Here is a 455,436-nt window from a genome sequence, read left to right as displayed (position 1 = left end):
CGTGGCGACCTTCGTCGCGGCGCTGGTGTTCCCGAAGACGCCGGCCCATGCGCCGAAGGCGGTGCCCGTCTGAGCGTGCCGGCATGAAGACTGAATGAAAAAGGGGCTCCCGGACCGTGGTCCGGGAGCCCCTTTGCGTTTCCCGAGGAGGCGCTTTACAGCAGCTCGACCGCCACGGCCGTGGCTTCGCCGCCGCCGATGCACAGCGAGGCGACACCGCGCTTGCCACCCTTGTTACGCAGGGCGTTGATCAGGGTGAGGATGATGCGCGAGCCGGTGGAACCGACCGGGTGGCCCTGGGCGCAGGCGCCGCCGTAGACGTTGACCTTGGCGTGGTCCAGGCCGTGTTCACGCATGGCGAGCATGGTGACCATGGCGAAGGCTTCGTTGATTTCGAACAGGTCCACATCGTCCTTGTTCCAGCCAGTCTTCTTGAACAGGTTGGTCATGGCGCCGATGGGGGCGAGGGTGAATTCGCTCGGGTCCTGGCTCTGGGTGGCGTGGGCGACGATCTTGGCCAGGGGCTTGAGGCCGCGGCGCTGGGCTTCCTCGGCGGTCATCAGCACCAGGGCGCTGGCGCCGTCGGAGATGGAGCTGGCGTTGGCGGCGGTGATGGTGCCGTCCTTGCGGAAGGCCGGGCGCAGGCCGGGGATCTTGTCGAGGTTGGCGGTCAGCGGCTGCTCGTCGTCCTTCACCAGGGTCTCACCCTTGCGGGTGGTGACGGTGACCGGGACGATCTCGGCGGCGAGGGCGCCCTCGGCGATGGCGGCCTGGGCACGCTTGAGGGACTCGATGGCGTAGGCGTCCATCTCCTCGCGGGTGACCTTGTAGGTGTCGGCGGTCTCCTGGGCGAAGGAGCCCATCAGGCGGCCGGTGCGGGCATCTTCCAGGCCGTCGAGGAACATGTGGTCCTTGATCTCGCCGTGGCCCATGCGCAGGCCGGTGCGGGCCTTCTCCAGCACGTAGGGGGCGTTGGACATGCTCTCCATGCCGCCGGCGACCATCACGCTGTTGCTGCCGGCCTTGAGCAGGTCGTGGGCCAGCATCACCGCCTTCATGCCGGAGCCGCACAGCTTGTTGATGGTGGTGCAGCCGGTGGCGGCGGGCAGGCCGGCGTTCAGCGAGGCCTGGCGGGCCGGGCCCTGCTTGAGACCGGCGGGCAGTACGCAGCCCATGATCACTTCCTGCACGTCGGCGGCGTCGATGCCGGCACGGGCCACCGCTTCGCGGATCGCCGCCGCGCCCAGGTCCACGGCGGAAACGCCGGAAAGGCTGCCCTGGAAACCGCCCATCGGGGTGCGGGCGCCGCTGACGATTACGATCTCAGACATCTTGTTCCTACCTCTTCGGGTGATGGGCCGAGACTGGCCGATGGGGCGGATTCTATCTCGTGACCGAAAGTGGCTAAAGGGTCACGTGCAAATCATTCTTTTGACTGATTTATGCCTGGACGCAGGGCCCTAGAGTGCGGAGAAATCAATAACTACATCCCTCGCGCGCAGGTGCATTTCCATGGTGCAGACCCGAATCATCAAACCGGCCGACAACGCCTACCAGTACCCCTTGCTGATCAAAGGCCTGCTGCTCTCCGGCAGCCGCTACGAGAAGACCCGGGAAATCGTCTACCGCGATCTGGTCCGCTACAACTACGCCACCTTCAACGAGCGCGTCGCGCGCCTGGCCAACCTGCTGACCGATGCCGGCGTAAAGGCGGGTGACACCGTGGCGGTGATGGACTGGGACAGCCACCGTTACCTGGAATGCATGTTCGCCATCCCGATGATCGGCGCGGTGCTGCACACCATCAACATCCGCCTGTCCCCGGACCAGATCCTCTACACCATGAACCACGCCGAGGACCGCTTCGTGCTGGTCAACAGCGAGTTCGTGCCGATCTACAAGGCCATCGAGGGCCAGCTGACCACGGTCGAGAAAACCCTCCTGCTGACCGACGCCGCCGACAAGAGCGCCGACCTGCCGAGCCTCGTCGGCGAATACGAAACCCTGATGGCCGCCGCCTCCACCCGCTACGACTTCCCCGACTTCGACGAGAACTCCCTCGCCACCACCTTCTATACGACCGGCACCACCGGCAACCCCAAGGGTGTGTACTTCACCCACCGCCAACTGGTGCTGCACACCATGGCCATGGCCAGCATGATGGGCTCGGTGCACAGCCCCAGCCTGATGGCCAACGACGACGTGTACATGCCCATCACCCCGATGTTCCACGTGCATGCCTGGGGCGTGCCCTACGTGGCCACCATGTTGGGGGTCAAGCAGGTCTACCCCGGGCGTTACGATCCGGAACTGCTGGTGGAGCTGTGGCGTCGCGAGAAGGTCACCTTCTCCCATTGCGTGCCGACCATCCTGCAGATGGTGATGAACGCCAAGGCCGCCCAGGGCGTGGATTTCAACGGCTGGAAGCTGATCATCGGCGGCAGTTCGCTGAATCGCTCGCTGTACGACGCCGCCAAGGCACGTGGCATCCATCTGACGGCGGCCTACGGCATGTCCGAGACCTGCCCGATGATTTCCTGCGCGCACATGAACGACGAGCTGCTGGCCGGCAGCGAAGACGAGCGCACCACCTACCGCATCAAGGCCGGTGTACCAGTGCCCCTGGTGGACGCGGCGATCATCGACGCCGAGGGCAAGTTCCTGCCGGCGGATGGCGAGTCCCAGGGCGAGCTGGTGCTGCGTTCGCCCTGGCTGACCCAGGGTTACTTCCGCGAACCGGAGAAGAGCCAGGAGCTGTGGGAGGGGGGCTGGCTGCACACCGGCGACGTCGCCACCATCGACGGCATGGGCTTCATCGATATCCGCGACCGCATCAAGGACGTGATCAAGACCGGCGGCGAATGGATCTCCTCCCTGGAGCTGGAAGACCTGGTCAGCCGCCACCCGGCAGTGCGCGAAGTGGCGGTGGTCGGGGTACCCGATCCGCAGTGGGGGGAGCGGCCTTTCGCCCTGCTGGTGCTGCGTGACGGCCAGGCCCTGGATGCCAAGACGCTGAAGGAGCACCTCAAGCCTTTCGTAGAGCAAGGTCACATCAATAAGTGGGCTATTCCCAGCCAGATCGCCGTTGTTACTGAAATTCCCAAGACCAGCGTCGGCAAGCTGGACAAGAAACGCATCCGCGTCGATATCGCCCAGTGGCAGGCCACGGGCAGCACCTTCCTCTCCGCTCTCTGAGCCGCTTCAGGCCGGGTCCCGCAAGGCCCGGCCTGTCTACCAAGCAAACGCTTGGCTTGTTATTTGCTGGCTCCGCGCCAGCTCACCCCGGCTTTACCAATCGCCAGATCGGGCTAGTCTGCAAACCTGCGAGCCAGAGTGCTCGCCGGACTGCAAATCACACTTTAGAGGGATCAAGCACTACTACCTCCTGGCTATAGTCCGCACCAATCCATAACAAAAAAACACACATGGAGTAGCGTCGATGACAACAAGAAAACCGTTCTGGCGCCTGGCACGACTGCCACTGGCCGTCAGCCTCGCATCCACTCTCGCCGCCCCGGCATTCGGCGTAACGTTCAATATCGGCGAGATCGAGGGGCAGTTCGATTCCTCGTTGTCGGTCGGTGCAAGCTGGTCCATGCGCGGTGCGGATGCGGACCTGATCGGCAAGAACAATGGTGGTGATGGCCTGTCGCAGACCTCCGATGACTCCCACCTGAACTTCAAGAAGGGCGAAACCTTCTCGAAGATCTTCAAGGGCATCCATGACCTCGAGCTGAAGTACGGTGATACCGGCGTCTTCGTCCGTGGCAAGTACTGGTACGACTTCGAACTGAAGGACGAAAGCCGCCTGTTCAAGGACATCGACGACCACAACCGCAAAGAGGCTGCCCAGTCCTCTGGCGCGCAGCTGCTCGACGCCTTCGTCTATCACAACTACGACATCGCAGATAAACCGGGCTCCGTGCGCTTGGGCAAGCAGGTCGTAAGTTGGGGTGAAAGTACCTTCATCCAGAACGGTATCAACGCGATCAACCCGGTGGACGTCTCCGCCTTCCGCCGCCCCGGTGCCGAGGTCAAGGAAGGTCTGATTCCGGTCAACATGTTCTATGTGTCGCAGAGCCTGACCGACAATCTTTCCGCCGAAGCCTTCTACCAACTGGAGTGGGACCAGACTGTCACTGACAACTGCGGCACCTTCTTCGCACAGCCGGACATCGTTGCCGATGGTTGCGATGGCAATCTTGCCGTTCTGACCCCTCCCTCTGCCCTGCAGCTAGCGACCATCAACGGGGGGATCGCAGGTTTGCCGGCTTTCCTCGGCGTTTCTCCTGTCACCGCTACCAGCGAGGGTGTAATCGTTCCCCGGGGCGGAGACCGCGATGCGCGTGATGGCGGCCAGTGGGGCACCGCGCTGCGCTACTTCTCCGAAGAGCTGGACACCGAGTTCGGCGCTTATTTCATGAACTACCACAGCCGTGCGCCGATTTTCAGCGCCACAGCTGCCGGCAGTGGCGTCTACACCGCCGCTCCAGGCTTTGGTGCCGCTGCTCCTCTGGTCGTGGCCGCCAACTCCAAGTACTTCATCGAGTACCCGGAAGACATTCGTCTCTATGGCCTGAGCTTCTCCACCACCCTGCCCACCGGCACTGCGTGGTCGGGTGAGGTCAGCTACCGTCCGAACGCTCCGGTACAGATCAACTCCACCGACGTCCTGTATGGCGGCGTCAAACTGCTGGGCGGCGCCTACGCCAACGCGTCGCTGCTCAACGGCCGGCCTGGCCAGGATCTTCACGGTTACAACCGCAAGGAGATCACCCAACTCCAGACCACCTTTACCCATTTCTTCGACCAGGTAATGGGTGCTGAGCGTCTGACGTTGGTCGGTGAAGTGGGCTTCACCCACGTGGGTGGACTTGAAAGCACCAGCAAGGTCCGTTATGGCCGTGACCCGATCTATGGTCCGGGTCCGCTGCCTCCGACTGCTCTGCTGGGCGGGAACACTTGCGCAGCACTGAACGGTGCCGGTGAAAACCAACGCAAATACTGCGAAGACGACGGCTTCGTGACCAGCAACTCTTGGGGTTACCGCGCACGTGCCATCTGGGATTACAACGACGCCTTCGCCGGTGTGAATCTGAAGCCGAACATCGCCTGGTCCCATGACGTCAATGGTTACGGCCCCAACGGTACCTTCACCGAAGGCGCCAAGGCCATCAGCCTGGGCCTGGATGCCGAGTACCAGAACACCTACACCGCCAGCCTGTCCTACACCGATTTCTTCGGTGGCGACTACAACACCCTGATCGATCGCGACTTCCTCGCGCTCAGCTTTGGCGTGAACTTCTAAGCGGCCCGGAACTAAGGAATCACCCATGAAAACAACAAAGAACCTGCTGCAAACCGGTGCGCTGGCGCTGTCCCTGCTGGCCACCGCCGTCATGGCGGCGGCCCCGGCCGACCAGGTGGCCAAGATCGGCACCACCCTGACCCCGCTGGGCGCCGAGAAGGCCGGCAATGCCGATGGCAGCATCCCCGAGTGGACCGGCGGCCTGCCGCAGAACGCCGGCCCGGTGGACGACAAGGGCTTCGTTTCCGATCCCTTCGCCAGTGAGCAACCGCTGTTCACCATCACCGCGCAGAACGTCGAGCAGTACAAGGACAAGCTGACCCCCGGCCAGTACGCGATGTTCAAGCGCTACCCGGAAACCTACAAGATGCCGGTGTTCACCACCCACCGTACGGCCACCGTACCGGCGAACGTGATCGCGGCAGCCAAGGAAAACGCGGCCAACACCAAGCTGGTGGAGGGCGGTAACGGTCTGGAGAACTTCAAGACCGCCAACCCCTTCCCGATTCCGCAGAACGGCCTGGAAGCGATCTGGAACCACATCACCCGCTACCGCGGTGGCAGCGTGCGCCGTCTGGTGACCCAGGCGACCCCGCAGCCCAACGGCTCCTACAGCCTGGTGTACTTCCAGGACGAGTTCACCTTCCGCGACAAGCTGAAGGACTACGACCCGAGCAAGCCGAGCAACGTGCTGTTCTACTTCAAGCAGCGCGTGACCGCTCCGTCGCGCCTGGCCGGTAACGTGCTGCTGGTGCACGAGACCCTCAACCAGGTGAAGGAACCGCGCCTGGCGTGGCTGTACAACGCCGGTCAGCGCCGCGTACGCCGCGCCCCGCAGGTGTCCTACGACGGCCCGGGTACCGCCGCCGATGGCCTGCGTACCTCCGACAACTTCGACATGTACAACGGTGCGCCGGACCGCTACGACTGGAAGCTGGAAGGCAAGAAGGAGATCTACATCCCCTACAACAGCTACCGCCTGGACTCGCCCAAGCTGAAGTACGCCGACATCATCAAGGCCGGCCACATCAACCAGGACCTGACCCGCTACGAGCTGCACCGCGTGTGGCATGTCGTCGCGACCCTCAAGTCCGGCGAGCGCCACATCTACGCCAAGCGTGACTTCTACATCGACGAAGACACCTGGCAAGCCGCCGCCATCGACCACTACGACGGCCGTGGCACCCTGTGGCGCGTAGCCGAGGCCCACTCGGAGTACTACTACGACAAGCAAGTACCCTGGTACGCCGTGGAAACCCTGTACGACCTGCTGTCCGGTCGCTACCTGGCCCTGGGCATGAAGAACGAGGAGAAACAATCCTACGACTTCAACTACAGCGCTTCGGAAAGCGACTACACCCCGGCCGCTCTGCGTCAGGCTGGCGTGCGTTGATCCTGTAATACCGCGTAAACAAGCCGGCCTTCGGGCCGGCTTTTTCTTGTCTGTACTTTCCCAAGGGACTACAAATGGGCGGACCGAAAGGCTAGGCTGCCTCAGCGCTCACGCCCCCGCGGCATAACCATTCCTAGAAGCCGGGTTGATGACCGATCTATCCAGTTCGCGTTCCTTCGCGCCCGCTGCCGTACCGGTAGCCGGCGAACGCTTTTTCCGCCCCCCGCTGCCGGCCGGGCACCTTTCGCGCCCGCGCCTGTGCGACCGCCTGGCCGCCGGCCTGGGCGGCCGCCTGCTGCTGGTCAGCGCCCCCGCCGGTTTCGGCAAGAGTTCCCTCGCCATCGAGTTCTGCGAAGGCCTGCCGGAGGGCTGGCAGGCGCTCTGGCTCGGGCTCGGGCGTCGTGACAACGACCCCGGGCGCTTCCTCGAACGCTTGCTGGAAGGGCTGCGCCAGTTCTTCCCAGGGATGGGCGAGGAGGCCATGGGCCTGCTGAAGATGCGCCAGCGCCACCAGCCCTTCGCCTTCGAGGAGTGGATCGACGGCCTGCTCGACGAGCTTGGCCAGCGCCTGGACCGCCAGCAGCCACTGTTGCTGGTGCTCGACGACTACCACCTGGCCCAGGGCGCGGTACTCGACCGCTGCCTGCAGTTCTTCCTCAACCACCTGCCGGAAGGCCTGGTGCTGCTGGTCACCAGCCGTCAGCGCCCCGACTGGCACCTGGCGCGCCTGCGCCTGTCGCGGCAACTGGTGGAACTCAACGAACACGACCTGCGCCTGACCGACGCCGAAAGCACCGCGTTGCTCCAGGCCCAGGGCGCGCGCCTGGATGGCGCCCACCTGGAGAACCTGCTGCAACGCAGCGAGGGCTGGGCCGCCGGCCTGCGCCTGTGGTTGCTGGCGAGCCAGGACGAAGGCGACGCCCATGCCCTGGCGCGCGGGCCCCACGGTGACGAGGGGCTGATCCGCGAATACCTGCTGGAAGAGGTGATCGACCGGCAGAGTGCCGAGGTGCAGGCCTTCCTTTATGAGACCGCCTGCCTCGACCGCTTCTGTGCCGAGCTGTGCGATGCGGTGCGTGACGGCCATGGCAGCGCCGGCATCCTCCAGCACCTGCAGGCCCACCAGGTGTTCCTGGTACCGCTGGACGAGCACGGCCACTGGTTCCGCTATCACCACCTGTTTTCCGATTTGCTGCGGGCCCGGCCGGCCCACGCGGCGACCATTCCCCAGGCCAGCCTGCACCTGCGCGCCTGCCGCTGGTTCAGTGCCCAGGGGCTGCTGGACGAAGCCATCGAACAGGCCCTGCGCGCCGGTCAGCCGGACGTCGCTGCCAGCCTGGTGCAGAACCTCTCCGAAGAACAACTGCTGGCCGAGCAGAACATCGCCATGCTGCTGCGCTGGAAGATGGACCTGCCCGATAGCCTGCTGGTCAGCACGCCGCGGCTGATCATGCTCTACAGCCTGGCCCTGGCCCTGGCTTGCCAACTGGACGCTGCCGAGGAGCTGGGCGCCCAGCTCGCACGCTTCCTGCCAGCCCCCAACGCCCAGGCGCAGCAGGGGCTGATCGCCCAGTGGCTGGCCTTGAGCGGGGTCATCGCCCGGGGCCGTGGCGATATCGTCCTGGCCGAGCGGCACTGCGCCGAGGCGCTGACCGCGCTGTCCCAGGAGCGCTATGGCCAGCGCCTGCTGTGCCTGTCCACCCTGGCCAACATCGCCGTCGCCCGGGGCGACCTGTGGCGTGCCCGGGGCCTCAATCGCGAGGCGCTGGAGTTGGCGCAACGGGTTGGCAACCCGCTGTTCGAAGCCCTGGCCCATTACGACCGCGCGCGGGTGTTGCAGGCCCGTGGCGAAATCCTTCGTGCGCTGGATGAGGTGCGCCAGGGCCAGGAGCGCCTGCGCGGCCTGCCGTCCCAGCGCTTCTATGCCGCCCGGGCGCGGCTGGCCATCTACGAGGGCTACCTGCTCTGCGTGCGCCTGCAACCCCAGGCGGCGCGCAGCCGCCTGCTGGCCGGGATCGCCGAGGCGCGTGCCTGCCGCGACATCAGCCTGCTGATCGGTTACAGCGTGCTGGCCAGCCTGGAAGGCCGTGAAGGGCGCCTGTCGGCGGCCTTCGCCCTGCTCGCCGAAGCGGAGCGGTTGATGCACATATGGGACGTGCCGCCGGTGTACTACCTGGCCATGGTCACCCTGGTGAAGTGCGAACTCTGGCTGGTGCAGGGGCAGGTCGAGTTGGCCTCGGCCTGGCTTTCGCGCCTGGCGGAAACCTACAGCGGCGAGCAGGCCGCCGCTGCCCCCGAATTCCATCCGCAGCTGCCGCTGCACATCGAATTGCAGCAGGCCGCCCTGGCCAGGATCGAAGGGCGCAGCGGCGAAGCCGAACGGCGTTTACGTGCGCTGGTGCAGCGGGCCAAGGAAAGTGGCGGCGCGCTCATGGCGCAAGTGGCACAGCTGCACCTGGCGCAATTGCTGCGTGTCGGAGGGCGCGACAAGGACGCTCTCGCATTGCTGGGCAGTGCCCTGGAATCCCTGCCCGGTGGCGCCTTGCTGCCCTTCCATGAGCTGTTGTCGCACCAAGGCCCCTGGCTGCGTGAGCAACTGCTGGTGCGCTCGGCCCCTGAGGCCGCGGCATTGCTGGCATTGTTGCCGGAAGCGCAAGCGCCGGCTGCCAGCGAGGCGCCACTGGCCGGGAGCGATGCGTTGAGTACGCGTGAGCTGGCGGTGCTGCAACTGATCGCCCAGGGCTGCTCCAACCAGGAAATCAGCGAGCGGCTGTTCATCTCCCTGCACACGGTCAAGACCCACGCCCGCCACATCAACGGCAAGCTCGGCGTGGAGCGGCGCACCCAGGCGGTGGCGCGGGCCAAGGCCCTCGGCCTGTTGCGCTGAGGGCTACTGCGGCGCAGCCGGTGCCGAGAGATCGAGCGCCGGCTTGGGCTTGCCGGCCGGCAGCGGTTGGGCCAGCTGTCGCTCCACATCCTGCTGGATGGCCGCCAGCATCGGCAGCAGGTCGGCCATGCTGCTGCGCACCTCCGCGTAGGGGTGCTTTTCCGCCAACTCGCCCACCCGAGCCATCAGTTGCGCGCGCACGTCGCTGCGCAGGTGGATGAACAGCTCGGGCATCTGCTTGCCCAGTTCGGCGGCGTAGAGCACCAGGTCCTCACGGTTGAACTGCTTGGTCAGCCCCAGGTAGTCCAGCGCGCTGGAGGTCAGCATCGCCGCCGCGTCCTTGGTTTCCTGCAGGCCCTGCAAGCGCACCGGCTTGCTCTGCTCGCTCTCCGACAGGGTCATCCAGAACTCCACCGTGAGGGTGAAGAGGATCGCCTGCTGGCGCATCGAATAGCTCATCAGCCCCAGGGCTTCGGCGCCGTAGGGCTGCTGCGCGGCCTTGAAGTCGAAGTACAGGCGCATCAGTTCCTTGAGGCGGAACAGCACCTCGCGCGCCTCGTTCTGGCGCAGCTCCAGGGGGGCGTAGATGTTCAGCTGCGGCTTGAAGTTCTCCTCGCTGATCATCCGCGTGTAGATGGGCCCGGTGAACTCGCCGCTGCGCCGGGGCAGGGCGTTGACCTGGGTGCGGTCGACCTTGTCCAGGGCATCGATCAATTGCTGGTAGTCGTGGCTGTTCCACGGGCGCTGGATGTCGGGAATCTTCTGCCCCAGGTAGAACAGTTCGGCGGCCGGGGCGGGCAGCGCCAGGACCAGCAAAAGGATGGCCAGCGGCCAGGGCAGGCGGCGTGATAGCTTCATCGACACGGAAGATTCCAGCGGGAAGGGGCGCGCCAAGAGTAACGGGGCGGTGGCGCCCCGTCACCCGCGCCTTGGTTGGGGTGAGGGTGATGGACGAGAGCGAGCGCGGGGCGATCTTCGCGGTATTCGAAGACCTCGGTGGCTACGGTGCAGTGGCGCGCCAGCAGGCCGAGGCGGAAGGCCCGCTGGTGGGGCACCTGCTGCGTACCAACATCCAGTTGGCGGCCATCCCGGTGTTCGCCCGCAAGGGCATCGGCGAGACCACGGTGAATGACCTGCTGGAAGCGGCCCAGGTCTCGCGGCGCACCTTCTACAAGCACTTCTCCAACAAGATGGATGTGCTGGAAAGCATCTACCAGACCGCCGTGGTGCTGCTGCTCAATCGCTTCCGTGGCATGCGCGCCGCCGCTGGCAGCGACGAAGCCTGGCTGCGCGACATGGTGCGCTGCTTCTTCGACTATCACCTGGCCGTGGGGCCCATCATCCGCCTGATGCAGGAAGAGGCCATGCGCACCGACTCGCCCCTGGCCGCCCACCGTCAGCGCGCCCACCTGGAGATGGCCGCGCTGCTCGCTGAACGCCTCCAGGCCACCGGCCAGGTGGTGGACCCGCTGACCTTCCGCGCGCTGATCTGGGCCCTGGAGGCGGCGTCCATGGACCTGCTCGGCGGTGCCGCCAGCCGCCAGCGCATCGAGCACGCCCGCGCGGTACTGGGCGACCTGCTGATCGCCGCCCTGCGTCCACGCTCTACCTAGGTTGGGGCGCATGGCCAGCAACCCCGTGATCTGATAAGGGCCTCGACAATAACAATCACGAGGTGCCTGCATGTCCGCTACCAGTCTGCCGATGTCGCCGCCGCTCGCGGCCGGCTTTTCCCGCCTGGGCTTCGGCTCCCTGCCACTGGATCGCCTCAAGGCGCGCTACGCCAGCGCCGACAGCGGCTCGCGCTTCATCGAGCTGGACGGCTTCAACGTCCACTATCGTGACGAAGGCAGCCGCGACAAGCCGGTGCTGGTGATGATTCACGGCGTGGTTGCCTCCCTGCACACCTGGGACGACTGGGTACCGGCCTTCGCCCCGCACTACCGCATCATCCGCTTCGACGTGCCCGGCTTCGGCCTTACCGGCCCCAAGCGCAGCGGTGACTATTCCGGCGAGCGGATGATCCGCATCTTCGGCCTGCTGCTGGACCACCTGCGCATCGACAAGGTCTCCATCGCCGGCAACTCCCTGGGTGGCTACATCGCCTGGAACTTCGCCCTGGCCCAGCCCGCGCGCGTCGAGAAGCTGGTGCTGATCGACCCGGCCGGCTACCAGATGCGCAAGGTGCCCTGGATGATCGCCTCTGCCGCGCTGCCCGGCTCCACCGTGGCCATGCCCATGTGGATGCCGCGCGCACTCATCGCCCAGGGCATCAAGGAAGTCTACGGCGAGCCCGGGCGCATCAAGTCCGGCGTGGTGGACCGCTACTACGACCTGAGCCGCCGCCCGGGCAACCGCCGCGCGATGATGGAAATCTTCCGCGTGCTGCTCAAGGTCAACAAGGACGAGCTGGAAGGCACCGGCCAGCGCGTCGCCGCCATCAAGGCCCCGACCCTGCTGATGTGGGGCGAGCGCGACCGCTGGATCTCGCCCAAGCACGTGCCGCTGTGGAAGCGCGACCTGCCGGGCATCCAGGTGCGCACCTACCCCGGCGTGGGGCACATCCCCATGGAAGAGATTCCCGAGCAGACGGCAGCGGATGCGCTGCGCTTCCTGCAGGGCTGATGCCCGCTAGCTAAGGCTCGACCGAGCGCTGCTCCCGGCTGTGGATAACTTCCCGGTGAGCAGCGTTTTTGCGTGGGCGCAGAATCGCAGGATGGGGTGGGGTGGCATGGGGTGGGCGGGGAGGGCGTTGGTGGGCGTAGGCCCACCGTTCTTTTGGCAGTTCGTTCGGAGGGTTTTCGCGAGCAGAGCTCGCTCCTACGGGTGGGACACTCCTGCGCGGAGCTCGAAGCCCCGTCGTAGGGTGTGCTGCGCGCACCGGGAAATTGGAGCGCACACCCATCCAGAACCAGGCGAAGACGTTGGAGCAGAGAGAGTGAACGGTGGGCTGAAGCCCACCCTACGCCCACCCGATCCCCTTCCACCCTAGAAACGACAACGGCCCCGAAGGGCCGTTGCGTATCTCTACCGGAGAATCACGCCGCCGCAGGCACGCCGTCGAACTCCTCGCGGGTCTTGTGCAGCAGTTCGAGGTTGTCGTGCTGCCAGGGATGGAAGCCCTTCTTGAAGAAGTCCATGTACGCCGGGATCAGCTGGCGGAACATGCCGTTCTTGCCCCACATCCAGCTCAGGCCGTCGCGCCAGACGCGCCAGTTCCACAGCAGGCCGTCGCGCTTGAGCATGTGGATGAGGCCACGGTGGGTGTCGAGCATGAAGAAGAAGGTGCCCATGATCATCGCCCGGCGCAGCAGGGTGCGGCTGCCGCAGACCTGGTTGTAGACATCGAAGGCCACCGCCTTGTGCTCGGTTTCCTCCAGCGCGTGCCAGCGCCACAGGCGGGCCAGGGTCGGGTGGGCGCCGGCGATGTGCTCGGGGTTCTTCAGCAGGCCGTCGGCCATGATCGCGGTGATGTGCTCCAGGGCAGCAGTGGCGGCCAGCTGGCGGCGCTTGGAGAACTTCTTCTGGGTGTAGCGGATGCGCGCCTGGGCACGACGCTCGATGCGGCCGATGTCGTAGCCGAGGTCGCGCAGCCGGTTGCTGTATTCCAGGTGCTCACGGCTGTGATGGCCTTCCTGGCCGATGAAGCCGCGGATCTGCTCCTTCAGCACCGGATCGGTGATCTCCTCGCGGAAGTTGCGCACCGAGTCGATGAAGAAGCGCTCGCCGTCGGGGAAGAGCACCGACATGGCGTCGAACAGATGGGTCTTGAAGGCGTTGCCACTGTGCCAGTGGCGCGGCAGCGGATTGGGCAGGTCGAAATCCATGTGACGCGGGCGGATTACCAATCCTTCTGGGGTCGTGCTGGTCATGGGGACTCCCTGAGTCTATGCAGAAACCACGCTCCAACTTTGGCTTGCCGGGTTTTGTCGGACAAGGTTATCTTCTGCCAATAACCGGGTCATATCCGGCCACCGCTGATCCAGCTGACCAATAAGAAGAACGATGAAACAGCCACTGACCTTCTCCGCCGAACTGGTGCCCGTCGCCTATGCCGAGGCCCTGCTGAGCCTGACCGAAGAGCTGGGTGTGCCCCGTGAAACGCTGTTCGCCCAGGCCCGGGTGCGCCCGGAAATCCTCCAGAGCCCCAACGGCCGCCTGTCCTTCATCGACTTCAACCTGCTGGCCAGCGCGGCCCTGGTGCTGTGCAACGAGCCGGCGCTGGGCCTGGTGCTGGGCCAGCGGCTGAATGTGTCCACCCACGGCATCCTCGGCTACGCGGTGCTCTCCAGCGCCAACCTGGGCCGTGCCCTGCAATTCGCCATGAAGTACTACCGGGTGCTCGGTCTCGCCTATGAGCTGGAGCTGGTGGAGCAGGGCGACTGCCTGCAACTGCGCGCCGCCGAATCCTTCCCCATGGGCCCCCTGGGGCGCTTTGCCGGCGAGGGGCTGATGACCAGCTTCTACACCATCGCCCGCTTCCTCCTGGGCGAGGAGCTGCGCGGCCTCGCGGTGGGCTTCGCGCACCCGGCGCCGGCCCATGCGGCGCGGTATGCCGAAGTGTTCGGCGGCGGCGTGGAGTTCGAGCAGCCCTACCACTGGATGAGCCTGCCCAAGCACTACCTCGACCGCCCCATGGCCCTGGCCAACCCGGCCACGGTGCAGATGTGCGAGCAGCAGTGCGAAGCCCTGCTGGCCACCCTCGACGTGCAGGACGCCCTGCTCACCCGCGTGCGCCGCCTGCTGCTGGCGCGCCCCGGCGACTTCCCCGACCTCGACAGCGCCGCGCGCTCGCTGCACACCAGCGGCCGCAGCCTGCGCCGCCACCTGGCGTCCATGGGCACCAGCTACCAGCAGGTGCAGGACGAGGTGCGCAAGGGCCTGGCCCTGCAGTACCTCACCACCACCCACCTGCCGTTGTTCGAAATCGCCAACCTGCTGGGGTTCAGCGATCCCTCCAACTTCCGTCGCGCGTTCAAGAAATGGACGGGCAAGCTGCCCAGCGATTATCGTGCTGACCCCTGATCCGACCGGCCCGCACAGAGGCCGGCGACCTGGCCTGGAGGACCGGCAATGACCGCAGCGCACCCCACCCTGATCCGCGAAACCTTCCCCGTCGGCCCCTTGCAGTGCAACTGCACGCTGATCGGCGACCCCATCAGCAAGAAGGCCATCGTCGTCGACCCGGGCGGCAACCATGAGCAGATCATCGCGCGGCTGGAGGCCCATGGCCTGAAGCTGGTGAGCATCATCCACACCCACGCGCACCTGGATCACTTCCTCGCCTCCGGCGAGCTGAAGAAAGCCACCGGCGCCACCCTGCACCTGCACAAGGAAGACCAGTTCCTCTGGGACAACCTGGAGATGCAGTGCCGCATGTTCGGCGTGCCCTACAAGCCGGTGCCGGCACCCGACCAGTGGCTGGCCGACGATGAAGAACTGGCCTGTGGCTGCGGCGTGGCCCTGCACACCCCCGGGCACACGCCGGGTTCCATGAGCTTCTGGTTCCCCGAGGCGCGCCTGCTGATCGCCGGTGACACGCTGTTCCGCCGTGGCATCGGCCGCACCGACCTGTGGGGCGGCGACTACGCCACCATCGAGCGCTCCATCCGCCAGCGCCTCTACAGCCTGGACGAGGAGGCCACCGTGGTCACCGGCCATGGCCCGGATACCCGGCTGGGCGACGAGATGCGCGAAAACCCGTTCATCCGTGCCTGAGGCCACGGAATTTCCAGCATGGGCCATGCTCTAATCGTCGTCAGTCCATCGGGGCTGTCGATCATTCAGGAGTAGAAAGTCCATGTTCACCACGCGTCGCCTGATCATCGCCGCTACCGCCGTCGTCCTGCTGTCGGGCTGTGCTTCGCAGAACCCCTACGAGAACCAGGGCCAGGCGCCCCGCCAGGGCATGAGCAAGACCGCCACCTACGGCGGCCTGGGCGCGTTGGCCGGCGCCGTCGCCGGTGCTGCCATCAACCACGACAAGCGTGGCAAGGGGGCGCTGATCGGCGCCGCTGTGGCCGGCGCCGCTGGCGCGGGCTACGGCTACTACGTGGACCGGCAGGAGGCGGAGCTGCGTCGCAGCATGGAAGGCACCGGCGTGCAGGTGCAGCGCCAGGGCGACAGCATCAACCTGGTGATGCCCGGCAACATCACCTTCGCCACCAACTCGGCAGACATCGCCAGCAACTTCTATACGCCGCTGAACAACCTGGCCAACTCGTTCAAGCAGTATGACCAGAACAACATCGAGATCGTCGGCCACACCGACAGCACCGGCAGCCACCAGTACAACGTCAACCTCTCGCAGTTGCGCGCGCAGAGCGTGGCCAACTACCTGATGGCCCAGGGCGTCAACGGTGCGCGCCTGAGCTCCCGTGGCATGGGCCCGGACCAGCCGGTGGCGAGCAACGCCACCGATGCGGGCCGCTCGCAGAACCGTCGCGTGGAGATCAAGCTCACCCCGCTGCCCAACGCCCAGGTGCCCCAGCAACAGGGCTACTGATTCCCCCGCTCCAGCACAGGGCCCCCATTCGGGGGCCTTGTCGTTTCATGCCGTCCGTCGTCTCCCTGCTGGCGCAAGGCCATGGTGCCGATTCCTGACTAGACTGCCGACATGGTTCCCGCGAACCATGATTTGCCGGTCGGATGCCCCTCCAAGGCGGGCTCCCGGACAAGGAACGGACAGGAGCATTCATGGACGAGCGTACCGGCACCTCCGCGAGGAAACCCTGGTTGCCCCTGGTGGTGGCGCTGGCCTTGCTGGTGGGGCTTGGCGGCCTGGTGCTGTGGCAGTGGCTGGCGCTGGAAAACCGCAACCAGGCGGAGTACCAGCGGCGTTTCGGCCTGGAAAGCGAAGAGATCGCCGAGCGTCTCGCGACCCGCATGCGCGCCTACGAAATGGTGCTGCGAGGCATGTCCGGCCTGCTGGTGGGCAGCTCCGACGTGCTTCCGGATGAATGGGCCAAGGCGGCCGACCAACTGCACCTGCAGGACCGCTACCCGGGCATCCAGGCGCTGGCCTGGGGCCGCTATCTCAAGCGTGACCAGCTCAACGACTTCGTCGGCACCACCCAGGCCGATGGACGCCGCGACTTCCGCGTCTTCCCGCCCGGCCCGCGCGACGAGTATGTGGTGGTGGACTACACCAGCCCGCTGGACTGGCGCAACCGCCGCACCCTCGGCTTCGACATGCTCAGCGAGCCGGTGCGGGCGCAGGCCATCGAGCAGGCCCGGGAAAGCGGCGAGGCACGCCTCACCGGTCCCCTGAGGTTGAAGCAGGAGACCGACCAGGACCTTCAGAGCGGTGTGCTGCTCTACATGCCCGTGTACCGTTCGAACGCCCCGGCGACCACCGCCGACGAGCGGCGCGAGGCCTTCATCGGTGCGGTGGCCGGGGCCTTCCGCCTGCATGACCTGATGAGCGGCATCCTCGGCAACCGGGTGCGCCTGTACCGAGTCGGCGTCAGCGACCTGGAGGCCGGAGCCGTGCTGCTCGACGATGCCATCGACAACGGCCTTCCACCGCGCTTCGAAGAGCAGCGCCAGATCAAGCTGTTTGGCCGCACCTGGGCACTGAAGGTGAGCAGCACTGCCGAATATGAAGCGTTGCTGGTGGATGATCGCCTCAGCTACAGCCTGTGGACCGGCCTGGCCGCCGCGCTGCTGTTGTCGCTGCTGGTGGGCGGCTACCTGCACCTGCGCGAGCGCCAACTCGCCGCCAGCGACCAGGCATCCTCGTTGCTGCGCGAGCGCGAGGAGCGCTTGCGCATCCTGGTCGAGCGCCTGCCCGTGGCGACCCTGCTATGCGATGCCCAGGGCCGCATCGAGATGGCCAATCGCAGTGCCGCCGAGCTGCTCGGCTGCGAATCCGACCTGCTTTCCGGCCAGCGTGTGCGTCGCTACCTGCCACGCCTGCTGGACCTCGACGAAGAGCGGCTGCGCAGTGGCGAGGAAGAGTTCCAGATCCAGCGCGACGATGGCGGCGATGGCCTCGCCTCCCTGAGCCTCACCTCCCTGAACCAGCGCGACGGCACGCGCTACCTGATCAACCTGGTGGACCTCCAGGCGAGGCGTGCCGCCGAGGAGCGTTTCCGCCTGGTGGTGGAGGCCTCGCCCAACGCCATCATCCTGGTGGACCTGCGCGGCAGCATCGTCATGGTCAACCGCCAGGCCGAGCAGATGTTCGGCTACAGCCGCCAGGAGCTGCTCGGCGCCACCGTAGAGCGCCTGCTGCCGGAGGCCCTGCGCGAGGCCCATGTGGGGCTGCGCGAAGGCTTCCAGAAGAACCCCGAGCCCCGGCGCATGGGCAACAACCGCGAGCTGTTCGGCCAGCACCGCGACGGCCGCATGATTCCCCTGGAAGTGGGCCTGTCGCCGATCCGCAGCGGCCGCGAGACCTGGGTCCAGGCGGTGGTCATCGACATCAGCGAGCGCAAGGCCGCCGAGCAGCGCCTGCGTGACCAGGCCGAGCAACTGATCCTGGCCAACCGCTACAAGTCGGAATTCCTCGCCAACATGTCCCACGAGCTGCGCACGCCGCTCAACAGCATCCTCATTCTCAGCGACCAGTTGCGCCAGAACAGCGCCGGCAACCTCACCGAGAAGCAGTCGCGCCATGCCGACATCGTCCACCGCGCCGGCAGTGACCTGCTGCAGTTGATCAATGACGTGCTCGACCTGGCCAAGGTCGAGGCCGGGCGCATGCAGCTCAAGCTGGAGCCGCTCAATGTGCAGGATGTGCTGGTGGAACTGGACGCCAGCCTGCGCCCCATGGCCGAGATCAAGGCCCTGCGCCTGATCACCGGGGTGGAGCCCGGCGTGCCCCGGGTCATCCACAGCGACCGCGTGCGCCTGCACCAGATCCTGCGCAACCTGCTCTCCAATGCCCTGAAGTTCACCGAGCAGGGCGAGGTGGAGCTGAGTGTCGGGGTCATCGACCGCACCGATGGCGATGGCCGCGAGATCATCCGCTTCACCGTGCGTGATACCGGCATCGGCATCCCTGCCGAGCAGCACGAGCGTATCTTCCAGGCCTTCCAGCAGATCGACGGCTCCACCAGCCGGCGCTTCGGTGGCACCGGCCTGGGCCTGGCCATCACCCGCCAGCTGGTGCTGGCCCTGGATGGCCAGATCCGCATCACCAGCACGCCGGGGCAGGGCTCCAGCTTCATCGTCGAACTGCCGGTGGCGGTGGGCTTCGAGGCGGAGAAAGAGGCTGACGGCGAGGCCCTGCCTGTACGCAACGGCACCGGGCCGGCGGTGCTCATCGTCGAAGACGACGGTGATTTCGCCAGCGTCATCGCCGAAGCCGCGCAGAGCCATGGCTATGCCACCGTGCTCTGCGGCAGTGGCCGACAGGCGGTCGCCCTGCTGCAGCAGGAGCGCTTCGCGGCGGTGATCCTCGACATCCTCCTGCCGGACGTCAGCGGCTGGCAGATCTACCGGCGCCTGCGCAGCCAGGCCCTGCACCGCGGCACGCCGGTGCACATCATCTCCTGCGTGCCGCAGCCGACAGATTGGTTGGACGATTCCACCCGTTACCTGGTCAAACCCATCGCCCGGGAAGATCTGGAACGGGTCTTCAACGACCTCGAAGCCAATGTGCCCCCGGACCCGCATCGCCTGCTGCTGGTGGAGGACGTCGCCATCGAACGTGATCACTACCGCGATCACCTGGAGGAGCTGGGCTTCTCCGTAACGGCCGCAAGCAGTGCCGAAAGCGCCCGCCAGGCCTACGCGGACGGGCGTTTCGCTGCGCTGGTGATCGACCTCGACCTGCCCGACCAGGACGGTTTCGACCTGCTAGATAGCCTCGATCGACAGCGTCCGCTGGCTGACTCGCGTGTGGTGATCAACACTGGGGTGGACGTCACCCTGCAGACCCTGCAGCGACTGCGCCGCTATTCGGCGGTGGTGGTGCGCAAGGCGGGGGATGACCTGGATGGGCTGAGCTCGGCGGTGCAGGGCTTCCTCGGCACCGTCCGTGCCCTCGCCGGGCAGGCGCCGGGAGAGGCGGGAAGCCGCTCGCTGCAAGGGATGCGCGTGCTGTTGGTGGATGACGATGTACGCAATATCTATGCGCTCAGTGCGCTGCTGGACGAGGTCGGCCTCGACGTCAGCGCCGCGCGGGATGGCCTGGAGGCCATCGAGAGTTACCAGCGTGAACCCTTCGACCTGATTCTGATGGATATGGCGATGCCCAACATGGACGGATACACCGCAACCCGCCTGCTCAAGGACGAGCATGGCTGCAACATCCCGATCATCGCGCTCACCGCCCATGCGATGAAGGGTGACCGGGAGAAGTGCATTACCGCAGGTGCCGACGACTACCTGGCCAAGCCCGTGAGCCGCCAGGAACTGATCGACCTGCTCCATCGCTGGCTGGACGTTTCCGGAGGCAGCGATGATGCAGCCACTGCCTAAGCTCAAGGGACCCGAAAACATCCTCCTGGTGGTCGATGACCGCCACGAGAACCTCGCCGCCATGGAGGCGGTGCTGGACGACTCCAGCTGGGACGTACGCACCGTCGACTCGGGGGAGGCGGCCCTGCAATGCCTGCTGGAGGAGGAAGTGGGGCTGGTGCTGCTCGATGTGCAGATGCCGAAGATGGACGGCTTCGAAGTCGCTCGGCTGATGCGCGGCAGCCCGCACACCCGCTACACGCCGATCATCTTCATCTCCGCCATCGCCCACACCCAGGAAGCCGTGCTGCGTGGCTACGCCAGTGGCGCGGTGGACTTCATCCTCAAGCCCTTCGACCCGCAGGTGCTGCGGCACAAGGTGCAGTCGCTGCTGGAGCACGAGCGCAACCGCCGTGACCTGCTGCAGCTGACCCAGCAGCTGGACAGCGCCCGCGCCTTCAACGCCTCGGTGCTGGAGAATGCCGCCGAAGGCATCCTGGTGGTGGGCGAGGACGGCATGGTCAACTTCGCCAACCCGGCCATGGCGCTGATGCTGCAGGGCTCGGTCAGCGACCTCGAAGGCAGCCCCTTCCTCTCGCTGCTCTCCAGCCCCGAGATCGTCGGCGATTGGCGCCTGTCGGAGTTCTACCGCCACTGGAAGCGCGGCGAGCCCTACCGCCTGCACGACGCGGTGCTCAACACCCTCAATGGCGGCACGCTGCCGGTGGCCCTGTCCTGCGCGCCGCTGCCCCGGGCCCAGCGCTCGATGGTGGTGATCAGCCTGGACATGTCCGCAGTGCGCCAGCTGCACGCGCAGCTCGAATCCCAGGCCATCACCGATGCGCTCACCGGGTTGCTCAACCGCCGTGGTTTCCACCAATCGCTGGATGCGGCGCTGGCGCGTATCGAGCGCAGCGGCAAGCGCATGGCGGTGCTCTACCTCGACCTCGACGGCTTCAAGCGCATCAATGATTCCCTCGGCCACGACGCCGGCGACCAGGTGCTGCGGCGCGTTTCCGAACAGCTCAAGACCTGCCTGCGCCCCTACGACATCCTCGCGCGCATGGGCGGTGACGAATTCACCGCGCTGATCGACTCCCTGGAGCACCCGGAAGACGCGGCCAGGGTGGCCGAGAAGCTCATCGAGCTGGTGTCGGTGCGCTACCGCATCGACGGCATCGACATCACCCTCGGCGCCAGTGTCGGCATCGCCTGCTTCCCCGAATGCGGGCAGACCGTGGACGGCCTGTTGCGCGCGGCGGACATCGCCATGTACGAGGCCAAGCGTGCCGGCCGCCAGCAGTACCGCTTCTTCTCCCCGGAAATGAACGGCCGCGCCCGCTCGCGGCTGATGCTGGAAGAGAGCCTGCGCAACGCCATCGAGCAGGATGATTTCGTGCTCGTCTACCAGCCGCAGATCTACCTCGACAGCGGCCGCCTGCGCGGCTTCGAGGCGCTGCTGCGCTGGGAGCACCGGGTCGCCGGCACCGTCGCCCCCAACGTGTTCATCCCGCTGCTGGAGGAGACCCGGCTGATCAACCGCCTGGGCGACTGGATCCTCGAGCAGGGGGTCAGCCAATGCACCCAGTGGCGGGAGCGCTTTGGCGAGGACCTGGTGATCAGCATCAACTTCAGCCCGGTGCAGTTCGGCATGCCGACCCTGGTGGACGACCTGCGCGAGGTGCTGGCGACGCACGGGCTGAAACCGTCGCAGATCGAAGTGGAGGTCACCGAAAGCGCGCTGATGCAGGACCTGGACAACACCCGCGAGCAGCTGCGCCAGCTGCGCGAGCTGGGGGTGCGCATCGCCATCGATGACTTCGGCACCGGCTACTCGTCCCTGGCCTACCTGCGCCACTTCGAGCTGGACACGCTGAAGATCGACCGCCTGTTCATCTCCAACATGCTGGAGTCGCCCCGCGATGCCGCCGTGGTCAGCACCATCATCGACCTGGGCAGCCACCTGGGGCTGGAGGTGATCGCCGAGGGCGTGGAAACCCTGGCCCAGCGCGACTGGCTGATCGACCACGGTTGCTCGATCATGCAGGGCTTCCTGGTTTCCCCGGGGCTGCCGGTGGCCAAGGCCGAGAGCTTCCCCCTGCAGGTGGACTGGGCGAGCTTCAAGCCACGGGGCTGAGGCCACTGCGCGACGCCCGCCCCGGGCGTCGCGCACATACCCATCCGCGACTACGACCCCATGATGGCAAGCGCCGGTCATGGGGCGACCTACACTTGCCCCACGGCGCGCCCGTGCAGCCGGCCAACCCAAGGAGTTTTCCCATGCATTGCCTGTTTGTGGCCTATCCGAACAACGAGGGCGGCACCTTCGATTTCACCTACTACCTGGAAAAACACATCCCCATGGTCAGCGATATGCTGGGGGACAACTTCGTCAAGGCCGAAGTCCGCAAGGGCCTCGCCTCCGGCGACGGCTCCGCCGCGCCCTTCCTCTGCGTGGCGAATATCTGGATCAAATCCATCGACAGCCTCCAGGCCTCCCTGCGCAAGCACGGCCAGGCGATCAACGAAGACATTCCCCGCTACACCAACATCGCCCCGCTGCTGCAGGTGGACGAGGTGATCTCGGGTTAAGGCAGACATCCGTAGGTTGGCACCGAGCGCAGCGAGGCCCAACGCAGCAGGGCCCGGCATCGTTGCATTGGGTGTGTGACGGGTAGGTCGGGTGCAACCCGACGCCTCTCCGTGCGCCACTTCGCGGGTTTCACCCGCCCTACGGGGCTGGCTCATGGAGCCCGCCGATCGAATACTCACCCATGAAAAAGCCCGCCAATCGGCGGGCTTTCGCGTTCCGGGGCGCTGCCTCAGCGGCTCGGTGGGAACTGCTGGTGCAACTGCTCCAGCTCGGCGTCCTTGGTTTCCCACAGCTGGTTGACCCAGAGCTGGAAGGTCTTGCGGTAGGCCTCGTCCTGGTCGTAGCTGCGGCCGATGAATTCCTGGGGAATCGGCATCGCCTGGATACGCACGATCACCTCGGGGATGTTCCCGGCCATCAGGGTCCAGAAGCTCGGGTTGCCTTCGGGGTAATGGATGGTGACGTTGAGCAGCGCCTGCATCTGCTCGCCCATGGCGTCGAGGACGAAGGCGATGCCGCCGGCCTTGGGCTTGAGCAGGTACTTGAAGGGCGAGTTCTGCTCACGGTGCTTCTGCTCGGTGAAGCGCGTGCCTTCGAGGAAGTTGAAGATGCCCACCGGGTTGTCGCGGAACTTGTCGCAGGTGCGGCGGGTGGTTTCCAGGTCCTTGCCCTTCTTCTCCGGGTGCTTGGCCAGGTAGGCCTTGGAGTAGCGCTTCATGAAGGGGAATTCCAGCGCCCACCAGCACAGGCCGATCACCGGGACCCAGATCAGCTCCTGCTTGAGGAAGAACTTCAGCGGGCGGATGCGGCGGTTGAGCACGTACTGCAGTACCAGGATGTCCACCCAGCTCTGGTGATTGCTGGTGACCAGGTAGGAGTGCTGGTAATCGAGGCCTTCGAGGCCTTCCACCCGCCAGCGGGTGTCGCGCACCTGGTTCATCCACACCTTGTTGCAGCTCACCCAGCCCTCGTGGATGAAGTTCACCACCCAGTTCAAGGCCAGGCGCACGGGGCGGAAGGGCAGGGCCATCTTCAGCAGGCTGACGGCGAACAGCGGCCAGCACCAGAACAAGGTATTGAGCGCCAGCAGCAGGGAGGCGATGACGCCGCGCACGGAAGCGGGAAAGAAACTCAGCATGGAAGGTCGGGACCTCGTTCCTGGACGGTCTCTGCCGCCCTGTTGAGGGGACGCTGCGAACGCAGCGGGGCCAGTGGTGGCACAGGTTAACGCCTGTTCACTGAACTGCAAGCGGCAAGGGTGACCGCCCGGTCGGGCAGCGCGGCCACCCGCCGGGCAGGGTGCTCAGTCGCGGGTCGCCGCCTGGATGGCGGTGAGGGCGATGGTGTAGACGATGTCGTCCACCAGGGCGCCGCGGGAGAGGTCATTCACCGGTTTGCGCAGGCCCTGCAGCATGGGGCCGACGCTGACCACCTGGGCGCTGCGCTGCACCGCCTTGTAGGTGGTGTTGCCGGTGTTCAGGTCGGGGAACACGAACACCGTGGCATGACCGGCCACCGGGCTGTTGGGGGCCTTCTGCCGGCCGACGCTGTCGATGGCGGCGGCGTCGTACTGCAGCGGGCCGTCGATCAGCAGGTCGGGGCGTGCGGCACGGGCCAGGCGGGTGGCTTCGCGCACCTTCTCCACTTCCTCGCCACTGCCGGAGTCGCCGGTGGAATAGCTGATCATCGCCACCTTGGGCTCGATGCCGAAGGCGGCGGCCGAGTCGGCGCTCTGCAGGGCGATTTCCGCCAGCTCGGCGGCGCTCGGGTCGGGGTTCACCGCGCAGTCGCCATAGACCACCACCTGCTCCGGCAGGAGCATGAAGAACACTGATGACACCAGCTTGTAGCCCGGCGCGGTCTTGATCAGCTGCAGGGCCGGGCGAATGGTGTTGGCGGTGGTGTGCACGGCGCCGGAGACCAGGCCGTCCACCTCGCCCAGGGCCAGCATCATGGTGCCCAGCACCACGCTGTCCTCCAGCTGCGCAGCGGCCATGGGGGCGTTGAGGCCCTTGCCCTGGCGCAGTTCGACCATGGGTTCGACGTAGCGCGGACGCACCAGGTCCGGGTCGAGGATCTCCAGCCCCTCGGGCAGCACGATGCCCTGGGCGACGGCCACCGCCTGCACCTCCTCGGGCTTGGCCAGCAGCACGCAGCGGGCGATGCCACGGGCCTGGCAGATGGCGGCAGCCTGTACGGTGCGGGGTTCGGCGCCTTCGGGCAGGACGATGCGCTTGCCGGCCAGTTGCGCCCGCTTCACCAACTGGTGGCGGAAGGCTGGGGGCGACAGGCGCAGCTCGCGCGGGGTGCCGCAGCGGTCGCGCAGCCAATCCTGGTCGAGGAAGCGGGCGACGAACTCGGTGACCTTCTCCGCGCGCTCGCGGTCGTCCACCGGGATTTCCTTGTTCATGCGGTTGAGGTTGGTGGCCGTGTCGTAGGAGCCGGTGGCCACGGCCAGCACCGGCAGGCCGCCCTGCAGGGCGCCGCGGCACAGTTCCATGATGCGCGGGTCCGGCGGGAAGTCGCTGCACAGCAGTAGGCCGGCCAGGGGCACGCCGTTCATGGCGGCGAGGCTGGCGGCGAGGATGATGTCGTCGCGGTCCCCCGGGGTCACCACCAGCACGCCGGGCTTGAGCAGCGGCACGGTGTTGGGCACGGCGCGGGCGCAGAGGACGATGGTCTGCACCCGGCGCTGTTCGTAGTCACCGGCGTTGATCACCCGCGCGCCCAGCAGGTCGGCCACGTCGCGGGTGCGTGCGGCGTTCAGCTCGTCTTCCCAGGGGATGCAGCCGAGCAGGCGGAAGTCGTCGCTGCGCAGGAGCGAGGAGTTCTCGCGGATCTGCTCGGCGAAGTCCGCCTCGCGCACCTTGTTGAGGATCACCCCGAGCACCTTGGGGTCGCGCGGCCCGCCGAACAACTGGGCCTGGATCTCGATGCGGTCGGAGAGCTCGGTGATGGTTTCGTTTTCCGGGGCCGAGACCAGGATCACCTCGGCGTCCAGGCTCTTGGCCAGGTGGAAGTTGACCCGTGCCGCGTAGCTGGCGTGGCGGGTGGGCACCATGCCTTCGACTATCACCACGTCCTTGCCTTCGGCGGCCTGCTGGTAGCGGCTGACGATCTCTTCCAGCAGCTCGTCGAGCTGGCCGTCGCCGAGCATGCGCTCGACCTGGGACAGCTCCAGCGCCTTGGGCGCGGTGAGGCCGTGGGTGCGGGCGATCAGTTCGCTGGAGCGCTCGGGGCCGCGGTCGCCCGGGTGGTGCTGGGCGATGGGCTTGTAGAAGCCGACCTTGAGGCCGGCCAGCTCCAGGGCGCGGACCAGGCCCAGGCTGATGGAGGTGAGGCCGACGCCGAAACCGGTGGGGGCGATGAAGAATGTATGCATGGAGCCGCCTTAGTTGAGCAGGGCGAGGGTGTCGAGGGCGATCTGCCGCTCCTCGTTGGTCGGGACCACGAGGATGCGTGTGTGACCGTATTTGTGGATCGGGCCGGCGATGCCGCGGATACAGCGGGCATTGGCCTCCTTGTCGATGGCCAGGTCGAAGAGCTTCAGGTGCGCCACCGTCTTGCTGCGGATCAGCGGCGAGTTCTCGCCGATGCCGCCGGTGAAGATCAGGCCATCGAGCTGGGGCAGGGCGCAGCTCATGGCGGCCAGGCTCTTGGCCAGGCGGTAGCAGAACACCTCGATGGCCAGGGTGGCGCCGGGGTGGCCCTGTTCGCGGGCCTGCTCCAGGGCGCGCATGTCGTTGGACAGGCCGGAGAGCCCCTTGAGGCCGCTCTCGCTGTTGAGCACGCGGGTGATCTCTTCCAGGCTCCAGCCCAGGGTGCTGGCCAGGTGGCTGTGCAGGTTGGGGTCGATGTCGCCGCTGCGGGTGCCCATCGCCAGGCCTTCCAGGGGCGTCAGGCCCATGCTGGTGTCGCGGCTCTGGCCGTCGACGATGGCGCAGGTGGAGCAGCCGTTGCCCAGGTGCGCGGAGAGCCAGCTGCTGTCGCCGATGGACAGCCCGGCGATTTCCGCCGCACGGTGGCTGACGTAGCGGTGGCTGGTGCCGTGGAAGCCGTAGCGGCGCACGCCGTGGTCGCGGTAGAGGTGTTCCGGAACGGCGTAACGGTAGGCGTGCTCGGGCAGGCTCTGGTGGAAGGAGGTGTCGAACACCGCCACCTGGGGCAACTGCGGGTAGACGGTCATGGCGGCTTCGATGCCCTGCAGCGCCGCCGGGTTGTGCAGCGGGGCGAGGGGGCGATGGCGCGGATCGCCGCGATCACCTCGTTATCCAGGCGGCGCGCCGAGGTGAAGCGCTCGCCGCCGTGCACCACGCGGTGGCCGATGCCGTGCAACTTGCCGCCGGTGGCCGCCTGCACCAGGGGCAGCAACTGCGAGAGGGCGACGCGGTAATCACCGTTGGGAATCATCAGGCTGTCCTTGTCGCCGCCACGCTGCCAGCGCAGTTCGGCGTCGCGGCTGCCCAGGCGCTCGGCGATGCCGAACAGGGGGAACTGCGAATGGGCCTCGCTGACCAGGGCGAACTTGATCGACGAACTGCCACAGTTGATCACCAGAATGTTGCGTGAGGGCATCATTGCTCCTTGGTTGGTTCGGGGTCCGCGCCACGGGCGCACCAGCCGCAGGAAAAGGGCTGTCCACGCCGTGCTTCGCGTTGTGCCGGGTCCAGCACCCAGGCGCGCGACTGCCAGGGCGGCTGGTGGCGCAGGTGCTGGGTATGGCCGCAGGACAAGACTGCCACCCAATGGCCTTCGTCATCCTGGCGGAAGTCAAGTAAGCGTACGATCCGTCCGTCAGCCTTCGGGTCGCAATCGGCCGTCTTGGCAGTTAGACTTGCACGTTCTTCAATCTTCTCCAAAAGGTCTTGCACCATGCTGATTGCCGCCAACAAGGCTGTCTCCATCGACTATACGCTCACCAACGACGCCGGTGAGGTCATCGACAGCTCCGCTGGCGGCGCGCCGCTGGTGTACCTGCACGGTTCCGGCAACATCATCGTCGGCCTGGAAAAGGCCCTCGAAGGCAAGCAGGCCGGTGATGCGATCAAGGTCGCCATCGAACCGGAAGATGCCTACGGCGAATACAGCGCCGAACTGGTTGCCACCCTCAGCCGCGCTATGTTTGAAGGCGTCGATCAGCTGGAAGTCGGCATGCAGTTCCATGCGTCCGGCCCGGACGGCGGCATGCAGATCGTCACCATCCGCGACATCGATGGCGACGACGTGACCGTCGACGGCAACCACCCGCTGGCCGGCCAGCGCCTGAGCTTCGACGTGAAAGTGGTCAACGTGCGTGAAGCCAGCGCCGAAGAGATCGCCCACGGCCATATCCATGGCGAAGGTGGTCACCACCACTGATCGGCGGGCAGCCAGGCGACTTGCGGCAACGCTCGGTCGCCTCGGGGCTGCTAAGCTCTGATCAACCGAAAAGGCGCCCACGGGCGCCTTTTTTGTCCCGCTGCGATGTTCCCTTGCGACGATCCAGGAGTTTGTCATGAGTGCATTCCACGACCTCAACCTGCGTGCCCTCGACGGTCAGGAGCTGCCTCTGGCGCCCTACAAGGGGCAGGTGGTTCTGGTGGTCAACGTCGCCTCCAAGTGCGGGCTGACACCGCAATATGCCGGGCTGGAAAAGCTCCACCAGCAGTACCGCGACAAGGGTTTCACCGTGCTCGGCCTGCCGTGCAACCAGTTCGCCGGCCAGGAGCCTGGCAGCGAAGACGAGATCCGCGAGTTCTGCAGCCTCAACTATGGCGTGAGCTTCCCCCTGGGCAGCAAGCTGGAGGTCAACGGCCCCGGCCGTCATCCGCTGTATCGCCTGCTGGCGGGCGAGGGCGCCGAATTCCCCGGCGACATCACCTGGAACTTCGAGAAGTTCCTCGTCGGCCAGGACGGCCGCGTGCTCGCCCGTTTCTCCCCACGCACCGCCCCGGACGACCCGGCCCTGGTGCTGGCCATCGAGAAGGCGCTGGGCTGAGGCGCTCCTCCCCCTGATGGCGGGACCTGCGTAGGGTGGATGGTGCTTTTTCATCCACCAGGCGGTGCTGCAGGAAAGCGCCGGAGATTGGCAGTCCTGCGGCCTGCTTGGCGACTGAAGTCGCCCCTACATGGGCCGTGGTGGGGCTTGTAGGTCGGGTGCAACCCGACAACGCCGCACCCACCCTTCGCGGGTTTCACCCGCCCTACGGCCTGAAGTCGCCCCTACATGAATCGTGATTGGGCGGCACATTCCGTGGGAGCGAATTCATTCGCGATGGAGCCCCCAGTCGCTCGCAGCCAGGTGCCGGTAACGGGTCTTTCGCGGCTGAAGCCGCTCCCATAGGGGGCTCGCAGCGGGGCCGAACATCGCTGCGTTGGGCCTCGCTGCGCTCGGCGCCAACCTACGATGCCCACACCCGCCCTTACCTTCACGACAGGCCATTACCGCCGGGTAAGGCACGCCTGCTTTCTGACCCAAAATCACCCTGATCAATAGTGCTGTGCCGAGCGAGACGACCGGTCATATGCTCGGCGCCATGAACAGCATCCGACTCGACAAACGTGACCTGATCCTGGCCAAGGGCACCGGCGTGATGACCCGCGCGGGCTACCACGGTACCGGCGTGCAGGAGATCGTCCAGGCAGCGGGGATTCCCAAGGGGTCCTTCTACCACTACTTCGCCAGCAAGGAAGATTTCGCCCTGCAGGCGCTGGACTACCTCTACTCGCCGCGCCTGGAGCGCTACGCCCAGGCCCTGTCCGATCCGGCGAAGAGCCCGGCCCAGCGCATCCTCGACTACTACGGTGAGCTGGTCAGCCATTTCACCCGCCACGAGAAGCTGGAGTACCACTGCTTCATCGGCAGCCTGAGCTTCGAGATGGCCGAGCTGTCGCCCGCCATCGGTGCCCAGGTGGACGCCATCCTGCAGCGCTCGGCGGACATCCTCCAGGCCTGCCTGGAAGAGGCCCAGCGTGCCGGTGAGCTGCCGGCGGACGAGGACTGCGCCAACCTCGCCGGTTTCATCGCCAACGCCTGGCAGGGCGTGCTCACCCGCCTCAAGGTCGGTGCCGGCGCCCGGCCGCTGTTCGATTTCATGACCCGCCTGCAGCGCCTGCTGCGGGTGTGACCCCTAAAGCCCATAAACGAGACGACCGGTCACTTGGCCGGAATCAGGAGACCCCGATGACCGCATCCGCAGACGCCCTGTTCGCCCCCTTCCGCCTCGGCGCCCTCGAGCTGCCGACCCGTGTGGTGATGGCGCCCATGACCCGCTCCTTCTCCCCGGGCGGCGTGCCCACCGAGCAGGTGGTCGAGTACTACCGCCGCCGCGCTGCCGCCGGCGTCGGCCTGATCGTCACCGAAGGCACCACCATCGGCCACCAGGCCGCCAACGGTTACCCCCATGTACCGCGCTTCTACGGCGAAGACGCCCTGGCCGGCTGGAAGACCGTGGTCGACGCCGTGCACGCCGAAGGCGGCAAGATCGTCCCGCAACTGTGGCACGTGGGTAACGTCCGCCGCCTGGGCACCGAGCCGGACGCCAGCGTTCCCGGCTACGGCCCGAGCGAGAAGCTCAAGGACGGCCAGGTGGTGGTCCACGGCATGACCCAGCAGGACATCGACGACGTCGTCGCCGCCTACGCCCAGGCCGCCCGTGACGCCAAGGCCATCGGCATGGACGGCGTCGAACTGCACGGCGCCCACGGCTACCTGATCGACCAGTTCTTCTGGGAAGGCACCAACCAGCGCACTGACGGTTACGGTGGCGACCTGGCCCAGCGCTCGCGCTTCGCCATCGAAGTGGTCAAGGCCGTGCGCGAGGCCGTCGGCCCCGACTACCCGATCATCTTCCGCTTCTCCCAGTGGAAGCAGCAGGACTACACCGCCCGCCTGGTGCAGACCGCCGAAGAACTGGGCGCCTTCCTCAAGCCGCTGTCCGATGCCGGCGTGGATATCTTCCACTGCTCCACCCGCCGCTTCTGGGAGCCGGAGTTCGAAGGCTCCGACCTCAACCTGGCCGGCTGGACCCGCAAGCTCACCGGCAAGCCCACCATCACCGTCGGCAGCGTCGGCCTGGATGGCGAGTTCCTGCAGTTCATGGTCAAGACCGACAAGGTCGCCCAGCCAGCCAACATCGAAGGTCTGCTGGAACGCCTGAACAATGAGGAATTCGACCTGGTGGCCGTGGGCCGCGCCCTGCTGGTGGACCCGGACTGGGCGACCAAGGTCCGTGAAGGCCGCATGCAGGACATCCTGCCGTTCAGCCGCGACGCCCTGACCAGCCTGGTCTGAGCATTCGTCCCCCGGTGCGTCGGCCCTGCCGGCGCACCCATTTCCAGCCCCGTCTCGTGCGGGGCTTTTTTATGCCTGCGAGCCGGTGAAACCCTCAATCGGTTGGGCTGACTTGCGGGCGGGCAAGGCGCAAGGTCGCGAACATCACAACAAGCGCCGGTTCACCGGCCGAAGGAGTAGTCGTCATGCGCACTGGACTGGTAGTGGATGCCACTTGTGACCTGCCTCAGGAATTCCTCGCTGCCCACGGCATCCGTGTGCTGCCGATCCGTATCCACCTGGGGCGTGAAGCCCTGGTGGACCGCCGTGTACCCGAGGCCACCCGGCAGTTCTATGCCGAGCAGCTGGCCAAGGTCGGCCCGGAGGACCACAGCGACGCGCTGTCGGTGGCGGAGATGCAGCAGTGGTTCCTCGAAGAACTGGTGACCGCCTACGACCATGTCATCTGCCTGACCATCTCCAGCCTGCGCAGCCCGATCTTCGAGCACGCCACCCAGGCCTCCTTCAGCCTGCTCCAGCACTACCGCGAACGCCGCGCCGAGGCTGGCCTCAACAGCCCCTTCGCCATGCGCGTGGTGGATGGCCGCAGCATGTTCGCCGGCAGCGCCGTACTGGCTGCCGAGGCGGCCCGGCTGGTCGCCGCCGGCGGCCACCCGAGCGCGGTGCGGGCGCGGCTGGAACAACTTTCGGAGAGCGTCTGCACCTTCCTCATCGCCGACGACCTCGGCCACCTGCGCCGCCGTGGTTTCCAGAAGGGCGAGCGTGGCGGCCTGCTCGACCGTATGCGCGGCGCAGCCCTGGGACTGGGCTCGCTGCTGGATGTGAAGCCGGTGATCAGCGTGCAGCAGGGCGAGGACAAGCCGGTGTCCCTGGCGCCGAGCTTCGAGCGTGCGGCGGAGAAGCTGCTGGCCCACGCCACCGCCCAGGTGCTGGCGGGCGAGTTGCTGGCACCGCAGCTGTGCCTGAGCTACGCCGGGGACCTGTCGGTGGTGCGCGACCTGCCGGGCTTCGCCCAGCTGGAATCGGTGTGCGCCCAACGCGAGGTGAACCTGCAGGTGGCGATGCTCAGCCCCACCGGCGCCATCAACCTCGGCAAGGGCGCGCTGAGCCTGGCCTTCGCCGCACCGGCCCGGCCCTTCGGCTGATCAGCGCTGGAGGCGGTCCAGCCCCGCTGTCACGCGGGGTTCGGGCAGCGCCTGGTGGACATCGTGCAGGTGCTGTTCGAACTGCTGGATGATCGCCTCCCAGCCCTGGCGGCCCGCATGCTGGCGCGCGTTCAGGCGCACCCGGCGCAGGGTTTCGCTGTCTTCCAGCAGCCAGCACGCGGCATCGCTGAAGGTCACCGGTACGTCCGGCATCGCCAGGGCGCCGTTGTGGCCGTGGCGGATGTGCTGCGCCGCTGCAGCCTGGTCGAAGGCCACCACGCCGAGCCCGGAGGCGAGGGCTTCGAGCACCACGTTGCCGAAGGTTTCGGAGAGGCTGGGGAACAGGAACAGGTCGCTGGAGGCGTAGTGCCTGGCCAGCTCCTCGCCCCGCTGCAGGCCGAGGAACAGGGCCTCGGGCAGCTCCGCCTGGAGCTGTGCGCGCTGCGGCCCGTCGCCCACCAGGATCAGCCGCATGGTCTTCTGTGGATACGCCTGCTGCAGGGCGTGGAAGGTCGGGCCGAGCAGCCTGAGGTTCTTCTCCGGGGCCAGGCGGCCGACATGCAGCACGGCGATATCGTCCGGCCCCAGGCCCCAGGATTCCCGCAACGCCGCACAGCGCCGGGCCGGGTTGAACAGTTGGCCGTCGACGCCGCGGGACAGCAGGGCCAGGCGTTCGAAGCCGCGGCGCTGCAGCTCCTCGCGCTGGCTGGCACTGGGCACCAGGGTCAGTTGCGAGGCGTTGTGAAACCAGCGCAGGTAGTTGGTCATCAGGCGGGTCAGCAGGCCGACGCCGTAGTGCCCGGTGTATTGCTGGAAATTGGTGTGGAAACCGCTGATCGCCGGAATGCCCAGGCGCCGCGCGGCACGCAGGGCGGAGAGGCCGAGCGGGCCTTCGGTGGCGATGTAGAGCACGTCCGGGCGCTTGCGCTTCCAGCGCGCGATCAGCTTGTGCAGGCTCGACTGGCCCCACTGCAGGCCGGGGTAGCCGGGCAGCGGCCAGCCGCGCACCAGCAGCAGTTCGTCGCTGCTCTTCACGCCCTGGTCGCAGGCCTGGCGCGGGCGCACCAGCTGCAGGCGGTGGCCACGGGCGCGCAAGCCGTCGCACAGGCGCGCCAGGGTGTTGGCGACGCCGTTGATCTCCGGCAGGAAGGTTTCGCTGATCAGCGAGATGTTCAGGGGCAGCAGGCTCATGGATGCAGTGTCGAACAGCGCCATGTAGCCAGTGTGAAATTTGTATGACGACTGGGTGACAGCCCCGGCGCCAGTGGCCGGGGCGGGGGGATTCAGGCCTGCGGCAGGGCCTTTTCGCCGCCTTCGCGCACCCAGAACAGGGTGGCGCCGGCGACGGCGGCGGGCATCATCACGATGTTGACGAAGGGGATCAGCAGCGCCAGGTACACCGAGCCGCCGAAACCCAGGCTCTGCCAGCGTTTTTCGCGCAGCCAGGCGAGCATTTCGTTCCAGCCCAGCTTGTGGTTGTCCGCTGGGTAGTCGATGTACTGCACCGCCATCATCCACACGCCGAAAAGGAACCACAGCGGTGTCGCCACCAGGTTCACCCCGGGGATGAAGCTGAGGATCAGCAGGCCGATGGCCCGTGGCAGGAAGTAGCCCAGCTTGCGCAGTTCGCGGCCCACAGTGCGCGGCACCATGGCGGTGAGTTCGGCCCAGCTGAAGGGGGGAAATCATCCTGGCCACGCACCACCACTTCCACCTTCTCGGCGAGGAAGCCGTTGAAGGGCGCGGCGATGATGTTGGCGATCATGGTGAAGCTGAAGAACACCATCAGCAGCACCAGGATCACGAACAGCGGCCAGATCAGGTATTCGAGAAAGCTCGCCCAGCTCGGCAGGCTGGGCATGAAGGCTTCGACCCAGCCGCTGAACTGCTGCATGGCGAAGCCGATCAGGGCGATGAACAGCACCAGGTTGAGGGTCAGCGGCAGCAGCACGAACAGGCGCAGGCCTGGGCTGAGGATGAGTTTCAGGCCTTCGCCGAGGTATTGCGGGCCGGACAGGGCGGGGGCGGGCATCGAGGGCTCCAGAGAGTGGACATGGCGCGACCTTACCGGCTTTGCGTGACCGGTAAAAGCGCCTGAGTCGCGCTTCCCACCGAGCGATAGGACGGCCCTATGGTCGGGATAAGGAATACACATTTCCCGGCCCCCGGGGCGCTCGGTAGCCTTGCCAGCAATTTCGGGGCTCCGGCAGTCGCCAGGCCGGCCCCACCGGTTCGCGAGATCGCTGCATTCCTGAAAGCCTTCCCCAAGTGCCCGCAGCGATCTCCTTTTATTTCACGAGGTGTCATCCATGTCCGCCACGCGCCATTCACGGGTCATCATCCTCGGCTCCGGCCCCGCCGGTTACAGCGCCGCCGTCTATGCCGCGCGCGCCAACCTCAAGCCGCTGCTGATCACCGGCATGCAGGCCGGCGGCCAGCTGACCACCACCACCGAAGTCGACAACTGGCCCGGCGACCCCCATGGCCTCACCGGCCCGGCGCTGATGCAGCGTATGCAGGAGCACGCCGAGCGCTTCGAGACCGAGATCGTCTTCGACCACATCAATGCCGTGGACCTGGCCGGCAAGCCCTTCACCCTGCGCGGTGACAGCGGCACCTACACCTGCGACGCGCTGATCATCGCCACCGGCGCCAGCGCCCGTTACCTGGGGCTGCCCTCGGAGGAGCGCTTCATGGGCAAGGGCGTGTCCGCCTGCGCCACCTGCGACGGCTTCTTCTACCGCAACCGCGAAGTGGCGGTGGTGGGCGGCGGCAACACCGCCGTGGAAGAGGCGCTGTACCTGGCCAATATCGCCAGCAAGGTGACCCTGGTGCACCGCCGCGAGACCTTCCGCGCCGAGAAGATCCTTCAGGACAAGCTCAAGGCGCGCATCGCCGAGGGCCGCATCGTGCTCAAGCTCAACGCCCAGGTGGATGAGGTGCTGGGCGACGACATGGGCGTGACCGGCGTGCGCCTGCGCAACCACGACGGCAGCGCCGATGAGCTGAAGGTGGACGGGCTGTTCGTCGCCATCGGCCATACGCCCAACACTTCGCTGTTCGAGGGCCAGCTGACCCTGCGCGACGGCTACCTGGTGGTCAACGGCGGCCGTGACGGCAACGCCACCGCCACCAACATCCCCGGTGTGTTCGCGGCGGGCGACGTGGCCGACCACGTGTACCGCCAGGCCATCACCTCGGCCGGTGCCGGCTGCATGGCGGCGCTGGATGTGGAGCGCTACCTCGACGAGGCCTGATGAATCAGACTGTCCGGGTGTTGAGCCTCGCCGCGCTCGGCGCCAGCCTACGGTTGCTCGTCATCCACGTGAACAAAAAGCCCCGCTTCGGCGGGGCTTTTTCATGGCGGGTGATTCACACCAGTGTGCTGATGGGCAGCTCGTCCAGGGTCAGGGTGCGGGCGGCGAGGCGCAGGAACTGGTCGCTGGCCTTGAGCACCAGGCCGTTGCGGTCGAGGGCCAGCTCGCTGCTGTGGCGGCCCTGGGGTTCGCAGCGGTAGAGGGTCTGCTCCCCTTGCTGGCGCAGGCATTGATAGCGTTGGCCACGGGCCTGCACGGCGAGGCTGGGCAGGTCGATGAAGGCGACCTGGAGCTCTTCGCTCTGGCCGCATTCGAGGGCGCTGCGCTGCAGGATCGGTGTGTGGGTGAAGGGGCTGGCGGAGAGCAGCACCTGCTGGCAGGCGTCGAGGTCGCCGCGCGGCTGGCCGTCCAGGCGCCACTGGCCACGGATGTCGCGCTGCAGGCGCAGGCTGCTCTGGCCGTGGTTGTCGACCTTTATCCACAGGCTGCGGAAGCGCCAGCAGGGGTCGTAGTCGAGCACGTAGGTGGCGGCGAAACTCTGCCCGCCGGCGCTCAGCATCAAATGGCTGCTGGCATGAATGCCCGCGGCATCGATATGCAGGCGCAGGTTCTCGATGCCGGGGTTGGTCCAGGGTTTCCACACGAGGGTCTGTTGCATCCATGCGACTCCGAAACTGCACGGGAAGGGGCACGCACAACGGGCGTATATGCGTAGGACACCGTCCCTGGTGTTCCCGTTACGTCGCGCAGGATACGTTGTTCCCTTTGTGACGTATGTCAGCCTTTTCTGACAGATGAACGGCGCTGCGAGCGCCGTTCCGACCCGCCTCAGGCCTTGCGTTTGAGCGGTTCGCCGTCGAGGCGCACACCGGCCAGGCCGGTTTCCATCAGGGCGCGGATGTTGCCGTGGTCACTGCCTTCCGGGGTCGCGAGCACCGCGCGGTAGTGCTCGCCGAAGGCCAGCAGCGCTTCGTCCAGGCCCAGGCCTTCGAGCAGGACCAGGCCGAGGGTCTTGCAGGAGCCCTCGTTCTGGCCGGCGGCGTTCTCCACCTTGCCGTTGACGAAGGCGGTGGGCTGGTAGTCGTAGCCCTCGGCGATGAACGCCAGGGTGTCGGCGAAGGCGTGCTGGCCACTACGCAGGCGGGCGCGGAAATCGATCAGGGTCATTCTTTGTTCGCTTTGTTGAAGGCCGCTTGCTGCTCGGCACTGGCTTCTTTCTGGTACTTGGTTTTCCACTCGGCATAGGGCATGCCGTAGATCTCTTCGCGGGCCCGGTCCGGGGTGACCTCGACACCGAGGTCGTCGGCGGCGGCCTTGTACCACTTGGACAGGCAGTTGCGGCAGAAGCCGGCGAGGTTCATCAGGTCGATGTTCTGCACGTCCGGGCGGCTGCGCAGGTGCTGGACCAATTGGCGGAAGGCGGCGGCTTCGAGTTCGAGGCGTTCTTGCTCGTTCATCGCAGGTTCTCCTGGGCTCGGGATGGCGGGGCGTCGGGATGATATGAGCGGCTCCCGGCGGCGGCAATGCCCGGCGAGTGGCCGGGCATCACGGGTTCTGTCAGCGGTGGCCGGCGAGGGTGATGGACACCGATTCGGCGAAACGCAGGGCGTGGGGCTTGTCCACTTCCACTTCGGCGTAGCGCACGCTGGGGTTGGCCATGACCAGGTCGAGAATCTCCTGGGTCAGGCGCTCCAGCAGGGCGAAGCGGTTCTCTTCGACGTGGCGGATGATTGCCTTGGTGATGGTGCGGTAGTTCAGCGCGTGCTCGATGTCGTTGCCTTCCACGGCCTCCACGGCGGGGTAGAGGATGGTCAGGTTGATCAGCACGTCCTGCTTGTTGAGGATCTCTTCTTCCTTGATCCCGATGAAGGTGCGCAGGCGCAGGTCCTTGACGCGGATTCGCGCCATTCCGGGCTCCAGTCGCGGCATTGTTACTTGCTCCGTCCAATCAGTTGCAGGAATTCGTGGCGGGTGGTCGAGCTCTCGCGGAAGGCGCCGAGCATCACCGAGGTGAGCATCTGCGAGTTCTGCTTCTCCACGCCACGCATCATCATGCACATGTGCTGGGCCTCGATGACCACGGCGACGCCGGCGGCGCCGGTCACGCTCTGGATCGCCTCGGCGATCTGCCGGGTGAGGTTCTCCTGGATCTGCAGGCGCCGCGCGAACATGTCGACGATGCGCGCCACCTTGGACAGCCCCAGCACCTTGCCGGTGGGAATGTACGCCACATGGGCCTTGCCGATGAAGGGCAGCAGGTGGTGCTCGCAGAGGGAATAGAGCTCGATGTCCCGCACGATGACCATCTCGTCGTTGTCGGACGCGAACAGCGCACCGTTGACGATCTCGTCCAGCGATTGCTCGTAGCCGTGGCACAGGTAGCGCATGGCCTTGGCGGCGCGCTTGGGGGTGTCCAGCAGGCCTTCGCGCTGCGGGTCTTCGCCCAGGCCGAGAAGGATTTCCCGGTAATGGTGGGGCAGTTGTTCGCTCATCGATGGTTTCCTCGCGGCCGCCTCACTTGAGGTGACGGCCACCGTTCAGTGTCAGGGTGGTGCCGGTGACGTAGGGGTTGTCCAGCAGGTAGCGCAGGCCCTGGTAGACCACCTCGGCGCCCGGCTCGATGCCCAGCGCGGATTTGGCCAGGGTCTTCTCGCGGTACGCCGCGTCGTCGTTGTCGTTGAACATCACCAGCGCCGGGGCGATGCCGTTGACCTTGATGGCCGGGGCGTAGCGCGCGGCGAAGGAGAGGGTGAGGTTGTCCAGCCCGGCCTTGCTGGCGCAGTAGGCGATGCGCTTCTCGCTGCCCTTGCGCGCCACGTCGTCGCTGATGTGGACGATGTCGGCCGGGCCGCCGTGGCGCAGCAGCGCTTCGGCATGCAGGTTGATCAGGTAGGGCGCCAGCATGTGCACGCTGAACATCCGCTGGAAGGCCTCGGCTTCGTGGCCGGGGGCTTCGGTGAGCCAGTCGGAGGCGTTGTGCACGATGGCCCGCAGGTGCGGGGTGGCGGCCTTGAGACGTTCGATGAAGGCGAGGATCCCGGCTTCGTCCGAGAAGTCCGCCGCGATCACGCAGGCCCCGCGCTCACGCAGGCGGTGCACGCCGTCGCGCTCGGTGCGGTAGCTGATGATCACCGGCTGGCCGTCGTCCAGCAGGCGCTCGGCGCAATGCAGGCCCACGCGCTGGCTGGCACCGGTGATCAGGATGGGAGCGGCCGAAGGGCTCATGGGGGCCTCGAGGCAGGACGATGCCCGGGGTGGGGCGGAATGCTGAAAACTTATACCAGATGCCCGTATTTGTACAATTGTTGGCGCCGCAAAAATGCGAATTCCGACTGAGATTTCAGTCAAGGCCTTGATTTATGTGGGGTTATAGAGGCGTCGGGCGCGTTTCGTGGTTGTACAGGTGTCGCGCCTGTACAACCTTTGTGACGTTATCGCGAGGGAGCGGTGGCGCCTGGGCGGCGGGCGCGGGGTGCTGGTGCGTTGAGCCAGAGGGCCAGCAGGCGGGTGGACAACGGGATGAACCAATAGGTCATCAGCGGCGTCAGCGCCAGGGTGCTGAGGAGGATGCGCAGGACCAGCGGCAGGTCGGCCAGCCAGGGACCGAAGCACAGGTTGAAACCCAGCGACACCGGGAAGAACGCCAGCCAGATGGCCACGCTCTGCTTCCAGCGTGGCGGGCGGCGATCGGCACTGCCGAACCAGGCGTCCAGGCCCAGGGCGCGGTGTTCATGGGGCTGCTCGAAGAGGCCGGCGCCGCGCTCCAGCCAGGCGCGGCGCGAAGCGGAGTGCTCCCAGGCCGACAGGGTCGACTCGTCCGCAAAGCGGAAGATCATCTGGAATTCGTCGTCTTCGGGAGGCGGCGCGAGCACGCCTGAGCCGAGGTAGCCGGGGAAGTCGGCAGCCAGTTGCTCGCCTTCGCGCAGCCAGGCCATGAAATCGGAATAGCGCTCGCGGGAAACGCGGCGCGCCACCATAAGGGTGACGGGGTCGGCAGACATCGTGTATCTCCACTGAACGGGCACCCGGCCGGGTAGGCGGGGCGCGAAACGCAGCCCGGGGTGATGGGCTGCGTATTCGAAGAGGCAAGGATTATTCCGGATTCGCCAAAAATCTCCAGGGGTACGTCTCCTCGCGGGTTGCAGGCGGACAGCCGGTCGCTGGCGTCGCCCGTTGCACCAGGCAGGTGCGCCCGCCCGTCAGACATGCATTCGAGCGCGAGGCCCGTGCTGGGTTAAACTCAGGCGCATCGTCCATCCATCGCAGCCGATCATGATCGAACCCGCCGCCGCCCCTCAGGCCGATATCGCCATGCAGCAGGAAGAACTGTTCCCCATCCGCGAGGTTTCCCGCCTCACTGGCGTCAACCCGGTCACCCTGCGTGCGTGGGAGCGACGCTATGGCCTGATCAAGCCGACCCGCACCGACAGCGGCCATCGCCTCTATTCCTTCGCCGACATCGAGGCGGTGCGCAACATCCTCGCCTGGATGGATCGCGGCGTGGCGGTGAGCAAGGTGGGCACCATCCTGGCCCGCAGCGCCCAGGCCAAGGCACCGGCGGTGCCGGCCTACCAGGGCGTGGCGAGCGCCGAGTGGGTCGAGCTCCAGGCGCAGCTGCGCCGGGTCCTGGCGAGCTTCGACGAAGCAGGCGTGGAACGTCTCTACGGCCAGGTGTTCTCCACCTACCCGGTCCCGGTGGCGTTCCAGGATGTCCTGATGCCGGTGTGGCGCGACCTGTTGCTGCGTCAGGACGAATACGGGGCGGCCAGCGAATGGGCCTTCCTCGACGCCTTCCTGCGCGCGCGGGTGCTGCAGCGGCTGCAGCTGGCGCGCAATCTCGCGGGTGACCGTGTGCTGCTGGCCCCCATTCCCGGCGAATGCCGTGAGCTGGAGCTGCTGGTGGCCGGCCTGCTGATGGGCAGCGATGAGGTGGCAGTCAGCGTCCTGGGGCTCGAGCAACCCCTCCAGGAGCTGGCGCTGGTCTGCGAGAAGATGCGGCCCCAGGCGCTGGTGCTGTTCTCCAACCACCCGCCGCAGGACGATGCGGCCAGCCGCCTGTCACGTCTCGCCCTGACCCTCGATTGCCCCCTGGCCCTGGCCGGTGAGGCGGCGGACCTCCTGGGAGACAGCCTCGATGGCTCGCCCGTCGCCTGCCTGGGCAGCGACGGTCGCTCGATGCAGCGGCGTCTGGCGCAGTTCCTTGCGGGGCACCTGGACACCTGATTGGATGCGTGTTTAAAAATTGTCGATGCGATTCCTGTACAAAACAATTTTATGTACAAGAATTGGCTGTGAGCCTTCCAACTGCGCAACCGGCCGCCAACGCGTCCCCCTCCTTGTTCCTCTTCGGCCGCCGGTCTTTTATTCCCACAAGGCGCCCCGCCTCGCGCGGGGCGTCTCGTTCCGGCTCGGCAGCTCAGCCCTTGGCCGCCAGCTCCGCCTTCAAGGCCGCCACTTCCGCCTCCAGTTCGCGGACACGCTGCCGTGCCTCGATCTCGGGCGTGACGTTCTTCTGGATGCCGATGAAATAGGTCAACTGGTCACCCTCGTTGAACACCGGGGTGATGGACAGCTCGTTCCAGAAGGGGCTGCCGTCCTTGCGGTAGTTGCGCACGATCTGCCGGCACGGTTCGCCCTTGCGAATCGCCTGGCGGATGGCGGCGAGGGCGACCTGGTCGCGGTCCTCGCCCTGCAGGAAACGGCAGTCCTGATAGAGGATGTCGTCGCGGGCGTAGCCGGTGAGTTGCTCGAAGGCGCGGTTGGCGTAGATGAGGATGTTGTCCTCGCCCTCCTGCTCGGCGACGACAATGCCGTCGTTGGACGCGTCGATCACCAGTTGCAGCAGCTTGGCGTTGATCATGTAGAGGCTCTCGGTTCGGTGGCTCCGAGATTCTAAGACATCGGCCCAGGCTTTCCACTTGCGGCATAATGCGCGCCGTTTGCCAACGTTTCAGGAGTTGTCATGAAAGTCGCCATTCTCTCCGGGTCGGTCTATGGCACCGCCGAAGAAGTTGCCCGCCATGCCGAGCGCCTGCTCAAGGCCGCCGGTTTCGAGGCCTGGCACAAGGCCCACATGGGGCTCGACGAGCTCAAGGCCTTCGCCCCGGACGCCTTCCTCACCGTGACCTCGACCACCGGTATGGGCGAGTTGCCGGACAACCTGCTGCCGCTGTACCACAGCATCCGCGACCAACTCCCCGACTGGCGCGGCCGCCCCGGTGCCGTGCTGGCCCTGGGCGATTCCAGCTACGACGTGTTCTGCGGCGGCGGCGAGCAGGTGCGCGAGCTCTATGCCGAGCTGGGCATCCGCGAAGTGGTGGACATGCTGCGGGTGGATTCCAGCGAAACCGTGACCCCTGAGGTCGACGCCGAACCCTGGATCGCCGAGCTCATCCAGGCCCTGCGCAGCGCCTGACTTCCCCGACACGCGGCCCGGTCAGTCCCGGGCCAGCGGTCCCTTCTCCCGCAGCAGCGCCAGCCAGGCCTGCGCCGCATTCGACAGATAACCCCCGCGCCGCCAGACGAAGGCGATGTCCCAGCGCAGGTCCGGTTCGCGCAACGGCAGCCGGACGATGCCCGGGCGCTCCAGGTGCCGGGCGACGATGCGCGGCAGCAGCACCACGCCCTGGCCGGCCGCCACCAGCGCCGCGAGGAAATCCGCCTGGCCGCTGCGCCCGGCTTCCCGTGGGGTGAAGCCGGCCTGCTTGCACGCCTGCAGCAGGCGGTCGTTGAGGGTGAAGCTCTGCTGGTAGAGCAGGAAGGCCGAGTCGGCGAGCTGGGCCAGGGCCAGGCTCGGCTGGTCGTGCAGCGGGTGGTCGGCCGGTAGCAGCACATCCAGCGGTTCGTTGCAGAACGGCTGGTGGTCGAAGGCCGGGTCGCTGGGAGTCAGACCGCCGCTGAGTTCCAGCTCGCCCTGGAGGATCGCCTGCTCCAGCAATTTGCTGCCGCCCTCGGCCAGGTGCACGTTGATGTTCGGGTAGCGCCGGCGGTATTCGCTGAACAGCTCGGCGAAGAGCACCTCGCCCCCCAGCAGCGGCAGGCCCAGGCGCAGCTCGCCGCGTTGCAGCTGGCTGAGGTCGTGCAGCTCGCTTTGCAGGTCCTGGCGCAGGCGCAGCATCTCCTCGGCGCGGCGCAGCACCAGGGCGCCGGCTTCGGTGAGGCGCAGGTGCGGGCCGTTGCGCTCCAGCAGTTGCACGTCCAGGCGCTGTTCGAGCTGGGCCACCTGCTTGCTGATGGTTGACTGGGTGGCATGCAGGGCGCGCCCGGCCTGGGTGAAGCCGCCCTGGCGGACGACTTCGACGAAGCTGCGGAGCTGGTTGAATTCCATCGCTGTATTCCAATATAGAATGGCTGCAAGTCGAACAATTCGCTTTTGGGATGATAGGCGCGGTTCTAAGCTGGTGGCCAGTTCCGGAGTCACCCGCCATGCCCCGTCTCATGCACCTTTCCCGCCTCTGCCTGCAACTCGCCGTGCTCATCGGCCTGTACCTGCTCGGCTGCCAGATCGCCGCCTGGCTGGCCTGGCCGATTCCGGGCGGGGTGATTGGCCTCGGCCTGCTGCTCGCCGCCTTCGCCAGCGGTCGGGTGCAGCCGGGCGCCCTGCAACTGGGGGCCGGCCTGCTGATGGCGGAGATGCTGCTGTTCTTCATCCCTGCGCTGATGAGCCTGCTGGACTACGGCGCCCTGCTGCGCAGCGAGGGCTGGCGCATCCTCCTGGTGATCGGCGCCAGCACGCTGCTGGTGATGCTCGCCACCGCGCTGACCGTCGAATTCGTCTGCCGCTGGAGCGATGGCCGTGAACATTGAACCCATGTCCTGGTTCTGGCTGGCGCTGACCCTGGGCGGCTACCTGCTCAGCCGCTGGCTGTACCGGCGCAGCGGGCGCTACCTGCTGTCGCCGCTGATCCTGGTGCCGGCGCTGCTGCTGGCCGTGGCGGTGCCGCTGCACACCGGCTACGCCGAATACTCCGGCGCCACCCACTGGCTGATGCTCTTGCTCGGCCCGGCCACCGTGGCCTTCGCCGTGCCCATCTGGCAGCAGCGCGCCTTGCTGGCGCGGCATTGGCCGGCGCTGTCGCTGGGCATGCTCATGGGCAGCACGGTGGCCATCGCCAGTTCCTGGTGGCTGGCCCATGCGCTGGCCCTGGAAGCCTCGGTGAGCCTGTCGCTGGTGCCGCGCTCGATCACCACGCCCTTCGCCATGCCGCTGGCCCAGGGTCTGGGTGGCGTGCCGGAGCTCACGGCGGTGTTCGTGATGATCACCGGCGTCTTCGGCGCCCTGGCCGGCAGCCTGCTGATCCGCTGGCTGCCCCTGCGCAGCACCCTGGCGCGGGGCGCGCTGTTGGGCGTTGGCGCCCATGGCGCGGGGGTCAGCCGGGCCCAGGAAGTGGGCCGCGAGGAAGGCACCGTGGCCGGCCTGGTGATGGTGCTGATGGGCCTGCTCAACCTCTTCGCCGCGCCCCTGGTGGCCGTCCTGTTGTGACTCCTGCGGTCATTCGGATGGCTGCCAAGGCGACTATCGGATCGCCACGCCCTCGCTAGACTCCTGGGTCATCGCACACAACAAGAACCGAGGTGATCACCGTGACCGCTGCCCAATCCCTGCACCCGAACGCCGTCAAGAACCAGATTTCCGCCGCCGAGTGGCAGACCCGCGTCGACCTCGCCGCCTGCTACCGGCTCATCGCCCTGTACGGCTGGGACGACCTGATCTTCACCCACATCTCCGCCAAGGTGCCCGGCACCGAAGACTTCCTCATCAACCCCTACGGGCTGATGTTCCACGAGATCACCGCCTCCAGCCTGGTGAAGGTGGACCACTCCGGCAAGAAGCTGATGGACAGCCCCTACGACATCAACCCGGCCGGCTACACCATCCACAGCGCCGTGCACGAGGTGCGCCACGACGCCAACTGCGTGCTGCACATCCACACCGCCGCCGGCATCGCCGTGTCGGCACAGAAGCAGGGCCTGCTGCCGCTGTCCCAGCAGTCGCTGTTCGTGCTCGCCAGCCTGGCCTACCACCAGTACGAAGGCGTGGCGCTGAACCACGAGGAGAAGGCCCGCCTGCAGGCCGACCTCGGCAATGCCAACTTCCTGATCCTGCCCAACCACGGCCTGCTCACCGCCTTCGGCAGCATCGCCGACGCCTTCCTCGGCATGTTCACCCTGCAGCGCGCCTGCGAGATCCAGGTGATGGCCCAGAGCGGCGGCGCCGAACTTATCCACATCCCGCAGCAGATCCTCGACGGCGCCCGGGCGATGATCGCCGGCGTGATGAAGACCTCCCAGGGCATGGGCGGCTCGCTGCCCTGGCCGGCGCTGCTGCGCAAGCTCGACCTGCAGAACCCGGGATACGCCGACTGATGGCCCTGGCGGGCATTCCCCTGGGCGACTGGCGCGCCCAGGGCCGCGACCTGCTGTTCCATCGCCACCGCATCCGTTACTGGGAAGCCGGGCAGGGCGAGCCGCTGCTGCTGATCCACGGCTTCCCCACGGCCTCCTGGGACTGGCACTACATCTGGGGCCCGCTGGCCGAGCGCTACCGGGTGATCGCCTGCGACATGCTCGGTTTCGGCGATTCCGACAAGCCCCGTGGCCACGACTACCGGCTGCTGGAACAGGCCGACCTGCAACTGGCGCTGCTGCGTCACCTGGGCATTGCGGGGCCGGTGCACCTGCTGGCCCACGACTACGGCGACAGCGTCGCCCAGGAGCTGGTGGCGCGGCACCACGAAGGGCGCTGTGCCCTGGGCAGCTGCGTGTTCCTCAATGGTGGTTTGTTCCCCGAGACGCACCGCCCGGTGCTGGTGCAGAAGCTGCTGCTCAGCCCGCTGGGGCCGCTGATCGGCCGGGGCTTTTCCCGTGCCAAGCTGGGGGCGAACTTCGGCAAGGTGTTCGGCCCCGCGACCCAGCCCAGCGAGGCGGAGTTGGACGACTTCTGGAGCCTGATCGCCCAGCAGCAGGGGCCGCGCGTGATGCACAGGTTGATCCGCTACATCGCCGAACGCCGCGAGCAGCGCGACCGCTGGGTGGCCGCCATGCAGAAGGGTGGGCTGCCGCTGCGGGTGATCGACGGCGCGGTGGACCCGATCTCCGGGGCGCACATGGTGGCGCGCTACCGCGAGCTGATCCCGCAGCCGGATACGGTGCTGCTGGACGGCATCGGCCACTACCCGCAAACCGAGGCGCCCGAGGCGGTGCTGGAGCATTACCTGGCCTTCCGCCAGGCCCTGGAGGCACGTTCGTGAACCGTCGGCAGCTACTGAAATTCACTGCCCTCGCCGGTGTGGCCGGCGTCGGGGCGGGCTTCTGGGCGCTGCCCCGTGGCCCGAGGCCCGGCACCACGGACCTCGCCGACGCCCAGCGGGTATTGGCGGGCCTGGTCGACAAGGTGCTGGTGAGCACCCGTGGCTGGAGCCCGGCCGAAGTGTTCAACCACTGTGCCCAGAGCATCGAGTACTCCATGAGCGGTTACCCCGAGCTCAAGCCGGCCTGGTTCCGAGGCAGCGTCGGGCCTGTGGCCTTTGGCCTGTTCACGGCGCGCGGGGCCATGCGCCACCCGCTGGATGAAGCCATCCCCGGTGCCCGGCCCCTGGATGCGCCTGCGTCCCAGGCCGAAGCGCTGGGCCGCCTGCAACTGGCCTTCGCCGACTTCGCCGCCTACCAGAGCGAGCTCAAGGCGCATTTCGCCTACGGCGCGCTGAGCCATGAGGACTACGCCCGGGCCCATGTCATGCACCTGTACGACCACCTGAGCCTGATCCACCTGGCCTAAGGCCACGCCCAGTATCCGAGCCATCCGTCAGCGCCTGTCGAACCGTCCCGGCAGCCGGCAACGGGGCGAGGCCCTAGCATCGCGACTCCACTCAATGACGCAGCGCCGGGCTCGCCCCGGCGCCTGGAGATCGCGATGCTGTACAAGCTGCTGGTGTTCCTCCACCCCTTCATCCATGGCGTGGGGCGGCCCTTGGCGCTGCTCCTGCTGCTCGCCAGCATCGGCCTGGTGTTCTATGGCTGCTATGCCGAAAGCAGCCCGCGCATCTGGTGGTCGGCGGCCGGTTCCTTCTTCGCCTGCCTGGCGCTGACGCTGCTTTGCACCTTTCATAACTGGTGGCTGTTCAAGCTGCGGCCACGGGGCAGCATCTTCATGCCCTTCGAGTAGCGGCGCGGGTCGCTGACGGGGCGGTTTTCAGCGGCCCGCTATCCCCTGGCGTTATCGGCCACCATTCATGCCCGCCGCCTTTCCTTGTGGCGTGGGGCCGGGCTGCAGGAAACTCGGCCGATACCAAAAACTGCCCTGGAGTCCATTGCATGAGCGAGTCGATCCGTTTCGAAGACAAAGTGGTCATAGTCACCGGCGCCGGTGGCGGCCTGGGTCGCGCCCATGCGCTGTTGTTCGCCAAGCACGGCGCCAAGGTGGTGGTGAACGACCTGGGCGGCAGCACCCACGGTGAAGGCGCCAACGCCTCGGCTGCCGACCGCGTGGTGGCCGAGATCCGCGAAGCCGGCGGCACCGCCGTGGCCAACCATGATTCGGTCACCGACGGCGACAAGATCGTGCAGACCGCCCTCGACACCTTCGGCCGCATCGACGTGGTGGTGAACAACGCCGGCATCCTGCGCGACAAGACCTTCCACAAGATGGAAGACGCTGACTGGGAGCTGGTCTACAAGGTCCACGTCGAAGGCGCCTACAAGGTGACCCGCGCCGCCTGGCCGCACCTGCGCGAGCAAGGCTTCGGCCGGGTGATCTTCACCTCGTCCACCTCCGGCATCTACGGCAACTTCGGCCAATCCAACTACGGCATGGCCAAGCTCGGCCTCTACGGCCTGACCCGCACCCTGGCCATCGAAGGCCGCAAGAACAACATCTTCGTCAACGCCATTGCCCCCACCGGCGGCACCCGCATGACCGAAGGCCTGATCCCGCCGCAGGTGTTCGAGCAGCTCAAGCCCGAGCTGGTCAGTCCGCTGGTGGTCTACCTCGGCAGCGAGCAGTGCCAGGAAACCTCCGGTCTGTTCGAAGTGGGCGGCGGCTGGATCGGCAAGGTGCGCTGGGAGCGCAGCCTGGGCGCCGGCTTCGACCCGCGCGAAGGCTTCAGCGTCGAAGACGTGGCCGCCAGTTGGAAGCAGATCTGCGACTTCGAAGGCGCTGCCCACCCGGCGGACAACGTCGAAGCGCTGAAGGAAATGATGGCCAACCTGCAGAAATACGTGGGCTGATCCCGCCAGACTCCTTGGGAGTTCCGCCAGTGGGCTGAACATCTCCCCGGGGACGCACTATGTTGAAGGCCGGCAATCTTGCCGGCCTTTTCATGCCCGCGTTTCAACCCGAGGAGTCCCGATGAGCATCCGAGTCGAGAAGAACGGCCCCGTCACCACCCTGACCATCGACCGCCCGCAGGTGCGCAATGCCGTCGACCGGCCCACCGCCGAGGCGCTGGCCGACGCCCTGCGCGCCTTCGAGGCCGATGACGCGGCGCGTGTGGCGGTGCTTACCGGCGCGGGCGGTACCTTCTGTGCCGGGGCGGACCTGGCGGCGGTGGCCGAGGATGGCGAGCGGAGCAACCGCCTGGAGGTGGACGGCGACGGGCCCATGGGGCCGAGCCGCATGCAGCTGGCCAAGCCGCTGATCGCCGCCATCGAAGGCTATGCCGTGGCCGGCGGCCTGGAACTGGCGCTGCTGGCGGACATGCGGGTGATGGCCGAGGACGCCGTGTGCGGGGTGTTCTGCCGGCGCTTCGGCGTGCCGCTGATCGACGGCGGCACCGTGCGCCTGCCGCGCATCGTCGGCCAGGGCAGGGCGCTGGACCTGATCCTCACCGGCCGCCCGGTGCAGGCCGAGGAAGCACTGGCCATCGGCCTGGCCAACCGCGTGGTGCCAGCCGGTACGGCACGCGAAGCAGCGGAGCGGCTGGCCCTGGAGATTGCCGCCTTCCCGCAACGCTGCATGCTCGCCGACCGTGCCAGCGCCTACGCCCAATGGCAGCTGCCGTTCGACGCGGCCATCGCCAATGAGTTCGAAGGTGGGCTCGAGGTTATCCACAGCGGTGAAACCCGCACCGGTGCCCAGGCCTTCAGCGGCGGCAAGGGGCGCCACGGGCAGTTTTCCTGACGACGGGCCGTCATCCGCCGAACCCCGTCCGTGGGAGCGAATTCATTCGCGAATGGGCAGGCTTGGTGCGACCGATGGCGTTCGTTTGGTGGAGGTAAAAAGCGACCTCCACCCTACGCCTGGCATCCGCCCCGGCCCTTCCCGGGGGCGAATTCATTGGCTCTGTCTGCGTTAAGTGTTGCTAGAGGATTTGAGTCCAGCTGATTGCCGAGCTCTGGTGATGTTTCTGGTTTCGCCCCCCCGGGCGAGTCCCTTTTAACAATCGTCGGAATGCCGAACCACTTAAAAGGAACCAAAAGGGCTTGCCCCATCATCCGGCCCCGGCTTCGCCGGGGTTCCCTCACTCCATCGCCGTTACTCGCTACGCTCGCCCTTCGGGCCGCACTGAAGTGCGTTCGCCGCAAGCGTCGTCTGGGGGCCGGCGCGATGGGCCATCCATGGCCTGGCGCGCCTCTCGCGGCATCCATGCCGCTCGTCCCCCGGCGCAACGACTGCGTTCGGCCTCCTGGAGGGGCGTTGGCGGCTGCTCCAACTTTCTTCGTCCAGCGCATCGCCACGTGGTGCGCACAGGCTTTCGTAGGATGGTGTAGAGCGAAGCGAAACCCATGCGGTGGAGGTGGCACGAATCCTTGGGCGCCCGGAAAGCACCGTGCTTGAACGCTTGCATTAAAACCACAACAGCTAACGCAGACAGAGCCAATTCATTCGCCCAGGAGCGCGCAGCGCTCCCGGGCTGTACCGCCAGAGTCAGCGGCTGATAATCACGTAGGTCTTGCGCAGGGTTTCCTTCACATCCCAGATGCCCAGGCTGTTGGCGGGGAGCAGCAGGGCGTCGCCGGCCTTGATCTCGATGGGCTCGCCGCCGTCCGGGGTGAAGGTGCAGCTGCCGTGGGTGAAGTGGCAGAACTCCTGCTCGACGATCTGCCGGCGGAACTTGCCGGGGCTGCATTCCCAGACGCCGGTTTCCACGCCGTCGGTGCGCTCCACCGAGTGCACGCGGGTGTGCGGCACGGGCTCGCCCACCGGGACGGGCACCGGGGCCGGTTCGGAGAGCGGCAGGTCGTGGGTGTTCTTCAGCAGGGTGGCTTTCATGCAAGGGCTTCCAGTCGGGTTGTCGTTTTGGGGCGCGTGAGCGGGCATCGCCCGGCTCAGCGCATCAGGCTTTCCATGAATCCGGCCAGGCGGCTGGCCAGGGCGCGGCGCCAGGGGGCGCTGTGGGGGTTGGCCAGCACCCGGTCCTCGTGGACGAAGCTGCGGATGATGGCGTTGTAGCCGAGCCAGCGGCAGGGCTCCGGCTCCCAGGCGGAGAGCCGGTTCAGCGGCCCGTCGCCCAGCACCCAGGGCTGGCGGGTGAGCAGGGTCTCGCGGCCGAGGATCAGGTCGGCCAGGGTGCGGCCGCCGAGGTTGGTGGCGCCCACGCCTTCACCGCCGTAGCCGCCGGAGAGGGCGATGCCGCTGGCACGGTCCACCAGCATGTGCGGCTGGAAGCGCCGCGCCATGCCCAGGTTGCCGCCCCAGCTGTGGGTCAGGCGCACGTTGCGCAGCATCGGGAACAGCTCGCCGAACAGGTAGCGGCGCAGGGCGATCTCGTCGTCGTCGAGCTGGAAGTTCTCCCGCAGCTTGCCGCCGAAGCGGTAGCCGCCGCGGGCACCGAACACCAGGCGGTTGTCGGCGGTGCGCTGGCCATAGGTGACTTGGCGGCTGTTCTCGCTGAAGGCCTGGCCCCGTTCCAGGCCGATCTCGGCCCAGGTGGACTCCGGCAGCGGCTCGCTGGCCACCAGCAGGCTCTGCACCGGCAGCTGATAGCGGCCGAGCGGGGGCAGGGCGGCAGCGTAGCCTTCGATGGCGGGCACCACCCAGTGGGCCTTCACCTCGCCCTGCAGGGTGGTGATGCGGCCGGGCTGCCAATCGGTGACGCGGCTCTGTTCGAACAGCTGCACGCCCATGCGCTCGACGGCGCGGGCCAGGCCGCGCACCAGGCGCGCCGGCTGGATGGTGGCGCAGTGCGGCGTGAAGATTCCGCCCAGGGCGCCGGCCACGCGGATCTGCCGGCCCAGCTCCGGCGGGGTCAGCCAGCGGTAGTCGTCCTCGCCCAGGCCCTCGGCGTGCAGGTCGCGCAGTTGCTGGCGCAGGCGCACTTCCTGCTCGGGGTAGCGGGCCGCGCAATAGAGCACGCCGCCCTTGCGGTAGTCGCAGTCGATGCCTTCGCGCTGCAGCACCTCGGCCACTTCGTCGGGAATGCCATGGAGCAGGTCCAGGGAGGCGCGGCGCTCGTCGCGGGAAAGCTTCGCCAGGGCGCGGTCCTCGCCCAGCAGGTTGCCCATCAGCCAGCCGCCGTTGCGCCCGCTGGCGCCGAAGCCGGCGATCTCGGCTTCGAGGATGGCGATGCGCAGTTCGGGGGCCTGGCGCTTGAGGTAGTAGGCGGTCCACAGGCCGGTGTAGCCGGCGCCGATGATGGCGATATCCACCTCCAGGCTGCCGCCCAGGGCGGGGCGCGGGGTGAGCGGCTCGTCGAGCTGGTCCATCCACAGGCTGATCGATTGCCAGGCCGGCATAGCGGGGCTCCCAGTTGGAAAGGTTCGGATGGCGGCAAGACTAGAAGCTGGCGCGGGCGCTGTCGTGTGTGCGTGCACGCCGGGACTCGGCGTGCCGCTCAGAGAGAGGCTTTTAGCTGCTTCAAGTAAGCCTTCGGCGACAACCCTGTGTGCTGGCGGAAGCAGCGATAGAAGGCCGAGAGGGAATTGAAGCCGGCGGCGAAGGCGAGTTCGTCGATGCGCGGCGAGGTCGGCCCTTGCTCCAGCTGCGCCAGCAGGTGGCCCAGGCGGGCCTGGTTGACGTACTGGTAGAAGCTCTGGCCGAGCATCTGGTTGAGCAGGTAGGAAATCTGGTTACGGGTGTAACCGGTGGCGGCGGCAACCTGGTGCAGGTCCAGCGCCGGGTCGAGGTACGGCTGGCTGTGCTGGAAGTAGTCCTCCAGGTCCCGCGCCAGCAGGCTCAGCTGCCGGGCCGAAAGCCCCAGGCGGCTGGCGGCGGGGCGTTGCAGGCGGTCGCCGGCCTCGCGTTTGCCCTGGATCAGCAGGGCGTATTCGTTGATGCGCCAGATCAGGCCGTCACGGACGGTAATGGCCTCGCTGGTACGAAAGGTACCGCTGTGGCCCAGGCGCAGGCTGTACTGGATGAACGCGGTATCGCCGTCCACGCGGATGCGGTCGCTGTGCTCCAGGTACTCGTCCGGCCCGCTGGGCATGGTGGCGCGCACGTAGTCGCCGAGCTCCGCACGGTGCAGGCAGCGGTTCTGGAAGTAGTCGTTGTATTCCACGTCCGGGTGGTAGAGCGCCAGCACCGCGTCGATGTCGCGGGCCTTCCAGCTCAGGTGGTAACGCATCACCACTTCGCGGGTGGCGGCGGTGTCGTGGTCGGGCTCGGTCATGGTCGTTCGATAGTCGGCAAGTGGCTCAGGATGCCAAAGCCATGGCCCTGAGGGTAGGGGGAGGCGAAGGTTCCATCCATGCTCTCGATGGTGCGCCATAGCGCTTCCGGATAATGGCCCGGCAAGGAGTGTTCCAGAGCATGGATTCACTCTTTCGAGCTACAGGATGAATCCCTCCTTGGTGCGCTTATCGCCTGTGCGGGTGACTGGTTAGGGTGTGCTCCTCCTTCACCAACCAGGAAAGCCGCATGACAAAAACAACAATGCGCGCAGTTTTCCGGCCGCACGCGCTGGCCGCCGCCGTAGCCTTGGGATTTGCCACCCAGGCCCACGCCGTCAACTTCAACATCGGCGAGATCGAAGGGCAGTTCGACTCCTCGCTGTCGGTGGGTGCTAGCTGGTCCATGCGCGGCGCCGACCCGGATCTGGTCAGCACCGTGAACGGCGGCAAGGGCCAGTCGTCCACCGGTGACGATGGCCGCCTCAACTTCAAGAAGGGCGAAACCTTCTCGAAGATCTTCAAGGGCATCCACGATCTCGAGCTCAAGTACGGCGACACCGGTGTGTTCGTCCGTGGCAAGTACTGGTACGACTTCGAGCTGAAGGACGAGAACCGCCGGTTCAAGGACATCAGCGACCACAACCGCAAGGAAGGCTCCAAGTCCTCCGGCGCGCAACTGCTGGACGCCTTCGTCTACCACAACTACAGCATCGCCGACCTGCCGGGTAACGTTCGCGTGGGCAAGCAGGTGGTGAGCTGGGGCGAAAGCACCTTCATCGGCAACAGCATCAACTCGATCAACCCGGTCGACGTCTCCGCCTTCCGCCGCCCCGGCGCGGAGATCAAGGAAGGCCTCATCCCGGTCAACATGTTCTACGTCTCCCAGACCCTGACCGACCAGCTCAGCGTCGAGGCCTTCTACCAGCTGGAATGGGACCAGACGGTCCTGGACAACTGCGGCACCTTCTTCGGTGGTGACGTGGCCTCCGATGGCTGCGAAACCGGCTACACCGTGGGCTCCCCGGCCATCGCGCCGCTGCAGCCTGTGGCGGCTGCCTTCGGCCAGGGCTTCGAGGTCACCTCCGAGGGTGTGATCCTGCCCCGTGGCGGCGACCGTGACGCCCGTGACAGCGGCCAATTCGGCACAGCCCTGCGCTGGCTGGGCGACGAAACCGAATACGCCGCCTACTTCATGAACTACCACAGCCGCACCCCGTTCGTGGGCACCAAGACGGCCAGCGCCGCGACCCTCGCCGCACTGCCCAGCATCATTTCCACCGCCAACGGTATCGTCCCTGGCTCCGGAGCAGGCCTGGCGCAGAGCACCATGCTCGGCAATGGCCAGTACTACCTGGAATACCCCGAGGACATCCAGCTCTACGGCCTGAGCTTCTCCACCACCCTGCCCACCGGCACGGCCTGGAGCGGCGAGATCAGCTACCGTCCGAACGCCCCGGTCCAGCTCAACACCAATGACGTGACCCTGGCCCTGGTCAACCCGATCGCCGGCGGCACCGCCTCGCCGATCGCCACTGCGCCGGGCGCCGACAACACCGGCTACAAGCGCAAGGAAATCACCCAGGTACAGACCACCCTGACCCACTTCATCGACCAGGTACTGGGCGCCGAGCGCCTGACCCTGGTGGGCGAAGTCGGCGTGGTGCACGTCGGTGGCCTGGAGAACGCCCGCGAGCTGCGCTACGGCCGTGACTCGGTGTATGGCGCCTACGGCTTCGGCGGCGACACCCATGGCTTCGTCACCAGCACCTCCTGGGGCTACCGCACCCGCGCCATCCTCGACTACAGCAACGTCATCGCCGGCATCAACCTGAAGCCGAACGTGGCCTGGTCCCATGACGTCGACGGCTACGGCCCCAACGGTCTGTTCAACGAGGGTGCCAAGGCGCTCAGCATCGGTGTCGATGCCGACTACCAGAACACCTACACCGCCAGCCTCAGCTACACGGACTTCTTCGGTGGCAAGTACAACACCCTGGTCGACCGCGATTTCCTTGCCGTCAGCTTCGGCATGAACTTCTGAGTGAACAGAGAACATGACTATGCGTAAGACGATCCTGCACAGCACCGCCCTGGTTCTCAGCCTGCTCGCCGCCAACGTGATGGCTGCCGTGTCCGCTGACGAAGCCGCCAAGCTCGGCACCAGCCTCACCCCGCTGGGTGCGGAGAAGGCCGGCAACGCCGATGGCAGCATTCCCGAGTGGACCGGCGGCATCGGCAAGGACGCCGGCGCGGTGGACGCCAAGGGCTTCCTCGCCGACCCCTTCGCCAGCGAGAAACCGCTGTTCACCATCACCGCGGCCAACGTCGACCAGTACAAGGACAAGCTGTCCGACGGCCAGGTGGCGATGTTCAAGCGCTACCCCGAGACCTACAAGATCCCGGTGTACCCGACCCACCGCACCGTCGCCGTGCCTGCCGCGGTCAACGAGGCAGCGAAGAAAAGCGCCGTCACCGTACAGCCGATCAACGACGGCAACGGCCTGGCCAACTTCGCCGACAGCCGCTACTACGCCTTCCCGATTCCGAAGAACGGCGTGGAAGTGATCTGGAACCACGTCACCCGCTACCGTGGCGGCAACCTGCGCCGGATCATCACCCAGGCCACCCCCCAGGTGAACGGTTCCTACACGCCGATCCGCTTCGAGGAAGAAGTGGCCGTGCCCCAGGAGATGCCGGACCTGCCGGCAGGCAAGGGCGAGAACGTGCTGCTGTTCTTCAAGCAGCAGGTGACCGCGCCCTCGCGCCTGGCGGGTAACGTCCTGCTGGTGCACGAAACCCTGGACCAGGTGAAGGAACCGCGCCTGGCGTGGATCTACAACGCCGGCCAGCGCCGCGTGCGCCGTGCGCCCCAGGTCGCCTACGACGGCCCGGGTACCGCCTCCGACGGCCTGCGTACCTCCGACAACTTCGACATGTTCTCCGGCGCCCCGGATCGTTACGACTGGAAGTTGGTGGGCAAGAAGGAGATGTACATCCCCTACAACAGCTACAAGCTGGACTCGCCCTCGCTCAAGTACGACGACGTGATCAAGGCCGGCCACATCAACCAGGACCTGACCCGTTACGAGCTGCACCGCGTCTGGGAAGTGGTCGCCACCGTGAAGAGCGGCGAGCGCCACATCTACGCCAAGCGCCACATGTACATAGACGAGGACAGCTGGCAGGTAGCCCTGGTGGACCATTACGACGGTCGCGGCCAACTGTGGCGCGTCGCCGAGGGCCACGCCCAGTTCTATTACAACCAGCAGGTTCCGGCCTACACCCTGGAAGCCCTGTACGACATCATCGCCGGCCGCTACCTGGCCCTGGGCATGAAGAACGAAGAGAAGCACAGCTTCGAGTTCGGCTTCGTCGGCAAGGCTGCGGACTACACCCCCGCCGCGCTGCGTAACGCCGGCGTCCGTTGATGTCCCACGCGCACAGGGACGTGCGCACCCCCATCTTGTGATTGCGACGCTCCCACATTCGAGGCGGCCATTGGCCGCCTTTTTTATGGGCTTGGATCATTGCCCTGAATGATCCTTCAAGAGGCCCGTGCCAGAGACCTAGGCTGGCGCCCTGAGCAGCCGGACAAGAACAATGAGGCGTGCCGCATGTCCGCCATGACCCGTTTCGATTCCCACGCCTACCTGCCGCGCCTGCCAGCGCTGCATGTGGAGCGTCCCCGCCTGAGCGGCCCCCTGGTCAGCTCCACGGCGCGCCTGCGCTTGCTCTGCGCGCCCGCTGGCAGCGGCAAGAGCGTGCTGCTGATGGAGTGCGTGCAGCGTTGCCCCGCCGACTACTCGGTGCACTGGCTGCCCCTGGGTGGCGTCACCCTCTCGCCCGCCGGCTTCTGTGCGGGCCTGGCCGCGGTGATGGGGCTGGAGGAGGCCGACGAGGCCAGCGTGCAGCGCGCCCTGGCGCAATGGGCGATGCCTGGCTGGATCATCCTCGACGACTACTGCCGGCAGCCCAACCCTGAGCTGGACGCCTGCCTCGATCGCCTGCTGTCCACCAGCAGCCCCGCGCTGCAGTGGTGGATCAGCGGCCGACGGCGCCCGGCCTGCAACCTGCCCCGGCTGCTGATCGACGGCGAACTGCTGGAGATGGACGCCGCCCAGCTCACCCTTGAAACCGACGAGCTCGCCCGCCTGCTCGAGCTGTCGCGCCACGGCTGGCCCCACGATGCCCCCTCGCGCCTGCTGGAAAGCACCGGTGGCTGGTGCGCCGGCGTGCGCATGGCGCTGCTGGAACCGGTGGACTGGGGCTTCGCCGACCCGCTGCAGCGCGGCGGCCACTCCGCCACCCTGGCGGCCTACCTCGATCACGAACTCTTCGCCGGCCTCGGCCCCGAGCAGGCCGAAGCCTGGCTCGCCCTGGCGCACCTGGCGCGCTTCAACGCGGCGCTTTGCGAATACCTGTTCGGCCCCGGCGAAGGCGCCCGACTGCTGCGCGAGCTGGATGCCCTGGGCAGCTTCATCGAGCCCCTGGGCGATGCCCCCGGCTGGTTCCGCGTCTTCGCGCCGCTGGCGGTGCAGATGCGCAACCGCGATGCCCACTCCGGGCGTGGCTGGCACCTGCGCGCCTGCCAATGGTTCGCCGCCGAAGGCGACTGGCAGGCCGCCGCCGAACACGCCCTGGAAGCCGAGCAGCCCGAAGCGGCCGTGAGCCTGTTGCAGCACTTCGGCGTGCAGCACCTGTTCCAGGGGCGCAACGTCGCCCTGCTGTTGCGCCTGCACCAGGAAGTGGAAGAAAGCCTGCTGCTGGTGTCCCCACATTCCCTGCGCCTGCTCGCCGGGGCGCTGCTGTTCTCCGGCAAGCTCGATGAGGCCGCGCGCTGCATCGCCGAGCAGGGCCGCTTCCTGCCCCAGCCCGATGCCGAGCGCCAGCGTGACCTGGTGTCGTACTGGCAGGCCCAATACGGCCTGCTCGCCCACCTCCAGGGCGACGGTCCCGGTGCCCGCCTGCACCTGGGCGAGGCCCTGGCGACCCTGGCCGACGACGCCTGGGAACAGAAGCTGATCTGCTACTCCGGCCTCACCCAGCAGGCGTTGCTGGCCGGTGATCTCGACGCCGCCCAGGAGCTGAGCCGCGAGGCCCTGCAACTGGCGCGCAGCCACGGCAGCCTGCTGCTGGAAGCCTTCCTCGAGCTCGATCACGCGCAACTGCTGGAGCATCGCGGCGCCCTGTTGCGGGCCGATGCGGTGCTGGAGCGCGCCCAGGAGTTCCTCATGGGGCAGGGCCGCAACGCCAGCCCGCTGCTGGGCCGGCTGGCCCTGCGCCGTGGCCGCCTGGCCCTGCGCCAGGGGCGGGACGAGGAAGCCCGCAAGCACTACCAGTACGGGCTGCAGGAAGCGCGCAACTGTGGCGACTACCGCGCCCTGTTCGGCTACCTCGGCCTGGCAACGCTGGACGCCAACCGCCGCGAATTCGACCGCGCCTTCGATCGCCTGCGTGAAGCCGAACGGCTGATGCAGATGCGCCATATCCCCGAGCGGGTCTACCGCGCCGTGCTCCTGCAGGTCAGCAGCAGCCTGCTGCTCATGCAGGGCCGCGCCGGCCAGGCGCGCCATGCCCTGTTGCGGGTGCTGCGGCACTTCCGGGGCGAGCACGCGGTGCAGGCGCCCCCGGCGACCCTCGACCTGATCCCGCGCATCGAATGGCAACTGGCCCTGGCCGAGCTCTACGAGGGCGAAGCCTTCAACGCCCGCCAGCGCCTGCTGGGCCAGCTGCACAAGGCCCGGGAAAACGGCATGCACGCCCTGGAAGTGGAAATCCACCTGGCCCTGGCCGAAGCGGAGTACCTCGGCGGCGACCTGGACCAGGCCGCCATCACCCTGCGCGACGGCCTCACCCTGGCCGAGCAGTTCAACCTGCACCAGCCCCTGCGCGAACTGCAGCTGCGCCAGCCGGCCATGCTCAAGGCGCTGGACATGGACCCGGGCGAGGAGCCCGACGACGGCCTCGTCGGTGGCCCGCTGAGCCAGCGCGAACTGGAAGTGCTCGGCCTCATTGCCCAGGGCAGCTCCAACCAGGAAATCGCCGAGCGCCTGTTCATCTCCCTGCACACGGTCAAGACCCACGCCCGGCGCATCAACGGCAAGCTCGGCGTCAAGCGTCGCACCCAGGCCGTCGCCCACGCCAAGGCGCTGGGCCTGATGTAGGCCGGGAACGCGTGGTCGTTGGGTGGGGGAGTGAAATGCCTTGCCGTGTAACGATGGGTTTCGTGGGGCTCTACCCATCCTACGCAGTGGTCGCGTTCACTCGGCGGTTCGGGGTTGTTCCTGCAGTTCGTAGGATGGTGTAGAGCGAAGCGAAACCCATCACCACGGAGCGACAGGCCCACTCAATGCAACGCCGGCGTCGCCTCGTGGCCGAGCTGTTCCAGGCGCTGGGTCAGCAGCAGGCGCTGGGCCGTGTCTTCACAGAGCAGCAGGGCGCGCTGCAGGTCGAAGCGTTCGGCCTGGGGGCATTCCAGCTGCTTGTAGATATCGGCGCGGGCCAGGTGATCCACCAGGTTGGCAGCGCCCAGTTCCAGCACCCGTTCGGCGTCCTTCAAGGCTTCCAGCGGCTTTTCCGCCTGCAGGTGCAGCTGGCGCAGGTTGCGTGACAGCCGCTGCAGCTGCTCGCGGGCGTCGCACTGGCGCAGGTGCGAGGCCTGCAGCTCGGCCTTGGGGCCGAGGGTGCGCAGCAGCAGGTCGCGGCAGTCGCGGGTATAGAGGCGGCGACCGCCGCAAGGGTCCAGCAGGTGATCGGCACCGGGTACGCGCAGCAGGAAGTGCCCGGGGAAGTTCACCCCCGCCAGTGGAATATCCAGGCGTACGGCCAGCTCCAAGGCCAGCAGCGCGAGGGACAACGGCTGCCCGCGGCGGCGCAGCAACACCTGGTCCAGCAGCGCGGCACGGGGGCGCAGCGGTTGGTCGTCGTCCTCGTTGAAGTCCAGCTCGCTCAGGCGGCGCAACAGCGGTTGCGCCAGCTCGATGGCGGGCAACTGCGGCAAGCCCGCCGCCACCTGCTGGGTGAGGCTCGCCACATCCCGCAGCACCGTTGCCGGGTTCACCGTCGGGTCATGCTCGGCGGCAACCCATAGCGCCGCTTCCAGGGGGGCGGGCGGGTCGGTTTCGAGGCAGGCGAGGCAACGTTGGCGAGGGTTCATGGCGCATCTCCGGTTCGCCCCACGGTTGTAGCTGGCGGCCGGATTTTCGTCCAGTGGGCGGGCGGCGACCCGGTGCCGCGCCCGCCGCCTATACTGGCTCCTAACCTCACCAAGGGGCTCGCCATGTTCAACGTGATGGAGACCGCGCGGCTCGAAGCGCTGCATCTCGCCCAGGACCCGGTCACCGGGCTCAAGGCCGTGATCGCGATCCACGACACCCGGTTCGGCCCAGCCCTCGGCGGCTGCCGCTACCTCGCCTACCCCAATGAAGAAAGCGCCATCCGCGATGCCGTGCGCCTGGCCCAGGGCATGAGCTACAAGGCCGCGCTCGCCGGCCTCGAACAGGGCGGCGGCAAGGCGGTGATCATGCGCCCCGCCCATGTGGATAACCGCGCCGCGCTGTTCGAAGCCTTCGGCCGCATGATCGAGTCCCTCGGCGGGCGTTACGTCACCGCCGTCGACAGCGGCACCTCCAGCGCCGACATGGACTGCATCGCCCAGCACACCCGCCACGTCACCAGCACCAGCTCCGCCGGCGACCCCTCGCCGCACACCGCCATGGGCGTGTTCGCCGGTATCCGCGCCAGCGCCCAGGCGCGTCTCGGCAGCGATGACCTCGAAGGCCTGCGCGTGGCCATCCAGGGCCTCGGCAACGTCGGCTACGCCCTGGCTGAGCAACTGGTGGCGGCCGGTGCCGAACTGCTGGTCAGCGACCTCGATCCCGGCCGCGTGCAGCTCGCCGTGGAGCAGCTCGGCGCCCAGCCGGTGGCCAGCGAAGCACTGCTCACCACGCCTTGCGACATCCTCGCGCCCTGCGGCCTCGGCGGCGTGCTCAACCCGCAGACCATCCCCCAGCTGCGTTGCGCGGCGGTGGCCGGTGCCGCGAACAACCAGCTGGCCAGCGCCGACAGCGCCGACGGGTTGGAGGCCCGCGGCATCCTCTATGCCCCCGACTACGTGATCAACTCCGGTGGGCTCATCTATGTCGCCCTCAAGCACAAGGGCGACGAGCTGCCCGCCATCACCGCGCACCTGTCGCGCATCGGTCAGCGCCTGACCGAAATCTACGCCCACGCCCAGGCCGACAAGCGCTCACCCGCGCGCGTTGCCGATGCCCTGGCGGAGCGCCTGCTCTACCGTTGAGCAGGGCCTCCCGCGCCCGTCGCGGGAGCCGGGACCAGGGCCGTGATCCGGCCCACCGTCCCACCATGCGGCGCCACGAACGCCGCCACCCTTGAAGCACCCACGAGGTGAGGAGGAGTGACATGCACAACCCCAGGATCGACATCCCCTACACGCGCCACCTGGACCCCGAAGGGCGCCTGCTCGGCGAGCTGCCCGCCTGGGCCGACGACTTCAACCTGCTGACCCGGCTGTACCGGCAGATGGTCCTGACCCGCCTGTTTGACCAGAAGGCCGTGGCCCTGCAACGCACCGGCCGCATCGGCACCTACGCGCCCACCCTCGGGCAGGAGGCGATCGGCGTCGCCATCGGCAGCCTCATGGGCGCCGAAGACGTGCTGGTGCCCTATTACCGCGACACCGCCGTGCAGCTCATGCGCGGCGTGCGCATGGAGGAAATCCTCCTTTACTGGGGCGGCGACGAGCGCGGCAGCGCCTACGCCGATCCGGCCGTGGCGCAGGACTTTCCCCTCTGCGTGCCCATCGCCACCCAGGCCCTGCACGCCTGCGGGGTGGCCACCGCGTTCAAGATCCGTGGCGAGCACCGGGTCGCCGTCACCACCTGCGGCGACGGCGCCACCAGCAAGGGCGACTTCCTCGAAGCGCTCAACGTCGCCGGCGCCTGGCAGCTGCCCATGGTCTTCGTGGTCAACAACAACCAATGGGCCATCTCGGTGCCGCGCAGCATCCAGTGCGGCGCCGCCACCCTGGCGCAGAAGGCCATCGGCGCCGGCTTCCCCGGCGAGCAGGTGGACGGCAACGACATGCTCGCCGTCTACGACCGCATGCGGGCGGCCCTGGACCGTGCCCGCCACGGCAAGGGCCCGGTGCTGCTGGAGTGCATCAGCTACCGCCTGGGCGACCACACCACCGCCGACGACGCCACCCGCTACCGCAGCGCCGACGAGGTGAAGAAGGCCTGGCAGGAGGAACCCATCAAGCGCCTGCAGGCCTACCTCGCCGCCAACGCGGTGTGGGACGAGGGCCGCGAGCAGGCGCTCATCGCCGAGTGCCAGAAGGAGGTCCAGGCCGCAGTGGAGCGCTTCGAGTCGGCCGGCACCCAGCCGGTGGAATCCATCATCGACCAGGTCTACGCCCGCTGGCCGGCGGCCCTGGCCGAGCAACGCGAAATGCTCCTCGAGCGCGCCGCCCGTCGTGAGGTGAACCGCCATGAATAAGCCCGAAGTGATCGAGAAACGCGCCCTGCTCGAGGCGGTCAACCTGGCCCTGCACCGCGCGATGGAGGAAGACCACAACGTCGTGGTGCTGGGCGAGGACGTCGGCGTCAACGGCGGCGTGTTCCGCGCCACCCTCGGCCTGCGCGAGGCCTTCGGCTTCAAGCGGGTGATCGACACGCCGCTGGCGGAAACCATGATCGCCGGGCTCTGCGTCGGCATGGCCGCCCAGGGCCTCAAGCCGGTGATGGAAATCCAGTTCCTCGGCTTCATCTACGCCGCCATGGAGCACCTGGTGTCCCACGCCAGCCGCCTGCGCAACCGCACCCGTGGGCGCCTCGGCTGCTCCATGGTGCTGCGCAGCCCCATGGGCGCCGGCATCCGCGCGCCGGAGCACCACAGCGAAAGCACCGAGGCGATCTTCGCCCAGATACCCGGCGTGCGCGTGGTCATCCCCTCGTCGCCGGCCCGCGCCTACGGCCTGCTGCTGGCGGCCATCGACGACCCGGACCCGGTGGTCTTCCTCGAGCCCACCCGGCTCTACCGGATGAACCCGCAACCCCTGGTGGACGACGGCCAGCGCCTGCCCCTGGACAGCTGCTTCACCCTGCGCGAGGGCGCCGACATCACCCTGGTCAGCTGGGGCGCCAGCGTCCACGAAACCCTGCAGGCCGCCCAGCGCCTGGAAGAGCAGGGCATCAGTGCCGAGGTCATCGACGTCGCCTGCATCAAGCCCCTGGACCTCGACACCCTCGAAGCCTCGGTGCGCAAGACCGGGCGCTGCGTCATCGTCCACGAGGCGCCGCGCTCCTGCGGGGTGGGGGCGGAGATTGCCGCCAGCCTCTACGAGCGCGCGTTGCTCGACCTGCAGGCGCCCATCCAGCGCGTCACCGCGCCGGACATCCCGCCACCCCTGTACCGCCTGGAGCAGCTCTACATCCCCAGCCCCGAGGACATCCTCGCGGCCTGCGAACTGGTGCTGGACTACGCCTGACGAGCCGAGGAGACGACCATGAAACACTTCAAACTACCCGACCTTGGCGAAGGCCTGCAGGAGGCCGAAATCGTCGAGTGGCACATCAAGGCCGGCGACACCGTGCACGCCGACCAGATCGTGGTCTCGGTGGAAACCGCCAAGGCCCTGGTGGACATCCCCGCCCCCTACGACGGCCTGGTGGCCAAGCTGTTCGGTCGCGAAGGCGACATCCTCCATGTCGGCGAACCGCTGCTGGCCTACGACGGCGAAGACAGCGACGCCGGCACCGTGGTCGGGCGCCTGGAAGGCGGCGATGATGCCCGTGCCGATGCCTTTTTCGTCGGCGCCGCCCCTTCTACCCGCGAGCACCTCGCCCCTCGCGCCACCCCGGCGGTGCGCCAGCTGGCCCAGCGGCTCGGCGTCGAACTGGCCGGCCTGCAGGGCAGCGGTGCCGAAGGCCTGGTGACCCGTGCCGATGTCGAGGCGGCGGCGCAGAGTGCCCGCGACCGTTTCGGCGGCGAACGCCTGCGCGGGGTGCGCCGCAGCATGGCGATCAACATGGCCCGCTCCCACGCCGAAGTGGTGCCGGTAACGATCTACGGCGACGCCGACCTGCACCGCTGGGAGCGGGCGCGTGACCCGCTGATCCGCCTGGGCAAGGCCATCGCCGCCGCCTGCGAGGTGGAGCCCATCCTCAACAGCTGGTTCGATGGCCGCGTGCTCTCCATCCGCCGGCACGACACGCTCGACCTCGGCATCGCCGTCGACACGCCGGACGGGCTCTTCGTCCCGGTGCTGCGGGATGTGGGCGGGCGCAGCGCCGAAGACCTCAAGCAAGGCATGGCGCGGCTGCGCGCCGACGTGCAGGCGCGCTCCATTCCGCCGCAGGAAATGATGGGCGCCACCCTCACCCTGTCCAACTTCGGCACCCTGTTCGGCCGCTACGCCAACCCGGTGGTGGTACCGCCCCAGGTGGCGATCATCGGCGCCGGCGGCATCCGCGACGAAGTGGTGGCCTGGGAGGGCAAGCCCGCGGTGCACCCGATCCTGCCGCTGTCACTGACCTTCGACCACCGCGCCGTCACCGGCGGCGAGGCCGCGCGCTTCCTCAAGGCCCTGGTGGTGGCGCTGGAGCAACCCTGACCCATCGCGCCCCAGGGATGGGGCGCCCGAGCACCGCATGCCCCCGGTTCGGGGCCCGTTCCATCGCCCCCGGCGAAGCGCCGGTCGGGTGTTTGGCGCTGACCCCTCGCAATCGGTGCCGCTGGGCTATAACTCCTGTAGCCCTGAGTCAACACCTCTTCCTCTCGGAGAGACCATGGACGTTCAAGCTTCCTCTGATCAGTTCGACTCTGCTTTTGCCTTTGCTCAGGCCCAGTTGGGCGCCGTCGATCAGGTGATGACCCGGTTGGAGGTCTCCCCTGACGGTCGGATACTGGACGCCAATCCACACTTCTTCCGTATCACGGGGTACGACCTGGCCGACCTCCGCGGTCAGTCCCATCGCATCCTGCTTCCTCCTGACGAGAGCCACGCCCCGGCCTACGAGGCGCTCTGGGAAAACCTGCGCAACGGCCAGGCCTGGGAAGGAGAGCTTCACTACCGCGACAGCCAGGGGCGCGACGTCTGGCTGCGGGGCGGCTGTTGCCCGTTGCGCGATGCCGAGGGTCGCACCCAGCGCATCCTCGAGTACGCCATCGACCTGACCGAGAAGAAGCAGGCCACCGCCAACTTCGAAGGCCAGATCGATGCCCTGAGCCGTGTGATGGGCAAGGTCGAGTTCGCCCTGGACGGCACCATCCTCGACGCCAACCCGCGCTTCCTGGAGACCGTCGGCTACCAGCTGGAGGAGCTGAAGGGCCAGCACCACCGCCTCCTGGTGGACCCGGACTACGCCCAGTCGGCGGACTATCGCGCCTTCTGGGACACCCTGCGGCGCGGCGAATACCTGGCCGGCGAGTTCTGCCGGGTGGCCAAGGATGGCCACGAGGTCTGGATCCAGGGCTCCTACAACCCGGTGCTGGACCTGGACCGCAAGCCCTGCAAGATCGTCAAATTCGCCACTGACATCACCGCCCAGGTCGAGCAGAACCGCCGCCTCAAGCAGGCGATGGAGGAGGCCGAGGAAGCCGCCCGGGTACGCGAGGAGCTGCACCAGTCGCTGCAGGAGATGTCCACTCCGGTCACCCCCATCTGGGACGGCATCCTCTTGCTGCCGCTGGTGGGCATCATCGACTCCATGCGCACCGCCGACGTGATGAACAAGTCGCTGACCAAGATCGCCGAGACCCGCGCCCGGGTCTTCGTGCTGGACATCGCCGGGGTCGCCACGGTGGACACCGGCGTCGCCAACCAGCTGATCAAGATCACCAAGGCCACCCAGTTCATGGGCTGCGAGGCGATCATCTCCGGGGTGTCCCCGGCCATCGCCCGGACCATGGTGGAGCTGGGCGTCTCGGTGGGCGACATCCGCACCACCGCCACCCTGCGCGACGCCTTCGAGATCGCCCTCAAGCGAGTCGGGTCCGCGCTCTAGGAGGCGGTCATGGAGCTGGAAAGCAACGACCTGGGCATCGCCGACGTCGCCGATTGCATCGTCGTCAGCATGCGCCCGGACCTGGGCGACGAGGGCATGCAGCGCTTCATGCAGGTGCTGTCGCAACGCCTGCTCTCGGGGCGCCCACATGCCGTGCTGCTGGATTTCTCTGCGGTCATGCTGCTCGACCATCACGAGTTCAAGGAAGTGCGCAAGGTGGCGGACGTATGCCGCCTGCTTGGCGCGAACTGCCTGCTGGTCGGCCTGAATCCAGGGATCGCTGCCTTCCTCGCACTGGCCGATGCCGACCCCGGCCCGTTGCGCTGCTTCATCGACATGGACGACGCCCTGGCCCACGTGCGCCACTGCAAGGGAGCGGCCTAGGCCATGGCCGGGGAACGGGTCGCCAGGGAGGTCCGGTACCCGTTGCGCCACGACGTGGACCTGCACCTGGCAGTGATGTCGGTGCGCCGGCTGCCCTTCCTGGCCGGCCTGTCCGAGGTGGACCGCGCGATGCTCTCCACCGTGGTATCCGAGCTGGGTAGCAACATCCTCAAGTACGCGGTTAAGGGCGAGGTGACGCTAGCCCTCAACCAGGCCGAGGGGCGTCCCTGCATCGACATCGTCGCCCGTGACCAGGGCCCGGGCATCGCCGATGTGGAGCAGGCCGTGCAGGACCACTACAGCACCTCGGGCACCCTGGGGCTGGGGCTGCCCGGCGTGCGTCGGATGATGTCCGAGCTGTCCATCACCCTGCCGCCGGAGGGCGGCACGCATGTACTGGCGCGCAAGTGGCTGGGGCCGGCCCCGAATACCGCACGCCTCTCCCTGCCGCTGCCGGGGGCGGGGCGGGCGCGCCTGCACCTGGAATGGGCCAGCGAGAACCGCCCCTGCCACCCGGAGCGCGTTTCCGGTGACCTGGCCTTTACGCGGGCAGGGCCGGACGGGGTGTCGCTGGCCCGATACCGAGTTGCAGCAGCGCATGCGCCAGCAGTTCGCCGAGCCTTCCCGTGACGAACTCTTCGCCCTGATGCAGGCCAAGAATCAGGAGCTGGAACAGGCCTATGTCCTGGCGGAAAGCGCCACCCGGGCCAAGAGCGATTTCCTCGCCAACATGAGCCACGAGATCCGCACGCCGATGAACGCCATCCTCGGCATGGCCCACCTCGCCCTGCAGGGCCCTCTCGACCCGCAGCAGTTCGACTACCTCAGCAAGATTCAGCGCTCGGCCCAGCACCTGCTGGGGATCATCAACGACATCCTCGACTTCTCGAAGATCGAGGCCGGCAAGCTGGACCTGGAGCGGATCGAGTTCGACCTCGACCACGTGCTGGAGAACCTCGCCACCCTGGTGGGGGAGAAGGCCGAAGCCAAGGGCATCGAACTGCTGTTCGAAATCGACCACCGGCTGGACACGCTGCTGCTCGGCGATCCGCTGCGCCTGGGCCAGATCCTGATCAACTACGCCAACAACGCGGTCAAGTTCACCGAGCAGGGCGAGATTCTGGTCAAGGTCAGCTGCCTGGAGACCTGGCCGGAGGAGGTCCTGCTGCACGTCTCCGTGCAGGACAGCGGAATCGGCATGAGCCCGGAGCAGCAGCAGCGGCTGTTCCAGTCCTTCCAGCAGGCCGACACCTCCACTACCCGCAAATACGGCGGCACCGGGCTGGGCCTGGCCATCTCGCGCCGCCTGGCGGAACTGATGGGGGCGAGGTAGGCGTGCACAGCGAGCCGGGCCAGGGCAGCACCTTCTGGTTCACCGCGAGGCTGGGCCGGGGGCGGCGCCGCGCCCGCTACCTGCCCAGCCTGGACCTGCGCGGCCGGCGCATGCTGGTGGTTGACGACAGCCCCAGCGCGCGCAACATCCTCGCCACCCTGCTCGCCAGCATGACCTTTGCCGTGGACACGGCCGAATCGGGCCAGCAGGCGTTGCAGATGATCGCCGACGCCGAGCAGGACGGGCGCCCCTACGACGTGGTACTGCTGGACTGGCACATGCCGGGGCTCGATGGCATCGAGACCGGGCGCCGGCTGATCGCGCGCGGCATGACCAGCCGGCCCCGTCGCATCATGGTCACCGGCTACGGCCGCGAACAGGTGCTCCGCGAGGCCGAAGGCGCCGGGTTCGACCGTGTGCTGGTCAAGCCGGTGTGCGCCTCCGTGCTGTTCGACACCCTCATCGGCCTGTTCGGCCAGCAGGTGACCTCACTGCCCCCGCGCACCGCCGCCCCGTCCGTGCCCCAGCGTTTCGACGGCGCGAGGATTCTCCTGGCCGAGGACAACGAGCTGAACCAGCAGGTCGCCAAGGGGCTACTGCGACTGGTCGGCGCCGAGGTCGTGGTAGCCGAGAACGGAGCCATTGCGGTGGAAATGGCCGCCCAGGTGCCCGTCGACCTGATCCTCATGGATATGCAGATGCCGGTGATGGACGGGCTGGTTGCGACCCGTTGCCTGCGCGAGCGTGAGCAGGGCGGGGCGCGCATTCCGATCCTGGCGATGACGGCCAATGCCATGGCCGGTGACCGCGAGCGCTGCCTGGAGGCCGGCATGGACGACCACATCGCCAAGCCCATCGACCCCGAGAAACTCTATGCCGCCCTGCTGCGCTGGCTACCCGCCTTCGCCCTCCAGGCCGAGGCGCCGAATGAGCCGCCGCTCCCGGAACCGGCCTCGCCGGAGCATTGGCTGGAACCGCTGCACGCACTTGGCCTGAGCGCCGAGGCGGCGCTGCAGCGCCTGATGCACAACTGGCAGTGGTACGAGGACCTGCTGCGCAGCTTCGCCCGCCAGGGCAGCCAGCCCATGCAGAACCTGGTCGCCGCCCTGCGGGCTGGCCAGCGGGAGGAGGCGCACCGTCACGCCCACACCCTCAAGGGCATCGCCGCCACCCTGGGGGCCGAATCGCTGCGGGAACTCTCGGCCCGGCTCGAAGGCGCCCTGGCCGGGCAGGATGACCTCGACGGCTTGCTGGCGCTGGCCGAGGAGGGCGCGCAGTTGCAGCAACGTTTGGCCGAGGGCTTGCGAGCGCTCCTGCCGGTGGAGGACGCCGCCCCGTCCGGACAGAAAGCCCCCGACATGCCCGGCCTGCTGGCCCGGCTGATGGCCCTGCTGGCCGATGACGACGCCGATGCCCTGGCCCTGTTCCAGCAGCATCGGCAGCCGCTGGCCGAGGCGCTGGGCGGCGCTGCGCCGCCGATGGCGGAGGCCATGACGCAGTTCCGCTTCACCGATGCCCTGGCACATCTACACGAACTCCGGACCGCACGGCCCGATCTGTTCAATATGGAGTGAGGTCACCCTCGATGCTCAACCTGATGGATCCCGACAGCAAACCTACCCTGCTGGTGGTCGACGACACGCCGGAGAATCTCTCGCTGCTCAGCGCGCTGTTGGGGCCCCACTACCGGGTCAAGGTCGCCATCAATGGCCAGCGGGCCCTGGACATCCTCGCCTCGGGAACGCGGGTGGATCTCATCCTCCTCGACGTGGTGATGCCCCACATGGATGGCTACCAGGTGATGCAGGCGCTGCAGGAGATCCCCCAGGCGCGAGGCGTGCCGGTGATCTTCCTCACCGCCCAGGTGGAGGAGAGCGCCGAGGCCCACGGGTTGGCCCTCGGGGCCGTGGACTACATCCACAAGCCCATCACCCCCGCCATCGTCCTCGCCCGGGTGCGCAACCACCTGGAGCTGAAGACCGCGCGGGACCTGCTCTACAACCAGAACGCCTACCTCGAACAGGAGGTGGAGCGGCGCACCCGGGAGAACGAGCTGATCCAGAACATCACCATCCACTCCCTCGCATCCCTCGCCGAAACCCGCGACAACGAGACCGGCAACCACATCCTGCGCACCCAGCACTACGTGAAGCTGCTGGCGGAGGAGTTGTGCGACCACCCGCGCTTCCAGGACGAACTCACGCCCAAGACCATCGACCTGCTGTTCAAATCCGCCCCCCTGCACGATATCGGCAAGGTCGGCGTGCCGGACCGGATCCTGCTCAAGCCGGGCAAGCTGGAACCCGAGGAATTCGCCCAGATGAAGAACCACCCGATCCTGGGCAAGGAGGCCATCGTCCACGCGGAGGAGGCCCTGGGGGTGGAAGTGGAGTTCCTGCGCCTGGCCAAGGAGATCGCCTGCTACCACCATGAGAAATGGGACGGCAGCGGCTACCCGTCCGGGCTGGCCGGTGACGAGATCCCCCTTTCCGCTCGGCTCATGGCCCTGGCCGACGTATACGACGCGCTCATCAGCAAACGCTGCTACAAGGCCGCCATGCCCCACGACGAAGTGGTGCCGATCATCCTCGCGGGACGTGGCAACCACTTCGATCCGGACATCACCGACGCCTTCGCCCGCATCCACCCCCGGTTCCAGGACATCGCCCGGCGCTTCCACGACGACTAGACCAGGCGCGCCCATGCCGCTCTCACAAAGCGGCATGCCCGTAGCCCGGGGAATACCGAGCGGCACGGGTCTTCCCCGTGGGAGCGAATTCATTCGCGATCAGGCCCGGCGCACGGACCTTCGCGGTTGAAACCGCTCCCACAAAAGCGACCTGCCTAGCCCGGGTGCACCAGGCTCGGCATGTCCTCCAGCGGCACCCAGAGTTCGCCCTGCCAGTTAAGCATCACCACCCGCGTACTCTGCCAGGCCAGCAACACCCGGCGCGGCACTTGGCCGTCATGCTCATGGGCATCGCGCAGGGTGGGGATCACCTCGTGATTGAGCCAGCGCTCCAGCTGCGGATTCTCCGGGTGGCCGAAGCGCACCAGCGCCTTGTACAGGCCGGCCTCGCTGATCACACCCACCGGTTGCTCCAGGCCGCTGGCGCAGGCGAGGAACACTCGCCGTGCATGGTCGCTGCCAAGGCGACGGTGCAGGATCTGCGGATGCTGTATGCCCAGGAGGCGGGCGAAATCCTCTGCGACGAACCAGGGCTGGTTGTCCAGCATCAGCGCGCGCAGCGGGCGGTTGTGGCGGTAGAAGGTGAGGGGGATAAATGCACCGTGCATGGTGAAGCTCCATCTCCGGGTACAGGAGCCGCCACTCTGTTTCGTCAAGGTAAGGGTGGCGGACCACGCGGGGTTGACGAACCGGTGAGATGTAGACCGGCAGACCTGAGGGTCTCCCCGCGCAGTCCGCCATTGAGCGATGTGGAGGTTTGCAGGCACAAAAGGCATACGCCGCCTTCCACATGTGCCAGTGGGCACGATGCGCCATCTCTTCGGGCCGTCAACGCCCGGTCGCGGGATTGACCGCGACCGCCGGAGGATAGGGAGGGGGCCACTCGAACAATCGGACTGCTGGGGAGATCGTCCCGTTTGCATGTCAGAAGATGGCGATGAAAGGAGGCGGAGCGCGTGAGGTTAGCGAACCGGCAAGACGGGAACCGGCAGACCCGAAGGTCTCCTCACGCGACCCGCCATAACGCCAGGCAAATCGACAAGGACAGCACCCTAGGCAGACGACCTTCGATCTGCAATGGGCTTGGGCTCGGCAGCTTCCTCTTGCCCTATCGGCCTCCGCCCCCAATGCTGTCCGCCCCGCAACCGGCAGGACGCCGTGATGACCGAATCCCCCTGGCAAGGCGCACTCTGGCTGGCCCGCGATTTCTGCCTGATCGACGGCGCCAGCGGTGATGCCCGGCCCCACGCCCACTACGCCCACCAGGTGCTGCTGGCGCGCCAGGCACCCCTGCAACTGCTGGTGGAAGGCGAGCCGGTGAGCGGCCAGGCGGTGCTGGTGGAATCCATGCGCGAGCACGCGCTGGCCCTGCCTGGGCAGGCATTGCTGGCCGTATACGCCGAACCTCTGGCCTTCGCTCCGCAGGCCTTGCTGGCGTTGTTGGCCGACGCCGGTACGGATCTGCACGCCCTGGCCGCACGCCTGCTGGCCGCCCCGCGCCCGGCACTGGACGCCCGCCTGCAACGGGCACTGGACGAGGTGGACGAACTGCTGGCCGACAAGGTCAGCGCCCAGGCCCTGGCCAGCCGCGCCTGCCTCTCCCTCAGCCAGTTGGAGCGCCTGTTCGGCGAACAGGTCGGCCTCTCCGTCCGCCGCCTGGTGCTCTGGCGTCGGCTGCGCCTGGCCCTACGCCTGGCCCTCGAAGGCCAACCCCTCACCCAGGCCGCCCACGGCGCTGGCTTCGCCGACGCCGCGCACTTCTCCCGCACCATGCGCACCACCTTCGGCATCCGCGCCGACCTCAACCTCGGCAACCTGCAACTGCGCCTGATCGGCTGAGCGGAAGCACCTGGGGCTGCCAGTGATGGGTTTCGCTGCGCTCTACGCCATCCTACGGGCCGTGCTTGCGAGGTTTCGTTTCACGGCCTCAACGGGAAACGCGGTGCCCGTAGGGTGGCCCACCCTACGACGGAGTTCGCCTCGGCAGGTCGCACCTGTAGGGGCGAATTCATCCGCCCGCTTTTCGGGACGTCGGGACAGACACGTAGGTCGGGTGCAACCCGACGTCTGTGGCGCATGGTTTCGCGGGTTTCACCCGCCCTACGGCGTTTCCGCGTTGTCTGTCATGGGTTGTCTACAGGCGGCCTCCAGGCCGGTTGCGCGGATACGTTCTTCCGAGGCCGCCGAACCGGGGGCGAAGCGCCTGGGGGCTCGGACCATCACCACCAGCGCCGCCAGGTCGTGGCACTCCAGTTCGTGGAGTGGGCGGTTGAAGTAGTGCAGCGCGGCTGCCTCCATTCCGGCGCCTGCAGGAGAGAACGCTTTGGCACTCCACAGGGATGTGATGGATTCACGGTCGTAGCTGATATTCAGCGACAACTGCCACGCCAAATCGCCGAGGTGCCGTTGCAGCGTGGAGCGAGGGCGCTCTCCCTCCATGGATATCAAGCGTGCGAGGTAGCCCGTCAGCCGTACATCCGGCTCATTCATCCAGCTCGGCAGGCTGGGAAGCCGCATATAGCCCTGGGCATCTGCCCAGACGATATCCCTCAACATTCGCAGGTGCGGCGCTGGCCCCTGATAAGGAGCCATTGCCGCATCCAGCCCGGGCTTGGCGGGCAGGAAGCGGGTGGCCACGAAGTACAGGTAGGCGACCACCGGGATGAGTAGCAGTACGAGCAGCAACCGGAGGAGCCAGCGCAGGAGAGCCCTGGCAATTGAGAGGGGCGTATAGGTCCGTGCGTTCATCGTTCATCCCTGCGTGCGGATGCGCATCCTATCGCAGGTTGCATCGCTGCTCTCGCGGTCGCCCTACGAACGCATCAACCCCTGCGGAATCTCCGGAGCGGGGTGTTCGCCCGTGCTTTCACGGAAGGGCTCGGCCAGTTGCGCGAGGTAGGCGTCGGGGTAGTCGGGGCGGCTGCCGATGCCGAGGTCGTCGCCGTGCATGCGGTAGTCGCTGTGGAAGGCGGTGCCCAGCAGGCGGTCCCAGAAGCTGAAGAACAGGGCGAAGTTCACGTCGCCCGCGCGGCCGTATTTCATGTGGTGGAAGCGGTGCACCGGCGCCCAGGCGAACAGGTGGCGCAGGGCGCCGATGCGCATGTCGACGTTGCTGTGCTGGAGCAGCAGTTGCAGGGTGATGGCCAGCGCGAGGAGGGCGGCGACCTGTTCCGGCATGCCCAGCAGCAACAGCGGCAAGGTGCCGGCCAGAGCCTCGCAGCCCAGGTGCAGCGGGTGCTTCATCAGCCCGTTGAAACCGTACATGCGCTTCACGCTGTGGTGCACCGCGTGCAGGCGCCAGAGGAAGCCGATGCGGTGGCTGGCGTAGTGCATCAGGGTGATGCCCAGGTCGGCGGCGAGGATGGCGACCAGCAGTTGCAGCGCCAGGGGCCAGTGGTGGGGCCAGAGCCCGATGTCGGGCAGCAGCGCCGCACTCAACGGGATGACCAGGATGCCCAGGCAGTTGAGCCCTTCATTGACCAGCGCGTGCAGCGAGTCGCGCAGGCGGTCGCCGTGGTTGCGGTTCCAGGCCCGTTCATAGGGCAGCCAGGCTTCGGCGAGAAAGCAGGCGGTGATGGCCGGGAGCAGCACCAGCAGCAACCAGGGCAAGGGCAGGTGCTCGGTCATCCACAGGGCCAGGGCGAGAAAGCCGAGGAGAAAGACCGGGGCATAGAGGCAGGCGAACAGACGGCGCATGGCGAAGCTCCTTCACAAGGGGCTTGCAGCATGCGATCGGGCGGTGGCCAGGGGCTTGAACAAACGGCGCAAGGTGTCGGCGCGGGCTTTTGCCCGGCATAAAAAAAGCCCGCTGGGGCAGCGGGCTCGGTGCAGGACGGGCATGCCTGCAATGAGGGGTGTTCGGGTCACTCGTCGGCGGGAGGGGCATCCAGTTCGGCGAGGGCATCGGGTTGGTTCTTGAAGGCGCGGGCGAAGATGTCGCGGTTGCGGGCCATGTAGATGCCCAGCTCTTCGACCTGCTGCTCGCTCAGCGAGGGCACGGCCTTGTTCAGAACGGTGGCCAGGGATTCGGCCAGTTCGAGCATCTTGTCGTAACGGTCGGCTTCGGCTTTATCCATGAACAAGCGCTCCGGGTCGCGGCTGCTGCGGTACACCACTTCGACGGCCATTCATCACCTCTCACCTTTGAAATCGGTCTGTAAGATACTGGATGTGCGTACAGTATATGGGTCGGATTTCTCCGTCAACAGCTCTCATTCATAGGCCATGCCAGCGCCGCTGTCCTGCTCCTCGTCGCCCCTGCGACAACCTGTCCCGTGGCGTTAGGCCGCACCCGCGCATCTCATGGGGCCGGGACCGCTGGCCTCCATCCTGCAAGGTCTGATCGTCATCCCGGTGATTCACCATCGCCACCAAGACGTACCGAGGAGCTGGATCGTGAAAATCAAATGGGCTGAAGAGTTGCGCGGCAACGTGCATGGGCTGGCCGAGTCGCTGGGCAACCTGCTGGTGGAGAGCTTCCACTACCTGGCGCTGTTCGCCATCGGGGGGATTACCGCCTGGGCGGCGGTGGTGGCATTCCTGGGGATGGTGGAGAAGGGGCACATCACGGTCGATGACATCCTGCTGCTGTTCATCTACCTGGAGCTGGGGGCGATGGTGGGAATCTACTTCAAGACCAACCACATGCCGGTGCGCTTCCTGATCTACGTGGCGATCACCGCGCTGACGCGCCTGCTGATCTCCGACGTTTCGCACCATAACCGCCCCGACGAGAGCATCGTGTATGTCTGCGGTGCGATCCTGCTGCTGGCGCTGTCGATCCTGGTGGTGCGCTTCGCCTCGTCACGCTTCCCCTCGGAAGCCAGCGACAGCGTCAACCCGCGGCGCCGCCTGCAGGTCACGCGCGGCGAAGAAGAGGCCTGAGCCCGAGCGCCCGCCAGGGCGCTCAGATGCCGACGGCGAGGGGGCCGGTGACCCGCCCGGGCTGGCGGTTGGCGATGGGCGGAATGCTTTTGCCGCTGGTCATCGCGCTGAGCATTTCGCCGACGTTATGCCCTTTTTCGATCGCGATCCCGAAACGGATGCTCTCGATCACCCGCTCCAGGCGCTTCTGGTCGTTGCGCTGCGCGGGGCTGATCATGCGCCGCGCCACCACGCCGCTTTCGTCCGTGAGGGTGAGCATGATGTTGCCGTCCAGGCGCTCCAGGCTGAGGTTGACCCGGTAATCGGCCTGGAAGGCATCGGTCAGAATCTGAAAGGGGTTGTACATGGCGAGCTACCTGAGTTGTTGACGCATGGAGCGATTGACTGGGTGTGGCTCTGCAAAGTTCGATCCGTGTTGACGAACGGAAAGCCGGGCACCTGACCAGCGTCGTGAATGGCCAACTCCGGGTCGTACGCCTGCCGTTGCGTGTATCCCGCCTTCCCCCATTGCCATTGCCGAATCCAGGCGCCTCCGTACGTGATCGACGAAGAATCTGCGGCAATCCTGCAGAAAGGAATTGCATTTCCTTAACAGGTGAAAATAATTCTCAGGTAGTTCTGCAGGCTCTCCGGTCTCGCCCGGCCTCCAGGCCTGCCCAGCCTCCGACAACCGGCGCCACCTCCAACCGGTTGACCACTGATGAAAGGAACGACGTGAGCAAAGCCAACCCCTCCGCGCCCTGGGCCGTCGCCTCGCGCGTGCTGGCGGCGATCCTCGGCGGATATGCGGTGGCCTACGCGGCCACCGCCTTCCTCGCCGTCTATCTGCCGCTGATCCGTGCCGACCGGGTCACCTTCGCCAGCCTGGGCTGTTTCGCCGTGTACGCGGTGGCCATCCTCTACGCCTTCGGTGCCCGCTCGGCCCTGCGTGCCTGGCTGGTGCTCGGCGGCCTGACCCTGGTGCTGGCGCTCGCCGCCTTCGTCCCGGAAGGCTATGGGGTGCGCCCATGAGCCTGCGTCAATCCATGGCCGGCCTGCACACCTGGGGCGGGCTGCTGCCGTCCTGGCTGCTCTTCGTCATCCTCTTCGCCGGCAGCGTCGCCTGCTTCGACAAGGAGCTGGAACGCTGGATGCGCCCGACCCTGCACGAGGGGGGCGAGCACGCGCTATCCATCGACCAGGTGCGTGACTGGCTGCTGGCCAAGGCGCCCGATGCCCACGCCCTGTGGATGCGTCCGCCGAGCGAGCGCGAGCCCTTCTGGTGGGCCGGCTACGAGCCGGCGGACGAGAGCGAGTTCCGGCGCTTCGCCCTCGACCCGGCCACGGGCGAGGTGCTGCCGGAAACCCTCGGCGGCAGCTTCTGGTTCGTCCTCCACTACAACCTTCACGCCGGGATGGCCGGCCTCTACATCGTCGGCCTCGCCGGCATGTTCATGCTGGTGGCGCTGATCAGCGGCATCATCATCCACCGGCGCTTCTTCAAGGACTTCTTCACCCTGCGGCCCAAGGCCAACGGCCAGCGCGCCTGGCTCGACGCCCACAACCTGTTCGGCGTGCTGGGGCTGCCGTTCCACCTGCTGATCGCCTATACCGGGCTGGCGATCTTCGTCATCTACTACATGCCCGCCGGCATGCAGGTGGCCTACAAAGGCGACACCACCACCTTCTTCAACGAGGTGATCGGCCAGTACAGCCGCGAGGACGTGAAGCGCCCGGCACCGCCGCCGGTGTCCCTCGACGGCCTGGTGCTGGACGCCAAGCAGCGTTGGGGCGGTGGCGAGCCGGGCTGGATCAGCATCCACCACCCAGGCGACGAGGCGGCGGTGGTGGACATCCGCCGCTATGAGCGCAGCCGCGTGGTGGACTTCCTCTGGACCCTCTCCTACGACGCCGGCAGCGGCGAGCTGCTGCACGAGCAGAAACCCTACCTGGCCGGCTACCAGAGCTTCGTCTGGCTGAGCAACCTGCACATGGCCCAGTTCGGCGGGCAGATCGTCCGCGCCCTGTACCTGCTGCTGGGCCTGATGGGCTGCACCATGGTGGTGGGTGGCCTGCAGGTGTGGCTGACCAAGCGCGAGGCGCGCGGCAGCCGGGGCATCGGCCTGGTGCGTGCACTGAATGGCGCGGTGATCGGCGGTCTGCCCATCGCCAGCCTGGCGCTGCTCTGTTGCAACCGCCTGCTCCCCGCGGACCTGGCCGCTCGCGCCAGCGCGGAGGCCTATGTCTTCGTCGGCGCCTGGTTGCTGGTGGCGCTCTGGGCGGTGCTGCGGCGCAACAGCGGCCAGGTGGCGCGCGACCTGCTCGCCGTCTTCGCCCTGCTGGCCCTCGGCTTGCCGCTGCTCAATGCCTTCACTGGTGGCCAGGCCAGCCTGCTGGCCAGCGCCGCCCGTGGCGACTGGGCGCTGGCGGGCATCGACCTGAGCCTGCTCGGCTGCGGCCTGCTCTGCGCAGCGCTGGCCTGGCGCCGCTCGCAACCCCGTGCCGTGCCCGCCCCGCGCGTGCGCCGCCAACTGGCAGAGGAAGGCGCCTGATGCTGCTGCTCGGATTCGCGTTCTGCTACCTGGCCATGACGGCGCTGAGCCTGGCCATGTCCCGCCACCACAAGGTGCTGTTCCAGGGCCCGCTGCCCGAGGCGCGGGTGCGCCTGCTGCGTGTCGTCGCAGTGTTCGCCTTCGCCATCGGCCTGGCCCTGGCGGTGAGTGACCAGGGTGGCGAGATCGGCACCATCCTCTGGCTCTGCCAGGTAATGCTCGCCGCTCTGCTGCTGGTGGCCCTGCTGGCCTGGCAAAGCCGCTGGGTGCTGCCCCTGGTGGCACTGCTGCCGCTGGGCGGTGGGGTGATGGCGCTGCTCTGATGGCCTGACGCTGGCGGGCCTGCGGCCCGCTGGGCACCAACCTACATACAGCCCGTAGGATGGGTAGAGCGCAGCGAAACCCATGCTGTTTTGAAAGCCGGCTAAGTGCCGGCTTTTTCGCGAATGAATTCGCCCACGAAGTGTGGCCAACCTACACGTGTAGCCCGGGCTTCAGCCCGGGGTCTGCAAGGGGCATCAGAACTCGACGCTGTAGCTCAGGCTGTAGGTGCGGCCACGGCCGTGGTAGTCGAACAGGTCGGCGGTGGCGGCGGTGCCGTAGAACACCTGGGCGCGCTGGCCCCAGACGGTGGTGTAGTCCTTGTCCAGCAGGTTCTGGATGCCGACGTTGAGGGTGCCCACCGGCAGGACCTGGCTGCCCAGCAGATCGAAGGTGGTGTAGCCATCGATCTTGTGGTCGTTGCCGTCGAAGTTGCCGTTGGCCAGGACGTTGCCGTCGTCGCTGAGGTTGAAGCTGCGCACGGCCTGCAGGCGCAGGCTGGTTTCGCCGTTCTGCCAGCTGGCGAAGGCGGTGAGCTTGGACGGGCTGGCGGCGGTGACGTCCTGTTTCTGCCAGCGCTTGGCGATCTTCTGCTGGGAACGGATGGCCAGGGCGCTGGCGCCGATCTGCCAGTTGTCGTTCAGCCAGTAGTTGGCCTGGCCTTCGAGGCCGTAGTTGCGCTTCTTGTTGTCCAGCTGCTCCACCAGCAGGGTGGTGCGGTTGTAGGTGATGCTCTTGTCCGACCAGGCATAGAAGGCCGCCAGCTGGGCATCCAGGCCGTCGGCGTAGTGGCGCCAGCCGAGCTCGATCTGCTTGGTCTTGATGCCGTCCAGGGCGGAGTCCTTGACGTTGACGTGGCGGCCCAGGGTCCAGTGGTTGCCCACCAGGGTGTAGCTGCCCTGGCCGTAGTACTTGGCCGGGTCGGGCAGCTCGAAGCCCTCGGAGTAGTTGGCCCACACCTGCTGCGCCTTGCTCAGCTTGTAGACGGCGCCGGCGTTGTACAGGTCCACCTGGTAGTCCTTGGATCCGCCCGGCACGGCGTCGGCGCTGGTGCCGTTGCCTTTGCTGATCTGCACCTGCTGGGCGGCGGCGACGAAAGAGCCCACGTCGTTGCCGATGCGCTGGTGGCGGATGCCGGCGGACAGGGTCAGGTCGTCGGTGGCCTTCCAGCTGGTCTGGGCGAACAGTGATTTGCTGTCGGTGTCGATGCCTGGGTAGCGGCCGATGCGCGCGTACTCATCGGCCACCAGCCCGCCGGTGGCGGCGGCGGTGGTCAGGTTGAACATGGCCTGGTCGGAGTCGAAGCTCTCCCACTCGAAGTCGGCGCCGTAGGTCAGGCTGACGCGATCCCATTCCTTCACCAGCACGGACTTGAGGCCGAAGTAATCGGTGTCCTGCTGCGAGGCGGAGTAGTAGGAGCGCGCGGTATCGATGGCGCCGCCACTGCCGAAGGCGACGCTTGGGTACGGCTGGAAGGCCATCTCCTCGCTGCGGTAGTAGGCCTGCAGGTAGAAGTCGTGGCCGAGCACTTCGGGCACGTGCCAGGTGGCATTGAACTGCTGGCGCTCGGTGTGCGGTTCGCGGTCGAAGCTGGCGCCGCCTTCCACCTCGAAAGGCACCTGGCCGCGCAGGCCCTGGAAGTTGCGCCCCAGGTTCACGCCCTTGTCGCCGTCGTAGCCGGAGTCGTACCACTGCATACCGAGGTTGAGGCTCTGGCCGTTGGCGAAGGCGAAGTCCAGGCTGCCCATCACGTCCACCGCCTGGTTGTACTGCAGGTCGGTCTGGGTGATGTCGAGCATCACCTGGTCGCCGTTGCCGTCGTAGGCGGCGCCGTTCTTCTGGTAGGCCACCGAGAGACGGCCCTTGACCTGCTCGCTGCCGCCGCTCACCGACTGGGCCACGCGCCAGTCGTGGTCCTGGTGGGTTTCGAAGCCGGTGCGCACGCCGACCTCGCTGTTGAAGCGCACATCACCCGCCTCGGCGCGCTTGGTGACGATGTTGATGATGCCGCCGGTGGCGCCGCCGCCGTACACGGCACTGGCACCGGAGAGCACTTCGATGCGTTCGATGTTGAACGGGTCGATGGAGTCGAACTGGCGGCTGATGCCCCGGGAGCTGTTCAGCGACACGCCGTCGATCATCACCAGGGCGCTGCGGCCGCGCATGTTCTGGCCGTAGTTGGTGCGCCCCTGGGGGCCGATGTCCATGCCCGGGATGAGTTGGCCGAGGGCTTCCTTGAAGGGCACGCCGGCCTTGGTCTGCTCCTGCAACTGGTGGCTGTCGATCACCCACACGGTGCCTGGCAGCTCGCTGATGCTCACCGGTGCACGGGAGCCGATCACCACCTGGCGGTCGATCTCCAGGGCCGCGCCTTCGGTGGCCATGTGCAGGCTGAAGCCGCCTTCACCGGCCTCGGCGCGCAGGCCGCTGCCGGCGAGCAGGCGGTCGAGCCCTTCTGCCACGGCGAACTCGCCCTTGAGGCCCTGGGTGCTGCGGCCCTGGGTCAGCTCCGGGCTGAAGGACAGCAGCACGCCGGCTTCGCGGCCGAAGCGGTTGAGCGCGGGCTCCAGGCCGCCGGCCGGGATGTCGAAGGCCTGGCGGCGCTCGGCGCCGATCACCAGGTCCTGGGCGCTGGCAATGGCGGGCAGCCCGGCGGCGGCCAGGCTCAGGCCCAGCAGCAGCGGTTGCATGGCGCGGGCCAGGGGCGTGCGGGCGAAGCGGCGAAGGGTGGGGTCGGCGGTCATGGCGGCACTCGTTCGGGAGAGGGAAAGGGGTTTTGCCTTCCCTGTCACGCGAGGCCGGGAAAAAGGTTCAGGTCGGTGAAAAAAATTTTCGCGGTGCCGGTGCGCGGCTCAGGACGCGGCCCTGGGGTGCACGCTGATCCAGTAGCGGGTGACGCTGCGCACCTCCACGGGCAGGGTGCGCGGCAGCATCGCGAGGATGCTGTCGGTGTGGTCCAGCGGGTAGGTGCCGGAGAGGCGCAGGTCGGCGATGGCCGGGTCGCAGCCGATGCGCCCGTGGCGGTAGCGGCCCAGTTCGGCGAGGAAGTCGCCCAAGCGCATGGCGCTGGCCACCAGCATGCCGTTGATCCAGGCCACGCTGTTCTCGTCCGCCACCTGGGCCGCACCGCTGCCACGGGCGTCGAGGTTGAGGCGCTGGCCGGGTTGCAGCGCCAGGCGCTGGCCATGGCTGAACACCTGGGCCTCGCCGGTGAACAGGCTGACCTGGCTGCGGCTCTCCTGCAGGCGCACGGCGAGGCGGCCGCCGTGGAGCAGGATCAGCCCCTGGGGCGTTTCCACCCGCAGTGGCCGCGCCTCGTCCACGGCCTCCACCAGCATTTCGCCCTGGCGCAGGTGGAGCAGGCGCTGGCGGGCGTCGAAGCGGATATCCAGCGCGCTGTCGGTGTTCAGTGACAGGGTCGAGCCATCGGCCAGGGCCAGGTTGCGGCGCTCGCCCACGGCGGTGCTCTGGTCGGCGCGCAGGGCCAGCAGCGGGTCGCTTTCGCGTACCGCCAGGGCACCGCCACCGGCGATCACCAGCAGGGTGAGCAGCTTCAGCGCATCACGCCGGCTGCGCGAGGAGGGTGCGTCCAGGGCGGCGAGGGCGCTGGGGGTGTTCAGCCCGCGCAGGCCCTGGTTGACCGATTCGATGCGCTGCCAGGCGCGCTCGTGCTCCGGGTCGGCGGCGCGCCAGCGTTGCCAGGCGTCCTGGCGCTGGCGCGAAGGTGTGCCGCCTTGCAGCTCCACCAGCCACTGCACCGCCTGGGCGGCGATGGCGGGGGCGATGCGTTGTTCGCCGGGCTTGCGCAGGGCCATCAGAGGCACTCCGCGAAGTAGCAGCGCTCAGCGGCCTTGGCCATGTAGCGCTTGACGCTGGAAAGGGAGAGGCCGAGCTGCTCGGCGATCTCGTTGTAGGTGCAGCCGTCCACCTGGGCCAGCAGGAAGACCTTTTTCGCCAGAGGGGCCAGGCCGTCGAGCAGGCGGTCCAGCTCCATCAGGGTTTCCAGGATGATGGCGCGGGTTTCCTCGCTGGGCACTTCCTCTTCCGGCAGCGCGGCGAGGGCCTGCAGGTAGGCGCGCTCGATGTCCTGGCGGCGGTAGTGGTTGGCCAGCACGCGCTTGGCGATGGTGGTGAGGAAGGCGCGCGGTTCGAGAATGCGGTGCGCCTCGCGCCCCAGCAGCACCTTGAGGAAGGTGTCCTGGGCCAGGTCGGCGGCGCTCTGCGGGCAGCCGAGCTTGCGCTGCAGCCAATTCCGGAGCCAGCCGTTGTGGTCGCTGTAGAGCTTGTGCAACGCCTGCTCGGGGGCGGCCTGGCTGCTGGTCAAGGAAGGCTCCGGGAGGGGATTGGGGTTGGATCAAATAGGAATGCTTCGCATTCTATTTGTGCCGTGGCCGTTGCGCAATGCGGCCGTGCACCCCACTTGATCGGTGGGTGGAACCCGGGAAGCGAGGCGCGGGTCAATCGATCACAACAACGTGATCCAGGAGAACCACCATGCTCAGTCCCGCCACCACCCGCCGACTCGCCGCCGTGCTGGTCGCTAGCCAACTCACCTTCTTCGCCCAGGTACCGCTGGCCCAGGCCGCCATGATCGGCACGCCCCAGGCGCTGCAGGAACAGCAGCAACAGGTCGACCGCGCCCAGCTGCGCGGCATGCTGGATAACCAGGACGTGCAGAAGAAGCTGCAGGAGTACGGCGTGCCCCGTGAGCAGGTGGAGGCGCGTATCAACAGCCTCACCCCCGCCGAGCTGGCGCAGTTCAACCAGCAGCTGCAGCAGGAGCCCGCCGGTGCCGGCATCGTCGGCATCATCGTGCTGTTCCTGGTGATCTTCATCATCACCGACATGCTCTGCGCCACGGACATCTTCAGCTTCATCAAATGCATCCGTTGATGCGCCTGCTGCGGCCGGGGCTCCTCGCCCTGGCCGTGCTTCTCACCGGTTGCGCCAGCGGCCCGCTGCTGCCGCCGCAGAGCGAGCGGCTGCCCGAGCGCATCGAGCTGGTGGACGTGCCCTTCTACCCGCAGGAGGACTACCAGTGCGGCCCGGCGGCGCTGGCCACGGTGCTGGTGCACCGCGGCGTGGCGACCTCGCCCGAGGCGCTGGTGCCCAAGGTCTACCTGCCCGAGCGGCGCGGCAGCCTCAAGCTGGAACTGGTGGCGGCGGCGCGACAGAGCGGCATGCTGGTCTACCCGCTGCAGCCGAGCCTGGATGCCCTGCTGGCCCAGGTGGCGGCGGGCAACCCGGTGCTGGTGATGCAGAACCTCGGCCTCGACTGGTACCCGCAATGGCACTTCGCGGTGGTGGTCGGCTACGACCGCGCCAAGGACGAGCTGGTGCTGCGCTCGGCCACCACGCGGCGCTGGGTTACCGACCTGCGCAGCTTCGATCGCACCTGGGCCCGCGCCGAGCGCTGGGCGGTGGTTACCCTGCCCCCCGAACAACTGCCGGCCGAGCCGCGCCTGGAAGCCTGGATGCAAGGCGCCAGCGACCTGGAGCAGACCGGCCAGCACGAGCGCGCCGAACGCGCCTACCTGACCGCTTCCGGCCACTGGTACCGCGAGCCGCTGCCGCTGTTCGCCCTGGCCAACGCGCGCTACATCGAAGGCGACCGCGACGGCGCGGAGAAGGCCCTGCGCGAAAGCATCGCCCGCAAGCCGGACTACGCCCTGGGCTGGTTCAACCTCTCCGAGCTGCTGGCCGAACGCGGCTGTCCGAACCAGGCCGGGCAGGCCCGCGCCTGCGCCCGCCAGTTGGCCCCGGACGACACGCGCATGGCCGCACCCCTCGGTGACGCAGCCAAGGCCGGCGGCCGGTGTGAAGCCCTGCCGGCGTGCGGGGGGCAATGATTTCCCTTTAGGAGCGAATTCATTGGCTCTGTCTGCGTTAAGTGTTGCTAGAGGATTTGAGTCCAGCTGATTGCCGAGCTCTGGTGATGTTTCTGGTTTCGCCCCCCCGGGCGAGTCCCTTTTTTCAATCGTCGGGATGCCGAACCACAAAAAAGGAACCAAAAACGCTTGCCCCATCATCCGGCCCCGGCTTCGCCGGGGTTCCTTCACTCCCTCGCCGTTACTCGCTACGCTCGCCCTTCGGGCCGCACTGAAGTGCGTTCGCCGCAAGCGTCGTCTGGGGGCCGGCGCGATGGGCCATCCATGGCCTGGCGCGCCTCTCGCGGCATCCATGCCGCTCGTCCCCCGGCGCAACGACTGCGTTCAGCCTCCTGGAGGGGCGTTGGCGGCTGCTCCAACTTTCTTCGTCCAACGCATCTCCACGTGGTGCGCACGGACTTTCGTAGGATGGGTAGAGCTCCGCGAAACCCATCACGTCGGTGCCACCAGGAGGCCCGTCGCTTACCCCATCGCCGCCCGATAGTCCCCCGGCGTGCCGCCGACCGCGCTGCGGAAGCGGTTGCTGAAGTGGCTGGCGCTGGCGAAACCGCAGGCCAGGGCGACCTCGCCCAGGGGCAGGGCGGTGCGGGCCAGCAGGTGGCGGGCGTGGGCCAGGCGGCGGGCGAGCACGTACTGGTGCGGCGGCAAGCCGAAGCTTTCGCGGAACATCCGCGCGAAGTGGTACTCCGAAAGCGCGGATAAGGCCGCCAGCTCGCCCAGGCTCAGCGGTTCGGCCAGGTGGGCGTCGATGTACTCCATCAACCGCTTGCGCACCGCCGGGGCCAGGCCGCCCTTGAATTGCGGGCCCTGGCGCAGGCCGACCTGGGTCAGCAGGGTGTGGCCGAGCATCTCGTGGGCCAGGCTGCTGGTGAGCATGCGTTCGCCGGGCTCGTTCCAGTCGAGCTGGATGAGGCGGTGGAAGCGCGCGGCCTGCTCGGCGTCGTCGAGGAAGGTCGCCTCGTGCATCTGCAGCTCGCGGGGTTCGCGGTCGAGCAGGGTGACGGCGGCGTGGGCGAACTGCGCCGGGGCGATGTACAGGTGCGCCAGGCGGATCTCGCCGTTGATCACCCAGGAGGACTCGTGCCCGGCAGGGAGGATGCACAGCTTGTCCGGCGCGCCCTTGGTGTCCGGGCGCTCGCGGCGGAAGGTGCCGGTGCCGCCGGCCAGGTAGCACGACAGCGTGTGCAGGCGGGTGCCCTGGTAGTCGCGGGCGTCGTGGTGGTTGCTCCACAGCGCCGCGCCCATGCCATCGCCCAGCTCGGCGGCATGCTCCAGGCGGGCATGGGGCGAGCTGGCGAGGGACTGGAAGACCTGGTTCTGCAGGAGTGACGACATGCGCGGGGCAACCGGGTGGCTTGGGTGACCATGCTAGCGCGGGCGCCCGCGCGACGCAGCGGGGTGGCGCAGATAAGCGCAAGTTTTTGCAAGCGCGCCGACGGGCTGCGCGGGAGACTGGCCCCTCGACGCACCACCCGGATGACCGCCATGAACCTCTCGCTGTACCTGCTCACCGTCCTGATCTGGGGCACCACCTGGATCGCCATCAAGCTGCAGATGGGCGAGGTGGCCATTCCCGTGTCCATCGCCTACCGCTTCGCCCTGGCCGCCGTGGTGCTGTTCGCCATCCTCCTGCTCAGCCGCCGCCTGCAGAAGCTCGACGGCCGCGCGCAGATGATCTGCCTGGCCCAGGGGCTGTGCCTGTTCTGCGTCAACTTCATGTGCTTCTACACCGCCAGCCAGTGGATCCACAGCGGGCTGATCGCCGTGGTGTTCTCCACCGCCACCCTGTGGAACGCGCTGAATGCGCGGGTGTTCTTCGGCCAGCGCATCGCCGCCAACGTGCTGGCGGGTGGTGCCCTCGGCCTGGCCGGGCTGGCGCTGCTGTTCTGGCCGGAACTGGCCGGCCACCAGGCCAGCCGTGAAACCCTGCTGGGCCTTGGCCTGGCGCTGCTGGGCACGCTGTGCTTCTCCGCCGGCAACATGCTCTCCAGCCTGCAGCAGAAGGCCGGCTACCGGCCGCTGACCACCAACGCCTGGGGCATGTTCTATGGCGCCTCGCTGCTGGTGCTGGGGTGCCTGGCCAGCGGCACGCCCTTCGGCATGGAGTGGAACACCCGCTACCTCGGCTCGCTGCTGTACCTGGCGATCCCCGGCTCGGTGATCGGCTTCACCGCCTACCTGACCCTGGTCGGGCGCATGGGGCCGGAGCGCGCGGCCTACTGCACCGTGCTGTTCCCGGTGGTGGCGCTGAACATCTCGGCCTTCGCCGAAGGCTACAGCTGGACCGCCCCGGCGCTGCTCGGCCTGGTGCTGGTGATGGCCGGCAACCTGCTGGTGTTCCGCAAGCCCAAGGCGCCGGTGGCCGCCGCGCCCCTGGGGAGCCGCGCATGAGCCAGCGCGTGGTACGCAGCCGCGACTTCACCGCCGAGCGCGCCTGGGGGGCGCTGGATATCGCCAACCTCGACGGCACCACGGTGCGCCTGCACTGGACCGACCAGCCCTACATCTGGCACGTCAACGACGGCAGCGAAGTCTTCGTGGTGCTCGATGGCGAGGTGGAGATGCGCTACCGCGAGGGCGGCGAGGAGCACGCGGTGCTGCTGGGCGTCGGCGACCTCTTCCATGCCGGCCCCGGTTGCGAGCACGTGGCCCACCCGCGTGGGGCGGCGCGCATTCTGGTGGTGGAGCGCGAAGGCAGCGTCTAGCGGCGCAGGGCCCGCGCCAGCACACCGGGCGTGTAGCCGTAGGCCCGGGTGAAATGGCGGTTGAGGTGGCTCTGGTCGGCGAAGCCGGTGGCCAGGGCGGCCTGGATCAACGGCTCGCCGGCGAGGATCAGGCGATGGGCCTTGTGCAGCTGGCGCTGCAGGCGATACGCGTGGGGCGGCAGCGCGGTGACGGCCTTGAAGGCGCGGAGGAAATGATGGGGGCTGACGCCGGCCTCGAAGGCCAGTTCGGCGAGGCTGACGGCCTGCTCCGGCGCTTCGTCCAGCCGTGCCCGTGCCCGGGCGATGGCCTGCCGGGGCAGTGACAGCGGCGGCGTGGGGGCGCTTTCCACCAGCGGCCCGAGAATCGACAGCAGTTCCTGCTCCGCCACTTCCCACCAGGGTTCGCTGGCCGGGCCGGTGAGGGCCGCGTGGAGCCTGTGGAAGGCCTGGTTGGTGGCGCTCCGTGGCAGCACCGGGTAGGCGAATTCGCAGCCGGGGCTTTGCCCCAGTGCCTGGGCCACGTGCCCGATCAAGGCAGTGTCGAAATAGAGCATGCGCCAGCTGCGCGAGCCGTGCGCCACCGGGCGGCCGTCGTGCACTTCGTTGGGGTTCACCGCGATCAGGCAGCCCGGTTCCGCGCGTACCTCGCCCCGGCCGCTGGCCGAATCCTGGGCGCCCTGGAGGATCATGCCGATGCCGAAACGGTCGTGGGTGTGACGGCCGAAGGCGCGGCTGGAGGTGGCTTCCACCGCGAGAATGCCGGGCAGCCGGCAGGGCTGGATGTCGAAGGCTTCGGTGTGCGTCCCGCCGGCCATGTGCGGCTCCCGGTCGTGTGCGAGGCCGCAGTATAGCCAGGGTGGGCACGGGCCCCGGCAGATCAATTTCGTTCAAGAACCGAGGCGGCGGATGCGCCTGAATGGGCCCTCGCAATCCAGCGAGAGGCTATTCGGGAGGTCAGGGTGTCGAGACGTGCACAAGGCTATCTGCTGCTGTCACTGGCGATGATGACGGTGGGCACCACGGTCATCGCTTCCAAGGTCCTGGCGGGCAACGTGCCGCCGTTCCAGGCCACCGCGCTGCGCTTCGTCCTGGCCCTGCCGGTGATGCTGTGGCTGCTGCGGCGCCAGGGTTGGCCGTATCTGGGGGCTGGGGACCGTGTGTTGCTGGTGCTCCAGGCCGCCGCTGGCAGCGTGGGCTACACGGTGCTGCTGGTGATGGGCCTGGCCCACCTGCCGGCGGCGGATGCGGGGGTGATCATCGGCACCTTGCCGGCGGTGTCCGCGCTGTTCTCGGTGCTGGTACTGGGGGAGCGACCGGGGCTGCGGCCGGTGGCCAGCGTGGCGTTGGCGACCCTCGGGGTGATGGCGGTGGCCTGGAAGGCCAGCGGGCCGAGCAGCGGGTTCGGCATGCTCTGCGTGTTCGGCGCAGTGCTGTGCGAGAGCGCGTTCATCCTGCTCAACAAGCGCATGCGCCAACCGTTGGGCGCGGTGCAGCAGGCCACGGCCATGGTCGTCCTCGGGTTGCTGGTGTCGGCACCGCTGGCCCTGCTGGAGGGGCCGGTGGCCTGGCCTGCGCCGGCATCCCTGGGGGCGCTGGCGTGGTACGCCTGGGTGCCGACGGCGGCGGGCTTCCTGCTCTGGTACGCCGGCTCGTCGCGGGTCAGCGGCGGGGAGGCGGCCACCTTCACGGCGGTGGCTCCGCTTACGGCGGTGGCGCTGGCGGCCGTGTTGCTGGGGGAGCCGCTGGGGCTGTTCCAGGGGCTGGGCATTGGCGCGGTGGTCCTGGCGATCCTGGTGCTGGCGGTGCCGTTACGCGACACGGCAAACCGCTAGCCCTCCGCACAGGTTCATTGCTGCCAGTTCCGTAGCCCGGGCTTCAGCCCGGGAGCGGTGCCGAGTGTTCCCGGACTGAAGTCCGGGCTACGGTCTAGTGCTGATCTTGCCATTGCCCGGCACGGCCAGCCGCTAGCCGCCGGCTTCGTCGGCCTTCTTCGCGCCGCGCATGTTCATCGCCGCCAGGCATAGCTGCAGCACGATCAGCGCCCAGGCCTGGGCGTGCAGGCCCCAGGCGATCCACAGGGCGTTGCTGGCCAGGAACACCCAGAAGCCGATGTGTCGCCGGGCTGGCTGCTTCGAGCCGATCAGCCAGGCGGCGGCCACCGTCACCAGCATCGCCGGCCATTGCAGCAGGTCGAGATAGTCCATCGGATCCCCCTTTGTTCTCTTTTTTAGTGAGACGGGGAGGGCGACGGTTCCACCGTTTTTCAGGCGCCCAGGGGCTGGCTGAAGAACAGCGCGACTTCCTCGGGCGCCGTCTCGCGCGGGTCGTAGAGGGCGGTGTTGAGGCCACTGAAGGCGAAGCCGGATTTCAGGTAGAAACTGATGGCCGGGTGGTTGCTGCTCTGGGTCTCCAGCCACAGGCAGCGCGCGTCGCTGGCGCGGGCGAAGGTGGTCGCCTCGTCCAGCAGCCGCCGGCCCAGCCCCTGGCCCTTGTGGGCCGGCGCGACGAACAGCGCGCTCAGCTCGGCGCTGCGGTTCCATTCCTCCAGCCGTACGCAGGCGAACCCGGCCAGGCTGCCGTCCTCGGCCACGGCGGCGAGGGCGAAGTCGGCGTCCTCGACATCCTCGGCGAACCCCTCGGCGTCATAGCGCTTGCGGAAGGGCTCCGCGCGACGTTCCTCGACCAGCGCAAAGGCCAGGCCCTGCCGCTCCACGCGGTAGAGCAGGTGGGTGTCGTAGCCGGCATCGAAGGCGCTCAGGGCTTCGGCGTCGCGGGGGAAATCGAGGGGGCGCAGGTGCATGGTGTCCGTTCCGATGGGGGAGGCTGAGATTCTAGTGGGATCGACCTGCAACGGTGAGGGGGCGTGCCTCGTGGGGAGGTTGGTATTCGGGTGGGCGCCGCATGGTGGATGCAAAGAGCGGCATCCACCCTACACACCGGTAAGGTTCGAGCGGGGGAGCTGGGCGTAGGTTGGCGCCGAGCGCAGCGAGGCCCAACGGGGCAGGGTTCGGGTCCGCTGCGTTGGTATGGGCGGTGAGGTGTCAGTCCAGTAGGCAGGCGAGCAGGTCGGGCGGCACGTTGGGCGCTTCCTGCTCGAACAGGGTGCGGATGATCGTGCTGCGCTTGCCGCTCGGGGTGGTGCCGACGAAGTAGCTTTTCACGGCATAGCCCTGCTGGTCGGATTCCAGGAGGAAGCTCATGGGGCCAAGGCGTTCGTATTCGGCCTCTACCAGCAGCCAGCCATTGCGGTGGGCCAGCCTGTTCAGGCGCTTCATCGCGACCTTCTGCTGGCCATCCTCGGCGAGGCGTTGCCCGATGGCGTCGAATGCCTGGGTGTAGGCGCTCGGTGATTCACGGCGAGGGCAGGTGGGGTCGGGCGGTGGTGGCGGTGCCTTCTCGGCGATGACCCACTCGGGCTCGTGGCTCCGTCCCTTGCGTGGCTCCGTGCTGATCAGGCCCATGTAGAGGGTCGAGGCCTCGTCGCCGAGGGTCACGATTTCCTGGTGGCTGGCCAGCAGTGTGCCGTCGTGGGCCTTGCAGTCGACGCGGACGGTGTACAGATCGTCGCCGAATGGCGACACCATCATGCCGTCGTAAAAGGTGGCCTCATGGATTTCTGACGAGGATGACTTCCCCGTCGAGTTTCGAATGAACGACTCGCATTTGGAGCGCGCGAACAGCCGGGGTTCGATGGTGCCTTCCACCGTGACAATGGCCTCGCACCCCGCGAGTGTCGCGGCTACCAGCGCCAGCGCCGTCAGTCTTCCCTGCATTTTGCTGCTCCTTGTCCGCCGACGGGCGTGCCGGCAGGTCGCGTTTATAGCCTGAGGCCGTGATGCTCGGGAAGAGGCCGCTGGTGGATGCAAAGAGCGGCATCCACCCTACACACCGGTGAGGACCGAGCGGAGAGGTGGACGTAGGTTGGCGCCGAGCGCAGCGAGGCCCAACGGGCGGGGCGTCAGCGGCGGGCGAGGAGGGTGAGCCAGGCGAAGGCGGGGTAGCAGAGGTAGTGCAGGAAGAAGAGGAAGACGGCCATGGGGCTGGGTTGGTCCTGCAGGGTCATCATGCCGAGCAGGCCGAGGTAGAGGACGCCGAGCAGGGCGCCGTAGCCGAGGACGATGCGCCAGGCTTCGCCGCGGCTGGGGGCGCGGCGCTGGATGAGGCGGAAGGCGGCGGCGAGGAGCAGGGCGACGGCACCGGCGATGACCAGGGTGGCGAGCAGGCCGCCGACCTTGACCAGGCTGCGCAGGGCGAGGTTGAGCACCATCGCCAGGGCTACGCCACCGATGGCGTAGCGCAGGGTGAAGGCCGGGCGCGGGTCGTTCACGGGCGTTCCAGGGCGACGTTGAGGCCGAAGCGTTTTCTCAGCACCGATTCCAGCAGGCCCTTGGGCAGCAGAGTGGCGAGCAGCGGCAGGGCGCGGCTGCCGTTGCCCAGGCGCAGCAGACGCGGGCGCGGGTGGCGCTGGATGGCGGCGAACAGGTCGCGGGCGAATTCGGTGGCGGGGGTGGGGTTGTCCTGGGAGGCGCGGGCACGGGCGCGGATGCCGTCGCGGATCGGCCACCAGGGCGAGCCTTCGGCGATCACGGCTTCGGCTTCGCGGCTGGCGTTGGCGCCGAAGCTGGAGGCGATGGCGCCGGGTTGCACTTCCATCACTTCGATGGCGAAGGGCGCGAGTTCCAGGCGCAGGGCGTCGGAGATCGCGTGCACGGCGGCCTTGGAGGCGCAGTAGGCGCCGGCGAAGGGGGTGACCAGCACGCTGGAGACGCTGCCGATGTTGACCACCAGGCCGCGGCTGGCGCGCAGCACGGGGAAGCAGGCGCGGGTGAGGCCGATCAGCGAGAAGACGTTGGTTTCGAACTGCCGGCGCAGGGCGTCGGTGCCACCGTCGAGCAGCGGGCCCATGGCGCCGTAGCCGGCGTTGTTGACCAGCACGTCGAGGCGCCCGGTTTCCCGTTGCAGGCGCTCGCCCAGCTGCGCCACCGCGTCCTCGTCGTTGACGTCCAGCTGCACGCCGATGAAGCCGGCGACATTGAGGGCGTCGACGTCATTGGCCTTGCGGGCGCAGGCCCAGACGCTGTAACCGGCGTGCTTGAAGGCATCGGCCAGGGCTCGGCCGATGCCACTGGAGCAGCCGGTGATGAGGGCAACGGGTTGGCTCATTGCTGGGTTCCTTGTTGGTCTTGTTGTGGTGGAGGCGACAGCGGGTGGGTGTTCAGTCGGTGAATCTGCCATGTAATCGCTCGGCGCGGAACTCCAGGGTCTGCGGGCGGTAGCCACTGCGCAGGGGCGGCAGGGGCAGGCAGTCGCTCCAGTCGGCGCCGGCCTGCAGGCGCGGCGGGCCGAGGGAGCGTTCGGCCTCGTAGGTCGATTGGGTGAGGTTGATCGAGTCGCCCGGGCGGTAGGCCTGGATCACCCAGGCGAGGTCCAGCAGGGTGGTGCTGCTGCCGTTGTGCACACGGATCTGCAGGGGGCGGTCGGCGGGGCACTGGTCGGGGGCGTAGCCGACGCGCACGTCGAGCAGGGCCAGCTGGCGGTCCACCACGCGCTCCTCCCAGAGCACCCAGGCGGCGACCAGGCCGATGCCGAGCACGGCGACCAGGGAGATGGGCAGGGCCTTGGCGGGGTGGCGGATGACCAGGATCAGCCAGGTCAGGATGAGGATCGCACCGATCAGCATGGGAACGCCCGTGGGGGTTTCGAGGGGCTCAATGCTAGCGCATTACGCTGCGGCGATGCGGGGTGGGATGTGCCAGGCGCGGGGGCCCGGCTGGGCCCCCTGGGTTGGCGCACGCCATTCCCCCTGCTGGCACAGGGGGAATGGGCCTCCCGATGGGGGAAGGAGGCTCAGCGTGCTGTCACATGACTCACCGATACCGCGTCGCTGCGGCCGTAGACGTCTTCCAGGCGCTCGATGTCGTCCTCGCCCAGGTAGCTGCCGGACTGCACCTCGATGATCTCCAGGGGGATCTTGCCGGGGTTGGTCAGGCGGTGCACCGAGGTCATGGGGATGTAGGTCGACTGGTTCTCGGTGAGCAGGAAGGTCTTGTCGTCACAGGTCACCTCGGCGGTGCCGGAGACCACGATCCAGTGCTCGGCACGGTGGTGGTGCATCTGCAGCGAGAGCTGCGCGCCGGGCTTGACGGTGATGTGCTTGACCTGGAAGCGGCCGCCCATGTCCACCGAGTCGTACGAGCCCCAGGGGCGGTACACGGCGCAGTGGTTCTGGGTTTCGCTGCGGCCCTGGGCGTCGAGCTCGTTGACCAGCTGCTTGACCTCCTGCACGCGGTCGCGGTGGGCGATCATCATGGCGTCCTTGGTCTCGACCACGACTATGTCTTCCAGGCCGATCACCGACACCAGCTTGCCGTTGCCGTGCACCAGGCAGTTGTGGCTGTCCTGCACCACCACGTCGCCCTTGGTGACGTTGCCGTCCTTGTCCTTGTCGTGGACTTCCCAGATCGAGCTCCAGCTGCCGACGTCGTTCCAGCCGGCGGACAGCGGCACCACGCAGGCGCGCTGGGTCTTTTCCATCACCGCGTAGTCGATGGAGTTGTCCGGGCAGCAGGCGAAGGTGTTGGCATCGATGGTCACCGTGGTGCCTTCGCGCTGGCTGCGTTCCAGGGCCAGCAGGCAGGTGTCGTAGATGTCCACGTCGTGGTGTTTGAGCTCATCGAGGAAGCGGCTGGCGCGGAACAGGAACATGCCGCTGTTCCAGAAGTAGTCGCCGGAGTCCACGTACTGCTGGGCGCGCTCGGCGTCGGGTTTCTCGACGAACTGGGCGACGCGGCTGATGCCGTCCGGCAGGCTGCCGGCGGAATCCTTGCCACGGATGTAGCCGTAGCCGGTCTCGGGGCGCAGGGCCGGCACGCCGAACAGCACCATCTCGCCCTTCTCGGCGGCGATGGTGGCCAGGGCCAGGGCCTGCTGGAAGGCGCGCTGGTCTTCCAGCACGTGGTCGGCCGGCATCACCAGCATCAGCTCGTCGCGGCCTTCGGCCAGCAGCTGCATGGCGGCGATGGCGACGGCGGGCGCGGTGTTGCGGCCGAAGGGTTCGAGCAGCATGGCCTGCGGGGTGACCTTGATGGCGTCCAGCTGCTCCTGGACGATGAAGCGGTGATCCTTGTTGGCCACCAGCACCGGGGCTTGCATGCCTTCGAAGTTCAGGCGTTCCAGGGTCTGCTGGAACAGGGTGTGGTCACCGGTCAGGGCCAGGAACTGCTTGGGGTACTGCTTGCGCGAAAGGGGCCAGAGTCGGGAGCCGCTACCGCCAGAGAGGATCACAGGAATCATGGGTGTATCTCCTAAAATCGCTTGTCGTTTGTGGATAGATTGCTCATCACATCGATCACTGATTTCTGTCTTGTAGTCCCACTGTCTCTTGCGGCGGGTACGAAGCGTTGCCCGGGGCTCTCGGCCCCGGGCCGGGTACATCAGGATTCGGCCGGGCGCTTGACCCAGACCGGGGAGAGCTTGCCGCCGCTGCCGGTGATGTAGAGGCAGACGACTTCGCCGCGCTGCAGCGAGACCGGCTTGAGGTCACTGACCTTGCGGGTGCCGTCGAACAGGGCGAGGTTGACCTTCACCGGGTTGATCTCGCGCTCGCCACGGCCCTGGGCCGCAACGTCCTCGACCACGGCGGTCTTGCCGTCGGCGGTTTTCACGGTGAGCTTGGCGTCGGAGAGGTTCTGCACTCGCAGCAGGGCCTTCTGCTTGTTTTTGAAGGCCGGCTCTTCCACCAGCTTGGGCTCGGCGCCCGGCTGGTTGACCAGGGTGTAGTAGCGGTCGGCTTCCAGTTTCACCGGCAGGTTGGTGGCGCCGATCTGGGCGCTGTAGTTGCCGGCGGGCAGGAACTTGAAGTCGCTGGAGCCGAGCGGGGCGACGTCGTTCAACGCGGTGTTGCCGACGTTGACGCTGAGTTCGCTGCTGCCGGCGTTGTAGGCGCGGACGAAGGCCGATCCCTTGGGTGCCTGGGGTCCGTAGAGCCCGCCTTCGTCAGCCTGTGCATGCACAGCGGCGAGGCCCAGGGCGATGGCGCAGGCATACGACGTCCAGTTGCGTTTCTTCTGTCGGTTCATGGTGTTCCTCCATCTTTCTTTCTTGAAATGGCCCGGTGGGGCCACAGTCGTCGGGGGCTCGCGGGGCGGGCCCTCACTGCTGGGTTTCAGTTGGCGGCGGTGGCTGCGAGGCGCTCGCCCGGGGTGCCGCCGCCCTTGCGCAGTTCGGCGATCCACTGCGGGTCGAATTCGCTGAGGTCGTTGGCCATCGGCAGGTAGCGTTCGGGGAATTCCCAGATCACCAGCTGCGGCGCGGCGTCCTTCAGCTCGTCGCTCTTGAGGTACTTGAGCATCGGCAGGATCGGCCCGTGGCCGTCCTCGGCGTGGTTGACCAGGTCGCGTTGCAGCGACTGGCGCAGGGCGCCGGCGAAGTTCCAGTTCTGGTTGGCGCTGTAGCTGGTGCCCACCAGCGCCACCGGCACCTGGCTGTCGGCGAACAGCGAGTCACCGCTGGCTTCACCTTCGACCGCGGCGCGGGTCTCGCGTTTCTGCAATTTGTCCGGTGCCGGCATGAGGTTTTCGAACATCGGGTCCAGGGGCAGGAAGCGGGTCAGGTCGCCCTTGTAGTCCTCGTTCTTCACCGCCTCGGTGACGTACTCCTGGGCATCGCCCGAGAGCGGCGCCGCGCTGCGCACGGCCTCGCCCACGGTGTTGGCCACCGCCTCGGCGCCCAGGGGCGTCCAGTGGGTGTCGGTGCGCAGGAAGACCTGGCCGTTGTGCTTGGCCTGCTCCAGGGTGCCGAGCAGGTCCGGGGCGATGATCCCGGCCTTGCGGGCGGCGCCGCGAAATTGCGCGTAGAGGTCCTGGCGCAGGGCAGTGGGGCGGGCTTCGCCGGTGTACTCGGGGTACAGGCGCGACTTGGACGGCACGATGGCCAGGACCAGGGTCACGCCGCGCCCGGCCAGCTCGTCACGCACGCCCTGGATCAGCGCCAGGTTTTCCTGCAGGTGGCGGCTGCCATCGGCGACCGGGTCGAACTCCTCGTCGGAGAACAGCCAGCCGTCCTTGCCGATCACCACGCCCTGGCGGCCTTCGCCGAACAGGCCGAAGTCCACCAGCGCCCAGAGGTTGGTGCCGATCTGCTTGATCGGGAATTCATCGTCGTAGTGCTTCTCGAAGGCGTGGGCCAGCTTGCCGTTGAGCACGGTGGTTTCCTTGGCGACGCTGAAGCCGACGATGCCGCGCATGGACCACAGGCTCAGGGCCAGCAGCATGCCGGCGAAGACCACGATGTAGAGGGTGTTGGCAGTTCTGCTCATGGTTGCGCTCCTCAGAACTGGAAGTAGAGGAAGGGGGAGAAGCTCTGTGCAGAGAGCTTCAGGATCGAGGCGGCGAACAGCACCAGCAGCGCGATGCGGGTCGCCAGTACCGGCAGCTGGGTCATCCAGGCCTGTTGCCAGACCAGGCCGCCGCTCGGCGAGTAGGCGATGGCCGCCGGGTCGTTGGCGCCGCCCTGCTGGGTGCGCGGCTGGGCGGTGGCCGGGCCGTTGGCGTCGACCTGTTCCTCGGCGCGGGCCTTGGGCGCACCGGCCAGGGGCTTGGTGTAGAACTGGCGGATGCCGAAGATGGCCAGCACCACGTAGGCCAGCACCAGGGTGGCGATCTGCAGGCTGGTCAGCTGGGCGGCGTTGAGCTCGGAGAGCCCCAGGTCACCGAAGCTGAACATGGCGGCGTACATGCGCCAGGCGACGTCGAGGTTTTCGGCGCGGAAGATCACCCAGCCGACCACCACCAGAAGGAAGGTGAAGGCCCAGCGCAGCGGGTTGAGCACACGCGGCGCGGCGTCGACGCCGAGGGCACGTTCGATCGCCAGCCACATGCCGTGCCAGGCGCCCCAGATGATGTAGGTGAAGTTGGCGCCGTGCCACAGGCCACCCAGCAACATGGTGAGGAACAGGTTGCGGTAGGTCTGGAAGGTGGTGCCGCGGTTACCGCCCAGGCTGATGTAGAGGTAGTCGCGCAGCCAGGTGGAGAGGCTGATGTGCCAGCGCCGCCAGAACTCGGTGATGGACTGGCTGATGTAGGGCTGGTTGAAGTTCTCCATGAAGCGGAATCCCATCATCAGGCCGAGGCCGATGGCCATGTCGCTGTAGCCGGAGAAGTCGAAGTACAGCTGCGCGGTGTAGGCCAGCGCACCGAGCCAGGCATCCCCCGTGGTCGGGTCGGAGAGGGCGAAGCAATGGTCGGCGATGGGCGCGATGCTGTCGGCGATGAAGACCTTCTTGATGAAGCCCTGCATGAACCGGGTGCAGCCCTCGGCGAACTTGTCGACGGTGTGGGTGCGGTGGTTGAACTGGTCGACCAGGTCACGGAAGCGCAACACGGGGCCGGCGATCAGGTGCGGGAAGATCGCCACGAAGGCCGCGAAGTCGATCAGGTTGTGGGTCGCCGGGGTGTCGCCTCGGTACACATCGATGATGTAGCTGATGGACTCGAAGATGTAGAACGAGATACCGATCGGCAACAGGATGTGGGTGAGGACGAAGGGCTCCATGCCGAACGAGGTGATGATGGCGTTGAGGCTGTCGACACCGAAGTTGGCGTACTTGAAGTAGCCGAGGACGCAGAGGTCCACCACCACGCCGAGGAGCAGCCATTTCTGCGCCGCTTTCGTGCGCACGCCGGCTGCGCCTACACGCAGGCCGATCCAGTAGTTGAACACCGTGACCCCCGCGAACAGCGCGAGGAAGTCGATCCGCCACCAGGCATAGAACACGTAGCTGGCGATGAGCAGCAGGAGGTTGCGATAGCGCGTTCCGACCAGGTAGTACAAGCCGAGGAAGATCGGCAGGAACAGGAACAGGAACACGTTTGAAGAAAAGACCATCCGAGTCTCTCCACTTGTACGTAACTTTCTGGGCCGCCGCCGGGCATTCCAGCCCGGTGTGCGACCCGCCATTCCCTCCCCAGGGTGTGGCGTTCAAATCCTTGCGCCGCCGCGTCTGCTGCGCGGTCGGTTCATTCCGTCAGGCACCTCCCCGGGAGGGGAGGGCGCCGCATCAGCTACCGCTGCTGCCCTCCTTCTTCGGGTGGAAGACCTGGGTCACGTCGCCGCCGAGGCGGAAGGTCTTGTAGGGGCCCATGGAGTCCTTCCACTCGACCGTGTCGGGCTTGCAGCCATAGAGGGCACACCAGGGTTCGAGCCAGGCGAACTTGGCGTGTTTCTCCAGTTCGTCCATGTCCTGGTCCTTGCCGGTCTTGTCGTCGAAGGGTTCCTGGTCGTCGACACCGGCGATGACCTTCTCGCCGAGGCGGCGCAGGGCGCCGTTGTTCTCTTCGCGTAGGTCCACGCCATTGGCCTGGGCGAAGGCGGCGATCATCGCCAGCGGCGGCAGGCTGTAGTTGTGGTAGGCGAGGGCGCGTTGCTGGCGCTTGAGTTCGTTGGGCAGGAAGCCGTCGTTGTCGACCTGGCTGGCGGCCACGCGGAACTGGTCCACCGACCAGTCGAACAGGTCGCGGCGATTGGTGGCGACGGCGGTGGCCATCACCGACCAGGCGGCCCAGTAGGAGTGGTTGTTGATCTTCTTCAGCGGCAGGCCGCTCCAGTCGTGCACCGTCTGGTCGGCCAGGCGCGAGAACCAGGATTCAATGACCTGGGTCTGGGTCTGGTAGGCGTTCAGCGGGTGGCTGTCGGAGAACTTCAGCCGCAGGTAGGCGGAGGACAGGCTGCCCAGCGCCCATTTGCGGATGGACTTGCCGGTGTGGTTGTACTCGGTGCTGAGCAGGGCGTTGGCCTGGGCCCAGCTGGTCATCCATTGCAGGGCGCACTCGAGCTGCGGACGCTGCCCTTCACGCATGTACGCCATGACCATCTTGTTGACGCCGCGCTCCATCTCGGTGATGTCGGCGGTCTTCTCGCGGAAGGCCTTCTCGGCATCCGGGTTGAGCGTCGCGCGGGCCTTGTCGGAGCCCTCGTACTTGCTGCGGAAGTCGAGCTTGGCGGTGTAGGGCTGCGGCGGTGCCTTGCAGGCCTCGGGCTTCTTGTCGTCGATATCCACCGGGGCGTAGTAGCCGCGCGGTGGCACCAGGTCGGCCGCGCTCGCCTGGCCGGCGAGCAGGAAGCCGCCGAGCAGGCAGGGCGCGAGCAGGCTGAGTGGATGTTTCATGGGGCCTCCTTCCTCACTCGGCCTTGGCCGTGAGGGTGTCGCCACCGTTGCCGGGACGCTTGCACAGAGTCACGTCGACGCTGAGGTTTTCCGGCATCTGTTCGGGGCTGTGGATTTCCAGGGCGAGGACGTTGAGGTCCCGCCAGTCGGGGTCGTTGCGCAGTTCGAAGGCATAGCGACCGCCGGTGTCGACGCGGTCGCTCTGTTCGATCTTGAAGTTTTCGCGGCGGCCGTTGAGGTACCAGATGGTGGCCTTGGATTCGTGCACGGACGGGTCGCTGAAGGTCAGGTCGACCTGGTAGTCGCCACCGCGGATGTCCTTGACCGCGCCGTTCTGGCCGTTGACGAAGACCTCGTTGGCGCCGGGCTTCATCTTCACCTTGTTGTGCATCACCGCCTTCTGGCCTTCGCAGCCGTTGTTCACCAGCGGCAGGGCCTGGCGGTAGAAGCTCTTCTGCGCCATGTCGTAGTGGGTGGCGAATTCCCAGACGATGATCTTCGGCGGGTTCTCGTGGAATTCCTTGCTGCTCATGTACTGCAGCAGAGCGCTGTCGAAGCCGCCGCCGCTGACCGCCATGTTGAGCACCTCGGCGCCGCTGTGCTGCTGCAGGAAACCGCCAAAGTTGTAGGCCGGGCCGCTGTTACTGGTGCCAACCAGGACGATCTGCGGGTTCGACTCGTCGCCGAACAGGCTGTCGCCGCCGGCCTCGCCCGAGGCTTCGGTCTCGTAGCGCTCGACGTACTGAGTGGCGTAGGTGGTGCCGCACAGCTGGCCGGCGGTCTTGTGCAGGGTGCCGGCCTTGGGCAGCAGGCCGACGACCTTGCTGGAGAATTCCTTCTTGGGGATGTCGGCGAAGCCGGGCATCTCCTTCAGCGTCTCGGCCACCAGCTTGGCGGTGCGGTCGGCGCCGGCCGGGGTCCAGTGGTGGTCGGCCTTGAAGTAGTAGTCGGTGTCCACGCCCTGCTCGTCGAACAGCGGCGAGAGGTCGGTGACCCAGATACCGGTCTTGCGGAAGTCCGCCACCGTCTTGAGGTAGTTCTTCTTCGCCAGCTCGAAGTCGAAGCGGGCCTTCTCTTCATCGGTCAGCTTCTCGCGGTTGATCAGCCCGCGGGTGGGCTGGTAGACCACCATCAGCTCGATGCCCTTGGCCTTGAGCGCGTCGCGCAGGCGCTTGAACTCGCTGTAGCCGTAGGGGGTGGTGCCGAAGTCGGTGCGCAGGTCGTTGCGCGAGCGGAACAACCAGTCGTCCTTGGCCTGCACCAGGGCGGTGAAGAAGCTCAGGTACTTGGTGTTGTAGGTGTTCGGGTTCTGCGCCGTGGCGCACAGCGGACCGGTGCGCTGCACGCTGTACTGCGGTTCGGCCGCCTGGGCGGTGTGGGCGCTGGCCAGCAGGGCGGCGGCCAGGGCGGAGGGGGCGAACCAACGGGTGGTGTTCTTGTGCATGATCTGTTGCCTCAATCCTGGAGTTCGGCCTGGCTTTCGACGGGGTCGATGAGCACCGCTTTCTTGCGGCGCACCATGAGGTCGAGGATTTCGTCCTGTTTTTCACCGAGCACGCCGGCGAAGCTGATGCCGGTGGATTTGCTCGGGGCGAGCATTTCCACGCGGTAGAGCTCCACGGAGAGCGGCGAGTCGATGGACAGCGGGCTGGAGCCGTTACCGGCGAGCTTGCCGCCGACCACGATCATCGAGACCTTGGTGTCGAAGGGGTCGAGCTCGATGTCGCGGTCGGTATCGGAAAGGTCCTTGATGTGCCCGTACACGCCGGTCAGCCCGTTGGCGATGGCGAGGTTCTCGTACAGGCGGATGTTCACGCTGTTGCGCAGGCGGATGCCGTGGCGCTGGTTGTTGACGATCTTGTTGCCCCACAACAGGTTGTTGGAGCTCTCGTACAGGGTGATGCCGTCGGCATGGTTCTGGTAGACCTCGTTGTAGGCCACCAGGTTGTTCACCGAGTTGCGGTCGATGACGATGCCCGAGAGTTTGTTGTCGTAGGTCTTGTTGTTGATGATCCAGCTGTCGTCCACCTCGCGGGAGATGATGATCCCGTGCTTCTTCTTGGTCCCGTAGACGGTGTTCTCGGCGATGATCAGGCCGTGGGAACGGTCGTGGGGGTCGATGCCGTAGACGATGTTGTCGCGGTAGGTGTTGCCCTTGATCACCACGTCGCGGGCTTCGTAGCAGTAGAAGCCGTACCAGTGGTCGACGAACTCCGAATCCACCAGCCAGCCGGTGGGCTCGGGGCGCTTGAGGCGCTCGTGCATGCCCGGGGTGTACTGGGTGATGGAGACGCCGTAGGACTTGGAGTTGTTGTAGCCGAGGCTGGTGACGGTGCTGCCGACGATGTACAGCTCGCTGCCGCCCCAGGAGACCAGGAAGGGGCGGAATTCGTCGGGCGTGCGGAAGGTGGCCGGGCCCTTGTCCTGCTCGCGCCAGGCGGTGAGCTTGGTGCCGATGATGAACAGCTTGCCGTCGTTGACCAGGAACGAGCCGCGCTCCTGGGAAAGGCGGAAGTCCTTGGTGTCCTTGCCGATCTCGAGGTTGGCGTCCTGGGCCACCACCACGGGCAGGCGGGCCAGGTAGACGCCCGGCTCGGTCTCGCTGAACTGGGTGTCGGGCAGGGCCTTGGCGATGTCGGCGGGGGTGACGTGGCCGCCCTCGATGAAGATCGCCTGGGGCATGCCGCGCTGGCGGGTGACCCATTCACGCATGCGTTCGTTGCCGCCGATGAAGTCCTTCAGGGCGTCCTGCTGCAGCATGCGCCGCACCACCACCTTGCCCTGTTTCGAGCGGTCGATCTTGGCGTCCACCGCTTGCGCGGTGTAGCCGGAGAGGTCGGGCAGCGTGGGCGCTTCCAGGTGCAACTGATCCACCGGCGCGCTGGTGACGGTGTAGTTCTTGGTTTCCTTGAGTTCCTTGGTCGGCTCGGCGGCCTGGACCCAGGGCGCTGCGATGAGCAGCGCGCCAAGCACCACACCGCTGAGCGGCAGGGGGGTTCCGATGGGGTTTCTCATGGCTGTTCTCCCTTCGCGCATGGCGGCCTCAGAAGCGCCAGATGAAGTCGACGAAGGCGCGGTGCATCAGCGAGTCGGTGCCGCTGCCATAGGCATCGCCCGGCTTGAACACGCCACCACGGAAACGCACCAGCGCGGAGGCGTCGTCCATGTGCTCGGCCATCGAGGCCGGCAGCAGGCCCTGCTTGAAGTACTTGGTGACGACGAAGTCGAGCTCCTGGCCGACGTCTTTCTCGCCGTCCTCCAGCGGGGCGATGATTCCGGCCTGGCCGACGTCCTGGTTGTCGTCGATACGCCAGAAGCGGTGGTAGACGACGCTGGCGTCGTAGTCTTCGCGCAGCTGCCAGGAGGCGAAGGCGGTGCCCACCTGGAGGTTGCTCAGCTCGCCGCGGAAGGCTTCGCCGAAGCGGTGCATGCGCGAGTTGGTGCCGGTGAAGTTGGAGCGGTTGCTTTCCATGCCGGTCTGGCGGAACTGCTCGGAGCTGTCGTCGTCACCGCCGCCGCTGCCACGGGCGTAGGCGCCACCGACCTTCCACTGGTCGTCGATGTTCCAGCGCAGGCCGAGGTCCAGCGCCCAGGCGTCGACGTCGACGTTGCGCGAGCCGTTGGCGACGCTGTCGTTGCCGACCACGGTCTGGTTCAGCTCGTCGATGTCGCCGGTGAGCCAGGTGGCCTGGGCCCAGTAGTTGAGGGTCTCGGGGGAGCGGCGGTCGAAGAAGCCGTTGTCGGCGTTGATGCCGAGCCAGGTCAGGTCGCCGGTGTAGCGCTTGTCCAGCGGGTCCACCACTTCGCCGTTGTCGGGCAGGCTGCCGTTGTCGCGGCTGTGGTGGAGCTTGAGGCCGACCCAGTGGTTGGGCATCCACTGGGTGGCGACGTCACCGAAGATGTGCTGGCGGTCCTTGTCTTCGGGGGCCAGTTCGTCGATGTCGGTGCGGTATTCGCTGAAGCGCTCGGCGATGCCGACGTTGGCGGTGAGCAGGGTGGTGTCGAAGGTCCAGCGCAGGGCTTCGATGTTGGTGTCCCACCAGGTGCCTTCGTCGCTGCGCACGCGCTGGCGACCGAAGCGCAGGTGCTCGCCCGGGTAGGCGGTGAGGCCGGCGTAGTCGACCCAGAACTCGCGCAGGGCGAGGTAGCTCTTGTCCGGTTCGCGGCCGTCGTTGTTCTGGCTGGACTCGCTGTCGATGTCGCTGGATTCGAGGGTGTCGGTCTCGACGATGTCGGTGGCGGTCACCGCCTGGCCCATGGCGAAGGCGCTCCACTCACCACGCTGGCCGTAGACCCAGGGACGCAGGTCGAGGCCGATGCCGTTGACGTCGCCGCCCTTCTGGGTGCCGAGGTCGCGGTCGTCTTCCGATTGCGCGGTGACCTTGATGTCGAGGCCGAAGTTCTTGTCGCTCATCTGCACGGCGAAGGCGCTGCTCGCGGTGATCAGCGTGATGCCCAGGCCCAGGCTGGCATTCGTCCAGAGATTGAATTTCATATCGATTCCTTCAAGGGGTCTGCATGGCTTGCATCTGTGCGGCGTCTTGCAGTGCGGTGCCTCTCAGCTGGCGTTCTTCACGCAGCAGCTGTTCGGCCCGCGCACGCTCTGCAGGCTGCAGTTGTTGTTCCACCGCCTGGGCCAGCTCGGTGGCCTGGGGTGTGTTCTTGGGGAGCGCCAGCTGGCTGAAGACGTAGGCGTTGACCAGGTTCGGGGTGATGCCCTTGCCCTGGGCGAACATCTGGCCGAGGGCGAAGTCGGCGTTGATCTGGCCGCTGCGCGCGGCATTGAGCAGGTAGTCCAGCGCCTTGTCGGGGTAGATGTCGCCCAGGTAGCCACGGATGTAGATCTGCCCCAGCAGGTAGTTGGCGCTGGGTTCGGTGGCGGAGGCCTTCATCAGGTGCTCCTCGGCCTTGTGCGGGTCCTGCGGCAGCAGCTTGCCTTCGTAGTAGAGGCGGCCCAGCAGCAGCTCGGCGCGCGGTTGCGCGGCTTCGCGGCCGTGGTCGAGGTACTCCATCATCTTGTCGATGTCGCCCAGGCCCGGGTATTCGTAGAGCAGCTTGGCCAGGCTGACCCAGGCGGCGGGGTAGGCCGGGGCGATCTCTTCGAGCATCTCCTGGGCCTTGCCTTCGTCGGGCTTGCCGCCGAGCTCGGCGTCGGCCAGCACCTGGGCCACCGAGTCGACGCGCTGGGCGGGGATGACGCCGGCGTGGTAGCCGTTCATCAGTTGGGCGACCAGGGCTTTCTGTTCCTCGGCCTTGTTCTGCTTCTGGTACACGGTGGCCAGCTCGACGTAGCAGACGTCGGCCTGGGCCAGGGTGCGCTTGCAGATGTCCTCGATCTCGCCCAGGTGCTGGTCGTAGGTGCCCTGGCTCCGATAGAAGAGGATCTGCGCCAGCTCGGCCTGGGGCTGGCCGTCGGCGCGCCACTGAGCGATGCGCTGCTGCACGTTCACGCCGGGGAAGTCCTGCGGGAAGGTGAGGTAGAGCATGACCAGGGGCAGCAGGCTGCTCGGCTCGCCGGCCTTGAAGGCCTCGTCCAGCAGCTTGGCCGCTTCCTGGCGTTCGGCGGGCGTGGCGTCGGGCTTGCGCGCCAGGAGCTTGCCGAGGCGGGCCTTGGCGCGGGGCGATTCGTCCATGGCCTGGCGGTAGATCTGCTCGGCCTGGCGCATCTGCTCCGGGTCACCGCTGTTGACCTGCAGGTCGGCCAGGCCGACCTGGGCACTGACGTAGCCCAGGTCCGCCAGCTGGCGGTAGTTGCGCTCGGCGGTGGCGGTGTCGCCACGCTTGAGCGCTTCGTTGGCCAGGCGTTGGTCGGGCAGGCCGGCACAGCCGGCCAGCGCGACCGCGGCGCCGAGCATCAGGTAACGGGAGGGGAATGTCGCCACGTGGTCTCCCTCCTTAGAAGCCGGCGGCCAGGGCGCGGTCGACCATCCAGTCGAACGAGGGGCCGCGGTCGATGCTGACCTCGACCGGCTGGCCGGCGAGCTTGCTGTCCAGGGTCTGGTCGGGCTGGATGACCACGCGGATGTCGGAGGACAGGCCGCTGTCGATCAGGCTGGTGCTGATGATCTTGCCGTGGCGCGGGCTGTCTTCGCCGGCCACCTGGAAGGTGACGCTGGCGCCGGGCTTGGCCTGGGCGAAGTTGCGGTAGGGGAAGCGGGCGCTGACGGTGGCTTCGAAGTCCTGGGGCACCAGCTCGAAGATCACGTCGCCCTTGCCGGCGAACTGGCCGTCGGCGACCAGCTGGCGCGCCACCTTGCAGTTGCAGGGGCTGGTCAGGGTGCCTTTCATCTGCTTGCCGAACAGCTCTTCGACGTTGGCCGGGGTGAGCTGGTCGTCGGTCAGGTGGCCCTTGAGCATCTCCAGCATGGTGGCGGAGAAGGAGGCGATGGGGGCGCCCTTGTCGACGTTGGTGCCTTCGCCGCCGATCAGGCTCTGCACGGTGCCTTCACGGGGCATGGTGACCTGCATGCTGGGCACCGCGACCATGCCGGATTCGGCGTGGGTGACGAAGTACAGGCCGTACAGGGACTTGAAGATGAAGCCGAAGGCGGCGAGGCCGACGACGAACAGGCCGGCGCTGAAAGTGACGGCCTTGAGGCGGCCGAACACGCCCATGCCGCCGCCGTTGCCACCGTTCTTGCGCGGCTTGGTGAAGTTCTCGCGCTGCAGGGTGTTGAGCATGTCGCCGGCGCTGATCACTTCACCGGACAGGTGGGCGCTGATCAGGTAGCGCAGGGTGGCGATGTCGCGCGGCTTGAGGCTGTGGAACTGGCAGCCGGCACGGCCGCTGTTCGGGTCCACGGCACGCACCTGGAATTCGACGTCCAGGCCCAGGGTCAGGCTGTCCAGCTGGAACAGCATGCGGCCCTGGTGGTAGTCGCCGACCTGGGCGCGGTGCTTGGGGCTGGTTTGGAAGGAGAAGCCCCCGGCGGAGAGGTCGACCAGGCGGTGCTCGACCCGTTCGTTGTTGGCCAGGTAGCGGATCTTGGCCGGTATCTTGACCCGGGCGTGCTGGCGCTGGGCTTCGGATTCGTGCACCACATTGACGTTGACGGCTGTATTCATGGCTTGGATTTCCTATTCAAGTTCTGTCACACGAACGCCATCAGCGTGGCGACGAATACGCTGGTTGCGGTGAAGGTCATGGCGCGTGAGGACCAGGTGTTGAACCAGCGCGTAAAGCTGGCGAGATCACGGTTGAGCTTGGTGTTCTGGCGCGTCCACGACTGTTGGTCGAGGCGGAAGAAGACGTAGATCTTCACCAGGGCGCCGACGATCTGGTTGTAATAGAGGATCAGCGGGTAGGCCGGCCCTATGTGGTGCCCTGAAACGCTCAGCAGCAGGGTGAGGATGAAACGGGTGAGACCGATCCACAGCAGGTACACGAGCAGGTAGGCGATGCTGTACTTGATGCTGGCGATGATGGCGACGGCGAGGCCCAGCAGGCAGGTCCACATCGATACGCGCTGGTCGCTGAGCACCAGGGTGGTGAACCAGCCCAGGCGGCGTGGCCCCAGGCGCAGGGCCCGGGAGTTCTGCCGCAGGTTGTTGCCGTACCAGCGGAACATCAGCTTGCGGCTGGCCTTGATGAAGCTCTTCTCCGGCGGGTGCTCGACGGTGTTGATCGCCGCGTCCGGCACGTAGAAGGTGTCGTAGCCCAGGCGCATCAGGCTGTACCAGCTGGACTTGTCGTCACCGGTGAGGAACTGGAAGCGACCCAGGCGCCAGTGGTCCAGGTGGTCGCTTTCCACGTCGGCGATGAAGTCCGGGTCGGTCACCACCTTGGCGCGGAACACCGACATGCGCCCGGTCATGGTCAGCACCCGCTTGGAGAGCGCCATGGAGCACATGTTGATGTGGCGCTGGGCGAAGCGCAGCTTGTGCCACTCGGACATGATGTAGCTGCCCCGCACCTCGCAGAACTCGTTGGTGGTGAGGCCGCCGACATTGGGGAAGAGCTTGAACCAGGGCACGGTCTTGTTCACCACGCCTTCGGCGAGCACGGTGTCGCCGTCCACGACCGCGACCACGGCGTTTTCGTCCGGCAACTGGCGGGAGATGGCGCGGAAGCCATAGGCCAGGCCGTCGCGCTTGCCGGTGCCGGGGATGCGCACGAAGTCGAGGGCGACGTGCTCGGGCGGGTTCATCTTTTCCCACAGGCCCTTGACCAGCAGCTCATCGGACAGCTCGACGATGGAGCAGACCACTGTGGTGGGGTAGCCGCAGCTGATCGCTTCCTGGATCACCGAGCGGTAGACCATGGCGGTGGTCAGCGCGTCGATGCGGAAGCTGGTCACCAGCAGGAATACATGGGACGGGTCGGCCGCCTTGCCCAGCTTGCGAACCTTGCGCCGGTAGTGCGGGTAGACCACATACAGGAACAGCATGCCGCGAATGAAGTGCAGGCCGCCCATGGAGTAGCGCCAGATGCCGACCAGGCCGATCAGCAGCAGGAAATGCTTGGAGTCGGGGTCGAAGACCGACTTGGGCAGGGCCAGTGCGAGCAGCCCCAGGCCCGTCAGGTAGAAAAGCCAACCCGCCGCCTCGTTGAGGCTTAGCTTGAGCTTGTCCATACGTTTATCCATTCCGTCGTTGGCGCCGGACAAACCTCGGGCGTGGGCGCGGCTTCTTGTTGTTCGCCGACCCGAGGTTCATCACTTGCGTTGCGCTTAGAAGCTGGTGTCCGGGATTACCAGCAGATGCCTTCGGCCTGTGCGTTGGTCGCCTTGGGCATGAAGCCCACGAGGTCGATCACGCGCTTGCCTTCGGGCGCTCGTTGCGCCAGCGGGGCGAAGAGCTCGTCGCGGTTGCCGAGGACGATGATGTCGGCATCGCCGACCACGCCGTCGAAGTCGCTGTCGAGCAGGGAGGACACATGGGGAATCTTCGATTCGATGTAGTCCTTGTTGGCGCCGTGCACGCGTGCGTACTCGACGTTGCGGTCGTAGATGCGCAGGTCGAAGCCCTTGCCGATGAGCATCTCGGCCAATTCCACCAGGGGGCTTTCACGCAGGTCGTCGGTACCCGCCTTGAACGACAGGCCGAGCAGGGCGACCTTGCGCTTCTCCTGGGCGGCGATGATGTCGAAGGCCTTCTGCACCTGGTAGGCGTTGCTGCGCATCAGCGAGCCGATCAGCGGGGCCTCGACGTCCAGCGAGCTGGCGCGGTAGTTGAGGGCGCGCACGTCCTTGGGCAGGCAGGAGCCGCCGAAGGCGAAGCCGGGGCGCATGTAGTACTTGGAGAGGTTGAGCTTGTGGTCCTGGCAGATCACGTCCATCACTTCGCGACCATCGACGCCCACCGCCTTGGCGATGTTGCCGATCTCGTTGGCGAAGGTGACCTTGGCGGCGTGCCAGACGTTGCAGGTGTACTTGATCATCTCGGCGACCTGGATTCCCTTGCGGATGATCGGTGCGTCGAGTTCGCGGTACAGGGTTTCGAGCAGGTCGCCGGAGGCCTTGTCCAGTTCGCCGATGACGGTCATGGGCGGGAAGTCGTAGTCCTTGATCGCGGTGCTTTCGCGGAGGAACTCGGGGTTCACCGCGACGCCGAAGTCGTCACCGGCTTTCTTGCCGGAGCAATCCTCGATGATCGGGATCACCACGTTCATCACGGTGCCCGGCAGCACGGTGCTGCGTACGACCACGGTGTGGCGCTCGGACTTGTCACGCAGGGCGAAGCCGATCTCGCGGCACACGCCTTCGATGTAGTCCAGTTCCAGGTCGCCGTTCTTCTTGCTCGGGGTCCCGACGCAGATGAAGGAGACTTCGGTGTCACGCACAGCGGCGGCGACATCGGTGGTGCCGCGCAGGCGACCGGTCTTGCGGCCTTGCTGCAGGAGCTCTTCGAGCCCGGGCTCGACGATGGGGGATTTACCGTTGTTGATCAGGTCGATCTTGGTGGTGGAGACGTCTACACCGACAACTTCATGACCACGAGCCGACAGGCAACCGGCACATACTGCACCGACATAGCCCAAACCAAAGATGCTGATACGCATCGCATTCACCTCATCCATTTAGCACGCTGTTAATTGGTGGCATAATCGCCACTTCCGTTTTGCAGCCGTTACATTCAATTCGTAACTTTCAGCTGCGTGCAGGCATGACAAACACCTGGCACCGAAACTGCGGGTACCTGAAGCGGAGCCTGTGAACAAGCTGGCTCCAAGGGTTCCTGGACTGATTACCTTACTGGCTCTTGTCCCTGGTTCTTGTCAGTCGATCCTGTGTCTAACTTCTCCTCTTAGTTCGCCTGTCTGGTTTCTGGCGCACAACTTCCCCCTCGGAGCATTCCGATACATGGGGGCAGTTTGGAATCACGCTGAAATATTGCGTGAAGAATTAAGTGACGGGGTTATGAGTGTTCGGGTTTTCGGATAGTTCCTACCGTTCGTCATCAATTTGATTTGTTGCAATTCATCGGCTACGGCCATTTGTAATTGCACTTTGATGGCAAGCTTTGCGTATTTAAGCGCGCTGGAAAAGTTCCCTGTTTTTAACTTTGGCAAGCGCAGCGGTAGTTCGCTATGGCCCGTGCTAGAGCCTGCGCGTTGTTTACGCAACAGCGCGGAAGTTCCCTGGCCAGTTGTTAGGCAGGCGGTACGTTAGTTCCAGGGGGATTTAAAGTGATGGCACCGAGCCGGTGCGCTGAAGTGGCGGGGGAGAAGAAAGATTGGCCGGTTGGACGACGCCTGGAGGCGTCGCCCAACCAATGGCAGGTTGTGGCGGGAAACGGGGCGGGAGAATCAGTCCTGCGGGGTGTCGCGGAGGAATACCAGCTTGTCTGCCGAGGAGGCTTCGGCGTTGTAGCGGTAGCCTTGGTAGTCGAAGTCCTTGAGGCCTTGCGGGTCGGTCAGGCGCTCCTTGATCACGTAGCGGGCCATCAGGCCACGGGCCTTCTTGGCGTAGAAGCTGATGATCTTGTACTGGCCGTTCTTCAGGTCCTTGAATTCGGTGTCGATGATGCGGGCATTGAGGGCCTTGCGCTTCACCGAGCTGAAGTATTCGTTGGAGGCGAGGTTGAGCAGGATGTCGTCGCCCTGTTCGGCCAGCGCTGCGTTGAGCCAGCCGCTGATGCGCTCGCCCCAGAAGGCGTAGAGGTCCTTGCCGCGGGCGTTGGCCAGCTTGGTGCCCATTTCCAGGCGGTAGGGCTGCATCAGGTCCAGCGGGCGCAGCAGGCCGTAGAGGCCGGAGAGCATGCGCAGGTGGCGCTGGGCGAAATCGAAGTCGGCCTCGGCGAAGCTCTCGGCATCGAGGCCGGTATAGACGTCGCCCTTGAAGGCGAGCAGGGCCTGCTTGGCGTTGGCCGGGGTGAACTCCGGGTGCCAGCTGCCGTAGCGCGCGGCATTGAGGCCGGCGAGCTTGTCGGACAGGTGCATCAGCTCGGCGATCTCGTTCGGCGCCAGGGTGCGCAGTTGCTGGATCAGCTCCTGGGCGTGGTCCAGGTGCTGGGGCTGGGTGTGGCGCGGAGTCACCGGCGGGGTTTCATAGTCCAGGGTCTTGGCGGGGGAAATCACCAGCAGCATGAGTCGTCTCCTTCAGGAATGCGGCGATTCTAGGGATTTGCACCGTTGGGCTCCACCTATGGGGACGATTGACGCTGTCAGGTGTTGCCTGGGGGGCAGGGGGCCTGCCCCGTGAACGCCTTCTATATAGGGCTTCAGCCCACCGCTGCTGGAGCGATTCCCTCGCCCGGTTGCCACACATCACATTCGGCGCCTGGGGCGTTGCGCTATAGTGCGACGCCCGGCGCATCCGCCGGCCCCCTCTCATCCACTTTGACAAGGAGGTCGTAGTGAAGACCCTCTCGCGTATCGCCCTATCCCTGCTGTTGGCTTCCAGCGCCGCCCTGGCCCAGGCCGAACAGCTGCCCATCGAAGTGCTCAGCGCTGTGGTCAAGGACCAGAAGATCGCGGGTGCCGAGGTGCTGGTGCAGAAGAACGGCGCGCAGACCGCCGCCGGCAAGACCAACGCCCAGGGCCAGGTGACCCTGGACAGCGCCTTCGCCGATGACGCCGACGCGCTGCTGATCATCAAGAAGGACGGCTACTCCAACCTGGTCGCCAAGTGCCCGTGCAAGGGCATGACCTACGCGGTAAGCCCGGTGATGCAGGACCTGGACGGCATGCGCGTGGTGCTGAGCTGGGGCGAGACCCCGGCGGACCTGGACTCGCACATCGCCTTCCCCGGCAACCACATCTATTTCGACGCCAAGGAAGGCACCGACGCCGACCTGGACGTGGACGACACCGACAGCTTCGGCCCGGAAACCATCACCCTGCACAAGAAGCGCTTCGGCGAGACCTACGTGTACGCGGTGCATGACTTCACCAATATCAACAACCCGTCCTCCAAGGCGCTGTCCCTCAGCCAGGCCAAGGTCTTCGTCTATGTCGGCCAGTCCCTGGTGCGTACCTACTACGTGCCGAAGGACCAGCGCGGCAACCTGTGGAAGGTGTTCCGCCTTTCCGGCAACGGCGACTTCCAGGACATCAACACCCTCGAAGGCAGCAAGGCCCAGGACGCCAACTACGTGCTCGGCGACATCGAGCCGCTGCTGGGCAATGGCCAGGACGTGGCTGCCCAGGCCGTGACCCAGGCCGCCCAGGGCGATGCCAAGGCACTGAACAAGCAGGGCGAGGCGGCGTACCACGACGGCAAGCTGGACCAGGCCATCGACCTCTACCGCCAGGCCATCGAGCTCAATGCCAACTTCGGCCAGGCGTACAGCAACCTCGGCCTGGCCTACCAGAAGGCCGGCCGCACCGCCGAGGCGATCTGGGCCAACCGCAAGGCCATCGCCCTGGCCAGCGGCGCCAATGCCGCCACCGTGCGCGCGAGCTCCTACTACAACATCGCGCGCATCTATGAAGAGGCCGAGCAGTTCGACGACGCCCTGCGCCACTACCACCTGGCCAAGGAGCAGAAGGCCAACCCGGTGTACGACAAGGCGATCCAACGGGTTCGGGACCGCCACTGATCCACTATCGGTAACCAGCGCGCCCTTCGGGGCGCGTTTTTCATTGGAGTACGCATTCATGTTCAGAGCCATTTCCCTGGGGCTCGTTCTGGCCCTTGGAGCCGGCATGGCACAGGCCGCCGGCCCCCGTGCGGTCGCCTTGCTCGACCGCAGCACCTGGCCCGCCGCGCTGGACAGCCCGGCACGTTTCGATGACGCCTCGCGGGCGGAGATCCTGGTGTTCGCCCAGACCCTGCTGCAGAGCGAGACGCTGGATGCCGGCGCCTGGCAGCAGCGCCTGGACCTGAAGGCAGCCAACCTCGATGGCATCGAGACCACGCGCAAGCACTTCTGGGCGCGCCTTGTGGATAACTACCGCCTGGCCAGCCAGGGCTGCACCGCCAGCAGCCCCTTCTGCCCGCCAGCGAACGATGAGGCGGCACTGCGCGAGCAGGCGAAGCGCTTCGATGTGGCACCGGATTCGCCCTTCTTCGCCTGGGTCGAGGCGAGCCGGCGCTTCCACCAGATCTACCTGGACGAAGAAATGCGCCTGGCGGCGCTGTTCCCCCGGGTCAGCAGCGAGATCGGACTGTTCTCCGCCCAGGAGCGCAACGGTGAGGAACTGGCGGACCGTCACTTCCTCCTGACCTTCGACGACGGCCCCACGCCGGTGGGTGGCCACAGTGATCGGCTGACCCCCTGGCTGCGGGCCAATGGCGTCAACGGCACCTTCTTTGTCCTCGGCCAGAGCCTGCAGGCGCGCTTGCAGAAGACCTCCGCCAAGGCCCTGGGCGAGCTGTATGCCGGCCAGTGCGTGGCCTCCCATGGCTGGGAGCACAAATCCCACGCCACTTGGGAGCAGTGGCAGGACTCGGTCACCCGCGTGCAGGCGCTGCTGGGCAAGACGCTGCCGGACAACGCCATGCCGCTGTTCCGCCCGCCCTATGGCCAGCGCAAGGCCGACAGCGCCGCCTTCTTCGCCGGGCAGGGGTTGCAGGTGGCGCTGTGGAACATCGACTCCCAGGACTGGAACGCTCGGGTCAGCGGCGATGCGGCCGGCCAGCGCGTGCTCAGCCTGATGCTGCTGTGGCGGCGCGGGGTGATTCTGTTCCACGACATCCACTCCAAGGCGCAGACGGCGGTGCCCTGGTTGCACGCACAGACGAGCGCGGCAGGGCTGACCTGGGAAGACTGTCGGAGCTATCGCTAGGAAGGGCTGACCGGGCGGTCGGAATGCAGGAAGTGAAGCAGGAGGACTTTCGACTTTAGCGATGGCAAGGGATGACGCCAAGGGTTATTCGTCGCATGGAAAAAAAAATTGTCCGGGGGGAAAAAAGTTCTTTTTTCTGTCATCCGTATTGGGTTATTAACGAATCAGACCGCCGAATCCTGAAGACAGGTGGCGGCCACAAGGCCCTCACCTGCGCTTCTCGGGCTCCCCTGGCGACCGGCATGACCCGGCCAGAAGGGGACGGTAGTCCTTCCTCGGCGGAGAGCCGTCATGGCATTCCGTCGCCCGGACCGACAAGAAGGTGACCGAGTATGGATGATCACGGACGCGCCCGCCCCACCGCTCCAACCCTCTACGCCCTCGATACGAACGTTCTGATCCACGATCCCAACGCCATCCTCAACTTCGAAGAACACCACGTGGCCATCCCCATGACCGTGCTGGAGGAACTCGACAAGCTGAAGACGGGCAAGCAAGGCGTAGCCGCCGAATGCCGCCAGGCGATTCGGCTGATCGACAAGATCCTGGGCGGTGCCACGCCCGAGCAGGTTGAGCACGGCGTACCTATCCAGCGGGAAAAGAGCGGCCCCTGCGGCTTTCTCTCGATACTCATGAGCAAGAGCGCAGCCCCCATCACCTGGCTGCCGGAAGACCTCAACGACAACAAGATCATCAACCAGTTGGTGGAGCTGAAGACCCGGCGCCCGGGCATGTCCGTGGTGCTGGTGACCAAGGACATCAACATGCGCCTGAAGGCGCGCGCCTGTGGCATCGACTCGGAGGACTACCACACCGACCAGTTGGTCGACGACGTTTCGCTGCTGTCCCGTGGCTACCACACCATGGCCGGCTCCTTCTGGGACCGCGTCAGCAAGGTGGAAACCCGCCAGGACCACGGCCGCGCCTGGCACCGCGTGCAACTCACCGACAACCTGCCGGCCGTCCACGTCAACGAGTTCATCGTCGACGAACAGGGCTTCGTCGGCTGGATCAAGGGCATCAAGGCCGATGAGCTGCTGATTCTCGACCTGCACCAGGAACCGCTGCTGCACCAGGAAGCCTGGGGCCTGCGCCCGCGCGACATTTACCAGGCCCTGGCGCTGTTCGCCTTGCTCGACCCGGACATCCACCTGGTCAACCTGTCGGGCGCGGCGGGTTCCGGCAAGACCATCCTGGCGCTGGCCGCGGCCATCGAGCAGACCATGGTCAGCAAGCGCTACCGGCGCATCATCGCCACCCGCAGCGTGCAGGGGCTGGACCAGGAGATCGGCTTCCTGCCCGGCACCGAGGCCGAGAAGATGGAGCCCTGGCTGGGCGCCATCACCGACAACCTCGAAGCCCTGCACATGGATGACGAGAGCACCCATGGCAGCGTCGACTACATCCTCAGCAAGGTGCCGTTGCAGTTCAAATCCCTCAACTACATCCGTGGGCGCAGCTTCCAGCAGAGCCTGATCCTGATCGACGAGTGCCAGAACCTCACGCCGCACCAGATGAAGACCATCATCACCCGTGCCGGCACCGGTTCGAAGGTGATCTGCCTGGGCAACCTGGCGCAGATCGACACCCCCTACCTGTCCGCGCCCAGCTCCGGCCTCACCTACCTCACCGAACGCTTCAAGGACTTCCCGCATGGTGTGCACATCACCCTGCAGGGCGTACCGCGCTCGGTGCTGGCGGAGTACGCCGAAGCCCACATGTGACGAACGGCCGCCGGGCGGAGCGATCCGCCCGGCGAAAGCCCTTCGATAATTCGCGTATTTGTATACAATCTGCTCCCTGCGGACCACTTCATGGTGACCGCCAGAGGAGCTAAGCAGTGCTGACCCATCTCGATTCCCAAGGCCGCGCCAATATGGTCGACGTCACCGAAAAAGCGGTGACTTCCCGTGAGGCAACGGCCGAAGCGCGGGTGCGCATGCGCCCGGAAACCCTGGCCATGATCCAGGCCGGCGGCCACCCCAAGGGCGACGTGTTCGCCGTGGCGCGCATCGCCGGCATCCAGGCGGCGAAGAAGACTTCCGACCTGATTCCCCTGTGTCACCCGCTGATGCTCACCAGCGTCAAGGTCGAGCTCGCCGCCGAAGGCGACGACACGGTGCACATCGTCGCCCGCTGCAAGCTGGCCGGGCAGACCGGGGTGGAAATGGAGGCGCTGACCGCCGCCAGCGTCGCCGCCCTGACCCTCTACGACATGTGCAAGGCGGTGGACCGCGGCATGACCATCGAAAGCGTCCGCCTGCTGGAAAAGCTCGGCGGCAAGAGCGGCCATTACCAGGCCGGGGAGTGAAGATGATTCGCGTGCAGTATTTCGCCCGTTACCGTGAAGCGCTCGGCCTCGAAGGCGAGCAGCTTGCCTGGGACCCGGCGTTCGCGAAGCTGGATGACCTGCGTCGCCGCCTGCTGGCCCGTGGCGGCGTATGGGACGTGCTCGACGAACAGAACCTGATGTGCGCCCGCAACCAGGAACTGTGCAGCCTCGACGAGGTGCTGGCCGACGGCGACGAAGTGGCCTTCTTCCCCACCGTGACCGGAGGCTGACATGGGCATTCGCGTACAGGCCAAGGCCTTCGACCCCGGCACCGAACTGAACGCTCTGCATGCGGCCAACGTCGGCGTTGGCGCGGTGGTCGGCTTCGTCGGCTATGTGCGCGATTTCAACGAGGGCCAGGATGTATCCGGGATGTTCCTCGAACACTACCCGGGGATGACCGAGAAGGCCCTGGAGAAGATCGCCGAGGAAGCCCGGCAACGCTGGCCGCTGCTCAAGGTCGACATCCTCCACCGCATCGGCCGCCTGGAACCGGGCGAGCCGATCGTCTTCGTCGGCACCGCCAGCGCCCACCGCCAGGCGGCGTTCGACGCCTGCAACTTCATCATGGACTACCTCAAGACCCGCGCCCCCTTCTGGAAGAAGGAAGACACCGCCGAAGGCCCGCGCTGGGTCGAAGGCCGCTGCAGCGACCAGGCGGCGGCACAGCGCTGGGAAGGCGACAAGCGCAGCTGAGCCGGCGGCTCAGAGTTCGATGTACATCTTCAGCAGGATGGGCGCGAACATCGAGGCCGTGCCCAGGCCCGTGAGCCAGATGCCCCATTCCCGTTCGCGGTTGCTGAAGCCGATGCCGAGCAGGAGGAAGCCCGCGACCAGCAGGGCGATCATGATGTGCACATTGTCCATGCCGTTCTCCATTCCATCCGGGGCGTGCTTGCAGACTAGCCGGCGCTTCGGCGCGCGGGGCTGACCTGGGTCATGCCGCCTGACCGGCCGGCTTTTTACGGCCCTGGAAATGAGGCGGACGGCAATTGACGATTTGTACGAATAAGTCCAGAGTGGACAAATAAGTACAAAACAGGGCCGCGTCCATGCACGCCAACCTTCGCCGAACACGCTCCATGCGCCCGCCGGAATCGCCCGGCTGCGTTTCTCTGCCCTCCATCAACGCTCACAAGAACCGGCCTGCCGCCCTGGCGGGCCCTGACATGCATCGCGGGAGTCGCACCATGAAGAAAATCGCACTGCTCGGCGGTATCGCCCTGAGCCTCGTGGCATCCAGCCTGTTCGCCGCCGACAAGCCCTTGCGCCTGGGCATCGAGGCGGCCTATCCGCCCTTCGCCTACAAGACCCCGGCGGGGCAGATCGAAGGCTTCGACTACGACATCGGCAATGCGCTGTGCGAGGAGATGAAGGTCAAGTGCCAGTGGATCGAGCAGGAGTTCGACGGCCTGATCCCCTCGCTGAAGGTGAAGAAGGTGGATGCGATCCTGTCGTCCATGACCATCACCGACGAGCGCCGCAAGTCGGTGGATTTCACCCACAAGTACTATTACAGCCCCGCGCGCCTGGCGATGAAGAAGGGCAGTGCGGTGAGCGAGGACTTCTCCCAGCTGGTGGGCAAGACCGTCGGCACCCAGCGCTCCACCACCACCGATCGCTTCGCCACCGAGGTGCTGGAGCCCAAGGGCGTGAAGGTGGTGCGCTACAGCACCCAGAACGAGATCTACCTGGACCTGCTCTCCGGGCGCCTGGACGCGGTGCTGGCGGATGCCTTCCCGCTCAACGAAGGCTTCCTCAAGACCGAGAACGGCAAGGGCTACGAGTTCGTCGGCCCGGTGCTGAAGGACCCGCAGTACTTCGGCGAGGGCGCCGGGATCGCCGTGCGCAAGGGCGATGCCGAGCTGCGTGACAAGCTGGACGCGGCCATCACCGCTCTGCGCAGCAACGGCACCTACCAGAAGATCCAGGCGAAGTACTTCGACTTCGATATCTACGGGGATTGAAGTGGAGCGGGGCGGTGCGATGCGCCGCCCCGGTTCCGGCGTGAGGAGCGTCCGTAGGTTGGCGCCGAGCGTAGCGAGGCCCAACGTTTGCCGGTGGGCCCGATCGCGAATGAATGTGCTCCTACGGGGGGCTACGGGGTGGGGCGGTGCGTAGGGTGGAGGTCGCTTTTTACCTCCACCATGCGGAGGTGGGGTTGGCGATTGGCAGCATGGGTTTCGCTGCGCTCTACGCCATCCTACGGGGGCCCGGTGTGTGGGTGTGGGCCAGTGAATTCGCCCCTACACCTCGTTTTCGGGTTCTTCCTTGAGTTCGCGCAGGTGCTTGTACACGGTGGCGCGGCCCATGTTGAGGACGTTGGCGACGTAGTTGGCGGCGCTCTTGCCCTTGAAGGCGCCTTCGGCGTGCAGGGCCAGTACCAGTTCGCGCTTGTGCTCGCGGCTGAGCAGGTTGAGGCCGAGCTGGCGCTGGCGCATCCAGTTGTGCAGGAAGGTGTTGATGCGCTCCTGCCAGTCGTCGCGGAACAGCGCGTCGGGCTGGGGGATCAGCTTGCCCGGGGCGAGGAACAGGTCCAGGGCCGCCTTGGCGCTTTCGAACAGCGAGATATTCAGGTTGATGCACAGCACCGCCAGCGGCTTGCCCTTGGCGTCCTGCAGCACGGTGCTGATGGAGCGGATCTTCTGCCCGTCCCAGTTGAGCTTCTCGTAGGGGCCGATGTTCCGCGCCTCGCCGCCATCCTCAAGCATGTCTTCCAGCGCCGCGTCGTCGCCGATGCAGCGCTTGGAGATGTTGTTGGCGATGTAGGCGACCTTCTGCGTGCGCAGGTCGTGCACTACCACTTCGGCGTGGGGGAAGAACAGGGTAGCGATGCCGTCGGCTATGGCCCGGAAGTTGTCGAATGCCGGATCGGGACGAGGCGTCATGGAAAGCTCCGCAAAGGCTTGGCCGCGCCCCTTTGGCGCGGCCCGGCGAGTGTGGCGCAAAGCGCGCCGGGCGTCACCTGAGGCGGGCCGGGGAGAGCATCGCCTCGGTTAGGCCGAAGCGGCCCAGCTGCTCCGGCAGCGGCTGGCGCAGGATCAGGCTGGCGCTGGCCTCGCCCATGGCGGCGGAGGTCTGGATGCCGTAGCCGCCCTGGCCGGCGACCCAGAAGAAGCCGGGCGCCTGGTCGTCGTAGCCGGCCACCAGGTCGCCGTCGGCGAAGAACGAGCGCAGCCCGGCCCAGGTGCGGGCGGGGCGGCGGATGCTCATGTGGGTGTGTTCCTCGATCTGGTGGATGCCCAGGGCGATGTCCAGCTCTTCGGGCTGCACATCGTGGGCGTCCACCGGGTCGGCATTGGCGGGTGAGCCCAGCAGCATGCCGGCGTCGGGCTTGAAGTAGAAGGACTCGTCCAGGCTCACCAGCGCCGGCCAGGCATGGCTGTCGACGCCTTCCGGCGCGGCGAAGATGAAGGCTGCGCGGCGTTTCGGCTGCAGGCCCAGGGGGCGCACGCCGGCGAGGGCGGCGAGGCCGTCGCACCAGGCACCGGCGGCGTTCACCAGCACCGGCGCGCTGAACTCGCCCTGGCCGGTGGTGACGCGCCACAGGTCGCCCTCGCGGGCGATGGCCTGTACGTCATGGCCGGTGTGCACGGCGCCGCCGTTGCGGCGGATGCCGCGCAGGTAGCCCTGGTGCAGGGCATCGGTGTCGATGTCGGCGGCGCTGGGGTCGAGCATGGCGCCGAAGACCTTCTCGCGGCGCAGCACCGGTACCAGGGCGCAGGCCTGGTCGGCGTCCAGCAGTTGCACCTCGGCGACGCTCTCGCGGGCGCTGTCGAACTGGCGGCGCAACTCGTCCGGGTCATCGCTGAAGTCCACCACCATCTCGCCACGGGGCGTGAGGATCGGGTGCTCGCTGAAGCCTTGCGGCGGGTTGTCGAAGAAGGCCCGGCTGGCGCCGGTCAGGGCGCGCACCTGGGGCGTACCGTAGGCGACGGTGTAGAGCGCGGCGGAGCGGCCGGTGGAGTGGTAGCCGGCGTGCTCTTCGCGTTCCAGCACCGCGACCTTGCCCTGGCGGGACAGCCAGTAGCCGGTGGAGGCGCCGGCGATGCCCGCGCCGATGATGATGAAGTCCAGCTGGTTCATGCCGACGCCTCGCACTTGAGGTGATAGAGCGCGTTGGCCAGGGCGACGTCTTCGAGGCCGAGGCCGATGGAGCGGAAGAATACCGGGCGGCGATAGTCGGGGCGCTGCGCGCGGTCGGCGAGCAGCTCGGGCAGGTCGCCACACAGCGCTTCCGGGCTCCAGCCGTGCTGTTCGGCGGCGATGCGCATCTCGCCAGCGCTGCCGGGGGTGGTGGCGCGGTAGTCGCAGTAGACATCCATCTCCGCCAGGGCTGCCGGCGGCACTTCATGGGCGCGCGGGGCGTTGGTACTGATGGAGGTGACCAGGGTGGCGTGGCCGAGTTGGCGTGGGTCCAGCACCGGGGTGGCGGCGGAGGTGCAGAGCAGGATCACCTCGGCGTCGGCCAGGGCGTCGTCCTGGCTGGCGCAGACCTCTACACGCGGGTCGAGGGCGCGCAGGGCGTCGGCCCGCTCGCTGTCGGGCTGCAGGCGTGGCGAATACACGCGCACCTGTTGCCAGGGGCGCAGCGCCAGGCAGTGGCGGATATGGGCGCGAGCCACGGCACCGCTGCCTATCACCGCCAGCTGCGTGACCGCTTCCGGGGCCAGGGCATCGACCGCCACGGCGGTGGTGGCGGCGGTGCGCTCGGTGGTCAGGGTGGCGGCATCGCAGAGCATCAGCGGCTGGCCGTTCTGCATGGACATCAGCAGGGTCCAGGCGGTGACCACGGCGCCGTCCGGGCGTGGCAGGTAGGGCGAGGTCTTGACCCCGTAGACCTGCTCGCGGGCGAGTACGCCGAGGTAGTTGATGAAGTCGCCGCCGCCGGGGAATTCCACCAGTTGCTGCGCGGGCTGCACCGCCTCGCCTGTGGCGAGGTCGAGGAACATGCGCCGCAGCGCCGCCTGCACATCGATGCGGGGCAGCAGGCGTTCGGCTTCAGCGGACGTGACGACCAGAGGGGGGACGCTGGACATGGCGGGGCTCCGATATAAACAATTTGTCCATATTGGAATTTATTGTCTTGATCGGCAATAGGCGGGCGACGGGGCGCAAGGAAATGACGCCTGGGTGAACATTCTTTGGGTGGGAGGAGAGGGGGCTGGGGGAAAGGAGAGTCGGTGGGCTGAAGCGGAGCGCCGCCCCGCCCACCCAACGCCCCCCCCGCGCCTGTTCACTCTAGGTCTTTGTGGCTGCTCCAAGGGAGCGGAAATGAAAAAGGCGAAGCCCGGGGGCTTCGCCTTTTCTGTGCGCGGCAGCTGCGATCAGTGCTTGCGCGGCACCGACTTGAGCAGCTCGGCGGGCGGGGTTTCGCAGTTGATCTTGCGGCCCAGCAGTTCTTCGATCGGCGGCAGGGCGAAGGCATCGTCCTCGCCGGCGAAGCTGATGGAGGTTCCGCTGGTGCCGGCACGGCCGGTACGGCCGATGCGGTGCACGTAGTCGTCCGGGTCTTCCGGCAGGGTGAAGTTGATTACGTGGCTGATGGCGTCGACGTGGATGCCACGGCCGGCGACGTCGGTGGCGACCAGTACGCGGATCTTGCCTTCGCGGAAGCCTTCCAGGGTCTTGATGCGCTTGTGCTGGGGCACGTCGCCGGACATCTGGGCGGCGCTGATGCCGTCCTTGGTCAGGCGTTCCTCGATGCGGCGCACCTCGTCCTTGCGGTTGGCGAAGACCATCACCCGTTCCCAGTTGTTCTGGGCGACGAGGTTGTAGAGCAGCTTGTACTTGTCGCTGCCGGCAACGGCGTAGACGTGCTGCTCGACGGTCTCGCTGGCGACGTTCTCCGGCTCGATCTCGACGATGGCCGGGTCGACGGTCCACTGCTTGGCCAGGTTCATCACGTCGTCGGTGAAGGTGGCGGAGAACAGCAGGGTCTGGCGTTCGCCCTTGTGCGGGGTCTGGCGGATGATCTGGCGGACCTGGGGGATGAAGCCCATGTCGAGCATGCGGTCGGCTTCGTCCAGCACCATCACTTCGACCATGTCCAGGTGCACGTCACCGCGCTGGTTGAAGTCCAGCAGGCGGCCGGGAGTGGCCACGAGGATGTCGCAGAAGCGCGATTCCAGCTGCTTGAGCTGCTTGTCGAAGTCCATGCCGCCGACGAAGCTCATGACGTTCAGGCCGGTGTACTTGGTCAGGGCCTGGGCGTCCTTGGCGATCTGCACCACCAGCTCGCGGGTCGGCGCGATGATCAGCGCACGGGGCTCGCCCATGTAGCGCTCTTTCGGCGGCGGGGTCTGCTGCAGCTGGGTGATGATCGAGATGAGGAAGGCGGCGGTCTTGCCGGTGCCGGTCTGGGCGCGGCCGATGGCGTCCTGGCCCTTGAGGGTGAAGCCCAGTACGCCCGCCTGGATCGGCGTGCAGTAGGGGAAGCCCAGGTCATGGATGGCGTGCATCAGGGTCGGCGACAGCTTGAAGTCATGGAAGCGGGTCTTGCCTTCCATGGGTTCGACGACGAAGTCTTCCAGCTTCCAGGTGTCTACCGGCTTGGGCGCACGCTCACGGCGGGGCTTGTCGGACCTGGGTTTGTCGCTGCGGGGTTTCTTCTCGGCGCGGGGGGCCTGCTCGGTAGCGGTGGCGGCAACAGCGGCGGCGGGTTTCTCAGCCGGGGCGCGCGGCGCCTTCTTGGGCTGGGCGGGGGGTCTCTCGCTAGCGGTGCGAGTCGGGGCCTGGGTGGCCGGGGCAGTCGGGGCGACGCCGGAAATGGGCTCTTCGCCCTTGCCAAAGATTTTCTTGAGTGCTTTGAGCACGGTCATCTCGTCGATTGGTTAAGGAATGAACGGGCGCCAGTGTAAAGCAAGATGTGATCGCGGCGAAGTGCCCTGGCGTTTTGCCGTGGCCGGCCGCTCTGTTCCGGGCGTTGCGCGGGGTAGGGGGGGCGCCGCCCCGGTGTCGGGGCGGCGTGGGGCGGGGGTTATTCGCTGGGCAGGCTGGCCAGGAGCAGACGCTGGACGTTGCCGCCCATGATCTTGGCGATGTCGCTTTCGCTGTAGCCGGCTTCCTGCAGGCCCTGGGTCAGCTGGGCCAGGCCGGTGGTGTCGAAGGGGGCGTGGATGGTGCCGTCGAAGTCCGAGCCGAGGGCCACGTGCTCGACGCCCACCAGGTCGCTGGTGTAGCGGATGGCTTTGACGATGGCCTTGACCGAGGTGTCGCACACGGCGGTTTCCCAGTAGCCGATGCCGATCACCCCGCCGGTGGCGGCGATGCGCTTGACGTGGTCGTCGCTGAGGTTGCGCGGGCCGGGGCAGGTGCCTTCGACGCCGCCATGGGAGACCAGCACCGGGCGCTCGGCCATCTCAAGCACGTCATCGATCAGCGCGCGGGAGGCGTGGGCAAGGTCGATGATCATCTTCTTCTCTTCCAGGTGGGCCACCACGCGGCGGCCGAAGCGGGTGAGGCCGCCCTTTTCCATGCCGTGGGCGGAACCGCCGACTTCGTTATCGAAGAAGTGGGTCAGGCCGGTGATGCGGAAGCCGGCGTCATACAGACGGTCGACGTTTTCGATCTTGCCTTCCAACGGGTGCAGGCCCTCGGTGGCGAGGATGGCGGCGACGCGATTGGGGTCTTTCTTCCAGGCGGCGATGAAGGTTTCGAAGTCGGCGCGGGTGCGCACTTGCACCAGCTTGCCGTCGCTGCCCTTGGCGGCTGCGGCGAGTTTTTCGCCCTGGTACAGCGCGCGCTCCAGCAGGCTGGTCCAGGTACGCGGCGGCCAGCGCTGGGCCATGGCGAGCACGGTGATGTTGTCGCTGTCGTCGTCGTTCCTGTCGTAGTTGATGCCGCGCGGGGTCTTGGTGACGGTGGAGAACACCTGCAGGGCGACCTTGCCTTCCAGCAGGCGCGGCAGGTCGCTGTGGCCGAAGTCATGGCGCTCCAGCAGGTCGCGTTGCCAGAGCAGGGCATCGTCGTGGAGGTCGGCGATGAAGAGTTTCTCGTGCAGCTTGTTGGCCGCTTCGCTGGCGACATAGGGCGCTGGGGATTCGACGCTGTTCATCTTCCGGTCGAGGACGCTGGGCAGGCTGAAGAACACCGCCAGGCCGATCACGACCAGTACCAGCAGGATCAGGAGTTTGCGCATTGAGGGAGCATCCGGGCTTCGTTGTTGTAGTGGCCGGGAACTCTAGCAAGGCCGCCGGCTCACTGCAGCAGGGCTCAGCCGTTAAGGCAGTTACGTCCCTGCATCTTGGCCTTATAGAGGGCAGCGTCGGCGCGGGCGATGAGGTCCTGCAGGTCGTCCTTGGGTTGCATCTGGGTCAGGCCGATGGACACCGTGACCCCCGGCAGTATCCCCACCGGTGAATAGAAGGAGGGCACCTGCTCCAGGCTCTGGCGCAGGCGCTCGCCGATGTTGCGCGCTTCCTCCACCGCGATTTCCGGCAGCAGGATGACGAATTCCTCACCCCCGAAGCGGGCCATGCTGTCCTTCGGCCGCAACTGGTTGCGCAGGGTGTGGGCCACCAGGCAGAGGGCGTAGTCGCCGGCCAGGTGACCGTGGCGATCGTTGTAGGCCTTGAAATGATCGACATCGAGCATCAGCAGGCACATGGGCTGGCCGTTGAAGGCGCAGCGGGTGTTTTCGCGCTCGTAGATATGTTCCAGCCAGCGCCGGTTGTAGAGTCCGGTGAGGGTGTCGACGTTGGCGTTCTGCTCGGTGTCGAGAATGATCCGGTTGCCCGTGCGCACTCGGTCGCAGAGCAGCTCCAGCAGGTTCTGCATCATCTGTGGCGATTGCTGGAACAGCTTCGACAGCGCCTCGCGGTGCAGGCGCAGTACGGTGCTCGGCTGGGTGGCGACCACGTAGGCGGAGGGGTGGTCGTTGTCGATGAAGCTGATTTCACCCGCGCAGTCGCCGGCTTCCAGGGTGGACATCGGCTGGTTGTCGAGGGAGCCCAGGTACACCTGCAACTGGCCGTCGAGCAGCAGGTAGAGGTACTGGTTGCGGTTGAAGGGCGAGAGCAGGATCTCGCCTTTTTCCAGGTCGCAGGCGGCGAACTCCTGCAGGACCTGCTGCAGGCTGTTGGCGGCGACGTTCTGGAACAGTCGCTGGCGTTTGAGCAGCTGCAGATCGGCCTGCCAGTGCGCATTCTTCATGGGCTACATCTGACCTGGATAGCAACTAGGGCAACTTGGGGAGGTGGCATCGCAAAACACTCCATGTCTTTGCGTTGAAAACCGTTATCGACCTTATGCCCGCCCCCAACGGCTTTCAATGCTTGCCGCAAGGTAGGCCGACCAGTGGTTTGGAAAACCATAGCGCGTCACATTCCCGGCCAATGTTGTCGGACAATGTGCATTTCTGCGGAGGTGGTCTCGTTCGAGGCGACGGCGAAGGCCCTGGAACGGGCCTTGCGGGGCGGGTCAGCTCCCGGCGCGAGGCCGGGAGCTGCGTGCCTCAGGGGTGCGGGTGCAGCTCGTAGCGCACGGCGAAACCGGCCAGGCGCTGCTCCAGGTCGGCACGGCGGTTTTCGTGCAGGTCGGGCACCCGGATATGGGCCAGTTGACCGTGGCGGTCGTCGGCACGCACTTCGACGCTCAGCCCCGGTGCCAGGGGCGCCAGGACGTCTTCGAAGACCCGACGGATGGCGTCGTGGCGCAGGGTCGGCTTGAAGGTCTTGCCCACTGCGGTGACCGGCAGTGCGTCGATGATCCACACGTCCTTGGGCACCGCCGCGCGCTCCGGCACATGGGCGCCGGCGTGGGCCAGCAGTTCGGCCTCGCTGGCCTGCATGCCGGGCTTGAGCTGGACGTAGGCCACCGGCAGTTCGCCGGCCTTCTCGTCGGGCTTGCCGACCGCAGCGGCCATGGCTACGGCGGGGTGGCCGTGCAGGGCTTCCTCGATCATCTGCGGGTCGATGTTGTGGCCGCCACGGATGATCAGGTCCTTGCTGCGCCCGGTGAGCCAGATGTAGCCGTCGGCGTCGATGCGGCCCAGGTCGCCGGTGTTGAACCAGTCGCCGTCCACCCAGATGCCGGCGTTCTTGCTGGCCTGCAGGTAGCCCTTGAACACGGTGATGCCGCGCAGGCAGACGTTGCCGATCTCGTTGGCCCGCGCGTCGCGGAGGAAGCCGCCTTGCTCGTCCAGCACCTTGATCGCCACGTCGCAGTAGGGCATGCGCAGGCCGATGGAGCCCGGCCGGCGCTCGCCCGCGCTGGGGTTGCCGCAGCTGCCGCAGGTGCCTTCGGTGAGGCCATAGCCCTCGATCAGGGTGAGGCCGGTCTTGGCCTCGAATTGGCGGATCAGCTCCACCGGCATCGGCGCCGCACCGCACAGGGCGTAGCGCAGGCTGGAGAGGTCGTAGCCCTCGCTGGGCACCTGCAGCAGGCCGGCATAGATAGTGGGCACGCCGCTGAAGAAGCTCACCTTGTAGCGCTCGATGATCGTCCAGAAGTTCTGGATCAGCGCGGTGTTGCGGTAGCCCTGGGGCGTGGCCAGCAGCACCTGGGCGCCGGCGAAGAACGGGGCGAGGCCGGTGACCATCACGCCGTTGACGTGGAACAGCGGCAGGCCGCAGAGGGTCACGTCACGGGGGCCGAGGTTGATGGTGTAGGCGAGGATCATCGCCATCGCCACTTCGTTGCGGTGCGTGTGCGGCGCCAGCTTGGGCGTACCGGTGGTGCCGCCGGTGTGGAAGTAGGAGGCGATGTCGTCGGGGGCGATCACCCGGCCGCTCTCCAGATGGTCGGCGGGGCAGCCGGCGATCAGTTCGTCGAAGTCCAGCACGCCTTCCGGCAGGGCGCCGCGCTGAGCCTTGAGGCCACTGCGCTGCGGCTCGGGCAGGTAGTTGGCGAGGTCGACCGTGACGATGGCCTTGAGGCCCGGCAGCTCATCGCGCAGGGACGCGACCTTGTCCCACAGGTCGGTGCCGGGGAAGGGCGCCAGGGTCACCAGCACTTCGGAATCCGAGGCGCGCACCAGTTCGGCGATGTGCTCGGGATCGAGCAGCGGGTTGATGGCGTTGACGATGCCCGCCGCTTCGCCGCCCCACAGGGTGAAGTGGGTGTGCGGCAGGTTGGGCAGCAGGAAGGACACCGCTTTGCCCGGGCGCAGGCCCAGGCGGTGGAAGGCGTTGGCGGTGCGGGTGACCTGGGCCAGCAGCTCGGCGTAGCTCAGCTGCCAGGGGGCCTCGTCGGCGCTGCCCTGCATGAGGAAGGTCATGGCGATGGCGTCCGGCGTGCGCTGGGCGCTCTGGCGGATCAGCGCGTAGGTGCTGTCCGGCATGCCGCGTTGCTGCAGCGAGACCTGTTCGATCAGCTCGATATCGCGCAGGGAGGTAATGGGCGGTACGGGAGTCTGGGTCATGGCCAATTCTTGTTGTGGGTTGGCGGATCAACGGGTCAGCCGAGCGCTCAGCCAGGCGCCTATGTCACGGATTTCCTCCGGCAGCACCTCGTGGCCCATCGGGTAGTCCTGCCACTGCACCGGAACGCCGGCGGCGGCGAGTTTGTCGTGTGCGGCGCGGCCCATGGCCAGCGGCACCACGTCGTCGAAGGTGCCATGCAGGCAGAAAACCGGCAGTTGTAGTTTTGTATCCGGCAGCGCCAGGGTGTCGAAGGTCGGCGCATAGGTGGACAGCGCCAGCACTCCGCCCAGCGGACCTTCCCAGCGCAGCAGGCCGGTGTGCAGTACCACCGCGCCGCCCTGGGAGAAGCCGGCGAGGACGATGCGCGCCGGGTCGATGCCGGCATCGCGCTGGGCTTCGATCAGGGCGATCACGCTTTGCGCCGACTGTTCCAGCTGGGCCTGGTCGATGGCCCGGGCCGGGCTCATGGCGAGGATGTCGTACCAGGAAGGCATGGCGTAGCCGCCATTGATGGTGACGGCGCGCGTGGGGGCCTGGGGCAGGATGAAGCGGGCGCTGTCGAGCACCTCCTGTAGCGCTTCGGCCACCGGCAGGAAGTCGTAGCGGTCCGCCCCCAATCCGTGCAACCAGATGACGCACGCATCGGCCGTCTGTGTGGGCTCCAGAATCAACGGATTACTCATGTGCGGCTCCAGTTCGGGGCGCTCGCACCAAAGTGGTGCTTGCGCGGGGCGATGATGGGGTCTATCAGTGAAAAATATGTCGCACCAATAAAACTTTCCCTATTGACCTGTCGGAAGCGGCGTACAGGCGCTGTGCTGGTACGGCCTTTGCTAACCAGCAGCAGACTTACAGACGGCTTGCGCGGCGGTAACACTTCGCAGGTCGCTCAACGGGTTGGGCGTCGATGCAGATCGATACCTTGCAAACGATCGCTGGCACGTTTTCTTCGTGAAGGTGGTCGAAAATCCGTCTCCAGCCCATTCGACCAATGGGCGAGGAAGAGGGCAGCTGGCGCGCGGAGCGGCGCCAACTAGACTTCTTCCTTAGGTCCGATTCCCCGGTTGACCGACGCCTCGCGCGGTTGAACCTGCCTCACGAGGGTACGGCGGTAGGACCGAGACTCCAACACAAAAAAAAGCAACTGGAGGTTTTGATGAAGATGGTGAAATCCACCCTGGCTGTGCTGACTGCGGCAGCTGTTCTCGGTGTCAGCGGCTTCGCTCAGGCGGGCGCCACCCTGGATGCGGTCAAGAAGAAAGGCTACGTGCAGTGCGGCATCAGTGACGGCCTCCCGGGCTTTTCCTACGCCGACTCCAAGGGCGAATACAAAGGTATCGACGTCGACATCTGCCGCGCTGTAGCAGCGGCTGTGTTCGGTGATGCGAGCAAGGTCAAGTTCAGCCCGCTCACCGCCAAGGAGCGCTTCACCGCGCTGCAGTCCGGCGAAGTGGACATCCTCTCCCGCAACACCACCTGGACCAGCTCCCGCGACGCGGCGATGGGCCTGAACTTCACCGGCGTGACCTACTACGACGGCCAGGGCTTCCTGGTGAACAAGAAACTCGGCGTTTCCAGCGCCAAGGAACTCGATGGCGCCACCGTCTGCATCCAGGCCGGTACCACCACCGAGCTGAACCTGGCCGACTACTTCCGCGCCAACGGCCTGAAGTACACCCCCATCACCTATGACACCTCCGACGAGAGCGCCAAGTCGCTGGAATCCGGCCGTTGCGACGTGCTGACCTCCGACCAGTCGCAGCTGTACGCCCAGCGCATCAAGCTGGCCGCGCCGGACGAGTACGTGGTGCTGCCGGAAGTCATCTCCAAGGAACCCCTCGGCCCAGCCGTTCGCCAGGGTGACGAGGAGTGGTTCGACATCGTGCGCTGGAGCCTGTTCGCCCAGCTGAACGCTGAAGAACTCGGCATCGACTCGAAGAATGTCGTGGAAACCGCCAAGTCCACCAAGAACCCGGACGTGGCCCGCCTGCTGGGCGCTGAAGGCGACTTCGGCAAGGATCTGAAGCTGCCGAAAGACTGGGCGGTGCAGATCATCAAGCAAGTCGGCAACTACGCCGAAATCTTCGATCGCAACGTCGGTGCCGGCAGCGAGCTGAAGATCGAGCGCGGTCTCAACGCCCTGTGGAACAAGGGTGGTCTGCAGTACGCACCGCCGGTGCGCTGACCCACCACGCTACCGCCCGCGGATGCGGGCGGTAGCGTCCAGTTCCAACCGACGAGGGCTGTCATGCAGAAAACTTCCCAAGCCCCGCGTGTCCGTGGATCGGTCCTGACCGACCCGCAGACGCGCGCGTGGCTATTCCAGATCATCGCCGTAGTCGCCGTCGTGGCGTTCGGCTGGTTCCTCTTCCACAACACCCAGGTCAACCTGGAAAAGCGCGGGATCATCTCCGGCTTCGGCTTCCTCGATCAGAGCGCCGGCTTCGGCATCTCCCAGCACCTGATCGACTACAAGGAGAGCGACACCTACGGGCGCGTCTTCTTCATCGGCCTGCTCAACACCCTGCTGGTGACCGTGGTCGGCATCATCCTGGCGACCGTTCTCGGCTTCATTCTCGGTGTCGCGCGGCTTTCGCCCAACTGGCTGATTCGCAAGCTGGCGACCGTCTACATCGAGACCTTCCGCAACATCCCGCCGCTGCTGCAGATCTTCTTCTGGTACTTCGCCGTGATGCTGCCCATGCCGGGCCCGCGGCAGAGCATGAGCTTCGGTGACACCTTCTTCATCAACAACCGTGGCCTGTACATGCCGTCGCCCACCATGGCCGACGGCTTCTGGCCCTTCCTGATCGCCGTCGTGGTGGCGCTGGTCGCCAGTGTGCTGGTGTGGCGTTGGGCCCGGGCGCGGCGCCATGCCACCGGCCAGCGCTTCCCGGTACTGCTGAGCACCCTCGCCCTGCTGGTGGTGCTGCCCAGCCTCGCCGCCCTGGTGATGGGCAGCCCCTTCCACTGGGAAGTGCCGCAACTGACCGGCTTCAACTTCCGCGGTGGCTGGGTGGTGATCCCGGAACTGATCGCGTTGATGCTGGCGCTGTCGATCTACACCGCCGCCTTCATCGGCGAGACGGTGCGGGCCGGCATCCAGTCGGTCAGCCACGGCCAGACCGAAGCGGCGCACTCCCTGGGCATTCGCCCCGGGCAGACGCTGCGCCTGGTCATCGTGCCCCAGGCCCTGCGGGTGATCATCCCGCCGCTCACCAGCCAGTACCTGAACCTGGCGAAGAACTCGTCCCTGGCGGCCGGCATCGGCTACCCGGACATGGTCTCGCTGTTCGCCGGTACCACGCTCAACCAGACTGGCCAGGCCATCGAGGTCATGGCCATCACCATGAGCGTCTACCTGGCCATCAGCATCAGCATTTCCCTGCTGATGAACTGGTACAACAAGCGCATCGCGCTGATCGAGCGGTGAGGGCACTGACATGACATCGCATACCTTCAAGCCCGACCAGCCGCCACCCAGCACAGTGGTGGGCCCGGTCGCCTGGCTGCGTCATAACCTGTTCGCCAGCCCGTTGCACGTGGTGCTCACCGCACTGTCGCTGTACCTGCTGTGGCTGATCATCCCGCCCATCCTCAACTGGGCCTTCATCCACGCCACCTGGAGCGGCAGCACCCGCGCCGACTGCACCGGTGAAGGCGCCTGCTGGGTGTTCATCCAGCAACGCTTCGGTCAGTTCATGTATGGCTTCTACCCCAGCGAGCTGCGCTGGCGGGTGGATGTCACCGTGTGGCTGGCGATCATCGGCGTGGCGCCGCTGTTCATCAAACGCACCCCGCACAAGGCCTTCTACGGCATCGGCTTCCTGGTGATCTACCCGCTGGTGGCCTTCTGGCTGCTGCATGGCGGCCTGGGTCTGCAGGAGGTGTCGACCAGCCGCTGGGGCGGCCTGATGCTGACCCTGGTGATCGCCTATGTCGGCATCGTCGGCGCGCTGCCCCTGGGCATCCTGCTGGCGCTGGGACGGCGCTCGAAACTGCCGGCGATCAAGGTCATCTGCGTGACCTTCATCGAGTTCTGGCGTGGCGTACCGCTGATCACCGTGCTGTTCATGTCTTCGGTGATGCTGCCGCTGTTCCTGCCCGAAGGCATGAACCTCGACAAGCTGCTGCGGGCGCTGGTGATGGTGATCTTCTTCGAGGCGGCCTATATCGCCGAAGTGGTCCGTGGCGGCCTGCAGGCCATCCCCAAGGGCCAGTACGAAGCTGCCGCCGGCCTCGGCCTGGGCTACTGGCGCAGCACCGCGCTGGTGATCCTGCCCCAGGCCCTGAAGATGGTCATCCCCGGCATCGTCAACACCTTCATCGCCCTGTTCAAGGACACCAGCCTGGTGATCATCATCGGCCTGTTCGACCTGCTCAACAGCATCAAGCAGGCGACCACCGACCCGAAATGGCTGGGCATGTCCACCGAAGGCTACGTATTCGCCGCCCTGGTCTACTGGATCTTCTGCTTCAGCATGTCGCGCTATTCCATGCGCCTCGAACAGAAGCTGAACACCGGGCACAAGCGTTAGGAGAGAGATTCGAATGAGTGAAGCCATCCAGAAAGACGCCGCTGCGCCGATCATCCAGCTGCAGGGCGTGAACAAGTGGTACGGGCAGTTCCACGTGCTCAAGGACATCAACCTGAACGTCAGGCAGGGCGAGCGCATCGTGCTTTGCGGCCCGTCCGGTTCCGGCAAGTCGACCACCATCCGCTGCATCAACCGCCTGGAGGAACACCAGCAGGGGCGGATCATCGTCGACGGCACCGAGCTGACCAACGACCTCAAGCAGATCGAGGCGATCCGCCGCGAGGTGGGCATGGTGTTCCAGCACTTCAACCTGTTCCCACACCTCACCGTGCTGCAGAACTGCACCCTGGCACCTATGTGGGTGCGCAAGCTGCCCAAGCGCAAGGCCGAGGAAATCGCCATGCACTACCTGGAGCGCGTGCGCATCCCCGAGCAGGCCAACAAGTTCCCCGGCCAGCTCTCCGGTGGCCAGCAGCAGCGCGTGGCCATCGCCCGTGCCCTGTGCATGAAACCGAAGATCATGCTGTTCGACGAACCCACCTCCGCCCTCGACCCCGAGATGGTGAAGGAAGTGCTCGACACCATGGTCGGCCTGGCCCAGGACGGCATGACCATGCTCTGCGTGACCCACGAGATGGGCTTCGCCCGTACCGTGGCGGACCGGGTGATCTTCATGGACAAGGGCGAGATCGTCGAACAGAACGAACCCAACGCCTTCTTCGACAACCCGCAGAACGAGCGCACCAAGCTGTTCCTCGGGCAGATCCTGCACTGATCGCCAGCGTGATACGGAAAGGGGCCTTCGGGCCCCTTTTTCATTTCCGACGGGGGATTTCAAGGGCGATGTAAGCAATAGGTGTCGTTGGAAAATTCGAGCTCAGCTGATTCTCGAGCTTTGCTGGGCCTTCTGGTTTCGCCCCCCGGGCGAGTCACTTTTCGCAGTGGAGGCTGCAGCCCGTAGCCCGGACTTCAGTCCGGGAATGCCGGCCACTCCGCTCCCGCGCTGAAGCACGGACTACAAGGGCATAACGCGGATCACGCCTGTTCCCGCAGGCGCCGGCGGAAGGCTCCGGGTGTTTCGCCGCAGAGCTGCTTGAACAGCTTGGCGAAGGTGGCGCGGTCGCTGTAGCCCACCTGCTGCGCCACCTGCTCCAGGGAGCGGGAGGGGTTGCGCAGGGCGGATTGGGCGGCGGCGATGCGCAAGCGTTGCACGTAGTCGTTCGGGGTCAGGCCGGTGGCGGTGCGGAAGCGCCGCAGCAGGGTGCGGGTCGAACAGTGGGCGCGTTCGGCCAGGCCCTTGAGATCGATGGGCTCGGCGTGGTGGCGCTGCATCCAGGCCAGCAGCGGGCCGAGCTGGGCGTCTCCCGGCACGTCCGGCAGCAGCGGGGTGAAGCGTGACTGGCGGCCGCGCTCACGGTCGAACACCAGGGCACCGGCCACCCGCTGCGCCAGCCAGTCGCCGCCGTGCCAGGCGATCAGGTGCAGGCACAGGTCGAGCCCGGCCTGGGCGCCACCGGAGCAGAACAGGTTGCCGTCCTCGGTGAGCAGCTCATCGGGTTGCAGGCGCACCTGGGGGAAGCGCTGGCGGAAGGCACCGGCCAGCGCCCAGTGGGTGGTGGCGCGGCGGCCGTCGAGCAGGCCGGCGGCGCCGAGGAGGAAGGCGCTGCTGCACAGGCTGGCCACCTGCTGGGTGGCCGGGCGCCGTGCCAGCCAGTGCAAGAGGTCGGGATTGCCCTTGATGCTGCGCTCCACCGCGCTGCCGGTGGCCGGCAGCATCACCAGTTGTGCCTCGGCGGCCAGGGCCAGGTCGCCGTCGACGCGGATGCTGGCCATGCCCAGGTCCACCGGCTGGCCGTCGCGGCTGACCCGCAGCACCTCGAACAGCGCCTCGCCCGCCAGGGTGTTGGCCAGGCGGAAGGCGTCGTCGGCCATGGCCAGGCTGGAGCAGACCGTTTGCGGGCAGACCAGCAGGGCGATGCGGATCATCGGCGGTGTCTCGAACAGGAAGGTGGCGATTATTGCCACAAAGATGGCGATGCAGCCAATCGCCGCCGGGCGGAAAGCCGTCGATACTCTCCTCATCCCAATCGCCACGAGCATCGCCATGAGCCATCCCAACGCTGCCCTCATCGAACGCTTCTATCGCGCCTTCCAGGTTCTGGACGCCGAGACCATGGCCGGCTGCTACGCCGCCGACGTGCGCTTCGCCGACCCGGTGTTCACCGACCTGCGCGGTACCGAGGCGGCGGACATGTGGCGCATGCTGGCCAGCCGTGCCCAGGCCTTTTCCCTGACCTTCGACGGCGTCGAGGCCGATGAGCATGAAGGCCGCGCGCGCTGGGTCGCCACCTACCTGTTCAGCCAGACCGGGCGCACCGTGGTCAACCGCATCGAGGCGCGCTTCCGCTTCGAGAACGGCCTGATCGTCGAGCACCGCGACAGCTTCGACCTGTGGCGCTGGGCCCGCCAGGCGCTGGGCGCCAAGGGCCTGCTGCTGGGCTGGCTGCCGCCGGTGCAGAACGCCATCCGCCAGCAGGCGGCCCGGGGCCTGGCGGCGTTCCGCGCCCAACGCTGAAGTGGACGGGGCGCGGCCCGATCATCGGCGGGTGGCTGCGCCGCGCAATATTGCCTAAGCTCGCCGGCGAATCTCTTGCCGGTATCCATCATGATCAGGCTGTTCCAGTTTCCCGCCGGGTTCGATGTGCCCAACGCCAGCCCCTTCTGCCTCAAGCTGGAGACCTTCCTGCGCCTGGCGCGCGTGCAGTACCAGGCGCAAACCCTGATGGACCCTCGGCGCGGCCCCAAGGGCAAGCTGCCCTACATCGACTTCGACGGCGAGCTGATCGCCGATACCGCGATCATCCAGCGGGTGCTCACCGAGCGCCTACAACTCTCCCTGGACGACCACCTCGACGAGGCCGGCCGTGGACGCGCCCTGGCCGTCACCCGCGTCTGCGACGAGCACCTCTATTGGCTGCTGGTGTACTTCCGCTGGCTGGAGGAGGAGGGCTGGCAGCAGACCCGCCAGGCCTTCTTCGGCAACCTCGGGCCCGTGGCCCAGCGCCTGATCCCGGCGCTGGTGCGACGCAAGGTCCGCCGTGACCTGCTGGCCCAGGGCCTTGGCCGTCACGATCGCGAAGACCTGCTGGTGTTCGCCCGCGAGGACTTGCAAGGCCTCACCGACCTGCTCGGCACGAATGCCTTCTTCGGCGGCGAGCGCCCCTGCAGCGCCGATGCCTCCGCCTACGGGCTGCTGGCCAATCTGGTGCAGTGCACCCTGGAAACCCCGCTCAACCGCCTCGCCCGCGAGTACCCGCACCTGGTTGATTATTGCCAGCGCATGCGCGAGGTGGCCTGGGCATGAGCGAGGTTCCACCACCACGGCCCTGGTTCGTCTACCTGGTGCGGGCCGCCAACGGCGCGCTCTACTGCGGCATCAGCGACGACCCGCAACGCCGCTTCGCCCAGCACCAGAGCGGCAAGGGCGCGCGCTTCTTCCATTCCAGCCCGGCCCAGGCGCTGGTCTATATCGAAGAGTGCCCGGGCAAGGGCGACGCCCTGCGCCGCGAGCGCGCCATCAAGAACCTGCGCAAGGCCGCCAAGGAAGCGCTGGCCAAGGCGTACATCGCTGCACCATCAGCGCCAGCGGATAGGCCCTGAGCCCGGGGCAGGCCAGCGCCGCCGCTGGCCCGTGGCGGTATCGGCTACGGGGACGAAATCACAGCCACGGATTCGTTCGTATCCTGTGTGTTTTCATTGCGCGCCCCATATTTGGTGTGTACGGTACACACTATGCGCGTAGGGAGGCCACGATGCGCAGTCGTGAGGTGATAGAGAAGATCAAGGTGGATGGCTGGTACGAGGTGGAGGTGAAAGGCAGTCACCATCCGTTCAAGCACCGAATAAACCGGGACGGGTCATGGTCCCACACCCCAAGAGTGATCTACCCATAGGGACGGTACGCAGCATCCTGAAACAAGCCGGCCTTCTCTGAGGCCATCGCTTCGCAACACACGGAGTGTAAACACCATGAAATTCCCCCTCGTTCTGCATAAGGACCCTGACTCTGACTACGGCGTAACCGTGCCGGACGTGCCGGGTTGTTTCTCTGCGGGCGCTACCGTGGCGGAAGCCCTGGAGAACGTGAAGGAGGCGCTTGCCCTTCACTTCGAAGGCCTGGTGGCGGATGGCGAGGCACTGCCTCAAGCGCAGCAGATTGACTTCCATATTGGTAATCCCGACTTTGCCGGCGGCGTGTGGGCGGTGGTCGAGTTCGACGTGACGCCCTACCTAGGCAAGGCCGTACGCTTCAATGCCACCCTGCCGGAGAATCTTCTGCAGCGGATCGATGAGCGTGTGAGTAAGGACGCCCGCTACGCCTCACGGTCCGGCTTTCTCGCCACTGCCGCGTTGCGCGAGCTTTCGGATGCCGGTTGACGGTGGCCGAGCCTGGGCGCGCTGCTTCCATTCCAGCCCGGCCCAGACGCTGGCCTGGCGCTACTAAATAGCTGCGGCTGATGGCACGCCATCAGCGCCAGCGGATAGGCCCTGAACCCCAGGGCGGCTAAGCTGCCCAGCCTGAACAAGAACGATACGGAGCCCGCCATGCACGAGTTGATCCTGCACCACTACCCCACATCCCCCTTCGCCGAGAAGGCGCGCCTGCTGCTGGGCTTCAAGCAGCTGTCCTGGCGTTCGGTGCACATTCCGCCGCTGATGCCCAAGCCAGACCTGATGCCCCTCACCGGCGGCTACCGCAAGACCCCGGTGCTGCAGATCGGCGCCGACATCTACTGCGACACCGCGCTGATCGCCCGCCGCCTGGAGGCGGAGAAGGCCGTGCCGGCGTTGATCCCGGCGGGCCAGGAATTCAACGTGGCGAGCTTCTGCCACTGGGTGGATTCGGTGATCTTCCAGCACGCGGTGAGCCTGGTGTTCCAGCCCGAATCCATCGCCGTGCGCTTCGGCAAGCTGCCGCCGGAGGCGATCAAGGCCTTTATCGCCGACCGTGCCGGGCTGTTCAGCGGCGGCACCGCCGCGCGCCTGCCGGCCGAGGTGGCCAAGCACAACTGGCCGACCTTCATGGCCCGCCTGGAGCAGCAGTTGGGCCGCGAGGAGGGTGACTTCCTCTTCGGCGAGCCGAGCATGGCCGACTTCTCCCTGGCCCATTGCCTGTGGTTCCTCAAGGCCACCCCGGTCACCGCGCCGCTGGTGGACGACTACCCGGCGGTCGCCGCCTGGCTGGGCCGTGTGCTCGGCTTCGGCCATGGCGCCTCCAGCGAGCTGAGCGCCGCCGACGCCATCGAGATCGCCCGCGCCGCCGAACCCGCGGCGCTGCCGGATGAGCCCTTCTTCGACATCAACGGCTTCACCGCCGGGCAGAAGGTGGCCATCGCCGCCACCGACTATGGCGTCGACCCGGTGGAAGGCGAGCTGGTATTCGCCGGCCGCGAGGAGCTGATCCTGCGTCGCGAGGACGAGCGCGCCGGCGTGGTGCATGTGCACTTCCCCCGTGTGGGCTTCCGCATCGAAGCACGCTGATCCGCAGGCGCACAAAAAAGCCCGGCATTTAGCCGGGCTTTTTCGTTTGCACCTTCGCTCAGTCCTTGCGGCGCTTGAGCTGGTCCTTCAGCTGGGTCGGGACCTGGCGGATGATCAGCATGTCGCGGCCTTCGTCGTATTCGATCTTCGAGCCCAGCAGGTGAGCCTCGAAGCTGATGGACAGGCCCTCGGCGCGGCCGGTGAAGCGCTGGAACTGGCTGAGGGTGCGCTTGTCCGGCGGGATTTCCGGCGACAGGCCGTAATCCTTGTTGCGGATGTGTTCGTAGAAGGCACGGGGCGGTCTTCGTCGATCAGCCCGGACAGCTCCTGCAGGGTGATCGGCTCGCCCAGCTTGGCCTGGGTGCTGGCGTAGTCCACCAGGGTCTTGGTCTTCTCGCGGGCCTGTTCCTCGGCGAAGTCCTCGTGCTCGACGAAGTCGCTGAAGGCCTTGAGCAGGGTGCGGGTCTCGCTCGGCGCGTCTACGCCTTCCTGGCAGCCGATGAAGTCACGGAAGTAATCCGAAACCTTCTTGCCGTTCTTGCCCTTGATGAAGGAGATGTACTGCTTCGACTGGGCGTTGTTGCGCCACTCGGAGATGTTGATGCGCGCCGCCAGGTGCAGCTGGCCCAGGTCCAGGTGGCGGGCCGGCGCCAGGTCCAGCGCGTCGGTGACGGTGACGCCTTCGCTGTGGTGCAGCAGGGCGATGGCCAGGTAGTCGGTCATGCCCTGCTGGTAATGGGCGAAGAGCACGTGGCCGCCGGTGGAGAGGTTGGACTCTTCCATCAGCTTCTGCAGGTGCGCCACGGCCTCGCGGCTGAAGGCGGTGAAGTCGCGGCCGCCTTCCATGTATTCCTTCAGCCAACCGCTGAACGGGTAGGCGCCGGATTCCTCGTGGAACAGGCCCCAGGCCTTGCCTTGCTTGGCGTTGTAGCTTTCGTTGAGGTCGGCCAGCAGGTTTTCGATGGCCTTGGATTCGCCCAGCTCGCTGTCGCGTGCGTGGAGCACGGCGGCGCTGCCATCGGGCTTCTTGTCGATGAGGTGGACGATGCAGTGGCGGATCGGCATGGGCGTACCTGTGAAGCTGTGGATAAGGGCGCGCCGGTGGCTCGCCCGATAGGCCGCAGAGTTTACCTCAGCCTCGGCCGGGATGAGGGGCCTTGTGACCCGATCGCTTGTTGCCGAGTCAGTGTCTCCCTAAAGTGACGCCATTTCCGCTGCAATGACCAAGGATGGTTCCGATGTCCGGCCTGATCCTCGATACGCCCTCCCATGCGCTCGATGCCGAGTTGATCCTTTCCCTCGAAGCCCTGGCCGATCGCGGCCTGTTCCTCCAGGCCCATGCCCGGGCCGCCGAGTTCGGCGACTACCGCCACTGGCGCGGAGCGGCCGCCATGGCGCTGGCCTCGCGCCTCGCCGGGCAACTGGGGGCCCCGCGCCTGGGGGATGCCCTGGCCTGGCTCGGCTACCGCCGCTACCCGGAGGCCGCCGAGTCGCGCCTGCGCTATGCCCGCTTCCTGCTCGCCCGCCGTGGCCAGTACCGCGCCTGGGAATTCCTCCAGCGCTTCGCCGACTGGCTGCCCGAAGAGCCCGGGCTGCGCGCCGAGTGGCTGTCGTTCCAGGGGTACCTGCGGGCGTTGCTGCGGGACTTCGGCCGCAGCGCCGAACTGCACGATGCGGCCATGCAACTGGGCACCACCGACCCCTGGCTGCTGGTGGAGCGCTCCTACAGCCTGGAGCAGGAAGACCGCTATGCCGACGCGCTGGACCTCTGCGAGCGCGCCCTGGCGATGCTGCCCGGCTTCCGCTCCGCGACCCTGCAGGCCGCCCAGCTCGAACTGCAGCTGGGGCGCGAAGACGCCGCCCGTGCACGCCTGCTGGACGGTACCCAGCGGATGGAGAGCGCCGGGCTCTGCGCGCAATTGATCGACCTGCTGATCGAGCGGGGCGAACTGGATGAGGCCGAGCGCCTGATCGAGCGCTCCCTGGCGCTGGCGCTGCTGTTGGAGAAAGGCATGCGCGGCTGGTACGCCGGCCGTCGCTGCGACATCGCCTGCCTGCGCGGTGACCACGAGCAGGGCCGGACGCTGGCCCAGGAATCCCAGAGCCCCTTCTACACCCTGGTCGCCGAGCGCCTGGCCGAGCCCAAGGGCGGCCGCGTGCTGCTGCCGGTGACCTTCATCCGCCAGCACCACATGACCTGCGTCCCCGCCACTCTGACCGCGCTGTCCACCTACTGGGGTCGCCCGGTGGCGCACCTGGAGGTGGCCGAGGAGATCTGCTACGACGGCACGTCCTACCAGGCCGAGCGTGCCTGGGCCGAGCGCAATGGCTGGCTGGTGCGCGAGTTCACCGTGGACTGGGCCACCAGCCGCGCGCTGATCGACCGTGGCCTGCCCTTCACCCTGTCGCTGCAATACACCGGCAGCGGCCACCTGCAGGCGGTGGTGGGCTATGACGAGCCCCGTGGCACCGTGCTCATCCGCGACCCCGGCCAGGCGCAGTTCGGCGAGAGCATCGCCGAGGGCCTGTACGAGACCCAGCGCGCGTCCGGGCCCCGTGGCCTGCTCCTGCTGCCGCCCGAGGAAGCCCATCGCCTGGACGGCCTGGAGCTGCCGGAGCATGCGACCTGGGACCTCTACTACCGCCTGGTCAGCGCCCTGGAAGTGCACGACCGCGAAGCCGCCCTGGCCGCCTTCGAGGCCCTGCGCGAGCACGCGCCCGAACACCGCCTGACCCTCCAGGGCCAGCGCGCCCTGGGCTGGTACGACGGCCGCGAGGCCCAGGTGCTGGAGGCCACCGAAGCGTTGCTCGAACGCTTCCCCGATGACGCCAACCTGATCCTCTCCAAGTCCACCTCCCTGGCCCAGTTGCATGCCCGCGAGCAGCAATTGGACTGGCTCGCCGGCCATTGCCAGGGGCGCTGGAGCGATGCCGGCATCCTGGTGCGCTACACCGGCCTGCTGGTGGAGGACGGCAGCCAGCTGGAAACCGCGCGGCAGCTGCTGGGCCGTGCCCTGCGCCAGGCCCCGGGGCATGCCCAGGCGTGGAACGAGCTGGCCAGCCTGCGCTGGAACGAAGGCAGCCGCGAGCAGGCCTGCGAGCTGTACCGCATCGCCGCCTGCCTGCACGACACCAACGAGGGCTATAGCAGCCAGTACTTCCGCGCCCTGCGCTGCCTGGGCCGCACCGAGGCGGGGCTGGAATTCCTGCGCCAGCGCCAGGCACGCCTCGGCGCCCTGGCCGCCGGCCCGACCCTGACCCTGTGCGAGTTCATCGAGGAACTCTCCGACCCGCTGCAATGCCGGCAGATTCTCGAGCAGGCCGTGGAACGCCGCCCCCAGGACCCGGCCCTGCTGCTCAACCTTGCCGACTTCTACGGCCGCCATGGCGAGCTGGAACTGAACGAGGCGATGCTGCGCCGCGCCGAACCGGTGAGCCGTCGCGGCACCTGGCTGCGCGCCGCCGTGCTGCACAGCCAGCGCAGCGATGGCGACCCGCAGCGCGCCCTGGCCTGGTGCCGCGAAGCGGTGGAGCTGGACCCGCTGAACATGAGCCTGCACCGCATGCAGGTGCAGCTGCTGCGCCAGAGCGCCGGTGAAGAGGCGGTGGACGCGTACGTCACCGCACTGGCCGAGCGCTTCCCCCATCACTGCGGCATCGCCGAGTTGGCGGTGGAGCGCGCCCAGCGCCACTCCCTGGAGGATGCCGAAGCGGCCCTGCGCCGGCTGCTGGCGAGCCACCCGGAATACGCCTGGGCGATCCGCGAGCTGGCGGTGACCCTGGCGCGCCTGGGTCGCCATGAGGAAGCCCTCGAATTCTGCGAGCGGGCCCGGCGCACCGACCCGCGCAGCTCCAGCAGCTATTCCACCCGGGGCTTCGTGCAGCTCCAGGCTGGCCAGCGCGAGGCCGCCCGTGAGGCCTTCCGCGAGGCGCTGGAGCGCTCTGCCGATAACGATTACGCCGGCAACATGCTGCTGGAAACCTGCACCGACCAGGCCGAAGCCCTGGACAGCCTCGACTTCATCCATCGCCAACTGGTGGCCCAGGTGACCTTTGGCGACGGCTGGCTCGCCTACCCGGACCAGGCGCGCAGGCTGCTGGAACCGCAGGTGTTGCTGGAGCAGTTGAGCGAAGCCCTGCAACAGCGCCCCGACCTCTGGCAGCTGTGGGTGGTGGTCGCCGCCCAGCAGGCCGAGATGGGGCAGGTGGAGCAGGCCGAGACCCTGCTGCAGTCGGCCATCGAACGCTTCCCGCTGATGCCGCGCCTGGCCCTGGAGCGGGCCCAGCTGCAGAGCAGCCAGAAGCAGTACGCCGAGTGCCGCGAGACCCTGCGCGGGAGCTTCCGCATCAACCCGCTGTGGACGCGCAGCGTGCGCCTCTACGTCGAAAGCCTGCTGGACGAGGGCACAGACCTGGAGGAGGCCGAAAGCCTGCTGCGCAGCGTGCTCGCCCGCACCCCCGACAACACCGAACTGCGTGCCTACCTGGGCTATGTGCTGGGCGAGCGCGACAACCCCGCCGAAGGCGCCCTCGAGGCGGAGAAGGTGCTGCGCGAGGAGCCCGGCAACGGCTGGGTCTGGAATCAGCTACGCCGCTACAGCGCTGCCCTGGAAACGCCCGGGCGCCCCCTGGAACTGGCCCGCGAGCTGACGCGCCTGCGCGCCGGCGACCCGGATGCCTGGCTGGCCCTGGCCGAACAGGAGGAAGGCTTCGAGGCGAAGGAGCCGGCCCTGCGCCGTGCCCTGGAGCTGAACCCGCGCCACCGCAGCGCCAACACCCAGCTGGCCGAGGGGCTGCTGGAAGCCCAGCGCTACGACGAATTGCGCCAGCTGCTGGCGGCCCCCTGCTGGGGTGGCGGAACGCCCCCCGAACTGGCGCTGTTCGGGCCCCGCGCCACCCGCCAGGAGCAGGACCTGCCCAGCGCCATGGCCGAGATGCGCCAGTTGCTGGAGCGCCAACCGGCCTTCTTCGAAGGGTGGCGCACCCTGGCCGACTGGCAGGACGACGCCGGCGAATACGCCGCCTACGTGGAGTCGGCCCGGGAGATGGTGCGCCTGGAACCCCGCCAGGCCATCGCCCACGGTTTCCTCGGCCACGCGCTGTGGCTCGACGGCAAGGGCGAAGAGGCGCTGCCGTCCTTCAGCCGAGCCTACCAGTTGGACGCCTGCTACACCTTCGCCGGCCTCCACGAGTTCGACCTGCTGCTCAAGCACGGTACGGGGGAGGCCACGCGCGCAGTGCTGGAGCGGTTGCTGGAGGCATCGAGCCAGCCCGCGGTGCTGATCCGCGCCCTGCGTTTCGCCGTGCCCCGCGGCGATCAGGCGCTCAAGCGCCGGGTGCTGGAACCCCTGTGTCGCGACCATGGTTGCATCGACGCCTGGGGCGAGGTGCTGAAGATCCTCGAGCGGCCCGAGCAGGACAAGGACCTGCAGGAAACCCTCGACGCCGGTGTCGCCGATGGCTCCCTGCACCATGGCGCCGCGCTGCAATGGTTGCGCCGCGAGGATGCCCGCTGGATGCCCGGTTCACTGTGGAAGGGCTTCCTGCGCCTGCTGGAAAACGACCCGCAGCACGCCGGCAAGCACGCCATGCTGGAGCTGCTGGCCAACCGCAAGAACGCCAACCGGCTGCTGGTGGATGCCCTCGAAGCCTGTCGCGAGACGATCCGCAGCGATGGCGTGATCTGGGGCATGGCCAGCTACGCGATGGTCAACCAGGATCGCTACGAAATGATGTTCGACTGGCTCGCCGACTGGGAGCAGCACCCGGAGGCGCCGGCCTGGGGCCTGGACAACCTGGCGCTGGGCATGCGTGCGCGCAAGCTGGATGCGCGCGCGGCGGCGGTGTCGCGGCTGTCCCTGGAGCGCGACCCGCAGAACCACGATGCCATGGTCTGGCTGGGCTTCGATGCCGCCATGGCTGGAGACATTGCGGCCCTGGATGCCTGGCTGGAGCGCTTGCAGGGGGCGGAGCCGCGGCCCTTCTTCCGTTGCATGCAGCACCTGCTGGAGGGCGTCGCCGCTGCGCTTCACGCCGGCAACAGCCAGGTCGCGGTGGCGCACTTCCGCACCGCCCGCGCGGTGGCCAAGGGCAGCGAGCACGGTTCCTACTGGCGCCTGCGTCGGCACCTGGCCAAGGCCCTGGCCTTCGGCCCGGCGACGCCGCGCTGGCTGGTGCCGCTGCGCTACCTGCAACTGCGCTTCTGAGGCCCGTTCAGGCCTCCTCTTCGCGGCTCCTGGCCTTCAGCGCCTGGAGCCGCTCGATCACGTAGCGCAGGTGCACGTGCAGCTCATACAGCTCGTTGGAGTAGGAGAGCGGCACGTCCACCTTGGCCAACTGGTCCTCCAGTTGCTCCAGCTTGCCGATCTCGCCGTCCAGCTCCGCGCGCAGGGTGCCGGCGTCCAGCTTGCGGTCGATCTCGCGCAGGTACTTGTACCAGCGGTAGATGCGCGCACGGATGCGCCAGCGGTACACCGGGCCCACCGCCTTGAACAGCGGGAACATCACCACCAGCAGCGGGATCAGCAGGATGATGTAGCGGTCGGCCAGGGAGGCGATGCGGAAGGGCAGGTAGCGCTGCAGGATCGGCAGGCCGTTCTTGTAGTAGTAGGCGGCCTCGTCCAGCGTCGACAGGGTCATCGGTTGGGCGGCGGGGTAGCGCCCGGCGGGGTCGAGCAGGCTGCCATTCTTCATCACCTCGCGGGCGGCTTCGAGGATCAGCGGCGTCAGTGAGGGGTGGAATTCGTCGTTGGCCACCAGGGTCGCCACCGGGCCCAGGGTGAGGATGTCCCGCGAGGGGCTGTTGCTGGCGAGGTTGAGCAGGCCTTCACCCACGTCGAGCTTGGTCAGGTAGGGCAGGCGCGCACGGTAGGCGGCGCTGCGGCGCAGGCTGACCAGGTCCAGCTCGCTGCGCGTGGCCAGGCGCTGCACCACGGCGTTCTCCGCCGGGCCGACGAAGAAAGCGGCATCCAGCTCGCCGGCGATCAGCGCATCGGCACCCCGCGTGCCGCTGAATGCCTGCCAGTTCTGCGGGTACTGTTCCGGGCCGATCTGGTTGGCCTGCAGCAGGGCCGCAGCGATGGCACGGGTGCCGCTGTTGGGCGTGCCGATGGCCACCCGCAACTGCAGCAGGTCGCCCATGCTGTCGATGTCCACGTCCTTGCGTTTGAACAGCCACAGCGGCTCCTGGTACATCACCCCGAGCCCATGCAGGCGGTTGCGTTCGCGCGGCTCCAGGGTCAGCTCCTGGCCGCTCTGCACCAGGGCCATCTGCACCTCGCCGCGTTGCAGCTTGCCGAGGTTGTCCAGGGAGCCGGTGCTGGGCACCAGCTCCAGGGTGAAGCCCTGGCGCGCCAGTTCCTCCTTGAGCTTTTCGCCGAACAGGGCATAGCCGCCATTGGCGCCGCCGGTGGCCAGGGTGGCGTGCATGGGCGGCGGCGGGGCGACGAAATAGAACACCGCGCCCACCAGCGCGGCGACCACTGGCACGGTCCAGAGGTTGGCCAGCAGCATGATCTTCAGGTCTTTCAGGAACCTTGGCATGGGAATCCTTGGGGCTTGGAGTTGAGGGGAAGGATAGCCACTGGCGCAGCGGCGGTTGCCTCCCGGTGCCGGTAAATGACAAGGTGGCCGCCTTCCCGTTCCCCGCGACAAGTGACAGACCCCCATGCGCATCCTGCACAGCTCCGACTGGCATCTCGGCCAGCACTTCATGGGTAAGACCCGCCAGGCCGAACACCAGGCCTTCTGCGCCTGGCTGCTGGAGCGGGTGCAGGAACACCGGGTGGACGCGGTGCTGGTGGCGGGCGATGTGTTCGACACCGGTGCGCCGCCGAGCTACGCCCGCGAGCAGTACAACCGCTTCGTCATCGAGCTGCGCGACGCCGGTGCGCAACTGGTGGTGCTGGGTGGCAACCATGATTCGCCCGCCATGCTCGGCGAGAGCCAGGGCCTGCTGGCGGCCCTGGGCACCCGCGTGGTGCCGGGTGTCGCCGCCGACCCGCAAGAGCAGGTGCTGGTGCTGCGCGGCCCTGATGGCGCGCCGGGCGCGGTGCTCTGTGCCATCCCCTTCGTGCGCGCCCGTGACGTGCTGCAGAGCCAGGCCGGGCAGAGCGCGGCGGACAAGCAGCTGTCCCTGCAGCAGGCCATCCAGGCCCATTACGCGCAGCTGTTCGAACTGGCCGAGCGGCGCCGGGACGAACTGGGGGGCGGGCTGCCGATTATCGCCACCGGCCACCTGACCACGGTCGGCGCCAGTGCCAGCGAGTCGGTGCGGGAAATCTATGTCGGCGCGCTGGAGGCCTTCCCCACCAGCGCCTTCCCGCCTGCCGCCTACATCGCCCTCGGACATATCCACAGGCCGCAGAAGGTCGGCGGCCTGGAGCACATCCGCTACAGCGGCTCGCCCATCCCGTTGTCCTTCGACGAAGCCGGCCAGGCCAAGGAAGTGCTGCTGGTGGAGCTGGACGGGGAGGGCGTGCGCAGCGTCACGCCCTTGCCGGTGCCCTGTTTCCAGCCCCTGGCCAGCGTGCGTGGCTCCCTGGGCGAACTGGGCGGCGCCATTGCCGAGCAGGCCCGCCGGGGCACGCCCGAGCGCCCCGTATGGCTGGAAGTGCAGGTGGGCACCGACGATTACCTGAGCGACCTGCAGGGCCGCGTCGCCGCCCTGTGCGAAGGCTTGCCGGTGGAGGTGCTGCGCCTGCGCCGCGAACGCGCCGGCCTCGCGCCCGGCCTGGTGGGGGAGGCCCGGGAGACCCTGGACGAACTGAGTGCCGAGGACGTGTTCGCGCGCCGCCTGGAGCTGGAGCAACTGGACGAGGACCAGGCTCGGCGCCTGCGGGACCTGCACCGTGGCGTGCTGGAAGAGGTCCGCAGCGAGCGCAGCTGAGGCCGGGGCAGATCGCCGCTATCGCCGCCGGACCTGCACGGGCGGGCGGAGAATGCCAGAATGCCGCTCCCATCCCCCGGCGGCTTCTGCATGAAAATCCTCAGCCTGCGCCTGAAGAACCTCAACTCCCTCAAGGGCGAGTGGAAGATCGACTTCACCGGCGAGCCCTTCGCCGGCAACGGCCTGTTCGCCATCACCGGCCCAACCGGTGCCGGCAAGACCACGCTGCTGGACGCCATCTGCCTGGCCCTCTACCACCGCACCCCGCGCATGAGCAGCGTCTCGGCCACGGTCAACGAGCTGATGACCCGCCACACCGCCGACTGCCTGGCCGAGGTGGAATTCGAGGTGAAGGGCGTGGGCTACCGTGCCTTCTGGAGCCAGCGCCGCGCCCGCGACAAGGTCGATGGCGGCCTGCAGGCGCCCAAGGTGGAGCTGGCGCGCATCACCGACGGCGAGATTCTCACCGACAAGATCAACGACAAGCTCAAGCAGACCGAAAGCCTCACCGGGCTGGATTTCGAGCGCTTCACCAAATCCATGCTGCTGGCCCAGGGCGGGTTCGCCGCCTTCCTCGAAGCCAGCGCCAATCAGCGTGCCGAGCTGCTGGAGGAGCTGACCGGCACCGAGGTGTACGGGCTGATCTCCGAGCGCGTCTACCAGCGCACCCGGGAGGCCGAGGCCAGCCTGGGCCAGCTGCGTGCACGGGCTGAGGGCGTGGAGCTGCTCAACGCGGAGCAGCGCCAGCAACTGCAAAACGAACTCGCCGAACTCAATGGCCGTGAAAGCAGCCTGCACGGCCAGCAGGAGAGCCTGCAGCGCCAGCGCCAGTGGCGTGAGGCCCTGGCTGGCGCCGAGGCGCGCCAGCTCGCCGCGGTGCAGCAGGGGCAGGACGCCCGGCAGGCGCTGGAGCAGGCCGGGCCGCAACTGCAGCGCCTGGCCGAGAGCGAGCCGGCCGAGCGCCTGCGCCCGCCGCACCGTGACTGGCAGCGCGCCGGGCAGGCCGCTACCGAAGCGGCCGAGGCCCTGGCCCAGGTGCGTGAACAGAAGGCCCAGGCCGCCCGCGAGGTGGCCGATGGCCTGTGGCAGGCGCGGGGCTACAGCCAGCAGCGGCTGGCGGCACTCGCCGCCCGCCGCGATGGGCTGGCCGAGCAACGGGGCCAGATTGAGGCGCTGCTGGCGGCCAACCCGCAACACGGCCTGCTGGGCGAGCGCCTGGGCGCCTGGCGGGAACAGCTCGGTGCGCGCCGACACCTGGCGCAGGCCATCGCCCAGTCGCTAGCCCGCCAGCAGCAGGAACGGCAGGACGCCGAGCAGCTGGCGCAGCGCATCGCCGGCTTCCAGGCGGCATTGGTGGAAAGCGATCAGCACCTGGAGCAGGCCCGTGCCGCCGAAGCCCTGCGCCAGGCTGCCTTGGCCACACTGCTGGCCGGTGATTCCGAAACCGCCCTGCGCGAGCGCTGGCAGCGCCTCAGCGACCAGGGCCACCAACTCGCCCGCCTGCAGCAACTGGCGGAAAACCGCACACGCCTGGAACAGCAGCTGGCCGCTGCGCAGGACGGAATCGAGGCCGACAGCCAGGCACAGGCGCAGAAGATCGCGACGCGAGACGCCCTGCGCCTGCAGTTCACCGACCTCAAGCAACAGATCCAGGACAAGGAAAAGCTGCTGGAGCAGGAGCAGCGCATCCTCAAGCTGGAGGCCCATCGCGCCGCTTTGCAGCCCGGCGAGGCCTGCCCGCTGTGCGGTTCCCACGAACACCCGGCCATCGCGGCCTATGGCGCGCTGGATGTCTCGGAGACCCAGGCCGCGTTGCAGGCCAAGCGCGCCGAGCAGGAGCAGGTGCGCGAACGGGGGGCGGCCCTGAACACCGAGCTGGCCGCGCTGGACGCGCACCTGCGCCAGCGCCAGCAGGACGAGCAGCGCCTGCAGGATGAATTGCAACAGTTGCAGGCGCAGTGGCAGCAGCACTGCACCGCCCTGGGCCAGCCACTGGTCGATGGCCCGGCGGTGGCGGCGGCCCAGGCGCAGCAGCAGGCGGACCTCGCCGCCCTGCAACGCAGCCTGGGTGAGCTGGACGGCCTCAAGCAGGCCGTGGACGCCGCCCGTGGGCAGCGCGAGCAAGCCCAGAAGCACCAGCAGGATGCCATGCAGCAGCATGCGCTGGCGGTGCAGGAACAAGGCGCCTTGCGCCGCCGCGAAGCGGAGAACACCGAGCAACTGGGCCAGCTCCAGGCGCAGCAGGTTCGCCAGGAGTCGGAGCTGGGCGCGGCCTTGGGCGAGCTCGGTTACGCCCTGCCGGAAGACAACGAGCGTTGGCTGGACGCGCGCGACGCCGAGTGGCGCACCTGGCGTGATGCCCAGGCCCTGCAGCAGCGCCTGGAGCGTGACGAGCAGCTGCTGCTGGCCGAGCTGCAAACCGCCGAAGGTGCCGCCACGCGCTGGCAGCAGCGTTGGGGCGAGCTGGCGCAGCCCGATGTTGAAGCCCTAGCCCCTGTGGATAACCCCGCCGCCGCCCTGGAGCAGGCCGAGCAGCGCCTGGCGCTGGCCCAGGAACGCAGCCAGGCGCTGATCGGGCGCGAGCAGACCCTGGCCGAACGGCAGGACACCGCCCGCGCCACGCTCGACGGGCAACGGGCCGCCTGGGAACAGGCGCTGGCGCAGAGCCCCTTCGCCGACGAGGCGCAGTACCTCGCCGCGCTGCTGGACGAGGACGCACGCAACCAGTTGCTGGCCCTCAAGGCCCGCCTGGAAAAGGCCTGTACCGAAGCCCAGGCCCTGGAAGCCTCAGCCCGGCAGAGCCTGGCGGAATTGCAGGCGACGCCACAGACCGAGCTGGCCCTGGTGGAGCTGGACGAGCAGCTGCAGGCGCTGCAACTGCAACGACGCGAACTGGCCCAGCGCCAGGGCGAGCTGCGCGGGCAACTGAGCGGCGACGAGCAGCGCCGGCAGAACCAGCAGGCGCTGTTCGCCGAAATCGCCGCCCAGGAAGGCGCCTGCGACCTCTGGCAGCGCCTCAACGGCTTGATCGGCTCGGCCGACGGCGCCAAGTACCGCCGCTTCGCCCAGGGGCTGACCCTGGATCACCTGATCCACCTGGCCAACCAGCAGCTGGAGCGCCTGCACGGCCGCTACCAGCTGCGCCGTCGCGCCCTGGGCGAGCTGGAGCTGGAAGTGGTGGACACCTGGCAGGCCGATGTCGCCCGGGACTGCCGCACCCTGTCCGGCGGCGAGAGCTTCCTGGTCAGCCTGGCGCTGGCCCTGGCGCTTTCCGACTTGGTCAGCCACAAGACCAGCATCGATTCGCTGTTCCTCGACGAGGGCTTCGGCACCCTCGACGGCGAAACCCTGGAAGTGGCCCTCGACGCCCTGGATGCGCTCAATGCCAGCGGCAAGATGATCGGCGTGATCAGCCACGTCGAAGCGCTCAAGGAGCGCATCCCGGTGCAGCTCAAGGTGCACAAGGGCGTGGGCATGGGCTACAGCCGCCTGGAGCCGCGCTTCGCCGTCCCATAACTCGGACTTCGGCGCTGAGGTGTTTGTAGTTCGTAGGATGGGTAGAGCGCAGCGAAACCCATGCTGTGATGGGACCGCTGCGCGCTCCTTGGCGACTGAAGTCGCCCCTACAGGTAGCAGAGGCCTGCGTTCACACCTGGCTCTGGTCGAGGAACAGGTGCTCGGCGAGGAAGTCGACGAACACCCGCAGCTTGGCGGGCATCTGCTTGTAGCACGGCCAGAGGGCGCGGAAGTGGGCGGAATGCTGGTTGCGGTCCTCGAGCACGGCCTGCAGCTGGCCGCTGGCGAGGGCGTCGCGCACGGCGAAGTCGGGCAGGCAGGTGATGCCCATGCCTTCGCTGGCGACGCGGATCAGGGTGTCGGCGTGGTTGCACACCAGGGTGGTGGGCAGCTGCGGTTCGCTTTCCTCCGCGTCCAGACGCAGGGGCCATTTCTGCAGCTTGCCGGTGCTGGGGAACTTGTAGTGCAGGCAGGCGTGCTGCTCCAGGTCGGCCGGCACCCGTGGCGTACCCCGGGCGGCCAGGTAGTCGGGCGAGCCCACCAGCTGCAGGTGGAAGGCGCCGAGCTGGCGGGCGCGCAGGCGCGAGTCCTCGGGGATGCCGCTGCGCACCACCACGTCGAAGCCTTCCTCGATCACGTCCACCAGGCGGTCGCTGAAATCCAGGTCCAGCTCGATGCCGGGGTAGCGGCGCATGAAGGCCGGCAGCACCACGGGGAAGAGGCCCAGCACCAGGGGCAGGCTGACCCGCAGGCGGCCGCTGGGCTCCTGGGTGTTTTGCGACAGCTCGTGCTCGGCCGCCTCCAGCTCGCCGAGGATGCGCCGGCAGCGTTCGAGGAACAGCGTGCCTTCCACCGTGAGGTTGATGCTGCGGGTGTTGCGGTGGAACAGGCGCACGCCGAGGTGCTGCTCCAGGCGGGCGATGCCCTTGCCCACCGCCGAGGCGGAGATGCCCAGGACGCGGCCGGCGGCGACGAAGCTCTGGCTTTCGGTGACCTGGACGAAGAGGGCGAGGCGGTTGAGGCTTTCCATGGTGCTTCCGATTGAGGACTCAGGCTTCCGTTAAGTGCGGAATACTAGCCTGTTTTTCCGTAATTACCGCCGCCATAACCTGCTCCGACTTTCCTTGCGGAGCTTCCGAAATGACCGATTCATCCCTTTCCGACGGTGCTCGCCGCTGGCTGCTGCTGGCTGCCTGCCTGACGGCGGTGCTGATCCCGCTGTGCTTCACCGGCCCGGCGGTGGTGCTGCCGGCCATCAGCCAGGCCCTGGGCGGTTCGGCGGTGGAGCTGAGCTGGATCACCAATGGCTACATCCTCGCCTACGGCAGCGCGATGATGGCGGCCGGCAGCCTGGCCGACATCCACGGGCGCAAGCGCGTGTGGCTGGTGGGCCTGGCGCTGTTCGCGGCGGTGACCCTGGTGATTCCCTTCGCGCCCACGGTGCTGTGGTTCGACCTGTTGCGCGTGCTCCAGGGCCTGGGTGGTTCCGCCGCCTTCGCCGGGGCCATGGCGGCGCTGGCCCAGGAGTTCCATGGCCCGATCCGCACCCGGGTGTTCAGCCTGTTGGGCACCACCTTCGGCCTGGGGCTGGCGTTCGGCCCGTTGCTGGCCGGCCTGCTGAGCGACGGCCTGGGCTGGCGCATGGTGTTCTTGCTGCCGGCGCTGTTCGGCATTGCCGGCGCGCTGCTGGTGGCTGTTTGCGCCCGCGAGAGCCGCGACCCCAATGCCCAGGGGCTGGATTGGCCGGGGGCGATCAGCTTCACCGCGATGCTCACCCTGTTCACCTGCGGCACGCTGCTGGCGCCGGAGCACGGCTGGTCGCACCCGCTGGTGCAGGGTTCGCTGTGGGGCAGCCTGGCGTTGCTGGTGGCCTTCGTGGTGATCGAGCGGCGCAGCCCACGGCCGATGCTGGAGCTGGGCCTGTTCCGTCGTGCGCAGTTCGCCGGTGTTCAGTTGCTGGGGGCGTCGCCCGCCTTCGCCTTCGTGGTGCTGATCGTGCTGCTGCCGGGGCGTTTCATCGGTGTGGATGGCCTCAGCGCCGTGCAGACCGGGCAACTGATGATCGCCTTGTCGGCGCCGTTGCTGGTGGTGCCGATGCTGGCGGCCTGGCTGTCGCGCTGGTTCACCGCCGGTGTGCTGTCGGCCCTGGGCCTGGCGTTGAACGCGCTGGGGCTGTTGTGGATGAGCGAGGCGCTGGTGGCCGGGCCGCAGGCACTGGTGCTGCCGATGCTGCTGGTGGGCGTGGGCATCGGCTTGCCCTGGGGGTTGATGGACGGGCTGGCGGTGAGCGTGGTGGAGAAGGAGCGGGCGGGCATGGCCACCGGCATCTTCAACACCGTGCGGGTGTCCGGCGACGGCGTGGCCATCGCCCTGGTCGGCGCGTTGCTGGCCGCACTGATGCTGGTGGCCATGCCGGCTTCAGCGGTGGCGCCGTCGCAATTGGTCGCTGCCGCCAGCCATGCGGCCCTGGGCGACCTGGCCCAGGCCGCGACGATACTGGGGGTGGACCGGGCGGCGCTGCTGCCGGGCTATGACGCGGCGTTCCGCACCCTGCTGCAGGTGCTGGCGGCGGTGACCGGACTGACGGCGGTGCTGGTGTTCGCGCTGCTGGGCAGGGTGCGCACCCATGAGCCGGAGGCAGCGGGAGAGGTGCCTTGTGAGGCGTAGCCGTGCGTAGGGTGGACCACGCTTCATCGGTCCACCGTCGGTGTGGCCGGTAACGCCTACAAGAGCATCGCGAATGAATTCGCTCCCACAGGGAAGGAGCGGATCAGGCGGGCCAGCGTTCCTTGCGCCAGGCGCGGCGCTGGTTCTTTTCCAGGTAGGTCCAGGCGACGAAGCGGCTTTGCTTCTGGCCCTGGGCCATGTGCACCACGCGGACGTCGGTGGCGCCGAGGGCCTTGAGACGGTCCTGCAGGGGCGCGACGTTGCCGGCCTTGGACACCAGGGTGCTGAACCAGAACACCTGCTGGCCGAAGGTGGCGCTTTCGTCGGCCATGCGCGCGATGAAGGCCGCTTCGCCGCCTTCGCAGTGCAGCTCGTTGGACTGGCCGCCGAAGTTGAGCACCGGCAATGTGCGGCTCGGGTCCTGCTTGCCGAGGTTCTTCCACTTGCGCCGACTGCCGCTGCGGGCTTCGTCCAGGGAGGCGTGGAAGGGCGGGTTGCACAGGGTGAAGTCGAAGCGCTCGTCGGCCTGCAGCAGGCCCTGGAAGATGTGCTGCGGGTGCTCCTGGCGGCGCAGCTCGATGGCGTCGCCGTATTGCGGGTTGGCGGTGAGGATGGCGGCGGCGGAGTCCAGGGACTGCGGGTCGATGTCGGCGCCGACGAAGCGCCAGCCGTAGTCATGGTGGCCGATCAGCGGGTAGATGCAGTTGGCCCCGACGCCGATGTCCAGCCCGCGCAGGCCGGGGCCCTTGGGGATCACGCCGTCATGGGCGGCGCCCAGCAGGTCGGCCAGATGGTGCAGGTAGTCGGCGCGACCGGGGATGGGCGGGCACAGGTAGCCGGCGGGGATGTCCCACTGGCGGATGCCGTAGAACTGCTGCAGCAGCGCGCGGTTGAAGACCTTGACCGCCTCGGGGTTGGCGAAGTCGATGCTTTGCTTGCCGTAGGGGTTGAGGATGACGAACGCGGCCAGCTCCGGGTTGCCTGCGATCAGCGCCGGGAAGTCGTAGCGGCCCTGGTGGCGGTTGCGCGGGTGCAGCGGCGCCTTGCTCCCTTCGGACGGCTTGGCCGGTGCGGTCTTGCTGGGCGGTTTGCTGGGCATGGCGAGGTCCGGGAACGAAGGGCAGGCGCGCATTATTCACAACCCGCCGGGTTTGGCCAGCCGCCGTCGGGCGGCCGGTCAGAAGGGCAGGAGCCAGGGCACCAGCAGCACGGTGACGACCATCACCAGCAGGGTGAAGGGCACGCCGACCTTGACGAAGTCGCCGAAGCGGTACTGGCCGGGGCCGAGCACCAGGGTGTTCACCGGTGAGGAGATGGGCGTCATGAAGGCGGCCGAGGCGGCCAGGGCCACGGTCATGGCGAAGGGCTGCGGCGAGACGCCAAGCTGCTGGGCGGTGGCGATGGCCACCGGGGCCATGAGCACGGCGGTGGCGGTGTTGGAGATGAACAGGCCGATCACTGCGGTGAGCACGAACAGCGCGGCGACGACCAGGCGCGGCGTGGCATCGCCCAGCAACGCCACCAGGCCCTGCACGGCGAGGCCGATGCCGCCGGTCTGTTGCAGGGCGTGGGCGAAGGGCAGCATGCCGACGATGAGGATCAGCGTGGGCCAGTGGATGGCGCGGTAGGCGCTGTCCAGGTCGATGCAGCGGAACGCGCCCATCAGCAGGCAGCCCACCAGCGCGGCCATGACGTTGGGCACCAGGCCGCTGACCATCAGCACCACCATCACCGCCAGGCTGAGCAGGGCGTGGGGCGCCTTGTGCGCGGTGGGGGCCACTTCGTCCACCTCGGCGGGCAGGCTGAGCACCAGGAAGTCGCGGCCCTGGGCCTGCAGGCGGTGGATGTCCTTCCATTCGCCGGCCACCAGCAGGGTGTCGGAGCCCTTGAGCTTTTCATCCACCAGCACGCCTTCGAGGGGGCGACCGTGGCGGCGCAGGCCGACGACGTTGAGGCGGTGGCGGCTGCGGAAGCCCAGTTCCTGGATGGTCTTGCCCGGCAGCTCCGATTCCGGCGGCAGGGCGACTTCGGCCAGGCCCAACTGGTGGGCGTGCAAGCTGTAGTAGGAAGCGTTGAGGGGCATGGGCTCCAGGCCCAGTGCATGGTAGGCGCCGAGCAGGCCGATGGCGGGGCTGGCGAGGTCCACCAGCAGCACGTCGCCGGGCTCCAGCTGGGTGTTGCCGGTGGCCATCAGCAGCAGGGTGCGGAACTTGCGCTGGCGCTCGACGGCGATGACGTTGATGCCGTATTCGCGGCGCAGCTCCAGCTCGTTGAGGGCCTGGCGCGCCAGGGGCGAGTCGGCGCGCACCCGCAGGCGCCGTTCGCGCTCGCTGAGGTGGTAGGCGCCGGCCAGGTCAGCGAGGGTCAGGCGCGGGGCGGCGGTGTTCTGGTCACGGCTGTCGCGGCCGAGCCAGCGGCTGGCGACGAGCATGTAGAGCACACCGAGGACCAGCACGGCGAGGCCGATGGGGGTGGGGCCGAAGAAGCCGAAGCCGTCGAAGCCGGCGCGGCGCAGTTCGCTGTGCACCACCATGTTCGGCGGCGTGGCCACCAGGGTGAGCATGCCGCTGATCAGGCCGGCGAAGGCCAGGGGCATCATCAGCCGCGCCGGGGCGATCTTCAGGCGGGCGGCGACGCCGAGCACCACGGGGATGAAGATGGCGACGATGCCGGTGGAGCTCATCACCGAGCCGAGCCCGGCGACGCTGAGCATGAGCAGCACCAGCAGGCGCGTCTCGCTGCTGCCGGCGCGGGCCACCAGCCAGTCGCCCAGGCGGTAGGCGATGCCGGTGCGCACCAGGCCGTCGCCGATGATGAAGAGCGCGGCGATCAGCACCACGCTGGGGTCGCTGAAGCCGGCCAGGGCCTGCTCGGTGGTGAGCACGCCGCTCAGCGCCAGGGCGACCAGGGCCAGCAGGGCGACGGCGTCCATGCGCGGGCGGTTGCGCACGAAGAGGGTGACGACCACCAGCAGCAGGCCGAGTACCCAGATGAGTTGCGGGGTCATGGCGGGGGCTCCTGGATGGGGTGTGGCTGTTGCGCCGTAGCCCGGATTTCAACCCGGAGGGGGTTCCCGGGCTGAAGCCCGGGCTACGACTATCTACGGACGTGATTCTGTCAGGGGTAGCCGAGGGTGGTCTTGATCTGTTGCAGGTTGGCGGCGATCCAGTGCTTGTCGATGGCGCCCCAGTCGCGGATCACGTAGTGGCCGGCGTTGTTGCGGGCGCCTTCGTCCTGCTGGAACTGGCAGTCGATGTCCAGGTCGGCGAGGGCGGCGAGGGTGTCCTGGGCAGTGCGGCGGGGCATGCCGGTGGCGTCCATCAGGGCGGGGACGCTGACGGCGGTGCCGCTGTCGATCAGCCAGGCGACGTAGAGGCGGCGGTAGAAGCTGGTCTTGGTCTTGCTGGTTTCCATGGGGGCTCCGGGTTCAGGGCGCGCGATGGCGCAGCACGCGGTGGCGGTTGGCGAAGAACAGGCGCAGGAACAGCCGCACCAGCGGGGCGCCGAACAGTGGCTCGACGGTGAGGCGGTCGATCACCCGGGTGCCGCTGCCCTGTACTTCCAGGCGGCGTTCGTGGCGCCATAGGCGCATGCCGGTCATGGGGGATTCTTCGACGAAGCCGACGCCGGGGTTGAGCTCGCGCAGGGTCAGCCGCGAGGTGCCCAGCGGCAGAAAGCCGAACAGCCAGAGGTAGCTGGTGAACAGCGGCTCGCCGGGCTGGAAGGCGAGGTCTTCGAGGTTGCGGATGCCGGCGGGCACGGTCATGCGCAGCCAGGGGCGCATTTCCTCGCGCAGGCGGTCGATGTCGGTGATCCAGCTCCAGGCCTGGCCGGGGCTGACGGCGAGGGTGGATTCGAAGCGCAGTTCGATGGGCATGTCTTCCACGTCCCTATGAAAGAGCAAGGCCCGCCGATTGGCGGGCCTTGTGGGCTTACAGGTTGGCGATCTTCTCGCGCTGCTCGGCCAGCTTGGCCAGGGCCTGTTCGGCTTCGGCCAGCTTGGCGCGCTCCTTGTCGAGCACTTCGGCCGGGGCCTTGGCGACGAAGCCTTCGTTGGCGAGCTTGCCGCCGACGCGCTTCACTTCGCCGTCCAGGCGCTGGATTTCCTTGTCCAGGCGGGCCAGCTCGGCTTCCTTGTCGATCAGGCCGGCCATGGGCACCAGCACCTGCAGGTCACCCACCAGGGCGGTGGCGGACATGGGGGCTTCTTCGCCGGCAGCGAGGACGCGGACCGATTCGAACTTGGCCAGCTTGTTCAGCAGCGGGCCGTTGTCGGCGAGGCGGCGCAGGTCTTCATCGCTGGCGTTGGCCAGGACCACGTCGATGCGCTTGGCCATGGAGATCTTCATCTCGCCCCGGATCTGGCGCACGCCGAGCATCAGGGTCTTGACCCATTCGATGTCGTCTTCGGCGGCCGCGTCGATACGGGCTTCGTTGGCCACCGGCCAGGGCTGCAGCATCAGGGTGTCACCACTGACGCCTGCCTGGGCCTTGATGCGCTGCCAGATCTCTTCGGTGATGAAGGGCATGAACGGGTGGGCCAGGCGCAGGATGACCTCCAGCACGCGCACCAGGGTGCGGCGGGTGCCACGCTGGCGCTCGATGGGGGCGTTTTCGTCCCACAGCACCGGCTTGACCAGCTCCAGGTACCAGGAGCAGTACTCGTCCCAGACGAATTCGTAGAGGGCCTGGGCGGCGAGGTCGAAGCGGAAGGCGTCGAGCTGGCGGGTGACTTCGGCTTCGGTGCGCTGCAGCTGGGAGATGATCCAGCGGTCGACCGAGGACAGCTCGACGGCTTCGCCGTTGATGCCGGTGTCCTGGCCGTCGGTGTTCTCGGTGACGAAGTTGGCGGCGTTCCACAGCTTGTTGCAGAAGTTGCGGTAGCCCTCGACGCGGCCCATGTCGAACTTGATGTCGCGGCCGGTGGAGGCCAGCGAGCAGAAGGTGAAGCGCAGGGCGTCGGTGCCGTAGCTGTTGATGCCTTCGGGGAACTCGACCTTGGTCTGCTTGGCGATCTTCTCGGCCAGCTTGGGCTGCATCATGCCGCTGGTGCGTTTCTCCAACAGGGCGTCGAGGGTGATGCCGTCGACGATGTCCAGCGGGTCGAGGACGTTGCCCTTGGACTTGGACATTTTCTGGCCCTGGCCATCGCGGACCAGGCCGTGGACGTACACGGTCTTGAAGGGGACCTGGGCGCTGCCGTCGTCGTTCTTCACCAGGTGCATGGTGAGCATGATCATCCGGGCGACCCAGAAGAAGATGATGTCGAAGCCGGTGACCAGCACGTCGGTGGGGTGGAAGGTCTTGAGGAAGTCGGTCTGTTCCGGCCAGCCGAGGGTGGAGAAGGTCCACAGGCCCGAGCTGAACCAGGTGTCGAGGACGTCGTCGTCCTGGCGCAGGGCGATGTCGCCCAGGTTGTGCTTGGCGCGGACTTCGGCTTCGTCGCGGCCGACGTAGACGTTGCCGGCTTCGTCGTACCAGGCCGGGATGCGGTGGCCCCACCAGAGCTGGCGGCTGATGCACCAGTCCTGGATGTCACGCATCCAGGAGAAGTACATGTTTTCGTACTGCTTGGGCACGAACTGGATGCGGCCGTCTTCCACAGCGGCGATGGCGGGTTCGGCCAGGGGCTTGGTGGAGACGTACCACTGGTCGGTCAGCCAGGGTTCGATGACGGTGCCGGAACGGTCGCCCTTGGGCACCTTGAGGGCGTGGTCGTCGATCTTTTCCAGCAGGCCGAGGGCTTCGATGTCGGCGACGATGCGCTTGCGCGCGTCGAAGCGGTCGAGGCCGGCATAGGCGGCGGGCAGGCTGCCGTCGAATTCGCCGTTGACGCTGCCGTCGATGTGGAACACCTGGGCGGTGGCGAGCACGGCGGCGTTCTTGTCGAAGATGTTGATCAGCGGCAGGTCGTGACGCTTGCCGACTTCATAGTCGTTGAAGTCGTGGGCCGGGGTGATCTTCACGCAGCCGGTGCCGAACTCGGGGTCGCAGTAGTCATCGGCGATGATGGGGATGCGACGGCCGACCAGGGGCAGCTCGACGAACTTGCCGATCAGGGCCTTGTAGCGCTCGTCTTCCGGGTGCACGGCCACGGCGCTGTCGCCGAGCAGGGTTTCCGGACGGGTGGTGGCGACCACCAGGTGGTCCTTGCCGTCGGCGGTCTTCAGGCCGTCGGCCAGCGGGTAGCGCAGGTTCCACAGGTGGCCCTTCTCGTCGTGGCTTTCCACTTCGAGGTCGGAGATGGCGGTGTGGAATTTGGTGTCCCAGTTGACCAGGCGCTTGCCACGGTAGATCAGGCCATCCGCGTGCAGGCGCACGAAGGCTTCCTTGACCGCTTCGGAGAGGCCGTCGTCCATGGTGAAGCGCTCGCGCGACCAGTCGACGGAGGAGCCGAGGCGGCGGATCTGGCGGGTGATGGTGCCGCCGGACTGTTCCTTCCATTCCCAGACCTTGTCGAGGAACTTCTCGCGGCCGAGGTCGTGGCGATCGACGCCCTGGGCGGCCAGCTGGCGCTCCACCACCATCTGGGTGGCGATGCCGGCGTGGTCGGTGCCCGGCTGCCACAGGGTGTTGCGACCCTGCATGCGGCGGAAGCGGATCAGCGCGTCCATGATGGCGTTGTTGAAGCCATGACCCATGTGCAGGCTGCCGGTGACGTTCGGCGGCGGGATCATGATGGTGTAGGACTCGCCGGAGCCTTGCGGGGCGAAGTAGTTGTTCTTCTCCCAGGTCTGGTACCAGGAGGTTTCGATGGCGTGGGGCTGGTAGGTCTTGTCCATGGTGCGGCGGGACCGTGTCGGCAACTGATCGGAAAGCCGCCGAGTATAGCGGCTGCGGGTACAAGCCCCAAGCGCGGGGCGCGATGGGGCGGCGCGAGGCGCGCGCCGGTCAGCCGCGGCGGGGCGGCTGGGGCAGGAGGCGGGTCAGGCGTGCGCTGAGGCGGCGCTTGAGCTCGGCTTCTATCTGGGGCACGAAATCGTCGATGACGTCTTGCAGGATGAGTTGCGCGGCGGCGCGCAGCTCGGTGTCCAGGCGGCTGAATTCCTGGGCGCTGGCGGCTTCGGCGCTGCGCTGCAGGGCGGACTGGATGGGGGTGGTGCTCGGCTGCTCGACCCGCGCTGCAGGCGCGGGGGTGGACTGCACGGCCGGCGCCGGGCGCGGGGCGACGGGGTCGCTGCCCAGCGGGGTGAGCTCGAAGGGCGGTGGTTCGACGATTTCGGAGAGCAGGGGGATGCTGTCCGGGTCGACGGACTCGGTGAGCAGGGGCGGCTCGCTGCTGGTGTGTTCATCGAGCAGGGCGCGGATCGACTCGAGGTCGTCGAGCAGGTGAGCGGGCTTTTGCGGCGGTCTGGAGTTGTCCATGGGGCGTACTTAGAGTTCGACTCGCTTTGGATCATAGCCGCGCTGGCGATAGGTCCGGAAATTCTCACGGCAGGCGGCCAGCAGCGCTGGCTCCTGATTGACGATCTCGATGATGCGGCTGAAGCGTTCGAGATGCGGCGAGAGGCTGGCGTCGAGGTTGATCAGCAGGCCCTGGGCGGCTTCGGGCTGTTCGTTGGCGCCGATCACCACCGGTGCCTGCGGGTCGTCTTCATGCTGGCCGTGGGGGATGAAGGTTTCGGCCTTGAAGCGCCACATCAGCTCGTCCAGCTCGTTGCCCTGGGCCTTGTCGGCGCAGCGAACGAACACCGGCAGGCCATGGCGCCAGGCCTTGCTCGCCAGCTGGCAGGCGGCGCGCAGGCGGTCCGCCGGGCTGCTGGAAGAAAGGACGTAGAACTCGACGCGGGTCATGGCTGGGTGTTCCTGAGGTGAGGCGGGTGCCCGGCGGCCTGTGCCGCCGGGCGATGCTGCAGTTTACACGCGGTCCAGCAGGTACTGGGTGAGCAGGGGCACCGGACGACCGGTGGCGCCCTTGTCCTTGCCACCGCTGACCCAGGCGGTGCCGGCGATGTCGAGGTGGGCCCAGTGGAACTTCTTGGCGAAGCGCGACAGGAAGCAGCCGGCGGTGATGGTGCCGGCCTTGGGGCCGCCGATGTTGGCGATGTCGGCGAAGGGGCTGTCGAGCTGCTCCTGGTATTCGTCGAACAGCGGCAGCTGCCAGGCGCGGTCGTCGGCGTATTCGCCTGCCTTGAGGATCTGCTTCACCAGGCCGTCGTTGTTGCCCATGAGGCCGGAGACGTTGCTGCCCAGGGCGACGATGCAGGCGCCGGTGAGGGTGGCGATGTCGATCACCGCCTGGGGCTTGAAGCGCTCGGCGTAGGTGAGGGTGTCGCACAGCACCAGGCGGCCTTCGGCGTCGGTATTGAGGATTTCGACGGTCTGGCCGCTCATGGTGGTGACGATGTCACCGGGGCGGGTGGCGCCGCCGCTGGGCATGTTTTCGGCGCAGGCCAGCAGGCCGACGACGTTGATCGGCAACTGCAGCTCGAGCAGGGCACGGAAGGTGCCGAGCACGCTGGCGGCGCCGCACATGTCGTACTTCATCTCGTCCATGCCGGCGGCGGGCTTGATGCTGATGCCGCCGGTGTCGAAGGTGATGCCCTTGCCTACGAGGGCGTAGGGTTTGTCGTCCTTCTTGCCGCCCTGGTAGTTGAGCACGATCATCCGCGGCGGCTGGTCGCTGCCCTGCGCGACGGCGAGGAAGGCACCGGCGCCGAGCTCCTTGAGCTTCTTCTCGTCCAGTACTTCGACCTTGAGGTTCTTGTGGGCCTTGGCCAGTGCCTTGGCTTCCTCGGCGAGGAAGCTGGGGTGGCAGAGGTTCGGCGGCAGGTTGCCGAGGTCCTTGGTGAAGGCCATGCCGGTGGCGATGGCCTGGGCATGGGCGCTGCCGCGCTCGACGTCGGCGACTTCGGCCTTCTCGGCCAGCAGGGTGATTTTCTTCAGCGCCGGGGCATCGGCCTTGGTGCTTTTGAAGCGGTCGAAGCGGTAGGTGCCGTCGGCCAGGGTTTCCACCAGCAGGCGGGCCTTGCCGTAGGCGTCGCGGCCCTTGACCGCGAGTTCGCCCAGGGCCAGTACGGCGTCGCTGCCGCCAAGGCCCTTGAGCACGCCGTTGACGGCGGCGGCGACCTTGCGGAACTGGCGGTCGCCGAGTTCACGTTCCTTGCCCACGCCCACCAGCAGCACGCGGTCGGCCTTGAGGTTGGGCAGGCTGTGCAGCAGCAGGGTCTGGCCGACCTTGCCGGCGATATCGCCACGCTTGAGCAGGGCGCTGATCGCGCCACCGGTGGCGCCATCCAGTGCGCTGGCGGCGGTGCCCAGTTTGCGGCCTTCGCTGACGGCGACGACCAGGGTGGCGGTTTTCAGGGTTTCGGGACGAGCGCTTTTGACGAGGAATTCCATGACGTATGTCCCCAAGACAAAGAGTCGGGATTGCAGGATATAATGCCGGCCATTTTTCAGTGGTCCGCCGGTTCGGCGGGCTGGCCACAAAGCGGCTAGTTTGAGCGTAGCCGCCTGAGCCTGACAACCCTGGAGTGTCTGGTTTGATTGTCTTCCGTTATCTGTCCCGCGAAGTCCTGGTCACCCTGAGCGCCGTAAGTGCGGTGCTGCTGGTGATCATCATGAGTGGTCGCTTCATCAAGTACCTGGCCCAGGCCGCGCAAGGCGTCCTGGACCCGGGCGTGCTGTTCCTGATCATGGGCTTCCGCCTGCCGGGCTTCCTTGAACTGATCCTGCCGCTGGGTTTGTTCCTCGGCTTCCTCCTGGCCTATGGCCGGCTCTACCTGGACAGCGAGATGACCGTGCTCGCCGCCACCGGCATGAGCCAGCAACGGCTGATGGCCTACAGCCTGGCGCCGGCGACCCTGGTGGCGCTGCTGGTGGCCTGGCTGAGCCTGGGCCTGGCGCCCCAGGGCGTGGCCCAGGTGGCGCGCATCCTCAATGAGCAGGACGCGCTGACCGAGTTCGACACCCTGGTGCCGGGCCGCTTCCAGACCATGAAGAACGGCACGCGGGTGACCTACACCGAGAGCCTTTCGGCCGACCGTGGCGAGCTGGGCGGGGTGTTCATCTCCGAGAAGCGGCTGTCGCAGAACAACAAGGAACGCGGCATCGGCGTGCTGGTGGCGGAGAAGGGCAGCCAGGTCATCCACAAGGATGGCAGCCGCTACCTGATCCTGGAGAACGGCTACCGCTACGACGGCAACCCGGGCAAGGCCGACTACCGCGCCATCAAGTACGAGACCTACGGCATCCTCCTGCCCAAGCCGGAAATCAGCGGCGAGATCGGCGAGCGCGAGGCGATCCCGACCTCCGAGCTGATCGGCAGCGACAACCCGCGCTACCAGGCCGAACTGCAATGGCGCTTGTCCATTCCGCTGCTGGTGTTCGTGGTGACCCTGCTGGCGGTGCCGCTGTCGCGGGTCAATCCGCGCCAGGGCCGCTTCCTCAAGCTGCTGCCGGCGATCCTTCTTTATATGGCCTACCTGTCCTTGCTGATCGCTGCGCGCGGCCAGCTGGACAAGGGCAAGATCCCCATGGCGCTCGGCCTCTGGTGGGTGCACGGGATGTTCCTGCTGGTGGGCCTGTCATTGCTTTACTGGGAGCCGTTGCGGCTGAAGTGGGCAGCTCGTCGTGATGCCCGTGAGGTGGCCCATGGTTAGGTTGGATCGTTATATCGGCACCAGCGTGTTCTTCGGCATCCTCGCGGTGCTGGGGGTGATAGTCGGGCTGGCGCTGCTGTTCGCCTTCATCGATGAACTGGGCGATGTGGATGGCTCCTACGGTGTGCTGGAAGCGGCCACCTATGTGCTGATGACCACGCCGCGCCGGGTTTACGAGATGCTGCCGATGGCGGCGCTGATCGGCAGCCTGATCGGTCTTGGCGGCCTGGCCAGCAGCAGCGAGCTGACCATCATGCGCGCGGCGGGCGTGTCCATCGGACGCATCGTCTGGGCGGTGATGAAGCCGCTGCTGGTGCTGATGCTGGTGGGGGTGCTGATCGGCGAGTACGTCGCGCCCTGGAGCGAGAACCTGGCACAGGGCAACCGCGCCCTGGCGCAAGGCGGCGGTGAGGCGCAGAGCGCCAAGCGCGGCCTGTGGCACCGCCAGGGTAACCAGTACGTGCACATCAACGCCGTGCAGCCCAATGGCGTGCTCTATGGCGTGACCCGCTACGACTTCGATGGCGAACGCCATATGCAGTCGGCGAGCTTCGCCCGGCGCGCCCTGTACCAGACCGACCACTGGCAACTGGAAGATGTTTCCACCACCTACTTCCGCGGTGACCACACCGAAGTGGTGGAAGCGGCGAACGAGCGCTGGGACATCGAGCTGAACCCGCAACTGCTGGGCACGGTGGTGATGGAGCCCGAGGCCCTGTCGATCACCGGCCTGTGGCGCTACACCCATTACCTGGCGGACCAGGGGTTGAACAACGGCCGCTACTGGCTGGCGTTCTGGACCAAGGTGCTGCAGCCGCTGGTCACCGGTGCGCTGGTGCTGATGGCGATCTCCTTCATCTTCGGCCCGCTGCGCTCGGTGACCCTGGGGCAACGCGTGTTCACTGGCGTGGTGATCGGCTTCGTGGTGCGGATCAGCCAGGACCTGCTTGGCCCGTCCAGCCTGGTGTTCGGCTTTTCGCCGCTGCTGGCGGTGCTGATCCCTGCGGGTATCTGCGCCCTGGCCGGTGCCTGGTTGTTGAGGCGCGCGGGGTAGTTTCCCCGGGCATGAAAAAGCCGGCTGCGAGCCGGCTTTTTCTTGGGCGCGATTCGGGTGGCGCTACTTCTTGTGGATGTTCTTCGGCAGCTGGACGACCTGGCTGTCGGAGTACATGTCGTGCCAGCTGCGCTTCTGCTTGTCGACGATCATCCACAGGAAGCCGAGGCCGAAGCACAGCCAGGAGCCGATGGCGACCACGAAGCGCAGCAGGGCCTGCCACAGGCTGATGGCCGAGCCGTCGCGGTTCTGGATGCGCACGCCCCAGACCTGCATGCCGAGGGTCTGGCCGCCGCGCATCCAGAACTTGCTGAAGAAGGCGAAGAGGCTGAGGAACAGCAGGCTGGAAAGCACCGGGTCGCCGATCAATGCGCCCTGTTCGGCCATCTGCCGCAGGCGCTCGCTGCCGAAGATCGCGCGCAGGATCGCCTGCTGATAGAAGAGGGTGACGACCATCATCAGGGCAACGCAGAGAAGGAAGTCGTAGAAGATTGCCGCGAAGCGGCGGATTGGACCCGCGACGGGGAAATCGCCTTCGGGACGCAGTTTCTGGTTCGGCATGGAAAGCCCTTGCAAACGTGGGGTCGCGACATTCTAAGGGCTGGGCTCCATAGAATCACGGGCATAAAAAAACCCCTGATGTTTCCATCAGGGGTTCTTTCAAAGCAGAAGGCTTAGCCCAGGATTTGAACCTGGTCAGCCTGCATGCCTTTTTGACCTTGCACAGCTACGAAGCTGACTTTCTGGCCTTCTTTCAGGCTCTTGAAGCCGTTACCTTCGATAGCGCGGAAGTGCACGAACAGATCCGGACCGCTTTCGGGGGTGATGAAACCAAAACCCTTCTCGTCGTTGAACCACTTAACGGTGCCGTTTTGACGATTCGACATGTCTTATTTCCTTGAAACTAGAGTTGATGACAGCCTCTTGCTTTTCTTAAAGCATAGAGGGCTGGAACTGGTTGCAGAGAGTAAGAGAAGTCGAGCGGGATGTAGCGGATCTGTAGGATCTACTGCACCAGGTCACGATTCAACAGCGACCCATGCAAACACAGTGCGCACACTCTACGCTAACTTTCTTGGAATTGCCAACCCCCGAAAGGTCAATCCTAGGCGGGGTTTGGGGAGATTTCCAGTACCGATGTACGGCTTCTGAAAAAGGTGTTTCGGCAGGGCTGTTTTGAGGTGTAGCGATGGGCTGCAGCTCGCGAGAAATGCGGGCTTGCTGAAATCGTGGTGCCCCGGGAGAGACTCGAACTCTCACTCTGTCGCCAGAAACGGATTTTGAATCCGCCGCGTCTACCATTCCGCCACCGGGGCACGATGGCGGCGGAGTATAGGGAGGCGGCCGAGGCGGGTCAATCCGCCCGCGTGGTCAGATTTACGCATTTCCGTTAATATTCGCGCCCCTGCAAGAAGACCCCACCATGCGCGTTGCCGACTTCCATTTCGAGCTCCCCGAGCACCTCATCGCCCGTCATCCGCTGAGCGAGCGGCGTGCCAGCCGCCTGCTGGTGCTCGATGGCCCCACGGGTGAATTGGCCCACAAGGGCTTTGCCGACCTGCTGGGCTATCTGCGCCCCGGCGATCTGATGGTGTTCAACAACACCCGGGTGATCCCGGCGCGCCTGTTTGGCCAGAAGGCATCGGGCGGCAAGCTGGAGATACTGGTGGAGCGCGTGCTGGACAGCCATCGCGTGCTGGCCCATGTGCGTTCGAGCAAGTCGCCCAAGGCGGGCTCGACCATTCTCATCGACGGCGGTGCCGAGGCGACCATGCTGGCGCGCCACGATGCGTTGTTCGAGCTGGGCTTTGCCGAAGACGTGCTGCCGTTGCTGGACCGCCTCGGGCATATGCCGTTGCCTCCTTATATAGACAGGCCGGACGAAGACGCGGACCGTGAGCGCTACCAGACCGTTTATGCCCGCCATGCCGGCGCGGTTGCGGCACCCACGGCCGGGCTGCATTTCGACGAGGCGTTGCTGGAGTCCATCGCTGCGAAGGGTGTCGAAACCGCGTTCGTCACCCTGCACGTGGGGGCCGGCACCTTCCAGCCGGTCCGCGTCGAGCGCATCGAGGAGCACCACATGCACCTCGAGTGGCTGGAGGTTGGCCAGGAAGTGGTTGATGCCGTGGCGGCCTGTCGCGCCCGTGGCGGCCGGGTGATCGCCGTCGGCACCACCAGCGTGCGCTCGCTGGAAAGTGCCGCGCGTGACGGTGTGCTCAAACCCTTCAGTGGCGACACCGATATCTTCATCTACCCGGGCCGGCCGTTCCACGTGGCGGATGCCCTGGTGACCAACTTCCATCTCCCCGAATCCACCCTGCTGATGCTGGTGTCGGCATTTGCCGGCTATCCGGAAACAATGGCTGCCTACAGTGCGGCGGTTGAGCAGGCCTACCGCTTCTTCAGTTACGGTGATGCCATGTTCATCACCCGCAACCCCGCTCCACGCGGGCCCGAGGACCAAGCATGACCCGTACCTGCCGCATGACCTTCGAACTGCTGGCCACCGAAGGCAAGGCCCGTCGTGGCCGTCTGACCTTCCCCCGTGGCGTGGTCGAAACGCCGGCCTTCATGCCGGTTGGCACCTATGGGACGGTCAAGGGCATGCTCCCGCGTGACATCGAGGACATCGGTGCGCAAATCATCCTCGGCAATACCTTCCACCTCTGGCTGCGCCCTGGCACTGAGGTGATCAAGCGCCACGGCGACCTCCATGACTTCATGCAGTGGCAGGGGCCGATCCTGACCGACTCGGGCGGCTTCCAGGTCTTCAGCCTGGGCGCCATGCGCAAGATCAAGGAGGAGGGCGTGACCTTCGCCTCCCCGGTGGATGGCGCCAAGGTGTTCATGGGCCCTGAGGAGTCCATGCAGGTACAGCGCGATCTCGGCTCCGACATCGTGATGATCTTCGACGAGTGCACGCCGTACCCGGCCGACCTCGATGTGGCCAAGCGCTCCATGGAGCTGTCGCTGCGTTGGGCCAAGCGCTCGAAGACCGCTCATGGCGAAAGCACGGCCGCGTTGTTCGGCATCGTCCAGGGCGGCATGCATGAAGAGCTGCGCATGCGTTCGCTGGACGGGTTGAACGAGATCGGTTTCGACGGCCTGGCCATCGGTGGCCTCTCCGTGGGTGAGCCCAAGGAGGAAATGATCCGTGTACTCGATTACCTGCCCGCACAGATGCCGGCGGACAAGCCGCGCTACCTGATGGGCGTGGGCAAGCCGGAAGACCTGGTGGAAGGCGTGCGCCGCGGTGTGGACATGTTCGACTGCGTGATGCCGACCCGTAACGCCCGCAACGGCCACCTGTTCGTCGAGACCGGGGTGCTGAAAATCCGTAACTCGGTGCACAAGCACGACGACTCGCCGCTGGACCCGACCTGCGACTGTTACACCTGCAAACATTTCTCCAGGGCCTATCTGCATCATCTGGACAAATGCGGTGAAATGCTCGGCAGCATGTTGAATACAATCCACAACTTGCGGCATTACCAGCGCCTGATGGCTGGTTTGCGCGAGGCAATCCAACAGGGTAAATTGGCCGCCTTTGTCGATGCCTTCTATGTCCGGCGCGGACTACCGACACCGCCCCTGGACTGATAAAGCCGCATATATAGAGCTGAACATTCTTCAAATTTTCGCAACAGGAGTGCTACATGAGCTTTCTGATTCCCGCCGCCTATGCCGACGCTGCCGCCCCGGCCGCAGCAGCTGGTCCCGCCGGCACTGGCTTCGAGTGGGTTTTCCTGGTCGGTTTCCTGGTCATCTTCTACCTGATGATCTGGCGTCCCCAGTCCAAGCGCGCCAAAGAGCACAAGAATCTGCTGGGCAACCTGCAGAAGGGTGACGAAGTGGTTACCTCTGGCGGTATCGCCGGCAAGGTGGTCAAGGTCTCCGATGACTTCGTGGTCATCGAGGTGTCCGAGACCGTCGAACTGAAGATCCAGAAGGTCGCCATCGCGGCCACGCTGCCGAAAGGCACGCTGAAAGCCATCTAACGATTCGTTCTTCACCATTCACGGGGCGCTTAAGGCGCCCCGCGTCATAACGGGCGGTGTCATGCTCAACAAGTACCCTCTGTGGAAATATCTGCTGATCCTGGCGGTTCTCGCCCTCGGCCTGGTCTATTCCGCACCTAACCTCTACCCCAATGATCCGGCCATCCAGATCTCTGGCAACAGCACCGCGCTGAAGATCCAGCAGGGCGATCTCGATCGCTCCGTGGCGGCTCTCAAGGCTGCCGGGTTCGAAGTCAAAAGCGCGAGCCTCAGTGAGCGTGGTGGCTTGCTGCGCCTGACCAAGCTGGGTGATCAACTGCCGGCCAAGGAGGTCGTCACCCAGGTGCTGGGCGAGGACTACGTGGTTGCGCTGAACCTCGCGCCGACCACGCCGGACTGGCTGCGCAGCGTGAGTGCGACGCCGATGAAGCTGGGCCTCGACCTTTCCGGTGGTGTGCACTTCCTGCTGGAAGTGGACATGGAGAAGGCCGTTTCCGCCCGCGTGAAGATCTACGAAGGCGAAGTCCGCACCCTGCTGCGCAAGGAGCGCGTGCGCTACCGCAGCCTGCCGGGCATCGACAACGGCTTCCAGCTCGGCTTCAGTGACCAGGAGTCGCTGGACAAGGCGCAGTCGCTGATCCGCAAATCCTTTACCGATTTCGACCTGAAGACCGCCGAGCGTGGTGATCAGCAGGTGATGAGCCTGACCCTGACCCAGGCCAAGCTGACCGAAATCCGCGAATACTCGATCAAGCAGAACCTGACCACCGTACGCAACCGCGTGAACGAGCTGGGCGTTTCCGAGCCGCTGGTACAGCGTCAGGGCGCCAACCGCATCGTGGTCGAGCTGCCGGGCGTGCAGGACACTGCCGAAGCCAAGCGTATTCTCGGCAAGACCGCCAACCTCGAGTTCCGCCTGGCTGCCGCCCCCGATGCGAGCAAGGCCAGCACCGAATCCTTCGAATTCCGCGAGCCGGGTCGCCCGCCGGTACCGCTGGAGCGCAGCCTGATCATCACCGGTGACCAGGTTACCGATGCCCAGGCCAGCTACGACGAGAACGGTCGCCCGCAGGTGAACATCCGTCTGGATGGCCATGGCGGCGAGCTGATGAACCGCGCCACCCGAAACAACGTCGGCCGCAGCATGGCGGTGATCTTCATCGAGCAGCGCCCGATGAACCGCAAGGTCAAGCAGGTGGTGGACGGTGTCGAGCAGGAAGTCGTGGTTCCCGGTTTCAAGGAAGAGAAGAAGATCATCAGCCTGGCGACCATTCAGTCGCCGCTGGGCAACCAGTTCCGCATCACCGGTCTGAACGGCCAGGGCGAGTCGTCCGAGCTGGCCCTGCTGTTGCGCGCCGGTGGCCTGGCTGCGCCGATGTACTTCGCTGAAGAGCGCACCATCGGCCCGAGCCTGGGTGCCGAGAACATCGTCAAGGGCATCGAGTCCACCGAGTGGGCGATGGTCTTCGTCTCGCTGTTCATCATCGCCATCTACCGTTTCTTCGGTGTGCTGGCGACCGTTGCCCTGGCCTTCAACCTGGCCCTGCTGGTGGGCCTGATGTCTGCCATCGGTGCGACCCTGACCCTGCCGGGCATCGCGGGTATCGTGCTGACCCTGGGCATGGCGGTGGACGCCAACGTACTGATCTATTCACGGATACGAGAAGAGCTGGCCAATGGCATGTCCGTACAGCGTGCCATTCATGAAGGCTTCGACCGTGCCTATGCGGCGATCGTCGACTCCAACCTGACCACCCTGCTGGTGGGCGGCATTCTCTTCGCACTGGGTACCGGTCCGATCAAGGGCTTCGCCGTCACCATGTCCCTGGGTATCGTCACCTCGATGTTCACCGCGATCATGTTCACCCGTGGTCTGGTCAACCTGATCTTCGGTGGCCGTAACTTCAAGAAACTGTGGATCTGAGGCAGCCATGATCAAGTCAACAATCCGCTTCATGGCGATCCGCAATCTTGCGTTCGCCGTTACTGTCGTCATCAGCCTGGTCGGTATTGGTGCCCTGTTCATGAAGGGGCTGAACTTCGGCCTGGACTTCACCGGTGGCACTCTGATCGAACTGTCCTACGAGAAGCCCGCCAACCTCGAGCTGATCAAGGAAGAGTTGGGGCAGGCTGGCTATCGCGATGCCGTGGTACAGAGCTTCGGCGCCAGCACCGATGTGCTGGTGCGTATGGCTGGCGAGGACCCGCAACTGGGCAACCAGGTCGCCGCGGCGCTGCGCAAGATCGACGCCGATAGCAAGTTCGTGGTCAAGCGCGTCGAGTTCGTCGGCCCGCAGGTGGGCGAAGAGCTGCGTGACCAGGGTGGCCTCGCCATGCTGCTCGCGCTGGGCGGTGTCCTGCTGTACCTGGCCTTCCGCTTCCAGTGGAAGTTCGGCGTCGGCGCGATCGCTTCCCTGGTGCATGACGTGATCGTCACCCTGGGCATCCTGGCGTTCTTCCAGCTGCCATTCGACCTGACGGTGTTGGCGGCGGTGCTGGCGATGATCGGTTACTCGCTGAACGACACCATCATCATCTTCGACCGTATCCGCGAAAACTTCCGCGTGCTGCGCAAGGCTGACCTGATCGAGAACATCGACGTCTCCTGCACCCAGACCCTGCTGCGTACCATCGCTACCTCGACCTCCACCGCGCTGGCTCTGGTCGCGCTGCTGGTGTTCGGGGGCGACAGCCTGCACGGCTTCGCGGTCGCGCTGCTGGTGGGTGTGGTCGTGGGTACCTACTCGTCGATCTACATCAGTGCCCCGTCCTCATCTGGCTGGGCCTGCGTTCGGAGGACCTGATTCCTCCGGCCGTGGCCACCGAGGTGGACGAACGTCCCTGAGTTTGAGCGTGTTGCCGATGGGGCCTGCATCTGCAGGCCCTTTTTGTTTGGGGCGGCGGTGTTCTTTCTGGGGAAGTGGCGCGGTGTGATGGCTGTCCCAGTCGCTTGCGTGGGATAGATCCTACGGGAACTCGGGCAAAGAGCTGTACTCCAAGGCAGGGAGTAGGGCGCAGATGCGCCGGTTTTGAACCAGGAGGTCCATGTGAACAAGTCGATGCTCGTCGGCGCCGTATTGGGTGCCGTCGGTGTAACCGCCGGTGGCGCCGTCGCTACCTACAGCCTTGTGGGTAACGGCCCGGAATATGCCGAGGTGCTCGCGGTCCAGCCGGTCAAGGAGACTTTCAAGACCCCGCGTGAGGTCTGCAAGGATGTCGCTGTGACCCGTCAGAGGCCGGTCCAGGACCAGCACCAGATCGCCGGTACCGTACTGGGTGCTGTGGCGGGTGGCCTTTTGGGCAACCAGGTCGGTGGCGGCAACGGCAAGAAGATCGCCACCGTGGCAGGCGCCGTGGGTGGTGGTTATGCCGGTAACAAGGTGCAGGAGCACATGCAGAACAGCGACACCTATACCACCACTGAAACCCGCTGCAACACCGTTCAGGAGAGCAACGAGAAAGTGGTTGCCTATGACGTGCAGTATCAATTGGATGGCAAGGTGAACCAGGTGCGTATGGATCACGATCCGGGCACGCAGATCCCTGTCACCAAGGAAGGTCGCCTGGTCCTGACGCAGCGTCAGGCCGGCATCCAGCAGTGATCCGTCGGTGAAAGGAAAAAGGCGCCCAAGGGCGCCTTTTTCGTGGGCATGAAAAACCCGGCGCCTGGCCGGGTTCTTCTTGTTGCGGTGCGTATCAGCGCTTCAGCGAAGGCGGCAGGTGCGGCTGGATGGCCGTCAGGACCGCCTTGAAGCACTTGGTGTTGCCGGCAACGATGTGGCCTTTCTCGAGGAAGTCATGGCCGCCGGTGAAGTCGCTCACTAGGCCGCCGGCTTCCTGAACCAGCAGGGCGCCTGCTGCCATGTCCCACTCGGACAGGCCGAACTCCCAGAAGGCGTCGAAGCGACCGGCGGCAACGTAGGCCAGGTCCAGGCTGGCGGAGCCGGCGCGACGGATGCCGGCAGTCTGGCCGACCAGGCTGCGGAACATGTTCAGGTAGTTGTCGAGGTTGTCCAGTTGGCTGTTGCGGAAGGGGAAGCCGGTGCCCAGCAGGGCGCCTTCCAGGCTCTTGCGCGGGCTGACGCGCAGGCGGCGGCCGTTGAGGGCGGCGCCGCGGCCGCGGCTGGCGGTGAACTCTTCCTGGCGAACCGGATCGATTACGACGGCGTGCTCCAGGCGACCCTTGTATTTGCAGGCGACGCTGACGGCGAAGTGCGGCACGCCGCGGATGAAGTTGGTGGTGCCATCCAGCGGGTCGATGATCCACTGATAGTCAGCGCCTTCGCCAATGCCTGCGATGGAGCCGCCTTCCTCGCCGAGGATGCTGTGGGTCGGATAGGCTTTGCGCAGCGCTTGAATAATGGTTTCTTCGGCGGCGCGGTCGACTTCGGTGACGTAGTCCTTGGCGTCCTTTTCGTTCACCGAAATCACGTCCAGGCGCTCGATGGAGCGGAAGATCAATTCACCGGCGCTGCGAGCGGCGCGCAGGGCGATATTCAGCATAGGCTGCATGGGGGAGTCACCTGGGTCGTTAAAGAAAGCCGGACATTCTAACAGAAAAGCGTTGCGCATGAAGTGCAGGCCGGCGCTTTCATGGCGTTCGGCCGAGTGCTTCTGTAAGATTTCATCCCCTGAAGTTTAGGTTGGAGCCAGCGCCTTGCTGCAAAACATTCGCGTGGTCCTGGTCGGTACCAGTCACCCCGGCAATATCGGCGGGGCGGCTCGCGCCATGAAAAACATGGGGTTATCGCGCCTGGTGCTGGTGGAGCCCGAGCAGTTCCCTCATCAGGAAGCCTGGGCGCGTGCCTCCGGTGCCGATGACATTCTCGAGTCCGCGCAGGTCGTCGGAACGCTGGAAGAGGCGTTGGTCGGCTGCAGCCTGGTGTATGGCACCAGTGCGCGTGACCGTCATATCCCCTGGCCGTTGCTCGACCCTCGCGAGTGCGGTGCCAGTTGCGTCGAGCAGGTGGAGGGTGGCGCCGAAGTGGCGCTGGTGTTCGGGCGTGAGTACGCCGGCCTCACCAATGAAGAGCTGCAGCGCTGCCAGTTCCATGTGCATATCCCTTCCGATCCCGAATTCGGCTCGCTGAACCTGGCGGCGGCTGTCCAGGTGCTGACCTATGAGGCCCGCATGGCCTGGCTGGGCGTGCAGGGCAAGCCGACCAAGATGGAAAAGGTGGAGCTGACCGCCGAGGAAAACATCCAGCCGGTGACGGTGGATGAGCTGGAACTGTTCTTCGGCCACCTCGAACGTACGTTGGTCGATATCGGTTTTCTCGACCCGGAGCGCCCGCGCCATTTGATGCCGCGGCTGCGTCGTCTGTACGGGCGTAGCGCCATCAGCAAGCTTGAGATGAATATCCTGCGCGGCATCCTGACTGAGACCCAGAAGGCTGCGCGTGGAGAAATCCAGAAGCGGAGAGAGAAGTGATGTTCGAACGCATGCGAGAAGACATTCAAAGCGTATTCCACCGTGACCCGGCTGCGCGCAATGCCTTCGAGGTGCTCACCTGTTACCCCGGCCTGCACGCCATCTGGCTGCATCGTCTGGCTAATGCCTTGTGGCTGGCGGGCTGGAAGTGGCTGGCGCGCCTGGTGTCGAACTTCAGTCGCTGGATGACTGGTATCGAGATCCACCCGGGGGCGCGCATCGGTCGGCGCTTCTTCATCGATCACGGCATGGGCATCGTCATTGGCGAAACCGCCGAGATCGGCAATGACGTCACCCTCTATCAAGGTGTGACCCTGGGTGGCACCAGCTGGAATGCCGGCAAGCGCCACCCGACGCTGGAAGATGGCGTGGTGGTCGGTGCGGGCGCCAAGGTGCTCGGCCCGTTCACGGTGGGAGCTGGCGCCAAGATCGGCTCCAACGCCGTGGTGACCAAGGCGGTGCCGGCCGGCGCCACTGCCGTGGGGATTCCGGGGCGGGTCATCGTCAAGGAAGACCCGGAGCAAGTGGCCAAGCGCCAGGCCATCGCCGAGAAGTTCGGCTTCGATGCTTATGGCGTGAGCCAGGACATGCCTGACCCGGTGGCACGCGCGATCGGACAGTTGCTGGACCACGTCCAGGCGGTGGATGAGCGCCTGGAGGGCATGTGCAAGGCGCTGACGGCCCTGGGTAGCGACTACTGCGGCAAGGCACTGCCGGCGCTTCGCGAAGAAGATTTCGAGGGTGTAAAGGACGAGGTGCGGCCGCCGGCGGCCTGATGGGCGAGGGGTGCGATAGGGGGTGCAATTCTGATATCATGCGCGCCCCTGTATCTGCTAATCCCGACTAATTTGATAGGTCTTATAGTTGACTTAAATAGTCGGGAATCGCATACTCGCTGGCAAATCAGCGAACCGTGGAACTCCCATGCGCTTGACCACTAAAGGCCGCTACGCCGTCACAGCCATGCTCGACCTGGCTTTGCATTCGCAGCAAGGTCCGGTTTCTCTGGCAGATATTTCCGAGCGTCAGGGCATCTCCCTTTCTTACCTCGAACAGCTCTTCGCCAAGTTGCGCCGTGGCAGCCTGGTCAGCAGCGTTCGTGGTCCGGGTGGCGGTTACCAGCTTTCCCGCGATGTGGCCAGCATCTACGTTGCCGAAGTCATCGACGCCGTCAACGAGTCGGTCGATGTCACGCGCTGCCAGGGGCAGGGCAATTGCGACTCTTCCGGAGGCGCCTGTCTGACCCACCATCTGTGGGATGACCTGAGCATGCAGATCCACGAGTTCCTCAGCAGCATCAGCCTGAGTGACATCGTCGCCCGTAACGAAGTCCAAGAGGTGGCCCAGCGCCAGAACGAGCGCCATGACCAGCGCCGCCTCGGTGGCAGGATGCCGCGTTCAGAAAAGATTGAAGTGTCCGCCATCGAATGAGCAGGGCGCCCGCCTGATAGGAGATAACCGATGAAATTGCCGATTTACCTGGACTACTCCGCTACCACACCGGTGGACCCTCGTGTTGCACAGAAGATGAGCGACTGCCTGCTGGTCGATGGCAACTTCGGCAACCCGGCCTCGCGTTCCCACGTGTTCGGCTGGAAGGCCGAGGAAGCGGTGGAGAATGCCCGTCGCCAGGTCGCTGAGCTGGTCAATGCCGACCCTCGCGAAATCGTCTGGACCTCCGGTGCCACTGAGTCCGACAACCTTGCCATCAAGGGTGTCGCGCACTTCTACAACACCAAGGGCAAGCACATCATCACCTCCAAGATCGAGCACAAGGCGGTCCTGGACACCACTCGCCAGCTCGAGCGTGAAGGCTTCGAAGTCACCTACATCGAGCCGGGCGAAGACGGCCTGATCACCCCCGCGATGGTCGAAGCGGCCCTGCGCGAAGACACCATCCTGGTGTCGGTGATGCACGTGAACAACGAGATCGGCACCATCAACGACATCGCGGCCATCGGTGAACTGACCCGTGCCCGCGGCATCCTGTTCCACGTCGATGCGGCCCAGTCCACCGGCAAGGTCGAGATCGACCTGGACAAGCTGAAGGTCGACCTGATGTCCTTCTCTGCCCACAAGACCTACGGCCCCAAAGGCATCGGCGCGCTCTACGTTCGTCGCAAGCCGCGTGTGCGCCTGGAAGCCATGATGCACGGCGGTGGTCACGAGCGCGGCATGCGTTCCGGCACCCTGGCCACCCACCAGATCGTCGGCATGGGCGAAGCCTTCCACATCGCCAAGCAGGAAATGGCCTCCGAGAACCAGCGCATCAAGGCACTGGCGGACCGCTTCTGGGCTGCAGTGGATGGCATGGAAGAGCTCTACCTCAATGGCAGCGCCACTTCCCGTGTCCCGCACAACCTGAACATCAGCTTCAACTACGTCGAAGGCGAGTCGCTGATCATGGCGCTGAAGGACCTCGCGGTCTCTTCGGGTTCCGCCTGCACCTCGGCCTCTCTCGAGCCGTCCTACGTGCTGCGCGCACTGGGCCGCAACGACGAGTTGGCACACAGCTCCATTCGTTTCACCTTTGGCCGCTTCACCACCGAACAAGAAGTGGATTACGCAGCCAGCAAGGTCCGTGAAGCCGTAGACAAGCTCCGTGAATTGTCTCCCCTGTGGGACATGTACAAAGAGGGCGTCGACCTCTCGACGGTCGAATGGCAGGCGCACTGACGCCACCCCTGATGAGTGAGGAATAAGCACCATGGCATACAGCGAAAAGGTCATCGACCACTACGAAAACCCGCGCAACGTCGGCAAGCTCGACGCTGAAGATCCCGATGTCGGCACCGGCATGGTCGGCGCGCCGGCCTGCGGCGACGTGATGCGCCTGCAGATCAAGGTCAACGAGCAGGGCGTTATCGAAGACGCCAAGTTCAAGACCTACGGTTGCGGTTCGGCCATCGCCTCCAGCTCCCTCGCCACCGAGTGGATGAAGGGCAAGACCCTGGACGAAGCCGCTGCGATCAAGAACACCACCATCGCCGAAGAACTGGCGCTGCCGCCGGTGAAGATCCACTGCTCGGTTCTGGCCGAGGACGCCATCAAGGCGGCCGTCCAGGACTACAAGCAGAAAAAGGGTCTGCTCTAACCGCTCGACTGAGTTAAGGAGCCGCTATGGCCATCAGCATGACTGCTTCCGCCGCCGATCACGTGCGTCGCTCCCTCGAAGGGCGCGGCAAGGGTGAGGGTATTCGCCTGGGTGTTCGCACCACCGGCTGCTCCGGCTTGGCTTATGTCCTGGAGTTCGTCGATGAAGTGGCGAGCGAGGACATGGTCTTCGAAAGCTTCGGCATGAAGGTGATCATCGATCCGAAGAGCCTGTCCTACCTCGACGGCACCGAGCTGGACTTCGTCCGCGAAGGCCTCAATGAGGGGTTCAAGTTCAACAACCCGAACGTTCGCGGCGAGTGTGGTTGCGGCGAGAGCTTCAACGTCTGAGGCGTCTCGTGGGCACCCCCTGTCATTTCGCATTGTTTGAACTGAAGCCTGGCTTCGACCTCGATCTGGATCAGTTGGCGAGCCGCTATCGCGAGCTGGCGCGCAGCGCCCATCCGGATCGCTTCGTCGATACCTCCGAGCGCGAACAGCGCCTGGCCGTGGAGCACGCGGCGCAGCTGAACGAGGCCTACCAGACGCTGAAGAGCGCGCCTCGTCGGGCGCGTTACCTGCTGGCGATTCGTGGCCATGAGCTGCCCCTTGAGGCGACCGTCAAGGACCCCGAGTTCCTGTTGCAGCAGATGCAGTGGCGGGAAGAGCTGGAAGAGCTCCACGACAGTGCGGACCTACCTGGCGTGGCTGCTTTCAAGCGGCGTCTCAAGGCAGCCCAGTCCGATCTGGATGGCGCCTTCTCCGCCTGCTGGAGCGACGATGCCCGCCGCGAGGAAGCCGAGCGCCTGGTGCGCCGCATGCAGTTCCTCGACAAGCTGACTCACGAAGTGCGCCAACTGGAAGAGCGCCTCGACGACTAACCCGCGCATCGCCGCATGGACGATGGTGCGCCTGAAAATCAGACAAGCATGGCCCTACTGCAGATCGCTGAACCCGGACAGAGCCCCAAACCGCACCAGCGCCGCCTGGCGGTGGGCATTGACCTGGGCACCACGAATTCCCTGGTGGCCGCTGTGCGCAGCGGTGTTTCCGCACCGCTGGCCGATGCCGATGGGCAGGTCATCATGCCGTCCGCCGTGCGCTACCATGCGGATCGCGTCGAAGTCGGCCGTTCGGCGAAGGAGGCGGCTTCCGCCGATCCGCTGAACACCGTCCTCTCGGTCAAGCGCTTCATGGGGCGCGGCCTGGAAGACGTGAAGCAACTGGGTGAGCAGCTCCCCTACCGCTTCGCCACCGGCGAGTCGCACATGCCCTTCATCGAGACCGTGCAGGGCGCCAAGAGTCCTGTGGAAGTCTCGGCCGAAATCCTCCGTGCCTTGCGCCAGCGCGCCGAAGCCACCCTGGGTGGTGAGCTGGTGGGTGCGGTGATCACCGTCCCCGCCTATTTCGACGATGCCCAGCGCCAGGCCACCAAGGACGCTGCCCGTATCGCCGGGCTCAATGTCCTGCGTCTGCTCAACGAGCCCACCGCTGCTGCCGTTGCCTACGGGCTGGATAAGCAGGCCGAAGGCGTCGTGGCCATCTATGACCTGGGGGGCGGCACGTTCGATATTTCCATCCTGCGTCTGACCCGTGGCGTCTTCGAAGTCATGGCAACCGGTGGCGACAGCGCCCTCGGCGGCGACGATTTCGACCATGCCCTGGCGGGCTGGATCGTCGAGCAGGCCGGGCTTTCCGCCGATCTTGATCCCGGTGCCCAGCGCAGCCTGCTGGAGGCCGCTTGTGCCGCAAAGGAAGCGCTGACCGCTGCCGATACGGTCGAAGTGCGTTATGCGCAGTGGTCGGGCCAGCTGACCCGTGCACGCTTCGATGAGCTGATCGAGCCCATGGTCGCTCGCAGTCTCAAGGCTTGCCGTCGCGCTGTTCGTGACGCCGGCATCGAGGTTGACGAGGTCGAGGCCGTGGTCATGGTTGGCGGCTCCACCCGTGTCCCGCGAGTGCGCGAAGCGGTCGGCGAGCTTTTCTCCCGTCCGCCCCTAACCGATATCGACCCCGACCAGGTGGTGGCCATCGGTGCCGCCGTGCAGGCGGACACCCTGGCGGGCAACAAGCGTGGCGAAGAATTGCTGCTGCTGGACGTCATCCCGCTGTCCCTGGGGCTCGAAACCATGGGTGGGCTGATGGAGAAGGTGATTCCGCGCAATACCACCATCCCCGTCGCCCGTGCCCAGGAGTTCACCACCTACAAGGACGGCCAGACGGCCATGATGATCCACGTGCTTCAGGGTGAGCGCGAGTTGATCAAGGACTGCCGATCCCTGGCCCGTTTCGAGCTGCGTGGCATACCACCCATGGTTGCCGGTGCCGCGAAGATCCGCGTGACCTTCCAGGTGGATGCCGACGGCCTGCTGGGCGTGACGGCCAGCGAAACCGCCTCCGGCGTGGAAGCGAGCATCCAGGTCAAGCCTTCCTACGGCCTGACCGACGGTGAAATCACCCGCATGCTGCAGGACTCCTTCCAGCACGCCAACGACGACAAGGTCGCCCGCGTGCTGCGTGAGCAGCAAGTCGATGCCCAGCGCCTGATCGAGGCGGTCCAGGCCGCGTTGCAGGCGGATGGCGACGCGCTGCTCACCGCTGAAGAGCGGATCGCCATCGACTTCCAGCTGGAGCAACTGCAGGCTCTGCTGGAGGGCACCGACGGTGCCGCCATCGAACAGCAAACCAAGCGGCTGACCCAAGTGACCGACGCCTTCGCGGCGCGTCGCTTGGATGCCAGCGTCAAGGCTGCCCTGGCGGGGCGCCGACTGAATGAAATCGAGGAATGACTGATGCCGCAGATCGTATTTCTGCCCAATGCCGAGCATTGCCCTGAAGGGATGGTGGTCGAGGCCCAGCCGGGCGAAACCATCATTGCGGCGGCCATGCGCAACGGCCTGGAGATCGAGCACGCCTGCGAGATGTCCTGTGCCTGCACCACCTGCCACGTCGTGATCCGCGAGGGCTTCAACACCCTCGAAGCGTCCGACGAGCTGGAAGACGACATGCTGGACAAGGCCTGGGGCCTGGAAGCCGAGTCGCGACTGTCCTGTCAGGCCGTCGTGGGGGAGGTGGATCTCGTCGTGGAGATTCCGAAGTACACTCTCAACCAGGTTTCTGAAAAGCACTGAGGAAACGTCATGAGTCTCAAATGGGTCGATGTTCTGGAGATCGCCATCCAGCTGGCCGAGAGCAAGCCCGAGGTTGACCCGCGCTACGTCAACTTCGTCGATCTGCACAATTGGGTCGTGAGCCTGCCGGAGTTCGATGACAACAGTCAGCGCGGCGGCGAGAAGGTCCTTGAAGCCATCCAGGCGGCATGGATCGAAGAAGCCGACTGAAGCCCGGTCTGCTGACCCTACGCATTTAACAGGAACCCGCGTATAATTCGCGGGTTTAATTTTTCGCTTTAATCCTGATTTCTGGAGTTTCACATGGCCGTTGAACGTACCCTTTCCATCATCAAGCCTGACGCCGTTGCCAAGAACGTAGTGGGCGAGATCGTCACCCGTTTCGAAAAAGCCGGCCTGAGCGTCGTCGCTGCCAAGATGGTTCAGCTCTCCGAGCGCGAAGCTGGCGGTTTCTACGCCGAGCACAAAGAGCGTCCCTTCTTCAAGGATCTGGTTTCCTTCATGACCTCCGGTCCGGTTGTCGTGCAGGTACTGGAAGGTGAAGGCGCCATCGCCAAGAACCGCGAACTGATGGGCGCTACCGACCCGAAGAAAGCCGACGCCGGCACCATTCGCGCTGACTTCGCCGTTTCCATCGACGAAAACGCCGTACACGGCTCCGACTCCGAGGCTTCCGCTGCTCGCGAGATCTCCTACTTCTTCGCCGCCACCGAGGTGTGCGCTCGTATTCGCTGATAGCGAAGGCACGAGGGTGAAGCCATGACTGAATCAACCGGTAAAGTTAACCTGCTGGGTCTGACCCAGCCGCAACTGGAGAACTTCTTCGAGTCCATCGGGGAGAAGCGTTTCCGTGCCGGACAGGTGATGAAATGGATTCACCACTTTGGCGTCGATGATTTCGACGCCATGAGCAATATCGGCAAGGCCCTGCGCGACAAGCTCAAGGCCTCTGCCGAGATTCGCGGCCCCGAAATCGTCAGCCAGGACATTTCCAGCGACGGCACCCGCAAGTGGGTGGTGCGTGTGGCGTCCGGCAGCTGCGTCGAGACCGTGTACATCCCGCAAGGCGGGCGCGGCACCCTCTGCGTTTCCTCCCAGGCGGGCTGCGCGCTGGATTGCAGCTTCTGCTCCACCGGCAAGCAGGGTTTCAACAGCGACCTCACCGCCGCCGAAGTCATCGGCCAGGTGTGGATCGCCAACAAGTCCTTCGGCACCGTTCCGGCCAAGATCGACCGCGCCGTCACCAACGTGGTGATGATGGGCATGGGCGAGCCGCTGCTGAATTTCGACAACGTGGTCTCCGCTATGAACATCATGATGGACGACCTCGGTTACGGCATTTCCAAGCGCAAGGTGACCCTGTCCACTTCGGGCGTTGCGCCGATGATCGACAAGCTGGGCGAGCAGATCGACGTTTCCCTGGCGCTGTCGCTGCACGCGCCGAACGACGAATTGCGCAACAAGCTGGTGCCGATCAACAAGAAGTACCCCCTGGCGGTGGTGCTCGATGCCTGCCAACGCTACATCGCCCGACTGGGCGAGAAACGTTTCCTGACCATTGAGTACACCCTGCTCAAGGATGTGAACGATCAGCCTCTCCACGCTGAGCAGATGATCGCACTCCTCAAGGATTTTCCTTGCAAGATCAACCTGATTCCGTTTAATCCCTTCCCTTTCTCGGGGTACGAGCGGCCGAGCAATAACGCCATTCGCCGTTTCCAGGACATGCTCCACAAGGCCGGCCACAATGTCACCGTGCGCACCACGCGCGGGGATGACATCGACGCTGCCTGCGGTCAACTCGTTGGCCAGGTCATGGACCGTACCCGCCGCAGCGAGCGCTACATAGCCGTCCGCCAGCTCAATGGCGATACCGACGCGCCACAGAACGCTGCCAACCGAAACTGAAGAGAGGACACCCATGACCCTGCGCCCCGCGCTGCTTCTCGTTTTCGCCAGCCTGGTGGGCTGCGTGTCCACTGGCTCCGTTGACCCGATGAAGACCGCGGAAGGCCGCGACAAGGCCCGCGACGCCTACATCCAGCTGGGCATCGGCTATCTCTCCCAAGGGGCTGCCGAGCGGGCCAAGGTGCCCCTGCGCAAGGCTCTGGAACTTGACTCGTCCAGCGCCGACGCCAACGCTGCGCTGGCCCTGGTGTTCCAGACCGAGATGGAGCCCAAGCTCGCCGACGAGCATTTCCGCAAGGCCCTGTCCTCGCGCACTGATTCCCGCATCCTCAATAACTACGGCGGTTTCCTCTATGAGCAGAAACGCTACGAGGAAGCCTACGAGCGCTTCGAGCAGGCCGCCGAAGACAGCCTCTATCCCGAACGCTCCCGTGTGTTCGAGAACCTCGGCCTGACCGCCCTGCGGATGAACCGCCCGGACCTGGCTAAGCAGCATTTCGACAAGTCCCTGCGCCTGAACCGCCAGCAGCCGGTTGCGCTGCTGGAGATGGCCGACCTGTCCTACGCCGAGAAGCAATACGTCCCGGCCCGCGACTACTACGACCGCTACAGCAAGATCGCCCCCCAGAGCGCCCGCAGCCTGTTGCTGGGCACTCGGCTGGCCACCGTATTCGATGATCGCGACCAGGCCGCGAGCCTGGGTCTGCAACTCAAACGACTCTATCCCGGCACGCCGGAATACCAGCAATACCTGTCGGAGCAAAGATGAAAGCGTCGCAACCCGAAATTGCCGCCGCGACCCGTGCCAACCCAGGCGAGACACTGCGCCAGGCACGTGAAAGCAAGGACCTGAGCCTTGCCGAGGTCGCCCGACAGCTGAACCTGACCGAGCAGGCCCTGCGTCAGCTTGAGGCGGGCTCATTCGAGCAGTTGCCCGGCCACACCTTTGCCCGTGGCTACATCCGTGCCTACGCCAAGCTGCTGGGTATGGACCAGGCGCGCCTGGTGACCGATTTCGACCTCTACACCGGCACCGACGCCACCGGCAGCAATGTCCACAGCCTCGGCCGCATCGAGGAGCCCGTGCGCCTGTCGCAGAGCGTGCTGCGCTTCGTCAGCTTCGCCCTCCTGCTGGTCCTCGGCGTCATCGGTTTCCTCTGGTGGCAGGACCAGGCCGAGCGCCGTAGCGGCGAAACCGCCGACATCAGCATGGAGCACGTCGAGGTCGAAAGCGCCGACGGCACCACCCAGATCCACCCGCTGGACGAGCCCGAGGACCAGGCCGTGGCCGACGCCCAGGAGGGCGAAGACGCTGCACCGAGCGAGCTGTCCCCGGAAGTGGCCGCGCAGCCGGAAGGCACACCGCCTACCGCAGGCACCAGCCCAGCACCGGCCCAGGCCCTGCCGCTTCCCCAGGGCAGCGCACCTGCCACCAGCGCCCCGGCAGCTCCTGCCTTGTCGGCCCCCGCAGCCCCGTCCGCTCCCGTCGTCTCGGCTATGCCGGCCACTCCGACTGCTCCGTCCGCTACCGCGCCCGCTCAGGCTCCGGTAGTTGCCGCCGCAGGCCAGGGCCTGGTGCGTATCCAGTTCGTCGCCAACTGCTGGACCCAGGTGACCGATGCCGATGGCAAGGTCCTGCTCAGCGCCCTTAAGCGCACCGGCGAGAGCGTCGAGCTGGCCGGCCGGCCGCCGTTCGAACTGCGCCTCGGCTACGCCCGTGGCGCCCAGGTCAGCTACAACGGCCAGTCCGTCGACGTAGCGCCCTACACCCACGGCGAGACTGCTCGCCTGAAGCTGGGGCAATAAGCCATGCATTGTGAATCCCCGATCAAACGCCGCCAGTCCCGCAAGATCTGGGTCGGCTCGGTACCGGTGGGCGGTGATGCCCCCATCGCCGTGCAGAGCATGACCAACACCGATACCTGCGACGTGGCTGCCACCGTTGGCCAGATCCGTCGCCTGGAAGAAGCCGGCGCCGACATCGTCCGCGTTTCGGTACCGGACATGGACGCCGCCGAGGCCTTCGGCAAGATCAAGAAACTGGTCAACGTACCCCTGGTCGCCGACATCCACTTCGACTACACCATCGCCCTGCGCGTGGCGGAGCTGGGCGTCGACTGCCTGCGCATCAACCCGGGCAACATCGGTCGCGAAGACCGTGTGCGCGCCGTGGTCGATGCCGCCCGTGACCGAGGCATCCCGATCCGCATCGGCGTCAACGCCGGCTCGCTGGAGAAGGACCTGCAGAAGAAATACGGCGAACCCACCCCGCAAGCCCTGGTGGAGTCCGCGCTGCGCCATGTCGAGCACCTGGATCGCCTGGACTTCCAGGACTTCAAGGTCAGCGTCAAGGCGTCCGATGTGTTCATGGCGGTGGAAGCCTACCGCCTGCTGGCCACGCAGATCGTCCAGCCGCTGCACCTGGGCATCACCGAAGCCGGCGGCCTGCGCTCCGGCACCGTGAAGTCCGCCGTGGGCCTGGGCATGCTGCTCGCCGACGGGATTGGCGATACCATCCGCATCTCGCTGGCGGCCGACCCGGTCGAAGAGATCAAGGTCGGTTACGACATCCTCAAGTCCCTGCGCCTGCGCTCCCGTGGCATCAACTTCATCGCCTGCCCGAGCTGCTCGCGGCAGAACTTCGATGTGGTCAAGACCATGAACGAGCTGGAAGGGCGCCTTGAGGACCTGCTGGTTCCGCTGGACGTCGCGGTCATCGGCTGCGTGGTCAACGGTCCCGGCGAAGCCAAGGAAGCCCATGTGGGGCTGACCGGCGGCACGCCGAACAACCTGATCTACATCGACGGCAAGCCGGCGCAGAAGCTGAACAATGACAACCTGGTGGATGAGCTGGAAAAGCTGATCCGTCGCAAAGCGGCCGAAAAGGTCGAGGCTGACGCGGCCGTCATCGCCCGCAGCTGATTAAGGATTCCGAGTGAGCAAGACGCTGCAAGCCATCCGTGGCATGAACGACATCCTGCCGGAGCAGACCCCTGCCTGGCGGTATCTGGAACGCACCCTGGCAGACCTGCTGGACAGCTACGGCTACCGTGAAGTCCGCCTGCCGATCCTCGAGTTCACCGAACTCTTCGCCCGCGGCATCGGCGAAGGCACCGATGTGGTCGATAAGGAGATGTACACCTTCCTCGACCGCAACGAAGAATCCCTGACCCTGCGCCCCGAAGGCACCGCGGGCTGCGTGCGTGCGGTGCTTGAGCACGGCATGACCGGCGGCGGCCAGGTGCAGAAGCTCTGGTACGCGGGCCCGATGTTCCGCTACGAGAAGCCGCAGAAAGGCCGTTATCGCCAGTTCCACCAGATCGGCGTGGAAGTCTTCAACCTGCCCGGCCCGGACATCGACGCCGAGCTGATCGTGCTCACCTGGCGCCTGTGGAAGAAGCTCGGCCTCGGCGACGCCGTGACCCTGCAGCTCAACAGCCTGGGTTCCAGCGAGGCGCGTGTCGCCTACCGCGAGGCCCTGGTGACCTACCTGCAGGAGCGCTTCGACCGTCTCGACGAAGACAGCCAGCGCCGCATGACCACCAACCCGCTGCGCATCCTCGACAGCAAGGTGCCGGAAACCCAGGCCCTGCTCGTCGACGCCCCGCGCCTGCACGACTACCTGGACGCCGAGTCCGTGGCCCACTTCGAAGGCCTCAAGGCGCGTCTCGACGCAGTCGGCATCCGCTACGAGATCAACCAGAAGCTGGTGCGCGGGCTGGACTACTACAGCCGCACCGCCTTCGAATGGGTCACCGACAAGCTCGGCTCCCAGGGCACCGTCTGCGGCGGTGGTCGCTATGACGGCCTGATCACCCAGTTCGGCGGCAAGCCGACCCCGGGTGTTGGCTTCGCCATGGGCGTCGAGCGCCTGGTGCTGCTGCTGGAAACCCTGGAGCTGATCCCCGCCGAGCTCAACGCCCCGGCGCATGCCTTCATCTGCGCATTCGGCGAGCCTGCCGAACTCGCGGCCCTGGCGCTGGCCGAGCAGCTGCGCGACGCCGTTCCCGGCCTGCGCCTGCTGGTCAACTCCGGTGCTGGCAGCTTCAAGAGCCAGTTCAAGAAAGCCGACAAGAGCGGCGCGCGCTTCGCCCTGATCCTGGGTGAGGACGAACTGGCCAACCGCGTGGTAGGTTTCAAACCCCTGCGCGACGACAGCGAACAACAGAACATCGCCTGGGACGCTCTCGCAGAGCGCCTGGCGGCCTGCATCGATCAGGCTTGAGCCTTTAGAACATAGGAGTATTGGGGTGAGCACGCGTACCGAAGATGAAGAGCTGGCGGCGATCAAGGATTGGTGGCAGCGCAATGGCAAGCCCCTGCTCACCGGCGGCGCCCTCGCGCTGGTGGTGGTCTTCGGCTGGCAGGCCTGGCAGAAGCACCAGACCAACCAGGCCCAGGGCGCGTCCCAGGTCTACCAGCAATTGCTGGAAACCGCGCTGAATCCGTCCGGCAAGCCCGACGCCGGCAAGGTCGCCGAACTGGCCACCAAGCTCAAAACCGATTTCGGCGGTACCCACTACGCCCAGTACGGCAGCCTGTTCGTCGCCAAGGTGGCGGTCGAATCCGGCAAGCTCGATGACGCTGCCGCCGAACTCAAGGCCGTGGTGGACAAGCCTGCCGACGCCACCCTCGGCGAGCTGGCCCGTCAGCGCCTGGCCCGTGTCCTGGCTGCCCAGGGCAAGGTCGACGACGCGTTGAAGCTGCTCGAAGGCGATGCCAGCAAGTCCTACCTGGCCAGCCGTGAAGAACTGAAAGGCGATCTGCTGGTACAGCTGGGTCGTTCCGACGAGGCGCATGCCGCCTATGAGAAAGCCAAGGCCGCCCTGCCGGAAGATGCAGCGGTCGGTGGCTTGCAGATGAAGCTCGACGACCTGGCCAAAGGGGATGCGTGACGTGATGCGCTGGAAATTTGCCGCACTGCTGGCCATGGCCGTTCTGGCCGCAGGTTGCAGCAGCAATAGCAAGAAGGAACTGCCGCCTGCCGAACTGCCCGACATCACCGAAGAGGTCCAGCTCAAAGAAGTCTGGAGCCGCTCCATCGGCGAAGGTCAGGGTGATTCTTACAACATGCTGGTCCCCTCCGTGGACGGCGATGTCATCTATGCCGGTGACGTCGAAGGCCTGGTGGTCGCCATCGACCGCATGAGCGGCGACAAGCTCTGGGAACAGGAGCTGGACCTGCCGGTATCCGGCGCGGTCGCTGCAGGCTACGGCTTGGTGCTGGTCGGTACCCTCAAGGGCCAGGTGATCGCCCTCGACGCCAGCACTGGCGAAGAGAAGTGGCGTGCCCGGGTCAACGGTGAAGTCCTCGCTCCGCCGGCCACCAACGGTGACGTGGTGGTGGTACAGACCCAGAACGACACCCTGTTCGGCTTCGACGCAGCGACCGGTGAGCAGCGCTGGATCTACGAAAACACCCCCGCCGTGCTGACCCTGCGTGGTACCGGTGCGCCGATCGTGACCAATCGCCTGGCCGTTGCCGGCCTGTCGTCGGGCAAGGTCATCGCCCTCGACGTGCAACGCGGCCTGCCCATCTGGGAACAACGCGTCGCCGTGCCGCAAGGCCGTTCCGAGCTGGATCGCGTGGTCGACATCGACGGTGGCCTGCTGCTGTCCGGTGGCACCCTGTACGTCGCCACCTACCAGGGCCGCGTCGCGGGTCTGGACCTGGACAGCGGCCGTGTGCTTTGGCAGCGCGAAGCCTCCAGCTACGTGGGCGTTGCCCAGGGCTTCGGCAACGTCTACGTGAGCCAGGCCAGCGGCACCATCGAAGGCATCGACGAGCGTTCCTCCTCGGCGCTGTGGAGCAACGAATCCCTGGCCCGTCGCCAGCTTTCGGCTCCGGAAGTGTTCTCCAGCTACGTGGCTGTCGGCGACTTCGAAGGCTACCTGCACCTGCTGAGCCAGGTGGATGGTCACTTCGTGGGCCGCGAGAAGATCGACGGCGACGGCCTGCGTGCCCGTCCGCTGGTGATCGGCGACATGCTGTATGCCTTCGGAAACGGCGGGAAGCTGGTCGCGCTGACCATCCGCTAAGCTGAAAAATAGTGTCCGGCCGCTGCCGTCTGACGGCAGCGGCCGTTGCGTTTTCTGAAATAACGAATTGGAGAGCCTCATGGTTCCCGTAATTGCCCTGGTGGGCCGCCCGAACGTCGGCAAGTCCACCCTGTTCAACCGCCTGACCAAGACCCGCGACGCCATCGTCGCGGAGTACGCGGGGCTGACCCGTGACCGCCAATACGGCGAGGCGAAGTGGAACGGCCGCACCTTCATCGTCATCGATACCGGTGGTATCTCGGGTGACGAGCAGGGCATCGACGCGAAGATGGCCGAACAGTCCCTGCAGGCCATCGAAGAGGCCGATGCAGTGCTGTTCATGGTCGACTCCCGCGCCGGCATGAGCGCTGCCGATCAGTCCATCGCGGAGCACCTGCGCAAGCGCAACAAAAAGACCTACCTGGTCGCGAACAAGGTCGACACCGTCGACCCGGACCTCGCCCGCGCCGAGTTCAGCCCCCTGGGCCTGGGCGACGCCCTGCCGATCGCCGCGGCCCACGGGCGTGGCATCAGCCAGATGCTGCAGGAAGCCCTCGGCGAATTCCCCCGCGATGACGCGGCCGAGGAAGACGCTTCGCTCCAGGCCGAGGAGGTCGCCGAAGGCGAAGAACTCAGCCGCATCCCCGGGCCGAGCGAGAAGGACGGCATCAAGATCGCCATCATCGGTCGCCCCAACGTCGGCAAGTCGACGCTGGTCAACCGCATGCTCGGCGAGGAGCGGGTCATCGTTTATGACCAGGCCGGCACCACACGCGACAGCATCTACATCCCCTTCGAGCGCAACGAAGAGAAGTACACCCTGATCGACACCGCCGGCGTGCGCCGTCGCGGCAAGATCTTCGAAGCGGTCGAGAAGTTCTCGGTGGTCAAGACGCTGCAGGCGATCCAGGACGCCAACGTGGTGATCTTCGTCATGGACGCCCGTGAAGGCGTGGTCGAGCACGACCTCAACCTGCTCGGCTTCGTGCTGGAAACCGGCCGCGCGCTGGTCATCGCCCTGAACAAGTGGGACGGCATGGAATCCGGTGAGCGCGACTACGTGAAGACCGAGCTGGAGCGCCGGCTGTTCTTCGTCGACTTCGCCGACATCCACTTCATTTCCGCGCTGCATGGCACCGGTGTAGGCAACCTGTACAAGTCGGTGCAGGCGTCCTTCAAATCCGCCATCACCCGCTGGCCCACCAGCCGCCTGACCCAGATCCTCGAAGGCGCGGTGCAGGAGCACCAGCCACCGCTGGTCAACGGTCGCCGCATCAAGCTGCGCTATGCCCACCTCGGGGGGCCAACCCGCCGCTGATCGTGATCCACGGCAACCAGGTCGAGTCGGTGCCCAAGTCGTACTCGCGCTACCTGGAGAACACCTACCGGCGCGTGCTGAAGCTGGTGGGTACGCCCATCCGCATCGAGTACAAGGGGGGCGACAACCCCTTCGAGGGCAAGAAGAACACCCTCACCGACCGCCAGGTGAACAAGAAGCGCCGCCTCATGTCCCATCACAAGAAGGCTGACAAGAAGCGCCGCGACAAGAACCGCTGATTCTCGCAGCACCAGAAGAGGGCGCCCATGGGCGCCTTTTTCATTTCTGTTGTTCCGGGCCTTTACGCAGCGCCACCCGGCACCGCTTTCATCTTGGTCACGAGCCCCGTCAGGCCTTAAGCTAGCCGCCATCCCCAGTCGCCAGCAGCCTGAAGAAATGATCGCCAGCAAGTTGCCCAACGTCGGCACCACCATCTTCACCCGCATGTCCCAGCTCGCCGCCGAAACCGGCGCCATCAACCTGTCCCAGGGCTTCCCGGATTTCTCCGCCCCTGCCGCGTTGTGCGATGCGGTGGCCCGTCATATCGGCGCTGGCCACAACCAATACGCGCCCATGACCGGCCTGCCGGCGCTGCGCCAGCAGGTGGCCGCCAAGGTCGCGACCTTCTACGGTCGCAAGGTGGATGTCGACACCGAGGTCACGGTCACCCCTGGCGCCACCGAAGCGATCTTCTGTGCCATCCAGGCGGTGGTGCGCGCCGGTGACGAGGTCATCGTCCTCGACCCCTGCTACGACAGCTACGAGCCGTCCGTGGAGCTGGCCGGTGGACGTTGCGTGCATGTGCCCCTGGCCCTGCCGGGCTTCGCCATCGACTGGCAGCGCATGACCGACGCCCTCAGCGACCGCACCCGGATGATCATCCTCAACAGCCCGCACAACCCCAGCGGTGCACTGATCTCCCGCGCCGAGCTGGACCAGTTGGCGGCGCTGATCCGTGGCCGTGACATCTACCTGGTGTCCGACGAGGTCTACGAGCACCTGGTGTTCGACGGCCAGGCCCATGTCAGCGTGCTGTCCCACGACGAGCTCTACGCCCGCGCCTTCGTGGTCAGCTCCTTCGGCAAGACCTACCACGTCACCGGCTGGAAGACCGGCTACGTGGTCGCGCCACCGGCGCTCTCCGCCGAGCTGCGCAAGGTGCACCAGTACGTCAACTTCTGCGGCGTCACCCCGCTGCAGTGGGCGCTGGCCGATTTCATGGCCGCGCACCCGGAGCACCTCACCGAGCTGCCCGGCTTCTACCAGGCCAAGCGCGACCTGTTCTGCGACCTGCTGGCCGGCTCCCGCTTCGGCTTCACCCGCGCCGCCGGCACCTACTTCCAACTGGTGGACTACAGCGCCATCCGCCCCGAGCTGGACGATGTGGCCATGGCCGAATGGCTGACCCGTGAACATGGCGTTGCCGCCATTCCCGTGTCGGTGTTCTACCAGAGCGCCCCGCGCGACCTGCGTCTGGTGCGCTTCTGCTTCGCCAAACGTGAGGAGACGCTGCGCCAGGCAGCGGAAAAACTATGCGCGATCTGACCACGTTGCCCGACCTCAAGCTGGCCCTGGTGCAAAGCACCCTGGTCTGGCACGACGCCGCTGCCAACCGCAGCCACTTCGAGGTGCTGTTGGAACAGGCCCGTGGCGCCGACCTGGTGGTGCTGCCGGAAATGTTCACCACCGGCTTCTCCATGGATTCGGCCATCCTCGCCGAGGAGGAAGAGGGCGTCACCTACGCCTGGCTGCGTGAGCAGGCCCGGCGCATCGATGCCGTGGTCACCGGCAGCCTGATCATCCGCGCCGCCGACGGCAGCCATCGCAACCGCCTGCTCTGGGCGCGCCCCGACGGCGAAGTGCTGCACTACGACAAGCGCCACCTGTTCCGCATGGCGGGTGAACACAAGCACTACACCCCGGGGGATACCCGGGCGCTGTTCGAGCTCAAGGGCTGGCGGGTGCGCCCGCTGGTCTGCTACGACCTGCGCTTCCCGGTCTGGAGCCGCGACCCCCACGACACCGACCTGCTGCTCTATACCGCCAACTGGCCTGCCGCACGCCGCCACCACTGGAACCGCCTGCTGCCCGCCCGGGCCATCGAAAACCTCTGCTACGTGGCAGCGGTTAACCGCGTCGGCGAGGACGGCAAGGGCCATCCCTACAGTGGTGACAGCCAGGCCTTGGACTTCCAGGGCGAGACGCTGCTCGATGCCGCCGCGCAGGAGGGCGTATTCAGCGTCACCCTCAGCGCCAGCGCCCTGGCCAGCTACCGCGAGCGCTTCCCCGCGCACCTGGATGCGGACGGCTTCACCCTGACCCTTTGATCCTCGCGCATGCTCGGCACCCGAAGGTGCCGAGCTCCTCTCCTGCCTCGACCGCAGCCTGCCAGTGAGTCAGCTCCCTGCCTGGCGCCTAAGACGCGTCTGAATTCAGCCTCGTTTCTTTTACTTCCCCTGCGGCCTGCCCCTAGCATGGCGTCGCCGGCAACTACTCATTCTGTCAATCCCTTGGCGCGCTGCACTGTGAAGAGCTCGCAAGGCGTGCTGCTGACCAGGAATTCTTCATGCCGACGTTCCGCTTGAACCCACTCAGTCGTTCCACTCGCACCTGGATCGCCAGCCTTGGCCTGGCGGCGCTCCTCCCCCTGGGCGTCCAGGCACATTCGGGCCACTCCCCCGACGACGCTCCGGTACCCCAGGTGCTGGATACCCAGACGGGGCATTTCATCGAACTCTCCAGCCTCCTCTCCGCCCGGACCTTGAGCGCCGTCGCGCCAAGGGGAACCGAGCAGTTGCGCAGTGCCACCGGGCTCAATCTCTCGGGGCTGGCCCTGGAGAGTGCGGAGACATTTGACGATCTCAAGGTGTATACCGGCGGGGCGTTTTCCGGGGTGGGCGCACGCACGCTGCAACCCGTCGATGACGTCATCGTGGTCGCCCGCCAGGATGGCAGTTTCATTGCCTTGCTGCCCGAATCCAACATCGTCATCCGCGGCGAAGCATCGGGGCAGCAGACCCTCACGCGCTACGACGCAAGTCACACTCACCCTCCCGCCTCGCGTGACTACGTAGAGGATCCGCAAGCCGATCTGCCCCATGAAGTGCAATCCTTCTCCGGAGCCCGCAGCTACCTGGTTGACCGCAATGCCAATGGCGAGATCGTCGTTGATGTCCTGGCTGGCTTCTCCCGCAAAGCCGTCAAATACATCGGCGACCATGAGGCCTATGCGCTCGCACAGATCGCCTCGGTCAACCTGGCTTTGAAGAACTCCAAGGTCGAGGGCGTGCGCCTTCGCCTCGTGGGTACCCAGGTCATCGAGAGCGAACATTCGATCACCAGGGAAACGCTGCACAAGTTGAACGTCCTGTTCGCCGACGGCATGCGCCAATACGGGCCTGACCTCGTTACCGGTTTCTTCAGCGGCATCACGGGCGAAGACACAATGCTGGGCTGGGGCAACATCCGTGGCCGCTATTCCATCAACGTGATCACCTCGCCCACCACCTTCCGCCACGAGGTCGGGCATAACATCGGCGCCAACCACTGTCCGGAAGGCGATGGCTACCACTACGGCTATCACAACGGTCGCGTCGGAACCATCATGTGCGGCAACCAGGTCAACTACTTCTCCAACCCGGATCTGAAGGATCGGATGGGCGTGCCGCTGGGCCATCCGGAGATGGCCAACGTGGCCCGGCTCTGGCGCGAGAACAGCGCACGGATGTCCGCCTACAGCCCCTCCGTGGTTCCGCTGGAAACCGAGCGTGCAACCAAGTTCCTGGAAGAGCGCGTCACGCTGGATCGAAATGAATGGCGATATTTCCCCATCGACGTACCGGCAGGGACCGAGCGCCTGGCGTTCGCCGCCAACCATGGCGCGGGCCATGAGATCCACGGGCGCATTCAGCTCTACCTCCGCTATGGCCAGCAGCCGACCGCTACCCAATATGACGAGCGATCGATCATGGCGGCTGGCGTGGCCCTGGGGGTCAAGGACCCCAGGCCCGGGCGCTGGTACCTGGCCATGAGAGTGCAAGACAACCGCACGGCGACCGACCAGGTGCTCGAAGGTCATGCGTTCTCCAGGAAGCAGGACACGGTAGAGGCGCGCTACCTTCGCCTCGTCGCCAAGTCGGCGATCGACGGTGGCCAAGCCGCCAGCATCTCCGAACTCCACCTGGCCAATGCCGATGGACGCTCGTTGCCGCGTGATCAGTGGCGCGTGATCTCGTCCAAGGGCTACAAGCCTGAAAATGCCATCGATGGCGGAACCAATACCTACTGGTATTCCTCGTCCAAGGAGAACTATCCGTACGACTTCGTCATCGACCTTGGAGCTCCCGAGCGTTTCTCCCAGTTGCATTACCTCCCGCGTCAGGCCAGCGGCCTTTTCGGCAACATCAAGGACTACGAAGTGCACGCCGGTGATCGGCCAGATGGCGACTGGACCTTGTTGGCCGAGGGCCAGTTCACAGCAGACAACCTGGTCAAGCTCGCCAGCCTGAAACCGGTCAGCGCCATCCTGCCGCCGGTGGCGCAGATCAGCGGCCCGGCATCGGCCAGCGCGGGTGATACGGTTCGTCTGGACGCCTCCGCATCCAGCGATCCGCAGGGCAGCGTGCTCAGCTACACCTGGTCGGCCTCGCCCAAGCTGGACTTCAGCTTCGATGGCCCCCGGGTTTCCTTCAAGGCTCCGGCACTCGACAAGGACACCCGCTTCACCTTCGAGCTGGCTGTGAGCAACGGCAAGCACACGGTACGCAAGGCCCACCCGGTACTGGTGAAGGCCGGCATCACGGGGTCACCGACCTGCCATACCGCGTGGAGCGCGACATCCGACTACGTGTCGGGCAGCAAGGTGCAGAGGAAGGGGCGCACCTACGAGGCGCGCTGGTGGACCCGGGGTAACGAGCCGGGTGACCCGGCGTTCACCGGGCCGGATGGCAGCGGCAAGGTCTGGCGCGACCTGGGGGCCTGCAGTGGTACCGGCACCGAGACCCCGGAGAACCCGCCTGCAGTCCTGCCGCCCGTGGCGCGCATTTCCGGCCCTTCCATGGCCACTGCCGGCAGTGAGGTCCGCCTGAGTGCCGCCGCCTCCACCGATCCGGCCAACCTGCCGTTGACCTACCGCTGGAGCGTGAGCCCGCAGGTTTCCATCAAGGCGAGTGGTGCCAACCTGACGTTCGTAGCGCCGTTGCAGGACCAGGAGGTGGCTTACCGCTTCACCCTGACTTTGAGCAATGGGCAGAAAGAGGCGACCCGCACCCACGAGGTGAAGGTCGGCGCCCAGGTCATCGAGCAGCCGGGTACGGGCCGCTGTGCCAAGCCCTGGAGCGCCGATGAGGCTTATTGGGAAGGTAGCGGGGTGACCCACAAGGGCCGTCTCTATACCGCGCGTTGGTGGAACCGTGGCTCCGAGCCGGGCAATCCGGAGTACACCGGAGCGGACGGCAGCGGCAAGGTGTGGCGCGACGAGGGCGCCTGCAACTGATGGGCGGGATGGCCGGGTGATACTGGCCGCCCCTTCATCCGGGGTCGCCCGATGCCGGGCGGCTCCGTATCATGGCGCTCCTCGTCCTTCTTCTACGTTACCCACAGGAGCCCGATATGAGCACGGAAGCCGAAAACCCCTTCCAGACCCCCACCGCCGAGCTGCTGGCGCCGACTACCGGCACCGAGCATCTGCGCCTCTACAGCATCCCCGGCATCGGCATCGCCACCTTCTTCGGCACGCCGCTGGCGGGGGCTTATGTCATCGCCGCCAATCTCAAGGCGATGGGGCGGGGTGGCGAGACCGGGAAGCTCTGGGCCGTCTCGATCGGTTTCTTCATCGCGATAATCGTCGCCGGTGCCCTGCTGCCGGAGAACGTGCCCGCCATCGTGTTCGGCGTGGTCCAGGTGATTGCGATGAATGCCTATGCCCGGCAGCTGTTCGGTACGCAAGTGGACCAGCACAAGATCGCCAATGGCGCGTTCTTCTCGTTGTGGCGCAGCGTGGGCATCGGCCTGCTGTTCATGCTGGGGTTCATCGTCGCCATGGTGCCGGTCCTTCTGCTGTTCGGGCTCGTCTGAGCCGTTGCCATGAAAAACGCCGGGCATTGCCCGGCGTTTTCGTTTCAGCCTCCGTTCAACCCAGGGTCGGGTAGTCGGTGTAGCCGGCTTCGGCGCCACCGTAGAAGGTGTTGGCGTCCGGTTGGTTGAGGGGCGCGTCCTGGCGCAGGCGTTCCACCAGGTCGGGGTTGGCGATGTAGGGGCGACCGAAGGCGACGGCGTCGGCCAGGCCGGTGCTCAGGGCGGCTTCGGCGCTGCTGCTGTCCAGGCCACCGGCGAGGATGATCTGGCCCTGGTAGCGGTCGCGCAGTTCGCGCAGCAGGTCGTCGAAGCCTTCGAAGGTGCCGCCCAGCCAGTCCGGCTTGTTGATGTGCAGGTAGGCGAGGTTGCGGCTGTTCAATTGCTCCACCAGGTAGCCGAAGGTTTCGCGCGGGTTGGCGTCGCTGATGTCGCCGAAGGTGCCCATGGGGGAAATGCGCACGCCCACGCGACCGCTGTCGCCGGTGGTGGCGATCACGGCGTCGATCACCTGCAGTACCAAGCGCGCGCGGTTCGCAGCCGAGCCACCGTAGGCGTCGGTGCGCTGGTTGCTGCCGGAGCAGAGGAACTGGTCCAGCAGGTAGCCGTTGGCGGCGTGCACTTCCACGCCGTCGAAACCGGCGCGCAGGGCGTTGGCCGTGCCCTGGGCGTAGGCGGCGACCACGCCGGGGAGTTCGTCGATCTCCAGGGCGCGGGGCTTGGCGGTGGGCTGGCGATGGTGGCTGCCGTCGGCTTCCTGCACATAGCAATCAGCCTTGGCCTGGATGGCGGAGGGGGCGACAGGGTCGACGCCGCCCGGTTGCAGCAGCGGGTGGGAGATGCGCCCCACGTGCCAGAGCTGCAGGACGATGCGGCCGCCCTTGTCATGCACGGCGCGGGTGACCTTCTTCCAGCCTTCGATCTGTTCGGCGCTGTGGATGCCCGGGGTCCAGGCATAGCCCTGGCCTTCGGGGCAGACCTGGGTGGCTTCGCTGATGATCAGGCCGGCGCCGGCGCGCTGGGCGTAGTAGGTGGCATTGAGTTCGCTGGGGATGTTGCCGGGTTGCAGGCTGCGCTGGCGGGTGAGGGGCGCCATCACCACCGCGTTGGGGAGCTGGAGGCTGCCCAGTCGGGAGGGCTGGAACAGGTTGCGTGCGGTCATGGTTCGATCTCCATCGGCTGCATTCGGCATGAATGTGGCGGTCGATTATGCAGGTGGCATTCTTGCTGACAAGTACGTACGATTCTGGCAGTCACTTACTAGCGGGTAAGCAATATGAGCGAACACGAGCCGATCGCCACCGAATCCAAGCGTCTGGTTTCGGGCGACAAGGTCTACAACACGCCGGTGGAGGTGACGCTGGATGTGATCGGCGGCAAGTGGAAGTCGCTGCTGGTGTATCACCTGATGAAGGAGGCGCTGCGCTTCTCCGAGCTCAAGCGCCGGGTGCCGGGCATCACCGAAAAGATGCTGACCCAGCAGCTGCGCGAGCTGGAGCACGATGGCGTACTGTCGCGCACGGTGTTCGCCGAGGTGCCGCCGCGTGTGGAGTACCGCCTCACCGAGCATGGCGCCAGCCTGCAGCCGGTGCTGGAGGCGATGTGCGCCTGGGGTCGCTGCCACTGGCAGCAACAGGGCTAGAGATGCACACCGGGTTATCCCCGGAAAAACAAAACCCCGCCGATTGGCGGGGTTTTCATTGGCTGGCCGGGTGTCAGGCGGCTTCGGCTTCGGTCTGGCTCAGGGCGCGGTTGAGGGCGCTGAACAGGGCACGGAAGCTGGCGGTGGTGATGTTCTCGTCGATGCCGATGCCGTGCAGCGCGCGGCCACCGTCGAGGCGCAGTTCGATATAGGCCGCGGCCTTGGCGTTGGCGCCGCCACCGATGGCGTGCTCGGAGTAGTCCATGATCTCCACCTTCACCGGCAGGCTGGCCACCAGGGCTTCCAGCGGGCCCTTGCCCATGCCGCGCAGGTGCTGGGTCTCGCCCTTGATCTGCACTTCGATGTCCACGGCGCTGGTGCCGTTCTCTTCCTGCAGGCGGTGGCCTTTCAGGGTGTAGGGCGTGGTGGCTTGCAGGTACTCGCTGTCGAGCAGCTTGTAGATCTGTTCGGCGGTCATCTCCAGGCCGAGGCGGTCGGTCTCGCGTTGCACCACCTGGCTGAATTCGATCTGCATGCGACGCGGCAGGCTGATGCCGTATTCCTGCTCCAGCAGGAAGGTGATGCCGCCCTTGCCCGACTGGCTGTTGACGCGGATCACCGCCTCGTAGCTGCGGCCGATGTCGGCCGGGTCGATCGGCAGGTAGGGCACTTCCCAGACACCGTCTTCCTTCTGCTGGGCGAAGCCCTTGCGGATGGCGTCCTGGTGGGAGCCGGAGAAGGCGGTGTGCACCAGGTCGCCCACATAGGGGTGACGCGGGTGGACCGGCAGCTGGTTGCACTCCTCGACCACCTTGCGCACGGCGTCGATGTCGGAGAAGTCCAGCTGCGGGTGCAGGCCCTGGGTGTACATGTTCAGCGCCAGGGTCACCAGGTCGACGTTGCCGGTGCGCTCGCCGTTGCCGAACAGGCAGCCTTCGACGCGGTCGGCGCCGGCCATCAGGCCCAACTCGGTGGCGGCCACGCCGGTGCCACGGTCGTTGTGGGTGTGCAGGCTGATGATCACGCTGTCGCGTTTGTTGATGTGACGGCCGAACCACTCGATCTGGTCGGCGTAGACGTTCGGCGTGGCGCATTCCACGGTGGCCGGCAGGTTGAGGATGATCTTGTTGGTCGGGGTCGGTTCCCAGACGTCGATCACCGCGTTGCACACTTCCAGGGAGAAGTCCTGCTCGGTGGAGCTGAAGATTTCCGGCGAGTACTGGAAGGTCCACTGGGTTTCCGGCTGCTTGGCGGCCAGTTGCTTGATCAGGCGGGCGGCGCCGGTGGCGATGTCGATCACGCCCTGGCGGTCCTGGTTGAAGACGATGCGGCGGAAGGACGGCGCGGTGGCGTTGTAGACGTGGACGATGGCCTTCTTCGCGCCCTTGAGGGATTCGAAGGTGCGGGTGATCAGGTCTTCGCGGGCCTGGGTCAGCACCTGGATGGTGACGTCATCCGGGATGTGGCCGTTCTCGATCAGCTCGCGAACGAAGTCGAAGTCGGTCTGCGAAGCGGAGGGGAAGGCCACCTCGATTTCCTTCAGGCCCACCTGCACCAGGGTCTTGAAGAAGCGCATCTTCTTCTGCGCGTCCATCGGCTCGATCAGCGACTGGTTGCCGTCGCGCAGGTCGGAGCTGCACCAGATCGGCACTTCGGTGATGGTCTTCGACGGCCAGGTGCGGTCGGGCAGGTTGATGGCGGGGAAGGCGCGGTACTTGCGAGACGGGTCGTTGAGCATGCTCATGGGGAAATCCTTGTTCTGATGGGCCTGATGACGGCGGCCGGCCAAATGAAATGCGGGGTGAAGCAGGGCGTCGCGATTCAGCTACGCAGTCGTGGGCTGACCAGACGTAGGCAGGCGTGTTGACGCAGGAGGATGAGGGTGTGAGCGGTTTTCATGCCGACAACCCTATTCACTCGGGTTGAATATGGCAAGGCTTGTCAGAAAATTGGTGATTTCGTGCGAAGGGATTGGTGAGGTGAGAGATTCTTGCTCGGAGGGAGGACAAACGTAGCGAGAATTGCGCGTCAGCCGAGGAGCGAGAGTACCGCCTGGGGCATCTGGTTGGCCTGCACCAGCATGCTTTGGGCCGCCTGCCGGAGAATCTGCTGGGACGCGAGGGTGGCGGACTCCGAGGCGAAGTCCGCATCGGTGATGCGCGAGCGGCTGGCGCTGGCGTTCTCGGCGATGTTCTGCAGGTTGGCGACGGTGTTGTCCAGGCGGTTCTGGATGGCACCCATGTAGGCCCGCTGGCGGTCCACGTAGGCGAGGGCGTCGTCGATGTCCATCACCGCCAGGCCCGGGGTCTTGATCAGGTTGACGTTGTTCAGCGCCATTGCCCCGGTGTTGAAGGAGGCGAGCCCGACGTCGATGGTTTCCCAGGCATTGGCGCCCACCTGCAGCGAGGTCTGCACGCCGTTACCGGTGGCGTTGGCGTCGAACAGCTTGGGCTCTTCCAGCGTGAAGCCCAGTGAGCCGGGCGTACCGGTGCCGCGGTTGGGCAGCACGTTTTCGGCGGTGAGCACATCGCCACCGTCGGCATCGAAGCCGCCGATGGCGCCGGTGTCCTCGTTGGTCAGGTCCATCCCGGCGATGAACGCGGCGCCGTTGGCGGAGAACTGGGTGCCGAAGTCGGCTGCACTGGCGAAGGCGCCACGGCTGGCGTTGGCCAGGGCGTCGTCGAGGGTGGAGTTGGCGTGGCCCGCCAGGTACTGCATCACGTCCTTGATGCCGTTGCCGCCGGCGGCCTTGATCTCGGCGTGCATGTAGCGCACCGCGGCGTAGGAGGCGGAGTAGCCGGCGCTGTTGCCGATGCCGCCGAAGGCGCCCACCACCGCGCCGATGCTGCTGGCGGCGATGTCACTGCGCAGGCGTTCGTCGGCGCCTTGCACGGCTTCCGCGGTGCCTTCCTTGAACCAGCCGGGCAGGGCGTTGAAGTTCATCGCCCGGCCCATCACCGCGTGGGTCATCTCGTGGGCCAGGACGCGGTCGGTGTACTGGCCCGGGTTGTCGCCGCCGTTGGGCAGGCTGGACCCATCGAAGTAGGCCAGGTTCACGTCGAGCACCTGGTTGTAGTACTTGCCCCCGGCACCGGGCGAGCCGGCGACCGAGGCGAGGGTTGTGCTGGAGGGGTCGTTGCTCAGAGTGATCTTCAGCGTGGCGCCGTCGGCCTTGATGCCGTAGGCGTCGAAGACGCGCTGCTCGCCCTCGCTGATCCAGAAGCCCTTGAGCGAGTTGAGCACCGCGCGCTCGTCCAGCTTGCCCAATTGCGAGCCGGAGGCCTGGCTGAAGATCTTGCGGCCGCCGAAGGTGGTGGTCTCGTTGACCCGGTTGATCTCTTCCAGGAGCTTCTGCGCCTCCTGGTTCAGTGCGGCGCGATCGGTCTCGGTGTTGGAGCCGTTCATGGCCTGGAGGCCGAGCGTACGGATGCGCTGCAGGGCGGTAGTCACGCTTTCCAGCGCGCCTTCTCCCACCTGCAGCATCGACATGCCGTCATTCGCGTTCCGCGTGGCGACGTTGAGCCCACGCACCTGGGATGTAAGGGCGTTGGAGATCTGCAAACCGGCGGCATCATCCTTGGCGCTGTTGATGCGCTGGCCGGTCGACAGACGCTGCATGGCCTTACCCAGTGCGTTGTCCGTGTTGCTCAACTGTCTACGCGTGAACGAGGAGGCGATGTTGGTATTGACCGTCAGCATCCCGTTTCTCGCTCGCACTACCGGAAATTCCGGTATCGACACTGCATCGGCGGGCGTACTGGCTTCTTGATGCCGCTTCGGCTCAGGCCGACGAGTGGTCGAAAGCTGCGGGAGCCGGGGCTTGTGGCTGCTGGGCGGGCAGCCGCAGCTCACGCATGTCGGCGCCGCTCGGGTGCTGGAACACGCGCAAGCCGAACTCCGGGAGGATCGCCAGCAGGTGGTCGAAGATGTCCGACTGGATGGCCTCGTAGCGCGCCCAGGCCGTGGTGTTGGTGAAGCAATACAGCTCCAGCGGCAGGCCGTCGGCGGTGGGGTTCAACTGGCGCACCAGCAGGGTCATGTCCTTGCGGATGTCGTCGTTGTGGCGCAGGTAGTTCTCCACGTAGGCGCGGAAGGTCCCCAGGTTGGTCAGCTGGCGGCTGTTGACCGGCACCCGCAGCGGCTCGTCGAGCTGGCTGTTCCAGCTCAGCAGTTCGCTCTCCTTGGCCTTCAGGTACTGATCCAGCAGGCGGAAGCGGCGCAACTGGGCGATCTCGTCGGCGACGAGGAAGTGCACGCTGTTCTGGTCCAGGTAGATGGAGCGCTTGATGCGCCGGCCGCCGGATTCCTGCATGCCGCGCCAGTTCTTGAACGAGTCGGTGATGAAGCGCTTGGTGGGGATGGTGGTGATGGTCTTGTCCCAGTTCTGCACCTTCACCGTGTGCAGGGCGATGTCGATCACGTCGCCGTCGGCGTTCAGCTGCGGCATCTCGATCCAGTCACCCACGCGGATCACGTCGTTGGAGGAGATCTGCACGCTGGCCACCAGGGACAGCAGGGTGTCCTGGAATATCAGCATCAGCACGGCCGCCATGGCACCCAGGCCGGAGAGCAGAATCAGCGGCGAGCGGTCGATCAGGGTGGCGACCATGAGGATCGCGCAGATGGCGAACACCAGGATCTTGATCACCTGCAGGTAGCCCTTGATCGGGTGCAGGTGAGCGTCCTTGCGCAACTGGTAGAGGGTGTTGATCAGGTCGAGCAGGGCGCTCAGGGCCAGCGCGATGGTCAGCACGATGAAGGCGCCGCAGACGTTGCGCACTACGGTGACCAGGGTTTCCGGCAGGCCGGGGATCAGGACCACGCCGCTGGAGAGGATCAGTGCCGGCACGATATTGGCCAGCCGCTTGATCATGCCGTTCTCGCCCAGGTGCGTGTTGCGGCCTACGGCGGTGGCGCTCAGGGCGCGATAGAGCCCGCGCACGAGAATGCGCTTGACCATCCAGTTGGCCAGCCAGGCACCCAGTACCAGCAGGGTGGAGGCGCAGAGAGTGAGGAGTTCGGGGTGGCCCTTCAGCCAGTCCATCCAGGTTGCCAGCTCGTGGGGCATGTGCGGCTCCATGTCAGCGGTGGGATCGGGCCGGCCGTTGCGGCGGGCCTCCGGAGCTGGCGGACCTTAGCAAAAATGCGCCGCTTGGCCCAGGCGACGTCTGTAAGGGGAATTGTATGGCGTGGCCGGCGGCGGGCTATTCCGCGCCGGAGGTCAGGGCTTGAAGGCGCCGATGAAGATGGCCGGGTCGACACGCGCATCGTTGAGGCTGACGTTCCAGTGCATGTGCGGCCCGGTGGCCCGGCCGGTGGCACCGACGCGGCCGACCACGCCGCCGCGCGGCAGTTGCTGGCCGAGCTTCACGTCCACTTTCGACATGTGGCAGAACATGCTGATCAGCCCCTGGCCGTGGTCGACGAACACCGTCTTGCCATTGAAGAAGTAGTCGCCGATGAGCACCACCTTGCCGGCCGCCGGTGCCTTGATCGGCGTACCGGCGCCCACGGCGAAGTCCAGGCCCGAGTGCGGGTTGCGCTCCTCGCCGTTGAAGAAGCGGCGCAGGCCGAAGGGGCTGGAGAGCGGCCCGTTCACCGGCTTGTCGAACAGCAGGTTGCTCGGCGTGCCCGGGGTGAAGCTGCGGTAGGCGCGGGTCTGCTCGGCCAGTTCGCGATCGATGCGCTTGAGGTCCTCGGGCAGCGGGTTCACCTGGCGGGTGTTCTTCAGGGTGATGCGCTGTTCCTTGTAGTGCTTGCTGCCGACGCTGAAGGACAGGCTGCGACCGTCGCTCACCTTCAATTGCTGGGTGCCGGCCTGGGTGCCGAGGGGAATGCCGACGATGGCGATCCAGTCGCGGCCCTCTTCCTTCACCACCAGCACGGGCTTGTCCTGGAAGCGCGCCGTCGGCGCCGTGGCGCCCTGGCCCAGTTGCACCACGGCAACGCCGCCGGGCACCGGTTTGTTCAGCAGGCGGCTGATGAAGCCTTCGGCCTGGGCGGGGAGGGTGACGACGAGAAGCAGGGCGAGCAGCAGGCGCATCTATCAATCCAGCAGGGAAAGGGTGACCGGGGTCAGGTGGTTGTCTTCGACTCGCACGTCGAGTTCGCCCTCGCCCAGGCGAGCCTTCAGGCGCTGGCCGGTACGGGTCTGGGCGGCGTTGCGGATGGCCTGGCCGCGTTCGTCGAGGAGGATGCTGTAGCCCCGGCCGAGGGTGGCCAGCGGGCTGACCGCATTGAGCGTCTGCACCTGGCTTTGCAGCTGCAGGCGGCGCTCCTTGAGGCCTTCCTGCATGGCGCGCGGCAGGCGCGCGGCGAGGCTGTCCAGGCGCTGACGCAGCAGGCTCAGGGCGCGGCCCGGGTGTTGTGCGGCCAGGCGTGTCTCCAGGCGCGCGAAGCGTTCCCGGCGGGTGCTCAGCTGGCGGTCGAGCGCGCGTTGCAGGCGCATCTCCAGGTCGTCGAGGCGCTGGGCCTGCTGGCGCAGGCGCTCGCCCGGGTGGCGCAGGCGGCGGGTCAGGCCGTCGACGCGCAGGTGGTGATGGGCGATCTGCTGCTGCATGCGCAGCACCAGGCGCCGCTGCAGGCTCTCCAGGCGTTGGCGCAGGCTGCTGGAATCCGGGGCCAGGAGTTCGGCGGCGGCGGATGGCGTGGGCGCGCGGACGTCAGCGACGAAGTCGGCGATGGACACGTCCGTCTCATGGCCCACGGCGCTGACGATGGGCGTCTGGCAGACGGCCACGGCGCGGGCCACGGCTTCCTCGTTGAAGCACCAGAGGTCTTCCAGCGAGCCGCCGCCCCGGGCCAGGATCAGCGCATCGAAGCCCTGGGCGTCGGCCCGCTCGATGGCGCGGACGATCTGCGTGGTGGCTTCGCGGCCCTGCACGGCGGTGGGCACCAGGGTCAGTTCCACCTGTGGGGCGCGGCGGCGGAACACGCTGATGATGTCGCGGATCACCGCACCGGTGGGCGAACTGACGATGCCGATGCGCTGCGGGTGGGCGGGCAGCGGGCGCTTGGATTCGGCGTCGAACAGGCCTTCGGCGGCGAGCTTGTCCTTCAGGGCCTCGAAGGCCAGGCGCAGGGCACCGTCACCGGCGGGCTCCACGGCATCGGCGATCATCTGGTAGTCGCCACGGCCCTCGAACAACGAGACCTTGCCGCGCACCTTCACCGCCAGGCCGTCGCGCAGCGCCTGGCGCACCTTGGCGGCGTTCTGCCGGAACAGCGCGCAGCGCACCTGGGCCTGGCTGTCCTTGAGGGTGAAGTAGAGGTGGCCGGACGCGGGCTTGGCCAGGTTGGAGATTTCGCCTTCCACCCAGACCTGGGGGAACACGTCCTCCAGCAGATGGCGGGCACGCTGGTTGAGCTGGCTGACGGTCAGCACCTCGCGGTCGAGGCCGAGCCGTTGGAAGGGGTCTTTGAACATGAGCGGCATGATACGGGCGGCGATGGCCCGCGCTCAATGCGTGCCGTTCAGTCGTGCACCTCGACCAGGCGCACGGGGAAGCCCAGGCGGTCGGCGAAGGCAGCGAGGAAGGCGCGGCTGAAGCCGGCTTCCAGCCAATCGTTGAAGACGAACGCCAGGTTGGAGAAGCCGCAGGCCTGCAGATAAAGGAAGCCGTTGATGTCGTCTTCGAAACCGCATTCGGGGCAGGTGAAGTTATCGGTTTCGCCCGGCCACCACTCTTCCAGGCTTTCGAACAGCGGCTCACCGACCTCGCGGCGGCACTCCGGGCAGCCGGCCTCGTGCAGGAAGCCACGGGCGGGGGTGTAGATGCAGCGCTTGTCGACGATTTCCAACCCGGCGCCGGGCTTGCCCAGCGGCAGCCGGTCGGGATGTTCGACCACCTGGCGCGCCCCGGATGCGACGGCGTGGACCATGCGGTTGCCGCCCCGGGCGAAGGCGCTGGGGAAGGCCTCGACCACACCCTGGCGCACCAGCCAGCGCAGCATGCGGCCGGCCAGGGCATGGTGGCCGGGCACGGTGGAAATCTGCGGGACGATGATCAGTTGACGGGTTTCCACACGGGGCTCCGAGGGATCAGGGGCGCGCAGCTTAACCGCCAGTCGGCGGGCGTCAACCGCGAGGCGACGGAATCAGCCTGCGCCCAGTTGCTGGCGGAAGTGCTCCACCAGGCCCTGGCTCAGGGGCGTGGCATCGTGGCGCCAGGCCAGGGCGACCTGGCTGTCGCAGTCGGCATCGGCCAGTGCCATGAAACGCACCCCGGCAGGCGCGATGGCGCGCATCGAGGCGGGCACCAGGGCGACGCCGAGCCCGGCTTCGATGAGTTGCAGCTGGCTGGTCTTGCGTGAGACGGCGCGGGCCGCACGGGGAAAGAAGCCCTGGCGCAGGCAGAGTTCGGCGGCACGGTAGCTGAGGCCGCCGCGCTGCATGTGCGGCACCGAAACGAAGGGTTCGTCCGCCAGGCGGGCGAGGGGGATGGGCTCTGCCTCATCGGCCAGCGGGTGCTCGGCGGCCACGGCCAGCAGCAGCGGCTCGCGGTACAGCGGCTGCAGGGCGAGGCCGGGGTACTGGCGCAGCACCGGCAGGCGCAGCAGGCACACATCCAGGCGGCCTTCCTGCAAGTCGGCCAGTTGCTGCTCGGAGGATTGCTGGACGATCTCCAGGTTCACCCCTGGGTGCCGCTCCAGGTAGTTGCGCAGGGGCGTCTGCAAGGGCGTGCCCAGGGGCACCGAGCTGGAGTGGCTGAGGCGCAGGGTGCCGTGCTGGCCCTGGCCGACCTGGCGGGCCAGTTCGCCGGCGGCTTCCAGGTCCTGCAGCAGGCGCAGTGCCAGGGGGTGGAAGGTGCGCCCCGCCGGGGTCAGCTCGACCTGGCGCGGGCCGCGCTCCAGCAGCGGGGTGGCGAGGTGGGTTTCCAGTTCGCGCATCTGCCGGCTGAGGGCCGACTGGGCGATGTACAGGCGTTCGGCCGCGCGGCTGAAGCTGCCGCTCTCGACGATCTCGATGAAATAGCGCAGTTGTCGTAATGAGATCACGGGGGCTCCTGCCATGCCTTTTGGAGATGGGTCGAGACGGTGGATTGTATTGGCCCGATGCCTGCCGCGCTCGCTAGATTGGCGGCACTTCCCTGTCGAGCGCCGTTCCATGAGTGTCGAAAGCCTGTTCGCCCTGCTGTCGTTTTCGCCGACCGACTGGTTGCTCATCGCGGGGACCATCGTCCTGGCCTATGTGGTGTTCGGCATCGCCGGCTTCGGCACGGCGTTGGTGGCCGGGCCGCTGCTGGTGAGCAGCCTGCCCATGGCGCGGATCATCCCGCTGCTGGTGCTGCTGGATTTCGTCGCCTCCGCCGGCAGCTGGTTCACGGCGCGCCAGGCGGTGGCCGGGAGTGAGCTGCGTCGGCTGTTGCCCTGCATGGCGCTGGGCTGCGCCATTGGCGCCTACGGGCTGGTGAACCTGGATGCCGAGTTGCTGATGCTGCTGTTCGGCCTGTTCGTTTGTGCCTATGCCGTCTGGTCGCTGTTCCTGCAGCCGGTGCGGCAGGCACCGATGAAGCCCCTCTGGGTGGTGCCCTTCGGTGTCTTCGGCGGCACCTTCGGGGCGCTGTTCGGCAGCGGAGGTTTCCTCTATGCGCTGTACCTGAGCGGCCGTTTGCCCGAGAAGGAGCAGATCCGCGCGACCCAGAGTGCGCTGATCGGCTGCAGCACCCTGGTGCGCCTGGGGCTGTTCGTCGTGGCCGGGCTCTATGCTGACTGGCAGATACTGCTGCTCGCCCTGAGCCTGCTGCCGGCCATGGCGCTGGGGCTGTGGATAGGCCGGCGCCTGACCCTGCGCCTGTCCCGCGAGGCCTTTGTGCGGCTGGTCACCTGGCTGGTGCTGTGCAGCGGCGTGGCGCTGGTGGCGCGCTACCTGGCGCTGCAGCCTTGAGTGGCGCGCCGCCCGCTGCGCCACTGAAGCGGGCGGCGCGGGGCTAGAACAGCTCCAGCGGGTATTGGATGCGCAGGCGCGTCTGGTCGATGGAGGCGTCTGCGTAGGCGCGGTTGCTGCGGTGCCAGATCTGCGTGGCGCGCAGGTGCAGGTTCTTCAGCGGGCCGCTGGCGAAGGTGTAGCCGAGGTCCAGGTCCAGCTCGTGGTGCTTGCCGTCGCGACCGTAGAGCCCGTGGTAGATGCTGTGGCTAGGGGCATGGCTGCCGTCTGCGCCCCAGCCCCGCTGGTAGCGCAGGGCCAGGTTCAGCTCCGGCAGGCCCAGCCAGTGCAGGCGCTGGTCATAGCGAAGCTGCCAGGAGCGCTCACGGGGCCCGTTGAAGTCCGAATACGCGGCGGCGTTGGCCAGGACGATCGACTGGCTGCTCTGCCCATCACCGAAGCCGATGTAGTCGAAGGGCGTGTCCGAGAAGGTGCGCTGGTAGGCCAGGGTCAGGCGGTGCGCGCCCAAACGGTAGGCGATGGCGTGGGAGCCGATCAGGTTGTCGATGGGGCCGAACAGCGAGGCGCCACTGTTGCGGGTGCGATAGAGGTGGGTGCTGTTGCTCAGGGTGCCGGCGCCGAGCGCCTGTTCGTGGCCCAGGTGCAGGTAGTGCTGGGTCCAGACGTCCTCCAGCTGGCCCAGGTAATAGGAGAGGCTCCAGGGTTCGCCGCGATGGCTGAGCCCTATATAGCTGGCGCTGTGGATATCGATGCCGCGCCGGTCCGGGCGGCCGACGACGGTGGAGATGGCGCCACGGTTCTTGCTTTCGGTGGGGCCGGAAAGCGCGGTGAAACGCGCCGCCTCCAGTTGCAGCCTGGCCCAGTCGCCCTGCAGGTGCAGGCCGTGGGCCATGCCGGGGATGATGCGACTGTTGTCCGCCGCCAGCACCGGCGCCTGGGTGCTGAAGTTGCCGTACTTGAGCTGCGCATCGGCGATTTTCAGCTTGAGCGCGCCGCCGGCCTTGCCGTGGCTGTCTCGCGGGTGGCCCTGGCCGTCCACCGCCAGGGTGCCCGTGCCGGTGCGCCCGCCGCCGCTGTCGAGTTTGAACGCAGCCATGGCTAAGGCATCGACGCCCAGGCCGATGAGGCCGGGCGTGAAGCCCGAGTGGTAATGCAGCTGTACGGACTGTCCCCATTCCTGGCGGTAGCCGTTGCGTTCGTCGCGGGGTTTATAGCGGTTGCGCCCGGCGTTGTTCGGGCCATCGCGGAAGTCGCGGGCAAAGTACTGGTTGTCGAAGAACAGGCGGGCGTCGCCCTGGGCGAGAACGTCGCTCCAGGAGGTCTCCTGCGCCTGGGTGTGGCAGGCGAGGGCGGTCAGCAGTGGCAGGCAGAGGGGGAGGGCGAGGCGATTCACGAACATGGTGTCGCTCCTTCTTATCGAGGCTACGGCTCCCTGCGTCGGGTGGTGCCTTCCATGGCGGGCCGCGGCGTCACCCACCGCGGCCCGGGTGGGCGTCACTCCAGGGCGAGGTTGCTTCTCACCTCGCGCCGGGCGTGCTCGAAGTCACGCAGGGCGCCGGGGTTCTTCAGCAGTTCGTTGGCGAGTACCGCCGCGGATATGCGCCCGCCTTCCAGGTCGGTGGGGTAGTGCACGCCCGCCACCACGCGGCTTTGCGCGGCGGCTGCCGCCCGGGCGAAGAGTTCGGCGCGGTGCTCCGGCACCATCTTGGCCAGCAGGATGGCGGTGAGGTAGGCATCCATCGTGTGGCCGCTGGGGTAGGACTCGCCCATGGGGGGCGGCAGTATCGGCTTCACCTCCTGGCTGAGTTCGTAGGGGCGGGGGCGGGCGAAGTGGTGCTTGGCGGGCATCAGCGTCTGTTCCAGGTCCACCAGCACGCGGCGGAAGAAGTGCGCGGTCTGTGGGTGCCGCTCGACGGTGAACTCCGCCCCGAGGATGCCCTGGGCGAAGGGGAAGGCCGCGTCGTCGAGGTGGTCGTCGCGCTTGGCCTGCTCCACCTGCTGCGGGGTGCGCTGGCGCTGGACGAGCAGCACGGTATCGAGGTCGAGGCGGTCTTCGGCGGTGCCGGCGGGCGGCGGCGGTGGCAGGTACTCCGCGAGCTCCAGCGTCCGTTGCGGCAGGTAGGGCATGAGTTCCGGCTGCGTGGCCTGGGTGGCCGGGCTCAGGATCAGCAGCAGGGTGGCGAAAAGGGGCCAGGGTGAACGGGTCATGACGATGTCCTTTGCTCGGGGCGAACGGGTGTCGCCGCTTGATGGGCGGTGGTGGTGAGCGGGCGGGAGGTCTGGGGGCGCCTGGGGGCGGTGCGCGCGGGGCGCTCGGTGCAGCGGGAAGGTGGTGCGGGGATGGAGCCTGGCAGGGTGGGGCGGTCGCGGATCGCCGGTGCTGCGCTTGCGGCGGAACCAGGCGCGGCCGTTGCGTTGCCCAGGGGGATCGGCCAGCGTCGAGTCGGCGGGGGACGGATGGAGGGCAAGGGGCTGGCGCATGGTTCCCACTCTTTATTCTTGTCGTTATCGGCGTCGGCGAACGCGCCCTGCCTGGGGCGCAGCGTCATGGGGGAGTATCGGAATACCCGGCGCGGCGCGGCTATCCTGCAGATGCGGGATGGCACTCCATCGGAAAGGGTGGTACGGCAGTGAAGAAGGTGAGGCCGAAGGTAACGGTTTCATTGAGCGCGCCATCACAGCTGAGATATAATGCCGCGCTTCCAATTTTCCCGCCTGGGAGCCCCGCCATGCTGCGCATCAGCCAAGAAGCCCTCACCTTCGACGACGTACTCCTGATCCCGGGGTATTCCGAGGTCCTGCCGAAGGACGTCAGCCTCAAGACCCGCCTGACGCGCGGCATCGAGTTGAATATCCCCCTGCTGTCCGCCGCGATGGACACCGTGACCGAAGCCCGTCTGGCTATCGCCATGGCGCAGGAAGGCGGCATCGGCATCATCCACAAGAACATGACCGTCGAGCAGCAGGCTGCCGAGGTCCGCAAGGTGAAGAAGTTCGAGGCCGGCGTGGTCAAGGACCCGATCACCATCGAGGCCGACGCCACCGTGCGCGACCTGTTCGAACTGACCCGCCAGCACAACATCTCCGGTGTACCGGTGCTGTCCAACGGTGACCTGGTGGGCATCGTCACTTCCCGTGACGTCCGCTTCGAAAACCGCCTGGACGCCCGCGTCCGTGACGTGATGACGCCGAAAGAGCGCCTGGTCACCGTCAAGGAAGGTGCCGACAAGAACACCGTCCGCGAGCTGCTGCACAAGCACCGCATCGAGAAGGTCCTGATCGTCGACGATGCCTTCAACCTGAAGGGCATGATGACCGTGAAGGACATCGAGAAGGCCAAGGCCTATCCGCTGGCCAGCAAGGACGACCAGGGTCGCCTGCGCGTCGGCGCTGCCGTCGGCACCGGCGCCGACACCGCTGACCGCGTCACCGCGCTGGTGAATGCCGGCGTCGACGTGATCATCGTCGACACCGCCCACGGCCACTCCAAGGGCGTGATCGACCGCGTTCGCTGGGTCAAGCAGACCTTCCCCGACGTCCAGGTGATCGGCGGCAACATCGCCACCGGCGAAGCCGCCAAGGCCCTGGCCGAAGCGGGCGCCGATGCGGTCAAGGTCGGCATCGGCCCGGGCTCCATCTGCACCACCCGTATCGTCGCCGGCGTCGGCGTCCCGCAGATCTCCGCAGTCGCCAACGTCGCCGCTGCCCTGGCCGGCACCGGCGTTCCGCTGATCGCCGACGGCGGCATCCGTTACTCCGGTGACCTGTCCAAGGCCATCGTCGCCGGCGCCTCCGCCGTGATGATCGGCTCCATGCTGGCCGGTACCGAAGAGGCCCCGGGCGAGGTCGAGCTGTTCCAGGGCCGTTCCTACAAGGCCTACCGTGGCATGGGTTCGCTGGGTGCCATGGCCCAGGCCCAGGGTTCCTCCGACCGCTACTTCCAGGACTCCTCCGCCGGTGCCGAGAAGCTGGTTCCGGAAGGCATCGAAGGCCGCGTGCCCTACAAGGGCACCATGTCCGCGATCGTTCACCAACTGATGGGCGGCCTGCGCGCCTCCATGGGCTACACCGGCTGCGCCACCATCGAAGAGATGCGCACCAAGCCGGAGTTCGTGCGCATCACCGGCGCCGGCATGGCCGAGTCCCATGTGCATGACGTGCAGATCACCAAAGAGGCGCCCAACTACCGCGTAGGTTAAGGGGCCGCGTAACAGGTGCTGGAAGCTGGAAGCTGGAGGACGGAAGCATGACTTTCGCCCTGCACTTCCAGCTTCTGGCTTTCAGCTTCAAGCTCTTTCCGAAGGAAAGCTCATGGCCAATCAAGATATCCACGCCCACCGCATCCTGATCCTCGACTTCGGTTCCCAGTACACCCAGCTGATCGCTCGCCGCGTTCGCGAGATCGGCGTGTACTGCGAGATCCACCCGTTCGACATGGAAAACGATGCCATCCGCGCCTTCGCGCCCAAGGGCATCATCCTCGCCGGCGGCCCGGAGTCGGTACACGAGGCCAACAGCCCGCGCGCTCCGCAAGCGGTGTTCGATCTCAACGTCCCGCTGTTCGGCATCTGCTACGGCATGCAGACCATGGCCGAGCAATTGGGCGGCAAGGTCCAGGGGTCCGACCTGCGCGAGTTCGGCTACGCCCGTGTCGACGTGGTCGGCAAGGCCCGCCTGCTCGATGGCATCGAAGACCATGTCGACGCTGACGGCCTGTTCGGCCTCGACGTGTGGATGAGCCACGGCGACAAGGTCACTGCCATGCCCGAGGGCTTCCACATCCTCGCCAGCACCCCGAGCTGCCCGATCGCCGCCATGGCCGACGACAGCCGTGCCTACTACGGCGTGCAGTTCCACCCGGAAGTGACCCACACCAAGCAGGGCGGTCGCATCCTCTCCCGCTTCGTGCTGGACATCTGCGGCTGCGAAGCCCTGTGGACCCCCTCCAACATCGTCAGCGACGCCATCGCCACCGTGCGCGCCCAGGTGGGCAGCAACAAGGTGCTGCTGGGCCTGTCCGGCGGTGTCGACTCCTCGGTGGTCGCGGCGCTGCTGCACAAGGCCATCGGCGACCAGCTGACCTGCGTCTTCGTCGACAACGGCCTGCTGCGCCTGCACGAGGGTGACCAGGTGATGGCCATGTTCGCCGAGAACATGGGCGTCAAGGTGATCCGCGCCAACGCCGAAGAGCTGTTCCTCGGTCGCCTGGCCGGTGTCTCCGACCCGGAAGAGAAGCGCAAGATCATCGGCCGCACTTTCATCCAGGTGTTCGATGAGGAAGCCACCAAGCTGAAGGACGTGAAGTTCCTCGCCCAGGGCACCATCTACCCCGACGTGATCGAGTCGGCCGGCGCCAAGACCGGCAAGGCCCACGTGATCAAGTCCCACCACAACGTCGGCGGCCTGCCGGAAGACATGCAGTTCTCCCTGGTGGAGCCGCTGCGCGAACTGTTCAAGGACGAAGTGCGCAAGCTCGGCCTCGAACTGGGCCTGCCCTACGACATGGTCTACCGCCACCCCTTCCCGGGCCCGGGCCTGGGTGTGCGCATCCTCGGCGAGGTGAAGAAGGAGTACGCCGACCTGCTGCGTCGTGCCGACCACATCTTCATCGAAGAGCTGCGTGCCTTCGACTGGTACCACAAGACCAGCCAGGCCTTCGTGGTGTTCCAGCCGGTGAAATCCGTCGGCGTGGTCGGTGACGGCCGTCGCTACGCCTGGGTCGTTGCCCTGCGTGCGGTGGAAACCATCGACTTCATGACCGCCCGCTGGGCGCACCTGCCCTACGAGCTGCTGGAGAAGGTCTCCAACCGCATCATCAACGAGATCGAAGGCATCTCCCGCGTCACCTACGACGTGTCGAGCAAACCGCCGGCGACCATCGAGTGGGAATGACGGCGCACGCCTGAAGGCAGCGTCGAAGGCGCGGACCGCATGCGGTCCGCGCCTTTTTCATATCCGCCATCGCTTCCTCTCATCTGCCGCAGCAACCTGTCGCAGCCTTTTCTTGAGAACGAAGCGCAGTTGATCCGTATAATCGTTTCCGATTATTGCTGAGTTGATAGGAGTGGCTTATGTCGGCACGTCTCGTAACTGCGTTGGCCCGCGTCTGCGGCGCCGGTGTTCTGTCCCTCGGTCTGTTGCTGCCCATGGCGGCCCGGGCCGACGACGCGGTGACCCTGACTCTGTACAACGGGCAGCACGAAGCGACCGGCAAGGCCGTCGCCGAGGCCTTCACCAAAGCGACCGGCATCCAGGTGCGCATCCGCAAGGGTGGCGGTGGCCAGCTGGCCAACCAGATCGCCGAAGAGGGCGAGCGCTCGCCCGCCGACATCATCTACACCGAAGAAGCGCCGCCGCTGATCAAGCTGGCCGGCCAGGGCATGTTGGCCAAGGTGGATGACAGCTCCCTCAAGCAGGTTGAGCCGCAGTTCGCCGACCCCGCCGGCAACTGGATCGGCGTCACCTCGCGTGTGCGCGTGCTCGCCTACAACCCCGAGGAACTGGGCGACCAGGCCCTGCCGCAAAGCGTGCTCGATGTGGCCGACCCGGAATGGAGCGGCAAGATCGCCTTCGTGCCCAGCAGCGGTGAGTTCCTTGGCCAGGTGGCCGCCATCATCAAGCTGGAAGGCCGCGAGAAGGCCGAGGAATGGCTGACCGGCCTCAAGGCCTTCGGCTCCACCTACACCAACAACGTCATCGCCATGAAGGCAGTGGAGAACGGTGAAGTCGCCGCCGCGCTGATCAACAGCTACTACTGGATGGCGCTGAAGAAAGAGAAGGGCGAGCTGAAGAGCAAGCTGCACTACTTCGCCGACGGCGATGCCGGCGGCCTGGCCAGCGTCTCCGGCGTGGCGGTGGTGAAAGCCAGCAAGCACCCGAAGGAGGCCCAGCAGTTCGTCGCCTTCATGCTCAGCGAAGAGGGCCAGAAGGCCATCCTCAGCCAGTCCGCCGAATACCCGGTGAACCAGAAGGTGTCGGCCGACCCGCTGCTCAAGCCCTATGACCAACTGCGCCCGCCCAAGCTCACCGCCGCCGACATCGGCCTGGCGGAGGACGCCCTGGAGCTGGAGCGTGAGGTCGGGCTGAACTGATGCAAGCCGAAGTCCTGGACCCGGCCCTGGCGGCCTCGGCATCGAAACCCCTCGGCCGTCGTCGCCGCTCCCCGCCCATCTGGCTGCAGGTGCCGGTCCTGGCATTGTTGCTGGTCGCCGCGCTGCCCCTGTTCTACGTGGCCGTGCGCAGCTGGGAATCCGGCTGGCACACCGCCTGGCAGCTGCTGTGGCGCCCCTTCGTGTTCCACCTGCTGGCCAACACCATGAAGCTGATGGTGCTGGTGACCGCCGGTTGCGTACTGCTCGGCTTGGCTCTGGCCTGGTGCGTGGAGCGCAGCGACCTGCGCTGGCGCCGCCAGTGGAACGTGCTGCTGTGCCTGCCCTTTGCGATTCCGGCCTTCGTGGCCGGTTTCTCGTGGATCTCCATCAGCCCGGTGTTCGAGGGCCTCGGCGGCACGGCGCTGGTGATGATCCTGTCCAAATACCCGCTGATCTACCTGCCGGTGGTGGCCACGCTGCGTAACCTCGACCCGGCGCTGGAAGAGTCCGCGCGCATGCTCGGCTACACCCGGCGCCAGGTGTTCTGGCGGGTGACCCTGCCGCTGCTGCGGCCGACCCTGATGGGCACCGGGCTGCTGGTGGCGCTGCACATGCTGGTGGAATTCGGCGCGCCGTCGATCATGCGCTACCAGACCTTCACCACCGCTATCTATCAGCAGTTCGAGCTGGAATTCAGCAACGCCAACGCGGCGATGCTTTCGGCGCTGCTGCTGGCCCTGTGCATGTTGATGATGGGCATGGAACTGCGCCTGCGCGGGCGCGGCTTCGCCCGTACCGGGCAAGGCGTGGCGCGACGCACCGCGCCGGTGCGCCTGGGCCTGTGGAACTGGCCGATCCAGGTGCTGCTGGTGGCGCTGGTGGTGATCGGCTCGGGCACGCCGCTGGCCATGCTCGGCTTCTGGATCCACGAAGGCAGTTCGGCGGCCTTCCCGCTGATGGACATCCTGCGCACCCTGGGGTCGTCGCTCTACCTGTCCTTCGGCGGCGCGCTGATCAGCTGCCTGCTGGCATTGCCGGTGGGGCTGGTGGTGGTGCGCTACCACGGGCGCCTGGCGCGTCTGGCCGAACGCCTGCCCTACCTGTTGCACGCGTTGCCGGGGCTGGTGATCGCCCTGTCCCTGGTGTTCTTCGCCCTGGGTTATGCGCCGGCGCTGTACCAGACCACGTTGCTGTTGCTGGTGGCCTACGCGCTGCTGTTCATGCCCATGGCCCAGTCGCCGATCCGCGTGGCGCTGGAGAAGGCCTCGCCGCAGCTGGAGGAGGCCGCACGCACCCTCGGGCAGACGTCGTTCAAGGCCTTCCTGCGGGTGACGCTGCCGATCATCTTCCCGGCCATCGGCGCCGGTTTCGTGCTGGTGTTCCTCGACTGCATGAAGGAGCTGACGGCCACCCTGATCCTCGGCCCCACCGGGCTGGATACGCTGGCCACCGCCGTCTGGTCGCACACCGCCAACCTGGAGTACGCCGCCGCTGCGCCCTACGCCGCGTTGATCGTGCTGGTGTCCGGGCTGCCGGTGTACCTGCTCACCACCCGCGCCTACCTGGGCCGCAACCGCTAGGCGGCTGTGGCATCTGGCCACGGCCCGGCGCTGCCCTGATGCACAGGGGCTGTGCCAGAATGTGCCACCCGTGAGCCGGCCCATGCAGGCCGGCCCTTCCTGTCGCCGCAGAGCGACAACGCACCGCCTGATGGCCCCGCGAAGCATTACTCACAGGAGCCTGGATTCCGTGTCATTCACCCGCAGACAGATTCTCGGTGGCCTGGTCGGCCTCGGCGTGGTCGGCTTGGGCGCCGGCGGCGCCCGCTACTGGCTGGGTCGCAGCCTCGACGCCAAGACCCACGACTACGAACTGATCGCCGCCCCGCTGGACCTGGAGCTGGTCTCCGGCCACGTCACCCCGGCCTGGGCCTATGGCGGCCAGGCACCCGGCCTGGAGCTGCGCTCGCGCCAGGGCGACTGGCTGCGCGTGCGCTTCATCAACAAGCTCGACGAGCCCACCACCATCCACTGGCACGGCATCCGCCTGCCCCTGGAGATGGACGGCGTGCCCTATGTCTCGCAGCTGCCGGTGCTGCCGGGCGAGTATTTCGACTACCGCTTCCGCACCGATGACGCCGGCAGCTTCTGGTACCACCCGCACCTGTCCAGCGCCGAGCAGCTGGGGCGCGGCCTGGTCGGCCCGCTGATCGTCGAAGAGCGCGAGCCCAGCGGCTTCCGCCACGAGCGCGTACTCAGCCTGAAGACCTGGCACGTGGACGAGGAGGGCGCCTTCACCCAGTTCAGCGTGCCCCGCGAGGCGGCCCGCGAAGGCACCCGGGGTCGCCTGACCACCATCAATGGCAAGCCGGCGCCGACCCTCGAACTGCCCGCCGGGCAGGTGGTGCGCCTGCGCCTGCTCAACCTCGACAGCACCATCACCTACCGCCTCAACATGCCGGGCGCGGAGGTGCGCATCTATTCGCTGGACGGCCACCCGGTGGCGCCGCGCGACCTGGGCAAGGAGTACTGGCTCGGCCCGGGCATGCGTATCGAACTGGCGCTCAAGGTGCCGGCCGCCGGCCAGGAACTGCCGCTGCGCAACGGACCGCTGCGCCTGGCGACCCTGAAAAGCATCGCCACCGAGGAGGCTGCCGGTGACTGGCCGCCCGCGCTGCCGGCCAACCCGGTGCCGGAGCCGGACCTGGAAAAGGCCGAGACCCTCAGCTTCAAGTTCGAATGGGCGGCGACCCTGACCAGCGCCGCCGGCCGGCCGAGCAACTACTGGCAGATCAACGGCAAGGCCTGGGACATCCAGGACAAGACCTGCGCCGACCGCCCCATCGCCACATTGAAGAAGGGCGGCCACTACATCTTCGAGCTGCGCAACATGGCCCAGTACCTGCACCCGATCCACCTGCACGGCATGGCCTTTAAGGTGATCGGCTCGGACCGCAAGGCCATCATTCCCTACTTCACCGACACCTATCTGCTGGGCAAGAACGAGACCGCGCGCATCGCCCTGGTGGCCGATAACCCCGGCGTGTGGATGTTCCACTGCCACGTCATCGACCACATGGAGACCGGCCTGATGGCCGCGATCGAGGTGGCCTGAGGATGCGCCAGCCGATGATCGTCGACCGCAGCCGTGACGAGGACTTCATGCGTGAAGCCCTGGCGCTCGCCGCCGAGGGCGCGGCCCTGGGCGAGGTGCCGGTCGGCGCGGTGCTGGTGCAGGACGGCCAGGTGATCGGGCGCGGCTTCAATTGCCCGATCTCCCGTCACGACCCCAGCGCCCACGCCGAGATGGTCGCCATCCGCGATGCGGCACTGGCGGTGGAAAACTATCGGCTGGTGGGCAGCACCCTCTACGTGACCCTGGAGCCCTGCAGCATGTGCGCCGGGCTCATCGTCCATTCGCGTGTGGCGCGGGTGGTCTACGGCGCCACCGAGCCCAAGGCGGGGGTGGCGATCAGCCGTGGGCAGTTCTTCACCCAGGACTTCCTCAACCACCGGGTGCTGGTGGAGGGGGTGTATTGGCGGGGGAGTGCGGAGCGATCCTCAGCGAATTCTTCAAGATGCGACGTTCGCTGAAGGGCTGAGGGGCCGGTATCCGCTAGCTGCTTTCAGGCGCTAAGAGACTCAGAGCGGTGGGGTGTCTTCGCTGGGCTTGCGCTTGTCGATGCCGGGAACGTGCAGGTTGCTTTCGGCCACCTGCGAGCCTTCCATCTGCGGCTGGGTCACCCAGGTGAGGATGTCGTAGTAGCGGCGGATGTTCTGCACGAAGTGCACGGTTTCGCCGCCGCGGGCATAGCCGTAGCGGGTCTTGCGGTACCACTGCTTCTGCGACAGGCGCGGCAGCATCTGCTTCACGTCCAGCCACTTGTTCGGGTTCAGGCCTTCGGCCTCGGCCAGCTTGCGCGCGTCCCCCAGGTGGGCGATGCCGATGTTGTAGGCGGCCAGGGCGAACCAGGTGCGATCCGGCTCCAGCAGCTCATCGGCCAGCCCCTGCTTGATCATGCCGAAGTACTTGCTGCCGCCGACGATGCTCTGCTTGGGGTCCAGGCGGTTGGCCACGCCCATGGCCTTGGCGGTGTCCTGGGTCAGCATCATCAGGCCGCGCACGCCGGTCTTGGAGGTGGCGGTGGGCTGCCAGAGGGACTCCTGGTAGCCGATGGCGGCCAGCAGGCGCCAGTCCACCTGATTGTCCTGGGAGGCCTGGCGGAAGTGCTGTTCGTATTTGGGCAGGCGCTGCTGCAGGTGCTTGGCGAAGGTGTAGGCGCCGACATAGCCGAGTACGTCGACATGGCCGTAGTAGCGATCCTTGAGGCGCTGCAGGGTGCCGTTTTCCTTGGCCTTGTCGAGGAAGCCGTTGACCTCGTTGAGCAGGCTGTCGTCCTCGCCGGGGGCGACCGCCCAGGCCAGGTTGCTGGCATCGCCCAGGTCGAAGGCGACGCGCACGTTGGGGAAGTACACCTGGTTCATCGCCAGTTCGTTGGAGTCCACCAGGGTCAGGTCGATCTGCCCTTCATCGACCATGCGCAGCAGGTCGACGATCTCCACTTCGTCGGACTCCTCGTACTTCAGCTCCGGGTACTGCACCTTCAGCGCGGCCAACTGCTCGGCGTGGCTGCTGCCCTTGAGCACCAGGATGCGCTGGCCGACCAGGTCTTCCGGGCGGGTGGGGCGACGTTCGCCATTGCGGTAGATGACCTGCGGCGTGACTTCCAGGTACGGATGGGAGAAGCGCGACTCATGCTGGCGTGCGTCGCTGGCCACCAGGCCGGCGGCGGCGAGCACCGGGCCGTTGGCCTGGCCAAGGCGGGCGAAGAGGTCGTCGAGGTTGTCGGCGGTCTCGATCTGCAGCTCGACGCCCAGGTCGTCGGCGAAGCGTTTCACCAGCTCGTACTCGAAGCCGGTTTCGCCATTGCGGTCCTGGAAGTAGGTGGCCGGGCTGTTACGGGTGACCACGCGTAGAACACCCTCCTCCTGAATGCGCTCGAGGGTGGACGGCTGTTTACAGCCTCCGAGCAGCAGGAGGATTCCGGTCGCCAATAGCCAGACGGCACGACGCTTGCGGAACACGGGTGGGGTGAACATCGGCGCAGTATACGCAAACCCCGATCCTTGCCATATCTCGACAGTGGAAATCTTCTCTGCTAGCCGCAGGCCCCCGGGGGAGGGCGTTTGCGGCCGGCGGGCGCTTGCCCTGCCGCTCCTCGGATGGCCGCTTCGAGCGCGACGGCACGGGTGCCGGAATCAGGCGCTTTGCGCTAGAATGCACGGCCTCTAAGCACACCCCTTCCCAGAGGCTGTCCAGAAGATGTTGATCCTGCGCGGTGCCCCCGCCCTTTCCGCTTTTCGCCACGGCAAACTGCTCGAGCAACTGACCCAGAAGGTTCCCGCCGTCACCGGTCTGTATGCCGAGTTCACCCACTTTGCCGAAGTCACCGGCGTGCTCACCGCCGACGAGGAAAAGGTCCTGGCGCGTCTGCTCAAGTACGGGCCCAGCGTCCCGGTGCAGGAGCCTGCGGGCCGCCTGTTCCTGGTCCTGCCGCGCTTCGGCACCATCTCGCCCTGGTCGAGCAAGGCCACCGACATCGCCCGTAACTGCGGCCTGGCCAAGATCGAGCGCATCGAGCGCGGCATCGCCTACTACGTGGCCGGCCAGTTCTCCGATGCCGAGGCGCAGCTGATCGCCAGCGCCCTGCACGACCGCATGACCCAGCTGGTGCTGGGCGCCCTGGAAGAAGCTTCCAGCCTGTTCAGCCACGCGCAGCCCAAGGCGCTGACCGTGGTCGACATCCTCGGCGGTGGCCGCGACGCACTGGCCCGCGCCAACGTCGAGCTGGGCCTGGCCCTGGCCGAAGACGAGATCGACTACCTGGTGAAGAGCTTCAACGAGATGGGGCGCAACCCCCACGACGTCGAGCTGATGATGTTCGCCCAGGCCAACTCCGAGCATTGCCGCCACAAGATCTTCAACGCCAGCTGGGATATCGACGGCCAGGCGCAAGAGAAGAGCCTGTTCGGCATGATCAAGAACACCTACGAGATGAACAGCGAAGGCGTGCTGTCCGCCTACAAGGACAACGCGTCGGTCATCGAGGGCTTCACCGCCGGCCGCTTCTTCCCCAACCCGGGTACCCGCCAGTACGGCGCGACCGAGGAAGCGGTGCACATCCTGATGAAGGTGGAAACCCACAACCACCCGACCGCCATCGCGCCCTTCCCCGGTGCCTCCACCGGCTCCGGTGGCGAGATCCGCGACGAAGGCGCTACCGGTCGTGGCGCCAAGCCCAAGGCCGGCCTGACCGGCTTCACCGTTTCCAACCTGCAGATCCCCGGTTTCGAGCAGCCCTGGGAGAAGCCCTACGGCAAGCCCGAGCGCATCGTCACCGCGCTGGACATCATGATCGAAGGCCCTCTGGGCGGCGCCGCGTTCAACAACGAGTTCGGCCGCCCCGCGCTGAACGGCTACTTCCGTACCTTCGAGCAGGCCATCGACACCCCCCACGGCGAAGAAGTACGCGGCTACCACAAGCCGATCATGCTCGCCGGCGGCATGGGTAACATCCGCGCCGAGCACGTGCAGAAGGGCGAGATTTCCGTTGGCGCCAAGCTGATCGTCCTCGGCGGCCCGGCCATGCTCATCGGCCTGGGCGGCGGTGCTGCTTCCTCCATGGCCACCGGCTCCAGCTCCGCCGACCTGGACTTCGCGTCCGTCCAGCGCGACAACCCCGAGATGGAGCGTCGCTGCCAGGAAGTGATCGACCGCTGCTGGCAGCTGGGTGCCGAGAACCCCATCAAGTTCATCCACGACGTGGGTGCCGGCGGCATCTCCAACGCCCTGCCGGAACTGATCAACGACGGTGGTCGCGGCGGCCGTTTCGAACTGCGCGCCGTGCCCAACGACGAGCCGGGCATGAGCCCGCTGGAAATCTGGTGCAACGAATCCCAGGAACGCTACGTGATGTCGGTGGACGCCGCCGACTTCGAGCGCTTCAAGGCCATCTGCGAACGCGAGCGCTGCCCCTTCGCGGTGGTCGGCGAGGCCATCGAGGAGCCGCACCTGACCGTCGCCGACAGCCACTTCGGCAACAAGCCGGTGGACATGCCGCTCAACGTCCTGCTCGGCAAGCCGCCGCGCATGCACCGCAGCGTCAGCCGCGAAGCCGAGCAGGGCGATGACTTCAACGCCGCCAGCGTCGACATCGCCGATGCCGTGAGCCGTGTACTGCGTCACCCGGCCGTGGCCAGCAAGAGCTTCCTGATCACCATCGGCGACCGCACCATCACCGGCCTGGTCGCCCGCGACCAGATGGTCGGCCCGTGGCAGGTTCCGGTGGCCGACTGCGCCGTCACCGCCACCAGCTTCGACGTCTACACCGGCGAGGCGATGGCCATGGGCGAGCGCACTCCGCTGGCCCTGCTGGACGCCCCGGCCTCGGGCCGCATGGCGGTCGGCGAGACCGTCACCAACCTGGCCTGTGCCAGCATCGAGAAGATTTCCGATATTCGCCTGTCCGCCAACTGGATGGCCGCTGCCGGCCACCCGGGCGAGGACGCGCGCCTGTACGACACGGTCAAGGCCGTGGGCATGGAGCTGTGCCCGGCGCTGGGCATCACCATTCCGGTGGGCAAGGACTCCATGTCCATGAAAACCCGCTGGCAGGACGAGGGTGTGGACAAGTCCGTCACCTCGCCGCTGTCCCTGGTGATCACCGGCTTCGCCCCGGTGCAGGACATCCGCCGCACCCTCAACCCGCAACTGCGCCTGGACAAGGGCGAGACCGACCTGATCCTGGTCGACCTCGGCCGCGGCCAGAACCGCATGGGCGGCTCCATCCTCGCGCAGACCTTCGCCAAGCTCGGCCAGGCCGTGCCGGACGTCGACGACGCCGAAGACCTCAAGGCCTTCTTCGCCGTGATCCAGGGCCTGAACCAGGACGGCCTGCTGCTGGCCTACCACGACCGTTCCGACGGCGGCCTGCTGACCACCGTGCTGGAGATGGCCTTCGCCGGTCACTGCGGCCTGGACCTGCAACTGGACGCCCTGGCCGATGCCGCCGACGAGCTGCCGGCCGTGCTGTTCAACGAAGAGCTGGGTGCGGTCATCCAGGTCCAGCAGGGCGCCACGCCGGAAGTGCTGGCCCAGTTCAGTGCCGCCGGCCTGGGCGACTGCGTGGCCGTGATCGGCCAGCCGGTCAACGGTGCCGACGTCGCTATTTCCTTCAACGGCGAGCCGGTGTTCGCCGGCGAGCGCCGCCTGCTGCAGCGCCAGTGGGCCGAGACCAGCTACCAGGTCCAGCGCCTGCGCGACAACGCCGCCTGCGCCGACCAGGAATTCGACGTCCTGCTGGATGAAGACAATCCCGGCCTGTCGGTGAAGCTCAGCTTCGACGTCAACCAGGACATCGCCGCTCCTTATATAAAGAAGGGCGCGCGTCCCCAGGTCGCCGTACTGCGCGAGCAGGGCGTCAACGGCCAGGTGGAGATGGCTGCGGCCTTCGACCGTGCCGGCTTCGCCGCCATCGACGTGCACATGAGCGACATCCTCGCCGGCCGCGTCAGCCTGGAAGAGTTCAAGGGCCTGGTGGCCTGCGGTGGGTTCTCCTACGGTGACGTGCTCGGCGCCGGTGAGGGCTGGGCCAAGTCGGTCCTGTTCAACGCCCGTGCCCGTGATGGCTTCCAGGCCTTCTTCGAGCGCAAGGACAGCTTCGCTCTCGGCGTGTGCAACGGTTGCCAGATGATGTCCAACCTGCACGAGCTGATCCCCGGCAGCGAGTTCTGGCCGCACTTCGTGCGCAACCGCTCCGAGCAGTTCGAGGCCCGCGTGGCCATGGTCCAGGTGCAGGAGTCGGCGTCGATCTTCCTGCGTGGCATGGCCGGTTCGCGCATGCCCATCGCCATCGCCCACGGCGAAGGCCATGCCGAGTTCGAAAGCGAGGAAGCCCTGCTGGAAGCCGATCTGTCCGGTTGCGTGGCCATGCGCTTCGTCGACAACCACGGCAAGGTCACCGAAGGCTACCCAGCCAACCCGAACGGCTCGCCCCGTGGCATCACCGGCCTCACCAGCCGCGATGGTCGCGTGACCATCATGATGCCGCACCCGGAGCGCGTGTTCCGTGCCGTACAGAACTCCTGGCGCCCCGACGAGTGGCAGGAAGACGGCGGCTGGCTGCGCATGTTCCGCAATGCCCGCGTCTGGGTCGACTGACGACGCCGGCGAGCGCCCTCTCTCCACCACGGAGGAGGGCGCGTCGCTACCGGAGGTGCGCCGGGTCGAGCCCGGCGCCACTCTGCTGCTGTGCCGCTGCGGGCTTTCGCCCCGGCTTCCCGATTGCCCGTCCGACTGCGCGCAGGGCCTCTCGCTTCACATCGAACGCCAGCACTTGCTCATCCTCTGCCGCTGTGGCCTCTCGCAACGCCTGCCGTACTGCGATGGCAGCCACGCACCCGCCGCGCCTTCGCTGAAGGACAAGTGGCGCCGGTTCTGGCAGGGCGACTGATCGCCCACACGGCTCGCAACCCCACCGCAAAGCACTCCGTACGAGAGCGGCCTTATGGCCAACGGCTCTATCCCTGCGCTGAACACTTTGACCGGCGGTCAGTCGAATGCCGGTATCGTGACGCTGGTCGCGACAAAGTATTGGCGAATTGCCATCGTCCGATGGCATCATCTGGCCACTAGCGTCCAGCCTGTAATTGCCTACGGAGTAATTGATGTACAAGCTGTGCTTCTACGTTCCGGAATCCCATCTGGAGCCGGTCAAGAAAGCGGTCTTCTCGGCGGGGGGCGGCCGCATCGGCGCCTATGACAGTTGCTGCTGGCAAAGCCTAGGGCAGGGCCAGTTCCGCCCGCTGGCCGAAGCCGATCCCTTCATCGGCCAGGCCGGCCGGGTGGAGCATGTATCCGAGTGGAAGGTGGAGATGGTGGTGGCCGACGAGCTGATCCACGATGCCGTGCGCGCCCTCAAGCAGGCCCACCCCTACGAGACGCCGGCCTATGAGGTCTGGCGCCTGTCCGACCTGGTGTTCTGACTCCGTACTGGGTTGCCGCCCGGCCTTTGTAGGGTGGGTAGAGCGCAGCGAAACCCACCGTCTTAGTGCTGTGGCTCGCCCGGTGTGTGCGGGACATTGCCAATAAAAAAGGCGCCTCAGGGCGCCTTTCATGTCTGTCGCTCCCCTCACATCAGGGGCGGATCTCGATCAGCGTGCCGTCCTTCACCAGGCTCCAGATCTCGCGCATGTCGGCGTTCTTCATGGCGATGCAGCCTTCGGTCCAGTCCAGGGTGTGGAAATACCACTCGGGGTATTCCTCATCCAGCGGGGTGCCGTGGATCATGATCATGCCGCCGGCGGGCACGCCCTTGTCACGGGCCTGCAGGGAGTCGCGGGCGTTGGGGTAGGAGATGTGCATGGCCAGGTTGTACTTGTCGCTGGTCTTGCGCCAGTCGATCCAGTAGAAGCCTTCTGGCGTGCGCTGGTCGCCCTCGCGCAGCTTCGGCCCCTTGGGCTGCTTGCCCAGGGAGATGCGGTAGCTCTTGAGGATGTTGCCGCGGTTCATGAGCAGCAGCTTGCGCTCGGACTTGACCACCAGCACCTTGTCGATGCCCTTGCCTTCGAGGCTGGGGGCGGCGCTGGCGTGGGACAGGGAGGTAAAGCAAAGGATCAAGGCAACGAGCAAACAGCGCATTTCTACAGCATCCCCAGAGTGTTCGAATTCGGCAGTACGGTCAGGCTTTCTTGTAGTAGGCCAGTAAGGGCGCCAATGGCTCGTTGCGGACCGGATAGACCTGCTCGACACGGTCGGCGAAGTAGCATTCTAAGGTACGCCCGACAGTCGGAAAAGCCAGCTCGGACCAAGGGATGTCGGCTTCGTCGAAGAGTTTCACTTCCAGGCTTTCTTCGCCGGCCGAGAAGTCCAGGTCCTCCAGTTCAGCGAGGAAGAAGGTGTACACCTGGCTGATGTGCGGCAGGTCGAACAGGGTATAGAGCTGCAGGTTGCGCACCCGCGCGCAGGCCTCCTCGGCGGTTTCGCGGGCGGCGGCCTGTTCCATGGTCTCGCCGTTCTCCATGAAGCCGGCGGGCAGGGTCCAGTAGCCCTTGCGCGGTTCGATGGCGCGGCGGCACAGGAGCACCTGCTTGCCCCAGACCGGTACGCAGCCGGCGACGATGCGCGGGTTCATGTAGTGAATGGTGTGGCATAGCTCGCAGACATGGCGCAGGCGATTGTCGCCTTCGGGGATGCGCTGGATCACGGGGCCGCCGCACTGGCTGCAGAACTTCATCGGGAATCCTCGGGGTCGAGGGCGCAATCTTGGCGCGGCTCATGCCTCGACGGCAAGCGGGACGGGGGCTGCGCTTGCCTCGAACGTCGGTTCGGGGGTTGGGCGGCCTGCGGGTTCGTGCCATGATGCCCGGCAGAATAAAAGCCGAGACTGTCCATGTTGGATGACCTGCACCGCCGTGTGCGGAGCTACTCCCCGAAGACGCTGGTGACCGACCGCACGTTCCCCGAGGCGGCGGTACTGGTGCCCATCACCCGCAGCGCCGAACCCGAGCTGGTGCTCACCCTGCGCGCCAGCGGCCTGTCCACCCACGGTGGCGAAGTGGCCTTCCCTGGTGGCCGACGCGACCCCGAGGACCGCGACCTGATCCACACCGCCCTGCGCGAGGCGGAGGAGGAGATCGGCCTGCCGCCTGGCCTGGTCGAGGTGATCGGCCCGCTCAGTACCCTGGTCTCGCGCCATGGCATCCAGGTCACGCCCTATGTCGGCTTCGTGCCCGACTACGTGGAATACAAGGCCAACGACGGCGAGATCGATTCGGTCTTCAGCGTGCCCCTGGAGTTTTTCCGCAGCGACCCCCGCGAGATGACCCACCGCATCGACTACCTCGGCCAGAGCTGGTACGTGCCGAGCTACCAGTTCGGCCAGTACAAGATCTGGGGCCTTACCGCGATCATGGTGGTGGAGCTGGTCAACCTGGTCTTCGATGCCGGCATCGAGATGCGCGAGCCGCCGGCCACCTTCGTCAAACTCAGCTAAGCCCCGTATGTCAGGCCGTTGAAAAGCGTGGACGAGGCCGACGATGCAAGGCGAAAACGGCCGAGAAAGCGCGGTTTACGCGGTGTAAATGAGCATTTTTTGGGCGTTTTCAACGCCGCAGCGGCAACGCAGTTAGTTTTTCAACCGCCTGATCCTGATAGAGGAGCGCCTGATGAAATACCGCTTGGGCAACGCCCGTGTCGAAACCCATCCCGACAGCTGGATCGCCCCCGACGCGGCGGTGATCGGCAAGGTCCGTCTCGACGCTGGCGCCAGCGTCTGGTTCGGCGCCGTACTGCGCGGCGATAACGAACTCATCCATATCGGCGAGAACAGCAATGTGCAGGACGGCACCGTCATGCACACCGACATGGGCTTCCCGCTGAACATCGGCAAGGGCGTGACCATCGGCCACAACGCCATGCTCCATGGCTGCACCGTCGGCGACTACAGCCTCATCGGCATCAACGCCGTGATCCTCAACGGCGCCAAGATCGGCAAGTACTGCATCATCGGCGCCAATGCCCTGATCCCCGAAGGCAAGGAAATTCCCGATGGCTCGCTGGTCATGGGTTCGCCCGGTAAAATAGTCCGCGAGCTGACCGAGCAGCAGAAGAAGATGCTCGAAGGCAGCGCCGCGCACTACGTGCACAACGCCCAGCGTTATGCACGGGGACTGGTCGAACAGGAAGATTGATGGAACGTGAACGCCCCGTCGCCTCGCCCTGCGTGCATGTCTGCGCGCTGGACGATGATGACATCTGCACCGGCTGCCAGCGCAGCGTCGACGAGATCACCCGCTGGGGGCGCATGGACAACGCCGAGCGCCGCGAGGTGCTGGTGCGCTGCATGGAGCGTGCGCGGGCCGGTGGCCAGTTCCTGATCCAGCCCCACTGAAGCGGCGGCGGTACCTGCCCGCCGCCCGAGCGAATACCTTTCATCTTTCGAGGAAACACCGATGCCCCGTATTGGAACCCCGCTGTCGCCGAGCGCGACCCGTGTACTGCTCTGCGGCTCTGGCGAGCTGGGCAAGGAAGTGGTGATCGAGCTGCAGCGCCTGGGCGTCGAAGTGATCGCCGTCGACCGCTACGAGAACGCGCCGGCCATGCAGGTCGCCCATCGCAGCCACGTCATCAGCATGCTTGACGGCGAGGCCCTGCGCCGCGTCATCGAGCTGGAGAAGCCGCACTACATCGTGCCGGAGATCGAAGCCATCGCCACCGCCACCCTGGTGGAGCTGGAGGCCGAAGGCTACACCGTGATCCCCACCGCGCGCGCTGCGCAGCTGACCATGAACCGCGAAGGCATCCGTCGCCTGGCGGCCGAGGAGCTGGGCCTGCCCACCTCGCCGTACCACTTCGCCGACACCTTCGAGGATTACTGCGCCGGCGTCGCCAGCGTCGGCTACCCCTGCGTGGTGAAGCCGATCATGAGCTCCTCCGGCAAGGGCCAGTCGGTGCTCAAGAGCGACGACGACCTGCAATACGCCTGGGATTACGCCCAGGAAGGCGGCCGCGCCGGCAAGGGCCGCGTGATCGTCGAAGGCTTCATCGACTTCGAATACGAAATCACCCTGCTCACCGTGCGCCATGTCGGTGGCACCACCTTCTGCGCGCCCATCGGTCACCGCCAGGTGAAGGGCGACTACCACGAATCCTGGCAGCCCCAGGTGATGAGCCCCAAGGCCCTGGCCGAGTCCGAGCGCGTGGCCAAGGCCGTGACCGAGGCCCTGGGCGGCCGTGGCCTGTTCGGCGTGGAGCTGTTCGTCAAAGGCGACGAGGTGTGGTTCAGCGAAGTGTCGCCGCGCCCCCATGACACCGGCCTGGTCACCCTGATCTCCCAGGAGCTGTCCGAGTTCGCCCTGCATGCCCGCGCCATCCTCGGCCTGCCGATTCCGGTGATCCGCCAATCCGGCCCGTCCGCCTCGGCGGTGATCCTGGTGGAAGGCAAATCCACCGAGATGAGCTTCGGCAACCTCTCTGCGGCCCTGGCCGAGCCGGACACCGCGCTGCGCCTGTTCGGCAAGCCGGCGGTGGACGGTCAGCGTCGCCTCGGCGTGGCCCTGGCCCGCGACGAGTCCACCGACCTGGCCCGTGTCAAGGCGACCCGCGCGGCCCAGGCCGTCGACGTCAAGCTGTGAGCCGAGGGGCCGGGTTGCTCTGGTGGGCATCGGCGCTGGCGCTGATGCCCCTGGTGCTGCCCCAGGCCCTGTACACCAAGCGCACCGCCCTGCGCCTGGCCCCTGCCGCTGGCCCCGATCACGGGCTGGTGGGCGCGGAATTTGCGGGTGAACCCCTGCGCATCCTCCTGATCGGCGAATCCACCGTTGCCGGAGTCGGTGTCTCCTGCCTGCAACTGGCCTTGCCGGGGCAACTGGCGGCGGCGCTTTCCCGGCAGTTGCAGCGCCCGGTGGCCTGGCGCGCCTGTGGCGAGAACGGCATCACCGCGAGCGAGGCTTGTGAGCGCCTGTTGCCGCAGGTGCAGGACGTGCCGGTGGACCTGGTGCTGCTGGTCTTCGGTGTCAACGACACCACTCATTTCAGTTCCACCGCTGCCTGGCGCGAATCCCTGCGACGCCTGGCTGCCCCCTTCATGCCGCGGGGCGTCGAGGTGGTGTTCGCCGCCGTTCCCCCCTTGCAGCACTTCAGCGCCTTGCCCTGGTTGTTGCGCCGCCTGCTGGGCTGGCGTGCGCGCTTGCTCGACATGCAGGTGCGGGCATTGGCTGACGAGTTGGGGGCCGAGCACTGCGCGGCGAGCATCGCCATGCAGGCCGACTACCTGGCGCTGGACGGCTATCACCCGTCACAGCTGGGGTGTTCGGTCTGGGGCGGCTTGCTGGCGGAGTGGATCGTGCGGGCGGGGAGGGTGGCGCCGGCTGCCAGCCGCCTCGTCGAAGAGACGGCTGGAGCCTGACGCCCAAGGGGCGAGGCCTTAGCGCACCGCGCCCAGGTCGTCGTCGCGGGTTTCCTTGAGGCAGAGCACCGCCAGCAGGCTGAGTGCCGCCGCCACCGATACGTAGCCACCGACCCAGGACAGGCCACCCATGGCCACCAGCTTCTGGGCGAAAAAGGGTGCCACCGAGGCGCCGACGATGCCGCCGAGGTTATAGGCCGCCGAGGCGCCGGTGTAGCGCACGTGGGTGGGGAACAGCTCTGGCAGCAGCGCGCCCATGGGGGCGAAGGTCACGCCCATGAGGAACAGTTCGATGCTGAGGAACAGGGTGACCGAGAGGGTCGAGCCCTGGGTCAGCAGCGGCTGCATGGCGAAGCCGGAGAGGATCGCCAGCGTACAGCCCACGATCAGCACCGGTTTGCGCCCGTAGCGGTCGCTGAGCCAGGCCGACAATGGCGTCGCCGCTGCCATGAACAGCACGGCGAAGCACAGCATGCCGAGGAAGCTTTCGCGGCTGTAGCCGAGGCTGCCCACGCCGTGGCTGAGGGAGAACACGGTGGAGATGTAGAACAGCGCGTAGCACACCACCATCGCCAGGGCGCCGAGGACGATCGGGCGCCAGTGGCTGCCGAAGGCTTCGAGCACCGGCATCTTCACCCGCTCGTGCTGGGCCATGGCCTTGGCGAAGACCGGCGTCTCCTCCAGCTTCAGGCGCACGTAGAGACCGACCATCACCAGTGCGGCGCTGAGCAGGAAGGGGATGCGCCAGCCCCAGGCGCGGAACTGCTCGTCGCTCAGGCACAGGGCCAGGGTGAGGAACAGGCCGTTGGCGGCGAGAAAACCGATGGATGGGCCGAGCTGGGGGAACATGCCGAACCAGGCGCGCTTGCCGGGCGGGGCGTTCTCGGTGGCCAGCAATGCCGCGCCACCCCACTCGCCGCCGAGGCCCAGGCCCTGGCCGAAGCGCAGCAGGCAGAGCAGGATCGGCGCCCAGGCACCGATGGTGTCGTAGCCGGGCAGTACGCCGATCAGGGTAGTGGAGGCGCCCATCAGCAGCAGCGAGGCGACCAGGGTGGATTTACGCCCGATGCGGTCGCCGAAGTGGCCGAACAGCGCCGAGCCCAGCGGCCGGGCGAGGAAGGCGATGCCGAAGGTGAGGAAGGCCGAGAGCATCTGCGCGGTGCCGGAGGTCTGCGGGAAGAACACCGGGCCTATCACCAGGGCGGCGGCCGTGGCGTAGATGTAGAAGTCGTAGAACTCGATGGCGGTGCCGATGAAGCTGGCGGTGGCGACGCGGGCCGGCGAGTTGGCCGGTGTCGTGTTCGCAGCGTCGCTCAAGGTGGCGGTGGTCATCAGAGGGTCCCCTGTCAGTCGTCGCGGCCATCACGGCCCGACGGAGTCTCATGGCTGTCGTGTTGTGCTGAGGGAAGGGGATGATGCGGCGGGTCGCCGGACCAGGGGCCTTGCTGGCTGCGGACGGGCCTGTGGGGCCGTGGCAGGTGGTTCTCAGGCGGTCAGCGGGGCTGGCCGATGGCGCGTGGGCGGATAGCCGCGGCGGCCGAGGGGGCTGGGTAAGCCCGCGGGGATTATAGGAAGCGGCGGAAAACCACGGCAAGGGACCTCGACCAAGGTCGCAGGGGTGTCAGGCGCGCCAGGCCAGCACGCGCTGTACGCGGTTCTCGCCGGACTGGAGGATCTCCAGGCGGTAGGGGCCGATCTTCAGGCACACACTGGTGTCGGGAATCTGCTCCAGGGCCTCGGTGATCAGGCCGTTGAGGGTCTTCGGCCCTTCGCAGGGCAGGTGCCAGCCGAGCACGCGGTTGAGTTCGCGCAGGTGCAGGGAGCCGTCCAGCTCGAAGCGGCCGTCTTCCTGGGGCTGGATCGCCGGGTTGGGGGCGAGGTCGTCGAGGCTGCCGAATTCGCCGATCAGTTCCTGGAAGATGTCCTCCAGGCTGACCAGGCCGATCACGTCGCCATACTCGTCGACGACGATGCCGACCCGGCGCTGTTCCTTCTGGAAGTTCACCAGCTGGGTGAGCAGCGGGGTGCTTTCCGGCACGAAGTAGGTTTCGCGGCAGGCCGCCAGCAGGTCTTCGGCACTGACGCCATCCTGGGGCAGCAGGCGGGCGACCTGGCGGATGTGCAGGATGCCTTCGACCTGGTTGATGTCTTCGCGGTACACCGGCAGGCGCGTATGGGTGGCGGTGCGCAGCTGTTCGAGGATGCGTTCTGGCGACTGGCTGACGTCGATGCCCTGGATCTCGCTGCGCGGAATCATGATCGCGGCGATGGACACGCGCTGCAGGGCTTCGGTGAGCGAGGAGGGCAGGCGCGGCGTCGCTTCGGGCTCCACCTGCACCGGGGCACGACGTCGACGGGAGAGGCTCCAGGCCAGCACGGAGCCGGCGAGGGAGGCGAGCAGCAGGCCGAGCAGCAGCCCGGCGATCAAGCCGTCGATGGGCATCTCAGATATGCAGGATGAATTCGCGGACCAGCTTGCTACCGAAGTAGGCAAGCATCAGCAGGCAGAAGCCCGCCAGGGTCCAGCGGATGGCCTTGTGCCCGCGCCAGCCGAGCTGGTGGCGGCCCCACAGCAGTACGGCGAACACCACCCAGGCGATGCACGACAGGATGGTCTTGTGCGCCAGGTGCTGGGCGAACAGGTTGTCGACGAACAGCCAGCCGGAGAGCAACGACAGCGACAGCAGGGACCAGCCGGCCCAGAGGAAGCCGAACAGCAGGCTCTCCATGGTTTGCAGTGCCGGGAAGTTGCGGATCAGTCCCGAGGGGTGCTTGTGCTTGAGCTGGTGGTCCTGGAGCAGCAGCAGCAGCGACTGGAACACGGCGATGGTGAGCATGCCGTAGGCCAGGATCGACAGCAGGATATGCGCCAGGATGCCTGGCTCCTCGTCGATCGCCTGCACCGTCCCGGAGGGGGCGAAGGCGGCCAGCAGGACGGTCAGCATTCCCAGTGGCAGCAGCAGCAGGAGAAGGTTCTCCACCGGTATCCGGGCAATGGCCAGCAGTGTGAGGAAGATCACGGCTGCGGCAATCAGGCTGGCGGCGTTGAAGAAGTCGAGGGTCAGGCCCACCGGGGTGATCAGCTGGATATAAAGGCTGAGCGCATGGGCGACGAGTGCCAGGGAGCCGACCAGAACCAGCAGGCGCTTGTCCGGCGTGGTGCGCTGGCGAAGGCGCAGGCCCTGGTAGGTGGTGGCGCCGGCATAAAGGAAGGCAGCCAGGAGGCTGGGCAGCAGAGGGTGCATAAGTCCTTGTAAGGCAAGCCCGAAAGGCGCTGAGTTTGGCACAGATGAGGGGGCTCACGAAAGACCGCAGGCGGTGTCGGCGCTGGCGACACTTCGCTATAATCCGCCGCTTGCCGCAAGCTCACCCTCGGTTCGGACGAACCTGAAAGGAACGTGCATGTTCGAAAATCTTACAGACCGCCTCTCGCAGACGCTGCGCCATGTCACCGGCAAGGCCAAGCTGACCGAGGACAACATCAAGGACACCCTGCGTGAAGTGCGCATGGCCCTGCTCGAGGCCGACGTTGCCTTGCCCGTGGTCAAGGACTTCGTCAACAAGGTCAAGGAACGCGCCGTCGGTACCGAGGTATCGAAGAGCCTGACGCCGGGCCAGGCGTTCGTGAAGATCGTCCAGGCCGAGCTGATCGAGCTGATGGGCGTGGCCAACGAAGACCTGTCCCTGGCTGCCGCCCCGCCCGCCGTGGTGCTGATGGCCGGCCTGCAGGGTGCGGGCAAGACCACCACCGTCGGCAAGCTCGCGCGCTTCCTCAAGGAGCGCAAGAAGAAGTCCGTGCTGGTGGTGTCGGCCGACGTCTACCGCCCGGCGGCGATCAAGCAGCTGGAAACCCTGGCCGCCGATATCGGCGTGACCTTCTTCCCCTCCGACATCAGCCAGAAGCCGGTGGACATCGCCGAGGCCGCGATCCGCGAAGCCAAGCTGAAGTTCATCGACGTGGTGCTGGTGGACACCGCCGGCCGCCTGCACATCGACGGCGAGATGATGGCCGAGATCCAGGCGCTGCACGCGGCGATCAAGCCGGTGGAAACCCTGTTCGTGGTCGACGCCATGACCGGCCAGGACGCCGCCAACACCGCCAAGGCCTTCGGCGAAGCGCTGCCGCTCACCGGCGTGGTGCTGACCAAGGTCGACGGTGACGCCCGTGGCGGTGCCGCGCTCTCCGTGCGCGCCATCACCGGCAAGCCGATCAAATTCCTCGGCATGGGCGAGAAGAGCGAAGCGCTCGATCCCTTCCACCCGGACCGCATCGCCTCGCGCATCCTCGGCATGGGTGACGTGCTCAGCCTGATCGAGCAGGCCGAGCAGGGCATGGACCGCGAGAAGGCCGAGAAGCTCGCGAAGAAGATCAAGAAGGGCAAGGGCTTCGACCTCGAAGATTTCCGCGACCAATTGCAGCAGATGAAGAACATGGGCGGCCTCGGCGGCCTCATGGACAAGCTGCCCATGCTCGGTGGCGTCAACCTCGCGCAGATGGGCAATGCCCAGGGCGCGGCGGAGAAGCAGTTCAAGCAGATGGAAGCGATCATCAACTCGATGACGCCGCTGGAGCGCCGCGACCCTGAAGTCATCAGTGGCTCGCGCAAGCGCCGTATCGCCCTCGGCTCCGGCACCCAGGTGCAGGACGTCGGCCGGCTGATCAAACAGCACAAGCAGATGCAGAAGATGATGAAGAAGGTCACCGCCAAGGGCGGCATGGCCAAGATGATGCGCGGCATGGGCGGCATGTTCCCCGGCGGCGGCATGCCGAAGATGTAAGTGAAAGCGCTGCAAGCGATCAGTTGCCGGGCCTCCGGCAGCTTGAAATCTGCGGTTTGCAGCGACCACCGACAGGTGGCTGGTAAAAGAGATTTGCAATCGGCCGCATAATCCTTAGAATATGCGGCCTTTCGGGCCCATGGCCCATGTGTGTGCACAGCTTGAAAAGCACCGACCTATAGGAACGAAGTTCAATGGTAACCATCCGTCTTGCTCGTGGCGGCTCCAAGAAGCGCCCCTTCTACCACCTGACCGTGACCAACAGCCGCAATGCGCGCGATGGTCGCTTTGTTGAGCGTATCGGTTTCTTCAACCCGGTCGCCTCGGGTGCCGAAGTGAAGCTCTCCGTGAATCAAGAGCGCGCCACCTACTGGCTGAGCCAGGGCGCCCAGCCGTCTGAGCGCGTTGCTCAGCTGCTGAAGGAAGCTGCCAAGGCTGCTGCCTAAGCAACTTTATGAGCACGACGCCGGCACAGGCCGAGGACCTCATCGTTCTTGGCAAGATCTTTTCGGTGCATGGCGTACGGGGCGAGGTGAAGGTGTATTCCTTTACCGATCCGCTGGATAACGTGCTCGATTACCGCCGTTGGACGCTTAAACGCGACAACGAGGTAAAGCAGGTCGAAGTGGCCAGTGGACGCTTGCACGGCAAGGTCCTGGTAGCAAAGCTGAAGGGGCTCGATGATCGCGAAGTCGCTCGTACTTTCGCGGGCTTCGACATTTGCGTGCCCCGCAGCGAGCTGCCGGAACTCGAAGGTGACGAGTACTACTGGCATCAGTTGGAAGGTCTCAAGGTCATCGACCAGCAGGAGCAATTGCTCGGCGTCGTCGATCATCTGCTGGAGACCGGCGCCAACGACGTGATGGTGGTCAAGCCCTGCCCCGGCAGCCTCGATGATCGTGAGCGCCTGTTGCCCTATACGGCGCAATGCGTGCTGACGATCGACCTGGAAACAGGCGAGATGCGGGTGGATTGGGACGCTGACTTCTGAGTTGCATGACATGAAAAGCATGCAGGTCGAGGTCATCAGCATCTTTCCGGAGATGTTCGCCGCCATCAGCGAATACGGCATTACCAGCCGAGCGGTAAAGCAGGGTCTGCTCAAGCTGACCTGCTGGAACCCGCGGACCTTCACCGAGGACCGCCACCAGACGGTGGACGATCGGCCCTTCGGCGGCGGCCCAGGCATGGTGATGAAGATACAGCCCCTGGAGCGGGCCCTGGCAGCAGCCAAGGCGTCGGCCGGGGAGCAGGCGAAGGTGATCTACCTTTCGCCGCAGGGCCGCCAGCTCAAGCAGGAGGCCGTGCGCGAACTGGTGCAATCGGAATCCATGATTCTGATCGCCGGTCGCTACGAAGGTATCGACGAGCGCTTCATCGAAGAGCACGTCGACGAAGAATGGTCGATTGGCGACTACGTATTGTCCGGCGGTGAGCTGCCGGCAATGGTGCTGATCGACGCGGTGACGCGGTTGTTGCCCGGTGCACTGGGCCATGCGGACTCCGCAGAGGAAGACTCGTTCACGGACGGCCTCCTCGATTGCCCGCACTACACCCGGCCTGAGGTGTACGCGGACAAGCGTGTTCCTGATGTGTTGCTTAGTGGCAACCACGAACACATCCGGCGTTGGCGTTTGCAGCAGTCCCTTGGTCGGACCTGGGAACGTCGTGCCGATCTTCTGGATAGCCGCTCGCTTTCTGGAGAAGAGAAGAAGCTGTTGGCGGAATACATCCGTCAGCGGGACGATAGTTAACGTATCGATGGCAGGCCGGTGGCTTGTCTTAGGAGCGCAGCGATGACCAACAAGATCATTCAGCAAATCGAAGCTGAACAAATGAACAAAGAGATCCCGGCTTTCGCCCCCGGCGACACCGTGATCGTGCAAGTGAAAGTAAAGGAAGGCGACCGTCAGCGTCTGCAGGCCTTCGAAGGTGTTGTCATCGCCAAGCGTAACCGCGGCCTGAACAGCGCTTTCACCGTTCGCAAGATCTCCAACGGCGTAGGCGTAGAGCGTACTTTCCAGACCTACTCCCCGCTGGTTGACAGCCTGAGCGTCAAGCGCCGCGGTGACGTGCGCAAGGCCAAGCTGTACTACCTCCGCGACCTGTCCGGCAAGGCAGCTCGCATCAAGGAGAAGCTGGTCTAAGGACTGCTTCCCTCAAAAGCCCGCCCCGGGAAACCGCGGCGGGCTTTTTGTTGGGCCGAAGAAAGCGCTGCCGGTTGCGCCGGCGAAATCAGGCCGTGCTCATCTCGCCCAGCAGGCTGTGTTCCAGGCGCTCCAGTTCCGCCCGCAGCGCGGCGACTTCGGCGAGCAGTTCGTCTTCGCTGCCTTCTGCCTCGCAGAGTGCTTCAAGGGATTCGCAGCAGGCGATGAGCGGGCCGGCATGGACGATCTTCGCGGCGCCCTTGATCTTGTGCGCCACCTCGGCGATTGCCTGCCTGTCGCCGTCGTCGAGAAAGCCCTGCATCAACGCCATGTCGTTACGGTTGCTGTCCAGCAGGGTATCCAGCAGGCGCATGCGCAGCGCCGGGTCGCGTCCAGCCAACCGCTCGAATTCCTTCAGGTTGCAGGCGGCGGGCATGTGCGCGGTCAAGACGGCCCGTGGCGCGATGCCGACCAACTGGGCCGCCAGTTCCCCGAGGCTGATCGGCTTGAACAGGCAGGCGTCCATGCCCGCCTGGCGGCAGCGTTCGTGCTCCTCGTTCTGTGCGTTGGCGGTGTAGCCGATGAAGCGACAGGGTGTCAGTGCGTCGCGGCGCTCGAGATTGCGAACGGCCCGGGCGAGGTCGTAGCCATTCATGATCGGCATGTTGCAGTCGCTGATCACCAGGTCGAATTGCTGCCGTTGCCATAGCTCCAGGCCGCTGGCGCCGTTATGGGCCTCGTTGACCCGATGACCGAGGAAGATCAGCTGCTGCTTGAGCAGTTCGCGGTTGGCCGGGTGGTCGTCCACCACCAGTACGTCGAGGCTCTGCTGGGGTGCGGCGATCTGCGCAACCGGGCTCGCTTCCTTGCGTGGCAGCGGGTCGAGTATCTGCAGAGCCAGTTCCACGGTCACGCAGGTGCCGTGGCCGGGCCGGCTGGTCATCTCGATGCTGCCACCCATCATTTCGCACAGGGTTCGGCTGATGACCAGGCCCAGGCCGGTGCCGCCGATGGTGTTGTTGGGCTGCTGCTGGCCCTGGCTGAAGGGCTGGAACAGTCGCTCCAGGTCCTCGGGCTCGATGCCCTGGCCGCTGTCCTCCACGAGCAGCGTCAGCTCCAGGCGCTTGTTCGCGATTGCCTGGGCGGCAACCTTGAGAGTCACCCGGCCGCGTTCGGTGAACTTGATGGCATTGCTGACGAGGTTGGACAGCACCTGCTTGAAGCGCAATGGGTCCAGCAGTACGTCGACGCCTGCCTTGGGGTCGAACTCCAGCCTCAGGGCCAGGCTCTTCTGCCGCGCCAGCCCGTCGAATACCCGCACCACCGCCTCGACCTCTTCGCGGAGGTTGCAGCGCACGGGGCTCAGGTTGATGCGCCCGGACTCGATGCGGGCGATGTCGAGGATGTTGCCGATCAGCTCCAGCAGGTTGTTCGCCGAGTCGTGGGCGATTTCGATGGCCTGGCGGTCGAAGTGGTCCTGGTCGGCGCGCTGCAGGGCCAGTTCGAGCATGCCGATCACCGCGTTCATCGGCGTGCGGATCTCATGGCTCATGGTGGCGAGGAAGGTGCTTTTGGCGCGGCTGGCCTCATCGGCGCGCTCCTTGGCTTCCTGCAGGTCGGCCACCAGGCGCAGGCGTTCGGTGATATCGATCCAGCCACCGACCACGCCCCTGATGATCCCCCGGGAATCACGGAACGGCTCGATCCAGTGATAGATGCTGAAGGGCTCCCCCTTTTGGCTCAGGTGGTGGTCGGCCTGCATGCCCTGGCCGCTTTCCATCACCGCGTGGTAGTCCTCCAGCATCTGCGGTGAACAGCTGTCGTCACCGAAGAGCCCGTCCAGAGGCGGTGCGCCGATGGCTTGCTCCCGTTCGATGGAGAGCGCCTCCAGGTAATTGTCGTTGCACAGCAGCAGATGGTTGTCCCGGTCGCGCACATAGATGGGGTGGGGCGTGCCGTTGATCAGCGTCTCCATCAACTGCAATTGATCGTTCAATGCCCGCTCGGCGCTGGCGCGCAGTTTCATCTGGCGTCGCAGGTAGGCGTTCCAGATCAACGACACGCTAAGTAGCAGGCCCACCACGCCACTCACCTGGTAGATAAGCCTTTCATAATCGCGCCAGGCGGGCTTGGCCACCTCCACCGTGGAGCGCCAACGCTGGTTGACCAGCACCGCCAGCTCGTCCGGCGGAATGTTGACCAGGGTTTTGTCGAGCACCGACAGCAGCTCCAGGTCGCCACGGCGCAGGGCGAATACCGTGGACTCCAGTTGCTGGGGCACCACATCGGATATCCACAGGCGCTCGTCGAAGAAGCGCTGGACCAGGTGCTCGGCGACCGTGCCGGGGAGGATCGCCGCATCGGCGCCCCCATCCGCCGTGATGGTCAGTGCCTCGTGCATCGAGTCGTACTCCAGGGGCACGAGGCGGGGATAGCTGGCCAGCAACCATTTCACCAACTGCGGGGTGCGGGGTAGCGCGACGCGTTTGCCATTCAGGGACTCCAGGTCCACCGAGCGGGTATCGCTGCGGCGGGTGACAATCACCAGCCCGGCGTTCATATAGGGGCGGGTGTAGGCCAGGTCATCGGTGGTGCTGGCCGCCGGATTGAACGCCCCGATCAGGTCGGCCTCACCCGCCTTCAGCTTCTCCACCATCTCCTCCTGGCTGGAGGTGCGGATGATCTCGAAGCGCAGCCCCGTGCGCATGCGCACCTGATCGAGGACGTCGGCAGTGATGCCGTGGTAGTTGCCGTCGCTGTCGAAGAAGCTCACCGGCGACAGGTTGCCGAAGGTCGCGATGCGCAGCACCGGATGCAACAGCAGCCAGCGCTGCTCCTGCTGGGTGAACACCAGGTTGGACTCGGACAGCAGCGGGCCGTTGCCGCCGCTCCAGCGCTTGAGCAGCTGCCCCTGGCGCTCCGGCGGGATGCTGGCCAGTGCGGCGTTGATCACCTTCAGCAGCTCGGGCTGGTCGCTACGCATGGCGAAGCCGAAGCCGCTGCTGGGCATCTTGCTGTAGCCGGCCAGGCGCAGGCGGCCGGCCTGGGTCTGGTTGAGCAGGTAGTTGGCCATCACCAGGTCACCCAGGTAGAGGTCGGCGCGGCCCAGGGCCACGGCGCGCAGGGCCGAGCGCGGGTCGGGTTCGGTGCTGACCCGTGCCAGGGGATAGTGCGCGCGGATCTTCTCCAGGGGCTGGTAGTCGGCCGGCATCACCAGGTGCATGCCGTTGAGGCCGGGCGACAGCGGGCGGCGCTCGTCATCGCGACTGACCAGCACCGGCTGGTCCGGCGCGTAGGTGTCGCTGAGCAGCAGTTGGCGATTGGCCGTCTCGTAGGTGTTGGAGGCGCTGAGCAGGTCGATGCGGCCATCCACCAGCGCCAGCAGGGCCTCTTCCCGGTTGCGGAAGCGCAGCACCTTGATGTCGATGCCGAGCTTGTCGGCTATCACGCCGGCGACGTCGGCGGTGAGGCCTTCGAAGTCGCGACCGCTGCTGGTGATGTCGAAGGGGGGCAGGTCCGCGCCTATGCCCAGGCGCAGCTCGCGCTTGTCCCGCAGCCAGCGCCAGTCCTGCAGCTCCAGGGTGGCCTTGGCATCGGTGGGCAATGGGCGGCTGAGCAGTGGCAACTGCTCGTCAGCGGATAGGGGAGGCGCGAGCAGGGTCAGGAGGAAGCCGGCCAGGGCGCCCAGCAAGGGGCGGGCGAGTGGCGATCTGTGCATGGGGCTTTCCTTTTGCCGGATCCACGAGGGCCGCCGAGGGCGAACGGCAGCGGCGGTAGCGGAAAATAGCTCATTCCGAATCGCACAAAATCACCCTCAGGAGGGCTTAGGAAGCGTCTGTCGTGTGATGGTGGCGAGGGCTTACACCGAGTGCTCCTGGCGCCGAGGAACACGCCCGGCTGGCCGGAGTCGTCTCGTGCGGCGATCCGGGGTGGCAGCCGGATGGCGTTACGTCGGGCCTGCTGGCCAAGGGTGCTGCCGGGTGCACCGGGCTGTGGAATAATCGCGCCGCCGCAGGGCCAGGTCCCTGGGCAACTCCCGTGAAGGTGCTGCGATCGGCGGCCAGCGGGAGCCGTTCTGCCCGTTCGCAAGCGCACAACAACGACAACAGACGTCGCACGAGTGGCAGCCACATTGGGTTGTATTCAGGTAGTAGTGGCATGACCCCGAGAGAGCAAGAGATCGCCCGGCGCACCGCCTTGTCCGAAAGCCGCGTGACCAAGGCGGTATTCCCGCCGACCACCAACCATCACAACACCCTGTTCGGCGGCACTGCGCTGGCCTGGATGGACGAGGTGTCCTTCATCTGCGCCACGCGCTTCTGCCGACTGCCGCTGGTGACCGTTTCCACCGACCGCATCGACTTCAAACACCCCATTCCCGCCGGCTCCATCGTCGAGCTGGTCGGTCGCGTGGTGAAGGTGGGCAACACCAGCCTCAAGGTCGAGGTGGAGGTGTTCGTCGAAAGCATGTACGAGAACGGCCGCGAGAAGGCCATCACCGGGGTGTTCAGCTTCGTCGCCATCGACGAGGAGAAGCGTCCGGTGCCGGTGTTGCCGGAATCGGCCATCGAACAGGCGGCCTGATCCGGCTCGCAGGAGTGGGTCAGTGGCGCAGGGCGATCTTCAGCGAGGCCTGGGACAGGTCGATGTTGCTCAGGGTCAGGCTGCCGAAGCTCTGGTTCTGTGGCGCGCCGGCGACGCGGACATTGTCGAAGCGCAGCTCGCCGATGGAGCTGGGCAGGCGCACGTTGATCGAACCATCGGGATTGATGGTCGAGCGCATGTTGCGGGTGTCGTAGACCACGTCCTTCATCGAGGTCTCGGCCTCCAGGCTGTCCAGCACCGGCATCACCAGGCGGCTCAAGGCCTTCACCGTGGCGATGCCATCCCCGCCTTCGGCCTGCACGAACAGGCCCTGCAGCACCTCGTCCAGGCCCTGGGCGCTGACGTCGCTCATCTCGGCGTCGCTCAGCGGGCGCAGGCCCTTGGGCGTGTGCTGCTGGCTGATGGCGCTGGGCGTCTGCTGGATGTCGGCGCTGGCCATCTGGAAGGGGCTCATCAGCGCCGCCACAAGGGTCGCGGCCAGGCGCAGATTGCTCTGTTTCTTCAAGGCCCGGTCGAGTTGCCGGCGGCTCAGCAGGCCCTGTTCGATCAGCACCTCGCCAAGACGCTTGTCGCTGGTCAGCTGGAGTTTGATGGCAGCGTCCAGCTGCTGGCTGGTGATCAGTCCCTTGTTGACCAGGATCTGGCCAAGGCGTGATTTCTGCTGATTCGACATGGGGGTGACCGGTGGAGTGGTGGCAAGGTGAAATCATCCTCCCGTAGGAAGAGGCTGTCACCAAACAAAGGATAGGCTTACATGACCGCCTGTCCATGTGCCTAGGACGTAGCCTCCTCGCCGTGCCTCGCAGGCGCCTGGGCGCCTTCCTCGACCAGCGCCACCAGGCTCCAGCCGGCCTCCGGTTTCAGGGGCGCCTCCGTGCTGGCCAGGTGCACCCAGCCGCGCGGGTCACGGGCCAACAGCAGCACCGCCTGGTCACCGTTCAGGGCCCGGTAGGCGTCCCAGTCGAAGTTCGTGGTCAGGGTGGTCGTGCGGATCTCCGCGCCCCGGCTGAGCTTGCTGGCGAACTGCGGGTAGCTTAGGGCCGGCGAGCCCAGCGCCCGCCCACGCACCTGGTCGCTGGCGCGGTGCTTGTCGGTGCGCCGGCTTTCCGCACCGCTGGGCAGGGTGAAGCGGCGCAGCGCCGGGAAGTCGTGGCGGAAGCGCATGCAGGCCAGGGCGTTCATCTCACTGGAAGGGGAGAGCGCCAGCAGGTGGCCCAGCCCCACCAGGTCGAGGTGCGCATCGGCGTGCTGCGAGGTGGGGTTGCCGAAGTAGGTGGGCAGGTTGTCCATCCGCGCGGCGCGGATGTTCTCCCAGCTCGAATCGGTGAGCAGCACGCGGCTGCCCAGGTGCTGCAGGGCCTTGCCGATCTCCCGCGCCACCGGGTTGGCACCGATGATCAGGAAGCCCGCCGGGGCCGGCTCGGCCACCTTCAGCAGGCGCGCCAGCGGGCGCGCGGTGGCGCTCTGCAGCACCACGGTGCCGATGATCACCAGGAAGGTCAGCGGCACCAGCAGGTGCGCCTGGTCATTGCCATGCTGCTGCAGGCGCAGGGCGAAGATCGCCGATACCGCTGCGGCGACTATTCCCCGTGGTGCGATCCAGGCCAGCAGCGCGCGCTCGCGCCAGCCCAGCGGCGAGCCGAGGGTGCAGAGACCGACATTCAATGGCCGGGCGATGAACTGGATCACCGCCAGCAGCGCCAGCGTCGCCGGCCCCAGGGCGATCAGCGCGGCCAGGTCGAGGCGCGCCGCGAGCAGGATGAACAGCCCGGAAATCAGCAGCACGCTGAGGTTTTCCTTGAAGTGCAGGATCGGCTTGATATCCACCCCGCGCATATTGGCCAGGCCCATGCCCATCACAGTCACCGCCAGCAGGCCGGATTCGTGCACCAGCAGGTTGGCGCCGATGAACACCCCCAGCACCGCGGCCAGGGCCGCCAGGTTGTGCAGGTACTCGGGGAGCCAATGGCGGCGCAGCACCGTGCCGAAGGCCCAGCCGCCGAAGGCGCCGAGCAGGCAGCCGCAGGCGATCACACTGGCGAAGGTCGCCAGGCTCTGGCTCCAGCCGCCCTGGTCGCGGCTGACGATGAAGCTGAACACCACCACGGCCAGCAGCGCGCCGATGGGGTCGATGACGATGCCCTCCCAGCGCAGGATGTTGGCGATGGAGCTGCGCGGGCGCACCACGCGGAGCATCGGCACGATCACCGTGGGGCCGGTGACCAGGGTCAGCGAGCCGAACAGCAGCGCCAGGTCCCAGGCGAAACCCAGCAGCAGGTGCGTTGCCAGCGCGATCACCGCCCAGGTCACCAGCGCGCCCAGGGTCACCATGCGGCGCACCACGGTGCCGATTTCCTTCCACTCGGAAAGGTGCAGCGTCAGGCTGCCTTCGAAGAGGATCAGCGCCACCGCCAGGGAGGTGAGGGGGAACAGCAGCGGGCCGAACAGCGCCTGCGGGTCCAGCACCCCCAGCACCGGCCCGGCGAGAATGCCCGAGAGCAGCAGGAAGAGAATGGCTGGCAGGCGCAGGCGCCAGGCCAGCCATTGGCTGCCGAGGGCGGCCAGGCCGATGCCGCCGAGGGCGAGGAGGATTGCGGTTTCGTCCATCAGGACTCCTTGTCGCTGGTGAAGGTCGGGGCGCTTGTGGAAGACTAGACGCCGTTCATCCCGCCAGCGTTCCGTCATGCCTGCCCTCGACCACCCCCTGATCGACCGTTACCTCGACGCCCTGTGGCTGGAGAAGGGTCTTTCGCCCCACACCCGCTCCGCCTACCGCAGCGACCTGGCGCATTTCAACGCCTGGGCGGTGGAGCGCGGCGCGAGCCTGCAGCACGCCGGCCGCGACCTGATCCTCGACCACCTCGCCTGGCGCCTGGAGCAGGGCTACAAGGCCCGCTCCACCGCGCGCTTCCTCTCCGGGGCGCGGGGCTTCTACCGCTTCCTGCTGGGCGAGGGGCTGATCATCGAAGACCCCACCCTGCAGGTGGACCTGCCGCTGCTCGGGCGCCCGCTGCCCAAGTCGCTGTCCGAGGCGGACGTCGAAGCCCTGCTCGACGCCCCCGAACTGGACGACCCCATCGGCCTGCGTGACCGCGCCATGCTCGAAGTGCTCTACGCCTGCGGCCTGCGGGTCAGCGAGCTGGTGGGCCTGACCCTGGAACAGGTCAACCTGCGCCAGGGCGTGGTCAAGGTCTTCGGCAAGGGCAGCAAGGAGCGCCTGGTGCCGCTGGGCGAAGAAGCCATCGCCTGGATCGAGCGCTACGTCCGCGAGTCGCGGCCCTTCCTGCTCGACGGCAAGCCCAGCGACGTGCTTTTCCCCAGCCAGCGCGGCGAACAGATGACCCGGCAGACCTTCTGGTACCGCATCAAGCATCAGGCCAAGGTCGCCGGCATCGTCAAGTCGCTGTCGCCCCACACCCTGCGCCACGCCTTCGCCACCCACCTGCTCAACCACGGTGCCGACCTGCGGGTGGTGCAGATGCTGCTGGGGCACGCCGACCTCTCCACCACGCAGATCTACACCCACATCGCTCAGGCCCGCCTCAAGGACCTGCACGCCCGCCACCACCCGCGCGGCTGAGCCGGAAAAAGGCCATCGCACGCGCCCTGCATGCACCGGATATCCCCGCCGCACCTCCGTTCGGCTCTATGGCGCGGTGCTTCGGGGCTTCTGTGATAATCTTCGGCATCCGCCCGAATGTCCCCGCTCCACAGGAGTAACCATGCGCGTGACCCGTCTTTTCGCAGCCATGGCCCTTGGCCTGGTCAGCACCTTCAGCCTTGCCGACGATCCGGACCAGGCCATCCGCAAGACCCTCAGCGGCCTTGAACTGGGCCTGCCCATCGAGTCCATCGGCGAAAGCCCCATGAGCGGCATCTACCAGGTGCAGCTCAAGGGCGGTCGCATGCTCTACACCAGCGCCGACGGCCAGTACCTGATGCAGGGTTACCTGTACCACGTGAAGGACGGCAAGCCGGTGAACCTCACCGAGCAGTCCGAGAGCCGCTCCATCGCCAAGGAGATCAACGCCATCCCCGAAAGCGAGATGGTGGTCTTCGCACCCAAGGAGCCGGCCAAGGCGCACATCACCGTGTTCACCGACACCGATTGCGGCTACTGCCAGAAACTGCACAGCGAAGTTCCCGAGCTCAACCGTCGTGGCATCGAAGTGCGCTACGTCGCCTTCCCGCGCCAGGGCCTCGGCAGCCACGGCTACAACAGCCTGGTCAGCGTCTGGTGCAGCAAGGACCGCCAGGCGGCGATGAACAAGGCCAAGTCCCGCGAAGAGCTCCCCTCGGCCACCTGCGATAACCCGGTGGCCAAGCAGTTCGAGCTGGGCCAGCTGATCGGCGTCAACGGTACGCCGGCCATCGTCCTCGGCAACGGCCAGATGATCCCGGGCTACCAGCCGGCCCCGCAACTGGCCAAGATCGCCCTGGAAGCCAAGTAACACGGGCTCTGCGCGTATCACATCGATTGACCAAAAATCAGCCGCTTCGTAAAGTGCGGCTCTTTTCCACGGCCGGGACCATGCCCGGCCGTTTTTCGCAGTGAAGATGGGGAGTTCAGCGTGAAGCCGGTAAAAGTAGGCATCTGTGGCCTGGGGACCGTCGGTGGCGGCACCTTCAACGTACTCAAACGCAACGCCGAGGAGATTGCCCGCCGCGCCGGGCGTGGAATCGAAGTTGCCCAGATCGCTGCTCGTCGCCCCAACCCGAAGTGTGAAACCGGTACCACCCCCATTACCGCCGACATCTTCGCCCTGGCCGACAACCCGGAAATCGACATCGTCATCGAGCTGATCGGGGGCTACACCCTGGCCCGCGACCTGGTGCTCAAGGCCATCGAGAACGGCAAGCACGTGGTCACCGCCAACAAGGCGCTGATCGCCGTGCACGGCAACGAAATCTTCGCCAAGGCCCGTGAGAAGGGCGTCATCGTCGCCTTCGAAGCTGCCGTCGCCGGTGGCATCCCGGTGATCAAGGCGATCCGCGAAGGCCTGTCCGCCAACCGCATCAACTGGCTGGCCGGCATCATCAACGGCACCGGCAACTTCATCCTCACCGAGATGCGCGAAAAAGGCCGTGCCTTCGATGACGTGCTCAAGGAAGCGCAAGCCCTGGGCTACGCCGAAGCCGACCCGACCTTCGACGTCGAAGGCATCGATGCCGCGCACAAGCTGACCATCCTCGCTTCCATCGCCTTCGGCATCCCGCTGCAGTTCGACAAGGCCTACACCGAAGGCATCTCGAAACTCACCAGCGCCGACGTCAACTACGCCGAGGCCCTGGGCTACCGCATCAAGCACCTGGGCGTGGCCCGTCGTACCGACAAGGGCATCGAGCTGCGCGTGCACCCGACCCTGATCCCGGCCGACCGCCTCATCGCCAACGTCAACGGCGTGATGAACGCCGTGATGGTCAATGGCGACGCCGCCGGCAGCACCCTCTACTACGGCCCCGGCGCCGGCATGGAGCCCACCGCTTCCGCCGTGGTCGCCGACGTGGTGGACGTGGTCCGCGCGCTGACCGCCGACCCGGAGAACCACGTACCGCACCTGGCCTTCCAGCCGGATTCGCTGTCCGACCACCCGATCCTCCCGATCGACGCCTGCGAGAGCGCGTACTACCTGCGCATCCAGGCCAAGGACCACCCGGGCGTACTGGCCCAGGTGGCCACCATCCTGTCCGAGCGCGGCATCAACATCGAATCCATCATGCAGAAGGAAGTCGAAGAGCAGGACGGACTGGTGCCGATGATCCTGGTTACCCACCGGGTCGTCGAAGCGCGCGTTAACGACGCCATCGCCGCACTGGAAGCCCTCGACGACGTGGTCGGCAGCGTAGTCCGCATCCGCGTCGAACAGCTCAATTAATCAGGAGCCGGAAGCTGGAAGCCGAAAGCCGGAAGCCGCACTGCTTCAAGCTTCAAGCTTCAAGCTTCAAGCTCGAACCGAAGGTTTGAAGAAATGCGTTATATCAGTACCCGCGGCCAGGCCCCGGCCCTGAACTTCGAAGACGTGCTGCTGGCTGGCCTGGCCAGCGACGGCGGCCTCTACGTACCGGAAAACCTGCCGCGCTTCACCCAGGAAGAGATCGCCTCCTGGGCCGGCCTGCCGTACCACGAGCTGGCCTTCCGCGTGATGCGCCCGTTCGTTGCCGGCAGCATCGCCGATGCCGATTTCAAGAAGATCCTCGAGGAGACCTACGGCGTCTTCGCCCACAACGCCGTGGCGCCGCTGCGCCAGCTGAACGGCAACGAGTGGGTGCTGGAGCTGTTCCACGGCCCGACCCTGGCCTTCAAGGATTTCGCCCTGCAGCTGCTGGGCCGCCTGCTCGACCACGTGCTGTCCAAGCGCGGCGAGCGCGTGGTGATCATGGGCGCCACCTCCGGTGACACCGGTTCGGCCGCCATCGAAGGCTGCAAGGCCTGCGAGCACGTCGACATCTTCATCATGCACCCGCACAACCGTGTGTCCGAGGTGCAGCGCCGGCAGATGACCACCATCCTCGGTGAGAACATCCACAACATCGCCGTGGAAGGCAACTTCGACGACTGCCAGGAGATGGTCAAGGCCAGCTTCGCCGACCAGGGCTTCCTCAAGGGCACCCGCCTGGTCGCGGTCAACTCGATCAACTGGGCGCGGATCATGGCCCAGATCGTCTACTACTTCCACGCCGCCCTGCAGCTGGGTGGCCCGGCCCGTTCCGTGGCCTTCTCGGTGCCCACCGGCAACTTCGGCGACATCTTCGCCGGCTACCTGGCGCGCAACATGGGCCTGCCGATCAGCCAGCTGATCGTCGCCACCAACCGCAACGACATCCTGCACCGCTTCATGAGCGGCAACCGCTACGTCAAGGACACCCTGCACCCGACCCTGTCGCCGTCCATGGACATCATGGTCTCGTCCAACTTCGAGCGCCTGCTGTTCGACCTGCACGGCCGCAACGGCGCCGCCATCGCCGGGCTGATGGACACCTTCAAGCAGGGCGGCGGCTTCAGCGTCGAGGACGACCGCTGGACCGAAGCACGCAAGCTGTTCGACTCCCTGGCCGTCAACGACGAGCAGACTTGCGAGACCATCACCGAGGTCTACAAGGAATGCGGCGAGCTGCTGGACCCGCACACCGCCATCGGCGTACGCGCCGCCCGCGAGTGCCGTCGCAGCCTGTCCATTCCCATGGTCACCCTCGGCACCGCGCACCCGGTCAAGTTCCCGGAAGCGGTGGAGAAGGCCGGTATCGACGCGGTCCCGGCTCTGCCGCCGCACCTCGCCGACCTGTTCCAGCGCGAAGAACGCTGCACCGTCCTGGCCAACGACCTGAAGACCATCCAGGCCTTCGTCGCCGCCCACGGCAACCGCGGCAAGCCGCTCTAAACTGAACGGCAATGAAAAGCCCCTGGCGAGTGGTCGCCAGGGGCTTTTTCGTTTCTGCTGCGCGGGTCAGTCCACCTTGTCTTTTCCCAGGCCGTCCCGCTCCGTCAGGGGCAGTGCCTCGTGGGGCGAAGGCCCCAGCTCCGATGTATCTACCTGGACAGGCACGAAGCCCTCACCGGTCTTGTAGCCCTTGTAGAGGTTGTAACCGGCGTCGAAGTCGATCCACGTGTGCGGCGCCGGGGGTGTCAGTACGCACCAGGCCGGGTTGTGGGTACTGCCCGGTTTCTGGAATGTGACGATTTTGTATTCCTGCTTTTCAAGGAGCTGGAGCTCGCTGGCATCGATGCCGAAATTGATTTTGTATTCCATGTCCCTTCTCCATCGGGTCCGCGAACGGGGCGGGCACTGATCATGGGCCAGTTCTCGGCACGTTGCCGATTGATGGCCGTTCACAGATGCAACCGGCAGCCAGGAAGCCCTGCGATCGCTCGCCAGGTAGCCTCAGCTGGCGCTGAAGTCGAAGGTCCACAAACCGCCCGGGCGGCTCAGGTTCACGTCCACCTCGGTGGCGGTGATGGGCGCCACGTACTGGGTCATGTCCGAGAAGTTCTGCACGATGTAGGTCTGCCCCGCCAGCGGTGGGGAGGCCACCATGAAGTAGAAGTGGCCCGGCATCATCTCGAAGCTCACCGTCATGTTCAGGTCCACCTTGGGCATGCTCACCACCGGGTGGCCGCCGACATACCAGTTGCACGTGAACTGGATGAAGGGGTTGGTCTGGTTGATCACGCCGCACTGCTGCGGGGTGAGCTTTTCCTGCGCCAGCGATGTGGGGGCCGGTTGCAGGCGCGGAGACAGCCCTGCCGGGCTGACCGCCTGCAGCAGTTGGCCGGGCTGGACGGCCACGCGTGCGGAGATGATCTGTTCATCCGGGGCATTGCCCGTGCTGGAGAGATCGGTCTCGATCCGGTCCTCGTAGCTGAACCGCTCCGTAGCCCCCGCCGAACCAGTCAGTACCCGCCAGGCATGGATGTCGTAGTCGCGCTGCGGATTCTGCGGCTTGAGGAAGACCAGAACGGTTTTCCCCTCCATGTCCTCCACATCGAAATGCACGTTGAAAACCATCATGGGTCCCTGTCTCCTTGGTTCCGTCATAGCCCCGGCACCTGCCTGGGCAGGCGTTGATGATGGATCAGGAGCGGTCACTTTGCCGATTAATTGTGAGCGTCGTAGCCCGGGCTTCAGCCCGGGAGCCCGTTCAACGAAAAGCCCCGTCGATCACTCGCCGGGGCTCTTGCATACGGGAGGCGAGCTTCAGCTTGCGTTGAAGTCGAAATTCCATAGGCCGTTCGGGTGGCTCAGGGTCACGTTCACTTCGGTGGCGGTGATGGGCGCCACGTACTGGGTCATGTCCGAGAAGTTCTGCACGATATAGGTCTGCCCCACCAAGGGCGGATTGGCCACCATGAAATAAAAGTTGGGCAGGTACTCGAAGCTCACGGTCATGTTCGTGTCCACATTGGGCATGGTCACCACCGGGCGGTCGTTGACGTACCAGTTGCTGTCGAACTGGATGTAGGGATTGGTCTGGTTGATCACGCCGCACTGCTGCGGGGTGAGCTTTGCTTCGGCCAACGAGCGGGATGCTTGTTCCAGATACGGCAACATGCTGCTCGAGCACACGGCCTTCAGCAGGTTACCGGGCTCGATGGCCTTGCGCTCGGAAACGATCAGGCTGCCTGCCTTCCCACCATGGCTGGAAACATCGGTCGCGATCACCGCCTCGTATTGGAACGTCTCAGTCGACCCGGCCGAGCCGGTGAGTACCTGCCAGGCGTGGATGCGGTAGTCGCGCTGCGGGTTCTGTGGCTTGAGGAAGACCAGCACGGTCTTGCCCTCCATATCCGCTACATCGAAATGCACGTTGAAAATGGTCATGGTCCCTGTCTCCTTGGTTCCTTCGTAGCCCCGGCACCTGCCTGGGCAGGCGTTGATAATGGAGCAGGAACGGCCACTTTGCCGAGTAATTGTGAGCGTCGTAGCCCGGGCTTCAGCCCGGGAGCCCGCTCAACGAAAAAAGCCCCCAGCGATCACTCGCCGGGGGGCTTTTTCATGCAGGGTCGAGCGGGCTTCAGCTTGCGTTGAAGTCGAAACGCCACGGGCCGTTCGGGTGGCTCAGGGTCACATCCACTTCGGTGGCGGTGATGGGCGCCACGTACTGGGTCATGTCCGAGAAGTTCTGCACGATGTAGGTCTGCCCGATCATGGGCGGTGTGGCCACCATGAAGTAGAAATTGGGCTGGTACTCGAAGCCCACGGTCATGTTCGGGTCCACATAGGGCATGGCGACCACTGGGCGGTCGTTGACGTACCAGTTGTTGTCGAACGGGATGTAGGGAGTGCTCTGGTTGATCACGCCGGATTGCTGCGGAGTGAGCGTTTGCGATCCCGGCAGCCGCGACATTTCCTTGGGGCTGACCACCTGCAGCCCATCGCTGGGAAGGGGAGTCATGCCAAGGGGCAAGGGGTTGACGACCTTTTCGGCGATGCTGGAAATGTCGGTCTCGATCACCGCCTCGTAGACAAACGGCTCGGTTGCCCCGGCTGCCCCGCTGGGCACCTGCCAGGCGCTGGGGTGGTAATCGGCTTGCGGGTTCGGTTTGAGGAAGACCCGCATGGTCTTGCCCTCGATGTCGTCTTCGGCGTTCACGTTGAACGTGGTCATGGTCCCTGTCTCCTGGGTTCCCTGAACGCCCCAGCGGATGCCGTGGCAGGCGTTGATAATGGATCAGGAACGGCCACTTTGCCGATTAATTGTGAGCGTCGTAGCCCGGGCTTCAGCCCGGTAGCCCGCTGAAGGAAAAGCCCCGGCGATCACTCGCCGGGGGCTTTTCATGCAGGGTCGAGCGGGCTTCAGCGCGACAGGAAGTCGAAGGTCCACAGGCCATTCGGGCGGCTCAGGGTCACGTCCACTTCGGTGGCGGTGATGGGCGCCACGTACTGGGTCATGTCCGAGAAGTTCTGCACGATGTAGGTCTGCCCGATCATCGGCGGCGTGGCCACCATGAAGTAGAAATTGGGCTCGTACTCGAAGCTCACGGTCATGCGCGAGTCCACCTTGGGCATGGTCACCACCGGGCGGCCGTTGACGTACCAGTTGCTGTCGAACTGGATGTAGGGGTTGGTCTTGTTGATCACGCCGCACTGCTGCGGGGTGAGTTTTTCCTGGGCCAGCGAGGTGGCCGCCTGTTCCAGCTGCGGCGACAGGCCGCCGGGGCTGACGGCCTGCAACAGGCCGCCGGGCAGGGTGGCCTTGCGCCCGGAGACGATCAGGTTGCCGGCCTTCTCGCCATTGCTGGAGACGTCGGTCTCGATCACCGCCTCGTAGTCGAACGACTCGGTCGCCCCGGCCGAGCCGGTGAGCACCTGCCAGGCGTGGATGCGGTAGTCGCGCTGCGGGTTCTGCGGCTTGAGGAAGACCAGCACGGTCTTGCCCTCCATGTCGTCGACAGCGAAGTTCACGTTGAAAGTGGTCATGGTTCCCTTCTCCTTGGTTCCGTTACGGCCCCGACACCTGTCCGGGCCTGCTTCCATGACGGCCGACCCGTCGACCTGTGAAGTCCTTTCACGGCGCGCCGGGGCGGCGTCACGGATGCGGCGGCCTCCCGTCATTGCTGCTGGGCACCTTCCGCCCAGCCAAGTAAAGGAGATTCGCCATGGAATGCTTCAAGAGAACCCTGCCCCTGGGGCTGCTGGCTGCCTGCTGCAGCCTGCCGGCCCTCGCCCAGATCAACTGCACAGCCGGTGCGCCCGGGGTCAACCCGCTGCCGGTGCAGATAGGCGGTGGACTGCCCAATAGCCGGATAAACCCGCAGATCAACCAGCGCCACATCTTCTGCGGTGAGATCAACGGGGCGGGCGCAGCGGTGGGCTTCCACTCCCGCCCCGGCAACCATGATCCGGTCCTGGGAGGTCCCGCAGCGCCTTTCGCTGCACGCATTACTGCGGGGCGAGATTTCTTCGTGCAGCCAGGCATCAACCACCCCGCGCCATATCGTTATCTCGGCCGTGGCATCCAGGTCGCCAATGCTGGAGTCTGGGTGCCCAAGGCGGGGGCTGGAGTCTCGACCTTCTACCCCGACAGTTGCACCCAGGTGCAGGTCGTCGAATCGATCCGCTACGCCTACACCCACCCCATCCAGGGCGTGGGCCCTGTTGGCGGACCCAACTTCTTCACCGGGCCTTCAGCACCTTCGGTGGGGGCTGTGAACTACTGCGTTGGCGAAAACGGCAACCCCTTCACCATCGGCGGCTTTCTCAACAACATCGGCGGTCTCTGGACCATCAACAGCGCCTACCCCATCGGCAACTTCTGATCGGTCGGCCCGCCCCCTATGGGGCGGGCTTTCCGCTTCACCTCTCAGCCCTAGTTACCTGCCTCGCACAGGGTGCCCAGCCAGTCCCGCAACTGCCGGCGCGCCAGCTGCACGCGCTTGCGCAGGTTGGGCTCGCTGACGTGCAGCAGGCCGGCCAGGTCCACGTACTCCACACCGCAGATGCAGTGCTGCTCCAGGGCTTGGCCGAGCTTGGGCGGCAGCCGGTGCAGCGCCTTGTCCAGCACCTCCACCGCCTCCTGCAGGCAGGCCTGGCGCTCGGGGCCGAGCTGCTGCGGCTGCCAGGCGGCGTTGTCGTGCAACTGCTGGTCGAGCCAGTCGAGGTTGCAGGTCGAGGGTGTGCTGCGCAGCCGGTCGATGCAGTGGTTGCTGGCCACCCGACGCAACCAGGCCGGCACGTTATCCACAGCCTCCAGCCGCCCGGGTTCGCGCAGCAGCAGGGTGAACAGGCGGAGGCGCAGCTCGCTGAGGGCGTCCTCCGCATCGTGGGGATTGCGCGTCAGCTGCTGGCAGCGCTTGCGCATCAGGGGTTCGTGGTCGATGAGAAATTTCCATAGCAGTCTCCGCTGCGTGCCCTGCTCCAGGCTCGCGTCCAGGTTGCTCGCCATAACCATTCCTTGATCCTTCTAAATGCCGGTGGCGACGGTGCTGCACTGGCAGTCCTTGCCAGACCGGCCGGAGCAAGCAGGACGAAGGCGTGCCCGGGTTTGTGAAGGGGTTTCTAACAGGCGGGGCGAGCGCTGCGGCTATGACGTGAGGTGATTTCAGGCGCAGGGGCCGGGGCAGGGCGGTCAGGGCGTTTGGCGGCCTGGTGCGCGTGGCACAGCCCGGGGCGTGGCGGCTTTCGTAGGATGGCGTAGAGCGAAGCGAAACCCATGGGGCGGGGAGCGGCAGGCGGAACTCCAGCAATGCCCGGGGTGATGCTATCGAACGATGAGGACGGGAGAAGGCGAGGGTGGCCATGGTGGGCGAGCAGCGCCCACCACTGAACCAGGAGGCTCAGCCGGCCATTGAGGGGAAGCGGCCGACGGCGGATGCGTCGACCGCATGCAGCGGGGTTACTGGAGGGTGACGATCCACTCGGCGAGGACCTTGGCCTCTGCCTCGCTGACGGCGTTGGCCGGCATCGGGATGGGGCCCCACACGCCCTTGCTGCCGGTGAGGATGCTGTGGCTGATGTGCGCTGCGCCGTCGGCGCCGTACTTGGCCGCCACCTTCTGGAAGGGTGGGCCCAGCACCTGCTTGTCGATGGCATGGCAGGCCACGCACGACTTGGCCTTGAACAGCTCTTCACCGGGGCTGGCCATGGTGTTGGCCTGGGCCAGCAGCCCGCCGAGCAGCAGGGCAACCAGTGCTTTGTTCATGAACGTCTCCTCAGGGCTGGGCGCCTGTGCGCCGGTCGGTTGCGCCGGTTTTTCCCGGCGTCTGCGGCGATTCTAGGAGCGCTCCGCTGGGGCACCGCTTGATGGCGATCAAGAACTTCGCGCATCGCGCTTGAGCCCCTCGGCCGGGCTGGCTAGCGTGCCCAGCCGTAACCCGAACGGAGAGTCGCCCCGCCATGAACGCCCCTGTCCAGAACACCCCGCCGCTCTTCTACCAGCCGACCGGCAACGAGGTGGCGCTCTTCACCGAGGCCGCCGCCCAGGGCATGCCGGTGCTGATCAAGGGCCCCACCGGTTGCGGCAAGACCCGCTTCGTCCAGCACATGGCCCAGCGCCTGAACCGACCGCTGTACACCGTGGCCTGCCACGACGACCTGTCGGCGGCGGACCTGGTCGGCCGCCACCTGATCGGCAGCGACGGCACCTGGTGGCAGGACGGCCCGCTGACCCGCGCGGTGCGCGAGGGCGGCATCTGCTACCTCGACGAAGTGGTGGAAGCGCGCCAGGACACCGTGGTGGTGCTGCACCCCCTGGCGGACGATCGCCGCGAACTGTTCATCGAGCGCACCGGCGAATCCCTGGTGGCACCGCCCGGCTTCATGCTGGTGGTGTCGTACAACCCCGGCTACCAGAACCTGCTCAAGGGCATGAAGCCCAGCACCCGCCAGCGCTTCGTCGCCCTGCGCTTCGACTACCCGACGCCCGACGCGGAAGCCGGCATCATCGTCCGCGAAGCCGGTGTCGCGCCGGAGCTGGCGCATCGCCTGGTGCAACTGGGTACCGCCCTGCGCCGGCTCGGCCGCCAGGAACTGGAAGAGGTCTGCTCCACGCGCCTGCTGGTGCTCGCCGCACGCCTGCTCAACGCTGGCGTGGCCCCCCGTGACGCCTGTCGGGCCGCTCTGGCCGAACCGCTGTCGGATGACGAAGCCACGGTGGCAGCGTTGATGGACCTGGTCGATGTCCACTTCGCCTGAGGCCGCTGCCAGCGCCCGGCACCTGCCGGGCGACCTGGCGATGTGGTTCTTCATCCTCGCCGAGCTGACCGTCTTCGCCATCCTCATCATCGCCTTCGCCGTGGCCCAGCGCCTGGACGTGGAAAGCTTCCGCGCCGGCCGTGCGCAGCTGGACCTGTCCACCGCCCTGGCCTTGACCCTGACGCTGCTCAGCGCCGGTTTCTGCGCGGCCCTGGCGGTGCTGCGGGTGCGTCGCCAGCGGCAGGGCCAGGCGGCCATCCTGCTGGGTGTCGCGGTGCTGCTGGGGCTGGTCCATGTGGCATTGAAGTCCGCCGAGTACCACCACCTCGCCACGCTCGGGCTGGGCCTGGAATACAGCACCTTCTTCACCCTGTTCTGGCTGATCACCGGCTTCCACTTCCTGCATGTGTGGCTGGGGCTGGTGATCCTCGGCTGGATGCTCCTGCGCTGCCTGCGCGGCGCGTATCGCGACGGCGAACTCGGCGGGCTGGAGTCCGGCGCGCTGTATTGGCACATGGTCGACCTGGTCTGGGTGGTGCTGTTCCCGCTGGTCTACGTACTGGCGCCCGGGCCATGAAGGCGCTGCTGCTGGCCTGGCTGGCGATGTTGCCCATGTCCGTCGCCGGGGTCTGGCTGGGGCACCGCGAGCCGGCCGCGCTGCTGCCGGTGGCGGCGATCCTCCTGCTCGGCCTGGGCAAGGCCTGGCTCATCGCCCTGCGCTTCATGGAGCTGGGGCACGGCCCTCGGCTGTGGCGTTCGCTGCTGCTCGGCTGGCCGCTGCTGCTCACCGGGGTGATCTTCGCTCTGCACGCAATACCCTGATTTTTCTCAGGAAAAATACCCGACTGGAACAATCGGTCTTTCTTGATTGCCATCAAGCGAGGTGCCTGGGGGCGGTTCCTACAATGGCCACGCAACCGTGACCCAGGAGGGCCCATGTCAGAGACATTCACTAAAGGTATGGCGAGGAACATCTACCTGGGAGGAGGCGTTTTCTTCTTCCTGGTATTTCTCGCCCTGACCTATCACACAGAGACCACCTTCCCCAAACGCACCCACCAGGGCGCGCTCACCGAGTCGGTGGTGCGCGGCAAGCTGGTGTGGGAGCAGAACAACTGCGTCGGCTGCCATTCCATCCTCGGCGAGGGCGCCTACTTCGCGCCGGAACTGGGCAACGTGGTGATCCGCCGTGGCGGTGACGAAGCCTTCGACACCTTCCTCGCGGCCTGGATGAAGATGCAGCCGCTGGGCGTGCCCGGCCGCCGGCAGATGCCGCAGTTCAACCTCAGCGACCAGGAGGTGTCCGACCTCGCCGCGTTCCTGCGCTGGACCTCGAAGATCGATACCAACAACTGGCCGCCGAACAAGGAGGGTTGATCATGACCCCGGGCAATCCCTACCTGAAATTCGCCTCGCAGGCGGTCGCCAAGCCGTACTTCGTGTTCGCCCTGATGCTCTTCGTCGGGCAGATCCTCTTCGGCCTGATCATGGGCCTGCAGTACGTGGTCGGTGACTTCCTGTTCCCGCTCATCCCCTTCAACGTCGCCCGCATGGTGCACACCAACCTGCTGATCGTCTGGCTGCTGTTCGCCTTCATGGGGCGGCCTACTACCTGATTCCCGAAGAGGCCGACCGCGAGCTGTACAGCCCGAAACTGGCCATCGTGCTGTTCTGGGTGTTCGCCGCCGCCGGCGTGCTGACTATCCTCGGTTACCTGCTGGTGCCCTATGCGGGCCTGGCGAAGATGACCGGCAACGAGTTGCTGCCGACCATGGGCCGGGAGTTCCTCGAACAGCCCACCATTACCAAGATGGGCATCGTAGTCGTCGCGCTGGGTTTCCTCTTCAACATCGGCATGACCCTGCTCAAGGGCCGCAAGACCGCCGTCAGCGTGGTGATGATGACCGGCCTGGTGGGTCTCGCCGTGTTCTTCCTGTTCTCCTTCTACAACCCGGAGAACCTGGCGCGCGACAAGTACTACTGGTGGTGGGTCGTGCACCTGTGGGTGGAAGGCGTGTGGGAACTGATCATGGGCTCGATGCTGGCCTTCGTGCTGATCAAGATCACCGGCGTCGACCGCGAAGTCGTCGAGAAGTGGCTCTACGTGATCATCGCCATGGCCCTGATCACCGGCATCATCGGCACCGGCCACCACTACTTCTGGATCGGCGCTCCGACCGTCTGGCTGTGGCTCGGCTCGATCTTCTCCGCGCTGGAACCGCTGCCGTTCTTCGCCATGGTGCTGTTCGCCTTCAACATGGTCAGGCGCCGTCGCCGCGAGCACCCCAACAAGGCCGCCTCGCTCTGGGCCCTGGGCACCACCGTCACCGCCTTCCTCGGCGCCGGCGTCTGGGGCTTCCTGCACACCCTGGCACCGGTCAACTACTACACCCACGGTTCGCAGCTCACCGCCGCCCACGGCCACCTGGCCTTCTACGGCGCCTACGCGATGATCGTCATGACCATGATCAGCTACGCCATGCCGCGCCTGCGGGGCATCGGCGAAGCACCCGACGCCCGCGCCCAGAGCCTGGAGATCTGGGGCTTCTGGCTGATGACCATTTCCATGCTGCTGATCACCCTGCTGCTCACCGCCGCCGGCATCGTGCAGATCTGGCTGCAACGCATGCCGGCCGATGGCGCCGCGCTGCCGTTCATGGCCACGGTCGACCAGCTCAAGGTGTTCTTCTGGCTGCGCCTGTACGCCGGCGTGGGCTTCCTCATCGGGCTCATCTGCTACCTGTTCAGCTTCCGTCAGCGCGGCCGCGTCGCCGTGGGGGAGGTGCAGATGAACTGAGGGCTTACCGATCCGGGCCCGTCTTCTGTGACGGGCCTTTCGCGTTATCGCAGCCATCGGCAGGCCGCATCTGCCGGTGGCTCGAATCACTCCCTACCCCCAACCCTCTCCCAGGAGGCAGGTGCCCATGACCCTTCACCTCGAAGTCGAAGAAGGCTTCGGCCGCGCCTGGCACCGCTTCATCACCCGCCGTGCCAGCCCGGAATTCGACGAGGCGGCCGTGCCCCTGGACGCCATGCGCCGCAGCCTGCTCCTGCTGTTCCGCGGCACCGGCGGCGAGGCCGGTGTCGGTGTGGAAGCGGCCAGCGCCCGCGAGCTGCTGGTGCGCCGCAGCCTGCTGCAACAGGTGGCCGGTACCTGCCAGCAATTGCCGGTGGCCTGGTTCGATGCCGACTCCCTGCGCCTGCCCGCGCAGCTGGCCGTCTACCCCGATGTCGAACTGAACCGCGAGCTGTACCGCTGGCTGGCGCTGCTGGCCGCCCACAGCCAGCCGATGCGCCACTGGGCGCGGGACAACCAGGCCTGGACCCTCGCCGTGCTCGAACGCTACCCGCTGCTGCGCCCGCGCTACCAGCGCCTGGTGGAGGCACTGCTGAGCCTGCGTCCCGACCCTGCCGCCTTGCCCCCCGCCGAAGCGGCCCTGGAGCGGGCGCTGCAACAGGCCCTGCACAAGCCGGGCAGCCTCGAGCGTCTGCCCCGCAGCGAGAAGGCCCCTGGCCGCTGCCACTGTGGCTCTACCCGCCGCAACGCCTGGCCGCGCCACAGCATGCCGAACTGGTGGACGGCGACGAGCAGGGCCGCTCCGCCCACAGCGAGGCCAAGGGCCAGGCACGCAAACGGGCCGAACGCAGCGGGCAGGACCCCGGTCGCGGCGGCTTGCTGCTGTTCCGTCTGGAGAACCTGTTCAGCTGGTCCGAGCACGTCGAGCTGGACCGCGCCGGTGACGACAGCGAAGACCTCGATGCGGCCAAGGTCGCGGACGATCTGGACCACCTCAGCCTGTCGCGGCAGCGGCAGAAGAAGGGCGGCGGGCTGAAGCTCGACCTCGACCTGCCCGCCGCCGAGTTCGACGACATTCCCCTGGGCGAAGGCATCCGCCTGCCGGAGTGGGACCATCGTCGCCAGCAACTGCTCGCCGACCATGTCTGCCTGCAGCCGATGCTCCCGCGTGATGCCCAGCCGGCACCGTTGCCGGATGCCCTGGCGGCCATCGCACGGCGCCTGCGCCGGCAGTTCGAAAGCCTGCGCCAGCAGCCGCAGTGGCTGCATCGCCAGCCCCAGGGTACGGAGCTCGACCTCGACGCCTGGTTGGATTTCAGCGTCGAGCGGCGCCTGGGGGCGTGCAGCGAGCCGGGGCTGTTCCGCGAACGTCGGCAGGCCCGGCGTGACCTCGCCTGCCTGCTGTTGGCGGACCTGTCCATGTCCACCGATGCGCACATCGACAACCAGCACCGGGTCATCGACCTGATCAGCGACAGCCTGCTGCTGTTCGGCGAAGCGCTGCAGGCGGTGGGTGACCGCTTCGCCCTGTACGGTTTCTCCTCGCTGCGCCGCCACCAGGTGCGCATGACCCAGCTGAAAAGCTTCGATGAACGCCACGACGACCGCGTGCGCGGCCGCATCCGTGCATTGCGCCCCGGCTACTACACACGCATGGGCGCCGCCATCCGCCGCGCCACGCAACTGCTGCTGGAGCGCAAGGAACGCCAGCGCCTGCTGCTGATCCTCACCGACGGCAAGCCCAACGACCTGGACCGCTACGAAGGCCGCTACGGCGTCGAAGACACCCGCCAGGCCGTGCTCGAAGCGCGCCGCGCCGGGCTGCTGCCGTTCTGCATCACCATCGACCGCGAAGCGGCGGACTACCTGCCCTACCTGTTCGGCAGCCAGGGTCACCTGCTGATCAACGACCCGGCGCAGCTGCCCGTGCGCCTCCCCCAGCTCTACCGCCAGCTCACCCAGCGGCAGGGGTGAGCACCGCAAGGTCGGGGGCGTCGGAGAGGTATTCGTAGGAGGGGGCGGGCGGCGTTCCGCGAGGTACGAAACCCATGCTGCTTCGGTGTTCGGACTTGATGGGTTTCGCGGTGCTCTACCCATCCTACGGGCTATCGCCAGCTCACCTGTTGGTAGGGGTGAGCACCGCAAGGTCGGGGGCGTCGGAGAGGCATTCGTAGGAGGGTTCCGCGAGGTACGAAACCCATGCTGCTTCGGCGCTCGGACTTGATGGGTTTCGCTGCGCTCTACCCATCCTACGGGCTCGTTCTCGATGGGGTTCGCGGTGTTGGTCAGCGTGGCAGCCAGAGCATCATCGCCAGGCAGAACACCGCGAGCATCACGCAGTACCAGCGGAAGCGCTGCAGCCGGCGCTGGCGCTCCAGTGCCTGGCCGACCGGCAGTGACATGCCGCACTGGGGGCAGTCGTCGTCGTGGTCGTCGCTGCTTTCGTACTGGCAGTACAGGCACTGGCGCATGGCTTATTCGAACTGTTCCAGGCGGGGGATATCGAGCACCTGCACGGTGCGCCCGTCCAGGTCGATGATGCGCTCGTCGATCAACCGGCGCAGCACGCGGGAGAAGGTTTCCGGCTGGATCGACAAGTGCCCGGCCACCAATTGCTTGGCCATGGGCAGCTCGAAGCGATGGGCCTCATCGCCCAGGCGGTTCAGCTGGGTCAGCAGGTAGCGCACCACGCGGTGGGTGGAGTTCTTCAGCGACAGCGTCTCGATTTCGTTGATCCGCCGGTGCAGGCGCACGCACAGGGTGGCGAGCAGGGAGAAGGGCAGCTGCGGGTTGCTGTGCAGCAGCTCCATGTAGGTGCGGTTGGCGAAGCGGTAGACCTGGGTGGGCTCCAGCGCCTGGGCCGAGGCCACGTAGTCGGGGGTGTCCATCAGCATCATGGCTTCGGCGAAGGTCTGGCGGCTGCCGACCACCTCCAGCACCTTCTCCTGGCCTTCCGGGGTCAGGCGGAAGATCTTCACCGCACCGGAGATCACGAAGTAGAACGCGTGCGCCGGCTCGCCCTGGAGGAACAGCTTGTCGCCCTTCTCCAGGTTGAGCAGCGCGCTGCTGGCCAGGAGGTGCTCCAGCTGTTCCTCGTTGAGCACGTTGAACAGGTGGTGGCCACACAGAATCTGGTGGTGGACGCGATGCGCGTGCATGGCGGGGCGTTCCTGGGCAGGGGAAATCCCGCCAGTATGCACGCCGCCTCCCGAGGGGGTGATGAGGCAGGCTGTCACGGGTCGCACCTCCGGTGCGTTCTTCAGGCCGGGCGGTTGGCGCCGAGGAACAGCAGGTTGTTTTCCAGGTTGATGTGCTGCATCAGGTCGCGGCGCAGCGTCTCCAGCCCGCTGTAGAGGCGGCGCCAGCTGTTGCAGGCGTCGGCCGGCGGGGTGAGGTCGTCGGTCAGCTCGGCCAGCACCGCCAGGGACTGCGCATGCTCGTCGTGCTCATGGCGCATCACCCCGATCGGCCCCTGCACATGGGCCAGCGGTATGCCCTGGCGCAACCAGGGGAACAGCACGCTTTCCTCCTTGCACATGTGCCATTCCAGCTCCTCCTGCATCGTTCTCAGGTGCGTGGTGAGCCCGGCTGGGCATTGCGGGTGGTCGGCGTGGGTCTTCTCGACGCGGTCGGCCAGGGGGATCAGTGCCGGGAACTGCTCGCGGTGGACGGCGTGGTAGCGCTCGAGGATGTGGTCGATCAGCTCGGCGTTGCTGGTCAGGCGCCAGTCGACCTGGGGGCTGCCGGGCGGCAGCGCCTGCAGCTGCTCGGCGATGCGCTGGGCGTCGAGGCCCCGCTCGCGGGCCGCGTCGCCCAGGCTGCGCTGGCCGGCGCAGCAGAAGTCGAGCTTGTAGTCGTGGAACAGCGCGGTGCTGCCGGGCAGGCTGAAGCTCAGCTCGCTCAGGGTGCGTTCGGTGAGGTTGTCGTGCATGGCGGGCCTCCGGTGGAGTGGGGCACGGCGGGGCAGGCGTCGTGGTGATGGCGGCAGTCTAGGGACGGCCCGCGCCGGGCGCCTTGATTGCAGTCAAGCGTCCTCGTGGGCGGGCTCCCGCTCGTCGCCACCGGCGATCTGCATCAGCCGCTGCGGGTTGCACACCAGCAGCTTCTGCCGGCCGCCCCGCACCAGGCCGCGATCCTCCCAGGCGCTGAGGATGCGCGAGACGGTGTGCAGCGTGGTGCCGGTCATCTCGGCGATGTCCTGGCGGCTGACCGGGAAATCGATGCGGATGCCGTCCGCCTCCGGGCGCCCGGATTGCTGCACCAGGCGCAGCACGGTATGGGCGACGCGGCGTTCCACCTCCTCGGTGGCCAGCTCGCAGAAGCGCACATGGGCTTCCTGCAGGCGCACGCCGATGGCCTGCACGGTGTTCAGGGCGAAGCCGGGGTGCCGGGCCAGCAGCGGTTCCCACTGGCGGGTCGGCCAGGCCAGGGCGAGGCTGTCCTGGGTGGCGCAGGCGGTGGCCGGGTAGTCGCCACGGCCCAGTGCGCGGACGAAGCCGAACAGGTCGCCCGGGTTGACCACCCGCACCAGCACGCGCTGGCCATCGCCGGTGATCTGGCTGGCCTTGAGGCGGCCATGCACCAGCAGGTAGAACGCTTCCGCCGGCGCTCCCTGTTCGAACACGGTGTCGCCGTTGTGCAGACGCAGGATGGCGGCCTGGCTGAGGATGTCGTCCTGCTCTTCGCGGCGGCTGTTGGCGAAGGGCGGCAGGCTGGCGAGCCAGGCGCGGTTGAGGGCGAGATCGGCAGTCACGGCAATGATTCCCAAGGTTCCGCCGCAGCATAACCCCTAGGGCAGGCGGCAGAACTTGAGGGGGATCAAGGGATGTCCCTGACCAGGCGGAAACCCAGGTTGTCCGGTGGCTGCCCGACGGCGCAGCCACCGCCGCGCGCGTCCCGCACGAAGTCGTTGATGGCGGCGCGGTGGCGGCCTTCGGCGATGCGGATCGAGCAGGCGTCGATGCGGCTGAGCTGCTCGCCCTGGTCGTCCAGCTTGACCCGCTGGTGGCAGCTGTCGGTCCACTCCCAGACGTTGCCGGCGAGGTCGGCAATGCCGAATTCGTTGAGCCCGTGGCTGCCGCGCACCTGCGCCTGGGCCGATTCGGCGGTGCGCGTCTCGGCCTCGAAGCTGTAGCGCGCCAGCCAGCGCCGTGCCGGGTTGCTGCCATCGTCGTCGATGAGCAGGGCGTCGTCGGCCCAGCGTGAACCGGCGAAGAAAGCCCATTCGACATCGCTGGGCAGGCGCCAGCGCTGCCCGGTGCGGCGGGTCAGCCAATCGGCATAGAGCTGCGCGTCCAGCAGGCTCACGCCGGTGAGGGGCAGGTCGTCGCGGGGCGTGTCGCCTTCGCTCAGCGGCAGGCAGTCGCCGTCGGCCACGCAGCGGGCGTATTCGCCCTGGCTGACCTGGTACTTCATCACCTCGAAGCTGGGTTGCACCTGCTCGCGTCGGGCAGGCGCGTCGATGGCGCGTGCATCCTGCCAGTAGTCGCCAGCGGGGCGGAAGGTGAAGGCACGGGCCGTCAGGGCCACCGTTTCCGGTGCCAGTTCGGGCTCGTGGCGGGGGGTGAGGAGCAGCACGGCTGCACCGAGCGCGAACGCGACGGGCAGGCTGATCAGGGTGGCCTTGTGCATGGCGGTGGCGTCCGTTGGCCAAGGGGGATGGCCGGCCCTCCCGGACCGGCCGGCGGCTTACTTGATCGGCGACGGCGGCTCGATCTGGCTCATCAGGTCGGCGTTCCACTCACCCTCCACCTGGAAGTGCGCGGTGGCACCCAGCAGCACACCCTCGATCAGGTTGTGGTTGAGGTAGGCGTACAGGCCCGGCTGGCGGAAGGTGTAGAGCGCCGCCCCGGCCGCGCCGCCCGGGATGAACCAGGTTTCCAGGTCTTCCTCCGGCGGGTTGTTGAACTTGCCGCTGGCCCAGACGTGGTCGCCGTGGCCACCGATCAGGTGCGGGCGGGTGTCGCGGTTGGCCTGGGAGTGGACGATCAGCACCGTCTCGCCGACCTTGGCCTTGAGCGCGTTCTTGCCGGTCAGTGCGCCGACCTTGCCGTTGAACACGATGTGGCTGGGGATCAGCCCCTTCATCACCGCCTGCATGTCGACGAAGCTTTCCATCGGGCTGGCGTAGCGCTTGAACTTGCCGTCCTTGTCACGGGGGACGTAGAAGTCCTGCTCGCCGACGTAGAACACCTTGTCGTACTTCAGCGCCTTGCCGGCGCGGTCCTTCAGGCCGTCACGCGGGAGCACCATGATCGCGCCGTTCATGCCCGAGACCACGTGCCAGGGGATCATCGCCCCGCCCGGCGCGCAGTGGTACACGAAGACCCCGGCGCGGGTCGCCTTGAAGCGCAGCTTCACCTGCTCGCCGGGGCTGACGATGGTCAGCGCACCGCCGCCCAGGGCGCCGGTGGCGGCATGGAAGTCGATGTTGTGGGCCATGCTGTTGCTGGCCGGGTTGACCAGGGTGAGTTCCACGTAGTCGTCCTGGTGCACCACCATCAGCGGTCCGGGCACCGAACCGTTGAAGGTCATGGCGTGGATCTCGGTGCCCTCGTCATCGAGCACCAGGGTCTTCTCTTCGATGGTCAGGGTGAACGCCACCACCTTCGGCTTGCCGCTGGCGCGCGCCTCATGGGCATGGACGAAGGGCGGCGCCACCAGCTCGACCTTGACCCGCTCCAGCTTGGACAGGTCGGGCGCCTTGCCCATGTTCTTCGGTGCCGGCTCGCCGGCCATCGCTTTGGCGCTGCCAAGTACCGAGCCGGTGACGCCGAGCACCACCGCGCCTGCCAGCAGGGTACGGCGGGAAAGGGACAGCTCTTCCTGATCGTGCATGGTGCATCTCCGTAAAGGACGATTCGTCGTGGCTACAGAGATACCGCGTGGGTAGAAACGTTCTTTGAGCTGAGACAAACAAGCCTGCAACTGGACAACCTGTCGCAGGGGTAGATGTGCGTCAGGTCGCGTTTGTCGATCGATGTGCGCATCACTCGCGGTGCGCGCTGCGTCGCAGCGGCTTTCGTAGGATGGTGTAGAGCGAAGCGAAACCCATCGCGCGGAGTTGCAGAAATCCTGAAGAACCCCGGAAAGCGCCGTGCTTGAGGGGAGCGCGTCGAATCTATAGCAACGCATCAGCAAGGCTCGGCACTCAGCTGGGCTCAAAACCCTCCGGCAGCATAGTTTTGGGACTCAATCCTTCTCGAAAAAGCCCTTGGCGTCCTTCAGGTAGGCCTCGCGGGTGGGGCCGTCCAGCCAGCGGGCGTAGAGCTGGATCAGTTCCTCGCCGCGCAGTTCGCGGATCACCTCGTTTATCGCCGCGATGGCCTTCTTGCCTTCGGGCGTCTTCGAGCAGCCGACATGGGCCAGCAGGTAGCTGGGCATGCCCTGCACCGGGTAGAAGCGCAGGTTGGAGACCTCCATGCCCTCGGTCTCGGCCAGGTAGCGCACCTCGGGCCAGTAGCCGAGCAGGGCGCTGATGCGGCCGTGCTCCTGCATCTGCAACAGGCTGCCCAGGGCGTTGTTGCCGTGGTGCACCAGCAGGCGTTCGGGCGGGGCGGCATGCAGCGTGGCATCGATCGCCGGCCCGTAGCTGCGCTCCACCAGCACGCCGAGGCGCTGGTGCGAGTCGGCGAGAAAGGCCGCCAGGTCGATCTTGCCGTCGTGCAGGAAGGGCCGCATCTGCGCCTCCCGCTCCTGGCGCACCACTACGCCGTTGGTGACCACGCCCAGGGTGGGGATGGAGAAGTACATCAGCTGTTCGCGCTCCTGGGTCCTCAGCACCCCTGCGTCGCAGGTGAGGGTGTCGCGGGCGAACATCTGGTTGGCCCGGGCGCGGTTGACCCGGCTGTTGAGGTGGCGGTACTGCGGTAGCCGTTGCTGCAACAGGCCGAGCATGCGGTCGGCGATGCCCTGGCCCTTGAGCGGGCCCTCCATGATGTTGAACGGCGCCATGTCGCGCACCGTCCAGGTGATCAACGGGGCGGGCTCGGCCAGGCAGGCGCCGGCTGCGCCCAGCAGCGCGCAACCGAGCAGGGCGCGGCGCAGGCGGGCGCGCAGCGATGGGGCGTGCCGCAAGGTGGGTGGCGTGCTGCGGTTCAGATGGCGCCTTCCTTGCGCAGGGTGTCGATGCGTCCCGCGTCGTAGCCGAGACCGGCGAGCAACTCGGCGGTGTGCTCGCCCAGCTCCGGGCCGACCCATTCGGCCGAGCCCGGCGTCGCCGAGAGCTTGGGCACGATGCCGGGCATGCGGAAGGGCTTGCCGTCCGGCAGGCGCGCCTGGAGGAACATCTCCCGGGCGATGAATTGCGGGTCGTTGAACATGTCTTCGGCGGAGTAGATGCGGCTGGCCGGCACCTCGGCGCGGGTCAGGGTCGCCAGCACTTGGTCCAGGGGCAGCGAGCCCACCCAACGGTCGATCACCCCGTAGAGTTCGTCGCGGCGCGCATCGCGGCCATCGTTGCTGGCCAGGCTCGGGTCGGTGGCCAGGTCCTCGCGGTCGATGGCCAGCATGAAGCGGCGGAAGATCGCATCGCCGTTGGCGCCGATCTGTACGTGGCGGCCGTCGGCGCTGGTGTGGATGGAGGAGGGGGTGATGCCGGGCATGATGTTGCCGCTGCGCTCGCGGATGAAGCCGAACACGTCGAACTCCGGGACCATGCTTTCCATCATGGCGAACACCGCCTCGTACAGCGCCACGTCCACCACTTGGCCCTGGCCGCCGTTGACCTCGCGGTGGCGCAGCGCCATGAGCGCGCCGATCACGCCCCAGAGCGCGGCGATGGAGTCGCCTATGGAGATGCCGGTGCGCACCGGCGGGCGGTCCTCGAAGCCGGTGATGTAGCGCAGCCCGCCCATGGATTCGCCCACCGCGCCGAAGCCCGGCTGGTCCTTCATCGGCCCGCTCTGGCCGAAGCCGGAGAGGCGCACCATCACCAGCTTCGGATTCAAGGCGTGGATCACCTCCCAGCCGAGGCCGAGCTTCTCCAGCACGCCGGGGCGGAAGTTCTCGATAAGGATGTCCGCCTCGCTCAGCAACTGCTTGAGGATGGCGATGCCGTCGGGGTGCTTGAGGTTGAGCGTCAGCGACTTCTTGTTGCGCGCCTGCACGAACCACCAGAGCGAGGTGCCCTCGTACAGCTTGCGCCACTTGCGCAACGGGTCGCCGCCATCGGGGGATTCGACCTTGATCACCTCGGCACCGAACTCGGCGCACAGGCGCGAGGCGAAGGGGCCGGCGATCAGGGTGCCGAGTTCGATGACTTTCAATCCGGCGAGGGGCTTGGCGAGGGTATCCATGGCACATCCGTGGGGCAGGGAAAAATCCCGCGTAGCCTAGACCATTGCCCCGTTGCAGTGCAGCCGTCCGCCGGCTGCTTTTTCGTGAAACACGTCGGTCTTCGGTCCCTGTCCGCTTTCCAAGGGCCCGTCACGGGGTTCTAATCCCTGGCGATACCCATCGCGCACATCGGAAACCAGGGACAGGTACTCATGCTCGGCGCTCATCCCCACACCCTTCCAGAACCCTCCGGACCCGCTTCGGGGCCTAGTGCTGCGCGCCTTTTGCAGGGTCTCGCAAATATCACATGTGATGTATTGAAAGCTTACATGTGATGAATTATTCTGCGCCCATGCAAAACAAGTCATCCGCCCATTACCAACGTTTGTTCCGCCAGCGCCTGCGTGATCAGGGGCTGGTGAAAAAGGAAGTCTGGATACTGCCGGAGAACGCCCAGGCGCTTCTGGCGGTTGAACGCAAGCTGCGCCAGCCCCAGCCAGGGCCGGTCAATCTGGAAAAGGAGGGGGTCATGGAAATGCCTCAGATCTGGAATGCGCGTGCGCTCTGCGAGGCCTTGGCCGCGACCGAGCTCTTCACCTCTGGCGATGCCGGCATCGAGCTGATCGAAGGCGCCGAGCCGAGCTTGCACGTCACCATGCATGAATACGGCGACCTGCCGCTGTTCGTCGCCCTGCACGGTGAGCAGATCATCGTCGAGGCGCTGCTCTGGCCGCAGAGCGAAGTCACCGACCTGGTGGCCTTCAACGAAGAAGTGCTGCTCAGCCGCCAGCTGTTCCCGCTTTCCAGCATCGGCCTGGAGACGCTGCCCGGCGGTGAGCGTTGCTACACCATGTTCGGTGCCCTGAGCGCCACCTCGATCCTGTCCAACGTGGTCTACGAGATCGAAACCCTCGCCAGCAACGTGATTCGGGCCACCGAAGCCTACGAAGCCTATCTGAAGGCTCAGGCCTGACCTGGAGGATGCACATGAACGTTTGGAGCAAGCTGCTGGCCGCCCTGCGTGGCGGTGTCAACGAAGCCGGTGAGGCCATTGTCGACAGCCAGGCCCTGCGTATCCTCGACCAGGAGATTCGCGATGCCGACCTGGAGCTGCGCAAGTCCAAGGAAGCCCTGGCCGAGATCATGGCGCGGCAGAAACTGGCCGAGGACCGTGCCGGCAAATGCGCCGCCAAGGTAGGCGAGTACGAAGCCTACGCGCTGAAGGCCCTGGAAGCGGGCAACGAAGCCCTGGCCAAGGAAGTGGCGGAGAAGATCGCCAACCTGGAGAACGAACTGCTTGTGGAGCGCGAGCAGGTCGCCGGTTTCGCCGCCAACGTTGCCCAGTTGCGCAAGGCGGTGACCCAGGCCGAAGGCAACATCAAGCATCTGAAACAACAGGTGGATACCGTCAAGGCCACCGAGAGCGTGCAGAAGGCGCAGATGGCCGTGGCCCAGCGCTACAGCGGCTCGCAGACCAAGTTGCACACTGCCGTCGAATCGCTGGAGCGCATCAAGCGCCAGCAGGCCGAGCGCGCGGCGAAACTGGAGGCGGCAGCCGAACTGGCCGCCACCAGCAGCCCGGACGATGACCTCGATGCCAAGCTGCGTGCAGCCGGCATCGTCGCCGACGGCACCAGCGCCGACAGCGTGCTGGCCCGCCTGAAGGACAAGGGCAAGTCCTGATTCACCGTTGAACGGGCGGGGCCGCTCGGCTCCGTCCAGCCTTTTCAGGGATAGGAAAGCGATGGACATCTTCCTGCAGACCGCACTGTCGTTCCCCACCGTGCTATTCAGCTTCCTGCTGTGCCTGGCCATCATCTACTGGGCGATCGTCGCGCTCGGGCTGGTGGAGGTCGACCTGCTGGACGTCGAGGCCGACTCGCTGCTCGCCGGCGATGGCGTCGCTGCCCTGCTGTCGAAGCTCAAGCTCAACGGCGTACCGGTCACCCTGGTGCTCAGCCTGCTGTTCGCCGGCTCCTGGTTCCTCAGTTATTTCGCCGAACTCCTGGTCCTCAGCCACCTGCCCCTGGGCCTCCTGCGCTACCCGCTGGGCCTGGTGGTGGCCGTCGTTGCGCTGGGCCTGTCGCTGCCCGTGGCGGCGCTCATCTGCAGCCCGCTGCGGCCGCTGTTCCACAAGGCGGAGGCCGTCACCAGCAAGAGCGTGCTCGGCCAGACCGCGGTGATCCGCAGCGGCCGCGTCACCCTGGAGCATGGCGAAGCCGTGCTCGAAGACGGTGGCGCCGGGCTGATCCTCAAGGTCCGCGCCGAGGAGGCCAAGGGCTTCAAGCGTGGCGACCGCGTCGTATTACTGGAATACCTGGAGGCGCAGCACGCCTATCGGGTCATCACCGAGGACGAATTCCGGGGCATCTGACCCGGTGCGCCTCAGCATCAAAGGAGAGTGATTGCAAATGAACAACATCGAGTGGGTGATGCCCTTCCTGACCGTGCTCGGACTCGTCGTCCTGTTCGTGGTCGGCATCCTGGCCCTGTTCAAGGCCTTCTACATCAAGGTTCCCCAGGGCACCGCGCTGATCGTCAACGACATGTCCTCCACGCCCAAGGTGCACTTCACCGGCGCCCTGGTGTACCCGGTCATCCACCTCAAGGAGTTCATGCGCATCTCGCTGATCACCCTGGAAGTGGACCGCCGCGCCAAGGACGGGCTGATCTGCCGCGACAACATGCGCGCCGACATCACCGTGGCCTTCTACCTGCGCGTCAATGAAACCCAGGAAGACGTGCTCAAGGTGGCCAAGGCCATCGGCGTCGAGCGTGCTTCCGACCGCGCCGCGGTGAACGAGCTGTTCAACGCCAAGTTCTCCGAGGCGCTGAAGACCGTCGGCAAGCAGTTCGACTTCGTCCAGCTGTTCGAGAACCGCCAGGACTTCCGCGACCGCATCATCGAAGTGATCGGCAACGACCTGAACGGCTATGTGCTCGAAGACGTCGCCATCGACTACCTGGAGCAGACCGCGAAGAACTCCCTCGACCCGAGCAACATCCTCGACGCCGAAGGCATCCGCAAGATCACCGAGCTGACCGCCGCGCAGAACGTCATCACCAACGAACTGGAGCGCAACGAAGAGCTGGCGATCCAGAAGAAGAACGTCGAGACCCGCGAAGCCGCCCTGGCCCTGGAACGCCAGCAGGCCGACGCCGAGGCCCGGCAGAAGCGCGAGATCGAGACCATCCGCGCCCGCGAGGAAGCCGAGACCGCCAAGGTCAAGGAAGAGGAACGCCTCAAGGCCGAGCAGGCCCGCATCCAGGCGCAGCAGGAGATCGACGTGCGCGTCGAGAACCACCAGCGCGAAGTGGAAGTGGCCCAGCAGAACCGCCAGCGCGCCGTGGTCATCGAGGTGGAGAAGGTCACCCGGGCCAAGGACCTGGAAGTGGTCGCCCGCGAGCGCGAGGTCGAGCTGCAGCGCATCGAGAAGGAAAAGGCGCTGGAAGAACAGCGCAAGAACATCGCCAACGTGATCCGCGACCGCGTCGCCGTGGAGAAGACCGTGGCCCAGGAAGAAGAGCGCATCAAGGAAGTGCGTGAGATCTCCGAGGCCGAGCGCGCCAAGCAGGTCATCGTGCTCCAGGCGCAAGCCGAAGCCGAGCAGGAGCTGGTGCGCCAGGTCAAGCAGGCCGAAGCTGACGAAACCCGCTCCAAGCACAAGGCCGTGGAAATCAACAACCTGGCCCAGGCCGAGCTGGAAGCCGCGGCCAAGCAGGCCGAAGCCAAGAAACGCCTGGCCGAAGGCATTGAGGCCGAGCGCGCTGCGCCCGGCCTGGCCGATGCGCGGGTGCTGGAAGTCACCGCTGCCGCCCAGGAGAAGGAGGGCCTGGCCCAGGCCCGCGTGCGTGCCGAGCAACTGATTGCCGAGGCCCGTGGCGAGCAGGAAAAAGGCCTGGCCGATGCCCGCGTGCTGGAAGCCGCCGCGGCTGCCAAGGAGAAGGACGGCCTGGCCGAAGCCAAGGTCCTGGAAGAGAAGCTGGGCGCCCAGGCGCGTGGCGAGGAACAACTCGGCGCCGCCAAGGCCAAGGCCACCAAGGACCTGGGTTCGGCGGAAGCGGAAATCCTGCTGCAGCGCCTCAACGCCGAAGCCGAAGGCCTGGGCAAGAAGTTCGGTGCCCTGGATGCCCTCAGCGACAGCGCTCGCCAGCACGAGGAATTCCGCATGCAGCTGGAGAAGAGCTTCGAGGAGGCCATGGCCGCCATCGCCGCCAACAAGGACATCGCCAAGGACCAGGCCGAGGTGCTCGCCACCGCGCTGGGCAAGGCGAAGATCGAGATCGTCGGCGGCGAAGGCGACTTCTTCAACTCCTTCGCCAAGTCGCTCTCCGTGGGCAAGGCCATCGAAGGCGTGGTGGGCAAGAGCCCGGTGGTGCAGGACGTGCTCGCCCGCCTGCTCAACGGCAAGTCGGCGCCTGCCGCTGCCGTCGCCGCCCCGGCGCCCGAGCGCAAGGCCGAACCGCAGGACCCGGTCGCCGGCGCCTGACGAAGGCCTGCCTCAAACCGCCAGGCACCCGGTGCACCCGGGTGCCTGAACCCCACGAATGAACAGGGAACATGTCATGTCCGAACCCAGGGATTATCTGGAACTGTCCTTCCGCTCCATCCACTGCTTCGCCAACGATGGCCGGCTGGACGTGCACGAGCTGGGCTCGCTGCTGGCCATCGCCGAGCGTGATGGCGTGATCGATGAGAACGAAATCCGCGTGCTGAAGAAAATCATCGCGCACATCAAGCCCGAGGAACTCGACCCGGCGATGCGCGAGAAGGTCGCCGAAGTCGCCCGGAAGATCGGCGCCTAACCGCTCCACGCCCCACACCCCCAGTCCCCACCGCCGCGTGGGGGCGCCTCGCTTGCAGACAGCGCAGATTCAGGAAGACCACGATGTCGGATGCCCAAGCCGCAACCCCCGCTCAGGATGTACTGGACAAGGCCGTCGCCGAAGGCGGCGCCTACGAGGTGCTGCACAAGCGCCTGCTGGACCAGGGGCAACGCCTGCGGCAGACCACCGAGTCCCTCAACCAGAAGCGCCTGGAAGAGTTCGGCAACAGCCGCATGGAAGTGGTCGGCCGGGTGCGCATCCGCACCGAGAACAACTGCATTGCCCGCGACATCGTCCAGGTCGGCGACTGCCTGCTGTTCGGCTACAACGTCTTCATCGGCCTGAAGAAGGAGACCCACGTCGCCGACGTGTTCTCCCTCTACCGCCTGGTGGAGGAGGGCGAGGGCTACGAAGCCGAGCCGGTGCCGCTGGAGGGTTCGTTCCTCGCGGCCCAGGGCTTCGTCAACGACTTCAACGAGCTCTACACCTACTACAAGAACACCCGCCTGCTGCAGCTGGCCATCCGCGACGGCAAGCTGCTGGCGAGCTTCCAGATCGGCGAGCGCATCACCGACATCCGCGTGTTCCGCTGGTCCATCTCCGCCGACGGCCGCGATGTGCGCTACATCGACAACCGGGGCGAGCGCGACATCGCCCTGCCGGCGCCCTTCGACTTCGAATGGAAGAAGGCCACCCGCGACATGGTGGTGCAGGGGCGCTTCCCGCACCTGAACATCCTCGACACGGTGTTCGTCGAAACCATCGGCGGCGACCTCACCATCAAGGTCGAGAACAACACCGAGGACGGCCTCGGCATCTACCGCGAGGAGGTGCTCGACAAGACCCAGTCCCTCGACGATGCCCAGGTGGAATTCGCCCGCCTCGGCAGCCTGATCCTGCTCAAGGTGCTGCCCTACCGCGAAGAGCAGTGGCGCTACCTGGTGTTCAACAGCCTCACCCGCAAGGTCGAGCGCATCGACGCCATCGGCCTGGCCTGCGTCCAGCTGCCGGAAGACCACGGCATCATCTTCCCCGGTGGTTACTACCTGCAGAACGGCGAGTACAAGACCTTCGAGCAATCCATGGACGGCATGCGCTTCAAGCGTGCCGTGCGCTCGCCCAACGGCGAGGACGTGCAGTACATCTTCTACCACCCCGAACAGGGGCGGGCGGTGCTGCTCACCTACAACATGATCAACCGCCAGTTGCAGAACCCGCTGTTCGGCCATGGCTACGCGCGCCTGGAAGACGGGCGCATGGTGATCTTCGCCGCCGAGGGCGACGAGCCCACCCGCATCCACCCGATGCAGGTCTGGCAGACCCCCTTCTTCACCGAGGAATACGCTGCCCGCCAGCCGGCCCGCAGCGGCTTCCTCGGGCGCATCGGCAACGCCGAGCTGGTGCGCGGCGTCTCCGACCTCTACGACCTCAGCCGCGAGATCGAAACCCCCGCGGTCTCGGTGCAGCGCTATTCCCAGCTGTGCCAGAACACCCGCCGCCTGTTCGACGTCTACCACTGGCTCGGCAGCGACCAGCTGGAAGGCCTGGCGCCGCTGCTGCGCGAGGTGGCTGCCACCGCCGAGCTGGTGCTCGACGAATACGAGAAGGTCGAGAGCATCCGCCGCCAGTCCGACCAGGCCATGGTCGGCGCCGAAGAGAAACAGAAAGCCCTGCTCGACGGCCTGCTGCCGGACAGTTGGGACCAGGTGCAGAGCTTCGTCGATGCCCTCAACGGCATCACCGCCCAGCGCGGCCTGCTGCTGACCATCCGCGACTACCGCTACATAGACGTGGCGCGCATCGACGCCATGGAAGCCGAGCTGCTCAAGGCCCAGGAGCGTACCGCTGCCGCCACCGCCGGCTTCCTCGCCAGCGAGCAGGCGCTGCAGCCCTTCGTCGCCCGCCTGGAGGCCCTCGACGCCGAGGCGCAGAAGGCCGAAACCGTGGCCCAGCTGGCCGAGCCCCTGGCCGCGCTGCAAGCCATGGCCGCCGACCTCGACATGCTCTCCAGCCTGATGGCCTCGTTGCAGATCGACGACGCCACCCAGCGCACCCGCATCATCGAATCCATCTCCGAGATCTACGCCCGCCTCAACCAGGCCAAGGCCCGTGCAGAGCAGCGGCGCAAGGGGCTGGGTTCCACCGAGACCGTGGCCCAGTTCGGTGCCCAGTTCAAACTCTTCAGCCAGGGCATCACCAACGCCCTGGGCCAGGCCCAGGACCCGGAGCGCTGCGACGAACAGCTGTCGCGCCTGCTGGTGCAACTGGAAGAGCTGGAGAGCCGCTTCGGCGACCACGAACAGTTCCTCGGCGACATCCTTGCCAAGCGCGAAGAGCTGCTGGAAACCTTCGAGGCACACAAGCAATCCCTGCTCGACGAGCGCCAGCGCAAGGCCCAGGGCCTGCTCGACGCGGCCCGGCGCATCCTCGAAAGCCTCGGCCGGCGCACGGCGAAATTCACCCAGGCCGAAGAGCTCAACGCCTTCTTCGCCGCCGACCCGCTGATCCTCAAGCTGCGCGAACTGGCCGAGCGCCTGCGCGAGCTCAAGGACAGCGTCAAGGCCGATGACGTCGAGGCCCGCCTCAAGGGCGCCCGCGACCAGGCGGTGCGTGCCCTGCGCGACAAGACCGAGCTGTTCGAAGAGGGCGGCAACGTCATCAAGCTCGGCCCGCGCCACCGCTTCAGCGTCAACACCCAGGAGCTGGACCTGACCCTGATGCCCCGGGGCGACGAGCTGCACCTGCACCTCACCGGCACCGACTTCCTCGAACCCCTGCGCGACCCCGAGCTGGATGCCCTCAAGGCCTTCTGGCAGGTGGCGCTGGAGTCCGAATCCGCGCAGCTGTACCGCGCCGAATACCTCGCCGGGCAGGTGCTCGACGCCGCCGACGCCGGGCAGGAGAACCTCAGCCTGGACGGCCTCAAGCAACTGCTGGGGCAGCCCGACGAGCTGGCGCGGGTGATCCGCGACTTCGCCGCGCCGCGCTACAAGGAAGGCTACGAGAAGGGCATCCACGACCACGACGCCGCCGCCATCCTGGCCCAGCTGCTGCCGCTGCGCGAAAGCGCCGGGCTGCTGCGCCATGCCGCCCCGGCGCGGGCCTTCGCCAGCCTGTTCTGGGACATCCGCCGCAGCGACGAAAGCGCGGCCCAATGGCCGGAGCGGGCCCGTACCAGCCGGCACATCCAGCAGCTGTTCGGCCGCCGCGAGGGCCTGCTGCAGTTGCAGGCGGAAATCCTCGCCGCGATGCAGGCCTTCCTCGTCGAGCAGCCCCTGGGGCTGGGCGCCGCCGTCCCGGCGGAAGCCGCCGAGTACCTGGTGCAGGAACTGGCCGCCGAACGCATCGAATTCACTTTCAGCAAATACGCCCGCCAGCTGCAGGAGACGCTCAAGCTGCGCCTGCAGGGCGCGCGCATGTGGGACGACTACCAGCAGGCCCTGTCGCGCCTGGCCGAACGCCCGGCGGCGCAATGGGCGCTGGCGAGCAACTGGCTGCTTGGCCTCTGCTCGGAGGGCGAGCATGCCGCCCTGGCCGACTACATCCCCGAGGCGGTGGCCCTGTCGCTGCTGGCCGAGGACTTCCCGCGGCGCATCACCGAGGTCGACCTGCGCTTCACCGTCGGCAACTTAATGGGCGAGCACCCGCGCATCGCCGAGCGCAGCCTGCAACTGGCGGTGGATGACTTCTTCGCCCGTCTGCGTGGCCACCGCGAGGACTTCCTGCCCGGGCTGCAGCGCTACCAGGCGCTGCGCCAGGTCATCATCGGCCGCGAGCGCGATGCCCTGCGCCTGGCCGAATTCAAGCCGCGCCCGCTCAGCTCCTTCGTGCGCAACAAGCTGATCAACGATGTCTACCTGGGCGTGATCGGCGACAACCTGGCCAAGCAGATGGGCACCGTGGGCGAGAACAAGCGCACCGACCTGATGGGCCTGCTGATGCTCATCTCGCCCCCCGGCTACGGCAAGACCACGCTGATGGAATACGTGGCGCACCGCCTCGGGCTGATCTTCATGAAGATCAACGGCCCGGCCCTGGGCCACGAAGTGCGCTCCCTGGACCCGGCCCAGGCGCCGGACGCCACCTCGCGCCAGGAGCTGGAGAAGCTCAACCTGGCCCTGGAGATGGGCAACAACGTGATGCTCTATGTCGACGACATCCAGCACACCCACCCGGAATTCCTGCAGAAATTCATCTCGCTGTGCGACGGCACCCGGCGCATCGAGGGCGTGTGGAAGGGCCGCACCAAGACCTACGACATGCGCGGCAAGAAGTTCTGCGTGGTGATGTCGGGCAACCCGTACACCGAGTCCGGCGACGTGTTCAAGATCCCCGACATGCTCGCCAACCGTGCCGATATCTATAACCTCGGCGACACCCTGGGCGGCATGCAGGAAGCCTTCTCCCTCAGCTACATCGAGAACGGCCTGACCTCCAACCCGGTGCTGGCGCCCCTGGCCACCCGCGACATGGCCGATGTCTATCGCTTCGTCGCCAAGGCCGAGGGCAAGCCCTTCTCCAGCAACGAGCTGAGCCACAGCTACAGCGGCGCCGAGATCAACGAGATCACCACCACCCTGCAACGCCTGATGCAGGTGCGCGATGTGGTGCTCAAGGTCAACCAGCAGTACATCGCCAGCGCCGCCCAGGCCGACCAGTACCGCACCGAGCCGCCGTTCAAGCTGCAGGGTTCCTACCGCAACATGAACAAGATGGCGGAGAAGATCTCCGCCGTGATGAACGACGCCGAGCTGCTGCAACTGCTGGCCGACCACTACCAGGGCGAGTCCCAGTTGCTCACCACCGGCGCCGAGGAGAACCTGCTCAAGCTCGCCGAGCTGCGCGGCAACCAGAGCCCGGAACAGCTTGAGCGCTGGGCGCAGATCAAGCGCGACTTCCAGCGCAACAAGTCCATGGGCGGCAGCGACACCGACGTTGGCGGCCGCGTCGTGGCCCAGCTCAACGACCTGGTGGAAAGCGTGCGCGGCCTGGCCCGCCAGCCCGACGTGGAAGAGGCCCCGGCGGATGCCCAGGTGCCCTGGCAGGAGCTGCTCGCCGGGCTGGAGAAGCTGGTGCAGAAACCGGCCAACCTCGAGGTCGAGGTGGTCGCCCCGGCCCAGCAGGGCGTGCGCGAGGTGCTGGTCAGCCTGGCCGAGAGCCTGGAGAACAGCTTCCTGCCGCTGATCAAGGTGATGGACAAGAAGATCGACATCGACCTGCGCACCCACCACCGCATCAACGACATCTCCAACCGCCTCAACCAGCTGGGCGAGATGATGGGCGCCGGCAAGGCACCGGGTGGCGAATCGTCCTGACCCGCTGGGCTGGCCAGCCCAGCGAACAACCCGAAGAGAGGGAGGCTCCATGGATTTCGACGGACTCGACCAGCAGCTGCGTGACAGCCTGCTGGACCTGAAGCTGAGCAACGAGGAGCGCGACGAACTGCGCCAACTGGGCACTGAGCTGGGCCCGGACCAGGTGCGCTACCTGCGCAACCGCGCCTTCGACCTGGTGCGCGAGCTGGCCCTGGCCGACGCCGCCAACACCCTGCCGGCACTGAAGTGGCTGGAGCAGGTGATCAAGACCCTGGACGTCAGCGCCGCACCGGTGCGCAACATCGCCAGCGCCCACTTCAGCCCTGGCGAGGAATGCCGGCGCAAGATCCGCGAGCTGCTGCGCCAGGCACGGCAGGGCGTGGACATCTGCGTCTACACCATCTCCGACGACCAGCTCAGCAGCGAAATCCTCGCCTGCCACCAGCGCGGCATCGCCGTGCGGGTGATCAGCGACAACGAGAAGCTCTTCGACGAAGGCAGCGACATCCGCCAGCTGCAGGCCGCCGGCGTGCCCCTGCGCATCGACGACAGCCCCTTCCACATGCACCACAAGTTCGCCCTGTTCGATGGCCGCCTGTTGCTCAACGGCAGCTTCAACTGGACCCGCAGCGCCAGCACCAGCAACGAGGAAAACCTGCTGGTGATCGACAACGCGCACCTGGTCGGCAGCTACCAGGCCGAATTCGAACAACTGTGGAAACGCTACGCCCCGCGCTGATTGAGCGCGGCACCGCTCTCGTAGGATGGGTAGAGGCACGAAACCCATCAATACGGACTCCCAGGCATCACGGATGTACCAGGCTCGAAACCGCCTGCTTGTACCGGGGCGACCTAGGGGGCAGCGCGTAGGGTGGGCTTCAGCCCACCGCTTTCACCCCGCTGCCTCGACGCTCCCGAACGCCCCAATCTCGACCCCATCGCCAAAACACACACCAACCGATTCAGCCCAACCCCCTGATTCCGGCACAATGCGCCGCTGGAAACCGCCTCGGGACGCCCCATGCCGTCGATCGCGAAACGCCTGTCCTTCTACCGCGCCTGCTACCAGGCCGATAGCCGCGAACTGCAACTGGACGATGTCAGCACCTTCAAGGCCGAGCGCTGGGGCTGGCTGGACGGGCGCGAGGAACTGGCCAGCGGTGCCATGCCCTTCGCCGCGCTCTCCGCCGAGCTGGGCGAGCACCTGTTGCAACAGCAGAGCCTCTACCAGCGCGAGCTGCAGCTGATCTACGGCGTGCTGCCGGTGTGCGGCCGGCGCAGCGATGCCGAGGGCAAGGCGGTGCGCCACTGCGCGCCGCTGGTGTACTTCGAAGCGCGTCTGGAAAGCCTCGGCGAGGGCGCGCCACCGAGCCTGGCCATCGACCTGGCCCAACCCCAGCTCAACCGCCGCCTGCTGCGCCAGCTGCTCAAGGCCGATGCCGAGCAGGGGCTGGAAAGCCTGCCGCTGCCCAGCGGCGCGCTGGATGATCACTACCTGGCCGACCTGATGGCTTGGCTGCAGCGCTTCACCGTGGTCGGCGAGGTGCTCCCGGCCACCGGCTTCCCCGCGCTGGAGGACGCCGCGCCCCTGAAGAAGGCCATGGCCGCGCAACGCCTGTCGCTGCGTTCGGCGGCGCTGGTGGCCCTGGCTGAGCGTGGCGCCGGCAGCCGCGGCATCCTCCATGAACTGCAACTGCTACAGGGGGCGGAGCGTCATTCGCCGGCCCTGCGGCAGTTGCTGGGTGAAGACGCGGGGGCTGAGGCGGGCGGTGAAGTGGGCGCGACCCTCGGCACCCCCAGCCGTCCGGAAGCCCTGCCGGCCTCCCTCAGCCTGGCCCAGCGCCAGGCCCTGGCCAACGCCACCCGCTACCCCCTGAGCTTCGTCGCCGGGCCGCCCGGCACCGGCAAGAGCTACACCCTGGCCGCCCTGGCCCTCGACCGCCACCTGCAGGGCGAGAGCGTGCTGCTGGTCAGCCGCAGCCAGCAGGCGGTCACGGTGATCGCCGACAAGCTGCGCGACGACCTCGGCCTGCGCGACGGCGTGTTGCAGGTGGAGGAGCAATCCCTGCTGCGCACCCTGCGTGCGCGCCTCGACCAACTGCTGCAGGGCGAACTGCCGCCGCTGGAGGAGGGCGCCGTGGCCCGCCAGCAGCGGGCACTGAAAGACCTGCTGGAGGAAGAGGCCGCCTTGTCCCGGGCCTTCGACAAGCGCAGCCGTCAGGCCTTGCGCTGGAGCGGCCTGCTGGTGCGCGCCGAGCGCGGCACCCTGGCCTTCTGGCAACGCTGGTTGCAGGTGCCCTGGGTCGAGCGGCGGGTGCGCGGCAGCGTGCGCCACTGGCAGATACTCGACGACCTGCGCGATTGCCAGCGCCGCCGCGAGGCCCACAGCCGCCAGTACATCGACAGCCTGCGGGTGGAGCGCCTGCAACGCCTGCTGGACAGCGACCGGCAGACCTTCGTGCGCTACAACCAGGCGATCCGCGCGCGCAGCTCGCAGCGCCAGCAATCGCTGTTCGACGAGCTCGACCCGGCGCGCCTGCTCGCCGCCTTCCCCATCTGGGTGGTGAGCCTGGACGACCTGCACAAGGTGCTGCCGCTGCGCGAGGGGCTGTTCGACGTACTGGTGATCGACGAAGCCACCCAGTGCGACATCGCCAGCGCACTGCCGGCCCTGCAGCGTTGCAAGCGCGCGGTGGTGGCCGGCGACAGCCGCCAGCTGCGCCATGTGTCCTTCCTCTCCCGCGCCCAGGAGCGCCAGCTGCTGCAGCGCGCCGAACTGCCGGAGAGCGACCAGCAGGCCTGGAGCTACCGCGACAACAGCCTGCTCGACCTGGTGGGCGAGCGCCTGGCCAGCCAGCGTGCGCTGACCTTCCTCGACGAACACTTCCGTGGCCGCCCAGCGCTGATCCGCTTCAGCAACGAGGCCTTCTACAACGGCCGAATCCGGGTGATGAAGGAGCGCCCCGAGCAACTCGCCGCCGAAAGCCTCAGCCTGCACCGGCTGGAAGGCCAGCGCGTGCCGGCGGGGCACAACCCGGTGGAGGCGGAGCGTGCCCTGGCGCTGCTCGAAGAGCATGTCGGCCGCTACCGCGACAGCCAGATCAAGCCCAGCGTCGGCCTGCTCTCGCCCTTCCGCGACCAGGTGGAGCACCTGCGCCGCCTGCTCGCCGAGCGCCTGCCGGGCGAGTTGCTGGCGCAGTTCCGCGTGCGCGTGGCCACGCCCTACGGTTTTCAGGGCGAGGAGCGCGACCTGATGATCCTCAGCTTCGCCATCGACGCTGCCGGCGCCCAGGCCGCCCACTACCTCAACCGCGAAGACATGTTCAACGTCGCCATCACCCGCGCCCGCGAGCACCAGATGTTGCTGTTCAGCGGCGATGAACGGCAGCTCGCCCCCGGTCACCTGCTGCGGCGCTACCTGGAACGCCTGGAACAGGGCCAGGGCCATGACCACGGCGGCCAGGCGGTGGATGCCTTCCAGCAGCAGGTGGCGGAGGCGCTGCAAGGGCAGGGCGTGCGCGTCTGGTCCGGCTACCCGGTGGCCGGGCATTGCCTGGACCTGTTCTGCCAGCGCGGCGAGCGGGTGCTGGCCATCGACCTGATCGGCTACCCCGGCGCCAGCGAAGACGTCTTCGACCTGGAGCGCTACCAGGTCCTGGCGCGCGCCGGTCTGGAGATGATTCCGCTCAGCTATGCGGTGTGGAAGCTGCAGCCCCAGGTGGCCCTGGAGGCATTGCTGATGCGGCTGTGAATGGCGGCTGGCCATTGGCCGACGGCAGGCCGTGGCGGGCGCACACGGTTACGCGTAAAGTGCGACGCGAGTCACATTTTCATTCGCTGCCCTTTCCGGTATCACCATGCACGCCCTCGCTCGTCACTCCAGCCCGCCGACCCTTTCCGGGGCGGCGATCGTTCGCCATGGAGTGGCGTCATGGCGCTGAACATCCCCACCCTGGTGCTGGTGGACGTTTACATCCTCGTGCTGCTCGGCCTGCTGGCCGGCCGCGCCTGGCGCCGGGGCAGCCCGGAACCCACCCTCGGCTACCTGAGCCTGATGCTCCTGCTGGGTGCCCTGGCCACGGTGCTGGGCAGCCTGCGCGGGATGAACATCGACCTGGTGCCCATCCTGCTCGGCAATATCGTGCTGCAGTTCAGCTGCGCCATGAACTGGACCGCCATGCGCGTGTTCGCCGGGCGCCGCGCGCACCTGCCGGGAATACTCGCCGGGCCGCTGCTGTGGGCCGGGCTGTGCACCTTCCCGGCCTTCTACGAATCGCTGCCGCTGCGGGTCTTCGCCAGCACGGCGATGACCCTGGTCTACACCCTGCTCGCCGCGTTCGAGCTGTGGCGCGCGCGTCATGAGCTGCAGGTGTCGGTCAAACCGGCGCTGGCGCTGCACCTGATCCATTTCGTCACCTACGGCGTGCGTTTGGTGATCGACCGCGGCGTGCCCTTCCAGGCGGCGGTGGACGGACAGAGCACCGGCTTCTTCGCGGTGATGGTGTTCGAGACGCTGCTCTACGGCATCGGCATGGCCTTCGTCACCCTGGCCATGGTCAAGGAGCGCGCCGAGCTGCAGTACAAGCACGCCGCCTTCAGCGACCCGCTCACCGGCATCGGCAACCGCCGCGCCTTCATGACCTCCGGCGAGACGCTGCTCAAGGGCTGCGCGGCGCGCAAGGAATCGGTGGCGCTGCTGCTCTGCGACCTGGATAACTTCAAGCGCCTCAACGACACCTTCGGCCACTCGGCCGGGGACGAAGTGCTGATGGCCTTCTGCGCGGTGACCTCCGCGCGCATGCGCAAGCACGACGTGTTCGGGCGCATCGGCGGCGAGGAATTCGCCTGCCTGCTGAGCGATGCCGACGCCGCCACCGCCACCCTGGTGGCCGAGCGCATCCGCCGCGAGTTCGCCGAAAGCGACCTGCTCGGACCGGGCCGCCTCAGCGTCAGCATCGGCATCGCCACCTCCTCCCAGGCCGGGCACGAGCTGTACCGCCTGTTGTCCCTGGCGGACAAGGCGCTCTACGAGGCGAAGAACCAGGGGCGCAACCGGGTGGAGCATTATCACTCCGCCATTCCCACCCGCCCCGCCCGGGGCAGTTGAAAGACCGGCTGCCTGGCCATCGCGGCGTTGAAGACAGGCTCGAGTCGCATGCGTCGGGTTACGTGGCTGCCCTGTAGGGCGACCTCAGACTCGTAGGATGGGTAGAGCTCCGCGAAACCCATCAATGTGCAGTCCCAGGCATTGCCGCAGTGCCGGGCTCGACTCCGCTTGGTGGAGGTAAAAAGCGACCTCCACCCTACACGGCGGTCATGTCCCTGGGCGACTTCAGACTCGTAGGATGGGTAGAGCTCCGCGAAACCCATCAATACGGGGTCCAGGCATTGCCGCAGTGCCGGGCTCGACTCCGCTGGGTGGAGGTAAAGAGCGACCTCCACCCTACACAGCGGTCATGTCCCTGGGCGACTTCAGACTCGTAGGATGGGTAGAGCTCCGCGAAACCCATCAATGCGGGGTCCAGGCATTGCCGCAGTGCTGGGCTCGACTCCGCCTGGTGGAGGTAAAGAGCGACCTCCACCCTACACGGCGGTCATGTCCCTGGGCGACTTCAGACTCGTAGGATGGGTAGAGCTCCGCGAAACCCATCAATGCGGGGTCCAGGCATTGCCGCAGTGCCGGGCTCGACTCCGCCTGGTGGAGGTAAAAAGCGACCTCCACCCTACACAGCGGTCACGTCCCAGCGGTGGCACGAGCGCTTTGTGTAGGGGCGACTTCAGTCGCCAAGCGGCGCGCAGCGCCTGGCATAGGGGGTAAAAACGTCAGCGAGGCAGTCAGCGCAAGGCGAAGACAGGCCAGAAAAGCGCAGTTTACGTGCTGTAAATGAGCATTTTTTGGCCTGGCTTCAACGCTGCGATGGCAACGCAGCTAGTTTTTTCAAGTGCCCAGCGCGCCGTTGGCGAGGGCATCGAGCAGCTCTTGTTGCAGCTCATCCGCCCGTTGCGGCGCTTCCGGGCGCAGGCGTTCGATGGCCTGGCGCAGGCGGGCGAGGGGGTTCTCGGGGGCCATGAGGTTGCGCAGGTCGAGCAGGGCGATGGCTTGCGGGTAGCGCCCCTGGTCGATGTGCTGGCGCAGCAGCGTGGCGTCGAGGCCACGGCTGTCACCGTCCAGTTCCAGCAGGCGATCGCGCAGGGCGGTGGCTCGCTCCATCTGGTCGAGGGCGATGGCGGCTTCGGCCAGGGTTTCCAGGTACCAGGTGCGTTCGTCCGGGTCGTCGATTTCCTGCGCTTCCCAGAGCGCCACGGCCTTTTCCAGGGTCTCCAGGGCGGCATCCTGCAAGCCCAGCTGGTGCTGCAGGCGAGCCAGGTGGCAGGCCTGGTCCAACTGTTCATCCCAGTCCAGTTGCTGGCGCAGGGCGTCGAACTCCTCCAGGTCGGCGGTCATCCGTGCCGGGTCGCGGGCTTCCTCGCCCTGCAGCCGGCTGCGCAGGGCCAGCAGGCGCAGGCGTATCCAATCGGTCTCGTTATCCACGGCCTCCATGGCCTCCAGCCCCTGGTGCAGCAATGCTGCGCTCCAGGCCGGCTGGGCCTCGGTGCAGCGGCCGGCCAGCTCCAGGCGCAGCCAGGTGGCGTCGCTGCCGTCGAGGCCGCTGGCGCGCAGCAGGGCGTCGGCACGGGCGGTATCGGCATGGCCGGCGTGCCAGGCCATGAGGTCGGCCAGCAGCTCCAGGTGCATCTGTTCGGGAGCCAGGGCCAGCAGGCGTTCGGCCAGTTGCGGGCGCTCGCTGTCCAGGGCCAGACGCAGCAGCTCGTGCCAGTCGAGGGCATGCAGCGGCATGTCCGGGCGCGCCAGCAGCTCCAGGGCCTGGGCTTCGCGGTTGCTTGCCAGCAGCAGGGTGATGGCGTCGTTGGCCAGCAGCGCGTCGGGGGCGACGGCCAGCTCGGTGAACAGGTCGAGGCGTTCCTGGGCCAGGCATTCCCGCAGCAGGGCCTGGAAGTCGGCGGGCGCGTCCTGCACCGGGACGCTGAGCATGGCGCGGGCGCGCTCCAGGCTGCGGTCGGCGGCTTCGGGGCGCTCCAGCTGGCGTTGCAGGCCGGCCAGCAGCAGGTTCTGGCGGACGGACAGGGCCTGGCCCACCTGGCCTTCCTGGCCGGCGGTGACGCTGTCGAGCAACTGCTGCGCCTGGTCCCGGCGGCCGGCGGCGGCCATCAGCGGGATGCTCAGCAGGGGGGCTTCGGGCAGGGGGCTGGCGCTGGCTTCCAGCAGGTCGAGGGCGGCGAGGGCGCCCGTCTGTTCCAGCTGGTTCTCCAGCATCGCCTCCAGGGCGGACTGGCGATAGCCGGCCGTGAGTTCGGCCAGGGCGCCCAGCGCCAGGTCGCGGTCGCCGGCGAGCAATAGCGCCGGGGCTACCTGGTGCATGGCCAACTGGCGTGCCTCGCCGTCCAGGCGCTGCGCCAACTGGTGGCCCAGGTGCGGTTCGAGCAGGGTGAGCAAGGCTACCCGGTTGATCTGTGCGGCGCCCTCGGCGCTGACGCGGGGGGCGTGGGTGCGTCGGGCCGAGCGCCACAGCGCGATGGCCAGGAGTGCCACGATGCCAGCCACGATGATGAACGCTTCCATTGGCTTCCTTTCCTGAAGTGCGGACCGGGGCGGCTTATAAAGGGGCCCGGCCCGGGCTGGCAACCCCGAGTCGCGCGGGCTGGGAACCCGAGCGCATTTCCGGGTGCCGAACGGCCGGACGGCGCCCGGGCGCGGTGCCGGGTTTCGGGTTAGACTTGCCGCCTTTTCGCCTAACCAAGAAGCCCGCACATGGCCCTGCAAGCGACGCCCTACAAAGTCGACCTCAATCTCACCGACCTCGATCGCAGCGTCTACGAGAACCTGCGTTTCACCGTCGCCAAGCACCCCTCGGAAACCGAGGAACGCCTGGCCGTGCGCCTGATCGCCTACGCGCTCTGGTACCACGAGCAGCTGGCGTTCGGCCGCGGCCTGTCGGACGTCGACGAGCCGGCGCTGTGGGAGAAGAGCCTCGACGACCGCGTCCTGCACTGGATCGAAGTCGGCCAGCCGGATGCCGAACGCATCACCTGGTGCTCGCGTCGCACCGAACGCTTCAGCCTGGTGGCCTACGGCAACCTGCGCGTATGGCAGACCAAGGTGCTCGACGGTGTGCGCAGCCTGAAGAACATCAATGTGGTGGGGGTCGACCAGGAAGCCCTGGAGAACCTCGCCAAGGACATGCCGCGCGCCATCAACTGGAGCGTGATGATCAGTGACGGCGAGCTGTTCATCACCGACGAGCGTGGCCAGCACGAGATTCCCCTGGAGTGGCTGGCCGGCGAACGCTGACCGCTGTCCCACGCGGCCGCCGGCTCCGTCGCGCGGCCCCCTGTTCCACGGCGGGCCTCCCGCCCCGCAAGCCTGAAGACTGAGCCGCATGCGTATCGATCCCCGCCCGTTGCCCGCCACCCTGCCTGACCTCGGCGACCTGCCGCCCCTGCTGACCCGCCTCTACGCCGCCCGTGGCGTGCAGTCCGCCGCCGAGCTGGACAAGGGCCTGGCGCGGTTGATCCCCTACCAGCAGCTCAAGGGCATAGACGCGGCGGTGGAACTGCTGGTGCAGGCCCTGGAGCAGCGCCAGCGCATTCTCTATGTCGGCGACTTCGACGCCGACGGCGCCACCGCCAGTACCGTCGGCGTGCTCGGCCTGCGCATGCTCGGCGCGGCCCATGTCGATTACCTGGTGCCCAACCGCTTCGAATACGGCTACGGCCTGACCCCGGAGATCGTCGCCGTGGCCCTGGAGCGTCGCCCCGACCTGCTGGTGACCGTGGACAACGGCATCTCCAGCGTCGACGGCGTGGCCGCGGCCAAGGCGGCCGGGCTCAAGGTGCTGGTCACCGACCACCACCTGCCGGGCCCGGAATTGCCGGCGGCGGACGCCATCGTCAACCCCAACCAGCCGGGCTGCGAGTTCCCCAGCAAGGCCATGGCCGGCGTCGGCGTGATCTTCTACGTGCTGCTGGCCCTGCGCGCGCGCCTGCGCCAGCTGGACTGGTTCACCCGCACCGGCCGCCCGGACGCCAACCTCGCCGAGCTGCTCGACCTGGTGGCCCTGGGCAGCGTCGCCGACGTGGTGCCGCTGGATGCCAACAACCGCATCCTGGTGCACCAGGGCCTGGCACGCATCCGCGCCGGCCGTGCCCGCGCCGGCCTCAAGGCGGTGCTGGAAGTGGCCGGCCGCCCGGCGGCGCGGATCACCTCCACCGACCTCGGCTTCATCCTCGGCCCGCGCCTCAACGCCGCCGGCCGCCTGGACGACATGAGCCTGGGCATCGAATGCCTGCTCTGCGAGGACGAGGCCCTGGCCCGCGATATGGCGGTGCAGCTCGACCAGCTCAACCAGGACCGCAAGGCCATCGAGCAGGGCATGCAGCGCGAAGCCCTGGCGCAGCTCAAGGACCTGCCCCTGGAAGACCTGCCCTTCGGCCTCTGCCTGTTCGAGGCGGACTGGCACCAGGGGGTGATCGGCATCCTCGCCTCGCGCATGAAGGAGCGTTACCACCGCCCGACCATCGCCTTCGCCGACGCCGGCGAGGGCCTGCTCAAGGGCTCGGCGCGCTCGGTGCAGGGGTTCCATATCCGTGATGCCCTGGACGCCGTGGCCGCGCGCCACCCGGGACTGATCAGCAAGTTCGGCGGCCACGCCATGGCCGCCGGGCTGTCCCTGCCTGTGGAAAACTTCGGCGCCTTCGCCGCGGCCTTCGACGCCGAGGTGCGCCGCCAGCTGGATGAGGAAGACCTCACCGGCCGCCTGCTTTCCGACGGGCAGCTGAGCGTCCAGGAGTTCCACCTGGAACTGGCCCGCGCCCTGCGCCAGGCCGGCCCCTGGGGCCAGCATTTCCCCGAGCCGGTGTTCCACGGCATCTTCCAGGTGGTGCAGCAGCGCCTGGTGGGCGAGCGCCACCTCAAGCTGGTGCTGAAGACCGAATGCGGCTCGGTGCAGCTGGACGGCATCGCCTTCAACATCGACCGCGACCAATGGCCCAACCCCACCGTGCGCTGGGCGGAAGTGGCCTACAAGCTGGACGTCAACGAATACCGCGGGCAGGAGAGCGTGCAGCTGATGGTGGCGCACATCGCACCACGCTGATCGTCACCCCTGGCACGGTGATGACGGTTGTGTAGGGTGGATGACGCGTCATCCATCCACCGTGCGGGGTTTCGAGCGGCTGGTTGCGCATGGAGTGGGCGATGTTCCCCGTGCCACGTTCGACGCTGATCGCGCCGGCGGGTACAGGATGAGCAAGGGGGCGTAGGGTGGCGCTTCAGCCCACCGTTTCTCCGACCCCCAGCCATTTCGAAGTCCTGCCGAACTCCCGTGTCCCAGGCACAGCCGCGTGCCACGTTCGACGCCGCACGGTGGAGGTAAAAAGCGACCTCCACCCTACGCAGCGGTCATCTCCGCGCGTCAGCCCGGCAGTGCTGTAGGGGCGACTTCAGTCGCCAAGCGGCGCGCAGCGCCGCCGTTTCCGGGCCTTACCAGCAGTGTTCACTTGTACCGCGCCGCCGCGCTGCTGCGGGACATGTTCGGGCCGAGCTTGGTGCGGGCGCTGACCACGGCGGCCCAGTCGCCGGCGTCGGGCAGCGAGGGGATGGTGACCAGTTCGCCCTGGTCGAAGCCGGCCAGCGCGGCGTCCACCATCTCGCCGGCTTCCATGATCATGTTCGGGTCCAGGTGCGCGGCGTCGATGCCGGAGCGCTCCCAGATCTCGGTGCGGGTGATGCCCGGCAGCACGGCCTGCACCTGCACGCCCTTGGGTGCGATCTCGTGGTTCAGCGTCTGGGTCAGGCTCAGCACATAGGCCTTGGTGGCGCTGTAGGTGGCGTTGAACATCTCGGGGATCAGCGCGACCACCGAGGCGAGGTTGATGATCGCGCCTTCGCCGGCCTCGCCGAAGCGCTTGGCGGCGACCACCGAGAGGTGGGTGAGGGCGGTGACGTTGAGCTCGATCATCGAGTCGATCTGGTCCAGGTCGGCATCGACCAACTGGCCGTTCTGCGCCACCCCGGCGTTGTTCACCAGCACCTTGATGGCGGCATCGCTGGCCAGGCGCTGTTCCACCGCACGCAGGTCGGCGCGCTGGGTCAGGTCGGCCTTGAGGGTTTCCACCTTCACGCCGTATTCGCCGCCGAGGCGTTTGGCCAGTTCGTCGAGGCGTTTCTGGTCGCGGGCCACCAGCAGCAGGTCGAGGCCACGGCGGGCCAGGCGTTCGGCGTAGGTGGCGCCGATCCCGGAGGATGCGCCAGTGATCAGTGCGGTGCCCTTGAGATTGTGCGAGCTCATTGCGGTGTCTCCGGGAAGAGGGGGGGGGATGTTTATATGATGTGCGTAATTCACGATTTATATTATGACTATAATTTTAACTGTCAAGCACAGGATCAGAGTCATTCAAGCGGAGCGACGAAAGGATTCCAGGCCGCTGACCGCAAGCTGACGGGTGGCATGGCCGGTGGGCTCCGGGCTGATGAACGGCCGTGAACCGCGGCCGCGGTGGCCGGTCAATTGCCCCGTGGTCGCCAGGATGGCAGGACGCGGATGCGGGCCACGTCGACGCGGCAGCCGAGCAGGCCGCCGCTGCGTAGCCAATGACCGGCCCCCGCCGAAAGGAACTCGCCATGACCCAGCCCCGCACCCTCACCCGGCCGCGCCTGGCCACCTCGCTGATGCTCGCCTCCCTGCTCGCGCTGCCGACCCTGGGCATGGCGCGGGACTTCCAGGTCACCCGCACCGATGACGGCTTCGACGGCCTCTGCGATGCCGACTGCACGCTGCGCGACGCGGTGGAAGCCGCCAACCGCCTGGGTGGCAAGAACCGCATCGTCCTGCCCGCCGGCGTCTACGCCCTGACCCTGCCGCCGACCATGGGGGAGGAGGGCGAGATCCTCGACGAGGACCAGAACCTCAACGGTGACCTCGACGTGCGGGCCGACAACCTGACCCTGGTCGGTGCCGGCGTGGGTGCCAGCGTCATCGACGGTTCGGGCCTGGACCGCCTGCTGGAGATCGACCTCGGCGTCACCGTCCTGCTCCAGGACCTGACCCTGCGCAACGGCCACACCACCAGCAACGGCGGTGCCATCGAGAACTTCGGCTACCTGGTGGTGCGCCGTGTGGCCTTCCAGGACAACCGCGCCAGCTTCGGCTTCTACGATGGCGACGGCGGCGCGATCTCCAACCGCGGCACCCTGGAAGTCCACAGCTCGGTGTTCGAGCGCAACCGGGCCGACTTCGGCGACTCCGGCCGCGCCCTGGGCGGGGCCATCTTCAACGGCGGCCTGCTCACCCTGCGCGACAGCCTGTTCAGCGAGAACGTCACCAATGGCGACGACGTGGTCGCCCTCGGAGGGGCGCTGTTCAACACCGGCACCGCCGACGTGGCCCGCAGCGCCTTCCTCCATCACCGCGCCGACGGGCCCGGCGTGGTCATCCGCAATGACGGCAACGGCGTGCTCAGGCTGACCAACGTCACCGTCTCCGGGAAGAACGCCAACGGCGAGGGGGATTACGACGCCGTGGTTGCCAACGGCTCCGACTACCCGATGTTCGCCGGTACGCCGAGCCTGCAACTGGTCAACGTCACCATCGCCGACAACCTCACCCTCGGCCTGCTCAACCATGGCCGTCTGTCGGTTCGCAACAGCCTGATTGTCGGCAACGGCAACGAATCCATCGGCCCGGCCAACTGCGCCAATGGCGGTGATACGACGAGCTACCAGGCCAGTGGTCTGCTGCTGGGCACCGATACCGGCAACTGCACCGCCGACATCCAGGTGAACGATGCCGAGGCCTTCGCCCGGGTGCTCTACCCGCTCGCGGCCAACGGTTCCAGCCTGCCGACCCACGCCCTGCGCCCGCGCAGCCCGGCGGTGGACACCGGCGTCGGCTCCTGCACCCGGCAGGATCAGCGCGGTTCCATGCGGCCACGGGATGGCGATGGCGACGGCATGGCGCTGTGCGACCTGGGTGCCTATGAGCGGCCCAAGCCCTGAGGCACAGGCGGATTTTTTGCAAATTGTTTCAAACCTGACGCATCGATTGGAAAAAGCAATTTCAGGATCGGCCCGGTTCGGCTGATAAGACTGGAGCTGCAATCCGAATTGGCAGGGACGCTGGCGAGACCCCAACCCGCAGGTACTGCCATGTCCATACGATCCATCACCATCGCTTCGCGCGCTTCCCTGTGTTTCGCACTGATCACCCTGCTGGTGATCGTCCTCGGTGGTTTCTCATGGCAGCAGATGCATGTGCTGCGGGGGCTGAACAGGACATCGAGACCAACTGGCTACCCTCCATTCAGACCGCCAACGACATCCAGACCAGCCTGCTGCACGTCCGCCTGGAGAGCCTGCGGCTGCTGGCCAGCACCACCCCCGACGAACAGCGCAACGCGCTCGACCAGTTGCAGAGCGCGCGCCAGACCCTGACCGAGAAAAGCGAGCACTACCGCCGTAACATGATCACCAGTGCCGAAGAGCAGCGCGTGTTCGATGGCTCGGCGCAGGCCCTGCAGGCCTACATGGCGGGGTTGCAGAAGCTGATCGACCTGCAAGGCCGCGACCCCGCCCAGGCATTGCTCTGGGCCAACGGCGGCCAACGCGACCTGGCGACGACCTACCAGCAGCACGTGACCAAGCTGATCGACCTCAACGCCGCTGGCGTCAAGCGCTCGGGCGTTGCCGCCAGCGATGCCTACGACACCAGCATCAACATCGTCATCGGCTCGGTGCTGCTGGCCCTGGCGATGACCGTGGCCCTGGCCATGACCCTCACCCGCAGCATCGTGCGGCCCCTGGGCGACTCGCTGCGCTTCGCCGAATCCATCGCCAAGGGCGACCTGACCCGCACCGTCGAAGTCAGCGGCCAGGACGAGGCCACGCGCCTCAGCGAAGCCCTGCAGCGCATGCAGGAGAACCTGCGGCAGACCATCCGGCAGATTTCCGATTCCTCGATCCAGCTCGCCTCGGCGGCGGAGGAAATGACCACCGTCACCGAGCAGGGCAGCCTCACCCTGCAGCAGCAGAACTCCGAGATCGAGCAGGCCGCCGCAGCGGTCAACCAGATGACCGCCGCCGTGGAGGAAGTGGCCCGCAACGCCGCCTCGGCCTCTACCTCGGCGCGCCAGTCCAGCGAAGCGGCGAACCTGGGCAACCAGCGCGTGGCCGAAACCCTGGAGGCGATCCGCAGCCTCTCGGTGCAGGTGCAGGAAACCGAAGCCCAGGTGCAGGGCCTGGCCCAGCAGGCGGTGGACATCAGCCAGGTGCTCAACGTCATTCGTGCCATCGCCGAGCAGACCAACCTGCTGGCCCTCAACGCCGCCATCGAAGCGGCGCGGGCCGGCGAGCAGGGCCGTGGCTTCGCCGTGGTGGCCGACGAGGTGCGCGCCCTGGCCCATCGCACCCAGACCTCGACCCTGGAGATCGAGAAGATGATCGCCTCCATCCAGAACGGCACCGGCTCGGCGGTGCAGGCCATGCAGGCGAGCAACAGCCAGGCCCAGGCCACACGCCTGTCCGCCGACGAAGCCGGGCGCGCCTTGCAGGAAATCACCGAGGCGGTGGGCACCATCGACGAGCGCAACCTGCAGATCGCCACCGCCTCGGAGCAGCAGGCCCACGTCGCCCGCGAAGTGGATCGCAACCTGATGAGCATCCGCGACCTGTCGATCCAGAGCGCCGCCGGCGCCCACCAGACCACGGTCGCCAGCAGCGAAGTGGCGCGCCTGGCGGTGGACCTGAAAGGGCTGGTGGCACGCTTCAGCGTGTAAGGCGATTTCCGGGGCGACCGTAGGGGCGAACTCATTCGCCCAGCGGCGCCCCGCGCCGCCTCTCACGGTGGGAGCGAATTCATTCGCGAAACGCTTTACGGAGCGGTTTCACCATGGCCCCTCGCTGTGTTGGGCCTCGCTGCGCTTCAGCCCAGCGCTTCCCGGCATGGGAACCATCTCCCACTCCCACGGACGAACACCTGTAGGCCTCTGGACAAGCGGCCTGGCGGCGGCATAGCGTTGCCGGGCGCCGGGTTGGCGTGGTTTTCACAGCGTTCCAAGGAGTAATGGTGTTCGATCTTCTCAAGCCGATGTTGTACGTCCGGGTCTATCGCAACCGCATGCTGATCCGCGAGCTCGTGGCCCAGCGTGAGCAGGACGTGCATGCCACTTTCAGCACCGAGCGCTTGCTGGTGGGGCAGTTCAACGATGCCCGTGTCGCGCTGCGCCAGGCCATCAAGCTGATGCTGCGTGGCCAGTGGATGTCCATGGCGCCGACCATCCTCGTGCACCCCATGGAGATGATCGAAGGTGGCTTGTCCCAGGTGGAGGAGCGCATCTTCCATGAGCTCGGCGCCGGCATCGGCAGCCGCCGGGTGCGGGTGCATATCGGCGATGAGCTGAACGACGAGGCCGTGCGCCGCCAGTTGGCTGTGCGATGAGCGCGGAGCTGGTCGAGCGCTGGTTCGGCGCGGGCTTCGCCGGGCTGCACCCCTTGTTGCAGCAGCTGCACCGCCAGGGCGGGGTGCTCCAGGGCGAGGTGGAGCTGGCGACCGGCAGCGGTCTTGCCGGTTGGCTGGGTCGCCGGCTGGCGGCGAAGCTGGGGCTGCCCCTGGGGGCGCGACGGGTGCCCTTGCGGGTGGATATCCACAGCGACGAGGCGGGCCTGCACTGGAATCGGCGCTTCGCCGAATCCGCCACCCTGGTTTCCCTGTTCCGCCCCGTGGGGCACTGGCCGGATGGGCACTGGGAGGAAAGCACCGGTGCCTTGCGCCTGGCCCTGAAGGTAGACAGCCACGACGGCGGCTGGCGCTGGGTGCCGATTGCGGCCTGGGTGCGTGGCCTCCGTGTGCCGCTGTTCCTGTTGCCGCGTACCACTGCCTACAAGCGCATCGAAGACGGGCGTTACCACTTCTTCGTCGGCTTCTCCCTGCCGGGGTTGGGGACGTTGTTGTCCTATAGCGGTGGTTTGGAACTGGTGCCGGCGGTGGTGGCGGAGGCGGGGTGAAGTCCGATCGCGAATGAATTCGCTCCCACAGGAAGAGCGGCGACGCTGCGCGCCGCTTGGCGACTGAAGTCGCCCCTACAGATGCATCCCCACCGGAGGGGCTGACCGTTGTGTAGGGTGGAGGTCGCTGTTTACCTCCACCGGGCGAGGTCGAACCTGGCACCGCGTTATGCCTGAAATACCGCAGCCCCCATAAAAAAACGGGCTCCACCTGGGAGCCCGTCCTCTTCATCGGTTGACGATCAACCCAGCTCGCCCACCGCCCTCCAGGCTTCGTCGATGGCCGCGTGGGCGTAGGCGCTCCAGGCGGCGTCGGAGTTGGCGATGGTGACGTTGCCGACCTTGGTGCGGGCCAGGTTCATCAGCTTCTCGCTCTCGTCCTCATCGTCGAACAGGCTGTTGGCGAAGTAGGCGTAGCCGTGGGACCAGCGGTTCACGGTGATGCCGAGGATGTCCTTCTGGTGGTCGAAACCGACCGGGCCGAGCATGGCCTGGAGCTGGTCGCGGATGGCCTTTTCCATCTGCTCGAAGCTCATGGCGTAGAGCTTGGTGCGGCCGACCCGCGCCTGGGTGCGGGCGTCCATGCCCATGTTCGGGCTGGTGGGCACGTGGACCATGTGCAGGCCGATGGGCTGGTTCGGGTCGCGCGGGTGGCGGTAGCCGCCGATGTCCACCGGGTAGTCGAGCTTGACCCGGCTGTAGGGCTGGTTCGGCGCGTAGATCTCGTGCACGCCGAGCTTGCGGAAGCTCTGCCAGTTGCGGATCACCACCTTGGTGTACACCAGCGGGAACTTCACGTTCTGTGCCAGGGCGTGGGCCTGCTCGGCCGAGAGGTCGCGCAGGATGTAGGGGATGATCATGTTGTAGCAGGCCAGCACCGTGTGCTTGCCGCGCACGCGGTGCAGTTGGCCGCCACGGCTGTAGCCGACGTCCACGCCGCCATCGCGGTTGCGCACGCTGACCACGGTGCTGTTCAGGCGCAGGCGCACCGGGCTCCTGGCTTCGTCGAGCTTGGCGTAGTCGAAGTCGGCGAGGACGATGTCGTCCATGCCCTTGCCCGAGGCCACGGCCGGAATCAGGCCGCGCACCAGCAGGCGTGCCAGCGAGGCGTTGCCATCGGGGAAGTGGTAGATGTACGGCTCTTCCATCTCCGCCTTGGCTTCTTCGCTGACGGGGGAGAGGTCCATGGCGGCGAAGCCGGGGAAGCCCACCGAATAAGCGTCGGCGGCGGCCACGGCGTCGATGCTCAGGGCCGAGAAGTCGTTAGTGCGGGCGAGGAAGTAGCGGGTGGCCGCTTCGCTCAGGCCCACGTCCTTGCGCAGGAAATCCTGGTAGCTGGTCTTGGCCAGGTGCGCTTCCTTCTCCTCGCGGCTCTTGCCGGCGAGGTAGTCGCGGGGCGCCTCGTGCAGGTCGATCAACGCCTGGCGGTCGGCCTCGGGCAGCGGGAAGTCATTGATGAACGCACGCCAGCTGCGGGCGTTGAGTTTTTCCGGGGCGATGTCGTCGGCCACCATGGGCGTCGGGTCACCGGTCACCAGCTTGTCCTGGCCGAAGCCGGCCTTGTCGAAGAACACCCCGCGGGACAGGCCCAGGCCCGGGTAGAAGTCGCGGTCGAAGGCGGTCTCGAAACGGTCGATGTCCACGCCCAGCTGCTTGAGCAGGCCGTTGACCTCCTTGCTGTAGAGGCTCTTGGGCGACTGGAAGGCCTCGCTGCCGCCGTAGCCGAGGATCATCCGCCCACCGGCCTGGAATTCGTTGCGCTTGGCGTGGCCACCGAAGTCGTCGTGGTTCTCGACGATGAGCACCCGCGCCTGCGGGTTCTTCTGGCGGTAGAACCAGGCTGCGGCGAGGCCGCTGAGGCCGCCACCGACCACCACCAGGTCGTACTCCTCTTCGATCTTCAGGCCGTCGGTGTCGAACACCTTCTTCTCCCAGCCCATCTGGTGCGCCACCTCGAAGGCGCCGGGGTGGCTACCGCGCAGGCCGGTGAGGGCGGGCGGGTAGTAGCGGCCGGAGGGGGCGGCCTGGAGCAGCTGCAGCGGGGTGAGTCCGGCGCCGATGGCGAGGGCAGCGCCGTTGAGGAAGTCGCGGCGGGTGATGGTCATGGTGTACCTGCAAGGCGTTGTCGTTTTTTATGCATGGCGCCCGGGTCGTGCCGGGCGCCACGTCGGGCTTACCAGCCCAGTTGTTTATTGAAGCCCAGGGCGTCGTAGTAGTCGCCCTGGTAGGCGATCTTGCCGTCCTTGATGCGGACGAAACTCACCCCTTCGAACTTCAGGGGCTTGTTCGTTGCCGGGGTCTCCGCGCCCCAGGCACCGCTGTTGGTGCCGCTGAACTCCCACTGGAAGGCGATGCCGTCGGGCCCGACTATGGGCTCGCTGGTCATCCTCCACTTCAGGTCCGGCACCGCGCCGATGAACACCTTGATGACGTTGTCGCGGGCAGCGGCCTTGCCCTTCTGTGGCGTGCCGACGGTGGCGTCGAAGTACTCCGCATCCTCGGCGAGGAAGGTGGCGGCCTTGTCGGCATCGTGGGCATTCCAGGCAGCCATGTAGCCCTCGACTACGGACTTGGCATCGCCGGCGGCCTGGGCCAGGCCGGTGGCGGCGCACAGCAGGATGAAGCTGAAACTACGCAGGGTGGTTCGCATTTCGGTTCTCCTGGGGTTTGGGTGCAGCGGTTGTGAAGCAGAGCCGGTGGTGAGCAGGAACCTGTGGGAGCGAATTCATTCGCGAAAGCCGCGCAGCGGGCAGCCGATTACCTGCCGGCCCTGCGGGCCGGATCGCGAATGAATTCGCTCCCACGAAAAGCGTGCGGAACGCTGAGCGGCTGGGCGTCGTGAGCGACGGCCAGGCTAGGCGGAAGACGGCGAGAAAGCGGAATGTACGTTTGTACATGAGCATTTCGAGCCGGCTTCCAACAACGCCTGGCCTAGCGCAACAGCTCAGGGTCAATGTTTGAACATGACGTGGCGGATGGCGGTGTAATCCTCCAGTCCGTACATCGACATGTCCTTCCCGTAGCCCGACAGCTTCACGCCGCCGTGGGGCATTTCGCTGACCAGCATGAAGTGGGTGTTGACCCAGGTGCAGCCGTACTGCAGGCGTGCGGAGAGGCGGTGGGCGCGGCCGACGTCGGCGGTCCAGAGCGAGGAGGCCAGGCCGTAGTCGGAGTCGTTGGCCCAGGCCAGCACCTGCGCCTCGTCGTCGAAGGCGGTGACCGAGACCACCGGGCCGAAGACCTCGCGGCGGACGATCTCGTCGTCCTGCTGGGCGTCGGCGATCACGGTCGGCTCGAAGAAGAAGCCGGGGCCTTCGACCTTCTTGCCGCCGGTGACGATGCGGATGTGCGGCTGGGCGGCGGCGCGCTCGACGAAGCCGGCCACGCGCTCGCGGTGCTGTTCGGTGATCAGCGGGCCGAGCTCGGTGTCGGCGTCGTCCTGCAGGCCGTATTTGATGGTGGAGACGGCGGCGCCGAGCTTCTCGACGAACGTCTCGTAGATGCCCTTCTGCGCGTAGATGCGGCAGGCGGCGGTGCAATCCTGGCCGGCGTTGTAGAAGCCGAAGGTGCGGATGCCTTCCACGGCGGCGTCGATGTCGGCGTCGTCGAAGATGATCACCGGGGCCTTGCCGCCCAGTTCCATGTGCATGCGCTTAACGGTGTCGGCGGTGCCGGCGATGATGCGCGAGCCGGTGGCCACCGAGCCGGTGAGCGAGACCATGCGCACCTTGGGGTGGGTGGTCAGCGGTTCGCCGACGCTGGGGCCACGGCCGAAGACGATGTTGACCACGCCGGCGGGGAAGATCTCGGCCAGGTACTCGGCCAGCTTCAGGGCGGTCAGCGGGGTCTGCTCGGAGGGCTTGAGCACCACGGTGTTGCCGGCGGCCAGGGCCGGGCCGAGCTTCCACGCGGCCATCATCAGCGGGTAGTTCCAGGGGGCGATGGAAGCGACCACGCCCACCGGGTCGCGGCGGATCATCGAGGTGTGGCCGGGCAGGTATTCACCGGCGGCGGAACCGCTCATGCAGCGGCTGGCACCGGCGAAGAAGCGGAACACGTCGGCGACGGCGGGCAGCTCGTCGTTCAGCGCGGCGGCGTAGGGCTTGCCGCAGTTGTCCGACTCCAGGCGCGCCAGTTCCTCGGCGTCGGCGTCGATGCGGTCGGCGAGCTTGAGCAGCAGGGCGGAGCGGTCCTTGGGCGAGGTCTGCGACCAGGCGTCGAAGGCGGCGTCGGCGGCGCGCACGGCGGCGTCGACCTGGGCCTCGCTGGCTTCGGGGATGTCCACCAGGGTGGTGCCACGGGCGGGGTTGAGCACGGCTTGCGCGGCGCCTTCGCCGGCGACCAGTTGGCCGTTGATCAAGAGTTTGGTCTGCATGGTGAATCCTCCAGTCGGGGTTCGCTGATCCGGGTTGGAGCCCCCGCCACCCGGGCGGGGGCAGTTGTCATTTGCCGCTGCCGGCGACGCCTTCGCCACCCTTGGTCAGGTAGTAGGCGCCGAGGATCGGCAGCATGGTCACCAGCATCACCAGCATGGCGACGACGTTGGTCACCGGCACGTCGCGCGGGCGGCTGAGCTGGTTGAGCAGCCACAGCGGCAGGGTGCGTTCGTGGCCGGCGGTGAAGGTGGTGACGATGATCTCGTCGAAGGACAGGGCGAAGGCCAGCATGCCGCCTGCCAGCAGGGCCGAACCGAGGTTCGGCAGGATGATGTAGCGGAAGGTCTGCCAGCCGTCGGCGCCCAGGTCCATCGAGGCTTCGATGAGGCTGTGGGAGATGCGTCGGAAACGCGCGATCACGTTGTTGTGGACGATCACCACGCAGAAGGTCGCGTGGCCGATGATGATGGTCAGCAGCCCTGGTTCCAGGCCCAGGCTCTTGAACGCCGAGAGCAGCGCGATGCCGGTGATGATGCCGGGCAGGGCGATGGGCAGGATCAGCATCAGCGAGATGCTTTCCTTGCCGAAGAAGCTGCGCCGGTACAGCGCCGCCGAGGCCAGGGTGCCGAGCACCATGGCGATCAGCGTGGCGACGCAGGCGACCTGCAGCGACAGCTTGATCGACTCCAGCACGTCCTCGCGGGCGAAGGCCACGCTGAACCAGTGCAGGGTGAAGCCCTTGGGCGGGAAGCTGAAGGCCGCGTCCTCGGTGTTGAAGGCGTAGAGGAAGATGATCAGGATCGGGAAGTGCAGGAACACCAGCCCGCCCCAGGCGGCCGCTTTCAGGCCCCAGGATGCTTTCTCAGAGTGCATCGAATGCCCCCAGACGTTTGACGATGGAGAGGTAGACGGCGATCAGCACGATCGGCACCAGGGTGAAGGCGGCGGCCATGGGCATGTTGCCGATGGCGCCCTGCTGGGCGTAGACCATGCTGCCGATGAAGTAGCCGGGCGGGCCCACCAGCTGCGGCACGATGAAGTCGCCGAGGGTCAGGCTGAAGGTGAAGATCGAGCCGGCGGCGATGCCCGGGATCGACAGCGGCAGCACCACCTGGGTGAAGGTCTGGCGGGGCTTGGCGCCGAGGTCGGCGGAGGCCTGCAGCAGGTTCGGCGGCAGGCGCTCCAGGGACGCCTGGATCGGCAGGATCATGAACGGCAGCCAGATGTAGACGAACACCAGGAAGCGCCCCAGGTGCGAGGTGGACAGGGTGCTGCCGCCGACGCCGGGGATGCCGAGGATGAACTGCAGCACCGGCTCCAGGCCGAACTGCTGGACGAACCACTGGGCCACGCCGCCCTTGGCCAGCAGCAGGGTCCAGGCATAGGCCTTGACGATGTAGCTGGCCCACATGGGCATCATCACCGCGATGTAGAAGAACGCCTTGGTCTTGCCCGTGGTGTAGCGCGCCATGTAGTAGGCGATGGGGAAGGCCAGCAGGCCGGCACCGATCGACACCGCCACGGCCATGGTCAGGGTGCGCTGGATGATGTCGAAGTTGGCGGCCTGGAACAGCGCCGAGAAATTCGCCAGGGTCAGGTCCGTGGACACCGCCATGGTGAAGTCATCGAAGGTGTAGAAGCCCTGCCACAAGAGGCTCAGCAACGAGCCCAGGTAGATGGCACCGAACCACAGCAGCGGCGGGATCAGCAGCATCGACAGGTACAGCGTCGGCCGGCGGTAGAGCAGGTTGGACAGGCGCCGCATGGCCCCGTTGGGGGCGGCCTGTGCCTGGGCGGTCAGGGTCGCGCTCATGTCACACGCCCTCGCTCAGCTGCACCATGGCCTCGCGGGCCCAGCGCACGGTGATGCGTTCGCCGGGCTGGAACGACGGCGCGGCGGCCTGCCACTGGTTGTTGGCCTGGCTGATGCACAGGTTCTGGCCGTTATCCAGGCGCAGCTCGTAGCGGGTGGCGGCGCCCTGGTACTGGATGTCGTGGAGCAGGCCACTGATCTGCACCTCGCCGGCCAGGGCCGCCTCGGCCGTGGCGAAGCGGATGTGCTCGGGGCGGATGGAGAAGGGCTGTTCGTTGCCGGTCAGCTCCTTCGCCACGGCGCCGCGCAGCACGTTGGAGGTGCCGACGAACTCGGCGACGAAGGGCGTGGCCGGCTGCATGTAGAGGTTGCGCGGGGTGTCCACCTGCTCGATGCGGCCCTTGTTGAACACCGCCACGCGGTCGGACATCGACAGCGCTTCGCTCTGGTCGTGGGTGACGAAGATGAAGGTGATGCCCAGCTGGCGCTGTAGCTTCTTCAGCTCGCTCTGCATCTGCTCGCGCAGCTTCAGGTCCAGCGCGCCGAGGGGCTCGTCCAGCAGCAGCACGCGGGGGCGGTTGACCAGGGCACGGGCCAGGGCCACGCGCTGGCGCTGGCCACCGGAAAGCTGCGCCGGCTTGCGGTCGCCGTAGCCGGCCAGGGCCACCATGCCCAGGGCCTCTTCGGCGCGGTTCAGGCGCTCGGACTTGCCCACGCCCTTGACCTTCAGGCCATAGGCGACGTTGTCGCGCACGTTCATGTGGGGGAACAGCGCGTAGTCCTGGAACACGGTATTGACGTCGCGCTGGTAGGGCGGCAGGCCGGCGGCCTCCTCGCCATGGATGCGGATGGAACCCGAGCTGGGCTGCTCGAAGCCGGCGATCAGGCGCAGGCAGGTGGTCTTGCCGGAACCGGATGGGCCGAGCATGGAAAAGAACTCGCCGTCCTGGATATCGATGGATACCCGGTCGACGGCCTTCACCTCGCCGAAGAGACGGGAAACCTGGGTGAACTGGACTGCAAGCGTCATGGTGCGGTGCTCCGGTAAAACGAAAGGGTGCAGGTGTGGCGAAACGGTCCCCCGCCCGCAGGCGAGGGGAAATCTTCAGGTACTGCCTTGGAACCGGCCTCCCGTCTCCCGCAGGGAGAGGGGAGGGTGCTCAGGTACTGGACTGAGCCGAGCGAGCGGCCCGAGGGCGAGGCGCCCCGCAGCGAGACGCGAGACATACCTGCTGGTAGGCGAGCGTCGAGCGAGGACGCAACGACGCCCTCGGGTCGCGCAGCCGGCTCAGCGGCCGCCCATGATGGCGATGTAGTCCTGGGTCCAGCGGCTATAGGGCACGAACTTCCCGCCCTGTGCCTGCGGAGTCTTCCAGAAGGCGATCTTGTCGAACTGGTCGAAGCCGTTGGTGGCGCAGCCTTCGGCACCGAGCAGCTCGCTGGCCTTGCAGCCGGCGGGGACAGCGGGGAGGGAGCCGAACCAGGCGGCGACGTCACCCTGAACCTTAGGTTCCAGGGACCAGTTCATCCACTTGTAGGCGCAGTTCGGGTGCTTGGCCTCGGCGTGCAGCATGGTGGTGTCGGCCCAGCCGGTGGCGCCTTCCTTGGGTACCACGGAGGCGATCGGCTGCTTCTCCAGCTGCAGGGCGTTGACCTGGTACGGCCAGGCGCTGGAGGCGACCACGCCTTCGTTCTTGAAGTCGCTCATCTGCACCGTGGTGTCGTGCCAGTAGCGGTGGATCAGTGCGTGCTGCTTGCGCAGCAGGTCGAGCACGGCGCTGTACTGCTCTTCGTTCAGCTCGTAGGGGTCCTGGATGCCCAGGGTCGGCTGGGTGGCCTTCAGGTAGAGGGCGGCGTCGGCGATGTAGATCGGGCCGTCGTAGGCCTGCACGCGGCCTTTGTTGGCCTTGCCGTCGGGCAGGTCCTGGGCTTCGAAGATGGTCGCCCAACTGGTGGGCGCTTCCTTGAAGGTGTTGGTGTTGTACATCAGCACGTTCGGGCCCCACTGGTAGGGCGAGCCGTAGTGCTGGCCGTCCACCGTGTACCAGGGTGCGTCCTTCAGGCGCTCGTCGAGGTTCTTCCAGTTGGGGATCAGCGCGGTGTTGATCGGCTGCACGCGCTTGCCGTAGATCAGGCGCAGCGAGGCGTCGCCGGAGGCGGTGACCAGGTCGTAGCCGCCCTTGGCCATGAGGCTGACCATCTCGTCGGAGGTGGCGGCGGTCTTGACGTTGACCTTGCAGCCGCTGTCCTGCTCGAACTGGCTGACCCAGTCGTAGTTCTTGTCGGTCTGGCCGCGTTCGATGTAGCCGGGCCAGGCGATGATGTCGAGCTGGCCTTCGCCAGTGCCGACTTGTTTCAGGGGCTCGGCGGCCTGCAGGCTGGCGCTGGCCAGCAGGGCGGTGGAGAGCGCACTGAGCAGAGCGGTTTTGCGCGCGGACATTGATGTTCCCTCTTGTTGACTAGTTATTGGTCGGGGCAGTTGAACGTCGTTTCGCGGGCCTTCCGGCCTTTGTTGTTTTAGAAGTCCTGGCCGTGGCGCGCCATGATGTGGCGCACCACGCTGTAGTCCTGCAACGAGTCGCTGGACAGGTCCTTGCCATAGCCGGAGCGCTTCAGCCCGCCGTGGGGCATCTCGCTGGCCAGGGTGAAATGGGTGTTGATCCAGGTGCAGCCGTACTGCAGGCGGTTGGCCAGCTGGAAGGCCTTGTCGAGGTTCTGCGTCCACACCGAGGAGGCCAGGCCGTACTCGGAGTCGTTGGCCCAGTCCAGCGCCTGGTCGAGCTGGTCGAAGCGGGTCACGGTCACCACCGGGCCGAACACTTCGCGCTGGACGATCTCATCGCCCTGCTTGCAGCCGGCCAGCAGGGTGGGCTGGTAGTAGAAGCCGGCGCCGGAATGCACGGCGGCACCGGTGACGCGCTCGATGTGCGGCTGGCCGAGGGCGCGCTCGACGAAGCTGGCCACGCGGTCGCGCTGGCGCGAGCTGATCAGCGGGCCGATCTCGTTGTCCTGGTCGCGCTTGCGAGCGAAGCGCAGGCTGGAAACAGCGTCGCCCAGTTCACTGACGAGGCGGTCATGGATGCCGGCCTGGGCATAGATGCGGCAGGCGGCGGTGCAGTCCTGCCCGGCGTTGTAGTAGCCGTAGGCGCGCACGCCCTGGACCACGGCCTCGAGGTCGGCGTCGTTGCAGACGATCACCGGTGCCTTGCCGCCCAGCTCCAGGTGGGTGCGCTTGAGGGTGCGGGCGGCGGTCTGGAGGATCTTCTGCCCGGTGACGATATCGCCGGTGAGCGACACCATGCGCACCTTGGGGTGGCTGACCAGGTGGCTGCCGACGCCTTCGCCGCCGCCGGAGACGATGTTGATCACCCCGGCCGGGAGGATTTCCGCCAGGGCGGGGGCCAGGGCCAGGATCGACAGCGGGGTGTGTTCGGAGGGCTTGAACACCAGGGTGTTGCCGGCCGCCAGCGCCGGGGCGATCTTCCAGGCGGCCATCATCAGGGGGTAGTTCCAGGGCGCGATGGAGGCGACCACGCCCACCGGGTCGCGGCGCACCATGCTGGTGTGGCCAGGCACGTACTCGCCGGCGAGCTGGCCTTGCTGGCAGCGCACGGCGCCGGCGAAGAAGCGGAACACGTCGGCGGTGGCGGGAATGTCGTCCTGGCGCGCCAGGTGCAGCGGCTTGCCGCAGTTCAACGATTCCAGGCGGGCCAGGTGCTCGGCATTGGCCTCCACCGCGTCGGCGATGGCCAGCAGGGCGGCGGCGCGCTGCGCGGGCGTGGTGCGGGACCAGCCGGCGAAGGCCTTGTGCGCGGCGAAGACGGCGGCTTCCACCTGCTCGATGGAGGCTTCGGCGATGGTGATCAGGGTTTCCCCGGTGGCGGGGTTGAGGATGGGCTCGGCCAGGCCTTCACCGATGGCCAACTGGCCGTCGATCAGCAAATGGGAATGCAGGGTGGGCGTGCTCGCAGTGCCGGCCATCTTCGGGGCTCTTTTCTTCCTGGGTTTTTGTTCTTCAGTCATTCCAGTGCTCCTGGCGGCGCCCGGCATGACTCTGTTTATAGGGCACAGAGCCTAGTGGGCGGGCTTGAGGTCGACAAATTCTAAATATTGAAAGCAGCGTTCGATTAAATCGAAGGCTTGCGGGCGTTCGGCTGTTCGCGGGCCAGGGTGAGGAAGGGGTCCACCAGCGCCGGTCGCGCGGTGCCGCGACGCCAGGCCAGGCCCACGTCCAGCGGCTCGCCCAGGTCCACCAGCGGGCGCGCTTCGATGATGTCGCCCTCCAGGGACCAGGGGCGGTAGGTCATGTCCGGCTGGATGGACAGGCCGAGCCCCGCCGCCACCAGGCTGCGCACCGCTTCCACCGAGGCAGTGCGCAGGGTCACCTGGGGCGTGAGCCCGGCGCGGGACCAGATGCGCTGGGTGTGCAGGCCCATCTCGTCGGCGTTGAGCTGGATCAGCGGCTCGCCGGCGACGTCCGCCAGGCTGATGCTGTCGTGCTCCAGCAGTGGGTGCTGGGCCGGCAGCCAGAGGCGGTGGGGCGAGTGGGTGAGCACCTCGGTCTGCAGGGCGTGGCGGTCTTCCAGGTTGGAGAGGATCAGCACGCCGACATCGATCTCGCCGCTGACCAGCAAGTGCTCGATGTAGGGGCGTTCGTCCTCCACCACGCGGGTCTTCACGTTGGGGTAGGCGCGCTGGAAGCGGGTGATCAGGTCGGCCAGGTAGTAGCCGGCCACCAGGCTGGTCACGCCGATGGTGAGGCTGCCGGCCACCTGGTCGGTGCTCTGCTGCAGGCTGCGCTTGGCGTTGTCCACCGTAGCCAGGATCAGGTGCGCCTGGCGCAGGAACTGGTGGCCCTGGTGGGTCAGGGACATGCCCTTGGCGTGGCGGTTGAACAGGCTGACGCCGATCTCCTCCTCCAGCTGCTGGATGGCCAGGGTCAGGGTGGACTGGGAGATGAACACCGCCTGGGCGGCGGCGGAGATGGAGCCCGTCTCGGCGACGGCGATGAAGTGGCGGATCTGGCGCAGGGTCATCATGGGGCGGTATTCCGCAGGTGGAAATGCTGCGGGACAGTATGGTTTATCGAAAATCGAGCGGGTGATTCTTTTTTATCGAATGCTTGGTATGCCTGGCTGGCGGCTTTGTAGGGTGGGCCGGGCGGCGCTCCGCTCCAGCCCACCAGCAAGACACCGCGTGGGCTGAAGCCCACCCTACGGACTCGCCCTCGCGGCTGCGCAAGGCTTCTGGCGCAGCGGCAATATCCCGAAGCAATCCGGCGCTCACGGGCTTGGAAACTCGGCGGCTAGAGTGCAGTCCATTGCTCGACTTACCTACCAATAAGGAGGTTGTGATGAACACCCGTGGATTGCTCGATCAACTGCTCAAATCCGGCCAGGACCTGCTGCAGCAGAAAGCCGGCGGCAAGTCCGGCGGTTTCTCCGGTGGCGGTTCCGCTGGCTCCGGTGGCTTGGGCGGCAACCTCGGCAGCCTGCTCGGCGGCGCCGGTGGTGGTGCCCTGGCGGCTGGCGCGCTGGGCCTGCTGCTGGGCAACAAGAGCGCCCGCAAGCTGGGCGGCAAGGCGCTGACCTATGGCGGCCTGGCCGCGCTCGGCGTGCTGGCCTACAAGGCCTATGGCAACTGGCAGGCCAAGCAGGCCGGGGCGCCCCAGGGCGAGCCGCAGACCCTCGACCGCCTGCCCGCGCCCCAGGCCGAGCAGCACAGCCAGGCCATCCTCAAGGCGCTGGTGGCGGCGGCCAAGGCGGACGGCCATGTCGACGCCCGCGAGCGCCAGTTGATCGAAGGCGAGCTGGGCAAGCTGACCCAGGACGCCGAGCTGCAGTCCTGGCTGGAGCTGGAACTGAACAAGCCGCTGGACCCGGCCGACGTCGCCCGCGCCGCGCGCACCCCGGAGATGGCCGCCGAGATGTACCTCGCCAGCGTGCTGATGGTGGATGAGGAGCACTTCATGGAGCGCGCCTACCTGGACGAGCTGGCCCGCCAGCTCAAGCTCGACCCCGCGCTCAAGACCGAGCTGGAAGGGCAGGTGCGCCAGGAATTGCAGGTCAGCTAGGTCCCTGCAGAGGTGCCTGCACGTCCGATCGCGAATGAACTGGCTCCTGCAGGGCGCCGCTGTGCGCCGTTGGGCGACTGAAGTCGCCCCTGCAGCGCCCGGCGTGTGGGCATGACCGCTGCGTAGGGTGGAGGTCGCCCTTGACCTCCTCCAGGCGGAGCCGGGCCCTGACACCCATGATGGGCTTCGCGGTGCTCGCCGAATGGCGATGGCCTTGCTCGGCTGTGGCACCGCCCATTCCCCCAACACGCCCGGCACGATTTCTCGTTTCTGCCAGACTTCCAGGCGGGCCCGCCAAAGAGCTGGCGCCCCGTTGCGCTTTGCCTTGCAAGGGGGTGGGGCGAGTCTCTAGAGTCGCCGCTTTGTGACGCGTGCGACATTCGGCGCGGTAAATGACAGGGTTTGGCAAACGGGGGTCTACGTGAAGAACTGGTCGGTACGACTGCGCATCCAGGCGAGTTTCGCCATCATCATCGCGATCATGCTGCTGATGGCCGTCACCTCCTATGTGCGCTTGTTCACGGTGCAGAAGGGGGCGGAGCGCCTGGCGGAGGACGCCATGCCCGGCATGTTCCTCATCACCCAGGTACGCAGTGCCTGGACCGATGTGTTCATCCAGACCCTGGAGCGTTTAGGCGCCTCGGACCAGCCGCTGGAGAAGGTCGACCTGGACAACCTGCGCCTGCTCGACGAACGGCTCAATGGTGTGCTGGCCGACTACCGCAAGACCGTCCGCGACGATAACGACCTGGCGCTCCTGGAAAATTTCAACCAGAGCCGCAAGCGCTATGACGCGATCCTTTCCACGGTCATCGAGTTGCACCAGCAGAAGCGACTGGGCGAAGCCCGCTCGCTGCTCACCGGTGACCTCACCAAGCTGTGGAACGAAGGACGCAATGGCCTGACCGAACTCATCAGCTACAACCGCAAGACCGCCGAGGGGGCGACCGGCGACATTGTCGACGCCGCGCGTAATGCCGAGCTGAGCATGATCGTCTCGGTGTTCCTGGCCATCGCTGCCGCCTTCGTCTGTGGCGCGCTGTTGGTGCGGGCCATCACCGAGCCGGTACAGCGCGTGGTGCAGAACCTCCAGGCGCTTGCCTCGGGCGATCTCACCGCGCGCCTGCACCTGGGGCGCAAGGACGAGTTCGATTCCATCGAAACCGGCTTCAACAGCATGGCCGATGAGCTGAAGACCCTGGTGTCCCAGGCCCAACGCTCCTCGGTGCAGGTCACCACCTCGGTCACCGAGATCGCCGCCACCACCCGCCAGCAGCAGGCCACCGCCACCGAAACCGCGGCCACCACCACCGAGATCGGCGCCACCTCGCGGGAAATCGCCGCCACCTCGCGGGACCTGGTGCGCACCATGACCGAGGTTTCCGGCGCCGCCGAGCAGACTTCCACCCTGGCCGGCTCCGGCCAGTTGGGCCTGGCGCGCATGGAAGACACCATGCGCCAGGTGATGGGCGCCGCCGACCTGGTCAACGCCAAGCTGGCGATCCTCAACGAGAAGGCCGGCAACATCAACCAGGTGGTCACCACCATCGTCAAGGTCGCCGACCAGACCAACCTGCTGTCCCTCAATGCCGCCATCGAGGCGGAGAAGGCCGGCGAGTACGGCCGCGGGTTCGCCGTGGTCGCCACCGAAGTGCGCCGCCTGGCGGACCAGACGGCCGTGGCCACCTATGACATCGAGCAGATGGTGCGCGAGATCCAGTCCGCGGTGTCCGCCGGTGTCATGGGCATGGACAAGTTTTCCGAGGAGGTGCGTCGCGGCATGTCCGAAGTCGGCCAGGTCGGCGAGCAGCTGTCGCAGATCATCCAGCAGGTGCAGGCCCTGGCGCCCCGCGTGCAGATGGTCAACGAAGGCATGCAGGCGCAGTCCACCGGTGCCGAGCAGATCAACCAGGCCCTGGTGCAACTGGGCGAAGCCACCGGGCAGACGGTGGAATCGTTGCGCCAGGCCAGCTCCGCGATCGATGAGCTCAACCATGTCGCCCAGGGTCTGCGGGCCGGCGTCAGCCGCTTCAAGGTCTGATATGACGATCCGCACGACTCGCCAGCAGCCGCGACGGGGGCGGCTGTACCTGCTGTTCGGCATGGGCAGCGACCGCTACGCCCTGGACGTACGCGACGTACTGGAGGTGATGCCCCTGCGCCAGCTCAAGCGCGTGGCCGGAGCGCCCACCTGGGTGGCCGGCGTTTTCGACTGGCGCGGCTCGCCGGTTCCGGTGCTTGATCTCGGCGCCCTGGCTTTCGGCGAGCCCGCCCGCCCGCGCACCAGCACCCGGCTGGTGATGGTGCGTTATGCCGGGCACAGTCTCGGCCTGATCCTGGAACAGGCCACCGAGACCCTGCGCTGCCAACCCGAGGCATTCCAGGACTACGGGCTCGATGGGGGCGAAGCGCGTTACCTGGGGCCGGTTTTCCGCAGTGCACAAGGGCTGGTGCAGCGTGTCGAGGTCGCCGAGCTGCTCGGTGAAGAGGCGCGCGCACTGCTGTTCCCCACCGATGCGGAGGCCGCATCATGAATTCGCGCTTCGAGCGCCTGCTCAAGGAGCGCATCGGCCTCGATGTCGAGTCGGTCGGCCGTGAGCTGGTGGAGCGCGCCATACGCCTGCGCATGCAGGCCATCGGCTGCCGGGGCGAGGACGAGTACTGGCTGAGCCTGGAGTCGTCCCACGGCGAGCAGCAGGCCCTGGTCGAGGCCGTCGTAGTGCCTGAGACCTGGTTCTTCCGCTACCCCGAGTCTTTCGTAGCCCTGGCCCGGCTGGCCTTCGAGCGCCTGCCGCGCCTCGCCTCCGGGCGCCCGCTGCGAGTGCTGAGCCTGCCCTGCTCCAGCGGCGAGGAGCCGTACTCCATCGTCATGGCCCTGCTCGATTCAGGCTTTGCCCCGGCACTGTTCCAGGTGGATGCGCTGGACGTCAGCGAGAAGGTGCTGGAGCGCGCGCGCCAGGCCGTCTACGGGCGCAATTCGTTCCGTGGCGAGGAACTGGGCTTCCGCGACCGCCACTTCCTGGTCGTCGAGGATGGCTATGTCCTCACCGATCAGGTCCGGCGCAAGGTGAACTTCCGCCACGGCAACCTGCTGGCGCCGGGGCTGCTGGCCGGCGAGGCGCCCTACGATTTCGTCTTCTGCCGCAACCTGCTGATCTATTTCGACCGGCCCACCCAGGCCCAGGTGCTGGCGGTACTGAAGCGCCTGATGAGTCCCGAGGGCGCGCTGTTCGTCGGCCCCGCCGAAGCCAGCCTGGTGAGCCAGGATGGCATGCGCGCGCTGGATCTGCCGCAGTCCTTCGTCTTCCTCCCCGGCACCGCCCAGGCTCCGCGCGTTGTCGCTACACCGCGTCCGACTGTGGCGCCCGCGCGACCCGCCGCGCCGGTGGCGAAGGCCAAGGCGCCGCCGGCCTTCGCTCGCCCGCTGCACACCCCGAGCGCGCCCCGGCCGGTGGTGCCCGCGCCTGCGCCGGGCCGGGACGGCGCCGCCGAACTGCTGGAGATCGCCACGCTGGCCAATGCCGGGCGCAGTGCCGAAGCCCGCGCCGCCTGCGAGCGCCACCTGGCGGCCCACGGCCCCTCGGCAGCGGTGTTCTACTGGCTCGGGTTGCTCTGCGACGTGGCCGGGCAGCAGCAGGAGGCCCAGGACTACTACCGCAAGACTCTCTACTTGCAGCCCGGGCACGCCGAAGCCCTGGCCCACCTGGCGGCGCTGCTCGCCGCGCGCGGCGACCTGGCCGGCGCCCGGCGCTTGCAGGAGCGCGCCAGTCGTGGAGTGAACGACCATGATCGATAGCCATACCTTGCGCTTGGACGACGCCCAGGCGCCCATCGACGACTGCTGGAACCGCATCGGCGTACATGGCGACAAGAGCTGCGAGCGTCTGCACGAACACATCCATTGCCGCAACTGCGAGGTGCACGCTGCCGCCGCCACCCGCCTGCTGGATCGCTATGCCTTGCACCGCGAGCTGGACGAGGAGCAGGCGGCCGAGGAAGAAAGCCTCGGCGAAACCCGCTCCACCCTGGTGTTCCGCCTTGGCGACGCCTGGCTCGGCCTGGCCACTCGGCAACTGGTGGAGGTGGCGCCGCAATCGCTGATCCACTCCCTGCCGCACCAGCGCTCCCTCGGGCTGTTGGGGGTTACCAATGTGCGTGGCGCCCTGGTGGCCTGCCTGTCGCTAGTGGAAGTGCTCGGCCTGGAGCCGGGCCAGGGCGGCGCCCAGGAGCGCCGCGTGGTACCGCGCATGCTTATCGTCGCCAGCGACGACGGCCCGGTGGTGGCACCGGTGGACGAGGTGGACGGCATCCACGCCATTCCCCTGGGCGCGGTGGTGGAGGCCGGCCGGGGTGCCGCCCAGGTGGCGCGGCCCTTCGCTTCCGGCGTGGTGCAGTGGCGCGGGCGCAGCGTCACCCTGCTGGACGAATCGATGTTGCAGCAAGCCATCGCCAGGAGCCTTGGATGACCCCGGACCAGATGCGTGATGCCTCGCTGCTGGAGCTGTTCAAGCTGGAGGCCGAGGCGCAGACCCAGGTGCTCGGCAGCGGGCTGATGGTGCTGGAGCGCAACCCGCGCCAGGCCGACCAGCTGGAAGCCTGCATGCGCGCCGCCCACTCGCTCAAGGGCGCGGCGCGCATCGTCGGCATCGATGCCGGCGTGCGCATCGCCCACGTGATGGAAGACTGCCTGGTGGGCGCCCAGGAAGGCCGCCTGCACCTGCAATCCGAGCATATCGACGCGCTGCTGCAAGGCTCCGACCTGCTGCTGCGCCTGGGCTCGGCGGCCGGTGCCGACTGGGCCGACAAGGACGGCCGCGCGGATATCGACGCCCTGGTGGAGCGCCTGCAGGCGCTGGCCAGCGGGCAGCGCGTGGCCCCCCGCGAGCCGGTGGCCCGGCCCGAGCCCGCTGCCGAACCCGTGGCGGCGCCCGTCGTGGCCGCACCCGAGGAAGAACCCGTGGCATCCGCCCCAGCGGCCGGCGAGAACCGTGATCGGGTGTTGCGGGTCAGCGCCGAGCGACTCGACCACCTGCTGGACATCTCCAGCAAGTCGCTGGTGGAGTTCCAGCGCATCAAGCCCCTGGGGGATTCGCTGCAACGCCTCAAGCGCCTGCAGGCCAGCGCCGTGCGTTCCCTCGACGGCGTGCGCGAGGCGGTGCAGGACGACGCCATGGATGCGGCCTCCCGCGCCATGCTGGCCGAGGCCCGGCAACTGCTGGGCGAATGCCAGCAGATGCTCGCCCGGCACATGGCCGATCTCGACGAGTTCGGCTGGCAGGGCGGCCAGCGCGCCCAGCTGATGTACGACGCGGCGCTGGCCTCGCGCATGCGCCCCTTCGCCGACGTGCTCGCCGGCCAGGCGCGGATGTTGCGCGATCTCGGTCGCAGCCTCGGCAAACAGGTGCGCCTGGATATCGAGGGCGAGAACACCCAGGTCGACCGCGACGTGCTGGAGAGGCTCGAAGCGCCGCTGACCCACCTGCTGCGCAATGCCGTCGACCATGGCATCGAAAGCCCGGCACTGCGGGCCGAGCGTGGCAAGCCGGAGGAGGGGCGCATCCTCCTGCGCGCCCGTCATCACGCCGGCATGCTGGTGCTGGAGCTGCGCGACGACGGCGCTGGGGTCGACCTGGAGCGCCTGCGCAGCGCGGTGATCGAGCGTGGTTTCGCCACCGTCGAGACCGGCGCGCGGCTCGACGAAGACGAACTGCTGGCCTTCCTTTTCCTGCCCGGCTTCAGCATGCGCGAGCAGGTCACCGAGGTGTCCGGGCGCGGCGTCGGCCTGGACGCGGTGCAGCACATGGTGCGCCAGCTGCGGGGCGGCGTGCGCATGGAGCAGCGCCAGGGCGAGGGCTCCAGCTTCCACCTGGAGGTGCCGCTGACCCTGTCGGTGGTGCGCAGCCTGGTGGTGGAGATCGGCGGCGAGGCCTATGCCTTCCCCCTGGCCCATATCGAACGCATGACCCGGGTGCCCGCCGAGGCGCTGGTGCAGCTGGAAGGCCGCCAGCACTTCTGGCACGAGGAGCGCCACGTCGGCCTGGTGGCCGCCAGCCAGGTGCTGCAACGCCCCGAGGGCGAAAGCGATGGCGACGGCTTGGCAGTGGTGCTGGTGCGCGAGCGCGAGGCGCTCTACGGCATCGTGGTCGACCGTTTCATCGGCGAGCGCACCCTGGTGGTGATGCCGCTGGACCCGCGTCTGGGCAAGGTCCAGGACGTGTCCGCCGGTGCGCTGCTGGACGACGGTACGCCGGTGCTGATCCTCGATGTCGAGGACATGCTCAAGTCGGTGGGCAAGCTGCTCGGCAGTGGCCGCCTGGAGCGCGTCGGCGGCCTGGCCCGGCAGGGCGCGGGCAGCCGCCGCAAGCGCGTGCTGGTGGTGGACGACTCGCTCACCGTGCGCGAACTGGAGCGCAAGCTGCTGCTCGGCCGTGGCTACGAGGTGGCGGTGGCGGTGGACGGCATGGACGGCTGGAACGCCCTGCGCTCCGAAGCCTTCGACCTGCTGATCACCGACATCGACATGCCGCGCATGGACGGTATCGAGCTGGTGACCCTGGTGCGCCGCGACAGCCGCCTGCAATCACTGCCGGTGATGGTGGTGTCCTACAAGGACCGTGAAGAGGACCGGCGCCGTGGCCTGGACGCCGGTGCCGACTATTATCTGGCCAAGGCCAGTTTCCACGACGAGGCGTTGCTGGATGCGGTGGTCGTGCTGATCGGGGAGGCGCAGGGATGAGGATAGGGATCGCCAACGACATGCCCCTGGCGGTGGAAGCGCTGCGCCGGGCCCTGGCCCGCGAACCGGCCCACCAGATCGTCTGGATCGCCGGCAACGGCGCCGAAGCGGTGCGCTTCTGCCAGGAGGACACTCCGGACCTGGTGCTGATGGACCTGCTGATGCCGGAGATGGACGGTACCGAGGCGACCCGGCGGATCATGGCCCAGTCGCCCTGCGCGATCCTCATCGTCACCGTAGACAAGGAACAGAACATCCATCGCGTGTTCGAGGCCATGGGCCACGGCGCCCTGGATGCGGTGGACACGCCCGCGCTGGGCACCGACCACGAGCGCGACGCAGCGGCGTTGCTGCGCAAGATCCAGAACATCGGCTGGCTGATCGGCCAGCGCGTGGGCAGCCGCGGGGCTCGCGAGCCCTCGTGCCGGCAGTTGGTGGCCATCGGTGCCTCGGCCGGCGGGCCCGCGTCCCTGGCGCAGTTGCTCAAGCAGTTGCCGGCCGGCTTCGCGCCGGCGGTGATGCTGGTGCAGCACGTCGACGAAACCTTCGCCGCCGGCATGGCCGAGTGGCTGGGCAGCGAGTCCAGCCTGCCTGTACGCCTGGCTCGCGAGGGCGAGCCGCCGCAGCCCGGCCAGGTATTGCTGGCGGGTACCAATAACCATATGCGCCTACTGCGCAACGGTGAACTGGCCTATACCGAAGAGCCCCGCAGCCATGTATACCGCCCCTCCATCGATGTGTTCTTCGACAGCCTGGTGGCGCATTGGCGGGGCGAGGCGGTGGGCGTGCTGCTCACCGGCATGGGCCGCGATGGCGCGCAGGGGCTGAAGGCCATGCGTGAAAGGGGCTTCCTCACCATCGCCCAGGACCAGGCCAGCAGCGCCGTATACGGCATGCCCAAGGCTGCGGCGGCGCTGGATGCGGCCGTGGAGATCCTGCCCTTGCAGCGGATCGCACCCAGGCTCGTGGAGGCGTTCTCGCGTTGATGGTTTCTCGGGCCGGGGCGCTGCGGTCGGGTCTTGGTGCGTTCGTGCAGCCCGGGGCATCGACGGTGCAAGCCGGGCGGCTCGTTTTTTTGGCGGCGGCGTACCCGTGCCGCGCATTATCATTGGCCGTGCACAGAGGTTGTCTGCGTGTCGTGTGAGGCCTGTAGGCCTGGAGAAAGTTATGCATTACCCCTATCGCAATCAGGCCGAAACGTACTCGTTCACCGAGAATAAGGTGATGGTGCTGCTGGTCGATGATCAGGCGATGATCGGAGAGGCCCTGCGCCGCGCCCTGGCCGATGAGGCCGGAATCGATTTCCATTTCTGCGCGGACCCGCTGACGGCCGTCGAGGTTGCCCGGCAGATACGCCCGACGGTGATCCTCCAGGACCTGGTGATGCCCGGCGTCGACGGCATCAGCCTGCTGGCCGACTATCGAGCCGCCGCCGAGCTGCGTGACATCCCCATCATCGTGCTGTCCACCCGTGACGATGCAGCGATCAAGAGCACCGCATTCGCCGCCGGCGCCAACGATTACCTGGTCAAGCTGCCCGACACCATCGAGCTGGTGGCGCGCATCCGCTACCACTCCCGCTCCTACCTCGCCCTGCAGCAGCGCGACGAGGCCTACCGCGCCCTGCGCGAGAGCCAGCAGCAGCTGCTGGAAGCCAACCTGGTGCTGCAGCGCCTGATGAACTCCGACGGCCTCACCGGGCTGTCCAACCGCCGCCACTTCGATGAGTACCTGGAAATGGAATGGCGCCGTGCCTTCCGTGAACAGACCTCGCTGTCGCTGCTGATGATCGATGTGGACTACTTCAAGGGCTACAACGACCACTTCGGCCATATCGCCGGGGACGACGCCCTGCGCCGAGTGGCCGAAACCCTGCGCGAATCCTGTACGCGCTCCTCCGACCTGGCTGCGCGCTATGGCGGTGAGGAGTTCGCCATGGTGCTGCCGGGCACCTCCAGCGGCGGCGCGCGCCTGCTGGCGGAAAAGGTCCGGCGTGCGGTGGAGGCCCTGGGCATCCCCCATGACCTGCCCCAGGACGGAGCCTCGCTGAGTGTGAGCATTGGCGTCTCGACCCTGACGCCCAAGACCGGCCAGGTGTCGCTGTTGCTGGTGGACCGCGCCGACCAGGGGCTGTACATGGCCAAGAACAACGGCCGCAACCAGGTGGGGCTGGTAGCCGATACGCCCGGCGCCTAGCTTTTTGCCTGCGCTCCGCACAGATATGTAGGGGCCTGCAGGGGCGACTTCAGTCGCCAAGCGGCGCATAGCGCCGCCGCTCTGAGGACCCAACAGCATGAGCGCGTGCCGTAGGGTGTGCCGCGTGTTCAGCCGGGGGACATAGGTGACAGGTGTCGGGAGACATAGGTAACGCATTTAGGCTTACGGAATCCTTCGAAGAGGAGTTCGAGCGATGCCGTGGCAGGAGTGCACCACCATGTCGATACGACGTGAATTCGTACTGTTGGCCCAACACCCGCAGAGCAACATCCGGGAGCTCTGTCGACGCTATGGCATCAGCCCCAAGACGGCTTACAAATGGCTGGAGCGATATCAAGAACTGGGGGATTCCGGCCTGCAGGATCAGTCCCGTCGTCCGCTGACGAGTCCTGGACGCAGCAGCGCCGAGCTGGAGCGAGAGGTGGTGCGCCTGCATCACCAATTCCCTTATTGGGGCGCTCGCAAGCTGCTCCATCTGTTGCCAAAGGCCATGGATCGCCCTCATCACAGCACCCTCGATGCGATTCTTCGGCGCCATGGCTGCCAGGTGCGCTATCACGCCGAGGACGTACAGGCGCCAGCTACCCATCGCTACGAGCACAAGCGGCCAAACGAGCTCTGGCAGATCGACTTCAAGGGCAACTTCCATCTTTCGGACCGCAACTCACCACGTTGCCACCCGCTGACGGTACTCGATGACCATTCACGCTTTGCGCTCTGCCTGGAGGGCTGTGAAGGGGAACGCCTGGAGCTGGTGCGCCCCAAGCTGGCCACGGTTTTCCGTCGCTATGGGCTGCCATGCCGGATAACGGCCGACAACGGCCCGCCCTGGGGCTCAAACATCGAGGGCGGCCTATCTGCGATGGAGGTCTGGCTGATGCGCCTAGGCATCGACGTCAGTCATAGCCGCCCTTACCACCCACAGACCCAAGGCAAGCTTGAGCGTTTCCATCAAACCCTCAAGCATGAGCTGCTGCATCGCAGCTTCAGTGACATGGAGCACTGCCAGCGCGTGATGGACCAATGGCGAGACCAGTACAACCAACAACGACCTCATGAGGCGCTGGGCCAGTTACCACCGATATCGCGCTATCAGCCAAGCCTAAGGGCGTACCCGGAGCAATTGCCGGAAATCGAGTACGAGCCGGAGGACAAGGTGCTCAAGGTAGGGGGAACCGGACAGGTGCAATTCAAAGGGAAAAGCCGGTTCGTCGGTGGTGGGTTATTGGGCGAGCGAATCGCAATACGCCCCACCGGTGTGGATGGTGTCTACGATGTGATTTTCATCCATAAGACAATCCGCCAGTTCGACCTGAGAGAGAAGAAGTAACGACCAGCAACCCGTTACCCATGTCCCCCGACAAGCGTTACCCATGTATCCCGGCTAAACACCGCGCACCGCCGCTCGGTGCCTTCGGTGAGCCCCAGGTGCGCGCAGCACACCCTACGTCCTGAGTGAGTGGCGGCTGCATGCTCCGGGGCCGGGTTGCAACTCCCTTCAACAGGCCAAAAGCCAAGCCACGTTCCAAGGGCGTGGATGTTGACTCGCGAACGGTCTACCCCAGGCAAAAAAAGCCGGTGGAGGTAAAAAACGACCTCCACCCTACGCGCCGGTCAGGTCCGCAGGGCTGAACTCGCAGGCGCGAATTCATTCGCGACTGGCGATCACCGCATAACTCCACATAAACACCACGGGCCCTGCAAATTGCGTCCACACAGGCTGGCGAACATGGCTGCACGATCCTTTTCCATGGAGTGCACCGCATGTACCGCCCGCCCTTGTCTTCCCGCTCGCCCGGCCGCTGGCTGCTGGCGTTGTTCCTCGTGCTGTGCGGCGTGGCGCCGTGCCTGGCCGAGGAGGCTGCGGAACGTGGCGAGAGCCCCTATTTCGCGGTGGATAACGCCGAGCCGGGCGTCGATGGCCTGCCGCTGAAGTCCACCCGCGTGGAGGTGCAGGTGCTGGGGGTGATCGCCGACGTGAAGGTGATCCAGCAGTACCGCAACGAGGGCTCGCGGGCCCTGGAGGCGCGCTACGTGTTCCCCGGCTCCACCCGCGCGGCGGTGCATGGCATGACCGTGCGCCTGGGCGATCGCGAGCTGCATGCGCAGATCCGCGAAAAACAGAGCGCCCAGCGCGAGTACCAGGAGGCCAAGAGCGCTGGCAAGACCGCCGCCCTGCTGGAGCAGGAGCGCCCCAATGTGTTCCAGATGAGCGTGGCCAACATCCTCCCCGGCGACGTGGTGGACGTGGAGCTGCGCTACACCGAGCTGCTGCTGCCCACCGATGGCACCTACCACTTCGTTTTCCCCACCGTGGTCGGGCCGCGCTACAACGGCGCACCGGGGCAGCCGAGCCACAAGGCCGAGCCCTGGGTCTCCACATCGCACCTGGCCGAGGGCGACCCTGGCCGCAGCACCTTCTCCCTGCAGGTGGACCTGCAATCGCCCACCGCCATCGACGAAGTCGTCTCGCGTACCCACCGCATCGCCCGCCAGGCCATCGCGCCCCGGCACACCCGGGTGACCCTGGAAGAGGGGCAGGGGCCGGGCAACGACCGTGACTTCATCCTCGACTACCGCCTGGGCAGCGAGGTGTTCGAGAGCGGCGTGCTGCTGTCCCGTGGCGCCGAGGAGAACTTCTTCCTGGCCATGGTGGCGCCGCCGGCGGCGGTGAAGGCCAGCAGCATCGTGCCGCGCGAATACATCTTCGTGGTGGATATCTCCGGCTCCATGCACGGCTTCCCGCTGGACACCACCAAGGTCCTGCTGCGCCGGCTGATCGGCGGCCTGCGCCCGGTGGACAGCTTCAACGTGCTGCTGTTCTCCGGCAGCAGCAGCCTGCTGGCGCCGCAGTCGCAGCCGGCTACCAAGGCCAACATCGAGCAGGCGCTGACGATGCTCGACACCCAGATGGGCAGCGGCGGCACCGAGCTGCTGCCGGCGCTGCGCCAGGCGCTGGCGATGCCGGCGGATGCGGAGCGCTCGCGCAGCTTCGTGGTGGTCACCGATGGCTACGTGACGGTGGAAACCGAGGCCTTCGAACTGGTGCGCAACAACCTGGGCAAGGCCAACCTGTTCGCCTTCGGTATCGGCAGTTCGGTGAACCGCGAGCTGATCGAGGGCCTGGCACGGGCCGGGCAGGGCGAGCCCTTCGTGGTGCTCGACGACAGCTCGGCGCAAGCCGAGGCCGAACGCCTGCGGCGGATGATCGACTCGCCGGTGCTGGTGCACCCCAAGCTGTCCTTCAGTGGCCTGGAGACCTATGACGTCGAGCCGCTGGCGCTGCCCGACCTGTTCGCCCAGCGCCCGCTGGTGGTGTTCGGCAAGTGGCGCGGCGAGCCCCGTGGCGTGCTGCAGGCCGAGGGCATCGCCGCCAGCGGCCCCTGGCGCAGCGAAGTGCCGATCGAGGCGGGCAAGGTGCTCGATGGCGACCAGGCCCTGACCCATCTGTGGGCGCGGCACCGCATCGCGTCGTTGATGGACCAGGAGGCCCTGGAGGGCGGCTTCGGCTACAGCCAGCAGATTCTCGACCTGGGCCTGAAGTACAGCCTGCTGACGCCCTACACCTCGTTCATCGCCGTGGACCAGGTGGTGCGCAACCCCGACCCGGCCGGCAGCGCCACGGTCAAGCAACCACTGCCGCTGCCCCAGGGTGTGAGCGCCCAGGCCATCGGCACCGCCGAGGCGGGCTCCGCCACCGGCGGCATCCTCGTGCCGAGCACGCCGGAGCCGGCCACCTGGGCGATGTTGGCGCTGGCCCTGCTGGGCATGGGTTGGGTGACCCGCCGCCAGGTGCGTAGGTGAAGGCCCGCGCGCTGCCGGGCTGGGCCTGGCTGCTGGCGCCGGTGCTGGCGCTTTGGCCGGTGTGGCTGTGGAGCCTGCGGCGCATGGGCGATGGCTCGGACGACCCCTACGGCGTGGTGGCGCTGGTGGCCCTGCTGCTGGGGCTGTGGCGCGAGCGCCGCAGCTTCCTGGCGACGCCCCGGCGCAGCTGGCTGCTGGTGTCGCTGGCCCTGGCGGCGCTGGCCATTCTCGGCAGCGCGTGGGTCCCGGCCCTGGGGCGCGGCGTGCTGGCGGTGCTGGCGGTGATCGCCACCACCCTGGCGCTGCGCCGCCCGGGCCAGCCGGTGCTGGCCTGGCTGGGCCTGGGATTGCTGGCCTTGCCGATCCTCTCGTCGCTGCAGTTCTTCGCCGGTTACCCGCTGCGCCTGGTCACCGCTGAAGCCAGCCTCTGGCTGCTGCGCGGCCTGGGCCACGAGGTGCAGCGCCTGGGCACGGCGCTGCAGGTGAACGGGCAACTGGTGATGGTGGATGCGCCCTGCTCGGGCGTGCACATGGCTTGGGTGGCCTACTTCACCGCCTTCGCCACTGCCGCCTGGCTGCGCCTGGGGGACAGGCAGCTGCTGCGACGCCTGCCGTGGATCGGCCTGCTGGTGCTGGGCGGCAACAGCCTGCGCAACACCCTGCTGGTGCTGCAGGAGGCCGGGCAATCGAACTGGCCGGCGTGGATGCACGAGGCCACCGGGCTGCTGGTGTTCATCGGTGTCTGCGCCCTGGTGCTGCGCACCGTGGCGGCGGGGCAGGGCGCGGTGCGGGCGTTGCCCGCCACGACGGCGACCGGCGTGGCGCCCTGGCACAACGGGCGCTGGCTGGTGGCGGCGTCATTCCTGCTGCTGGGCGTGGGGTCGCTGCTGGGCCGGCCGATGGCCGAGGCCCGCCCCGTTGCCGCCTTCGTCGAGTGGCCGCAACGTTTCGAGGGCGAGCGCCTGCGGCCCCTGGCGCTGTCGCCGGTGGAGCAGCGCTTCGCCGCGCAGTTCCCTGGGGCCATCGCCCGCTTCAGCACCGGCTCGCGGGTGGTCACCCTGCGCCATGTCACGGCGGCCACGCGCAAGCTGCACCCGGCGGCGGACTGCTACCAGGGCCTGGGCTACGTGATCCGCGCCATCGCCCTGCGCCAGCGCCCCGGCAATGGCGGGCTGCAGCGCTGCTTCGTGGCCGAGGGGCAGGGGCCGGCGCTGCAGGTCTGCGAGTACATCGAGGACGCCGTCGGGCAGAGCTTCAGCGACAATTCCAGCTGGTACTGGGCGGCGCTCAGCGGCCGTTCCAGCGGGCCCTGGCGGGCGGTGACGGTGGCCGAAGCGCTGTAGTCCGACGCCGGGTCTACGGTGGTCGGGCGGGCTGCCCGGCGGGTTTCGAGTCGGGTATACTCGCCGGCTTTTCCGAAAGTTTTGCCTGAGAGCGCTTCCAGCCATGGAAATCAACCCGATCCTCAATAGCATCAAGGACCTCTCCGAACGTACCCAGACCATTCGGGGGTATCTTTGACTACGATCACAAGCATGATCGTCTCGTCGAAGTAAACCGCGAACTCGAAGACCCCAACGTCTGGAACAACCCGGAGTACGCCCAGAATCTTGGCCGTGAGCGTTCGCTCCTGGCGCAGATCGTCGAAACCCTCGACGAGCTGACCGGTGGCCTGGCCGACTCCCGCGACCTGCTGGACATGGCGGTCGAAGAGAACGACGAAGGCGCGGTCAACGACGTCGCCGCCGAAGTCGAGCGCCTGCGCGAGATCCTCGAGAAGCTGGAATTCCGCCGCATGTTCAGTGGCGAGATGGACCCGAACAACGCCTACCTGGACATCCAGGCCGGTTCCGGCGGCACCGAAGCCCAGGACTGGGCCAACATGCTGCTGCGCATGTACCTGCGCTGGGCCGACAAGAACGGCTTCAGCGCCGAGATCGTCGAACTGTCCGAAGGCGAAGTCGCCGGCATCAAGGGCGCCACCGTGCACATCAAGGGCGAATACGCCTTCGGTTGGCTGCGCACCGAGATCGGCGTGCACCGCCTGGTGCGCAAGAGCCCGTTCGACTCCGGCAACCGTCGCCACACCTCGTTCACCGCGGTGTTCGTCTCCCCCGAGATCGATGACAACATCGAGATCGAGATCAACCCGTCCGACCTGCGCATCGACACCTACCGCTCCTCCGGCGCGGGCGGTCAGCACGTGAACACCACCGACTCGGCCGTACGTATCACCCACGTACCGACCAACACGGTGGTCGCGTGCCAGAACGAACGCTCCCAGCACGCCAACAAGGACACCGCCATGAAAATGCTGCGGGCCCGGTTGTACGAGCAGGAGATGCAGAAACGCAACGCCGCGTCCCAGGCGCTGGAAGAGACCAAGTCCGATATCGGCTGGGGCCACCAGATCCGTTCCTACGTGCTCGACCAGTCGCGCATCAAGGACCTGCGTACCGGCGTCGAGCGCAGCGATTGCGACAAGGTGCTGGACGGGGATCTCAACGAGTACCTCGAAGCCAGCCTGAAACAAGGTCTCTAAAGCCGCTGCGCTTGTTCTTTTAGCGATAACTTTTCACCAGGCGCCAACACGCCGAAGCAGGAACCACCAAGACCATGAGCGACCAACAACCCGACCAGCACGAACTGCAACAGGAAGAGAACAAGCTGATCGCCCAGCGCAAGGAAAAGCTTGCCGCCGTGCGTGAGGCGAAGGCCATCGCCTTCCCCAACGACTTCCGCCGCGATGCCTATTTCGCGGACCTGCAGAAACAGTACGCGGACAAGACCAAGGAAGAGCTGGAAGCTGCAGCCATCCCGGTCAAGGTCGCCGGTCGCATCATGCTCAACCGTGGTTCCTTCATCGTCCTGCAGGACAGCACCAGCCGCCTGCAGGTCTATGTGAACCGCAAGACCCTGCCGGAAGAGACCCTGGCCGAGATCAAGACCTGGGACCTGGGCGACATCATCGGCGCCGAAGGCACCGTGGCCCGCTCCGGCAAGGGCGACCTGTATGTCGACATGACCAACGTGCGCCTGCTGACCAAGGCCCTGCGCCCGCTGCCGGACAAGCACCACGGCCTGACCGACACCGAGCAGCGCTATCGCCAGCGCTACGTCGACCTGATCGTCAACGAGGAAACCCGCCACACCTTCCGCGTGCGCTCCCAGGTCATCGCCCACATCCGTCGCTTCCTCTCCGATCGCGGTTTCCTCGAAGTGGAAACCCCGATGCTGCAGACCATCCCCGGCGGTGCCGCGGCCAAGCCCTTCGAAACCCACCACAACGCCCTGGACATGGCCATGTTCCTGCGTATCGCGCCGGAGCTGTACCTCAAGCGCCTGGTGGTCGGTGGCTTCGAGAAGGTCTTCGAGATCAACCGCAACTTCCGTAACGAAGGCGTTTCCACCCGGCACAACCCCGAGTTCACCATGCTCGAGTTCTACCAGGCCTACGCCGACTACGAAGACAACATGGACCTGACCGAGGAGCTGTTCCGCGAGCTGGCCCAGGCCGTGCTCGGCAGCACCGACGTGCCCTACGGCGACAAGGTGTTCCACTTCGGCGAGCCCTTCGCGCGCCTGTCCGTGTTCGACGCCATCCTCAAGTACAACCCGGAAATCACCGCGGCTGACCTCAACGATGTCGAGAAGGCCCGTGTCATCGCCAAGAACGCCGGCGCCAAGGTCCTCGGCCACGAAGGCCTGGGCAAGCTGCAGGTGATGATTTTCGAGGAACTGGTGGAGAGCAAGCTGGAGCAGCCGCACTTCATCACCCAGTACCCCTTCGAAGTCTCGCCGCTGGCGCGCCGCAACGACAACGACCCGAGCGTCACCGACCGCTTCGAGCTGTTCATCGGTGGCCGCGAGATCGCCAACGCCTACTCCGAGCTGAACGACGCCGAAGACCAGGCCGAGCGCTTCATGCTGCAGGTCAAGGAGAAGGACGCCGGTGACGACGAGGCGATGCACTTCGACGCCGACTTCGTCAACGCGCTGGAATACGGCATGCCGCCCACCGCCGGTGAAGGCATCGGTATCGACCGCCTGGTGATGTTGCTGACCAATTCGCCGTCTATTCGTGACGTCATCCTGTTCCCGCATATGCGGCCCCAGGCCTGACGCGTGAGAAAAGCCGCCTTCGGGCGGTTTTTTCTTGGCCGGCGTTGAGTTGAATAGCCGGAGAAATGGTCGAAACTGTCTTGCATCCCAGCTGAACCCGGAGGTCCATGCATCTTGCCCAAGTCGTCCCGTAGCGACAGTGCCGCCCAGGCGGCCAGCGCCCTCGCCGAAAGTGTCCAGTACCAGGGCCGCAAGGCCAGCCGGCAGGGCAGCGAGCAACGCCGCCAGGCGATTCTCGATGCCGCCATGCGCATCATCGTGCGCGACGGCGTGCGCGCGGTGCGCCACCGCGCCGTGGCGGCGGAGGCGGAAGTGCCGCTTTCGGCCACCACCTATTACTTCAAGGACATCAACGACCTGATCACCGACACCTTCGCCCAGTTCGTCGAGCGCAGCGCCGAAGCCATGGCCGCGTTCTGGGGCAGCGTCGAGGGTGACCTGCAGGGCATGGCGGCGGCTCTGAGCCGCGATGGTGCCTCGCGCCGGCAGATGACCGACGAGATCGTCGAGATGGCCATCCAGTATGTGCGCCGGCAACTGATCGAGAACCGCGTGCAGCTGCTGGCCGAGCAGGCGTTCCGCCAGGAGGCGCTGATCAACGCCGGCCTGCGGCCGCTGGCCGATGCCCACCGTGGCATCCTCTCCCAGGGCGCCGAGCACTTCTTCCAGGTACTGGGCTCGGATGAGCCGGCCGAGGACGCCAAGGTGTTGACGGCCATCATTCTGCGGATGGAATATCAGGGCCTGCTCGATGGGGTGGACAACCTCGATATCGACGAGATGCGAGCCGTGCTCAAGCGCTACCTCTACCTGGTGATGGGGCTCTAGAACACGGTACGAGACCCCGCATTCAGGCCACCTGTCTTGCGGGGTTTTTCATGGTCACAAGGAGAGCGAAATGAAACCCTGGCGCGCATTGGTCGCCCTGTCCTTCCTGCTGCTGAGCGGGTGCCTGGTCACCTTGCGGGACCCGATCCCGGCCCATGAGCCGGCGCCGATCCCGCTGCTGGGCGACTGGACGCGCAAGGACGAGTGGGGCGAGCGTCTCTACCTGGAGATCAGCCGCGCCGGCTCCAACCTGTACAAGGCCCGTACCTACGAAGGCAGCAAGGACAACCTCGACAGCCTCCAGGAGTACGGCTTCACCGTCGCCCACCATGGCCGCCGCTGGTACCTCTCCGCCGGGCTGCCGAAGAAGTGGGGCGCCAATTTCGCCGTCGCCGGCTTCGAACTCACCACCGACAACGAACTGGTGATCTACAACCTCGATGTCGAACGCCTGCACCAGGAGCTGGAGCACGGCACCTTCGAGGGCGCCAGCGTGGAGATGCCCGAGGGTGATGGCGTGCTGCTGAACACGCCCTGGGAGAAGATCCAGGCCTGGCTGGACGACCCGGCCAACTCCGACGTCTTCGTCGAGGTGGCGCGCTACCAGCGTTCCACCGAGGAGTGAGCATGAGCCGGCGCCAACTGCCCGACGACTACCAGAACATCGTCCGTACCCTGTCCGACCGTATCGTCCATGCGCAGACGCCGATCCGCGTGCTGGACGCCATCAAATGGGACGACAGCGTTCGCCAGGGCTTCCTCAAGCACAAGGGCAAGGCCATGCCCGAGGTGGACCGCGCCTATTACGAGAGCCGGCCGCTGGCCTTCGACTCCTCGGCGAAGAAGCTGGAATTCCAGAACATCGAGCGCGACATCACCCGCCAGCTGGGGCAGTTCAACCCGGTGGGGCAGATCATGCGGCGCATGTGCAAGGAATACCGCATGGTGATCCGCATGCTCGAAGCGCGCGGCACCGCCGACTTCGGGTTGATCTCCCAGGAGCTCTACGGCGCCGCCTCCGACGCCTTCCACGCCGGTGACCCGACCCTCTCCGACCTGGGGCTGATGCTCTCGGACTACCTGAACAAGATCGACGACCGTGGCGACCTCAAGGACGAGCCCAAGACGCTCACCGCCAAGGACGCCGTGGCCATGCTGCAGAGCCGCCTCAGCGCGGTGTTCGGCGAGGGCGACGACACCATCCGCGTGTTCGAGTCCGACGGCATCGTCGCCGACGCCGCCGCCGGTGCCGACTACATCAAGGTGCGCGCCGACGCCATGTTCAACGAACGCGACGTGCGCGCCCTGGAAGTGCACGAGGGGCTGGTGCACGTCGGCACCACGCTGAACGGCCAGAACCAGCCGATCTGCACCTTCCTGGCCAAGGGCCCGCCGTCGTCCACCGTGACCCAGGAAGGCCTGGCCATCCTCATGGAAGTGATCGCCTTCGCCTCCTACCCCACGCGCCTGCGCAAGCTCACCAACCGCACCCGTGCCATCCACATGGCGGAGGAGGGGGCCGACTTCCTCGAGGTCTACCACTTCTACCGCGAGCAGGGCTACGGCATGGCCGAGAGCTACGGCAACGCCAGCCGGGTGTTCCGGGGCTCCTCGCCGGACGGCCTGCCCTTCACCAAGGACCTGTCCTACCTGAAGGGCTTCATCATGATCTACAACTACATCCAGCTCGCCGTGCGCAAGGGCAAGCTGGAGCAGATCCCGCTGCTGTTCTGCGGCAAGACCACCCTGGAAGACATGCGCACCCTGCGCCAGCTGGTGGACGAAGGCCTGGTGGCACCGCCCAAGTATCTGCCCCCGCAGTTCCGCGACCTCAACGCGCTGTCGGCCTGGATGTGCTTCTCCAACTTCCTCAATCACCTCAGCCTGGATCGCATCGAAGCGGATTACGCGAATATTCTTTAAACGCTAGCTGGAAGCTTGAGGCCTGAAGCTGGAAGAAAAAGCCTACGAGGTCGGCCAGCAAATGGCCTGGATGAAAAACCGCTGCAACAGATGAATGCTTGATACCCGAGGTGACGCCCAGCACGCTTTCCAGCTTCCAGCTTCCAGCTTCCAGCTTCCAGCTTCCAGCTTCCAGCTTCCAGCTTCCAGCTTCCAGCTCCAGGCTCACTGAGGACCCAATCAAAATGCCCAGCCATCAGCTCGACTACGAAATCCTCGGCGCTTCGGCGCAGACCGTTGAGATCATCCTCGACCCGCAGGAAACGGTGATCGCCGAAGCCGGGGCGATGAACTACATGACCGAAGGCATCCGCTTCGAGGCGCGCATGGGCGACGGTTCCTCCAGCGGCGTGCTGGGCAAGTTGTGGGGGCGGGCAAGCGCCTGCTCACCGGCGAGTCGCTGTTCATGACCCACTTCACCAACGAGGGCCGTGGCCAGCAGCGGGTCGGTTTCGCCGCGCCCTACCCGGGCACCGTGGTGCCCATCGACCTGGCCCAGGTCGGCGGGCGCCTGGTGTGCCAGAAGGACGCCTTCCTCTGCGCCGCCCACGGCACGCAGATCGGCATCGCCTTCAACAAGCGCATCGGCGCCGGCTTCTTCGGCGGTGAGGGCTTCATCCTGCAGAAACTCGAAGGCGACGGCCTGGCCTTCGTGCATGCCGGCGGCACGGTGATCCGCAAGGAGCTGAACAACGAAACCCTGCGCCTGGACACCGGTTGCCTGGTGGCCTTCACCACGGGCATCGACTACGACATCGGTCTGGCCGGTGGGCTGAAGAGCATGCTCTTCGGCGGCGAGGGCATCCTCCTGGCCACCCTCAAGGGCACCGGCACGGTGTGGATCCAGAGCCTGCCCTTCTCGCGCCTGGCCGAGCGCATCTACGAGGCCACCTACAAGGCGCGCGAGGAAACCCGCGCCGGCGGCCAGTGACCCGTTCCTGCCTCCTGCTGCTGGTCCTGCTGCTGCAGGGCTGCAGCGGGCTGCTGTTCTACCCCGAGCGCCAGCTGCCCTTCACCCCCGAGCGCGCCGGCCTGGCCTACCGCGATGTCGAGCTGGTCACCGCCGATGGCCTGCGCCTGCATGGCTGGTGGCTGCCGGCTGCGGCGGGTGTCGAGGTCAAGGGCACGGTATTGCACCTGCACGGCAATGGCGGCAATGTCGCCTCGCACCTGGGTGGCAGCTGGTGGCTGCCGGAGCAGGGCTACCAGGTGTTGCTGCTGGACTACCGTGGCTACGGCCGCTCCGAGGGCAGCCCCTCGCTGGCGGGGGCCTACCTGGACATAGACGCCGCCTTCGCCTGGCTCGACCGCGCGCCCGAGGTGCAGGGCAAGCCGCTGGTGCTGCTGGGCCAGAGCCTGGGCGGCGCCATGGCGGTGCACTACCTGAGCGAGCACCCCGAGCGCCGTGCCCAGCTGCGCGCGCTGGTGCTGGACGGCGCGCCGGCCAGTTACCGTGACGTGGCTCAATTCACCCTGGGCAATGCCTGGTTAACCTGGCCGCTCCAGGTGCCGCTGTCCTGGCTGGTGCCTGATGGCGACAGCGCGATCGGTGCGATTGCCGGTCTGCAGGGCTTGCCGATGCTGATCTACCACAGCATCGACGACCAGGTGGTGCCTCTTTCCAATGGCGTGCGCTTGTATCAAGCTGCGCCGCCGCCGCGGGTGTTCCAGCCGACTCGTGGCGGCCATGTGCAGACCTTCGCCGACCCCACCTGGCGGGAGGTGATGCTGCGCTACCTCGAAGACCCGAACGGTTTCGTCGGGCTGCGACGGCTGGCTGAAGTCCCGAATACAGAGAGTCCCCAATGAGCGAACGCAACCCCATCCCGCTGATCCTCACCGGCGTCGGCACCATCATCGGCACCGTGATGGTCCTCTGGTACTACGGCTACCTGCACTTCGCCAAACCGGAAGATGCGCTGCTGCTGTCCGACTTCACCATGCTCAAGACCGTTCCCGGCGAGGACTACAAGGTCTCGCTGACGCCCGCCACCCAGGTCGCCCAGTGCATCGACGGCGTGCTGGTGCTGTTCGACACCGAGCAGAAAGGCCTGACCGGCGTGCTGGTGAACAACAAGAAACAGGCCGTGCGCTGCATGGGCCAGGAGACCCCGCAAGAGGTCAAGTGAGGGCAGGATGAAGGTCGAGGTCTGGCAGGGCGACATCACCCGCCTGGACGTGGACGCCATCGTCAACGCGGCCAATTCCTCGCTGCTCGGCGGCGGTGGCGTGGATGGTGCGATCCACCGCGCCGCCGGCCCGGAGCTGCTCGCCAGTTGCCGTGAGCTGCGCGGTTGCCCCACCGGCGAGGCGCGCATCACCCCGGGCTTCCGCCTGCCGGCGACCTTCGTCATCCACACGGTCGGCCCGATCTGGGCCGGCGGCAGCAAACGCGAGCCCGAGCTGCTCGCCAGCTGCTACCGCAACAGCCTGGCCCTGGCGGAATCCGCCGGCGTCGCCAGCATCGCCTTCCCGGCCATCAGCTGCGGCGTCTATGGCTACCCGCTGGAAGCCGCCGTGCGCATCGCCGTCACCGAACTGCGCCGCCCACGCCCGACCGGCAGCACCCTGCAGCGCGCGCTGCTGGTGGCCTTCTCCGAAGACATGGCACGTCTCTACCGCGACGCCCTGGCCTGATCCGGCGGCTTTTGCGCCCATCGCTCTTCCCCGCCCGGTTATGGATGGGGCCCTACGCAACTGGCATTACTCCGTGCCGATCCTGGCGCCCCCCTGGTGGAGGTAAAAAGCGACCTCCACCCTACGCAGCGGTCATGCCCGTGCGGCGGGGCCGGCTGCTTTTGTAGGGGCGACTTGAGTCGCCAAGCGGTGCGCAGCGCCGCCATTCGCTCACCGCGCCCCACGCAACAACCGCAAGCCGTTGAACACCACCAGCAAGCTGGCGCCCATGTCGGCAAACACGGCCATCCACAGGGTGCCCATGCCGGCCAGGGTGAGGGCGAGGAACAGCGCCTTGATGCCCAGGGCCAGGACGATGTTCTGCACCAGCACCGCGTGGGTGCGGCGCGAGAGGCGGATGAACAGCGGCAGCTTGCGCAGGTCGTCGTCCATCAGCGCCACGCCGGCGGTTTCGATGGCGGTGTCGGTGCCGGCGGCGCCCATGGCGAAGCCGATATCGGCGCGGGCCAGGGCCGGGGCGTCGTTGATGCCGTCGCCGACCATGCCGATGCGCTGGCCGCCCTGCTGGCGACGTTCCACTTCCCGCAGCTTGTCCTCGGGCAGCAGGTTGCCCAGGGCTTCGTCGATGCCCACCTGGGGGGCGATGGCGGCAGCGGTATGGGGGTTGTCGCCAGTGAGCATCAGGGTGCGCACCCCGAGCTGGTGCAGCTCGGTCACCGCCTCGCGGCTGGTTTCGCGCACGCCGTCGGCCACCGCGAACAGGGCCATCGGGCCTTCGGCGTCGAGCAGGACGATGGCTGTCTTGCCTTCGCGCTCGAGACTATCCAGGCGCATCTCCAGGGTGCTGGAGCACAACCCCAGCTCCTCCACCAGGCGATGGTTGCCCAGGTGGTAGAGGCGCCCGCCGATCAGCCCCTTGACCCCACGGCCCGGCAGCGCGGCCAGGTCGTCGACGCCGTGCAGGGCGATGCCGTCGGCCTCGGCGGCGCGGGCCAGGGCCTGGGACACCGGATGGTCCGAGCGCGCGGCGAGGCTGGCGGCCAGGGCGCGCGCCTCATCGGCGCGGCCCTCGCGCAGGGGCACATAGTCGGTCTGCTGCGGGCGGCCTTCGGTGAGGGTGCCGGTCTTGTCGAGGGCGACCCAGGCCAGCTGGCGGCCCATTTCCAGGTACACGCCGCCCTTGACCAGCACGCCACGGCGCGCGGCGGCGGCCAGGCCGCTGACCAGGGTCACCGGGGTGGAGATCACCAGGGCGCAGGGGCAGGCGATCACCAGCAGTACCAGGGCGCGGTACACCCAGTCGAGCCAGGCGCCCTGTATCAGCAGCGGCGGCAGCACGGCGGTGAGCAGGGCGAGGACGAACACCGTGGGCGTGTAGATGCGCGAGAAGCTGTCGACGAAGCGCTGGGTCGGTGCGCGGGTGCCCTGGGCTTCTTCCACGGCGTGGATGATGCGCGCCAGGGTGCTGTCGTTGGCGGCGCGGGTGACGCGGTATTCCAGCTCGCCCTCGCCGTTGATGGTGCCGGCGAACAGCGGGTCGCCCGGCTCCTTGTCCACCGGCAGGCTCTCGCCGGTGATGGGCGCCTGGTTGACGCCGGAGCGGCCCACCAGCAGCTCGCCGTCCAGGGCGATGCGCTCGCCGGGGCGCACGCGCACCCGGGCATCGGGGCGCACCTCGCTGGCCGGCACCTCGCGCCACTGGCCGTCCACCTGCACGGTGGCCTGTTGCGGGGCCAGGTCCAGCAGGCCACGGATGGCGTTGCGCGCGCGGTCCAGGGACTTGGCTTCGATCAGCTCGGCGAGGGCGAAGAGCACGCTGACCATGGCCGCCTCGGGCCACTGGCCGATGAGCAGGGCGCCGGTCACGGCGATGCTCATCAGGGCGTTGATGTTGAGGTTGCGGTTCTTCAGGGCGATCCAGCCCTTGCGGTAGGTGGGCAGGCCGGCGGTGGCGATGGCCAGCAGCGCCAGGCCGGCTTCCAGCCACACGGGCCCGAAGCCGAACCATTCGCAGGCTTCGGCGGCGAGCGCGGCGACACCGGCCAGTGCCAGGGGCCACCAGGGTTTGTCGGCCGGCTTGGCTGGGGGCGAGGCGGCGTCCAGCGGTTCGGCCTGCATGCCCAGCTGGGCCACCAGCTTCTGCAGCGGCGCCAGCTCGGTGAAGCGATGCTGCACCTTGAGCACACGCTGCATCAGGTTGAACTCCAGCGCTTCCACCGCTGCGACCTTGCCCAGGGCATCCCGCAGCAGGCGTTCCTCGGTGGGGCAGTCCATGGCGTCGATGCGCAGGCTGCTCCAGCGCAGCTCGCCCAGGGGCGCATCCATGGCCTCGGTCGCCAGGGCGGGTTGGGCATGCTCGTGGGCATGGCCGTCGTGGTCATGGTGATGGTCATGGCCGTGCGCATGGCCATGATCGTGCCGCGCCGGGCTGGGACGCGGGTTCGAATGATCGTGGTTGCAGCAGTTGTCCTGGCTCATCGCGGACTCCATTGACGGGAATGGTGCTGATTGCACACCCTGTAGCAACTACAGAGTCAAGCAGGGGAATGAACCATGAAGATCGGCGAGCTGGCACGACTGACCGATTGCCCGGTGGAGACCATCCGCTACTACGAGCGCGAAGGGCTGCTGCCGGAGCCGTCCCGCAGCGAGGGCAACTACCGCCAGTACACCCAGGCCCACGTGGAGCGCCTGGCCTTTATCCGCCACTGCCGTTCCCTGGACATGACCCAGCAGGAAATCCGCGAGCTGCTGCGCCTGCGCGACAGCCCCGAGGCGGACTGCACCGCCGCCAACCGGCTGATCGACGAGCACATGCATCATGTGGAGGTGCGCATCGCCGAACTGCGTTCGCTGCAGGAACAGCTGCGTGCCCTGCGTGCCCATTGCCAGATCGCCGGCAGCAGCGAGTCCTGCGGGATTCTCCGTGAGCTGGAGCAGCCGGCGCCGCCCAGCGTGATCTCCGATTCCTGCGCCGAGGCTGGGCACCTGCATGTGCCGGGGGTGCACAAGCGGCATTGAGGGTGCGGCGTTTCATCTGCAACGGTGTGCCGTTCTCGGCTCCGCCTGGTGGATGAGAAGAGCGTCATCCACCCTACATAGCGGTCATGTCCGTGCGCTGCGCAGCGCCGCCATCTGGCGGGCTACTGGGCTTCGAACACGAAGGGGTTCTGCGGATTGGGGAACCGCAGGCGGTGGTGTTCCGCCGGTGTCTTGCTGCCGGGTTGCAGGTAGTCCACCCGCAGGCCAACCGACTCGTTATCGACGGTCTCTTCCAGGTAGGCATTGCTCGGATAGAGGACGCTGCCTTGGGGGGCTTCGCGCACCGCCGCGCAGGAGGCGAACAGTGGGGGCAGGTTGTAGAGCGTCTGCCCTTGCACCAGCAGCACCTGGGTGTAGCGATCGGCACGGCCACTGCCCTTGGCCGGCAGCTCCAGGCAGAAGGATTCGCCGTTGCGCCAGGCGGTGATGCTGTAGAGCCCCTCCGGGTCGATCGAGGCGCCGGCCTGCCAATCGGTCGGGGCGAGGTCGGTGACATCTGCCAGGCTCCAGTGGCGCTCGCCGATGTCCAGGCGCTGGCCGTCGAAGGCGATCTCGGGCATGCCCGCTGGCGGCTCACCTTCCAGCGCGCCCGGGGCGCTCCATTGCTCCGAGTCGTAGCGCTTCACCGCTGCCGCCATGGCGTTGACCCAAAGGCACTGCTGCGCCTCGGTGCAGGCCAGGGACAGCTCGCTGCCGGCCCCTTCGAACAGGTTGCCGCCGAGGGACCGGTAGAAGGCCTCGTAGCCTTCGAAACGCAGGGGCTCGGCCGGTGCCGAGAAGGGCAGGGCGGTGCAGAAGGCGAGTGCCAGAACCTGGCGTGAGCGGGCGAATGACGGCATTTTCCCTGATCTCCGGGGCGCGATGGCTTGCATCCTAGCGAGGCGGCCGGCCTTGCGGAAACGGCGATCGGCGCGGCGCCAAGTCGCGCACAAAAAAGCCCGCCGGGGAGGCGGGCTTTTTCATTACCGAAGGATCAAAGCGCAGCGCGCGGGGCGACCGGGCCGGGACCGTTGGCGATGGTCACTTCCACACGACGGTTCAGCGTGCGCGAGGAGGCGGAGGCATTGCTGGCCACCGGGTAGTCCTTGCCGAAGCCGTGGGTGGTGATGCGCGTGGGGTTCACACCCATGGCCACCAGGGCGCGGCGCACCGAGTCGGCACGGGCCTGGGACAGGCGCAGGTTGTGGTCGACGGTGCCGGTGTTGTCGGTGAAGCCTTCCACCACCACCTGGCGATCCGGGTTCTGCACCAGGAAGTTGCCCAGTTGCTGGACGTTGCTCATGCCGTTGGGGTTGAGCTCGGCGCGGTCCACTTCGAACAGCACGTCACCCAGGGTCACCACCTGGCCACGGTCGGTCTGCTTGGCCTTGAGCTGGTTGACCAGTACATCCACCTGCTGGTTGCGCGCATCCAGCTGGGCCTGGGTGCGCTGGGCCGGCGCGTTGGCCAGGGCCTCTTCGGCGGCCTTCTGCTTGATGGTCTGGCGGGCCAGCTCGACGCGCTGGTTGGTGATGTAGGCGAGCTGGTCGACCTGCACCTGGTCCTGCTTGTCGGCGTAGGCCTGTTCGGCGCGGCTCAGCATGTCGCCGGCTTCCTTGGTTTCCAGGGCCGCCAGGGTGTTGGCCTGGGGCTCGGCCTGCAGCTCGGAGTAGTTGCTGCGTGCCTGGTCCAGGTTAGGGTTGGGCTTGGAGGCGCAGGCCACCAGCGCCAGGCTGAGTACGGAGAGAGCGGAAACTGTGATCAGCTTATTCATGACGGATCATCCTTATCGAGGCGGAAAGAGGGCGGCGCGGATCACTGCACGATGATCGGCTGGCGCGAGCCTTCCTCGCGAATCTGCTGGACGCCTTTCTGGGCGTCATCCAGGGTTTTCTCGGCCTTGATGGCCAGGGCCTTGCGCTCGGCGACGCGGGCGTCCCATTCGGCCTGCTCGGCGATGCGGCGGGCTTCGTCGTAACGCTCTTCACGCAGCAGGTTCTCGGCCTGGGCCAGCTTGTCCTGGGCGTTCTTCATTTCCACCGGGGCGTACTGTGGGCCGCCGGCGCTGACGGCGCTCTTGACCACGGTATTGGTCACGGCGAACTGTTCGGTGGGCGGATTTCCGGCGCAGCCGACGAGCAGGGCGCTACCGCCGGCGACCAGGGCGGCCAGGACTGTTCTGCGAATCGTTACAGCAGGGCTTGTCTTCATGATGTTCAGCTCCATTGGAATTACCTCGCCATTTCAGATCTCATGGCAACTTGCCTGCCAGATGCATGCTTAGGGCCGCTAGATCGACGATTTTCCGCCAAAAATCACCGACTAATGGTTGATGCGCTGGCGTGCTTTTTGTGACAGGGGCAATTCTGGAAATGTTCAATAAAATTTACGTAAATACCCTGGAAAGCCCGCCGCACAAGGGCTGCGGGCGATGGGCCGAGCCCTTCATGTCATGGCATGCAACGAGGGGGAGGTAGGCAAGATAGGCGGGCAGCGCCGGCCCCAGGGCGGGGCCGGGCAAGGGGCGATCAGTGCTCGGTGCTGTCGTGCTGCTGGTCGAACTGGCGCAGGTGCTTGCGGGAAAGGGCGAGGAAGCGTGGCGTGGGTCCGATGTCCTCGAAGAGCGGGTCACCCTGCTCGTCGGTGGCCACCACCTTGCTGCCCTTGACGTAGGGCAGGCTGGCTTCGAGCTCCTCGAGGGCGGCGCCGAGCAGTTCGCCGAGCAACTCCTCCAGGCTGCGCTTGGGGTACATCTCGTTGAGGGCGGCGAGTCGTGCCGCGGATTCCACATCCAGGTGGATGCTGTACTGGCTGCGGGTCAGGCGACCCTTGGCGTTTTCTTCCCAATGGCGGATCAGTTCGCGGATCTTCATGGTCACCTCGTGCCGGGCCCGCTCGTGGCGGGCATCTGCTGGAGGTCGGCGGCGCGGTGCCGTCGGCCGGCGGGCACTTCTGGGGCCTGCCTGTCTTCAGCCTAGCTCGCCGGGGACGATGCAGCGGCATGGTGTCGCACCCTTGTAAGTCGATGGCGCCCTCGGCACTCTGGGGGCTCGACATCTCTCTGGGGAGCCTGTCATGGCGGAAATCGACGCACGCTTGCGCGAAGACGTTCACCTGCTCGGCGAATTGCTGGGCAATACCATCCGCGCCCATCAGGGCGAGGCCTTCCTGGAAAAGATCGAGCGCATCCGCAAGGGCGCCAAGGCGGCCCGCAAGGGCTCGCGGCAGGGCGAGCAGCAGCTCAACGAGGCCCTCGACGATCTCACTGCCGATGAGTTGCTGCCGGTGGCCCGGGCCTTCAACCAGTTCCTCAATCTGGCCAATATCGCCGAGCAGTACCACCGCATCCGCCGGCGCGGGCCACAGGAGCCGGAGCTCTTCGAGAAGCGCGTGCTGCCGGAGCTGCTGCAGCGCCTGGGCGCCGCCGGGCATTCGCCGGACCAGCTGGCACGCCAGGTGGCGCGGCTGGATATCGAGCTGGTGCTGACCGCCCACCCCACCGAGGTGGCGCGGCGGACGCTGATCCAGAAGTACGACGCCATGGCCGCTCAACTGGCGGCCCAGGACCACAGCGACCTCAGCGCCGACGAGCGCGCCAAGGTGCACACCGCCCTGGAGCGGCTGATCGCCGAGGCCTGGTTCACCGACGAGATCCGCCGCAGCCGGCCGACGCCGGTGGACGAGGCCAAATGGGGTTTCGCGGTGATCGAGCATTCCCTCTGGCACGCGTTGCCGGAATTCATCCGCCAGACCGACCGCACCCTGCATGCCGCCACCGGCCTGCACTTGCCCCTGACCGCCGCGCCGGTGCGCTTCGCCTCGTGGATGGGCGGTGACCGCGACGGCAACCCCAATGTCACTGCCGCCGTGAGCCGCGAAGTGCTGCTGCTGGCGCGCTGGATGGCCGCCGACCTCTACCTGCGTGATGTCGACCACCTGGCCGCCGAGCTGTCCATGCACCAGGCCAGCGATGAATTGCGCGTACGCGTGGGCGTGCACCCCGAGCCCTACCGGGCGCTGCTCAAGCAATTGCGCGAACGCCTGCGCGCCACCCGCGCCTGGGCCCAGGCGGCGCTGGATGGCGAGGTGGCGGCCGGCCCCGAGGTGCTGCAGGACAACCAGCAACTGCTGGAGCCCCTGGAACTCTGCTACCACTCCCTGCACGCCTGCGGCATGGGCGTGATCGCCGATGGCGCGTTGCTCGACTGCCTGCGCCGCGCGGCCTGCTTCGGCCTGTTCCTGGTGCGCCTGGACGTGCGCCAGGACTCTGCCCGTCATCGCGCCGCCCTGGCAGAAATCACCGACTACCTGGGGCTCGGCGACTACGCGGCCTGGGACGAGGACGCGCGCCTGGCCTTCCTCCAGCGCGAACTGGACAACCGCCGCCCGCTGCTGCCGCCCCATCACAAGCCGTCCGCCGAAACCGCCGAGGTGCTCGCCACCTGCCGCGTGGTGGCCTCGGCACCGGTGGCCTCCCTGGGCTCCTATGTCATCTCCATGGCCGGCGCGCCTTCCGATGTGCTGGCCGTGCAACTGCTGCTCAAGGAAGCCGGGTTGCAGCGGCCGATCCGCGTGGTGCCGCTGTTCGAGACCCTCGCCGACCTGGACAACGCCGCCCCGGCCATCGACCGGCTGCTGGGCCTGCCCGGCTACCGCTCGCGCCTGCACGGCCCGCAGGAAGTGATGATCGGCTACTCCGACTCGGCCAAGGACGCCGGCACCACGGCCGCCGCTTGGGCCCAGTACCGCGCCCAGGAAGCGCTGGTGGAAACCTGCCGCCAGCATCAGGTCGAGCTGCTGCTGTTCCATGGCCGCGGCGGCACCGTGGGACGTGGCGGTGGCCCGGCCCACGCGGCGATCCTGTCGCAACCGCCGGGTTCGGTGGCGGGGCGTTTCCGCACCACCGAGCAGGGCGAGATGATCCGCTTCAAGTTCGGCCTGCCGGACGTCGCCGTGCAGAACCTCGACCTTTACCTGGCGGCGGTGCTGGAGGCGACCCTGTTGCCGCCCCCGCAACCCGAGCCCGCCTGGCGCGCTGAAATGGACCGCCTCGCCGCCGAAGGCGTGGCCGGCTACCGCGCCGTGGTGCGCGAGCACGAGCAGTTCGTCGAGTACTTCCGCCAGGCCACGCCGGAGCAGGAGCTGGGCCGCCTGCCCCTGGGCAGCCGCCCGGCCAAGCGCCGCGCCGGTGGCGTGGAAAGCCTGCGGGCGATCCCCTGGATATTCGCCTGGACCCAGACACGCCTGATGCTGCCGGCCTGGCTGGGCTGGGAGCGGGCGCTGCAGAGCGCGGTGGAGCGGGGCGAGCTGGCGCTGCTGCGGGAGATGCGCGAGCGCTGGCCGTTCTTCGCCACCCGCATCGATATGCTGGAAATGGTCCTGGCCAAGGCCGACGGCAACATTGCCGAACTCTATGACTCGCGACTGGTGGAAAAGCAGCTGTTGCCGCTGGGTGCGCATCTACGCGACCTATTGTCGCAGGCCTGTACGACCGTACTAGGGGTGACCGGGCAGTCCGAGCTTCTGGCGTCCAGTCCCGAGACCCGCGAGGCCATCAGTGTGCGCAACACCTACCTCGACCCGCTGCACCTGCTCCAGACGGAGCTTCTGGCCCGTTCCAGGCGCGCCGAGAACAGTGCCGAAGGCCCCCTGGAACAGGCGTTGCTGGTGAGCGTGGCGGGCATTGCGGCAGGCCTGCGGAACACCGGCTGAAGGGGCTTCTTATCCGACTTTCGGTGGCTTGTGCGGCATAGGGGTGCTGTGTATCTTGATCAACCTTTTGGCCGCTCAACGACGCCGAAACCCGATACTGAGATTGGCCCCAAGAGGCGAATCCGAGACTTCAAAACAATCTTGAGGAGCACATCGATGCGCGTGATTCTGCTGGGGGCGCCCGGTGCCGGAAAAGGTACCCAGGCTGGTTTCATCACCAAGAAATTCGCTATTCCGCAAATCTCCACCGGCGACATGCTGCGCGCAGCGGTCAAGGCGGGCACCGAGCTCGGCCTGAAGGCCAAGAGCGTGATGGATGCCGGCGGCCTGGTTTCCGATGACCTGATCATCAACCTGGTCAAGGAGCGCATCGCTCAGCCCGACTGCGCCAACGGCTTCCTCTTCGATGGCTTCCCGCGCACCATTCCCCAGGCCGAAGCCCTGAAGGACGCTGGCGTGACCATCGACCACGTGGTCGAGATCGCCGTGGACGACGAAGAGATCGTCGGCCGCATCGCCGGTCGTCGCGTGCACCCGGCTTCGGGTCGCGTGTACCACACCGAGCACAACCCGCCGAAGGTCGCTGGCAAAGACGACGAAACCGGTGAAGACCTGATCCAGCGCGACGACGACAAGGAAGCCACCGTGCGTCATCGCCTGTCCGTGTATCACTCGCAGACCAAGCCGCTGGTGGACTTCTACCAGAAGCTGTCCGCGGCCGAAGGCACCCCGAAGTACAGCGCCATCGCCGGCGTCGGCTCGGTGGAAGAGATCACCGGCAAGGTGTTCGCAGCGCTTTCCTGATCGATCGCTGATCGATTCGACCAACGGCCCGCTTGCGGGCCGTTGGCGTTTATAATGCGCGCCTTTTTCGACTCACCTGGATGCACCGATGACCACCTTGCTGGCCCTGGATACCGCCACCGAAGCCTGTTCCGTCGCCCTGCTGCATGACGGCCGCGTGCTCAGTCACTACGAGGTGATCCCGCGCCAGCACGCCCAGCGCCTGCTGCCGATGATCCAGGACCTGCTGGCCGAGGCCGGTGTCGGCCTGCCCGCCCTCGATGCCATCGCCTTCGGCCGTGGCCCGGGTGCCTTCACCGGCGTGCGCATCGCCGTGGGTGTGGTCCAGGGCCTGGCCTTCGCCCTCGACCGCCCGGTGCTGCCGGTGTCCAACCTCGCCGTGCTGGCCCAGCGTGCCCACCGCGAGCAGGGCGTGACCCAGGTGGCCGCGGCCATCGATGCACGCATGGACGAGGTCTACTGGGGTTGCTATCGCCTGGAAGCCGGCGAGATGCGCCTGACCGGCAGCGAAGCGGTGCTGCCGCCCGAGCGTGCAGAGCTGCCCCGTGACAGCCAGGGCGAGTGGTTCGGCGCCGGCACCGGCTGGGGCACCTTTGCCTCGCGCATTCCGGTGGCGGTGAGCGGCCAGGCGCCCGACCTGCTGCCCCACGCCCAGGACCTGCTGACCCTGGCCACCTTCGCCTGGGCCCGCGGCGAAGCGGTGGTGGCGGACGAGGCCCAACCGGTTTACCTGCGCGACAACGTCGCCACGCCCAAGGCGCCGCGCTGAGCGGTCTGACGGCCGGCATTGCCGGGCGTCAGCGGCGATTGAAAATCCCTGGCCATCCGGCTAGATTTCCACCACATTCGCCAACCCCTTTTTCAGCCTGACCTCCATTGATGCGCATCGACGGCTTCACCTCATCCATCTCGCTGGATCGCAGCCCCCGCCAGGGCAGCGCGAATACCGCTTTCCGCGAGGTGCAGCGCGAGGTCGAAACCCGTCGTGATGTGCCGGCCACCCCGGCCAGCACCCAGGGCTTCGAACAGACCGCCCAGCCGCGCAAGGTCGAGGCCAGCAACGCCAGCAGCAACAGCCTGCCGGCCCGCCCCCAGGACATCGTGCAGCAGCGCAACCTGAGCAATCGCGCCTACCAGGCCATTGCCAGCTACGCCACCACCGCCAGCTTCGCGTCGGAGACCGACGCGCCGGAAGTCCTCGGGCTCGATCTCTACGCCTGATGCTGCCGTACTTCCTCGGCTGCCCGTCCTGGAACGAGCCCGCCTGGCGCGGCAGCTTCTACCCCGCCGATACCCGCCCCGCTGAAACCCTCGAGCACTACACCCGCGTGTTCAACGCCGTGGAGGGCAACACCACCTTCTACGCCCGCCCCTCCGCCGCCACGCTGCAGCTGTGGGCCGAGCGCATGCCCGCGCATTTCCGCTTCTGCGCCAAGCTGCCCCGGGACATCAGCCACGAGGGCGACCTGCGCGACCGCATCGGCGCCACCCAGGAGTTCCTGCGCCTGCTCGAGCCCCTGGGGGCGCGGGTGGCGCCGCTCTGGCTGCAACTGCCGGCGAGCTTCGGGCCGCAGCGCCTGGGCGAGCTGGCGGACTGGCTGGACACCTTCTCCCACCGCGCCATCGCCGTGGAGGTGCGCAACGCCGCCTTCTTCGCCCGGGGCGAGGAGGAGAAGGCCCTCAACCGCCTGCTCCATGAGCGCGGCGTGGAGCGCATCTGCCTGGATTCGCGAGCCCTGTTCGCCTGCGACTCCGACGACCCGGCGGTGCTCCACGCGCAATCGAAGAAGCCGCGCGTGCCGGTACGCCCGACCGCCTTCAGTGCTGCGCCCCAGGTGCGCTTCATCGGCGGCCCGGACCTGGACGCCAACCAGCGCTACCTCGACCCCTGGCTGGACAAGGTGGCCGACTGGATCGGCGAAGGCCTGGTGCCCCATGTATTCCTGCACACCCCGGACAACCACCTGGCGGCCGCCCAGGCACAGCGCTTCCATGCCGGCTTGATGACCCGCCTGCCGGGCCTGCCGGCGTTGGCCGAAAGCGCCGCGCAGCAGGAATCGACACAACTCGACCTGCTCTGAGGCTGTCGCTTTCCCCAAGGCGCGGGTTAAGGTCGGGCCTTTGCAACCAGGGAGAGATGCCATGCCGAGCCAGGCCCAACGTGCCGAAACCTTCCGCGCCCTGCACCAGGACGCCGGACTTCTCGTACTGCCGAACCCATGGGATGCCGGGTCGGCGAAGATGCTCGCCGCCCTGGGCTGCCGTGCCCTGGCCACCACCAGTGCCGGGTTGGCCTTCTCCCTGGGCCGCCGTGACGCCGAGGGCGCGGTGAACCGTGAAGAGGCATTGGTCAACGCCCGCGCCATAGTCGAGGCCACGCCGCTGCCGGTGGCCGCCGACCTGGAGAACGGCTACGGCGACAGCCCCGAAGCCTGCGCCGAAACCATCCGCCTCGCCGCCGAGGTCGGCCTGGTGGGCGGCTCGATCGAGGACGCCAGCGGCCGTGCCGATGCGCCCATCTACCCCTTCGAGCTGGCCGTCGAGCGTGTCCGTGCTGCGGTGGAAGCCGCGCGCAGTCTGCCGTTCTCCTTCACCTTCGCCGCCCGTGCGGAGAACTTCCTCCATGGCCGCCCTGACCTCGACGACACCATTCGCCGCCTGGTGGCCTATGCCGAGGCCGGCGCCGATGTGCTCTATGCGCCGGGGCTGACCACCCGCGAGCAGATCATCGAAGTGGTACGGGCTGTGTCGCCCAAGTCGGTCAACATTCTGGTGGGCTCGCCGGCGTTGAAGATGGGGCTGGCGGAGCTGGCCGAGCTCGGCGTCAAGCGCGTCAGCCTGGGCTCCAACCTGGCGCGGGTGGCCTACGGCGCCTTCTTCCGCGCGGCGGAAGACCTGCTCTGCGGCGACCTCACGGCCACCCAGCGGGCGATGCCCTTCGACCGTATCAACGACCTGTTCAAGGGCTGAACGGGTGCGCGTGCGCCGGCTGATTCCGCTGCTGGTCCTGCTGCTGGTGCTCGGCGCACCCCTGGCGGTGTACCAGAAGTGGGTGCAGCTGCCGCCGCGCTGGGACCCCTGGGCGCCGCTGGATGTGCGTGACGACCCCAACCTGCTGACCCCCTTCAAGCTGATGCGCCTGCAGGCCGACCCGGTGCTGTGCCGCCTGGCGCTGCAGACCTCCAACCTGAAATACGCGGCGCTGCCGGACAGCGCGCCGGCGGCGGGTTGTCCCATCGAGAACAGCGTGCGCATCAGCGGCTCGGGGCTGGTCTTCAGCAGCAGCTTCATCGCCACCTGCGAGGTGGCCGTGGCCTTCGCCCTGTTCGAGCGCCACGGGCTGCAACCCGTCGCCCGCGAACTCTACGGCCAGCCGGTGGCGCGCATCGACCACCTCGGCAGCTTCGCCTGCCGCAACATCGGCGGCACCCAGCGTCGTAGCCAGCACGCCTCGGCCAACGCGCTGGACATCGCCGGCTTCCGCCTGGCCGATGGCCGGCGCATCAGCGTGGCCCGCGACTGGGCTGGCGATGACACCGAGGCGCGTTTCCTGCGCCGGGTGCGCGATGCCGCCTGCGAGCACTTCAATACCACCCTGGGGCCGGAGTACAACGTCGCCCACCACGACCACTTCCACGTCGACATGGGCCTGTTCCGCATGTGCCGCTGAGTGCCGCGCACGGGCGCCTGGCGCGCGGCTCTGGCAGAATGCCGAGCATCTTGAAGCAGTGGATCCAACCGATGAGTGATGAGCGGGAACAGGCCCGGGTGCGTGTCGACGCACTGGCGCCGCAGTACCAGGCAGGTGCGGCCCAATGGGCGGCCAGGCTTGGGCTGCCCCTGGACGGCGAGGCGGACTTCGCCCTGCAACTGGGTGACGACGGCCTGCAACTGGTGGACCTGTCGCCCCAGGCACCGGGCCCGGTGCGGGTCGACTTCGTCGAGGGCGCGGCCGCCCATCGACGCCAGTTCGGCGGTGGCGCCGGGCAGATGATCGCCAAGGCGGTGGGCGTGCAGCCGGGCATCCGCCCGCAGGTGCTGGACGCCACTGCCGGCCTGGGCCGCGACGCCTTCGTGCTCGCCAGCCTGGGTTGCGAGATGGACCTGATTGAGCGCCAGCCCCTGGTCGCCGCACTGCTGGAAGACGGCCTGGCCCGCGCTGCGGGTGACGGCGAGGTGGCTGCCATCGCCACGCGCATGCGCCTGCACACCGGCAATGCCATCGAGCTGATGCAGGGCTGGCAGGGCGAGGCGCCCCAGGTGATCTACCTCGACCCGATGTTCCCGCACCGCGACAAGAGCGCCCTGGTGAAGAAGGAAATGCGCCTGTTCCGCCCGCTGGTGGGCGATGACCTGGACGCCCCGGCCCTGCTCGCTGCCGCCCTGGCGCTGGCCAGCCACCGCGTGGTGGTGAAGCGCCCGCGCAAGGCGCCGATCATCGAGGGCGCCAAGCCCAGCTACGCGCTGGAGGGCAAGTCCAGCCGTTACGACATTTATCCGAAGAAGGCCCTGAGCAAGGGCTGACCGCGAGGGAAGGGACTCCATGGACGACGCCATCCGCTGCCCCATCCGCCGCACCCTGGCGCACCTGCCCTGGGTCGGCGATGACCGTGCCGGTGCCCGCCATTGGCTGGCCATGCAGCGCGACCCGCTGGCTTGGCTGCAGAAGGTGCACGCCGAGCAGCCGGACATGGCGGTCACGCGCATGGGGCTGAGCCGGCTCTGGTGCCTGTTCCACCCCCGGGCGGTGCAGGAGCTGATGGTCGACCACCGCGAACACCTGAAACGCTGGGAACCCAGCCTGTGCATGATGCGCCAGTGGAACGGGCGCAGTTTCATGATGCGCGAGGGCGAGCCGGCCCGTGAAAAGCGCAAGGAGATGCGACCGCATATCGCCGCGCCTTCGGCCGCCGAGATCCTGCAACTGGCGCAGCGCTGGAGCGCGGGCATCGAGCCCGGTGCCGAGCGCGACCTCGACCTGGAAATGGCCGCCTACAGCGTCACCCTCACCGGGCGCGCGCTCTTCGACATCGACCTGGAAAACGACGCCTTCCGCGTGGCCCGCGCGGTGCGCCTGCTGTCGCGGGTGGCGCTGCTGGAGACCAGCACCGGTATTCCCCTGGGGCACTGGTTCCCCAGCAAGCTCTGCCCGCGCAAGCGCTGGGCCCTGGCGCAACTGCAGGAAGTGGTAGGGCGCTGCGCTGACGAATCACCCCGCCCGCTGGCGGTGCAGCGCGACGAACTGGCCACGCTGCTGATGGCGGGGCACCAGTCCACCGGCGCGACCCTGACCTGGGCGCAACTGCTGCTGGCCCAGCACCCGGAGGTGCGCGAGGCGCTGCGGGACGAACTCAAGGGCGTGGACTGGAGCCGGGTACAGGGCGTGGCCGACCTGCGCCAGTGCCCGCTGCTGCGGGCGGTGATCCAGGAAAGCCTGCGCATCTACCCGCCGGCCTATGGCCTGGTGCCCCGGCAACTGACGGCGGACGTGGAGGTGTTCGGCCAGGGCTTGAAGAAGGGCGACATCGTCATGCTGTCGAGCTGGATCACCCACCGCGACCCGCGCTGGTTCGAGGCGCCGCTGGAATTCCGCCCGCAACGTTTCATCGAGCCTTCGACCTGGCCCAAGGGCGCCTACTTCCCCTTCGGGCTGGGGGACCGCGCCTGCCCGGGCACGGCCATGGCGATGATGGACCTGGCGGTGTCCCTGGCCTGGTGGGTCGAGCACTGGGACGTCGAGCCGCTGGGGCCGATCGAGCCCCAGGGCTGGTTCTCCCTGCGGCCCAAGCGGGCGCGGGTCAGGTTCGTGCGACGGGGGTGATGTCCTCGGCGCGGTAGGCGCGGAGGAACAGCTCCACCACTTCCTGCACATGCTGCTCGGCCTCTTCGCCCTGGAGGGGCGTGGCGCAGCCGATCAGCAGGCGGAAGTTGTGCCCGCCCTTGATCAGGCAGAAGAAGTGCTCGGCGGCGTTGATCGGCTTGTCGATGCGCAGCTTGCCGGCCTTGTCCGCCTGGATCAGCAGGCGCTCCATCTCGTTGAGGATCTGCTGCGGGCCGGCATCGAAGAACAGCTTCGACAGCTTCGGGTCCTGGTTGCCCAGGGTGGCCATCAAACGGTGCAGTTCGATGGACTCGCTGCTGTTGATCAGCGCCTGGAAACCCATGCCGATGTTGCGTAGCACAGTTTCGATGGTCCCACCGAGGGGCAATTCGAACAGCAGCTCCGGCAACTGCTCCATGCACTTGGCCTTCACCGCGGCGGAGAACAGCGTCTCCTTGTCGGTGAAGTGGCTGTACACGGTGAGTTTGGATACCCCGGCCTCGGCGGCGATGGCGTCCATGCTGCTGCCGTCGTAACCCTTGCTGAGGAACAGCGACTTGGCCGCCTCGAGGATCGCCGCACGCTTGGCCGGGTCCTTGGGGCGGCCGGGGCCGCTGGCTTGTAAAGTTTTGTCAGACATTCGCGTTTAAATACTGGACTGGTGAGTTTGCTATTTTTACTATACTCGGCAGTATAAATATTCCAACAGCACTTTTGCGAAAGGTCATACACCATGTTCCGCCATGTCCTGCCCCTCGCTCTGCCTTTGACACTCTCTTTGCTCGTCGGTGCCTGTGGCAACAGCGAGACCGTCCAGCAATCGATACGTCCGGCCATGGTGGTGCAGCCACAGCCCGCCGGCGACGCGATGGTGACCTACCCGGGCGAAGTGCGCGCCAGGCTGGAGCCGGAACTGGCGTTCCGCATCGGCGGCAAGATCACCCGGCGACTGGTGGACGTGGGGGACCGGGTGAAGGCCGAGCAGCCGCTGGCCGAACTCGACCCGCAGGATGTGCGCCTGCAACTGGAAGCCTCCCGCGCCCAGGTGACGGCGGCCGAGGCCAACCTCAAGCTGGTGCGCGCCGAGCGTGACCGCTACAAGACCCTGCTGGACCGCAAGCTCATCAGCCCCTCGCAGTTCGACAACGTCGAAAACCAGTACCGCTCCGGCGAGGCGCGACTGAGACAGATCCAGGCCGAATTCAACGTGGCCAGCAACCAGGCCGGCTATGCCGTGCTGCGCGCCTCGCAGAACGGCGTGATCGCCACCCGCCGCGCGGAAGTGGGTCAGGTGGTTGCCGCCGGGCAGACCGTGTTCACCCTGGCCGCCGACGGCGAGCGCGAAGTGCTGATCAGCCTGCCGGAGCACGCCATCGACCGCTTCAAGATCGGCCAGGAAGTGGCCGTCGAACTCTGGTCGCAGCCCGACAAGCGTTTCCCCGGGCGCATCCGCGAACTTTCGCCGGCTGCCGACCAGCAGTCGCGCACCTTCGCCGCGCGCATCGCCTTCACCGCCGGCGAGGTGCCCGCCGAGCTGGGCCAGAGCGCCCGCGTCTACATCCAGGCCAACGGTGAGGTGCCGCTGTCGGTACCGCTCTCGGCGCTCACCGCCGAAGCCGGTGCGCCTTACGTCTGGGTGGTGAACCCGGACAGCTCGAAGATCGAACGCCGCCCCGTGCGCGTCGGCCCCTACGGTGAAGACCGCGTACCGGTGCTCGAAGGCCTGAAGCCCGAGGACTGGGTGGTCGCCGCCGGTGTCCAGGTGCTGCGTGAAGGCCAGGAAGTCCGCCCCGTGGACCGCGCCAACCGCGCGGTGAAGCTGATCGCCAAGGAGTAGGGCAGAGTGAACTTCAACCTTTCCGCCTGGGCGCTGAAGAACCGTCAGATCGTCCTCTACATCATGCTGCTGCTGGGCATCGTCGGTGCGATCTCCTACACCAAGCTGGGGCAGAGCGAAGACCCGCCCTTCACCTTCAAGGCCATGGTGATCCGCACCAACTGGCCCGGCGCCAGCGCCGAGGAAGTTTCCCGCCAGGTCACCGAGCGCATCGAAAAGAAGCTCATGGAGACAGGCGAGTACGACAAGATCATTTCCTTCTCCCGCCCCGGCGAATCCCAGGTGACCTTCCTCGCGCGGGATTCGATGCATTCCAACGAGATCCCCGAGCTCTGGTACCAGGTGCGCAAGAAGGTCAGCGACATTCGCCACACCTTGCCCCAGGGCATCCAGGGACCGTTCTTCAACGACGAATTCGGCACCACCTTCGGCAATATCTACGCGCTGACCGGCGAGGGCTTCGACTACGCCGTGCTCAAGGACTACGCCGACCGCATCCAGCTGCAACTGCAGCGGGTCAAGGACGTGGGCAAGGTCGAGCTGCTCGGCCTGCAGGACGAGAAGATCTGGATCGAGCTCTCCAATACCAAGGCCGCCACCCTGGGCCTGCCGCTGGCCGCCGTGCAGCAGGCGCTGGAAGAGCAGAACGCCGTGGCCGCCGCCGGCTTCTTCGAGACGGCCAGCGACCGCGTGCAGTTGCGCGTCAGCGGGCGCTTCGACTCGGTGAAGGAGATTCGCGACTTCCCCATCCGCGTGGGTGACCGCACCTTCCGCATCGGCGACGTCGCCGACGTGCACCGTGGCTTCAACGACCCACCCGCGCCGCGCATGCGCTTCATGGGCGAGAACGCCATCGGCCTCGCGGTCTCGATGAAGGCGGGCGGTGACATCCTCATCCTCGGCCAGGCCCTGGAAGGCGAGTTTGCCCGCCTGCAGGAAACCCTCCCGGCCGGCATGCAGCTGCGCAAGGTCTCCGACCAGCCGGCAGCGGTGAAGACCGGCGTGGGCGAGTTCGTCCGCGTGCTCACCGAGGCGCTGATCATCGTGCTGCTGGTGAGCTTCTTCTCCCTGGGCCTGCGCACCGGCCTGGTGGTGGCGCTGTCGATCCCCCTGGTACTGGCGATGACCTTCGCCGCCATGTACTACCTGGGTATCGGCCTGCACAAGATTTCCCTCGGCGCGCTGGTGCTGGCGCTGGGCTTGCTGGTGGACGACGCGATCATCGCGGTGGAGATGATGGCCATCAAGATGGAGCAGGGCTACGACCGGCTCAAGGCGGCCAGCTATGCCTGGACCAGTACGGCCTTCCCCATGCTCACCGGCACCCTGATCACCGCCGCCGGCTTCCTGCCCATCGCCACCGCGCAATCGGGCACCGGCGAATACACCCGTTCGATCTTCCAGGTGGTGACCATCGCCCTGCTGGTGTCCTGGATCGCCGCCGTGGTCTTCGTGCCCTACCTGGGTGACCGCCTGCTGCCGGACCTGGCCAAGCGCCACGCCGAGAAGCATGGCGGCAGCGGCGCCCACGACCCCTACGCGACGCCCTTCTACCAGCGCGTGCGGCGCGTGGTGGAGTGGTGCGTGCGTCGGCGCAAGACGGTGATCGTCCTGACCCTGGTGGCCTTCGTCGCCGCCATCGCGATGTTCCGCTTCGTGCCCCAGCAGTTCTTCCCGGCCTCCGGGCGCCTGGAGCTGATGGTCGACCTGAAGCTGGGCGAGGGCTCCTCGCTGAGCAACACCGAAGCCGAAGTGACGCGCCTGGAGAAGATGATCAAGGAGCACTCGGGTGTGGATAACTACGTGGCCTACGTGGGCACCGGTTCGCCGCGCTTCTACCTGCCGCTGGACCAGCAACTGCCGGCGGCGAGCTTCGCCCAGTTCGTGGTGCTGGCCAAGACCATCGAGGACCGCGAGGCCCTGCGCAGCTGGCTGATCCAGACGCTCAACGACGAGTTCCCCAGCCTGCGCACCCGCGTCTCGCGCCTGGAGAACGGCCCGCCCGTGGGTTACCCGGTGCAGTTCCGCGTCTCCGGCGAGCACATCGACGAAGTCCGCGCCTACGCCCGCAAGGTGGCCGACAAGGTGCGCGAGAACCCCCACGTGGTGAACGTGCACCTGGATTGGGAAGAGCCGAGCAAGGTGGTGCGCCTGAACATCGACCAGGACCGCGCCCGCGCCCTGGGCGTGAGCACCGCCGACCTGTCGCGCTTCCTGCAGAGCTCGCTCACCGGTTCCACGGTCAGCCAGTTCCGCGAGGACAACGAGTTGATCGACATCCTCCTGCGCGGCACCCCGCGTGAGCGCCAGGAGCTGGCCCTGCTGCCGAGCCTGGCGGTGCCCACCGACAGTGGCAAGAGTGTGCCCCTGTCGCAGATCGCCACCCTGGAATACGGTTTCGAGGAAGGCATCATCTGGCACCGCAACCGCCTGCCTACCGTGACCGTGCGCGCCGACATCTACGACAAGTCGCTGCCGGCCAGCCTGGTGGCGCAGATTCTGCCGACCCTGGAGCCGATTCGCGCCGAACTGCCCAGCGGCTACCTGCTGGATGTAGGCGGCACCGTGGAAGACTCGACCCGTGGGCAGAAGTCGGTGAACGCCGGCGTGCCGCTGTTCATCGTCGTGGTGCTGACGTTGCTGATGCTGCAGCTGAAGAGCTTCTCGCGTACGGCGATGGTGTTCCTCACCGCGCCCCTGGGGCTGATCGGGGTGACTCTGTTCCTCCTGGTGTTCCGCCAGCCCTTCGGCTTCGTGGCCATGCTCGGCACCATCGCCCTGTCGGGGATGATCATGCGCAACTCGGTGATCCTGGTGGACCAGATCGAGCAGGACATCGCCGCCGGCCTGGACAAGTGGCACGCCATCATCGAAGCCACGGTGCGCCGCTTCCGGCCCATCGTGCTCACCGCCCTGGCGGCGGTGCTGGCGATGATCCCGCTGTCGCGCAGTGTGTTCTTCGGCCCCATGGCCGTCGCCATCATGGGCGGCCTGATCGTCGCCACGGCGTTGACCCTGCTGTTCCTGCCGGCGCTCTACGCGGCCTGGTTCCGGGTCAAGGAAATGCCCCGCGCCGTGTAGGCCGGGCTGAGGTACTAGGCCCAACGTTGCGATGCCACCTCAGGCACCGCGCGTTGGGCCTCGCTGCGCTCGGCGCCAACCTACCGCCTGGGTTCCTTCTGTAGGGCGGGTGAAACCCGCGATGCTCCGGGCAACGGGCCGTCGGGTTGCACCCGACCTACGGACTGTCCGTAGGATGGCGTAGAGCGCAGCGAAACCCATCGACTCATTCGTACATCCCATCCAGCAGCAACGCGAAGTTGCGCTCCACCACCAGGCGCTTGAGCTTCTGCGTTGGCGTCAGTTCGTCCTGCTCCTGGCTGAGCAGGCGCGGCAGCAGGGCCCAGGCCTTGATCCGCTCCACCTGGGACAGCTCTGCGTTGATGCTGTCGATGTGCCCCTGCAGCTCCGCCAGCAGCGCCGGTGCCTGCAGCCAGGCGTCGGCATCGCCCGCCAGGCCCTGGCGTTTCGCCCAGATGGCCAGGCTTTGCGGCTCCAGGGCGAGCAGGGCGCTGAGGTGCTTGCGCCTGTCCCCGTGCACCAGCGCCTGTTCCACCAGCGGGTGTTGCTTGAGGCGCGTCTCGATGGGCGTCGGGGCGATGTTCTTGCCGCCTGCAGTGATGATCAGTTCCTTCTTGCGACCGGTCAGCCAGAGGTAGCCGGTGGCGTCGATCCGCCCCAGGTCGCCGCTGCGCAGCCAGCCATCGAGGGTGAAGGTTTCGGCGGTCTTCTCCGGTTGCTGGAAGTAGCCCTGGAACACATGGGGGCCGCGCACCAGCACCTCGCCGTCGTCGGCGATGCGCACTTCCACGCCGGGCAAGGGCCGGCCCACCGAGCCGGCCTTGCTCGGGCCGCCTTCGTTGCTGGTGAGAAAGGCGGTGGACTCGGACATGCCCCAGCCTTCGTACAGGGGCAGGCCGAGGGCGGCGAAGAAGTTCACCAGCTCGGCGTCCAGCGGCGCGCCACCGCTGACCAGGGCGCGGATGCGCGAGCCGAACAGGCGCTGGCGCAGGCCGTTGAGCACCAGGCGCCGGGCCAGTTGCAGGCGCAGCCCGCCGCGCTGGCGAATACCGGTGCGCAGGGCCCAGTCGAGGACGCGGCGCTTGCCGGGCGCCAGGGTCTGACGCTGGGCCATGACGGCGGCGTGGAGCTTTTCGAAGAGCCTGGGCACGCTGCCGAAGAAGTCCGGCTGCACCTCGGCGATGGTCCGGGGCACATCATTGATATCCGGCACGTAGGCGGCCTGGGCGCCACACCAGAGGCGCTGGTAGTGGCCGATCACCCGTTCGCCGACATGGGCCATGGGCAGGAAGGCGAGCCCGGTGTAGCGCGGGGGCGGCAGTTGGTAGGCACTGATGGCAGCCAGCAGGTTGCCGTGGCTGAGCATGGCGGCCTTGGGCTCGCCGGTGGTGCCGGAGGTGAACACCAGGTTGGCCAGGGCCTGGCGGTCGAGGGCTTGCCAGCGTTGGCGGACCTGCTCGGCGCTCACCCCGTCGCCCTCGGCGATGAAGGCGTCCAGGCCCGTCGCGGCGCCGTCCTCCCCGCTGTCGATGGCCACCACGCGCAAGCCCGGCAGCGAGACGCCGCGGGCCTGTTCCAGGCGCTCGACGAACAGCAGGCGGCAATCCGCACGCTGCAGTTGCTGGGCCGCCTGCGCCAGGGTGAGGCTCGGGTAGAGGCCAACGCTGACGGCGCCGGCCATGAGCACGGCGAAGTCCAGCAGGCTCCATTCGAGGCGGGTGCGGCACCAGATCGCCACGCGGTCACCGGGCTCGACGCCGGCGGCGACCAGGGCCCTGGCCAGGGCCTCGCTGCGGCGTGCCACTTCGCCCCAGTCGAGGCTGCGCCAGGCGTCGTTTGCCCGCACCTGGGCGGCGGGCCAGTCGGGCGTCTGCCGGGCGCGCCAGGCGAGCAGGGCGGGGATGCTGGGAAGCTCGGCCGGCGGTTGTTGCGTCGTCATCGAACACCTCCTGTACTCGTGGGACGGCGGGGCTCAGGGAATGGGCTGGCCCGAATCGCGCTCCTTCACCGCCTGGGCGAACCCGACTTCCTCGCAACGTGCCTTGAAGCGCACGCCTTCCGGGCTATGGCGGGTGATGCCGTCGAACAGTGTGGCGAACATTTGCGTGGTTTCCAGGCCCATGTTGTGGAAGGCCTGGTTGATCATCAGCTTCTGCATCATCAGCTGGTTCCTGGGGATGCCCTGCATGCGCGCGGTGAGCGCTTCCACCGCTGCGTCCAGCTCGGCCAGGGGCACGCTCTGGTAGACCAGGCCCAGGCGCTGGGCCTCGCGGCCGTCGATGAGGTCGCCGGTGAGGAGCATGCGCTTGGCCTTCTCCGGGCCTAGGCGGTAGACCCACATGGCGGTGGTCGGGCAGCCCCAGACCCGCGCCGGCGGATAGCCGATCACCGCTTCGTCGGCCATCAGGATCAGGTCGCAGCACAGGGCGATGTCGCTGCCGCCGGCCACCGCCGGGCCGTGCACCTTGGCGATCACCGGCTTGTAGCTGCGGAACAGGCTCATGAAGTGCTCGGTGTTCTTCTTCATCAGCGCGTAGTCGACCATCGGGTCCCAGGGCATTTCCTGGCTGCCGTAGATGCCGCGCGGGTTCTCGGCGAAGAACTTGAGGTCGTAGCCGCTGCAGAAACCACGGCCGGCACCGGTGAGGACGATGACGTGCACCGCGTCGTCGGCATTGGCGCGCAGCACGGCGGCTTCGAGGTCGGCGGGGAGACGGTCGTCGATGGCGTTGAGCCGCTCGGGGCGGTTGAGGGTGAGGGTGGCGATGCGGCCGTCGACCGCGTAGTGGACGGTGGAATCGGTCATGGAAGCGCTCCGTGGTTTTTTATTGGATCGGGGCTTGGCGTGTGGGGAGAAATAAGTAAACTGAATTCACTTTTCCTGTCCAGCGCTTTATCGAGAGCCCCATGACCGATCTTTCCCCCAAGGCCCAGAGAACCCGTGCCAGCCTGCTGGATGCCGCCCGCGACGAATTGCTGGAGCTCGGCGGCGGCCTGGAAGTGGGGCGGGTGGCGGAGCGGGCCGGCGTCTCGGTGGGGCTGATCTACCGCTACTTCGCCTCCCGCGCCGGGCTGCTGGCCGCGGTGGCCGAGGACTTCCACGACCGCTACCAGGCCGAGGTGATGGTCGCCGACCCGCTGCCCGGTGCCGAGGACTGGTGCAGCCGCGAGGAGCAGCGGGTGCGCCGCGCGGTGCAGTTCGTCTATGCCGAGCCCCTGGCACCGCTGCTGTTGGTGAGCCTGGCGCGGGAGCCGGAGGTGGCGGCGCTGGAAGCCCGGCGCATCACCGAGAACGTACGCCAGGGTGCTGACAACATCCGCCGGGGCCAGGTTGCCGGGCAGTTGAACGCCAGCCTCGACCCGGAGCTGGTCTCGGCGATGATCCTCGGTGGCATGCACCAGGCCCTGCTCGAAGCCCTCGGCCGTTCGCCGCGCCCGCCGGCCGATCAGCTGTCGCGGCAGCTCTGGCATTTCATCCGGGGTGCCCTGGCGCCACTCCAGCCGACATGACCCCAACAACAAGAAGAGGCAGGCATGCAGCACGCGACACAGGTGGAACTGCTGAAGAAGACGCTGGCGCTGGCCGAGCGAGGACAATCCGACTGTCTGGAGGCGCCTTCATCGCTGGCGGTGGACAGCTACCTCGACGAGGCGCGTTACCGGCGTGAGCGGGACGAGGTATTGCGCCGCGAGCCGCTGCTGGTGGCGCGCTCCAGCGAGGTGACGGCGGGGCGCTTCATCACCCGGGACCTGCTGGCGCCATTGCTGCTGGTGCGTGACGAGGCGGGGCGGTTGCGCGGCTTCCTCAACGTCTGCAAGCACCGTGGCACCCAGTTGGTGGCGGAGGCGGAAGGTGCCAACCGGGTGTTCGTCTGCCCCTACCACGCCTGGGCCTACAACCCCGATGGGCAGCTGCGCGGCATTCCCCACGGCTACGGTTTCGAGGGCGTCGACCGCGGTTGCCTGAACCTCACCGAGGTGCCGGTGGCCGAGTGTTTCGGCGCAATCTGGGCGCGCCACTCGCCCGGCCCCGCACTGGACATGCCGGCGTTCTTCGGCCCCGAGCTGATGGCTGATTTCAACAGCTTCGCCCTGGAGGGGCAGGTGCTTTTCGACCCGCGCGACATCCTCCGGCCGGTGAACTGGAAGCTGACCATCGACACCTTCCTGGAGAACTACCACGTGGCCAAGGCGCACCAGGCCACCATCGACCCCCTGTTCTGGCCCAACCTGGGGCTGTTCGAGCGCTTCGGCCGGCACATCCGCAACTACTACGTGAAGCGCAACCTGCGCGAGGTGCTGGCGCAGCCGGAATCCGAGTGGGACCTGCGGCGCCACGGCAACCTGCTGTACTTCATCTGGCCCAACACCCTGGTGCTGGTGGAGCCGGACCACATCGACTTCTCCAGCGTCTTCCCCGACGGCCCGCTGGCCACCCGCGTGCTGGGCTACAACCTGCTGCTGGAGGAACCGGCGACGGACAAGGCCCGGCGCTACTTCGAGAAGAACAACGAGATCCTTTATTCCGCCCTGGAGGAGGACTTCGCCATGGCCGCACGGGTGCAGGACGGCATCCGCGCCGGCGCCAGCGACCGCCTCTGGCACGGGCGCTACGAGCAGGCGTTGCGCTGGTTCCACCAGGGGCTGGACGAGGCGCTGGGGGATTCTCGCGTCGAGGTGGTGGGGCGGGGTTGATCGCGAGCGCGGGGCGCAGTCCAGGCATGAACCTGTGCCGCCTTCGACTCCGCCTGGTGGAGGTAAAGAGCGACCTCCACCCTATACAGCGGTCGCGCTCAAGCGGTGGGGCCTCTGTAGGGGCGACTTCAGTCGCCAAGCGGTGCACAGCGCCGCCGCCCTTGTGGGAATTCATTCGCGAATCACGCCACTACACAGTCTCGGATGCCTACGAGAAATTGGACATGAAAAAGCCCGGCGCTTGGCCGGGCTTTTTCGTTTCGGGCTGAGGCTCAGAGTACGCCGAAGACCTTTTTCGCCAGGCCGGTGGCCGCGGCGGCTGGGTTCTTGCGGATGCTGGCTTCCTGGTCGGCGATCATCTTGAACAGGCCGTCGAGGGCTTCTTCGGTCACGTAGCTTTCGATGTTGGCGCTCTTGGCGTCGACCACACCGAAGCTCGCGGCCTGGCCGGCGAAGCTGTTGTACTGCTTGGCCAGGCCGACCTGGTCGGTGGCTTTCTTGACGATGGGCAGGAACTTGGCGCGCAGCTGTTCGCGGCTGGTCTTGTTCAGGTACTGGGTGGCGGAATCCTCGGGGCCGGAGAGGATGCCCTTGGCGTCCTGCACGGTCATCTTCTTCACCGCGTCCACCAGCAGCGCCTGGGCTTCCGGCACGGCGGCTTCGGCGGCCTTGTTCATGCTGGCTTCCAGCTGGTCGACCTGGGCACCCATGCCCATCATCTTCATGGTCTTGGCGGCCTTGCCGAGTTTGCCCGGCAGCTCGATGCGCACTTCGGGGTTTTCGCTGAAGCCGCCCGGCTTGCCGAGTTGCTGCACGGCGACCTTGGCGCCCTGGGTGAGCGCGTCCTTGAGGCCGCCGCTGGCGTCCTGCTGGCTGAGGTCGCTGAGGGAGAGGGCGAAGGCGCTGGCGGAGAGGGCGAGGCCGGCGACCAGGGTGGTGAGTCGGAACATGGCGGCATCCTTATGGCGGAAAGGCGGGTTGTCAGGGAACGGCATCGACCTTGATGCGCAGGGGCTGCGGGTCGCTGCCGTCGAGTTTAACCGAGTGGCGCTCGGTGCTGATGAACAGCAGCTTGCCGTCGCGCTCGATGCGCGCGCTCACCGCATAGTCATGGCCGGGCTGCAGGTTGGCCGGGTCGTAGCTGAGCTGGAAGGGCAGGGGCACCTGGCCTTCGACCCGGCCCTGCTGGTAGGCGAGCTCGCGGGCGGGGGCATCGGCCAGCGAGACGTCCTGCAGCGAGACGCGCAGCGTGGCATCCGGCGGCAAGGCGCTGCGTTGCAGGTAGAAGACCTCGCCATTGAGATGGGCCTGGGTCGGGGCTGGACGGTGGTGCAGGCGACGAGCAGGGCGCTGGCGAGCAGCAGGCTGGGCGATTTCATGGGAGTCTCGTGGTCCGTTGGCGGCGATAGACACACTATAGAAGCGAGGGCGCGGGGGTACAGCACCCGTGCGCCCGGATCGGATCATCGACCGTCGGCGTCGGCCTTCGAGACCGGCGCACGCTCCTGCAACACGCGGCTGAGTTCCTGCAGGCGCCGCTGGGCGCTGACCAGCTGTTCCAGTCGCAGCGCCATGCTCCGGCCGCGCTGGCGCTGCGCCGCCTCGCGCTCGGCCAGGCTGGATTCCCGGCGCTCCAGTTCCGCTTCGCGCCTGGCCAGTTCGCGGGCCTGCTGCTGGAGTCGCTCCATGCGCTCGGCGAGGTCCCTTTCCAGGCGCTGCAGATGCGCCGCGCGACCGGATGTCGCGGGTGGCGCTGCCTTGCCTGGCGCCGCGGCGATATTCCAGGTGCCGTGCTCCTGCTCGCGGTGGGCTTTGCTGGCGACGGCCATGAGCCGCTCCAGCGCGTCGCGGTCGAGCAGCACCGTGCGGTGCTCTTCCACGCGGCTCGGTTTCATGGGCTGGATCAGCGGCAGCGCCTTGAGGTTCAGCAGGTGGAATTCCAGCGCATGCTGGCGGGGCTCATGAGCAGCGCTCCCGGGTCAGCTCCTTGAGCACCCGTTTCACCTGGCTCCAGTGGTGGTCCTCGATGGCGTTCAGGCTGTAGCCCTCGGGATTGAGGGTGAGCTCGGCGATGTAGGCCTTGCAGCGTCGGCCGGGTTGGGGCTCGTCGAGGGTATAGAGAAGGAAGTCGCGCTCCAGGGCGGCGATCCCGAAACAGCAGAGGATGGCGGCATTGAGCGTCTGGCCCTCGGCGTTCTGGATGGGGATTGATCTGAGCAGCATGGTCGGCATCGTCCTCGTTGAAGGAGTCCTGCTGGGCGCAGGCCGGCCATGGTACTGAGCGGGCACGAGCAGGCCGCTCGGCACGATCCCCAGCGGCTTGTAGGCGAGTTCCCTAAATGTTCGGAGGAGGAGGGCCGGCCCCGGGCGGGGGGTCAGGGCGCGTCGACCGGCGCTTCGGTCTCGGCTTCGCCCTGGCGTTCCAGGGCGACCTGGCGGATCGACAGGCGGATCTCGGCCGGCAGCACGCGCTTGGCCGCGCCTTCGGCGAGGTCACCCAGGGCTGGGTGGTAGCTGAGCTTGCCGGCTTCGTCCTGGCGCAGCACGCGCTGGTCGAGGAGGGTCTGGATGAAGTGGCGGAACAGGCTCTTGTCGAAGAACTCCGGGGCGTTGAGGCCGTGGAGGATCGACAGGCGCTGGGCCATCACGGTGCACAGGTCTTCCAGTTCCTCGGCGGCCAGCTGGTTCTGCCCGGCGTTGAGCAGCAGGGCGATGGCCATGTAGAAGCGTTGCAGGGTCTGGGCGATGGAGCGCGAGAGCAGCGTCAGCAGCACGAACTGGCGCGAGCTCGGCGCCGGGCGCACATAGGTTTCGTTCTCGAACTTCAGCAGCCCCTGTTCGACGAAGGCCTCCAGCCACTGGTCGACCACGGCATCCAGCTCGTCCAGGTTCCAGCGGATGAACAGTTCGGCCTGCAGGTAGGGGTAGAGCGCGCGGGTGTAGCGCAGGATCTGCTCGCGGCTCATGCGCCCGCTGCTCTGGAAGAAGCTGGCGAGCAGCGCCGGCAGGGCGAAGATGTGCAGCACGTTGTTGCGGTAGTAGGTCATCAGGACGGCGTTCTGCTCGTCCAGGTAGAGGATCTTGCCCAGGGCGTCCTTCTGCTCGGCCAGCAGGTTCATGCTCTGCACGTACTGGATCAGCGCCTGGCCATCGCCTTCCGGCAGGGTGGCGTGGGGCGAGTAGGGCACGGCGCGCAGCAGGGCCAGGTAGAGGTCGAGCACGCGGGTCAGGGCGCGTTCGTCCAGGGCCAGGCGGCTGGTGGACAGCAGCGCCAGGGCCACCAGGTTGACCGGGTTGATCGCCGCCGCGTCGTTGAGGTGGCGGGCGACGCGGGTGGCCAGCTTGTTGGTGGTGTCGCTGAGCCATTCCGGGCGGTACTGCGGGCCCAGTTCCTGGTCGCGCCAGGTCGGCTGTTCCTGGTCGAGGAATTCGGCGAGCTTGATCGGCTCGCCGAAGTTCACCGCGACGCTGCCGAAGCGCAGCTTGAGGGCGCCGATGACTTTGAAGATGTCGAAGATGGATTCTTTCTTCTTGCTCGCGCCACGCAGCTCGCCCAGGTAGGTGCGGCCTTCCAGCACGCGCTCGTAGCCGATGTAGACCGGCACGAAGACGATGGGCAGGCGCGAGGAGCGCAGGAAGCTGCGCAGGGTGATGGCGAGCATGCCGGTTTTCGGGTGGAGCATGCGGCCGGTGCGCGAACGTCCGCCCTCGACGAAGTACTCCACCGGGAAGCCACGGCTGAACAGGGTGTGCAGGTATTCGTTGAACACCGCGGTGTAGAGCGGGTTGCCCTTGAAGGTACGGCGCATGAAGAAGGCGCCGCCGCGACGCAGCAGGCCGCCGATCACCGGCATGTTGAGGTTGATGCCGGCAGCGATGTGCGGCGGGGTCAGGCCGTTGCGGAACAGCAGGTAGGAGAGCAGCAGGTAGTCGATGTGGCTGCGGTGGCAGGGCACGTAGATGACTTCGTGGCCCTGGGCGATCTCCTGCACCCCTTCGATGTGGTTGACCTTGATGCCTTCATAGAGCTTGTTCCAGAACCAGCTCAGCACCACTTCGAGGAAGCGGATGGCGGTGTAGGCGAAGTCGGAGGCGATCTCGTTGCCGTACTTGAGCGCCTGGGCCTCGGCCTTGGCCGGGCTGATCTTCTCGCGCTCGGCTTCCTCGGCTATCACCTGGCGCACCTGGGGCGCGTGCACCAGGCCCTTGACCAGGTTGCGGCGGTGGGAGAGGTCGGGGCCGATGACGGCGGTCTTCTGGTTGCGGAAGTGCACCCGCAGGATGCGCTGCACCATGCGCTGGGTGCGCTCCGGGCCCTTGCCCTGGGCGATCAGCTCGCGCAGGTGGATGGGGGCGGAGAACTGCACGCGGGTCTTGCGCCCGAGGATGAGGATGCTGACCAGCTTGCGCAGGCGCCCGGTGACAGCCCAGCTGTCGGCGAACAGCAGCTTCCAGGGGCTGGTCTCGCGGTCCGGGGACTGGCCCCAGAACACCGTGACCGGAATGATCTGCGCGTCATCCACGGCGTGCTGCTGGATGGCGTCGAGCACCCGCACCAGGGTCGGCGAGGTGCCGCGCTTGTCCTGGCCGCCGAACCAGCCGGGTTCGGGGGTCAGGTAGAAGAAGGCGGCGGGCTCGAGGGTGTCGCCCACCGCCACCGGCAGCACCGGGCGGGGCAGGCCGGCCTTGGTGCACTCCCGGTCCACCACCGCCAGGTCGCTGGCCGAAGGTTGCTGGAGCACATAGAGCACCGGCTTGCTGCGGTCGAGCTTGAGGGTGAAGGCGGACTGGTTGATGGTTTCCGAGCGCACCCAGAGATAAAGGAGGCGGCGCAGGGTACCGAAGGCCAGGCGGCGGAAGGGCGAGCGGGTCATACGGAGTCTGTAGTCGAACGAGCGAGTGCTCGGGGTGGCTAGTTTGCCGTATTCGCCATCCAGCCGCAAAAAGCACCTAACGGTCTGAAAACCATGGGGCCGCCAGGAAACTTCCGGAATCTTCTGCTGTCTTGCTATGCCGCCGGGAGACTCCTTATAGTCCGCCGGCGTTTTGCAAGGCCCCAGCGGCCAGCATGGCCGGGGCTTTTCCCTTTTGGGGTAGAGGCCATGATCGAACTAAAAAAACTGACCAAGCGTTTCGCGCAGCACACAGTGGTGGATGACCTGTCCTTCGGCGTCCAGCAGGGGGAGGTGCTCGGCTTCCTCGGCCCGAACGGTGCCGGCAAGTCCACCACCATGAAGATGCTCACCGGGTTTCTCGCGCCGACCTCCGGCACTGCGAGCGTGCTCGGTTTCGACATCCAGACCCGCACCCTCCAGGCCCAGCAGCAGATCGGCTACCTCCCCGAAGGTGCGCCCTGCTATGGCGACATGACGGTGCGCGGCTTCCTCGAATTCATCGCCGAGGTACGCGGCTTCCGTGGCGCCGAGAAGAAGCAGCGGGTGACCCGCGCCGCCGGCCAGGTGGAGCTGGACAAGGTGCTGGGGCAATCCATCGATACCCTGTCCAAGGGCTTCAAGCGCCGTGTCGGCCTGGCCCAGGCGATTCTCCACGACCCTCGCGTGCTGATCCTCGACGAGCCCACCGACGGCCTCGACCCTAACCAGAAGCACCAGGTGCGCCAGCTGATCCAGAGCCTGGCCCAGGACAAGATCGTGATCATTTCCACCCACATCCTCGAAGAGGTGGCGGCGGTGTGCACCCGCGCGGTGGTGATCGCCGCCGGCAAGCTGGTGGCCGATGGCACCCCCTACGAGCTGGAGAGCCGTTCGCGCTATCACCAGGCGGTGACCCTGGTGGCCGACGAGCCCCTGGACCCACTGGCCCTGGCGGTATTGCCGGGCGTTGCCGGCGTGGAGGAGAACCCCCACGGCAGCGGCCTGACGGTGCTGGCCAAGCCTGGCGAGGTGATCTTCCCGCAGGTCAACCAGCTCATCCACCAGCGCGGCTGGAAGGTCAAGGAGCTGGATGTCGAGCGGGGTCGCCTGGATGAAGTGTTCCGCAGCCTGACCCGGGGAGAGGCGGCATGAAGCAGTTGCCGGTCATATTCAAGCGCGAGCTGGCGAGCTACTTCGCCACGCCGCTGGCCTATGTGTTCATCGTGATCTTCCTGGTGCTGTCCGGGGTCTTCACCTTCTACCTGGGCGGTTTCTTCGAGAGCGGCCAGGCCAGCCTCGCGCCCTTCTTCAACTTCCACCCCTGGCTCTACCTGTTCCTGGTGCCGGCCATCGCCATGCGCCTGTGGGCGGAGGAGCGCAAGTCAGGCTCCATCGAGCTACTGATGACGTTGCCGATCACCCGCTTCGAGGCGGTCACCGGCAAGTTCCTCGCCGCCTGGGCCTTCGCCGGCCTGGCGCTGCTGCTGACCTTCCCGATGATCGTCACGGTCAACTACCTGGGCGAGCCGGACAACGGCGCCATCATCACCGGCTACATCGGCAGCTGGCTGCTGGCGGGCTCGTACCTGGCCATCGGCTCGTGCATGTCGGCGCTGGCCAAGAACCAGGTGATCGCCTTCATCCTCGCCGTGGTCATGTGCTTCCTGTTCATGGTCAGCGGCTTCCCGCTGGTGCTCGACGCCTTCAGCACCTGGGCCCCGCAATGGCTGCTGGACGCGGTCGCCTCGCTGAGTTTCCTGACCCGCTTCGAGGCCATCAGCAAGGGCGTGATCGACCTGCGCGACCTGCTCTATTTCGTCACCCTGATCGCCGCCTGGCTGGCCGCCACCGCCGTGGTGGTCGATCTGAAGAAGGCCGACTGACATGAAGAAACTGATGTATTCCAGCGCCGGCCTGCTGCTTATCGCCCTGGCCTTCCTGGCGTTCAACATGGTCTCCGGGCTGGCGCTGACCAACGCCCGCATCGACCTCACCGAGCAGAAGCTCTACACCATTTCCGACGGCACCCGGCAGATCCTCGGGGAGTTGGACGAGCCCATCAACCTGTACTTCTTCTACTCCGACAAATCCGCCAAGGACCTGGTGGTGCTGCGCAACTACGCCAAGCGCGTGGAGGAGATGCTCAAGGCCTATGCCCAGGCGGCGGACGGCAAGATCAAGCTGCACATCGTCGACCCCGAGCCCTTCTCCGAGGACGAGGACAAGGCCGCCGAGTTCGGCCTGCAGGCGGTGCCGCTGCAGCAGGGCGGCGATTCGGTCTACTTCGGCCTGGCCGGGACCAACAGCGTCGATGACCGGCAGATCATCCCGTTCTTCCCCCTCGACCAGGAGGAGTTCCTCGAATACGAGATCAGCCGCCTGGTACAGAGCCTGGCCAAGCCCCAGCGGCCGGTGGTCGGGGTGATGTCCGGGTTGCCCATCAATGGCGGCTTCGACATGCAGACCCGCCAGCCCGGCCAGCCCTGGATGGTGATGGAGGAAATCCGCCAGCTGTTCCAGATCGAGAGCATCAAGCCCAGCGTCGACCAGATTCCCGACAAGGTTTCGGTCCTGCTGCTGGTGCACCCGAAGAACCTGTCGCAGCAGACCCAGTACGCCATCGACCAGTTCGTCCTGCGCGGCGGCAAGCTGCTGGTGTTCGTCGACCCCTACAGCGAAGCCGACCACGGCGTGCAGATGCCCGGCGAGATGGGCGGCGAGGACAAGGCCTCCGACCTGCCGGCGCTGTTCAAGGCCTGGGGCCTGGAGATGGTGCCCGGCAAGGTGGTGGGCGATGGCGCCTACGCCATGTCGGTGAGCATGGGCGAGGGCCAGCGCCCGGCGCGCCACGTCGGTTGGCTGAGCCTGCCGAAGAAGGCCCTGGACGCCAGCGACATCGCCACCTCCAGCCTGGAGACGGTCACCGTCGCCACCGCGGGCATCCTGCGCCCGCTGGAGGGTGCGAAGACCCATTTCGCGCCGCTGATCCAGAGCTCGGAATACGCCATGCCCTTCGATGCCGGGATCTTCGCCACCCTGCGCAACCCCGATGTGCTGATGCGCGAGCTGAAGCCCAGCGGCGACCGCTACGCCATCGCCGCGCGCATCGGCGGGCCGGTGCAGAGCGCCTTCCCCGATGGCATCGAGGGCCACAAGGACGGCCTCAAGGCGGCGGACAACATCAACGTCATCGTGGTCGCCGACACCGACATGCTCAGCGATCGCATGTGGGTGCAGGTGCAGGACTTCTTCGGCCAGCGCGTGCCGCAGCCCTGGGCCGACAACTCCGGCTTCGCCATCAACGCCCTGGATAACCTGACCGGTTCCGAAGCGCTGATCAGCGTGCGCTCCCGGGGGCGCTTCACCCGGCCCTTCACCGTGGTCGAGTCGCTGCAGCGTGAGGCGGAGACGCGCTTCCGCGAGCAGGAGCAGGTGCTGCAGCAGCGCCTCGCCGACACCGAGGAGAAGCTGGCCAGCCTGCAGAAGAACCAGGACCCTACCAAGGCCCTGGAACTGACCCCCGAACAGCAGGCCACCCTGCAGCAGTTCATGCAGGAGAAGGTGCGCATCCGCAAGGAGCTGCGTGAGGTCAACTACCAGCTCAACGCCGATATCGAGAAACTCGGCCGTACCCTCAAGCTCATCAACATCGTCCTGGTTCCGCTGGTGCTGACCCTGGGCGTGCTGCTGCTGTGGTTCTGGCGTCGTCGCCGGGCCTGAGGAGAGAACCGATGGGACGCAAGGCACTGTTGTTCCTGGCCCTGGTGGCCATCGCCCTGGTGCTGGCCTATGTCGGCCTGCACCGGGCCCCCGAACCTCTCGCGGTGAAGGGGCCGTCGCCCTTGCTACCGGCGCTGCAGGGCCGGCTCGCCGAGGTGGACCGCATCGAGGTGGAGCGCCCGGGGCAGCCACTGCTGCGCCTGGCACGGCAGAGCGGCACCTGGGTGCTGCCCGACAAGGCCGGCTACCCGGCGGCGGCCAAGCCGGTGGCCGACCTGCTGCGGGCCCTGGGGGATGCGCGGGAAATCGAGGCGCGCACCGCCAAGCCCGAGCTGCACGGCCAACTCGGCCTGGCGGACAAGGGCGAAGGCCAGGGCATCCGCGTGAAGCTGCAGGGCGAAGGCCTGCCCGAGCAGGTGCTGCTGGTGGGCAAGCCGGGCCAAGGCGGCAAGGGACAACTGGTGCGCCTGGCCAGCGAGAACCAGAGCTGGCTGATCGACACGCGTATCGCCCTGCCGGAGACCGAGCTCGGCTGGCTGGATCGACGTATCGCCAGCATCCCCTTCGCCAGCGTGCGCCAGGTCGAGGTGAAGTTCCGCCAGGGCAATGGGCTGGCGGTCTACCGCGATGCCGAAGGCGAAGCGAACCTCAAGGTCCGCCAACTGCCGGCCAACCGTACGCTGGCCTACGAGGCGGCGGCCAATGGCATGGCGACGCTGTTCGCCGACCTGGAGTTCGCCGACGCCGCACCGCTGGACCAGGTGCAGTTCAAGGACAAGCCGTTGCTCGAGTTCAGCCTGCAGGGCTTTGCGGGTGGCCAGCTCGATGGGGTCATCCTGGGGCAGGGCGAGCAGTACTGGATGCAGTTGAAGCGCAAGGACAAGTTCGACGGCGAGCAAGTTGCGGGTCGTCTCGATTGGGCTTATCGCATCGAGGCGTTCCAATACCAGGCGCTGGCGAAGAGGCTCGAAGACGTGCTCTCGGCCAAGTAAGAAGGGCAACTACCGGGGTGTGCGAAAGGCATTTCCAAGTTGCTTTTCAAACGCTCCGGGAGTGCCCCATTTTGTGCCCCGAAAGACCCATAAAAGGGCGTGAAAGCCCTGCCGGCCGGCGGTTTCACGGCATTCTAAAAAAGTGCTTTTCTGTAGCATTTCCTGTCGTATACTCCGGTCGCGGTGGTTAAAAGAACGCTATTCGGAATACCCGCCCACGCCTCTCTGGACTGCGGTCGGCTATAAAAAGAAGAACGTCCTTGCCCAACCGTCTAAGCCTCTTGAATAAGGGGCAACACAATAAAATTGCGAGTTTGGAGAGAGTAGTAATGGCTGATCGTGAGGTCGGAACCGTCAAGTGGTTCAATGACGCTAAAGGCTATGGATTCATTCAGCGCGAAAGCGGTCCGGATGTCTTCGTTCACTACCGTGCTATCCGCGGCGATGGGCATCGTTCCCTGGTCGAAGGCCAGAAAGTGGAATTCGCGGTGATCCAGGGACAGAAAGGCCTGCAGGCGGAAGACGTCTCCAGAGTCTGACGACTCCAAGCAAAAGGCCCGTCGATGACGGGCCTTTTGTTTTCTGCAACACCACTCGCGGCTGCACTCAGTCGGTGCGCCAGACGATCTCGCTGCTGCCTTGGGCGTTGACCCTGATCCAGCGGTCCGCATCGTCCTCGCCTTCTTCTTCCTGCCAGCCACCCGGTGCGCAACGGATTTCCACGCCCAGCGCGGCGAACGCGGCCAGTGCGCAGGAGAGGTCGTCCTCCCAGGGCGTCGCATCGCTCTCCAGCAGCAGGCTGTGCCACTTGCCCACCGCGCGCGGCAGCCAGGTCACGGGGATGCCGCCGGCGTTGCATTTGAAGGTCTGACCCTTCTGCTGCCAGGGCGAGCAGTCGCCCAGGGCCTGCGCCAGCCAGGCGGAAACGGCGTCCTGGTCGGCGTCCTTCAGGTAGATCTCGATATCGGGTTGGCGCATGGCGGGGGTCCTAGTTTCTGACGATCCAATCGTAGCGTATGGAGACCGTCACTTCGAAGGCGTCTTTGATCACGGCGGCGCGGCGTTCGGCGCTGGCGCGCCAGCCGTGGGGCGTCATGGCCAGAAGGTCGGCACGGGCTTCGCTGCTGGCCAGCTGCAGGTCGAATTCGAGGGTTTCGCTGTGTTCCAGTCGCATGCCCTCGGGGATCAGTGTCAGGTGCTTCTCGTCGTCGTAGTCGCGCACCTCGTCATACAGGCGCTCGCGTAGCTGCATCAGGTGGCCGCGGGTCGGGCCCATGCGCAGCAGGCCACCGCCGGGGGCGAGTAGGCGGCGGGCCTCCTGCCAGTCCAGCGGGCTGAAGACGCTGGCCAGGAGCTGGCAGCTGGCGTCCGCCAGGGGCACCCGGGCCATGCTCGCCACCAGCCAGGTCAGGCCCGGCGTACGGCGGCAGGCACGCTTCACCGCTTCGCGAGAGATGTCCAGGCCGTAGCCGTCGGCGTCGGGCAGCGCATCGGCGATCTGCGCGGTGTAGTAGCCTTCGCCGCAGCCGATATCCAGCCAGCGCGCGGGCTGGCGTTCGGCGGCCAGCTGCGCCAGGCGTGCGGCCAGCGGCGCGTAGTGACCGCCTTCGAGGAAGCGCCGACGGGCCTCGACCATGGCGGCGTTGTCACCGGGGTCACGGCTGTTCTTGTGCTGCACCGGCAGCAGGTTCAGGTAGCCCTGGCGGGCGCGGTCGAACCGGTGGTTGGCCGGGCAGGCGACGCCGTTGTCCACGGGGGACAGCGGCGCCTGGCAGATGGGGCAGGTGAGCATGATCAGGCCAGCAGCCGCACGAGGGTCTGCTGGTAGATCTCGGTCAGCAGGTCGAGGTCGCTGGCCAGCACGCGCTCGTTGACCTGGTGGATGGTGGCGTTGACCGGGCCGAGCTCGACCACCTGGGTGCCCATGGTGGCGATGAAGCGGCCATCGGAGGTGCCACCGCTGGTGGACGGGGTGGTCTCGCGACCGGTGACGGCCTTGATGCTGGCGGCCACGGCGTCGAGCAGCTCGCCCGGCTCGGTGAGGAACGGCAGGCCGGACAGGGCCCATTCCACGTGGTAGTCGAGGCCGTGCTTGTCGAGGATGGCATTGATCCGCTGCTGCAGGCCTTCGACCGTGGATTCGGTGGAGAAGCGGAAGTTGAACACCGCCACCAGCTCACCCGGGATCACGTTGGTGGCGCCGGTGCCGGAGTTGAGGTTGGAGACCTGGAAGCTGGTGGGCGGGAAGAAGGCGTTGCCGTCGTCCCAATGCTCGGCGGCGAGTTCCGCCAGGGCCGGGGCGGCGAGGTGGATCGGGTTCTTCGCCAGGTGCGGGTAGGCCACGTGGCCCTGGATGCCGCGCACGGTGAGGGTGGCGCCAAGGGAGCCACGGCGGCCGTTCTTCACCACGTCACCCACCAGGGTGGTGCTGGAGGGCTCGCCGACGATGCACCAGTCCAGGCGTTCGCCACGGGCGGCCAGGCGCTCGACCACGGCCTTGGTGCCATGGTGGGCGGGGCCTTCTTCGTCGCTGGTGATGAGGAAGGCGATGGCGCCCCGGTGCTGCGGGTGTTCGGCGACGAAGCGCTCGACGGCGATGATCATCGACGCCAGGCTGCCTTTCATGTCGGCGGCGCCACGGCCGCAGAGCATGCCCTGCTCGTCGATCTTGGCGTCGAAGGGCTGGTGCTGCCAGGCCTGCAGCGGGCCGGTGGGCACCACGTCGGTATGCCCGGCGAAGCACAGCACGGGGCCTTCACCGCCACGGATGGCCCAGAAGTTCTCCACGTCCTCGATGCGCATGCGTTCGATGCGGAAGCCGACCGCTTCCAGGCGGCGCATCATCAGCTCCTGGCAGCCTTCGTCGACCGGCGTGACCGAGGGGCGGCGGATGAGGTCGCAGGCGAGCTCGAGGGTGGGGGAGAGGGCGGTCATGCAGGGCTCCGGTAAGGCGGCAAGGCGTGAAAAGGACGACATCTTAAAACATAAACGGCGGCCATTGGCCGCCGTTTAGGTCACTCGCTACGGGTCAGGCCGTGGCTTCCGGATGGGGCTGTTCCAGCGGCTTGGGTGCCGAGGAGAGCAGCGCCATGATCAGCGCGGCGAGGTAGGGCAGCGACTGCACCAGCAGCATGGCCACCCAGAACTTCACGTCGGCGCTGGGCAGGCCCTGGACGATGCCGATGCCGATGGCGGCGCCCCACAGCAGCAGCATCACGAAGACTTCTTCGCGGGCTTCCGCCAGGGCCATCATCAGGCCGTGGTTGCTGCGCATCTTCGGCGTGCGGAAGAACGGGATGCTGGTGGTGAAGAAGCCGTACAGCACCGCCTTGGCGATGGTGTGCGACAGGGCCAGGCCCGCTACCGCAGCGCAGAACGCGTCCTTCAGGTTGACGCCGACGGCGCGCTGGTAGAGGAACACGATCTTCGCCACCTTGAAGAAGAACAGCGCCAGCGGCGGGATGGCGAAGATCAGCAGCGGCGGGTCGACCCGTTGCGGCACGATGATCATCGCGGCCGACCAGAGCAGCGCACCGATGGTGAAGAAGATGTTCAGGCCGTCGGCGATCCACGGCAGCCAGCCGGCGATGAAGTGGTAGCGCTGGCCACGCTTGAGCTCGGAATCCTTGCCCAGGAACAGGCTGCGGGCGTGCCCCTTCATGATCTGGATGGCGCCATAGGCCCAGCGGAAACGCTGCTTCTTGTAGTCGATGAAGGTGTCCGGCATCAGGCCCTGGCCGAAGCTGTCATGGGCGTAGGCGGCGGCATAGCCTTTTTCGAACACGCGCAGGCCGAGCTCGGCGTCTTCGCAGATGGTCCAGTCGGCCCATTGCAGCTCGTCCATCACGGTGCGGCGGATCATGGTCATGGTGCCGTGCTGGATGATCGCGTTGCGGTCGTTGCGGGTCACCATGCCGATGTGGAAGAAGCCCTTGTATTCGGCGTAGCAGAGCTTCTTGAAGGTGTTTTCCTTGCCGTCGCGGTAGTCCTGCGGCGACTGCACCACGGCGATCGAGGGATCGGCGAAGTGCGGGACCATGTGCTTGAGCCAGTTGGGGTTCACGCAGTAGTCGGAGTCGATCACCGCCACGACTTCGGCGTCAGGCGCGGTGTGCGGCAGGATGTAGTTCAGCGCACCGCCCTTGAAGCCGGCGAGCGGGGCGACGTGGAAGAAGCGGAAGCGCGGACCGAGCTGCTCGCAGTACGCCTGCACCGGTTCCCAGACGGCCGGGTCCTTGGTGTTGTTGTCGATGATGATGACTTCGTAGTCTGGATAATCCAGCGCGGCGAGGGCGTCGAGGGTCTGTTTGACCATCTCCGGCGGCTCGTTGTAGCAGGGCACGTGGATCGACACCTTGGGCCGGTAGGGCGAGTCGCCGATCACCGGCAGGAACGGCCGGCGACGGGAGCGTACCCAGACCGCTTCGGCCAGTTCGTGGGCCTCGGTGAGCAGGACGATGAACACGCCCAGGGCACCGACGCCCAGGAGCACGCCGACGGTGAGGCTGAACCAGGTGCTGTATTGCTGGCTGTAGTCGTAGGCGATCCACACCAGCACCGAGCCACCGGCGAAGGCGACGAAGGTGAGGAAGGTGCGGCCGCGCTGACGCAGGGCACTACCGTCGATGAGCATCAGGGCCAGGGCCAGCAGGGCCATGACCACCGAGGCGACGGCGAGCATGCGCCATTGCGGGATGGCGATCACCGGGCCTTCGAAGTTGAACTTGGGCTGGCGCTCCAGGTTGTAGACACCCCAATAGGCACCCACCGAGCCTTCGTCGCTGGCCTTCCACGGCTGGTCGAAGGCTTCGATCACGAAGTAGTTGTAGCCCTGGGCGTTGAGGGCGTTGACCAGGGTACGCAGGTAGATGGCCTGGTCGGCCTGGGAGGCGTCGGCACCGCCGCGCATGCGGCCGTTGCTCGGCCAGCCCACTTCGGAGAGCAGCAGCGGCTTTTTCGGGAAGGCCTTCTTCAGGTCCTTGGCGCGCTCCAGTACGAACTGGGTGGAGTCCTCCATGGGGATGAATTCCCAGTAGGGCAGGACGTGGGCGGCGACCAGGTCGACGTGGTTGGCCAGCTCCGGGTACTTCAGCCAGATGTGCCACTGCTCGGAGGTGGTCACCGGCACCTTCACGGCCGCGCGGACGCGGTCGAGGTAGACGGAGAGGTCCTTGCGGCTGATCTCGCGGCGGAACAACGCTTCGTTGCCGACCACTACGCGCACGACGCTGCGCGAGTTGTTGGCGATCTCGATGGCCTTGGTGATCTCGCGCTCGTTGCGCGCTTCGTCCGGGCTGATCCAGATGCCGAGGGTCACGCGCAGGCCGAATTCCTCGGCGATTCGGGGGATGTCGGCGAGGGTGCCGTCCACCGAGTAGGTGCGGATGTTGTCGGTCTGCTTGCTCAGCAGCTCGAGGTCTTCACGGATCTGCTCGTCGGTGGGGTAGCGGTCCTGCTGGGGGTTCTGGTCCACACGGAACGGCGAGTAGGAGTAGCCGGAGATCTGCTCGGGCCAGTCCGGGGCACTGACGGGACGGTTGTAGAGCGCCCAGATTCCGGTGAACAACGCGGCGACCGCCACGAAGACCACCAGGTTGAGTCCAAATTTACGCGATGGCATAGGGATTTCAGGTTCCGAAGCGTGGAACGGGGAGATAGCGCCAGCGAGCGCTGGTCGGCGCGCATGCTACTCCGGCGTCCGGCGACTGTATAGATTCTGTACGAACGATAGCCGTGCCTGCCGGCCATTGCACACAGGCTTTGTCCCTGGGGTTGCGGAGAAGTTCGCGGCGATTTCCCGGGCCCGCCGCTGGCGTTGTGTCAGGCCCGGTACGAAGGGGATTACAGGGCACGCAGAAGGATGCGCTCGCTGGCTTCCAGGTCGAGGTCGCGACGCTCGCTGAGGGCCGTCATGCCGTGGCGCTCCAGCTGGGCCAGCACCTGGGGGATGGCTTCCGCGTCCAGGCCGTGGTCGGCGAGGCGGGTGGGCACGCCCATGGCTTCGAAGAAGTCGCGGGTGGCGGCGATGGCGCCGTCGATCCGGGTGTCTTCGTCCCCTGTCAGGCCCCAGACCCGCTCGGCGTACTGGGCCAGCTTGGCGCGCTTGGGTTCGCGGCGCTCGGCCAGCAGCGCCGGCAGCACCACGGCCAGGGTCTGGGCATGGTCGAGGTGATAGAGGGCGGTGAGCTCGTGGCCGATCATGTGGGTCGCCCAGTCCTGCGGCACGCCGCAGCCGAGCAGGCCGTTGAGGGCCTGGGTGGCGCACCACATGAGGTTGGCGCGCACGGCATAGTCCTCGGGGTTGGCCAGGGCCTTGGGGCCTTCCTCTATAAGGGTGAGCAGCAGGCCTTCGGCCTGGCGGTCCTGCAGCGGCGCAACGGCGGGGTAGGTGAGGTACTGCTCCAGGGTGTGGACGAAGGCGTCGACCACGCCATTGCCGATCTGCCGCGCCGGCAGGCTGAAGGTGGTGCGCGGGTCGAGGATGGCGAAGCGCGGGTACAGCAAGGGGCTGGAGAAGGGCAGCTTCTCCTGGCGCGTCACATGGGTGACCACGCCGTGGGGGTTGCTCTCCGAGCCGGTGGCGGCAAGGGTCAGCACGCAGCCCATGGGCACGGCCGCCTTGGCCCGGGTGCCGGTGAGCAGGTCCAGCGGGTCGCCGTCATGGCACAGGGCCGCGGCGATGAACTTGCTGCCGTCGATCACCGAGCCGCCGCCAACGGCGAGGATGAAGTCGCAGCCTTCGCGGCGCGCCAGTTCCGTGGCTTTTACCAGGGTGTCGAATTGCGGGTTGGCCTCGATGCCGGCGAAGCGGGTCAGCGCATAACCGGCCAGGGCCTGTTCCACCTGCTGCCAGACGCCGTTCTGGAAGATGCTGCCGCCGCCGTGGGTGACCAGCACCCGGCTGCCGGCGGGAATCTCACGGGCCAGCTTGTCGATCTGGCCTTCGCCGAAATGAATGCGGGTGGGGTTATAGAAGGTGAAATTGCGCATGCTGGGCTCCCTTGTTGTTATCGGCCGACTATAGCGCTGGCGGGCAGCGGGCCGATCTATGGCCCACCATTCAGCGGTGTCGGGCTTGGGATGGCGGTCGACGCTTCCTATAATGCGCGCCCGGCCAGGTGGCTGGCGAGTTGGGAGCTAGGCATGAGTACAGACGAACGTTTCGGTGGCATCGCCCGCCTTTATGGCCTGGAGGGTGCCGCGCGCCTGCAGGCGGCGCACGTGGCGGTGGTGGGCATCGGTGGCGTCGGCTCCTGGGCGGCCGAGGCGCTGGCGCGATCCGGCGTTGGTGAGATTTCCCTGTTCGACCTGGACGATGTCTGCATCACCAACACCAATCGCCAGGTGCACGCCATCGCCGGTGCCGTGGGGCGGGCCAAGGTGGAGGTGATGGCCGAGCGCATTCGCGCCATCAACCCGGCCTGCGTGGTGCATGCGGTGGCCGACTTCGTCACCCGCGAGACCATGGCCGAGTACATCACCCCGAGCTGGATGCGGTGATCGACTGCATCGACAGCGTGGCGGCCAAGGCGGCGCTGATCGCCTGGTGCAAGCGCCGCAAGATCCAGATCGTCACCACCGGCGGCGCCGGCGGCCAGGTGGACCCAACGCAGATCCAGGTCACCGACCTGAACAAGACCTTCAACGACCCGCTGGCGGCCAAGGTGCGCTCCATGCTGCGCCGCGACTACAACTTCTCCCGCACGGCGGGGCGCACCTACAGCGTGCCTTGCGTGTTCTCCACCGAGCAGCTGCGCTACCCCAAGCCCGATGGCTCGGTGTGCCAGCAGAAGAGCTTCGTCGGTGAGGGCGTGAAGCTGGACTGCGCCGGCGGCTTCGGCGCGGTGATGATGGTTACCGCCAGCTTCGGCATGGCCGCTGCGGCCAAGACCGTGGACAAGCTGGTGGCCGGTGCGCGGCGGCCGTCGGAGCGGGCTGCGGGCTAGAGGCTTATCCCGGGAATCTCATCGCGAATGAATTCGCTCCCACCCAACGATGCTGATGACTCGCATGAGCCCTTGGCCGTAGGGCGGGTGAAACCCGCCGGCTGTAGCGGCTTTGCGTCGGGTTGCACCCGACCTACATAGCGGTCTTGCGAATCTGTTCGAGCACGGCGTTGAGGCCGTTGCTGCGGGAAGGGGAGAGCTGGCGGGTGAGGCCGAGCTGGGTGAACCAGTCGGCGAGGTCGAGGGCGGCCAGCTCCTCGAGTGCAAGGCCCTGAACACGTACCAGGAGCACGGCCAGCAGGCCGCGGATCAGTCGGGCGTCGCTGGCGGCGCGGAAGTGACGCTGGCCATCCTTCATTTCACTGACCAGCCAGACCTGGCTTTCGCAGCCATGCACACGGTTGGCGTCGCTGCGTTCTTCGTCTGCCAGGGGTTCCAGGCGCTCGCCCCATTGCATCAGCAGGCGTGCACGCTGTTCCCAACTGCCGGCGCCGGTGAAGGCTGCGAGGGCCTCGGAGGCGGCGGGTGGCAGGTTCATCGCAGCAGCTCCAGGGCCTTGTCCAGGGCAACGAAGAAGCGCTCCAGGTCGGCGCTGTCGTTGTAGAGGCCGAGGGAGACACGGATCGCGCCACTGAGGCCGAGCCCCTTGTACAGCGGCATGGCGCAGTGGTGCCCGGCACGCACGGCGATACCCTGTTCGGTGAGCAGGTGGGCGAGGTCGGCGTTGTGCACGCCTTCGACGCCGAAGCAGGCCAGTGCCACCCGGGGCTCGCCCACCAGGCGCACACCGTCGCGGGCGGCGAGGCCGGCCAGCAGCTTGGCGTGGAGCACGGTCTCGTGGGCGGTGACGGCGGCCGCATCGAGGCTGCCGAGGTAGTCCAGCGCGGCGCCGAGCCCGATCACCGGGGCGATGGCCGGGGTGCCGGCCTCGAAGCCCAGGGGCGCGCTGTGGAAGTCGGCGTCCTGGTAGTCGGCGCGGTGCACCATCTCGCCGCCGAACTGCCAATGCTCCAGACGGGCCAGGGCATCGGCACGGCCATAGAGCACGCCGACGCCTTCCGGGCCGTAGAGCTTGTGCCCGGAGAACACATAGAAGTCGCAACCCAAGGCCTGTACGTCATGACGGCCGTGGACCACGCCCTGGGCGCCATCCACCACGGTCAGCGCGCCCTGCTGGCGGGCCATGGCCAGCAGCTCGGCGAGGGGCTGCCAGCGGCCGAGCACATTGGACAGCTGGCTGACGGCGAGCAGGCGTGTACGCGAATCGATCAGTTGGCGGGCCTGGTCAAGGTCGATATCGCCCCGTGCATCCAGCGGCAGCACCAACAGTTCGAGCTGGCGACGGCGTGCCAGCTGCTGCCAGGGCAACAGGTTGGCGTGGTGTTCCAGGGCGCTGATGACGATGCGATCACCGGGCGCGAGCTGCCGCTCCAGCCCATAGGCCAGCAGGTTGAAGGCTTCGGTGGCGCCCCGGGTGAAGACAATCTGCGCCGGGTGGGCGGCATTCAGCCAGTGGGCGACACGCGTCCGGCTGCCTTCGAAAGCCCGGGTCGCCCGCTCGCCCGGCAGGTGCTGGGCGCGATGCACATTGGCTGCGCCGCTGGCGTAGTAGCCGAGCAGGGCATCGAGCACCGCCTGGGGCTTCTGCGAGGTGGCGGCGCTGTCCAGGTAGGTCTGCCCCTCGGCGTCGAGGGCCGAAAGGGCGGGGAAGTCGGAGCGCCAAGGGGACGGAAGCATAGCGATGAGCCTGGGACCGGCAGGTGCTGGAAGCCAGAAGCTGGAAGCCGGAAGTTCTCGAGGTCACTTCCGGCTTCAGGCTTTCAGCTTCAAGCTGCCTTTAGTTATGCGCGTGCAGCGCTTCGTTCAGCTCGATGGCGGTCTTGTTGGTCTTGCACTCGACGGCGCCGTTCTGCGAGTTGCGGCGGAACAGCAGGTCGGGCTGGCCGGCCAGGTCGCGGGCCTTGACCACTTTCACCAGGGCGTTCTGGTCGTCCAGCAGGGCGACCTTGGTGCCGGCGGTGATGTACAGGCCGGCTTCGACGATGTTGCGGTCGCCCAGGGGGATGCCGATGCCGGCGTTGGCGCCGATCAGGCAGCCTTCGCCCACGGCGATGACGATGTTGCCGCCACCGGAGAGGGTGCCCATGGTGGAGCAGCCGCCGCCCAGGTCGGAGCCCTTGCCGACGAAGACGCCAGCGGAGACGCGGCCTTCGATCATGCCCGGGCCTTCGGTGCCGGCGTTGAAGTTGATGAAGCCTTCGTGCATCACGGTGGTGCCTTCACCCACATAGGCGCCCAGGCGCACGCGGGCGCTGTCGGCGATGCGCACGCCGGCGGGGACCACGTAGTCGGTCATCTTGGGGAACTTGTCCACGGAGAAGACTTCCAGCAGCTCGCCCTTCAGGCGTGCTTCCAGCTGACGCTCGGCCAGTTCGGTCAGGTCGACGGCGCCGTGGCTGGTCCAGGCGACGTTGGGCAGCAGCGGGAAGATGCCGGTCAGGTTCAGGCCGTGGGGCTTGGCCAGGCGGTGGGACAGCAGGTGCAGCTTGAGGTAGGCCTCCGGGGTGGAGGTCAGGGCGGCGTCTTCGGCCAGCAGGGTGGCGACCAGCGGCTTCTGGCTTTCGGCCAGGCGGGTCAGCAGGGCGGACTGGGCCGGGTCGATTTCCTTGAGCGCGGAGGCCAGGTCGGCGGCCTGGGCATTGCTGAAGGCGATGGCCTGGTTGCCGGCGCTGTAGCCAAGGATCGGGGTGATGGCCTCGACCAGCTGGGTGCTGGGCTTGAGCAGGGGCTGGGCGTAGAAGACTTCCAGCCAGTTGCCCTGGCGGTTCTGGGTGCCGACGCCGAAAGCGACGCTGAAGAGTTGGGTGGACATGGGAATTCCTCGTTCTGAATAGGTGGATCAGGCGGTCCGGTCGATGGCTTGCCGGGCGGTGCCGAGACGGTGTGCGGTCACTTGAAGGCGGCGGCGTAGAGCTCGGGCTTGAAGCCGACCAGGGTGCGGGTGCCCAGGTCGAGTACCGGTCGCTTGATCATCGACGGCTGGGCCAGCATCAGTTCGATGGCCTTGGCCTGGTCGAGATCGGCCTTCTGCGCGTCGTCGAGTTTGCGGAAGGTGGTACCGGCACGGTTGAGGACGGTTTCCCAGCCGTGTTCGGCACACCATTTCTGCAGATTGGCGCGGTCGATGGCGGAAGCCTTGTAGTCGTGGAAGGCATAGCTCACACCCTGCTCGTCGAGCCAGGTGCGGGCCTTCTTCATGGTGTCGCAGGCCTTGATGCCGTAGAGGGTGATGGTCATGGGGCAGCTCGGAATCACGTGAACCAAGGGGGCGCGCAGCCGTGGGCGCGCGACGTCGGTCGGCGATTATGCCACGCGGGATTGCCCGGTGGGGCGCCTGCGCGGCGCACGGTGCCGTCAGAGGAAGAACACAGCGAGGCCGAGCACAGCGACGGCCGCGCCGAGGGCGCGCACGAGTGTCGGCGCCGATTGGAACTGGCGCTCGGGGGCCAGGCGCACCAGGGGGTAGCGGCCATAGAAGCGCGCGAGGGCAGTGGACACCTTGCCCGGGGCGAGTAGCAGATAGAGCGCGACGGCGAGCAGGAGGATGCCGATTGCCAGGCGGAGCGTGCTGTCCATTCGAAACTCCTAGAGTGCCCAGCGCGTGACGTTGTGGGACACGCTGATATCGACGCCGCCGTAGTCGGTCGAGACGCTGGTGGGGATCATCGGGCCATTGGGGATCTTGATGCCACCGCCGATCTTGATGCCGGCGCCCACTTCGGCCGATACCCCGCCCATGTAGCCGTAGCCTTCGAAGCTATTGGAGGACTTGGCGGCATCGTCGCTGAAGCGGAAGGTGCGGGATGTGGCGCGGAACGCTGGAAGACCTACGCCGATGCCGGCCATGTAGACGGTGTAGAGAGAGGTGCGGCCGTTGCTGGTGTCGCGTACTTCGGCGTTGAACACGCCGCCGCCGACGATGACATGGCCGACCGCGCCGCCGATGGTGATGGTCACTTCGAAGACTTTCATCCTGACTCCTGCTCCATGGATGGCCAGCCCCGGTTCAACCGGGGTCTGCGAGCTCATCCTTCCCTGGATGAGAGGCCGGATTTTCAGGGCCCCTGCACCAAGGGGCAAGCCTGGATGTTCGGCTTTGTGACACCTGCCCGTTCGCTGACCGGGCAGTCGGATCAGAGGCTGCGGACGAAGTCGCGGATGCGCTCGGCGGCTTCGATGCACTCGGCGAGCGGTGCCACCAGGGCCATGCGCACGCGGCCGGCGCCGGGGTTGAAGCCGTCCACCTCGCGGGAGAGGTAGGAGCCGGGCACCACGGTGACGTGCTCGCGGACGAAGAGCTCGCGGGTGAAGGTCTGGTCGTCCACCGGGGTTTTCGCCCAGAGGTAGAAGCCACCGTCCGGGCGTTGCACGTCGAGTACGCCACCGAGGATGTCGAGCACGGCGTCGTACTTCTCGCGGTACAGGTCGCGGTTGGCGCGCACGTGGGCTTCGTCGTTCCAGGCGGCGATGCTGGCCAGCTGTGTCTGCACGGGCATGGCGCAGCCGTGGTAGGTGCGATACAGCAGGAAGGCCTTGAGGATGGCGGCGTCACCGGCGACGAAGCCGGAACGCAGGCCCGGCAGGTTGGAGCGCTTGGACAGGCTGTGGAACACCACGCAGCGGGCGAAGTCGCTGCGGCCCAGTTCGGCGCAGGCGCTGAGCAGGCCGGCGGGCGGGTTGGCTTCGTCGAAGTACAGCTCGCTGTAGCACTCGTCGGCGGCGATGACGAAGTCGTGTTCGTCGGCCAGGGCGATCAGCTTCTTCAGTTGTTCGACCGGCACCAGGGCGCCGGTGGGGTTGCCCGGGGAGCAGAGGAAGAGGATCTGGCAGCGCTGCCAGACCTCGGCCGGTACGGCGTCGAAGTCGGGGTTGAAGCCGTTCTCCGCCAGGCAGGGCAGGTAGTGCGGCTCGGCGCCGGCGAGCAGGGCTGCGCCTTCATAGATTTGGTAGAAGGGGTTCGGGCTGACCACCAGGCCGTTGTCGGCGCGGTTGACCACGGTCTGGGTGAAGGCGAACAGCGCCTCGCGGGTGCCGTTGACCGGCAGCACGTGGCGGGCGGCGTCGAGCCAGCCGGCCGGTACCTTGAAGCGGCGCTCGCACCAGGCGGCAATGGCTTCACGCAGGGCCGGGATGCCGAGGGTGGTGGGGTACACGGCCATCTGGTCCAGGCTGTCGGCCAGGGCCTTGGCGACGAAGTCCGGCGAGCGGTGCTTGGGCTCGCCGATGGACAGGGCGATGGCCTTCTTGTCGGCGGGCTGCACGCCGCCGAGCAGGGCGCGGAGCTTTTCGAAGGGGTAGGGCTGCAGGTGGTTCAGCGCGTCGTTCATTCGTGGTTCCTGGCTACTGCGAGCGGCTGCACGGGCGCGCTCAGATACTGATGCGATTCGGGTCCACGCCCTGGGCGTTGGCTTCGGACAGCTGCGAGACGATGGCGGCCTGCAGGCGCCGGCACAGCTCTGGGTCGGCCAGCGGCTGGTTGTCGGCGTCGGTGACGAAGAATACGTCTTCCACCCGCTCGCCGAGGGTGGCGATCTTGGCGTTCTGCAGCGACAGGTCGAAGTCGAGGAAGATGCGCCCGATGCGCGCCAGCAGGCCGGGGCGGTCGGGGGCGATCAGTTCGAGCACGGTCACCGGGCGCTGGGCGTCGTTGGAGATGGTCACCTGGGGCGGGAAGGCGAAGTGCTTGAGCTGGCGCGGTACGCGGCGCTGGATGATCGCCGGGTACTCGTCGGGGTTCTTCAGCGCCTCGATCAGGCCCTCGCGGATTTCCTTCACCCGCGCCGGGTTGTCGCCGATGGAGCCACCAGCGGTGTCGAGCACGATGTAGGTGTCGAGGGTGAACTGGCTGGTGGAGGTGATGATCCGCGCGTCGTGGATGTTGAGGTTGAGCTGGCTCATCGCGGCCACGGTCACGGCGAAGAAGTCGTGCTGGTCCGGGGCGTAGATGAAGATCTGGGTGGCGCCCTCGAACTCGCGCTGGGCGGTTTCCTTGATCAGCACCAGCGGGTCGTTGCCGGCCGGGTGCTGGAGGATGGCTTCGGTGTGCCAGGCCACGTCGTTGGCGGTGTGGCGCAGGAAGTAGTCGTCGCCGAGCTGGGACCAGAGTTGCTCGGCGTCGTCCTGGTCGATGCCGTTGCGCACGAGGATGTCGATGGCGGCGGTCTGGGTCTGGCGGATCTGCTCTTCGCGGTCCAGCGGGTTTTCCAGGCCGCGGCGCAGGGCGCGCTTGGTTTCGGTGTAGAGCTGGCGCAGCAGGCTGGCGCGCCAGGAGTTCCAAAGGCTCGGGTTGGTGGCGTTGATGTCGGCCACGGTGAGTACGTAGAGGTAGTCGAGGTGGGTCTGGTCGCCGACCAGCTGGGCGAAGTCGAAGATCACCTGCGGGTCGGAGAGGTCCTTGCGCTGCGCGGTGGTGGACATGACCAGGTGGTTCTGCACCAGCCAGGTGACCAGGCGCGAGTCCCAGGCCGGCAACTGGTGCCGGGCGCAGAAGGCTTCGGCGTCGACGGCGCCGAGCTCGGAATGGTCGCCGCCACGGCCCTTGCCGATGTCGTGGTAGAGACCGGCGATATAGATCAGCTCGGGCTTGGGCAGCTTGTCGATGACCTTGCTGGCGAGCGGGAACTTCTCCGCCAGTTCGGGCCACTTGAGCTTGCGCAGGTGCTTGATCAGGTTGAGCGTGTGGGCGTCGACCGTATAGATGTGGAACAGGTCGTGCTGCATCTGCCCGATGATGTGGCCGAACTCGGGCAGGTAGCGGCCGAGGATGCCGTAGCGGTTCATCCGCCGCAGGTTGCGGTGGATGCCCTGGGACGACTTGAACAGCTCGATGAACAGGCTGGTGTTGCGGATGTCGCTGCGGAAGTCGTCGTCGATCAGGTGGCGGCTGTCGCGCAGCAGGCGGATGGTGTCGGCACGCACGCCCTTGATCTCGGGGTGCTGGGCCATCAGCACGAAGATTTCCAGCAGGGCGAAGGGGGTGCGCTTGAAGACGTTGGGGTGGGTGACTTCGATGTAGCGGTCACGCAGCTGGAAGCGGCTGTTGAGCGGCTGCGCGGGCGACGACTCGGCGCTGCGCAGGATGACTTCCTCGAAGTGCTGGTTGATCAGGTCGCTCAGCTCGGCGACGCCCATCACCACGCGGTAGTACTTCTGCATGAAGTGTTCGATGGCCTGCTTGGCATCGTCGCCCTGGAAGCCCAGCAGCCCGGCCAGCTTGCGCTGGTGGTCGAACAGCAGGCGGTCCTCGGCGCGCCCGGCGAGCATGTGCAGGGCGTAGCGCACCTTCCAGAGAAACTCCTGGCTGGAGGCGAGCATGCTGCATTCGCTTTCCACGAGGAAGCCTTCCTTGACCAGGGCGTGCAGGTTGAGGCTGCCGAACTGGCGGCGGGCGACCCAGAGGATGGTCTGGATGTCGCGCAGGCCCCCGGGCGAGCCCTTCACGTTGGGCTCGAGGTTGTATTCGGTGTCGTTGTACTTGGCGTGGCGGGCCTTCTGCTCCTGGCGCTTGGCGAGGAAGAAGTCCTTGCTCGGCCACATGCGCTCGGGGCTGGTGACGTCCTGCATGCGCCTGCGCAGGCTTTCCGGGCCGGCGATGGTGCGGCTTTCCATCAGGTTGGTGACCACCGTCAGGTCGGCGCGGGCCTCATCGGCGCATTCGTCCACCGAGCGCACGCTCTGCCCGACTTCCAGGCCGATGTCCCAGAGCAGGGTGAGGAAGCCTTCGATGGATTCGCGGAAGGTCTCGTGGTCGGCGCTGTCCAGGAGGATCAGCAGGTCGATGTCGGAGTAGGGGTGCAGCTCGCCCCGGCCGTAGCCGCCGACCGCCAGCAGGGCGATGTCGGCGTCTTCGCTCCAGTCGAAGCGCTCCCAGGCGGCGCGCAGGAGCTGGTCGACGAACCAGGCGCGGTCTTCCACCAGGCGGCGGATGTCGCGGCCATTGGCGAAGCGGGTGTCGAGCACCTCCTTCGCCTGGCGGATGGCCTTCTTGAAGGCGGCGATGGGGCTGGATTTCAGCGCCAGCTCGGCCTGGAACTGGCCGCGGTCGAACAGTTCGGGATCCACCTGCGGCATCGGTCGCCTTCCTTATAGCTGTGGGGCGGGGTCAGGACTCAGGCAGAAACCCGGGGAATGGTGTCGTCGCTGCGCAGGGTGAAGATCTCGTAGCCGGTCTCGGTCACCACCAGGGTGTGTTCCCACTGCGCGGAGAGCTTGCGGTCCTTGGTGATGGCGGTCCAGCCGTCGCCCAGTACCTTGGTCTCGGCACGGCCCTGGTTGATCATCGGCTCGATGGTGAAGGTCATCCCCGCCTTGAGCTCCATGCCAGTGCCGGCACGGCCGTAGTGGAGGATCTGCGGCTCTTCGTGGAACACCGCGCCGATGCCGTGGCCGCAGAACTCGCGGACCACCGAGAAACCGTTCTTCTCGGCGTGCTTCTGGATCACCTCGCCGATGTCGCCCAGGCGGCAGCCCGGCTTGACCAGCTCGATGGCCTTGTACATGCACTCCTGGGTGACCTGGGACAGGCGCTCGGCCCAGACCGGCACCTTGCCGACGTGGAACATGCGGCTGGTGTCGCCGTGGTAGCCGTCCTTGATGACGGTTACGTCGATGTTCAGGGTGTCGCCGTCCTTCAGCGCCTTCTCGTTGGGAATGCCGTGGCACACCACATGGTTGATCGAGGTGCAGATGGACTTGGGGAAGCCCTTGTAGTTGAGCGGGGCGGGAATCGCTTTCTGCACGTTGACGATGTAGTCGTGGCAGATGCGGTCGAGTTCTTCGGTGGTCACGCCGGGTTTGACGTGCTCGCCGATCATCTCCAGGACTTCGGCGGCCAGGCGGCCTGCCACGCGCATCTTTTCGATTTCTGCGGGCGTCTTTATGGTCACGGTCATGGCGGTTCTCGAGCGTTTCTATATAAAGGGTGCAATCTTAACAGCTGGAAGCCCGAAGCTTGAAGCTGGAAGAAGGCCCGACGCCTCTCGCTTCGGGTTCTGAGCTTATAGCTTCGGGATGATTTCTGTGCTATAAAACGCGCCGCTTTATGGGCAACCCTGTCCTGAAGCACAAACCCCACACACGTATCGACACGATTTTCTGGGTGCCCGCAAGGGTTGGAGATTGGGGTACGTGGAGGCCTAACCCGACTTAATCAAGGAACTATCATGTCCCAAGTCAATATGCGCGATATGCTGAAGGCCGGTGTGCACTTCGGCCACCAGACCCGTTACTGGAACCCGAAAATGGGCAAGTTCATTTTCGGCGCGCGTAACAAGATCCACATCATCAACCTTGAAAAAACCCTGCCGATGTTCAACGAGGCCCTGTCCTTCGTTGAGAAACTGGCTGCAGGCAAAAACAAGGTTCTGTTCGTCGGCACCAAGCGTTCCGCTGGCAAGATCGTCCGCGAAGAAGCTGCTCGTTGCGGCTCCCCGTACGTCGATCACCGCTGGCTCGGCGGCATGCTGACCAACTACAAGACCATCCGTCAGTCGATCAAGCGTCTGCGTGATCTGGAAGGTCAGGCTCAGGACGGCACTTTCGCCAAACTGACCAAGAAAGAAGCGCTGATGCGCACCCGCGATCTGGAAAAACTGGAACGCAGCCTGGGTGGTATCAAGGACATGGGCGGCCTGCCGGACGCTCTGTTCGTGGTTGACGTTGACCACGAGCGCATCGCTATCACCGAAGCCAACAAGCTGGGCATCCCGGTCATCGGCGTAGTCGATACCAACAGCAGCCCGGAAGGCGTTGACTACATCATCCCTGGTAACGACGACGCCATCCGCGCCGTTCAGCTGTACCTGGGTGCCATGGCTGACGCCGTACTGCGTGGCCGTCAGAACGCCAATGGCGGTGCTGACGAGTTCGTCGAAGAAGCTGCTGCTTCCGAGGCTGCCGAAGGCTGAGGCCGGCGCGCTTAGCGTTACCCGGTGCGCAAGAAGGGGGCTAGGCCCCCTTTTTGCCACCTTAGATATTTGTCTGCCCGGAATGCCGGGCTGAATGGTTGAAAACCTATTCAAGAGGATAGCGAACATGGCAGAGATTACTGCAGCCCTGGTTAAAGAACTGCGCGAGCGCACCGGCCTGGGCATGATGGATTGCAAGAAGGCCCTGACCGCGGCCGAAGGCGACATCGAAAAAGCCATCGACGACATGCGTGCCGCGGGTGCCATCAAGGCCGCCAAGAAGTCCGGCAACATCGCTGCCGAAGGCGCCATCGCCGTCAAGGTTGCTGCCGACAACAAGGCCGCCGTGATCATCGAAGTCAACTCCCAGACCGACTTCCTGGCTCTGCAGGACGACTTCAAGAACTTCGTCGCCGCCACCATCGACCAGGCTTTCGAAGAGAAGCTGACCGACGCCGCTCCGCTGGTTGCCTCCCGCGAAGACGCCCGTCTGGCCCTGGTTTCCAAGACTGGCGAAAACGTCAACATCCGTCGCCTGACCCGCGTCGAGGGTGACGTCGTTGGTGCCTACCTGCACGGCCACCGCATCGGCGTTCTGGTCAGCCTGAAAGGCGGCAGCGTCGAACTGGCTCGCGATATCGCCATGCACGTGGCTGCCAGCAACCCGCAGTTCCTGAACGCTTCCCAGGTTTCCGAAGAAGCTGTTGCCAAGGAAAAGGAAATCTTCCTGGCCCTGAACGCCGACAAGATCGCCGGCAAGCCGGAAAACATCGTCGAGAACATGGTCAAGGGCCGTATCGCCAAGTTCCTCGCCGAAGCCAGTCTGGTCGAGCAGCCGTTCGTCAAGGATCCGGAAGTCAAGGTCGGTGACCTGGCCAAGAAAGCCGGCGCCGAGATCGTTTCCTTCGTACGTTACGAAGTAGGCGAAGGCATCGAGAAGGTCGAAGTGGACTTCGCTGCCGAAGTTGCTGCTCAAGTCGCTGCAACCAAGCAGTAAGACAGCCTAGGCTGTCGCCCTGGAAGAGGCTGCCCGCTCACGCGCGCGGCCTCTTCGTCAAACTGGGGAGCCCTTTTGGGTGGCTCCGTGGCCAAGCCCGCCAGGCGGGCACCAAGTGCCGCGTGCGTAGTCGAAGCTACGCTCCAGAACGCGGGAGCCCCGTGCTCCATGAATTCAATACGCCGCAGGAGAACTCGTAATGGCTCAGCAGGTGAGTGGTCGTCAACCTCGCTATAAACGCATTCTGCTCAAACTCAGCGGCGAAGCCCTGATGGGTGCCGAGGAGTTCGGGATCGATCCGAAGGTCCTGGACCGCATGGCGCTGGAAATCGGTCAGTTGGTGGGCATCGGCGTCCAGGTCGGCCTGGTCATCGGCGGCGGCAACCTGTTCCGCGGTGCCGCCCTCAGTGCCGCTGGCATGGACCGGGTCACCGGCGACCACATGGGTATGCTGGCCACCGTGATGAACGGCCTGGCCATGCGCGACGCCCTTGAGCGTTCCAACATCCCCGCGCTGGTGATGTCGGCCATCTCCATGGTCGGCGTGACCGATCACTACGACCGCCGCAAGGCCATGCGCCACCTCAAGAGTGGCGAAGTGGTGATCTTCTCCGCCGGCACCGGCAACCCATTCTTCACCACCGACTCGGCGGCCTGCCTGCGCGCCATCGAGATCGATGCTGACGTGGTATTGAAAGCCACCAAGGTGGATGGCGTGTACACTGCCGACCCCTTCAAGGATCCGAACGCCGAGAAATTCGATCACCTCACCTATGACGAGGTGCTGGATCGCAAGCTGGGCGTGATGGACTTGACGGCGATTTGCCTGTGTCGTGACCAGAAGATGCCGCTGCGGGTCTTCAACATGAACAAACCCGGCGCCCTGTTGAACATCGTTGTGGGTGGCGCCGAAGGAACCCTGATCGAGGAGGGCGAGCAATGATCAACGAGATCAAGAAGGACACGCAGGAACGCATGACGAAGACCCTGGAGTCGCTGGGTCATGCCTTCGCCAAGATCCGCACCGGCCGTGCGCACCCGAGCATTCTGGACAGCGTGATGGTGTCTTACTACGGCACTGATACCCCGCTGCGCCAGGTGGCCAACGTGACCGCCGAGGATTCCCGCACCCTGGCCCTGACCGTGTTCGACAAGAGCATGATCCAGGCGGTCGAGAAGGCCATCATGACCTCCGACCTCGGCCTGAACCCGGCTACCGCGGGTACCACCATCCGCGTACCGATGCCGGCCCTGACCGAGGAAACCCGCAAGGGCTACACCAAGCAGGCTCGTGCCGAAGCCGAGAACGCCCGTGTCGCGGTGCGTAACATCCGTCGTGATGCACTGGCCCAGCTGAAGGACCTGGTGAAGGAAAAGGCGATCAGCGAGGACGAAGAGCGTCGCGCCGCTGATGACGTGCAGAAGCTGACCGACAAGTTCGTCGCTGAGGTCGATAAGGGCCTGGAAGGCAAAGAAAACGACCTGATGGCTGTCTGACGGCACCCGCATATGGAAAAGAAAGGCGTTTCTCCAGCGATCCCGCGTCATGTGGCGATCATCATGGATGGCAACAATCGCTGGGCCAAGAAGCGCCTGCTGCCAGGTGTCGCCGGTCACAAGGCCGGTGTCGACGCCGTTCGTGCGGTTATCGAGGTGTGCGCCGAGGCCGGTGTCGAGGTGCTCACCCTGTTCGCATTCTCCAGTGAGAACTGGCAGCGCCCGGCCGAAGAGGTCGGCGCGCTGATGGAGCTGTTCCTCTCGGCCTTGCGCCGGGAGGCGCGGCGCCTGAACGACAACCAGATCCGCTTGCGCATCATCGGTGATCGTTCGCGCTTTCACCCCGAGTTGCAGGCTGCGATGCGTGAAGCCGAGCTGCTGACCGCCGGCGAGCATCGCTTCACCCTGCAGATCGCCGCCAACTACGGTGGCCAATGGGACATTACCCAGGCCGCTCAGCGCCTGGCCCGTGAAGTCCAGGCCGGGCACCTGCAGGTGGACGAAATCACTCCCGGGCTGTTGCAGAACTGCCTGGCCACTGGCGACCTGCCGCTTCCTGACCTGTGCATCCGCACCGGTGGCGAGCATCGCATCAGTAATTTCCTGCTCTGGCAGTTGGCCTATGCCGAGCTGTATTTCTCCGATCTGTTCTGGCCTGACTTCAAGCACGAAGCCATGCGCAAGGCCCTGGCCGATTTCGCCATGCGCCAGCGCCGGTTCGGCAAGACCAGCGAACAGATAGAAGCCGAGGCCCGCTAACGATGCTGAAACAACGAATCATCACCGCGCTGGTGCTGCTGCCCATCGCGCTGGGAGGTTTCTTCCTGCTCGATGGCGGTGCTTTCGCGCTGTTCATCGGCCTGGTGGTCAGCCTGGGTGCCTGGGAATGGGCGCGTCTCGCCGGTTTCGGCGCCCAGCCTGCCCGTGTTGGTTATGCCGCACTGGTGGCGGCCCTGCTGTTCGGTCTTTACCAGGTGCCGGCCCTGGCGCCCTGGGTTCTCGCTGCCGGCATCCTCTGGTGGGTGGCAGCGACCTTGCTGGTGCTCGGCTATCCCGCCAGCAGCCGCTACTGGGGTGGCTCTGTGGGCAAGCTGGTCATCGGCCTGCTGATTCTCCTGCCGGCCTGGCAAGGCCTGGTGCTGTTCAAGCAGTGGCCGCTGGCCAACTGGCTGATCCTTGCGGTGATGGTGCTGGTCTGGGCTGCCGATATCGGCGCCTATTTTTCCGGCAAGGCCTTCGGCAAGCGCAAGCTGGCTCCGGCCGTCAGCCCCGGCAAGAGCTGGGAAGGACTGATCGGCGGCCTGTGCACCAGCCTGCTGATCACCCTCGGCGTGGGCATCTTCCGCGGCTGGGCGGGCGGTGAGCTGCTCGCCGGCTTGCTCGGTGCGGCGCTGGTGGTGTTGATTTCGGTGGTGGGCGACCTCACCGAAAGCATGTTCAAGCGCCAGTCCGGCATCAAGGACAGCAGCAACCTGCTGCCTGGCCATGGCGGCGTGCTCGACCGTATCGACAGCCTCACCGCGGCCATCCCGATGTTCGCCGCGCTGCTGTGGATCGCGGGCTGGGGCAGTCTGTGAGTCGTCCCCAGCGCATTACCGTGCTGGGGGCCACCGGCTCCATCGGCCTCAGCACCCTGGACGTCATTGCGCGGCACCCGCTGCGCTACGAAGCCTTTGCCCTGAGTGGTTTCAGTCGCCTGTCCGAGCTCCAGGCGCTGTGCCTGCGGCACCGCCCGCGCTATGCCGTGGTGCCCGACCATGAGTCCGCCCGCCATCTGCAGGCCGGCTTGCAGGGTGCCGGCCTGACCACCGAGGTGTTGGTGGGCGAGAGCGGGCTGTGCGAGGTCGCCTCCCATCCCGAGGTCGACGCGGTCATGGCCGCCATCGTCGGTGGGGCCGGGCTAAAACCGACCCTGGCGGCGGTCGAGGCCGGCAAGCGTGTGCTGCTGGCCAACAAGGAAGCCCTGGTGATGTCCGGTGCGCTGTTCATGCAGGCGGTGCGCCACAGTGGCGCCGTATTGCTGCCCATCGACAGTGAACACAACGCGATCTTCCAGTGCCTGCCCGGCGACTACGCCCGTGGGCTGGGCCAGGTCGGTGTGCGGCGCATCCTTCTCACCGCATCCGGTGGCCCGTTCCGCGAAACATCGCTGGACGCGTTGCACGACGTGACGCCCGAGCAGGCCTGCGCCCATCCCAACTGGTCCATGGGGCGCAAGATCTCCGTGGACTCGGCGAGCATGATGAACAAGGGACTCGAGCTGATCGAAGCCTGCTGGCTGTTCGATGCAAGCCCGGCGCAGATCGAGGTGGTGATCCACCCGCAGAGCGTCATTCATTCCCTGGTCGACTACGTCGACGGTTCGGTGCTGGCCCAGCTGGGCAACCCCGACATGCGTACGCCCATCGCCCATGCCCTGGCCTGGCCGGAGCGTATCGATTCCGGTGTCTCGCCCCTGGATCTGTTCCGTATTGGCCGTCTGGATTTCCAGGAGCCCGATGAAACCCGTTTCCCCTGCCTGCGCCTGGCGCGACAGGCGGCGGAGGAGGGCGGCAGCGCCCCGGCGATGCTCAATGCCGCCAATGAGGTGGCCGTGGATGCCTTCCTCGGGCGGCGGATTCGCTTCACCGAGATCGCGAGTATCATCGACGAGGTGCTGAACCGCGAATCGGTGCTGGCGGTCGAAACGCTGGACGCCGTGCTGCTCGCGGACGCCCGTGCACGCGCTGCGGCGCAGGATTGGCTGGCCCGTCACGGGCGCTAGCCCGGAGGTTTACGATGAGCGCGCTTTACATGGTTCTGGGCACCCTGGTGGCGCTCGGTGTGTTGGTTACCTTCCACGAGTTCGGCCACTTCTGGGTCGCTCGCCGCTGCGGCGTCAAGGTCCTGCGGTTCTCCGTCGGCTTCGGTACCCCGCTGGTGCGCTGGCATGACCGCCAGGGCAGCGAGTTCGTGATCGCCGCCATCCCCCTGGGCGGCTACGTGAAGATGCTCGACGAGCGCGAGGCGGAGGTACCTGCCGCGCTGATCGACCAGTCGTTCAATCGCAAGCCTGTCGGCCAGCGCATCGCCATCGTCGCCGCCGGCCCCATCGCCAACTTCCTTCTCGCGCTGCTGTTCTTCTGGATCCTGGCCATGCTGGGTACCCAGCAGGTGCGCCCAGTGGTGGGTTCGGTCGCCCCCGACAGCATCGCCGCCCAGGGTGGCTTGCAGGCGGGGCAGGAAATCCTCTCCATCGACGGCAAGGCGGTCAGCGGCTGGGGTGGGGTGAACCTGCAACTGGTGCGTCGTCTCGGTGAAAGCGGTGAATTGAACCTGGTGGTGCGAGGCGAAGGCTCGTCTGCCGAGACGCCGGTGCAGCTCCATCTGGATAAATGGCTGAAGGGCGCCGACGAGCCCGATCCCATCGGCTCTCTCGGCATCCGTCCCTGGCGCCCGGCCATGCCGCCGGTGCTGGACGAGGTGCCGGAAGGTCCGGCGCAGGCAGCTGGCCTGCGCCCTGGTGACCGTATCCGCGCGCTCGACGGGCAGGTGCTCGACGACTGGCAGCAACTGGTCGATTTCGTCCGCAGTCGTCCCGGGCAGCGCATCACCGTGCGCTACGAGCGTGACGGCCAGGTCGCCGAGATGCCGGTCACCCTGGGTGCGCGTGGCGAGGGTGAAGCCCACAGCGGCTTCCTCGGTGCGGGTGTCAAGGCGGGCGAGTGGCCGAAAGAGATGCTGCGCGAGGTCAGCTTCGGTCCGCTGGATGCCATAGGTGAGGCAGCGGGTCGCACCTTGTCCATGAGCCTGCTAACTCTGGATTCCCTAAAGAAAATGTTGCTCGGCGAGCTCTCGGTAAAAAACTTGAGCGGGCCGATAACCATTGCTAAAGTGGCGGGCGCTTCAGCCCAGTCCGGCGTGGGAGATTTCCTGAATTTCCTGGCCTACCTGAGCATAAGCCTGGGGGTTCTCAATCTGTTGCCAATTCCCGTCTTGGACGGGGGCACCTGCTGTTCTACCTGATTGAATGGGCGCGTGGACGACCACTGTCAGAGCGGGTGCAAGCGTGGGGGGTGCAGATCGGCATCAGTCTAGTCGTCGGGGTCATGCTATTGGCTCTGGTGAACGACCTGGGTCGTCTGTAACGCGTCACTGAATTCCGGATCTGCCGCCCTTCGCGGCAGATTCCTTATTATCAGTTGGAATAAAAAAGGACTTCATGAAACGCCTGCTGCTAACTGCGGTGCTCGCCGCACTCATGATCGGCGAAGTTCACGCCGAGTCCTTCACCATCTCCGACATCCGCGTAAACGGCCTGCAGCGGGTATCCGCCGGCAGCGTGTTCGGTGCTCTGCCGCTCAACGTCGGCGATCAGGCGGATGACCGCCGCTTGGTTGAAGCCACTAGGGCCCTGTTCAAGACCGGTTTCTTCCAGGACATCCAGCTTGGCCGTGACAACGGCGTTCTGGTGATCACCGTTGTCGAGCGCCCGTCGATTTCCAGCATCGAAATCGAGGGCAACAAGGCCATCACCAGCGAAGACCTGCTCAAGGGCCTGAAGCAGTCCGGCCTCTCCGAGGGCGAGATCTTCCAGCGTGCCACCCTCGAAGGCGTGCGTAACGAACTGCAGCGCCAGTACGTGGCCCAGGGCCGTTACTCCGCCGAGATCGACGCCGAAGTGATCCCGCAGCCGCGCAACCGTGTCGCGCTGAAGATCAACATCAACGAAGGCACGGTTGCCGCGATCCAGCACATCAACGTGGTGGGCAACACGGTATTCCCCGATGAGGACCTGATCGGCCTCTTCGAGCTGAAAACCACCAACTGGCTGTCCTTCTTCAAGAACGATGACAAGTACGCCCGCGAGAAACTCTCCGGTGACCTGGAGCGCCTGCGTTCCTATTACCTGGACCGCGGCTACATCAACATGGACATCTCCTCCACCCAGGTGTCCATCACCCCGGACAAGAAGCACGTCTACATCACCGTCAACGTCGACGAGGGCGAGAAGTACACCATTCGCGACGTCAAGCTCTCCGGCGACCTGAAGGTCCCTGAAGAGGAAGTGAAGGCGCTGCTGCTGGTCAAGGAAGGTCAGGTCTTCTCCCGCAAGATCATGACCACCACGTCCGAGCTGATCACCCGCCGCCTGGGCAACGAGGGTTACACCTTCGCCAACGTCAACGGCGTGCCCCAGGCACACGATGAGGATCACACAGTATCCGTGACCTTCGCCGTCGACCCGGGCAAGCGTGCCTACGTCAACCGCATCAACTTCCGTGGCAACACCAAGTCCGAGGACGAAGTGCTGCGCCGCGAAATGCGTCAGATGGAAGGTGGCTGGGCGTCGACCTACCTGATCGATCAGTCGAAGACCCGCCTCGAGCGTCTGGGCTTCTTCAAGGAAGTCAACGTCGAGACCCCGCAGGTCCCCGGCACCGACGACCAGGTGGACGTCAACTACAGCGTGGAAGAGCAGCCCTCCGGCTCCATCACCGCCAGCGTCGGCTTCGCCCAGAGCGCAGGCCTGATCCTCGGTGGCTCGATCAGCCAGAACAACTTCCTCGGTACCGGTAACAAGGTCAGCATCGGTCTGACCCGCTCCGAGTACCAGACCCGCTACAACTTCGGTTTCGTCGACCCCTACTGGACCGTCGACGGTGTGAGCCTGGGCTACAACGCCTTCTATCGCACCACCGACTACGACGACCTCGATGTCGACGTATCCAGCTACTCGGTGAACAGCCTCGGTGGCGGCGTCAGCGTTGGTTATCCGATCAACGAGACCTCGCGCCTGACCTTCGGCCTGACCGTGCAGCAGGACGAGATCGACACCGGCCTGTACACCGTCGACGAGATCTTCGACTTCATCCGCCAGGAAGGCGACAGCTACCTGAACTTCAAGGGCTCCATTGGCTGGTCCGAGTCCACACTGAACCGTGGCGTGCTGGCCAACCGCGGTCATTCCCAGAGCCTGGTGCTGGAAAGCACCCTGCCGGGCAGCGACCTGTCGTTCTTCAAACTCGACTACCGCGCCCAGCTGTTCACCCCGCTGAGCCAGAACACCGCGCTGCGCTGGCACACCGAACTGGGCTACGGCGACAGCTACGGCTCCACCTCCGAACTGCCGTTCTACGAGCATTACTTCGCCGGCGGCTTCAACTCGGTGCGTGGCTTCGAAGACAGCAGCCTCGGCCCGCGCAGTACTCCAAGTAAGGGTAAAAACCCAGGTACCATCACCGACCCGGACCAGGATCCGTTGCCCTTCGGTGGCAACGTGCTGGTACAGGGCGGCGTAGAGCTGCTGTTCCCGCTGCCCTTCGTCAAGGACCAGCGCCAACTGCGTACCGTGCTGTTCTGGGACGTGGGTAACGTGTTCGACACCAGTTGCTCGTCCACCGCGACCAACTGCAGCAGCATCAACGCAGGCGACCTCGCCAGCTCCGTGGGTGTGGGGCTGACCTGGATCACCGCGCTGGGGCCGTTGAGCTTCAGCCTGGGCATGCCGGTGAAGAAGCCGGACAATGCCGACACCCAGGTATTCCAGTTCTCCCTGGGCCAGACTTTCTAATTGCTGATCAAGAAGACAACAGTGTTTGTTGCAGGAGTGCATCGTGCGTAAGTTGACTCAAATCGTTCTGGTTGCCGCGGCCCTGATGGCCTCTCCGGCTTTTGCCGAGATGAAGGTTGCGGTACTGAACTATCAGATGGCGCTCCTCGAATCGGATTCGGCGAAGAAGTACGCCGTTGATGCCGAGAAGAAGTTCGGCCCGCAGCTGACCAAGCTGAAGACCCTGGAAAGCGACGCCAAGCGCATTCAGGATCGCCTGGTCAAGGAAGGCGAGAAGATGCAGCAGGCCGAGCGTGAACGCCTGGAGCTCGAATTCAAGCAGAAAGCCCGTGACTTCCAGTTCCAGTCCAAGGAACTGAACGAAGCCAAGGCCGTGGCTGATCGCGAAATGCTCAAGCAGCTCAAGCCGAAGCTGGACCAGGCCGTCGAAGAAGTCCTGAAGAAGGGCAGCTACGACCTGGTGCTGGAGCGTGGTGCGGTGATCGATGTCAAACCTCAGTACGACATCACCCGCCAGGTCATCGAGCGCATGAACCAACTGCGCTGATATGACCGCCCCGACCTTTACCCTCGGCCAGTTGGCCGAGCGTCTCGACGCCACCTTGCGTGGCGACGAGGCAAGGGTTGTCTCCGGATTGGCCACCCTGCAGGACGCTGGCCCCGATCAGCTGACCTTCCTGGCCAATCCGCAGTACCGCAAGTTTCTCGTCGATACCCGCGCTGCCGCCGTGCTGCTGACCCCGGCCGATGCCGAAGGCTTCACCGGTGACGCGCTTCTGGTGCCCAACCCCTACCTGGCCTACGCCCGGCTCTCCCACCTGTTCGATCCCAAACCCGTCTCCCCTGCCGGTATCCATCCGAGTGCGGTAGTCGCGGCCGATGCCATCGTCGATCCGTCGGCGAGCATCGGGCCTGGCGCGGTGATCGAGTCCGGTGCGCAGATTGGCGCGGGCGTCACCGTTGGCGCCTACAGCGTCATCGGTGCCCGCAGCGTGGTGGGCGAGGGTGGCTGGCTGGCGCCGCGAGTCACGCTTTACCACGATGTCCGCATCGGTAAGCGTGTGGTCATCCAGTCGGGCGCGGTGATCGGTGGCGAGGGCTTCGGCTTCGCCAACGAGAAGGGCGTCTGGCAGAAGATCGCGCAGATCGGCGGCGTCACCCTGGGCGACGATGTCGAGGTGGGTGCCAATACCACCATCGACCGTGGCGCCCTGGCCGACACCCTGATCGGCAACGGTGTGAAACTGGACAACCAGATCATGATCGCCCACAACGTCCAGATCGGTGACAACACCGCTATGGCCGGTTGCGTGGGCATTTCGGGCAGTACCAAGATCGGCCGCAACTGCATGATTGCAGGCGGCGTCGGCATGGTCGGGCATATCGAGGTCTGCGATGGCGTGTTCGTCACCGGCATGACCATGGTCACCCGTTCCATTACCGAGCCTGGTGCCTATTCCTCCGGTACCGCTATGCAACCTGCGGCGGATTGGAAGAAGAGCGCAGCCAGGATTCGCCAGTTGGATGACATGGCGCGTCGTCTGCAACAGCTGGAAAAGCGCCTGGCGTCAGTGACCCCGGGCGGGGATGCTTCATCTGATGCGTGACCCGCGCAGCGCCGCATCCCCAATCCCCTTTTAAGGCTCCAGGAAAATGATGGACATCAACGAGATTCGCGAATACCTGCCGCACCGCTACCCTTTCCTTCTGGTGGATCGGGTCGTGGATCTGGATATCGAAGGCAAGCGCATTCGCGCCTACAAGAATGTCAGCATCAACGAGCCATTCTTCAACGGCCACTTCCCCGAACACCCGATCATGCCGGGCGTGCTGATCATCGAAGCGATGGCCCAGGCTGCCGGCATTCTCGGTTTCAAGATGCTCGACGTGAAGCCGGCCGACGGCACCCTGTATTACTTCGTCGGCTCCGACAAGCTGCGCTTCCGCCAGCCGGTGCTGCCGGGTGACCAGCTGATCCTCGAAGCCAGCTTCCGCAGCGTCAAGCGCAGCATCTGGAAGTTCGAGTGCCAGGCCAGTGTCGATGGCAAGGAAGTCTGCTCGGCCGAAATCATTTGTGCGGAACGCAAATTATGAGTTTGATCGACCCTCGCGCCATCATCGATCCGTCAGCTCGGCTGGCGGATGACGTCCAGGTCGGCCCCTGGTCGATCATTGGACCCGATGTGGAAATCGGCGAGGGTAGCGTGGTCGGCCCCCATGTAGTGATCAAGGGCCCGACCCGCATCGGCAAGCACAATCGCATCTACCAGTTTTCTTCGGTAGGCGAGGACACGCCCGACCTGAAATACAAGGGCGAGCCCACCCGGCTGGTGATCGGCGATCACAATGTGATCCGCGAAGGCGTCACCATCCACCGGGGTACCGTGCAGGACCGATCCGAAACCACCATTGGCGACCACAACCTGCTGATGGCCTATGTGCACATCGGCCACGACAGCGTGATCGCCAATCATTGCATCCTGGTCAACAACACCGCGCTGGCGGGCCATGTCCATGTGGATGACTGGGCGATCCTCTCCGGCTTCACCCTGGTCCACCAGTTCTGCCGCATCGGCGCCCACAGCTTCTCCGGCATGGGCACCGCCATCGGCAAAGATGTTCCGGCCTATGTCACCGTGTTCGGCAACCCCGCCGAGGCGCGCAGCATGAACTTCGAGGGCATGCGCCGTCGTGGTTTCTCCGCCGAGGCGATCCAGGCCCTGCGCCGTGCCTACAAGGTGGTCTACCGCCAGGGGCTGACCGTCGAGCAGGCGCTCGCCGAGCTGGCCGAATCCTCCGAACAGTTCCCCGAGGTTGCGGTGTTCCGCGACTCGATCCAGTCCTCGACCCGCGGCATCACCCGCTGAGCCCATGACCCGTCCATTGCGCATCGCGCTGGTCGCCGGCGAGGCGTCCGGCGACATTCTCGGCTCCGGCCTCATGCAAGCCCTCAAAGCCCGTCACCCCGATGCCGAATTCATTGGCGTCGGTGGACCGTTGATGGAGGCCGAAGGGCTGGTTTCCTATTTCCCCATGGAGCGTCTCGCGGTGATGGGGCTGGTCGAGGTACTCGGCCGCCTGCCTGAGCTGCTGCGCCGTCGCAAGCGGCTGATCGCCACCCTGATCGACGCACGCCCGGACGTTTTCATCGGTATTGACGCCCCCGACTTCAACCTGGGCGTCGAGCTCAAGTTGCGTCGCGCCGGCATTCGCACCGTGCATTACGTCAGCCCCTCCGTGTGGGCCTGGCGGCAGAAGCGCGTGCTGAAGATTCGTGAAGGCTGCGACCTGATGCTCACCCTGTTCCCCTTCGAGGCGCAGTTCTACGAGGCCCATCAGGTGCCCGTGCGTTTCGTCGGGCACCCGCTCGCCGACACCATTCCGTTGCAGGCCGACCGTGCCGCCGCCCGCGCGGCCATCGACGTCCCGGAGGATGTGTCGCTGGTTGCGCTGATGCCCGGCAGCCGGGGCGGCGAGGTGGGCAAGCTCGGCAGCCTGTTCCTCGATGCTGCCGAGCGCATGCGTTCCATGCGTTCGGGCCTGCACTTCGTACTGCCGTGCGCCAGCCCCGCTCGACGCCAGCAGCTGGAGCAGATGCTGGCGGGCCGGAACCTGCCGCTGACGCTGCTCGATGGCCGCTCGCACCAGGCCCTGGCGGCCTGCGACGCGGTGTTGATCGCATCGGGTACCGCGACCCTGGAAGCCTTGCTGTACAAGCGCCCGATGGTGGTGGCCTACAAGGTTGCCCCCATGACCTATCGCATCCTCAAGCGATTGGTGAAAAGCCCCTATGTTTCGCTGCCCAACCTGCTGGCCCAGCGCCTGCTGGTTCCCGAGTTGCTGCAGGACGCGGCCACGGCGGAGGCGCTGGCGCAGACGCTGGTGCCGCTGCTCGATGGCGGTGATGTGCAGACCGAGGGCTTCGACGTGATCCATCGTACTCTGCGCCTCGACGCTTCCAAGGAAGCGGCCAGTGCAGTACTCGAGCTGATAGGGAGCCGCTGATGCAACTCGGACTGGATTTCGCCCTGGTGGAAGAACTGGTTGCCGGCGTCGACGAGGTGGGCCGTGGCCCGCTTTGCGGCCCCGTGGTCACCGCTGCGGTGATCCTCGATCCCGCGCGCCCCATTCTTGGCCTCAATGATTCGAAGAAGCTCACCGAGGCACGCCGTGAGGCGTTGTTCGACGAGATCCGCGAGAAGGCCCTGGCCTGGTGCATTGCCCGCGCCGAGGTGGAGGAGATCGATCGCCTGAATATCCTCCACGCCACCATGCTGGCTATGCAGCGTGCGGTCGAAGGGCTGAGCATCACCCCGAAACTGGCGCTCATCGACGGCAACCGCTGCCCGAAGCTCGCCGTGCCCAGCGCACCGGTGATCCAGGGCGACGCCAAGGTGCCGGCCATCGCCGCTGCCTCGATCCTGGCCAAGGTCAGCCGTGACCGCGAGATGCAGGAACTGGACGCGCTGTACCCCGGCTACGGCATGGGCGGGCACAAGGGTTACCCCACTCCCGTGCATCTGGAAGCCTTGCGCCGCCTGGGCGCTACGCCCATTCACCGGCGCTCATTCGCGCCGGTACGGGCGGTGATCGAAGGCGCCGACTGACGCTCGTCAGCCCGCCTGATCCTCATTTGATCGGCCTGCCGGAGCACGTTCCGGCAAGCGGCCGTTTCCGACTTGAAGCCTGCTGCCGCTTCCGCTGTACAATCCCGGCCTTGCCGTTTTTGCGTTTTGAATAGGACCGCCATGACTGTCGCCTTCGTCCATCTCCGTCTGCATTCCGAATACTCCCTGGTCGACGGCCTGGTACGGGTCAAGCCCCTGATCAAGGCCGTTGCGGGGGCCGGTATGCCCGCCGTCGCGGTCACCGACCAGAGCAACATGTGCTCCCTGGTTAAGTTCTACAAGGCGGCCATGGGCGGTGGCATCAAGCCGATCTGCGGCGCCGACATCTGGCTGGCCAGCCCTTATGAGGACGGCCCGCTGACGCGCATGACCCTGCTGGTGATGAACGCCAAGGGTTATCGCAACCTTACCGAACTCGTGTCCCGGGGCTGGTCGGAAGGCCAGAGCAACGACCTGGTGATCATCCAGCGCGACTGGGTGAAGGAGGCCGCCGAAGGCCTGATCGCCCTCTCTGGTTCCAAGGAGGGCGAGATTGGCATGGCGCTGCTCAACGGCGACCAGGCGGGGGCCGAGGCCTTGCTGGCCGAGTGGCAGGCCGTTTTCCCCGATCGCTTCTACCTGGAGCTGCAGCGCACCTCCCGGGTCAACGATGAGGAGCACGTGCACGCAGCCGTCGCCCTGGCAGACCGCTGTGGTGCCCTGCTGGTGGCGACCAACGACGTGCGCTTCATCAAGCCCGGCGACTTCGATGCTCACGAGACCCGCGTCTGCATCGGCGAGAGCCGCGTCCTTGACGATCCGCGCCGGCCACGCAACTTCTCCGACCAGCAGTACCTGAAGTCCCCGGAGGAGATGGCCGAGCTGTTCGCCGACATTCCCGAGGCGCTGCAGAACACCGTCGAGATCGCCAAGCGTTGCAACATCGAGGTGCAGCTGGGCAAGCACTTCCTGCCCGACTTCCCGACGCCCAACGGCATGGGCATCGACGACTACCTGCGCCACGCCTCCTACGAGGGGCTGGAAGAACGCCTCAAGGTGCTCTGGCCCAAGGACACCACGCCCGACTACGAGGAAAAGCGCCAGCTTTACATCGACCGGCTGGAGTTCGAACTGGGCACCATCATCCAGATGGGCTTCCCCGGTTACTTCCTGATCGTTGCCGACTTCATCCAGTGGGCCAAGAACAACGACGTGCCGGTGGGCCCTGGTCGGGGCTCGGGTGCCGGCTCCCTGGTGGCTTACGTACTCAAGATCACCGACCTTGACCCGCTGGCCTATGACCTGCTGTTCGAGCGCTTCCTCAACCCCGAGCGGGTCTCCATGCCGGACTTCGACGTCGACTTTTGCATGGACGGCCGTGACCGCGTGATCGACTACGTGGCCGACAAATACGGGCGCAACGCGGTAAGCCAGATCATCACCTTCGGCTCCATGGCGGCCAAGGCGGTGGTGCGCGATGTGGCGCGGGTGCAGGGCAAGTCCTACGGCCTGGCCGATCGCCTGTCGAAGATGATTCCCTTCGAAGTGGGCATGACCCTGGAGGCCGCCTTCAATCAGGAGGAGGCGCTGCGCGACTTCCTCAAGGTCGACGAGGAAGCCCAGGAAATCTGGGACATGGCCTTGAAGCTCGAAGGCATCACCCGTGGTACCGGCAAGCACGCCGGTGGCGTGGTGATTGCGCCGACCAAGCTCACCGACTTCTCGCCCATCGCGTGTGACGAGGAGGGTGGCGGCCTGGTGACCCAGTTCGACAAGGATGACGTTGAAGCTGCCGGCCTGGTGAAGTTCGACTTCCTCGGCCTGCGTACGCTGACGATCATCAAGTGGGCCATGGAGATGATCAACCGGGAGCGGGTCAAGGAAGGCAAGCCCCTGGTGGATATCGACCGCATCCCGCTGGATGACAAAAAAACCTACGACATGCTGCAGAAGGCGGAGACCACCGCGGTCTTCCAGCTCGAATCCCGCGGCATGAAGGAGCTGATCAAGAAGCTCAAGCCCGACTGCCTGGAAGACATGATCGCCCTGGTGGCGCTGTTCCGCCCGGGCCCGCTGCAATCGGGCATGGTGGACGACTTCATCAACCGCAAGCACGGTCGGGCCGAGCTGTCCTACCCGCACCCGGACTACCAGTACGCGGGCCTCGAGCCCGTGCTCAAGCCCACCTACGGCATCATCCTGTACCAGGAACAGGTGATGCAGATTGCCCAGGTGATGGCGGGCTACACCCTCGGCGGCGCGGATATGTTGCGCCGTGCCATGGGCAAGAAGAAGCCCGAGGAGATGGCCAAGCAGCGTGGCGGCTTCATCGAAGGCTGCTCCAGCAACGGTATCGACGAGAACCTCTCGGGCAACATCTTCGACCTGGTGGAAAAGTTCGCCGGCTACGGCTTCAACAAATCCCACTCGGCAGCCTACGGCTGGGTCTCCTACCAGACCGCCTGGCTCAAGGCGCACTTCCCGTCGCCCTTCATGGCTGCGGTACTCACGGCGGACATGCACAACACCGATAAGGTGGTGACGCTGATCGAAGAGTGCCGGAACATGAAGCTGCGCATCGTCGCGCCGGACGTGAATAACTCCGAATACCGCTTCACCGTCGATGACGCCGGGCAGATCATCTACGGCCTGGGCGCCATCAAGGGTGTGGGCGAGGGCCCCGTTGAGGCGATCACCGAATGCCGCGCCGAAGGTGGCCCGTTCAAGGACCTCTTCGACTTCTGCAACCGCATCGACCTCAAGCGCGTCAACAAGCGCACCCTGGACGCCCTGATCCGAGGCGGCGCATTGGATCGCCTCGGCCCGTTCTTCAGCGAAGAGCCCAAGGCCTACCAGGCGGGCATCGACCGCAACCGCGGGGTGCTCCTGGCGTCCATGGAGGAAGCCATCCAGGCTGCCGAGCAGACGGCGCGCAGCCACGACAGCGGACACATGGACCTGTTCGGCGGCCTGTTCGCCGAACCCGAAGCGGACATGTACGCCAACCATCGCAACGCCAAGGAGCTGTCCCTCAAGGAGCGGCTCAAGGGCGAGAAGGATGCCCTGGGGATCTACCTCACCGGGCACCCGATCGACGAATACGAAGGCGAGGTGCGTCGCTTCGCCCGCCAGCGCATCGTCGAGCTGAAGCCTGCGCGTGACACCCAGACCATCGCCGGCCTGATCGTCAACCTGCGGGTGATGAAGAACAAGAAGGGCGATAAGATGGGCTTCATCACCCTCGACGACCGTTCCGGTCGCATCGAGGCGTCGCTTTTCGCCGATGCCTTCAACTCCGCCAGTGCATTGCTGCAGACCGACGCGCTGGTGGTGGTCGAGGGCGAGGTCAGCCACGACGATTTCTCCGGCGGCCTGCGCCTGCGTGCCAAGCGCGTGATGAGCCTGGAGGAGGCCCGCACGGGGCTCGCCGAGAGCCTGCGGATGAAGGTCGACCACAGCGCCCTGCAGGGCGATCGCCTGCGCTGGCTGGCTGATCTGTGCAATCGCCATCGTGGCTCCTGCCCGATCACGCTGGACTACAGTGGAGCGAGTGCCAAGGCGTTGCTGCAGTTCGGTGAGCAGTGGCGGATCGACCCCGCCGACGCTTTGATTCAGGCATTGCGTGACCAGTTCGGGCGCGACAACGTCTTCCTGCACTACCGCTGAAGCGAAGGGGCGCCCGGTCGCCCCTCGTTTTCTCGACCCGCACGCGCCCTTCCTTTAAGGTAGGGCGTCAAATGGAACCAGCCGCCTGGCCCCACGCGCACGACGGAAGCCTATGAACCCGAATTTTCTGGATTTCGAACAGCCGATCGCTGACCTGCAAGCCAAGATCGAGGAGCTGCGCCTGGTCGGCAACGACAACGCGCTGAACATCACCGATGAAATCTCCCGCTTGCAGGAGAAGAGCAGCGCGCTCACCGAAAGCATCTTCGGCAACCTGACCAGCTGGCAGATCGCCCAGTTGGCACGCCACCCGCGCCGCCCCTACACCCTCGATTACATCGAGCACATCTTCACCGAGTTCGACGAGCTGCATGGCGATCGCCACTTCTCCGACGACGCGGCCCTGGTCGGTGGCGTTGCCCGCCTGGACGACCAGCCGGTGATGATCATCGGCCACCAGAAAGGCCGTGAAGTGCGCGAAAAGGTACGCCGCAACTTCGGCATGCCGCGCCCCGAGGGTTATCGCAAGGCCTGCCGCCTGATGGAAATGGCCGAACGCTTCAAGATGCCGATCCTCACCTTCATCGACACCCCCGGCGCGTACCCGGGCATCGATGCCGAAGAGCGTGGCCAGAGCGAAGCCATCGCCTGGAACCTGCGCGTGATGGCGCGCCTGAAGACCCCGATCATCGCCACCGTCATCGGTGAGGGTGGTTCCGGTGGTGCGCTGGCCATTGGCGTCTGCGACCGCCTGAACATGCTGCAGTACTCCACCTATTCGGTGATCTCGCCGGAAGGCTGCGCGTCCATCCTGTGGAAAACCGCCGAGAAGGCACCAGATGCCGCCGAGGCGATGGGCATCACCGCCGAGCGCCTCAAGGGCCTGGGCATCGTCGACAAGGTGATCGGCGAACCCCTGGGTGGCGCCCATCGCGAACCGGCCGTAGCTGCCGCGTCGATTCGTGCAGAACTCACTTCGCAACTGCAAGCCCTGAAGAAGCTCGACACCGACGACCTGCTGGCTCGTCGTTACGAGCGCCTGATGAGCTATGGCGTGGCCTGACGGCCATGGGGACGAGCGCGTGACCGCAAGCGGCCACTCGCTCGTCCTGAAGCTCGAATCCCTCCTGTTGGTTGCCGTCGCCCCCTGGCGTGACGCACCGGCCTGGCGGGTGGCCTTCTCCGGAGGGCTGGATTCCACCGTCCTGCTGCACCTCCTGGTGCGCCTCGCCGAACGCGAGCGCCTGCCACCTCTCTCCGCCATCCATGTTCACCACGGCCTGCAGCCCGCTGCAGAGGCCTGGCCTGCCCATTGCCAGCGCATATGCGACGGGCTGGGTGTGCCGCTGGATGTGGCGCGGGTGCGGGTGGCGCCGGGCAACAGCCTGGAGCGTGCTGCGCGCGATGCCCGTTATGCCGCCTTCATCGCTCGGCTCGGGGCAGGGGAGGTGCTGATGAGTGCCCAGCACCGTGACGACCAGGCGGAAACCCTGCTGTTCCGCCTGCTGCGTGGCGCAGGGGTGCGTGGCCTGGCGGGTATGCCGGGCAGTCGCGTGCTGGGGGATGGTGTTCTGCTTCGGCCGCTGCTGCAGGTGCCTCGCGCTGAACTCGAAGCCTGTGCGCGTGAGCTGGGGCTGGAGTGGGTCGAGGACCCGTCCAACGATGACACCGAATTCTCCCGCAACTACTTGCGTCAACGGATCATGCCGGCACTTGCCGAGCGCTGGCCGCAGGTGTCGTCGAGTATCGCCCGCAGTGCCGAGCATCTGGCCGAAGGCGAAGCGCTGCTCGGCGAACTGGCGCAGTTGGATTTGCAGGCGGCACGTACCGACAGCGCTTTCCCCTGGCTGCTGCTGCCGTCCCTGGAGCTGGCGCCGTTGATCGGCTTGTCTCCGGCCCGGCAGCGCAATGCCCTGCGCCACTGGCTCAACGCGTTCACCGCGATGCCGGACAGCGGGCACTGGGCGGGCTGGGATGACTTGCGTGATGCCGGCTCCAGTGCCAGCCCGGTCTGGAAACTCGAGGGCGGAGAACTGCGGCGCGCCGACGGACGGCTGTGGTGGTTGCCCGGCAGTTGGCAGCAGGGGCTGTTGGCGGGCGGGCAGTGGCCTGAGCCCGGCAAGGTGCTGGAGTTGCCCGGCAACGGCCAGTTGCAGCTTGTCGGCGAGCCCCCGCAAGGCGCGCTCGAGGTGCGCTACCGCCAAGGCGGCGAAGTGCTCGATGTCGCGGGGCGCGGGCGTCGCGACCTCAAGCGCCTGCTCAACGAGAGCGGCCTGCCGGCGTTCGTCCGTGGGCGCCTGCCACTGCTCTACCGCGGCGGTGAACTGCTTGCCGTGGCCAATCTCCCGGGCCTCGCCGGACCTGCGGATGCGCGCTGGCGACTGCGCTGGACACCGCCGACGAATGACCAAGGTTTGAGCTGAAAGGGTCTTTCCGGTAGACTACGCTCCCGTCTTACAGAGCTCTTGCTGATTCCTTCGGAGTCGGCGGGAGTTTGCCGTTTTGGCACTGTTCCAGATTGCAGGCTTCGGCCTTACTTCGCTCTCCCCGGCGGCCTTCCGCCTAAACGCAGACTTCTAGGGTTTTTCATGACGCGCTACATCTTCGTCACGGGTGGTGTTGTTTCTTCATTGGGGAAAGGCATCGCCTCGGCATCCTTGGCCGCCATTCTGGAAGCGCGGGGGCTGAAGGTCACCATGCTCAAGCTGGATCCGTACATCAACGTCGATCCCGGCACCATGAGCCCCTTCCAGCACGGTGAAGTGTTCGTCACCGAGGACGGCGCAGAGACCGACCTCGACCTGGGCCACTACGAGCGCTTCGTGCGCACCACCATGACCCAGAACAACAACTTCACCACCGGCCGCGTCTACGAGGACGTGCTGCGCAAGGAGCGCCGTGGTGACTACCTGGGCGCCACCATCCAGGTCATCCCGCACATCACCGACGAGATCAAGCGTCGCATCATCAAGGGCGCCGGCGATGCCGACGTCGCGATGGTCGAGATCGGCGGCACCGTGGGTGACATCGAGTCCCAGCCCTTCCTCGAGGCCATCCGCCAACTGCGCGTGGAAGTGGGCGCCAAGCGCGCCATGCTGATGCACCTGACCCTGGTCCCCTACATCGCCACTGCCGGCGAGACCAAGACCAAGCCGACCCAGCACTCGGTGAAGGAACTGCGCTCCATCGGTCTGCAGCCCGACGTACTGATCTGCCGCTCCGACCATGAAGTCGACCTGTCTTCGCGTCGCAAGATCGCCCTGTTCACCAACGTGGAAGAGCGCGCGGTCATCGCCCTGCAGGACGTCGACACCATCTACAAGATTCCTTCCGTGCTCCATGCTCAGGGCCTGGACGACTTCGTCGTCGAGCGCTTCGGCCTGCAGTGTGGCGGTGCCGACCTCTCCGAATGGGATCGCGTCGTCGATGCCAAGCTGAACCCGGAGAAGGACGTCACCATCGCCATGGTCGGCAAGTACATGGAGCTGCTGGACGCGTACAAGTCGCTGATCGAAGCGATGAGCCACGCCGGCATCCAGAACCGCACCAAGGTCAACCTGCGCTACATCGATTCCGAAGATATCGAGAACCAGGGCACCAGCCTGCTGGAAGGCGTCGACGCCATCCTGGTTCCCGGCGGTTTCGGCCTGCGTGGCGTGGAAGGCAAGATCACCACCGTTAAATACGCACGCGAGAACAAGATCCCCTACCTGGGCATCTGCCTCGGCATGCAGGTGGCGGTCATCGAGTTCGCCCGCAACGTGCTGGGCTGGACCGACGCCAACTCCACCGAATTCGACAAGGCCAGCGGCCACCCGGTCGTGGGCCTGATCACCGAGTGGGAAGATGCCACCGGTGCCACCGAGATCCGTACCGAGGCGTCCGACCTGGGCGGCACCATGCGCCTTGGCGCCCAGGCCTGCCAGCTGGAAAGCGGCTCCCTGGTGCATGCCTGCTACGGCAAGGACGAGATCGTCGAGCGCCACCGCCACCGTTACGAAGTGAACAACAACCTGCTGCCGCAACTGCGCGAAGCGGGGCTGAAGATCACCGGTCGCTCCGGCGACGGCGCCCTGGTCGAAGTGGTCGAGGCTCCGGATCATCCCTGGTTCGTCGCCTGCCAGTTCCACCCGGAGTTCACTTCCACGCCGCGTTACGGTCACCCGCTGTTCAGCGGCTTCGTCAACGCCGCCCTGGCGCAGAAAGCGAAGAAGGCCTGACCCATGGCGCAGAAGATCATCCGCGTCGGTGACATCGAGATCGCCAACGACAAGCCCTTCGTGCTGTTCGGCGGCATGAACGTGCTGGAGTCCCGCGACCTGGCACTGAAGGTCTGCGAGGAATACGTCAGGGTCACTGACAAGCTCGGTATCCCCTACGTCTTCAAGGCCAGCTTCGACAAGGCCAACCGCTCGTCGGTGAGCTCCTTCCGCGGCCCCGGCCTGGAAGAGGGCCTGAAGATCTTCGAGGAAGTGAAGAAGACCTTCGGCGTGCCGATCATCACCGACGTGCACGAGCCGCATCAGGCCGCGCCCGTCGCCGAAGTCTGCGACATCATCCAGCTGCCGGCCTTCCTCTCCCGCCAGACCGACCTGGTCGTGGCGATGGCGAAGACCGGTGCGGTGATCAACATCAAGAAAGCCCAGTTCCTCGCGCCCCAGGAGATGAAACACATCCTGGCCAAATGCGAAGAGGCGGGTAACGACCAGCTGATCCTCTGCGAGCGCGGTTCCTCCTTCGGGTACAACAACCTGGTGGTGGACATGCTCGGCTTCGGCATCATGAAGCAGTTCCAGTACCCGGTGTTCTTCGACGTCACCCATGCCCTGCAGATGCCGGGTGGTCGCGCCGACTCCGCCGGTGGCCGCCGCGCCCAGGTCACCGACCTGGCCAAGGCCGGCATGAGCCAGGGCCTGGCCGGCCTGTTCCTGGAGGCGCACCCGGATCCGGACAACGCCAAGTGCGACGGCCCCTGCGCCCTGCGCCTGGACAAGCTGGAACCGTTCCTCGCCCAGCTCAAGCAGCTGGATGATCTGGTCAAGAGTTTTCCGCCGATCGAGACTGCCTGAACGGGCAAATCTCCGGTAAAGTGCCGGGCGCGCGTTATCTGACCGATCGGTCAGATCAAGGGCGGATCTGCCCAAGTGAACGTCCGCCCGCGCCGCCCCTCTAATTCCGCTGCAGCGTCATCGTCAACTTTGGAGTGCTAACAACAATGGCAAAGATCGTCGACATCAAGGGCCGTGAAGTCCTGGATTCCCGCGGTAACCCCACCGTCGAGGCGGATGTGATCCTGGACAACGGTATCGTCGGCAGCGCCTGCGCGCCGTCCGGTGCCTCCACCGGTTCCCGTGAAGCCCTCGAGCTGCGCGATGGCGACAAGAGCCGCTACATGGGCAAGGGCGTGCTGAAAGCCGTTGCCAACATCAACGGCCCGATCCGCAGCCTGCTGCTGGGTAAAGACCCGGTCGACCAGAAAGCACTCGACCAGGCGATGATCGCCCTCGACGGCACCGAGAACAAAGCCTCCCTGGGCGCCAACGCCATCCTCGCCGTGTCCCTGGCCGCCGCCAAGGCCGCCGCCCAGGACCAGGACCTGCCGCTGTACGCGCACATCGCCAACCTCAACGGCACCCCGGGCCAGTACTCCATGCCGGTGCCGATGATGAACATCATCAACGGTGGCGAGCACGCCGATAACAACGTCGACATCCAGGAGTTCATGGTCCAGCCAGTTGGCGCCAAGACCTTCTCCGATGGCCTGCGCATGGGCACCGAGATCTTCCACCACCTCAAAGCCGTGCTGAAGGCCCGTGGCCTGAACACCGCCGTGGGTGACGAAGGTGGCTTCGCCCCGAACCTGACCTCCAACGAAGACGCCCTGGCCGCCATCGCCGAAGCCGTCGCCAATGCCGGCTACAAGCTGGGCACCGACGTGACCCTGGCCCTGGACTGCGCTGCCAGCGAATTCTTCGAAGACGGCAAGTACAACCTGTCCGGTGAAGGCAAGTCGTTCGACGCCGAAGGCTTCGCCGACTACCTGAAAGGCCTGACCGAGCGCTTCCCGATCATCTCCATCGAAGACGGCCTGGACGAGTCCGACTGGGCTGGCTGGAAGATCCTCACCGACAAGATCGGCGAGAAGATCCAGCTGGTGGGCGACGACCTGTTCGTCACCAACACCAAGATCCTCAAGGAAGGCATCGAGAAGGGCATCGGCAACTCGATCCTGATCAAGTTCAACCAGATCGGCTCGCTGACCGAAACCCTGGAAGCCATCCAGATGGCCAAGGCCGCTGGCTTCACCGCGGTGATCTCCCACCGCTCCGGTGAAACCGAGGACAGCACCATCGCCGACCTGGCCGTAGGCACCGCCGCCGGCCAGATCAAGACCGGCTCCCTGTGCCGTTCCGACCGCGTGTCCAAGTACAACCAGCTGCTGCGCATCGAAGAGCAACTGGGCGGAAAGGCGCCTTACCGTGGTCGTGCCGAGTTCCGCGGCTAAGCCGGGGATGATAAAAAGGGCAGCGAAAGCTGCCCTTTTCGTATGGAAACCTCTTTTTCGATGGCCAAATCCCCTTACTGGTTGTTCGTCGTACTGATCCTGGCCTTGTCCGGGTTGCAGTATCGCCTGTGGGTGGGCGACGGCAGCCTGGCGCAGGTGACGGACCTCGAGCGGCAGATCGCCGACCAGAAGGGCGAGAACGAACGCCTGCTGGAACGTAACCGCATCCTCGAGGCCGAAGTTTCCGAGCTCAAGAAGGGCATGGAGACCGTGGAAGAGCGCGCGCGTCACGAACTGGGCATGGTCAAAGAGGGCGAGACCCTCTACCAGCTGGCCGAATGAATACCCCCGAACTCCCCGCCTTCTGGGCCGTGATCCCGGCCGCCGGCGTCGGCGCCCGGATGCGTGCCGACCGCCCCAAGCAGTACCTGGAACTGGCCGGGCGGACCATCCTCGAACACAGCCTCGCCTGCTTCCTCGACCATCCGAACCTCAAGCGCGTGGTGGTCGGCCTGTCCGTCGATGACCCGTACTGGCCCGAACTGGATTGCGCCAGCGATTCGCGCATCGAGCGGGTGGATGGCGGCAAGGAACGTGCCGATACCGTGCTCAAGGCGCTGCTGCGCCTGGACGAATTGGGCGCACGCCCGAATGACTGGGTGCTGGTGCACGACGCTGCCCGGCCCAACCTGTCGCGCGGTGATCTCGACCTGCTGCTGGCCGAATTGGCCGATGACGCTATCGGCGGCCTGCTGGCGGTGCCGGCGCGCGACACCCTGAAGCGTGCCGGGCCTGATGGTCGTGTGGCCGAGACCGTCGACCGCAGCGTCATCTGGCAGGCCTATACGCCGCAGATGTTCCGCTTTGGCAGCCTGCATCGCTCCCTGGCCGATGCCCTGGTCTCAGGCGTCGCCGTGACCGACGAGGCCTCGGCCATCGAATGGTCGGGGCAGTCGCCGCGCCTGATCGAAGGGCGTGCGGACAACCTCAAGGTCACCCGCCCGGAAGACCTCGACTGGCTGCGTCAGCGCTGGGCCGGCCGGCACTGATCGCGATAGGCCGGGTGGCTCGCCAGGCCTTCCTTCAGCAGATCCACCAATTGGCGCACCTTGGGCGACAGGTGACGCTGCTGTGGATAAATCGCCCAGACTGCCGTGTTCGGCGGCTGATGCTGCTCCAGCAGTGAAACCAGCCGGCCGTTCTGCAGGTGCTCCAGCACGTAATAGTCCGGCAGCTGGCACAGGCCGAAGCCTCGCAGCGCCGCATCCAGCACCGCCTCGCCACTGTTGCAGCGCCAGTTGCCTTGCACCCGTACCGTCTGTTCCCGCCCTTCGGCGAGGAAGCTCCACTGGTCTGAGCTGCCGATCAGGCAGTTGTGCCGGCCGAGCTCCGACAGGCTGTGGGGGCGACCGTAGCGTTCCAGGTAGGAGGGCGCGGCACACAGGTACATGACCCGGGGCGCCAGGCGCGTGGCCACCAGCCGCGAATCCTGCAGGCGACCGAGGCGGATGGCCAGGTCCAGGCCCTCGTGGACCAGGTCCAGCGGGCGATTGCTCAGCTCGATCTCCACCCGCAACTGCGGGTGCCGGGCCATGAACTCATTCACCAGGGGCACGATGAAGCGCTCGCCGTAGGCGACGGCGCAGGTCATGCGCAGCAGCCCCTTGGGCTCGCCGGTGAGGTCGTTGACCGCGCGCAAGGCTTCGTCGCGTGCATCCACCAGGCGCTGGCAGTGCTGCAGGAAGGTCTGTCCGGCTTCGGTCAGCGCGACCTTGCGTGTGCTGCGATAGAACAGGCGGGTCTGCAGGCGCTCTTCCAGCCGCGCCACCTGGCGGCTGACATGGGACGAGGACAGTCCCAGGCGCTCGGCGGCAGCGGTGAAGCGGCCGGTCTCGGCCACGGCGACGAATTCATCCAGTCCTTCCCAGCGGCTCATCGATTATCCCTTTGCAGCAATAATGTTTTGCTTTGTGGCGGATTATTTACCATTGAGCGCTCATCTACACTCCCTGCCATCGTTAAATCCACTGGAGAGTCACCATGATCAAGTCGCGCGCCGCCGTTGCCTTCGAGGCCGGCAAACCCCTGCAGATCGTTGAAGTGGACGTCGCTCCGCCGAAAGCCGGCGAAGTGCTGGTGCGCATCGTTGCCACCGGCGTCTGCCACACCGACGCCTACACCCTCTCCGGTGCGGATTCCGAAGGCGCGTTCCCCTGCATCCTCGGCCACGAAGGTGGCGGCATCGTCGAGGCGGTGGGTGAGGGCGTGACCTCCCTGGCTGTGGGCGACCACGTGATCCCGCTCTATACGGCCGAATGCCGCGAGTGCAAGTTCTGCAAATCGGGCAAGACCAACCTGTGCCAGAAGGTGCGCGCCACCCAGGGCAAGGGCCTGATGCCCGACGGCACCAGCCGTTTCTCCTACAACGGCCAGCCGATCTACCACTACATGGGCACCTCGACCTTCTCCGAGTACACCGTGGTGCCGGAAATTTCCCTGGCGAAGATTCCCAAGGAAGCGCCGCTGGAGAAGGTCTGCCTGCTGGGTTGCGGCGTGACCACCGGCATCGGCGCGGTGCTCAACACCGCCAAGGTGGAGGAGGGCGCCACCGTGGCCATCTTCGGCCTGGGTGGCATCGGCCTGGCGGCGATCATCGGCGCCAAGATGGCCAAGGCCTCGCGCATCATTGCCATCGACATCAACCCGGCCAAGTTCGATGTGGCCCGTGAGCTGGGCGCGACCGACTTCATCAACCCGAAGGACCACGACAAGCCGATCCAGGACGTGGTGGTCGAGCTGACCGACGGCGGCGTCGACTATTCGTTCGAGTGCGTCGGCAACGTGCAACTGATGCGCGCCGCCCTCGAGTGCGCCCACAAGGGCTGGGGCGAGTCGGTGATCATCGGTGTCGCCGGTGCCGGCCAGGAGATCAGCACCCGTCCGTTCCAACTGGTGACCGGTCGCGTCTGGCGCGGTTCGGCCTTCGGCGGCGTGAAAGGCCGCACCGAGCTGCCGAGCTATGTGGAAAAGGCCGAGAAGGGCGAGATCCCGCTGGATACCTTCATCACCCACACCATGGGGCTGGACCGCATCAACGAAGCCTTCGACCTGATGCATGAAGGCAAGAGCATCCGCACCGTCATTCATTACTGAGCCAGCTAGAAGCCTGAAGCTTGAAGCTGGAGGTAACGAAGCCTTTTGCTTCGAGCTTCGAGCTTCCAGCTTCTGGCTCACCGCTCGGACGGAGTCCGTTCAATGACCCTTGAAATCGTTTCCAGCAACAAGAGCTTTGGCGGTTGGCACAAGCGTTATCGCCACCGCTCCACCACGCTCAACTGCGACATGGTCTTCGCCGTCTACCTGCCGCCCCAGGCCGAGCAGGGCACGAAGCTGCCGGTGCTGTACTGGCTGTCGGGGCTGACCTGCAGCGACGAGAACTTCATGCAGAAGGCCGGTGCCCATCGCCTGGCCGCCGAGCTGGGGCTGATCATCGTCGCCCCGGACACCAGCCCGCGCGGTACCGATGTGCCGGGTGACCCGGACGGTGCCTGGGACTTCGGTCTCGGTGCCGGTTTCTACCTCAACGCCACCCAGGAACCCTGGGCGCGCAACTACCGGATGCATGACTACGTGGTGCAGGAGCTGCCGGCGCTGATCGAGGCCAACTTCCCGGTCTCGGATAAACGTGGCATCAGTGGGCATTCCATGGGCGGCCATGGCGCGCTGGTCTGCGCGCTGCGCAACCCGGGGCGCTATCAGTCGCTGTCGGCCTTCGCGCCCATCGTCAACCCGATGGCGTGCCCCTGGGGCGAGAAGGCGTTTTCCCGCTACCTCGGCGATGACCGCTCGCGCTGGCGCGAATGGGATGCCTGTGCCCTGATCGCCGAGGCGGGCGAGCGCCTGCCTATCCTGGTGGACCAGGGCGACCGCGATGATTTCCTGGTCAACCAGCTCAAGCCCGAGGCGCTGCAGGCCGCCGCCAAGGCTGCCGATCATCCGCTGACGCTGCGCCTGCAGCCGGGCTACGACCATAGCTACTACTTCATCGCCAGCTTCATCGACGATCACCTGCGGCACCACGCCGCTGCGTTGAAAGGCTGATGAGTCCGCTTGGAGTGATCTGAGGGCTGGAAGCCGGTCTGGCTTCCCGCTTCCCGCTTCCGCTTTCAGTTAGAATCGCGCCCTGACTTTTCAGGGCGTTTTTCTGACTATGCGAATTGGCCACGGTTACGACGTGCATCGCTTTGGCGAAGGGGATTTCATCACCCTGGGCGGCGTGCGCATCCCTCACACGTTCGGGCTCATCGCCCATTCCGACGGCGACGTGCTGCTGCACGCACTCTCCGACGCGCTGCTGGGCGCGGCGGCGCTGGGTGATATCGGCAAGCACTTCCCGGACACCGACCCACAGTTCAAGGGCGCCGACAGCCGCGCGCTGCTGCGCCATGTGCTGGTGCAGGTGCGCAACAAGGGCTGGAAGGTCGGTAACGTCGACGCCACTATCGTCGCCCAGGCGCCGAAGATGGCCCCGCATATCGAGACCATGCGTGCGCTGATCGCCGAAGACCTCGGCGTCGAACTGGACCAGGTCAACGTCAAGGCCACCACCACCGAGAAGCTCGGTTTCACCGGTCGCGAGGAGGGGATTGCGGTTCACGCAGTCGCCCTGTTGCTGAAGGCATGAACGAACTCGAACTGCTGGGCCCGCGTGCCTATGGGGAGCCCCTGGGGCAGGCCGTGCTCAAGGCCATCGCCGAAGACTTCCAGGTCGACGAAGTGCTGGACATCCCCCTCGCCGGCGAAGGCGAACACCTGTGGCTGTGGGTGGAGAAGCGCGAGCTGAACACCGAGGAGGCCGCACGGCGCATCGCCCGTGCCGCCGGAGTGCCGGTGCGTACCATCAGCTACGCCGGCCTGAAGGATCGCCAGGCACTGACCCGCCAGTGGTTCAGCCTGCACCTGCCGGGCAAGGCCGACCCGGATCTTTCCGCTGCCGAGAACTCGAGCCTGCGCATCCTCAAAAGCGCCCGCCACAAGCGCAAGCTGCAACGCGGCGCGCACTCGGCCAACGGTTTTACCCTGCGCCTCACGCGCCTGGCCGCTGACCATGAGGCCCTGGATGCACGGCTGACCGCGATGGCTGCCGGCGGTGTGCCCAACTACTTCGGCCTGCAGCGCTTCGGCCATGGCGGTGGCAATGTCGTCGACGCCCGTGCCTTTGCCGAGCGGCGTGAGCTGCCGGAGCAGCGCAACCTGCGTTCACGTCTGCTGTCGGCCGGGCGTAGCTACCTGTTCAACCGCGTGCTCGCCGAGCGTGTCGCCAGCGGCAGCTGGAACCGTGCCGAAGTCGGCGACCTGCTGGCCTTTACCGACAAGCGCAGCTTCTTCATGGCCGGCGAGGAGGAGTGCCGGGACCCGCGCCTGGTGATCCTCGACCTGCATCCGACCGGTGCCCTGTGGGGCGAAGGCCCGTCCCCGGCGGGCGGCGACAGTGCCGCGCGCGAGCAGGCGCTGGCCGATGCCGAGCCCGCCTTGCGCGACTGGTTGGCGGATGCGGGCATGGCGCACGAACGGCGCATCCTCCGCCTCCCCATCGGCGGCCTTACGTGGCATTATCCCGAGCCTGACGTTCTGCAACTGGAATTCGTCCTGCCGGCTGGATGCTTCGCTACCGCAGTGGTTCGCGAGCTTGTCGATCTGGTGCCGGCAGGGCAGACGGACAACCCATGCGTATTCTGATTTCCAACGACGACGGGGTGAATGCACCCGGCCTCGCCGCCCTGCATGCTGCGCTAGAAAGTTATGCCGATTGCGTGGTCATCGCCCCTGACCAGGACAAGAGCGGTGCCAGCAGCTCGCTCACCCTGGATCGGCCGCTGTGCCCGCAGCGCCTCGACAACGGCTACATCAGCATCAACGGTACGCCCACCGATTGCGTGCACCTCGGGCTCAACGGCCTGCTGGAGCAGACGCCGGACATGGTGGTTTCCGGTATCAACCTTGGTGCCAACCTGGGTGACGACGTGCTTTATTCCGGCACGGTCGCGGCTGCTCTCGAGGGCCGCTTCCTCGGGCTGCCGGCGTTCGCCTTCTCGCTGCTTTCGCGGCAGCCGGAGAACCTCGCCACTGCCGCGCATTTCGCTCGCAAGCTGGTCGAGGGGCATGCCCAGCTCGATCTGCCGCCGCGTACCGTGCTCAACGTGAACGTCCCCAACCTGCCGCTGGATCGCATCCGCGGCATCCAGGTGACCCGCCTCGGCCATCGCGCCCGTGCGGCGGCGCCGGTCAAGGTGGTCAACCCGCGGGGCAAGGAAGGTTATTGGATCGCGGTCGCCGGCGACGCCGAGGATGGCGGCCCGGGTACCGACTTCCATGCGGTGATGCAGGGCTACGTCTCCATCACGCCGTTGCAGCTGGACCGTACGTTCACCCAGGGCCTCGACAGCCTCGAAGGCTCACTGGGGAGGCTGTTCTGATGGCTCGCGAGCAGGACGATCTGCTGCGCCGGGGGATCGGCATGACTTCCCAGCGCACTCGCGAGCGTCTGATCCAGCGCCTCTATGAGGAAGGGCTGTCCAACGCCCATGTGTTGGAAACCATCCGTCGCACGCCACGTCATCTGTTCGTCGACGAGGCGCTGGCGCATCGCGCCTATGAAGATACGGCGCTGCCCATCGGGCACAACCAGACCATCTCCCAGCCGTACATGGTGGCCCGCATGAGCGAGCTGCTGCTGGCGGCAGGGCCGTTGGACAAGGTGCTGGAGATCGGTACCGGCTCCGGCTACCAGACCGCCATCCTGGCGCAGCTGGTGGAGCGGGTGTTCTCCGTCGAGCGCATCCAGAGCCTGCAGGATCGCGCCAAGGAGCGCCTGGTCGAGCTCAACCTGCGCAATGTGGTGTTCCGCTGGGGTGATGGCTGGGAGGGCTGGTCCGCACTGGCGCCCTACAACGGCATCATCGTCACCGCCGGCGCCGCCGAGGTGCCTCAGGCATTGCTGGATCAACTGGCTCCTGGTGGGCGCTTGGTCATTCCGGTGGGCGCGGGCGACGTTCAGCAACTGATGTTGATCATCCGCGAGGAGCAGGGCTTCTCGCGCCATGTGCTGGATGCCGTGCGCTTCGTGCCGCTGCTCAATGGGCCGCTCGCCTGAACACGGCGGGTGAGTCGACGCACTATCCTCCGACCTTCGGGGAACCCGCGCGCCGATCGCCTTTCTGATTGGCAGACAGATGATGCGTCGTTGCGGCCCGGCCATGTAGCGGCCAGCCTGGAACGAGCGAAGGGTAACTGGCCCTGAACGATAAATTCGACACAATAAGTACGACCTTTGGGCGTTGGGGAAAGGGGACAGGAATGAGCCTGGCCATTAGGCAGAGGATCAGCATGGGAAGCACACGAGGACTGTTGTCCGTCGTTGCCGTCGGCTTGTTGCTGGCAGGGTGCGCCAGCTCGCCGCCTGGCGGTGTGCAGGTGGTCGACCGCGATGGCCGTGCCGCTGCCCAGCAGCGCCAGCCGGTGACCACGGGTCAGTACCGTGTCCAGCGGGGCGACACACTCTATTCCATTGCCTTCCGTTTCGGCTGGGACTGGAAGGCCCTGGCTGCCCGCAACAACATTCCCGCGCCCTATGTGATCCGTCCGGGGCAGACGATCCGCTTCGACGGGCAGTCCAATTCCGCTCCGGTACGTTCCGTTGCGACAGCGCCTGTCGTCACTACGCCACCGCCAAAGCAGCCCACTACGCAGCCGAGCCAGCCGGCTCAGAATCAGCCCACCAAGCCCGTGCCGCCACCTGTCGCGACCACGCCGGCAACGACTCCGACCTTGCCTGTAACCCGCTCAGCGACTGGCTGGGCGTGGCCTGCGAACGGCGCGATGATCGGCCGTTTTTCCTCAAACGGTAGTTTGAATAAAGGGATTGATATAGCAGGTGAATTAGGCCAGCCTGTTTTGGCTGCATCGGATGGTTCCGTTGTTTACGCCGGGAGTGGATTACGGGGCTACGGCGAATTGGTGATCATCAAGCACAGCGATACCTACGTAAGCGCCTATGGTCACAACCGCAGGCTGCTGGTACGGGAAGGACAGCAGGTCAAGGTCGGACAGACCATTGCAGAGATGGGCTCAACGGGTACTGACCGGGTGAAGCTTCACTTTGAAATTCGCCGCCAAGGTAAGCCTGTAGATCCACTGCAATATCTGCCTCGTCGTTGATCCGACGTCGGCCCGTCACCCACGTGGGATGGACGGGCTCAGGCGTAGCCAGGGAAATGGCGTCGTCAGAGCTTGTTGTCGAACTCAGCAAGGGACAACAACAATGGCACTCAATAAAGAAGCGCCGGAGTTTGACGTCGACGACGAGCTGCTCCTCCTGGAGCCAGGCGTCGTCATGGACGAGGGATTGAGCGAGGAGCACGAGTCTCCCCCCAGCACCAAATCCAAGTCGAGCTCACTCAAGCAGCACAAGTACATCGACTACACGCGCGCCCTAGACGCGACCCAGCTTTACCTCAACGAAATCGGCTTTTCCCCCTCCTGACTCCGGAAGAAGAAGTGCACTTCGCGCGCCTGGCGCAGCGTGGTGATCCCGCCGGACGCAAACGCATGATCGAGAGCAACCTGCGCCTGGTGGTGAAAATCGCCCGACGCTATGTCAACCGGGGGCTCTCCCTGCTGGATCTGATCGAAGAGGGCAACCTCGGCTTGATCAGGGCGGTCGAGAAGTTCGACCCGGAGCGGGGGTTCCGCTTCTCCACCTATGCGACCTGGTGGATACGCCAGACCATCGAACGCGCGATCATGAATCAGACCCGGACCATCCGGCTGCCGATCCATGTGGTCAAGGAACTCAACGTCTATCTGCGCGCAGCGCGGGAGTTGACCCACAAGCTCGATCACGAGCCCTCCGCCGAAGAAATCGCCAACCTGCTCGAGAAGCCGGTTGAAGAGGTGAAGCGGATGCTCGGCCTGAACGAGCGGGTTACCTCGGTGGACGTTTCCCTGGGCCCTGATTCGGACAAGACGCTGCTCGATACCCTGACCGACGACCGTCCTACCGACCCCTGCGAGTTGCTGCAGGATGACGATTTGTCGCAGAGCATCGATCAATGGCTTTCCGAATTGACGGACAAACAGCGTGAGGTCGTCGTGCGCCGCTTTGGCTTGCGCGGCCATGAAAGCTGCACGCTCGAGGAAGTCGGCCAGGAAATCGGACTGACCCGGGAGCGGGTGAGGCAGATCCAGGTGGAAGCCTTGAAGCGCCTGCGGGAGATTCTTGAGAAGAACGGCCTTTCGAGTGATGCCTTGTTCCAATAACCGATAGTGATCCGAAGAAACCCGGCCTTGGCCGGGTTTCTTTTTGGGGAGCCGATCAGGAACAAGTGGTTATGCCGCCGTTTCGTTGTTTGCGCATAACGTGCTTGTAAGTATTCGCTTACAAGTGGTGTAAGTGTTATGGGTCAAAAGCCAGTCGATAATGTGGCGAGATCACTGAGGTTTATTTTTAAATTATTGAAAATAAAGGCTTTTTATTTTTAAGCCTAACGCCGCACGCCGCTGTTTCACCAACAGGTGCCCTTGTTCGATTACCTGGAGTCGCTATCATCAGCCCCATGCAACACGGAACGTTGCGGGCCGATACGGACTTCGGCCAGGAGCGTCACGGGATGTGACTCATCAGGATGATGAAAGGGATTTAAAGGGATAGGGACAAAAGAGTGGGCGGGCAACCGCCCCTTTTTTTGCCCGCAAAAAACAAAGGCCCGCGATTGCGGGCCTTTTTGCTGTCTGTCGATCAGCGCTCCAGTTGCGGGAGCTTGCCTTTGACGCCATCCCACTCTTCGGCGTCTGCCAGGGCGTCTTTCTTCTCGGTGATGTTCGGCCAGACTTCAGCGAGATCACGGTTGAGCTCGATGAACTCCTGCATATCCTCCGGAACTTCGTCCTCGGAGAAGATGGCCTGGGCCGGGCATTCGGGTTCGCACAGTGCGCAGTCGATGCACTCGTCCGGGTGAATGACCAGGAAGTTCGGGCCTTCGTAGAAGCAGTCCACCGGACAGACTTCCACACAGTCAGTGTATTTGCATTTGATGCAGTTGTCGGTGACGACGAAGGTCATTCTAATTCTCTCCTCAGCGGCGGCTCGGAAACCCTGGCTAATTGGGCTCCCCGGCTCTGGAATGGCGTCTCCGGCTCAGGCTTGTGGTCGGAGCTCGTCCAGAGCGCGCGGGATTCTAACAGCTTGTGCGCTATGGCGTTAGATTCGAGCCTTCAATGTATATAACAACTCCAACGCGCGGCGTGGGGTCAGGTCGTCTGGTTGCAGCTTCGCCAGCTCGTCCAGTACCGGGTGCGGGAGGCTCGCGAACATGTCGCTCTGCATCGGCGGTACGGGTTGCCCAGGTGCTGCTTTCGGCGCTTCGTGGGGCAGGCTGGTGGTCTCCAGGCGCGCCAGATGCTGGCGGGCACGCTGGATCACGTCGGCTGGAACGCCCGCAAGCTGAGCCACCGCCAGGCCATAGCTCTGGCTGGCAGGGCCAGGCAGCACGTGGTGCAGGAAGACGATGCGCTCGTTGTGCTCGGTAGCATTGAGGTGGACGTTGGCTACCACCGGCTCGCTTTCCGGCAGCACGGTCAGCTCGAAATAGTGGGTGGCGAACAGCGTGTAGGCGCGCAGGCGCGCCAGGTGCTCGGCGGCGGCCCAGGCCAGGGACAGACCGTCGAAGGTGCTGGTGCCACGGCCCACTTCGTCCATCAGCACCAGGCTGCTGTCGGTGGCGTTGTGCAGGATGTTGGCGGTCTCGCTCATCTCCACCATGAAGGTGGAGCGGCCGCCGGCGAGATCGTCGCTGGAGCCGATGCGGGTGAAGATGCGGTCCACCGGCGACAGTTCGCAACTGGCTGCCGGCACGAAGCTGCCGATATGGGCCAGCAGGACGATGAGGGCGGTCTGGCGCATGTAGGTCGATTTACCGCCCATGTTCGGGCCGGTGATGATCAGCATGCGCGTGGTGTCGTCCAGCGACAGGTCGTTGGCCACGAAGGGGGTATCCAGTACCTGTTCCACCACCGGATGGCGGCCTTGCACGATGCGCATGCAGGGCTCTTCGACGAAGCGGGGGCGATTCAGGTCGAGGTTCAGCGCGCGCTCGGCCAGGTTGCTCAGCACGTCCAGCTCGGCCAGAGCGGCAGCGGTGTCCTGCAGCGGCGCCAGCTGTTCGATCAGCTGCTCCAGCAGTTCCTCGTAGAGCATCTTTTCACGGGCCAGGGCGCGACTCTTGGCCGATAGCGCCTTGTCCTCGAATGCCTTGAGCTCGGGGGTGATGAAGCGTTCGGCACCCTTGAGGGTCTGGCGGCGGATGTAGTCGGCGGGAGCCTGCTCGGCCTGCACGCGGGGCAGTTCGATGAAGTAGCCGTGGATGCGGTTGTAGCCGACCTTGAGGTTGGGCAGGCCGGTGCGCGCCTTCTCGCGGGCCTCCAGATCCATCAGGTATTGGCCGGCGTTCTCGCTCAGGGCTTGCAGCTCGTCCAGTTCCGCGTCGTAGCCGGTCTTGATCACGCCACCGTCACGGATCACCGCGGGCGGTGTTTCGATGATGGCGCGGGCCAGCAGCTCCGCCAGTTCCGGGTAGGTGCGGATGTTGGTGGCCAGGACGCCAAGGTGCGGTGCTTCCAGGCCGGTCATGGCCTGCTGCAGCTCCGGCAGGGCGGCCAGGGCGTCGCGAAGGCGGGCCAGGTCGCGAGGGCGGGCGTTACGCAGGCCGATACGGGCGAGGACGCGCTCGACGTCGCCGATTTCCTTCAGTTGGGGTTGCAGGCCTTCGAAGCGGAAGCGCTCCAGCAGGCAACTGATGGAGTCCTGGCGTGCTTCCAGTACGGCGCGGTCGCGCAGCGGGCGGTTCAGCCAGCGGCTCAGCAGGCGGCTGCCCATGGCGGTCTGGCAGCGGTCGACCACCGATTGCAGGGTGTTGTCGCGCCCGCCGGCGAGGTTGATGTCCAGCTCCAGGTTGCGGCGGCTGGCACCGTCGAGGATCACCGTGTCATCCAGGCGATCATGGCGCAGGCTGCGCAGGTGGGGCAGGGCGGTGCGCTGGGTTTCCTTGGCGTAGCCCAGCAGGCAGCCGGCGGCGCCGATGGCCAGGGTCAGGTTCTCACAGCCGAAGCCCTTGAGGTCCTGCACGCCGAACTGCTGGCACAGGCTTTTGCGTGCGGAATCCCGGTCGAAGTCCCAGGGCGCGCGACGGCGCACGCCACGGCGTTTCTCCGCTGGTAGGCCTTGGGGCCAATCGTCCGGGATCAACAGTTCGGCAGGGTTCATGCGCTCGAGTTCGGCCAGCAGGTTTTCCCAGCCCTTGATCTCCTGCACGCTGAAGCGGCCGCTGGTGATGTCGAGCACGGCGAGGCCGAACAGGCGTTCGTCGCCCAGTACCGCACCGATCAGGTTGTCGCGGCGCTCATCCAGCAGTGCCTCATCGCTGATGGTGCCGGGAGTGATGATGCGCACCACCTGGCGTTCGACCGGGCCCTTGCTGGTGGCCGGGTCGCCGATCTGCTCGCAGATGACCACCGACTCGCCCAGCTTCACCAGTTTGGCGAGGTAGCCTTCCACCGAATGGAAGGGAATGCCCGCCATGGGGATCGACTTGCCGGCGGACTGGCCACGGGCGGTGAGGGTGATGTCGAGAAGCTTGGCCGCCTTCTTGGCGTCTTCGTAGAAGATCTCGTAGAAGTCACCCATGCGATAGAACATCAGCTGGTCCGGGTGCTGGTTCTTCAGCCGCCAATACTGCTGCATCATCGGGGTGTGGTCGGAGAGGTCCTGGGTATCTTTGGCCATCTGTCAGCGCATCTGTCTTGAATGTGGGGCGGCAAGGCGCGTTCGGGAGGAGGAATCCATGCCCGGCCTTGCGCGCAAAAGGCGCTAGTGTACGGTATCCCGCTGGCCCGCTTTAACCCCGGAGTGCACATGTCCGATATCGATTCACGGCTGACCGAGCTCGCTGCCCGCCTGGGCGATTCGTTGCGTGAGCTCGCTGCCCAGGTGACCACAGCCGAATCCTGCACCGGGGGAGGTATCGCCGAGGCGATCACTCGCATTCCCGGCAGCTCGGCCTGGTTCGAGGCCGGTTACGTCACCTATTCCAATCGTCAGAAGACCCGGCAACTGGATGTACCCGAAGAGCTGTTCGGTCGCGTAGGCGCAGTCAGCCGCGAAGTGGTCGAAGCGATGGCGCAGGGGGCCCGGCTCGCCAGTGGTGCGCGTTTCGCCGTGGCGGTCAGTGGGGTGGCAGGGCCTGATGGCGGCTCGGCGGAGAAGCCGGTGGGCACGGTCTGGCTGGCCTGGGCCGATGGCGATTCCTTGTCTTCGTGCCGTTGCCGGTTCGATGGCGATCGACAGGCCGTTCGCCAGCAGACGGTCGCCAGGGCCCTGGATGGGCTTATCCGACTAGCTGCAGGAGAAAAAGCGTCCGAGGGGTAGGCGTGGGTCTTGCCCTATGGAATAATACTGGCTACTTATACAGTTGTTGGTGGCCTGTCAGGCCCTCTTGATTAGCGAGGACTTCAATGGACGAGAACAAGAAGCGTGCTTTGTCGGCTGCCCTGGGCCAGATCGAGAAGCAGTTCGGCAAGGGCGCGGTCATGCGCATGGGCGATCATGATCGCCAGGCCATTCCGGCTATTTCCACCGGCTCCCTCGGCCTGGATATCGCTCTCGGCATCGGCGGCCTGCCCAAGGGCCGTATCGTGGAAATCTACGGTCCGGAGTCTTCGGGCAAGACGACCCTCACCCTGTCCGTGATCGCCGAAGCCCAGAAGATGGGCGCCACCTGCGCCTTCGTCGACGCTGAACACGCACTCGATCCGGACTACGCCGGCAAGCTCGGCGTGAACGTCGACGACCTGCTGGTTTCCCAGCCGGACACCGGCGAACAGGCCCTGGAAATCACCGACATGCTGGTGCGTTCCAATGCCGTTGACGTGATCATCGTCGACTCCGTCGCGGCTCTCGTGCCCAAGGCCGAGATCGAAGGCGAGATGGGCGACTCCCACGTTGGTCTGCAAGCCCGCCTCATGTCCCAGGCGCTGCGCAAGATCACCGGCAACATCAAGAACGCCAACTGCCTGGTCATCTTCATCAACCAGATCCGTATGAAGATCGGCGTGATGTTCGGTAGCCCGGAAACCACCACCGGTGGTAACGCCCTGAAGTTCTACGCCTCCGTCCGCCTCGACATCCGTCGCATCGGCGCGGTGAAGGAAGGCGAGGAAGTGGTGGGTAGCGAAACCCGCGTCAAGGTCGTGAAGAACAAGGTCGCTCCGCCTTTCCGTCAGGCCGAGTTCCAGATCCTCTACGGCAAGGGCATCTACCGCAACGGCGAGATCATCGATCTGGGCGTACAGCAGGGCATCCTGGAGAAATCCGGCGCCTGGTACAGCTACCAGGGCAACAAGATCGGCCAGGGCAAGGCCAATTCCGCCAAGTACCTGGAAGACAATCCTGAAGTGGGCAAGGCCGTCGAGAAGCTGATTCGCGAGCAACTGCTCAATCGCGATGCAGTCAAGCCTGATGCCGCTTCCGCCAAGGAAGTCGCTGAAACCGAAGCCGACTTCTAATCCCCATGCCCATCGTGCTCGACAGCCCCGCCGCGGTGCGGCGGGCTGCCATGGACCTCCTGGCACGACGCGAGCACGGGCGAGTCGAGTTGACGCGCAAGCTGCGTCAACGCGGCGCCCCTCCTGAGTTGATCGACAGCGCCCTTGACCGCCTTGCGGACGAGGGCCTGCTCGACGAGTCCCGTTACCTGGAAAGCTTCGTGGCCAGCCGTGCCCGTGCAGGCTATGGGCCGCAGCGTATCCGCGAAGATCTCGCCCAGCGTGGCCTGCCCAGGGATGCTATCGAATCCGCCCTGCGTGAGGCGGGCATCGATTGGGGCAGCCATCTGCGTGATGTCTGGCAGCGCAAGTTTGGGGGAGAACGCCCAGGCGATGCACGAGAGCGCGCCAAGCAAGGGCGTTACCTCGCCTACCGTGGCTATCCCATGGACATGATCGGCCGCCTGTTGCGCGGCGCTTCACTGGACGACTGAGTTCTCGCCGGCCCTGAGCCATGCGCTGATTGCGCATGGCTGCTGGCCGTTTGGGAGGAGGTAGTCGGATGTCCAGGTCAGCTGGCCCAGTGTTGGCGTTCGTTGATGAAATCGATCAGTTCACGTAGGCGCCCGTGGTCGCGGCCATTGAAGGTGAAGGCCAGGCGGACAAGGGCGCAGAACTCGGGCTCATCCTTTTCCGACTCGCAATACGGGCGCTGTTCGAAGGTGCCTTGCAGGCAGAGGTCGCCGAAGGTTTCGCGGACGGTCGTCAGGGCTGCCTCGTTCAAGCCATGGTTCATGCGAACCAGGAAGCTGCCCTTGAGCCAGCGGCTCGAATGGTAGTTGCCGTAGAAGCGGGCGATCTCGTCGGCGGCCTCTTCGGCACTGCTGACCAGGCGCATCAGCCTCAAGTCGGTGGGCAGGATGTAGCGGTTTTGCGCCAGCTGGCGGTCGAGGAAATCCAGCGCGTCCTTCCAGTAGCTACCGTTGGGCTCATCGAGCAAGACGATCGGCACCAGCGGACTCTTGCCGGTCTGCACCAGGGTGAGCACTTCGAGGGCTTCGTCGAGGGTGCCGAAGCCGCCCGGGCAGAGCACCAGTGCGTCTGCTTCCTTGACGAAGAACAGCTTGCGCACGAAGAAGAAATGGAAGGACAGCAGGTTGTCCGTGCCGTCTACCGTGGCGTTGGCGTGTTGTTCGAAGGGCAGGGTGATGTTCAGCCCCAGGCTGTTCTCCAGGCCCGCACCCTCGTGGGCCGCCGCCATGATGCCGCCACCAGCGCCGGTGATCACCATCAGGTCGAGCTTGGCCAACTCCGCGCCCAGATCCCGGGCCAGGGCGTAGATCGGATGTTCGGCCGGCGTCCGCGCCGAACCGAATACGGTGACCTTGCGGCGACGCTTGAACTGTTCGAGAACGCTGAAGGCATGCTCCATTTCGCGCAGCGTCTGCAGCATGATCTTGGCGTCCCAGCGGTTGCGGTCGGCCTGGGCCATGCGCACCACGGTGATCACCATTTCCCGGTACAGCGCGAGGTTGCGGCTGTCCCCCGGGACCGTAAGGCTGATCAGTTCATCGACCTTCTGGTTGAGGTCGATCCCACTGGTCTGGAAGTGTCTCGACAGGTAGTCGTCCGGTTCGTACGGCATAGTGTTCTCCTTGCTCATCAACTGCATCGCAGTGCGTCGAACATCGAGGCCGTCGCATCGCGCAGAGCGTCATCGATTGTCCGGGCCGCATCCACGCGGGCCGCTGAGCGCTCATTTACAGCTTGCTTCAGCCCCGGGATCTTTTCCAGTTGGCGCCCGCCGATACGCGGAGGATAGGAGGGGGATTGTTTCGTCGTGGCTATCGGTCGCGTTTGTCGGAATCTGTCGGCGCCTCCCTTCAGGGCAGTGGCACCGCTCCAGGCCTCACCTAACCTGCCACTGTAGACACACGAAGTTAAAGGGAGGCCCGGGCAAGCCCGGCTTGCGTGGACCGTGCAGGAATAGGCGGAGGAGGGGCAGGCATGCCCAAGCTGAGTCTGGAGATCGACCTCGAGCTTTATCGCATGTTGCAGCAGGCCGCGCTCACCAACGGTCTGAGTCTGGAAGAGGAGTGCCAGCGCAGGCTGGACGGCGGCCTGCGCCGGTCACGTTATATGGAGGCGCTGCTGGCGGAGCTTCGCGCCGACGACGAGCAGCGGCGTGCCGCCAAGGATTGAGCGGCTGAGTTTCAGTTCGCAGGCTGGCTCTTGAGGCCGCAATCGCTGGCAATGAAGCGCTCGCTGCCCACCGGGCGATTGGTCTTGTATTCGCTGAACTCGTAGCGCAGCGCGGCACCGCGGGCCAGCAATTGGCGGTAGCCATTGTTGCGACACACGCTGTTGGCCAGTTGCGCTCGCATGGAGTCCGGGTTGGCGCGCATTTGCGCTGCATGCGCCTCGCGCACGCTCAGGTGGTTCACCAGTTCCGCTCCCGACACGGTGTAACCCTGGTCGAGGATGTCTTCGTTGATCGCCCGCGGCGTGCCGACACTGCTTTCTTCCGCCACCTTCTCCAGCATTTTGGTCAGCTCGAAGTCCTTCAGCGAGGCGGCCTGGGCGGTGAAGGGCAAAGCGAGTGCGAGTGCGAGTACGAGGTGGCGCGGCATGAAAATCTCCAACGGTTGGCAGCCTTTGACCCGAGGTTGGCGCAGGTGTTCAGCGTCACCTTGAAATCGCCCGGCCTCATCGTTGGCGCATCCTGAACAAGCGGGCGAGGCAGATCAAGAGGCAATCGGTCCTTCCCGCAATCTCCCGCCTATCAAGGCTTTCCTCCTGTGCGGCAGCGCGCGGACCTGTCTGCCGTGCCCCGCACGAAATCTCCCTTGAATCAAATTCCAGCGTACCGGTCTGTCGCTTCAGAGGCGGATGGCGATTGGCCGTCTCGTAGGGGGTCTCTTGCCGTTTTTCGTGAATTTCCCCATGGCGGCGAAATGCTGGCCGCAGCGGGCCTTCGTCGGGAGGTGGCTTCAGGCGGACGGGGCAATCGGTAACAGCGTCATGCGGAGAGGCCCCGGGCCGTGATCCGCCGTGACAGGCGGCGGCATGCCACCCCGCTGCGGATAAGCGAAGCGGCGGGTTTTTCGTCAACCAGTCGGTCATCTGTCCTTGGGTGTTACCCCCGTCGCCGACCTTGCGGGTCACCACGACTAAAGGTTGGGGATAGTGCGGGAAACACGAACTGTCACAAAAAACGGACGTCCCCCGGCGTCCAGTGAGGTTGGCCGGCCAAACCCCAGAAACACGTGCGTGCGGGCCAAAGAGGAAAGCTGCGTCAACGGTGCTCCCGAGTGCCGTCTTAAAAAGTTGGGAGTCGAGAACAATGACAATAACTCGTCCTGCCGGCTGGCTTACCGCGTTTTGCGGCGGCAGCCTGGTGCTTACATTCACCCCCCCGGTCCTGGCGTCCGGGTACCACTTCGGTTCGCAATCCGTCTCTGCCCAGGGCACCGCCCATGCCAATGGCGCGGAAGCGGCGGACCCCTCCGTGATTTTCTACAACCCCGCCGGGCTGGCCCGCTTAAAGGGCACCCAGATGACCTCGGGAATGAGCATCCTGATCCCCAAGGGCGAATACGAAGACAAGGGTTCCACCGACCTGTTCGGCAACCCCACCGGCACGGGTGATGGCGATGCCGGTTCCTACCTGCCCGACGCCGCGGCGGCGCCGAACTTTTACTTCTCCAAGGAGATCAACGACAACGTCACCATCGGCATGGGCATCTTCGTGCCCTACGGCGCCAAGCTGGATTACGAGGAGGACTGGAGCGGCCGCTACGGCATCCAGTCGGCGAGCCTGGAGACGGTCAACTTCAACCCCAGCATCGCTTACCGCTTCAACGAGCATCACAGCATCGGCTTCGGCGTCTCGGCCCAGTACATCAAGTCGATCCAGCGTGGCGCGGCGGATGTGAAAGGCGCGTCGAGGCAATTGGCCGGGCAGTTCGTCGCGGCCAACCAGGATGTCACCGAACTGGCGGCGTCGCCTCTCGGGCAGTTCGCGATCCCGCTGCTCTATGGCGTCAACGTGCCCACCGAAATCAGTAGCTGTGACGGGCAGACCGGTGACTCCTTCGTGGACTGTGTGGCGTCCAATTTCTCGGACAACGTCCAGGGCGATGGCTACTTCCGCGCCAAGGGCGATGACTGGGGCTTCGGTTGGAACATCGGCTACCTGTGGGAGCCCACCGAGTTCACTCGCTTCGGTGTCTCCTACCGCTCTCATATCAAGCACACGCTGGAAGGCGAATCGAAATGGAGCTTCGCCGGTGTCCAGGGGGCCGTTCCTTCCCCCACGACAGACCTGAGCGGCGGTATCGATCTCGGGATCATCACCTTGCCGCCACAGGATGCGCTGGAGCAGGTGCTCGATCCATCCAACTGGATCAACCCCGGCGACTTCGCTGCCAGCCGCCTCCACCCTAACTCCAACGCCAGCACCTCGATCGACACCCCCGAGTCGCTGTCCATCAACGCCTTCCACCAGCTCAACGACAAGGTCGCGCTGATGGCCGACGTCACCTGGACCCGCCACTCGCGGCTGGACACCATCGGCGTTGGTCTTGACCAGGTCGCCGGGTATCCCTACTTCAATGGCGTCACCGAGGGTGACCTCAACGTCAAGCAGGACTGGAACGACACCTACAAGATCTCCCTGGGGATGAACTACCAGTACAGCGACGACCTGCTGCTGCGCACCGGCGTCGCCTACGACAAGAGCCCGGTCAGCGGCTCCACCACCCGCCACCCGGGCTTCCCCGACGCAGATCGCTACTGGATGTCCTTTGGCGCCAACTACAAGCTGTTCAAGGACACCTCGGTGGACCTCGCCTACAGCTTCGTGCAGTTCGACACCGGCAAGATGGACTACACCGACAACTGCTCCCCGGCCGGCTGGGTTCCCGGCAGCGGTGGCCCCTATGTCGACAGCGGCGTGCGCTGCACCGGCAACGGCGGCAACTACAAGGGCGAGTACAAGACCCAGATCCACTTCATCGGCCTGGCGCTCAACCACACCTTCTGAGTGCGGGCGCGGACAGAAGGGCGGCTGCGGCCGCCCTTTTCCGTGGAGGCGCAGGTAAACTGCGCGGCATTCCCCCGCCCTTCAGGAGCCCGCCATGCCAGGCCCGGAAACCGCCCTGCCGCTTGCCCAGCAACGCCGCCCCGTGCGTGTCGCCACCGTGCAGTGGGCGCTCGGCCAGAGCAGTGAGCTGCCGGCCCTGCTGGATGCCCTGGAACACACGGTGGCGACCCTCGCCGGTTATGGCGTCGACCTGGCTGTGTTCCCCGAGTTCTTCCACGTCAATCTGCTCAAGGGCGCACGTTTCGCCCAGGGCCCTGCGCAGATGCGCAAGCTCGCCGAGTACACCGAGCCGCTGCTGGCCGCGTTCTCACGCCTGGCCCAGCGTTACCGGGTCAATCTGTGCCCGGGCAGCCTGCCGCTGGAAGAGGGTGGGCGCATGCTCAACATGAGCTGGTTGTACCACCGCGATGGCAGCCGGGATCGCCAGCCCAAGCTGCACATCACCCCCAACGAGCGTGAAGCCTGGGGCCTGGAAGGTGGCAACAGCCTGCAGGTGTTCGACAGCGATGTCGGCCGGGTCGGCATCCTCGTCTGCTACGACGTGGAGTTCCCCGAGCTGCCGCGGCTGCTGCGCGAGCAGGGGCTTGAGATCCTGCTGGTGCCGTTCTGGACCGACACCCGCCACGGCTACCTGCGCGTGCGGCTCTGCGCCCAGGCCCGCGCGGTGGAGAACGAGTGCTACGTCGCCATCGCCGGCGGCGTCGGCCTGCTGCGTGGCGTGGACAACGTCGACACCCAGTACAGCCAGTCGGCGATCTTCAGCCCGGCCGACCTGCCATTCCCGCCCGACGCCGTGCTGGCCCAGGCGGACGCCAATATCGAATCCTTCGCGATCGCCGACCTGGACCTCGCCCGCCTTGCGCAACTGCGCCAGCAGGGTGCCGTGCGCAACGGCCAGGACAGGCGCCACGACCTCTATCAGTTGCACTGGACCGTTACCCGATGAGTCACGCCGTTTCCCGCCTGCGCGCCGAGTGCCTGGCGCGCAGTACCCGCCCCTTCGTCGCCCGTGGCGCCCGTTCGCCACGCTGCCCGGGTTGCCGGGTGATCGCCGAATACTGCTTCTGCGCGCTGCGCCCCCAGGTGGATGTGCGTTCGGGCGTGTGCCTGTTCATGTACTGCTCGGAGCCGATGAAGCCGAGCAACACCGGCTGGCTGATCGCCGACATCGTGGCCGATACGGCCGCATTCGGCTGGTCCCGCACCGAGGTCGACCCGGCGATCATCGCCCTGCTCGACGACCCGCAATGGCAGCCCTACCTGGTGTTCCCGGGTGAGTATGTCGAGCCGCAATCACGGGTGGTCAGCGACGTGCAGGTGGAGGAGGGCAAGCGCCCGCTGTTCATTCTGCTGGACGCCACCTGGAGCGAAGCCCGCAAGATGTTCCGCAAGAGCCCCTACCTGGATCGCTTCCCGGTGCTCAGCCTGCAGCCGGAGCAGATTTCCCGCTATCGCCTGCGCCGCTCCAATCGCGAGGAGCACCTGTGTACCGCCGAAGTGGCGGCGTTGTGCCTGGAACTGGCCGGGGATGAGCGTGCAGCAGGGGCGCTGAACGCCTACCTGGATGTATTCACCGAGCACTACATCGGTGCCAAGCGCGCCCTGCCGCTGGACCTGGCCAGCCCGGCCCACCAGGCACTCAGCCCCTATCTCTGAGAGGCCGCCTCTGGGCTTGCGGCCGCAGCCTTGCGTTGCGGCCACAGCTGCGCAATCAGCATGCCGACGAACATCAGGCCGCAGCCCAGGTAGCCACGGGCATGCAGTGATTCGTCCAGCAACAGGGCACCGGCGATGGCGGCGAACACCGCTTCCAGGGACAGGATGATCGCCGCGTGCGAGGCGATGGCATGTTTTTGCGCCACCACCTGCAGGGTGTAGCCGATGGCTACGGCGATGACGCCGCCATAGAGGATCGCCGGGCCGGCCGCGAGGATGGCGTCGAGGCGGATCTCCTCCAGCACCATGGCCAGCACCATGCTGATCACCGCGCAGGTGACGAACTGCAGGATGGCCAGGCGGATCGGGTCATAGCGGCTGGCGAAGAAGCCCACCAGCAACACATGCACGCCCCAGACGAAGGCGCCGCACAGCTGCAGCCAGTCGCCCGAGGCGACCTGGAAGTTCTCACCGACGCTGAGCAGGAACATGCCCGCAACGGCCAGGCCCGCGCCCAGCCAGGTGCCCATGCCGGTGCGGTGGCCCAGCAGCAACCCCAGCAGCGGCACGATGATCACGTATAGCCCGGTGATGAAGCCCGAGTTGGTCACGCTGGTGAACAGCAGGCCCACCTGCTGCAGGTTGATGCCCAGCGACAGGGCCAGGCCCATCAGCACCCCGCCCAGCAGCATGCCCCGGTTCAGTGGCGCTTTCGGTGCCGGGCGTGGCAGCAGGAACAGCAGCGGTAGCAGCACCAGGGCGCCGAGGGTGAAGCGCAGGCCGGTATAGAGGAAGGGACCGATGGCATCCATGCCCAGGCGCTGAGCGACGAATGCGGCACCCCAGATGGCGGCGGTGATCAGCATCAGGATATCGGCGCGCAGGGCGTGGCTTCGCATGGTGATTCTCGGCGGGCAAAGGCGCAGACTTTGCCGTAAAGATGCCTGCTTGACCACCCCGTTGCGGGTCGGCATGCTGAGCGCCGCTTTACGGCCAACCCGTAAGCAGTTCAGGGCTTGGCAGAGGCGGCACCTCCCCCGTGCCGGGTGTTTCCGACAAGATCGGCAGCATCTCTGGGCCCACAAGAAAAAGGACACGCCCATGGCCGCATACGAAATCCTCATCGCCGACGATCACCCCCTGTTCCGCAGCGCCCTGCACCAGGCGCTGACGCTCGGGCTCGGCCCGGACGTGCGCCTGGTCGAAGCGGCGAGCATCGCCGAGCTCGAATCGCGCCTGGCCGAAAAGGCCGACTGGGACCTGGTCCTGCTGGACCTGAACATGCCCGGCGCTTACGGCTTTTCCGGCCTGGTGCTGCTGCGTGGCCAGTACCCACAGATTCCGGTGGTGATGATCTCCGCCCAGGAAGAGGCCGCGGTCGTGGTCCGCTCCCGTGAGTTCGGTGCCAGCGGCTTCATCCCCAAATCCAGCCCTCTGGAAGTGATTCAAAGCGCCGTGCGCGCGGTGCTCGATGGCGATGTCTGGTGGCCGCCGCAGGTCGAGGAGAATGTCGCGGTGTCGGCTGAGGCCAAGGCTGCCAGCGCCGGCCTCGCCAGCCTGACGCCGCAGCAGTTCCGCGTGCTGACCATGGTCTGCGAAGGGCTGCTGAACAAGCAGATCGCCTTCGAGCTCAGCGTTTCCGAGGCCACGGTCAAAGCCCACGTCACGGCGATCTTCCGCAAGCTCGGCGTGCGCACCCGCACCCAGGCGGCACTGCTGTTGCAACAGATGGAATCGATTCCGTCGGCCTGAGCCGGCGGTTTTCACGCAAATTTGATTCGTCGCGGGTTAGCCTGCGGCCTTCCTTCCCTAGCAGTCCCTCTATCTATGTCATCGCCATTCAAGGGCCAGACCGGCCTCAAGCGTATCCTCAATGCCGCCGGCTACTCCCTGGACGGCATGCGTGCCGCCTTCACCGGTGAAGCCGCGTTCCGCCAACTGGTGCTGCTCAACGTGGTGTTGATCCCCATCGCCTTCTTCCTCGACGTCAGCCGTGGCGAGCGCGCGCTGATGATCGCCGCCTGCCTGCTGGCGCTGATCGTCGAGTTGCTCAATTCGGCGGTGGAGGCGGCCATTGACCGCATCTCCCTGGATCGCCACCCGCTGTCGAAGAACGCCAAGGACATGGGCAGCGCGGCCCAGTTCGTCGCCCTGAGCCTGATCACCGCCGTCTGGGCCACCATCCTCCTGGGGTGATCAGGCGATCGGTGGCAGCACGATCTCGTCGCTGCGCCGTACGCCCGCCGTCAGTTCGCGGCACTGGTCGAGGAACTCGCGCATCGCTGCCGTCTGGTACTTCTGCTTGTGCCAGATGAAGTAGAACTGCCGGCGCAGGTCGATGCCCGGCGTCTCCAGCGCCACCAGGCTGCCGCGGCGGAAGGCGTCGCGCAGCGCCAGGCGTGAAATGCAGCTGATGCCCAGCCCCGACTCCACGGCCCGCTTGATGGCTTCGGTGTGCTCCAGCTCCAGGCGGATATTCAGCGGCGTAGGGTGGTGGCGCATGGCCTGGTCGAAGGTCAGGCGGGTGCCCGAACCCTGCTCGCGGAGGATCCACGCCTCGCGGCTGAGCTCGTCCAGCGAGGCCTGGCCGCGAACCGCCAGCGGATGCCCGGGCGCACAGAACACCACCAGTTCGTCTTCCACCCAGGGCAACACCTCGATATCCGGGTGCTGGCAATCGCCTTCGATTAGACCCAGATCAAGTTCGTAGTGGGCGATCTGCTGGACGATATTCATCGTGTTCTGCACATGCAGGCTCACCTGGCACTCGGGGTGGCGCTGCATGAAGCTGCCGATCAGCAGGGTCGCCAGGTAGTTGCCCACGGTGAGCGTGGCGCCGACGGACAGGGAGCCGAAGCCGCTCTTGCCGTTGAGCAGGTCCTCGATCTCCCGCGCCTGGTCCAGCAGCCCCACCGCCTGGGGCAGCAACTGGTGGCCCAGGGCGTTGAGGCTGAGGCGCTTGCCGACGCGGTCGAACAGCTGGCAGCCGGATTGGCGCTCCAGCTCGGTCAGCGAGGTGCTGGCGGCAGACTGTGACAGCGACAGTGATTCGGCGGCCCGGGAGACGCTGCCTTGCTGGGCGACGCTGACGAATACCTGCAATTGACGGAGAGTGAATCGCATATCGATATAACCGATAACCTATATCTTGATAATCCAGTTAACAGATATTGTGGCTATCAATACAATGTCGCGCAATTGCGCCCCGCATGGCGCTGGCGACATCCCAATTTTCGGAGCCCCCGTAAATGAGCAACATGAACTCCGAGCGCGTCCTCAGCGTTCACCACTGGAACGACACGCTGTTCAGCTTCAAGTGCACCCGTGACCCGGGCCTGCGCTTCGAGAACGGCCAGTTCGTCATGATCGGCCTGCAGCAGCCCAACGGCCGCCCGCTGATGCGCGCCTATTCCATTGCCAGCCCGAACTGGGAAGAGCACCTGGAGTTCTTCAGCATCAAGGTGCCGGACGGTCCGCTGACCTCCCAGCTGCAGCACCTGAAGGAAGGCGACGAGATCATCATCAGCAAGAAGCCCACCGGCACGCTGGTACTCGATGACCTCAACCCCGGCAAGCACCTGTACCTGCTCAGCACCGGCACCGGCCTCGCGCCCTTCATGAGCGTGATCCAAGACCCGGAAACCTACGAGCGCTTCGAGAAGGTGATCCTGGTCCACGGCGTGCGCTACGTGAACGAAGTCGCCTACCGCGAGTTCATCACCGAGCACCTGCCGCAGAACGAGTTCTTCGGCGAGGCGCTGCGTGACAAGCTGATCTACTACCCCACCGTCACCCGCGAGCCCTTCGAGAACCAGGGCCGCCTGACCGACCTGATGCGCAGCGGCAAGCTGTTCGCTGACATCGGCCTGCCGCCGATCAACCCGCAGGACGACCGCGCGATGATCTGTGGCAGCCCGAGCATGCTCGACGAGACCAGCCAGGTGCTCGACAGCTTCGGCCTGAAGATCTCCGCGCGCATGCGCGAGCCGGGCGATTACCTGATCGAGCGTGCATTCGTCGAGAAGTAAGCGTTCCCCGCGCCATGAGAAAGCCCGCTGATCAGCGGGCTTTTTCGTTTCTGTGTTTCGTCGATGGCAGGCGACAGGGGCTCAGATCGGCGAGCCGAAGCGCTGGCCCGAAATCGCCGGGTGGTAGATCGGCTGGATCTTGTTCCCCGCCGGGTCCAGCACGTGGAAGCTGTGGGCGCCGTCGCCATGGGCGAAGGGGCGGTCGAGCAGGGTCACGCCGCTGGCCTTGAGGTAGTCGTACCAGGCCCGCAGCTCGTCCAGGCTGTCCACCACGAAGCCGTAGTGATCCACCGCCTGCATGCCGCTGCTGGGCACGTCGGAACGGCCCAGGGAGAGGTTGTCGTTACCGCAGGTGAGGTAGACCAGGTCTTCGTTGGCGCGGTTGAGCACTTGCATGCCGAGGATGTCCACGTAGAAACGTTCGCACTCCTCCAGGTTGGGCACCATGATCGCCAGGTGGCGAAGACCGTTGAGGCGGCTCGGACGGACAGGCATGAGCGGGATTCCTTTTTTGTATACAATTTTAACTGAATATAAAACAAAAGAGACTCCAACGTGTATTGCCTTCTGCTCAAGACCCAGCTCAAGCCCTGCAGCCTCGATGCCTTCATGGACGCCATGCGCGTCAACGCCGCCGCTTCCGTGCGCGACGAGCCCGGTTGCCTGGTGTTCGACGTATTGCGTGATCGCCGCGACCCCGACCTGGTGTGGCTCTACGAGGTCTACACCGACGAAGCGGCCTTCGAGGCGCACATGGAAACGCCGCATTTCCTCGCCAGTCGCCCGCTGGTGAACCCGCTGATCGTCCAGCAGGACGTCATCGAGGCGGATGTGCTGGCGCTCAACGCTGCGCGTTAGTTGATCGAGGGGAGGGTGGCCTTCAGGCCGAGGGGCTGATTTCCAGCACGCGGATCAGCCACGGGCGCGGGTAGTGCCAGCGCACGTCCAGGTCCCAGAGGCGCGCACCGTAGCGGCGCTCCGGCTCCGGCTGCTGGTAGGCCGGGCGCGGGTCCTGGGCCAGGCACTGCTCGACCAGCTCCACCAGCGGCTCGCCCAGGCGCAGGGCATGCTCGCGGGCCTGGGCCAGCGCTGCCTCTTCCCACTCTACCGGAATCGGCTCCGGCGCCGCCTCGGCGATGCGGTTGGTGGCGCCGTCCTGGCGGTCGACATAGGGCACGTAGGGCTTGATATCGAGCACCGGGGTGCCGTCCAGCAGGTCGATGCCGGAGAGCCAGAGTCGCCCGGGCTCGACCTTGTCCAGCTTCACCACCGACTGGCCGATGCCGTTGGGCCTGTGGGTCGAGCGCGTGGCGAACACCCCGAGCGAACGATTGCCGCCGAGGCGAGGCGGGCGCACCTTCAGGCGCGGCTTGTCTTCCAGTGCCTGGTGGAAGAGGAACAGCAGCCAGACGTGGCTGACCTCCTCCAGCCCCTGCACCGCATCGCCGCTGTCGAAGGGCGGCAGCAGTTCCAGCACGCCACGGGCGGCGGGCGCCAGGTGCGGCTGTCGAGGGATGGCGAATTTTTCCTTGAAGCAGGAACGGACGATGCCCACGGGCGAGACGGAGTACTGCATGACAGGTGGGCTCAGCGGCTGCGAATCGGGGCGTCGAGGGGCACACGGCAGCCCGCGTCGCGATAGGGGCCGCTGTGGCGCAGCCAGCCTTCGCCGGGTTGTACCTGAGCGCAGCTGTAGTGGCCGTCCAGCTTGCTCTGCCAGAGGTAGAACGGGGCCGGCGCGGCGAAGGCCGGGGCGGCGAGGGCGAGCGAAAGGAGCAGGGACAGCAGGCGCATGGTGCGGAAATCCGGGGCGGTGGCGCGGCTACCCTAGCGCCCCGGCCTGGCCTTGCGCAAGCCGCCGTTGCCCGGCGGCCCGCACAGTGTCATCAGAGGTGGAAGCCACCGTCGATGGGGATGATGTTGCCGGTCATGTAGGCGCCGGCGGTGCTGGCCAGGCTCAGGGCCAGGGCGGACATTTCTTCCTCTCGGCCCCAGCGCTTCATGGGGATGTGCGCCACGTCGGCGGCCAGGGCCTCGCTGTCGTTGGCGATGAACTGGGTCATCTTGCTGGGGAAGCGGCCGGGGGCGATCACGTTGACATTGATGTGGTCGGCCACCAGCTCCTTGGCCAGCATGCGCGAGAGCTGGTGCAGCGCCGCCTTGCTCGGGCCGTATGCGTAGGCTTGCTCGCCGAGGGAGCTGATACCCGCCACCGAGCCGATGTTGATCACCCGCGCCGGGCTCTCGGCATTGCCGGCCTTGCGCAGCAGCGGCAGCAGTTGCTGGATGCAGCTGAATACCGAGGTGACGTTGAGCTGCATGACCTTTTCCCAGCCTTTCACCGGGTAGCTTTCCAGGGGCGCGCCCCAGGTGGTGCCAGCGTTGTTGACCAGGATGTCGAGATGCTCGATGCGCCCGGCCAGCTCGTTGGCCAGGGCCTTGGCGCCTTCTTCGCTGGAGAGGTCGGCCGCCAGGCCGATGCACTCGCCGTAGGTGGACAGCTCGGCGGCGGTCTCGGCGCAGGCGTCGGCATTGCGGGCACAGATGAACACGCGGGCGCCGGCTTCGAGGAAGCCCTGGGCGATCATCCTGCCGATGCCGCGGGTGCCGCCGGTCACCAGGGCGGTGCGGCCCTGGAGGCTGAAGTAGTGGTGCATGGAAACCTCGTCGCTGATCGGGTGAGGTCCATACCCTAGCCCGGCGCCACCGGTTGCGGCGGCATTATCGAGGCGCGGAATGCGCCGCCATTCCGCCGCTGCGCTTCAGCCGGCTTCCTGCGCTGCGGCCAGCTCCGCGTCCTTGGCCCTGGCCTTCTGCACGGCGGGGCGGGCGAGGAAGCGATCGACGTAGGCGCGGAACACGCGCCGCTCGGGGATCAGGCCGTAGGCCATGGTCCAGTTCAGTGCAGTACCCCAGAGCACGTCGGCGGCGCTGAAGTCATCCCCCAGGACCCAGGTGCGCCCTTGCAGGTGGTTGGCAAAGGTATCGAGCACGGTGGCGAAATCGCCGTAGGGCGAGCGGGAGGGTTCTACGGGCGCGCGTTGCAGCGCGTGGTCCACCACCGCCGGTTCGAAGCAGGTACCGGAGAACACCATCCAGCGCAGGAAGGTGCCGCGTTGCGGGCTTTCCAGCGAGGGCGTGAGCCCGGCGTCGGCATAGAGGTCGGCGAGGTAGAGGTACACCGCGACCTGCTCGGTGACGATGGTTTCGCCGTGGCGAATGGCCGGCACCTTGCCCATGGGGTTGATGGCCAGGTACGCGGGCTGGCGCTGCTCGCCCTTGTGCATGTTCATCAGGTGCAGGTCGTAGTCGGCACCCAGTTCCTCCAGCAGGGTGAGGATGCCGGAGGAGCGGGTGTGCGGGCAGTGGAACAGGGTGATGTGGCGGTTCATCTCTACTCCTACTCGAGCGATCAATAGAGGTGGGCGTAGCCGTACTGCGGGCCGATGCCCAGGCTCGGCTTCATGCCCAGTTCGATGATATGCACCTGCACGTCGGTGAAGGTCTGCTTGAAGGCGTTGATGCTGTGGGGCACGCAGGTACCGCAGCAGTCGATCTCGCTGACCAGGGTGACGTCGGTGAGGTGGCCGATGAAGCCCGGGCGGCCGTGGATGTAGTTGATCAGCCGAGGCTCGGTATGGAACTGGCCCATGCCGCCGCAGGCGAAGGTGCGGATATTGGTCGCCACGTCGGGCACGAACTCCACGCCCCATTCGTGCACCAGCTTGTTCAGGGCCGTCTTGCTGAAGGAGCTCATGGCCGAGAAGGAGAACAGGTTCAGCGGCGGGGCGTTGTTGAAGGTGCAGTGGGCGATGCACAGGTTGTGCGCTTCGGGGTTGAAGTTCGAGAGCTTCTGGTTCTTCTCGAAGGACTCGTTGACGGCGTAGCGCAGGGTGGCGATCAGCTCGTGGGCGTCCTGGTGGTTCATGGCGGGCATGGAGGGGTCTTCCTTGGTCGAGAGCTTCCTGTATAGGCGAGTCTCGCCGCGGCGCAAGGTCGAACCGACAACGGGTGCCGGCCAATGCCAACCGCATCCCACCCTAGCCCGGGATTCAGCTCCGGGGCTGATCGGCACCAATAAAAAAGCCCCGCATCGGCGGGGCTTCTTCATGGCTCAGGGCGTACTTAGACGCGCTCGGCCCAGAGGTCGTACTCGTCGGCATCGACCACGCGCACCATCACCTTGTCGCCCGGCTTCAGGTCGGTGCTGTCGATGAACACGCTGCCGTCGATCTCCGGGGCGTCGGCGAAGGAGCGGCCAACCGCGCCTTGCTCGTCCACTTCGTCGATCAGCACTTCGATTTCCTTGCCGATCTTCAGCTGCAGGCGCTCGGCGGAGATCGCCTGCTGGTGCGCCATGAAGCGATCCCAGCGGTCTTGCTTGACGTCGTCCGGCACCGGCTCCAGGTTCATGTCGTTGGCCGGGGCGCCGTCCACCGGGGAGTACTGGAAGCAGCCGACGCGGTCCAGCTGGGCTTCGCTCAGCCAGTCCAGCAGGTACTGGAAGTCTTCCTCGGTCTCGCCGGGGAAGCCGACGATGAAGGTGGAGCGGATGGTCAGCTCGGGGCAGATCTCGCGCCACTTCTTGATGCGGGCCAGGGTCTTGTCCTCGAAGGCCGGGCGCTTCATGGCCTTGAGCACTTTCGGGCTGGCGTGCTGGAAGGGGATGTCCAGGTAGGGCAGCAGCTTGCCGGCGGCCATCAGCGGGATCACGTCATCGACGTTCGGGTAGGGGTACACGTAGTGCAGGCGCACCCACACGCCCATGCTCGACAGCGCCTGGCACAGCTCCAGCATGCGGGTCTTCACCGGCTGGCCATTCCAGAAGTCGGTCTTGTACTTCATATCGACGCCATACGCGCTGGTGTCCTGGGAGATCACCAGCAGCTCCTTCACGCCGGCTTTTACCAGGCGCTCGGCTTCGCTCAGCACATCACCCACCGGGCGGCTGACCAGCTTGCCGCGCATGGAGGGAATGATGCAGAAGCTGCAGGTGTGGTTGCAGCCCTCGGAAATCTTCAGGTACGCGTAGTGGCGCGGGGTCAGCTTGATGCCCTGCGGCGGCACCAGGTCGATCAGCGGGTTGTGCTCGGTCTTCGGCGGGATCACCTCGTGCACCGCGTTGACCACCTGCTCGTACTGCTGCGGGCCGGTAACGGCCAGCACGCTGGGGTGCACGTCGCGGATGCTGTCTTCGGCCACGCCCATGCAGCCGGTGACGATGACCTTGCCGTTCTCGGCGATGGCTTCACCGATCACGTCCAGGGATTCGGCCTTGGCGCTGTCGATGAAGCCGCAGGTGTTGACCACCACGACGTCGGCATCCTGGTAGGTCGGGACGATCTCGTACCCTTCCATGCGCAGCTGGGTGAGGATGCGTTCGGAATCGACCGTGGCTTTGGGGCAACCAAGGGAGACGAAACCGACTTTGGGCGTTGCGGTGGACATTGGCGGCTAACCTCGAAGGGCACCTCGTTGGGTGCCTCTGATCAAAAAGTGCGCAATTCTAGCGGCAGCCCGCGCGCTTGACCAGCCTCTTCGGGACAAGCTGTCACAGGGCGTGGCAAGGCGCGTGAAGCCCGGTAATTGTAGGCGGCAGGCTCTATAGTCAGTCAGTGCGAACTTGTCCGACGCTTGCGTCGACGAATGGGTCGGAGCAGGATGCGCGGAATTTTTCTGAGGAATCTTGTTACATGTCCGATGCAAGCGCTGGCGCCGTTGAGCATGAACAGCCCCATTCCAGCTCCGCGATCGGCCTGATGGTCGGCGCCGTGGGTGTCTGCTACGGCGATATCGGTACCAGCCCGCTGTACACCCTGAAGGAAGTCTTCATCGGCGGTTATGGCGTACAGGCCAACCACGACGGCGTGCTCGGCGTGCTCTCGCTGATCTTCTGGTCGCTGATCTGGGTGGTGTCGATCAAGTACGTGATCTTCGTCCTGCGTGCCGACAACCAGGGCGAGGGCGGGGTCATGGCCTTGTCCGCGCTGGCCCGTCGCGCCGCTGCCGGGCGTCAACGCCTGCAGGCGATGGTGGTGATCGCCGGCCTGATCGGCGCCGCGCTGTTCTACGGCGACAGCATGATCACCCCGGCCATTTCGGTGCTCTCCGCCATCGAGGGCCTGGAGATCGCCTTCGACGGGCTGGAGCACTGGGTGGTACCCCTGTCGCTGATCGTGCTCGTTGGCCTGTTCCTGATCCAGAAGCACGGCACCACACGCATCGGCATCCTCTTCGGGCCGGTGATGGTTGCCTGGTTCCTCGCCCTCGCGGCCCTAGGCATCTACGGCGTGTCGCAAGAGCCGGAAGTGCTCAAGGCGATGAGCCCGGTCTGGGCGATCAACTTCTTCATCTCCCACCCGGGCATCGGCGTCGCCATCCTCGGTGCCACCGTGCTGGCGCTGACCGGCGCCGAGGCGCTGTACGCCGACATGGGCCACTTCGGCCGCAAACCCATTGCCCGTGCCTGGTTCGCCCTGGTGCTGCCGGCGCTGGTGCTGAACTACTTCGGCCAGGGCGCGACCATCCTGGTCAACCCCGAGGCTGCGCGTAACCCCTTCTACCTGACGGCCCCGGGCTGGGCGTTGCTGCCGATGGTGGCGCTGTCCACCGCCGCCACCGTGATCGCCTCCCAGGCGGTGATCTCCGGCGCCTTCTCCCTGACCCGCCAGGCCATCCAGCTCGGTTATGTGCCGCGCATGTTCATCCAGCACACCTCCAGCCACGAGCAGGGGCAGATCTACATCCCTGCGGTGAACTGGGCGCTGATGGTCGGCGTGGTGCTGCTGGTGCTGGGCTTCGAATCCTCCGCCGCCCTGGCCTCGGCCTACGGCGTGGCGGTGACCGGCACTATGTTGATGACCACCCTGCTGATGGGCGTGGTGATCTGGTTACTGTGGAAATGGCCGCTGTGGCTGGCCATCCCCTTCTTCCTGCTGATGCTGCTGGTGGACATCCTGTTCTTCGCCGCCAACCTGCCCAAGGTCATCCAGGGCGGTGCCTTCCCGGTGATCGCCGGTATCGCCCTGTTCATCCTCATGACCACCTGGAAGCGTGGCCGCCAGTTGCTGGTGGATCGCCTCGATGAAGGCTCGCTACCGCTGCCGTTGTTCATCGCCAGCATCCGCTCGCAGCCGCCGCACCGCGTGCAGGGGACTGCTGTGTTCCTCACCGCGCGTTCCGACGCCGTGCCCCACGCGTTGTTGCACAACCTGCTGCACAACCAGGTGCTGCATGAGCAGGTGGTGTTGCTCACCGTGGTCAACGAAGACAGCCCGCGGGTATCGCCGGAGCGGCGCTTCGAGGTGGACGCCTATGGCGAGGGCTTCTTCCGCGTGGTGCTGCACTTCGGCTTCATCGAAGACCCGGACATCCCCCAGGCGCTGAAGCTGTGCCACCTCAACGAGCTGGACTTCAGCCCGATGCGCACCACCTACTTCCTCAGCCGCGAGACGGTGATCCCCTCCAAGCTGATCGGCATGGCGATCTGGCGCGAGGCGTTGTTCGCCTTCCTGCTGAAGAACGCCAACGGCAACCTGCGCTACTTCAACCTGCCGCTCAACCGCGTGATCGAACTCGGTACGCAGGTGGAGATCTAGTCGGCGACGGGGTTCGCCATAACGAAAAAGCCCGGGCATGGCCCGGGCTTTTTCATGGGGTGTCGATCAGTCGCGGCCGGGCAGCATGCGCCGCACGGTGTCGTCCTTGCTGATGAAGTGGTGGAACAGCGCGGCCACCGCGTGCAGGCCGATCAGCCAGTAACCGAGGACGGCCACGGTCTCGTGCACTTCCTTGATCTGGCCGGCGAGGTCGGGGTTCTTGTCGATCAGCGGCGGCAGCTCCAGGCCGAAGAAGGGGATCGGCTTGCCGGCGGCGCTGAGGATCAGCCAGCCAGCGAACGGCAGGCCCAGCATCAGGCCGTACAGCGCCAGGTGCGCCAGCTTCGCCAGGGCGTTCTGCCAGGCCGGCGGGTTCGGGGTGATCGGCGGAGTGGGGGAGAGAAAGCGTGCGGCGATGCGCACGAACACCAGTGCAAATACCGAAAGGCCCAGCATGAAGTGCCATTGCTTGAGCAGTTCGCGGGTCTCGCTGCCTTTGGGAAAGTTGCCCTTCAGCTCGATGGTGGCGTAGACGGCGGCAATCAGCAGCAGCATCAGCCAGTGCAACGCGATTGAGAGTGTCCCGTAGCGGGACGTTTGGGTGGTCATCACGGCTCCTTGTTGTCCCGCATCGTGGTGGCGGGCTTGTCCCCAGTTTAGCGGCCGTGGCTTAAGTGAAAATGAAGCAGATCAAAAGTCGCGCCGCACGCCACCTGGCGGGTGGCGTCATGGGGCGGGCTGGCGCTTGGCGATGGCGGCGACCAGGCGTTCCGCCAGCGCCGGGTAGTTCTCGTCGTAGTGGTGGCCGCCGGGCAGCGCCAGCACTTCACCTGGGGCGCCGGGCTGGGTACAGCCGCTCTCGCTGGCCTCTTCCTGGCCATAGATGCAAAGCACCTTCTCGGCCGGCAGCTTGATCAGTTCCGGGCTGGTGGGCGCTTCCTGGCCTGCCTTGCCGAGCCAGCCCTGCACCTCGATCTCGAAGCTGCCGCTGCGCGCCAGGGCCAGCAGGAGGATGGCGTCCACCTGCTGCTGGTCCGCCTTGGGCAGGCGGTTGTAGAAGGCCGGCAATACATCGGCGCCGAAGGAGTAGCCGGCCAGTACGAAGCGCTGGGCGCCCCATTTCTCGCGGTACTGCTTCATCAGCCGGCTGAGGTCGGCGGCGCCCTGTTCGGGGCTTTTGTGCTGCCAGAAGTAGCGCAGCGCATCGATGCCGACCACCGAGTGGTCGCGCTTGGCCATTTCCTCGGCCACGGCGCGGTCCAGGTCACGCCAGCCGCCGTCGCCCGAATAGAACAGGGTGACGGTGGAGGAGGGCTTGGCGGCGGGCACCTCGACCACCGGCATCGGTGTGCCTTCGCCTTGAAGCAGGGCGCGCAACTGCTCGTTGAGCAGCTGGGGCAGGGTGGTGTCGTAGTCGCTGATGCTGGTGTCGGCGTTGGCCTGGTCCCGGGCGAAGGCGGCACTGGGATCGTCCGGGTTGTCGTTCCAGGCGATGCTCCAGTGGCCGTGGGGGGCGGTCTTGGGCAGCGGGGTCGGGCAGTCGGCGTGTTCCAGGCTGAAGTCGATGGACAGGGCGCGTGCCTCGTCCTTGTCCTGGCCGGCCAGCCAACGCCAGGCGAAGGCGGCTCCCGGGCCTATGCCCGCCACCAGGGTAGGTTCGCCCTGGAGCAGCTCCTGCGCGTTTTGGAGCAGGTGCTGCTGGGCGTCGCAATCATTGGCCGGCAGAGCCAGTTGCACGATGCGGGCGGCGCTGTCGTGAGCCAGGGCCAAGAGCTCGGCTTCCTTCAGTTGCTGCTCGGCATCCACCAGCACCAGCACCCGCGCCTTGGCATCCGCTGGCGGGGTCGCCAGGGTGGCGGGGCTGCCGTCCGCCAGTTGCTTCTGTTCGACCCGTGCCTGGGGCGCGGGGCGGCTCCAGAGCGCCAGGCCGACGCCGATGGCGAGAAGGATGACGACCAGCAGGAGGCGCTGCCATTTATGTTTGAGCATGGTTCCCTCAGCGTTTGACCAGTCCGGTGAAGCCGCCGGCGATAAGCGCGGCGGTATCGGCCAGCGCCACTAGCGGGTCGAGGCCGGCGGGCACGGCCATGTAGCGCGGCTCCCACTCGGGCTGGAACTTGTCCTTGAAGCGGCGCAGGCCCTGGAAGTTGTAGAACTGCTCGCCACGGCGGAACACCAGGGCGCCCAGGCGCTGGGTCAGCGGTGCGCCACGGCGCGGCTGCAGGCCGGCCAGGGGCACCATGCCCAGACTGAAGCGTTCATGCCCGCGCTCCTTGAAGTGCAGCAGCAGGTTGAGCATGAGGAATTCCATGGTCAGCTTGGGCGCTTCGGGGTGCACGCGCATCAGGTCCAGGCTGGCCAGGTCGCTGCTGCTGGTCTCCAGCAGGTTGGCGAAGGCCATGGCCTTGCCTTCGAAGGAAACCACCGCAATGCGGAAGTGCTTGAGGTACTCCGGGTCGAAGCGGCCCAGGGAGAAGCCCTTCTCGCGCACCTGCTTGCCCTGCATCCAGGCTTCGGAGATGGCTTGCAGCGTCTCCAGGGGCGCCAGCCCGGCGTCGAATATCTCCATCGACAGGCCGTCACGCTGGCCCCGGCTGAGGGTGTAGCGCAGATCCTTCATGGCCTTGTTCTTGGCTTCCAGGTCGAAGCGGCGCAGGTCGACCCGCGCCTCTTCGCCGAGCTTCAGGGCGCTGAGGCCGATATCCATGTAGTAGGGCAGGTTCTCCGCACGCACCTGGTAGAACACCGGGCGCGCGTGGTGCACGTCGCAGAGGTCGCGGAACTGCCAGATCAGCTCGGCGCGGTGGTTGGCCTTGCCGATGGGGTCGAACAGCGCCACCAGGCTGCGGCCGCGACGGGCGAACATCAGGAAGGCGTCTTCCTCGGGGTGGAACAGCAGCGCCTTGTCGCCGGTCAGCACCAGGCCGCCGTCGGGCTGGCCGGATGCCTTGACGATCTCGCTGGCCTTGAGCAGTTCTTCCTCGGTGGGCTCGTGGATCACCAGGGGGATCGGTCGCAGCAGCCAGATAAGTGCCAGGCCGGCCAGCAACAGGCCGCTGCCCAGGGTCGCGCGCAGGGTGCGCGGGGCGTCGGCGTCCACGGCGAACTGCCAGAACAACTCATGGCTGTAGGGCACGTCCTGGTAGGCGAAGAACATCAGCCACAGAGACGCCGCCAGCACGCAGGCGCTGGCGCCCAGGTTGACCGGCGAGAAGGGCATCTCCAGCAGGCGGCTGGGGCGGTAGAAGGCGCTGCGGAACATCGCCAGGAGGATGGCGGTGAGCACCAGCAGGCTGGCCTCTTCCCAATCGAAGCCCTTGAGCATCGACAGGCCGGCACCGGCCAGCAGCAGGATCACCGTCAGCGCCCAGGCTGCCGACAGGCGCCGACGCAGGCCGTGGGCCAGGAGCAGGCAAAGCACGCCCACCAGGCTGGCGGCCAGGTGCGAGGCGTCGATCAGGCGATGGGGGATCAGGAAGCTCAGGTGCTCCAGGCGGGTGTCGATGGCCGGGGTGGCGCCGGAGAACAGCAGCACCACGCCGGAGAGAAACACCATCAGCGACAGCACCGGCGCAGCCAGGCCGGAGGCGGCGCGTACCGCCTGGCGCCCGGCGGGCAGGAAGCGCTGTGCCTCGTTGGCCAGCAGCAGCAGGCAGGCGAGGATCAGCGGCAGGCCCACATAGATGAGGCGGTAGAGCAGCAGCGCGGCGGCCAGGGGCGCGGCACCGAGCTGGCCGGCAAAGGCCGCCAGCAAGACGGCCTCGAACACACCGACGCCGCCCGGTACGTGGCTGAGCACGCCGGCAGCCAGGGCCAGCAGGTAGACCAGCAGGAAGGCACCCAGGGGCGGCGCTTCCGGCAGCAGCACATAAAGCACGGCGGCGGCAGCGCAGACATCGACCAGGGTGATCAGCAGTTGCAGCGCGGACAGTTGCAGGCCCGGTAGGCGCAGGGTGCGATGGCCGATGCGGATGTTCACGCAACCCGGGGTCGGCGCCACCGGCTCACGCAGGCGCGACAGCCAGAGCACGGCGATGACGGTGGCCGCGATCACCGCGCTGGCGATGATCGCCACCAGGGTGGTGGAAATGCGCAGGGCCTGGGCGGCGGCCGGCAGGTCGCTCAGCGCGGCCACGGCGGCCAGGGGCGGCAGGGCGCTGCCCAGGGCCAGGCTGGCGAACAGGGTGATGCGGGCGATATCCCCAGTGCCGACGTTGTCGCGGCTGTAGAGGCGGTAGCGCACCGAGCCGCCGGTGATCACCGACAGGCCGATGGCGTTGCCGATGCCGGTGGCGCAGAAGCTGCCCAGGGCCATGCGTGGGAAAGGCAGCTTGACCCCGGCGAAGCGGCAGCCGGACCACTCGTAGCCCATCAGCGCGACGAAGCCGATCGCGGTGGCGCCGATGGCCATCAGCAGGCTGGTGCCGGGAACGTCCCGCACCGCCGTACGCAGCGCATCGGGGTCGAGCTCGCGCAGCAGGTGCCAGCAGGCGACCAGGCCGATGGTGAATAGCAGAAGGGTAAAGGCCAGCCCGATGGGCTGTCGGTAGGCGCTTATGCGGTCGAGCCAGCGCAGTTGCGCAGGTTCGTCCTGCAGGGTGGGATCTTCGGGGAGCGGGTTTTCAGCGGTGGAGTTGGCGCGCATCGAGCACCTCATGCAATGTGCGCCACAGGATGTGGGCAGCGCGGGCAAGTTCCAAGCCCCGTCATGCAATATTTTCCATGGCTCATGGCCTGACCGAGGGAGGAGCGGCTATAGCCTAAGAAAAGACGCCCAAACGAAAAAGGCCACTCTTTCGAGTGGCCTTTCCGTATTTGGTTGCGGGAGCTGGATTTGAACCAACGACCTTCGGGTTATGAGCCCGACGAGCTACCAGACTGCTCCATCCCGCGTCTGTGGGTCGGCATTCTAGCGATTTAATTCACCCTGTCAACGCCTGACTCAGAAAAAAATGTTTTTTCTTCAGATGCTTAGCGTGGACCGCGCGGTCAGGTACCCGTGCAGCCTTAGTGGCGTGCAGTTTTACAGGGCTTTTACAGGGGGATTACAGGTAAAGGAGAGCAGTTGGGGGAAACCTCGGGGCCGGAACGGGGAACCAGCCCCGAGGGCGACAGGAATTCCTTTTCCTGGTCGCCGGTCGAGAGTACCGGGCGGTGCCTGTAGGAAACTTCCAGCCACCGGTAGGCTCAGGCTGATTCCGGTTCGAGGGCGTTGTAGCGGGCAGGGCGCTGGCGATACTGCCCCGGCTTTCGGAGCGCACCCTTCGGCGCGCCGGCCTTCTACCTGCCGCCCTGTTTCGCCGGGCGCTTAGTTGTGGAGTTCCCATGACCCTCGATTCCCTTCGCCGCCTCGTCCTCGAGCCGGCCCTGTCCCTGCTGCCCGATGAGATGAATAGCCCCGAGGCGCAGTTGATGCTGCTCGCCATCGCCTTGCAGGAAAGCGACTTGGACAAGCGCCCCCTGGCCGAAGGTGGGCCCCACAGTTATTGGCAGTCAGGCTCGCCCGACGAGATGGTGCATTTCGTTCTGCGTTGCCCGGTCACCCGCGACCTGGCCGTGGCGGTGTGCGATGCCCGCCAGGTGCCGCCGGTGGATGAGCGGGTGCGCGCCGCGCTGGAGCATGACGACGTGCTCGCCGCAGCCTTCGCTCGCCTGCTGTTGTGGACCGACCCGGCGCGCCTGCCTGCGATCGATGAGGTGGACGCCGCCCATGACCTCTATATGAGGACCTGGCGCACGCCCGACCCCCGCCCGGAGCTTTGGTGTGAGCACCACGCCCGGGCCCTGAAGTCCTGGCTGTCCGCCCCCTGAAACCCGCCGGACAAATCAGCTAGAATTTGCCGCCTCCCGTTCGCGGAGGCCCCCGGCGGCATTCGCCCGCCCGAGCGTGCTTCCTTCGCTCCATCGGTATCAGGCGTTCATGAGTCAAAGGAAGATCATCCACATAGATTGCGACTGCTTCTATGCAGCCATCGAGATGCGTGACGACCCGTCGTTGGCTGGCCGGCCCCTGGCGGTCGGCGGCTCGGCGGATCGGCGCGGGGTGATCGCTACCTGCAACTACGAGGCGCGCGCCTATGGCGTGCGTTCGGCCATGTCGTCGCATCACGCTCTGAAGCTGTGCCCGGACTTGCTGATCGTGCGCCCGCGCTTCGACGCCTACCGTGAGGCCTCACGGGAGATCCACGCCATCCTTCGTGATTTCACCGAGATCATCGAGCCGTTGTCCCTCGATGAGGCTTACCTCGACGTTTCCGAGAGCCCGCACTTCAGTGGCAGCGCCACACGCATCGCCCAGGAGATCCGCAAGCGGGTCTGGCAGGAGCTGCGCATCACCGTCTCGGCCGGGGTAGCGCCGAACAAGTTCCTGGCCAAGATCGCCAGCGACTGGCGTAAACCCAATGGGTTGTTCGTGATCACGCCCGACCAGGTGGACGACTTCGTCGCCGAGCTGCCGGTGAGCAAGCTGCATGGGGTGGGCAAGGTCACGGCGGACAAGCTCGGCCGCCTCGGCGTCATCAACTGTGTGGACCTGCGCGAATGGAGCCGCGTGGCCCTGGCCCGCGAGTTCGGCAGTTTCGGCGAGCGCCTGTACGGCCTGGCGCGGGGCATCGACGAGCGCGCGGTGCAGGTGGACAGCCGCCGCCAGTCATTGAGCGTGGAGAACACCTTCGATCAGGACCTGCCCGACCTGGGCGCGTGCCTGGAGCGCCTGCCGGAGCTCTACGAGGAGTTGCAGCGGCGCCTGCAGCGGCTGGATTCCAGCTACAAGCCGGGCAAGCCGTTCGTGAAGCTGAAGTTCCACGACTTCTCCCAGACCACCCTGGAGCAGGCGGGCGCGGGGCGTGACCTGGACAGCTACAAGTTGCTGCTGGGGGCGGCCTTCGCCCGGGGCGATAAGCCGGTGCGGCTGATCGGCGTCGGCGTGCGCCTGCAGGACCTGCAAGGCGTCGCCGAGCAACTCAATCTCTTCTGAAATTCAGCGTTCCGGCCACAGACGCAGCGGCTTGCCTTCGGCGGGCCACAAGCGCAGCTGTTCGATCGCCGAGAAGTCCCAGCGCTGCACGCCCGGCAGGGCGTCGAGGAAGCGCTGCTCCTGCTCCATCAGCGCTGGTGCGCACATCTTGCGGGTGCTGCCGACCGGGCCGAAGCTGATCCTGTCGTCCTTCAGCTCGTAGGAGGCGAACCAGTGGTTGCAGCCGCCGTTGCCATAGGCACGGCCGTCGCGGCCCAGGGTGATGGTCAGGTGGCTGTTGTCGATCAGCGGGCGTTCGCCGATCCACTCCACCTGGTAGGTGCGTTCGGTCTCGATGCTCGGGCCATCGCTGGCGCAGCCCGCCAGGGTCGCGGCGGCGAGGCCGAGGATCAGCGCATTGTGGTTCATGGGGTCTCCTTGCGGCATTGCGGGCAGAGGTGCTTGCCGTCCCTGTTCACCCAGCCCAGCTCGGTGATGCGCGCTTCGGCGGCGGGGGCCTGCGCGGCCTTGCCCAGGCTGGAGTCGACGGCGAACTCGAAGTCCAGGCGCTTGGCGCAGGCGTCGCAGTCGACGTGCCAGTTGAGGATGGACAGCTCCTTGAAGACCGGGCCCTTGGCCACGGCCAGCCATTGGCCGGGCGGGTTGATCAGGTGGCGGACCTTCTCCACTTCCAGGCGCATGGCCAGGTCACGGCTGCCCTTGAGGGTGACGACCAGGGTGTCGCCGTTCTGGATCGAGCCACCGGTGCCGGTGACCTGATAGCGGCCCGGCGCGAGCGCGCGGCATTCGCTGAGGGTGTGAGCGGGGTTGAGCAGGTTGTAACGGAAATCGTGTTCGGCCATAGGTCCTCCAGAAGCGCCGCGCATCCTAACACGGCCTAGGTGTCGACCTGGTTGCACGGCCGCCCGGCGGCCCAGGCGGCGATGTTGTCGAGGGTGGTGCGGGCGATGGCCGCCAGCGCCTCGCGGGTGAGGAAGGCCTGGTGCGCGGTGACGATGACGTTGGGAAAGGTCAGCAACCGCGCCAGCACATCATCCTGCAGCGGCAGGTCGGAACGGTCCTCGAAGAACAGGTTCGCTTCCTCTTCATACACATCCAGGCCCAGGTAGCCGAGCTGGCCGCTTTTCAGCGCCTCGATCAACGCCGGGGTCTCCACCAGGGCGCCACGTCCGGTGTTGATCAGCATCGCGCCGGGTTTCATCTGCTGCAGGCTGTCGGCGTTGATCAGGTAGCGGGTGGCGTCGTTGAGGGGCAATGCAGGCTGATGATGTCGCTCTCCGCGAGCAGCTCATCCAGGGGCAGGTAGCGCGCGCCCAGGGCTTCCACCGCCGGGTTGGGGAAGGGGTCGTAGGCCAGCAGCTGGCAGCCGAAGCCGGCCATGATGCGGGCGAAGGTTTCGCCGATCTGCCCGGTGCCGACCACGCCCACGCGCTTGTTCACCAGGTCGAAGCCGGTGAGGCCGTGCAGGCTGAAGTCGCCTTCGCGGGTGCGGTTGTAGGCGCGGTGCAGGCGTCGGTTGAGGGCGAGGATCAGCGCCACCGCATGCTCGGCGACGGCGTGGGGCGAGTAGGCCGGCACCCGCACCACGGTGAGGCCGAGCTCGCGGGCGGCCTTGAGGTCGACATGGTTGTAGCCGGCCGAGCGCAGGGCGATCAGGCGCGTGCCACCGGCCACCAGGTGCTCCAGCACCGGCGCAGATAGGTCGTCGTTGATAAAGGCGCAGACCACGTCGAAGCCGTTGGCCAGGGCCGTGGTGTCCAGGGTCAGCCGGGCTGGCTGGAAGTGCAGTTCGATACCGGCGGCGATGCCGAGGAAGCTGTCGCGGTCGTAGCTCTGGCTGCTGAAAAGAATGGTACGCATCGGCTCTCCTTGCGTTGCCCGGCCGTCTGCGTGGCCAGGCAACATGCGCCTTGCATCAGGTCGGTTCAGGCATTGACCCGGGTTTCCCCGGCCAGGCGGACGATGGCCACGTCCAGGTCGTCCAGGGCCTGGCGGTAGGCCGGGTCGTTCTTCTTCAGCAGGGTTTCGCTGCGCTGGCAGGCCGCGCGCAATTGCGGCACGCCGCAGTAGCGGGTGGCGCCATGCAGGCGGTGCACGCGCTCCAGCAGCGTGGCGTGGTCGTCGCTGTCCAGCGCCTGGCGGATGGCCTGGCGGTCGGCGGCCAGCGAGGCCAGCAGCATCGCCAGCATGTCGGCGGCGAGATCGGCCTTGCCGGCTGCCAGGCGCAGGCCTTCTTCCGGGTCCAGCACGCTGGGCTCATCGTCGTTGGTCGGGTGTTCGGCGCTGCGGTCGGGGGCGGGGCTGTGCAGGCTCAGGCCCGTCCATTTGAGCACCACCTGGGCCAGTTGGCGCTCGCCGATGGGCTTGGTGAGGTAGTCGTCCATGCCGCCCTGTAGCAGGGCGCGTTTCTCGTTGGCCAGGGCGTGGGCGGTGAGGGCGACGATGGGCACCGGGCTCAACTCGCTGCCGGCTTCCAGGCGGCGGATTTCCTCGGTGGCCTGGCGCCCGTCCATGCCGGGCATCTGCACGTCCATGAGAACCAGGTCGAAGTTGTGCTGTTGCGCGGCCTCGACGGCGGCATAACCGCTGTCCACCGCCGTCACCAGTGCGCCCATGTCGCCGAGCAGGGTTTCCACCAGCAGCAGGTTGGCCGGGTTGTCGTCCACGCAGAGGATCTTCGGCGCGCGGGTGCTCTGCGGCTGCGGCGCTTCCAGGCGGGGTTGCTGGCGCGGGCTGACCAGGCCGGTGAGGGCGCGGTGCAGCTTGCGCGTGCAGGCCGGCTTGGCCTGCAGCTGGTTGTGCGAGTCGGGCAGCACCTGGTGATAGAGCGCCTGTTCGGTGGTGGGGCAGAGCACCAGGCTCTTGCAGCCCAGCTGCTCCAGGTCCCAGATGTACTGGCTGAGGCGATCGGGCGGCAGTTCGCGGGCGGTAACGCCCATGACGGCGAAGGCCACGGCCCGGGGGCCGTTGCGCTGGGTTTCCACCGCCTCCAGCAGGGCATCAAGGCTGGGATGGTCCTGCACCTCCAGGCCGCAATCCTCCAGTTGGTGGTGCAGGGCCTGGCGGGCCAGCTCCTGGGGTTCGAACACGGCGGCGTAACGCCCGGCCAGCAGGGCCTTGGGCAGGTCGTCGGCGTCATCGCGGGCCTTGGGCAGGCTGACGCTGATCCAGAACTCCGAGCCTTCGCCCGGGGTGCTCGCCACGCCGATCTCGCCGCCCATCTGCTCGATCAGGCGCTTGGAGATGACCAGCCCCAGCCCGGTGCCGCCCGCCTGGCGCGACAGCGAGTTGTCGGCCTGGCTGAAGGCCTGGAACAGCGCGCGCAGGTCTTCGTCGGAGAGGCCGATGCCGGTGTCCTGCACGCTGATGCGCAGCTGCACCAGGTCGGCATCGCTGTCGTCCTCGAGCATGGCACGCACGGCGATGGTGCCTTCGCGGGTGAACTTGATGGCGTTGCTCACCAGGTTGGTCAGCACCTGTTTGAGGCGCAGCGGGTCGCCCACCAGCTGCAGCGGGGTGTCGCGGTAGACCAGGCTGACCAGCTCCAGGCGCTTCTCGTGGGCGGCGGGGGCGAGGATGGTCAGGGTGTCCTGAATCAGGTCGCGCAGGTTGAAGGGGATGTTCTCCAGCACCAGCTTGCCGGCCTCGATCTTCGAGAAGTCGAGGATCTCGTTGATGATGCCCAGCAGGTTGTCGGCGGATTTCTCGATGGTCGACAGGTAGTCCTGCTGGCGCGGCGACAGCTCGCTCTTCTGCAGCAGGTTGGTGAAGCCGAGGATGCCGTTGAGCGGGGTGCGAATCTCGTGGCTCATATTGGCGAGGAACTCGGACTTGATCCGGCTCGCCTCCAGGGCCTCCTTGCGCGCCAGGTCCAGCTCGATGTTCTGGATCTCGATGGTTTCCAGGTTCTGGCGGACGTCTTCGGTGGCCTGGTCGATGTTGTGCTGCAGTTCTTCCTGGGCGCTTTGCAGGGCCTCGGCCATGCGATTGATGCCGCCGGCCAGCTCGTCCATCTCGTGGTTGCCCAGTTGCGGCAGACGGGTTTCCAGGCGGCCTTCCTTGAGCAGCGCCACGCCTTGCTTGATGCGCCGCAGCGGTTCGTTGATCTGGTGGCTCATGCGCAGGGCGAGCAGGGCCGTGACGGCGAGGCCGGCGGTGATCAGCAGCAGGCTGGCGAACAGGCTGCGATAGCCCTTGAGCAGGGTGCCGTGGTGGGACATCTCCAGCTCCACCCAGCCCAGCAACTGGTCGTTGCCGAGTTTCGCAGTGTCGCCGGAAAGCACCCGGTGGCGCTCGAACACCGGCTGCATGAAGCGCGTGGCGTCGGTGTTGCTGGTCAGGCTGAGGTGGCTGCCGTCGTTGTCCGGGCTGCTGTTGAGCATGCTCGGGCCAGCGTGGGCGAGGCGCGCGCGCTCGAGGCTGAGGAAGCTCACCGCACGCACATCAGGCTGGTCCAGCGCGTGGTCGGCGATGCGCTCCAGCAGCACCGCATCACCCCGCACCAGGGCGGGGGCGGCCAGCGGTGCGAGCTGCTCGGCGATCATCTGCCCGCGTTGCAGCAGTTGCGCCTGCATGTCGGAAAGCTGCGCCCAGATGAAGTAGCCACCCAGCACCATGGCCAGCAGGCTGGTGGGCAGGAGGGTGAGCAGCAGAACGCGGCCCTTGATGCCTAGATCCTTGTACACGCTCATTCCTTGCGAAGGTGAATGCCGGGAGTGTAGCGACTCGGGCGGTCGGAATCCTCTCGCTTATAGATGGGAATCCCGCTTGCAATTTGCCAAAATGCGATTCTATTAACGAATTATTCGCATTTGCTGGTGGTTCCCATGAACGGCAGTACTCCTCAGAGCGCCCGCATCCTCGCCATCGAGGACGATCCCGTACTGGCTGCTCACCTCTGTGATCATCTGGGCCGTCGCGGCTTCGACGTGACCTTGCGGCAGAACGGCGACGAGGGACTGGGCCTGGCCTGCGCCGAGGATTTCGACCTGATCCTCATGGACATCCTGCTGCCCGGCCGCAGTGGCCTGGAAGTGCTCGCCGAGCTGCGCCGTCGCCGTGGCGTGCCGGTGATCCTGATGTCGGCGCTGGGCGCCGAGCAGGATCGCATCGCCGGTTTCAACCAGGGCGCCGACGACTACCTGCCCAAGCCCTTCAGCATGGTGGAGATGCAGGTGCGGGTGGATGCGGTGCTGCGTCGCGTGGCCTATGAGCGCCGCGAACCCGAGCAGCCCAGCGAAGAGCTTGAGCTGAAGTTCGACGAAGCGCGCTCGGACGTCGTCTACAAAGGCCAGTGGGCTGATCTGACGCCTACCGAATTCCGCCTGTTGGTGACCTTCTCGCGGCACATGGAAGAGGCGCTGAGCAAGGCCTTCCTCTATCAGCATGTGCTGCATCGCGCCTATTCGCAGCACGACCGCAGCCTGGACATGCACGTCAGCCACATCCGCCGCAAGCTGGCGCGGCTCGACTATGCCGATTGGCGGCTCGAGACCGTCTGGGGCAAGGGCTATGTGCTGACCAACGGGAAAAGCTGATGCCTGGCCGCCATTCGCTGTTCTGGAAGCTGGCGATCATCCTCGTCGGCTTCTGCCTGGTGATGATCGCCCTGACGCTGTCGTTCGGCCAGATGATCGGCCAGCGCACCTCCTTCCTCTCCGATGATGCCCGCCAGGTGCTGCGGGGCTATGCACAGGAGGCCGAGCTGGCCTGGAAGCAGGGCGGTGCCGCGGGTGTCGACGCCTTCCAGGCAAGCCTGGAGCAGCGCGAAGGCAGCTGGGCGTTGCTGCTCGATGCGCACCTGTTCCCTCTCGGCAGCCGCGCCATCACCGATGACCAGCGCCAGCGCCTGAGTTTCATGCGTCGTCTGGAGTGGCCGATGGGGCGCCAGTCGGCTGAGCCGCGCACCCTGAGCATCCCCTTCGACGAGGGGCGTGCGCAGCTGGTGATGCTGCTGCCCGAGCGCTTCAGCCCCTGGGGGCCGCGCCCGGTGCTGTTCTTCCTTGCGCAGAAGGTGGTCCCCGGTTTGCTAGCGCTGCTGCTGTGCCTGCTGCTCTACCGCCTGCTGATCTCGCCGTTGCGCCATCTGCGCGAACAGGCCAACGCGCTGCGTGGCGACCAGTTGTCCACCCGCGTGGCCCCCAGCGTCAGCCGCCGTCGCGACGAGCTGGGCGAGCTGGCCCGCGCCTTCGACCACATGGCCGGGCGCCTGGAGAACACCGTGTCCTTCCAGCGCCAGCTGCTGCGCGACCTGTCCCACGAACTGCGCACCCCCCTCAGCCGCCTGCGCGTGGCGGGGGAGAGCGAGCTGGACGTGGAAGGCCTGCGCCAACGCCTGGAGCGCGAGGTGCAGTGCATGCAGCAACTGGTGGACGACACCCTGGAACTGGTCTGGCTGGACACCGAGCGCCCACAGCTGCCCCTGGAGGAGATTGAGGTGCGCTCGCTGTGGGGTGTGATCTGCGAGAACGCCTGCTACGAGAGCGGCTGGCCGGCCCGGCAGCTGGTGTGCGACCTGGGGCCGGAGTGCCGGGTGCTGGGCAACCTCAATGGTTTCGCCCAGGCGTTGGAGAACATCCTGCGCAACGCCATCCGCCATTCACCGCCGGGCGGGGTGATCCGCCTCGGTGGGCAACTGCAGGACGGTTACTGGGAGCTGTGGCTGGAGGACCAGGGCGGCGGCGTCGGCGACGGCCAACTGGAAACCATCTTCCGCCCCTTCACGCGGCTCTGCGCGGCGCGCCCGGGCGGCGAGGGATTCGGCCTCGGCCTAGCCATCGCGCGGGGCGCCATGCGCTCCCAAGGCGGCGACCTATGGGCGGAGAATACTGGCGAAGGGCTGCGCCTGAACCTGCGGTTGGCAACTGTATAGATTGTAAATGAGCTTTACTCTCAAATAGGAATAAATACCATTTGCGCCGACCCGCGCGGACTGCGGGGCATGCCGAATGGTTCCAGGCTCCATGGCCCACCCGCCACGAGCCGTTCGTCCCGCCTGCTGTCCTGCGCTCGCCCTTGCAACAGGAGTGCTCGACATGCAACCCCGATTCAAGCTCAACCACCTGACCCTGGCCGTGCTGGCCGCTTCGGCCCCGATGCCGGCGCTGGCCGACACCGTCGAACTGGATAGCGATGAACAGGCTGTGGCGACCAGCGACCAGCCGGTGGAACACGGCCAGGCCCTGGAGCTCGGCGAAACCCACGTGCTGGGTACCGCCGAGGAAGAGCTGAAGCAGGCACCGGGCGTGTCGATCATCACCGCCGAGGACATCAAGAAGCGCCCGCCGGCCAACGACCTGTCCGACATCATCCGTCGCGAGCCGGGGGTCAACCTCACCGGTAACAGCACCAGCGGCAACCGTGGCAACAACCGCCAGATCGACCTGCGCGGCATGGGCCCGGAAAACACCCTGATCCTCATCGATGGCAAGCCTTCGACCTCGCGCAACGCCGTGCGCTACGGCTGGAACGGCGACCGCGACACCCGTGGCGAAACCAACTGGGTGCCGGCCGAAGAGGTGGAACGCATCGAGATCCTCCGGGGCCCGGCGGCGGCTCGCTACGGCTCCGGTGCCATGGGTGGCGTGGTGAACATCATCACCAAGCGCCCGACCGAAGAGCTGCGCGGCTCCATGACCGTCTACACCATCCTCCCCGAGGACGATGCCGAGGGGCCGGCCGCCGCACCAACTTCAACCTCAGCGGCCCGCTGACCGATTCCCTGGCCTTCCGCCTCTACGGCGGTGCCAGCAAGACCGACGCCGACGACGCCGACATCAACGCCAGCCACCAGAGCGACCCCACCTCCCTGGTGGCCGGCCGCGAAGGGGTGCGCAACAAGGACATCAACGGCCTGCTCAGCTGGCAGTTGAACCCGGAACAGACTCTTGACCTGGAGGCCAGCTACAGCCGCCAGGGCAACATCTTCGCCGGCGACACCATGCTCAACAATGGCGCGGCCTTCGTCAGCAGCCTGGTGGGCTCCGAGACCAACGTGATGCAGCGCAGCGCCTACGCGCTGACCCACCGCGGTGACTTCGAGTGGGGCACCTCCGAGGCCAGCCTGGCCTACGACTACACCCGCAACTGGCGCCTCAACGAAGGCCTGGCCGGCAGCTCCGAAGGCGCCCCTTCCGATGGCGCTGGCGCCTTCACCTCCCGGCTGCGCAACACCCGCGCCAGCGGCGAGGTGAACCTGCCCTTGAGCCTTGGTTTCGAGCAGGTGCTGACCCTGGGCGGCGAGTACCTCTACGAGACCCTCAACGACCCGGGCTCCCTGCGCACCCAGAGCTTCGACCCCGGCAGCTCGGGCCTGCCGGCCCTGGCGGGCTTCGCACGGGGCAACACCAAGACCGACGCCCGCAGCTTCGCGCTGTTCGCCGAGGACAACATCGAAGTGGGCAGCCGCACCATCGTCACCCCGGGGCTGCGCTACGACGAGCACGAGGAGTTCGGCGGCAACTGGAGCCCCAGCCTCAACGCCTCCCACAAGCTGACCGACGTGCTGACCCTCAAGGGCGGTATCGCACGGGCCTACAAGACGCCCAACCTCTACCAGTCCAACCCCAACTACCTGCTCTACAGCATGGGTAACGGCTGCAACGCCGGCCAGACCAACACCGGTGGCTGCTACCTGGTGGGCAACCCGGACCTGAAGCCGGAAACCAGCATCAACAAGGAAATCGGCCTCGCCCTGGACATGGGCCAGTGGCGCGCCAGCGCGACCTACTTCCGCAACGACTACAAGAACAAGATCATCGGCAGCAACGACTTCCTCTACCGCCTGAGCAACGGCCGCCGGGTGCAGGAGTGGGAGAACGCCGGCAAGGCGGTGGTCGAGGGCATCGAGGGCAACTTCTTCATCGCCCTGACTCCGAGCCTGGACTGGAACACCAACTTCACCTACATGATCGAGTCCGAGGATCGCGACACCGGCGAGCCGCTGAGCATCATCCCCGAGTACACCCTCAACAGCACCCTGGACTGGTACGCCACCGAGCAGCTGTCCCTGCAGCTCAACGGCACCTACTACGCCAAGCAGGAGGCCCCCGCGCTCAACCAGCGCACCAACCAGGCCTATGCCACCGCCGCGCAGAAGGACGTCGACCCCTACGGCCTGATGGGCGTCAGCGCCGGCTACGAGTTCAGCGAGAACTACAGCGTGCGGGTGGGTATCAACAACCTCTTCGACAAGCGCATCTACCGTGAGGGCAACGCCGCTGACGCCGGTGCCAACACCTACAACGAACCAGGTCGCGCTTATTTCGCATCGGTCACCGCCTCGTTCTGAACCGCGCTCCTTGCCCACCCCGTGGTGGGCGTTCGGCTCTGCCAGGCCTTGCCTGGCAGAGTTTTTTCATCAGGGCTCGAACATGATGTTATGGAACGACGGCTACCTGGCCGACTTCCCCTACCCGCACCAGGTGCACCCGGAGCTGTCCCCCACCTGGCTGGCGGCAGTGCTCACCGCCCTGGGCCAGCGTGCGCCCGAACCGGGCGCGGGTTTCAGCTACTGCGAGCTGGGTTGCGGCCAGGGCCTGAACAGCCTGCTGCTGGCGGCGGCCAACCCCGCCGGGCGCTTCCTGGCGGTGGATTTCAACGCCCGTCACATCGACCACGGGCAACGCCTGGCGCTGGCCGCGGGGCTCGACAACCTGGTCTTCCGCCAGGCTGGCTTCGTCGAGCTGGCGGACGAGGAGGGTGGTGAGGCCTTCGATTTCATCGCCCTGCATGGGGTGTTCTCCTGGGTGTCGCCGGCCAGCCGCGCGGCCATCCTGCGTTTCGTCGAGCGCCGCCTTAAACCGGGTGGCGTGCTCTACCTCGCCTACATGAGCCACCCCGGGCTGTCGGCTTTCGTCAGCGCCCAGCGCTTCATCTGGCAGGCCGCGCAGCGCGCCGAGGGTGACCCGGTACAGCGCCTGCGCATCGCCCTCGACGCCCTGCAACGCTGGCAGGTGGCGGGCGCCGGGTACTTCATCGAGCACCCCGACGTGGCGCGGCGCCTGGCGTCCGGCCGCGGGCAGGACCTGGCCTTCCTCGCCCACGAGCTGCTGTGTGAGCACTGGGCGCCCCTGCATTCGGCCGAGGTGATCGAATCCCTCGCGGCCGTTGGCTGCACCTTCGTCGGCAGCGCCACGCCACTGGAAAACATCGACGAACTCGCCGTGCCCGGCCATTGCCTGCCGCTGCTGGCCGAGCTCGACGATGTGGCGCAGCGGGAGTCGGCACGGGACATGGCCTGCAACCAGTCGCTACGCCGCGACCTCTATGTGCGTACCCCGCGCGCACTGAGCGCGGACGAACACCGCCAGGCGCTGCTGGATGGCTGCTGGGCCGGCATGCCCGATGCGCCGGATCAGGGCGCGCTGCGCTTCGATACCCGTATCGGCCCGGTGGAGGGCGAGGCGACGCTGTTCTCGCCGCTGCTCCAGGCCCTAGCCGAAGGGCCGCAGCGCTTCACCGAACTGGCAAGTCGCCCGGCCCTGGCCAGCCAGCTGTCCGGCCTCAACCCTGCCTTGCAGATGCTCGCCTGGGCCGGCCACGCCCACCCCATGTTGACCGGCGCGGTGGCCGCCGAGCGCTGTCAGGGCCTCAACCGTTTGCTGGCCGAGGGTGCACTGCTTGGCGAGGGCTATGGCCACCTGGCGGCGCCCAGCCTGGGTGCCCCCGTAGCGGCCAGCCCCCTGGAAATGGCCTGCGCCCGGGTGCTGCTGGAGCACCCGCAGTTGCGCGGCAGCCTGTTGCGGGAAACCGCCCTGGCGCTGTTGCGCCGCCACGGCTGGCAGGTGGAAGACGCCGCCGGGCATTGGCAGCGCTTTGAAGCCCGCACGCTGCCAGCCTGGCTGCAACTGGGCGTGGTGGCCGGAGATGCCCGCCCGCCGGAGAACCAACGATGAGGAACGCACCATGACCCTGCCCACCTGGTTGCCCGTCACCTCCCGCGTGCTGGCCGCGCTGGTGGGGGGCTACGCCTTCACCTATGCGCTGACCGCCGCCTTGGGCCGCCTGCTGCCGCTGCACCCGATGGACGCCATGGTGGTCGCCACCCTGCCGAGCTTCGCCCTGTACACCCTGGCCATTCTCTGGGCCTTCGCCGCCCGTGATGCCTGGCGGGCCTGGGCCGGCGCCGCGCTGGCGCTGCCCCTGGCGGGCATCGGCTTCTGGCCGCAACTGCTGGAGCGCCTGGGATGAAACGCACCCTGACCCACTCCATGTCCTGGCTGCACACCTGGAGCGGCCTGGTCTTCGGTTGGCTGCTGTTCGCCATCTTCCTCACCGGCACCCTGGCCGTGTTCGACAAGGAGATCGATACCTGGCTGCGCCCGGAGATACCGGCGGTCGAGGTGAGCCAGGTGGACGCGGCGCGTGTCGCCCTGGGCTGGTTCGCCTTGCATCACCCGCACGCCGAAGCCTGGAACATCGCCCTGCCCACGGAGCGTTCGCCCGGTCTCGGCGTGTCCGCCGGCGAGCAGCGCCGTGGCGGCGGCCTCCAGCTCGACCCGCGCAGTGGCGAGCGTATCGAGGCCCGGGATACGGCGGGCGGGCTGTTCTTCTTCCGCTTCCACTTCACCCTCGACCTGCCGCGCGACATCGGCATCTGGCTGGTGGGCCTGGCGGCGATGGCGATGCTGGCGCTACTGGTGAGCGGGATCGTCATCCACAAGAAATTCTTCAAGGAGTTCTTCACCTTCCGTCCGGGCAAGGGGCAGCGCTCCTGGCTGGATGCGCACAACGCGGCGGGTGTGCTGGTGCTGCCCTTCCACCTGATGATCACCTACACGGGGCTGGTGATCTTCTACCTGATCTACATGCCCGCAGCGCTGGATGCGCTGTTCGACGGCAACCGCGAGGCGGCCTTCGGGCGCGGGCCACAGGGGGCGAGCAGCACCAGGGGCGCGGGCCGCAAGGGCAGGGCGACGGGACAGGGCACGAGGTTGTCGCGCGCGCCGAGCTGGCCGACCTCGGCCCATTGCTGGAGGAGGCGACCCGGTTGCTCGGGCCGGTCGCCGGCCTGTCCATCCGCAACCCGGGGCGGGCGGATGCGCGCATCGAGGCGCGACCGGTGCTGGGCAACCGCATCGAGTTGACCAAGGGCCAGAGCATGCTGTTCGACGGGGTAAGCGGCAAGGTGCTGCGCATGCCCAGCGAGAGCCGGCCGGCGCCGCTCACCCAGCGGGTGATGGCAGGGCTGCATTTCGCCCAGTTCGGCGGTTACCCGATGCGCTGGCTGTACTTCGTCTGTGGCCTGGTGAGCAGCGCGATGATCGCCACCGGGCTGGTGCTGTTCACCGTCAAGCGCAGTCGCCGCCCCGATGCCGAGGGCGCGCTGGCGGCTGCGTTCTACCGGGTGGCCGAGCCAGTGAACGTGGCCGTGGTGGCGGGCCTGACCCTGGCCTGCATCGGGCTGTTCTGGGCCAACCGTCTGCTGCCGGTGGAGCTGGCCCAGCGCGGTCACTGGGAAACCCGGGTGTTCTTCGCCATCTGGACCCTGAGCCTGGGGCATGCCTGGCTGCGTCCGAGCCTGGCGGCCTGGCGTGAGCAACTGGGGTTGGCCGCGCTGCTCTGCCTGGGCCTGCCCCTGGCCAGCGCCATGACCCTGGAGACGCCCTGGGTCGAGCAGACTCGGCTGTTGCTGGAACTCACCGCTTGTGGCTGCGGCCTGCTGCTGGCCTGGCCCGCGCTGAAGGTGCACAGGAAAGCCGGGCAACCGGTGGCAACGCGGGCGGCACACAAGCTGGCGGAGGTGAACTGAGATGGCGACTGTTCTCTTCGCCGGACTCTGGCTGGCCTACGGCGGGATGCTGGCGCTGTGCATGGGCATGGAGCGGCACTTCAAGCAGGTCTGGCAGCGGTTGCCGGCGCCCCTGCTGCGTCGCGGCCTGCGCGTTGGCGGTTGGCTGGCGCTGGGCTTGAGCTTGGTCGCCAGCGTTGCCGCCTGGGGCTGGGCGATGGGCCCGGTGGGCTGGTTCGGGATGCTGTCCTTGGCAGGGTTCGGGCTGGTGCTGCTGTTGCCGTACCAGCCACGCCTGGCGGCCTGGCTGCCCCTGGCCAGCGCTCCTTTGCTGGCGCTGATCGGGTTGCTGACCTGACGTTGCCGGGTCGTAGCCCGGGCTTCAGCCCGGGAGGGGCGCTGCAACGGCCGTGCTCGGTGCCTGGTAATCCCGCAGTGCCTGCCCGTCATGTTCGTCACCCAGCTCCGCCGCGCGCTGGTGATAGGCCAGGGCCAGCTCGCGCAGCTCGGCCTGTCGCGCGTTGGCCAGGCTGGTGCGAGCGACCCGAAGGAAATTGAGGTTGCCGCCGACCAGGGCTTCGCGCAGCCAATGCAGGGCTTCGTTCAGCTCACCGGCTTCGGCCAGTACCGCGGCATGGCTGAACTGACCGCGGAAATCACCCGCCAGCGCCGAGCGGCGGTACCAGTCGCGCGCCTGCTGGGCGTCCACCGGCACGCTGATGCCTTCTTCGAAGTAGCGCCCCACCAGGTTCATCGACTTGGCGTGCCCGGCTTCGGCTGCCTGCAGGTAGAGGGCGAAGGCGGCGGCCTGGTCACGCTCGACGCCACGCCCGGTGGCCAGCAGCCCGGCGTAGTTGTAGGCGGCCCAATCGAGGCCTTGCTGCATCGCCAGGCGGTAGTGGCGGGCGGCGCCG

The 455,436-nt window shown here is 66.5% G+C and carries 396 protein-coding genes, 2 tRNA genes and 18 pseudogenes (2 of these 416 cut by a window edge); 244 read left to right on the top strand and 172 right to left on the bottom strand.

Going from position 1 to position 455,436, the window contains the following annotated elements; all coding sequences use genetic code 11:
• Positions 1–73, top strand: the final stretch of a protein-coding gene (locus PSm6_RS05430) for an MFS transporter (RefSeq protein ID WP_265169711.1). The gene continues 1,112 nt to the left of window position 1, outside the view; only the last 73 of its 1,185 coding nucleotides appear in the window; its start codon lies off the left edge, out of view; it ends in the stop codon at positions 71–73.
• A gap of 82 nt (positions 74–155) precedes the next feature.
• Here PSm6_RS05430 and PSm6_RS05425 read toward each other — a convergent pair whose 3' ends face one another.
• Positions 156–1,331: an acetyl-CoA C-acyltransferase gene (locus PSm6_RS05425; protein ID WP_265169710.1), complete on the bottom strand. Its 1,176-nt coding sequence runs from the start codon at positions 1,329–1,331 to the stop codon at positions 156–158.
• A 181-nt stretch (positions 1,332–1,512) separates the two neighbouring features.
• Here PSm6_RS05425 and PSm6_RS05420 point away from each other — a divergent pair, with 181 nt between their 5' ends.
• The 4 genes from PSm6_RS05420 to PSm6_RS05405 all read left to right on the top strand — a co-directional run bounded on the left by PSm6_RS05420 (position 1,513) and on the right by PSm6_RS05405 (position 9,588).
• Entirely contained in the window at positions 1,513–3,195 is a 1,683-nt protein-coding gene (locus tag PSm6_RS05420; protein WP_265169709.1) for a fatty acid--CoA ligase, read from the top strand.
• 244 nt (positions 3,196–3,439) lie between these two features.
• Positions 3,440–5,308 (top strand): DUF1302 domain-containing protein, encoded by a 1,869-nt coding sequence (locus tag PSm6_RS05415; protein ID WP_265169708.1) that lies wholly within the window; start codon positions 3,440–3,442, stop codon positions 5,306–5,308.
• Positions 5,309–5,333: 25 nt separating this feature from the next.
• Positions 5,334–6,701 carry a DUF1329 domain-containing protein gene (locus PSm6_RS05410; protein WP_021222283.1) on the top strand — a complete coding sequence of 456 codons (1,368 nt, stop codon included), beginning with the start codon at positions 5,334–5,336 and terminating at the stop codon, positions 6,699–6,701.
• Positions 6,702–6,849: 148 nt separating this feature from the next.
• Complete coding sequence (locus tag PSm6_RS05405; protein ID WP_265169707.1) at positions 6,850–9,588, top strand: winged helix-turn-helix domain-containing protein; 2,739 nt, start codon at positions 6,850–6,852, stop codon at positions 9,586–9,588.
• Between the two features lie 3 nt (positions 9,589–9,591).
• On the opposite strand, the gene PSm6_RS05400 is transcribed toward PSm6_RS05405, so the two are convergent.
• Positions 9,592–10,446 carry a hypothetical protein gene (locus tag PSm6_RS05400; protein ID WP_043239871.1) on the bottom strand — a complete coding sequence of 285 codons (855 nt, stop codon included), beginning with the start codon at positions 10,444–10,446 and terminating at the stop codon, positions 9,592–9,594.
• 89 nt (positions 10,447–10,535) lie between these two features.
• On the opposite strand from PSm6_RS05400, the gene PSm6_RS05395 reads away from it, so the two are divergent.
• Together PSm6_RS05395 and PSm6_RS05390 are read left to right on the top strand one after the other, a co-directional pair.
• Positions 10,536–11,201 carry a TetR/AcrR family transcriptional regulator gene (locus tag PSm6_RS05395; RefSeq protein WP_021222286.1) on the top strand — a complete coding sequence of 222 codons (666 nt, stop codon included), beginning with the start codon at positions 10,536–10,538 and terminating at the stop codon, positions 11,199–11,201.
• Between the two features lie 70 nt (positions 11,202–11,271).
• Complete coding sequence (locus PSm6_RS05390) at positions 11,272–12,213, top strand: alpha/beta fold hydrolase (protein ID WP_021222287.1); 942 nt, start codon at positions 11,272–11,274, stop codon at positions 12,211–12,213.
• Positions 12,214–12,626: 413 nt separating this feature from the next.
• On the opposite strand, the gene PSm6_RS05385 is transcribed toward PSm6_RS05390, so the two are convergent.
• The gene (locus tag PSm6_RS05385) at positions 12,627–13,460 is read right to left on the bottom strand and encodes a metal-dependent hydrolase (RefSeq protein WP_043239880.1); all 834 of its coding nucleotides are present in this window, start codon (positions 13,458–13,460) and stop codon (positions 12,627–12,629) included.
• A 133-nt stretch (positions 13,461–13,593) separates the two neighbouring features.
• Between PSm6_RS05385 and PSm6_RS05380 the strand changes: the two genes are divergently transcribed.
• From PSm6_RS05380 to PSm6_RS05355, 6 genes are all read left to right on the top strand, one after another.
• Positions 13,594–14,613 carry an AraC family transcriptional regulator gene (locus PSm6_RS05380; protein ID WP_043239883.1) on the top strand — a complete coding sequence of 340 codons (1,020 nt, stop codon included), beginning with the start codon at positions 13,594–13,596 and terminating at the stop codon, positions 14,611–14,613.
• 48 nt (positions 14,614–14,661) lie between these two features.
• Positions 14,662–15,306, top strand: coding sequence for an MBL fold metallo-hydrolase (locus PSm6_RS05375; RefSeq protein ID WP_021222290.1), 645 nt, complete (start codon positions 14,662–14,664; stop codon positions 15,304–15,306).
• Between the two features lie 82 nt (positions 15,307–15,388).
• Positions 15,389–16,093 (top strand): YiaD family glycine zipper/OmpA-like lipoprotein, encoded by a 705-nt coding sequence (locus tag PSm6_RS05370; RefSeq protein WP_265169706.1) that lies wholly within the window; start codon positions 15,389–15,391, stop codon positions 16,091–16,093.
• 191 nt (positions 16,094–16,284) lie between these two features.
• Positions 16,285–20,016 carry a CHASE domain-containing hybrid sensor histidine kinase/response regulator family protein gene (locus PSm6_RS05365; RefSeq protein ID WP_265169705.1) on the top strand — a complete coding sequence of 1,244 codons (3,732 nt, stop codon included), beginning with the start codon at positions 16,285–16,287 and terminating at the stop codon, positions 20,014–20,016.
• Positions 19,997–22,132 (top strand): putative bifunctional diguanylate cyclase/phosphodiesterase, encoded by a 2,136-nt coding sequence (locus tag PSm6_RS05360; protein WP_021222293.1) that lies wholly within the window; start codon positions 19,997–19,999, stop codon positions 22,130–22,132. Before PSm6_RS05365 ends, PSm6_RS05360 begins: the two co-directional genes overlap by 20 nt.
• Positions 22,133–22,275: 143 nt before the next feature.
• Positions 22,276–22,587 carry an EthD family reductase gene (locus PSm6_RS05355; protein WP_021222294.1) on the top strand — a complete coding sequence of 104 codons (312 nt, stop codon included), beginning with the start codon at positions 22,276–22,278 and terminating at the stop codon, positions 22,585–22,587.
• A 230-nt stretch (positions 22,588–22,817) separates the two neighbouring features.
• On the opposite strand, the gene yihG is transcribed toward PSm6_RS05355, so the two are convergent.
• From yihG to PSm6_RS05335, 4 genes and pseudogenes are all read right to left on the bottom strand, one after another.
• Positions 22,818–23,726: a 1-acylglycerol-3-phosphate O-acyltransferase, YihG family gene (gene yihG / locus PSm6_RS05350; protein WP_021222295.1), complete on the bottom strand. Its 909-nt coding sequence runs from the start codon at positions 23,724–23,726 to the stop codon at positions 22,818–22,820.
• 165 nt (positions 23,727–23,891) lie between these two features.
• On the bottom strand, positions 23,892–25,970 hold the full coding sequence (gene pta / locus PSm6_RS05345; RefSeq protein ID WP_184487416.1) for a phosphate acetyltransferase: 2,079 nt from the start codon (positions 25,968–25,970) through the stop codon (positions 23,892–23,894).
• Between the two features lie 9 nt (positions 25,971–25,979).
• Positions 25,980–27,163, bottom strand: a pseudogene (locus PSm6_RS05340) (acetate kinase).
• Positions 27,163–27,462 carry a DUF3565 domain-containing protein gene (locus tag PSm6_RS05335; RefSeq protein ID WP_021222298.1) on the bottom strand — a complete coding sequence of 100 codons (300 nt, stop codon included), beginning with the start codon at positions 27,460–27,462 and terminating at the stop codon, positions 27,163–27,165. Before PSm6_RS05335 ends, PSm6_RS05340 begins: the two are co-directional and overlap by 1 nt.
• Between PSm6_RS05335 and PSm6_RS05330 the strand changes: the two genes are divergently transcribed.
• From PSm6_RS05330 to PSm6_RS05310, 5 genes are all read left to right on the top strand, one after another.
• Positions 27,461–27,946: an FKBP-type peptidyl-prolyl cis-trans isomerase gene (locus tag PSm6_RS05330; protein ID WP_021222299.1), complete on the top strand. Its 486-nt coding sequence runs from the start codon at positions 27,461–27,463 to the stop codon at positions 27,944–27,946. The genes PSm6_RS05335 and PSm6_RS05330 overlap by 2 nt on opposite strands.
• 136 nt (positions 27,947–28,082) lie before the next feature.
• Complete coding sequence (locus PSm6_RS05325) at positions 28,083–28,565, top strand: glutathione peroxidase (protein ID WP_021222300.1); 483 nt, start codon at positions 28,083–28,085, stop codon at positions 28,563–28,565.
• A gap of 538 nt (positions 28,566–29,103) precedes the next feature.
• Positions 29,104–29,694: a TetR/AcrR family transcriptional regulator gene (locus PSm6_RS05320; protein WP_031286925.1), complete on the top strand. Its 591-nt coding sequence runs from the start codon at positions 29,104–29,106 to the stop codon at positions 29,692–29,694.
• A 56-nt stretch (positions 29,695–29,750) separates the two neighbouring features.
• A complete protein-coding gene (locus PSm6_RS05315; RefSeq protein ID WP_043239903.1) occupies positions 29,751–30,860 on the top strand; it encodes an NADH:flavin oxidoreductase in 1,110 nt (369 codons plus the stop codon).
• 185 nt (positions 30,861–31,045) lie between these two features.
• Positions 31,046–32,005, top strand: a complete 960-nt coding sequence (locus PSm6_RS05310) for a DegV family protein (protein ID WP_021217039.1) — start codon at positions 31,046–31,048, stop codon at positions 32,003–32,005.
• On the opposite strand, the gene PSm6_RS05305 is transcribed toward PSm6_RS05310, so the two are convergent.
• A complete protein-coding gene (locus PSm6_RS05305) occupies positions 32,006–33,220 on the bottom strand; it encodes a glycosyltransferase family 4 protein (protein WP_081711407.1) in 1,215 nt (404 codons plus the stop codon). It abuts the gene before it with no gap.
• A gap of 68 nt (positions 33,221–33,288) precedes the next feature.
• Positions 33,289–33,968, bottom strand: a pseudogene (cysZ, locus tag PSm6_RS05300) (sulfate transporter CysZ).
• A gap of 346 nt (positions 33,969–34,314) precedes the next feature.
• On the opposite strand from cysZ, the gene trxB reads away from it, so the two are divergent.
• Positions 34,315–35,262 (top strand): thioredoxin-disulfide reductase, encoded by a 948-nt coding sequence (trxB, locus tag PSm6_RS05295; protein WP_021217036.1) that lies wholly within the window; start codon positions 34,315–34,317, stop codon positions 35,260–35,262.
• A gap of 115 nt (positions 35,263–35,377) precedes the next feature.
• Here the strand turns inward: trxB and PSm6_RS05290 are convergent, their stop codons facing one another.
• The 7 genes from PSm6_RS05290 to PSm6_RS05260 all read right to left on the bottom strand — a co-directional run bounded on the left by PSm6_RS05290 (position 35,378) and on the right by PSm6_RS05260 (position 39,323).
• Positions 35,378–35,980, bottom strand: a complete 603-nt coding sequence (locus PSm6_RS05290; RefSeq protein WP_021217035.1) for a putative glycolipid-binding domain-containing protein — start codon at positions 35,978–35,980, stop codon at positions 35,378–35,380.
• 170 nt (positions 35,981–36,150) lie between these two features.
• Positions 36,151–36,489 carry a HopJ type III effector protein gene (locus PSm6_RS05285; protein ID WP_021217034.1) on the bottom strand — a complete coding sequence of 113 codons (339 nt, stop codon included), beginning with the start codon at positions 36,487–36,489 and terminating at the stop codon, positions 36,151–36,153.
• Positions 36,486–36,779, bottom strand: a complete 294-nt coding sequence (locus PSm6_RS05280) for a DUF1244 domain-containing protein (protein WP_021217033.1) — start codon at positions 36,777–36,779, stop codon at positions 36,486–36,488. Before PSm6_RS05280 ends, PSm6_RS05285 begins: the two co-directional genes overlap by 4 nt.
• Before the next feature lie 100 nt (positions 36,780–36,879).
• Positions 36,880–37,251, bottom strand: a complete 372-nt coding sequence (folX, locus tag PSm6_RS05275) for a dihydroneopterin triphosphate 2'-epimerase (protein WP_031286921.1) — start codon at positions 37,249–37,251, stop codon at positions 36,880–36,882.
• 2 nt (positions 37,252–37,253) lie between these two features.
• Positions 37,254–37,814, bottom strand: a complete 561-nt coding sequence (folE, locus tag PSm6_RS05270; protein ID WP_021217031.1) for a GTP cyclohydrolase I FolE — start codon at positions 37,812–37,814, stop codon at positions 37,254–37,256.
• A 22-nt stretch (positions 37,815–37,836) separates the two neighbouring features.
• The gene (gene folM, locus PSm6_RS05265; RefSeq protein WP_043239913.1) at positions 37,837–38,547 is read right to left on the bottom strand and encodes a dihydromonapterin reductase; all 711 of its coding nucleotides are present in this window, start codon (positions 38,545–38,547) and stop codon (positions 37,837–37,839) included.
• A gap of 206 nt (positions 38,548–38,753) precedes the next feature.
• On the bottom strand, positions 38,754–39,323 hold the full coding sequence (locus PSm6_RS05260) for an antibiotic biosynthesis monooxygenase (RefSeq protein ID WP_021217029.1): 570 nt from the start codon (positions 39,321–39,323) through the stop codon (positions 38,754–38,756).
• Positions 39,324–39,594: 271 nt separating this feature from the next.
• Between PSm6_RS05260 and PSm6_RS05255 the strand changes: the two genes are divergently transcribed.
• Complete coding sequence (locus tag PSm6_RS05255) at positions 39,595–40,545, top strand: MerR family transcriptional regulator (RefSeq protein WP_043239916.1); 951 nt, start codon at positions 39,595–39,597, stop codon at positions 40,543–40,545.
• Between the two features lie 193 nt (positions 40,546–40,738).
• On the opposite strand, the gene PSm6_RS05250 is transcribed toward PSm6_RS05255, so the two are convergent.
• Positions 40,739–41,182 (bottom strand): PAS sensor domain-containing protein, encoded by a 444-nt coding sequence (locus PSm6_RS05250; RefSeq protein WP_021217027.1) that lies wholly within the window; start codon positions 41,180–41,182, stop codon positions 40,739–40,741.
• A gap of 102 nt (positions 41,183–41,284) precedes the next feature.
• Between PSm6_RS05250 and PSm6_RS05245 the strand changes: the two genes are divergently transcribed.
• Positions 41,285–41,737, top strand: coding sequence for a flavodoxin (locus tag PSm6_RS05245; RefSeq protein WP_021217026.1), 453 nt, complete (start codon positions 41,285–41,287; stop codon positions 41,735–41,737).
• Positions 41,738–41,758: 21 nt separating this feature from the next.
• Here the strand turns inward: PSm6_RS05245 and PSm6_RS05240 are convergent, their stop codons facing one another.
• Positions 41,759–42,649, bottom strand: a complete 891-nt coding sequence (locus tag PSm6_RS05240; RefSeq protein ID WP_021217025.1) for a LysR family transcriptional regulator — start codon at positions 42,647–42,649, stop codon at positions 41,759–41,761.
• 98 nt (positions 42,650–42,747) lie between these two features.
• On the opposite strand from PSm6_RS05240, the gene PSm6_RS05235 reads away from it, so the two are divergent.
• From PSm6_RS05235 to PSm6_RS05200, 8 genes are all read left to right on the top strand, one after another.
• Positions 42,748–43,128, top strand: coding sequence for a CidA/LrgA family protein (locus PSm6_RS05235; protein WP_021217024.1), 381 nt, complete (start codon positions 42,748–42,750; stop codon positions 43,126–43,128).
• Complete coding sequence (locus PSm6_RS05230) at positions 43,118–43,804, top strand: LrgB family protein (protein ID WP_031286919.1); 687 nt, start codon at positions 43,118–43,120, stop codon at positions 43,802–43,804. Before PSm6_RS05235 ends, PSm6_RS05230 begins: the two co-directional genes overlap by 11 nt.
• Before the next feature lie 101 nt (positions 43,805–43,905).
• Positions 43,906–44,688: a class II aldolase/adducin family protein gene (locus PSm6_RS05225; RefSeq protein WP_043240272.1), complete on the top strand. Its 783-nt coding sequence runs from the start codon at positions 43,906–43,908 to the stop codon at positions 44,686–44,688.
• Positions 44,688–45,572 carry an alpha/beta fold hydrolase gene (locus tag PSm6_RS05220; RefSeq protein WP_265169704.1) on the top strand — a complete coding sequence of 295 codons (885 nt, stop codon included), beginning with the start codon at positions 44,688–44,690 and terminating at the stop codon, positions 45,570–45,572. The genes PSm6_RS05225 and PSm6_RS05220 overlap by 1 nt, the downstream gene beginning before the upstream one ends.
• A complete protein-coding gene (locus PSm6_RS05215) occupies positions 45,569–46,099 on the top strand; it encodes a DUF1569 domain-containing protein (protein WP_043239920.1) in 531 nt (176 codons plus the stop codon). Before PSm6_RS05220 ends, PSm6_RS05215 begins: the two co-directional genes overlap by 4 nt.
• A 135-nt stretch (positions 46,100–46,234) precedes the next feature.
• The gene (locus tag PSm6_RS05210) at positions 46,235–46,486 is read left to right on the top strand and encodes a hypothetical protein (RefSeq protein WP_021217019.1); all 252 of its coding nucleotides are present in this window, start codon (positions 46,235–46,237) and stop codon (positions 46,484–46,486) included.
• A 149-nt stretch (positions 46,487–46,635) separates the two neighbouring features.
• Entirely contained in the window at positions 46,636–47,547 is a 912-nt protein-coding gene (locus PSm6_RS05205; RefSeq protein WP_021217018.1) for an SDR family oxidoreductase, read from the top strand.
• A gap of 121 nt (positions 47,548–47,668) precedes the next feature.
• Positions 47,669–48,439: a crotonase/enoyl-CoA hydratase family protein gene (locus tag PSm6_RS05200; RefSeq protein WP_265169703.1), complete on the top strand. Its 771-nt coding sequence runs from the start codon at positions 47,669–47,671 to the stop codon at positions 48,437–48,439.
• Positions 48,440–49,186: 747 nt separating this feature from the next.
• Here the strand turns inward: PSm6_RS05200 and PSm6_RS05195 are convergent.
• The 3 genes from PSm6_RS05195 to PSm6_RS05185 all read right to left on the bottom strand — a co-directional run bounded on the left by PSm6_RS05195 (position 49,187) and on the right by PSm6_RS05185 (position 51,824).
• A complete protein-coding gene (locus PSm6_RS05195) occupies positions 49,187–49,531 on the bottom strand; it encodes a cupin domain-containing protein (RefSeq protein ID WP_021222016.1) in 345 nt (114 codons plus the stop codon).
• A gap of 56 nt (positions 49,532–49,587) precedes the next feature.
• A complete protein-coding gene (locus tag PSm6_RS05190; protein ID WP_265169702.1) occupies positions 49,588–50,994 on the bottom strand; it encodes an NAD(P)/FAD-dependent oxidoreductase in 1,407 nt (468 codons plus the stop codon).
• Between the two features lie 98 nt (positions 50,995–51,092).
• On the bottom strand, positions 51,093–51,824 hold the full coding sequence (locus PSm6_RS05185) for an AraC family transcriptional regulator (protein WP_265170502.1): 732 nt from the start codon (positions 51,822–51,824) through the stop codon (positions 51,093–51,095).
• A gap of 293 nt (positions 51,825–52,117) precedes the next feature.
• Here PSm6_RS05185 and PSm6_RS05180 point away from each other — a divergent pair, with 293 nt between their 5' ends.
• The 3 genes from PSm6_RS05180 (at position 52,118) to PSm6_RS05170 (ending at position 58,034) form a co-directional block, all read left to right on the top strand.
• Complete coding sequence (locus PSm6_RS05180; protein WP_031288749.1) at positions 52,118–53,911, top strand: DUF1302 domain-containing protein; 1,794 nt, start codon at positions 52,118–52,120, stop codon at positions 53,909–53,911.
• Positions 53,912–53,930: 19 nt separating this feature from the next.
• Positions 53,931–55,298, top strand: coding sequence for a DUF1329 domain-containing protein (locus PSm6_RS05175; protein WP_184487434.1), 1,368 nt, complete (start codon positions 53,931–53,933; stop codon positions 55,296–55,298).
• 186 nt (positions 55,299–55,484) lie between these two features.
• Positions 55,485–58,034 carry a LuxR C-terminal-related transcriptional regulator gene (locus PSm6_RS05170; protein ID WP_043239935.1) on the top strand — a complete coding sequence of 850 codons (2,550 nt, stop codon included), beginning with the start codon at positions 55,485–55,487 and terminating at the stop codon, positions 58,032–58,034.
• Positions 58,035–58,216: 182 nt separating this feature from the next.
• Here the strand turns inward: PSm6_RS05170 and PSm6_RS05165 are convergent, their stop codons facing one another.
• Positions 58,217–59,026, bottom strand: a complete 810-nt coding sequence (locus tag PSm6_RS05165; RefSeq protein WP_265169701.1) for a SirB1 family protein — start codon at positions 59,024–59,026, stop codon at positions 58,217–58,219.
• A gap of 123 nt (positions 59,027–59,149) precedes the next feature.
• Between PSm6_RS05165 and PSm6_RS05160 the strand changes: the two genes are divergently transcribed.
• From PSm6_RS05160 to PSm6_RS05115, 10 genes are all read left to right on the top strand, one after another.
• Entirely contained in the window at positions 59,150–60,169 is a 1,020-nt protein-coding gene (locus tag PSm6_RS05160; protein WP_021222023.1) for a Glu/Leu/Phe/Val dehydrogenase family protein, read from the top strand.
• Between the two features lie 122 nt (positions 60,170–60,291).
• The gene (pdhA, locus tag PSm6_RS05155; protein WP_021222024.1) at positions 60,292–61,386 is read left to right on the top strand and encodes a pyruvate dehydrogenase (acetyl-transferring) E1 component subunit alpha; all 1,095 of its coding nucleotides are present in this window, start codon (positions 60,292–60,294) and stop codon (positions 61,384–61,386) included.
• On the top strand, positions 61,379–62,377 hold the full coding sequence (locus tag PSm6_RS05150) for an alpha-ketoacid dehydrogenase subunit beta (protein ID WP_265169700.1): 999 nt from the start codon (positions 61,379–61,381) through the stop codon (positions 62,375–62,377). Before pdhA ends, PSm6_RS05150 begins: the two co-directional genes overlap by 8 nt.
• 18 nt (positions 62,378–62,395) lie before the next feature.
• Positions 62,396–63,502, top strand: coding sequence for a dihydrolipoamide acetyltransferase family protein (locus PSm6_RS05145; RefSeq protein WP_265169699.1), 1,107 nt, complete (start codon positions 62,396–62,398; stop codon positions 63,500–63,502).
• A gap of 175 nt (positions 63,503–63,677) precedes the next feature.
• Positions 63,678–64,895: a PAS domain-containing protein gene (locus PSm6_RS05140; RefSeq protein WP_265169698.1), complete on the top strand. Its 1,218-nt coding sequence runs from the start codon at positions 63,678–63,680 to the stop codon at positions 64,893–64,895.
• Between the two features lie 9 nt (positions 64,896–64,904).
• Positions 64,905–65,279, top strand: coding sequence for an STAS domain-containing protein (locus tag PSm6_RS05135; protein ID WP_265169697.1), 375 nt, complete (start codon positions 64,905–64,907; stop codon positions 65,277–65,279).
• Between the two features lie 42 nt (positions 65,280–65,321).
• The gene (locus PSm6_RS05130) at positions 65,322–65,909 is read left to right on the top strand and encodes an anti-sigma regulatory factor (protein WP_265169696.1); all 588 of its coding nucleotides are present in this window, start codon (positions 65,322–65,324) and stop codon (positions 65,907–65,909) included.
• Positions 65,878–66,612, top strand: a complete 735-nt coding sequence (locus PSm6_RS05125; RefSeq protein ID WP_265169695.1) for a histidine kinase dimerization/phospho-acceptor domain-containing protein — start codon at positions 65,878–65,880, stop codon at positions 66,610–66,612. Before PSm6_RS05130 ends, PSm6_RS05125 begins: the two co-directional genes overlap by 32 nt.
• A 2-nt stretch (positions 66,613–66,614) precedes the next feature.
• The gene (locus tag PSm6_RS05120; RefSeq protein WP_265169694.1) at positions 66,615–68,186 is read left to right on the top strand and encodes a response regulator; all 1,572 of its coding nucleotides are present in this window, start codon (positions 66,615–66,617) and stop codon (positions 68,184–68,186) included.
• An 11-nt stretch (positions 68,187–68,197) separates the two neighbouring features.
• Positions 68,198–69,301, top strand: coding sequence for a response regulator (locus tag PSm6_RS05115; RefSeq protein ID WP_021222031.1), 1,104 nt, complete (start codon positions 68,198–68,200; stop codon positions 69,299–69,301).
• 155 nt (positions 69,302–69,456) lie between these two features.
• On the opposite strand, the gene PSm6_RS05110 is transcribed toward PSm6_RS05115, so the two are convergent.
• Entirely contained in the window at positions 69,457–69,909 is a 453-nt protein-coding gene (locus PSm6_RS05110) for a BRO-N domain-containing protein (protein ID WP_265169693.1), read from the bottom strand.
• Positions 69,910–70,462: 553 nt separating this feature from the next.
• Between PSm6_RS05110 and PSm6_RS05105 the strand changes: the two genes are divergently transcribed.
• Positions 70,463–71,140, top strand: coding sequence for an AraC family transcriptional regulator (locus PSm6_RS05105; RefSeq protein ID WP_265169692.1), 678 nt, complete (start codon positions 70,463–70,465; stop codon positions 71,138–71,140).
• Between the two features lie 261 nt (positions 71,141–71,401).
• Here PSm6_RS05105 and PSm6_RS05100 read toward each other — a convergent pair whose 3' ends face one another.
• The 3 genes from PSm6_RS05100 to PSm6_RS05090 all read right to left on the bottom strand — a co-directional run bounded on the left by PSm6_RS05100 (position 71,402) and on the right by PSm6_RS05090 (position 73,428).
• Entirely contained in the window at positions 71,402–72,049 is a 648-nt protein-coding gene (locus tag PSm6_RS05100) for a transglycosylase domain-containing protein (protein ID WP_021222034.1), read from the bottom strand.
• 63 nt (positions 72,050–72,112) lie between these two features.
• Positions 72,113–72,997, bottom strand: a complete 885-nt coding sequence (locus PSm6_RS05095; protein ID WP_021222035.1) for a sterol desaturase family protein — start codon at positions 72,995–72,997, stop codon at positions 72,113–72,115.
• A gap of 167 nt (positions 72,998–73,164) precedes the next feature.
• Positions 73,165–73,428 (bottom strand): YebG family protein, encoded by a 264-nt coding sequence (locus PSm6_RS05090; protein ID WP_021222036.1) that lies wholly within the window; start codon positions 73,426–73,428, stop codon positions 73,165–73,167.
• A 268-nt stretch (positions 73,429–73,696) separates the two neighbouring features.
• Between PSm6_RS05090 and PSm6_RS05085 the strand changes: the two genes are divergently transcribed.
• Positions 73,697–74,185, top strand: coding sequence for a phosphate-starvation-inducible protein PsiE (locus PSm6_RS05085; protein ID WP_021222037.1), 489 nt, complete (start codon positions 73,697–73,699; stop codon positions 74,183–74,185).
• Between the two features lie 22 nt (positions 74,186–74,207).
• On the opposite strand, the gene PSm6_RS05080 is transcribed toward PSm6_RS05085, so the two are convergent.
• Positions 74,208–74,531, bottom strand: a complete 324-nt coding sequence (locus tag PSm6_RS05080) for a DUF3509 domain-containing protein (protein WP_021222038.1) — start codon at positions 74,529–74,531, stop codon at positions 74,208–74,210.
• A 368-nt stretch (positions 74,532–74,899) separates the two neighbouring features.
• Here PSm6_RS05080 and PSm6_RS05075 point away from each other — a divergent pair, with 368 nt between their 5' ends.
• The 3 genes from PSm6_RS05075 to PSm6_RS05065 are packed head-to-tail and all read left to right on the top strand — an operon-like array spanning position 74,900 to position 77,039.
• A complete protein-coding gene (locus PSm6_RS05075; RefSeq protein WP_021222039.1) occupies positions 74,900–75,196 on the top strand; it encodes a DUF3649 domain-containing protein in 297 nt (98 codons plus the stop codon).
• Positions 75,193–76,716 carry a PepSY-associated TM helix domain-containing protein gene (locus PSm6_RS05070; protein ID WP_265169691.1) on the top strand — a complete coding sequence of 508 codons (1,524 nt, stop codon included), beginning with the start codon at positions 75,193–75,195 and terminating at the stop codon, positions 76,714–76,716. The genes PSm6_RS05075 and PSm6_RS05070 overlap by 4 nt, the downstream gene beginning before the upstream one ends.
• Entirely contained in the window at positions 76,716–77,039 is a 324-nt protein-coding gene (locus tag PSm6_RS05065; RefSeq protein ID WP_021222041.1) for a DUF3325 domain-containing protein, read from the top strand. The genes PSm6_RS05070 and PSm6_RS05065 overlap by 1 nt, the downstream gene beginning before the upstream one ends.
• A gap of 195 nt (positions 77,040–77,234) precedes the next feature.
• Here the strand turns inward: PSm6_RS05065 and PSm6_RS05060 are convergent, their stop codons facing one another.
• The 3 genes from PSm6_RS05060 to PSm6_RS05050 all read right to left on the bottom strand — a co-directional run bounded on the left by PSm6_RS05060 (position 77,235) and on the right by PSm6_RS05050 (position 81,361).
• Entirely contained in the window at positions 77,235–79,421 is a 2,187-nt protein-coding gene (locus tag PSm6_RS05060; RefSeq protein ID WP_043240275.1) for a TonB-dependent receptor, read from the bottom strand.
• Between the two features lie 468 nt (positions 79,422–79,889).
• A complete protein-coding gene (locus tag PSm6_RS05055; RefSeq protein WP_021222043.1) occupies positions 79,890–80,852 on the bottom strand; it encodes a FecR domain-containing protein in 963 nt (320 codons plus the stop codon).
• The gene (locus PSm6_RS05050; protein ID WP_021222044.1) at positions 80,852–81,361 is read right to left on the bottom strand and encodes a sigma-70 family RNA polymerase sigma factor; all 510 of its coding nucleotides are present in this window, start codon (positions 81,359–81,361) and stop codon (positions 80,852–80,854) included. The genes PSm6_RS05055 and PSm6_RS05050 overlap by 1 nt, the downstream gene beginning before the upstream one ends.
• A gap of 170 nt (positions 81,362–81,531) precedes the next feature.
• On the opposite strand from PSm6_RS05050, the gene PSm6_RS05045 reads away from it, so the two are divergent.
• Both PSm6_RS05045 and PSm6_RS05040 read left to right on the top strand, forming a co-directional pair.
• A complete protein-coding gene (locus tag PSm6_RS05045) occupies positions 81,532–81,930 on the top strand; it encodes a PA2779 family protein (protein ID WP_021222045.1) in 399 nt (132 codons plus the stop codon).
• Positions 81,930–82,886: a PA2778 family cysteine peptidase gene (locus PSm6_RS05040; protein ID WP_021222046.1), complete on the top strand. Its 957-nt coding sequence runs from the start codon at positions 81,930–81,932 to the stop codon at positions 82,884–82,886. Before PSm6_RS05045 ends, PSm6_RS05040 begins: the two co-directional genes overlap by 1 nt.
• Before the next feature lie 501 nt (positions 82,887–83,387).
• On the opposite strand, the gene PSm6_RS05035 is transcribed toward PSm6_RS05040, so the two are convergent.
• Positions 83,388–84,260: a helix-turn-helix domain-containing protein gene (locus PSm6_RS05035; RefSeq protein ID WP_043239956.1), complete on the bottom strand. Its 873-nt coding sequence runs from the start codon at positions 84,258–84,260 to the stop codon at positions 83,388–83,390.
• 150 nt (positions 84,261–84,410) lie between these two features.
• On the opposite strand from PSm6_RS05035, the gene PSm6_RS05030 reads away from it, so the two are divergent.
• Both PSm6_RS05030 and PSm6_RS05025 read left to right on the top strand, forming a co-directional pair.
• Positions 84,411–85,316 carry a DMT family transporter gene (locus PSm6_RS05030; protein WP_031288267.1) on the top strand — a complete coding sequence of 302 codons (906 nt, stop codon included), beginning with the start codon at positions 84,411–84,413 and terminating at the stop codon, positions 85,314–85,316.
• Complete coding sequence (locus tag PSm6_RS05025) at positions 85,313–85,630, top strand: cupin domain-containing protein (RefSeq protein WP_021220921.1); 318 nt, start codon at positions 85,313–85,315, stop codon at positions 85,628–85,630. Before PSm6_RS05030 ends, PSm6_RS05025 begins: the two co-directional genes overlap by 4 nt.
• Here PSm6_RS05025 and PSm6_RS05020 read toward each other — a convergent pair.
• Positions 85,627–86,445, bottom strand: a complete 819-nt coding sequence (locus tag PSm6_RS05020) for an AraC family transcriptional regulator (RefSeq protein ID WP_265169690.1) — start codon at positions 86,443–86,445, stop codon at positions 85,627–85,629. The two genes, PSm6_RS05025 and PSm6_RS05020, sit on opposite strands and share 4 nt — an antisense overlap.
• A 144-nt stretch (positions 86,446–86,589) precedes the next feature.
• Between PSm6_RS05020 and PSm6_RS05015 the strand changes: the two genes are divergently transcribed.
• Entirely contained in the window at positions 86,590–87,462 is an 873-nt protein-coding gene (locus PSm6_RS05015; RefSeq protein WP_265169689.1) for a DMT family transporter, read from the top strand.
• A 132-nt stretch (positions 87,463–87,594) separates the two neighbouring features.
• Here PSm6_RS05015 and PSm6_RS05010 read toward each other — a convergent pair whose 3' ends face one another.
• The 19 genes from PSm6_RS05010 to yaaA form a co-directional block, all read right to left on the bottom strand.
• Positions 87,595–87,834: a hypothetical protein gene (locus tag PSm6_RS05010; RefSeq protein ID WP_265169688.1), complete on the bottom strand. Its 240-nt coding sequence runs from the start codon at positions 87,832–87,834 to the stop codon at positions 87,595–87,597.
• Between the two features lie 59 nt (positions 87,835–87,893).
• On the bottom strand, positions 87,894–88,430 hold the full coding sequence (locus tag PSm6_RS05005) for a GNAT family N-acetyltransferase (protein WP_265169687.1): 537 nt from the start codon (positions 88,428–88,430) through the stop codon (positions 87,894–87,896).
• A 241-nt stretch (positions 88,431–88,671) separates the two neighbouring features.
• Positions 88,672–89,403 carry a hypothetical protein gene (locus PSm6_RS05000; RefSeq protein WP_265169686.1) on the bottom strand — a complete coding sequence of 244 codons (732 nt, stop codon included), beginning with the start codon at positions 89,401–89,403 and terminating at the stop codon, positions 88,672–88,674.
• Between the two features lie 185 nt (positions 89,404–89,588).
• Positions 89,589–89,957: a hypothetical protein gene (locus tag PSm6_RS04995; RefSeq protein ID WP_021220916.1), complete on the bottom strand. Its 369-nt coding sequence runs from the start codon at positions 89,955–89,957 to the stop codon at positions 89,589–89,591.
• Complete coding sequence (locus tag PSm6_RS04990) at positions 89,954–90,793, bottom strand: SDR family oxidoreductase (protein ID WP_043239976.1); 840 nt, start codon at positions 90,791–90,793, stop codon at positions 89,954–89,956. Before PSm6_RS04990 ends, PSm6_RS04995 begins: the two co-directional genes overlap by 4 nt.
• A gap of 52 nt (positions 90,794–90,845) precedes the next feature.
• A complete protein-coding gene (locus PSm6_RS04985; RefSeq protein WP_021220914.1) occupies positions 90,846–91,310 on the bottom strand; it encodes a hypothetical protein in 465 nt (154 codons plus the stop codon).
• A 167-nt stretch (positions 91,311–91,477) separates the two neighbouring features.
• On the bottom strand, positions 91,478–92,923 hold the full coding sequence (locus tag PSm6_RS04980) for a mannose-1-phosphate guanylyltransferase/mannose-6-phosphate isomerase (protein WP_184487462.1): 1,446 nt from the start codon (positions 92,921–92,923) through the stop codon (positions 91,478–91,480).
• Between the two features lie 140 nt (positions 92,924–93,063).
• On the bottom strand, positions 93,064–93,708 hold the full coding sequence (locus tag PSm6_RS04975; protein ID WP_021220912.1) for an alginate O-acetyltransferase AlgF: 645 nt from the start codon (positions 93,706–93,708) through the stop codon (positions 93,064–93,066).
• Positions 93,709–93,794: 86 nt separating this feature from the next.
• Positions 93,795–94,946: an alginate O-acetyltransferase gene (locus tag PSm6_RS04970; RefSeq protein ID WP_021220911.1), complete on the bottom strand. Its 1,152-nt coding sequence runs from the start codon at positions 94,944–94,946 to the stop codon at positions 93,795–93,797.
• Between the two features lie 11 nt (positions 94,947–94,957).
• Positions 94,958–96,514, bottom strand: a complete 1,557-nt coding sequence (locus tag PSm6_RS04965; protein ID WP_043239986.1) for an MBOAT family O-acyltransferase — start codon at positions 96,512–96,514, stop codon at positions 94,958–94,960.
• A 172-nt stretch (positions 96,515–96,686) separates the two neighbouring features.
• Positions 96,687–97,793, bottom strand: a complete 1,107-nt coding sequence (locus PSm6_RS04960) for a mannuronate-specific alginate lyase (protein WP_021220909.1) — start codon at positions 97,791–97,793, stop codon at positions 96,687–96,689.
• Positions 97,794–97,806: 13 nt separating this feature from the next.
• Positions 97,807–99,237, bottom strand: coding sequence for an alginate O-acetyltransferase (locus PSm6_RS04955; protein ID WP_265169685.1), 1,431 nt, complete (start codon positions 99,235–99,237; stop codon positions 97,807–97,809).
• A gap of 11 nt (positions 99,238–99,248) precedes the next feature.
• A complete protein-coding gene (gene algG / locus PSm6_RS04950; protein ID WP_265169684.1) occupies positions 99,249–100,808 on the bottom strand; it encodes a mannuronan 5-epimerase AlgG in 1,560 nt (519 codons plus the stop codon).
• Between the two features lie 28 nt (positions 100,809–100,836).
• Positions 100,837–102,288, bottom strand: coding sequence for an alginate export family protein (locus PSm6_RS04945; protein WP_265169683.1), 1,452 nt, complete (start codon positions 102,286–102,288; stop codon positions 100,837–100,839).
• Between the two features lie 10 nt (positions 102,289–102,298).
• On the bottom strand, positions 102,299–103,648 hold the full coding sequence (gene algK, locus PSm6_RS04940) for an alginate biosynthesis TPR repeat lipoprotein AlgK (protein WP_021220905.1): 1,350 nt from the start codon (positions 103,646–103,648) through the stop codon (positions 102,299–102,301).
• 40 nt (positions 103,649–103,688) lie between these two features.
• A complete protein-coding gene (locus PSm6_RS04935; RefSeq protein WP_265169682.1) occupies positions 103,689–104,858 on the bottom strand; it encodes an alginate biosynthesis protein Alg44 in 1,170 nt (389 codons plus the stop codon).
• 26 nt (positions 104,859–104,884) lie between these two features.
• Positions 104,885–106,366, bottom strand: coding sequence for a mannuronan synthase (gene alg8, locus PSm6_RS04930; protein ID WP_265169681.1), 1,482 nt, complete (start codon positions 106,364–106,366; stop codon positions 104,885–104,887).
• A gap of 116 nt (positions 106,367–106,482) precedes the next feature.
• A complete protein-coding gene (gene algD, locus PSm6_RS04925; RefSeq protein ID WP_265169680.1) occupies positions 106,483–107,793 on the bottom strand; it encodes a GDP-mannose 6-dehydrogenase in 1,311 nt (436 codons plus the stop codon).
• A 747-nt stretch (positions 107,794–108,540) separates the two neighbouring features.
• Positions 108,541–109,320: a peroxide stress protein YaaA gene (yaaA, locus tag PSm6_RS04920; protein WP_043240000.1), complete on the bottom strand. Its 780-nt coding sequence runs from the start codon at positions 109,318–109,320 to the stop codon at positions 108,541–108,543.
• Between the two features lie 269 nt (positions 109,321–109,589).
• Between yaaA and PSm6_RS04915 the strand changes: the two genes are divergently transcribed.
• From PSm6_RS04915 to moaE, 6 genes are all read left to right on the top strand, one after another.
• A complete protein-coding gene (locus tag PSm6_RS04915) occupies positions 109,590–110,774 on the top strand; it encodes a tetratricopeptide repeat protein (RefSeq protein WP_371877023.1) in 1,185 nt (394 codons plus the stop codon).
• A 58-nt stretch (positions 110,775–110,832) separates the two neighbouring features.
• Positions 110,833–111,963: a polysaccharide deacetylase family protein gene (locus PSm6_RS04910; protein ID WP_052351253.1), complete on the top strand. Its 1,131-nt coding sequence runs from the start codon at positions 110,833–110,835 to the stop codon at positions 111,961–111,963.
• Positions 111,964–112,295: 332 nt separating this feature from the next.
• Positions 112,296–113,687, top strand: coding sequence for a PhoH family protein (locus PSm6_RS04905; RefSeq protein WP_021220898.1), 1,392 nt, complete (start codon positions 112,296–112,298; stop codon positions 113,685–113,687).
• Positions 113,688–113,803: 116 nt separating this feature from the next.
• Positions 113,804–114,274, top strand: a complete 471-nt coding sequence (gene moaC / locus PSm6_RS04900) for a cyclic pyranopterin monophosphate synthase MoaC (RefSeq protein ID WP_021220897.1) — start codon at positions 113,804–113,806, stop codon at positions 114,272–114,274.
• Positions 114,275–114,276: 2 nt separating this feature from the next.
• Positions 114,277–114,525 carry a MoaD/ThiS family protein gene (locus PSm6_RS04895; RefSeq protein WP_031288256.1) on the top strand — a complete coding sequence of 83 codons (249 nt, stop codon included), beginning with the start codon at positions 114,277–114,279 and terminating at the stop codon, positions 114,523–114,525.
• Position 114,526: 1 nt separating this feature from the next.
• Positions 114,527–114,991: a molybdopterin synthase catalytic subunit MoaE gene (moaE, locus tag PSm6_RS04890; protein ID WP_265169679.1), complete on the top strand. Its 465-nt coding sequence runs from the start codon at positions 114,527–114,529 to the stop codon at positions 114,989–114,991.
• Positions 114,992–115,000: 9 nt separating this feature from the next.
• Here the strand turns inward: moaE and PSm6_RS04885 are convergent, their stop codons facing one another.
• The gene (locus PSm6_RS04885) at positions 115,001–115,162 is read right to left on the bottom strand and encodes a hypothetical protein (RefSeq protein WP_021220894.1); all 162 of its coding nucleotides are present in this window, start codon (positions 115,160–115,162) and stop codon (positions 115,001–115,003) included.
• Between the two features lie 323 nt (positions 115,163–115,485).
• Between PSm6_RS04885 and aotJ the strand changes: the two genes are divergently transcribed.
• Positions 115,486–116,262, top strand: a complete 777-nt coding sequence (gene aotJ / locus PSm6_RS04880; RefSeq protein ID WP_184487471.1) for an L-arginine-binding protein AotJ — start codon at positions 115,486–115,488, stop codon at positions 116,260–116,262.
• 279 nt (positions 116,263–116,541) lie between these two features.
• Here aotJ and PSm6_RS04875 read toward each other — a convergent pair whose 3' ends face one another.
• The 8 genes from PSm6_RS04875 to PSm6_RS04840 form a co-directional block, all read right to left on the bottom strand.
• Positions 116,542–117,183, bottom strand: a complete 642-nt coding sequence (locus tag PSm6_RS04875; RefSeq protein ID WP_043240009.1) for a helix-turn-helix transcriptional regulator — start codon at positions 117,181–117,183, stop codon at positions 116,542–116,544.
• A gap of 73 nt (positions 117,184–117,256) precedes the next feature.
• The gene (locus PSm6_RS04870; RefSeq protein ID WP_043240012.1) at positions 117,257–118,381 is read right to left on the bottom strand and encodes an NAD(P)/FAD-dependent oxidoreductase; all 1,125 of its coding nucleotides are present in this window, start codon (positions 118,379–118,381) and stop codon (positions 117,257–117,259) included.
• The gene (locus PSm6_RS04865; protein WP_043240015.1) at positions 118,378–119,334 is read right to left on the bottom strand and encodes an ornithine cyclodeaminase family protein; all 957 of its coding nucleotides are present in this window, start codon (positions 119,332–119,334) and stop codon (positions 118,378–118,380) included. The genes PSm6_RS04870 and PSm6_RS04865 overlap by 4 nt, the downstream gene beginning before the upstream one ends.
• Positions 119,335–119,622: 288 nt before the next feature.
• Positions 119,623–121,116 carry an ATP-dependent RNA helicase RhlB gene (rhlB, locus tag PSm6_RS04860; protein WP_081711409.1) on the bottom strand — a complete coding sequence of 498 codons (1,494 nt, stop codon included), beginning with the start codon at positions 121,114–121,116 and terminating at the stop codon, positions 119,623–119,625.
• A 158-nt stretch (positions 121,117–121,274) separates the two neighbouring features.
• Entirely contained in the window at positions 121,275–122,435 is a 1,161-nt protein-coding gene (locus tag PSm6_RS04855; RefSeq protein WP_043240017.1) for a dipeptidase, read from the bottom strand.
• A gap of 74 nt (positions 122,436–122,509) precedes the next feature.
• On the bottom strand, positions 122,510–123,448 hold the full coding sequence (locus PSm6_RS04850) for a GGDEF domain-containing protein (RefSeq protein ID WP_021220887.1): 939 nt from the start codon (positions 123,446–123,448) through the stop codon (positions 122,510–122,512).
• Positions 123,449–123,749: 301 nt separating this feature from the next.
• Complete coding sequence (locus tag PSm6_RS04845; protein ID WP_265169678.1) at positions 123,750–125,657, bottom strand: acyl-CoA synthetase; 1,908 nt, start codon at positions 125,655–125,657, stop codon at positions 123,750–123,752.
• Positions 125,658–125,684: 27 nt separating this feature from the next.
• Positions 125,685–126,341, bottom strand: a complete 657-nt coding sequence (locus PSm6_RS04840; protein WP_265169677.1) for an alpha/beta hydrolase — start codon at positions 126,339–126,341, stop codon at positions 125,685–125,687.
• Between the two features lie 473 nt (positions 126,342–126,814).
• Between PSm6_RS04840 and PSm6_RS04835 the strand changes: the two genes are divergently transcribed.
• The 4 genes from PSm6_RS04835 to PSm6_RS04820 all read left to right on the top strand — a co-directional run bounded on the left by PSm6_RS04835 (position 126,815) and on the right by PSm6_RS04820 (position 130,971).
• Entirely contained in the window at positions 126,815–127,843 is a 1,029-nt protein-coding gene (locus PSm6_RS04835) for an amino acid ABC transporter substrate-binding protein (RefSeq protein ID WP_021220884.1), read from the top strand.
• A gap of 63 nt (positions 127,844–127,906) precedes the next feature.
• Positions 127,907–129,091 (top strand): amino acid ABC transporter permease, encoded by a 1,185-nt coding sequence (locus tag PSm6_RS04830; RefSeq protein WP_184487478.1) that lies wholly within the window; start codon positions 127,907–127,909, stop codon positions 129,089–129,091.
• Between the two features lie 10 nt (positions 129,092–129,101).
• On the top strand, positions 129,102–130,196 hold the full coding sequence (locus PSm6_RS04825) for an amino acid ABC transporter permease (protein WP_021220882.1): 1,095 nt from the start codon (positions 129,102–129,104) through the stop codon (positions 130,194–130,196).
• Positions 130,197–130,209: 13 nt separating this feature from the next.
• On the top strand, positions 130,210–130,971 hold the full coding sequence (locus tag PSm6_RS04820) for an amino acid ABC transporter ATP-binding protein (protein WP_043240026.1): 762 nt from the start codon (positions 130,210–130,212) through the stop codon (positions 130,969–130,971).
• Positions 130,972–131,231: 260 nt separating this feature from the next.
• On the opposite strand, the gene PSm6_RS04815 is transcribed toward PSm6_RS04820, so the two are convergent.
• Positions 131,232–132,182 (bottom strand): GlxA family transcriptional regulator, encoded by a 951-nt coding sequence (locus tag PSm6_RS04815; RefSeq protein ID WP_021220880.1) that lies wholly within the window; start codon positions 132,180–132,182, stop codon positions 131,232–131,234.
• 118 nt (positions 132,183–132,300) lie between these two features.
• Between PSm6_RS04815 and PSm6_RS04810 the strand changes: the two genes are divergently transcribed.
• From PSm6_RS04810 to PSm6_RS04785, 6 genes and pseudogenes are all read left to right on the top strand, one after another.
• A complete protein-coding gene (locus tag PSm6_RS04810) occupies positions 132,301–132,771 on the top strand; it encodes a nuclear transport factor 2 family protein (protein WP_043240029.1) in 471 nt (156 codons plus the stop codon).
• Positions 132,772–132,861: 90 nt separating this feature from the next.
• Entirely contained in the window at positions 132,862–133,560 is a 699-nt protein-coding gene (locus PSm6_RS04805; protein ID WP_021220878.1) for a glutathione S-transferase family protein, read from the top strand.
• The gene (locus tag PSm6_RS04800; RefSeq protein WP_021220877.1) at positions 133,557–133,856 is read left to right on the top strand and encodes a GIY-YIG nuclease family protein; all 300 of its coding nucleotides are present in this window, start codon (positions 133,557–133,559) and stop codon (positions 133,854–133,856) included. Before PSm6_RS04805 ends, PSm6_RS04800 begins: the two co-directional genes overlap by 4 nt.
• A gap of 152 nt (positions 133,857–134,008) precedes the next feature.
• Positions 134,009–134,190 (top strand): annotated as a pseudogene (locus PSm6_RS04795) (type II toxin-antitoxin system HicA family toxin).
• 35 nt (positions 134,191–134,225) lie between these two features.
• Positions 134,226–134,633, top strand: coding sequence for a type II toxin-antitoxin system HicB family antitoxin (locus tag PSm6_RS04790; protein WP_021220876.1), 408 nt, complete (start codon positions 134,226–134,228; stop codon positions 134,631–134,633).
• A 168-nt stretch (positions 134,634–134,801) separates the two neighbouring features.
• Complete coding sequence (locus PSm6_RS04785) at positions 134,802–135,737, top strand: glutathione S-transferase family protein (RefSeq protein ID WP_021220875.1); 936 nt, start codon at positions 134,802–134,804, stop codon at positions 135,735–135,737.
• 58 nt (positions 135,738–135,795) lie between these two features.
• Here the strand turns inward: PSm6_RS04785 and yejK are convergent.
• A pseudogene (yejK, locus tag PSm6_RS04780) lies at positions 135,796–136,802 on the bottom strand (nucleoid-associated protein YejK).
• A gap of 173 nt (positions 136,803–136,975) precedes the next feature.
• On the opposite strand from yejK, the gene PSm6_RS04775 reads away from it, so the two are divergent.
• Positions 136,976–141,943 (top strand): tetratricopeptide repeat protein, encoded by a 4,968-nt coding sequence (locus PSm6_RS04775; protein WP_043240032.1) that lies wholly within the window; start codon positions 136,976–136,978, stop codon positions 141,941–141,943.
• A gap of 7 nt (positions 141,944–141,950) precedes the next feature.
• On the opposite strand, the gene PSm6_RS04770 is transcribed toward PSm6_RS04775, so the two are convergent.
• Entirely contained in the window at positions 141,951–143,279 is a 1,329-nt protein-coding gene (locus tag PSm6_RS04770; protein ID WP_043240035.1) for a TAXI family TRAP transporter solute-binding subunit, read from the bottom strand.
• Between the two features lie 124 nt (positions 143,280–143,403).
• Here PSm6_RS04770 and sbcD point away from each other — a divergent pair, with 124 nt between their 5' ends.
• Both sbcD and PSm6_RS04760 read left to right on the top strand, forming a co-directional pair.
• Positions 143,404–144,624 (top strand): exonuclease subunit SbcD, encoded by a 1,221-nt coding sequence (gene sbcD, locus PSm6_RS04765; protein WP_021220871.1) that lies wholly within the window; start codon positions 143,404–143,406, stop codon positions 144,622–144,624.
• A 90-nt stretch (positions 144,625–144,714) separates the two neighbouring features.
• The gene (locus PSm6_RS04760; RefSeq protein ID WP_265170500.1) at positions 144,715–148,140 is read left to right on the top strand and encodes an AAA family ATPase; all 3,426 of its coding nucleotides are present in this window, start codon (positions 144,715–144,717) and stop codon (positions 148,138–148,140) included.
• A gap of 130 nt (positions 148,141–148,270) precedes the next feature.
• Here PSm6_RS04760 and PSm6_RS04755 read toward each other — a convergent pair whose 3' ends face one another.
• Entirely contained in the window at positions 148,271–149,170 is a 900-nt protein-coding gene (locus PSm6_RS04755) for a LysR family transcriptional regulator (protein WP_265169676.1), read from the bottom strand.
• 110 nt (positions 149,171–149,280) lie between these two features.
• On the opposite strand from PSm6_RS04755, the gene PSm6_RS04750 reads away from it, so the two are divergent.
• Positions 149,281–150,807: an MFS transporter gene (locus PSm6_RS04750; RefSeq protein WP_043240041.1), complete on the top strand. Its 1,527-nt coding sequence runs from the start codon at positions 149,281–149,283 to the stop codon at positions 150,805–150,807.
• Positions 150,808–150,910: 103 nt separating this feature from the next.
• On the opposite strand, the gene rlmF is transcribed toward PSm6_RS04750, so the two are convergent.
• The 8 genes from rlmF to PSm6_RS04710 all read right to left on the bottom strand — a co-directional run bounded on the left by rlmF (position 150,911) and on the right by PSm6_RS04710 (position 160,149).
• The gene (gene rlmF, locus PSm6_RS04745) at positions 150,911–151,906 is read right to left on the bottom strand and encodes a 23S rRNA (adenine(1618)-N(6))-methyltransferase RlmF (RefSeq protein ID WP_043240044.1); all 996 of its coding nucleotides are present in this window, start codon (positions 151,904–151,906) and stop codon (positions 150,911–150,913) included.
• A gap of 78 nt (positions 151,907–151,984) precedes the next feature.
• Positions 151,985–153,814, bottom strand: a complete 1,830-nt coding sequence (locus PSm6_RS04740; RefSeq protein WP_043240046.1) for an SLC13 family permease — start codon at positions 153,812–153,814, stop codon at positions 151,985–151,987.
• Positions 153,815–153,924: 110 nt separating this feature from the next.
• On the bottom strand, positions 153,925–154,221 hold the full coding sequence (locus tag PSm6_RS04735) for a winged helix-turn-helix domain-containing protein (RefSeq protein WP_043240050.1): 297 nt from the start codon (positions 154,219–154,221) through the stop codon (positions 153,925–153,927).
• A gap of 13 nt (positions 154,222–154,234) precedes the next feature.
• The gene (locus PSm6_RS04730) at positions 154,235–154,684 is read right to left on the bottom strand and encodes an Rv1443c family protein (protein ID WP_043240053.1); all 450 of its coding nucleotides are present in this window, start codon (positions 154,682–154,684) and stop codon (positions 154,235–154,237) included.
• 55 nt (positions 154,685–154,739) lie between these two features.
• Positions 154,740–157,589 carry a valine--tRNA ligase gene (locus tag PSm6_RS04725; protein WP_043240057.1) on the bottom strand — a complete coding sequence of 950 codons (2,850 nt, stop codon included), beginning with the start codon at positions 157,587–157,589 and terminating at the stop codon, positions 154,740–154,742.
• Between the two features lie 109 nt (positions 157,590–157,698).
• Positions 157,699–158,172, bottom strand: coding sequence for a DNA polymerase III subunit chi (locus tag PSm6_RS04720; RefSeq protein ID WP_265169675.1), 474 nt, complete (start codon positions 158,170–158,172; stop codon positions 157,699–157,701).
• 9 nt (positions 158,173–158,181) lie between these two features.
• Positions 158,182–158,601 (bottom strand): DNA polymerase III subunit chi, encoded by a 420-nt coding sequence (locus PSm6_RS04715; protein ID WP_043240064.1) that lies wholly within the window; start codon positions 158,599–158,601, stop codon positions 158,182–158,184.
• A gap of 63 nt (positions 158,602–158,664) precedes the next feature.
• Positions 158,665–160,149, bottom strand: coding sequence for a leucyl aminopeptidase (locus tag PSm6_RS04710; RefSeq protein WP_021220860.1), 1,485 nt, complete (start codon positions 160,147–160,149; stop codon positions 158,665–158,667).
• Positions 160,150–160,292: 143 nt separating this feature from the next.
• Here PSm6_RS04710 and lptF point away from each other — a divergent pair, with 143 nt between their 5' ends.
• Entirely contained in the window at positions 160,293–161,411 is a 1,119-nt protein-coding gene (lptF, locus tag PSm6_RS04705; RefSeq protein ID WP_043240067.1) for an LPS export ABC transporter permease LptF, read from the top strand.
• Positions 161,404–162,465, top strand: coding sequence for an LPS export ABC transporter permease LptG (lptG, locus tag PSm6_RS04700; RefSeq protein ID WP_031288249.1), 1,062 nt, complete (start codon positions 161,404–161,406; stop codon positions 162,463–162,465). Before lptF ends, lptG begins: the two co-directional genes overlap by 8 nt.
• Positions 162,466–162,528: 63 nt before the next feature.
• On the opposite strand, the gene PSm6_RS04695 is transcribed toward lptG, so the two are convergent.
• From PSm6_RS04695 to PSm6_RS04685, 3 genes are all read right to left on the bottom strand, one after another.
• Positions 162,529–163,026, bottom strand: a complete 498-nt coding sequence (locus PSm6_RS04695; protein ID WP_031288248.1) for an RDD family protein — start codon at positions 163,024–163,026, stop codon at positions 162,529–162,531.
• A gap of 113 nt (positions 163,027–163,139) precedes the next feature.
• A complete protein-coding gene (locus PSm6_RS04690; protein WP_003298189.1) occupies positions 163,140–163,352 on the bottom strand; it encodes a cold-shock protein in 213 nt (70 codons plus the stop codon).
• Positions 163,353–163,695: 343 nt separating this feature from the next.
• Positions 163,696–163,781 (bottom strand) — tRNA-Leu (locus tag PSm6_RS04685).
• A gap of 107 nt (positions 163,782–163,888) precedes the next feature.
• Between PSm6_RS04685 and queA the strand changes: the two genes are divergently transcribed.
• The 6 genes and pseudogenes from queA (at position 163,889) to PSm6_RS04655 (ending at position 170,068) form a co-directional block, all read left to right on the top strand.
• Positions 163,889–164,938 carry a tRNA preQ1(34) S-adenosylmethionine ribosyltransferase-isomerase QueA gene (queA, locus tag PSm6_RS04680; protein WP_265169674.1) on the top strand — a complete coding sequence of 350 codons (1,050 nt, stop codon included), beginning with the start codon at positions 163,889–163,891 and terminating at the stop codon, positions 164,936–164,938.
• A gap of 14 nt (positions 164,939–164,952) precedes the next feature.
• A complete protein-coding gene (gene tgt / locus PSm6_RS04675) occupies positions 164,953–166,068 on the top strand; it encodes a tRNA guanosine(34) transglycosylase Tgt (RefSeq protein WP_265170499.1) in 1,116 nt (371 codons plus the stop codon).
• Positions 166,069–166,124: 56 nt separating this feature from the next.
• Positions 166,125–166,466, top strand: a complete 342-nt coding sequence (yajC, locus tag PSm6_RS04670) for a preprotein translocase subunit YajC (RefSeq protein ID WP_021220854.1) — start codon at positions 166,125–166,127, stop codon at positions 166,464–166,466.
• A 61-nt stretch (positions 166,467–166,527) separates the two neighbouring features.
• Positions 166,528–168,390 carry a protein translocase subunit SecD gene (secD, locus tag PSm6_RS04665; RefSeq protein WP_021220853.1) on the top strand — a complete coding sequence of 621 codons (1,863 nt, stop codon included), beginning with the start codon at positions 166,528–166,530 and terminating at the stop codon, positions 168,388–168,390.
• A gap of 7 nt (positions 168,391–168,397) precedes the next feature.
• Positions 168,398–169,311: pseudogene (gene secF, locus PSm6_RS04660) on the top strand (protein translocase subunit SecF).
• A gap of 202 nt (positions 169,312–169,513) precedes the next feature.
• A complete protein-coding gene (locus PSm6_RS04655; RefSeq protein WP_265169673.1) occupies positions 169,514–170,068 on the top strand; it encodes a glycine zipper 2TM domain-containing protein in 555 nt (184 codons plus the stop codon).
• 94 nt (positions 170,069–170,162) lie between these two features.
• On the opposite strand, the gene suhB is transcribed toward PSm6_RS04655, so the two are convergent.
• Positions 170,163–170,978 (bottom strand): type III secretion system regulator SuhB, encoded by an 816-nt coding sequence (gene suhB / locus PSm6_RS04650; RefSeq protein WP_265169672.1) that lies wholly within the window; start codon positions 170,976–170,978, stop codon positions 170,163–170,165.
• A 145-nt stretch (positions 170,979–171,123) separates the two neighbouring features.
• On the opposite strand from suhB, the gene trmJ reads away from it, so the two are divergent.
• The 23 genes and pseudogenes from trmJ (at position 171,124) to PSm6_RS04535 (ending at position 193,461) form a co-directional block, all read left to right on the top strand.
• Positions 171,124–171,897: a tRNA (cytosine(32)/uridine(32)-2'-O)-methyltransferase TrmJ gene (gene trmJ / locus PSm6_RS04645; RefSeq protein WP_043240082.1), complete on the top strand. Its 774-nt coding sequence runs from the start codon at positions 171,124–171,126 to the stop codon at positions 171,895–171,897.
• Entirely contained in the window at positions 171,897–172,673 is a 777-nt protein-coding gene (gene cysE / locus PSm6_RS04640; RefSeq protein WP_021220848.1) for a serine O-acetyltransferase, read from the top strand. Before trmJ ends, cysE begins: the two co-directional genes overlap by 1 nt.
• A gap of 148 nt (positions 172,674–172,821) precedes the next feature.
• Positions 172,822–173,328, top strand: a complete 507-nt coding sequence (gene iscR / locus PSm6_RS04635; protein ID WP_021220847.1) for a Fe-S cluster assembly transcriptional regulator IscR — start codon at positions 172,822–172,824, stop codon at positions 173,326–173,328.
• Positions 173,329–173,358: 30 nt separating this feature from the next.
• A complete protein-coding gene (locus PSm6_RS04630; RefSeq protein ID WP_043240086.1) occupies positions 173,359–174,573 on the top strand; it encodes an IscS subfamily cysteine desulfurase in 1,215 nt (404 codons plus the stop codon).
• A 31-nt stretch (positions 174,574–174,604) separates the two neighbouring features.
• The gene (gene iscU, locus PSm6_RS04625; RefSeq protein WP_021220845.1) at positions 174,605–174,991 is read left to right on the top strand and encodes a Fe-S cluster assembly scaffold IscU; all 387 of its coding nucleotides are present in this window, start codon (positions 174,605–174,607) and stop codon (positions 174,989–174,991) included.
• A 26-nt stretch (positions 174,992–175,017) separates the two neighbouring features.
• Positions 175,018–175,341 (top strand): iron-sulfur cluster assembly protein IscA, encoded by a 324-nt coding sequence (gene iscA / locus PSm6_RS04620; RefSeq protein WP_021220844.1) that lies wholly within the window; start codon positions 175,018–175,020, stop codon positions 175,339–175,341.
• Positions 175,342–175,349: 8 nt separating this feature from the next.
• Positions 175,350–175,871, top strand: coding sequence for a co-chaperone HscB (gene hscB / locus PSm6_RS04615; RefSeq protein WP_043240089.1), 522 nt, complete (start codon positions 175,350–175,352; stop codon positions 175,869–175,871).
• Between the two features lie 48 nt (positions 175,872–175,919).
• On the top strand, positions 175,920–177,779 hold the full coding sequence (gene hscA, locus PSm6_RS04610) for a Fe-S protein assembly chaperone HscA (protein ID WP_265169670.1): 1,860 nt from the start codon (positions 175,920–175,922) through the stop codon (positions 177,777–177,779).
• Between the two features lie 3 nt (positions 177,780–177,782).
• The gene (gene fdx / locus PSm6_RS04605) at positions 177,783–178,121 is read left to right on the top strand and encodes an ISC system 2Fe-2S type ferredoxin (protein WP_021220841.1); all 339 of its coding nucleotides are present in this window, start codon (positions 177,783–177,785) and stop codon (positions 178,119–178,121) included.
• 9 nt (positions 178,122–178,130) lie between these two features.
• On the top strand, positions 178,131–178,331 hold the full coding sequence (gene iscX / locus PSm6_RS04600) for a Fe-S cluster assembly protein IscX (protein WP_021220840.1): 201 nt from the start codon (positions 178,131–178,133) through the stop codon (positions 178,329–178,331).
• A 93-nt stretch (positions 178,332–178,424) separates the two neighbouring features.
• The gene (ndk, locus tag PSm6_RS04595; protein ID WP_021220839.1) at positions 178,425–178,856 is read left to right on the top strand and encodes a nucleoside-diphosphate kinase; all 432 of its coding nucleotides are present in this window, start codon (positions 178,425–178,427) and stop codon (positions 178,854–178,856) included.
• A gap of 24 nt (positions 178,857–178,880) precedes the next feature.
• The gene (rlmN, locus tag PSm6_RS04590) at positions 178,881–180,029 is read left to right on the top strand and encodes a dual-specificity RNA methyltransferase RlmN (RefSeq protein ID WP_021220838.1); all 1,149 of its coding nucleotides are present in this window, start codon (positions 178,881–178,883) and stop codon (positions 180,027–180,029) included.
• 13 nt (positions 180,030–180,042) lie between these two features.
• Complete coding sequence (pilW, locus tag PSm6_RS04585; protein ID WP_021220837.1) at positions 180,043–180,798, top strand: type IV pilus biogenesis/stability protein PilW; 756 nt, start codon at positions 180,043–180,045, stop codon at positions 180,796–180,798.
• Positions 180,795–181,835 (top strand): RodZ domain-containing protein, encoded by a 1,041-nt coding sequence (locus PSm6_RS04580; RefSeq protein WP_043240096.1) that lies wholly within the window; start codon positions 180,795–180,797, stop codon positions 181,833–181,835. Before pilW ends, PSm6_RS04580 begins: the two co-directional genes overlap by 4 nt.
• 3 nt (positions 181,836–181,838) lie before the next feature.
• The gene (gene ispG / locus PSm6_RS04575; RefSeq protein ID WP_043240098.1) at positions 181,839–182,951 is read left to right on the top strand and encodes a flavodoxin-dependent (E)-4-hydroxy-3-methylbut-2-enyl-diphosphate synthase; all 1,113 of its coding nucleotides are present in this window, start codon (positions 181,839–181,841) and stop codon (positions 182,949–182,951) included.
• Between the two features lie 13 nt (positions 182,952–182,964).
• Positions 182,965–184,254, top strand: a complete 1,290-nt coding sequence (gene hisS / locus PSm6_RS04570) for a histidine--tRNA ligase (RefSeq protein ID WP_043240100.1) — start codon at positions 182,965–182,967, stop codon at positions 184,252–184,254.
• Between the two features lie 25 nt (positions 184,255–184,279).
• Positions 184,280–184,924: a YfgM family protein gene (locus PSm6_RS04565; protein ID WP_043240102.1), complete on the top strand. Its 645-nt coding sequence runs from the start codon at positions 184,280–184,282 to the stop codon at positions 184,922–184,924.
• On the top strand, positions 184,917–186,068 hold the full coding sequence (bamB, locus tag PSm6_RS04560) for an outer membrane protein assembly factor BamB (RefSeq protein WP_265169667.1): 1,152 nt from the start codon (positions 184,917–184,919) through the stop codon (positions 186,066–186,068). Before PSm6_RS04565 ends, bamB begins: the two co-directional genes overlap by 8 nt.
• A gap of 79 nt (positions 186,069–186,147) precedes the next feature.
• Positions 186,148–187,625, top strand: a pseudogene (gene der / locus PSm6_RS04555) (ribosome biogenesis GTPase Der).
• Between the two features lie 157 nt (positions 187,626–187,782).
• The gene (locus PSm6_RS04550; RefSeq protein WP_265169666.1) at positions 187,783–188,931 is read left to right on the top strand and encodes a pyridoxal phosphate-dependent aminotransferase; all 1,149 of its coding nucleotides are present in this window, start codon (positions 187,783–187,785) and stop codon (positions 188,929–188,931) included.
• Complete coding sequence (locus tag PSm6_RS04545) at positions 188,919–189,713, top strand: amidohydrolase (protein WP_265169665.1); 795 nt, start codon at positions 188,919–188,921, stop codon at positions 189,711–189,713. The genes PSm6_RS04550 and PSm6_RS04545 overlap by 13 nt, the downstream gene beginning before the upstream one ends.
• 239 nt (positions 189,714–189,952) lie before the next feature.
• Positions 189,953–192,880, top strand: coding sequence for a discoidin domain-containing protein (locus PSm6_RS04540; RefSeq protein WP_265169664.1), 2,928 nt, complete (start codon positions 189,953–189,955; stop codon positions 192,878–192,880).
• A 116-nt stretch (positions 192,881–192,996) separates the two neighbouring features.
• Positions 192,997–193,461 (top strand): hypothetical protein, encoded by a 465-nt coding sequence (locus PSm6_RS04535; protein WP_021220826.1) that lies wholly within the window; start codon positions 192,997–192,999, stop codon positions 193,459–193,461.
• Positions 193,462–193,516: 55 nt separating this feature from the next.
• Here PSm6_RS04535 and PSm6_RS04530 read toward each other — a convergent pair whose 3' ends face one another.
• Positions 193,517–194,620 carry an alkene reductase gene (locus tag PSm6_RS04530; protein WP_265169663.1) on the bottom strand — a complete coding sequence of 368 codons (1,104 nt, stop codon included), beginning with the start codon at positions 194,618–194,620 and terminating at the stop codon, positions 193,517–193,519.
• A 114-nt stretch (positions 194,621–194,734) separates the two neighbouring features.
• Between PSm6_RS04530 and PSm6_RS04525 the strand changes: the two genes are divergently transcribed.
• Positions 194,735–195,100 (top strand): winged helix-turn-helix transcriptional regulator, encoded by a 366-nt coding sequence (locus tag PSm6_RS04525; RefSeq protein WP_043240119.1) that lies wholly within the window; start codon positions 194,735–194,737, stop codon positions 195,098–195,100.
• Positions 195,101–195,173: 73 nt separating this feature from the next.
• Here PSm6_RS04525 and leuA read toward each other — a convergent pair whose 3' ends face one another.
• The 7 genes from leuA to PSm6_RS04490 form a co-directional block, all read right to left on the bottom strand.
• On the bottom strand, positions 195,174–196,844 hold the full coding sequence (gene leuA / locus PSm6_RS04520) for a 2-isopropylmalate synthase (protein WP_043240120.1): 1,671 nt from the start codon (positions 196,842–196,844) through the stop codon (positions 195,174–195,176).
• 284 nt (positions 196,845–197,128) lie between these two features.
• Entirely contained in the window at positions 197,129–198,799 is a 1,671-nt protein-coding gene (locus PSm6_RS04515; protein WP_265169662.1) for a flagellinolysin, read from the bottom strand.
• A gap of 82 nt (positions 198,800–198,881) precedes the next feature.
• Positions 198,882–200,168: a mechanosensitive ion channel family protein gene (locus PSm6_RS04510; protein ID WP_021220821.1), complete on the bottom strand. Its 1,287-nt coding sequence runs from the start codon at positions 200,166–200,168 to the stop codon at positions 198,882–198,884.
• 153 nt (positions 200,169–200,321) lie between these two features.
• Positions 200,322–201,143, bottom strand: a complete 822-nt coding sequence (locus PSm6_RS04505; protein ID WP_265169661.1) for a peptidoglycan DD-metalloendopeptidase family protein — start codon at positions 201,141–201,143, stop codon at positions 200,322–200,324.
• A 3-nt stretch (positions 201,144–201,146) separates the two neighbouring features.
• Complete coding sequence (gene xseA / locus PSm6_RS04500) at positions 201,147–202,526, bottom strand: exodeoxyribonuclease VII large subunit (protein WP_043240289.1); 1,380 nt, start codon at positions 202,524–202,526, stop codon at positions 201,147–201,149.
• 47 nt (positions 202,527–202,573) lie between these two features.
• The gene (locus PSm6_RS04495) at positions 202,574–203,125 is read right to left on the bottom strand and encodes a hypothetical protein (protein ID WP_021220818.1); all 552 of its coding nucleotides are present in this window, start codon (positions 203,123–203,125) and stop codon (positions 202,574–202,576) included.
• A 72-nt stretch (positions 203,126–203,197) separates the two neighbouring features.
• Positions 203,198–204,097 carry a LysR family transcriptional regulator gene (locus PSm6_RS04490; RefSeq protein ID WP_043240129.1) on the bottom strand — a complete coding sequence of 300 codons (900 nt, stop codon included), beginning with the start codon at positions 204,095–204,097 and terminating at the stop codon, positions 203,198–203,200.
• Positions 204,098–204,206: 109 nt separating this feature from the next.
• On the opposite strand from PSm6_RS04490, the gene PSm6_RS04485 reads away from it, so the two are divergent.
• Entirely contained in the window at positions 204,207–204,986 is a 780-nt protein-coding gene (locus PSm6_RS04485; RefSeq protein WP_265169660.1) for a sulfite exporter TauE/SafE family protein, read from the top strand.
• Positions 204,987–205,029: 43 nt separating this feature from the next.
• Here the strand turns inward: PSm6_RS04485 and PSm6_RS04480 are convergent, their stop codons facing one another.
• Both PSm6_RS04480 and PSm6_RS04475 read right to left on the bottom strand, forming a co-directional pair.
• Positions 205,030–206,385 (bottom strand): OprD family outer membrane porin, encoded by a 1,356-nt coding sequence (locus PSm6_RS04480; protein WP_265169659.1) that lies wholly within the window; start codon positions 206,383–206,385, stop codon positions 205,030–205,032.
• Between the two features lie 95 nt (positions 206,386–206,480).
• Positions 206,481–207,194 (bottom strand): acid phosphatase, encoded by a 714-nt coding sequence (locus tag PSm6_RS04475; protein WP_265169658.1) that lies wholly within the window; start codon positions 207,192–207,194, stop codon positions 206,481–206,483.
• 521 nt (positions 207,195–207,715) lie between these two features.
• Between PSm6_RS04475 and guaB the strand changes: the two genes are divergently transcribed.
• From guaB to tadA, 6 genes and pseudogenes are all read left to right on the top strand, one after another.
• Positions 207,716–209,185 carry an IMP dehydrogenase gene (gene guaB / locus PSm6_RS04470; RefSeq protein ID WP_184487520.1) on the top strand — a complete coding sequence of 490 codons (1,470 nt, stop codon included), beginning with the start codon at positions 207,716–207,718 and terminating at the stop codon, positions 209,183–209,185.
• Between the two features lie 112 nt (positions 209,186–209,297).
• Positions 209,298–210,878: a glutamine-hydrolyzing GMP synthase gene (gene guaA / locus PSm6_RS04465; RefSeq protein WP_021220811.1), complete on the top strand. Its 1,581-nt coding sequence runs from the start codon at positions 209,298–209,300 to the stop codon at positions 210,876–210,878.
• Between the two features lie 179 nt (positions 210,879–211,057).
• Positions 211,058–212,077 carry an extracellular solute-binding protein gene (locus tag PSm6_RS04460; protein WP_043240143.1) on the top strand — a complete coding sequence of 340 codons (1,020 nt, stop codon included), beginning with the start codon at positions 211,058–211,060 and terminating at the stop codon, positions 212,075–212,077.
• Complete coding sequence (locus PSm6_RS04455) at positions 212,077–213,657, top strand: ABC transporter permease (protein ID WP_021220809.1); 1,581 nt, start codon at positions 212,077–212,079, stop codon at positions 213,655–213,657. Before PSm6_RS04460 ends, PSm6_RS04455 begins: the two co-directional genes overlap by 1 nt.
• 169 nt (positions 213,658–213,826) lie before the next feature.
• On the top strand, positions 213,827–215,191 hold the full coding sequence (locus tag PSm6_RS04450) for a multicopper oxidase family protein (protein ID WP_021220808.1): 1,365 nt from the start codon (positions 213,827–213,829) through the stop codon (positions 215,189–215,191).
• Between the two features lie 2 nt (positions 215,192–215,193).
• Positions 215,194–215,678 (top strand): annotated as a pseudogene (gene tadA / locus PSm6_RS04445) (tRNA adenosine(34) deaminase TadA).
• A gap of 40 nt (positions 215,679–215,718) precedes the next feature.
• Here the strand turns inward: tadA and mltF are convergent.
• Positions 215,719–217,176, bottom strand: coding sequence for a membrane-bound lytic murein transglycosylase MltF (gene mltF, locus PSm6_RS04440; RefSeq protein WP_265169657.1), 1,458 nt, complete (start codon positions 217,174–217,176; stop codon positions 215,719–215,721).
• A 223-nt stretch (positions 217,177–217,399) separates the two neighbouring features.
• On the opposite strand from mltF, the gene purL reads away from it, so the two are divergent.
• The 3 genes from purL (at position 217,400) to PSm6_RS04425 (ending at position 222,120) form a co-directional block, all read left to right on the top strand.
• Entirely contained in the window at positions 217,400–221,296 is a 3,897-nt protein-coding gene (gene purL / locus PSm6_RS04435) for a phosphoribosylformylglycinamidine synthase (RefSeq protein ID WP_021220805.1), read from the top strand.
• Positions 221,274–221,588: a CDGSH iron-sulfur domain-containing protein gene (locus tag PSm6_RS04430; RefSeq protein ID WP_021220804.1), complete on the top strand. Its 315-nt coding sequence runs from the start codon at positions 221,274–221,276 to the stop codon at positions 221,586–221,588. Before purL ends, PSm6_RS04430 begins: the two co-directional genes overlap by 23 nt.
• Positions 221,589–221,802: 214 nt before the next feature.
• Positions 221,803–222,120, top strand: a complete 318-nt coding sequence (locus PSm6_RS04425) for a YqfO family protein (RefSeq protein ID WP_043240153.1) — start codon at positions 221,803–221,805, stop codon at positions 222,118–222,120.
• A gap of 151 nt (positions 222,121–222,271) precedes the next feature.
• Here PSm6_RS04425 and PSm6_RS04420 read toward each other — a convergent pair whose 3' ends face one another.
• Both PSm6_RS04420 and PSm6_RS04415 read right to left on the bottom strand, forming a co-directional pair.
• On the bottom strand, positions 222,272–222,775 hold the full coding sequence (locus PSm6_RS04420) for a L,D-transpeptidase family protein (RefSeq protein WP_265169656.1): 504 nt from the start codon (positions 222,773–222,775) through the stop codon (positions 222,272–222,274).
• Between the two features lie 40 nt (positions 222,776–222,815).
• Entirely contained in the window at positions 222,816–223,370 is a 555-nt protein-coding gene (locus tag PSm6_RS04415; RefSeq protein ID WP_021220801.1) for an NUDIX hydrolase, read from the bottom strand.
• Between the two features lie 156 nt (positions 223,371–223,526).
• Between PSm6_RS04415 and PSm6_RS04410 the strand changes: the two genes are divergently transcribed.
• The 5 genes from PSm6_RS04410 to PSm6_RS04390 all read left to right on the top strand — a co-directional run bounded on the left by PSm6_RS04410 (position 223,527) and on the right by PSm6_RS04390 (position 227,042).
• A complete protein-coding gene (locus PSm6_RS04410; protein WP_021220800.1) occupies positions 223,527–224,129 on the top strand; it encodes a CoA pyrophosphatase in 603 nt (200 codons plus the stop codon).
• Between the two features lie 172 nt (positions 224,130–224,301).
• Positions 224,302–224,826 carry a gamma carbonic anhydrase family protein gene (locus PSm6_RS04405; protein ID WP_021220799.1) on the top strand — a complete coding sequence of 175 codons (525 nt, stop codon included), beginning with the start codon at positions 224,302–224,304 and terminating at the stop codon, positions 224,824–224,826.
• The gene (locus PSm6_RS04400; protein ID WP_021220798.1) at positions 224,826–225,026 is read left to right on the top strand and encodes a DUF1289 domain-containing protein; all 201 of its coding nucleotides are present in this window, start codon (positions 224,826–224,828) and stop codon (positions 225,024–225,026) included. Before PSm6_RS04405 ends, PSm6_RS04400 begins: the two co-directional genes overlap by 1 nt.
• A 61-nt stretch (positions 225,027–225,087) precedes the next feature.
• Positions 225,088–226,269 (top strand): formate-dependent phosphoribosylglycinamide formyltransferase, encoded by a 1,182-nt coding sequence (gene purT / locus PSm6_RS04395; RefSeq protein WP_265169655.1) that lies wholly within the window; start codon positions 225,088–225,090, stop codon positions 226,267–226,269.
• A 44-nt stretch (positions 226,270–226,313) separates the two neighbouring features.
• Positions 226,314–227,042 carry an SGNH/GDSL hydrolase family protein gene (locus tag PSm6_RS04390; RefSeq protein WP_371877107.1) on the top strand — a complete coding sequence of 243 codons (729 nt, stop codon included), beginning with the start codon at positions 226,314–226,316 and terminating at the stop codon, positions 227,040–227,042.
• Between the two features lie 18 nt (positions 227,043–227,060).
• Here PSm6_RS04390 and PSm6_RS04385 read toward each other — a convergent pair whose 3' ends face one another.
• The 3 genes and pseudogenes from PSm6_RS04385 to PSm6_RS04375 all read right to left on the bottom strand — a co-directional run bounded on the left by PSm6_RS04385 (position 227,061) and on the right by PSm6_RS04375 (position 230,287).
• A complete protein-coding gene (locus PSm6_RS04385) occupies positions 227,061–228,374 on the bottom strand; it encodes an MFS transporter (RefSeq protein WP_021220795.1) in 1,314 nt (437 codons plus the stop codon).
• A gap of 289 nt (positions 228,375–228,663) precedes the next feature.
• Positions 228,664–229,302: pseudogene (locus tag PSm6_RS04380) on the bottom strand (transporter associated domain-containing protein); the annotation flags it as partial.
• Positions 229,303–229,486: 184 nt separating this feature from the next.
• Positions 229,487–230,287, bottom strand: coding sequence for a cytochrome C assembly family protein (locus tag PSm6_RS04375; protein ID WP_021220793.1), 801 nt, complete (start codon positions 230,285–230,287; stop codon positions 229,487–229,489).
• A 157-nt stretch (positions 230,288–230,444) separates the two neighbouring features.
• On the opposite strand from PSm6_RS04375, the gene ffh reads away from it, so the two are divergent.
• From ffh to rplS, 5 genes are all read left to right on the top strand, one after another.
• Positions 230,445–231,821, top strand: a complete 1,377-nt coding sequence (ffh, locus tag PSm6_RS04370) for a signal recognition particle protein (protein WP_021220792.1) — start codon at positions 230,445–230,447, stop codon at positions 231,819–231,821.
• A 194-nt stretch (positions 231,822–232,015) separates the two neighbouring features.
• A complete protein-coding gene (gene rpsP / locus PSm6_RS04365) occupies positions 232,016–232,267 on the top strand; it encodes a 30S ribosomal protein S16 (protein WP_021220791.1) in 252 nt (83 codons plus the stop codon).
• 8 nt (positions 232,268–232,275) lie between these two features.
• Positions 232,276–232,812 (top strand): ribosome maturation factor RimM, encoded by a 537-nt coding sequence (rimM, locus tag PSm6_RS04360; protein WP_021220790.1) that lies wholly within the window; start codon positions 232,276–232,278, stop codon positions 232,810–232,812.
• A gap of 10 nt (positions 232,813–232,822) precedes the next feature.
• Complete coding sequence (gene trmD, locus PSm6_RS04355; RefSeq protein ID WP_043240177.1) at positions 232,823–233,575, top strand: tRNA (guanosine(37)-N1)-methyltransferase TrmD; 753 nt, start codon at positions 232,823–232,825, stop codon at positions 233,573–233,575.
• A 42-nt stretch (positions 233,576–233,617) separates the two neighbouring features.
• The gene (rplS, locus tag PSm6_RS04350) at positions 233,618–233,968 is read left to right on the top strand and encodes a 50S ribosomal protein L19 (RefSeq protein ID WP_043240180.1); all 351 of its coding nucleotides are present in this window, start codon (positions 233,618–233,620) and stop codon (positions 233,966–233,968) included.
• Positions 233,969–234,056: 88 nt separating this feature from the next.
• Here the strand turns inward: rplS and PSm6_RS04345 are convergent, their stop codons facing one another.
• Complete coding sequence (locus PSm6_RS04345; RefSeq protein ID WP_265169653.1) at positions 234,057–237,686, bottom strand: transporter substrate-binding domain-containing protein; 3,630 nt, start codon at positions 237,684–237,686, stop codon at positions 234,057–234,059.
• A gap of 440 nt (positions 237,687–238,126) precedes the next feature.
• On the opposite strand from PSm6_RS04345, the gene PSm6_RS04340 reads away from it, so the two are divergent.
• Positions 238,127–238,552: an acyl-CoA thioesterase gene (locus PSm6_RS04340; protein ID WP_021217094.1), complete on the top strand. Its 426-nt coding sequence runs from the start codon at positions 238,127–238,129 to the stop codon at positions 238,550–238,552.
• Positions 238,553–238,571: 19 nt separating this feature from the next.
• Here the strand turns inward: PSm6_RS04340 and PSm6_RS04335 are convergent, their stop codons facing one another.
• Together PSm6_RS04335 and PSm6_RS04330 are read right to left on the bottom strand one after the other, a co-directional pair.
• Entirely contained in the window at positions 238,572–239,246 is a 675-nt protein-coding gene (locus tag PSm6_RS04335) for a cyclic di-GMP-binding domain-containing protein, MshE-related (protein ID WP_265169652.1), read from the bottom strand.
• A 101-nt stretch (positions 239,247–239,347) separates the two neighbouring features.
• Entirely contained in the window at positions 239,348–241,180 is a 1,833-nt protein-coding gene (locus tag PSm6_RS04330; RefSeq protein ID WP_265169651.1) for a cation:proton antiporter, read from the bottom strand.
• A 76-nt stretch (positions 241,181–241,256) separates the two neighbouring features.
• Between PSm6_RS04330 and xerD the strand changes: the two genes are divergently transcribed.
• The 4 genes from xerD to thrC all read left to right on the top strand — a co-directional run bounded on the left by xerD (position 241,257) and on the right by thrC (position 245,952).
• Positions 241,257–242,153, top strand: a complete 897-nt coding sequence (xerD, locus tag PSm6_RS04325) for a site-specific tyrosine recombinase XerD (protein ID WP_021217091.1) — start codon at positions 241,257–241,259, stop codon at positions 242,151–242,153.
• A 142-nt stretch (positions 242,154–242,295) separates the two neighbouring features.
• The gene (locus PSm6_RS04320; RefSeq protein ID WP_021217090.1) at positions 242,296–243,024 is read left to right on the top strand and encodes a thioredoxin fold domain-containing protein; all 729 of its coding nucleotides are present in this window, start codon (positions 242,296–242,298) and stop codon (positions 243,022–243,024) included.
• Between the two features lie 120 nt (positions 243,025–243,144).
• Positions 243,145–244,449, top strand: coding sequence for a homoserine dehydrogenase (locus PSm6_RS04315; protein ID WP_021217089.1), 1,305 nt, complete (start codon positions 243,145–243,147; stop codon positions 244,447–244,449).
• 93 nt (positions 244,450–244,542) lie between these two features.
• Positions 244,543–245,952, top strand: coding sequence for a threonine synthase (gene thrC / locus PSm6_RS04310; RefSeq protein ID WP_021217088.1), 1,410 nt, complete (start codon positions 244,543–244,545; stop codon positions 245,950–245,952).
• A gap of 66 nt (positions 245,953–246,018) precedes the next feature.
• Here the strand turns inward: thrC and PSm6_RS04305 are convergent, their stop codons facing one another.
• The 5 genes from PSm6_RS04305 to PSm6_RS04285 all read right to left on the bottom strand — a co-directional run bounded on the left by PSm6_RS04305 (position 246,019) and on the right by PSm6_RS04285 (position 249,489).
• On the bottom strand, positions 246,019–246,321 hold the full coding sequence (locus PSm6_RS04305; protein ID WP_021217087.1) for a hypothetical protein: 303 nt from the start codon (positions 246,319–246,321) through the stop codon (positions 246,019–246,021).
• 132 nt (positions 246,322–246,453) lie between these two features.
• Positions 246,454–247,080: a hypothetical protein gene (locus tag PSm6_RS04300; protein ID WP_021217086.1), complete on the bottom strand. Its 627-nt coding sequence runs from the start codon at positions 247,078–247,080 to the stop codon at positions 246,454–246,456.
• A 186-nt stretch (positions 247,081–247,266) separates the two neighbouring features.
• Positions 247,267–247,890: a hypothetical protein gene (locus PSm6_RS04295; protein WP_265169648.1), complete on the bottom strand. Its 624-nt coding sequence runs from the start codon at positions 247,888–247,890 to the stop codon at positions 247,267–247,269.
• 193 nt (positions 247,891–248,083) lie between these two features.
• A complete protein-coding gene (locus PSm6_RS04290; RefSeq protein WP_265169646.1) occupies positions 248,084–248,677 on the bottom strand; it encodes a hypothetical protein in 594 nt (197 codons plus the stop codon).
• A gap of 188 nt (positions 248,678–248,865) precedes the next feature.
• Positions 248,866–249,489: a hypothetical protein gene (locus PSm6_RS04285; RefSeq protein WP_021217084.1), complete on the bottom strand. Its 624-nt coding sequence runs from the start codon at positions 249,487–249,489 to the stop codon at positions 248,866–248,868.
• Between the two features lie 179 nt (positions 249,490–249,668).
• Here PSm6_RS04285 and PSm6_RS04280 point away from each other — a divergent pair, with 179 nt between their 5' ends.
• Positions 249,669–250,328, top strand: coding sequence for an EndoU domain-containing protein (locus PSm6_RS04280; RefSeq protein ID WP_021217083.1), 660 nt, complete (start codon positions 249,669–249,671; stop codon positions 250,326–250,328).
• Positions 250,329–250,378: 50 nt separating this feature from the next.
• Here PSm6_RS04280 and PSm6_RS04275 read toward each other — a convergent pair whose 3' ends face one another.
• Entirely contained in the window at positions 250,379–250,954 is a 576-nt protein-coding gene (locus tag PSm6_RS04275; RefSeq protein WP_265169644.1) for an RNA polymerase sigma factor, read from the bottom strand.
• 450 nt (positions 250,955–251,404) lie between these two features.
• Positions 251,405–251,710, bottom strand: a complete 306-nt coding sequence (locus PSm6_RS04270; RefSeq protein WP_265169642.1) for a c-type cytochrome — start codon at positions 251,708–251,710, stop codon at positions 251,405–251,407.
• A gap of 194 nt (positions 251,711–251,904) precedes the next feature.
• On the opposite strand from PSm6_RS04270, the gene PSm6_RS04265 reads away from it, so the two are divergent.
• From PSm6_RS04265 to PSm6_RS04240, 6 genes and pseudogenes are all read left to right on the top strand, one after another.
• Positions 251,905–252,702: a CbbQ/NirQ/NorQ/GpvN family protein gene (locus PSm6_RS04265; protein ID WP_265169640.1), complete on the top strand. Its 798-nt coding sequence runs from the start codon at positions 251,905–251,907 to the stop codon at positions 252,700–252,702.
• Entirely contained in the window at positions 252,686–253,279 is a 594-nt protein-coding gene (locus PSm6_RS04260) for a cytochrome c oxidase subunit 3 (protein WP_043240198.1), read from the top strand. The genes PSm6_RS04265 and PSm6_RS04260 overlap by 17 nt, the downstream gene beginning before the upstream one ends.
• On the top strand, positions 253,276–253,524 hold the full coding sequence (locus PSm6_RS04255) for a cytochrome C oxidase subunit IV family protein (RefSeq protein WP_043240201.1): 249 nt from the start codon (positions 253,276–253,278) through the stop codon (positions 253,522–253,524). Before PSm6_RS04260 ends, PSm6_RS04255 begins: the two co-directional genes overlap by 4 nt.
• Positions 253,525–253,638: 114 nt before the next feature.
• Positions 253,639–254,079: a c-type cytochrome gene (locus PSm6_RS04250; protein WP_031286928.1), complete on the top strand. Its 441-nt coding sequence runs from the start codon at positions 253,639–253,641 to the stop codon at positions 254,077–254,079.
• Positions 254,080–254,081: 2 nt separating this feature from the next.
• Positions 254,082–255,499: pseudogene (locus PSm6_RS04245) on the top strand (cbb3-type cytochrome c oxidase subunit I).
• A 127-nt stretch (positions 255,500–255,626) separates the two neighbouring features.
• Positions 255,627–257,473: pseudogene (locus PSm6_RS04240) on the top strand (nitric oxide reductase activation protein NorD).
• 311 nt (positions 257,474–257,784) lie between these two features.
• Here the strand turns inward: PSm6_RS04240 and PSm6_RS04235 are convergent.
• From PSm6_RS04235 to PSm6_RS04200, 8 genes are all read right to left on the bottom strand, one after another.
• Positions 257,785–257,970, bottom strand: coding sequence for a hypothetical protein (locus PSm6_RS04235; RefSeq protein WP_021217074.1), 186 nt, complete (start codon positions 257,968–257,970; stop codon positions 257,785–257,787).
• 3 nt (positions 257,971–257,973) lie between these two features.
• Entirely contained in the window at positions 257,974–258,657 is a 684-nt protein-coding gene (locus tag PSm6_RS04230; RefSeq protein WP_021217073.1) for a Crp/Fnr family transcriptional regulator, read from the bottom strand.
• Positions 258,658–258,758: 101 nt separating this feature from the next.
• Complete coding sequence (ytfE, locus tag PSm6_RS04225; RefSeq protein WP_021217072.1) at positions 258,759–259,430, bottom strand: iron-sulfur cluster repair protein YtfE; 672 nt, start codon at positions 259,428–259,430, stop codon at positions 258,759–258,761.
• A 93-nt stretch (positions 259,431–259,523) separates the two neighbouring features.
• Complete coding sequence (locus PSm6_RS04220) at positions 259,524–260,252, bottom strand: Crp/Fnr family transcriptional regulator (RefSeq protein WP_265169634.1); 729 nt, start codon at positions 260,250–260,252, stop codon at positions 259,524–259,526.
• 65 nt (positions 260,253–260,317) lie between these two features.
• Entirely contained in the window at positions 260,318–261,130 is an 813-nt protein-coding gene (locus PSm6_RS04215) for an SUMF1/EgtB/PvdO family nonheme iron enzyme (RefSeq protein ID WP_265169633.1), read from the bottom strand.
• Positions 261,131–261,187: 57 nt separating this feature from the next.
• Complete coding sequence (nirK, locus tag PSm6_RS04210; protein WP_371877020.1) at positions 261,188–262,336, bottom strand: copper-containing nitrite reductase; 1,149 nt, start codon at positions 262,334–262,336, stop codon at positions 261,188–261,190.
• Positions 262,337–262,690: 354 nt separating this feature from the next.
• Entirely contained in the window at positions 262,691–263,575 is an 885-nt protein-coding gene (locus PSm6_RS04205; protein WP_043240220.1) for a TIGR02285 family protein, read from the bottom strand.
• A 20-nt stretch (positions 263,576–263,595) separates the two neighbouring features.
• On the bottom strand, positions 263,596–264,795 hold the full coding sequence (locus tag PSm6_RS04200) for a CaiB/BaiF CoA transferase family protein (protein ID WP_265169632.1): 1,200 nt from the start codon (positions 264,793–264,795) through the stop codon (positions 263,596–263,598).
• Between the two features lie 332 nt (positions 264,796–265,127).
• On the opposite strand from PSm6_RS04200, the gene bacA reads away from it, so the two are divergent.
• From bacA to PSm6_RS04155, 9 genes are all read left to right on the top strand, one after another.
• Entirely contained in the window at positions 265,128–265,748 is a 621-nt protein-coding gene (gene bacA, locus PSm6_RS04195) for a biofilm formation regulator BacA (protein WP_265169631.1), read from the top strand.
• Positions 265,749–265,762: 14 nt separating this feature from the next.
• The gene (locus PSm6_RS04190; protein ID WP_043240230.1) at positions 265,763–266,458 is read left to right on the top strand and encodes a PspA/IM30 family protein; all 696 of its coding nucleotides are present in this window, start codon (positions 265,763–265,765) and stop codon (positions 266,456–266,458) included.
• Positions 266,459–266,519: 61 nt separating this feature from the next.
• Positions 266,520–267,149 carry an OB-fold-containig protein gene (locus PSm6_RS04185; protein ID WP_043240232.1) on the top strand — a complete coding sequence of 210 codons (630 nt, stop codon included), beginning with the start codon at positions 266,520–266,522 and terminating at the stop codon, positions 267,147–267,149.
• A 37-nt stretch (positions 267,150–267,186) separates the two neighbouring features.
• The gene (locus PSm6_RS04180; RefSeq protein ID WP_043240236.1) at positions 267,187–269,265 is read left to right on the top strand and encodes a flotillin family protein; all 2,079 of its coding nucleotides are present in this window, start codon (positions 267,187–267,189) and stop codon (positions 269,263–269,265) included.
• Positions 269,266–269,341: 76 nt separating this feature from the next.
• The gene (locus tag PSm6_RS04175) at positions 269,342–269,581 is read left to right on the top strand and encodes a hypothetical protein (RefSeq protein WP_021217061.1); all 240 of its coding nucleotides are present in this window, start codon (positions 269,342–269,344) and stop codon (positions 269,579–269,581) included.
• Between the two features lie 83 nt (positions 269,582–269,664).
• A complete protein-coding gene (locus tag PSm6_RS04170) occupies positions 269,665–274,917 on the top strand; it encodes a DNA repair ATPase (RefSeq protein ID WP_265169629.1) in 5,253 nt (1,750 codons plus the stop codon).
• 49 nt (positions 274,918–274,966) lie between these two features.
• Positions 274,967–275,656: a phospholipase D-like domain-containing protein gene (locus PSm6_RS04165; RefSeq protein WP_021217059.1), complete on the top strand. Its 690-nt coding sequence runs from the start codon at positions 274,967–274,969 to the stop codon at positions 275,654–275,656.
• A gap of 282 nt (positions 275,657–275,938) precedes the next feature.
• Complete coding sequence (locus PSm6_RS04160) at positions 275,939–278,668, top strand: AAA domain-containing protein (protein WP_265169628.1); 2,730 nt, start codon at positions 275,939–275,941, stop codon at positions 278,666–278,668.
• Positions 278,669–278,848: 180 nt separating this feature from the next.
• A complete protein-coding gene (locus tag PSm6_RS04155; protein ID WP_043240245.1) occupies positions 278,849–280,024 on the top strand; it encodes a GGDEF domain-containing protein in 1,176 nt (391 codons plus the stop codon).
• Positions 280,025–280,855: 831 nt separating this feature from the next.
• On the opposite strand, the gene PSm6_RS04150 is transcribed toward PSm6_RS04155, so the two are convergent.
• Positions 280,856–282,538, bottom strand: a complete 1,683-nt coding sequence (locus PSm6_RS04150; RefSeq protein WP_265169627.1) for a hypothetical protein — start codon at positions 282,536–282,538, stop codon at positions 280,856–280,858.
• 189 nt (positions 282,539–282,727) lie between these two features.
• Between PSm6_RS04150 and PSm6_RS04145 the strand changes: the two genes are divergently transcribed.
• Positions 282,728–283,267 (top strand): YaeQ family protein, encoded by a 540-nt coding sequence (locus PSm6_RS04145; RefSeq protein ID WP_021217192.1) that lies wholly within the window; start codon positions 282,728–282,730, stop codon positions 283,265–283,267.
• Between the two features lie 88 nt (positions 283,268–283,355).
• Complete coding sequence (recJ, locus tag PSm6_RS04140) at positions 283,356–285,071, top strand: single-stranded-DNA-specific exonuclease RecJ (RefSeq protein ID WP_265169626.1); 1,716 nt, start codon at positions 283,356–283,358, stop codon at positions 285,069–285,071.
• Between the two features lie 399 nt (positions 285,072–285,470).
• Here the strand turns inward: recJ and PSm6_RS04135 are convergent, their stop codons facing one another.
• A complete protein-coding gene (locus PSm6_RS04135; RefSeq protein ID WP_265169624.1) occupies positions 285,471–286,265 on the bottom strand; it encodes an SDR family NAD(P)-dependent oxidoreductase in 795 nt (264 codons plus the stop codon).
• Between the two features lie 332 nt (positions 286,266–286,597).
• On the opposite strand from PSm6_RS04135, the gene PSm6_RS04130 reads away from it, so the two are divergent.
• The 4 genes from PSm6_RS04130 (at position 286,598) to PSm6_RS04115 (ending at position 290,974) form a co-directional block, all read left to right on the top strand.
• Positions 286,598–287,971: a CSLREA domain-containing protein gene (locus PSm6_RS04130; RefSeq protein WP_021217189.1), complete on the top strand. Its 1,374-nt coding sequence runs from the start codon at positions 286,598–286,600 to the stop codon at positions 287,969–287,971.
• A 239-nt stretch (positions 287,972–288,210) separates the two neighbouring features.
• A complete protein-coding gene (locus tag PSm6_RS04125) occupies positions 288,211–289,746 on the top strand; it encodes a methyl-accepting chemotaxis protein (RefSeq protein ID WP_443096607.1) in 1,536 nt (511 codons plus the stop codon).
• Between the two features lie 290 nt (positions 289,747–290,036).
• Complete coding sequence (locus PSm6_RS04120; RefSeq protein ID WP_265169622.1) at positions 290,037–290,408, top strand: hypothetical protein; 372 nt, start codon at positions 290,037–290,039, stop codon at positions 290,406–290,408.
• Positions 290,405–290,974 (top strand): DUF4166 domain-containing protein, encoded by a 570-nt coding sequence (locus PSm6_RS04115; protein WP_265169620.1) that lies wholly within the window; start codon positions 290,405–290,407, stop codon positions 290,972–290,974. The genes PSm6_RS04120 and PSm6_RS04115 overlap by 4 nt, the downstream gene beginning before the upstream one ends.
• Positions 290,975–291,216: 242 nt before the next feature.
• Here PSm6_RS04115 and PSm6_RS04110 read toward each other — a convergent pair whose 3' ends face one another.
• From PSm6_RS04110 to PSm6_RS04070, 9 genes are all read right to left on the bottom strand, one after another.
• The gene (locus PSm6_RS04110; protein WP_265169618.1) at positions 291,217–293,079 is read right to left on the bottom strand and encodes an NAD(P)-binding protein; all 1,863 of its coding nucleotides are present in this window, start codon (positions 293,077–293,079) and stop codon (positions 291,217–291,219) included.
• A 68-nt stretch (positions 293,080–293,147) separates the two neighbouring features.
• The gene (locus PSm6_RS04105) at positions 293,148–293,624 is read right to left on the bottom strand and encodes an ester cyclase (protein WP_043240261.1); all 477 of its coding nucleotides are present in this window, start codon (positions 293,622–293,624) and stop codon (positions 293,148–293,150) included.
• 300 nt (positions 293,625–293,924) lie between these two features.
• Positions 293,925–295,349, bottom strand: coding sequence for a gamma-aminobutyraldehyde dehydrogenase (locus tag PSm6_RS04100; RefSeq protein WP_265169616.1), 1,425 nt, complete (start codon positions 295,347–295,349; stop codon positions 293,925–293,927).
• A gap of 67 nt (positions 295,350–295,416) precedes the next feature.
• Positions 295,417–296,223: an ABC transporter permease gene (locus tag PSm6_RS04095; RefSeq protein WP_021217182.1), complete on the bottom strand. Its 807-nt coding sequence runs from the start codon at positions 296,221–296,223 to the stop codon at positions 295,417–295,419.
• A complete protein-coding gene (locus tag PSm6_RS04090) occupies positions 296,213–297,163 on the bottom strand; it encodes an ABC transporter permease (RefSeq protein ID WP_184487571.1) in 951 nt (316 codons plus the stop codon). Before PSm6_RS04090 ends, PSm6_RS04095 begins: the two co-directional genes overlap by 11 nt.
• A gap of 1 nt (position 297,164) precedes the next feature.
• Entirely contained in the window at positions 297,165–298,193 is a 1,029-nt protein-coding gene (locus PSm6_RS04085; RefSeq protein ID WP_021217180.1) for an ABC transporter ATP-binding protein, read from the bottom strand.
• Between the two features lie 258 nt (positions 298,194–298,451).
• Positions 298,452–299,603: a putative ABC transporter substrate-binding protein YdcS gene (gene ydcS, locus PSm6_RS04080; protein ID WP_265169614.1), complete on the bottom strand. Its 1,152-nt coding sequence runs from the start codon at positions 299,601–299,603 to the stop codon at positions 298,452–298,454.
• Positions 299,604–299,680: 77 nt separating this feature from the next.
• On the bottom strand, positions 299,681–301,186 hold the full coding sequence (locus tag PSm6_RS04075; RefSeq protein ID WP_081672052.1) for a gamma-aminobutyraldehyde dehydrogenase: 1,506 nt from the start codon (positions 301,184–301,186) through the stop codon (positions 299,681–299,683).
• 104 nt (positions 301,187–301,290) lie between these two features.
• Positions 301,291–302,202, bottom strand: a complete 912-nt coding sequence (locus PSm6_RS04070) for a LysR family transcriptional regulator (RefSeq protein WP_021217177.1) — start codon at positions 302,200–302,202, stop codon at positions 301,291–301,293.
• Between the two features lie 314 nt (positions 302,203–302,516).
• Between PSm6_RS04070 and PSm6_RS04065 the strand changes: the two genes are divergently transcribed.
• The 16 genes from PSm6_RS04065 to PSm6_RS03990 all read left to right on the top strand — a co-directional run bounded on the left by PSm6_RS04065 (position 302,517) and on the right by PSm6_RS03990 (position 322,866).
• Positions 302,517–303,236, top strand: a complete 720-nt coding sequence (locus PSm6_RS04065; RefSeq protein WP_021217176.1) for a tellurite resistance TerB family protein — start codon at positions 302,517–302,519, stop codon at positions 303,234–303,236.
• 421 nt (positions 303,237–303,657) lie between these two features.
• Positions 303,658–305,277, top strand: a complete 1,620-nt coding sequence (locus PSm6_RS04060) for a methyl-accepting chemotaxis protein (RefSeq protein WP_265169612.1) — start codon at positions 303,658–303,660, stop codon at positions 305,275–305,277.
• A gap of 1 nt (position 305,278) precedes the next feature.
• On the top strand, positions 305,279–305,770 hold the full coding sequence (locus PSm6_RS04055; protein WP_021217174.1) for a chemotaxis protein CheW: 492 nt from the start codon (positions 305,279–305,281) through the stop codon (positions 305,768–305,770).
• Positions 305,767–307,032 carry a CheR family methyltransferase gene (locus tag PSm6_RS04050; RefSeq protein WP_021217173.1) on the top strand — a complete coding sequence of 422 codons (1,266 nt, stop codon included), beginning with the start codon at positions 305,767–305,769 and terminating at the stop codon, positions 307,030–307,032. Before PSm6_RS04055 ends, PSm6_RS04050 begins: the two co-directional genes overlap by 4 nt.
• Complete coding sequence (locus PSm6_RS04045; RefSeq protein ID WP_021217172.1) at positions 307,022–307,702, top strand: chemotaxis protein CheW; 681 nt, start codon at positions 307,022–307,024, stop codon at positions 307,700–307,702. Before PSm6_RS04050 ends, PSm6_RS04045 begins: the two co-directional genes overlap by 11 nt.
• A complete protein-coding gene (locus tag PSm6_RS04040; protein WP_021217171.1) occupies positions 307,699–309,972 on the top strand; it encodes a hybrid sensor histidine kinase/response regulator in 2,274 nt (757 codons plus the stop codon). Before PSm6_RS04045 ends, PSm6_RS04040 begins: the two co-directional genes overlap by 4 nt.
• Entirely contained in the window at positions 309,969–310,958 is a 990-nt protein-coding gene (locus PSm6_RS04035) for a chemotaxis response regulator protein-glutamate methylesterase (RefSeq protein ID WP_021217170.1), read from the top strand. The genes PSm6_RS04040 and PSm6_RS04035 overlap by 4 nt, the downstream gene beginning before the upstream one ends.
• 181 nt (positions 310,959–311,139) lie before the next feature.
• Positions 311,140–312,168, top strand: a complete 1,029-nt coding sequence (locus tag PSm6_RS04030) for a diguanylate cyclase (RefSeq protein ID WP_021217169.1) — start codon at positions 311,140–311,142, stop codon at positions 312,166–312,168.
• Between the two features lie 214 nt (positions 312,169–312,382).
• Positions 312,383–313,519, top strand: a complete 1,137-nt coding sequence (locus tag PSm6_RS04025) for an IS481 family transposase (RefSeq protein WP_265169608.1) — start codon at positions 312,383–312,385, stop codon at positions 313,517–313,519.
• 434 nt (positions 313,520–313,953) lie between these two features.
• Positions 313,954–315,993, top strand: coding sequence for an XrtQ-dependent VIT and vWF-A domain protein (locus tag PSm6_RS04020; RefSeq protein ID WP_021219501.1), 2,040 nt, complete (start codon positions 313,954–313,956; stop codon positions 315,991–315,993).
• Positions 315,990–317,336: an exosortase Q, long form gene (xrtQ, locus tag PSm6_RS04015; RefSeq protein ID WP_021219500.1), complete on the top strand. Its 1,347-nt coding sequence runs from the start codon at positions 315,990–315,992 to the stop codon at positions 317,334–317,336. The genes PSm6_RS04020 and xrtQ overlap by 4 nt, the downstream gene beginning before the upstream one ends.
• Positions 317,337–317,439: 103 nt before the next feature.
• Positions 317,440–318,535, top strand: a protein-coding gene (prfB, locus tag PSm6_RS04010; protein ID WP_148304291.1) for a peptide chain release factor 2 whose coding sequence is annotated in 2 segments (ribosomal slippage) — positions 317,440–317,511 and positions 317,513–318,535 — 1,095 coding nt in all. Because the reading frame shifts where the segments join, the coding sequence is not laid out codon by codon here.
• Positions 318,536–318,609: 74 nt separating this feature from the next.
• On the top strand, positions 318,610–320,115 hold the full coding sequence (lysS, locus tag PSm6_RS04005) for a lysine--tRNA ligase (protein WP_021219498.1): 1,506 nt from the start codon (positions 318,610–318,612) through the stop codon (positions 320,113–320,115).
• Between the two features lie 114 nt (positions 320,116–320,229).
• Positions 320,230–320,943 (top strand): TetR/AcrR family transcriptional regulator, encoded by a 714-nt coding sequence (locus tag PSm6_RS04000; RefSeq protein WP_021219497.1) that lies wholly within the window; start codon positions 320,230–320,232, stop codon positions 320,941–320,943.
• Between the two features lie 70 nt (positions 320,944–321,013).
• Positions 321,014–321,568, top strand: coding sequence for a hypothetical protein (locus PSm6_RS03995; protein WP_021219496.1), 555 nt, complete (start codon positions 321,014–321,016; stop codon positions 321,566–321,568).
• A gap of 2 nt (positions 321,569–321,570) precedes the next feature.
• The gene (locus PSm6_RS03990) at positions 321,571–322,866 is read left to right on the top strand and encodes a flavohemoglobin expression-modulating QEGLA motif protein (protein ID WP_021219495.1); all 1,296 of its coding nucleotides are present in this window, start codon (positions 321,571–321,573) and stop codon (positions 322,864–322,866) included.
• Here the strand turns inward: PSm6_RS03990 and PSm6_RS03985 are convergent.
• Complete coding sequence (locus PSm6_RS03985; RefSeq protein ID WP_265169605.1) at positions 322,823–323,074, bottom strand: hypothetical protein; 252 nt, start codon at positions 323,072–323,074, stop codon at positions 322,823–322,825. The genes PSm6_RS03990 and PSm6_RS03985 overlap by 44 nt on opposite strands.
• A 16-nt stretch (positions 323,075–323,090) precedes the next feature.
• On the opposite strand from PSm6_RS03985, the pseudogene PSm6_RS03980 reads away from it, so the two are divergent.
• From PSm6_RS03980 to PSm6_RS03965, 4 genes and pseudogenes are all read left to right on the top strand, one after another.
• Positions 323,091–323,836 (top strand): annotated as a pseudogene (locus PSm6_RS03980) (TIGR00266 family protein).
• Positions 323,833–324,714 (top strand): alpha/beta hydrolase, encoded by an 882-nt coding sequence (locus tag PSm6_RS03975; RefSeq protein WP_265169603.1) that lies wholly within the window; start codon positions 323,833–323,835, stop codon positions 324,712–324,714. Before PSm6_RS03980 ends, PSm6_RS03975 begins: the two are co-directional and overlap by 4 nt.
• Positions 324,711–325,034 carry a PA3694 family proteiin gene (locus PSm6_RS03970; RefSeq protein WP_021219492.1) on the top strand — a complete coding sequence of 108 codons (324 nt, stop codon included), beginning with the start codon at positions 324,711–324,713 and terminating at the stop codon, positions 325,032–325,034. The genes PSm6_RS03975 and PSm6_RS03970 overlap by 4 nt, the downstream gene beginning before the upstream one ends.
• A gap of 7 nt (positions 325,035–325,041) precedes the next feature.
• On the top strand, positions 325,042–325,542 hold the full coding sequence (locus PSm6_RS03965; RefSeq protein WP_021219491.1) for an O-acetyl-ADP-ribose deacetylase: 501 nt from the start codon (positions 325,042–325,044) through the stop codon (positions 325,540–325,542).
• A gap of 210 nt (positions 325,543–325,752) precedes the next feature.
• Here the strand turns inward: PSm6_RS03965 and PSm6_RS03960 are convergent, their stop codons facing one another.
• Complete coding sequence (locus PSm6_RS03960) at positions 325,753–328,020, bottom strand: heavy metal translocating P-type ATPase (RefSeq protein WP_265169600.1); 2,268 nt, start codon at positions 328,018–328,020, stop codon at positions 325,753–325,755.
• A gap of 75 nt (positions 328,021–328,095) precedes the next feature.
• On the opposite strand from PSm6_RS03960, the gene cadR reads away from it, so the two are divergent.
• Positions 328,096–328,563, top strand: a complete 468-nt coding sequence (gene cadR, locus PSm6_RS03955) for a Cd(II)/Pb(II)-responsive transcriptional regulator (protein ID WP_021219489.1) — start codon at positions 328,096–328,098, stop codon at positions 328,561–328,563.
• A 122-nt stretch (positions 328,564–328,685) separates the two neighbouring features.
• Here cadR and PSm6_RS03950 read toward each other — a convergent pair whose 3' ends face one another.
• The 4 genes from PSm6_RS03950 to PSm6_RS03935 all read right to left on the bottom strand — a co-directional run bounded on the left by PSm6_RS03950 (position 328,686) and on the right by PSm6_RS03935 (position 331,436).
• Positions 328,686–329,423, bottom strand: coding sequence for a hypothetical protein (locus PSm6_RS03950; protein WP_265169598.1), 738 nt, complete (start codon positions 329,421–329,423; stop codon positions 328,686–328,688).
• Positions 329,424–329,557: 134 nt separating this feature from the next.
• On the bottom strand, positions 329,558–330,337 hold the full coding sequence (locus PSm6_RS03945; protein ID WP_021219487.1) for an OmpA family protein: 780 nt from the start codon (positions 330,335–330,337) through the stop codon (positions 329,558–329,560).
• Positions 330,338–330,378: 41 nt separating this feature from the next.
• Entirely contained in the window at positions 330,379–330,789 is a 411-nt protein-coding gene (locus PSm6_RS03940) for a DUF4398 domain-containing protein (RefSeq protein WP_265169597.1), read from the bottom strand.
• 302 nt (positions 330,790–331,091) lie between these two features.
• Positions 331,092–331,436: a hypothetical protein gene (locus PSm6_RS03935; RefSeq protein ID WP_021219485.1), complete on the bottom strand. Its 345-nt coding sequence runs from the start codon at positions 331,434–331,436 to the stop codon at positions 331,092–331,094.
• 202 nt (positions 331,437–331,638) lie between these two features.
• Here PSm6_RS03935 and ppc point away from each other — a divergent pair, with 202 nt between their 5' ends.
• From ppc to PSm6_RS03890, 9 genes are all read left to right on the top strand, one after another.
• On the top strand, positions 331,639–334,275 hold the full coding sequence (gene ppc / locus PSm6_RS03930; RefSeq protein WP_021219484.1) for a phosphoenolpyruvate carboxylase: 2,637 nt from the start codon (positions 331,639–331,641) through the stop codon (positions 334,273–334,275).
• Between the two features lie 156 nt (positions 334,276–334,431).
• Positions 334,432–335,079, top strand: a complete 648-nt coding sequence (gene adk, locus PSm6_RS03925; protein ID WP_043244036.1) for an adenylate kinase — start codon at positions 334,432–334,434, stop codon at positions 335,077–335,079.
• 88 nt (positions 335,080–335,167) lie between these two features.
• On the top strand, positions 335,168–335,848 hold the full coding sequence (gene tsaB, locus PSm6_RS03920; protein ID WP_021219482.1) for a tRNA (adenosine(37)-N6)-threonylcarbamoyltransferase complex dimerization subunit type 1 TsaB: 681 nt from the start codon (positions 335,168–335,170) through the stop codon (positions 335,846–335,848).
• 110 nt (positions 335,849–335,958) lie between these two features.
• Positions 335,959–336,300, top strand: coding sequence for a hypothetical protein (locus PSm6_RS03915; protein WP_021219481.1), 342 nt, complete (start codon positions 335,959–335,961; stop codon positions 336,298–336,300).
• On the top strand, positions 336,300–337,160 hold the full coding sequence (locus PSm6_RS03910) for a DUF72 domain-containing protein (RefSeq protein ID WP_265169593.1): 861 nt from the start codon (positions 336,300–336,302) through the stop codon (positions 337,158–337,160). The genes PSm6_RS03915 and PSm6_RS03910 overlap by 1 nt, the downstream gene beginning before the upstream one ends.
• A gap of 61 nt (positions 337,161–337,221) precedes the next feature.
• Entirely contained in the window at positions 337,222–338,049 is an 828-nt protein-coding gene (locus tag PSm6_RS03905; protein ID WP_265169591.1) for an isocitrate lyase/PEP mutase family protein, read from the top strand.
• A 4-nt stretch (positions 338,050–338,053) separates the two neighbouring features.
• Positions 338,054–338,749: an extensin-like domain-containing protein gene (locus tag PSm6_RS03900; protein WP_265169589.1), complete on the top strand. Its 696-nt coding sequence runs from the start codon at positions 338,054–338,056 to the stop codon at positions 338,747–338,749.
• A 71-nt stretch (positions 338,750–338,820) separates the two neighbouring features.
• Positions 338,821–339,603 carry a class I SAM-dependent methyltransferase gene (locus PSm6_RS03895; protein ID WP_043244045.1) on the top strand — a complete coding sequence of 261 codons (783 nt, stop codon included), beginning with the start codon at positions 338,821–338,823 and terminating at the stop codon, positions 339,601–339,603.
• A gap of 19 nt (positions 339,604–339,622) precedes the next feature.
• Positions 339,623–340,900, top strand: coding sequence for a cytochrome P450 (locus PSm6_RS03890; protein ID WP_265169588.1), 1,278 nt, complete (start codon positions 339,623–339,625; stop codon positions 340,898–340,900).
• On the opposite strand, the gene PSm6_RS03885 is transcribed toward PSm6_RS03890, so the two are convergent.
• On the bottom strand, positions 340,878–341,540 hold the full coding sequence (locus PSm6_RS03885; RefSeq protein ID WP_021219475.1) for a TetR/AcrR family transcriptional regulator: 663 nt from the start codon (positions 341,538–341,540) through the stop codon (positions 340,878–340,880). The two genes, PSm6_RS03890 and PSm6_RS03885, sit on opposite strands and share 23 nt — an antisense overlap.
• Before the next feature lie 93 nt (positions 341,541–341,633).
• Between PSm6_RS03885 and PSm6_RS03880 the strand changes: the two genes are divergently transcribed.
• Together PSm6_RS03880 and PSm6_RS03875 are read left to right on the top strand one after the other, a co-directional pair.
• Positions 341,634–342,737, top strand: a complete 1,104-nt coding sequence (locus tag PSm6_RS03880) for an efflux RND transporter periplasmic adaptor subunit (RefSeq protein WP_031287677.1) — start codon at positions 341,634–341,636, stop codon at positions 342,735–342,737.
• A 6-nt stretch (positions 342,738–342,743) separates the two neighbouring features.
• Positions 342,744–345,818: an efflux RND transporter permease subunit gene (locus tag PSm6_RS03875; protein WP_021219473.1), complete on the top strand. Its 3,075-nt coding sequence runs from the start codon at positions 342,744–342,746 to the stop codon at positions 345,816–345,818.
• A 205-nt stretch (positions 345,819–346,023) separates the two neighbouring features.
• On the opposite strand, the gene PSm6_RS03870 is transcribed toward PSm6_RS03875, so the two are convergent.
• Together PSm6_RS03870 and PSm6_RS03865 are read right to left on the bottom strand one after the other, a co-directional pair.
• Complete coding sequence (locus PSm6_RS03870; RefSeq protein WP_043244049.1) at positions 346,024–347,757, bottom strand: AMP-dependent synthetase/ligase; 1,734 nt, start codon at positions 347,755–347,757, stop codon at positions 346,024–346,026.
• Between the two features lie 33 nt (positions 347,758–347,790).
• Positions 347,791–348,624: a crotonase/enoyl-CoA hydratase family protein gene (locus PSm6_RS03865; RefSeq protein WP_021219471.1), complete on the bottom strand. Its 834-nt coding sequence runs from the start codon at positions 348,622–348,624 to the stop codon at positions 347,791–347,793.
• A gap of 101 nt (positions 348,625–348,725) precedes the next feature.
• Between PSm6_RS03865 and PSm6_RS03860 the strand changes: the two genes are divergently transcribed.
• Positions 348,726–349,328 carry a TetR/AcrR family transcriptional regulator gene (locus PSm6_RS03860; protein WP_021219470.1) on the top strand — a complete coding sequence of 201 codons (603 nt, stop codon included), beginning with the start codon at positions 348,726–348,728 and terminating at the stop codon, positions 349,326–349,328.
• A 24-nt stretch (positions 349,329–349,352) separates the two neighbouring features.
• The gene (locus PSm6_RS03855) at positions 349,353–350,513 is read left to right on the top strand and encodes an aromatic ring-hydroxylating oxygenase subunit alpha (RefSeq protein ID WP_265169585.1); all 1,161 of its coding nucleotides are present in this window, start codon (positions 349,353–349,355) and stop codon (positions 350,511–350,513) included.
• 272 nt (positions 350,514–350,785) lie between these two features.
• On the opposite strand, the gene PSm6_RS03850 is transcribed toward PSm6_RS03855, so the two are convergent.
• The 5 genes and pseudogenes from PSm6_RS03850 to plsB all read right to left on the bottom strand — a co-directional run bounded on the left by PSm6_RS03850 (position 350,786) and on the right by plsB (position 355,387).
• Positions 350,786–351,463, bottom strand: coding sequence for a DUF4197 domain-containing protein (locus PSm6_RS03850; protein ID WP_043244051.1), 678 nt, complete (start codon positions 351,461–351,463; stop codon positions 350,786–350,788).
• 31 nt (positions 351,464–351,494) lie between these two features.
• Positions 351,495–351,892, bottom strand: a pseudogene (locus PSm6_RS03845) (YbaY family lipoprotein).
• Positions 351,893–351,976: 84 nt separating this feature from the next.
• Positions 351,977–352,408, bottom strand: a complete 432-nt coding sequence (locus PSm6_RS03840) for a hypothetical protein (RefSeq protein WP_265169584.1) — start codon at positions 352,406–352,408, stop codon at positions 351,977–351,979.
• A gap of 64 nt (positions 352,409–352,472) precedes the next feature.
• Entirely contained in the window at positions 352,473–352,736 is a 264-nt protein-coding gene (locus PSm6_RS03835) for a hypothetical protein (protein ID WP_148304293.1), read from the bottom strand.
• 152 nt (positions 352,737–352,888) lie between these two features.
• Complete coding sequence (gene plsB, locus PSm6_RS03830; RefSeq protein WP_021219464.1) at positions 352,889–355,387, bottom strand: glycerol-3-phosphate 1-O-acyltransferase PlsB; 2,499 nt, start codon at positions 355,385–355,387, stop codon at positions 352,889–352,891.
• Positions 355,388–355,615: 228 nt separating this feature from the next.
• Here plsB and PSm6_RS03825 point away from each other — a divergent pair, with 228 nt between their 5' ends.
• From PSm6_RS03825 to PSm6_RS03805, 5 genes are all read left to right on the top strand, one after another.
• Complete coding sequence (locus PSm6_RS03825; protein WP_021219463.1) at positions 355,616–356,539, top strand: ABC transporter ATP-binding protein; 924 nt, start codon at positions 355,616–355,618, stop codon at positions 356,537–356,539.
• Positions 356,536–357,270, top strand: a complete 735-nt coding sequence (locus tag PSm6_RS03820; protein ID WP_265169582.1) for an ABC transporter permease subunit — start codon at positions 356,536–356,538, stop codon at positions 357,268–357,270. Before PSm6_RS03825 ends, PSm6_RS03820 begins: the two co-directional genes overlap by 4 nt.
• 1 nt (position 357,271) lies before the next feature.
• Positions 357,272–359,107: a GldG family protein gene (locus PSm6_RS03815; protein ID WP_265169580.1), complete on the top strand. Its 1,836-nt coding sequence runs from the start codon at positions 357,272–357,274 to the stop codon at positions 359,105–359,107.
• Positions 359,108–359,118: 11 nt separating this feature from the next.
• Positions 359,119–360,099, top strand: coding sequence for a DUF4340 domain-containing protein (locus PSm6_RS03810; RefSeq protein ID WP_265169578.1), 981 nt, complete (start codon positions 359,119–359,121; stop codon positions 360,097–360,099).
• 329 nt (positions 360,100–360,428) lie between these two features.
• Positions 360,429–360,638, top strand: a complete 210-nt coding sequence (locus tag PSm6_RS03805; RefSeq protein WP_021219459.1) for a cold-shock protein — start codon at positions 360,429–360,431, stop codon at positions 360,636–360,638.
• Positions 360,639–360,705: 67 nt separating this feature from the next.
• On the opposite strand, the gene PSm6_RS03800 is transcribed toward PSm6_RS03805, so the two are convergent.
• The 5 genes from PSm6_RS03800 to PSm6_RS03780 all read right to left on the bottom strand — a co-directional run bounded on the left by PSm6_RS03800 (position 360,706) and on the right by PSm6_RS03780 (position 367,089).
• Entirely contained in the window at positions 360,706–361,077 is a 372-nt protein-coding gene (locus tag PSm6_RS03800; RefSeq protein ID WP_021219458.1) for a hypothetical protein, read from the bottom strand.
• A gap of 10 nt (positions 361,078–361,087) precedes the next feature.
• Positions 361,088–361,891, bottom strand: a complete 804-nt coding sequence (locus PSm6_RS03795) for a putative RNA methyltransferase (RefSeq protein ID WP_265169577.1) — start codon at positions 361,889–361,891, stop codon at positions 361,088–361,090.
• A gap of 2 nt (positions 361,892–361,893) precedes the next feature.
• Entirely contained in the window at positions 361,894–363,033 is a 1,140-nt protein-coding gene (gene dapE, locus PSm6_RS03790) for a succinyl-diaminopimelate desuccinylase (RefSeq protein WP_265169576.1), read from the bottom strand.
• Between the two features lie 94 nt (positions 363,034–363,127).
• Entirely contained in the window at positions 363,128–365,719 is a 2,592-nt protein-coding gene (locus PSm6_RS03785) for a glycosyltransferase (protein ID WP_021219455.1), read from the bottom strand.
• A gap of 221 nt (positions 365,720–365,940) precedes the next feature.
• Positions 365,941–367,089 (bottom strand): iron-containing alcohol dehydrogenase, encoded by a 1,149-nt coding sequence (locus PSm6_RS03780; protein WP_265169574.1) that lies wholly within the window; start codon positions 367,087–367,089, stop codon positions 365,941–365,943.
• A 153-nt stretch (positions 367,090–367,242) separates the two neighbouring features.
• On the opposite strand from PSm6_RS03780, the pseudogene tcdA reads away from it, so the two are divergent.
• Positions 367,243–368,045 (top strand): annotated as a pseudogene (tcdA, locus tag PSm6_RS03775) (tRNA cyclic N6-threonylcarbamoyladenosine(37) synthase TcdA).
• A gap of 133 nt (positions 368,046–368,178) precedes the next feature.
• Here the strand turns inward: tcdA and PSm6_RS03770 are convergent.
• From PSm6_RS03770 to map, 9 genes are all read right to left on the bottom strand, one after another.
• Positions 368,179–368,583: a SufE family protein gene (locus PSm6_RS03770; protein WP_265169573.1), complete on the bottom strand. Its 405-nt coding sequence runs from the start codon at positions 368,581–368,583 to the stop codon at positions 368,179–368,181.
• Positions 368,580–369,782, bottom strand: coding sequence for an aminotransferase class V-fold PLP-dependent enzyme (locus PSm6_RS03765; protein WP_265169572.1), 1,203 nt, complete (start codon positions 369,780–369,782; stop codon positions 368,580–368,582). The genes PSm6_RS03770 and PSm6_RS03765 overlap by 4 nt, the downstream gene beginning before the upstream one ends.
• 100 nt (positions 369,783–369,882) lie before the next feature.
• Positions 369,883–370,917 (bottom strand): 2,3,4,5-tetrahydropyridine-2,6-dicarboxylate N-succinyltransferase, encoded by a 1,035-nt coding sequence (dapD, locus tag PSm6_RS03760; RefSeq protein WP_265169571.1) that lies wholly within the window; start codon positions 370,915–370,917, stop codon positions 369,883–369,885.
• Between the two features lie 77 nt (positions 370,918–370,994).
• Positions 370,995–371,342 (bottom strand): ArsC family reductase, encoded by a 348-nt coding sequence (locus PSm6_RS03755; RefSeq protein ID WP_021219449.1) that lies wholly within the window; start codon positions 371,340–371,342, stop codon positions 370,995–370,997.
• 117 nt (positions 371,343–371,459) lie between these two features.
• The gene (locus tag PSm6_RS03750) at positions 371,460–371,681 is read right to left on the bottom strand and encodes a hypothetical protein (RefSeq protein ID WP_265169569.1); all 222 of its coding nucleotides are present in this window, start codon (positions 371,679–371,681) and stop codon (positions 371,460–371,462) included.
• A gap of 9 nt (positions 371,682–371,690) precedes the next feature.
• Complete coding sequence (locus PSm6_RS03745) at positions 371,691–372,077, bottom strand: hypothetical protein (protein WP_265169568.1); 387 nt, start codon at positions 372,075–372,077, stop codon at positions 371,691–371,693.
• A gap of 161 nt (positions 372,078–372,238) precedes the next feature.
• On the bottom strand, positions 372,239–373,432 hold the full coding sequence (dapC, locus tag PSm6_RS03740; RefSeq protein WP_265169566.1) for a succinyldiaminopimelate transaminase: 1,194 nt from the start codon (positions 373,430–373,432) through the stop codon (positions 372,239–372,241).
• Between the two features lie 40 nt (positions 373,433–373,472).
• A complete protein-coding gene (locus PSm6_RS03735; RefSeq protein ID WP_021219445.1) occupies positions 373,473–376,175 on the bottom strand; it encodes a [protein-PII] uridylyltransferase in 2,703 nt (900 codons plus the stop codon).
• Positions 376,176–376,213: 38 nt separating this feature from the next.
• Positions 376,214–376,996, bottom strand: a complete 783-nt coding sequence (map, locus tag PSm6_RS03730) for a type I methionyl aminopeptidase (RefSeq protein WP_021219444.1) — start codon at positions 376,994–376,996, stop codon at positions 376,214–376,216.
• 270 nt (positions 376,997–377,266) lie between these two features.
• Here map and rpsB point away from each other — a divergent pair, with 270 nt between their 5' ends.
• From rpsB to ispD, 23 genes and pseudogenes are all read left to right on the top strand, one after another.
• On the top strand, positions 377,267–378,010 hold the full coding sequence (rpsB, locus tag PSm6_RS03725) for a 30S ribosomal protein S2 (protein WP_021219443.1): 744 nt from the start codon (positions 377,267–377,269) through the stop codon (positions 378,008–378,010).
• 127 nt (positions 378,011–378,137) lie between these two features.
• Positions 378,138–379,007: a translation elongation factor Ts gene (gene tsf, locus PSm6_RS03720; protein ID WP_021219442.1), complete on the top strand. Its 870-nt coding sequence runs from the start codon at positions 378,138–378,140 to the stop codon at positions 379,005–379,007.
• Positions 379,008–379,206: 199 nt separating this feature from the next.
• Positions 379,207–379,950 (top strand): UMP kinase, encoded by a 744-nt coding sequence (gene pyrH / locus PSm6_RS03715; protein WP_021219441.1) that lies wholly within the window; start codon positions 379,207–379,209, stop codon positions 379,948–379,950.
• Entirely contained in the window at positions 379,947–380,504 is a 558-nt protein-coding gene (gene frr, locus PSm6_RS03710; protein WP_021219440.1) for a ribosome recycling factor, read from the top strand. The genes pyrH and frr overlap by 4 nt, the downstream gene beginning before the upstream one ends.
• Before the next feature lie 12 nt (positions 380,505–380,516).
• Positions 380,517–381,263 (top strand): polyprenyl diphosphate synthase, encoded by a 747-nt coding sequence (gene uppS, locus PSm6_RS03705; RefSeq protein ID WP_031287671.1) that lies wholly within the window; start codon positions 380,517–380,519, stop codon positions 381,261–381,263.
• A gap of 2 nt (positions 381,264–381,265) precedes the next feature.
• Positions 381,266–382,081 (top strand): phosphatidate cytidylyltransferase, encoded by an 816-nt coding sequence (locus PSm6_RS03700; protein ID WP_265169563.1) that lies wholly within the window; start codon positions 381,266–381,268, stop codon positions 382,079–382,081.
• Positions 382,078–383,268: a 1-deoxy-D-xylulose-5-phosphate reductoisomerase gene (gene ispC / locus PSm6_RS03695; RefSeq protein ID WP_031287669.1), complete on the top strand. Its 1,191-nt coding sequence runs from the start codon at positions 382,078–382,080 to the stop codon at positions 383,266–383,268. The genes PSm6_RS03700 and ispC overlap by 4 nt, the downstream gene beginning before the upstream one ends.
• A gap of 14 nt (positions 383,269–383,282) precedes the next feature.
• A pseudogene (gene rseP / locus PSm6_RS03690) lies at positions 383,283–384,631 on the top strand (RIP metalloprotease RseP).
• A gap of 74 nt (positions 384,632–384,705) precedes the next feature.
• Entirely contained in the window at positions 384,706–387,057 is a 2,352-nt protein-coding gene (gene bamA, locus PSm6_RS03685; protein WP_021219435.1) for an outer membrane protein assembly factor BamA, read from the top strand.
• A gap of 43 nt (positions 387,058–387,100) precedes the next feature.
• On the top strand, positions 387,101–387,604 hold the full coding sequence (locus tag PSm6_RS03680) for an OmpH/Skp family outer membrane protein (protein WP_031287668.1): 504 nt from the start codon (positions 387,101–387,103) through the stop codon (positions 387,602–387,604).
• Position 387,605: 1 nt separating this feature from the next.
• Complete coding sequence (gene lpxD, locus PSm6_RS03675; protein ID WP_021219433.1) at positions 387,606–388,664, top strand: UDP-3-O-(3-hydroxymyristoyl)glucosamine N-acyltransferase; 1,059 nt, start codon at positions 387,606–387,608, stop codon at positions 388,662–388,664.
• Between the two features lie 46 nt (positions 388,665–388,710).
• On the top strand, positions 388,711–389,151 hold the full coding sequence (gene fabZ / locus PSm6_RS03670; protein ID WP_031287666.1) for a 3-hydroxyacyl-ACP dehydratase FabZ: 441 nt from the start codon (positions 388,711–388,713) through the stop codon (positions 389,149–389,151).
• Positions 389,148–389,924, top strand: a complete 777-nt coding sequence (lpxA, locus tag PSm6_RS03665) for an acyl-ACP--UDP-N-acetylglucosamine O-acyltransferase (protein WP_021219431.1) — start codon at positions 389,148–389,150, stop codon at positions 389,922–389,924. Before fabZ ends, lpxA begins: the two co-directional genes overlap by 4 nt.
• A 4-nt stretch (positions 389,925–389,928) precedes the next feature.
• Entirely contained in the window at positions 389,929–391,062 is a 1,134-nt protein-coding gene (gene lpxB, locus PSm6_RS03660) for a lipid-A-disaccharide synthase (RefSeq protein WP_265169559.1), read from the top strand.
• Positions 391,062–391,664, top strand: coding sequence for a ribonuclease HII (rnhB, locus tag PSm6_RS03655; RefSeq protein ID WP_021219429.1), 603 nt, complete (start codon positions 391,062–391,064; stop codon positions 391,662–391,664). Before lpxB ends, rnhB begins: the two co-directional genes overlap by 1 nt.
• Positions 391,665–391,805: 141 nt before the next feature.
• Positions 391,806–395,330 (top strand): DNA polymerase III subunit alpha, encoded by a 3,525-nt coding sequence (gene dnaE, locus PSm6_RS03650; RefSeq protein ID WP_021219428.1) that lies wholly within the window; start codon positions 391,806–391,808, stop codon positions 395,328–395,330.
• A gap of 112 nt (positions 395,331–395,442) precedes the next feature.
• Positions 395,443–396,393 (top strand): acetyl-CoA carboxylase carboxyl transferase subunit alpha, encoded by a 951-nt coding sequence (gene accA / locus PSm6_RS03645; RefSeq protein ID WP_021219427.1) that lies wholly within the window; start codon positions 395,443–395,445, stop codon positions 396,391–396,393.
• 46 nt (positions 396,394–396,439) lie between these two features.
• Complete coding sequence (tilS, locus tag PSm6_RS03640) at positions 396,440–397,753, top strand: tRNA lysidine(34) synthetase TilS (RefSeq protein WP_031287663.1); 1,314 nt, start codon at positions 396,440–396,442, stop codon at positions 397,751–397,753.
• Between the two features lie 165 nt (positions 397,754–397,918).
• A complete protein-coding gene (pyrG, locus tag PSm6_RS03635; protein ID WP_031287661.1) occupies positions 397,919–399,550 on the top strand; it encodes a CTP synthase in 1,632 nt (543 codons plus the stop codon).
• Positions 399,551–399,553: 3 nt separating this feature from the next.
• Entirely contained in the window at positions 399,554–400,399 is an 846-nt protein-coding gene (gene kdsA / locus PSm6_RS03630) for a 3-deoxy-8-phosphooctulonate synthase (RefSeq protein ID WP_021219424.1), read from the top strand.
• Positions 400,400–400,545: 146 nt separating this feature from the next.
• Entirely contained in the window at positions 400,546–401,835 is a 1,290-nt protein-coding gene (gene eno, locus PSm6_RS03625; protein WP_021219423.1) for a phosphopyruvate hydratase, read from the top strand.
• Between the two features lie 60 nt (positions 401,836–401,895).
• Positions 401,896–402,177 carry a cell division protein FtsB gene (gene ftsB, locus PSm6_RS03620; RefSeq protein ID WP_021219422.1) on the top strand — a complete coding sequence of 94 codons (282 nt, stop codon included), beginning with the start codon at positions 401,896–401,898 and terminating at the stop codon, positions 402,175–402,177.
• Positions 402,174–402,884 (top strand): 2-C-methyl-D-erythritol 4-phosphate cytidylyltransferase, encoded by a 711-nt coding sequence (gene ispD / locus PSm6_RS03615; protein WP_021219421.1) that lies wholly within the window; start codon positions 402,174–402,176, stop codon positions 402,882–402,884. The genes ftsB and ispD overlap by 4 nt, the downstream gene beginning before the upstream one ends.
• Here the strand turns inward: ispD and PSm6_RS03610 are convergent.
• Complete coding sequence (locus tag PSm6_RS03610) at positions 402,860–403,771, bottom strand: LysR substrate-binding domain-containing protein (protein ID WP_021219420.1); 912 nt, start codon at positions 403,769–403,771, stop codon at positions 402,860–402,862. The genes ispD and PSm6_RS03610 overlap by 25 nt on opposite strands.
• Before the next feature lie 104 nt (positions 403,772–403,875).
• On the opposite strand from PSm6_RS03610, the gene PSm6_RS03605 reads away from it, so the two are divergent.
• The 8 genes and pseudogenes from PSm6_RS03605 (at position 403,876) to rpoS (ending at position 411,153) form a co-directional block, all read left to right on the top strand.
• Positions 403,876–404,988 carry an S-(hydroxymethyl)glutathione dehydrogenase/class III alcohol dehydrogenase gene (locus PSm6_RS03605; RefSeq protein WP_021219419.1) on the top strand — a complete coding sequence of 371 codons (1,113 nt, stop codon included), beginning with the start codon at positions 403,876–403,878 and terminating at the stop codon, positions 404,986–404,988.
• Between the two features lie 102 nt (positions 404,989–405,090).
• A complete protein-coding gene (gene fghA, locus PSm6_RS03600; protein WP_265169555.1) occupies positions 405,091–405,936 on the top strand; it encodes an S-formylglutathione hydrolase in 846 nt (281 codons plus the stop codon).
• A 109-nt stretch (positions 405,937–406,045) separates the two neighbouring features.
• The gene (ispF, locus tag PSm6_RS03595; protein ID WP_043243639.1) at positions 406,046–406,519 is read left to right on the top strand and encodes a 2-C-methyl-D-erythritol 2,4-cyclodiphosphate synthase; all 474 of its coding nucleotides are present in this window, start codon (positions 406,046–406,048) and stop codon (positions 406,517–406,519) included.
• Positions 406,516–407,574, top strand: coding sequence for a tRNA pseudouridine(13) synthase TruD (gene truD / locus PSm6_RS03590; RefSeq protein WP_021219416.1), 1,059 nt, complete (start codon positions 406,516–406,518; stop codon positions 407,572–407,574). Before ispF ends, truD begins: the two co-directional genes overlap by 4 nt.
• Positions 407,562–408,311, top strand: a complete 750-nt coding sequence (gene surE / locus PSm6_RS03585; RefSeq protein ID WP_021219415.1) for a 5'/3'-nucleotidase SurE — start codon at positions 407,562–407,564, stop codon at positions 408,309–408,311. The genes truD and surE overlap by 13 nt, the downstream gene beginning before the upstream one ends.
• A 41-nt stretch (positions 408,312–408,352) precedes the next feature.
• Positions 408,353–408,988 carry a protein-L-isoaspartate(D-aspartate) O-methyltransferase gene (locus PSm6_RS03580; protein ID WP_169708397.1) on the top strand — a complete coding sequence of 212 codons (636 nt, stop codon included), beginning with the start codon at positions 408,353–408,355 and terminating at the stop codon, positions 408,986–408,988.
• A 203-nt stretch (positions 408,989–409,191) separates the two neighbouring features.
• On the top strand, positions 409,192–410,052 hold the full coding sequence (locus tag PSm6_RS03575) for a peptidoglycan DD-metalloendopeptidase family protein (RefSeq protein WP_265169552.1): 861 nt from the start codon (positions 409,192–409,194) through the stop codon (positions 410,050–410,052).
• A 103-nt stretch (positions 410,053–410,155) separates the two neighbouring features.
• Positions 410,156–411,153: pseudogene (rpoS, locus tag PSm6_RS03570) on the top strand (RNA polymerase sigma factor RpoS).
• Positions 411,154–411,631: 478 nt separating this feature from the next.
• Here rpoS and fdxA read toward each other — a convergent pair.
• Positions 411,632–411,955, bottom strand: a complete 324-nt coding sequence (gene fdxA, locus PSm6_RS03565; RefSeq protein ID WP_021219412.1) for a ferredoxin FdxA — start codon at positions 411,953–411,955, stop codon at positions 411,632–411,634.
• Positions 411,956–412,093: 138 nt separating this feature from the next.
• Positions 412,094–414,673, bottom strand: a complete 2,580-nt coding sequence (gene mutS / locus PSm6_RS03560) for a DNA mismatch repair protein MutS (RefSeq protein WP_043243638.1) — start codon at positions 414,671–414,673, stop codon at positions 412,094–412,096.
• Positions 414,674–414,802: 129 nt separating this feature from the next.
• Here mutS and PSm6_RS03555 point away from each other — a divergent pair, with 129 nt between their 5' ends.
• The 3 genes from PSm6_RS03555 (at position 414,803) to recX (ending at position 416,924) form a co-directional block, all read left to right on the top strand.
• Entirely contained in the window at positions 414,803–415,315 is a 513-nt protein-coding gene (locus PSm6_RS03555; protein WP_265169550.1) for a CinA family protein, read from the top strand.
• An 86-nt stretch (positions 415,316–415,401) separates the two neighbouring features.
• Positions 415,402–416,451, top strand: a complete 1,050-nt coding sequence (gene recA / locus PSm6_RS03550) for a recombinase RecA (protein ID WP_021222513.1) — start codon at positions 415,402–415,404, stop codon at positions 416,449–416,451.
• 5 nt (positions 416,452–416,456) lie between these two features.
• Positions 416,457–416,924 carry a recombination regulator RecX gene (gene recX / locus PSm6_RS03545; protein ID WP_021222514.1) on the top strand — a complete coding sequence of 156 codons (468 nt, stop codon included), beginning with the start codon at positions 416,457–416,459 and terminating at the stop codon, positions 416,922–416,924.
• Between the two features lie 77 nt (positions 416,925–417,001).
• On the opposite strand, the gene PSm6_RS03540 is transcribed toward recX, so the two are convergent.
• Positions 417,002–418,075, bottom strand: a complete 1,074-nt coding sequence (locus PSm6_RS03540; RefSeq protein WP_265169548.1) for an LOG family protein — start codon at positions 418,073–418,075, stop codon at positions 417,002–417,004.
• A 362-nt stretch (positions 418,076–418,437) separates the two neighbouring features.
• On the opposite strand from PSm6_RS03540, the gene PSm6_RS03535 reads away from it, so the two are divergent.
• Positions 418,438–418,632 carry a hypothetical protein gene (locus PSm6_RS03535; protein WP_021222516.1) on the top strand — a complete coding sequence of 65 codons (195 nt, stop codon included), beginning with the start codon at positions 418,438–418,440 and terminating at the stop codon, positions 418,630–418,632.
• Positions 418,633–418,643: 11 nt separating this feature from the next.
• On the opposite strand, the gene PSm6_RS03530 is transcribed toward PSm6_RS03535, so the two are convergent.
• Positions 418,644–419,060, bottom strand: coding sequence for a quorum-sensing-regulated virulence factor family protein (locus PSm6_RS03530; protein WP_021222517.1), 417 nt, complete (start codon positions 419,058–419,060; stop codon positions 418,644–418,646).
• A gap of 713 nt (positions 419,061–419,773) precedes the next feature.
• On the opposite strand from PSm6_RS03530, the gene PSm6_RS03525 reads away from it, so the two are divergent.
• From PSm6_RS03525 to PSm6_RS03515, 3 genes are all read left to right on the top strand, one after another.
• Positions 419,774–421,474 carry an OmpP1/FadL family transporter gene (locus tag PSm6_RS03525; protein WP_043243624.1) on the top strand — a complete coding sequence of 567 codons (1,701 nt, stop codon included), beginning with the start codon at positions 419,774–419,776 and terminating at the stop codon, positions 421,472–421,474.
• Between the two features lie 94 nt (positions 421,475–421,568).
• Positions 421,569–422,480, top strand: a complete 912-nt coding sequence (locus PSm6_RS03520; protein ID WP_265169546.1) for a carbon-nitrogen hydrolase family protein — start codon at positions 421,569–421,571, stop codon at positions 422,478–422,480.
• On the top strand, positions 422,477–423,190 hold the full coding sequence (locus PSm6_RS03515) for a tRNA-uridine aminocarboxypropyltransferase (protein ID WP_021222520.1): 714 nt from the start codon (positions 422,477–422,479) through the stop codon (positions 423,188–423,190). The genes PSm6_RS03520 and PSm6_RS03515 overlap by 4 nt, the downstream gene beginning before the upstream one ends.
• Here the strand turns inward: PSm6_RS03515 and PSm6_RS03510 are convergent.
• Positions 423,181–424,164, bottom strand: a complete 984-nt coding sequence (locus PSm6_RS03510; RefSeq protein WP_371877015.1) for a DMT family transporter — start codon at positions 424,162–424,164, stop codon at positions 423,181–423,183. The two genes, PSm6_RS03515 and PSm6_RS03510, sit on opposite strands and share 10 nt — an antisense overlap.
• 127 nt (positions 424,165–424,291) lie before the next feature.
• Between PSm6_RS03510 and erdR the strand changes: the two genes are divergently transcribed.
• Together erdR and PSm6_RS03500 are read left to right on the top strand one after the other, a co-directional pair.
• Entirely contained in the window at positions 424,292–424,942 is a 651-nt protein-coding gene (gene erdR, locus PSm6_RS03505; RefSeq protein ID WP_043243620.1) for a response regulator transcription factor ErdR, read from the top strand.
• 75 nt (positions 424,943–425,017) lie between these two features.
• Complete coding sequence (locus PSm6_RS03500) at positions 425,018–425,386, top strand: diacylglycerol kinase (protein WP_021222523.1); 369 nt, start codon at positions 425,018–425,020, stop codon at positions 425,384–425,386.
• On the opposite strand, the gene PSm6_RS03495 is transcribed toward PSm6_RS03500, so the two are convergent.
• Positions 425,387–426,313, bottom strand: a complete 927-nt coding sequence (locus tag PSm6_RS03495; protein WP_043243618.1) for a LysR family transcriptional regulator — start codon at positions 426,311–426,313, stop codon at positions 425,387–425,389.
• 125 nt (positions 426,314–426,438) lie between these two features.
• Here PSm6_RS03495 and fpr point away from each other — a divergent pair, with 125 nt between their 5' ends.
• The gene (gene fpr / locus PSm6_RS03490) at positions 426,439–427,218 is read left to right on the top strand and encodes a ferredoxin-NADP reductase (protein WP_021222525.1); all 780 of its coding nucleotides are present in this window, start codon (positions 426,439–426,441) and stop codon (positions 427,216–427,218) included.
• Positions 427,219–427,299: 81 nt separating this feature from the next.
• Here the strand turns inward: fpr and PSm6_RS03485 are convergent, their stop codons facing one another.
• Positions 427,300–427,713: a VOC family protein gene (locus PSm6_RS03485; RefSeq protein ID WP_265169543.1), complete on the bottom strand. Its 414-nt coding sequence runs from the start codon at positions 427,711–427,713 to the stop codon at positions 427,300–427,302.
• 60 nt (positions 427,714–427,773) lie between these two features.
• Here PSm6_RS03485 and PSm6_RS03480 point away from each other — a divergent pair, with 60 nt between their 5' ends.
• A complete protein-coding gene (locus PSm6_RS03480) occupies positions 427,774–428,076 on the top strand; it encodes a putative quinol monooxygenase (RefSeq protein WP_265169542.1) in 303 nt (100 codons plus the stop codon).
• Between the two features lie 22 nt (positions 428,077–428,098).
• Here the strand turns inward: PSm6_RS03480 and tsaA are convergent, their stop codons facing one another.
• The 6 genes from tsaA to rimO all read right to left on the bottom strand — a co-directional run bounded on the left by tsaA (position 428,099) and on the right by rimO (position 432,666).
• Positions 428,099–428,794 (bottom strand): tRNA (N6-threonylcarbamoyladenosine(37)-N6)-methyltransferase TrmO, encoded by a 696-nt coding sequence (gene tsaA, locus PSm6_RS03475; RefSeq protein WP_265169541.1) that lies wholly within the window; start codon positions 428,792–428,794, stop codon positions 428,099–428,101.
• Positions 428,795–428,805: 11 nt separating this feature from the next.
• The gene (locus PSm6_RS03470) at positions 428,806–429,012 is read right to left on the bottom strand and encodes a hypothetical protein (protein WP_021222529.1); all 207 of its coding nucleotides are present in this window, start codon (positions 429,010–429,012) and stop codon (positions 428,806–428,808) included.
• Between the two features lie 92 nt (positions 429,013–429,104).
• Positions 429,105–429,875, bottom strand: a complete 771-nt coding sequence (locus PSm6_RS03465) for a RhlG family 3-oxoacyl-ACP reductase (RefSeq protein ID WP_184487699.1) — start codon at positions 429,873–429,875, stop codon at positions 429,105–429,107.
• Between the two features lie 105 nt (positions 429,876–429,980).
• Positions 429,981–430,610, bottom strand: a complete 630-nt coding sequence (locus PSm6_RS03460; RefSeq protein ID WP_265169540.1) for a glutathione S-transferase family protein — start codon at positions 430,608–430,610, stop codon at positions 429,981–429,983.
• A 20-nt stretch (positions 430,611–430,630) separates the two neighbouring features.
• Positions 430,631–431,155: a hypothetical protein gene (locus PSm6_RS03455; protein WP_021222532.1), complete on the bottom strand. Its 525-nt coding sequence runs from the start codon at positions 431,153–431,155 to the stop codon at positions 430,631–430,633.
• Positions 431,156–431,343: 188 nt separating this feature from the next.
• On the bottom strand, positions 431,344–432,666 hold the full coding sequence (gene rimO, locus PSm6_RS03450; protein WP_184487700.1) for a 30S ribosomal protein S12 methylthiotransferase RimO: 1,323 nt from the start codon (positions 432,664–432,666) through the stop codon (positions 431,344–431,346).
• Between the two features lie 245 nt (positions 432,667–432,911).
• Between rimO and PSm6_RS03445 the strand changes: the two genes are divergently transcribed.
• Positions 432,912–434,816 (top strand): potassium transporter Kup, encoded by a 1,905-nt coding sequence (locus tag PSm6_RS03445; protein WP_021222583.1) that lies wholly within the window; start codon positions 432,912–432,914, stop codon positions 434,814–434,816.
• 66 nt (positions 434,817–434,882) lie between these two features.
• Here PSm6_RS03445 and PSm6_RS03440 read toward each other — a convergent pair whose 3' ends face one another.
• From PSm6_RS03440 to PSm6_RS03425, 4 genes are all read right to left on the bottom strand, one after another.
• Positions 434,883–435,425, bottom strand: coding sequence for a cytochrome b (locus PSm6_RS03440; protein ID WP_021222584.1), 543 nt, complete (start codon positions 435,423–435,425; stop codon positions 434,883–434,885).
• 117 nt (positions 435,426–435,542) lie between these two features.
• Entirely contained in the window at positions 435,543–436,805 is a 1,263-nt protein-coding gene (locus tag PSm6_RS03435) for a virulence factor family protein (protein ID WP_021222585.1), read from the bottom strand.
• A 7-nt stretch (positions 436,806–436,812) separates the two neighbouring features.
• Positions 436,813–439,461 (bottom strand): bifunctional lysylphosphatidylglycerol flippase/synthetase MprF, encoded by a 2,649-nt coding sequence (gene mprF, locus PSm6_RS03430; RefSeq protein ID WP_265169538.1) that lies wholly within the window; start codon positions 439,459–439,461, stop codon positions 436,813–436,815.
• Between the two features lie 171 nt (positions 439,462–439,632).
• Positions 439,633–439,709: transfer RNA gene (locus PSm6_RS03425), tRNA-Met, on the bottom strand.
• 432 nt (positions 439,710–440,141) lie between these two features.
• On the opposite strand from PSm6_RS03425, the gene PSm6_RS03420 reads away from it, so the two are divergent.
• Positions 440,142–440,627, top strand: coding sequence for a hypothetical protein (locus tag PSm6_RS03420; protein ID WP_043243139.1), 486 nt, complete (start codon positions 440,142–440,144; stop codon positions 440,625–440,627).
• A 109-nt stretch (positions 440,628–440,736) separates the two neighbouring features.
• A complete protein-coding gene (dinB, locus tag PSm6_RS03415; RefSeq protein ID WP_265169536.1) occupies positions 440,737–441,792 on the top strand; it encodes a DNA polymerase IV in 1,056 nt (351 codons plus the stop codon).
• Between the two features lie 3 nt (positions 441,793–441,795).
• Here the strand turns inward: dinB and PSm6_RS03410 are convergent, their stop codons facing one another.
• The 4 genes and pseudogenes from PSm6_RS03410 to PSm6_RS03395 form a co-directional block, all read right to left on the bottom strand.
• On the bottom strand, positions 441,796–442,200 hold the full coding sequence (locus tag PSm6_RS03410) for an META domain-containing protein (RefSeq protein ID WP_021221475.1): 405 nt from the start codon (positions 442,198–442,200) through the stop codon (positions 441,796–441,798).
• Positions 442,197–442,634, bottom strand: a complete 438-nt coding sequence (locus PSm6_RS03405; RefSeq protein ID WP_021221474.1) for a hypothetical protein — start codon at positions 442,632–442,634, stop codon at positions 442,197–442,199. The genes PSm6_RS03410 and PSm6_RS03405 overlap by 4 nt, the downstream gene beginning before the upstream one ends.
• Positions 442,635–442,669: 35 nt before the next feature.
• Positions 442,670–443,652 (bottom strand): annotated as a pseudogene (locus PSm6_RS03400) (2-hydroxyacid dehydrogenase).
• 65 nt (positions 443,653–443,717) lie between these two features.
• On the bottom strand, positions 443,718–446,477 hold the full coding sequence (locus tag PSm6_RS03395; protein ID WP_021221472.1) for an ATP-binding protein: 2,760 nt from the start codon (positions 446,475–446,477) through the stop codon (positions 443,718–443,720).
• Between the two features lie 141 nt (positions 446,478–446,618).
• On the opposite strand from PSm6_RS03395, the gene PSm6_RS03390 reads away from it, so the two are divergent.
• The 7 genes and pseudogenes from PSm6_RS03390 to PSm6_RS03355 all read left to right on the top strand — a co-directional run bounded on the left by PSm6_RS03390 (position 446,619) and on the right by PSm6_RS03355 (position 454,880).
• A complete protein-coding gene (locus tag PSm6_RS03390; RefSeq protein ID WP_265169535.1) occupies positions 446,619–447,329 on the top strand; it encodes a response regulator transcription factor in 711 nt (236 codons plus the stop codon).
• Complete coding sequence (locus PSm6_RS03385; protein WP_265169534.1) at positions 447,329–448,663, top strand: sensor histidine kinase; 1,335 nt, start codon at positions 447,329–447,331, stop codon at positions 448,661–448,663. The genes PSm6_RS03390 and PSm6_RS03385 overlap by 1 nt, the downstream gene beginning before the upstream one ends.
• Positions 448,664–448,826: 163 nt before the next feature.
• A pseudogene (locus PSm6_RS03380) lies at positions 448,827–451,081 on the top strand (TonB-dependent siderophore receptor).
• Positions 451,082–451,163: 82 nt separating this feature from the next.
• Complete coding sequence (locus PSm6_RS03375) at positions 451,164–452,687, top strand: class I SAM-dependent methyltransferase (RefSeq protein WP_169708470.1); 1,524 nt, start codon at positions 451,164–451,166, stop codon at positions 452,685–452,687.
• A gap of 10 nt (positions 452,688–452,697) precedes the next feature.
• Positions 452,698–452,982: a hypothetical protein gene (locus PSm6_RS03370; RefSeq protein ID WP_021221467.1), complete on the top strand. Its 285-nt coding sequence runs from the start codon at positions 452,698–452,700 to the stop codon at positions 452,980–452,982.
• Positions 452,979–454,543, top strand: a pseudogene (locus PSm6_RS30400) (PepSY-associated TM helix domain-containing protein). The gene PSm6_RS03370 and the pseudogene PSm6_RS30400 overlap by 4 nt, the downstream one beginning before the upstream one ends.
• Position 454,544: 1 nt before the next feature.
• Positions 454,545–454,880, top strand: a complete 336-nt coding sequence (locus tag PSm6_RS03355) for a DUF3325 domain-containing protein (protein WP_021221465.1) — start codon at positions 454,545–454,547, stop codon at positions 454,878–454,880.
• Between the two features lie 24 nt (positions 454,881–454,904).
• Here PSm6_RS03355 and PSm6_RS03350 read toward each other — a convergent pair whose 3' ends face one another.
• A protein-coding gene (locus PSm6_RS03350; RefSeq protein WP_021221464.1) for a tetratricopeptide repeat protein crosses the window boundary here: on the bottom strand, positions 454,905–455,436 show its 3' portion. It continues 290 nt past the right edge of the window; the window shows 532 of its 822 coding nt (coding positions 291–822); its start codon lies off the right edge, out of view — the gene reads right to left on this strand; it ends in the stop codon at positions 454,905–454,907.

The sequence above is a fragment of the Pseudomonas solani genome, from assembly GCF_026072635.1.
Classification (GTDB): Bacteria; Pseudomonadota; Gammaproteobacteria; order Pseudomonadales; family Pseudomonadaceae; genus Metapseudomonas; species Metapseudomonas solani.
Note: the sequence above shows the minus strand (reverse complement) of the source record. Positions and strands in the feature narration are given on the sequence as shown.

Bases quoted from the DNA above. Each gene is read 5' to 3' on its own strand.
- PSm6_RS05425 (WP_265169710.1), bottom strand. From the start codon at position 1,331: ATGTCTGAGATCGTAATCGTCAGCGGCGCCCGCACCCCGATGGGCGGT.
- PSm6_RS05420 (WP_265169709.1), top strand. From the start codon at position 1,513: ATGGTGCAGACCCGAATCATCAAACCGGCCGACAACGCCTACCAGTAC.
- PSm6_RS05415 (WP_265169708.1), top strand. From the start codon at position 3,440: ATGACAACAAGAAAACCGTTCTGGCGCCTGGCACGACTGCCACTGGCC.
- PSm6_RS05410 (WP_021222283.1), top strand. From the start codon at position 5,334: ATGAAAACAACAAAGAACCTGCTGCAAACCGGTGCGCTGGCGCTGTCC.
- PSm6_RS05405 (WP_265169707.1), top strand. From the start codon at position 6,850: ATGACCGATCTATCCAGTTCGCGTTCCTTCGCGCCCGCTGCCGTACCG.
- PSm6_RS05400 (WP_043239871.1), bottom strand. From the start codon at position 10,446: ATGAAGCTATCACGCCGCCTGCCCTGGCCGCTGGCCATCCTTTTGCTG.
- PSm6_RS05395 (WP_021222286.1), top strand. From the start codon at position 10,536: ATGGACGAGAGCGAGCGCGGGGCGATCTTCGCGGTATTCGAAGACCTC.
- PSm6_RS05390 (WP_021222287.1), top strand. From the start codon at position 11,272: ATGTCCGCTACCAGTCTGCCGATGTCGCCGCCGCTCGCGGCCGGCTTT.
- PSm6_RS05385 (WP_043239880.1), bottom strand. From the start codon at position 13,460: ATGACCAGCACGACCCCAGAAGGATTGGTAATCCGCCCGCGTCACATG.
- PSm6_RS05380 (WP_043239883.1), top strand. From the start codon at position 13,594: ATGAAACAGCCACTGACCTTCTCCGCCGAACTGGTGCCCGTCGCCTAT.
- PSm6_RS05375 (WP_021222290.1), top strand. From the start codon at position 14,662: ATGACCGCAGCGCACCCCACCCTGATCCGCGAAACCTTCCCCGTCGGC.
- PSm6_RS05370 (WP_265169706.1), top strand. From the start codon at position 15,389: ATGTTCACCACGCGTCGCCTGATCATCGCCGCTACCGCCGTCGTCCTG.
- PSm6_RS05365 (WP_265169705.1), top strand. From the start codon at position 16,285: ATGGACGAGCGTACCGGCACCTCCGCGAGGAAACCCTGGTTGCCCCTG.
- PSm6_RS05360 (WP_021222293.1), top strand. From the start codon at position 19,997: ATGATGCAGCCACTGCCTAAGCTCAAGGGACCCGAAAACATCCTCCTG.
- PSm6_RS05355 (WP_021222294.1), top strand. From the start codon at position 22,276: ATGCATTGCCTGTTTGTGGCCTATCCGAACAACGAGGGCGGCACCTTC.
- yihG (WP_021222295.1), bottom strand. From the start codon at position 23,726: ATGCTGAGTTTCTTTCCCGCTTCCGTGCGCGGCGTCATCGCCTCCCTG.
- pta (WP_184487416.1), bottom strand. From the start codon at position 25,970: ATGCATACATTCTTCATCGCCCCCACCGGTTTCGGCGTCGGCCTCACC.
- PSm6_RS05330 (WP_021222299.1), top strand. From the start codon at position 27,461: ATGCTGATTGCCGCCAACAAGGCTGTCTCCATCGACTATACGCTCACC.
- PSm6_RS05335 (WP_021222298.1), bottom strand. From the start codon at position 27,462: ATGGTGCAAGACCTTTTGGAGAAGATTGAAGAACGTGCAAGTCTAACT.
- PSm6_RS05325 (WP_021222300.1), top strand. From the start codon at position 28,083: ATGAGTGCATTCCACGACCTCAACCTGCGTGCCCTCGACGGTCAGGAG.
- PSm6_RS05320 (WP_031286925.1), top strand. From the start codon at position 29,104: ATGAACAGCATCCGACTCGACAAACGTGACCTGATCCTGGCCAAGGGC.
- PSm6_RS05315 (WP_043239903.1), top strand. From the start codon at position 29,751: ATGACCGCATCCGCAGACGCCCTGTTCGCCCCCTTCCGCCTCGGCGCC.
- PSm6_RS05310 (WP_021217039.1), top strand. From the start codon at position 31,046: ATGCGCACTGGACTGGTAGTGGATGCCACTTGTGACCTGCCTCAGGAA.
- PSm6_RS05305 (WP_081711407.1), bottom strand. From the start codon at position 33,220: ATGGCGCTGTTCGACACTGCATCCATGAGCCTGCTGCCCCTGAACATC.
- trxB (WP_021217036.1), top strand. From the start codon at position 34,315: ATGTCCGCCACGCGCCATTCACGGGTCATCATCCTCGGCTCCGGCCCC.
- PSm6_RS05290 (WP_021217035.1), bottom strand. From the start codon at position 35,980: ATGCAACAGACCCTCGTGTGGAAACCCTGGACCAACCCCGGCATCGAG.
- PSm6_RS05285 (WP_021217034.1), bottom strand. From the start codon at position 36,489: ATGACCCTGATCGATTTCCGCGCCCGCCTGCGTAGTGGCCAGCACGCC.
- PSm6_RS05280 (WP_021217033.1), bottom strand. From the start codon at position 36,779: ATGAACGAGCAAGAACGCCTCGAACTCGAAGCCGCCGCCTTCCGCCAA.
- folX (WP_031286921.1), bottom strand. From the start codon at position 37,251: ATGCCGCGACTGGAGCCCGGAATGGCGCGAATCCGCGTCAAGGACCTG.
- folE (WP_021217031.1), bottom strand. From the start codon at position 37,814: ATGAGCGAACAACTGCCCCACCATTACCGGGAAATCCTTCTCGGCCTG.
- folM (WP_043239913.1), bottom strand. From the start codon at position 38,547: ATGAGCCCTTCGGCCGCTCCCATCCTGATCACCGGTGCCAGCCAGCGC.
- PSm6_RS05260 (WP_021217029.1), bottom strand. From the start codon at position 39,323: ATGTCTGCCGACCCCGTCACCCTTATGGTGGCGCGCCGCGTTTCCCGC.
- PSm6_RS05255 (WP_043239916.1), top strand. From the start codon at position 39,595: ATGATCGAACCCGCCGCCGCCCCTCAGGCCGATATCGCCATGCAGCAG.
- PSm6_RS05250 (WP_021217027.1), bottom strand. From the start codon at position 41,182: ATGATCAACGCCAAGCTGCTGCAACTGGTGATCGACGCGTCCAACGAC.
- PSm6_RS05245 (WP_021217026.1), top strand. From the start codon at position 41,285: ATGAAAGTCGCCATTCTCTCCGGGTCGGTCTATGGCACCGCCGAAGAA.
- PSm6_RS05240 (WP_021217025.1), bottom strand. From the start codon at position 42,649: ATGGAATTCAACCAGCTCCGCAGCTTCGTCGAAGTCGTCCGCCAGGGC.
- PSm6_RS05235 (WP_021217024.1), top strand. From the start codon at position 42,748: ATGCCCCGTCTCATGCACCTTTCCCGCCTCTGCCTGCAACTCGCCGTG.
- PSm6_RS05220 (WP_265169704.1), top strand. From the start codon at position 44,688: ATGGCCCTGGCGGGCATTCCCCTGGGCGACTGGCGCGCCCAGGGCCGC.
- PSm6_RS05210 (WP_021217019.1), top strand. From the start codon at position 46,235: ATGCTGTACAAGCTGCTGGTGTTCCTCCACCCCTTCATCCATGGCGTG.
- PSm6_RS05205 (WP_021217018.1), top strand. From the start codon at position 46,636: ATGAGCGAGTCGATCCGTTTCGAAGACAAAGTGGTCATAGTCACCGGC.
- PSm6_RS05200 (WP_265169703.1), top strand. From the start codon at position 47,669: ATGAGCATCCGAGTCGAGAAGAACGGCCCCGTCACCACCCTGACCATC.
- PSm6_RS05195 (WP_021222016.1), bottom strand. From the start codon at position 49,531: ATGAAAGCCACCCTGCTGAAGAACACCCACGACCTGCCGCTCTCCGAA.
- PSm6_RS05190 (WP_265169702.1), bottom strand. From the start codon at position 50,994: ATGCCGGCCTGGCAATCGATCAGCCTGTGGATGGACCAGCTCGACGAG.
- PSm6_RS05185 (WP_265170502.1), bottom strand. From the start codon at position 51,824: ATGCGTTACCACCTGAGCTGGAAGGCCCGCGACATCGACGCGGTGCTG.
- PSm6_RS05180 (WP_031288749.1), top strand. From the start codon at position 52,118: ATGACAAAAACAACAATGCGCGCAGTTTTCCGGCCGCACGCGCTGGCC.
- PSm6_RS05175 (WP_184487434.1), top strand. From the start codon at position 53,931: ATGCGTAAGACGATCCTGCACAGCACCGCCCTGGTTCTCAGCCTGCTC.
- PSm6_RS05170 (WP_043239935.1), top strand. From the start codon at position 55,485: ATGTCCGCCATGACCCGTTTCGATTCCCACGCCTACCTGCCGCGCCTG.
- PSm6_RS05165 (WP_265169701.1), bottom strand. From the start codon at position 59,026: ATGAACCCTCGCCAACGTTGCCTCGCCTGCCTCGAAACCGACCCGCCC.
- PSm6_RS05160 (WP_021222023.1), top strand. From the start codon at position 59,150: ATGTTCAACGTGATGGAGACCGCGCGGCTCGAAGCGCTGCATCTCGCC.
- pdhA (WP_021222024.1), top strand. From the start codon at position 60,292: ATGCACAACCCCAGGATCGACATCCCCTACACGCGCCACCTGGACCCC.
- PSm6_RS05150 (WP_265169700.1), top strand. From the start codon at position 61,379: ATGAATAAGCCCGAAGTGATCGAGAAACGCGCCCTGCTCGAGGCGGTC.
- PSm6_RS05145 (WP_265169699.1), top strand. From the start codon at position 62,396: ATGAAACACTTCAAACTACCCGACCTTGGCGAAGGCCTGCAGGAGGCC.
- PSm6_RS05140 (WP_265169698.1), top strand. From the start codon at position 63,678: ATGGACGTTCAAGCTTCCTCTGATCAGTTCGACTCTGCTTTTGCCTTT.
- PSm6_RS05135 (WP_265169697.1), top strand. From the start codon at position 64,905: ATGGAGCTGGAAAGCAACGACCTGGGCATCGCCGACGTCGCCGATTGC.
- PSm6_RS05125 (WP_265169695.1), top strand. From the start codon at position 65,878: ATGCGCCAGCAGTTCGCCGAGCCTTCCCGTGACGAACTCTTCGCCCTG.
- PSm6_RS05115 (WP_021222031.1), top strand. From the start codon at position 68,198: ATGCTCAACCTGATGGATCCCGACAGCAAACCTACCCTGCTGGTGGTC.
- PSm6_RS05110 (WP_265169693.1), bottom strand. From the start codon at position 69,909: ATGCACGGTGCATTTATCCCCCTCACCTTCTACCGCCACAACCGCCCG.
- PSm6_RS05105 (WP_265169692.1), top strand. From the start codon at position 70,463: ATGACCGAATCCCCCTGGCAAGGCGCACTCTGGCTGGCCCGCGATTTC.
- PSm6_RS05100 (WP_021222034.1), bottom strand. From the start codon at position 72,049: ATGAACGCACGGACCTATACGCCCCTCTCAATTGCCAGGGCTCTCCTG.
- PSm6_RS05095 (WP_021222035.1), bottom strand. From the start codon at position 72,997: ATGCGCCGTCTGTTCGCCTGCCTCTATGCCCCGGTCTTTCTCCTCGGC.
- PSm6_RS05090 (WP_021222036.1), bottom strand. From the start codon at position 73,428: ATGGCCGTCGAAGTGGTGTACCGCAGCAGCCGCGACCCGGAGCGCTTG.
- PSm6_RS05080 (WP_021222038.1), bottom strand. From the start codon at position 74,531: ATGTACAACCCCTTTCAGATTCTGACCGATGCCTTCCAGGCCGATTAC.
- PSm6_RS05070 (WP_265169691.1), top strand. From the start codon at position 75,193: ATGAGCCTGCGTCAATCCATGGCCGGCCTGCACACCTGGGGCGGGCTG.
- PSm6_RS05065 (WP_021222041.1), top strand. From the start codon at position 76,716: ATGCTGCTGCTCGGATTCGCGTTCTGCTACCTGGCCATGACGGCGCTG.
- PSm6_RS05060 (WP_043240275.1), bottom strand. From the start codon at position 79,421: ATGGCCACCGAAGGCGCGGCCCTGGAGATCGACCGCCAGGTGGTGATC.
- PSm6_RS05055 (WP_021222043.1), bottom strand. From the start codon at position 80,852: ATGGCCCTGCGCAAGCCCGGCGAACAACGCATCGCCCCCGCCATCGCC.
- PSm6_RS05045 (WP_021222045.1), top strand. From the start codon at position 81,532: ATGCTCAGTCCCGCCACCACCCGCCGACTCGCCGCCGTGCTGGTCGCT.
- PSm6_RS05040 (WP_021222046.1), top strand. From the start codon at position 81,930: ATGCGCCTGCTGCGGCCGGGGCTCCTCGCCCTGGCCGTGCTTCTCACC.
- PSm6_RS05035 (WP_043239956.1), bottom strand. From the start codon at position 84,260: ATGTCGTCACTCCTGCAGAACCAGGTCTTCCAGTCCCTCGCCAGCTCG.
- PSm6_RS05030 (WP_031288267.1), top strand. From the start codon at position 84,411: ATGAACCTCTCGCTGTACCTGCTCACCGTCCTGATCTGGGGCACCACC.
- PSm6_RS05025 (WP_021220921.1), top strand. From the start codon at position 85,313: ATGAGCCAGCGCGTGGTACGCAGCCGCGACTTCACCGCCGAGCGCGCC.
- PSm6_RS05020 (WP_265169690.1), bottom strand. From the start codon at position 86,445: ATGGCCGGCGGGACGCACACCGAAGCCTTCGACATCCAGCCCTGCCGG.
- PSm6_RS05010 (WP_265169688.1), bottom strand. From the start codon at position 87,834: ATGGACTATCTCGACCTGCTGCAATGGCCGGCGATGCTGGTGACGGTG.
- PSm6_RS05005 (WP_265169687.1), bottom strand. From the start codon at position 88,430: ATGCACCTGCGCCCCCTCGATTTCCCCCGCGACGCCGAAGCCCTGAGC.
- PSm6_RS05000 (WP_265169686.1), bottom strand. From the start codon at position 89,403: ATGCAGGGAAGACTGACGGCGCTGGCGCTGGTAGCCGCGACACTCGCG.
- PSm6_RS04990 (WP_043239976.1), bottom strand. From the start codon at position 90,793: ATGAGCCAACCCGTTGCCCTCATCACCGGCTGCTCCAGTGGCATCGGC.
- PSm6_RS04985 (WP_021220914.1), bottom strand. From the start codon at position 91,310: ATGCTGATCGGTGCGATCCTCATCCTGACCTGGCTGATCCTGGTCATC.
- PSm6_RS04980 (WP_184487462.1), bottom strand. From the start codon at position 92,923: ATGATTCCTGTGATCCTCTCTGGCGGTAGCGGCTCCCGACTCTGGCCC.
- PSm6_RS04975 (WP_021220912.1), bottom strand. From the start codon at position 93,708: ATGAACCGACAGAAGAAACGCAACTGGACGTCGTATGCCTGCGCCATC.
- PSm6_RS04970 (WP_021220911.1), bottom strand. From the start codon at position 94,946: ATGAGCAGAACTGCCAACACCCTCTACATCGTGGTCTTCGCCGGCATG.
- PSm6_RS04965 (WP_043239986.1), bottom strand. From the start codon at position 96,514: ATGGTCTTTTCTTCAAACGTGTTCCTGTTCCTGTTCCTGCCGATCTTC.
- PSm6_RS04960 (WP_021220909.1), bottom strand. From the start codon at position 97,793: ATGAAACATCCACTCAGCCTGCTCGCGCCCTGCCTGCTCGGCGGCTTC.
- PSm6_RS04955 (WP_265169685.1), bottom strand. From the start codon at position 99,237: ATGCACAAGAACACCACCCGTTGGTTCGCCCCCTCCGCCCTGGCCGCC.
- algG (WP_265169684.1), bottom strand. From the start codon at position 100,808: ATGAGAAACCCCATCGGAACCCCCCTGCCGCTCAGCGGTGTGGTGCTT.
- PSm6_RS04945 (WP_265169683.1), bottom strand. From the start codon at position 102,288: ATGAAATTCAATCTCTGGACGAATGCCAGCCTGGGCCTGGGCATCACG.
- algK (WP_021220905.1), bottom strand. From the start codon at position 103,648: ATGCTCGGCGCCGCGGTCGCGCTGGCCGGCTGTGCCGGCCTGCCCGAC.
- PSm6_RS04935 (WP_265169682.1), bottom strand. From the start codon at position 104,858: ATGAATACAGCCGTCAACGTCAATGTGGTGCACGAATCCGAAGCCCAG.
- alg8 (WP_265169681.1), bottom strand. From the start codon at position 106,366: ATGGACAAGCTCAAGCTAAGCCTCAACGAGGCGGCGGGTTGGCTTTTC.
- algD (WP_265169680.1), bottom strand. From the start codon at position 107,793: ATGCGTATCAGCATCTTTGGTTTGGGCTATGTCGGTGCAGTATGTGCC.
- yaaA (WP_043240000.1), bottom strand. From the start codon at position 109,320: ATGCTGCTGGTGATTTCCCCCGCCAAGACCCTGGACTATGAAACCCCG.
- PSm6_RS04910 (WP_052351253.1), top strand. From the start codon at position 110,833: ATGTTCAGAGCCATTTCCCTGGGGCTCGTTCTGGCCCTTGGAGCCGGC.
- PSm6_RS04905 (WP_021220898.1), top strand. From the start codon at position 112,296: ATGGATGATCACGGACGCGCCCGCCCCACCGCTCCAACCCTCTACGCC.
- PSm6_RS04895 (WP_031288256.1), top strand. From the start codon at position 114,277: ATGATTCGCGTGCAGTATTTCGCCCGTTACCGTGAAGCGCTCGGCCTC.
- moaE (WP_265169679.1), top strand. From the start codon at position 114,527: ATGGGCATTCGCGTACAGGCCAAGGCCTTCGACCCCGGCACCGAACTG.
- PSm6_RS04885 (WP_021220894.1), bottom strand. From the start codon at position 115,162: ATGGACAATGTGCACATCATGATCGCCCTGCTGGTCGCGGGCTTCCTC.
- aotJ (WP_184487471.1), top strand. From the start codon at position 115,486: ATGAAGAAAATCGCACTGCTCGGCGGTATCGCCCTGAGCCTCGTGGCA.
- PSm6_RS04875 (WP_043240009.1), bottom strand. From the start codon at position 117,183: ATGACGCCTCGTCCCGATCCGGCATTCGACAACTTCCGGGCCATAGCC.
- PSm6_RS04870 (WP_043240012.1), bottom strand. From the start codon at position 118,381: ATGAACCAGCTGGACTTCATCATCATCGGCGCGGGCATCGCCGGCGCC.
- PSm6_RS04865 (WP_043240015.1), bottom strand. From the start codon at position 119,334: ATGTCCAGCGTCCCCCCTCTGGTCGTCACGTCCGCTGAAGCCGAACGC.
- rhlB (WP_081711409.1), bottom strand. From the start codon at position 121,116: ATGACCGTGCTCAAAGCACTCAAGAAAATCTTTGGCAAGGGCGAAGAG.
- PSm6_RS04855 (WP_043240017.1), bottom strand. From the start codon at position 122,435: ATGCGCAAACTCCTGATCCTGCTGGTACTGGTCGTGATCGGCCTGGCG.
- PSm6_RS04850 (WP_021220887.1), bottom strand. From the start codon at position 123,448: ATGAAGAATGCGCACTGGCAGGCCGATCTGCAGCTGCTCAAACGCCAG.
- PSm6_RS04845 (WP_265169678.1), bottom strand. From the start codon at position 125,657: ATGACCCAGACTCCCGTACCGCCCATTACCTCCCTGCGCGATATCGAG.
- PSm6_RS04840 (WP_265169677.1), bottom strand. From the start codon at position 126,341: ATGAGTAATCCGTTGATTCTGGAGCCCACACAGACGGCCGATGCGTGC.
- PSm6_RS04835 (WP_021220884.1), top strand. From the start codon at position 126,815: ATGAAGATGGTGAAATCCACCCTGGCTGTGCTGACTGCGGCAGCTGTT.
- PSm6_RS04830 (WP_184487478.1), top strand. From the start codon at position 127,907: ATGCAGAAAACTTCCCAAGCCCCGCGTGTCCGTGGATCGGTCCTGACC.
- PSm6_RS04825 (WP_021220882.1), top strand. From the start codon at position 129,102: ATGACATCGCATACCTTCAAGCCCGACCAGCCGCCACCCAGCACAGTG.
- PSm6_RS04820 (WP_043240026.1), top strand. From the start codon at position 130,210: ATGAGTGAAGCCATCCAGAAAGACGCCGCTGCGCCGATCATCCAGCTG.
- PSm6_RS04815 (WP_021220880.1), bottom strand. From the start codon at position 132,182: ATGATCCGCATCGCCCTGCTGGTCTGCCCGCAAACGGTCTGCTCCAGC.
- PSm6_RS04810 (WP_043240029.1), top strand. From the start codon at position 132,301: ATGAGCCATCCCAACGCTGCCCTCATCGAACGCTTCTATCGCGCCTTC.
- PSm6_RS04805 (WP_021220878.1), top strand. From the start codon at position 132,862: ATGATCAGGCTGTTCCAGTTTCCCGCCGGGTTCGATGTGCCCAACGCC.
- PSm6_RS04800 (WP_021220877.1), top strand. From the start codon at position 133,557: ATGAGCGAGGTTCCACCACCACGGCCCTGGTTCGTCTACCTGGTGCGG.
- PSm6_RS04790 (WP_021220876.1), top strand. From the start codon at position 134,226: ATGAAATTCCCCCTCGTTCTGCATAAGGACCCTGACTCTGACTACGGC.
- PSm6_RS04785 (WP_021220875.1), top strand. From the start codon at position 134,802: ATGCACGAGTTGATCCTGCACCACTACCCCACATCCCCCTTCGCCGAG.
- PSm6_RS04775 (WP_043240032.1), top strand. From the start codon at position 136,976: ATGTCCGGCCTGATCCTCGATACGCCCTCCCATGCGCTCGATGCCGAG.
- PSm6_RS04770 (WP_043240035.1), bottom strand. From the start codon at position 143,279: ATGCCAAGGTTCCTGAAAGACCTGAAGATCATGCTGCTGGCCAACCTC.
- sbcD (WP_021220871.1), top strand. From the start codon at position 143,404: ATGCGCATCCTGCACAGCTCCGACTGGCATCTCGGCCAGCACTTCATG.
- PSm6_RS04760 (WP_265170500.1), top strand. From the start codon at position 144,715: ATGAAAATCCTCAGCCTGCGCCTGAAGAACCTCAACTCCCTCAAGGGC.
- PSm6_RS04755 (WP_265169676.1), bottom strand. From the start codon at position 149,170: ATGGAAAGCCTCAACCGCCTCGCCCTCTTCGTCCAGGTCACCGAAAGC.
- PSm6_RS04750 (WP_043240041.1), top strand. From the start codon at position 149,281: ATGACCGATTCATCCCTTTCCGACGGTGCTCGCCGCTGGCTGCTGCTG.
- rlmF (WP_043240044.1), bottom strand. From the start codon at position 151,906: ATGCCCAGCAAACCGCCCAGCAAGACCGCACCGGCCAAGCCGTCCGAA.
- PSm6_RS04740 (WP_043240046.1), bottom strand. From the start codon at position 153,814: ATGACCCCGCAACTCATCTGGGTACTCGGCCTGCTGCTGGTGGTCGTC.
- PSm6_RS04735 (WP_043240050.1), bottom strand. From the start codon at position 154,221: ATGGAAACCAGCAAGACCAAGACCAGCTTCTACCGCCGCCTCTACGTC.
- PSm6_RS04730 (WP_043240053.1), bottom strand. From the start codon at position 154,684: ATGCCCATCGAACTGCGCTTCGAATCCACCCTCGCCGTCAGCCCCGGC.
- PSm6_RS04725 (WP_043240057.1), bottom strand. From the start codon at position 157,589: ATGGACAAGACCTACCAGCCCCACGCCATCGAAACCTCCTGGTACCAG.
- PSm6_RS04720 (WP_265169675.1), bottom strand. From the start codon at position 158,172: ATGGACAACTCCAGACCGCCGCAAAAGCCCGCTCACCTGCTCGACGAC.
- PSm6_RS04715 (WP_043240064.1), bottom strand. From the start codon at position 158,601: ATGACCCGCGTCGAGTTCTACGTCCTTTCTTCCAGCAGCCCGGCGGAC.
- PSm6_RS04710 (WP_021220860.1), bottom strand. From the start codon at position 160,149: ATGGAATTCCTCGTCAAAAGCGCTCGTCCCGAAACCCTGAAAACCGCC.
- lptG (WP_031288249.1), top strand. From the start codon at position 161,404: ATGGTTAGGTTGGATCGTTATATCGGCACCAGCGTGTTCTTCGGCATC.
- PSm6_RS04695 (WP_031288248.1), bottom strand. From the start codon at position 163,026: ATGCCGAACCAGAAACTGCGTCCCGAAGGCGATTTCCCCGTCGCGGGT.
- PSm6_RS04690 (WP_003298189.1), bottom strand. From the start codon at position 163,352: ATGTCGAATCGTCAAAACGGCACCGTTAAGTGGTTCAACGACGAGAAG.
- queA (WP_265169674.1), top strand. From the start codon at position 163,889: ATGCGCGTTGCCGACTTCCATTTCGAGCTCCCCGAGCACCTCATCGCC.
- tgt (WP_265170499.1), top strand. From the start codon at position 164,953: ATGACCTTCGAACTGCTGGCCACCGAAGGCAAGGCCCGTCGTGGCCGT.
- yajC (WP_021220854.1), top strand. From the start codon at position 166,125: ATGAGCTTTCTGATTCCCGCCGCCTATGCCGACGCTGCCGCCCCGGCC.
- secD (WP_021220853.1), top strand. From the start codon at position 166,528: ATGCTCAACAAGTACCCTCTGTGGAAATATCTGCTGATCCTGGCGGTT.
- suhB (WP_265169672.1), bottom strand. From the start codon at position 170,978: ATGCAGCCTATGCTGAATATCGCCCTGCGCGCCGCTCGCAGCGCCGGT.
- cysE (WP_021220848.1), top strand. From the start codon at position 171,897: ATGTTCGAACGCATGCGAGAAGACATTCAAAGCGTATTCCACCGTGAC.
- iscR (WP_021220847.1), top strand. From the start codon at position 172,822: ATGCGCTTGACCACTAAAGGCCGCTACGCCGTCACAGCCATGCTCGAC.
- PSm6_RS04630 (WP_043240086.1), top strand. From the start codon at position 173,359: ATGAAATTGCCGATTTACCTGGACTACTCCGCTACCACACCGGTGGAC.
- iscU (WP_021220845.1), top strand. From the start codon at position 174,605: ATGGCATACAGCGAAAAGGTCATCGACCACTACGAAAACCCGCGCAAC.
- iscA (WP_021220844.1), top strand. From the start codon at position 175,018: ATGGCCATCAGCATGACTGCTTCCGCCGCCGATCACGTGCGTCGCTCC.
- hscA (WP_265169670.1), top strand. From the start codon at position 175,920: ATGGCCCTACTGCAGATCGCTGAACCCGGACAGAGCCCCAAACCGCAC.
- fdx (WP_021220841.1), top strand. From the start codon at position 177,783: ATGCCGCAGATCGTATTTCTGCCCAATGCCGAGCATTGCCCTGAAGGG.
- iscX (WP_021220840.1), top strand. From the start codon at position 178,131: ATGAGTCTCAAATGGGTCGATGTTCTGGAGATCGCCATCCAGCTGGCC.
- ndk (WP_021220839.1), top strand. From the start codon at position 178,425: ATGGCCGTTGAACGTACCCTTTCCATCATCAAGCCTGACGCCGTTGCC.
- rlmN (WP_021220838.1), top strand. From the start codon at position 178,881: ATGACTGAATCAACCGGTAAAGTTAACCTGCTGGGTCTGACCCAGCCG.
- pilW (WP_021220837.1), top strand. From the start codon at position 180,043: ATGACCCTGCGCCCCGCGCTGCTTCTCGTTTTCGCCAGCCTGGTGGGC.
- PSm6_RS04580 (WP_043240096.1), top strand. From the start codon at position 180,795: ATGAAAGCGTCGCAACCCGAAATTGCCGCCGCGACCCGTGCCAACCCA.
- ispG (WP_043240098.1), top strand. From the start codon at position 181,839: ATGCATTGTGAATCCCCGATCAAACGCCGCCAGTCCCGCAAGATCTGG.
- bamB (WP_265169667.1), top strand. From the start codon at position 184,917: ATGCGTGACGTGATGCGCTGGAAATTTGCCGCACTGCTGGCCATGGCC.
- PSm6_RS04550 (WP_265169666.1), top strand. From the start codon at position 187,783: ATGATCGCCAGCAAGTTGCCCAACGTCGGCACCACCATCTTCACCCGC.
- PSm6_RS04545 (WP_265169665.1), top strand. From the start codon at position 188,919: ATGCGCGATCTGACCACGTTGCCCGACCTCAAGCTGGCCCTGGTGCAA.
- PSm6_RS04540 (WP_265169664.1), top strand. From the start codon at position 189,953: ATGCCGACGTTCCGCTTGAACCCACTCAGTCGTTCCACTCGCACCTGG.
- PSm6_RS04535 (WP_021220826.1), top strand. From the start codon at position 192,997: ATGAGCACGGAAGCCGAAAACCCCTTCCAGACCCCCACCGCCGAGCTG.
- PSm6_RS04530 (WP_265169663.1), bottom strand. From the start codon at position 194,620: ATGACCGCACGCAACCTGTTCCAGCCCTCCCGACTGGGCAGCCTCCAG.
- PSm6_RS04525 (WP_043240119.1), top strand. From the start codon at position 194,735: ATGAGCGAACACGAGCCGATCGCCACCGAATCCAAGCGTCTGGTTTCG.
- leuA (WP_043240120.1), bottom strand. From the start codon at position 196,844: ATGAGCATGCTCAACGACCCGTCTCGCAAGTACCGCGCCTTCCCCGCC.
- PSm6_RS04515 (WP_265169662.1), bottom strand. From the start codon at position 198,799: ATGCTGACGGTCAATACCAACATCGCCTCCTCGTTCACGCGTAGACAG.
- PSm6_RS04510 (WP_021220821.1), bottom strand. From the start codon at position 200,168: ATGCCCCACGAGCTGGCAACCTGGATGGACTGGCTGAAGGGCCACCCC.
- PSm6_RS04505 (WP_265169661.1), bottom strand. From the start codon at position 201,143: ATGCGCCTGCTGCTCGCCCTGCTTCTCGTCGTCACCCTCCCCGCCCAG.
- xseA (WP_043240289.1), bottom strand. From the start codon at position 202,526: ATGTTCAAAGACCCCTTCCAACGGCTCGGCCTCGACCGCGAGGTGCTG.
- PSm6_RS04485 (WP_265169660.1), top strand. From the start codon at position 204,207: ATGAGTGTCGAAAGCCTGTTCGCCCTGCTGTCGTTTTCGCCGACCGAC.
- PSm6_RS04480 (WP_265169659.1), bottom strand. From the start codon at position 206,385: ATGTTCGTGAATCGCCTCGCCCTCCCCCTCTGCCTGCCACTGCTGACC.
- PSm6_RS04475 (WP_265169658.1), bottom strand. From the start codon at position 207,194: ATGACCCGTTCACCCTGGCCCCTTTTCGCCACCCTGCTGCTGATCCTG.
- guaB (WP_184487520.1), top strand. From the start codon at position 207,716: ATGCTGCGCATCAGCCAAGAAGCCCTCACCTTCGACGACGTACTCCTG.
- guaA (WP_021220811.1), top strand. From the start codon at position 209,298: ATGGCCAATCAAGATATCCACGCCCACCGCATCCTGATCCTCGACTTC.
- PSm6_RS04460 (WP_043240143.1), top strand. From the start codon at position 211,058: ATGTCGGCACGTCTCGTAACTGCGTTGGCCCGCGTCTGCGGCGCCGGT.
- PSm6_RS04455 (WP_021220809.1), top strand. From the start codon at position 212,077: ATGCAAGCCGAAGTCCTGGACCCGGCCCTGGCGGCCTCGGCATCGAAA.
- mltF (WP_265169657.1), bottom strand. From the start codon at position 217,176: ATGTTCACCCCACCCGTGTTCCGCAAGCGTCGTGCCGTCTGGCTATTG.
- purL (WP_021220805.1), top strand. From the start codon at position 217,400: ATGTTGATCCTGCGCGGTGCCCCCGCCCTTTCCGCTTTTCGCCACGGC.
- PSm6_RS04430 (WP_021220804.1), top strand. From the start codon at position 221,274: ATGCCCGCGTCTGGGTCGACTGACGACGCCGGCGAGCGCCCTCTCTCC.
- PSm6_RS04425 (WP_043240153.1), top strand. From the start codon at position 221,803: ATGTACAAGCTGTGCTTCTACGTTCCGGAATCCCATCTGGAGCCGGTC.
- PSm6_RS04420 (WP_265169656.1), bottom strand. From the start codon at position 222,775: ATGCGCTGTTTGCTCGTTGCCTTGATCCTTTGCTTTACCTCCCTGTCC.
- PSm6_RS04415 (WP_021220801.1), bottom strand. From the start codon at position 223,370: ATGAAGTTCTGCAGCCAGTGCGGCGGCCCCGTGATCCAGCGCATCCCC.
- PSm6_RS04410 (WP_021220800.1), top strand. From the start codon at position 223,527: ATGTTGGATGACCTGCACCGCCGTGTGCGGAGCTACTCCCCGAAGACG.
- PSm6_RS04405 (WP_021220799.1), top strand. From the start codon at position 224,302: ATGAAATACCGCTTGGGCAACGCCCGTGTCGAAACCCATCCCGACAGC.
- PSm6_RS04400 (WP_021220798.1), top strand. From the start codon at position 224,826: ATGGAACGTGAACGCCCCGTCGCCTCGCCCTGCGTGCATGTCTGCGCG.
- purT (WP_265169655.1), top strand. From the start codon at position 225,088: ATGCCCCGTATTGGAACCCCGCTGTCGCCGAGCGCGACCCGTGTACTG.
- PSm6_RS04390 (WP_371877107.1), top strand. From the start codon at position 226,314: ATGCCCCTGGTGCTGCCCCAGGCCCTGTACACCAAGCGCACCGCCCTG.
- PSm6_RS04385 (WP_021220795.1), bottom strand. From the start codon at position 228,374: ATGACCACCGCCACCTTGAGCGACGCTGCGAACACGACACCGGCCAAC.
- PSm6_RS04375 (WP_021220793.1), bottom strand. From the start codon at position 230,287: ATGCACCCTCTGCTGCCCAGCCTCCTGGCTGCCTTCCTTTATGCCGGC.
- ffh (WP_021220792.1), top strand. From the start codon at position 230,445: ATGTTCGAAAATCTTACAGACCGCCTCTCGCAGACGCTGCGCCATGTC.
- rpsP (WP_021220791.1), top strand. From the start codon at position 232,016: ATGGTAACCATCCGTCTTGCTCGTGGCGGCTCCAAGAAGCGCCCCTTC.
- rimM (WP_021220790.1), top strand. From the start codon at position 232,276: ATGAGCACGACGCCGGCACAGGCCGAGGACCTCATCGTTCTTGGCAAG.
- trmD (WP_043240177.1), top strand. From the start codon at position 232,823: ATGAAAAGCATGCAGGTCGAGGTCATCAGCATCTTTCCGGAGATGTTC.
- rplS (WP_043240180.1), top strand. From the start codon at position 233,618: ATGACCAACAAGATCATTCAGCAAATCGAAGCTGAACAAATGAACAAA.
- PSm6_RS04345 (WP_265169653.1), bottom strand. From the start codon at position 237,686: ATGCACAGATCGCCACTCGCCCGCCCCTTGCTGGGCGCCCTGGCCGGC.
- PSm6_RS04340 (WP_021217094.1), top strand. From the start codon at position 238,127: ATGACCCCGAGAGAGCAAGAGATCGCCCGGCGCACCGCCTTGTCCGAA.
- PSm6_RS04335 (WP_265169652.1), bottom strand. From the start codon at position 239,246: ATGTCGAATCAGCAGAAATCACGCCTTGGCCAGATCCTGGTCAACAAG.
- PSm6_RS04330 (WP_265169651.1), bottom strand. From the start codon at position 241,180: ATGGACGAAACCGCAATCCTCCTCGCCCTCGGCGGCATCGGCCTGGCC.
- xerD (WP_021217091.1), top strand. From the start codon at position 241,257: ATGCCTGCCCTCGACCACCCCCTGATCGACCGTTACCTCGACGCCCTG.
- PSm6_RS04320 (WP_021217090.1), top strand. From the start codon at position 242,296: ATGCGCGTGACCCGTCTTTTCGCAGCCATGGCCCTTGGCCTGGTCAGC.
- thrC (WP_021217088.1), top strand. From the start codon at position 244,543: ATGCGTTATATCAGTACCCGCGGCCAGGCCCCGGCCCTGAACTTCGAA.
- PSm6_RS04305 (WP_021217087.1), bottom strand. From the start codon at position 246,321: ATGGAATACAAAATCAATTTCGGCATCGATGCCAGCGAGCTCCAGCTC.
- PSm6_RS04300 (WP_021217086.1), bottom strand. From the start codon at position 247,080: ATGATGGTTTTCAACGTGCATTTCGATGTGGAGGACATGGAGGGGAAA.
- PSm6_RS04295 (WP_265169648.1), bottom strand. From the start codon at position 247,890: ATGACCATTTTCAACGTGCATTTCGATGTAGCGGATATGGAGGGCAAG.
- PSm6_RS04290 (WP_265169646.1), bottom strand. From the start codon at position 248,677: ATGACCACGTTCAACGTGAACGCCGAAGACGACATCGAGGGCAAGACC.
- PSm6_RS04285 (WP_021217084.1), bottom strand. From the start codon at position 249,489: ATGACCACTTTCAACGTGAACTTCGCTGTCGACGACATGGAGGGCAAG.
- PSm6_RS04280 (WP_021217083.1), top strand. From the start codon at position 249,669: ATGGAATGCTTCAAGAGAACCCTGCCCCTGGGGCTGCTGGCTGCCTGC.
- PSm6_RS04275 (WP_265169644.1), bottom strand. From the start codon at position 250,954: ATGGCGAGCAACCTGGACGCGAGCCTGGAGCAGGGCACGCAGCGGAGA.
- PSm6_RS04270 (WP_265169642.1), bottom strand. From the start codon at position 251,710: ATGAACAAAGCACTGGTTGCCCTGCTGCTCGGCGGGCTGCTGGCCCAG.
- PSm6_RS04265 (WP_265169640.1), top strand. From the start codon at position 251,905: ATGAACGCCCCTGTCCAGAACACCCCGCCGCTCTTCTACCAGCCGACC.
- PSm6_RS04260 (WP_043240198.1), top strand. From the start codon at position 252,686: ATGTCCACTTCGCCTGAGGCCGCTGCCAGCGCCCGGCACCTGCCGGGC.
- PSm6_RS04255 (WP_043240201.1), top strand. From the start codon at position 253,276: ATGAAGGCGCTGCTGCTGGCCTGGCTGGCGATGTTGCCCATGTCCGTC.
- PSm6_RS04250 (WP_031286928.1), top strand. From the start codon at position 253,639: ATGTCAGAGACATTCACTAAAGGTATGGCGAGGAACATCTACCTGGGA.
- PSm6_RS04235 (WP_021217074.1), bottom strand. From the start codon at position 257,970: ATGCGCCAGTGCCTGTACTGCCAGTACGAAAGCAGCGACGACCACGAC.
- PSm6_RS04230 (WP_021217073.1), bottom strand. From the start codon at position 258,657: ATGCACGCGCATCGCGTCCACCACCAGATTCTGTGTGGCCACCACCTG.
- ytfE (WP_021217072.1), bottom strand. From the start codon at position 259,430: ATGCACGACAACCTCACCGAACGCACCCTGAGCGAGCTGAGCTTCAGC.
- PSm6_RS04215 (WP_265169633.1), bottom strand. From the start codon at position 261,130: ATGCACAAGGCCACCCTGATCAGCCTGCCCGTCGCGTTCGCGCTCGGT.
- nirK (WP_371877020.1), bottom strand. From the start codon at position 262,336: ATGCACGATCAGGAAGAGCTGTCCCTTTCCCGCCGTACCCTGCTGGCA.
- PSm6_RS04200 (WP_265169632.1), bottom strand. From the start codon at position 264,795: ATGGATACCCTCGCCAAGCCCCTCGCCGGATTGAAAGTCATCGAACTC.
- bacA (WP_265169631.1), top strand. From the start codon at position 265,128: ATGCAAAACAAGTCATCCGCCCATTACCAACGTTTGTTCCGCCAGCGC.
- PSm6_RS04190 (WP_043240230.1), top strand. From the start codon at position 265,763: ATGAACGTTTGGAGCAAGCTGCTGGCCGCCCTGCGTGGCGGTGTCAAC.
- PSm6_RS04185 (WP_043240232.1), top strand. From the start codon at position 266,520: ATGGACATCTTCCTGCAGACCGCACTGTCGTTCCCCACCGTGCTATTC.
- PSm6_RS04180 (WP_043240236.1), top strand. From the start codon at position 267,187: ATGAACAACATCGAGTGGGTGATGCCCTTCCTGACCGTGCTCGGACTC.
- PSm6_RS04175 (WP_021217061.1), top strand. From the start codon at position 269,342: ATGTCCGAACCCAGGGATTATCTGGAACTGTCCTTCCGCTCCATCCAC.
- PSm6_RS04170 (WP_265169629.1), top strand. From the start codon at position 269,665: ATGTCGGATGCCCAAGCCGCAACCCCCGCTCAGGATGTACTGGACAAG.
- PSm6_RS04165 (WP_021217059.1), top strand. From the start codon at position 274,967: ATGGATTTCGACGGACTCGACCAGCAGCTGCGTGACAGCCTGCTGGAC.
- PSm6_RS04160 (WP_265169628.1), top strand. From the start codon at position 275,939: ATGCCGTCGATCGCGAAACGCCTGTCCTTCTACCGCGCCTGCTACCAG.
- PSm6_RS04155 (WP_043240245.1), top strand. From the start codon at position 278,849: ATGGCGCTGAACATCCCCACCCTGGTGCTGGTGGACGTTTACATCCTC.
- PSm6_RS04150 (WP_265169627.1), bottom strand. From the start codon at position 282,538: ATGGAAGCGTTCATCATCGTGGCTGGCATCGTGGCACTCCTGGCCATC.
- PSm6_RS04145 (WP_021217192.1), top strand. From the start codon at position 282,728: ATGGCCCTGCAAGCGACGCCCTACAAAGTCGACCTCAATCTCACCGAC.
- recJ (WP_265169626.1), top strand. From the start codon at position 283,356: ATGCGTATCGATCCCCGCCCGTTGCCCGCCACCCTGCCTGACCTCGGC.
- PSm6_RS04135 (WP_265169624.1), bottom strand. From the start codon at position 286,265: ATGAGCTCGCACAATCTCAAGGGCACCGCACTGATCACTGGCGCATCC.
- PSm6_RS04130 (WP_021217189.1), top strand. From the start codon at position 286,598: ATGACCCAGCCCCGCACCCTCACCCGGCCGCGCCTGGCCACCTCGCTG.
- PSm6_RS04125 (WP_443096607.1), top strand. From the start codon at position 288,211: ATGGCAGCAGATGCATGTGCTGCGGGGGCTGAACAGGACATCGAGACC.
- PSm6_RS04115 (WP_265169620.1), top strand. From the start codon at position 290,405: ATGAGCGCGGAGCTGGTCGAGCGCTGGTTCGGCGCGGGCTTCGCCGGG.
- PSm6_RS04110 (WP_265169618.1), bottom strand. From the start codon at position 293,079: ATGACCATCACCCGCCGCGACTTCCTCAACGGCGCTGCCCTCGCCATC.
- PSm6_RS04105 (WP_043240261.1), bottom strand. From the start codon at position 293,624: ATGCGAACCACCCTGCGTAGTTTCAGCTTCATCCTGCTGTGCGCCGCC.
- PSm6_RS04100 (WP_265169616.1), bottom strand. From the start codon at position 295,349: ATGCAGACCAAACTCTTGATCAACGGCCAACTGGTCGCCGGCGAAGGC.
- PSm6_RS04095 (WP_021217182.1), bottom strand. From the start codon at position 296,223: ATGCACTCTGAGAAAGCATCCTGGGGCCTGAAAGCGGCCGCCTGGGGC.
- PSm6_RS04090 (WP_184487571.1), bottom strand. From the start codon at position 297,163: ATGAGCGCGACCCTGACCGCCCAGGCACAGGCCGCCCCCAACGGGGCC.
- PSm6_RS04085 (WP_021217180.1), bottom strand. From the start codon at position 298,193: ATGACGCTTGCAGTCCAGTTCACCCAGGTTTCCCGTCTCTTCGGCGAG.
- ydcS (WP_265169614.1), bottom strand. From the start codon at position 299,603: ATGTCCGCGCGCAAAACCGCTCTGCTCAGTGCGCTCTCCACCGCCCTG.
- PSm6_RS04075 (WP_081672052.1), bottom strand. From the start codon at position 301,186: ATGACTGAAGAACAAAAACCCAGGAAGAAAAGAGCCCCGAAGATGGCC.
- PSm6_RS04070 (WP_021217177.1), bottom strand. From the start codon at position 302,202: ATGATGACCCTGCGCCAGATCCGCCACTTCATCGCCGTCGCCGAGACG.
- PSm6_RS04065 (WP_021217176.1), top strand. From the start codon at position 302,517: ATGAACACCCGTGGATTGCTCGATCAACTGCTCAAATCCGGCCAGGAC.
- PSm6_RS04055 (WP_021217174.1), top strand. From the start codon at position 305,279: ATGACGATCCGCACGACTCGCCAGCAGCCGCGACGGGGGCGGCTGTAC.
- PSm6_RS04050 (WP_021217173.1), top strand. From the start codon at position 305,767: ATGAATTCGCGCTTCGAGCGCCTGCTCAAGGAGCGCATCGGCCTCGAT.
- PSm6_RS04045 (WP_021217172.1), top strand. From the start codon at position 307,022: ATGATCGATAGCCATACCTTGCGCTTGGACGACGCCCAGGCGCCCATC.
- PSm6_RS04040 (WP_021217171.1), top strand. From the start codon at position 307,699: ATGACCCCGGACCAGATGCGTGATGCCTCGCTGCTGGAGCTGTTCAAG.
- PSm6_RS04035 (WP_021217170.1), top strand. From the start codon at position 309,969: ATGAGGATAGGGATCGCCAACGACATGCCCCTGGCGGTGGAAGCGCTG.
- PSm6_RS04030 (WP_021217169.1), top strand. From the start codon at position 311,140: ATGCATTACCCCTATCGCAATCAGGCCGAAACGTACTCGTTCACCGAG.
- PSm6_RS04025 (WP_265169608.1), top strand. From the start codon at position 312,383: ATGCCGTGGCAGGAGTGCACCACCATGTCGATACGACGTGAATTCGTA.
- PSm6_RS04020 (WP_021219501.1), top strand. From the start codon at position 313,954: ATGTACCGCCCGCCCTTGTCTTCCCGCTCGCCCGGCCGCTGGCTGCTG.
- lysS (WP_021219498.1), top strand. From the start codon at position 318,610: ATGAGCGACCAACAACCCGACCAGCACGAACTGCAACAGGAAGAGAAC.
- PSm6_RS03995 (WP_021219496.1), top strand. From the start codon at position 321,014: ATGAAACCCTGGCGCGCATTGGTCGCCCTGTCCTTCCTGCTGCTGAGC.
- PSm6_RS03990 (WP_021219495.1), top strand. From the start codon at position 321,571: ATGAGCCGGCGCCAACTGCCCGACGACTACCAGAACATCGTCCGTACC.
- PSm6_RS03970 (WP_021219492.1), top strand. From the start codon at position 324,711: ATGAGCGAACGCAACCCCATCCCGCTGATCCTCACCGGCGTCGGCACC.
- PSm6_RS03965 (WP_021219491.1), top strand. From the start codon at position 325,042: ATGAAGGTCGAGGTCTGGCAGGGCGACATCACCCGCCTGGACGTGGAC.
- PSm6_RS03960 (WP_265169600.1), bottom strand. From the start codon at position 328,020: ATGAGCCAGGACAACTGCTGCAACCACGATCATTCGAACCCGCGTCCC.
- cadR (WP_021219489.1), top strand. From the start codon at position 328,096: ATGAAGATCGGCGAGCTGGCACGACTGACCGATTGCCCGGTGGAGACC.
- PSm6_RS03950 (WP_265169598.1), bottom strand. From the start codon at position 329,423: ATGCCGTCATTCGCCCGCTCACGCCAGGTTCTGGCACTCGCCTTCTGC.
- PSm6_RS03945 (WP_021219487.1), bottom strand. From the start codon at position 330,337: ATGAATAAGCTGATCACAGTTTCCGCTCTCTCCGTACTCAGCCTGGCG.
- PSm6_RS03940 (WP_265169597.1), bottom strand. From the start codon at position 330,789: ATGGAGCTGAACATCATGAAGACAAGCCCTGCTGTAACGATTCGCAGA.
- PSm6_RS03935 (WP_021219485.1), bottom strand. From the start codon at position 331,436: ATGAAGATCCGCGAACTGATCCGCCATTGGGAAGAAAACGCCAAGGGT.
- ppc (WP_021219484.1), top strand. From the start codon at position 331,639: ATGGCGGAAATCGACGCACGCTTGCGCGAAGACGTTCACCTGCTCGGC.
- adk (WP_043244036.1), top strand. From the start codon at position 334,432: ATGCGCGTGATTCTGCTGGGGGCGCCCGGTGCCGGAAAAGGTACCCAG.
- tsaB (WP_021219482.1), top strand. From the start codon at position 335,168: ATGACCACCTTGCTGGCCCTGGATACCGCCACCGAAGCCTGTTCCGTC.
- PSm6_RS03915 (WP_021219481.1), top strand. From the start codon at position 335,959: ATGCGCATCGACGGCTTCACCTCATCCATCTCGCTGGATCGCAGCCCC.
- PSm6_RS03910 (WP_265169593.1), top strand. From the start codon at position 336,300: ATGCTGCCGTACTTCCTCGGCTGCCCGTCCTGGAACGAGCCCGCCTGG.
- PSm6_RS03905 (WP_265169591.1), top strand. From the start codon at position 337,222: ATGCCGAGCCAGGCCCAACGTGCCGAAACCTTCCGCGCCCTGCACCAG.
- PSm6_RS03895 (WP_043244045.1), top strand. From the start codon at position 338,821: ATGAGTGATGAGCGGGAACAGGCCCGGGTGCGTGTCGACGCACTGGCG.
- PSm6_RS03890 (WP_265169588.1), top strand. From the start codon at position 339,623: ATGGACGACGCCATCCGCTGCCCCATCCGCCGCACCCTGGCGCACCTG.
- PSm6_RS03885 (WP_021219475.1), bottom strand. From the start codon at position 341,540: ATGTCTGACAAAACTTTACAAGCCAGCGGCCCCGGCCGCCCCAAGGAC.
- PSm6_RS03880 (WP_031287677.1), top strand. From the start codon at position 341,634: ATGTTCCGCCATGTCCTGCCCCTCGCTCTGCCTTTGACACTCTCTTTG.
- PSm6_RS03870 (WP_043244049.1), bottom strand. From the start codon at position 347,757: ATGACGACGCAACAACCGCCGGCCGAGCTTCCCAGCATCCCCGCCCTG.
- PSm6_RS03865 (WP_021219471.1), bottom strand. From the start codon at position 348,624: ATGACCGATTCCACCGTCCACTACGCGGTCGACGGCCGCATCGCCACC.
- PSm6_RS03860 (WP_021219470.1), top strand. From the start codon at position 348,726: ATGACCGATCTTTCCCCCAAGGCCCAGAGAACCCGTGCCAGCCTGCTG.
- PSm6_RS03855 (WP_265169585.1), top strand. From the start codon at position 349,353: ATGCAGCACGCGACACAGGTGGAACTGCTGAAGAAGACGCTGGCGCTG.
- PSm6_RS03850 (WP_043244051.1), bottom strand. From the start codon at position 351,463: ATGTTCCGACTCACCACCCTGGTCGCCGGCCTCGCCCTCTCCGCCAGC.
- PSm6_RS03840 (WP_265169584.1), bottom strand. From the start codon at position 352,408: ATGAAACCGAGCCGCGTGGAAGAGCACCGCACGGTGCTGCTCGACCGC.
- PSm6_RS03835 (WP_148304293.1), bottom strand. From the start codon at position 352,736: ATGCTGCTCAGATCAATCCCCATCCAGAACGCCGAGGGCCAGACGCTC.
- plsB (WP_021219464.1), bottom strand. From the start codon at position 355,387: ATGACCCGCTCGCCCTTCCGCCGCCTGGCCTTCGGTACCCTGCGCCGC.
- PSm6_RS03825 (WP_021219463.1), top strand. From the start codon at position 355,616: ATGATCGAACTAAAAAAACTGACCAAGCGTTTCGCGCAGCACACAGTG.
- PSm6_RS03820 (WP_265169582.1), top strand. From the start codon at position 356,536: ATGAAGCAGTTGCCGGTCATATTCAAGCGCGAGCTGGCGAGCTACTTC.
- PSm6_RS03815 (WP_265169580.1), top strand. From the start codon at position 357,272: ATGAAGAAACTGATGTATTCCAGCGCCGGCCTGCTGCTTATCGCCCTG.
- PSm6_RS03810 (WP_265169578.1), top strand. From the start codon at position 359,119: ATGGGACGCAAGGCACTGTTGTTCCTGGCCCTGGTGGCCATCGCCCTG.
- PSm6_RS03805 (WP_021219459.1), top strand. From the start codon at position 360,429: ATGGCTGATCGTGAGGTCGGAACCGTCAAGTGGTTCAATGACGCTAAA.
- PSm6_RS03800 (WP_021219458.1), bottom strand. From the start codon at position 361,077: ATGCGCCAACCCGATATCGAGATCTACCTGAAGGACGCCGACCAGGAC.
- PSm6_RS03795 (WP_265169577.1), bottom strand. From the start codon at position 361,891: ATGCTCACCTGCCCCATCTGCCAGGCGCCGCTGTCCCCCGTGGACAAC.
- dapE (WP_265169576.1), bottom strand. From the start codon at position 363,033: ATGACCGCCCTCTCCCCCACCCTCGAGCTCGCCTGCGACCTCATCCGC.
- PSm6_RS03785 (WP_021219455.1), bottom strand. From the start codon at position 365,719: ATGCCATCGCGTAAATTTGGACTCAACCTGGTGGTCTTCGTGGCGGTC.
- PSm6_RS03780 (WP_265169574.1), bottom strand. From the start codon at position 367,089: ATGCGCAATTTCACCTTCTATAACCCCACCCGCATTCATTTCGGCGAA.
- PSm6_RS03770 (WP_265169573.1), bottom strand. From the start codon at position 368,583: ATGAACCTGCCACCCGCCGCCTCCGAGGCCCTCGCAGCCTTCACCGGC.
- PSm6_RS03765 (WP_265169572.1), bottom strand. From the start codon at position 369,782: ATGCTTCCGTCCCCTTGGCGCTCCGACTTCCCCGCCCTTTCGGCCCTC.
- dapD (WP_265169571.1), bottom strand. From the start codon at position 370,917: ATGTCCACCCAACTCTTCAGCGTCGCTTTCGGCGTCGGCACCCAGAAC.
- PSm6_RS03755 (WP_021219449.1), bottom strand. From the start codon at position 371,342: ATGACCATCACCCTCTACGGCATCAAGGCCTGCGACACCATGAAGAAG.
- PSm6_RS03750 (WP_265169569.1), bottom strand. From the start codon at position 371,681: ATGGACAGCACGCTCCGCCTGGCAATCGGCATCCTCCTGCTCGCCGTC.
- PSm6_RS03745 (WP_265169568.1), bottom strand. From the start codon at position 372,077: ATGAAAGTCTTCGAAGTGACCATCACCATCGGCGGCGCGGTCGGCCAT.
- dapC (WP_265169566.1), bottom strand. From the start codon at position 373,432: ATGAACGACGCGCTGAACCACCTGCAGCCCTACCCCTTCGAAAAGCTC.
- PSm6_RS03735 (WP_021219445.1), bottom strand. From the start codon at position 376,175: ATGCCGCAGGTGGATCCCGAACTGTTCGACCGCGGCCAGTTCCAGGCC.
- map (WP_021219444.1), bottom strand. From the start codon at position 376,996: ATGACCGTGACCATAAAGACGCCCGCAGAAATCGAAAAGATGCGCGTG.
- rpsB (WP_021219443.1), top strand. From the start codon at position 377,267: ATGTCCCAAGTCAATATGCGCGATATGCTGAAGGCCGGTGTGCACTTC.
- tsf (WP_021219442.1), top strand. From the start codon at position 378,138: ATGGCAGAGATTACTGCAGCCCTGGTTAAAGAACTGCGCGAGCGCACC.
- pyrH (WP_021219441.1), top strand. From the start codon at position 379,207: ATGGCTCAGCAGGTGAGTGGTCGTCAACCTCGCTATAAACGCATTCTG.
- frr (WP_021219440.1), top strand. From the start codon at position 379,947: ATGATCAACGAGATCAAGAAGGACACGCAGGAACGCATGACGAAGACC.
- uppS (WP_031287671.1), top strand. From the start codon at position 380,517: ATGGAAAAGAAAGGCGTTTCTCCAGCGATCCCGCGTCATGTGGCGATC.
- PSm6_RS03700 (WP_265169563.1), top strand. From the start codon at position 381,266: ATGCTGAAACAACGAATCATCACCGCGCTGGTGCTGCTGCCCATCGCG.
- bamA (WP_021219435.1), top strand. From the start codon at position 384,706: ATGAAACGCCTGCTGCTAACTGCGGTGCTCGCCGCACTCATGATCGGC.
- lpxD (WP_021219433.1), top strand. From the start codon at position 387,606: ATGACCGCCCCGACCTTTACCCTCGGCCAGTTGGCCGAGCGTCTCGAC.
- fabZ (WP_031287666.1), top strand. From the start codon at position 388,711: ATGATGGACATCAACGAGATTCGCGAATACCTGCCGCACCGCTACCCT.
- lpxA (WP_021219431.1), top strand. From the start codon at position 389,148: ATGAGTTTGATCGACCCTCGCGCCATCATCGATCCGTCAGCTCGGCTG.
- lpxB (WP_265169559.1), top strand. From the start codon at position 389,929: ATGACCCGTCCATTGCGCATCGCGCTGGTCGCCGGCGAGGCGTCCGGC.
- rnhB (WP_021219429.1), top strand. From the start codon at position 391,062: ATGCAACTCGGACTGGATTTCGCCCTGGTGGAAGAACTGGTTGCCGGC.
- dnaE (WP_021219428.1), top strand. From the start codon at position 391,806: ATGACTGTCGCCTTCGTCCATCTCCGTCTGCATTCCGAATACTCCCTG.
- accA (WP_021219427.1), top strand. From the start codon at position 395,443: ATGAACCCGAATTTTCTGGATTTCGAACAGCCGATCGCTGACCTGCAA.
- pyrG (WP_031287661.1), top strand. From the start codon at position 397,919: ATGACGCGCTACATCTTCGTCACGGGTGGTGTTGTTTCTTCATTGGGG.
- kdsA (WP_021219424.1), top strand. From the start codon at position 399,554: ATGGCGCAGAAGATCATCCGCGTCGGTGACATCGAGATCGCCAACGAC.
- eno (WP_021219423.1), top strand. From the start codon at position 400,546: ATGGCAAAGATCGTCGACATCAAGGGCCGTGAAGTCCTGGATTCCCGC.
- ftsB (WP_021219422.1), top strand. From the start codon at position 401,896: ATGGCCAAATCCCCTTACTGGTTGTTCGTCGTACTGATCCTGGCCTTG.
- ispD (WP_021219421.1), top strand. From the start codon at position 402,174: ATGAATACCCCCGAACTCCCCGCCTTCTGGGCCGTGATCCCGGCCGCC.
- PSm6_RS03610 (WP_021219420.1), bottom strand. From the start codon at position 403,771: ATGAGCCGCTGGGAAGGACTGGATGAATTCGTCGCCGTGGCCGAGACC.
- PSm6_RS03605 (WP_021219419.1), top strand. From the start codon at position 403,876: ATGATCAAGTCGCGCGCCGCCGTTGCCTTCGAGGCCGGCAAACCCCTG.
- fghA (WP_265169555.1), top strand. From the start codon at position 405,091: ATGACCCTTGAAATCGTTTCCAGCAACAAGAGCTTTGGCGGTTGGCAC.
- ispF (WP_043243639.1), top strand. From the start codon at position 406,046: ATGCGAATTGGCCACGGTTACGACGTGCATCGCTTTGGCGAAGGGGAT.
- truD (WP_021219416.1), top strand. From the start codon at position 406,516: ATGAACGAACTCGAACTGCTGGGCCCGCGTGCCTATGGGGAGCCCCTG.
- surE (WP_021219415.1), top strand. From the start codon at position 407,562: ATGCGTATTCTGATTTCCAACGACGACGGGGTGAATGCACCCGGCCTC.
- PSm6_RS03580 (WP_169708397.1), top strand. From the start codon at position 408,353: ATGACTTCCCAGCGCACTCGCGAGCGTCTGATCCAGCGCCTCTATGAG.
- PSm6_RS03575 (WP_265169552.1), top strand. From the start codon at position 409,192: ATGAGCCTGGCCATTAGGCAGAGGATCAGCATGGGAAGCACACGAGGA.
- fdxA (WP_021219412.1), bottom strand. From the start codon at position 411,955: ATGACCTTCGTCGTCACCGACAACTGCATCAAATGCAAATACACTGAC.
- mutS (WP_043243638.1), bottom strand. From the start codon at position 414,673: ATGGCCAAAGATACCCAGGACCTCTCCGACCACACCCCGATGATGCAG.
- PSm6_RS03555 (WP_265169550.1), top strand. From the start codon at position 414,803: ATGTCCGATATCGATTCACGGCTGACCGAGCTCGCTGCCCGCCTGGGC.
- recA (WP_021222513.1), top strand. From the start codon at position 415,402: ATGGACGAGAACAAGAAGCGTGCTTTGTCGGCTGCCCTGGGCCAGATC.
- recX (WP_021222514.1), top strand. From the start codon at position 416,457: ATGCCCATCGTGCTCGACAGCCCCGCCGCGGTGCGGCGGGCTGCCATG.
- PSm6_RS03540 (WP_265169548.1), bottom strand. From the start codon at position 418,075: ATGCCGTACGAACCGGACGACTACCTGTCGAGACACTTCCAGACCAGT.
- PSm6_RS03535 (WP_021222516.1), top strand. From the start codon at position 418,438: ATGCCCAAGCTGAGTCTGGAGATCGACCTCGAGCTTTATCGCATGTTG.
- PSm6_RS03530 (WP_021222517.1), bottom strand. From the start codon at position 419,060: ATGCCGCGCCACCTCGTACTCGCACTCGCACTCGCTTTGCCCTTCACC.
- PSm6_RS03525 (WP_043243624.1), top strand. From the start codon at position 419,774: ATGACAATAACTCGTCCTGCCGGCTGGCTTACCGCGTTTTGCGGCGGC.
- PSm6_RS03520 (WP_265169546.1), top strand. From the start codon at position 421,569: ATGCCAGGCCCGGAAACCGCCCTGCCGCTTGCCCAGCAACGCCGCCCC.
- PSm6_RS03515 (WP_021222520.1), top strand. From the start codon at position 422,477: ATGAGTCACGCCGTTTCCCGCCTGCGCGCCGAGTGCCTGGCGCGCAGT.
- PSm6_RS03510 (WP_371877015.1), bottom strand. From the start codon at position 424,164: ATGCCGACCCGCAACGGGGTGGTCAAGCAGGCATCTTTACGGCAAAGT.
- erdR (WP_043243620.1), top strand. From the start codon at position 424,292: ATGGCCGCATACGAAATCCTCATCGCCGACGATCACCCCCTGTTCCGC.
- PSm6_RS03500 (WP_021222523.1), top strand. From the start codon at position 425,018: ATGTCATCGCCATTCAAGGGCCAGACCGGCCTCAAGCGTATCCTCAAT.
- PSm6_RS03495 (WP_043243618.1), bottom strand. From the start codon at position 426,313: ATGCGATTCACTCTCCGTCAATTGCAGGTATTCGTCAGCGTCGCCCAG.
- fpr (WP_021222525.1), top strand. From the start codon at position 426,439: ATGAGCAACATGAACTCCGAGCGCGTCCTCAGCGTTCACCACTGGAAC.
- PSm6_RS03485 (WP_265169543.1), bottom strand. From the start codon at position 427,713: ATGCCTGTCCGTCCGAGCCGCCTCAACGGTCTTCGCCACCTGGCGATC.
- tsaA (WP_265169541.1), bottom strand. From the start codon at position 428,794: ATGCAGTACTCCGTCTCGCCCGTGGGCATCGTCCGTTCCTGCTTCAAG.
- PSm6_RS03470 (WP_021222529.1), bottom strand. From the start codon at position 429,012: ATGCGCCTGCTGTCCCTGCTCCTTTCGCTCGCCCTCGCCGCCCCGGCC.
- PSm6_RS03465 (WP_184487699.1), bottom strand. From the start codon at position 429,875: ATGCACCACTACTTCAGCCTCCAGGGCCGCACCGCCCTGGTGACCGGC.
- PSm6_RS03460 (WP_265169540.1), bottom strand. From the start codon at position 430,610: ATGAACCGCCACATCACCCTGTTCCACTGCCCGCACACCCGCTCCTCC.
- PSm6_RS03455 (WP_021222532.1), bottom strand. From the start codon at position 431,155: ATGCCCGCCATGAACCACCAGGACGCCCACGAGCTGATCGCCACCCTG.
- rimO (WP_184487700.1), bottom strand. From the start codon at position 432,666: ATGTCCACCGCAACGCCCAAAGTCGGTTTCGTCTCCCTTGGTTGCCCC.
- PSm6_RS03445 (WP_021222583.1), top strand. From the start codon at position 432,912: ATGTCCGATGCAAGCGCTGGCGCCGTTGAGCATGAACAGCCCCATTCC.
- PSm6_RS03440 (WP_021222584.1), bottom strand. From the start codon at position 435,425: ATGACCACCCAAACGTCCCGCTACGGGACACTCTCAATCGCGTTGCAC.
- PSm6_RS03435 (WP_021222585.1), bottom strand. From the start codon at position 436,805: ATGCTCAAACATAAATGGCAGCGCCTCCTGCTGGTCGTCATCCTTCTC.
- mprF (WP_265169538.1), bottom strand. From the start codon at position 439,461: ATGCGCGCCAACTCCACCGCTGAAAACCCGCTCCCCGAAGATCCCACC.
- PSm6_RS03420 (WP_043243139.1), top strand. From the start codon at position 440,142: ATGACCCTCGATTCCCTTCGCCGCCTCGTCCTCGAGCCGGCCCTGTCC.
- dinB (WP_265169536.1), top strand. From the start codon at position 440,737: ATGAGTCAAAGGAAGATCATCCACATAGATTGCGACTGCTTCTATGCA.
- PSm6_RS03410 (WP_021221475.1), bottom strand. From the start codon at position 442,200: ATGAACCACAATGCGCTGATCCTCGGCCTCGCCGCCGCGACCCTGGCG.
- PSm6_RS03405 (WP_021221474.1), bottom strand. From the start codon at position 442,634: ATGGCCGAACACGATTTCCGTTACAACCTGCTCAACCCCGCTCACACC.
- PSm6_RS03390 (WP_265169535.1), top strand. From the start codon at position 446,619: ATGAACGGCAGTACTCCTCAGAGCGCCCGCATCCTCGCCATCGAGGAC.
- PSm6_RS03385 (WP_265169534.1), top strand. From the start codon at position 447,329: ATGCCTGGCCGCCATTCGCTGTTCTGGAAGCTGGCGATCATCCTCGTC.
- PSm6_RS03375 (WP_169708470.1), top strand. From the start codon at position 451,164: ATGATGTTATGGAACGACGGCTACCTGGCCGACTTCCCCTACCCGCAC.
- PSm6_RS03370 (WP_021221467.1), top strand. From the start codon at position 452,698: ATGACCCTGCCCACCTGGTTGCCCGTCACCTCCCGCGTGCTGGCCGCG.
- PSm6_RS03355 (WP_021221465.1), top strand. From the start codon at position 454,545: ATGGCGACTGTTCTCTTCGCCGGACTCTGGCTGGCCTACGGCGGGATG.